This is a genomic window from Rhodobacter capsulatus (genome assembly GCF_003254295.1).
Lineage (GTDB): Bacteria > Pseudomonadota > Alphaproteobacteria > Rhodobacterales > Rhodobacteraceae > Rhodobacter > Rhodobacter capsulatus.
In genome coordinates, this window is sequence record NZ_QKZO01000001.1 from 56,094 (window position 1) to 391,607 (window position 335,514).

Sequence of the window (335,514 nt, forward strand, 5' to 3'; positions counted from 1 at the left end):
CAGCTCGCCCTTTACGACGGCGCCGAGCACGAGGTGATGATGGAAGGCCCGGCGATGCGGGCGCGGTTTTACGACGCCTGCGCCGCGCTGTTCGAGGCGAACCGGGGCTGACCGGCCGCCCGGGCGGAGAAGGAAAGGCATCGCCTTTCCCCGCCCGCAGCGCCCCCTGGTCGAAAGACCGTTTCCGCGAGGCACAACAGAGGTCGGCGGGCGAGAAGCGCCCGCCGGGGGCGGGGCGGGCGCTGGCCGGGACGCTTTGGCGCCCCGGCGGTCCCGGGGCCGGTGTCGCGCGTGACCTCGGCGATGGCCTCGGTCATGGCCCGCGACGCCCTTAAAGCGTGATCCGGCCGAAGCCGTCGCGCAGGGCCTCGGACCAGGCCTGCGACATCGCCGCGAATTGCGCGTCGTCCTTTTCGATCCGCTTGCGCAGCCCGACCTTGCAGGCATCGCGCGCGATCACCGCAAGATCCAGCGGCATCCCCACGGAAAGGTTCGAGCGCAGCGTCGAATCCATCGACAAAAGCACCGCCTTTTGCGCGTCTTCAAGGCTTGTCGCGGGCCGCACGACACGGTCCAGAATCGGCTTGCCGTATTTGTGCTCGCCGATCTGCAAAAACGGCGTGTCCTCGGTCGCCTCGATGAAATTGCCCTCGGGATAGACCAGGAACATCCGCATCGTGCCGCCCTTGCGCTGCCCCGCCACGATCATCGAGGCGGAGACCGTCACCTTGGACGCGTTCATCTTGTGGTCGATGTCCTGACGCACCGAAGCCAGCGTGTTGCCGATGATCTCGGCCACCGCCAGCATCGTCGGCGCCTGCATGATCGAGGTGTCACCGCTGGTTTCGGGATGCTCGATCGCCTCGCGCAGCCGGGCAATCGTCGTTTGCGTGACCGAAAGCGAGCCCGCGGTGAGGATCGTCACCACCCGCTCGCCCGGTTCTTCAAAGATGAACATCTTGCGATAGGTCGCAATATTGTCGAGCCCCGCATTGGTGCGGGTGTCGGACAACAGCACCATGCCCTGATCGAGCAGCAGGCCCACGCAATAGGTCATCATTCCCCCGGAAAAGCAGGCGGTCACCTTATTGTTGCACGGCCTCCAAGGCAACCGTGACATCGAGACGCTCGGAGCCGTCACCCTGCGCGATGCCCTTGATCGGGGCTGCCTCATGCGCGTCAAGGCCGGAGCCGATGCGGATATAGCGCGCATCGGGGCAACATGCATTGGCCGGATCAAAGCCGATCCAGCCGATGGTCTCGACCCAGATCTCGGCCCAGGCATGGGCGGCCTCGTGCGGCGCGCCATCCTCGCGGGCGAAAAGATAGCCCGAGACATAGCGCGCGGGCATGCCCACCGCGCGGGCACAGGCCAGAAGCGCCTGGGCGTGATCCTGACAGACCCCCTCGCCCTGCGCCAAAGCCTCGGCCGCCGTCGTATGCGCATGGGTCGTGCCGGGACGATAGGCGATGGCCTCACTGACGGCACCGCACAGCCGATGCGCCCGGTCAAGCGGGTCTTTCGTGCCCAGGCCCGCGGTTTCGGCCAGATCGCGCAAAGCATGGTCGATCCAGGTGGCCGAGGTCTCGCGCAGATAGGCGAAGGGCGAAACGATCTCGCGATGGCCGCGCAGCACCCCGGCGGTGTCGGTGGTCTCGACCTGACCGACGGCGGAAATTGTCACCTCGGTCACCGGACCGCGCAGCGACCAGCCCTCGACCTTGTCACCCGCGCCGTCGCGGAAATTGCCGCCGCGCAGGCCGCCCTCGACCGCGACATCCCAGCGGATCGTGCGCTGGCCGTCAAAGCGCGACGGAAACAGCCGCAAGGATTGCACGGCGCCGCGCATCGGCATGTCATATTCGTAGGTGGTGACGTGATGGACCGTCAGGATCATCGCGCTTCTCCGCTCAGATAGGCCGCCTGCACCATGTCGGACAATTCGCCGACATCGCGGATGAAGCGGGTCAGGAATTCATGCAGGCCCTCGTCGAAGATCTCCTCGACGCGGGTTTCGGCGATCTCGCCCACCAGCGAGCGCGCCCGCATCTGCGCCGCGCCGGAGCGTTGATATCCCCTTGCCAGCGCATCCAGATTTTCCATCGCCATCGTCACCGTGGTGACCAGCGACCGCGGCGATTGCGGATTGAGGATCAGGAAATGCGCGATCTTCGCCGCGGTGATCTCGCCGCCATAGGCCCAGTGAAACGCCCGATGCGCCGAGAGCGCCCGAAGCAGCGTCTGCCATTGGTAGTTGTCAAGGCCGGAGCCGATGAAATCGACCGAGGGCAGCAGGACGTAATATTTCACGTCGATCAGCCGCGCGGTGTTGTCGGCGCGTTCCAGCGCAAAGCCGAGGTTCAAAAACGCATAGCCGTCGTTGCGCAAAAGCGTCGCGTCAATCGCGCCCCGCACCAGCGCCGCCTGCCGCGTCACCCATTCGGTGAGTTCCGTCAGCTCCATTTCGGACCGCGGCTTGCGTTCCAGCTGGCGCATCTCCTGAAACGCGCCATTGAGCGCATCCCAGACCTGAGAGGTCAGCGCCGTGCGCACGATCCGGGCATTTTCCCGCGCCCGTTCGATGCAGGACACCACCGACGAGGGGTTGTCGCGGTCAAAGAACAGATAGCTTTCGATGTTGCGCTGCACCGGGTCGCCATATTTCGCGGCAAAGCCCTCGGCGGTGCCCGAGGCCTGCAACAGGCTCTCCCATTCGCTGCGATAGCCATGCCCGGCCGAGGGCATCAGCGCGATGCGGGCGCCCACTTCCAGCAGCCGCGCCATGGTTTCGGCGCGTTCGATGTAACGCGCGATCCAGAACAGGTTTTCAGCGGTCCGGCTCAGCATGCTTTTACTCCGCCAAAACCCAGGTGTCCTTCACCCCGCCACCCTGCGAGGAGTTGACGACCAGCGACCCCTCCTTCAGCGCGACACGGGTCAGACCGCCCGGCACCAGTTCGATTTTCTCGCCCACCAGGCAATAGGGCCGCAGATCGACATGCCTCGGCGCGATGCCTTCCTCGACAAAGGTCGGCGTGGCCGACAGCGCCAGCGTCGGCTGGGCGATGTAGTTTTCCGGATGCGCCGCGATCTTGGCGCGAAAGGTCTCGATCTGATCGGCGGTCGATCTTGGCCCCACCAGCATCCCGTATCCGCCCGAACCATGCACCTCTTTCACCACCAGCTCGCCCAGGTGTTCCAGCACATATTTGCAATCATCGGGCTTGGCGCATTGCCAGGTGGGGACGTTGTTCAAAAGCGGCTCTTCGCCCAGATAGAACCGGATCATCTCGGGCACGAAAGTATAGACCGCCTTGTCATCGGCCACGCCCGCCCCCGGCGCCGAACAGATCGACACCCCGCCCGAGCGGTAGACATCCATCAGGCCGGGAATGCCGAGCATGCTGTCGGGCCGGAAGCAGAGCGGGTCCAGGAAAGCGTCGTCGATGCGCCGATAGATCACGTCGAGCTTTTTCGGCCCCTCGGTGGTGCGCATCCAGACAAAGCCGCCTTCCACGAACAGATCCGCGCCCTCGACCAGTTCGACGCCCATCAGATCGGCCAGAAAGCTGTGTTCGTAATAGGCGCTGTTGTAATGGCCCGGCGTCAGGATCGCGATCGTCGGCTCGCGTTCGCATTTCGCCGGGGCGACACTGGCCAGGGTGCGGCGCAGCGCATCGGAATAGCCATCCACCGGCTCGATGCGGTTTTCGCGAAACAGCTGCGGGAACATCCGCATCATGATCTCGCGGTTTTCCAGCATGTAGCTGACACCCGAAGGCGTGCGGCAATTGTCTTCCAGCACGAAGAATTCATCCGCGCCGGTGCGCACGATGTCGATGCCGACGATGTGGGAATAGATCCCGCGCGGCGGGGTGAAACCTGCCACGGCACGCTCAAACGCCTCGTTTTGAAACACCAGCCGCGCCGGGATCTTGCCTGCCCGCACGATCTCGGCCCGGCCATAGACATCAAGCAGAAAGGCGTTCAGCGCCCGCGCCCGCTGCTTGATGCCGCGTTCAAGCTTGCGCCATTCCGCTTGCGTGAAAACCCGGGGAAACATGTCGAACGGGATCAACCGGTCCGGATCACCGCCCTCGCCATAGACCGCAAAGGTGATGCCGATGCGGCGGAAAAGCGCCTCGGCCTCGGCCTGTTTCATCGCGCGCAATGCGGCGGGCATGGCCTTGGTCCAGTCTTCGAGCCGCGCATAGGGCTCGCGGACGGTGCCGCCTTCGTACATTTCGTTGAAATAAGTCGTCATGCGTGATTCCCTCGCCCTGTTCGAATCCTAGGCAGGCCGCGGGGGAAGCGGAAGCGCCGCAGCAGGAAACAGGCCAGAAAGCGCGACAAGGCCGCCCGATCGCTGTGCATTTGCACAAAGTTCAGGCAAATCCGCGATCCGGGCCCGGCTTGCACGCCCCCTGCCCTGGCCCTATCTCTGAACCGACACCAAGGAGAACGCCATGAACCGCCGCTTTCGCGCCCCCGTTTCCGCCCCCCTGTTCGATGCCGCGCCCGCGCAGGGAGGCTCTGGCGAGTTCGGCGCCCTGCCCGACTGGGACCTGAGCGATCTTTACACCGCCCCCGACGCGCCCGAATTCCTGCATGACATGGCCTGGCTTGAAGCCGAATGCGCCTCCTTCGCCAAGGCTTACGAGGGGCAGCTGGCGACGCTTGACGCCGCGGGCATGGCGGACTGCATCGCGCGCCACGAGGCGATCGAGACCGTGGCCGGGCGGATCATGTCCTATGCGGGGCTGCGCTATTATCAGAACACCACCGATGCCGAGCGCGCCAAGTTCATGTCGGATGCGGGCGACAGGATCACCGCCTTCACCACGCCTTTGGTGTTCTTCAGCCTGGAATTCAACCGCATCGAGGATGCGCGCTATGAAGCGGTCTTTGCCGATCCGCTTGTCGCACGCTTCAAGCCGGTCTTTGACCGGATGCGGGCGATGAAACCCTATCAGCTTTCGGACGAGCTGGAAAAGTTCCTGCACGATCAATCCGTTGTGGGGGCTGCGGCATGGAATCGCCTGTTTGACGAAACCACCGCGGCGCTGGAATTCACCGTGGATGGCGAGACCCTCAGCCTGGAAGCCACGACGACGCTGATGAGCGATCACGACCGGGCCAAGCGCGAGGCGGCGGCGCGCGAGCTGGCGCGCGTCTTCGGGCAGAACGTCAAGCTTTTCGCCCGGGTGCACAACACGCTTGCGAAAGAAAAGGAAATCGAGGACCGCTGGCGGAAGATGCCCTCGCCGCAGCTGGGCCGCCACCTGTCGAACCATGTCGAGCCCGAGGTGGTCGAAGCCCTGCGCAATGCGGTCGTGGCCGCCTATCCGCGGCTGTCGCATCGCTATTATGCGCTGAAAGCGAAATGGCTGGGGCTTGAAAAGCTGCAGGTCTGGGACCGCAACGCGCCGCTGCCCAGCGAAACCCCGCGCAAGATCCTGTGGGACGAGGCGAAGGCCACGGTTCTGGGCGCTTACGGCGCGTTTTCGCCCCGCATGGCCGAGATTGCCCAGCCCTTCTTTGACAAAGGCTGGATCGACGCCGGGGTGAAACCGGGCAAGGCGCCGGGGGCTTTCGCCCATCCGACGGTGACCACCGTGCACCCCTATGTGATGCTGAACTATCTTGGCAAACCGCGCGACGTGATGACGCTCGCGCATGAACTTGGCCATGGCGTGCATCAGGTGCTGGCCGCGAAACAGGGGCCGATGCTGTCGGACACGCCGCTGACGCTGGCGGAAACCGCAAGCGTTTTTGGCGAGATGCTGACCTTCCGCGCGCTCCTTGATGCTGCGAAAACCCCCGCGGAACGCAAGCAGCTGCTGGCGGGCAAGGTCGAGGACATGATCAACACCGTCGTGCGGCAGATCGCGTTTTACGATTTCGAATGCAAGCTGCATGCGGCCCGCGCGCAGGGGGAACTGACGCCCGAGGCGATCAACGCGCTCTGGATGTCGGTGCAGGCGGAAAGCCTCGGCCCGGCATTTGACTTCATGCCGGGCTACGAGACCTTCTGGACCTATATCCCGCATTTCGTGCATTCGCCCTTCTACGTCTATGCCTATGCTTTCGGCGACGGGCTGGTGAATGCGCTTTACGCCACCTATGCGGCGGGTCTGCCGGACTTCCAGACGAAATATTTCGAGATGCTGGAGGCGGGCGGCTCGAAGCACCACAAGGATCTTCTGGCGCCCTTTGGTCTGGATGCCTCGGATCCGGCCTTCTGGGACAAGGGTCTGTCGATGATCGCCGGGCTGATCGACGAGCTGGAGGCGATGGAGGCCTGACGCTACCTTGGCGCTTTGCGCCTGCCCCCGGCCCTGCTAGCCTTTCCGAAACGGAGGGGGGCGCATGGGCTGGGGAAAACGCATCGGATGGGGCCTCGGCGGGGCCGTGATCCTGGCGGCGGGGGCGTTCTTCGCCCTTGCCCCCGGCATAGTCGAGCGGGGCCAGAACAAGGTCGTGCCGCATGATCCCTGGCCGGTCTCGGCGCGGGCGGCGGCGCTGCACAAGACGCTCGTCATCGGCGACTGGCATTCGGATGCGCTCTTGTGGGACCGGGATCTGCTGACGCGCTCGGATCGCGGCCATGTCGATCTGCCGCGGCTGCGGGCGGGCAATGTGGCGGTGCAGGTCTTCACCACGGTGACGAAAACACCGGCCGGGATGAATTACGACCATAACGACGCCGGGGCGCGGGACAACATCACGCTTCTGGTGATCGGCCAGCTGCGCCCGCTGAAGACCTGGTTCAGCCTGAGCGAACGCGCGCTCGATCAGGCGGCGCGACTGACGGCGATGGCCGACAAGGCGCCCGATCAGCTGGTGGTGGTGCGCAAGCGGGCCGATCTCGACCGGGTGCTGGCGGCGCGGGCGCAGGGCGCGCAAACCGTGGCCGGGATTCTGGGCGCCGAGGGCGGCCATGTGCTGGAAGGCCGGATCGAAAATCTGGATCGGCTTCACGACGCCGGGTTCCGGCTGATCGGGCTGACGCATTTCTTCGACAACGAACTGGGCGGCTCGCTGCATGGCGAGGACGACACCGGGCTGACGCCTTTCGGGCGGCAGGTGGTCGAGGCGATGGTGCAAAGGCAGATGGTGATCGACCTTGCCCATGCCTCGGAACCGATGGCGCGGGAGGTGCTGGCGATGCCGGGCACGCGCCCGATTGTCAGCCACGGCGGCATTCATGGCCTCTGCCCGGTGAAGCGCAATTTCCCCGATGCGCTGATGCGGGAGATTGCGGCAAAAGGCGGTCTGATCGGGATCGGCGCCTGGGCCGAGGTGACCTGCGACGCGACGCCCGCGGGCGTGGCCCGCTCGATCGTGGCCGCAGTGGCCCTGGTGGGCGAAGATCACGTTGCGCTCGGCTCGGATTTCGATGGCGCGGTCGAAACGCAGATCGATGCTTCGGAACTGGCGGCGCTGACCCAGGCGTTGCTTGACGCAGGGCTGAGCGAGACGGTGATCGCCAAGGTCATGGGCGGCAACATGATGCGCTATCTGCGCGAGACCCTGCCGCAGTAGGTGGACCAGGATTTCGCCTCGCTTGCGCGAGGCGACCCGCCGGGGGCTTCGCCCCCGGACCCCCAAGAGGCGTATTTTGCCAAGGAAAACCCCTTCCGTCACCGCCCCGCAATGCGTCGGCGGCCCAGCACCCTGCTTTTCCTTGGCAAAATACGCCGGGGGGTGCGGGGGGCGGAGCCCCCCGCGGGTCGCCCCGGCTTGCCGGGGCGAAATCCCCGCTTACCCCCAGAGGCTTTCGACCTCGAACCGGGTCAGGCGTGGATGCGCGGGCGGGCCGAAGGACGCAAGGCTGGCGAATTGCGGAAATTGCGCGTCGAAAAGCGACAGCATCCGCGGATCGATCATCCGCTCCACGCCCTCGCCGGGATGAAAGGCCTCGACCTCGAGCCCCGCGACGCGCAGCGAGCCGTGGTGTTCCAGCACCACATGATAGGCCGTGACCGGCGCCGAAGGGGTGACCTCGATCACGCTGATACCGTCAAGAAAGGCGCGCGCGGGCACATAGGCTGCCTCGGCGCCCGCGACCCGGCGCAGCCGCGGATCGCGCAGGCACAGCCGCGCCCGCGGGCCCAGCACCAGATCCAGCCCCGGCCGTCCCGCGCCGAAAGCCTCGGCGGTGATCCGCGTCAGGCTGACCTGTTCCTCCAGATCGCGGCCGTTCTCGGCGCCGGGATAAATCACCATCGAGCCGATCCAGCACACCTGTTCCGGGCGCCCCTCGGCGGTCAGCACGCGCTGGCCGGGCTGCAGATCCTCGATCGCGACCGGGCCGTCTTCGGTCATCAGCACCGAGCCCCGCGCGAGCGCCGAAAACGCCTCCTCGAAGAGCGGCGTCGCGGGCGCAAGCCGGGTGCTGCTCTCGACCCTGCCCGCGGCGGTCAGCCAGGCCGCCTCGTAGCGCCGGGTCAGCGGCATCGCGCGTGGCGCCTTCGGCGTCCCCAAGGGCGGCTTGCGGGCAGGCAGCCCGGCAGAGAAATCATTGCGGTCAACGGGCAGGACAGCCTGCCCGGCCCCGAGCCGGTGGGTAATCGACATGGCACAGCCTTCCGGTCTGGTCACATCTGCGACGGCCCCCACCGCATGCAGAAAGACCGGATCAGAATGACCGCATCACGGAAGCGCGTCAAATTTCGTGAAGAATTGCTGAACGGCGGCAGCCAATCCGCCCCGCCTGCCCGCCACTTGTTGCGGTTACGGCGACAATGCCCGGATTTCGCCGCAATCGGGTCGAATCAGCCGCTTGCGGCCGGGGGTGGCAGCCCCCGGCCGCTGCGGCAGCCGATCAGGCCCGAAGGCGCGGCACCAAAGGCGGAAAGGATCAGCAGGCGGCAAGCGCGGGGCGCTTGGCCGCGACCGGGGCCGCAGCCGCCTTGCGCCGCGCCAGCATCCCGGCGCGGCGGGCACCGCGTTGCCAGGGCATCGCGACAGAGGCCTTGGCGGCGCCTTCAAGGGCGGTCGTCATCCAGCGCGGGGTCGGTTTCAGGGTCATTCTGCTCTCCTGCGGTTCTGGCGGATCGATGCCCGGCATCGGTCCCTGAGGTGTTTTCCCCCCGCAATACGGCGGCGATTGGGCACCAAGCGTGCTTTCCTGCGCCCCCCGCGGGCGAAATCATGGCAGGAAGTGTTGCGCGAAACTGCAAAATAAAGGGTTAACGGCTGTCGCGGCGCGGATTTCGCCACAATCCGCCCCCGGCGGGACCGGAGCGCCCGCCCTAAAGCCGAATCGCCGAGATCAGGCGGCCGTAATCCGCCTCGCCCGCATGGGTGGTGCGGCGGAAGGAATAGAACCGCTCGGGATCGGAATAGGTGCAGTGCCGCGTCCATTCCGCCTGCCCCACCCCGGCGGCGCGCAACCGCGACAGCCCGTAGCCCGGCAGATCGAAGAGCGGCTTGCCCGCGGGACCGGCGGCAAAGAACCGCGCCGCCTGCGGATCGTCGCTCAGGAAAGTCTCCATGAAATCATGGCCGACCTCATAGGCGCGCTGCGAGATGCAGGGCCCGATCACCGCGGAAATCCGCGCCCGGGCCGCGCCCAGCGCCTCCATCGCGTCCAGCGTCGCCTCCAGCACGCCGTCGCGGCTGCCGCGCCAGCCCGCATGGGCCGCGCCCACCACCCCGGCCGCGCGGTCGGCAAACAGCACCGGCTGGCAATCCGCCGTCAGCACGCTGAGCACGATGCCGGGCCGTTTCGTCACCAGCGCATCGGCCCGCACCGGCGCGGCGGGCAGCTCCTCGACCAGCAGCACATCGGCGGAATGGATCTGATGCACCCCCACCAGCGCCGCGGGCGCCACCCCCATCGCCGTCGCCACCCGCGCCCGGTTCAGCGCCACCGCCTCGGTCTGATCCGAGGAGCCATGGCCGCAATTGAGCCCGGCGAAGATGCCGGAAGAGGCCCCGCCCTTGCGGGTGAAGAACCCGTGCGTGACCCCCGAAAGGGCCGGAGAGGTCAGGATGTCAAGCGTCGTGGGCATGGATCAAACATCGAAGCCCGGGGGCACCGGGGCGGTTGCGGGAAAAATGGCAAGACTTTGGAACACCTGACCCATTTCTTCGGGATGGGTCAAGCGCCGATGCGCGGCCAGATGCGCCTCCCGCGTAGCGCCGGAGAGCTTTGCCGCCAGCGCTTCGGCCCGGGCGGCGATGCCGAGCCGCTCCAGCAGCACCCCCTGCGGGGTCATCGCCGAGGCCTGCGCCCCCGCCGCCCGGGCCGCCTCGGCCAGCGGTTCGAAGGCGACATGGGCGGTCAGATCGGCCGCGCCGGGGGCGGCAAAAGGATCGCAATACTCATGCGCCCTGACCGCCTGAAACGTGTCGCCCAGACTGCGCCAATGGCCGTAATCGATCACCAGCGCCGCCCCGCCATGGGCGGCGATGCGGCGGGCGATTTCCCCCAGGATCGGCGCCGCGGCAGGGCAGGTTTCGACCACATCGCCCGGGCACGTGTCGGCCAGCCGGTGTTCCAGCGCCGCAAAGCGGGTGGGCGGGGCAAGGCCGGGCACAAGGCGCTCTCCCTGCAGCCCCACCTGACGCTCGGCCCAGCCGGCCTCGGTGCGCTGGAATTGGCGGATCGGCAGGGCGTCGAAAAACTCGTTCGCCAGCAGGAAGAGCGGCGCCTCGGGCAGGGTTTCGACGCTGTCGTGCCAGGTGACCTGATGCGCGGCCAGGGTCTTGCGCTGCACCGCGCGCAGGGCGGGCGAGGCCTCGATCAGATGCAGCCGCGCCGCCTCGGCCATGCCGGGAACAGAGCGGATCACCCGCGCCACATCGGCCATCAGCGTTCCCCGCCCCGGCCCGATTTCCGCCAGGATGAAGGGGGCGGGGCGGCCCTGATCAAGCCAGACCTGCGCCAGACACAGCCCCAGCATCTCGCCGAACATCTGGCTGATCTCCGGCGCGGTGATGAAATCCCCCGCCCGGCCAAAGGGATCGCGGGTGGCGTAATAGCCGTGCTCGGGATGCAGCAGGCATTCGGCCATGTAGCGGTCCAGTCCGATCGGTCCCTCGGCCGCGATGCGCGCGGCGAGAAGCCGCGCCAGCGGGGTCACTTCGTCCCCCGGATCCGGGCGTAAAGAACCAGCATCAGCCCCATCGCGATCATCGGCGCCGACAGCACCTGCCCCATGGTGACCCCGATATCGCCCAGAAAATAGGCATAGCCCATCGGATTGGCGGCGCTGGCAAATTGCGCATCGGGCTGGCGGAACAGCTCGACGAAGGCGCGGGCGAGCCCGTAGCCCGTCAGGAACACCCCCATCAGCAGCCCCGGGCGGCGCAACGCGCCACGGGCAAAAAGCCACCACAGCACGGCGCCCAGAACCAGCCCCTCAAGCCCCGCCTCGTAAAGCTGCGACGGGTGGCGGGCGCAGGCGTAATCCACCTGCCCGGCCCAGCCGTTGCAGATCTGCGCCGCCTCGACCGGGAAGATCACGCCCCAGGGCGCATCGGTCGGCCGCCCCCAGAGCTCGGGCTTGATGAAATTGGCGATCCGGCCCAGGAACAGCCCGATCGGCGCCACCAGCGCAAAGGCGTCGCCCACGGACAGGGGCGCGATGCCGCGGCGCCAGCAAAAGATCAGCCCGGCGACGACAACGCCCGCAAAACCGCCGTGGAACGACATGCCCCCTTCCCAGACCCGGAAAATCGCCAGCGGATCGGTCAGATAGGTGCCCGGATCGTAGAACAGCACAAAGCCCAGCCGCCCGCCCAGGATGACGCCCAAAATGACCCATGTCAGCAGGTCCTCGACCGCCTCGGGGGCCATCGGCGCGCGTTTGCCCCAAAGCTTCGGGCGCCGCATCAGCGCGACGACGATGCGCCAGCCCGCCAGCAGGCCTGCGATATAGGCCAGCGCATACCAGCGGACGGGCCAGTCGAGGATCGGGATCTCGAAGGCATCGGGGGAGATGTCGGGGAAAGGAAGGGCCATGGCATCCTCGGGCTGAAGCGGTGCCAATTGGCCCTTGCGCTGCGGCGAAGTCAACCTTGTCTCGGCGGGCTGCACGGCCCATATAGGGCGCAAGCGGGGTCGCGGGGGCGGCCCGCAGGCAGAAGGTGAAGACGATGCAAGCTCCGAACAAACTTTTCGACGAGATGTCGAAGCTGATGACCAATGCGATGGGCGTGGCGCAGGGCGCCAAGACCGAGGCGGAAACGGCGATGAAAAGCTGGATGGACCGCTGGATGGCCGATCGCGATTTCGTCACCCGCGAGGAATTCGACGCGGTGAAGGCGATGGCCGCGAAAGCGCGCGAGGAAAACGAGGCGCTCAAGGCCCGGCTCGACGCGCTGGAAGCCAAGTAAGCTTTCGGTTTCTTCTTGGGGAAAATACGCCCGCCGGAGGTTCACGCCTTCGGCGGTTTTGTTTTGCGTTCCACCTCAGTTCGGGCGGATCAGGAAAGGCACCGCCTTTCCCCGCCCGCGGCACAACGCGAATGAGAAGACCGTTTCCCCAAGCACGACGAGAGGCCGGAGCCCGTCCCGGCGGGCGAGAAGCGCCCGCCATGGGCGGGGCTGGCGGCTCACCGGGACGCTTTGGCGCCCCGGCGGTCATGGGACATCTGTTTCGCATCGCCTCGGCGATGGCCGAGGCCAAGATGGCGTCACTTCAGCGCCACATCCTGCGCCAGCCCGCCATCGGGCCGATAGACCAGCACCCGGCCGCTTGCCGTGACAACCACGGTAAAGCCCTTGCCGAAAGTCACCGTCTCGGCCTTTTCCCCCGCGGGGAGCGTGATCGCTTCGGGCAGGGCGGGCAGCTTCGTCGCCCCCGGCAGGCGGGTGACAAGCAGGAAGATGATCGTTAGAAGGCCGAAGATCATCACCCCCGCAAGGGTGGTGGTGAGAATCTTCAGAAACTTCACCTCAGGCGGCGGCGCCGGATCGGAAGGCATCATGTCGGACATCGCGGCACACCTCCTGCGCATCGAAATCGGCGAAGACCCCGCCGAGCGGCTTGATAAGGCATTGACGGCGCTTGTGCCAGAAGAAGCGGCGCTGTCGCGCTCGCGCCTGGCCCGGCTGATCGCCGAGGGCGCGGTGACACGGGACGGGGTCGCGATCACCGATCAAAAGGCCAAGGTCGCCCCGGGCGAGGTCTACATGATCGCGCTCGAGCCGCCCCGCGCGGTGGAAACCGTCGCGCAGGACATTCCGCTGACCGTGCTTTGGGAAGACGACGACCTGATCGTGATCGACAAGCCCGCGGGGATGGTGGTGCATCCCGCGCCCGGCTCGGAGGATGGCACGCTGGTCAATGCGCTCTTGCATCATTTCGGCGGCAGGCTCTCGGGCATCGGCGGCGAGGCGCGGCCGGGCATCGTGCACCGGATCGACAAGGAGACCTCGGGCCTGCTCGTCGTGGCGAAATCCGACCGCGCGCATCATGGCCTTGCGGCGCAATTCGAGCGTCACACCGTGCATCGCCATTACACCGCGCTGGTGCAGGGGGTTCCGAGTGCCGCCGATCCGCGCCTGCGCGGCATCCGCGGGGTGAATTTCGAACAAGGCGGCATCCTGAAGATCACCTCGCAACTCGCCCGCCACCCGACCGACCGGCAACGGCAGGCGGTGCTCTTTACCGGCGGGCGCCATGCCGTCACCCGCGCCCGCACCGTCGAAGCCTTCGGCGGCGTCGCGGCCTTGATGGATTGCTGGCTGGAAACCGGCCGCACGCATCAGATCCGCGTGCACATGGCGCATGTGGGGCATGGGCTGGTGGGCGATCCCACCTATGGCGGCAAACGGAAACTTTCCGTCCGCGCGGTCGGCGCCGCCGCGGCCGAGGCGGTGGCGGGCTTCCCGCGGCAGGCGCTGCATGCGACGACGCTGGGCTTCACCCATCCGGTCACCGGCGAAGACCTCAGCTTCTCCTCGCCCCTGCCCGAGGATTTCGAGGCGCTGCTGGCCATCTTGCGCGCGGGGCCGCAGATCACCTGATCTCACGCTTGCGTCATCAGTGCTTGCCCGGCAGCGGATTCCGGCCCATCCTGCGTTCATCCCCATGACCGGAGGCGGAATCCCTTGAAGGGGCAGGCCTCCTTCCCCATCTGGGGCCCGAAGGGAGAACAACACCGATGTCGAGCTACGCCAACCTGCCAGCCCCCAGCCCCGAACAGGGTCTGAACCGCTATCTGCAGGAGATCCGCAAGTTTCCGCTTCTGGAACCGGAAGAGGAATACATGCTGGCCAAGGCCTGGGTCGACCATCAGGATCCGAAGGCCGCGCATCGCCTGGTCACCTCGCACCTGCGGCTCGCCGCGAAAATCGCCATGGGCTATCGCGGCTACGGCCTGCCGCAGGCCGAGGTGATTTCCGAGGCGAACGTGGGCCTGATGCAGGCGGTCAAGCGCTTCGACCCGGAACGCGGCTTTCGGCTGGCCACCTATGCGATGTGGTGGATCCGCGCCGCGATCCAGGAATATATCCTGCGCTCGTGGTCGCTGGTGAAACTGGGCACCACCTCGGCGCAAAAGAAGCTCTTCTTCAACCTGCGCAAGGCGAAATCGAAGATCGGCGCGTTTGAGGAGGGCGATCTGCGCCCCGATGCGGTGGCGAAGATCGCGCATGACCTGAACGTCAGCGAAGGCGACGTGATCGAGATGAACCGCCGTCTGGCCGGGTCGGATGCGTCCTTGAACGCGCAAGTGGGCGCGGGCGACGGCGAAAGCGCCACGCAATGGCAGGACTGGCTGGAAGACGAAGACGCCGACCAGGCCGAGGCCTATGCCGAAGCCGACGAATTGCAGGCCCGCCGGGCGATGCTGGTCGCCGCGATGGACGTGCTGAACGAACGCGAACGCGATATCCTGATGGCGCGGCGGCTGCGCGACGAACCGGTGACGCTGGAAGAACTCTCGTCGCAATATGACGTCAGCCGCGAGCGGATCCGGCAGATCGAAGTGCGGGCGTTCGAAAAGCTGCAGGGCCGGATGAAGGCGCTGGCGAAGGAAAAGGGCATGAGCCTGCCGGGCTGACGTTGCCCCCTCCCCCGCGTCGCGCTAGCCTGGCGCCAAAGGGAGACGACCATGCAGCCAGTCAATTTCGGAATTCTCGGCGCGTCGGATTTCGCGGCGCGCCGGATGGGGCCCGCGATCCATGCGGCGCGGGGCGCGCGTCTGGCGGCGCTGGCGACATCCTCGCCCGCCAAGGCCGCGGCCTTCACCGCCTTTGCCCCCGATCTAACCCTGCATGAGAGCTACGAGGCGCTGCTGGCCGATCCCGCGATCGAGGCGGTCTACATTCCGCTGCCGAACCATCTGCACATCGCCTGGGGGATCAAGGCGCTGGAGGCCGGCAAGCATGTGCTGATCGAAAAGCCGCTGGCGCTGACCGCGGCCGAGATCGACCCGCTGATCGCCGCCCGCGATGCCAGCGGAAAATGCGCGGCCGAGGCCTATATGATCGTGCACCACCCGCAATGGCAGCTGGCCCGGCACTGGCTGGACGCGGGCCGGATCGGGCAGCTGAAACATGCCGACGCCGTCTTCTGCTTCGACAATCCCGACCCCGCGAACATCCGCAACCGCGCCGAGACCGGCGGCGGCTCGATCCCCGATATCGGCGTCTATGCCTATTCCTCGATCCGCTTCGCGGCGCGGGCCGAGCCGGTGCGGCTCGCGTCCCGGATCAAGCGCGAAAACGGCGTCGACACTTTCGCGCAGGTCTGGGGCGAGATGGCGGGGCCGGGCGGGGAATTCACCTTTGCCGCGATGACCTCGACCCGGCTTTGCGCGCGCCAGGAAGTGACCTTTCAGGGCGAGACCGGCCGGATCACCTTTACGGCCCCGTTCAACGCCGCCGCCTTCGATCAGGCCGAGATCACCTTGCACGGTTTCAACAGCGCCGAGACGCACCGCTTCCCCGGCGTGAACCAATATCTGCTGCAGGTCGAGGCCTTTGTCCGCCACATCCGCGACGGCGAACCTTTCCTCTGGACGCTGGAAGACGCGCGCAAGGGTCAGGCGATGATCGATCTGGTGCGTGCGGGCGAAATCTGAGGGCAAGGCCGGGGGCGCTGCCCCCGGACCCCCGAGGTATTTCGGGCAAGATGAATACATGGCCTTTCATCTTGCAAAAAATACCTCGGCGGGAGTCCTGCCAACGGCAGGACGGGGGGGCAGCGCCCCCCTGCCCCGGTTGCGGCCCCGCGCTCAGGCGTGTTTGGCAAGCCGCTCTTCGAGCACGTCGAAAGGCACGCCGGGGTCGTCCTTGGCGCAGCGGATGACGAGCGAGGTCTTCACGCTCGCCACATTCTCGGCCGCGGTCAGCTGCCCGGTCAGGAAATTCTGGAACGTGCTCAGGTCCGGCGCCGCGCATTTCAGCACGAAGTCGATCTCGCCGTTCAGCATGTGGCATTCGCGCACAAGCGGCCAGGCCTGGCAGCGGCGTTCGAAGGCGCTCAGATCCGTTTCCGCCTGGCTGTGCAGCCGCACCATCGCGAAGACCTGCACCTCGAAGCCCAGCTCGCGCGGGTTCACATCGGCGTGATAGCCGCGGATGTAACCCGCCTCTTCCAGCGTGCGCACCCGCCGCAAACAGGGCGGTGCCGAGATGCCGACGCGCTTGGCCAGTTCGACGTTCGTCATCCGGCCATCCGCCTGCAGCTCGGCCAGAATCTTCCGGTCGATCTCGTCGAGCTTGCTCGTGCCCATGCCGAACCTCCTTGGCTGCGCAAACCTTATCTTCCAGCGCCAAGCTGCGCAATATTGTTTCGCCCTTTCGGGCGCAAGCGCAATCGCCCAGGAAAGCCCCGGGTGCGACACAGCGGTGCCGCGCGGGGGTTTTCCCGGGCCGGTCTGCTGCTTATATGAGCGGCGTCACAACAGGAGTTCCGGCATGAGCGACACGAAGCATACGAAGGTTCTGATCATCGGGTCGGGGCCTGCCGGCTATACGGCGGCGGTCTATGCCTCGCGCGCGATGCTGAAGCCGATCCTCGTGCAGGGGATGCAGCCGGGCGGGCAGCTGACGATCACCACCGAGGTGGAAAACTGGCCCGGCCGCACCGAGGTGCAGGGACCGGAACTGATGGTGCAGATGGAGGAGCACGCCCGCGCGATGGGCGCCGAGATCATCACCGACATCATCACCAGGCTCGACCTTGGCCCCCGGCCCTTTGTGGCCACCGGCGATTCGGGCACGGTCTATACCGCCGACACGGTCATTCTGGCCACCGGGGCGCAGGCGCGCTGGCTCGGCCTGCCGTCCGAGCAGAAATTCCAGGGCTTCGGCGTCTCGGCCTGCGCCACCTGCGACGGGTTCTTTTACCGTGGCAAGGAGGTCGTGGTGGTCGGCGGCGGCAATGCGGCCGTGGAAGAGGCGATGTTCCTGACCAATTTCGCCTCCAAGGTCACCGTGATCCACCGCCGCGACAGTTTCCGCGCCGAAAAGATCCTGATCGAGCGGCTGAAGAAAAACCCGAAGATCGAAGTGATCTGGAATGCCACGGTCGAGGAGGTGCTGGGCACCGAGGCGCCGCTCGGCGTCACCGGCTGCCGCATCAAGGACGTGCAGACCGGGGCCGAGCGCGAGATCCCCTGCCACGGCTTCTTCGTCGCCATCGGCCATGCGCCCGCCTCGGAGCTGGTCAAGGACCAGCTCGAACTGCATCACGGCGGCTATGTGAAGGTGGAACCGGGCAGCACCCGCACCGGCGTTCCGGGCGTCTTCGCCGCGGGCGATCTGACCGATCACACCTATCGGCAGGCGATCACCTCGGCGGGGATGGGCTGCATGGCGGCGCTGGATGCCGAACGCTGGCTGGCCGAACAGGGCTGACCCGAACGAAAAGGGCCGCCCGAAGGCGGCCCGTTTCAGACGGTGACAGGTTCAGGCCGCGACGGCCTTGGCCTTCAGTTTCGCCTTGGCCTTTTCCTTGGCGCGGATCTGCGAGCGCTTGATCGCATCCGCGATCCCCACGACCATCGAGATCACCAGAGCCGCCGAGAGCGTTTCGGCGAAGCTGGCCGGGCCGTAGAGCTGGAACATCTCCATCGGCATCGGCGCGTAATTCCACAGCGCCAGCAGCGACAGGCCGACCACGAAGACCCACGAAAGGATCCCCGCCGCCAGCACGTTGAAGCGGGAGACCAGCATCCGCATCGCAAGCGCGAAGACGAGACACCAGGCAGCCCATTTCATCATGTCGTCGGGATAGGCCATCCCGAGCGTGCTGTAATATTCTTCCCACTGGCTTTTCAGCCAGACCTGATTGATGCCGTACTCGCAACCGGAGATCCACACCCAACCGGCGATGATAGGCGTCAGACTTGATTTCAGACCCATGACTTCCCCTCAAAGCAAACTTCGGGGCACGATAGCACCGCTTCGGACCGCAACAAACGGCGTGGATTGACGCAGTTTGCAGAAACTTCGTTCCGGCCTTCGGCACAAACGCACCAAAACCGCCTTCTTTCACCGGACACCCCCGGCTTTTGCTTGAAAAACGCCATATTTGCGGGCAAAGCCGCGCCCAAGCGTCGGTGTGGCGCGGCGGTCAGCCCTCGAAAAAACAGGTCAAGCGATGACTCTTTCCAATCTCGCTCCCATTCCGGAGCTCTATGTGTCTCACGAATCCGCGCAAAAGCTGAAGGTCGAGGCGGGCACCCTGCCGTCCTGGGACCTGACGCCGCGCCAGATCTGCGACCTGGAACTGCTGATGAACGGCGGGTTCTTCCCGCTCAAGGGCTTTTTGAGCGAGGCCGATTACGACGGCGTCGTCGACAACATGCGTCTGGCCGATGGCACGCTCTGGCCGATGCCGATCACGCTCGACGTGAACGAGAAATTCGCCGAAGGCATCGCGCCCGGGCAGGACATCGCGCTGCGCGACCAGGAAGGCGTGATTCTGGCGATCCTGTCGGTCACCGACAAATGGGTGCCGAACAAGGCGCGCGAGGCCGAAAAGGTCTTCGGCGCCGATGATCTGGCGCATCCGGCGGTGAATTACCTGCACAACACCGCGGGCGCGATTTATCTGGGCGGGCCGATCACCGGCATCCAGCAGCCCGTGCATTATGATTTCAAGGGCCGCCGCGACACCCCCAACGAGCTGCGCGCCTATTTCCGCAAGCTGGGCTGGCAGAAGATCGTCGCCTTCCAGACCCGCAACCCGCTGCACCGCGCGCATCAGGAACTGACCTTCCGCGCCGCCCGCGAGGCGCAGGCGAACCTGCTGATCCACCCCGTCGTCGGCATGACGAAACCGGGCGATGTCGACCACTTCACCCGGGTGCGCTGCTATGAAGCCGTGCTCGATCAATACCCGCAATCGACCACGACGATGAGCCTTCTGAACCTGGCGATGCGGATGGCGGGCCCGCGCGAGGCGGTCTGGCACGGGCTGATCCGCAAGAACCACGGCGTCACCCATTTCATCGTCGGCCGTGACCACGCCGGCCCTGGCAAGAACTCGGCCGGTCAGGATTTCTACGGCCCCTACGACGCCCAAACCCTTTTCAAGCAATATGAAGAGGAAATCGGCGTCACCATGGTCGATTTCAAGCACATGGTCTATGTGCAGGAAAAGGCGCAATATTACCCGGCGAACGAAGTGCCGGAAGGCTGCACCGTGCTGGACATCTCGGGCACCGAACTGCGCCGCCGCCTGCGCGAGGGCCTTGATATCCCGGAATGGTTCAGCTTCCCGCAGGTGGTGTCGGAACTGCGCCGCACCTCGCCCGCGCGGGCGAAACAGGGCTTCACCGTCTTCTTCACCGGGCTTTCGGGCTCGGGCAAGTCGACGATCGCCAATGCGCTGATGGTCAAGCTGATGGAGATGGGCGGCCGTCCGGTGACGCTCTTGGATGGCGACGTGGTGCGCAAGCATCTGTCCTCGGAGCTGGGCTTCTCGAAAGAGCACCGCGACATCAACATCAAGCGCATCGGCTATGTGGCGTCGGAAATCACCAAGAACGGCGGCATCGCGATCTGTGCCCCGATCGCGCCCTATACCGCGACCCGCCGCGCCGTGCGCGAGATGGTCGAAGCCTATGGCGCCTTCGTCGAAGTCCATGTCGCGACCTCGCTTGAAGAATGCGAAAGCCGCGACCGCAAGGGGCTTTACAAGCTCGCCCGCGAAGGCAAGATCAAGGAATTCACCGGCATTTCCGACCCCTACGAAGTGCCCACCAGCCCGGAACTGGCCGTCGACACCACCGGCGTCGATGTCGATCACTGCGCGCATCAGGTGATCCTGAAGCTCGAGTCGATGGGCCTGATCAAGGCGTAAGCCGCAGGCAGAAACAAGAACGCCCCGGAAAACTCCGGGGCGTTTTGCATTTCGGACCCGGCGTCGGGGTCAGTGCACGCTGACCGCGGTGATCTCGTTTTGCCGCGCCAACACGAAGGCCATCTCGCGGTCCCTGACCAGCGCCAGCCGCTCGCCGTTGACGTTGTGCAGCGCATACATGTGGTCGATGTGGCCCACCCGGTCGCGGATTTCCTCGGGAATTTCGGTCAGCGGAACCGGCCGGACATAAACGATGCGCGCCCCCGCGGCGACGTCGAAGTCAGCAGTATGATCCATGATGCCCCCTTATTTTTTGCGGATCGGAATCGTCTGCACGACCGGCTCGGGCTGCGCCCGTTTCAGCTCGACGTGCAAAAGGCCATTTTCCAGCGCGGCGCCCGAGACCTCGACGCCATCGGCCAGCACGAAGCTGCGCTGAAAGGCGCGGGCGGCGATGCCGCGGTGCAAAAAGATGCGCTCGGACCCGTCATCGGCCTGACGGCCGCGGATGACAAGGGCGCGATCTTCCATGGTGATCGCCAGATCGGCCTCGGCAAAGCCCGCCACCGCCAGGGTGATGCGGAATTCGTCGGGCCCCGATTGCTCGATGTTGTAGGGCGGATAGGCGTCGGACCCGGATTTTGCGGTCCGCTCGACAAGGCGCTCCAGCTGGTCGAAGCCCAGCAGATAGGGATGTGCGCCGAAGCTCAGTTTCGTCATTGGCAAGCCCTTTGGTAAGCGACGTTGCATGAGGACCCCGCAGCCGCGGCAGTCCCATGCCCACGATATGGGCAGCGCCACGCCGGGTGCAAGGGGGCGGCGGCGCGTCGCAGTCAGGAAAATTCCCGCAAAGGTCACGGATTTGATATAGTTGCAGGGAAGCGGGGCGAGTCGGGGGGCTTGGCTCTGCTTATCTGTCTCAGCCTGTGATCGGACCATGCCATGAATGCTCATATCGACAGCCCGATCGAGATGAACTCCGACGAGGTGTTGCGGGTCAAGCTCGCGGTCCTGCGCCGCGAGCACCGCGACCTGGACGAGGCGATTTCCGCGCTGGTGAACGCCGCCCACCCCGATCAGCTGCGGCTGGTGCGGCTGAAAAAGCAGAAACTGGCGCTGAAGGATCAGATCGCCCGGATCGAAGACCGGCTCACCCCCGACATCATCGCCTGAGACCGCCCCAAACCCTTGAACCGGGGGCCCCACTGCCTATAGTGCCGCCACAAAATGGGGGGCCGAATGGGCGTGAAAGTGGGAATCATCATGGGGAGCCAGTCCGACTGGGCGACCCTGCGCGAAGCGGCGACGGTTCTGGATGAACTCGGCGTGGCTTACGAGAAAAAGATCGTCTCGGCGCATCGCACCCCGGACCGGCTCTGGGCCTATGGCAAGACCGCGGTCGAGCGCGGCCTGCAGGTGATCATCGCGGGCGCGGGAGGTGCTGCGCATCTGCCGGGCATGATGGCCTCGAAGACGCGCGTGCCGGTCGTCGGCGTGCCGGTGCAGACCAAGGCGCTTGCGGGCGTCGACAGTCTATATTCCATCGTGCAGATGCCGAAGGGCTTTCCGGTTGCCACGATGGCGATCGGCGCCGCGGGCGCGGCCAATGCCGGGCTGATGGCGGCGGGCATCCTTGCGCTGCAGGATGCGGATCTGGCCGCCCGGCTCGATGCCTGGCGCGAGGCCCTCTCCGCCTCGATCCCCGACGAGCCCGCCGATGAGTGAGATGCTGAAACCGGGCGCCACGATCGGGATTCTGGGCGGCGGACAGCTGGGGCGGATGCTCTCGGTCGCGGCCTCGCGCCTTGGTCTGAAATGCGCGATCTTCGAGCCGGGCGCCAATCCGCCCGCGGGTCAGGTCGCCGACCGGGTCTTCACCGCCGCCTATGACGACGAAGCCGCGCTGCGCGCCTTTGCCGAGGCGGTCGATGTCATCACCTATGAATTCGAGAACATCCCGACCTCGGCGCTTGACCTGCTCGAAAGCCTGCGACCCATTCGTCCGGGGCGCAAGGCGCTGGTGACCTCGCAGGACCGGATTTTGGAAAAGGCATTCCTGAACGGCATCGGCCTTGCCACCGCGCCCTGGGCCGAGGTGAGCGATGCCGCCAGCCTTGACGCGGCGCTGGCGCAGATCGGCACGCCCGCGATCCTGAAGACGACGCGGCTGGGCTATGACGGCAAGGGCCAGGCGCGGATCATGACCGCCGCCGACGCGCCCGTTGCCCTTGCCGCGATGGGCGGCGCCACCGCCGTTCTGGAAGGCTTCGTCGATTTCTCGGCCGAGATTTCGGTGATCGCCGCGCGCGGCCTTGACGGCTCGATTTCCTGCTTCGATCCGGGCGAGAACGTGCACAAGTCGGGCATCCTGCACACCACGACCGTGCCCGCCCGCATCCCCCCGCCGCTGCGTTCGGATGCGGTGCTGATCGCGGCGCGGATCCTCAATGCGCTTGATTATGTCGGCGTGCTCGGGGTCGAGCTGTTCGTCACCCAAGCGGGCCTGCTGGTGAACGAGATCGCGCCGCGGGTGCATAATTCCGGCCACTGGACCCAGGCGGGTTGCGCCGTCGATCAGTTCGAACAGCACATCCGCGCCGTGGCGGGCTGGCCGCTGGGCGACGGCGGGCGCCATGCCGATGTCGAGATGCTGAATCTGATCGGCGAGGATGTCGACCGCATCCCCAACTTTGCCCGGGCGAAGAACACGCAGATCCATCTTTACGGCAAGGCCGAGGCCAAGCCCGGTCGCAAGATGGGCCATGTGAACCGCATTCTCTGACCGCGGCAGCGGGGGCTGTCTGCCCCCGCACCCCCGAGGATATTTCCGCCAAGGTGAAAACAACGCGCTTTCACCTTGGGGCAAATATCCCGGGGGGTGAATTTTGCGCGCCAGCGCAAAAGAGGGGGGCAGCGCCCCCCTGCCCGCTTACGGCCGCGCAAGCCGTTTCAAGGCCCCGCCCCAACTTGGCGCGGGTTCGAACCGGCCCGTATCCAGAAACGCCAGCACCTCGACGATCACCCGCGGATCGTCCATCATCCAGGTGTGGGTGACCGGCAGCACCAGAAAATCCTTCATCCCCGCCCGTTTCGCGCTGGCAACCGAGACCTTGCCGTCATCCGGCCCCGGGATCAGCCAGGAGGTGATCGGGTTCAGGCTGTCCGAGCCCGCGATCACCGCGAAGTCGAACCGCGGCACGGCCAGGCGCGCGGGCGCATCCGTCGCGCCCGTGCCCAAAGCCAGCCCCGCCGGGCCGTTCATCCAGCCAAACCAGGCCTGATCGCGGAAGGCATCGACGATCTCCGAGCCGCCATTCGGCGGCGCCAGCATCACCGCCCGGTGGATGCGCCCGGCATTCGCGCCGCGTTCGGCCCAGACCTGCAGCAGGATGCCGCCCATCGAATGCGTCACCACATCGACCCGCCCCGGCCCGCAGGCGGCAAAACCCGCCTCGATCCGGCCCGCCAGTTGCGCCACCGTCTCCTTGGTCGAGGGATAGCCGAGGTTCACCACCCGCCTGCCCCGCGCCTGCAAGACCTCTTCCAGCACGAAAAGCGAGCGCGGGCTGCGGGCAAGCCCATGCAGCAACAGCACGCAATCCGCCGCCGCGGGGGCGGTGCTCAGACACAAAAGCAGAAAGGCCCGGATCAGCATGACCCGAGCCTTGTCGAATTTCCGCGACCTGTCCAGCGGTTACAGCGTCGAATAGAGCCCCTCGTAGATCGGCACCAGCGTGTCGGTTTCAAAGAGCGAGCTGACCGACGTGCCCGACCAGGTGTTCAGGATCGCCTGCGCGAACATCGGCGCGGTCGGCACGATGCGGATGTTGCGGGCGGATTTCACCTCTTCAGTGGGCTCGATCGAATCGGTGATGACCAGCGATTTCATCACCGAATTTTCCACCCGCTCCACCGCCGGACCCGAGAGCACGCCATGGGTGATGTAGCTGTGCACCTCGGTCGCGCCGGCGGCGATCAGCGTCTCGGCCGCCTTGCACAGCGTTCCCGCGGTGTCGCAGATGTCATCGACGATGATGCATTTCTTGCCGGTGACCTCGCCGATCACCGTCATCCCCGCAACCTCGCCCGCCTTTTCGCGGCGCTTGTCGACGATGGCAAGCGGCGCCCCGATCCGTTTGGCCAGTTCCCGCGCCCGCGCCACGCCGCCGACATCGGGCGAGATCACCATCAGATCTTCCCGCGCGCCCTTGAAATTGTGCAGGATATCCAGCGCAAAGACCGGCGCGGCATAAAGGTTGTCTACCGGGATGTCGAAGAAGCCCTGGATCTGCGTCGCGTGCAGATCCAGCGTCAGCACCCGGTTCACCCCGGCTTCCGTCAGCAGGTTCGCCACCAGTTTCGCCGAAATCGGCGTGCGGGCCTTGGCGCGGCGATCCTGCCGGGCATAGCCGAAATAGGGGATGACGGCGGTGATCCGATCGGCCGAGGAGCGTTTGAGCGCATCGGTCATGATCAGCAGTTCCATCAGGTTGTCATTCGCCGGGTTCGAGGTCGGCTGAATGATGTACATGTCCTCGCCGCGGACGTTCTCATAGACTTCGACGAAGATTTCCTGATCGTTGAAGCGCTCGACACGGGCATCGACCAGCCCCACCGACATGCCGCGATGCATCGACATCCGCCGCGCGATCGCCTGCGCCAGAGGCCGGTTCGCATTGCCGGAAATGAGCTTCGGTTCGGTCATCGCAGCCATGGGCAGTTCCTTTCTTGCCGCTGCGGCAGCAGCGGATTCGGCGGATTGCGCCTGCCTTAGCACCGGGCTAGCCTGCCCGCAAACCTTGCAAGCCGGGGGAGCGATAAGATGGCGCAGATTGATTACTTTTTCTCGGTGTTCAGCCCCTGGACCTATCTGGCCGGGGACCGGCTGGAACGGATCGCGGCGCAACATGGCGCCACCATCAGCTACAGGCCGCTGGACGTGCTGGCGCTTTTCGATCGCACCGGCGGCGTGCGGCCCGCGGCACGCCACCCCGCGCGGATGGCCTATCGCAATCAGGAGCTGGCGCGGTGGGCGCAGCATCTGGGGATGGAGATGATCCTGAAGCCCACGATCTATCCGCCGAATGCGGCGCCGGGATCCTACGCCGTCATCGCGGCGCAGGCGGAAGCGACGAAGGGGGGCGGCGGTGATGTCGGCGCGCTGGTGCGGGCGATCCTGCGCGCGCTCTGGGTCGAGGATCGCAACATCGGCGAAGATGACGTCTTGCGCGAAAAGCTGGCCGAGACCGGCTTTGATCCGAACCTTGTCACCACCGGGCTGTTCACCGGCGCGTTGGCCTATGAGAAGAACCTGGAAGAGGCCGTCGAGCGCGGCGTCTTCGGGGCGCCGTTCTATATCGTGCGGGAAACCGATCAGCGCTTCTGGGGCCAGGACCGGCTTGACTTCCTTGACGCGCATCTGGGCACGCTCTGATGGCCAAGGACATCCGGCAGGGCCACGAGATCTTCTGGCAAAGCTTCGGCTCCGGGCCGCGACCGATGCTGGCCATTCACTGCACCTTGGGCACTTCCGGCCTTTGGGGGCCGGTGCTGGAGCCCCTGGGCGAAACCGTCACCGCGACGGGTTTCGATCAGCCGGGGCATGGGCAATCGGCGGACTGGTCGGCCGAGGGGGCGGAGCCGGGCGCGTTCCAGCGGCTGGTGACGCAGATCGCGGCCAGTTTCATCGACCGGCCGCTCGATCTGGTCGGCCACAGTTTCGGCGCCTCGGTGGCGCTGCGGCTGGCGGTGGCGGCGCCGGAGGCAATCCGATCCCTGACGCTGATCGAGCCGGTGCTGTTTCGCGCGGTCGAGGGCAGCCCGGACTGGATCGCCCTGCGCGGGCATCAGGATCATTTCGAGACGCTGATTGCGGCGGGCGATCACGAGGCCGCCGCGCGCGGCTTCATGGGCGCCTGGGGCGCGGGCGTGCCGTGGGAGGATCTGCCCGCGCATCACCGCGCCCGCTTTGCCGCGCAGATGCCGATGGTGGGCAATATCTCGGCGGCGAATTTCGCCGATCCGGGGCAGATCTGGCGCCCCGACGGGATCGAGGCGATCGACGCGCCGGTGATGATCCTGCACGGCGATCAAAGCCCGGCTATCGTCCCCCCGGTCTGCGAGGCGATCGCGGCGCGGCTGGGCGATGTGGGGGTGGCCTGCATTCCGGGGGGCGGGCACATGCTGCCCGTGACCCATCCGGCGCAGGTGCGCGACCTGATCGCGCTGAACCTCGAGCGCAGTTGAAGCGACGGGAACCGGGCGAACCGGTTCCCGCCTTTGGCCTCAGCCTTTCGGGCTGATCATGTCTTCGGGGCGCACGACGCGGTCGAAGGTCTCGCCATCGACATACCCCAGCGCAATCGCTTCCTCGCGCAGCGTCGTGCCGTTCTTGTGCGCGGTCTTCGCCACCTTGGTCGCGGCATCATAGCCGATGGTCGGCGCCAGCGCCGTCACCAGCATCAGGCTTTCCTTCATCAGCTTGTCGATCCGTGCGGTGTTCGCCTGCGTGCCCACCACCATGTTGTCGGTGAAGGCGCTGGCGCTGTCGCCCAGAAGCTGCATCGATTGCAGCACGTTGTAGCTCATCATCGGGTTGTAGACGTTCAGCTCGAAATGCCCTTGGCTTCCCGCAAAGCCGATGGCGGCGTCATTGCCCATGACATGGGCGCAGACCATCGTCAGGGCCTCGGCCTGCGTCGGGTTGACCTTGCCCGGCATGATCGAGCTGCCCGGTTCGTTTTCCGGCAGGATCAGCTCGCCCAGACCCGAGCGCGGACCCGAGCCCAGAAGCCGCATGTCATTGGCGATCTTGAAGAGCGACGCCGCGACGGTCTTCAGCGCGCCCGAGAAGAACACCATCGCGTCATGGGCGGCCAGCGCCTCGAACTTGTTCGGCGCGGTGACAAAGGGCAGGCCGGTGATCTCGGCGATCTGCGCGGCGATGCGGCTATCCCAGCCGACGCGGGTGTTCAGCCCGGTGCCGACGGCGGTGCCGCCCTGCGCCAGCTCGTAGATATGCGGCAGGGCAAGCTTCACCCGCTCGATGCCGCGATCGACCTGGGTCGCATAGCCCGAGAATTCCTGGCCCAGCGTCAGGGGCGTCGCATCCTGCGTATGGGTGCGGCCGATCTTGATGATATCCTTAAACTCTTCCGACTTCGCCCAAAGCGCCTTCGAGAGTTTCTCCAGCCCCGGGATCAGCACGTCGCGCGCATGGCAGGCAATCGCCACATGCATCGCGGTCGGGAAGGTGTCGTTCGAGCTTTGCCCCATGTTCACATGGTCATTCGGGTGCACGGGCGTTTTCGAGCCCATCACGCCGCCCAGCATTTCAATCGCGCGGTTCGAGATCACCTCGTTCGCGTTCATGTTCGACTGCGTGCCCGAGCCGGTTTGCCAGACCACCAGCGGGAAGTTGTCATCGAACTGGCCCTCGATCACCTCGGTCGCGGCGGCGGCGATCGCATCGGCCAAAGCCGGGTCCAGATCGCCCTGCGCCTTGTTCACCAGCGCGGCGGCCTTCTTGATCACGCCCAGCGCGCGGATGATCGGCTTCGGCTGCCGCTCCCAGCCGATCGGAAAATTCAGGATCGAGCGCTGCGTCTGCGCACCCCAATATTTGTCGGCGGGAACCTCCAGCGGGCCGAAGCTGTCGGTTTCGGTGCGGGTCGCAGAATGGGTCGCGGTCATCGTGGGCCTCCGTGATGCGAAATGTCCCGCGCGTCATAGGACGGCGGGACATTTTTTGCAATCAGCATGCGGAGGTATACCGCCCTCAGGCGTCGACCGACATCCGGTAGACGCGGGCGTTGCGGCACAGGGGATGATGCGCCAGAAGCTCGGCCAGCGCGGTCTCGACGATCCGCGGCGAGCGGCAGTGGAAGTAAAGCTCGACCGCGCCCGGATAGGTGCCGGTGCCCTGCAGCCGCCCGGCGGAGCTGACGCGTTCCTCGATCGGGCCCATCAGCACCGCGGCGACCTGCGCGGCGCCTTGATCCGCGGGCAGGACGGCCGGGTCAAGCTCCAGCACCACGACCTCGGTGGTGCCGAAGCGGCGCAGCTCCTTGCCCTCGGCATCGGTGAACCACGAGCCCTTCGGCGCGCCAAGACTGTCGAAATGCGCCACCAGCCGGTCAAGCAGCCTGGCATCCAGCCCGGTCACGGTGAAAACGACCTGCGAGGCGGTCCCCCGCCCCTCGGCATTCACCGAAGACTTGGCCGAGGTGACGCAGCCAAAGCCCTCGGCGGCAAGCCATTTCTGCACGGGGGCGTCGTAGCGCAGGGCGCGGTCCCCGGCCAGAAGGCAGGTCGGCAGATGCGCGGTCAGGGTGGTGGTGACTTTCGGTTTGAGGAAGTTGAACATCACTCGGGTCTCATTTGCGGAATTTGTCGAGACTGACCACTTCGGCTTCGGTCCGGGGTTTCTCCGGTTCGTCCTGCGGTTCGTCCTCGTCTTCGTCCTCCTCCTCCTCGTCGCTGTCTTGCGATTCGAAGCGCAGGCCGAATTCGACCGAAGGGTCGACGAAAGTGTGCACGGCATCGAAGGGGATCACCAGCGGCTCGGGCTGGTTGCCGAAGTTCAGCGTGATCGAGAAGCCCTCGTCGGTGACGACAAGGTTGTCGAACCAGTGTTGGATCACGATGGTCATTTCTTCGGGATAGCGGCTTTTCAGCCAGTCCGCCATTTCCACCTTTGGCGCGCGGGTGTCGAAGGTGATGAAGAAATGATGCGCCCCGGGCAGGCCATGCTCGGCCACCTCGGTCAGGACGGTCTGGATCAGCCCGCGCATCGCGCGGTGCATGAGCGTGCCGTAGTCGATCGAACGGGTCATCTGTCCGCCTTTCCTTTCGGCCCAGCATAAGGGATTTGGCGTGCAAGAAAAGGGGGCAAGAACAAGCCCCAAGGCCCGTGCCGACAAGCGCGGCAGCCCCGGTATCGGGCCGGGCGCACAGCGGATTGGGGGAAGGTGCAGGTTTCTGTTGCCAGGCACCTGCGAGCCCCGCCTTAAGCGGCTAAGCGTAAGGACTTTAGGTTTCGGTACCCGAGCTGCTTACGCAGCCAGAGCCACCGGAGCACGGTTGTCGTTGGCAACTGTACATTTGAGCAGATAACGGCTGCGTCCAACCGAGATGCAAGTACCCATTCAACCGTTCGTCGACCCTAATTCACCCCCGCAGTCCCGTTAGCCCGGGAAGATTGGTGGAGGTGGGGGGATTCGCACCCCCGTCCGATCCAGCCTAGTTGGCCCGTCTACACCCATAGTCCCTTGCGGAACGATCCTAATCTAGGTGTCGCGGGGCGAAAGCGCAAGACCCCGAAGGCCGATGCCTTCGCGGGCTTGCGGCGAAGCCGCGCAGCCCGAAACGATTGGACCAGAAACGATTGGGCCGAAAGGATTGGACTTGTGCGGCGGCCCCGCCGCCCCTACCTGTAGCGCATCATGCCTGCTGACGCCCCCGTTGCGCCGCCGACCGCGGCCGCCCTGCCCTTTTCCAGCCGCCTTTCCCTGATGCCCGGAACCGCCGATGTTTCTTGAAATCGCCATCGTTCTGCTTTTGACCCTCGTCAACGGCGTGCTTGCCATGTCGGAACTTGCCATCGTCTCCTCGCGGCAGGCGCGGCTGAAACTGCTCGCCGACCGCGGCAGCCGCGGCGCCCGCATCGCGATGCGGCTGGCCGAGGAACCGGGGCGGTTCCTGTCCTCGGTGCAGATCGGCATCACCGCGGTCGGCGTGCTCTCGGGCGCGTTTTCCGGCGCGACCCTGGGCGAGCGGCTCTCGAACTGGCTGGCGCTGCAGGGACTTGCGCCCAGCCTTGCCGACACTTTGGGCGTCGGCGGCGTCGTGGTGGCGATCACCTATGCCTCGCTCGTCTTTGGCGAACTGGTGCCAAAACAGATCGCGCTGCGCCGTCCCGAGGCGGTGGCGGTGCGGATCTCGCCGCTGTTGCAGCTGATCGCCGTCGTCGCGGCGCCGGTGGTCTGGCTGCTCGACATTTCCGGGCGGCTGGTGCTGCTTTTGCTGGGCCAGTCGGGCGCGGCCGACAGCAACATGACCGACGAAGAGGTCAAGATGGTGCTCGCCGAGGCGCAGACCGCGGGCGTGATGGAAGAGGCCGAGACCGAGATGATCGCCGGGGTGATGCGGATTGCCGACCGCACGGCGCGCGGCATGATGACGCCCCGCCACGAGGTCGCGCTGGTCGACATCAGCGACAGCCCCGCCGCGATCGTCAAGCGCTTCCGCGAGACCCGCCATTCCCGCTTGCCGGTGCGCGACGGCGGCCCCGATGACATCATCGGCGTGCTCTCCTCGCGCGATTTCCTCGATCACCGCCCCCGCGCCGAGGCGGGCGATCTGCGCGCGCTGATCCTCTCCGCGCCGGTGGTGCGGGACGGCATGTCGGCGCTGGACGTGGTCGAAACCCTGCGCAACGCCCCGGCGCATATGGTGCTGGTCTTTGACGAATACGGCCATTTCGAGGGTATCGTGACGCCGATGGACCTGCTCGAGGCGATCACCGGCGATTTCCACGACCCGGGCGAGCCCGAGGAACCGAAAATGGTGCCCCGCGCCGATGGTTCGGTTCTGGTGGCGGGCTGGATGCCGGCCGACGAATTCGCCGATACCTTCGGCTTCCCGCTGCGCGAGGGGCGCGATTATCAGACCGTGGCCGGGCTGGTGCTGGACGAGACCGGCCAGCTGCCCGAGGTCGGCGCCGTCTTCACCCTTTATGGGCTGCGCATCGAGGTGGTGGACCTTGACGGGCGGCGGATCGACAAGCTTCTGGTCAGCCGCGCGCCCTGAGCGCCCCGGCCCGCTGCGGCCTCAGTGCCGCAGCGCCAGGGTTTCGGCGCGCAGATCGGCGAGGAACTGGCGCGGATGTTTCAGCGCCTCGGCCATCTCGGCGCCGGTCTTCGGCTGCCCGATTACCGGCGATTGCGGCTTGAACAGCGCGCGCTTGATTTCATGCAGCAAAAGCCCCTGCCGCAGCGTCGCGCTCAGCTTGTTGGCGATCTGATAGGCGCGGGAATTCTTGCCGGGGAAATAGATCGGCAGCACCGACGCGCCCGAGCGCGCCAGCATCTTCGCGGTGAAAGGGTTCCACTCGCCCTCGATCGCCGGGCCGAAATAGGTCTTCGAATGCGCCACCGCGCCCGCCGGGAAAAGCACGATCACGCCGCCGCGCTTCAGCTGCGCCATGCATTCGGCGCGCATCTTCAGGCTTTCTTCCTGCGCATTCGGCTCATGCGGGAAGGGCACCGGCAGCATGAACTCCTCGATCTCGGGAATGCCGGTCAGAAGCGAGCGGGTCAGGATCTTGTAATCGGTCCGCACCTGCCCGATCAGCCAGGCCAGCACCATGCCGTCAACCAGCCCGTGCGGGTGGTTCGCCACCACGACCAGCGGCCCGGTCGCGGGAATGCGGGCGATTTCCGCCGCGGGGGTCTGCACCTCGATCCCCATGATCTCCAGCGCCTGCGGCCAGAACGGCTGGCCCACCGGCGCGCCGCGACGCTCGAACTTGCGGATCAGCTGCAACAGCGTCCATTTCGCCGTCAGCCATTCGACGGTGCGGATCGCATTCGCCTTCCACGGGTTGGTGAATGTCCCCGCATAGGACAGCCGCTTGATATCATAGGGTTTTTGTTCGACCATCTTGGGGTCGCCGGGCTTTCTGTCGGTCACGACAATTCCCTTCTTGCCTTTCGGCTCACATCTCTTCGCCGAAGCGGTCGGCGACCAGCGCCGCCAGCGCCTCGGACAATTTCTCGGCCTCGGGGCCGAAGGTCGTGACCTCGATCGTGGTCCCGCGCGAGGCGGCGAGCATCAGAAGCCCCATGATCGAATCGCCCGAGACCTTCATCCCGTCCTTTTCGACCTCGGCCCTTGCGTCATGCGCCTCGACCACTTCCACGAACCGCGCCGAGGCCCGCGCATGCAGGCCCTTTTCATTCACGATCTTCAAGACCTTGCTGACACTCACTTGGTCGAGGCTCCGCCCGTCGAATAGCAATTGATATATTTGCGACCGGCATCAAGAGAGGCTTCGACCGCCGCATGCACGCCCAAAGAGCGCGATTTGGCGAGCTTTATCAGCAAGGGCAGATTGGCACCATAGATGATCTCGCGCCCGCCGGCCTCGCAGGCCATCAGGCTCAGGTTCGAGGGCGAGCCGCCGAACATGTCGGTGACGACGACAACCCCGGCGCCGCTGTCGACCGCATCGGCGGCGGCGCGGATCTCGGCCTGTTTCGCAGCCCTGTCATGGTCGTCTTCTATGGTGATGGCACGGATGCCTTCCTGCGGGCCGACGACATGTTCGACCGCCGCGAGATATTCCCGCGCCAAACCCCCATGTGCCACGATCACGATCCCGATCACGCGCCCTCTGCCTCTTTCCCTGTGGGCATGGCCTGTGCCCGCCGTTCCAGCTCCCTGTGCCGTTTAGACACTTGCCAGTTCGCCTGTGCAAGGGCCTTGGCTACGGCTTCCGTTACGGCAACCGAACGGTGTTGCCCGCCGGTACATCCGAAGCCCACGGCCAGATGGGCCTTGCCTTCGTCCAGATGCGCCGGAAGTTGAAACAGCAGTAGATCACACACCTTCTGAATGAAGGGTTGATAGCGGGCGTCGCTTTGCACATGCGCCGCCACCGCCGGATCGAGCCCGGTCAGCGGCCGCAAGGCCGCGACCCAATGCGGATTCGCCAGAAACCGGCAGTCGAACATCATGTCGAGCCCGCGCGGCACGCCGCGCTTGTAGCTGAAACTGTGCAGCGAAATCGCCAGCCGCGAGATCTGCCCCATGTCGAACCAGCGCCCGACCTCGGCGCGCAGATCATGCGGGCTCATCGTCGAGCTGTCGATCAGCACGTCGGCGCGCATCCGGATCGGCGCCAGCATGTCGAATTCCTGCACGATCCCCGACAGCGGCTGCGCCTGCGGCGCCAGCGGATGGCGGCGCCGGGTTTCGGAATAGCGCCGGATCAGCGCCTCGGGCGAGGCGTCCAGATAGAGCACCTCGAGCAGAAGCCCCGGTTCCCGGGTCAGCCAGTCGATCAGCTCGATCAGCGCCGCGACGGAAAAATCGCGGTTGCGCACGTCGATGCCAAGCGCCATCGGCCGGGTCAGCGGGCCGTCGATCAGCCGCGGCACCAGAGACAACGGCAGGTTGTTGATCGCCTCGTAGCCCAGATCCTCCAGCGCCACGATCGCCGTGGTGCGGCCCGCCCCCGAAGGGCCGGTGACAAGAACCAGCCGGTTCACCGTCTCGGTTGCCGCGCGTTCGTTCACATCGCTCTCCCGGCCTTGAGCCATTGCAGGATCACCGCCTCAAGATGACCATGTTGCAGGCGCAGCACAAGGGGCAGGGTGACGTCCAGAACGGCAATCTCTCGTGAAGGCGGCAGCCTTTCGGTCTCGTCCCGCCCGATGTCGACCGCCAGCACGATCCGCGCCTGCGCCAGCGCCTCGGCGCGCAGGATGCCCGCGCCCCGCGCCTCGATCAGACCGGCGATCGGCGCGGGGGCGCGGGCGATCAGCGCGCCCGCTTCCACGGTCAGCAGCACCCCGTCATCGGCGACAAGCCGCGCGCCAAGGGCCATCAACCGCAAGGCGAGGCTCGATTTCCCCGCCCCCGAGGGGCCAAGGATCAACACCCCCGCCTCGGGCGTCAGCGCAACCGCCGTGGCATGCAGCGGCGCGCCCACCTCAGACCGGCAGGCCGACGACGAAGCGGGCGCCCAGCGGCTCCGAAGTGATGTCGGCATCGGTCGGGCGGATGTTCTCGGCCCAGATCACCCCGCCATGCGCCTCGACGATCTGTTTCGAGATCGCCAGCCCAAGGCCGGAATGATCGCCGAACTGGCCCTCGGGACGTTGCGAATAGAAGCGTTTGAAGACCTTGGACAGGGCCTGTTCGGGAATCCCCGGCCCGGTATCCTCGACCACCACCAGCACCCGGTTTTCGCGCTTGCGCGCCCAGACGCGGACCGCGTCGCCCTCTTCGCAGAAGCTGATCGCATTGCTGATCAGATTGACGAAGACCTGCGCCAGACGGGCCTCCAGCCCGGTGATGCGGATCGGTTCCGCGGGCAGGTCGGTGATGAATTCGACCCCTTTCGACCCCGCCTCCCGGCCCAGATGGTCGCCCAGACTGGCAAGCATCTTCAACAGGTCGAAGGGCTCTTCCTCTTCCTTGACCAGATCGCTGTCGAGCCGCGAGGCGTTCGAAATGTCGCTCACCAGCCGGTCAAGGCGGCGCACGTCATGATCGATCACCTCCAGCAGGCGCAGGCGCTGATCCTCGCGCTTGACCACATGCAGCGAGGCCACGGCCGAGCGCAGCGAGGCCAGCGGGTTCTTGATTTCATGCGCCACATCGGCGGCGAATTGTTCATTCGCGTCGATGCGGTCGTAAAGCGCCGCCACCATGCCGCGCAGCGCCCCCGAGAGCCGCCCGATCTCGTCGGGCCGCGCGGTCAGGTCGGGAATGCGGATCCGCCCCGGCGTCATCTTGCGCGAGTGCCGGTCGCGGCCGATCTCGGCGGCGGCGGCCAGGTCGGAGAGCGGGTTGGCGATGGTCGAGGCGAGCACCAGCGACAGCCCGATCGAGACGATGATCGCCACGACGAACATCTGCAGCACCTGTTCGCGCTCGACCCGGACAAGCTTGTCGATTTCCCCCGCGGCCGAGGTCATCGCCACGGTGCCGACAAGGGTGTCGTTCTGGAAAAGCCCGGTCGCCACCGAAAAGATCGTCGCCCCCGAGGTGTTGCGCCGCGTCGCCATCACCGTCTGCCCGGCCGCGACCTGCGGCACCAGCGCCTCGGCCATGGCCCGGGTATCGACCGGCGTGGCCGAGGCCTGATCGCGATGGGCAAGCCGCGTCAGCCAGTCCCAGGCGCTGTTGAGCAGATCGGTGATCAGCGTCGAGCGGGTGTCGATGCCGAGCCCTTCGACCCTTTCGCGCGGCGCGGTGCCGACGGCGGCGGAATCCGCCAGCAGATTGCCCGCCGCATCAAAGACATAGATCGTCGCCCCCTCGGGCAATTCGATCCCGCGCATCACCTCGGCCACGTCAAGGCCGTCGCCCGCCGCCAGATTGACCGGCGCCGCCAGCGGCATCCGCGCCTCGAAGACATCGGCGATCAGCTCGGCCTCGCTGACGATGGCGCTTTCGCGCTGAAACACCAGACTGTCGCGGAACGGGTTCAGGTAAAGCACCCCCGCCACCATGACGAGCATGGCGAGCAGGTTGAAGGTGATGATCTTGCGCGCCAGCGGCGAATGGTTCAGCGAAATGTAGCTGCGCCGCTCACGGCCCTTGGCCAGATCCTCATCGACCGCGCCCTTGGGCCCGACCCAGTCCTCGCCCAGAACCACATCCGTCTCGGATTTCGCGGCCTTGGTCACACGCCCCCGCCTTGCTGCAAGAAATCCGGCAATGGTCATTCTTCGTTGTAACGATAACCGATGCCGTAAAGCGTCTCGATCGCCGAGAAATCGTCATCCACCGTGCGCATCTTCTTGCGCAGCCGCTTGATATGGCTGTCGATGGTGCGATCGTCGACATAGACCTGATCGTCATAGGCGACATCCATCAGCTGATCGCGGCTTTTGACAAAGCCGGGCCGGATCGCCAGCGCCTGCAGAAGCAGGAACTCCGTCACCGTCAGCGTCACCTCGCGGCCCTTCCAGGTCACCGAATGGCGCAACGGGTCCATGGAAAGGGACCCGCGCACGATCACCTTGGTATCCTCGGCCACCGGCGCTTCGCCGGTCGAGATCACCTCCTGCCGACGCAGAAGCGCCCGGATGCGTTCGACCAGAAGCCGCTGGCTGAAGGGTTTCTTGACGTAATCATCCGCGCCCATGCGCAGGCCCAGAACCTCGTCGATCTCGTCATCCTTCGAGGTCAGGAAGATCACCGGCATCGTCGTCTTCTGCCGCAGCCGCTGCAGCAGCTCCATGCCGTCCATCCTCGGCATCTTGATGTCGAGCACCGCCATGTCGGGCAGCCGCTTGCTGAAGGCGTCGAGCGCGGCCTGACCGTCGTTATAGGTCTCGACCTCGTAGCCCTCCGCCTCGAGCGTCATCGAGACCGACGTCAGAATGTTGCGATCATCATCGACCAGCGCGATCCTCGACATGTCCTGCACCTCATGCTGCCTGTTTTATGATTGGCGTCATTGTCCGCTTTCCGGCCCCCGGAATCAACTGCGATGTGCGAATCGGCCACGTGATGCGAATCATCTGAGCGCAAAAAAACGAAGGTTTGACTAATTTGCCTCACCTCTTCGCGATGATGGCGCTAAATCGGCCCTGTTTGCGCTAGCTGCGACAAACCCTTCTGTTCCTTCGCAATTGCACCATGGTATAGGGCGCCATCCGCAACATTCTTGCGCGGATCGGTGCCCGCCCGTAACGGGCGCCGCGAGGAACCACCGCGCCGCAGGGCGGCAACGGGAGCGAAACATGAGCATCGGACGCGTGAACCCGGCGAAAACGCTGGAAGATCAGGGCATCACTGGTCTCGGCAACGTCTATTACAACCTGCTGGAACCCGCGCTCATCGAACTGGCGCTCAAGAACGGGGAAGGCACGCTCGGCAAGGGCGGGGCTTTCTACTGCTCGACCGGCAAGCACACCGGCCGGTCGCCGAAAGACAAGTTCGTCGTCCGCACCGCCAGCGTCGAAGACACGATCTGGTGGGAAAACAACAAGCCGATGGATCCGGCCAAGTTCGACGTGCTGCATGCCGACATGCTCGAACACATGAAGGGCAAGGATTTCGTCGTCGAGGATCTTTATGGCGGTGCCGATCCGGCGCATCGTCTCGACGTGCGTCTGGTCGCCGAACTGGCCTGGCACGGCCTGTTCCTGCGCACCATGCTGCGCCGCCCCGCCCGCGAGGAGCTGGACACGTTCAGCCCGGAATGGACGATCATCAACTGCCCGTCGTTCAAGGCCGACCCGGAACGTCACGGCTGCCGTTCGGAAACGGTGATCGCGCTCAACTTTGACAAAAAGCTGATCCTGATCGGCAACACCGCCTATGCCGGTGAAAACAAGAAGGGCGTGTTCACGCTGCTCAACTACATCCTGCCCGGCAAGGGCGTGATGGCGATGCACTGCTCGGCCAACCATGCGATCGACAACCCCGATGACTCGGCGGTCTTCTTCGGGCTCTCGGGCACCGGCAAGACCACGCTTTCGGCCGATCCCTCGCGCGTGCTGATCGGCGATGACGAACACGGCTGGTCGGAAAAAGGCATCTTCAACTTCGAGGGCGGCTGCTACGCCAAGACCATCAACCTCTCGAAAGAAGCGGAACCGGACATCTACAACACCTGCTCGATGTTCGGCACCGTGGTCGAGAACATGGTCTTCGACCCGGAAACGCTGGAACTTGATTTCTTCGACAGCTCGCTGACCGAGAACATGCGCTGCGCTTACCCGCTGCATTACATCGGCAATGCGTCCGATACCGCGCTGGGTGGGCACCCGAAAAACGTGATCATGCTGACCTGCGACGCTTACGGCGTGCTGCCGCCGATCGCGCGTCTGACGCCCGCGCAGGCGATGTATCACTTCCTCTCGGGCTTCACCTCGAAGACCCCGGGGACGGAAGTGGGGATCGTGGAACCGGTGCCGACCTTCTCGACCTGCTTTGGCGCGCCCTTCATGCCGCGTCGTCCCGAGGTCTACGGCAAGCTGCTGGCCGCGAAGATCGCCGCACAGGGCGCGTCCTGCTGGCTGGTGAACACCGGCTGGAGCGGCGGTGCCTTTGGCGTGGGCAAGCGGATGCCGATCAAGGCCACCCGCGCGCTGCTGACCGCCGCGCTCGACGGCTCGCTGCACAATGCCGAGTTCCGCAAGGATCCGAACTTCGGCTTCGAAGTCCCGGTCGCCGTGCATGACGTGGACAGCAAGCTTTTGAACCCGCGCGAGACCTGGGCCGACAAGGCCGCCTTCGACGCGCAGGCGGCGAAGCTGGTGAAGATGTTCTCGGACAACTTCGCGCAATATCTGCCCTATGTGGACGAAGACGTGAAAGCCGTCGCGATCGGCTGAACCGCCTTGAAATGACAAAGGGCCGGGGATTTCCCCGGCCCTTTCCTTTTGGGTCTGCCGCTTACTTGCGGGTGCGTTTGACTTTGCGCGAAATCGCCCGTTCCTTCGCCTTGAAGGCCACGGATTTCCGCCCCGGCCGGAACGGGCGCTTGCCGCCCTTGCCCGCGCCGGGCATCGCCTGCCCCTCCAGCTCCAGCAATTCCAGCTCCAGCCCGCCGGTCACCGGCACCGCTTCGGCCAGCCGCACCAGAACCCGCTGCCCGATGCCCAGGGTGATCCCGCTGTCGGCGCCGATCAGCTGCTGCGCGTCGCGGTCATAATGGAAGAATTCCCGACCGACCGAGCGGATCGGCACCAGACCGTCCGCCCCGGTCTCATCCAGCTTCACGAAGGCGCCGAATTTCTGCACGCCGCTGATGCGCCCGGTAAATTCGCTGCCCACCCGTTCCGACAGATAGGCGGCCAGATAGCGGTCGGTGGTGTCGCGCTCGGCGGCCATCGAGCGCCGCTCGGTCTCGGAAATATGGCTCGCGATGTCCTCAAGCTGGGCGATGTCGTCGCGGCTGAGGCCATCTTTCCCCCAGCCATGCCCGGCAATCAGCGCCCGATGCACGATCAGGTCGGAATAGCGCCGGATCGGACTGGTGAAATGCGCGTAAGACCGCAAGGCCAGCCCGAAATGCCCCAGATTCTGCGGCGCATAATAGGCCTGCGTCATCGAGCGCAGGGTGGAAATGTTGATCAGCTCGTCAAACTCGCTGCCCTCGGCGTCGTTCAGAAGCCGGTTCAGATGCGCCGTCTTCAGCACCTGCCCCTTCGCCAGACTGAACCCGGACGCCTGCGCCACTTCGCGCAGCGCATCGATTTTCTCGGGCGAGGGCTCCTCGTGCACGCGGTAAAGCAGCGGGCGGCGCAGCCGTTCCAGCTCTTCGGCGGCGGCGACATTCGCCAGCACCATGAATTCCTCGATCAGCCGGTGGGCATCCAGCCGTTCCTTGAACTTGACCGAGGCGACCTTGCCCGCCTCGTCGATCTCGATCCGACGTTCGGGCAGGTCCAGATCCAGCGGCTGGCGCAAGGCCCGCGCCCGGGTCAGCGCCCGGTAGCAGGCGTAGATCGGCGCGATGATCTCTGCGACCAGGGGCGCGGTCTTGTCATCGGGCCGCCCATCCGCGGCCGCCTGCACCTGCGCATATTCCAGCGAGGCGACCGAGCGGATGATGCCCCGGGTGAAGCGATGCGCAATCTTCCGCCCCTCGGCCGAAACCTTCATCCGCACCGCCAGCACCGCGCGCGGCACATGTTCGTGCAACGAGCACAGATCGCCCGACAGCCGGTCGGGCAGCATCGGCACCACCCGGTCGGGGAAATAGGTGGAATTGCCGCGATTGCGCGCCTCGCGGTCCAAAGCCGAGCCCGGGCGGACGTAATGCGCCACATCCGCGATGGCGACCCACAGCAGGAACCCGCCCTCGTTCGCCGGATCGTCGTCCGGTTGCACGAAACAGGCGTCGTCGCGGTCGCGGGCATCGGCCGGGTCGATGGTGACAAAGGGCAGGCCGGTCAGGTCTTCGCGGTCGCCCAAAGCGGCGGGGATCTCGGCATCGGCCTCGGCGATCACGTCATCGGGGAAATCGTCGGGAATGCCGTGCTGGTGAATGGCGATCAGCGACACCGCCCGCGGCGCGGTCGGATCGCCCAGACGCTCGATCACCCGCGCCCGCGGCAGGCCCATCCGGCCCTTCTGCCCCGATTGCTCGGCCTCGACCAGCTCGCCATCGCGGGCGTCGTTCGTGGCGCCGGGCGGCACGATCCATTCATTCATCTCGCCCTTGTCGATCGGCGTGATCCGGCCCCCTTCCGCGCCCTTGCGGAAGATGCCGACGATGCGATGGCGCGCCTCGCCCAGCTTGCGGATCAGCCGCGCCTCGGGCCCCTCGGTGCCTTGCGAAATCCGCGCCAGCACGCGTTCGCCCGGCCCGACGGCGGGATCGTCGCGGCGGGTCAGAAAGGCGATCCGCGGCGCCTCGCCGGGACCGGCCCATTCCAGCGGCCGCGCCCAAAGATCGCCCATGGCGTCGGCGGGCAGGATTTCCAGCACCGCCACCGGCGGCAGGCTGGCGCTGTCATGATAGCTGCGCTTCCTGCGGGCGATCTGGCCCGTCTCGGCCAGCTCTTTCAACAGGCGTTTCAACTCGATCTTCGCCGCGCCCTTCAGGCCGAAGGCCTTGGCGATATCGCGTTTCGCCCCCTGATCGGGGTTGTCGGCGATCCAGTCGAGGATCTGCTGCTTCGTCGGGATGGGGCTTTGTGTCATGGCCTTGCCTAGCACGACGGCGTCGCGCAAGAAAGTGGGGGCTGCACCGGACGGCGGAGGGTCAGGGCCGGGGCAAAGCGGAAGGATGGCGCATGCGGATCGTGGGGATCATTCTGGCGGGCGGTCAGGGGCGGCGGATGGGGCGCGAAAAGGCGCTGGTGCGGCTCGCGGGGCAACCGCTGATCGCGCGGGTGCTGGCGCGGCTGGCGCCGCAGGTCGCCGCGGTGGCGATCTCGGCCAATGGCGATCCGGGCCGGTTCGGCCTTGGCCTGCCGGTGCTGCCTGATCGCGCCGGGGAATCGGGGCTCGGTCCGATGGCGGGCATTCGTGCCGGGCTGGACTGGGCAGCCGAACGGGGCGCCGAGGCGCTGGTCAGCGTGGCCACCGACACGCCGTTCCTGCCCGAAGATCTGGTGGCCCGGCTCGCCGCCGCGGGCGGGCCTGCCCATGCGCAAAGCTTCGGGCGCGACCATTACACCGCAGCCCTTTGGCGCGTCGCCGACCGGCCCCGGATCGACGCGCTTTTCGCCGCCGACGAACGGCGGATGCGCGCCTATCTGGCGGGGGCGGTCGCCGTGCCCTTCGACACCACGCCCGATCCTTTCGCCAATCTCAACACGCCCGAAGACCTTGCCCGGGCCGAGGACCGGCTGCGCCCGAACGCGCTTTAGGCGCGGAAACTGCCCGACTTGCCGCCGTCCTTGGCCAAAAGCCGGATCCCCTCGATCCGCATCGCCTTTTCCGCGGCTTTCAGCATGTCATAAACGGTCAGCGCCGCGGCCGAGACCGCCGTCAGCGCCTCCATCTCGACCCCGGTCGGGCCAGTGGTGGCCACGGTGGCCTCGATCCGCACGGAACTGGTGTCCGGCTCGGGGGTCAGCTCCAGCGCGACGCGCGACAGCGCCAAGGGATGGCAGAGCGGAATGAGATCCGCCGTGCGCTTGGCCGCCATGATCCCGGCCACCCGCGCGCCGCCCAGCACGTCGCCCTTGCCCGCCCGGCCCGCGATCACCAGCGCCAGGGTCTCGGGGCGCATCACCACCCGGCCCTCGGCCACCGCCGTGCGCTTCGTGTCCACCTTGTCCGAGACATCGACCATATGCGCCTGGCCCGCGTCGTCGAAATGGGTCAGCATGCCGCCCCCTTGCCCCGGCAGACCGGGCAATCCGCGCGCCGATGCGTGCGCAGCAGCCGTTCCTCGTTCCACAGCGTGTCGATCATCCAGAGCCGACCAAGCAGGCTCTGCCCCGCCCCGGTCAGGTGCTTGATCGCTTCAAGCGCCATCCGCGCCCCTACCACGCCCGGCAGCGCGCCGACGACGCCCTTCGATTGCGCGGGCGGCGGATTTTCGGGCTCGGGGAAGGTGCAGGCATAGCAGGGCCCGCCAAGCCCCGGCGCATAAAGCCCGATCTGGCCTTCCCATTGCGCGATCGCACCGGACAGAAGCGGCACGCCCGCCGCGACACAGGCCCGGTTGAGCAGATGCCGCGCCGCCAGATTGTCGGTGCAGTCGATCACCAGATCGAAGCCCGCGACCAGCACCGCGGTTTCGACCCCGAAGCGGATCGCATGGGTCTCGATCCTCACCTCGGGGTTCAGATCGGCAAGCCGCGCGCGCGCCGAAACCGTCTTGCCCTGCCCCAGCCGCGCCGTGCCGTGCAGCACCTGCCGCTGCAGGTTCGACAGCGACACCACATCGTCATCGGCAAGCGTCAGCCGCCCGATCCCCGCCGCCGCCAGATAAAGCAGCACCGGCGAGCCAAGCCCCCCCGCGCCGATCACCAGAACCGAGGCGGCGTTCAGCCGCGCCTGCCCCGCGGGCCCGATCTCGGGCAGGATCAGATGCCGGGCATAGCGGCCCTCGGGGTCGAAAATGTGACCGTCCATCTCAGCCCCCCTTCAGCCGCCCGTCATCGGCGGGAAAAACGCCACTTCGCGCACGCCCGCCAGGGGCGCGGTGAAATCGGCCAGATCCTGATCAAGCGCGACGCGCAAGACCGCGGGATCGGCAAAGGCGGCCGCATAGCGCGGATCGCGCGCCCGCAGTTCGGCCACCAGATCGGCCACGGTCGCGGCCCCGGTTTCCACCTGCTCGCGCGGGTGCCCGATCCGTTCGCGGACCCAGGCGAAATAGACGATGTCCAGCATCTCAGCCTCCGGTGTGGTTCATGCCGCGGACCATCTGGCCTGCGACACTGCAGGGGCCGTAGCCGAAGGCATGGCCCGCAGGTTTTCGGGTAATCGCGGCGCGGATTTCGCGCGAAAGCGCTTCGCCCTCGACGCCCGCGCGCAAAACGGGGCGCAGGTCGGTGGCGCCTTCCTGCCCGAGACAAGTGTAAAGCTCGCCCTTGCAGGTCAGCCGCACCCGGTTGCAACTGGTGCAGAAATTGTGGCTGAGCGGCGAGATGAAGCCGATCCGCTGGCCGGTCTCCGCAACCGTCACATAACGCGCCGGGCCGCCGGTGCTCAGCCCGGTGTCGGTCAGCCGGAACCGGGTCTCCAGATGCGCCCGCAGATCATCAAGCGGCCAGAACTGGTCGAGCCGGGTGCCCGCCGGAATGTCGCCCATCGGCATCAGCTCGATGAAGGTCAGATCGCAGTGATGCGCCGCCGCCCAGTCGGTCAGGGCAAAAATCTCGTCGTCGTTCACGCCCTTCAGCGCCATCGCATTGAGCTTGACCCGCAGCCCCGCCGCCTGCGCGGCGGCGATGCCCGCAAAGACCGTCTCGATCCGGCCGAACCGGGTCAGGCGGGTGTATTTCTCGGCCGAGAGCGTATCAAGCGAGACATTGACCCGTTTCACCCCGCATTCGGCCAGGGCCTGCGCATGGGCGGCCAGCTGCGTGCCGTTCGTGGTCAGCGTCAGTTCATCGAGCCGCCCGGCGCGCAGATGCGCCCCCATCGCGGCAAAGAACGTCATGATGCCGCGGCGCACCAGCGGTTCCCCCCCGGTGATGCGCAGCTTGCGCACGCCAAGCGTGATGAAGGCCGAGCAGAGCCGGTCCAGCTCTTCCAGGCTCAGCACCTGATTGCGCGGCAGGAAGGTCACGTCCTCCTTCATGCAATAGGAACAGCGCAGGTCGCAGCGGTCGGTGACCGAGACCCGCAGGTAACGCACGTCGCGGCCGAAGCCGTCGCAAAGGGGATCAGGCAGCATGGGCAACTCCCCGGCTGTCGTCCAGCCAGTGATGCAGGGTGGTTTCGTCGGGCACGAGCAACAGCGCCGCGCCCTCGGTGAAGCGGGTCCAGTCGGGCAGGTTGCGCGGATGCAGCGCGGTCAGCACCGGGATCTCGCGCGCCAGCGCCGCGGCGATCACGTCGCGAAAGCCGCGGCCCTCGGCCTCGGCCTTGCCGAAGCGGTTCAGGATCAGAAGATCCAGCCCGGCGTCGATCTCGCCCAGCAGATCCTGCGCGACCTGCGCCAGCGCGCCGAAATCCAGCCGACAGCCGGTCGAGCCGGGGCCAAGCGGCTGGGCGACGGGGGTGCGGTGACCGCTGGCCAGCGCCAGAAGCGCCATCTCGGCGCAGCGGCAGCCCGCCGCGGTGGCGGGGCGTTCCTGCACCACGCCGCCGACGCGCAGGCCCTGCGCGATCAGACGACGGGCAAAGCCCGCCAGAAGCGCATCGGGCGGTGTGTCGTGATAAAGGATCGCGGCCAGCGGGCCGATCGCGGCGCTTTCGGGGCGGTCGGGAAAAAGATCCTGCGCGGTCATGTCCTTGGTCCTTCGGGGCCCTGGTCCTTGGGGCAGCACCGCGCCCGCGGGCGCGGTGGAGGGGAGGGCCCCGGGGGGCCCTCCGTCAGGCGCAGCGGCTCATTCGGCCGCCTTCGGCGCGACGAAGCCGGTCAGGGTGACGGCGGGGCCGGTGTATTTCTCGACCTCGGCCAGCACGGTCTGACCACAGTTCCCCTGCGCCAGTTTCGAGGTGCCGATATCGGCCGAAAGCACGTTGACGTCGCCATACTTGTCCAGCGTGCCCGGCTCGGTCACGTCCGAGGGATCATACCAGCCACCTTCGTAGATCTGGATCACCCCCTTCATCACCGCATCGGTCACCTTGACCCCGGTCAGGATCTGGCCGCGATCATTGTGCACCCGCACCACGTCGCCATCGGCAATGCCGCGCGCGGCGGCGTCGTCGGGATGCATCAGGCAGGGCTCATGCCCCTGAACCGCATAGCCTTCGCGCAGCACCGTGCCGTTGAGCTGCGAATGCAGCCGGTTGAACGGGTGCGAGGCCGCGATGTGCAGCGGATATTTCGCCCCCGGCCCGTCCAGCCGTTCAAGCGGTTCCATCCAGGTCGGATGCGCCGGGCAGTCGTCATAGCCCATCTTCTCGATGTTCTTCGAGTAGATCTCGATCAGGCCGGTGGGCGTGCCAAGCGGGTTGAGCAGCGGATCTTCGCGGAAGCTGGCATAGCGCACGAATTCGGCACCATCGGTGACCGGGAATTCCACGATCCCCTCTGCCCAGAAGGCGTCGAACGCGGGCATCTCGACGCCGCTGGCTTTCCCCTGCTTGGCGGCATCGTCGTAGAAGGACTTGATCCAGCCCATCTCGTCCTTGCCGTCGGTGAACTCCTTGCCCTTGCCCAGCCGTTCGGCGACCGCGGCGAAGATGTCGTAATCGCTGCGGGCTTCGTAAAGCGGCTCGACGATCTTCTTCATCGCCAGGATGCCGGTGTTCGAATAATCGCCGATCGTCTCGATGTCGTTGCGCTCATAGCTGGTCGTTGCGGGCAGGACGATGTCGGCATGCCGCGCCGTGGGCGTCCACTGGAAGTCATGCACGACGAAGGTTTCCAGTTTTTCCCAGGCCTTGACCATGCGGTTGCGGTCCTGATGGTGCACGAACGGGTTGCCGCCGACCCAATAGGCCATCTTCACGTCGGGGAATTTCGAGCGCGTGCCGTTGAAGTCGAATTCGGCGCCGGGGTTTTCCAGCATGTCGACCACGCGCGCCACCGGGATCACCGAGGCGCCGCTCGCCGCCAGCCATTCCGGCCCCTTCGTCGCCGCGCCGCCATCGGTGATGCCCGACAGCGCCGGACCGCTGGTCGAGGGCGTGCCGCCGCCCGAATAGTGATAGGAGAGCCCGAAGCCGCCGCCCGGCAGACCGATCTGACCCAGCATCGAGGCCAGCGTCACCAGCATCCAATGCGCCTGTTCGCCGTGATGCATCCGCTGCATCGACCAGCCCGCCGCCAGCATCGTGCGCTTCGATTTGAACAGCCGCGCCAGCTCCTTGATCGTCTCGGCCGGAACGCCGCTGATGCCCTCGGCCCATTCGGCGGTCTTCGGCGTGCTGTCGGTCTCGCCCAGCAGATAGGGCAGGAACTTGTCGAAGCCCGAGGTGTAGTTGGCGATGAAGTCCTTGTCATAAAGGTCTTCGGCCACCAGCGTATGCGCCATGCCCAGCATGATCGCCACATCGGTCTGCGGTTTCGGCGTGATGTGCTCGGCGCCGAAGAATTCCACCGTCTGGGTGCGGACCGGGTCGATGACGATGACCTTGATGCCCTTGGCCTTGAGCGCCTCGAGCCCCGGATAGGCGCCATGTTCGGGGATCACCCAGCCGATCTGGCTGGTCTTGATCGGATCGGCGGCCCAGAACACCATGACTTCGGTGTTTTCCGCCAGCACCGGCCAGGCGGTCTGCTGTTCATAGACTTCCAGCGTGCCGACCACATGCGGCATGATCACCTGCGCCGCGCCGGTCGAATAATCGCCCGCGCCATTCACATAACCGCCCGCCAGCGTCAGCATCCGGCGCAAAAGCGTGGTGCAATTGTGCAGCCGCCCCGGGCTTTTCCAGCCATAGGACCCGCCAAAGACGCCCTGCGGACCATAGGTCTCTTCGACGCGTTTCACCTCGGCCGCGACCAGATCGAGCGCCTGATCCCAGCTGACGCGGACGAAATCGCCGTTGCCGCGGGTGGAGCGATCGGCATTGACGCCTTTTTCAAGGAATTCGCGCCGCACCATCGGATATTTGATCCGCGTCGGCGAATAGATCGAGTCAAGCACGCCTTCCAGCATCGGCGAGGGATGCGGGTCTTTTTCCCAAGGCGTGAAGGCGGTGGCGCGGCCGTTTTCGACCGTCGCGGTGAAGACGCCCCAGTGGCTGCCCGACATCACCGTGCCATTGGCCAGCGCCTCGGCGCGGGCGCCCTTGGCAAACAGCGACGGGCCGAACATGCCCAGCGCGCCCGCGGCGACCGAGTAGCTGAGGAAAGCGCGGCGGGAAAGCTCTGCGCGCAGCTCGTTTCCGGAAATCTTCGTCATTTGACTGTCCTTTCTTCCGGTTGGGGGATGAGTTCGTCGTGATCCAGCGCCGCCAGCAGCAGCGCCGCAGCCCCGGCCCAGAAGCCGGTGCGATCCTCGGCCCGGACCGCGGCGCAAAAGCCGGGCAGCCAGAGCCGCAGCCGGTCCCGCAGCGGCTCGGCGCGCGGATCGGCATGGGTTTCAAGATGGGCCAGCAGCATCAGCTCGACCGAAAGATGGTCGGGCGCCTCGCAGCAACCCTCGGCCAGACGCAGGTCGCACTCGGCCAGAAGCGCGGTCATCTCGGCCACCGGGGCGCGGAACAACCCGCCCTTGCTCCAGGCCGAGTCGTTCGGCGCCAGCGTGCGCTTGCCGCCCAGACCCAGGAACAGCCCGTTGAAGGCGATGGTCAGCCGCGTCTGCAGCTGCGCCGTGTCCTGCGGGGCCGCCAGCGCGGCGCGGATCTCCGCGACCGGCGCGGCAAAGGCCGGTTCGGTCGCCAGCGCGGCCAGCCATTTCCGCCCCGCCCCGTCGCGCAGCGCGGCCAAAGCATCGGCCGAGGGCGCGGCCAGAAAAACCTCGGCCAGCCAGTGCCACAAGAGCGCGCGATCGGCCAGGACGGCGGGGGGAAGGGTCATCACGGTCATTGCTCGACCTCCCCGCCCATGTCTTTCGCATGCATCTGCACGTATTTCTGCACCAGCCGGAACTGTTCCTCGTTCAGGGGCGCCTTGGGCTTCATCGCATTGAGCGTGCCGATCCACTGGTTCGCCAGGAAATGGCTGGTATGCGGCAGCACGTGGCAGGTGCCGCAGGCGGCGCTGAACATCGAGCCCGCATAGGACCAGACCTTGTCGAGACTGTCGGTCAGATTGCCGTTCTTCACCCAGACCGTCAGCGTGCCATCGGTCCAGACCTGTTCGGTGTCGGGATCGGTCATCCGCGCGCCCGGCACCACCGCGGCCACCGCCGTCGGCGCCAGCGCCACGTTGAAGATCCGCCGCCCCTGCGCGGCGTAAAGCATCCGTTCGGCGCCTTCCTGCTGCCAGCCTTCCAGCTTGACCTGCAGCGCCTTGCCCGAGACCGCCGCGACCACCATCGGCGTCGCCGCGATCACCTTGCCCGCCGCCTTCACGCCATCCTTCGGCTCTTCCAGATAAAGCTCGATCGTCTGCAGCGGATAGACCGTGTCGCCCGCCTTCGGCCGCAACTGCCCGGCTTCGGCCTGCAGATCCTCGAACAGCTTCTTGTAGCCCGAGGACATGTCGGGCAGCTTGTGCGCGATGCCCTTGTGGCAATCGATGCAGGTGCCGCCGTCCAGCATCGCCTGCTGCATCTGCTTGGCGCCGTCGGGCTTCGCCTGATGCGCGAAATCCATCGCCTCGAAACTGTGGCACGACCGGCAGCCGACCGAGTCATTCGCCTTCATGTCGGCCCAGACCGTTTCGGCCATCTCCAGCCGGTGCGCCTCGAATTTCTCGGGCGTGTCCACCTTGCCGGTGATCTCGCCCCACAGATCCTTCGCTGCCAGCACCTTGGCGCGGTAAAGCCGCCAGCCCGATTTCGGCACGTGGCAATCGGCGCATTCGGCGCGCACGCCCATCGGGTTCGAATAGTGGACGGTGGTCTTGTATTCCTCGAAATTGCCCTGCATCGAGTGGCAGGACAGACAGAATTTCGTCGTCGTGGTCTGTTCCACGGCATAGTGGAAGCCGTTCCAGCCCAGCGCGCCGACGAAGGCTCCGCCCAGCACCAACGTGCCCAGCCCCCAGCGCGTGCTGGGCCTGCGCATCACGCCCCAGATTTTCCTGATCACTTTCGCCTCCGGTCTTGCCGTTCCGGGGCCCGTTCCATCACCGACGCCGCGCGTCCGGTCCTGTCACGGTCCGCCCCGTTCGAGTCCCTGTCTGGACCTGCGATGTGAACCGCGTTGCGTCCGGTTGTGAACAGGATGAAAAATCCTGTGAACAGGATGTTAAAACCCGGAAAACCCACGGGAAATCGCACGAAAATCATTGCCGGGCCGGGCTTTTGGCGCGATGACGGGGCAAGGGGGGCCGTGATGAAGACGTCCTATCATATCCTTGTCGTCGAAGATGATCCGGTGGGGCGGCAGACGCTGGCCGCCTATCTGGTGAAGGACAATCACCGCGTCAGCGAGGCGGGCGACGGCGAAGAGATGCGCCGGGTCTTCGCGCGGGGCGATGTCGACGTGATCTTGCTCGACATCAACCTGCCGGGCGAGGACGGGCTGTCGCTTTTGCGCGAATTGCGGCGGCAATCCGAGGTGGGGGTGATCATGGTCACCTCGCGGCGCGAGGATGTGGACCGGATCGTGGCGCTGGAACTGGGCGCCGATGATTACGTCACCAAGCCCTACAACATGCGCGAGATCCTGCCGCGCACGCGCAACCTGGCGCGCCGGGTGACGGCGGCGCGGGTGGTGAAGGCGGATGAGTCGAAAAAGACCTTCGAGGGCTGGACGCTCGACATCGCGCATTGGACGCTGAACGATCCGGCGGGCGAGGCAGTGAAGATGACCCGGGCGGAATTCGAACTGCTGGCCACCTTCGTCACCCATCCGGGGCAGGTACTGAGCCGCGATCAGCTGATGACGCATGTCAGCCGCCGCGGGCATGAAAGCTTCGATCGCACCATTGACGTGCTGGTGCGCCGGGTGCGCCGCAAGATCGAGCCCGATCCGGCGAAGCCCCGGCTGATCGTCACCGTGCACGGGCTGGGCTACGTCTTTTCGGCATAAGATCCGCGGCCCTGACCGAGGCCATCGCCGAGGTCATGCGGACCAGAAGTCCCGTGACCGCCGGGGGCCCAAAGGCCCTCGGCCTGCGCCCGCCCCGCCATCGGCGGGCGCATTCGCGCCGCCGGGGCGGAGCGCAGGCCTCTGTCGTGCTTGGGGAAACGGTCTTGGCACAGGTGATGCGCCAGCGGGCGGGGAAAGGCAGTGCCTTTCCCGATCCGCCCGAAACCTGGGGTCTCAGCCCGCGATTTCGGCCCAGATCGCCTCGACCAGCCCCACCGCCGAGCGGCACGACAGCACCAGATCGGCCACCTGCCCGGCCAGATCGGCGCTGCGCCGCCCCGAGGCGGAGGCCAGCATCTCGGCCCGTTCGGCCTCCTCGGCCAGCGCCAGAAGACCGACATGCCGCGCCGAGCTTTTCAGCCGATGCGCGATCATCGCCACCTCGTTCCAGCGCTCCGCCTCGACCGCCGCCTCCAGCGCCGCCCCGGTATGCACCAGACTGGCCTTGAAGGTGGCGACGATCCGCCCGGTCGGCGCGGGCCCCAAAGCCTCGGCATGGCCGCGCAGCACCGTCAGATCGACCAGCCCCAAGCCCGCGCCCTGCCCCGCCCCCTCGGCCCGTGCAGGCCCGCCCGAGCCGATCGGCCGCGGCGAGGCGAAGCCGGTGACCCGGCGCAACAGATCCTCGAGCCGGGCAAAGGGGAAGGGTTTCGCCAGAAATCCGCCGATCCCCGCCGCCGCCAGCGCCGCCGCATCGACCGCGGACCCATGCGCCGACAGCGCCGCGATCGGCAGCCGCGCAATCGCCGGATCTCCATGGGCGCGAATGGCGCGGCCCAGATCGAAGCCGCTCAGATCGGGCAGGTTGAGATCGGTCAGCACCAGATCGAAGCCCTGCCCCGCCAGCGCCTGCAACGCCGCCTCGCCGGTTTCGGCCAGCCGCACCTGATGCCCGGCCTGCCGCAGCAGGGTCTCGGTTACCAGCCGGTTCACCGCGTCATCCTCGACCAGCAGCAGCCGCAAGGGCTTGGCGGGCAGCGCCTTCGCCCGCGCCCGGGCACAATCGGCCCCCTGCCGCACCGCCAGATCCAGCGGCACCACCAGCCGGAAACAGCTGCCCTCGCCCGGATGGCTTTCGACCGTCAGCTCGGCCCCCATCATCTCGGCCAGCCGGCGCGAGATCGCCAGACCCAGCCCGGTGCCGCCATGCTTGCGCTCGATCGAGCTGTCGGACTGGGTGAAGGGGCGGAAGATCTGCTCCAGCCGCTCGGGCGCGATGCCCGGGCCTGTGTCGCGCACCGAAAACCGCACCAGCACCCGCCCCGGGCTGCGCGAGATCAGGTCGAGCCCGATCACCACCGCGCCGGTTTCGGTGAATTTCACCGCATTGCCCGCCAGATTGAGCAGGATCTGCCGCAGCTTCGCCGGATCGCCGCTGACACAGGGCAGATCGGCCGGGCAGTCGACATGCAACAGCAGCCCGGGCTTGCGCGCCACCAGCGGCTCGATCACCCGGGCGACCTCGGCCGTCACCTCGGCAAGCGGAAAATCGACCCGTTCCAGCATCATCCCGCCCGCCTCGATGCGGGAATAATCGAGGATCTCCGAGACGATCGAGCTCAGCACCCGGGCCGAGCGGTCGATCGCCTCGACATAGCCCGCCGCGCGCGGCGGCAGCGCGTCTTGCCGCAACAGCTCGACGATGCCGCCGATGGAATGGATGGGGGTGCGGATCTCGTGGCTCATCGTCGCCAGAAAATCGGTCTTCGCGCGGGCCAGCGCCTCGGCCTCCTCGCGGGCGCGGCGGGCGTCGGTGACATCGGTGAAGCTGATCACCGTGCCCAGAAACTTGCGCGACACATCGAGCATTTCCTGCGTCGAGACCGAGACCCAGCGCCGCCCGTCGATCGTCTCGATCTCGTGCTCGGGCAAAAGCGGGCCGATGCCGCGCGGATCAAGGCCGAAAAGCCCCTGAAAGCTGCGCCGCGCCGCCGAACCGTAATAGACAGACCCCGGCACGACATCCCGCGACAGAAGCAGCGCCGCGGCATGGTTCATGTTCTCGATCCCGCCCTCGGCATCGATCAGGAAGACCGGGGTCTGGATGCTTTCGAAAATCGTCAGATACTTGTTCTTCTCGGTCACGACGCGCTGGTTTTCGGCCAAGAGCCGGTCGTGATCGGCATCGACGACGCCGCGCGCCCATTGCGTGCAGATGCCGATCTCGGCGCGGTCGAAAAAGCCGCGCACCAGCCGCAGATACAGCGCCTCGGTCGCGGCGGGAAAGCCCGTCATCTGTATAAGTCGCAGATAGCTGTCGCGATAACCCTTGAAATTGCTCAGAAACATCGCCAGCGGCACGCCACGCAGCCCGTGCCTGCGCGCCACCTCGATACCATAGACGGTCGAGGGATCCTCGCCGATGTCGCTGTCGTAATCCGCCTCGGCGGCGCCGCGGGTGTCCAGCATCAGCGCGATGGCGCCATTGAGCCCCTGCACCGAGGCCCGCCAGGCCTCGGGCAGCGTCGAGACATGGGCATTGTAGCTGCGGGTGATCGAATAGGCGATGTGCATCTCGATCAGCCGGGTTTCGTTCGCCTGCAGGAACCGCGTCAGGGCGGCCAGATCGGCGGCGGTTGCCTCCTCCGCTGCCGGAGAGGCAAACTGGCCTTGAGGTTCGGAAATCATTCGCAACGTCCAGATAGTGGCACCCGCGCGGGTGCGTCTTGCCGGTCTTTCGGCGCCAACCCCAGTCGCGGCCCGAAAGCCGCCTCATCGTCACGAAACTGGTCCTGCGTTAGCGCAAAACGGCGCCCCCTGCCTTGATCGGGATCAAGCGCCCTTGCGACGGCGCGGACACAAGCGGCAATCCGCGCCCCCCTGCCCGCAAACATCCTTGCCCGCGCACTGGACAAGCCCGGCCATCCGTGCTTCCTTGCCCTTGCGACAGGGGCGTCCGGGGAGCCGGGCTGAGAAGCACCCTTTGAACCTGAACCAGATCATGCTGGCGTAGGGAGTCCGCAACCGGTGCCGGGCCCTGCCCGCCCGGCTTCGGTCTTCCGCGCCATGGGAGGACCGATGACCGAAACCGGACCGTTCGCAGATGTCGGACAGCAGCTTGCGCAGATGCGGGCTGCCGCGCCGCTCGTGCACAACATCACCAATTTCGTCGCGATGAACGTGATGGCGAATATCGAGCTGGCGGCGGGGGCCTCGCCCGCGATGCTGCATGGCTTGCCCGAGGTGACGGAATTCGCCGCGCTTTGCGGTGCGCTGACGGTGAATATCGGCACGGCGGATGCCGACTGGGCCGAGGGGATGGTGCAGGCGGCGCGGGTGATGCACCGGCTCGGCCGCCCCTGGGTGCTCGATCCGGTCGGCATCGGCGCGACGCAGTTCCGCAAGGATCTTTGCGCCCGGCTGCTCGATCTGCGCCCGACGGTGATCCGCGCCAATGCCTCGGAGATCCTGGCGCTGGCGGGGCTGGGCGGGCAGGCGCATGGCGTCGATGCGCGCGACACCGTCGCGGCGGCCGAGGGGGCGGCGCGGGATCTGGCCGGGCGGACCGGCGGCGTCGTCGCGGTCTCGGGGCCTGTCGATTACGTCACCGACGGGAGCCGCGCTTTCCGCATCGGCAATGGCCATGCGCTGATGCCGCAGGTGACGGCGCTCGGCTGTTCGCTCAATGGCGTGATCGCGGCCTTTCTGGTCGGGCAAAAGCCGCTGGAGGCCACGGTGGCGGCGATGGCCTATTACGGTCTGGCGGGCGAGATCGCCGCGCGGACCGCGAAAGGCCCGGGCAGTTTCGCCGTGGCTTTCCTCGACGCGCTGGCCGCTCTGACGCCCGAGGCGCTGAGTGCCGGGGCAAGGGTGAGCGCGGCATGATCGGGCCCGTTTACGTCATCACCGACCCGGGCGCGGCGCTTTCCGTGCCCGATCAGGCCCGCGCGGCGGCCCGCGGCGGCGCCCGCGCGGTGCAGCTGCGCGACAAGACCGCTTCGGATGCAGATCTGCTGGCGCTGGCCCGGCAGCTTTTGCCCGAGATGCGGGCGCATGGGGTGAAGCTCTTCCTCAATGACCGGATCGAGGTGGCCATCGCCGCCGGGGTCGATGGGCTGCATGTCGGGCAAGGCGACGGCGACCCCGCGGCGATCCGCGCCCGGATCGGGGCGGGGATGCTGCTGGGGCTTTCCGTCGAGACCGAAGCGCAGGCCAGCCGCCTGCCCGGCTGCGTCGATTACATCGGCGCCGGGCCGGTGCGGGCGACGGCGACGAAACCCGATGCCGCCGCGCCCATAGGCTTTGACGGTCTGGCCCGGATCGCCCGGCTGGTCGCGGTGCCGACGCTGGCCATCGGCGGGCTGACCCGGGCCGACATTCCGGCGCTGCAAGCCGCGGGCGTTGTCGGGATGGCGGTGGTCTCCGCCGTCACCCGCGCCGCCGACCCCGAAGCCGCCTGCCGCGCGCTGGTGCAGGACTGGAGGCCAAGATGATCCCCAACATTCTGTCGATTGCCGGCTCTGACCCCTCGGGCGGGGCGGGAATTCAGGCCGATCTGAAGGCGATTTCCGCCAATGGCGGCTATGCGATGGCGGCGCTGACCGCGCTGACGGCGCAAAACACCCGCGGCGTCAGCGCCGTCGATCCGGTCCGCCCCGCGATGGTGACGGCGCAGATCGCCGCGATCCGCGCCGATATCCGCATCGACGCGGTGAAAATCGGCATGCTGGGCGATGGCGCGACCATCGCCGCCGTGGCCGCGGCGCTTGAGGGGCTCTCGGCCCCCCTCGTCCTTGATCCGGTGATGGTAGCAAAGGGCGGCGACCGGCTTCTGGCCGCCGAGGCCGTCACCGCCCTGCGCCAGATCCTGCTGCCGCGCGCCGCGGTGATCACCCCGAACCTGCCCGAGGCGGCCGATCTGCTGGGCTGCGCCGTCGCGCAAAGCCGGGCCGAGATGGTCGCCCAGGCCCGCGGGCTGCGGGTCCTGGGCGCGCGGGCGGTCTATCTCAAGGGCGGGCATCTGCCCGGGTCCATCTGCCCCGATCTGCTGCTCGATGCCGCGGGCGAGGTCTGGCTCGAGGCGCCGCGCGTCGAGACGCAGAACACCCATGGCACCGGTTGCACCCTGTCTTCGGCCTTGGCGACGCAGCTGGCCCGCATCCCCGATCTGCGTCAGGCCGCCGCCGCCGCCCGCGGCTATACCCTGCGCGCCATCGCCGGGGCCGACCGGCTTTCGGTCGGGCAAGGCCATGGCCCGCTGGATCATTTCTTTTCGATGAGGTCGTAAGATGAAACCGCTTCTGCTTGCCCTTTTGCTGCTGGCCCCCCGGGCCGAGGCTGCCGACAGCCTCTCGGTCATGCTCGACTGGTTCGTGAACCCCGATCACGGGCCGATCATCGTCGCCGCCGAGCGCGGCTATTTCACCGAAGCCGGGCTTGATGTCACGATCATCCCGCCCGCCGATCCCTCGGACCCGCCGAAGATGGCCGCCGCCGGGCAGGTCGATCTGGCGGTCAGCTATCAGCCGCAGCTGTATCTGCAACACGCCGCGGGGCTGGGTCTGAAACGGGTCGGCACGCTGATCGACGCGCCGCTTTACTGCGTCATGGTGGATGCGGCGGGGCCGGTGAAGACCATGGCCGATCTGCGCGGCCGCAAGGTCGGCTATTCGCTGGCCGGGATCGAGGCGGCGCTGATGCAGCGGATGCTGCGCCACAACGGCGTCGATCCCGCCGAGGTCGAGACGATCAACGTCAATTTCGCCCTGACCCCCGCGGTGGCGACGGGGCAGGTCGCGGCGGTCTCGGGGGCATTTCGCAATTTCGAGCTGCATCAGATGGCGGCCGTCGGGCATCAGGGCCGCTGCTTCCTGCCCGAGGAAAACGGCGTGCCCGCCTATGACGAGCTGATCTATCTGGCCCGCGCCGATCTGGCGCATGATGACCGCATCGCCCGGTTTCTGCAAGCGACCGGCCGCGCCGCCGCCGAGATCGCCGCCGATCCGCAGGCGGGCTGGGATACGTTCCGCGCCCATGCGGCGGAGCTTGACGATCCGCTGAATGCGAAAGCCTGGCCCGACACCTGGCCGCATTTCGCCCGTGATCCGGCGGCGCTGGATGCCGCGCGCTACCGCGATTTCGGCGCCTTTCTGGTCGAGACCGGACTGATTCCGACCGCCCCGCCGGTGGAGACGATCGCGGTGGGGAAATGACCGTTGCGATCACGGGTCAGGTCTGGCTGGGCGATCGCCCGCTGCTGCGCCAGCTTGACCTGCAGCTGCGCCCCGGCTGGACCTGCCTTCTGGGCGCCTCCGGTGCCGGGAAATCGACGCTGCTGCGTCTGCTGGCCGGGCTGCCCGTCGCGGCCCGGCTGGAGGGTGCCCGGCAGGCGCCCGACCGCATCGGCTGGATGGCGCAAGCCGATCTGCTGCAGCCGCGGCTCTCGGTTCTGGGCAATCTGCGGCTGATGGCGCGGCTGCGCGGCGAGCCCCTGCCCCGCCCCCGGGCCGAGGCTTTGCTGGAGGCCGTCGGGCTGGCGGGCCGCGGCACCGACCGGCCCGAGGCGCTTTCGGGCGGCGAGCGGCAGCGCCTGGCGCTGGCCCGGGTGCTGGCCGATGATGCCGCGCTGGTGGCGCTGGACGAACCCTTTTCCGCCCTTGATGCCCCCACCCGCGCCGCGATGCAGGATCTGGCGGCGGCCTGTCTTGCGGGCAAGACCGTGGTGATGGTGACGCATGACCCCACCGAGGCGCTGCGGCTGGGCGATCGGGTGTTGCTGCTGCAAGACGCCCTGCTGCACGAGCTGCCGCCCCTGCCCGGGCCGCGTCCGGTGCCGCTTGCCGATCCGGGGCTGGCGCAGGCGGCGGCGGGGCTTCTGGCGCGGATGCGGCGGCCATGAGCGCGCGTATCTGGCCGGTTCTGGCGATCTTCGCGCTGTGGCAGGCGGTCTGCGCCGCGGCGCTGGTGCCCGCCTTCGTGCTGCCGCCGCCTTTGCGGGTGTTCGAAACGCTGTGGCAAGAGCGCGGCCTGATCGGGCAGCACGCCCTGACCACCCTGGCCGAGACCGGCGCCGGGCTGGCGCTTGGCATCGGCCTTGGGATCACGCTGGCGCTGGCGATGTCGCTTGCGCCACGGCTGCAACGGCTGATCGGGCCGGTGCTGGCGGGGGCGCAGGCGCTGCCGGTCTTTGTTCTGGCGCCGGTGCTGGTGCTGTGGCTGGGCTACGGGCTGGGGCCCAAGGTGGCGATGGTGGCGCTGCTGGTGGTGTTTCCCGTCGCCTCGGGCCTGCATGACGGGCTGTGCGCCACGCCCGCGCCGGTGCTCGATCTGGCGCGGATCGCCCGGGCGTCACGGCTGCGCACGCTGCTCTGGCTGCGCCTGCCGCATGCGCTGCCGCAAGGGGCCGCCGGGCTGCGCATCGCCGTCACCTATGCGCCCACGGGGGCGGTGATCGGCGAATGGGTCGGCGCATCGCAGGGGCTGGGCTATCTGATGCTGATGGCGAATGCCCGGATGCGGATCGATCTGATGTTCGCCGCGCTGCTCGTCATTCTGGCGCTGACGCTGCTGCTGAACCGGCTGACCGACCGGGCGCTGGCGCGGGCGGGGCTGTGACGGCCCCGCCGGGCTTACGCCATGCGCTGCGTGCGCTGGAACATCCGCATCGTCGTGCCGATCCCCTCCGAGAGCCGCATGATCGTTTCCAGCCGCAGCCGGATGTCGGAATGCGACACGTCGAGCTGGTCGATCGTCGCCGACAGCTGCGTGTTGGCGCCGCGCATCCGCCCGGTCTCGACCCGGCCCAGCACCCGGATCGTGTCGAGCCCCAGCATCTGACGGCGGATCTCGGCGCTGGCGCGGCCCAGCACCTCGGCATGGGCGATCGCCTGTTCCATCGCCGTGCCGGTGTCGTGCTGCGCCTGCGCCTCGATCGCGCAGAGGGTCTGGCGTTCCAGCGCCCAGTCGATCCCCGGCACCGGCGTCGCATCGGCGAAGTTCTGCCGCATTTCCGACAGCACCCGATGCGCCCCGATCAGGAACAGCGCCTTCGACGCCTGCCGGGACACCCGGTCGCACAGGTTGTCGGGCCCGGAGACGAAGCTGCGCAGCCGTTCCGAAATCACCTGCGACGAGCTGCGGTAATTCTCCGAAATCGCCGAGACCGGCCCGCCCGAGGGCTCCAGCCGCGAGGCGATGATGCGCATGTTGTTGGGCACCGATTGCAGCGCCTCGAAGCTGCGCAAAAGGTTGCGCTGCTCGCGCGAGACCTCTTCGAGCGAGGTGTTGAGCGCGATCAGCTGCGCGGTGCGGGCATCGGCCGGACGGCCCAGCCGGGTGTCGCGGGCCGCCAGCTCCTGCCCCATCGCCGCGGCCATGAAGCTGGTGTAGCTGGAATATCCGGCCGCGGCGGCAAAGCCGCGCAGCGCCCGTGCCCCCTCGGCGGGATCCAGCCCCTCGGCGCGTTCGCGCTGTGCGATCTCGGCATAGATGTCGCGGACCCGGGCAAACAGCGGCGTCGAGGGTTTCATCCGCACCGACAGGAACCCGCCCGGAACCGGCAGCAGCACCGCGAAGACCCAGTAGTGATCGCCGTTGCGGGCGCGGTTCTTCACATAGCCGCCCACCGGATCGCCCTTGCCAAGCGCGGTCCACAGGATGCGGAACACCCCGCGCGGCGTGTCGGGATGGCGCACGACCTTGTGTGGCGCGCCCAGAAGATCGCTCCAGCCATAGCCGGAGACGCGACGGAAGACCTCGTTGCCGGACTGGATCACGCCACGGGGGTCGGTGCGCGAGAAGAAAAGCTCATGGAAGCCGAAATCGGCTTCGCCCTCCCGGGGGGGGGAGGTCGGACTGACTGCATTCATCGGGGCTCTCGTTGAGTGGGGGGAGGGTCGCTCGCCGTGGATGGTGGCCCAACCTAACCGCGGGATCGTTAGCCAAAGATTGACGGGAGCCCTTGATCACAAAGGCGTTTTTCAACCTGGGCGAGCAACGGGGGGCGATTGCGGGCAAAATCATGCGCCGCCGGGCAGGCCGGACAAAATGTCGCAACATCCCGCGCAACGCCTGCGTGTAAGGGGCGATCGCCCCGAACGCGCCGCGCGAAATCGTCCCGGTCCTATCCTTTTGCGCGGCTGGAAACGCCGCCTTAACCGGTTCCGGGTTTTGTGAGTCGCATCCACTCGAAGGGTCCGTTCCCGATGTCCCTGACCTCCACGCCGCTCATCGCCCTGCTCGCCGCCTGTCCCGGCGCCGCTTTCGTCGTCTCGTCTCCGGGGCGGATCCTGGCCGCCAACGCCGAGGCCGACCGGGTCTTCGGTTCTGCACGGCCCGTCGTCGCGGGGACCGGGTTGTCGGGCCTGCGTCTCGCCGAGGTGATCCCCTGCGCGCTGGGCCACCGGATTCTGGCGGCGCTGCGGGGCGGCGAGGTCCGCGCCGCGACGCGGTTCCGGCTGGCGCTAGACCGCGCCGAAGAGCCCCCGCATGTCGTCGAGGCGCTGGTCTGGCCCGCCACGGCCGAGACCGGAAGCGGCGCGGCGGGCGGGCCCGGGAACGGGCCGGGGGGCGGGCCGAGGAACGATCCGGGGCCGCTCTGGATCGTGCTGGTGCTCGACATGGCCGAACGGGCCCCGGCCGGGGGGGACGGGCGGATCCTCTGCACCGGCCTTGCCGCGCTGCGCGCCACCGAGGAAGCCCGCCGCAAGGCCCGGGAAAGCGCCGAAATCCTGCGCATCTCGACCGAAAACAGCGATCTGGCGCCCTGGGTCTATCATCCCGGACATGGCAGCGGACATGGCAGCGGCGAGCTGAGCCCGCATCTGGCGCTGATGCTTGGCCATCCGGCCCGACCGGCGCTGGATCTGGCCGGGCTGGCCGCGCTGATCCATCCCGAGGACCGCATCAGGATGCGGCGCGCCTTCGTCGCGCTGACCCGCGGGCGCAACGACCGGTTCAGCCAGGACATGCGCCTGCGCCGCGCCGATGGCGCCTGGGCCTGGTTCACCGCGCGCGGCTACCGGATGCCGCAGACGACGCCCTGCCAGCCGGTGACCCTGTGCGGCAGCCTGACCGACATCAGCGCCCGCAAGGCCGACGAGGCGTTGGTGGCCCGCACTCTCGCCGAGGCCTTGCATGCCCGCCGCCGCGCCCAGCAACGCGAGGAAATGTTGCGCACCTCGGGGCTTTGCGCCGGGATCGGGCATTTCTGCGCCAGCCCGCTGCAGGGCGAGGCCTGGACCCCCGACGAGACCTATCGGCTGTTCGGCTTCGAGCCGGGCGAATTTCCCGCGACCGATGCGGGCTGGCGCAGCCTGATCCACCCCGAGGATCTGCCGGCGGCAATCGCCGCGATGGAGGATCTGAAGGTCGGCCGCACGACGCTTTACGACCATGTCCACCGGCGCCAGCACAAGGACGGCCGCTATCACTGGTATCGCGCCGTCGCCCGCCGGGTCGAGCGCAGCGATCTGGGCCTGCCGCCGCTGGTCGCCGGGGCGTTGATCTGCGTCGATCAGGCCAAGGAAACCGAAACCCGGCTGGCCGATGCCGCCGATGCCGCCCGCTTCGCGCGCGAGCGGCTCGACACCCTTGCCGACAATGCGCCGGGCGCGCTTTTCGAATGCCGGATGGCGGCCTCGGGGCAGATGATGCTGCCCTATTTCAGCGCCCGTCTGCCCGATCTGGCCGGGGTCTCCGGCGCCGAGATCCTGTGCGACGCCCGCGCTGTCTTCCGCCATGTGCCGCATCCGCAGATGACGCGGCTGCTGCGACGCGCGATGACGGCGCTGCGCAGCGGCGCGGCGATCGAGATGCGGCTCTCGGTCCGCCATCCCCTGCGCGGCCTGCGCTGGGTCAGCGTCGCCGCCGCGCCCTTCCGCCGCGACGATGCCTCGGTGTGCTGGTTCGGTCAGATCCTCGACGTCACCGAGAATGTCGAAACCGAGGCCCGCGCCGCGCTGGCCGCCGAGGCCGCGCTGAAGGCCCACGACCGTCTGGCCTCGATCGCCGCGGTCGCCCCGGTCGGTCTTTACGAGGTGCAAAGGTTTCGCGACGGCCGCTCGATCTTTCCCTATGCCAGCCCGCAGTTCCGCGACCTGCTCGGGCTGGACGCGGGCGGGGTGATCCGGATGGGCGAAGGCCTCGGCAGCGGCGGCCACGCCGATCTGGAAAATCTGCTCTCTTTCCTGACCTGCGACGATGCCTGGCACAACCAGCTCGACCTGTGGAACCATCGGTTCTGCGTCCAGCATCCGCGGCGCGGCACGGTCTGGCTGTCGAATTCCGCCACGGCAAAGCCGCTGCCCGACGGGTCGGTGGTCTGGAGCGGCGCGCTGCATGATGTCACGGCCGATGTCCGGCGCGAGGCCGAATTGCTGGAGGCGCACCGGCTGGCCGAGGATCGGCGACGCGAGAACGAATGGCAGGCGCTGCACGACGGGCTGACCGGATTGCCGAACCGGCGCTATTACGATCAGGTGCTGGCGAACCGGATCGAGCAGGCGAAGGCCGGGGGCGCCTGTCGCTGCACGCTGATCCGCATTGACCTCGACCGGTTCAAGCATGTGAACGACACGCTGGGCCATGACGCGGGCGATCTGGTGCTGTGCCGCGTCGCCGACGTGCTGCGCGCCTGCCTGCGCCAGGGCGATTTCGCGGCCCGGATCGGCGGCGACGAATTCTCGGTGATCCTGGCGCGCGGGCTCGGCCGCGAGGATGCCGGAACGCTGATCCGGCAGATTCAGGCCAAGCTCGTCGAGCCGCTGATGTTCGCCGGACGGCAATGCCGCTTCGGCGCCTCGTTCGGGATCGCCGAGGCGGAGAACCTGGCCAGCACCGGCCCCGAGATCCAGTTCTTCGCCGATGCCGCGCTTTATCGCGCCAAGGAAACCGGCCGCAACCGGATGGAATTCTTCACCCCCGAGCTGCATCAGAACCTGCGCCGCGACCGCGAACTGGCGGCCGAGATCCAGGAAGGGCTCGACCGCAACGAATTCGAGCCGTTCTTTCAGGCGCAGGTCTCGGCCCGCGATCACCGCCTGACCGGGGTCGAGACGCTGCTGCGCTGGCGCCATCCCGAGCGCGGCCTGCTGACGCCGCACGCCTTCATGCATGTGGCCGAACAGCTGCGTCTGGTGCCCGAGATCGACCGCGTGGTGATGGAACGCGCGCGCGAGTCGCTGGCGTTCTGGCGCGAGCGCGGGCTGATCGTGCCGAAAATCAGCTTCAACGTCTCCTCGGGGCGGATGCACGACCCCGATGTGGTGCAGGCGGCGCAGACGATCGCGCGTGGCGAGACGCGGGTGACTTTCGAGCTGCTCGAATCGATCCTGGTCGAGGATGAAAGCGATCTTTTCCGCTTCCATCTCGACGCGATCCGCGAAGCGGGCATCGACATCGAGATCGACGATTTCGGCTCGGGCCATGCCTCGATCATCGGGTTGATGCAGATCGGTCCTTCGGCGCTGAAGATCGACCGCCGCATCGTCGCGCCGCTGGGCCGCGATCCGCAGGCGCGCAATCTGGTCCGCGCGATCATCGAGATCGCCGAGACGCTGGGCACCGCCACCGTGGCCGAGGGCGTCGAAACCGAGGCCCAGGCCGAGATCCTGCGCGATCTGGGCTGCGACGTGCTGCAGGGCTATCTGTTCTCGGTGCCGCTCTCGGCGCCCGATTTCGCAAGGCTCTGGCAGCGCGACCGCAAGCGGCTGCCCGCCTGAGCCCGGTTCAGGCAGGCTCGTCGCGGGCGCGTCCGAAGCCTGCCGGAAAGGTCAGCACATTGCCGCGCGGCGGCGGATGGGCCTCGGCATGCCAGGCTTCCTGCGCGCGCAAAAGCCGGGTCTCGACCTCGTCCAGACCCTGATGGTGGCAATAGCGGGCCAGCTCATCGATCACCTCGCCCAGCCAGCGTTCCTGCTGATCTTCCGCCAGCGCCTGGCTGCGCGGCCCGCATTGCGCCACCAGCGCCACCCGCGCCGCCTGCAGCCCGGCGGCGGTCGATCGCAGCGACTGGATTTCGCAATGCGCGATCAGATCGTCCAGAATCGGCAGCAACCAACCATGACCTTCAAACATCGGCACCACACAGCTTTGACCATCTGCCCCAGCTTCCCCCGGTTTTGCGCTTCGGGCAACCCTGAACCGACGCGTCCCCCCGCCGGAAGCTTGCGCCACCGCCTTGGGGGAAGTGGTTGAAATGCCGCGATCTTTGCCCGCGCGGCCAATGAATTTACAGAATTGACCAAACATATGATAATATATTTACCGTTTTCCGTCGTTATTTTAAGGGTTTACAGGTTTCATCACATTCTGTTTACAATATCCTTGAGGAGTGACGTCAGGGCTGCGCCCCGGCGGCGCAAGCCGCGTCACCGCGAGGATGGAATGGGGAGGATGGAATGGCACTGCAAGATCAGGTGATCGCCGCACCGGCGCTTCGGGAGGTTCCGGCGGGGTTTGAGGGGGCGCATGCGGATGGCGCGAAATACCTCGAGATGTATCGGGAATCGCTCGAGAACCCGGATGCGTTCTGGGGCCGCGAGGGCAAGCGGCTCGACTGGATCACCCCCTATACCAAGGTCAAGAACACCGATTTCACCTTCGGCAAGGTCTCGATCAAATGGTTCGAGGACGGGGTTCTGAACGCCTCCGTCAACTGCATCGACCGCCATCTGCGCGACCGCGCGCTGCAGACCGCGATCATCTTCGAGCCCGATGATCCGACCGAACCGGCCCGCCACATCACCTACAAGGAGCTGTCCGAAAAGGTGAACCGGATGGCGAACGTGCTGCTGTCGCAGGGCATCATGCGCGGCGATCGCGTCGTGATCTATCTGCCGATGATCCCGGAAGCCGCCTATGCGATGCTCGCCTGCGCCCGGATCGGCGCCATCCATTCCATTGTTTTCGCGGGATTTTCGCCCGACGCGCTGGCGAACCGGATCAATGATTGCGGCGCCAAGCTGGTGATCACCGCCGACACCGCGCCGCGTGGCGGGCGGCGCACGCCGCTGAAAGCCAACACCGATGCCGCGCTGCTGCACTGCTCCGACAAGGTGCGCTGCCTCGTGGTGAAACACACCGGCGATCAGATCAGCTGGGTGCATGGCCGCGATGTCGACCTTTTGTACCTGATGGAACACGTCAGCCCGGAATGCCCGCCGCGGCCGATGAATGCGGAAGACCCGCTCTTCATCCTCTACACCTCGGGCTCGACCGGCAAGCCGAAGGGCGTGGTGCATACGACCGGCGGCTACCTCGTCTATGCCGCGATGACGCATCAATACACCTTCGACTACAAGGACGGCGATGTCTTCTGGTGCACCGCCGATGTGGGCTGGGTGACCGGGCACAGCTACATCATCTATGGGCCCTTGGCGAATGGCGCGACGACCCTGATGTTCGAGGGCGTGCCGACCTGGCCCGATGCGGGCCGGTTCTGGGCGGTGTGCGAAAAGCACAAGGTCAATCAGTTCTACACCGCGCCGACGGCGATCCGCGCGCTGATGGGGCAGGGCCCGGAATGGGTTGAGAAATATGACCTTTCCACCCTGCGCGTCCTGGGCTCGGTGGGCGAGCCGATCAACCCCGAGGCCTGGGTCTGGTACGACCGATATGTTGGAAAAGGGAAATGTCCGATCGTCGACACCTTCTGGCAGACCGAGACCGGCGGGCACATGATCACGCCCCTGCCGGGGGCGACACCGACGAAACCCGGCTCGGCGACGAACCCGTTCTTTGGCGTCAAGCCGGTGGTGCTCGACCCGCAAACCGCAGTGCGGATCGGCGAGGTCGAATGCGAAGGCGTGCTCTGCATTTCCGACAGCTGGCCCGGTCAGATGCGCACGGTCTGGGGCGATCACGACCGCTTCCAGGAGACCTATTTCGGCCAGTACCGCGGGTACTATTTCACCGGCGACGGCTGCCGGCGCGACAAGGACGGCTATTACTGGATCACCGGGCGGGTCGATGACGTGATCAACGTCTCGGGCCACCGGATGGGCACGGCCGAGGTCGAAACCGCGCTGGTGGCACATCCGCAGGTGGCCGAGGCCGCGGTGGTGGGCTATCCGCATGACATCAAGGGCCAGGGGATCTACGCCTATGTGACCTTGATGAACGGCATCGAACCGTCCGAGGATCTGCGCAAGGATCTGGTGAAATGGGTCCGGACCGAGATCGGCCCGATCGCGTCCCCCGATCTGATCCAATGGGCGCCGGGCCTGCCGAAGACGCGCTCTGGCAAGATCATGCGCCGCATCCTGCGCAAGATCGCCGAGAATGATTACGGCGCCTTGGGCGACATCTCGACGCTCGCCGATCCCGCCGTCGTGCAGGACCTCATCGACAACCGGATGAACAGGGCGTGACCGGAAGCGGGGGGCGCCGCCCCCCGGGATCTTTGCCCAAAGCAAAACGCCGCCCTTTCACCTTGGCGCAAATATCCCACGGGGGTGCGGGGGTGTGAAACCCCCGCCGCGCCGGCCGGATCAAGGCCGACGGCCGCGGCAACACGGCCAAACCGCTCCGCGCAAGCCGGAGCGGGACGACTTCAACGAGGAGGAAAACACATGCAAGACACGATTCTGGAACGCATCGCCAGAAGCCCGGCCTACAACACGCTGAAAAGAAAGCGGTTGCGGTTCGGCTGGTTGCTCACCATCGCGATGCTGCTGGTCTATTACGGCTTCATCACCGTCATCGCCTTTCGCAAGGACCTGCTGGCCGTGCCGATCGGCGAGGGCGTGATGACCTGGGGGATTCCGATCGGCTTCGGGGTGATCCTGTTCACCGTCGTGGTGACGGCGATCTACGTCTTGCGCGCCAACAGCGACTATGACGAGCTGACCGCCCAGGTGAAGCGCGAGGTGCTGAAATGAGCCCGATCACCTTCTTCCCCCGCCTTGCGGCGGTCCTTGCGCTGAGCCTGACGCCCGGCCTTGCCCTTGCGGCGGGCGCGATCGAGGGCGCGGTGGAAAAGCAGCCGACGAACTGGACCGCGATCGCGATGTTCGGCTTTTTCGTGGTGGCGACGCTCTTCATCACGAAATGGGCGGCCGGGCGAACGAAATCGGCGGCCGATTTCTACACCGCGGGCGGCGGCATCACCGGCTTTCAGAACGGTCTGGCGATTGCGGGCGACTACATGTCGGCGGCCTCGTTCCTCGGGATTTCGGCGGCGGTGATGCTGCAGGGCTATGACGGGCTGATCTATTCGATCGGCTTTCTGGTCGGCTGGCCGATCCTGACCTTCCTGATGGCCGAGCGGCTGCGCAACCTTGGCAAGTTCACCTTTGCCGATGTGGCGGCCTTCCGCTTCGCGCAGACGCCGGTGCGGGTCTTTGCCGCGATCTCGACGCTGGTCGTCGTGGCCTTTTACCTGATCGCCCAGATGGTGGGCGCAGGCCAGCTGATCAAGCTGCTGTTCGGGCTGGAATATCTTTACGCCGTGATCGTCGTCGGCATCCTGATGATGGTCTATGTGCTGTTTGGCGGCATGACCGCGACGACCTGGGTTCAGATCATCAAGGCCTGTCTGCTGCTGGGCGGGGCCAGCTTCATGGCGCTGATGGTGATGATGCAATACGGCTTCAGCCTGGAAAGCCTGTTTGCGGACTCGGTCAAGGTGAAGACCGATCTGGCGCTGGCTTCGGGCAAGACCCCCGAGGAGGCGGCGGCGACGGGCATCGCGATCATGGGGCCGGGCACTTTCGTCAAGGACCCGATCTCGGCGATTTCCTTCGGCATGGCGCTGATGTTCGGCACCGCCGGTCTGCCGCATATCCTGATGCGCTTCTTCACCGTGCCTTCGGCCAAGGAAGCGCGCAAGTCGGTGATGTGGGCGACGGTCTGGATCGGCTATTTCTACATGCTGACCTTCATCATCGGCTTTGGCGCCATCGTCTATGTCCTGACCAACCCGGGTCTGGTCAGCTATGATGCCAAGGGCGTGCTGACGCTGGTGGGCGGCAACAACATGGCGGCGATCCATCTGGCGCAGGCGGTGGGCGGCAACATCTTCCTCGGCTTCATCTCGGCGGTGGCCTTTGCCACGATCCTGGCCGTGGTCGCCGGTCTGACGCTCTCGGGCGCCTCGGCGGTGTCGCACGACCTTTATTCGACCGTGTTCAAGAACGGCAAGGCCGACAGCGCCTCCGAGCTGCGGGTCTCGCGCATCACCACGATCTGCCTTGGCATCGTCGCGGTGGTTCTGGGTCTGGCGTTTGAAAAGCAGAACATCGCCTTCATGGTGTCGCTGGCCTTCGCCATCGCGGCTTCGGCGAACTTCCCGGTGCTCTTCATGTCGCTGCTGTGGAAGGGCATGACGACGCGCGGCGCGGTGGTCGGCGGCGCTTTGGGGCTGATCAGCTCGGTGGCGCTGACGATCATCTCGCCCTCGGTCTGGGAGGCCACGCTCGGCTTCGAGAAGGGCTCGGCGCCCTTCCCCTATACCTCGCCCGCGCTCTTCTCGATGGTTCTGGGCTTTGCGGGGATCTGGCTCTTCTCGATCACCGACAAGAGCCGCCGCGGCGATCAGGACCGCGCGGGCTATCTGGCGCAGGAGATCCGCTCGGAAACCGGCATCGGCGCCGCCGAAGCCTCGGCGCATTGATCTGGCGGCGGGCGGGGCTTCGGCCGCGCCCGCCACCCCCGACCGCAGGAGAGATCATGGAACCCGATTGTCAGGCCATCCTTGCCTTTCTGGAAACTGTCCATCCCTATGATACCCTGCCGCGTGACGAGCTGGCCGCGGTGGCCCGTTCCTTTCGCCGCATGGAATTTCGCGCCCAGGCGCTGATCTACGTGCATCAGACGCCTTTGGGCGGGCTTTACCTGATCAAGCAGGGCGCGGTGGAAATCACCGACGGCAATGGCGGGCTGGTCTCGCTGCTCGGCCCGCGCAATTCCTTTGGCGAGCGCGGCCTTCTGCGCGACGGTCTGGCCGCGACGCAGGCGCGGGCGACGGCGCAGACGGTCTGTCTTGTCCTGCCCACGCCCAGCTTCAAGCGGCTGATCGAGACCTATCCGGCCTTTGAACGCTTTTTCAACCGCAAGCGCGGCGAGAAGGTCTCGACCGAGATCGCGACGCAAAAGGTCGCCGATCTGATCGCGCGAAAGCCGCTTGCCTGCGCGCCCGAGACGACGGTTCTTGCCGCCGCGCGGCGGATGCGCGACGCGCATGTCTCCTCGCTCGGCGTCGTCGATCCGGGCGAGCGGCTTCTGGGCATCGTCACCCAGCGCGATCTGTCGAACAAGGTGCTGGCGGATGGTCTGCCGCCTGATACGGCGGTGGCGGCGGTGATGACGCCCGATCCGATCAGCCTGCCGCCCACCGCGCTGGGGTCCGACATCCTGCATATCATGCTGGAAAAGCGCATCGGCCATCTGCCGATCACCGAACAGGGCCGCTTCGTCGGCATGATCACCCAGACCGATCTGACGCGGTTTCAGGCGGTCTCGGCGGCGGTGCTCATTCGCGATGTCGTGTCAGCCGAGACGCTGGCCGAAATGGCCGCCGTCACCGCGCGGATCCCGCAGCTTCTGGTGCAGCTGGTGGGCGCGCATCACGCCCATGACGTGGTGACGCGGCTGATCACCGACATTGCCGATGCGGTGACGCGGCGTCTGCTGGTGATGGCCGAACGCGCGCTTGGCCCGCCGCCGGTGCCCTATCTGTGGCTGGCCTGCGGCTCGCAGGGGCGGCAGGAACAGACCGGGGTCTCGGATCAGGACAATTGCCTGATCCTCGATGACCTCGCGACGGCCGAGGACATGGAGTATTTCCGCGCCCTGGCAAAGATCGTCTGCGACGGGCTCGATGCCTGCGGCTATGTCCATTGCCCGGGCGAGATGATGGCGACGGCCGAGCGCTGGTGCCAGCCCTTGCAGGTCTGGCGGCGCTATTTCCACGGCTGGATCGACGTGCCGAACCCCGAGGCGCAGATGCTCGCCTCGGTGATGTTCGATCTGCGCCCGATCGGCGGCAATGGCGCGGATCTTTTCACCGCGCTGCAGGAGGAAACCCTGCGGCTGGCGTCGCAAAGCCCGATCTTCATCGCGCATCTGCTCTCGAACGCGCTCAAGCACACGCCGCCCTTGGGCCTGTTGCGCGGCTTTGCCACGATCCGCTCGGGCGAGCATCGCAACCACATCGATCTGAAGATGAACGGGGTGGTGCCGGTGATCGATCTGGCGCGGGTGCAGGCGCTGCGCGGGCGGCTGGGTCTTGCCAATACCCGCGCCCGGCTGAAAGCGGCCGAGGAGGCCGGGATGATCGCCCCCGGCGAGGCGCGCGACCTGATCGAGGCCTATGACCTGATCGCGATGACGCGGCTCGAAAATCAGGCGCGGCTGATCAAATCCGGGCGCGCGGCGGAGAATTTCCTCGCGCCCTCGGACCTGAGCGATTTTGAACGCGCGCATCTGCGTGACGCTTTCGTGGTGGTGCGCACGATGCAATCGGCGATCGGTCACGGCAGGGCCGTGCCCGGCTGAGGGGATGTTGGCTGAGAGGGGGGCGCCGGGATGACCGGGGAAAGCGGTGGCAAGCGCCGCGTGCTGATCGTCGAGGACGAGGACAACATCGCCATCGCGCTCGATTATCTTCTGGGCCGCGCGGGGCTGGATCATGCGCGGCAGGCCACGGGTCTGGGCGCGGTCGCGCGCATCCGCGCCGAGCGCCCCGATCTGGTGCTCCTTGACGTGATGCTGCCCGAGGTCTCGGGCTACGAGATCTGCCAGCAGGTCCGGGCCGACGGCGCGCTCGCCGCGGTGCGGATCGTGATGATGACAGCGCGCGGCTCGGCGCTGGAACGGCGCAAGGCGCTGGCGCTCGGCGCCGACGGCTTCATCGCGAAACCCTTCGAGCTGAAGGAATTGCGCGACGAGCTGCACCGGCTTCTGGATCCGGAGCGGGCGTGATGCGGCGCGCGGCCTGACCACCTTTGGCGCCGTCCTGACCGGGATCCGCAGGCGCGGCCGCCTGATGCGCGAGAGGAACGCCTGACAATCAGCGCGCCACAAGACCCCGGGCACGAAACACCGCCCGCGCCGCCTCGGTGGCTTCGGGCGTTGGCGGGAGCGTTTCGGCCAGGGCATAGGGGTGGTCAAGCTGCGCCCATTTCGAGGCGCCAAGCTGATGAAAGGGCAGCACCTCGACCAGCTCGACCGAGGGACCAAGCCCCGCGACGTGATCGGCCATCCGGGCGATGTCCTCGGGCGCGTCGGTCCAGCCGGGCACCAGAACGTAGCGGATCCGCAGCGTCTTGCCCAGCCGCACCAGCCGCGCGGCGCAGTCCAGCGTCGGTTGCAGCGGCTGCGCCGTCAGCGCCAGATGCCGCGCCGGGTCGATATGCTTGATGTCGAGCATCACGAGGTCAATCGGCTCGAACCAGTCATCATCGACGCGGTCGTGCAGATGGCCCTGCGTATCAAGCGCGATGTGCAGCCCGAAGCGGTCCTTCAGCGCCCGCGCCGTGGCGTTGACAAAGGCCGCCTGCATCATCGGCTCGCCGCCCGAAAAGGTCACCCCACCCGCGAATTTGAGGAAGCTGGCGAGCGGCGCGACCTCGGCCAGCAGATCCTCGACCACGACCGGGCGGCCCGCGTGCAGCTTCCAGGTGTCGGGGTTGTGGCAATAAAGGCAGCGGAACTGGCAGCCCGAGAGGAAGAACACCACGCGCATTCCCGGCCCGTCGACCGCCGCCCCGGTGTCGAGCGAATGCAGGAAGCCGTGACAGGCGGCCTCGTGCGGATCGCAGAGAGCGTCAAACCCGGGATGCGGCGTCAGGAGCGTCATCGCGGATCACAGGCTGGCGTGAAAGGTGCGGCTGATCACGTCAAGCTGCTGCGCCCGCGTCAGCTTGACGAAATTCACCGCATAGCCCGAGACGCGCACGGTCAGCTGCGGATAGGCCTCGGGGTGGTGCATCGCGTCTTCCAGCATCTCGCGCGTCAGCATGTTGACGTTGACGTGAAAGCCCCCTGCCCCGCAGAACCCGTCCAGACAATTGGCCAGGTTCGTCACCTGCTCGGCCTCCGTGTGCCCCATCGAGCCGGGGGTGGCCGAGGCGGTCCAGGACACGCCATCGAGCGCGGCATCATAGGGCAGTTTCGCGACCGAGGCGCCCGCCGCCACGAAGCCCTTCTTGTCGCGCCCGTTCATCGGGTTGGCGCCGGGCGCAAAGGGTTCGCCCGCGCGGCGGCCATCGGGGGTGTTGCCGGTCTTCTTGCCGTAAACGACATTCGAGGTGATCGTCAGGATCGACTGCGTCGGCATGGCGTTGCGATAGAAATGCGGCTGTGCGGCGATCTTGGCCATGAAGGCCTCGGTCACGGCGACGGCGATTTCGTCCACCCGGTCATCGTTGTTGCCGAAGGCCGGATACTCGCCCTCGATCGCGTAATCGACGGCAAGGCCCGCCTCGTTGCGAATGACCCGCACCTTGGCATGCTTGATCGCCGACAGGCTGTCGGCGACGATCGAGAGCCCCGCAATCCCCGTCGCCATCGTGCGCAGGATGTCGCGGTCATGCAGCGCCATCTCGATCCGCTCATAGGCGTATTTGTCATGCATGTAGTGGATCGCGTTCAGCGCCTTGACATAGGTCCGCGCCAGCCAGTCCATCGCCAGATCGAATTTCGCCGCGACCTCGGCATAGTCGAGCACATCGGCGGTGATCGGCGTCAGCCCCCTGGCCACCAGCGCCCCCGACTTTTCATCGACGCCGCCGTTGATCGCATAAAGCAGCGCCTTGGCCAGATTGGCGCGGGCGCCAAAGAACTGCATCTGCTTGCCGATCCGCATCGCCGACACACAGCAGGCGATGCCGTAATCGTCGCCCCATTTCGGCCGCATCAGATCGTCGTTCTCGTATTGGATCGCCGAGGTATCCTTGGACACCTTGGCGCAGAAGGTCTTGAAGCCGCGCGGCAGGCTGACCGACCAGAGCACGGTCAGGTTCGGCTCGGGCGCGGGGCCAAGGTTGTAAAGCGTCTGCAGCACCCGGAACGAGGTCTTCGTGACCAGCGTCCGGCCGTCTTCGCCCATGCCGCCGATGGCCTCGGTGACCCAGGTCGGATCGCCCGAGAAGAGCTCGTCATAGTCGGGGGTGCGCAGGAAGCGGATGATCCGCAGCTTGATCACCAAATCGTCGATCAGCTCCTGCGCCGTTTCCTCGGTCAGACGGCCCGCCGCCAGATCGCGTTCGAAATAGACGTCAAGGAAGGACGACACCCGGCCCAGCGACATCGCCGCGCCGTTTTGTTCCTTCACCGCCGCCAGATAGCCAAGATAGGTCGCCTGCACCGCCTCGCGCGCGGTGAAGGCCGGGGCGGACAGGTCGATGCCGTATTTGCCCGCCATCTCGCGCAGCTCTTCCAGCGCGCGGAACTGTTCGGAAAGCTCCTCGCGCAGGCGCAGGGTGTCTTCGTCAAAAATCGCGTCATCCAGCGCCTGGAATTCGGTCCGTTTCGCCGCCTTCAACCGGTCGATGCCATAAAGCGCCACGCGCCGGTAATCGCCGATGATCCGGCCGCGGCCATAGGCATCGGGCAGGCCGGTGATCACGCCCGATTTCCGCGCCGCCAGAATGTCGGGGGAATAGGTGTCGAAAATGCCCTGATTGTGGCTTTTGCGGTATTTCGTCCAGATCTCGGCCACGGTCGCATCGGGGGTGAAGCCGTAAGCCTTCAGCCCGGCCTCGACCATGCGCAGCCCGCCGTTCGGCATGATCGCGCGCTTGAGCGGCGCATCGGTCTGCAGCCCGACGATCAGTTCGCTGTCGCGGTCGATATAGCCCGCCGCATGCGCGGTGATCGTCGAGGGGCGGTCGGCCGAGACATCGAGCACCCCCCTTTCGCGTTCCAGTTTCAGCAGCGTCGCGACATCGGCCCAAAGCTTGCGCGTCCGCGCCGTCGGGCCGGTCAGAAAGCCCGCATCGCCGGTGAAGGGGGTGTAGTTTTCCTGAATGAAGCCGCGCAGGTCGATCGTCTCGCGCCAGCCCCCGGCCGAGAACCCATGCCACGGATCGACGGCGGCAGCAGACAGCGGGGTTTCGGTGAAGGCATTCATCGGCGGTCCTTTCCCGCGGGGCGCGCGCGTATGGCGCGATTGGCGGCCTGATCGGTCGGAGAGCGGAGGATCGACCCGGATCGGCACAAGCGGCACCGGGAGGGGAGAGGCCGATCCTCCGGTAAGAAGAATTGACCGGATTCCGCCGTCCAAAGCAACCGGGATGACCTTGGGTCAATTCAAATTATGCATGCAATTTCAAAAGCTTGCCGCTCATGCTGGGGCGGGTTTGCAAATTCGGCATGACAAGAATGTTATCCGGAACCACCCGCGCCCGAAAGAAAACACCCGGTCGCAACAATGTTATGCGAAGCGGCGCCGAAACAACGGATCCTGTCGGGTCGAAGCGCTTTGAAGGCGGCGCGGGGAACCGCTCAGGGCCGGATGAATTTCGCCCCGCCGATGCGGCGCGTCTCGTTCACCGGGGCGGTGCTGTCGGGCAGCGCCAGTTCCGCCCGCACCGCCTCGACCCGCTCGACCAAAGTGCCCAGCGAAACCTTTTTGCCGCGCAGCTCCGCCTTGGCCGACACGACCGAGACGATCTTCGGCTCGAAGCTGCGCATGGCGAAGACCGGCGCGCCCGACGATCCGAAATCGGCGGCGCAATTCATCAACACCACGTCGCTGTCGCGGGTCAGCACGTTGCACATGCTTTGCAGCGCCGGCGCCTCGGCGCGGTCATGGGCATAGGAGACGACGCCGACGGTGTCCCCCTCGGCGGGCGAGGTGTCGAGCGCGAAGGGCTGCACCTGCGGCAGCCGGATCGGCTGATCGAGCTGCACCAGCGCCAGATCATAGCCCACAAGATCGAACTGCCGCGGCCCAAGATATTGATAAGACGGATGGGCGACGGCGCGCCGCGCGTTGCGATAGGCGACGGCGCGGCCATTGCGCAGCCCGGCCTGAAACTCGATCGCGCGGGCGTCGATCATCTTTTGCGTCTTCGGATCATAAAGACAATGCGCCGCCGTCAGCACCAGATCGGGGGCGATCAGCGTGCCGGTGCAGAAACTGCCATGGCCGAGATCGAGCCGCCCGACCGCCTCCCAGCCGCGGCTGTCATTGCCGGTCGCCAGCAGCTTCAGCCCGCTTTCGAACGCCGCGGCGGGGGCGGCGCAAAGCGCGATCAGGGCAAGGGCAAGGCGCAGGCGCATGGGTCACTCCGGTCCGGTCCCGCAGCCTAGCCCGCGCCTTGGGCAAGATTATGGCAAGGCCGCCAGCCGCGGCGGTTTCGGCCCGCCCGTGGCCCAGTCCAGCAGCTCGACCGTATGCACGACGGGAAGCCCGGTGCCCGAACCGATCTGCATCATGCAGCCGATATTACCGGTGGCGATCAGCTGCGGCGCGGTGGCCTCGAGCGTCGCGACCTTGCGGCGTTTCAGCTCGCCCGAAATCTCGGGTTGCAGCAGGTTGTAGGTGCCCGCCGAGCCGCAGCACAGATGGCTGTCGGCCGGTTCGACCACGGTGAAGCCTGCGGCTTTCAAAAGATCCTTGGGCGCGGTCCTGATCTGCTGGCCGTGCTGCAGCGAACAGGCGGCGTGATAGGCGACGCGCAGCGGTTTCGGCGCCGCCTCGGGCAGGCCGATGTCCGCCACAAACTCGGTGATGTCGCGGGCAAGGCCTGCGATCTGCGCGGCCTCCTCCTGCAAGGGTGTATCGGCGAAATAGCTGCCGTAATCCTTCACCGTCGTGCCGCAGCCCGAGGTGTTGATGATGATCGCATCCAGCCGCCCCGCCCCCAGATAGGCGCGGATATTGGCCGCGGCCTGGCCATGCGCCTCGGCCTCGCGGCCCATGTGATGCACAAGCGCGCCGCAACAGCCAAGCTTCTTCGGAATGACCACCTCGCAGCCCAGCCGCCGCAACAGCCGGATCGTCGCATCGTTGATGTCGGTATCGAGCGCCTTTTGCGCGCAGCCGGTCTGCAGGGCAACGCGGAAGCGCCGCGGCCCCAGCGCCGGAAAGACCTGCGGCTTCACATTCGGGCTGGGCTTGGGCAGGCTCTCGGGCGCCATCGCCAGCATCGCGCGCAGCCGCGCATCGGGGAAGGCCCGGGCGAAGGGCTTGGCCCACCGCGCCGCGGTCATCGCCAGCCGGAACCGGGTCGGATGCGGCACGGTCTTCGCCAGCAGGAAGCGCAGCGCCCGGTCCAGCAGCGGGCGTTTGTAGGTGCGGTCCACATGCGCCCGGGCCTGATCGATCAGATGCATGTAATCAACGCCCGAGGGGCAGGTGGTCATGCAGGCAAGGCACCCCAGACAGCGGTCGATGTGTTTCGCCGTGCGGGCATCGGCGGGGCGGCCGGTTTCCAGCATCTCCTTGATCAGATAGATGCGCCCGCGCGGGCTGTCGAGCTCGTCGCCCAGCACCTGATAGCTGGGGCAGGTGGCGGTGCAAAAGCCGCAATGGACGCAGCTGCGCAGGATCTGGTTGGCGCGGGCGATCGCCGGATCGGCCAGCTGCTCGGGCGTGAAATTCGTCTGCATCAGCCCATCTTTCCGGGGTTGAAAAGGCCCTTGGGATCAAAGCGTTCCCGCAAGCCGCGGCTCAGCGCGGCCACCGGGGCGGCTTCGGGTTCAAAGGCCGCACAGGCGCCGCGCAAGCAGGTGGCATGACCCGCATAGGGCGCCGCCAGCTTGCGCGCATCGGTGCCGGGCGCCACCCGCGCCCAGACCAGCCCGCCGCCCCAATCCAGCACCGCCCGCCCGCCCAGCCGCGCCGCCACCTGCGGCCCGTCGGAGGGCTTGACCGAGAACCGCCACAGATCGCCCGGCTGACCATGCAGCGGCGCCACCCCGGCCAGATCGCGCCAGAGCCCCGCGCCCTCTTCGCGCATCACCTTCGGCGCCCAGGCCGCGAGGACCTCGGCCAACCGCCCGGCGCGATAGGACACCGATTGCTCCAGCCCCTCGATGCGGACAATCGCCCCCACACCGGGCAACCAGCCCGCGCCGGAAACGTCAAATTGCGAGCCCAGCGCCGCCGCCAGAACCCTGGCCGCCTCGGACAGCGGCACCTCCATCACCAGGCTCGCCTGCGCGGGCGCGGCGGGCAGAAGCTTGAAGGCCACCTCGCTCAGCACGCCCAGAGTGCCCCAGGACCCGGCCATCAGCTTCACCAGATCATAGCCGGTGACATTCTTCATCACCCGCCCGCCGTTCTTCACCGCCGTGCCGGTGCCATCGACAAAACGCACGCCGATCAGACTGTCCCGGCAGGCCCCTGCCTGCACGCGCCGCGGCCCCGAGACATTGGCCGCCACCACCCCGCCGATCGTGCTTTCCCCGGCGGCCCCCAGCAGCGCCCCCCAGCGCGCGGGCTCGAAGGGCAGCCGCTGGCCTTCGGCCGCGACGGCCGCCTCGATTTCCGACAGCGGCGTGCCCGCCCCGGCAATCAGCGTCAGCGCCCCCGGCTCGTAAAGCGAAATCCCGGAAATCGCGACCTGCAGCGGGTCGCCGACCAAAGCCCCAACGGGCCGCGTGCCGCCGCCGACGATCCGCAGGGGCGCCCGCGCCCCGCGCACCGCCTCGACCAGCTGACTTTCGCTTTCAACCCTCATCGGCCCTGCTTTCATCTTGCCGTAAATACCTCGGGGTGCGGGGCAGAGCCCCGCGACTTACCCCCGCCGGGATGCACTCGCCTGCAGCGGAAACACCTTCGCGGCATTCAACAGCCACTTCGGATCGAAGACATCCTTCACCCGCATCTGCGCCTCCAGATCCTCGGGGGCGAATTGCACCGCCATCAGATCGCGTTTCTCGATCCCCACGCCATGCTCGCCGGTCAGACAGCCGCCCGCCTCGACACAGAGCTTCAGGATCTCCGCCCCCATCCGCTCGCACAGCTCCTGTTGCCCGGGCTGATTGGCGTTGTAGATGATCAAGGGATGCATGTTGCCATCGCCCGCGTGAAAGACATTGCCGACCTCCAGCCCGAAGTCGCGCGAAATCTCGCCGATCCGGCGCAGCACCATCGGCAGGGCGGAGACCGGAATCGTCCCGTCCAGACACATGTAATCGCCCTTCTGCCCCATCGCGCCAAAGGCCGATTTGCGGCCCAGCCAGATCCGCTTCGCCTCCTCGGGCGATTGCGCCTCGCGGAACTCGACCGGGTCATGGGCGGTGGCGATCCGCCGGATCAGGTCCAGCTGCTCGGCGATCTCGGCTTGCGACCCCTCGCATTCGACGATCAGAAGCGCCTCGCAATCGGGGTAGCCCGCGTGGCAAAAGGCCTCGGTCGCCTCGATGCAGGGGCGGTCCATGAATTCGATGGCGACGGGCAGGATGCCTGCGCGGATGATGTCGGCGACGCAGGCGCCCGCGACCTCGTTTGACGAAAACCCGATCAGCACCGGCCGCGCGCCCTCGGGCTGGCGCAGGATGCGCAAGCTCGCCTCGGTCACCACGCCCAACTGCCCCTCGGAGCCGCAGATGACGCCCAAAAGGTCCAGCCCGCCCGCGTCACAATAAGGCCCGCCGATCTCGACCACTTCGCCCTGCATCGTCACCAGCCTGACGCCCAGCAGGTTGTTGGTGGTGACGCCGTATTTGAGACAATGCGCGCCGCCCGAATTCATCCCGATATTGCCCGCGATGGCGCAGGCAAGCTGGCTCGACGGGTCGGGGGCGTAAAACCAGCCCTCCCCCTCGATCGCGCCGGTGACGGACAGGTTGGTGCGCCCGGCCTCGACCCGGATGAAGCGGTTCGCGTAATCGACCTCCAGCACCCGGTTCATCCGCGCCAGCCCCAGCACGACGGCATCGGCGGAGGGCATCGAGCCCCCGGCAAGCGAGGTCCCCGCGCCGCGCGGCACCACCGGCACACTCAGCTCGTGGCAAAGCTTCAGGCAGGCCGCGACTTCTTCGGTGGTGCGCGGCAGCACCACGGCCAAGGGCGCGCAGCGATAGGCCGAAAGCGCGTCGCATTCATAGGCCCGGGTTTCCGCCGGATCGTCGATCACCGAATCGCGCGGCAGGATCGCCCGCAAGCGCTTGACGATCAAAGCCTTTTCGGCCAGCACCCTGGCGCTGGGAAGGGGCATCTGCATGGCGTTCTCCTCCGCTCCGGTCAAAAGTTATGACCAATTTTGCGGATTCGCGCAACCCAAACGATGGTGCCCCGTTTCGGGCGGATCAGGAAAGGCACCGCCTTTCCCCGCCCGTCAGCGCCCCCGCGTCACGGGACCGGCTACCCCGGACACGACAGAGGCCGACGCCCGCCGGGGGCGGGGCGGCGCTGGCCGAGGGCCTTTGGGCCCTCGGCGTCACCAAGCCCCCCTGTCTTGCATGGCCGCGTCGAAGGCCGCGGCCAAAACCGCCCGAAATCCCGCCTCAGCGCAGGATCGGCGGCTTGTCCGGGTCCATGCCGGGGGCGGTCAGCTTCAGCTCCTGCACCTCTTCCACCACCCGCTCGGGCAGGGGCAGCACCAGCCCCCTGTCGAGCAGTTCCCGCGCCGCCGGGTCCTCGGCGTCGAGGAAGGTCACATCCAGTTCCCCGGCTTCAAGGCCCGAAAACAGCAGCGCCTCGCCCATCGCCTTGGCAATGCCCGCCCGCGCCGGGTCGGGGGCGCCCAGAAAGGCCAGCACATGACCGCGCCGCCCGTCGTCATAGCGGACGCCGCCCAGCACCGCCTCGGTCGCAAGCCCGGCAAGCTGCTCGAACTTCGCCTGAAAGGCCGGCAGCAGCAGCGCCAGCACGCCAGGCGAGAGCGACGGGGCAGAGAAATCCACCGGCCGCGCCGCCGTGGCCTCGGGCGCATGGGTCAGCGTGTGCGAGAGCCACTCGAGCGCCTCGGGCGGCAGCAGCATCGCGCTTTCGGCCACGCCAAGGTTCACCCCCAGACCGACCCCCTCGCCCGCCAGAACCTGCGCGATCACCCGGCCGGGCAGCGCCACATAGGGCAGGGGTTCGTCGGAAAAGGACGCCAGCCGCTCCTCGGTGTCGAAGGCCAGCACGAAATCGCCCTCCTCGGTCTCGAAGACCTGCGGGACGATGTCATCCTCGGCGTCGGGCTCGCGTTCGAGCAGCACGAACAGCTCGGCATCGGCCAGACGGTCATAGACGGCCAGCCGCAGCGCCTCGTTCTCGGGCGCGGCCTCCATCGCGGCATGGGCGCGGTCGTAGGCGGTCGGATCGGATGTCATCGCGGGCTCTCCTTCCCCCGGGCGCGGGGCGGGCGGCGCCGCCCCGGCCATCCCGGATTGCGTTTCAGCCCCCCCGTATTGCGCCAGACCGCAGGGAGCAAGGAAAAGACGCGCGGCGCGTGTGGACGCATGCGTCTTTCCGACATATTCTCGCCCCAATGCGTCTTTAGCAAAGGGGCCCGCGGCGATGTGCCCCCGATCGGGACGGATGCACCGACCGGGGCAAGAGGCGGCACGGCAGGCCGGGAAGCGATGCTCGAATTCGACAATGTCAGCAAGTCGTTCTGGACGGGCAAGCGGCGCAAGGTGATCCTTGACCGGGCCTCGTTCCGGGTCGAGCTGGGCAATTCGCTCGGCATCCTTGCCCCCAACGGCACCGGCAAGACGACGATCATCAACATGATGGCGGGGCTGGAAAAACCCGACGAGGGCGAGATCCGCAAAAACTGCCGGGTGTCGTTTCCGCTCGGCTTCATGGGCGGCGTCGTGCCGCGTCATTCCGGGCGCGAGAACACCCGCTTCATCGCCCGCCTTTACGGGCTCGACCCCGATTACGTCGAAGCCTTCTGCCGCTGGCTGTGCGGGCTCGAGGAATATTTCGACATGCCGGTGGGCACCTACAGCCAGGGCATGCGGGCGCGGCTGACCTTCGCGCTGCTGCTGGCGCTGGAATTTGACATCTATCTGATCGACGAGGGGATGCCCTCGACCACCGATGTCGAATTCAACCGCAAGGCCGGGGCGATCCTGCGCGACCGGCTGAAGGAGGCGACGGTGATCGTCGTCTCGCATCAGGCGAGCACCCTTGAAAAGTTCTGCCGCACCGCCGCCGTGCTGCGCGACGGGCAGCTTTACATGTTCGACACTCTGGAAGAAGCGAAACGGATGTATGACTACCATTCCTAAGGCGATCCGGTATCACATCCGCCCCGAAACGCCGGTCCCGGCGGGCAGGCCCGGCCTTTCGGCCGATCTGACCCCGGTCGAAGATCTGCTGCGCCGCCGGGCCGAACGGCTGGGCACCGAAACGGCCGCGCCCGCCGCCCCGCCCCCCCCCGTCCTGCCGCCCGCCGCGCAGCCCGAGACCCGGGCCGAACCGCTTTCGGGCGAGGGCAGCGATCTGTTCCAGCCGCAGGAAGACGGGTTCGGCGAGGTGCCCTATCCGACCGCCGCCCCCCGCAAGGCGGCACAGGGGGGGGCGCCCGCCGAGATCACCAGCGACGCCGACATCGCCAGCATCCGCGGCGAGGGGCTGACCGGGCGGCAGCTGCGGCTGGCACGGCGGACGGCGCAAAAGCACGGCATCGAGGCGAGTTCGGATTTCGAGGCGGTGCTGCTGTTGCGCCGCCGCGGCATCGACCCGTTCGACCGCAATGCGCTGATGGCGCTGGAACGCGCCGATGCCGAGACGGCGGCGCAGGCGGCCGCGATCCCGATGCCGGGCACCGCCCGGGGCGGCTCGGCCACCACCAAGGCGCTGGCGCGGATCGACGGCGCGGGCGCCGACACCCGGGTGCAGCTGCCGCAAACGATCACCCCCGCGCAGGTGCCCGCCCCGCCGCGCGGCGCCCCGGCGCTGGACGAAGGCACCCGCGCGCGCGAAATCATCAAGATCCAGCGCGACATCGCCCGGCGCAGGCGGCGGCGCATCGGGCTTTTGCTGGCGCGGCTGAGCTTTTTCGTCTTCCTGCCGACGCTGCTTGCGGGCTGGTATTTTTTCGTCGTCGCCACGCCGATGTATGCGACAAAGACCGAATTCGTGATCCAGAAGGCCGACAGCATGGGCGGCGGCGGCTCCGGTCTGGGCAGCCTGTTCTCGGGCACGCAGCTGGCGACGAACCAGGATTCGGTGACGGTGCAAAGCTTCCTGCAGTCGCGCGATGCGATGCTGCGGCTCGAGGCGGACAAGGGCTTCAAGGCGCATTTCTCGCAGCCCGGGATCGACCCGATCCAGCGGCTCGAACCCGGCGCGACGAACGAGGCCGCCTACAAGCTTTACAAGCGCAACGTGAAGATCGGCTACGACCCCTCCGAGGGGCTGATCCGCATGGAGGTGATCGCCGCAGATCCGCTGGTCTCGAAGGCGTTTTCCGAGGCGCTGATCTCCTATGCCGAGGGACAGGTGGACAGGCTGACCGGGCGGCTGCGCGAAGACCAGATGCGCGGCGCCCGCGAAAGCTATGAGGACGCCGAGCGCAAGGTCTTTGCCGCCCAGGCCAAGGTTCTGGAATTGCAGGAAAAGGTGGGCATTCTGGACCCGGCGGCAGAGGGCGCGGGCAAGATGAGCCAGGTCACCGGCTTCGAGACCGAGCTGCAGAAGAAACGTCTGGAGCTGGGGCAGCTGCTCGACAACCCGAGCCCGTCGCCCGCGCGGGTGGCGGGGGTGCGCGGCGACATCTCGCGGCTTGAGACGATGATCGCGGAATTGCGGCGGCAGCTGACCGAAAAGACCGGCAGCACCGAATCGCTGGCCTCGGTCACCGGCCAGCTGCGTATCGCCGAGGCGGAACTGGAAACCCGGCAGGGGCTTCTGGCGGCGGCGGCGCAGCAGATGGAAGTGGCGCGGATCGAGGCGAACAAGCAGGTGCGCTATCTGGAAATGGGGGTGCGGCCGGTGGCGCCGGACGAGCCCACCTATCCGCGCGCCTTCGAAGACACGCTGCTGGCCTTCCTCGTGTTTTCGGGTATCTACCTGATGCTGTCGCTGACGGCCTCGATCCTGCGCGAACAGGTCTCGAGCTGATCCCGGAGGAAAGCATGAAGACTGTCACCATCGGCCGCCTGACGGTGGCCAACGACCTGCCGCTGACGGTGATCGCGGGGCCCTGCCAGCTGGAAAGCCTGCCACATGCGCTGATGATCGCCGAGGTGATGGCCGAGGCCTGCGCCGCCGCGGGGGCGCAATTCGTCTTCAAGGGCAGTTTCGACAAGGCGAACCGCACCAGTCTGAAGGGCAAGCGCGGGGTGGGCCTTGATGCCGGTCTGGCGATCCTCGACACGGTGCGCGCGAAGCTCGGCTGCCCGGTCTTGACCGACATCCACGACGCCGAGCAGGCGCGGATCGCGGCGCAGGTGGTGGATGTGATCCAGATCCCGGCATTTCTGTGCCGCCAGACAGATCTTTTGATCGCGGCGGGGGAAACCGGGCGCGTGGTGAACATCAAGAAGGGGCAATTCCTGGCGCCCTGGGACATGCCGAATGTCGCCGAAAAGGTCGCCTCGACCGGCAACGAGAAAATCCTGCTGACCGAGCGCGGCACGTCGTTCGGCTACAACACGCTCGTGGCCGACATGCGCGGCCTGCCGGTGATGGCGAAGACCGGCTATCCGGTGATCATGGATGCGACGCATTCGGTGCAGCAGCCGGGCGGGCTTGGCGGCGCCTCGGGCGGGCAGCGCGAGATGGCGCCGGTGATGGCGCGCGCGGCGGTCAGCCTCGGCATCGCCGGGGTCTTCATCGAGACGCACGAAGCGCCCGACACCGCGCCCTCGGACGGGCCGAACATGATCCCGCTTGACCAGATGCCGAAGCTGATCGCGACGCTGATGGCCTTTGACCGGCTGGCCAAGGCCGATCCGATCCGGCTGTAAGAAAGGGGGCGCTGCCCCCCGTCCGCAAGCGGACTCCCCCCGGGATATTTGCGGCAAGGTGAAAGCAGATCCGGGTTGCCTTTCACCTTGGGCCAAATATCCCGGGGGGTGAATTGGCCAAAGGCCAAGAGGGGGGCAGCGCCCCCCCTGCCCCGCTCACAGAACCTGCGCCGCCGCCCAGGCCGAGGACCAGGCCCACTGGAAGTTGTAACCGCCCAGCCAGCCGGTCACATCGACGACCTCGCCGATGAAATGCAGCCCCGGCACGGCTTTCGCCTCCAGCGTCTTCGCATCAAGCGCCTCGGTCGCGACGCCGCCCACCGTCACCTCGGCGGTGCGATAGCCCTCCGACCCCACGGGGCGGACCTGCCAGGCCTGCACCTGCGCCGCCAGCTGCGCCAGCGCGCGGTTGCCGTGATCGGCCAGCCGCCCCGACAACCCCGATTGCGCCACCGCCAGCGCCGCCAGCTTGTCGGGCAAAAGCCGGCCAAGCGCGGTGTGCAGCGCGATCCGCCCGGTTTCGGCACGGATCGCGGCCAGCTCCCCGGCGATGTCGCGCCCCGGCGCCAGATCGATCACCAGCGCCTCGCCCTCGCGCCAGTAGCTGGAAATCTGCAGGATCGCCGGGCCCGAGAGGCCGCGATGGGTGAACAGCAGGTCTTCCTCCAGGCGGCGCTTGCCCAGGCTCACCCGCGCGGGCAGGCCGATCCCCGCCAAGGGCGCGGTGCGCACCAGATCCTGTTCGGCAAAGGTCAGCGGCACCAGCCCGGGGCGGGTCTCGGTCAGCCGCAGCCCGAAGCTTTCGGCAAGGCGATAGCCCAGCCCGGAGGCGCCCAGCTTCGGGATCGACTTGCCGCCCGTCGCCACCACCACGCGCGGCGCGCAAAGCACGCCCTCGGAGGTGACCACCTCGAATCCCCGCGCCCCCTGCCGCACCGTCTCGATGGCGCAGCCCAGCCGGATCTCGCCGCCCGCGCGCAGATCGGCGAGCAGCAGATCGACCAGCTGCCAGGCCTTGCCGTCGAAGAACAGCTGGCCGCGGTGCTTTTCGCGCCAGGCGATGCCCGCGGCCTCGATGCGGGCGATCATGTCGGCGGGGGTGAAGCGGCTGAGCGCCGACAGCGCGAAGCGGGGGTTTTCCGACAGGAACCGCTCGGGCGCGTTTTGCCGGGTCAGCTCGCGGTTGGTGAAGTTGCACCGCCCGCCGCCCGAGATCCGGATCTTTTCGCCGGGGCGCTGCGCATGATCCAGCACGATCACGCGGCGGCCGCGGCGGGTGGCTTCGGCGGCACAGAAGAGCCCGGCGGCCCCCGCACCAAGGATGATGGCATCAAATTGGGTCATACGAGGGCTTTGCCTGCGGCGGAAAAAAAGCGCAACGGATTTCGTGATTTTTCCTCTTGCGCCCCCCCGCAGCCTTGGCTAAACACCGCCGCACAGCGTTGGGGTATCGCCAAGCGGTAAGGCAGCGGTTTTTGGTACCGCCATTCCTAGGTTCGAATCCTAGTACCCCAGCCATTCCACCGAATAAGTCTTGAAAAACAGAGAACGAGCCCTCGCGGCTTGGACATTCTGGGGACGGGCACCACAAACGGTTGCACACCGGGCACCACAAACACCCGATGCAACCCTGCGGAACCCGACGCGCCGAAGACCTTGCCAGCGACTTTGAAAAGAGGTCGTCATGAGGGGCCGCCCTGTCTTTGCCAGCGTTTAGGAGGCTTTCATTTCGCCGCCGCATCCCGGGGTTTCCCCCAAAATACGACCGGTGATGGTTTCGGCTCGGGACGACAGACAGCTTGGACAGCGTTTAAATGATGTGTGCAGCTCTCTGCGTGCCAATCTGCGTCGACTGGTGCCCCCGATCGGCGTCCGAGAGGGCCGCCCCCGGCGAGCGGGTGGGCAGGCCCGTGGCGGCGCAGCTTTCCAGCTTGCGCAGCCGACGCGGGCCCGCGTTTCCGTGGGCCTTCAGGCTCGGGGGGCGTTCAGGCTCGGGTTTGAGGCGCCGGCTGTCGTTGCCGGTTTCAACGATGTCGCAGTGGCGGGCGAGACGGTCGCGCAAGGCGGTGGTCCTCTTCGCCTTCCCGCATATGGTCGGCCACGCGCCGAATGCCAGGTTGGCGCTGACGAGCACGGAGTTCCGCTCATGGAGCCAGGCGCGACAGAGGGAACGGCACCTGGCCACCGGACGGTGCGGAAGGCAGATATCCGAGTTCTTCGGGGCATGAGGCGGATCAGGCAACGGTCCGGGCGGCCGTTGCGCCGCGGAACGACGTCGAGGCGCATGAGAGGGTCTGCAAGCCGCCCCGCCTTCCGGCACGGGCCGCAAAAGCGGGGGCTTGGGCGGCGATCCTTGGCGCGGCGCAATTGCGACGGGATCCAACCGCGCGCCCCGCCAGTGGTCGGGATCAGGCGACCCGTTGCGCGCCCTTGCGTTTTGCGTAACGAAGGTCCCGGGCAGTCTTGCGCGCGGCTTCATCGGAAAGCACAAGCGCAATGCGTCGCGCTTTTGCCAATTTCTCCGCCTCGAGGGTTGCAACTTCGGCGGCTTGTCGCTGCCTCTCCGCCTCGGCAACCGCGGCAGTTTCGGCCTCTGCGATCTGTTGCGCTTTCAGCTTTTCCGCTGCCCGCGCGGCGTGCCGTGCGTCGCGCAGCCGTGCCACCTCGGCACGTGCCGCGAGCTTCCGGGCCAGATCCGGCGCGGCCGTAGCACTTTTGAATTTCTCCAGCAGGGCCGCTTTGGCACTGACGGCGTCGCTTCTGCGATCAAAGTGTTCCTTGGTTTTCAACATGCGATGTCCTTAATGCGTGGGATGAAGCCGATCCGGATCTGTCCGACTGGATTCAGGCGTTGTTTTTGGTCCGCAGAACTGCAATTGCCGTTCCGGCCTGTTCTCTTTCAAGACGTGCCGTTCTCAGCCGAAGGGTTTTGGCGGCACGTTCGGATGTTTCCGTATCCTGTTCCTGCACCGCGCGCCTGCGCTCCAGAAATTGCGATTGCGTCTTGTTGAAGGCGATTTCCGCAATTTGCCGCGCCTTGCTCATTTGACCAGACATGAAGACCTCCGATGTCGAGAAAGGGTCAATTCGGCCCGGAGGGATTATTTCTCCCACCGGCACCACATTATTCGAGCGCTGAAAAACGAAGCTGTGCCGCGCGGGTTTCTCACGCTTGACCGGGACCAGTTCATGAGCGGCCCCGCCATTCCCCGCTCGACGCAAAGGTTACGCGCATCCGACGGGGTGTTCGACCGCGCGCCGGGCCGTGTAACCGACAAGGTCTTCCGGGATGAAACCGGCCGATCGCGCCGCAGCGGTAAAGGCACGCCGCGCCACCCCCACAGGAACCAGACAGTCCATCGCGGCCTCGACCTGCTTCAGAGCGGTCATACGCGCCTCGTCGGCAATCGGCCATCTTTTCAGCAACCAGTACTTGACTTGTTCGATCGTGCTGAATTTTTGCACGTCCCCCTCTGGAGACATGACAAAGGAAAGGGGTTTCCCCCAGGTAATTTCTATCAACCGCAGGTCTTTCTTGAACGGCAAACGGAAGATGCGGATCGCATCTCCAACGCTTCCGGAAAAGCGGGTCCAGCGCCTGGCCGATCCCGCTTTCTATTGTTTGCCTGAGCCTCAGGCGAGGACGAGATTTGTGGCCGACTCGCGGCCATTGCGATCCCGCTCGAGATCAAACGAGACAGCCTGGCCATCATCGAGGCCGCGGATGCCCGCGCGCTCCAGGGCGGTCACATGAACGAAAACGTCCTTCGTGCCGCTCGCCGGGGCGATAAAGCCAAAACCTTTGGTTGCGTTGAACCATTTCACGGTGCCATTGGCCATCGTGTTCACTCCTTCAGGGGAATGCTGCCCACAATATGCGACAGCTCGGCTTGGTCAGACGAGAGAGCAGACTGAAGCCGATGAAGGAGACAGGGTGCGGTCGAGAAAAACTTCGCTCATGTCTGAGTAGCAGGTTTTGCAGATTTTGCAACGAGTCTCTTGCGGTTTTCAAAACAATCCATTTGCGAGGGGAGCGGTCATGAAGGGTATTATCACGGTCGGGCCCGACCTGGCGAAGAATGTGTTTCAGGCGCATGGGGCCGATGCCGAGGCAATCTGCGAAACGTCCCTGCGTCCGGGGTCAAGCGGGTCCGCGCCAGCGGATTGAACGATCCGGGGATCGTTTGCAGGGCGCAGAACGCGCTTCGTGCCCGTGAAACGTGAGGAGATCCAAGGAGCCGCGCCGCGCCATAACGCTGTCGCTCGGCGCCTCGCGGCTTCGTCCCTGGGGGCGACGCGGGCCGAACACCAGACGCCACCCGCGCGCCCCGGCCCAGTCGCGCGCTAGTCCGCGGCAGATGGCATGTCTTGCGACAGGTCCGCCCGGCGGCCGCGCTTGCGCAGCAGTTCTGACAGGCGGCTTCTGGTGATCACGAGGGCGATCAGACCGGCGACCAGACCCCAGAACCCGGATCCGATCCCCCAGACCACAATCCCCGAAGCCGTCACGAGGAAGGTGATCATCGCCGCCTCGCGGTGCTCTGCATTGGTCAGCGAACCGGTCAGTCCGTTGGTCAATGCCGACAGCAAGGCAAGCCCGGCCGTGGCCGAGATGAACGCGGCGGGCAGAGACTGGATCAGACTGGCGACCGAGGGGCCGAGCAGGCCGAAGACGATGTAGAAAATGCCGCAAAAGACACCGGCGACATAGCGTTTGGCCGGGTCCTTGTGGGCCTCGGGGCCGGTGCAGATGGCCGCCGTCAGGGCCGCAAGCGTGATCCCGTGCGAGCCAAACGGCGCAAGCCCCACCGAGACGGCGCCCGTGGTCTGCAAGATCCCCGTGACGGGCGGCCGGGAATACCCCGCCGCCTCAAGCACGGCCAGCCCGGGGATGTTCTGCGAGGCCATGGCCACAACGAAAAGCGGAATCGCGATCCCGACAATCGCCTCGATCGACACGGCGGGCCAGGTCATGACAGGATGGACGATCGCAAGCTGCACGGTATCGGTGTCCACCTCGCCCCCGATCAGGCTGATCGCCAGACCGGTCAGCAAGGCGCCGATCACCGCATAGGTCGGATAGAACCGCCGCCCCAGCAGAAAGACCGCCGCCATCGGAATGACAAGCTGCGGGGTTTCGCGCATCGACCCGATCAGCTGCAAGCCGAACTGCAGCAAGATCCCCGCCAGCATCGCCGCCGCGATCTGCGGGGGCATCTTCAACACCATCCGCTGAAACCCCGCCGAAAATCCCAAAGCGAGGATGAGCGCGCCGGTGACCAGAAAGGCGAAGATCGCCTCCTGATAGGAATAGATGCCCAGAGCGCCGATCAGCAGAGCCGCCCCCGGTGTCGAGAAGGCCGTGATGATCGGAAGCTTGTAGCGCAGGCTCAGCACCAGCCCGGCAATGCCGCTGCCAAGCGAGATCGACCAGATCCACGTGGCCAGCTGCATATCGCTGAGACCCGCCGTCTTGGCGGCTTGAAACACGATGACCAGGGGCCCGGCATAGGAGACGATCACCGCCACCAGTCCGGCGGTGATCGCACTGAGAGATGTATCTTCCAGGAGTTTCTGAAACACGGGACGCTGACCTTCTGAACTCATTTCGGGATGGATGGCATGGCGATCATGCGGCGCAGGCTGGAGATGTCCTTGAGGCCGTTGCCGGTGCTGAGGATCACGGCCTCGGACCGCCCCCCCAGCAGATCCTGTTCGCGCGCGCGGATCACCCCGGCGCAGGCGGCCCCGGCCGCGGGTTCGACCAGATAGCCACAACGCGCCATGAGGCGCATGGCCTCCAGCACCTGGTCATCGGACACTTCGACATAGGCCCCCGCGGTTTTTGTGACCGCATCAAGCGCCTTGAACCGGTCTTGCGGCACTTCCGCCTGAAGGCTGTCGGCAATGCTGCAAGCGCTGCGCCGTTCGACCTGATCGAGCGGGATCTGCTGCCCCCAGGCGCGATAGAGAAAATTGCTTCCCGCGACCTGAACCCCGAAAATCCGTGGCATCGCGCCAATCCAGCCGAGCGCCAGCAGATCCGAGAAGCCCTTGTGCAGACCACCTATGATCGACCCGTCTCCGACACCGACGAAGACGGCCTCCGGTGCCCGCCAGGCCAATTGCTCGCAGATCTCGTAGGCGGCGGTCTTCTTGCCCTCGGTCATCAGCGGATTGATCGCCGTGCTGCGCAGATACCAGCCGCGTTCCCGGGCCTCGTGCAGGCAGGTGGCGAACGCCATGTCGTAGCTGCCCGCGACCAGGATGACCTCGGCCCCATAGGCCCGAATGGAGAGAAGCTTTTCCGCCGGGGTCGTTTCGGGCACATAGACGACGGCGTGCAGCCCGGCATTTGCCGCCAGACAGGCCAGAGCCGCCGCCGCATTGCCCGTGCTTGCGGTGGCGATGGTCCGAAACCCCGCCTCCCGCGCATGGGCGACGGCCATCGCGCTTGCACGATCCTTGAGCGATCCCGACGGCTGGCGCCCCTCATCCTTGATCAGAACCGCCCCGACCCCGACCTGCCTTGCGAGCGTCGCATTCGGGCTGAGCGGGGTCGCCCCGACGCTGATTTCGGGCAAGATCGCGTCGGGCCCGATCGGCAGAAGCGCCCGATAGCGCCACATGTCCTGACGCGCGCCGAGGTCGAGATCCTCGCGCCGCAGGCCTTGCCAATCATAGACCACGTCCAGCACGGCTCCCTCGGCCGCGCAATCACACAGATAGCGGAACGGCGCGAAGGGATGAAGCTTGTCGCAGCGCACGCAGCGCAACGCCTGCGCCCGTGACGGCAGGTTCCCGGAATGAAGGGTCATGATCTGCTGCCGGGTTCGGACATCTTGAGACCCGCGAGCACCTTCAGCACGTCTCGAGCATCATGATCGCTTCGATCGCGACCGCGCCACCCGCCGGAAGGGCCACCGCGCCGACGGCGGATCGCGCCGGATAGGGTTCGGAGAAAAACTCGGCCATGCACCGGTTCACGATCGGGAAATCGCCGAAATCGGTCAGGAACACGGTGACCTTGACGACGTCATCGAGGCTGCCGCCCGCTTGCCGGGCCACGGCAGCCAGGTTCTTGAGGCACTGGCGGATCTGAACCTCCGGCGTGCAGGCCGCCAAAGACCCTTCCACCGGGTCGATCGGCGCCTGCCCCGACAGAAAGATCATGTTGCCGGCCTTGCGCGCCTGCGTGTAGGTGCCGAGCGGAAGGGGGGCCTCCGGGCTTTCGATCACTTCATGATACATGGCACAACTCCTTGGCCGAATTGGCGCCGCACAGGCGCGTTGGGGAAATTTCTTCGAGACCGATTTCATTTCGGTCCATAAAGGCGGGCAACCGGGCCTGCCGCAGGAGCGCCGCGGCCAGTTCGGCCATCGCCGGGGCGGTCTGGATGCCGTACCCACCCTGCCCGGCGAGCCAGAAGAACCCGTCGCAGCGCGGATCGAAGCCGATCACGGGGTTGCGGTCGGGGGCAAAGCTGCGCAGCCCTGCCCAGCGGGCCTGCACCGAGATCACCTTGCCGCGCAACGCGGTCTCGAAACGGTCCGCGGCGATGGCCACGTCCATCTCGTCCGCGGTCACATCCGACGCCGGTTCCGGCGTTTCGTCGCAAGGCGAGATCAGCAGCCCCTGCTTGCTGGGCTTGAAATAGAAGCTTTCCTCGACGTCGCCGATATAGGGCCATGCCGCCATTTCAAGATCGACACGGGCCAGAATGGCACTGCGCTTCAAGGGCGTGATCCCCAACGGGGTCAACCCGGCCAGACAGGCAATCTCATCCGCCCAGGCCCCGGCGCAATTGACCAGCGTCTTTGCGCGATAAACGCCCTGCGGTGTTTGCACGACCCAGATATCCGCTTCGCGACGCAGCGCCAGCACGGGGCTGCTGCACACGACATGCCCGCCGCCGCGCCGAAAACGACGCAGATAGGACTGATGGAGGGCATGGACATCGATATCCTTGGCATCCGGCTCCAGCGCCCCCGCGACCCAATCCTCCCTGAGAGCGGGAAACTCCCGGCGCAGGTCCTCGGCGGAAAGCCAGCGCACGCTGTCGGTCAGCTGCGCCACCTCGTCATGCAATTTGCGCAGCTTGGCCAGCCCGCTGTCGCGCGCCACGAAAATCGCGCCGCGCGGCGCAATCAGCGGCGGATCGTCGCGCAACGAATTCAGATAGAAGTCCCTGCTGTAATGGGTGAGGAGACGAAAGATCCGGCTGCCATAGGTCTCGAGAAAGATCGCGGCGGATCGCCCGGTCGTGTGATAGGCGAGCTGACTTTCCTGCTCGAGAAGAACCGTGCTTTCCCCGGCTGCGGCCAGTTCCGCCGCGACGGAAACGCCCGCGATTCCCCCCCCGATCACCAGATAGGTGAAATTTTTCGGTGTACCGGCCGTGCTCACCATCTGGAAAACTCCGGCAAAAGCCCGTCGATGCGGCGCAACAGCCCGCGTTCCTGCGCGGCGTTCAGCACGACATGCGCGACGGCCAGATCAAGGATGCCCATGCCGAAGGCCGAGACGACGACGGGGCCTTCCGGGCGTGGCGCACCCGGCGCGATGGCCGCGTAATTCGCGACGTTTTCGACACGGCCCTGCCTCTGCTGCAACAGGTGCAAAGAGGTATTGGCTTTCAATGCGTGGCTGACGTCATCCACCACATTGAAGACCGGCGCCTTCAATCGCTCGGGCACGATGTCGCGCAGCGACATGTGAAGCACAGTCTGATCGGCTTGAAACGGATGGTCATACCACGGCGCCAGCGCCGAGGTCGCGAAGGAGATCAGCCCGCTGTCGCAGCGCCGTGATGTGTCTCCGACATGCGCCGAAAGCCCGCGAGCCGCGCAATGTTGCGTGAACGCCTCGGCGCTGGCGGAAACAGGATCGCAGATCGTGACATGATCGAACCGCCAGCCATCGGCCTGCAAATAGGCCAGAAGATCGCGATTGATGACCCCTGCCCCATAGAGGGTGAACGCGTCCGTTTCACGGCCGGGGACAAGACACCTCGCCGCAAGCGCCGCACTTGCCGCGGTGCGCGCGGAACTGATCAGCGTCCCGTCGAGCACCGCGAGGGGATAGCCGGTCTCGAAGGAGTTCACAACGATCAGCGCCGACGCCCGTTGCCGGTTTCGCGCCACGTTGTCCGGAAAAGAGGCCACCCATTTCAGCCCGGCCAGATCGACGTCGCGACCGATATAAGCGGGCAGCGCATTGATGCGGCTGTTGGATTTCTGCGGGAAGCGCAACGAATAGGTGTCGGGATTGATCGCCTCCTGATGATAGAAGGCGTCATAGGCTTTCGCCACCACCTCGATGATTTGGGTGCGCGCGCTGGCCAGAATCGAGGCGATATCCCTGGCTCGGACATAGCTCGGCTCATCGGCCTCGCGCCAGGATGTGCCGTCTTTCGCTTCGGCACGACGCAGATCTTCGACAATCATGTTTGATCCTGCAGATAAAATGTCCATCGACCCCGGGGAAACGGACCGGGTGTGCGCCCGCTCGGGCGACGATTGCGACCGGGGCGCCTCAGTTCCGGGCGAGAAGCCCGGGGTAGTGCTGGGCAACCCAGGCGTCGCTGTAGATCGTGTCGACATATTTGTCGCCGCGATCAGGACTGATCGTCACCACGAGCGCCCCGGCCGGAAGACGGTGTTGCAGGGTGCGAATACCGGCCAGGACGGACCCGGACGAGCCGCCCAGAAGCACGCCATGGTGGCGCGCGAAGCGTCGGCATTCGAGGATCGTCTGAGCCTCGTCGACCATGATGACCTCGTCGGGCCGGTGCGCCTCGCTGATCGGCGGGCGTCGGCTTGTGCCCAGCCCCGGGATACGCCGTGTCCCGGAGGGGCCCCCGAAGGTCACCGAGCCGACGACATCGACCGCGATGATCCTGGCTGGATGTCCCACCTCGCGGAACCGCGACAGGCATCCCATCAAGGTGCCCGTCGTGCCCGCCCCGACGATCAGGTAATCGACCTCCGGATAGGTCATCAGGATCTCGTTGGCGGTGGTGCGTGCGTGAATATCGGGATTGGCGGGATTGGCGTATTGGTTGGTCCAGACGAGTTCGGGATCCTGCGCCAGCGCCGCCTCGATATGGGCGATCCGGCTCCCCAGATAGCCGCCGTTCGCGTCCTTCTCGGACACGACGACGAGATTGCCGCCAAGCGCTCGGATCAGGGCGAGGCTGTCTTTCGCGGCGTTCGGGTCGACCACGCAGGTGAATTTGTAACCGCGGTTGGCACAGACCATCGCCAAAGCGATGCCCAGATTGCCCGACGAGGATTCAATCACATGTCCGTTGGGGCGCAACCGGCCTGCCGCTTCGCAATTGGCCACCAGCGCCAGCGCCGTCTTGAGCTTGATCGACCCGCCCGGATTTGAGCCCTCGAACTTCACAACGACATTCAGATCCGGCCCGAAATCGATCTCGGCAAATTGCATCGGGCTGATCAGGTTCCACAGGAACCCCGTTTCGCCGGTTTGCCGATCCCGTGACAGCGCGCGCGTCGCAATCTCTAGCATAGCCACCTCGTAGCCTGAAATTTGGCACAGCCTATGCGTGCATCCGCGCCGCCAGAAGGGGCACAGAGGCCGGTTTCGAGGAGACACAGATCCGAGGCGTTCAGCCCCTCGCGGCGATTTCGCCGATCTCGATCAGCACCGCGCGCGTGGCGGCACAGAGCCTGCGCGTCATGCAGAGCCGAAAGCTTGCAGGGGTCTGCGGCGCCCCGAAGATCGTCCCGCGCGAAACCTCGATCCCGCCTGCCTCCAACGCGGCAAAAAACCTGTCGGCATCGACATTGTCCGGCAGCGTGATCCAGTAGACCCCTCCGGCCAGCGGGCGGGAAATCTGCGTTCCGGCGGGGAAATGGGTCGCGATCAGGCCAAGGATCTCCTGCCTTTGGCGGGCGAAGATCTGGCGCACGCCCTTCAGATGGTCTTCAAGCATCTGCGAGCCGATCAGTCGTTCGGCGATCCGCTGTCCGGGCGTGGAGATGCAGCGGTTTTCCGACAACAGCTTGCCCGTCAGATCCGCGTGGAAACGCCCCGGCAGGCACCATCCGACCCGCAGCCCGGGCGCCAGAACCTTGGAGAGCGACCCGAGATAAAGAACACATCCGGTCTCATCGAAGGCCTTCAAGGGAGGGGGGCTGTCCTTTGCCTCGAGAAGCCCGTCGAACACGTCATCCTCGATGATGACGCAGTCCCGCGCCTGCGCCGCCCTCACCAGCCGTCGCCGATCCTCGAGGGGCAAGGTGTAGCCCAACGGGTTGCTCAGCGTCGGATTGAGGAACAGCATCCCGATCCTGCCCGCTTCGATCAGCGCGATCGCGCGCTCGGTATCAAAGCCCCGCACACTGTCGGACTCCAGCTTGTGCACCGACAGGGTCAACCCTTCGACGGCCCTCAGACAGCCGAAATAACAGATCCGGTCATGCGCGATCGCGCCGAACCGCTTCGACAGAAACTGCAGCAGGAGGCGCAGGAATGTGTTGTCCCCCTCGGTGATGAGGACATCCTCCGCCGAGCACGTGACCCCGCGGCGCCTCAAAGCCTGTGCGATCAGTCGCCTCAGGCGGACGCTGCCCGGCGGCAATTCCAGCGTCACGAAATCGTCCCAGGAGTGCCCGATCGCCTGCTTGGCCAAGGTCGCGATCCGCGCCGCGGGGATCAGCTCCGTCTCGAGCACCGCCGACGAAAAGGACCGCGCGCGGTCCTGCCCGCCCAGGATCAGCCGCGCGACCATCGCCTCTTCCGTTTGCCCGGCCTCGAAGCCCTCCAGCCAGGTGTTGCGCATCGACCCGGTGTCGGCCACGAAATGCCCGATGCGATCGCGCGTGTAGATGACCCCCCGGCGCCGCAGCTCGTCGATCGCCTTCTCCACGGTCTTGCGGCTGACCCCTGCATCGCGCATCAACACCCGAACGGAGGGGATCTTGTCGCCGGGACACAGCACCTTTCGGGCAATCTTGTCCTCGATCGCCCGGGCAACCTGCAGATAGATGTATTTTTCGGACAGCTTTCTCATCGCGTCTCAAAAACCTTTGCGCGTCATTGGCAACAACGTCGGGAGAGCCCCTGAAATCGCTCGGCATCCTGATGCTGGATCGTCGGAGTATTGCTCGCCTCCGACACGAATGGAAAGCACGCGCCGCGCGGTGCGCCGATACCCGTCGACGGCGACCGGAAGCTCATGAACCTGCGAGGCCATGGGTGGCGCAGCCCCGGGCCGAGCCGCCCGGGGGTTACCGGAGGGTGATTTGTGCAACGATCAGGCGACCATATCGAGGGCGCTCAGGTTTGCATATATAGAGAAGACAGAGGTTGGTTGCGGAAATCCGAACAGCCGGGATAAGTGGATTTTCCGCGCAACAGCAGCATGATGCAACGAGCGGGGAGAAGATCCCGGGACCCGGCTGAAACCACGATACCGCATGTCGCGGAGGTGGGATCGCCGCCGGGTGGGCGGCGATCCGGGCGCGTTGCCATCCGTGGCGGGGTGTCGCAGCCCCAACAGCTTGACGCAGTGCCTCTTGCTCCTTGCGCGGCTTCGGCGGTGACACTGGCGGTCTCCTGCTCCGGCGGGATCTGGTCGCAGCGCCATCCCGAACAGGCCTTGATCATTGGACAGGCCGGACCGCGGCCCGGCTGTCGTCCGCCTGCCCCTGTCGCGGTGCGGCAACACGGGGCCGGCGCGCGGGGCCGATCAACTCCTCCAGCCGCAGCCCGGTCTGCACCTCGGCGCGCAGAACCACCATCGCGGCGGCCTTCGCATCCTCGCCCGCGTCGTGATGCACAAAGTCGAGGGCCAGCGCCTGTTTGAGATGGGCAAGCCCGTGCCCGCCTTTGCCGGAAAATTCGGGCCAGGCGCGGCGGGCGATCTGCACGCTGTCGGCCCAGTGCCAGACCGGCTCGGGCAGGTCGTGGGCGTTGCAGGCCCGATGGATCGCCCCCCGGTCGAAGGGGCTGTGCTGAATGACGATCTGCGGTTCAAGCAGGGGCGCGATCAGGGCCAGGACCTCGGGGAAGGTCGGCGCCCCGCGCACCTGCGCCGGGCCGATGCCGTGCAGCGCCAGATTGAAGGGCGCAAAGGGCTGGCGCGGGTCGATCAGCGTGCTGAACACCTCGATTGCGCCGTCGTGCCGGACACAAGCCAGCCCGATCTGGCACAGGCTCGCAGCATCGGCATTGGCGGTCTCGACATCGAGCGCGATGAAGCGGAACGGGCCTGCGGGAAGGGACATGCGTTTCTCCTTGATCGGTGCGCCGTGTGGGGGGCTGCCCGACACGCCCGTGATATCTGCGCATCTGCGCACAGGGAATGCCGGATCTTCGCCAGTTCCAATTTCCCGAGTCCGAGCCAGATTAAGCGCATCGACCCAGGGAGCCGCCGATGACCTTCAGACCCGTTCTTGCCACCAGCACCGCAGCGCCCGCCATCGAAGGCGCAGGCGTGCATCTGCAACGCGTTTTCGGCTTTGGCGACCCGGCGCTGACCGATCCCTTCCTGATGATGGACGATTTTCGCAACGACGATCCGCGGCTTTATTCCAAGGGGTTTCCGTGGCATCCGCACCGCGGCATCGAGACGATCACCTATGTGCTCGAGGGTCAGGTGGAACACGCGGATTCGCTGGGCAACCGGGGGCTGCTTGGCGCGGGCGGGGTGCAATGGATGACGGCGGGCTCGGGGCTCGTGCATCAGGAAATGCCCTTCGGCAATGCCGAGGGACAGATGCACGGCTTTCAGCTTTGGGCCAACCTGCCTGCCGCGCTGAAGATGACCGCGCCGCGCTATCAGGACGTTTCGGCGGGCGACATCCCCGTAGAGGGGGATGACGATGGCACCACCGTCAAGGTGATCATCGGCACGTTCTGGGGCAAGACCGGCCCGGTCGACGGGATCGCGGCGAACCCGATGCTGCTTGACGTCTCGGTCCCGCCGGGGCGGCGCAAGGTGCTGCCGGTGGACACGCGGGCGAATGCGCTGGCCTATGTCTTTGCCGGATCGGGAACGTTCCGGGATGCAGCCGATCCGGTCGGTATCAAGGTCGAGAAGGAGTTTCGCGGGCAGGAGTTGACCCTGCGCGACCGCACCGGCAATCGCACCCTCGTGCGCTTCGGCACGGGAGAGGCGATCACGGTGCAGGCAGGCGACGAGGGGATCCGGTTTCTGCTGATGACCGGCCGCCCGATCCAGGAACCCGTCGCCTGGCACGGGCCGATCGTGATGAACACGCAAGAGGAACTGCGTCAGGCCCTGCGCGAATTGAACAACGGCACCTTCATCAAGCACGGCTGAGGGGACGTGACTGCGGCGGCAGACAGGCGTCCGGCCTGGAGGCGAGGCGGCCCGGTCAGACAGCGGCTGTCAACCGCGCCTTCAGCACGGCCAGCAGCCGGTTTGCCGCCGCGATCTCTCCGGGCGAAAGGCCCTCGGCCAGGGCATTCACCTGCGGATCGTAAAGCCCCAGCGCCGAGGCCGCGGCCGCCGCCCCCTTGTCGGTCAGCACGACCAGCTGCGCGCGCTTGTGATGCGGGTTGGGGGCAAAGGTCACCAGCCCCTCCTGCGCCAGATCGTTGACGATGCGCTGCACATTCTGCCGACTGGCGCCCAGATCGCGGGCCAGCCAGGCGACCGGCTGCGGATGCGCCGCCACCACCACCGCGCCCAGCACCTGCCAGCGCGCCGAGGTCAGCCCCAAAGGCGCCACCAGCCGGTCCCCCCAGGCCAGCAGCAGGTTGTTGACCCGGAAAAGCTCCAGCACCAGCGCCGTCAGCGCCTCGCCTGCTTCACTGCGCAGCTCCCTGTGCATTCGTCAACAGTCCCTCATTTTGACAATCTATTGTCATTTATGCAACCTCGTGACGATACCGCGGCCCCGCGGCGCGCGCAACCCAAGGAGAGTACCATGACAAAGACCCTTCACCCGCTTGCCGGTCTCATCGCCCTTGCCACCATCGCCAGTTTCTGGAGCGCGACGGTGCTGGCCGAACTCTTCGGCTCCGCCGCCACCATTGCCACGGTCAAGACCGCCATTCTTTGGGGCTTTCTGCTCCTGATCCCGGCGCTGGCGGCGACCGGGGCCAGCGGTTTGGCGCTGGCGCGCGGCGCCACCGGCGGGGGGATCGGGGTCAAGCGCAAACGGATGCAGACCATCGCCGCCAATGGGCTGTTCCTTCTGGTGCCCTCCGCGCTTTTTCTCGCCATGCGGGCGCGGGCCGGGGCGTTCGGGCTTGATTTCGCGCTGGTGCAGGCGATCGAGTTGATCGCGGGGGCGGTCAATCTGCGGTTGCTGTGGCTGAACCTGCGCGACGGACGCCGGATGACGGCCGCGCGGCGCGGGTAGCCGCGCGCCAGGCCTGCGGGGGCAACCCGGTTTCGGCCTTGAAGGCGCGGGTGAAATGGCTTTGGCTGGAAAACCCGCAGCCCAGCGCGATTTCAATGAGCGGGGTCTCGGTGGCCAAAAGCCGCTTCGCCCGCGCGATCCGCGCCGCCCGGACCCAGCCCTGCAGCGGCACGCCGCGCGCGGCGTGAAACATCCGGTGCAGGTGGAATTCGGAAAGCCCGACCAGATCGGCCAGAGCGCCAAGCCGGATCGGGCCGTCCAGATGCGCGGCGATCCAGTCGTCGATCCGGCGCAACAGATGCGGCGCCAGCCCGCCCTTGAGCCGCAGCGGCCCGGCGCCCAGATCGGCGATCAGATCCGCCCGCGCCGCCTCGGCCGTCAGCAGACGGCCCCCGGCCGACCGTGGCCGAACCTTCCGTCGGTGCGCCGGGTGCCGGTGCCGCCCTCGAGATAAAGGCTGAAGACATGGCCGCTGTGCCCGCCGTAGCGCACCCGGTCATCGCGGTTTTCCCAGATCGCCACCGACCCCGCCGCGCCAAGGCTCAGCGCGGCGGTGGCGCGCGCACTGGCAGAAGTTTCAAGCCTGTCGCGGATGGTGCGGCTCATGCGCCACCCTCCGGTGCGTCCCCGCACAGATCCCGCGCAGGAAACGGCCGGGACGCAGGCGAAATGCGCCCTATATTCCTCTCATCCCCGCGACAGAGGAGGCAAGGATGAGCTGGAACCCGACGCAGGCGCATGACGCCCCCGGCCCCGGGGCCGTTGAGACCCTGATCATCCCGCGCGCCCGCGACATCGGCGGCTTCGAGGTGCGACGCGCCCTGCCCGCCCCCGCGCGGCAGATGGTCGGCCCCTTCATCTTCTTCGATCAGGTCGGCCCGGCCGAATTCCTGACCGGCGGCGGCATCGACATCCGGCCGCATCCGCATATCGGCCTTGCCACGGTCACCTATCTTTACAAGGGCGCGTTCGAGCACCGCGACAGCACCGGCGCGCATCAGATCGTGCATCCGGGCGCGGTGAACTGGATGATCGCGGGGAGTGGCGTGACCCATTCCGAACGCACGAGCCATGAGATGCGCACCCGTCGCGGATCGCTTTTCGGCATCCAGACCTGGGTGGCGCTGCCCGAGGCCGAGGAGGACCGCGCCGCCAGTTTCGAGCATCACAGCAAGACGGCGCTGCCCTTTCTGGAAGCCGAGGGCAAACAGGTGCGGCTGATCCTGGGTCAGGCCTGGGGGGCGCGGGCGCCGGTGAAAACCTTTTCCGAGACCTTTTACGCCGATGTCGTTCTGGCGCCCGGCGCCCGGTTGCCCCTGCCCGACGAGCACGAGGATCGCGGCGTCTATGTCGTCGAAGGCGCGGTCACGGTGGCCGGAGACATGTTCGAGGCCGGGCGGATGATGGTCTTTCGCCCCGGCGACCGGATCAGCCTGAGCGCCGGGCCGCAGGGCGCGCGGCTGATGGCCCTGGGCGGGGCGACGCTGAACGGGCCGCGCTACATCTCGTGGAATTTCGTCGCCTCCTCGCGCGAGAAGATCGAGGCCGCGCAACAGGCCTGGGCGCAGGGCGACTGGGACCACGGCCGGTTCCGGCTTCCGCCCGGCGACAGTGCCGAATTCATCCCGCTGCCCGAGGCATTGCAGCGCAATCCCGCGCCCTGACGGCGGGGGCTTGCGGGGGCGATCGGCTCAGAGGCCTTGCGCCGGACCGGAGACCGCCGGATCGGCCTGCGGGCGGAGGGATTTCGGGTCGTAAAGCGGCGCGAGGCTCGCCTCGGCCGCGAAGATCCGGCCCGCCACATCGATCGTGTAACGCGCCGACAGAAGCTCCGCCGCCGTCTCGTCGGCGCGGCAGGGCACATAGCCCAGCCCGATCGCACCGCCCAGCGCATGGCCGTAATTGCCCGAGGTGAGCTGCCCCACGATCACGCCGTCGCGCAGGATCGGCTCGTTGTGAAACAGCAGCGGCTCGGGGTCGGTCAGGCGGAACTGCACCAGCCGCCGCGTCAGACCGCTGTCGCGCTTGCGCAGCACCGCCTCGCGGCCGATGAAATCGCCCTTTTCCGGCTTCACCGCGAACCCCAGCCCGGCTTCCAGCACGTGATCCTCGTCGGTGATGTCATGGCCGAAGTGCCGATAGCCCTTTTCGATCCGGCAACTGTCCATCGCATGCAGCCCGCACAGCCTCAGCCCGACCTCGGCGCCCGCCTCGATCAGGGTCTCGAACACATGCGCGGCCTGATCGGTCGAGATGTAAAGCTCCCAGCCCAGCTCGCCCACATAGCTGACCCGATGCGCCCGCGCGAGGCCCATGCCGATCTCGATCTCCCGCGCCGTGCCAAAGGGATGCGCGGCGTTGGAAAAATCGTCGGGCGAGACGCGGCGCAAAAGATCGCGCGCGCGGGGCCCCATGATCGGCAGCACGGCTTCGGCGGCGGTGACATCGGTGATCGTGACCCAATCCGCGCCCAGATGCCGCCGCAGCCAGACCAGATCGCGCTGCAGCGTCGCCCCCGGCACGACAAGGAAGAAGGCGGTTTCCGAAAGCCGGGTGACGGTCAGGTCGGCCTCGATGCCGCCGCGGGGGTTCAGCATCTGCGTATAGACGATGCGGCCGACGGGCACGTCGATCTGATTGGCGCAGAGCCGCTGCAGGAAGGCCGCCGCATCGCGCCCCTCGACCCGGATCTTGCCGAAGGAGGTCATGTCGAGAAGCCCCACGCCCGCGCGCAGCGCCATGTGTTCGGCGCGCTGATTTTCGAACCAGTTCTGCCGCTTCCAGCTGTAGCGATAGCCCCGCTCCTGCCCCTCCTGCGCAAACCAGTTCGCGCGTTCCCAGCCCGCCACCTCGCCAAAGACCGCGCCGCGCGCCTTGAGCGCCTCATGCAGCGGCGAGCGGCGGATGCCCCGCGCGCTCGCCATCTGCCGGAACGGGAAATGATCGGCGTAAAGCAGGCCCAGCGTCTCGCTGACCCGGTCGCGCAGATAGCGGCGGTTGCGCTGGAACGGCTGCGCGCGGCGGATGTCGACCTCCCACAGATCGAAGGGCGGCGCGTCGTCATGCATCCATTGCGCCAGCGCCATCCCCGCGCCCCCCGAGGACACGATGCCGATCGAATTGTACCCCGCCGCCACCCAGTAGCCGCGCAGCTCCGCCGCCTCGCCCAGATAATAGCGGTCATCGGGGGTGAAGCTTTCGGGGCCGTTGAAGAAGGTGTGGATGCCCGCCCTGGCCAGCATCGGCATCCGCGCCACCGCCTGTTCGAGGATCGGCTCGAAATGGTCGAAATCCTCGGGCAGCTGGTCGAAGCAGAAGTCTTCGGAAATGCCGTTCATACCCCAGGGCTTGGCCTTCGGCTCAAAGGCGCCAAGCAGGATTTTCCCTGCGTCTTCCTTGTAATAGGCGCATTCGTCGGGCACCCGCAGCACCGGCAATCGCGCCAGATCGGGGAGGGTCTCGGTGACGATGTAGAAATGCTCGCAGGCATGCAGCGGCAGGGTGACGCCGTTTTGCGCCGCCAGATCGCGCCCCCACATGCCGCCGCAATTGACCACGTGATCGGCGGCGATAAGGCCCCGCGCCCCCGCCGCCTGCCATTCCACGCCGGTTACCCGGCCCGCGGCAGAGGTGACCCGCGTCACCTTCACCTGCTCGACAATCCGCGCGCCCGCCATCCGCGCCCCCTTCGCCAGCGCCAGCGCGATATTGCCCGGATCGGCCTGGCCGTCGCCGGGCAGATGCACCCCGGCTACCACGCCGTCGATGTTCAGATGCGGGTAAAGCCGCAGCACTTCGGCCGGGGAAAGTTCGTCGACCGCGACGCCGAAGGCCCGCGCCAGCGCCGCCTGACGAAAGATCTCCTCGCGCCGCTCCGCGCTCAGCGCCACGGTGATCGAGCCGCAGCGCCGGAACCCGGTGGCAAGGCCGGTTTCCGCCTCGAGCCTGCCGTAAAGATCGGCGGAATATTTGGCGAGCCGGGTCATGTTCTGGCTGGCGCGCAATTGCCCGATCAGCCCGGCCGCATGCCATGTGGTGCCCGAGGTGAGCTGCTTGCGCTCCAGAAGCACGATGTCGGTCCAGCCCAGTTTCGCCAGATGATAGGCGACCGAGCAGCCCGAGATGCCGCCGCCGATGATCACGACGCGGGCTTTTGCGGGAAGGTCGGGGGGGGCAAGATCGGGCATGGGGGTATCCGGGGCTGAGGGGCATGGCGGGACCGCCGCCCGCCCCTTCAACTAGCCCTTGCATGAATGAAATTTCAACACGAAATTTCATTTTTGCGTATTTTTGGCGAGAATTTTCATACCGCACCGCCGCATGGCTTGAGGTTTTCAGCCGCTTTCGGCAGGATGCGGCAAAAAAGGGGCCTTTGATGCAGCATCATGTCGGCGACGATATCCGCGCGCTGCGCAAGACGCGGGGGCTGACGCTCAAGCAGCTCGCCGCCGATATCGGGCGCTCGCTCGGCTGGCTCAGCCAGATCGAACGCGGCCAGACCACCCCTTCGGTGCGCGACCTCGGGCTGCTGGCCGAGCGGCTGGGGGTCACGCTCAGCTTCTTCTTCCGCTCCTCGGGCCGCGCGCCGCAAGAACAGGGGCTGGTGCTGCGCGCCGCCGACCGCCCCAGCATCGGCTCGGCCGAAACCGGGCTGACCGAGGAGCTTCTCTCGCCCACGCTCGGCGGTTCATTCGAGATGATCCGCTCGGTCTTCGCGCCGGGGGCCTCAAGCGGCGGCCCGCGCAAGGCCCGCCCGGCCGAGGATGGCGGGGTGCTGCTGTCGGGTCGGCTGACGCTGATCCTCGGCGAAACCGAGGTCGCGCTTTCCCCCGGCGACAGTTTCCAGTTTGCCGGGGCCGATTACGCCTGGCGCAACGCAGGCCCCGAACCGGCCGTGGTGATCTGGGTGGTGTCGCCCCCGATCTACTGATCCGGCGGGCGAAATCACCGCCCCGGGACACAGGGCCCTCCCTCCCTCAGAGGGCCGCGACGGCGCCGCGTCCCCGCAACGCCATTCGCAGCATTTTAAGCTTTTCGCCTTACGCTGCGGAATCGGTGCTGTGATCAAGTTCGAAGGCCTGGCATGTTTTCATGGATGAATGCGTTGGATCTCTCTCGGCGTCTGCCGGTGATGATGACGCTTGTCGCGCTGATGGCGGGGCTTTGCGCCGCCCTGCCCGCCTATCTGATCACCCGTCAGGCCCTGCTTGAAAGCTCCGAGGCGACGCTGACCACGCTGGCCCGCGGACCGGCGCAGACGCTGGAGCTTTTGCTGAACGGAACCCGGGCCGATCTGCTGTCGATGGCGCAGGATCGTGCGCTTCAACGCGCGCTGGTGGCGATGACAGAGGCCTATGGCACGCTTCCCGCGGCCCGGGAGTCGCTGCAAAAGACCTATATCGACGACAATCCGAACCCGCTGGGCGAGAAGAACCGGCTGGTTTCGGCGCAGGACGGCAGCCCCTACGACGCGCTGCATGCCGACCTGCATCCTGGCCTCGCGACGCGCCTGGCCGAGCGCGGATTTTACGACATCTTCCTGATCGATCCGCAGGGCAATGTCGTCTACACCGTCTTCAAGGAACGCGATTTCGCGACGAACCTGCAGACCGGCGAAGGCAAGGAAACCGACCTTGCCGCGGTCTTTCGCGAATCGATGGCGCTGCCCCGCGGCGGCGCCGCCTTTCGCGATTTCGCCCGCTACGCGCCCAGTGCCGATCTGCCCGCAGCCTTCGTCGCCGCGCCCGTTATGGACGACGCCGGCAACCGGCTTGGCGTGATCGCGATCCAGCTGCCGATCGGGGCGATGAATGCCGCCGTGCAGAATGTCACCGACGGCAGCGACAGCAAGGCGGCTTATCTTGTGGGGGCGGACGGGCTTCTGCGTTCGGACCTGACGGCGACGCCCACGGATGACATCTTGACCACGCGCGAGGAAAACGCCGCGACCCGGGCCGCGCTGGCGGGCGAAACCGGTGTGATGCGGGTGGAAGATGCGCGGGGCGATCGCTTCATCGCCTACCGGCCGCTGACGTTTCTGAGCACCCGATGGGCCTTGCTGACCAGTCAGGCGGCGCCCGAGCTGTTGTCTCCGCTCTTCCGGATGAGCCTTGCGGTGCTGGGCATCGGTCTGCTGGTGATCGCGGCGGCGGCGCTGCTGGCGGTGCGGCTGTCCGGCGCGATCAGCCTGCCGCTGACCCGGCTCACTTTCGCAATGGACGAGGTCGGACAGGGGCGTCTGGACAACGACGTGCCGCATCGCGACCGGCCCGACGAGATCGGGCGCATGGCGCGGACGCTGGAGCGGTTTCGGCTGGCCCTGGTGCAGGCGCGCGAGACCGAAACCCGCCTTGCCGCCGAGCGCGCCGCCAATGCAGAGCTGGAACGGGACCGCGCCCGGCAGGAAATCGAGCGCGAGCGTCTGGACCAAAGCCGCGCCCGCGAGGCCGAGGATGCCCGCCGCGCCGCGGAAGATGCGCGCCGTGCCGCCATCGACGCCGAACGCGCCACTGCCGACGCAGCCCTGCAACGCGTCGTGACATCGCTGAGCGCGTCGCTTCGGGCGATGGCCGAAGGGCGGCTCGATGTGACGATCGATCAGTTCTCCGGCGAATCCTTCAAGACTTTGCGCAACGATTTCAACGCCGCCGCCGACAGCCTGCGCCAGATCGTGAGCGAGATTTCAACCGCCGCGCGCAGCATCGGCACCGACAGCGACGAGATCGCGAATGCCGCCGTCAGCCTGTCGCGGCGGACCGAATCCTCGGCCGCGGCGCTGGACGAGACCGCCTCGGCCATGCATCAGATGCTGGCCGCGGTGGGCCAGACCAGTTCCGGGATCAACAGCGTGCGCAATCTGGCGCAGGACGCCTGTGATCGGGCGGGCCGGTCGCAGGTGACGATGCAGGCGGCGGTCGAGGCGATGCAGCGGATCGAAGCCTCCTCGCAGGCGATCACCCGGATCATCAACGTGATCGACGACATTGCCTTCCAGACCAATCTTCTGGCGCTGAATGCCGGGGTCGAGGCCGCGCGCGCCGGAGAGGCCGGGCGCGGCTTTGCCGTCGTCGCCTCCGAGGTCCGGGCGCTGGCGCAACGGGCGGCCGAATCCGCGGCGCAGATCGGCACGCTGATTGCCGACAGCGGCGCCCAGGTGAGCGAGGGGGTGGCGCTGGTGCGCGATTGCGGCACGGCGCTTGAGACGATTTCAAGCGCGGTTTCCGACATTTCCGGACGCGTCATCGAGATCGCCGCAAGTGCCACGGAGCAGGAGCAGGGGATCTCGGAAGTCACCCGTGCGCTGGGCCAGCTCGACACCGCGACGCAGGAAAACGCCGCGATGTTCGAAGAAACCACCGCGGCGACCACCTCGCTTGCGGCGGCGGTCGCGGATCTGGGCAAGCTGATCGCGCATTTCCAGGGCTGGGAAGAGACGCCGCAGGCAGAGCGGCTGCGCGCCTGAGGGACGGGCATTCCCTGCCCCGAAAGAGAGGCTGCGCATGGAACGCGCCGCCGCGGGCGCCTGGCCACCTTCACCGACCGCGGCATTGAATGCATGCAAGAACTCCTCGCCGACATTCGAACCTGGAAAGGCGGGATCCTCGGGTTCCTGCGCGCCGAAAAGTGCGACCCCGACGTCATCGAGCGCATCATGGCCGACGAGAAAAACCGGTAAGTCCAGACGGCCCTCGGCGGAGGTTTACGGGCGACCTTGTGCTGGACCCGTTTGTGGCAGCGGTTCGACCCTGGTGGCCGCGCAGCGGACCGGGCGTGGCTGGACCGGGATCGAGCTGCACAACGGCCAACGGCTCATACAGGCGTCAGGGGTGTGAGCGCCTGCCAATTCAGTCGCGAAAATCTTCCCTGAGCCTGTCGATCTGATGCATGCGCTCATGCAGGATCGCGACGATACCGATATCGCCGTCGGACAGTCGGCGCCAATAGACGACGTGATGCTCGTAGCGAAAGAAGAATCCTTCGACGCCGAACTCTGCCGGGATAGGCTTCGAGGCAACGCCATGGGCCTCGATCCGTTCGAACGCTTCAAACATGCCGGTGATGTCGCAATCAGCTTGGACTTCGCCCCATCGGTCGCGCGTATAGCGGTAGATGTCATCGAGGCAGAGTGAGGCCGCCTCCTGAACCCGGATCGCCATTTGGTCAGGCCCGGTTGCGAGCGATGACTTCGGCGGCCGTCAGCGGCTTGTAGCTGGTCTCGGGCGCGGCGAAGGCGCGGGTCAATTCGGCTTTCAACCGGTCGAAAGCCTCCTGCTCGGCCCGCTCCTTGTCTCGCCGGATCAGGTCGCGCACGTATTCGCTGATGTTCTCGTAGGAGCCGTTTTCGCCGACGTTGGCCGCAACGAAGTCGCTGAGCGCGCCGCTGAGGCGGACGGTCATGGTCGTGGTGCGGGACATGGCAGGCTCCTGCGGCGTGGCGTGTATTCAATATAACCAAAAAATACTACACATCAAGTCTGGCGGCGGTGGACCAATTTGGACTCCCCGCCGCCTCTGTGGCGGCTTGACCTTACTCGGCATCCGCGTCGTCGTGCCGATCAGCCAGCAGCAGGACCATGTGGAACACGATATCCGAGTGCCTGGCCAGTGCGATCAGATGCTCGCCGCTCGGCCCACGCTCGCCCGCGATCCAGTACTTCACGGTCCGCTCGCTGGCACCCGTCCACCGCATCGCCGTCTTGACGGCTCGATGCGTCAGACCGAGTTCGTCCCGAAGCGCAGCGGCAATGGCGGCCCGGTAGTTGGCTAGATCGGCTTCAAGGTGCACATTTGTGCCCGTTTTCGGCACAAATGTGCCCGTCTTGATCCGCATCTCTGCGTCCTCCTTCGATAATACTCCGGGAAGGACATGAAAAGCGGCAGTTCGTATTTGCGCCCAACCTGCGGCAGAGGGCCATTAGCTCGAAGCAGCCCACATGATTTCTTGGGAGGCGAGCGTGGCTCGAGGAAAAGCACCATTATCCGAAGGAGAAACCGAGCCGTCCAAGCAATTGCCGGCTGCGGAGTACGTCCGGATGTCGACCGAGCATCAACAGTATTCAACCCAAAACCAGGCGCAGACTATCCGCGAATACGCCGAACACCGCGGCATCAGGATTGTCAAAACCTATTCGGATGAGGCAAAAAGTGGCCTGATCATCGGCGGCAGGATGGCATTGCAGCAGATGATCGCCGATGTCGAATCCGGCGAAGCCGAATTCAGCGTGATTCTGGTCTATGACGTCACCCGCTGGGGGCGCTTTCAAGACACGGACGAATCAGCCTATTACGAGTATCGCTGCCGGAAGGCGGGAATGCAGGTCGCCTATTGCGCGGAACAGTTCGAGAACGATGGTTCTCCGACTTCCACCATCGTGAAAAGTGTCAAGCGCGCGATGGCGGGCGAATACAGCCGTGAGCTTTCCGTGAAAGTCTTCGCGGGCCAATGCCGTCTTATTGAGCTCGGCTATCGTCAGGGCGGCCCGGCGGGCTTTGGATTGCGTCGTGCCCTGCTCAATGAACGGGGCGAAGTGAAAACCGAACTGAAGCGCGGTGAACACAAGAGCCTTCAGACTGATCGCGTCGTCCTGGTTCCCGGACCAGACGGGGAGGTCCGGACGGTGCGCTGGATCTACAGCCAATTTCTGAAGAAGGGCCTGTCGGAAAGCGAAATTGCGGCAGAACTGAATGAACGCAGCATCCTCACCGATCTTGGGCGGACCTGGACCCGCGCGACCGTCCATCAGATCCTGACCAATGAGAAATACATCGGCAACAACGTCTACAACCGGCGCTCATTCAAACTGAAGCGCAAGCGGGTCGCCAACGGCCCGGAGATGTGGATCCGTTCGGACGGCGCCTTCGATGCCATCGTCGAGCCGAAACAGTTTCAGAAGGCCCAGGCCATCATCGCGGCGCGCAACCGTCGCTTCTCGGATGAAGAGATGCTGGAGCGCCTTATCCGGTTGCTCCAGCGTCATGGTTACATTTCCGGGCTGGTGATCGACGAAGCAGATGGGATGCCGTCCAGCGGCGCCTATGCCCATCGCTTCGGCAGCCTGCTCAGGGCTTACTCCCTTGTCGGGTTCACCCCGGATCGCGACTATCGCTACATCGAAGCCAACCGCCTGTTGCGGCAATTTCACGGCGACGAGATTGAGCGCGTGATCCACGACATCACCCGGCTTGGCGGTGCTGTGATCAGGAACCCTGCGACGGACATGCTGACCATCAACAGCGAATTCACGGCATCCGTCGTCGTCGCCCGCTGTCGCGAAACGTCCTCAGGCGGCTTGCGCTGGAAGATCCGCTTCGACACCGGCCTCGCGCCCGATATCACCATCGCCATCAGGATGAATCGCACGAACACTGATGCGCTCGATTACTACCTGCTGCCCCAATTCGAGATGCGGAGCAAACCTCTGGGGCTTGCAGAGGAGAATGGCCTGATGCTGGACGCCTTCCGTTTTGAAACGTTGGACTTCTTCTTCGACATGGCCCGGCGCGTTACCGTTTCCGAGGTGACACCATGGTGAGCGATATCGAAACCCACGACAAGGTGCAGATTATCCCAATTGCGGCCATCACCATTGAAAATCCACGCGAACGATCTGAAAAGACCTTCCGTGCACTGGTGGACAGTATCGGCAAGGTGGGGCTGAAGAAGCCGATCACCGTCGCGCGGGATGACACGGCGCCAGGGGATGCCTATCGGCTGGTCTGCGGTCAGGGGCGGATGGAGGCCTATGTTGCACTTGGCGAAACCCACATCCCGGCCGTCGTCGTGGACGCGAACGAGGTCGAACGACTTCTGCGTAGCGTGATCGAGAACATCGCCCGTCGTCAGCAGCGACCTCTCGAGTTGCTGCAGGATATCGCCATCCTGCGGGACCGAGGATATTCGGACCACGACATCGCCGAGAAAACCGGATTGTCATGGTCGTACGTTCACGAAATTGGCGAGTTGATCGCCAACGGCGAGGAACGACTGCTGATCGCGGTCGAGACCGGTCAGATGCCCCTCAGTGTCGCACTGTATATCACCCGGGCGGAAGAGAAGGATGTGCAGAAGGCGCTGGAGGCAGCCTATGCTTCCGGTGAGTTGCGGGGCAAGAAGCTTCTGGAAGCTCGGCGGCTGGTGGAACTGCGCCACCGGCATGGCAAGAGAAAAGGTGCCACGCGCACAAAGCGATCTGGGGGGCGGATGACATCGGCGGCGCTCGTCCGGGCCTATCGTATCGAGGCGGAACGCCAGCAGGACATGATCCGCAGGGCCCAGTCGACGCGCGGCAACCTGCTGTTTCTCGACGCGGCGTTTCAGTCCCTGCTCAAGGATGAGAACTTCCTCACCTTGCTCCGTGCCGAGGGGCTGGATTCTCTGCCGAGCATGGTGGTCGAAGGTCTCAAGGAACCTCGGACATGACACAGATGCGCAAAACGCCCCCTCCCAGGGGGCCGGGCTTCGAGCCAACCCTGCGTCATATCCCAATCGCCGCCATTCTGCCGGTGAAGCAACTGCCGACCGCGGTTGCCAAGGGCCGGAAATATGCGCAGATCGCCGCATCGATCCGCGAGGCCGGCTTGATCGAACCGCTCGTGGTCGCACGTGCTCCTGGCTTGGAAGGAACGTTCATCCTGCTCGATGGTCATGTCCGTCTGCATGTCTTGAAGGAGATGGGCACCGACGCCATCACCTGCCTGGTCGCGACCGACGACGAGTCCTTCACCTACAACAAACGCATCAGTCGCCTTGCAACGATCCAAGAACACAAGATGATCTTGCGCGCCATTGATCGTGGCGTTCCAGAGGCCCGTATCGCTGCGGCGTTGAATGTGGATGTGGCGCTGATCCGGCGAAAGCGAACATTGTTGAACGGCATCTGCCCCGAGGCAGCCGAACTCCTGAAGGACAAGCATTGCCCGGTCAATAGTTTCCGGTCCCTGCGCAAGATGAAGCCCTTGCGGCAGATTCAAGCGGCCGAACTTATGATCGCAGCGAAGAATTACACGGTGGCCTATGCCGAGGCCATCCTCGCCGCGACGGATGCCGAAGACCTTGTCGATCCGGCAATGAGGAAAGAGACTCCGGGTGTCACGCGAGAACAGGCTGAGCGGATGAAGACCGAGATGGCCAGCTTGCAAAAGAACATCAAGCTGATCGAGGGGACGCTTGGCCCCGATCATCTACGTTTGGTTGTCGCAGGCCGCTACGTCGAACGCCTGCTCACGAATGACCGGATCAATCGCTATCTCGAAAAGAACCACGGAGACATCCTCGACGAATTTAGTCGAATCGTGGCGGGCCTGTCTCGACCGGCGCCGTCTTCGGACGGGCCAGACGAGGTGGAAGAATAACGAATTCAGAAACTTGCTGACGATGGGGACCCGGACCCAGATCAAGCGCGGGGACCGCGGGAGACGCCGGACTGTGGGCCGGATCAAGCCCGGCGGTGGGGATGGCGGCGAACCCGCTCGGAGCCCACCAAGGTCGGCGGACATAACGTCGGCCACGCAGGTATTCTTTGCGATGACTATCTGCGATGTTTGACGGGCGCGCTGCATTCAGCCGGCCATTGGGGGCCGGTTGGATTGCCAGCGCGCCCGCGCGTGATTTCTTATTGGTTTGCGCAAACATGGTTGCGGCTCATGGTGGCGACGGCGAATTGTACTCTGCAATGATAAACAATGCGTTAGCGTCACAGGTTCCCATTGCCGTTTCGCGGCATAGGGCCAAGGCTGCGTGACGCCCCCGCCGAGACTACCGGACGGATGTGCGTGCAGGTGGATATCGTCGCAGCGGGTCATCGCAGAGAGCTTTTCGATGCCCGTACCATCCGGATCGAAGTACGGCGACGCCACCGTGAGGAGCGGCGCGTCATGTATGGCCCAGCAGTTCCGAGGCGATCAGCGGCTGTTCGGAGCCGAGCGTGGCGCTGGCAAACGGCACCGTGCGGTAGCCGGTGGCGGGCGCGGTGCCATAAACGGATTCGAACGCAAGCGCCATCTGCGCCCGCGCCCCATGGGCTCGTGCCATCTTGTTCTCCTAAGTGGGTAGGGTCAGGCCAGCGGATCGGCCGTGGAATAGTGCAGAATGACCGGGATCACCGCCGCCTTCAGGCTGGCAGCACCCTCGACCGGCAGATCGACGGGCCGTGGCGCTTCCGCCTCGACCCAGTCGCAGAGGCCGCCCAGCGTGCGGTCAGCGGCAAGCGCCGCGCCGATGCTGGCGCAGAGAGTGTCGAAGGCGGCATCACGCGTGGCGCCCTGCAAGACAGCCTCGATCTCGGCCCGGTGTTGGTAGTGGTAACGCAGGGGCGAGAGCGTCACCTCGGGCTCGCCCGGCTCGCCGTCGCGCAGGATCAGGAGGCCAGCGGCAGGCACTCGTTCGGGAAGCACGTCACCGCGCAGGGTGGTGGCGGGCAACGCCGAAAGCCGCGTGTACAGCGCGATGAGGATTGTTTCTCGGGGGGTGGGCATGGCTGTACTCGGGCCGTTCTTGCAAAATTAGTGCTTTGCGGCTATATAGCTTCCAAGACATGATGATCGCATGCCGTGGGCGGTTTCGTTTGCCGAGGAGTTCGAACCGGAGTTCGACGCACTCCCACCGGAGGTTCAAGACGCGATTCTGGCCCGCGCACTCCTTCTGGAACGCGAGGGGCCGACACTCGGACGACCGCATGCCGACACCCTGACCGGGTCGAAGCATGCGAACATGAAGGAACTGCGCCGTAACGCTGCTGACGGCGTATGGCGCATCGCATTCGATCCCGACCGGCAGGCGATCCTGCTTATCGGCGGGGACAAGTCGGGCGTGAGCGAGAAGCGCTTCTACAAGCAGCTGATCGCGCGGGCCGATGAGCGGTTCGACCGCCATCTGGCGGAACGGAAAGGATGTAGGCGACTTCGCCGCGACCTGGTCGAGGATCAGGCGGCGGGATTCATCGACGCTGACCCCACGCTTCACCAGGTCCTCGGCGAAGCTGCGCTCGAGGTTCAGACGGCCCGCCAGATCGTAGATGGTCGAGACGCGGTCGCGTTCAGCCTCGCGGGCGCGGGTGGCGATGGCCTCGCTGTCGGGTGCGCCGGTCGGTTCGGTGTTCGCCGGAGCCGCGACGGGCGGCTGACGGGTCTCGGTGCTGGCGGGGACATCCCCGGCCACGATGGTCGTGTTCTCAGGCATGGATGCCTCCTTTTGCATGCGGGTGTCGACGATCTCGACGGGATAGCTGGCCTGATCCGCGGCGCGGACCTGCGCGCGGGGATCGGCGGGGACGGTCACGAAGCTGACCTCGAGCGGGGTCCAGCGTTCGACGATGCGCTGCTCGACCTCGCCCTTCGCGGCGGGCTCGACCATCCGCCGCGAAGGTGTCGCGGGCGTCATCCGCGAAATGATCGCACCGCGCGACATGGAGGCCGCCGCATGACCCGAAGCAATGACACGATCCGCGTTCTGATCCCCCTGAAGCTGCGCAAGAAGAACGGGCGACCCAAGATCATGCCGCCCGCCGATTACAGCCCGAGCGAGGATCAGACGCAGGACCCGCACATCCTGCGCGCCATCGGCAGGGCATGGGGATGGCGGCGGCGCATGGAGGCAGGCGAGTTCGCCACAATCCAGGAACTGGCCGAGGCCGTCGGTCTGGCCGAACGCCATGTCAGCCGCCAGCTACGCCTCGCTTATTTGGCGCCGGAGGTGCTGAAGCGCCTGACCTGCGGCCGCGAGGCATCGGCGGTCAGTCTTTACGACCTGTGCTTTCTGGCCGGGGAGACATGGCAAGAGCAGGCTGCGAGGGTCTTCTAGGTTCCAGACTCATTGAGTTTCACAGCCAGAACAAGACGGTTGCGGCGAGCATTATTGCAGAGAAGAAGGTTTCCGGGCAGCGGTCGTATCGGGTGGCGACGCGCCGCCAATCCTTCAGGCGGCCGAACATGATCTCGATGCGGTTGCGCCGTTTGTAGCGCCGCTTGTCGTATTTGACGGCTTTCTTGCGGGACTTCCGGCCGGGGATGCAAACCTTTATCCCCTTGTCTTTCAACGCTTCTCTGAACCAGTCAGCGTCGTAGCCCCTGTCGGCCAAAAGCCACCCTGCCTTTGGCAGGCTGCCCAGCAGCGCCGCGGCGCCAGTGTAATCGCTCACTGGACCGGCCGACATGAAGAACCCGATCGGGCGCCCTTTCGCATCGGCAACGGCGTGCAGTTTGGTGTTCATGCCACCTTTGGTGCGCCCGATCTGGCGCCCGCGCCCCCCTTTTTCACCCCAAGGCTTGATGCCGTGCGGTGTGCCTTGAGATAGGTTGCGTCGATCATGATCGTCTTGTGTTCGGCGCGCTCAGTGGCCAAGCCGACCATGATCCGGGCGAAGACACCGTTGTCGCTCCAGCGCTTCCAACGGTTGTAGAGGGTCTTCGCCGGGCCGTATTCCTTTGGCGCGTCGCACCAGCGCAACCCATTGCGATTGATGAAAATTATGCCACTGAGGACGCGACGATCATCGACTCGAGGTTTGCCATGGCTCTTGGGAAAGAACGGCTTCAGGCGCTCCATCTGCGCCTCGGTCAGCCAGTAAAGATTGCTCATCGATCAGGTCTCCTTGCGGTCCCTGAATCACGCCAAACGAACGAAATCAATGGGTCTGGACCCTAGGGTGGCGGCCGCAGGGGAAAGCAGCGGCAAGGCCAAGACGGATGCAAATCCGCGGGTTTCGAGATCGTCGACCACAGGGCTGCGCAGTGACTGCGGCCAAGGCAAGAGGTAGGGCGAAAGGTAACCAATCTCTTCGCGCAACCAGTCCGAGGTCGAATTCGCGCTTTGCGCTTGGCGGCGTTTTGCGCCGGTGTGCAAACGCTCGCAAAGGCTTGGGTCTTCACCGATAATCTCGGCAAACCATTCCTGTTCGATCGAAAGCGGTCGACCCTCAAGGATGGCAAGTGCGGGGTCGTAGATTGACTTGGTAAATTCGGGGTCGAAGCCAAAGCAATAGCCATCGAATTCCGGGCTGGCTTCCTGTCGCCGAGACCAGATGCGGGGCTTTTGGCTGATCTCGAGCACGCTGCGAAATCCGATCCCTTTGTTGCCTACAGAGGTTGCCGGATCCTTGTCGCTCTGGCCAAGCCGAGAAACGCTTTCAAAATTACTGTGCGAAAATTGTGCGCCGTCATTGGCAACGTAAAGCGTTCCGAACCCACCATCCATCTCCAGTTGCATCTCGATCCGGCATTGCGAGGCTTTGCGGTCCGCGGCCCGACTGACGGCGTCATAAGCGTTCTGGATCAATTCGATGGCAAAACGGCCGTGGTACTGGTGCCTGACCTGCTCGGTCAGGCTATGGATGGACCGGTAATCCGTAACCCCTTCTGAGAGCTGGTAAAGAAAGCTGCGTATCTTGCTGCCAGTCTCCGCGCGGATCACCGCCTCGAGCGTGCTGGGGCGCGTGGACTTACGGCTGCCATCTAATGAAGTTTCATAGGGCATTAAAGATCTCTGTAATCAGGCTTTGTTTGCTTTCAAGGTCGCAAGGAGCGCGGGAGGTATAGCGTCACTGGGTACTGTGGGTGGTGAACAAGGCGTATTCAAAGCACACAGCGTGTTCACCAATCGCATCTGCTCAACTGTTTCACACTTCGCCTCGCGCAGACGCGGGGCGCCAAAGACCAGCGCGAGACCCTTGGCGCGCGACACCGCCACGTTGATGCGGTTGAGCGAAAACAGGAACTCCATCCCTCGCGATGTTTCCTCAGCTGATGAGGCGGTCATAGAGACGAGGCAGACCGGGGCTTCCTGTCCCTGAAACTTGTCCACTGTGCCCACGCGGATGGCGTCCGGCAGCGCGTCGCGCAGGGCGTTCACTTGTGCGTTGTAGGGGGCGACGACGATGATGTCGCTGGCCCGCATCGGGCGGGTGGTGCTGTCCTTGTCGGTCCAGGTGCCTTTCAGCAGGTCCGCCACGGCCGCGCGGATCGCTTCGACCTCCTCGGCTGCGATCTGCGCGTTGCCCTCGTGCGGGACCGGCACCCAGAAGGCCCCCGCCTCGGGGAAGCGGGTGCCACGCACGGCCTGGCGCGCGGTGTCGGGGTGGCTGGTCAGTCGCCCCTCGTAGACCTGATCCGAGATGAAGCGGCAGACATCGGGATGCATCCGCCGCGAGACTGGCAGAAAGATGCCGCGATCCGGTGGCACGGTCGCATGCTCGCCCAGCATCCAGTCGAGACACGACAGATTCGCAGGCTCCGGATGCGCCCCTTGGATCACCTGAGGCAACTGGCGCGGGTCGCCGACAAGAACAATGTTGCGTGCGGCCCGGCCCATGGCCACCATGTTGGCCAGACCCACTTGCCCCGCCTCGTCCACGAAAAGCCAGTCGAAGGCCTGCACATTCTCGTCGCGAGAAAAGAACCACGCTGTCGCGCCGACAACATGCCGGCCGCCAGCCGCCTCGTCATTGCTGTTGGTACGGCGCACCGGGCAAGCGTCGGGGTAGCCGTCATCCTCGCCGCTGGTCTTGTGAACCAGATCCAGCGCGATTGGCAGATCCTCCTCCTCAAGCGCCCTCAGACACCCCATCAGGACGTTGCGGATCGCTTCGTGGCTGTTCGAGGTGACCCCCACCCGCGCGCCTTTCCGCACCAGCGACAGGATCGCCCGGGCGGTTACATGGGTCTTGCCGGTGCCGGGCGGTCCCTGGATCGGCAGCACGGTTTCGTCCATCGCACCCACAGCCGCGATCGTTCCGGAAACAGGGTCGGCCACAGACTTCAGTGGATCGGTTTTCAGACGGGGGGCTGCGCGCGACAGCAGATCATCGACCGCCCGCCAGGCGCGCGGGCCGCGCTGGTCCGCGATCACGTCCCGCAACGCGGCGGGGATGGGTTTGGGGTCAAGCGGCCAGTCGGGGTGCAGGTTCATCCGGTTGCCGAGAAGATGGTCCTTCCCCGGCCCGGCCTTCACCGTGACCTGCCGCGCCCTGCGGTCCAAGGCCGTGATGCCGACCGAGATCGGCGGGCCATCGAACACCGGCACCGTCGCGCCCTTGCCGGGGCGGAGCTTCGTCTCTTGCAGGGGAAAGCGATAGCTTCGGGCGAAGGACCGCTTCACCTGCTCGATCGGGCCAATCGCTTCCAGCCCCGCCAGTGCATCCAGATCATCGAGCAGGTCGTCCTCGTCCTTCGATGCGGAATCGAACACCGCCCATTGCGCGGGCTTGGCCTCGCGCTTGTGAAAGAGGCCAAGGTTGAACAGCAGCGCCTGCCGGTCCTCGGGCAGGGCCGATGCGACAAGAGCCGCGTGAAGGGCCTGCGCGTCGGCGTCTTCCTCGGCCTCTTTCAGTCCGGCATCGGGGGCCAGCGTCGGCCACGGACCCGCAGGCCGGATGCCCACCAGCCAGTCGCGCAATTCCTCGGTCGAGATGCAGTCGATGCGGTTGTAATCCTCGATCTCGTCAAGGATCTGGTGCTCGCCTGTCTCGCGCCAGCGCTCATAGGCCACGACAGAGCCGCCCGCAGTCTTGACCTCGCCCTCGCGCACACGGCCATAGAAGGCCTCCATCGACTTGATGGAATAGTTGCGTTCCGACCCGATCAGCCCGCCGCGCACCACGGCGAACAGATCGACAAAGCGCCGTTCGCGCAGCAGGCGGTCAAGGAAAGCCTCGCCGATGCCGTATTTCGTGCTTAGCCGACGCAGCGCGGTGATCTCGTAGGCCGCGTAGTGGTAGATGCGCGCCGCAGGGAAGGCCTCCAGCCGCGCGCGGAAGAAGGCAAGAAGCGCCGCGAGTGCCTTGGCCTCGGACGCGTGGTCATGCGCCCAGAAGGCGCGGAACTGCCCGTCACACCAGACACCATGCAGATATTCGAGGCCCCCCTCGTAATGCGGATCGCCCTCGATATCGTAGAACAGATCGCCCGGCTGCGGCGCGGGCAGCAGGTCAAAGCCCTTGCCGGGCTCGGGTGCGCGCAACTCGAAGGACGGGGCGCCGGTCGTGCGGGCATGTTGCAACCGGGCCTGCGTCACCAGTCGCGCGAGGGTGCGCTCGGCCATGCCCCGCACCGGACGATCCACTTCCGCAAGGGCCGCCATCGTGTTGATCCCTGCCACCTCCAGCTTCTTGACCTGCCCGCGGCTTATGTTCGCCACGTTGAACAGGCTGTCCTCGGCCTGCCAGAGGCTTTCGCAGTGATCTGCCCAACGACACAGGCCGCAATCGGCGCAAGGCACGGGGCGCGTGGGCATTGGGGCTGCCACGAAGGACTCCAGCCGCCCCCGCGCCGCCCGCGCGTAATGGACATAGCCCGCCAGCCGCAACGTCGCTCGTTCACCGGTGCCCAGTTCGACATGGGTGAACTCGGGCGCGAAACCCTGCACTTCGGTCAGCAAGTCGGAATAAAGCACGAGTTGCAGCACATGCTTGGGATGCGGGCTGCGTTTCAGTTTGGTATCGGCCACCTCATAGCTGAACGGGCCAAGGGCCGAGGGGCGATCCACCCGCAAAAGGAAATCCGACCAGCCGCCCCAGTTGCCCGACAGGAAGGCGCCCTGAAACACGACCTCGGCCCCCTGCGCAAGCGCCGCTCGGGTCGCCTGCGCATCGGCGAGCAGATCGCCGCGGGGAATCTCCACCACTACTTTTCCAGCGGCCTTGAGCTTCGCCAGATGCGCCGCCTCATGCGCGTCGCCCTGTTTCTGCAACAAGGCGGCATCCTCGCTCTCCTCGCCCGGTTCCGGCCCCTCGCCGCGCAGGTGCATCAGATCGAGTGTGGTGGCATGGGCACAACCCATGAACCGCATCAGATCGGTTGCCGAGAACAGGATGCTGTCGCCGAGGTTCCGCATGGTCGCCTTGCAGTCGAGAATGAGCACAACCCGAGGCTTGACTGTCTCGACGGGTCGCAGGGTCGTCAATAGCAGTCTTGGGTGTCAGTTCCTGACAGATATGGCACGCCGATGACGTTGCACGTCCATGACTGCACCCACGACCGAGTTGATCGCAGGCGCAGCCATTTGGCGCGTCGTCCTCGCCGGTGATGCGAGGGTGTCTTGCCGCGCGCATCGATGCAGGCCTGCCTTTCGCATCCATCCGCGCCGCGAAACACATCTGGCCCCGGTTGCGCCGCCGGATTTTTGGCTGTGCGCGGTGCCCCGATCTGCCTCTTGACATGCGCCCTCCCCAAAATTTTCGGCCATCCGATCGCCTCAAACCCCGATCTGGTGGATCTGCACGCGCTCGGCGCAGACCTCGCGGGCGATATCGACGACATGACGATGATGGGTCAGGTAAATCGCCTGTCCGCGCCGGCCGAGCCTTTCCATCACGCGACAGGCCGAACGGGTCCGATCTTCGTCGAAAGTTTCGAAGATGTCGTCGCAGAAGAACGGCAGCGACGTTCCCTGATGCGCAAGCTGTTCAACGAACCGCGGCTCTGGCTTGCGGCGGCATCGCGCAGACGCGCCAGAAAATCCTGCGCCTCCAGACCGATGCCATCCGCCTGCGCGAAAATCGCTTCAAGATCGGCGGCCTTCCAGCCCGCGCTGCGGGCGGCGCCGCGCAGCCAGGCCGGGTTCACCAGCACATCGTCGGCGGCAATCTCGATCTCAAGGAACCCCTCGGTTCGGCGCCATTCGGCGGCGATCAGCCCGATCGGCCAGATCGTAGGCACCCCCGTGCGACGCCCGATCGCCAAAGGCCAACCGATCGCCAGCGCATTCTCGTTGGCCTCTCGCCGGATCAAGGCCGCGCGGAAATCGTCGGCGAGCGCATCGAGTGCGATGCGGAGCCGCACAACCTGTCCATCGTCGGGCACGAGCCCGCCTTTGCCCGAAATCAGGTGCCAGACCGCGCCATGCCGATCAAAGGCTTCGGTGATCGTGCCACGCGGATCGAGCCAGCGCCGCAGCCGCTTGGCGCTTTGGCTCTGCCCGATGTCACGCGCTGGCTGGGGGTTCGGCTGAGCGATGTCGAAACCGGGCTGAACCTCGACTTCTCGCTTGGCACGCGGCTTGAGGACCTGCCCGAAGGCCGCGATGCGGCGATCTTGCGGGCGATGATCGCGGATCGGGGCGCTTTCCTGCGTTATCTGCAGCTTTTGCTCTCCGATCCCGAGACCGCCGCACAAGCCTTTCTCAACGCCTCCCGCGCGGGCGCTGCGCGCGCTGCATTCGGGTCATTCGGCGAAGTGCCGCTCCTTGAGGCGATGGTCCGCGCGCTCTCGGGCGAGGGAAGCGCCCTTGCCGATGTCGAGCGGCTGGTCACAAGGCTCGAAGGCGCATGCGACGATACGGGCGCAGCGCTGATACCGCCCGAATTCCTGACGCTCTGGGCAAGCTTTCGCAGCCTGCGCCCGACCTCGACCCGCCCCAACCGCAAGGCTGCAAGACGATGACCGAAAAGCTGACAAACCGTTTCGACGCCGAGGCCGCACTGCGCCCCCTCAAGGCCTTTCAGCGCGCCACGGTCGAACACGTCGCGGCGCGTTTGCTGACCGATGCTGATCGGGTGACGCAGTTTCTGGTGGCTGACGAAGTGGGGCTTGGCAAGACGATGGTGGCGCGCGGCGTGATTGCGCGCACGATCGAGGCGTTGCAGGACAGGGTCGCGCGGATCGATATCGTCTACATCTGCTCGAATGCCGCGATTGCGCGGCAGAATGTGAAGAAACTCAACGTTCTGGGCGATGGTCGTGCGAATGTGCTGCCGACGCGACTGACGATGCTGGCGCTGGAACTGGCCCGTGCGGGTGGCATTCGGCCGCGTGGGGTGAATTTCTTCTCGCTCACGCCGGGCACATCGCTCGATCTCAAGGAAGGCGGCGGCCAAAAGGAAGAGCGCGCGCTGATCCTGCGGATGCTGCGCCCGATCTTGAGCGATGAGGCGGCGGCGAGTGCCTTCCTTCAAAGCTGGGCGGGGACGCAGGGATGGGAGACGACCCGCGCCATGATCGAGCGCGCGCCGATGGAAGAGCTGATAGCCACGCGGTTTCGATCTGCGGTGCAAGGTGATCCCGATCTGTTGGTCGCGTTCGAAAAGCTTGCTGCGAAGGCAACGGGGCTTGGCACGTCCGATAGCGCTTTCAACCGTCAACGCGAGGCGACCCTTGGGCGGTTGCGCACGCTGCTCGCTCGGGAAAGTGCTCATGCACTCGAGCCCGACCTGATCGTGCTCGACGAATTCCAGCGGTTTCAAGCTGTTCTGACAGGCAACGACGAAGCCGCAGATCTGGCCCGCAGGCTTTTCGGCTTCATCGACGAGGAGGGCAACAATGCCCGGACCTTGCTCTTGTCGGCCACACCCTACCGGATGCTCACGCTTGAGGGGGACAGCCAGCTGGGTGAGGAGGAACAGGACAGCGGCGAGCATTACCGCGAGTTTCTTTCGGTCTTGGGGTTTCTGTTCGGGCTCGAGCGCGCGCCCGAGTTGCTGGCGGACCTTGAGGCGGAAATGCGGCGCTATCGGGCGGCACTGGGGCAATTGCCTCAGTCTCAGCCCGAGGCGCTGGGGGCCGCGCGAAAGATCGAGACGCGGCTGCGGCAAGTGATCGCTCGGACCGAGCGGGTGCAAGAAACCAAGGCACGCGACGCCATGGTGAAAGAGGTGGTGCCCGCGTTGCGCGTGTTGCCCGACGATTTGCGCGATGCGAAAGCCATGAACGCCCTGGCGCAGGCCTTCGACGCCGCCGATGTGACCGGCTTCTGGAAGTCGGCGCCTTATTTGTTGAGTTTCATGCGCGATTACGATCTGGCACGGCGGATCGAACTGGCGAAGGACCAGCCCACGCAGGCGCAGCGCAAGGCGCTCAAGGCCGCGCTGCGCTGTCAGCTTTCGCACCAGGAACTCGAGGCCTATGCCCCGGTGGAACCGGGCAATGCACGGATGCGGGCGCTGATCGATCTGGCCTTTGGCGATGATCTGGAGCGTCGGTTGTGGATGCCCCCGAGCCTGCCCAGTTTTGGCGTCACCGTGCCCGCAAGCAAAGTGCTGGTCTTCTCCGACTGGCAGATGGTGCCCGATGCGATCGCGGCGCTTCTGTCCTATGAGGCCGAGCGGCGGATGGGCATGGGGCAGGCGCGCGGCAATGCCCGGGCGCATGTCTATTCCGAGCAGCCCACCGCGCGACCGTTGCGCTTCACCGCAACCGAGGAGCGCCTCGGGGGACTTCGGCTCCTTCCCCTGATGCTGCCCTCGCCGCATCTTGCCCGCGCCGTCGATCCTTTGATGCTCTCGCATGGGGCGCCGCTGCCCGATTATGCCGCCTTGCGGGCCGCAGCTTGCGCGCGCCTCGAACCGCTTGCCAAGCAGATTGCGGTCAATTGCGCGCAGGCCGAGCGCGAGGTCACTTGGGACTGGGCCGGGGTCGCTGCACGCGATTTGACACAGGCTGGCTTCGCCGCCTGGCTTGCGCCCGGCGGCGCGGCCGAGCGCGAGGGCGAGCGCGAGGGCGACAAGACCGGCTGGCGCGAGCACTTGAGTGCGCTGCGCGCTGCGGGCGGGGCCGAGCTTCTTGGCCGGCCTGGGTACGCTGTGCTTCTCGATCATTTGGTCGATCTGGCGCTGGGCAGCCCTGCCACCTGTGCCCTGCGCGCTCTGGCTCGACAAGCGCCCGACCTGTCACTCGACGATCCCGCGCTGCTCTCGGCGGCGACGAAGATCGCGATGGGGTTCCGTCGTCTTTTCAATCAACACGAAGTACAGGCGCTGTTGCGGGCCGACAGCGACGAGGCTTACTGGCGCGCGGTGCTGGACCATTGTGCGCGAAACGATCTCTCTGCCGTGCTCGACGAATATCTGCATGTCCTGCGTGAGGCGGAAGGGCTGACCGACATCGTCGAACGGTTGCGCAACTCGAAGCACAAAGTCGTCGATTTCAATCGCACATATGACCACGAGGCGGACTGGATAGACAACGCCCTGCGCGAACATGCCAATCGACCCTTCAAGGCGATCATATGCGACGCTGGCAGGACGGCCTGCGCCGAGGCCATGCAGCCAGACGATTGCTCAGATGGGCATCCGCTCTTTGGGGCAGTGACCAGTTGTGACGTGATCAGGACGGCAGATGAAATTGCCGACGCCCTTTACACCATTACTGCGGTGTCCAAGGAGGTCGATATCGTCGACCCGTTTTTCGACCTTCGGCCAACGGAGGGCAATTATCTCGCTCCACTGGTCTGCCTGCTTGCTCGGCTTGCCGGTGGTTTTGGGTCGTCCAAAGCGATCAGAATCCACTTCCGTGATCACAATTCTCGTCCCCCGCCTGCGCTCCTCGCCCGAGACGGAGCCGCTCAAGTTAAAGGACTGCTACCACCCGGCTATTGTTTGGAGCTCTATGCTTGGTCGCAGATACGAGGAGGTGAAGACTTCCACGACCGTTTCGTTCTGACAGACCTTGGCGGGATCATGATCGGCGCAGGCTTATCGGCGGATGGTCCCACGGAGTCCGCTGCATTCACCCTGCTGAATTTCGAACACTCTCAGGGGATCCGGAGGCGGTTTGCAGACGGATCAACGGCTTATGCTCGTGCTGGATCGGCTGTGCGCATCCGCGACGACGGAAGTACCGAACTGTTCTGATGGTACCAGTTCGATTTATGTTCCATCTTACTAATGCCACCGGCGTCGAAGTGTCCAGCACTGGTCTCGGAAAAACTTCGCTATTCCAGAGGCTTGAAAGCTATTCACCAAATCGGCGCAGTCATGAGGTCCGGAGAATTTCGACCCTGAGAGACGGCTTACGGGCCACCTGGTGTCGGCACCGGTGCTCAGCCCCTCCCGCATAACCCTCGAAAACAACGGAAAAATCCGGCCACGGCCGGATCCGGAGAACGCTTTCGCAAGGGCAAGTGGCGGACGGGATGGGATTCGAACCCACGAGACGGTTCCCCGCCTACACACTTTCCAGGCGTGCGCCTTCGACCACTCGGCCACCCGTCCGCGGCCGGGTTTAGCGGCAAATCTCCCCCCTCGCAAGGGGGGAGATCACCCGGAACACAGTCTCAGCGATCGTCGCCTTCCTCGGCGCCGTCGTTGTCCGAAAGCACCGAGATCCCCTCGCCCGGCTCGGGGCGCGCGGGCGCGGGCGCCGCCGCGATCGTGCCGTGGCCCACCACCATCTTCTCGACGGGCGGCACGTAATCCGACCGCAGCATCTCGGGGTTGCGGATCCAGACATCGCGCTGCGGGAAGGGAATCTCGATCCCCTCACGCGCAAACCGTTCCGCGATCTGGTGGTTCATCTCGGAATGCACCCGCAGCTTGAAGTTCACATCCGACAGGATCGCCCGGATCTCGAAATTCAGACTGTCCGCCCCGAAACCGGTAAAGACCGCAAACGGCGGCGGAGTCATCATCACCAGCGGATGCGCCTGGGCGATTTCCGCCAGCATCGCCTCGATCCGGCGGGTATCATTGCCGTAAGCCACCCCCACCGGCACGATCAGCCGACCCGTCTTGTTGCCCCGCGTCCAGTTCGTCACCGCGCCCGAAATCAGATCCGCATTCGGCACGATCACATCGGTGCGGTCGAAAGTCTCGATGATCGTCGCGCGCACCGAGATGTTCTTGACGATGCCCTGACGGCCGCCGACCTCGATCCAGTCGCCTTCGGAAATCGGCCGCTCGACCAGCAGGATGATGCCCGAGACGAAGTTCTGCACGATCGTCTGCAGACCGAAACCGATGCCGACCGAGAGCGCCCCGGCAACGATCGCCAGCGACGAGAGGTCGATCCCGGCGGTCGAAATCGCGATCAGCGCAGCGAGCAGGATGCCGACATAGCCCAGCCCCGAGACGATGGCGTTCTGGCCGCCCTTGTCGATCGTCGTGCGCGGCAGGATCGAGGCCTTGAGCGCGCCCTGAAAGATCCGCGTCAGCGTATAGCCGATGGTGAAGACGACGGCGAAGGTGATGAAAGAGGTCGGCGAAATCCGCACGCCGCCCACCGCGATCCCGGCCTGGAACGAGGTCCAGAGCTCGACCAGATCCTCGACCCGCGCGCCCCAGATCAGCGCCAGAACCGGGATCGAGGCCAGCGAGAGCAGGAACCCGCCCAGCACCGGCAAGAGCGCGTCGCGCCGCGCCTCGGGGCCGGAAACGGTGACGTAAAGCTCGGCCAGGAAACTTTGCAGCGTGATCACCAGCGCCAGCAGCCCAAGCGTCTGCACGGCGGGCCAGATCAGCGCATTGGCGGCGCTGACATAGCCCACCACGCCAAGCACCGGCCCCGCCACCGCGATCAGCAAAAGCGCATTGCCCAGCCAGCGCAGCAGGCCCAGCCGGAAGGCGCCGTCCTCTTCCTCGGCCAGGATCGCGCCATTGCCCTGACGGCGCAACAGCTGCCCCATGCGGAACAAGGCCAGCGCGGCGAAGACCTGCAGCGGCACCTGCAACACCGAAAGCGCCGCATCGGCCCGGGCCGCCACATCCGCCGCGCGTTCGGATCCAAGCTCGCCCGCACCGCCCAGAAAATCCTCGGCCCGGGGCGCGACCCACATTTCGATCAGCCGGTAAGCCATGAAGGCCAGACCCAGCATCAGCGCATAGACCCGCCCCTCGGCGCCCGGGGTGATCACCCCCTCGCCCGCTTGCGGCGGAAAGACCCGCGTGCCAAGCCAGCGCGCCGACAGCACGACGAACAGCATCCCCGGCGCCAGCAGGTAAAGCGAGGACAGGATCGGCCCGAAGAGCGCGGTCTTGTCGAGCGCCGTCGTCGCCATCACCGCCCCCGCCGTGGGCAGAAGCACCTGCCCGAAGCTGACGATGCCGGAAATCAGATTGCGCCCGCGCATCGCGGTTTTCGTCAAAAGCCAGCGCGTCAGCCGCGTCATCCAGGCCCCGCCCCGCGCCAAGAGCAAAAGCGCGCCAAGGATCAGACCGATGATCAGGGGGGCATTGTCGCGCGCCGTCTCGTAATTCACCGGCTGGGTGAAGCGCCAATGGGTTTCCTCATAGATCCACTCGCCCATCCAGCGCAGAAGCGAGGCCCCCGCAGGCCAGTTCACCGGATTGGCCACCGAGGGCGAAAGGCGCAGCAGCTTGTCCGCCTGCCGTTCGCGGATCAGCTTGTCGATGGCCCGGATGATCGCATCCGAGCGGCTTGCGGCCTCGGCCGCCGAAATCCCCGGCGTCTGCAGTTTCGACAGTTTCGCGGTCAGATCCTCGCGGCGCTTGGCGATCAGCGGATCTTCGGACGTGCCCTCGGCGGGCAGCGGCCCGAGCGCGGCGATCTGGCTTTTCAGCGTCTCGATCTGGCTGGCGTTGGTATCCTGCGCCGCGGTGAAGGTGGTGCGCCATTTCACCATCTCGGCGCGCATGTCCGAAAGTCGCGCGTCGGAAATCTCGCCCTTGGCGACGGCTTCCTCGACCTGCGAGGAAGCCTTGCCGAAGGCCTTGTAATTCGGTTCGGCATCGTCCTGCGCCGCGACGGGCAGCGCAAGGAGCAGCGTCAGCAGCAGGACGCGCAGCAAGACGCGGGCGATCATCCCTCGAACACCTCCGGCACGGTCTGGCCGCGGCCATCCAGCCAGGCCGGCACCGGCAGGCCCTTGGCATGCAGGAACTCCGGGTTGAACAGCTTCGACATGTAGCGGGTGCCGTAGTCGCACAGCACGGTGACGATGGTGTGACCCGGCCCCATCGCGCGGGCCATGCGGATCGCCCCCGCGACATTGACCCCCGCAGAGCCGCCGACGCAGATGCCCTCTTCCGACAAAAGGTCAAAGACCACCGGCAGCGCCTCGGCATCGGGGATGTTGAAGCTCATGTCCGGGGTGAAGCCCTCGAGATTGGCGGTGATCCGGCCCTGCCCGATGCCCTCGGTGATCGAGCTGCCTTCGGATTTCAGCACCCCCGTGGTGTAGAAACTGTGCAGCGCCGCGCCGTCGGGGTCGGCGAGCGCGATCTTCACGCCCTTCGGCTGCAGCGCCAGACCCACCCCCGCCAGGGTTCCGCCCGAGCCCACGGCGCAGACGAAGCCGTCGACCTTGCCGCCGGTCTGGTCCCAGATCTCCGGGCCGGTGGTTTCCAGATGCGCCTGCCGGTTGGCGGTGTTGTCGAACTGGTTCGCCCAGACGACGCCATTCGGCTCGGTCTCGGCCAGAGCCGCGGCCAGACGGCCCGAGTAGCGGACATAGTTGTTCGGATTGGAATAGGGCGCCGCGGGCACCTGCACCAGTTCGGCGCCTGCCAGCCGCAGCATGTCCTTTTTCTCCTGGCTTTGGGTTTCCGGGATCACGATGACGGTGCGAAAGCCCATCGCCGCGCCGACCAGCGCCAGCCCGATGCCGGTATTGCCCGCCGTGCCCTCGACGATGGTGCCGCCCGGTTTCAGCGCGCCGCGCGCGATCGCGTCGCGGATGATGTACAGCGCCGCCCGGTCCTTGACCGACTGGCCCGGGTTCATGAATTCGGCCTTGGCGAGGATCTCGCAGCCGGTCAGTTCGGACGCCTTCTTCAGGCGGATCAGCGGCGTGTTGCCGATGGCGGCGGCCAGGTCCTTGCAGATCATGTCTCTCCCTCGTCCCGGGGCGTTGGGCCCGGTCGGGCAAGACTAAAGGGCAAGCGGGGGCGCCTCAAGCCCCGAGGGCGGTTTTGCGCAGCTCCTCGCGCAGACGTGCCAGCCAGAGCGCCAGGATCACAAGCGGCCCGGTCTCGATCTCGCCGCTGTCGATCAGCGCCATCATCGCGTCGAAAGGAATGCGGTGGCTGCGGATATCCTCGCCCTCCTCCTCCAGCCCGCCAAGGCCGGGGCCGGTCTCGGGCAGGTCGCACAGGCCGATGAAGCAATAGATATATTCGCTTTTCGCCCCCGGAGAGGGGTAATGCGCGGGCGCCGGGATCAGGCGGCCAAGGGTGATCCCCGCCTCCTCCCCGGCCTCGCGGCGGGCGGCCTCTTCGGGGGTCTCGCCCGCATCGACGCGGCCCGCGACGGTTTCCAGCGCCCAGGGGTTGGCATCGCCGCGCGCCAGGGGCCCGGTGCGGAACTGCTCGACCAGAAGCACGGTGTCGCGCACCGGATCATAGGGCAGCACCACCGTCGCATCGCCCGAAACGAAGGCGGCGCGGTCAAGCCTCTGGCTCATCCCCCCGTCGAAGCGGCGATGGCGCAGCCGATACTCCTCGAGGGCGAAGAATTTCGCATAGGGCGTGGTCAGGCTGTCGATCACCACATCGCCCGCGGCCGGGGTCCGGCGCAGGCTGGCCGGGCGCGGCTGCGCGGCCCGAAGCCGCGAGGCGGCGCGAACGCGGATCATCGGATAGCGGGCAAGCGCGGCCTCCGCCGGGATCTGCCCGCGCAAAGCCATCACCTCGGCCACGGCCAGCGTCGCCAGATCGCCCTTTTGCGCCGCCCAGTCGTCCAGCCGCCACAGCCGCCCCGGCGTCCAGCGCCGATCCTCGGGCAGATAGGCCAGCGCCGCGACCGGCCGCCCCGCGGCGTCGGTCACCGTCAGCAGCGCCTTGCGGTAGCCGATCTCGTACCAGTCAAGCACCTCTTCCTCGGCCGGGGTGATCTCTGCCAGCACGCCTTCGACCCCCGCGGGGCCGGGCACCAGCAGCGGATAGCCCAGTTCCGCGCCCGCCGCGTCGCAGGCATGGCGGACTTCGTAGCCCGCGGCCCGGGCCGGATGCAGCGCGGCAGACCGCCCCAGCACCGCCGCCAGAAGCGGCGGATGACCCAAGGTGCCGTAAAAGAAATAAATTTTGCTCAATGACATGCGCCCCGTCCGCGGTTGGGGCGCGGCCTAGTGCCAGCGTTTCCACGCCCATTCGGCCAGCATAGCGGAAAGCACCGCGCCGCAAAAGAGCGTGCCCAGCACATCAAGCCGCAGCGCCTCGGCGCCCAGCCGCATCCCCTGCGCCAGCACGTCCAGCAGCGCCTCGCTCGGGCTGTCATAGCGGCCGCGCGCCATTTCGCGCATCATCTGCAAGGCGCCCAGAAACACCATCGTCCAGAGCAAAAGATAGATCGCCGCATGCAGCCCGCGCTCGATCACCTTGATCCGGCCCCGGCCCGGGTTGCGCCCGATCACCCGCCAGCCCAGCAGCAGCCCGAACGAGGCCGCCATCAGCGCCAGCCCATGAACCGCCGTCCCCGGGGGCAGATTGCCGGGGATCAGCTCTGCGGTGAGGAAGCCCGTGGCCGCAAGACCAAGCGCCCCGAACAGCTTCGCCGTCGTGGGCAAGCTCATCTGGGTGTCACGAACGACGACTTTCTGCATCTCGCACCTCCGACCGACAGGCTTAACACTACCGGTTGATTGGTATCGCAAAGAAATATGGCCAAATCGGGATGCAATCGTGGCAGGGCCGGAGCCGGTCTAGCCCGTCTTCGGCCGCGCCGCATAGGCCGCCAGCGCCCGGTCCCGCCCCGCAGCCAGATCGATCAGCGGCACCGGCAAGGCGGCCCCCGGCGCCAGCGCCCAAGCTTTCGGCACGGCGGCAAAGAAATCCAGCGCGGTCTGCGGCGCGTGGCGGTTGCCCTCGGCCAGCCAGGCCCGGCGATAGGCGCCCTGGGCGTCGAATTTCTCCGCCTGAGACGCCGGATTGAAGACGCGGAAATACGGCGCGGCATCCGGGCCGCAGCCCGCAACCCATTGCCAGCCCATCGCATTCGCCGCCGGGTCATGATCGATCAGGCAGTCTTCGAACCAGCGCAGCCCGATGCGCCAATCGGTGAGCAGATGCTTGGTCAGATAGGACGCGACGATCATCCGCGCCCGGTTGTGCATCCGCCCGGTCACATACATCTCGCGCATCGCGGCATCGACGATCGGCTCGCCGGTCTGGCCGCGCCGCCAGCGTTCGGCCGCGGCACTGTCACCCGCCCAGGGAAAGGCGTCCCAATCCGGCCGCCAGTTCTCCGTGGCCAGGCGCGGGTAGTGGAACATCAGATGCCAGGCAAACTCGCGCCAGACCAGTTCCTTGAGGAAGGTCTCGGCCCCCGCCCGGCCTTCCGCCATCGCGCGGGCCCCGGCGTGCCAGATCACCCGGGGCGAGATTTCCCCCCAGGCCAGGTTTTCCGACAGCTCCGAGGTGGCCTGCTCGGCCAGAAAGTCCCGCCGCGCCTGATAGGTCTCGATGCCGTCGCGCAGGAACCGCTGCAGCCGGGCCTGTGCTGCCGCCTCGCCCACCCGGGCATATTTCGCCACGATCGCGCCGCCGCGCCGCATCGCCAGGCCCAGCCCCAGCGCCGACAGGCTTTCGCCGCGCAGGACCGGCCCGGGGCGCAGCGCGGTGACGGCGGGCAGCGGCGGCGCCACCGCCAGGCCCCGCACCGCGCGCCAGAACGGCGTGTAGACGCGATAGGGACCGCCCTGCCCGGTCTTCACCGCCCAGGGCGCAAACAGCAGCTGCCCGTCAAAAGAGCACAGCTCGCGCCCCTCGGCGCGCAGCGCGGCCTTGATGTCCGTGTCGCGCGCAATCGCCGCCGGGTCCAGATCGCGGCTCCACCAGACCGCCCCGGCGCCGCTTTCGGCCAGAACCGAGCGCAGCACCGAAAGCGCCGGGCCGCGGCGCAGCAAAAGCGGCACGCCACAGGCCGCAAGCGCCGGGGCAAAGGCCGCAAGCGCCTGTTCCAGCCGCCATTTCGGCGCCGCGCCATAGGCTTCGGCCAGCGGGTCGAGGATGAAAAGCGCCAGCACCGGCCGCCCCGAGGCAGCGGCGGCCGAGAGCATCGGATGGTCGCTCAGCCGGAAATCGCGGCGCAACCAGAGCAGGATCGGGGTTTCATCACGCATTCCCCCCAACTGGGGCCGCGGGGCCGGTTCGGCAAGGGGACACCGGGCCGCAAGGGCGGCGAAAGTTTCACTTGTTCGCACGCGGCACGCGGACTAGCGTTTCGGCAAATTCAATCTCAACGGGGAACGCCACCATGAAGAAATCATCGCTTCTGCTTGCCTCCGCCGCGGCTGCGCTTGCGCTGTCGCTGCCCGCGAAGGCGGGCGAGTCCAGCCTGCTGGTCTTTGACTGGGCCGGCTTCGAGGTCGAGGGCCTGTATCAGGCCTACAAGGACAAATACGGCGACGCGCCGACCTATTCCTTCTATGGCGATGACGACGAGGCCTATCAAAAGGTTGCTTCGGGCTTCAAGGCGGACGTCGCCCACCCCTGTTCGCAGATGGTGTCGAAATACCGCGATGCCGGGCTGATCGAACCCTGGGACCCGGCGAAAATCCCGGCGCTGGCCGACATCGACCCGAAATACCTCGATTCGCCGATCTTCAAGGATGACAAGGGCGTCTGGTTCATCCCGACCGACTGGGGCGCCGCCGCCATCGCCTACAACCCCGAGGAAGTCCCGGCCGAAGACGTCGCCTCGCTGCAGGTCTTCGTGAACCCGAAATATCAGGGCCGGATCTCGCTGCCGAATTCGTCCGATGACGTCTGGTCGCTGGCCTATCTGGCCACCGGCGTCACCGACTGGACCAAGGTCACCGACGCACAATTCGCCGCCGCTGCCGCCTGGCTGCGCGAGGCGCACAAGAACGTGCTCAGCTACTGGGCCGATCCGGCCGAACAGGCGCAGACCATGGCCTCGGGCGAGGTGCTGATCTCCTGGTCCTGGAACGACGGCGTCACCGCGCTGCGCAACGAAAACTATCCCGTCGCCTTCCAGCGCGAGGCCAAGGAAGGCTCGGCGACCTTCTTCTGCGGCTATGTGAACCTCAAGGACGGCCCCGGCGACGAGGCCCGCGCCTATGATTTCATCAATTCCTGGCTGCGCCCCGAATCCGCCCGCGCGCTTCTGGACAATATCGGTTACGGCCATTCCAGCCTGAAGGCGATGGAGACGATCCCGCTGGAAGAACAGGTCACCGCGGGCATCGGCCCGGTCAAGGCGCCGATCCTGCCGCAAGTGCCGAACGATCCGCAGCAGCGCGAAAAGCAGCTGGCCGAGTTCGAAAAGATCAAGGCCGGGTTCTGAGATCACGGCAAGGGCGCCTTCGGGCGCCCTTCGCCTTGGCCCCGCGGCTTGACGGTTGCGGCCCGGGGTTCTATCGCCAAGGGGCGACATCAGCGAAGGGGACAGGCCATGCAGATCGGAACGCGCAAGATCGGGCCGGAGCATCCGCCGCTGGTGATCGCGGAAATCGGCATCAACCATGGCGGCTCGCTGGCCGTGGCGAAGGAAATGGTGCGTCTGGCCGCAGCCTCGGGCTGCGAATGCGTCAAACATCAGACCCATATCCTCGAAGACGAGATGACCGACGAGGCGAAGCAGATCTTTCCGCCCAATGCCGATGTCTCGATCTGGGAGGTGATGGCGCGCTGTGCTTTGTCGCAAGACGACGAGATCGAGCTGAAGCGCTACACCGAAAGCCTTGGGATGATTTATCTGTCGACGCCGTTTTCGCGCGCGGCGGCGGAGTTTCTCGAAAGCATCGGCGTTTTGGCCTACAAGATCGGCTCGGGCGAGGCGGACAACCTGCCGCTCATTCGCCACATCGCGCGCTTTGGCAAGCCGGTGATCCTGTCGACGGGCATGCAGACGATCGAGAGCATCCGCGCGAGTGTCGAGATTTTGCAGGCCGCGGGGGTCGAGTTCGCGCTGCTGGAATGCACCAACCTCTATCCCAGCCCGCCCGAAATCGTGTCGCTGCGCGGGGTCAGGGATCTGCAGGACGCCTTCCCGGGCGTGCCGGTGGGTTTTTCCGACCACTCGATCGGGCCGGAAATGGCGCTGGCCTCGGTCGCGCTGGGCGCCTGCATCCTGGAGCGGCACTACACCGACACGCGCTATCGCGTGGGCCCCGACATCATCAATTCGATGGACCCGTCGGAGCTGCGCCATCTGGTTGATCGGTCAAAGGAAATCTGGATCGCCTCGCGCAACCCCAAGGAACGCACCGCGGCCGAGGAGCCGGTCTATCGCTTCGCCCGGGCGTCTGTCGTGGCGGATCGCGACCTGCCCGCAGGCCATCTGATCACCGAAGCCGACATCTGGGCCCGCCGCCCGGGCTCGGGCGAGATCGCGGGTTATGACTTCGACAAGGTGGTGGGCAAGCGCACCACCCGCGCCCTGCCCCGCAACACCCAGCTGAAATGGAGCGATCTGGCGTGATCCCGGGTCTCCAGACACGGGTGATCAACTTGGACCGTTCGCCGGATCGGCTTGCCCGTATTGCAACTGATCTTGACCAGATCGGGCTGGAGTGGCGCCGTCTGCGTGCGGTCGAACCGGATGCGGCAGGTGATACGGAACAATTTCTTTACAATCGCAACGCGGCGATGCAGTTTCACGGCATCGATATGACACTTGGCGAGATTGGCTGTTTCGCCAGCCATGTGCAGGCACTGAAAGAGTTTCTTGACGGCAACGCCGCAGCCTTGCTGGTGCTGGAAGACGATGCCCAACCCGATGCCGCCTTCGCTCAAGGACTGACGCAAAGCCTCGACACGCTCCGCAACCTCACGGACCTGCGCTGGTCCTGCGTGAACCTTGCGGCCGGTTATCACAAACGAAACCGCCCCCTCGCCCCCGTCGGGGACCGGATGCTGCTGCGTGCTTATTACTTTCCCATACTGACGGCGGGGCTGCTCTGGAGCCGAACCGGCGCGCAGTGCTTTCTGCGGCATGTCGCGACCGCGGGGGCCTGTCTGCCGGTGGATCAACAGCTGCGCCGCCATCTGGCGCAAACAGGGCTGGGGCTGGCCTTCGACCGCCCGCTGTTGCGGCTGCGCGCGGAAAAAAGCACGATCGACGACCGGCCTACAGCCCGGCGACAGCTTGCGCGGGTGCGGCGAAACCTGCCGAATTACCTGCATGCAGCCCTGCACCAACTGAGAAGGACCTGAGCATCATGGAGCCGGTCGTCCCAGTTCAGGTGATCTCGCTGGCCCGCGCGACGGCGCGGCAGGCGCAGGTGGCGCAGGAATTCGCCCGGATCGGGATGGCGTACACGATCTTCGAGGGGATCGACGGTGCCGCGCGTCAGGCCGAGTTGCTCGGCCGCACCGATCTGGCCGCCTGGCATCGCAACATGGGGGCGCCGATCTCGGCCGGGCATATGGGCTGCTATGCCTCGCATGTCGAGCTGTGGCGCCAGATTGCGCAAGACGGCCCCGAGATCGTGCTGATCTGCGAAGATGACGTCACCTTCACCGCGGACTTCCCGCAGGCGCTGGCGGCGGGGCTGGCGGCCAGCGACCGCTGGGACATCTTGCGGTTTTCCTGCATCCGCGCCAAGGGGCGGCTGCCGCAGGCGCAGCTTGGCGCCTTCACGCTGATGGCCTATTGGGGGCCCTTCACCGGCAACGGCTGCTATCTGATCAAGCGCGCGGTGGCGGCGCGGCTGGCCGCGCGCTTCTATCCGATCCGCCGCGCCCATGACCACGAGCTGAACCGCTTCTTCGACCATGACATCAGGCTGATGGGGCTTGAGCCCTTCACCGCGCCGCCGCGCGACCGGGGCGAAAGCTTCATCACCGGCACCGCCATGGCCGGGGCGAAGAAATTCCCGAAACGCAAGCGCCTGCCGCATTATCGGCAGAAGCTGGCGAATTACGCCCGGCGGCTGATCTGGCTGGCCCGCAAGGGGCTGCTTTCTTTCCGCCGCCCGAAAGGGTAAACGGGGCCCGGTTCAAGGTCGTTTTTCGAAGGAGTGTTCAGCATGGTCCCCGCCTGGAAAATCAAGCGCGAGCTGAACCGGATCAAGGATCAGATCCTGCAACTCCCCCGGACCCTTGCGTCGCTGCCCGGACGCCTGCGCGAACCCGCCCGCCGCAAGGCCTATCTGCGCGATTTCGACCGATTGACGAAACGCCATGCCGGGCGGCTGCCCATGGGCCAGAAGATCGCCATCTTCCTGATCTATCAGCCGCATGGCATTTCCCCCTCGGCGATTGCGACCTGCAACTGGCTGATTTCCGAGGGCTATGCGCCCTTCCTCGTGCTGAATTGCCCGGTGTCCGAGGCCGACCGGGACCGCCTGCTTGATCTGTGCTGGAGCCTGCTGGAACGGCCGAATTTCGGCTATGATTTCGGCGGTTATCAGGATGCGATCCGGCTTTTGAACCGCGAGGGTGCGCGCCCCGAACGGCTGATCGTGATGAACGACAGCATCTGGGCGCCGATGCGGACCGACCTGCTGGCGCAGCTCGAGACCGATTTCGCCGCGGTCGACATCTGCGGGCTGTTGCAGGACGAAAAGGTGATCCACGACACCAGCGGCGGGCGGCCCAGCACGCGCAGCCATGTCGAAAGCTATTTCTACCTGATCCGCCGCAGCGCCTGGGATCATCCGGCCTTTCAGGCGTTCTGGCGCGACTACCAGATGACCGATTACAAGCCGCATACGATCAAATTCGGCGAGATCGGCTTTTCGCGGCAGATGGCGGCGGCGGGGCTGAAGCTTGACGCGTTCTCGCGTCGCGAAGCGTTCCTGCAGCTTCTGCGCGAGAAGGACGATGCCTTCCTGCGCCAGACCCTGAAATATGCCGCCTATGCCGATGCCGACCGGATCAAGGCGGCGCGACGCATCGCGGCGCTCGACCCGGCCAGCCCCGGCTGGCGCGCGGCGGTGCTTGACCACATCCGCCGCACGGTGAACCGCAAGCGCTTCAACGCCTCGTTCCCCTTTGCCAATGATCATATCTTCGGCACCGCCTTCCTGAAGAAAAGCGGCGAGCCGATTTTTGCGAACATGCGCGCCGCCTATCTGCGCGCGCTGGAAGATGGCGCGGTGGCCGAGCCCCCGGCCGAAATCCGCGCCGAGATCGCGGCGATGGTCGCACAAGCGCGCAGCCGTCGCTGACCGGCTCAGTTTCCGCCGTAGCGCAGCCAGTAATCCCGCATCCAGCCCACCGGGCCGCGGCCGATATTGGGCAGCTCGCCCCACCAGCCCTTGCGGATCAGATCGAGCGGCCGCGGTCGGCCATGGAAGGCCAGAACCTTGGCGCTGGCGGGCGGGCGCCGCACCGGCAGCACCGCCCCCAAAAGCGCCGGCGGGCGCAGGTGGCGCTTGAAGCTGATCACCCAGTCGGCGGGCCAGCAGGTGACGGAATGCGCGAAAGCCGCGACGCAATTCTGTTCCAGCCCGAAACGATGCGCATGGCCGTTGCGATCCTCGTTGAAGCGCTCGAAGATCTGCGGCTCGGCGCCCAGGGTGAAGGCGAACAGGCAGGTGCCCGGCTCCTCGGGGCCCTTGCCCGCCCGCGGCTTCCAGTTCGCGCCCATATCGGTGGCGATGAAGGGGGCGGGATGGTCAAAGAAGGGCGTCAGATCCGACAGGATCATCATGTCGAGATCGATGAACAGCGCCCGGCCGCGCAGCCCGTAAAGATCGCGCTGAAACACCCCGATCTTCGGCCAGCCGCCGATCTGCCACAGATCGGGGCGCAGACCGAAATCGGGCACCGGGAAACATTCGACCCCCGGATCGATCCCGGTCGCATCATCGGTCAGGCAGACGAAGCGGAACGGCCCCGGCAGATGCGCCCGCACGGCGTTGTAAAGCACGTTGACGTAATCGGGGCCGTAAAGCGTCCCCCATTTCATGCACAGAACGACGCGATCCATCGCGCTCTCCCCCTCGCAGCCTTTTGCCGCATTATAACCCTTCCGCCGGGGGCACAAGCAATGTAATGGCGACCCGAACAGCGCAGGAGAGAAAGCCCGGAATGACCCGCGAAATCCTCTTCGTCACCGGCACCCGTGCCGATTTCGGAAAGATCGAACCGCTGGCGCTGGCCGCCCGCGATGCCGGGCTCAAGGTGTCGTTTCTGGTCACCGGCATGCATATGCTCGACCGCTACGGCCTGACCAAGATCGAGGTGCACCGGGTGCAGGGCGCCACCGTGCATGAATTCCTCAACCAGCGCGAGGGCGACCCGCAGGACACGATCCTCGCAAAGTCAATCATCGGCTTTTCCGACATCTTCGCCGAATTGCGCCCCGATCTGGTGGTGTTTCACGGCGACCGGATCGAGGCTTTGGCCTGCGCGCTCGTCTGTGCCACGAATTACATCCGCTCGGCCCATATCGAGGGCGGCGAGGTCTCGGGCACGATCGACGAGGTGTTCCGGCATTGCAACACCAAGCTGGCCGCCTGTCATTTCGTCTCCTCCGAGGCGGCGGCGAAGCGGGTGATGACGCTGGGCGAACCGGCCGAAAAGATCCATGTCATCGGCTCACCGGAACTCGATTTCCACGCCCGGCCCTCGGGCGTCACCCTGCCCGAGGTGCTAGAGCGGTATGACATTCCGTTTGACGATTACGGGGTGACCTTGTTCCATCCGGTGACGTCCGAGGCCGCGACGATGGGGCGGCAGGCGGCAGATCTGTTTGGCGCGCTTGACGCCTCGGGGCGGAATTTCGTCGTCATCGCGCCGAACAACGATCCGGGCTCGCGCGAGATCTTTGCCGTGCTGGAACAGCTGCCGCGGGAGCGGTTCCGGCGGATCCCCTCGATGCGGTTTGCGCATTTTTCCGAGCTGATGAAACACGCCGCCTGCCTGGTCGGCAATTCGAGCGCCGGGGTGCGCGAGGCGCCGTTTCTGGGCATCCCCTCGCTCGATATCGGCACGCGGCAGACGAACCGGGCCGAGGCGCCGTCGCTGTTTTCCGCCGATGCGGCGGAGCGGGACAAGATCGGCGATTTTCTGGCCCGCGAATGGGGCAAGCGCTATCCGCCCCACACCGCCTTTGGCGAGGGCCGGGCGGCGGAGCGGTTCATCGAAGTGCTGGCCGACGAAGGCTTCTGGCAGGGCGGGCTGCAGAAGACCTTCGCCGATCACGGCTGAGCTCAGCCCATCTCCGTCGCGACCTGTCCGGTGAACTGCCGGGCGGACCAGGCGCTCGCCACCATCTCGTTCACCGGGCGCATAGTGGTGAAGCGCGGCGCGAGCGGGGACAGATCCGCCCCCGGGCCCTCAGTGACCAGCCGCAGGAAGTCGCGCATCGCGGCCAGAAACATGTCATTGCGTTCAAAGACGTAAGACTGGCTGGTGCGCCGTCCGGGGGTCTGGAACGTGATCTCGGGGGTCAGGAAATCGACCTCGATCAGGCGTTTCAATCCGACCAATCGCGCGCGGCGGATGAAGACCGGCGAGAGGTAATCCATCGCGACGGTGCCGACCGGCCCGCCTTCAGACGCAAGCATCAAGGTGGTGGCGAAATCGACGCCGGGGAACGACGGATGGCCCAGGCTTTCGGCCCGTGCGAGCGTCAGGCCGGGGAAAAGCACCATCGCCAGATCGACCTCGTGCGAGAGGTCGAGGAGCACCCCGCCGCCTTCGGGCCGCGCGGCGTAGCTGTCGGCGAAGCGCCAGTTCGCCCGCCATTGCCGCACGTCATGGCCGATCTCGAAGGAAAAGCGGTAGATGTCGGAGAGGTCTTCGGCGGCGAGCGCCCGCAGCGCCGGGTTGTAGCGCATCATGAAGCCGATCAGGCTGCGATCCGCGACCGGCGCGGCGGCGGCGTAGATCGCCGCCACCTGGTCGGGCGTGTAGGCCAAGGGCTTTTCGACGTAAAAGGGCAGGCCCATCTTCGCGCAGGTCTCGATCAGCTCGAGCCGGATCTGGGTTTCGGTGGCGATCACCACGCCATCCAGATCGGTCCGCGCCGCGAAGGCTTCGGCATCGAAGCTGCGCCAGGGCAGATGCGAGACGGTGCAACCCAGCGTCGTCAGGTTGGCCGCATGCCGCCGCCCGATCGAGCCCGCGCCGATGACGGCGATATGCGCGCTTACCACGCCGAGAACCCGCCATCGACATTGACCAGCTGCCCGGTCATGTAGCCCGCCCCCGCCGAACACAGAAACAGCATCGCATCGGCGATTTCATCCGGTTTCGCCATCCGGTTCAGCATGATCAGCTCGCCGACGCGGCGCTGGAATTCCTCGGAATGGTTGTTGAAGACCGCACCGGGGGCGATGGTGTTGACGGTGGCGCCGCGCGGCGCCCAGTAGCCCGCCAGCCAGACCGTCAGCCCGTGGATGCCCGCCTTGGTCACGCCGTAAGCCGAGAAATTCTTGAACGGCATGCCGTCATAGATCGGGTGATGGGCACCGTTGAGCGCATACATCGACGCCACGTTGATCAGCGCTGCGGGCCAGCGGCCGACGATGTCGCGATCCATCTGCCGCGCCACCATGAAGGCGCCGGTGAGGTTGGTGCGGAGCGTGCGTTCGAAATCGGCCACGCTCGTATCGGCGAAATCGGGGAAGGGCTTGCCCGCGCCCATCAGCATCTCGCCGGTGATCGCGGCATTGTTCAGCACCACGTTCGGCTCCCAGCCGTCGGCCAGAACGCGTTTGAAAATCTCGGTCACCTGGGCCTCGTCGCCCACGTCGAGATCGTAGAAGCGGAAGGCCTCGTTGCCCGCATGGGCGGCCTGCAGCGCCTCGGCCCGATGGCCCGGCAGGTCGGTCGCGACGACGCGGGCGCCCTGCTCCAGCATCCGGCGCACATAGGTCGAGCCCAGCACGCCGCCCGAGCCGGTGATGAAGATGGTGCGGCCGGTCAGTTGTTTCGTCATCTCAGTTTCCTTCCGCGATGCGGTCGTTCATCAGCATTTCGACCAGCCGGAAATCAAACGGCGTGTCGATGTCAAGGCAGCGCTCGGGCGGCATCTCGAAGGGGATCACCCGGCCTTCGTAGATCGTCTTTGCCCGGCGCAGATATTCGGCCGAAAGCACATAGGTCGAGGCCGCATGTTCCCAGACCTTGGGCGCCGATTGCCGCGACCAGACCCCGCCCGGCAGCGGTTTTGACACATGCAGCGCCCCGGTTTCATCGGCCTCGACCAGATTGAAATAGGGGTTCTTGCGCGCCTCGCAGACGCTCATCACCATGTCGGGCTGTTCGCGGGCGAAGAGATCGAGGGCGCCCTCAAGATCCTCGGGCAGGCGCAGGGGCGAGGTGCAGTCGAGATCGACAAAGGTGGTGACGGGCTGCCCCAAGGCCGCCTGTCCGGCTTCCAGCGCATGTTGCCAGACGCCCCATTTCGGCGCGGCATCGGTGGCCAGATGATCGGGCCGCAGCCCGATATCCAGCGCGCCCTTCGCCACCGCGTGATCATAGATGCGCGCGTCATCGGTCGAGACGACGACGGCATCAATCCGCGGATTGGCGAAAAGCTGGTCGAGCGACCAGTCGATCAGCGGCTTGCCCGCGATCGGACGGAAGTTCTTGCCGGGCACGCCTTTCGAGCCCTTGCGTGCGCCGATATGGCCCAGAATCATGGTTGTTCCCCTTGCCTCAAACGGGCGTTCAGGTCGGTGTAATAAGCGATGATGCGGGCGCGGACCGGCCCCAGGGCGCGGTCCGACCAGATCAGGCGGCGGCCCTTGCGGTCGGCGATCTCGGCGCCCTCGGGCAGAGTCAGGAGCTCGGGGCCCTTGACCTCATTGCCCGGCAGGGTGATCGCGACAAGCCCGGCCCAGCGGCGCCGCAGCCAGGGCAGACGCGCCCGCAGATGGATCAGCCAGCGCCAGGGCCACATGAATTCGGTCGGGAATTTCACCGCCAGCCGCTTCGGGATCGCCCGCAGCTGCGCCTGGGCGGACCAGGAGATGAAGCGCTCATCCGCGATCATCGGGCGCAGGCCGTTGTAGCCATGCGCCGCGTGCAGCCGTTCATAGCTGGTGGCGATATGGCTGCAATGCGCCGGGTGATAGACGACGATCGAGGAATTGCCGCGCGCGTAATGCCGCCCGCCGCTGAGCCGGTGCAGCGCCCGCCCCAAAGCCCCGAAGGGCAGCACGACGCTTTGCAGCATCGCCATGCGCTCGGGCCGGTCAAGCAGGTCAAGGAACCGGGTGACATCGCCCAGAACCAGCGTGTCAATATCAAGATAGATCGCGGGCAGATCCGCGGGCACGACGCCCGGCGCGAACATCGCCAGCTTCGCCTGACAGCCGCCCGCCAGCATCGGCGGCGACAGGTAGAAGTCGGGGAAGCGCCGCAACAGCACCTGCGGCAGCAGGCCGGGCCGGTCGCGGTCGGAAATCAGCACGACGCGCGGCGGGGTGGAGGCCCGGGCCAGCACGGTCTCGATCAGGGCATTGAGTTCGGCAACCGGATATTTCGTCCCCCACAGGATCACCACGAGCTGCCAGCGGGGGGCATCTTGTTGCACGGGCGGGCCTCATTGGATGGGAAAGTCGCGCGCACCATCGGCGCGGGGGGGAGGAAAGTCAAGCCGGGCGGGGTCAGACCACGTCCCAGTCGTCCTCATGGGCGCAGCCGCCGATCGCCAGCCAGTCGGCGCGGACGCGGGCGACGCGGGTGTCGCCCCAGGTGCGAAAGACGATCACGAAGCCCTCGGCCGTCACCATGTCGGCGGAAATGTCCATGCGCGGATTGTGCTTCTGGTCGATGTCCCACATCGACAGCGACACCTGCACCGCCGGGATGTCGCGGAAAGCCTCGTCAAAGACCACCACCCGGCGCAATTCGCGCGGGCCTTCGCCCGTCCACATCGCCCCGCCGTCCAGATAATCCGAGAACAGCACCAGCGAACCCTGCGCCACGCCGATGCGGGTCGAGGAATACTTCTTCATCCGTTCCTATCGCTCATTCCGGCTCTGCCCCGGCCAAGCTAGACTGCGGCGCCGGAAGACAAAAGCAAAAAGCAAGGGCCCCGGCGCGAAGACCGGGGCCCGAGATGTCCGGCGGGATGTCCCGTCAGAGATTGATATGCGTGCCAAGCGCTTCCATGTCGGCCAGCATCTTCGCGGCGGCGTCAGCCACCGTCGGATGCGCGGCGTCCGCGACTTTCTTGGCCTCGGCCAGCATCTCGGCATGAACCGCGGCGGTCAGTTCCGCCCGGGTCAGACCGCGCTCGGCCAGAACGGTCACCTGCTCGCCCGAAACCTCGGCGAAGCCGCCGGTCACGGCGTATTCGGCCGTGCCCGCGGCGCTGACCACGGTCAGGATGCCCGGCCGCAGCGAGAGGATGACGGGCGCATGGCCCGGCATCGCCGTCAGATCGCCTTCCACGCCGGGAAGACGGACCTCGCGCGCGGCAACGGAGGCAAGCCTCCGCTCCGGGCTGACGAGGTCGAACTGCATGGTATCGGCCATGGTTCCCCCTTACGCCGCAGCGGCGAGGCGCTGGGCTTTCGCGATCACGTCTTCGATGCCGCCGACCATGTAGAAGGCCGCTTCCGGCAGGTGGTCGTATTCACCCGCAACCACCGCCTTGAACGACTTGATGGTGTCTTCGAGCGGAACCTGCACGCCGTCCGAGCCGGTGAAGACTTTCGCCACGTCGAAGGGCTGCGACAGGAAGCGCTGGATCTTCCGGGCACGGGCCACCGTCAGTTTGTCTTCTTCCGACAGTTCGTCCATGCCGAGGATGGCGATGATGTCCTGCAGCGACTTGTAGCGTTGCAGCATGCCCTGCACGTCCCGGGCGACCTGATAGTGCTCTTCGCCGACGACTTGCGGGTCAAGGATCCGCGAGGTGCTGTCGAGCGGGTCCACCGCCGGGTAGATCCCGAGTTCCGAGATCGCCCGCGACAGAACGGTCGTGGCGTCGAGGTGGGCAAACGAGGTGGCCGGGGCCGGGTCGGTCAGGTCGTCGGCCGGCACGTAGATCGCCTGCACCGAGGTGATCGAACCGGCTTTGGTCGAGGTGATGCGTTCCTGCAGCGCGCCCATGTCGGTCGCCAGCGTCGGCTGATAGCCCACGGCCGAGGGGATACGGCCAAGGAGCGCCGACACTTCCGACCCGGCTTGGGTGAAGCGGAAGATGTTGTCGACGAAGAACAGCACGTCGGTGCCCGACTGGTCGCGGAACTGTTCCGCAAGGGTCAGGCCGGTCAGCGCCACGCGGGCACGGGCCCCCGGGGGTTCGTTCATCTGGCCGTAAACCAGCGCCACTTTCGACTCTTCGAGCTTGTCGAGGTTGATGACGCCCGATTCGATCATCTCGTGGTAAAGGTCGTTGCCCTCACGGGTCCGTTCGCCAACGCCCGCGAACACCGAGAAGCCCGAGTGCACTTTCGCGATGTTGTTGATCAGTTCCATGATCAGAACGGTCTTGCCCACACCGGCGCCGCCAAACAGGCCGATCTTCCCGCCCTTGGAATAGGGGGCGAGCAGGTCGATCACCTTGATGCCGGTGACGAGGATCTGGCTTTCCGTCGATTGCGCCGCGAAATCGGGCGCGGGCTGGTGGATCGCCCGGGCTTCGACTTTCGAGACTTCGCCGCGCTCGTCCACCGGCTCGCCGATGACGTTCAGGATGCGGCCCAGCGTGGCGTTGCCCACCGGAACGGTGATCGGGCCGCCGGTGTCGGACACGGCCGCGCCGCGCACCAGACCTTCGGTGGCGTCCATCGCGATGGTGCGGACGGTGCTTTCGCCCAGGTGCTGCGCCACTTCCAGAACGAGGCGCTTGCCGTTGTTGGTGGTTTCAAGGGCGTTCAGAATCGCCGGGAGACCGCCTTCGAACTGCACGTCGACGACGGCGCCGATGACCTGGGTCACTTTGCCTTTGCTTGCCATTCTCTTCTATCTCCGGTTCCGTCAGAGCGCCTCGGCGCCCGAGATGATTTCGATGAGCTCTTTGGTGATGGCGGCCTGACGCGAGCGGTTATACTCGATCGTCAGTCGGTCGATCATGTCACCCGCGTTGCGGGTGGCGTTGTCCATGGCCGACATCTGCGCCCCGTTGAAGGACGCGTTGTTTTCCAGCAGCGCGGCAAAGATCGCCGTGGCCACCGCACGCGGCAGCAGCGCGGTCAGGATTTCCTGATCGCCCGGTTCGTAGTCGTAGACCGCCGAGGACGCCGCCCCGTCGGTTTCGAACTGCGCCGGGATCACCTGCTTGGCGGTCGGCACCTGGCTGATCACGCTCTGGAAGACCGAGAAGAAGATCGTCGCCACATCGTATTCGCCCGCCTCGAAGCGGTCGATGATGTTTTGCGCGATCTTCTGCGCCACCGGGTAGCTCAGCTTCTTCACGTCGCTCAGGTCGATGTGGTCGATGTAATACTGGCCCAGATCACGACGCAGCGCGTCGCGACCTTTCTTGCCGACGGTGAGGATCTTCACCGTCTTGCCCTGGGCGAGCAGTTCCATCGCCTTCGACTTCGCGAGTTTCGCGATATTGGCGTTGAAGCCGCCGCAAAGCCCGCGCTCGCCCGTCATGATGACGAGGAGATGGACCTTGTCGGAGCCCGTGCCCGCAAGCAGGCGCGGCGCGCCATCGGTCGAGCCCACCGCACCGGCAAGGCTCGACATCACGGCGTTCATCCGCTCGGCATAGGGCCGGGCAGCTTCAGCGCTTTCCTGGGCGCGGCGAAGTTTCGCCGCCGCGACCATCTGCATCGCTTTCGTGATCTTGCGAGTGTTCTTGACACTCACGATCCGGTTCTTGAGGTCCTTAAGGCTGGGCATCTCCCTGTCCTTTCAGGCCGTCAAGCGAAGGTCTTGGCGAACTCGGCGATCGCGTCTTTGAGCTTCTTCTCGGCGTCGCCCTTGATCTTGGGGTCTTCCTTGGTGAGCCACTCAAGCACGTCCTTGCGGGTCGAGCGCAGATAGGCCAGCAGGCCTTTCTCGAACCGGCCGACTTCTTTCACCGGAACGGCATCGAGGAAGCCGTTGGTGCCCGCAAAGATCACCGCCACGATTTCGGCGTTGGTCAGCGGCGAATATTGCGGTTGCTTCATCAGCTCGGTCAGACGGGCACCGCGGTTCAGAAGCTTTTGCGTCGAGGCGTCGAGGTCCGAGCCGAACTGCGCAAAGGCGGCCATCTCGCGATACTGCGCAAGCTCCAGTTTCACCGGACCGGCGACCGATTTCATCGAGTTGGTCTGGGCCGAGGAACCGACGCGCGACACCGACAGACCGGTGTTCACGGCCGGGCGGATGCCCTGGTAGAAGAGTTCGGTCTCGAGGAAGATCTGGCCGTCGGTGATCGAGATCACGTTCGTCGGGATGAAGGCCGACACGTCGCCGCCTTGCGTTTCGATGACCGGCAGCGCGGTCAGCGAGCCCGAACCGAAATCCTCGTTCAGTTTCGCCGAACGTTCCAGCAGACGCGAGTGGAGATAGAACACGTCGCCCGGATAGGCTTCACGCCCCGGCGGACGGCGCAGCAGCAGCGACATCTGACGATAGGCCACGGCTTGCTTCGAAAGGTCATCATAGATGATCAGCGCGTGCATGCCGTTGTCGCGGAAATATTCCGCCATCGCGGTCGCCGAATAGGGCGCCAGGAACTGCATCGGCGCCGGGTCCGAAGCGGTCGCGGCGACGACGGTGGTGTATTCCATCGCGCCGGCTTCTTCGAGCTTCTTCACCAGCTGCGCCACGGTCGAGCGCTTTTGCCCGATGGCGACGTAGAAGCAGTGCAGCTTGTTGTTCGGGTTGGCGTCGTTGTACGACTTCTGGTTTAGGATCGTGTCGAGCGCGATCGCGGTCTTGCCGGTCTGACGGTCGCCGATGATCAGCTCGCGCTGGCCGCGGCCGATCGGGATCATCGCGTCGACCGACTTGAGGCCGGTCGCCATCGGCTCATGCACCGATTTCCGCGGAATGATGCCCGGGGCTTTCACGTCGGCGATGCGACGCTCTTTCGCCACGATCGGGCCCTTGCCGTCGATCGGGTTGCCAAGGCCGTCCACGACGCGGCCCAGCAGGCCTTCGCCCGCCGGAACGTCCACGATCGAGTTGGTGCGCTTGACGGTGTCGCCTTCCTTGATGTCGCGGTCCGACCCGAAGATCACGATCCCGACGTTGTCGACTTCAAGGTTCAGCGCCATCCCGCGGATGCCGCCGGGGAATTCGACCATCTCGCCCGCCTGGACGTTGTCGAGCCCGTGCACGCGCGCGATCCCGTCACCGACCGAGAGCACGCGGCCCACTTCGGCGACCTGGGCATCCTGCCCGAAGTTCTTGATCTGCTCCTTGAGGATCGCAGAAATCTCAGCTGCTTGGATGCCCATTTATCCGACCTCTTTCATGGCGTTCTGAAGGGAAGCGAGTTTGGCTTTGACCGTGGTGTCGATCATGCGCGAACCCAGCTTGACGATCATGCCACCGATGAGGCTTTCATCGACGGCGACGTTCAGTTTGACGGTCTTGCCCGTCTGTTTCGCCAGCGTCGCCGCCAGCTTCTCGGCCTGCGCCGCGCTCAGCGCGGTGGCCGAGGTGACATCCGCGGTCATCTCGCCCTTGGCCTCGGCGATCGCGGCGGCAAGGCCCTTGAGCAGCTGCGGCAGCGCGAACAGACGGCGCTTCGTCGCCATCAGGTTCAGACCGTTGGCAAGCGGTGCCGACAGGCCCATCTTCGCAGCCACCGCGGCGATCGCGGCGCCCTGTTCGTCGCGGGTATAGACCGGCGAGGAAATCAGGTCACGCAGCTCGGCCGAACCGGCCAAGGCGGCGCTCAGCGCGTCCACGTCGGCCGAGAGCGCGTCGATGCCCTTGGCCTCCTGCGCGAGGTCAAAGATGGCCGTGGCATAGCGCCCGGCAATGGCTGCGGAAATCGAAGCTGGTTCGGACACGTCCACCCTTCCGATGCTTTTGCCTCCGCACGCGGACGACAGGAACAAAATATCCCGTCACCGATTCAGAGGCCCCCCTCGGCGCCCAAGATGGTCTCACGCGCCGCATTCGGGGTTGCGTCTAGCAGAGCATCAAGACCCTCGCAACCATCTTGGCGGCAGGAAACCGCATCAGGCTGGCACATTTTCTGCACCGGCACGGAGTGTTAGCGCAAAGGGTCGAAGCCCGCCCCGCTGCGTTTCCCCGCCGCAGGGCGAAGTGCCGCGGAAACGGGCTTTTCCGGCCGGGCGATTCTTGCGGCCGCGGGCGGCTCAGATCCGGCCGACCACCGGCTTGGGCGCCCCTTCGAGGATCGAGAGCGGCTTGCGCACCGCCGCGCCAAGCCCCGAGCGGCGCACCGAATGCACCTGCTTGATCACCTCGAGCATCACCACCCCCGCCGCCAGATAGCCAGCCGCCCTTGTGCCCAGCCGCTCCCACATCTCGGAGGAGCGCAGCCAGAACCGCCGCTGCGAGGGCGGGATGTACAGCGCCGCCGCCTGACGCTCGGGGGCGAACCCCACCCGTCGTGCCTGCGCCTCGAGCTGGCCCATCGTATAGGGGCGGCCAAAGCCGAACGGCGTGGTTTCGCGCGGCGCCCAAAGCCCGACCCGGTTCGGCACGATGAACAGCGCCCGCCCGCCGGGGCCAAGCGTGCGCCAGCATTCCTCCATCAGCGCATCGGGGTCGTCGGACACTTCAAGCCCGTGCAGCACGACGAGCCGGTCGATCATCCCGGTCTCCAGCGGCCAGCTGGTTTCGGCACACAGCACCGAGACATTGGGCTCTCCGGCGGGCCAGGGCATCACGCCCTGCTGCGCGGGCATCAGCCCGATCACCCGGCGCGCGCGGCCCAGATAGGGGCGCAGAAGCGGCACCGCGAACCCGTAGCCCGCCATCGTCAGCCCGGCCATGCCGGACTGGGTATCCGGCCAGAGTTCGACCACCTTGTCGCGGATCGCCTTTTGCGCCGTGCGCCCCAGCTGGGTGCGGTAGTAGAAATCACGCAGGTCGAGCACGTCGAGATGCATTGCAGGTTGGCCTTCCTTGGGCGAAGCTGGGTCAGGATAGCGAAAGATGCGCAAAAGGCCATGACCCTCGAACTGACCCCGATCCCCTGCCTGACCGACAATTACGCCTGGCTCTGGCACGACACTGCCACCGATACCGTCGTCGTCGTCGATGTCCCCGAGGCGGCGCCGGTGCTGAAGGTTCTGACCGAACGGCGCTGGCAGCTGCACCACATCCTGATCACCCATCACCACGCCGATCACATCGCGGGGGTCGAGGCGCTGGCGCTGGCGACCGGGGCAAAGGTGGCGGGCGCCGCGGCCGACGCGCACCGGCTGCCGCCGCTCGATCATCCGGTGGCCCCGGGCGACGTGCTGCCTCTGGGGATGGAGGCGGCGCAGGTTCTGGCCGCCGACGGCCACACGCTCGGCCACGTCGCCTGGTATCTGCCCGGGGCGGGGCTGCTCTTTTCCGGCGACAGCCTGATGAGCTGGGGCTGCGGGCGGCTGTTCGAGGGCACGCCCGCGCAGATGTTCGACACGCTCGCCCGTCTGGCCGCGCTGCCGCCCGAAACCCGGGTCTGTTCGGGGCATGAATACACCGCCGCGAACGGCCGTTTCGCCCTCAGCCTGGAGCCGGAGAACGGCCAGCTGCAGGAGCGGATGGAGCGGGTGACGGCGCTGCGGCAGGCCGGGGCCCCCAGTTTGCCGGTGACTTTGGGCGAGGAACTGGTCACGAATCCGTTTTTGCGCGCCGATGACGCCGCGTTGCGCGCCGCGCTCGGCCTGCCCGAGGACACCGCGCCGCTGGCCGTCTTCACCGCGGCGCGGGCACGCAAGGACCGGTTCTGAAAGCACTTTCGCGCGCCGCCTGCGGATCGCGCGAAAGCCCCCCGCGCTGGTCAGTTTTGCAACAAAGCGGGGTGCGGTGGAAAAAACACGTGTCCGGGCCTTGAAGCGCGGCGAAATCCACCGAAACTTAACCCCATGAGGCCAGTATCGGGAGACCCGAGGAAAGGAGCGCCGCATGCCTTCGTTTTCGACCACGCTCGAGCAAGCAATTCACGCCGCACTGGCGCTGGCAAACACGCGCAAGCATGAACTGGCGACGCTCGAACATCTTCTGCTCGCGCTGATCGACGAGCCCGACGCCAGCCGCGTGATGCGCGCCTGCGGCGTCGATCTTGGCGAGCTGCGCACCACCCTGACCGAGTTCATCGACGATGATCTCTCGACGCTGATCACCGAGGTCGAGGGCTCGGAAGCCGTGCCGACCGCCGCCTTCCAGCGGGTGATCCAGCGCGCCGCGATCCATGTGCAAAGCTCGGGCCGGACCGAGGTGACGGGGGCGAATGTCCTTGTCGCGATCTTTGCGGAACGGGAATCGAACGCGGCCTTCTTCCTGCAGGAACAGGACATGACCCGCTACGACGCGGTCAACTTCATCGCCCATGGCGTGGCCAAGGATCCGGCCTTCGGCGAAAGCCGCCCCGTCATCGGCGCCGAGGAAGAGACCGCCAAGGCCGAAGCCGCGCAACCGGGCGAGGCGAAGGAATCCGCGCTTGGCAAATACTGCGTCAACCTGAACGTGAAGTCGCAAAAGGGCGACATCGATCCGCTGATCGGCCGCGCCGAAGAGGTGGAACGCTGCATTCAGGTGCTGTGCCGCCGCCGCAAGAACAACCCGCTTCTGGTGGGCGATCCGGGCGTCGGCAAGACCGCCATCGCCGAGGGTCTGGCGCTGAAGATCACCCGCGGCGAGACGCCCGACATCCTGGCGCGCTCGACGATCTATTCGCTCGACATGGGGGCGCTTCTGGCGGGCACCCGCTATCGCGGCGATTTCGAGGAACGGCTGAAAGCGGTGATGAAGGAGCTCGAGGATCACCCCGATGCGATCCTTTTCATCGACGAGATCCACACGGTGATCGGGGCGGGCGCGACTTCGGGCGGGGCGATGGATGCCTCGAACCTGCTCAAGCCCGCGTTGCAGGGCGGCAAGCTGCGCTGCATGGGCTCGACCACCTACAAGGAATTCCGCCAGCATTTCGAAAAGGACCGCGCGCTGAGCCGCCGGTTCCAGAAGATCGACGTGAACGAACCCTCGGTCGGCGACAGCATCAAGATCCTGATGGGGCTGAAACCCTATTTCGAGGAACATCACGACGTGCGCTACACCAATGACGCGATCAAGTCGGCGGTGGAACTGGCGGCGCGTTACATCCATGACCGCAAGCTGCCCGACAAGGCGATCGACGTGATCGACGAGGCGGGGGCGGCGCAGCACCTGCTGCCCGACAGCAAGAAGCGCAAGACGCTGGGCGCGAAAGAGATCGAGGCCGTGGTGGCGAAGATCGCCCGCATCCCGCCGAAAAGCGTGTCGAAAGACGATGCCGCGATCCTGCGCGATCTGGAAAAGACGCTCAAGCGCGTCGTTTTCGGTCAGGACAAGGCGATCGAGACGCTGGCCTCGGCGATCAAGCTGGCCCGGGCCGGTCTGCGCGAGCCGGAAAAACCGATCGGCAACTACCTGTTTGCGGGTCCGACCGGCGTCGGCAAGACCGAAGTGGCGAAACAGCTGGCGAACACGCTCGGTGTGGAACTGCTGCGCTTCGACATGTCGGAATACATGGAGAAACACGCGGTTTCGCGGCTGATCGGCGCCCCTCCGGGCTATGTCGGCTTCGATCAGGGCGGGCTTTTGACCGATGGCGTCGATCAGCATCCGCATTGCGTGCTGCTGCTCGATGAAATCGAAAAGGCGCATTCGGACGTGTTCAACATCCTGCTGCAGGTGATGGACCACGGCAAGCTGACCGACCACAACGGCCGTCAGGTCGATTTCCGCAACGTGATCCTGATCATGACCTCGAACGCGGGCGCCGCCGAACAGGCGAAATCGGCGATCGGCTTTGGCCGCGAACGTCGCGAGGGCGAGGATACGGCGGCGATCGAACGCACCTTCACGCCGGAATTCCGCAACCGTCTGGATGCGGTGGTCAGCTTCGCGCCGCTGCCGCGCGACACGATCCTGCAGGTGGTGGACAAGTTCGTGCTGCAGCTTGAAGCGCAGCTGATCGACCGCAACGTCCATATCGAGCTGACGCCCGAAGCCGCCGAATGGCTGGCGGTCAAGGGCTATGACGACAAGATGGGCGCGCGGCCGCTGGGCCGGGTCATTCAGGAGCACATCAAGAAACCCCTGGCGGAAGAACTTCTGTTCGGCCGCCTGATCAAGGGCGGTGTGGTCCGGGTGACGGTGCGCGACGATGCGATCGCGCTGGATGTCGAGGAACCGGGCAAACCGCGGCTGGCCGGGGCGAAACCGCGCCTGCTGCCCGCGGGCTGAGCCGCGGCTTCCGGGAACAGGCCGCGGATTGCCCCCGATCGGGCGTGACCCTGTCGGCAAGACCGTGCTAGGCTTTTCAGGCGCTCCCCAGGGGGCGCCTGATCTTTTGGGGGATGTGTCGATGCCTCTGTTCCGCCCGCGACCTTGCGGCTGCCGTGCCATCCTGCTGTCGCTGTCGCTCGGCCTCGCCGCCCTGCCGGGGGCCGTCCCGGCGCAGGACATCGTGCTGAAACAGCCGATCGCCTGCACCCTGGGCGAAACCTGCTACATCCAGCATTATGTCGATCACGGCCCCGGCCCGGAGCTGCGCGATTTCGGCTGCGGAACCGCCAGCTATCAGGGCCACGACGGCACCGATTTCGCCCTGCCGACCCTGGCCGCGATGGCGGCGGGCGTCGATGTTCTGGCGGCGGCGCCCGGCCGGGTGCGCGCCGTCCGCGATGGCGAGGCCGACGGCGCCTTTGCCGCCGGGGCGAGCGTCGCGAACAAGGAATGCGGCAATGGCGTCGTGATCGACCATGGCGGCGGCTGGCAGACGCAGTATTGCCACCTCAAGCAGGGCTCGGTCGCGGTGAAGCCGGGCACGAAGATCGGCGCGGGCACAAGGCTTGGTCAGGTCGGCCTGTCGGGCAAGGCCGAATTCCCGCATCTGCATCTGGCCCTGCGCCACGACGGCGTCGATGTCGATCCGTTCCAGCCCGATCCCGCCGCCGCCTGCGACCCCGCGCCCCGCCGCACGCTCTGGCAAGACCCGCCCGCCTATGTCGGCGGCGGCCTGCTGCAGGTGGCCTTGACCGATGCCCCGCCCGATTTCGCGGCGGTGAAGGCCGGTCTGGTGCCGCAGGACGTCCTTGCGGCCGATGCCGCCGCGCTCGTGCTCTGGGCTTACGGCTTTGACAGCCGCAAGGGCGACGTGGTGCGGCTGACGATCACCGGCCCCGGCGGCTTTGCCTTTGCCCATGACGCGGTGCTGGAAAAACCGCAGGCGCTGTTCTTTCGTTACGCGGGCAAGCGCGCCCCCGCGGGCGGCTTCGTCCCGGGCCGCTACGAGGCGACGGTCACGCACAGCCGCGACGGCGCCGAAATCAGCCGCAAGGCGGTTTCCGTCCCCCTCGCCGCACCTTGACCGGCAAAACCGCCGCGGGGGCGTTGACTCTGCCCGCGGCCTCTGTATAAGCCCCCCATCCCGGCAGCGGCGACGCTTGCCGGGGCTTTCATTGGTGTTGGTGGACCCCGCAAGGGGAAGCCTGTCGCCCAAGGCCCAAAGCCGCGGGAAAGGACAACGCCCTTCACAGACAAGAAGGAGATCAGCGATGACCAAACGCACCGCTGCCAAGTACAAGATCGACCGCCGCATGGGCGAAAACATCTGGGGCCGCGCCAAGTCGCCGCTGAACAAGCGCGACTACGGTCCGGGCCAGCACGGCCAGCGCCGCAAGAACAAGCTGTCGGACTTCGGCACCCAGCTGCGCGCCAAGCAAAAGCTCAAGGGCTACTACGGCGATCTGACCGAAAAGCAATTCCGCAAGATCTACGGCGAAGCCGAACGGGTCAAGGGCGACACCGGTGAAAACCTGATCGGCCTGCTCGAGCGCCGTCTGGACGCGATCGTCTACCGCGCCAAATTCGTGCCGACGATCTTCGCCGCGCGTCAATTCGTGAACCACGGCCACGTCACGGTGAACGGCGCCCGCGTCAACATCGCCTCCTACCGCGTCAAGGAAGGCGACGTGATCGCTGTCCGTGACCGTTCGAAGCAACTGGCGATCGTCCTTGAAGCCGCCCAGTCGGGCGAGCGCGACGTGCCGGATTACCTCGAAGTCGACCACGGCAAGATGACCGCGACTTTCGTGCGCACCCCGGCTCTGGGCGACGTGCCCTATCCGGTGCACATGGAACCGAACCTGGTCGTCGAATTCTACGCGAAGAACTGATCCGGTTCTTTGCGCTCCAAACGAAAGGCCGCCCTTTTGGGCGGCCTTTTGCGTTTTGGGCGTCCGGGTCAGCCGCCCAGCTGGATCCGGCGCCAAAGCGCGCCGCCACCCGAAAAATCGCCGCGGCGCAGATAGGCGGAATAAGAGCCCTCGGCCAGCGCCTCCAGATAGCTTTGCATCGCCGGGGTGCTGGTCAGCTGCGGCCGGACGCGCGCCCCGGAATTCAGCGAAATCGCCTCGACCGAGCGCAACACGGCCCGTTCGGTCGCGGCGCTCCAGTCGCCATCGGGATCGGCAAGATAGAGATCGACCTCGGCCAGCTCGGCCTGCACCGCCACGCGGGTATCGACCGGCAGGGCATGAAAGGCGGCGCCAAGATCGCCCGCAAGGGCGGCGGATCCGAACGGCAGGCACAGGGCGGCAAGCAGCAGGGCACGGAGAGAGGGGTGTTTCATCTGGACCTTCCAACATTTACCGACCGGCCTCCTTTCAGCCCGAAATGTGGCACGGGGCGGCGGCCGAGAGGGCAATATGCGGCTGATGTTCTAAAAATTTCCTAAAATTTGATCGGTGAGCTGCGGTCTGACGGCCTCACCGCCGCTTTCAGGCGTATTTCCGGTTGAAACAGCGCTTCCCATGCGGCTTTGCCCCGGCTATTGAGGCATCCAGGACAAGGACCTCATCATGACAGACCCGATCCGCCCCCAGCCCGGCATCCTCGACATCGCCCTTTACGAGGGCGGCGCTTCGCATGTGGCCGGCATCAGCGATGCGATCAAGCTCAGCTCGAACGAGAACCCGCACGGGGCCTCGGACCGGGCCAAGGAGGCGTTCTCGCGCACGGTGCACAAGCTGCACCGCTATCCCTCGACCGACCATGGCGCGCTGCGTCAGGCGATCGGCGACGTGCACGGGCTTGACCCCGCGCGGATCATCTGCGGCGTCGGTTCCGACGAAATCATCCGCATGATCGTCAACGCCTATGCCGGGCCGAAGGACGAAGTGGTGCACAGCGAACACGGCTTCCTGATGTATCGCATCGCGGCCTTGGGCGCGGGGGCGACGCCGGTTTCGGTGCCCGAACGCGAACGCACGCTGGATGTGGACGCGATCCTGAAGGCTTGCGGAAAAAAGACCAAGCTCGTCTTCATCGCCAACCCGAACAACCCGACCGGCACGATGGTCGGTCTGGCGGAACTCGAACGGCTGGCCATGGGCATCCCGAAACAGGCGATGCTGGTGATCGACAGTGCTTATGCGGAATATGTCGAAGGCTACGATGGCGGCGCCGAGCTGGCCTCGCGTCTGCCCAACGTGATGATGACGCGGACTTTTTCCAAGATCTACGGTCTTGGCGGGCTGCGCATCGGCTGGGGTTACGGCCCGAAGGACATCATCGATGTGCTCAACCGCATCCGCGATCCGTTCAACCTCTCGACCTCGCAGCTGGAAACCGCCGAGGCGGCGGTGCGCGATCAGGACTGGGTCGCCCAGTCGCGGTCGGAAAACGCAAGGCTGCGGCATTGGCTGTCCGAGGCTCTGGCCGAACGCGGCGTGCCCAATGACACCTCGATGGCGAATTTCGTGCTGGCGCGGTTCGGCTCGGATGCCGAGGCCGAGGCCTGCGACGAGTTCCTGAAAAAGGACGGGCTGATCGTGCGGCGCGTGGCCAGCTACGGGCTGGCGCATTGCCTGCGCATCACGGTGGGCGACGAGCCCTCGTGCCGGCGCGTGGCGCATATGATCGGGCTGTTCAAGGCGGGCGCCTCGGCATGACCCACTACAAGCGCGTCGCCCTGATCGGGCTGGGGCTCATTGCCTCCTCGATGGCGCATGCGATGCGCGAAAAGGGTCTGGCGGGCGAGATCATCGGCCATGCGAAATCGGCCGAGACCCGGGCGACGGCGCTGGAAATCGGCCTCTGCGACCGGGTTTTCGACACCGCCGCCGAAGCGGTCAAAGACGCCGATCTGGTGGTGCTTTGCGTGCCGGTGGGCGCGATGGCGGCGATTGCCGCGGAAATCGCGCCGCATCTGGCGGCGGGCGCCACCGTGACCGATGTCGGCTCGGTCAAGCAGGCGGTGGTGGCGGCGGTGGCCCCGCACATGCCCGACCATGTGCAGTTCATCCCCGGTCACCCGCTTGCGGGCACCGAACATTCCGGGCCGCGGTCCGGCTTTGCGACGCTCTTCGTCAACCGCTGGTGGCTGCTGACGCCGCTCGAGGGCAACGACCCGGCGGCAGTGGCGCGGCTGAAAGCCTTCCTGACCGCGCTGGGCGCCAATGTCGACGAGATGGAGGTGGCCCGGCACGATCTGGTGCTGGCGGTCGTCTCGCATACGCCGCACCTGATCGCTTACACGATGGTGGGCGTGGCCGACCACCTGCGCCGGGTGACGCAGGAAGAGGTGATCAAATATTCCGCCTCGGGCTTTCGCGATTTCACCCGCATCGCGGCCTCCGACCCGACGATGTGGCGCGACGTGTTCCTGACCAACCGGGAGGCGACGCTCGACATTCTGGGCCGCTTCACCGAGGAACTGTTCATGCTGCAACGCGCCATCCGCATGGGTGACGGGCAGATGCTGTTCGACTATTTCACCGAGACCCGCGCGATCCGCCGCGGCATCATCGAGGCCGGTCAGGACACCGCCGCCCCCGATTTCGGCCGCGTGCCGCCGCCGAAGGCGGAGACGCGCTGATGCGCGGTCCTCGGAGCCTTGCGCTGGCGCTGATCACGGCGCTGGCGTGTGGGCCCGTTGCGGCCGAAAGCCTGAAGACCTCGCCGCTGCCGCGCCCCCGTCCGCCAACCGCCGCCCCCCTGCCCGCCCCCCCCCTGCCTGCGGCGCCGAAGGCCACCCCGGGCGGGGTGGCGCTGCCCGCCAGCGCCGGGCAATCGCCGCTCGACACGCCGCAGCCCGCCCCGGCCGCGGGCGCCGCCGATCCCGCACCCGCGGGCCGTCACCCGGTACCGCGGCCCGCCTCGATCGCCGCAACCGCCCCGGCCGAAAGCCTGCCGCCCCCGGCCGATCCGCGCCTTGCCGGGGCGCATCCGAAACCCCGGCCCGCGGGGCTGGTGACAGAACCGCCCGCAGAGGCCGAAGCCGGTCCGGCGCCGAAGGCCGATCCGCGGCTGGCGGGGTACCGCCCGAAACCGCGCCCCGCGGCGCTCGCCGGTCCGCCCCCCGAAGCCGCGCCGCAAAAGACCGCCGCGGTCGCCCCCCCGGCCCAGCCCGCGGCGCAGAAACCGCCGCCGGGCGGTGTGCTGTCCCGGCTCTTTGGCGCCCCGCGCAAGCGCAACGCGCCCGCCCCCGAAGCCCCCGTCCCCGAGGCCCCGGCCCCCGCGCCCGGCCCGCGCGGCGCGGTCTGCGGCGTGCCCGGCCTGATCGGGCAGGAGGTGGCCCCGATCGGCAATGGCGGGCGTGGCTCGGGCTGCGGCATCGCCGCGCCGGTGAAGATCACCGCGGTCTCGGGCATCCGGCTGACGCAGCCGATGACCGTCGATTGCGCCACCGCCACCGCCTTCAAGCGCTGGGTCGACCGCGGCATCGTCCCGGCGGTGGGCGGCAAGGGCGGCGGCGTTGCGAAACTGGACGTGGGGCCGGGCTATGTCTGCCGTCCGCGCAACAACCAGCGCGGCGCAAAACTGTCGGAACATGGCCGCGGCAAGGCGATCGACCTGATGGGGCTGGTGCTGAAGAACGGCCAGGCCCTGGATGTGAAGACCGGCTGGAAAAGCCAGCCGCGGATCTTCAAGGCGATCCATGCCGCGGCCTGCGGCCCCTTCGGCACGGTGCTGGGGCCCAAGGCCGACCGCTACCATCAGGACCACATCCATGTGGACACGCAGCGCTACCGCTCGGGCACCTATTGCCGCTGAGCCAGCCGCGGCGCCGGGCCCAGCGGGATCGCCGCAAGGCTCATCCGGCCCTGCGCAAAGGACAGCGGCAGCCGCACCGACCCGTCCGGGCTTTGCCGCGCCAGATACTCGCCCATCGCCGCCAGCATCGTCTTGCGCTCGGGCGGCACCAGACCCGCGGCCAGGGCCAGATCGAGCCAGACCGGAAAATCACCAAGCGCGATCGTCAGCGTGCCCTCGGGCCAGCCCGCCGGGGTGATGCTCAGGCGGCCGGAAACGCCGATCCGGTGCCCGCCCCACAGCAGATCCGCCCGGCGCAGATCCAGCGCCGTCAGCGCGACGGGCGCCGGGGCCAAAAGCGCCGGCGGCTGCGCGAGCTCGACCCCGGCCTCAAGCGCGATGCGATCAAGCCGGTCGGGCAAGGGCGTTGCAAGCCCGGCCTGACGGCTGAGCGCCCCCGCCAGCCCGGGCGGCAGTTCCGGCGCGGCGATGGCGCCGGTCAGCCGGAAGACGCGCGGATCCGCGGTCGGCTGCAGGGTCAGCGCGATGCTCTCGGCCGCAAGCGAAGGCGCCCCGGCCGCTTCGACCCGCAGCGCCGGACGGTCGATGCCAAGCGCGATCCCGGCCAGCGGCAGTTCAGGGCCGGGCGCCAGATCAAGGCGCAGCGCCGCCGCCGCGCCGGTCAGCTCGAAGGGCAGGCCCTGCAGGATGATCCGTTGCGGCAGCGGCAGATCAAGCCGCCAGGACAGCGGGTTCCAGACCGGGGCGGTGATCGTTGCCCGCTCCAGCGCCAGGACCGTCCGGCCCGCCTCGGTCAGACGCGGCGCGTCAAGCCGCACGCCGACCCGGGCCGGAAAACCCTCGGCCGAAACCTGCGCCGCGACGGTCTTCGAGCCCGCAACCGCCGCGCGCAGCCAGGCCGCAAGCCCCTGCCCAGCGCCCCAATCGGCCAGCGCCAGCCCGCCCGCCAGAACCACGCCCCAAACCCAGACCCGCATTGCAGCCTCTTTCCAAACCTCGGCCTTCCTTTTATCCCCCGGGACCAAGGAGGGCCAGACATGCCCGAAGCGCTCTGGATTTTCGGCTACGGATCGCTGATCTGGGATCCCGGCTTCACCCCGGCCGAGGTCTGCCCGGCACGGCTTGACGGCTGGCATCGCAGCTTTTGCATGCATTCGATCCATTTCCGCGGCACGCCCGCGGCGCCGGGTCTGGTGCTGGCCCTTGATGCTGCCGCGGGCGCCCGGTGCCGCGGCCTTGCGCTGCGCGCCCCCGCGGCCGAGGCCGCCCGCATTCTGGCCGAGATCCGCGCCCGCGAACTGGTCACCGACGCCTATCTGGAACGCGCGCTGCCGGTGCGGCTTTCCGACGGGCGGCAGGTGACGGCGATCACCTATGTCATCGACCGCGCCGGGCCGCAGTATTGCGCACTCGATTTCGAGACCCAGGCGCAGACCATCGCCCATGCCGTCGGCGCGCGCGGCCCGAACCGGGACTACCTGTTCAATACCGCCGCGCATCTGGCCAGCCTCGGCCTTGCCGATCCCGATCTGGAGGCGCTGGCCGCAAGGGTGCGTGAGCTGCTGGCTTGAGGCTTGGCAGGGGGGCGCGCGCAGCCTATCCTTGCAGCAACGAGCACAAGAGGCAGAACATGCGCGCACCGGTCCGGGTCCAGGCCCCGCAGTTTTCGCAACCCGTCCGACAGATCGTCTCGATGCTGGTCGTGCTGGGGCTGGTCGGCGCGGGGGGCTTCCTGGCCTATGCCCGCATCTATCCGATCTTCCAGACCAATCCGCTGCTCAACGGGCTCATCGGCGGGGTCTTCGTGCTGGGCGTGCTGGGCTGTTTCTGGCAGGTGGTGCAGCTGGTGAAAGCCGTCAGCTGGATCGAGAGCTTCGCCGCCGACCGCCCCGGCCGGCCGATGTATCGCCCGCCGCAGATGCTGGTGCCCTTGGCCGCGCTTCTGGGCCGCGGCGGGGCCAGCCGCACCATCGCAACGACTGCTGCGCGCTCGATCCTTGAATCGGTGGCGGCGCGGATCGACGAGGCCCGCGACATCACCCGCTATCTGGCGAACCTGCTGATTTTTCTGGGTCTTCTGGGCACGTTCTACGGCCTTGCCACCACCGTTCCGGGCGTCGTCGACACGATCCGCGCGCTGGCCCCGCAACAGGGCGAGCCCGCCACCGCGGTCTTTTCCCGGCTGATGTCGGGGCTGGAGGGCCAGCTGGGCGGCATGGGCACGGCCTTTTCCTCCTCGCTTCTGGGTCTGGCCGGATCGCTGGTCGTGGGCCTGCTTGAGCTTTTCGCCACCCATGGGCAGAACCGCTTTTACGGCGAGCTTGAGGACTGGATTTCCTCGATCACCCGGCTGAGTTTCGCCTCGGCCGAGACCGAAGGCGCGGGCGAGGCCTCGGCGGTGGCGGGGGTGCTGGACCACATGGCCGAGCAGATGGACGCGCTGCAGACGCTGTTCATCCGCGCCGAACAGGCCCGCGGGCAGACCGAGACGCGGCTGGCGCAGCTGACACAGGGCTTTGCCGATCTGGCGCAGAAGCTCGGCGCCGAGGTCGAGACCCGCGCCGGGCAGGCCGAGGCTTTGGCGCGGATGGCCGAGGGGCAGGACCGGCTGATCGCGGCGCTGGACCGGCTGGCCGAACAAAGTGCCGCCGACCGCAATGCCGAGATGGATGTCGATGCGGAAATGCGGATGCGGCTGCGCTCGATCGATCTGCAGATGTCGCGGATGCTGGAGGAAATGTCCGCCGGGCGGCAGGAAAGCATGGCCGATCTGCGCAACGACTTCGCGGCGCTGACGCGGGCGCTGATGGCGCGGGCGCGCGGCGGGGAGGGCTGAGATGGCGCTCTCGGGCCGCCGCGGGCAGCGTTTCACCACCAATGTCTGGCCCGGCTTCGTCGATGCGATGGGCGCGCTGTTGATGGTGCTGATCTTCGTGCTGTCGATCTTCATGATGGTGCAATCGATGCTGCGCGACACGATCACGACGAAGGATCATGAGCTGGACGCGCTTTCGGCGCAGGTGGCGGGGCTGGCGCAGGCGCTGTCGCTGGAGCAGGCGCAGACCGAGGCGCTGACCGGGCGGCTGGAGGCTGCGGGGGCGCGGATCACCGCCTTCGAGGCGCAGGTGGCCGGGCTTTTGGCCGACAAGACGGCGCAGGAGGCAGTGATCGCGGGCCTGCAGGGCGATCTGAAATCCTCGGACACGGCCTTGACGGCGGCGCGGTTGCAGCTGGAGGACGCGCGCAAAAAGGCCGAGGAAACGCTGACGCTTCTGGCCGCGGCCGAGGCGGCGCAAAAGGATCTGCAGGGTCGGCTTGAGGTGCAGCTGAGCGCGGCCGAAAAGCAGGCGGCGCTGCAGGCGCTGGCGGAAAAGACCCTGACCGAGACGCGGGCCGAGGGCGATCGCAAGGCGGAACAGGTCGCGCTGCTCAATCAGCAGGTGGCGGCGCTGCGCGGGCAACTGTCTGATCTGCAAGCGGTTCTGGATGCGGCCGAGGCGAGGGATGCCGACGCCAAGGTGCAGGTCGAGGCATTGGGCAGCCAGCTCAATTCGGCCTTGGCGCAGGTGGCGGCGGAACAGAAACGCCGCGCCGCCCTTGAGGAAGAGGCGCGCAAGAAAGCCGAGGCCGAGGCGAAGGAGCTGGCGCGCTATCGGTCTGAATTCTTTGGCCGGATGTCGCAGCTTTTGGACGGGCGCGCGGGCGTGCGGGTGGTGGGCGACCGCTTCGTGTTCTCGTCGGAGGTGCTGTTTCAGCCCGGCTCGGCCGATCTGTCACCCGAGGGGCAGGCGCAGATTTCGCGCGTGGCCGAGACCTTCCGCGAATTGGCCTCCGAGATCCCGCCCGAGATCGACTGGCTGCTGGAGGTGGACGGCTTCACCGATGACACGCCGCTCTCGGGTCAGGGCGCGTTCAAGGACAACTGGCAGCTGTCGCAGGCGCGCGCGCTTTCGGTGGTGAAATATCTGATCGAGGCGCAGGGCTTTGCGCCGAAGCGGCTGGCGGCGGCGGGTTTTGGCGAATTCCGCCCGGTGGCGGCGGGCAAAAGCCCCGAGGCCCGGGCACAGAACCGCCGCATCGAGCTGAAGCTGACCGAACGGTAAGCGCAGTTCTATTGCCGCGGCTTGCCATGACCGAGGAAATCGCCGAGGTCACGCGAGACATTGGTCCTCGGACCGCCGGGGCGCCAAAGCGTCCCGGCCAGCGTCCGCCCCGCCCATGGCGGGCGCTGGCCTCTGTCATGCTTGGGGAAACGGCCTTGCCACGGGCCTTGCACTGACGGGCGGGAAACGCGGATCGCGTTTCCTTTTCGCCCGAAACTGTCGCTCAGGCCGCCAGATCGTGGCGCAGGATCGCCGCTTCCGAGGCGCTCAGCACGCGCCGCGCAAAGGGCCCGTAGGTCATCGGATCGGCGTCGATCCCGGGGCACAGCCGCAACAGCGCCTGTCGCTGATCCTCGGCGATGCTCTCGACCTCGGTCGCGGCGGGGTGGAAGCTTTCGGTCTCGACCCCGTTCGCCCGGATCACCTGATGGCGCGCGAACAGCAGATGCAGATAGGTGACCTCGGGCAGCCGGGTCGCAACCCGCACCGCGGCGTCATCGACCAGATCGCAGGCCTGCACCAGTACCTCGGGCTCGTTGAACAGCGCCCGTGCCGCGGCGCCGCGCACCAGCAGCCGATGCTGCGGCGAGACCAGCAGATCGGCGCCGGGCCGGATCAGGCCGAAAGCCCCCGCCCGCAGCCGCACCGCCCCAAGTCGCACTGGGCGCAGATGCGGCAGCGCGTAAAGCCTGGCCCCGCTCATCCGCCGCGCGCCGATCCACAAGATCTCCTGCGCGCCGTCATCGCGCGTCAGGACCCGGTCGCCGGGCCGCAGCGTCTCGACCGGGTGCGGCCCGGCGGGGGTGTCGATCAACGTGCCGGGCGTGAAACAGATCACCCCGGGCTCGGGCAGGCGCAGCCCCGCGGGGCGCGGATCGACGCGGCTTTCGACCAGCCACAGATCGGTGTCGCGCGGCGGCAGACCGCCCGCAAACATCAGCAGACGCGCCCGCGCCGCGGGCAGTTCGATCAGCGTGATGTCATGGGCCCGAATGCCGTCGGTCACGGTAAAGCTTTGATCAGGAAGCTCGGGCAGATCGGCCCGGGCGCGAAAGGCGGCGCTGTCGCCGCCCTCGATCGCCACGCCCAGAAGGCGGCGCACCACCCTGGCGGCGCGTTGGCGCAGCGCCTCGCTGCCCTCGGCCCCGCTTAGGATCAGCAGGTCGGTGGGGCCATCGACCCGCACCGCCTCGCCGCTCCAGCGCCAGCAGGCGCCGGTCGCAAGGCTTTCGATCGGGGCGCCTGCGGCGCCGTCGATCTCTGTCTGGTCCCACGCGATCACGAAGGTGCCCAGATAGCCCGGCTTCATTGCCTGTATGTCCTGCCTCGTTTTATGGACCCTTCGGTCCTTGATTAAGCAAAACCTAACATGGGTGATTCGGCTTGTGAATCCCCCATTTTGACCCAGATCAAGGAAAGGACGTTCTGGCGCGAAAAAGTCAGAATCGCAGCCGCAGCCGGACCGAGCCGACCAGCTGCCCCTCGGGCTGGCCGACGAATTCGCGCGAAAGCCAGGTGAGGCCGTAAAACAGCCCGACCCGGCCCAGCCGCGTCGAGATCCCGGCGCGCAGGCGGGTGCGGGTCTGTTCCGGGGCGACGCCCCAGCCGCCCGGCAGATAGGCGCTGTCGAAGAGATGCGCGACATCGGCCCCCAGCACGAAGGCGGTGCCGCCCGCATCGGTGCCGCCGATGCCGACATGGCGCTGCCCGGTGATCTCGTCGCGCAGCCAGAGCGCGCCCCGCTCGCGCTGCCCGAAGGCCAGATCGGCGCCCAGACGCAGCAGGGTTTCATCGCCCGCCCGCGCCTCGGCAAAGGGGCGCAGCTCGGCGCCGCCAAGCGCGATCGGCCGGGCGATTTCCGCCGTGACGGTCGGGTAAAGATGGTTCGGCAGCTGGCTGTCGGCGGCGCGCGGCCGGGGTTCGCCCAGCAGATCATGCAGCTGGCGCTGCACCTCGGAAAGCCCGTTCGCGGGCCCGGTCCAGACCAGGCCAAGGCCCAGATCAGCCTCGGTCTGCGGCGTGGGGGCGAACTGCGTATGCAGCGAAAACGCGGATTTGCCGACATAACGCCGATCGCCGCGCAGGCTTTTCAGCCGCGAGGGCGCGATCACCGCCCCGCTCAGCCGGTATTCGAGGATCTCGAAGGGCTGACCGGGCAGGTGCCCCTGCCAGTCCGGGCCACGCAGCCACGACAGCGTGTAAGAGCCGGTCTGCCAGCGATCCTTGCCGTCGCCCAAGGCATCGTTGTTGAGAAAATGGCCAAAGCCCAGCGGCCGGGTCTCGGCCGGGGCGGCGGGGGCAAGGGCGAACAGGCCAAGCAGGGCAAAAGCAAGCGGGATCAGGCGCGGCATGGGGCTCCAGAGGGCGGAGGGGAAGGGTTAACCTTGGTATCGCGGCGAATTCCGGCGAAACTGCGACGCGGGCGTGACATCCGGGGCGATCAGGGCGGGGCGATCAGGGCGCGGCGATCAGATCCCGGGCCAGACCGCCCGAGACCGTCAACGCCGCCTCGGGGGTCAGCCGCACCATCAGCCCCCGCTTGCCGCCATTCACGACGATCTGCGCCTGCCCCAGCGCCGCGGCCTCGAAGGCCACCGGCACCCGCTTCTTCTGCCCGAAGGGCGAGATTCCCCCGGTGTGAAAGCCGGTCAGCCGCTCGGCCTTGTCGACGGGCATCATCGCCGCCGCCTTGGCCCCGAAGGCCGCCGCCACCTTCTTCATCGAGAGCGTGCAATCCGACGGGATCACCGCGCAGGCGGGCTTGCCATCGACCTCGACCATCAGCGTCTTAAGCACCTCGGCCGGATCGGCGCCGATCGCCGCCGCCGCATGCAGGCCGATCTTGTCCTGCCCGGCGACGTAGTCATATTCGATCCGCTCGAACGCCACCTTGGCGGCCTCGAGCGCCCGGGTGGCGGGGGTGGCTGTGCTCATCGGGCTCTCCTTTCCCCTGTCTTGCCAAGACCCCTGCCCGCCGTCAACGCCCCCGTCAACGCCCGGATTCCGTTGCGTCGCAACCGCAGGATGTCCCGCCTTTGCCGTTGCCAGACACCCCCCGCCCGATAGGATTTGACGTCAGGGAAAGGGAGGAGAAGATGCAGATTTCAGAGAGGGTGTTTGTCGTCACCGGCGGCGGCTCGGGGCTGGGGGCGGCCGTGGCGCGGATGGTCGTCGATGCGGGCGGCAAGGTGGTGATCGTCGATCTGAACGCCGAGGCCGGGATGGCGATGGTCTCGGATCTGCGCGCGGCCTCGCGGTTCTGCCGTGCCGATGTGGCGCAGGAAGCGGACGGCAGGGCCGCCATCGCGCTGGCGGTCTCGGTCTTTGGGCGGCTGGATGCGCTGGTGAATTGCGCGGGCATCGCGCCGGGCGAAAAGATCCTTGGCCGCGAGGGGCCGCACCGGCTGGACAGTTTCGCCCGCGCGGTGACGGTGAACCTTGTCGGCACCTTCAACATGCTGCGGCTGGCCGCCGAGGCGATGGCGGGCAATGCCCCCGGCCCGGGCGGCGAGCGCGGGGTGATCGTCAACACCGCCTCGATCGCGGCCTTTGACGGGCAGATCGGACAGGCGGCCTATGCCGCGTCCAAGGGCGGCGTGGCGGCGCTGACGCTTCCGGCCGCGCGCGAACTCGCCCGGCATGGCATCCGCGTCGTCACGGTGGCGCCGGGGATTTTCCGCACGCCGATGATGGCGGGTCTGCCGCAGGAGGTGCAGGACAGTCTGGGCGCCTCGGTCCCCTTTCCGAACCGGCTGGGGGACCCCGCGGAATATGCCGCGCTGGTGCGTCACATCTGCGAAAACCAGATGCTGAACGGCGAGGTGCTGCGGCTTGACGGCGCTTTGCGGATGGCGGCGAAATGACGGGGGAGACGATGGATCCGGTGGTGATCGTGGGGGCGGCCCGCACGCCGATGGGCGGGTTTCAGGGCGCTTTTGCCGATCTTGCCGCCGCCGATCTGGGCGCGGTGGCGCTTGGCGCGGCGCTGTCGCGGGCGGGCATCCCCGCCGAAGATGTCGACGAAGTGCTGATGGGCTGCGTCCTGCCCGCGGGTCAGGGACAGGCCCCGGCGCGGCAGGCGGCGCTGAAGGCGGGTCTACCGCTTGCGGCGGGCGCGACGACGGTCAACAAGATGTGCGGCTCGGGCATGAAGGCGGCGATGCTGGGCCATGACCTGTTGCTGGCCGGTTCGGCGCGTGTCGTGCTGGCGGGCGGGATGGAGAGCATGACGAATGCCCCCTATCTGCTGCCGAAAGCCCGCGGCGGGCTGCGGCTGGGGCATGGGCAGGTGCTTGACCACATGTTTCTGGACGGGCTTGAAGATGCCTATGACCGCGGCCGGTTGATGGGCACCTTTGCCGAGGATTGCGCCGAAGCGTTCGGGTTCACCCGACAGGCGCAGGACGATTACGCCATCGCCTCGCTGACCCGGGCGCAGGCGGCGATTGCGGCGGGGCATTTCGCGGCGGAAATCGCGCCGGTGGTGATTTCGGGCAAGACCGAGGTCCGGGTGGACACCGACGAGCAGCCCGGCAAGGCGCGGCTGGACAAGATCGCGACGCTGAAACCGGCTTTCCGGCCGGGCGGCACGGTGACGGCGGCGAATTCCTCCTCGATCTCGGACGGGGCGGCGGCGCTGGTGCTGATGCGCGCCTCGGAAGCCGAGGCCCGCGGGCTGACGCCCTTGGCCCGGGTGCTGGGCCATGCGACCCATGCCGATGCGCCGAACCTGTTTCCGACGGCGCCGATCGGCGCGCTGAGGAAGCTGTCGGGAAAGCTCGATCTGGATCTGCGCGCGGTCGATCTGTTCGAGGTGAACGAGGCTTTCGCGGTGGTCGCCATGGCGGCGATGCGGGCGCTGGACCTGCCGCAGGAACGGGTGAACCTGCATGGTGGCGCCTGTGCTTTGGGGCATCCGATCGGCGCCTCGGGGGCGCGGGTGCTGGTGACGCTGATTGCGGCGCTGCGGACGCACGGGCTGAAAACCGGCGTCGCGACGCTCTGCATCGGTGGCGGCGAGGCCACGGCGATGGCGGTCGAGCTGATGGCGTAGGCCGGGTTCGTGCGGCTCGTTGGCCAAGGCCATCGCCTTGGCCATGCGAGACAGAGGCCCCGGGACCGCCGGGGGCCCAAAGGCCCTCGGCCAGCGCCCGCCCCGCCCATGGCGGGCGCTTCTCGCCCGCCGGGGCAGGCGCCGGCCTCTGTTGCGCTTGCCGGAAACGGTCCCCGGGACGCGGGCTCACCGGCGGGCGGGGAAAGGCGATGCCTTTCCTTTTCCGCCCGAGATCGACGGCAGCCAATTTGCCCCGCACCGCAAGGCTTCGTGTTCATGTCGCAAGGCTTCGGGTTGGCATCGCCCCCCGGCCTGCGCTAGAAGAGCGCAAGCCAAAGCCAGCCCGGAGACGCCAGATGCCGCATTATCGTTCCCGCAAATCGACCCATGGCCGCAACATGGCGGGGGCGCGTGGCCTCTGGCGCGCGACCGGCATGACGGATGGCGATTTCGGCAAGCCGATCATCGCCGTCGTCAACTCCTTCACCCAGTTCGTGCCGGGGCACGTGCATCTGAAGGACCTTGGCCAGATGGTCGCGCGCGAAATCGAGGCCGCGGGCGGGGTCGCCAAGGAATTCAACACCATCGCCATCGATGACGGCATCGCCATGGGCCATGACGGGATGCTCTATTCGCTCCCCTCGCGCGAGGTGATTGCCGACAGCGTCGAATACATGGTCAACGGCCACTGCGCCGATGCGATGGTCTGCATCTCGAACTGCGACAAGATCACCCCCGGCATGATGATGGCGGCGATGCGGCTGAACATCCCCGTCATCTTCGTTTCCGGCGGGCCGATGGAGGCGGGCAAGATCAGCCCCGACGTGATCGACCATGACCTGGATCTGGTCGATGCGATGGTGGTGGCCGCCGACGACAGCTACACCGATGAACAGGTCGAGGCGATCGAGAAAGCCGCCTGCCCGACCTGCGGATCTTGTTCCGGCATGTTCACCGCCAATTCGATGAACTGTCTGGCCGAGGCGCTGGGTCTGGCGCTGCCCGGCAACGGCTCGATGCTGGCGACCCATGCCGACCGCAAGGCGCTGTTCCTCGAAGCCGGGCGGCGCATCGTCGACATCACCAAGCGCCACTACGAGGGCAACGAACCGGGCCTTCTGCCGCGCGACATCGCCACCCGGCAGGCGTTTGAGAACGCCATGAGCCTTGATATCGCGATGGGCGGCTCCACCAATACCGTGCTGCACCTCTTGGCCATCGCCTACGAAGGCGAGGTGAATTTCACCATGGACGACATCGACCGGCTGTCGCGCAAGGTGCCGGTGCTGTGCAAGGTCGCTCCGGCGAAACAGGACGTGCACATGGAAGACGTGCACCGCGCCGGTGGCATCATGGGGATTCTGGGCGAAATGGGCCGGGCGGGGCTGCTGCATCTGGACGCCCGCACCGTGCATTCCGCCTCGATGGGCGAGGCGATCGCGACCTGGGACGTGATGACGGCGAATGATCCGGCCGTCGACAGCTTCTACCGCGCCGCGCCGGGCGGCGTGCGCACCACCGAGGCGTTTTCGACGCAAAACCGCTACAAGGAGGTCGACCGCGACCGTCAGTCGGGCGTGATCCGCGCGGCCGAACATGCGTTCTCAAAGGACGGCGGTCTGGCGGTGCTGTTCGGCAATATCGCGCTGAATGGCTGCATCGTGAAGACGGCGGGCGTGGACCCGTCGATCCTGAAATTCACCGGCACGGCAAAAGTCTTTGAAAGCCAGGACGATGCGGTCTCCGGCATCCTGACCGGCAAGGTCACCGAGGGCGAGGTGGTGGTGATCCGCTACGAAGGCCCGCGCGGCGGCCCCGGCATGCAGGAGATGCTTTACCCGACCAGCTATCTGAAATCGAAAGGCCTGGGCAAGAAATGCGCCCTGCTGACCGATGGCCGCTTCTCGGGCGGGACCTCGGGGCTCTCGATCGGCCATGTCAGCCCCGAGGCCGAGGAAGGCGGGCTGATCGGTCTGGTGGAAACCGGCGACGTGATCGAGATCGACATTCCGAACCGCAGCATCCATCTGGCGGTGGCCGAGGCGGTGCTGGACGCGCGGCGCGCCGCCAAGGGGCCGCTGCCCTGGACGCCCGCGGCGCCGCGTCCGCGCCAGGTCTCGACCGCGCTCAGGGCCTATGCGATGTTCGCGTCTTCGGCGGCAAAGGGTGGCGTGCGCATCCTGCCGAAGTGATCGCGGCATCGGCGCAGGGAACAGGCCCCCGCCGCGGGGGCCTTTTTCATCGCCGATCCTCAGGACCAGGTGTGCAAGACATGCGCGGCGGCGGCGATCATCGCCCAGATCACCCCATGCACCAGCGCCAGCGCGCCCAGCCCCGCCACCACCCCGGCCATCACCCAAAGCCCGTCCCGCTCGAACAGGCCGATGCCGATCAGCGCCAGCGCGAAGGCCGGACCGATATTGCCAAGCGGGATCGGCAGCGTCAGGACGATCGCCAGCACCAGCGCCAGAAGCCCCAGCCCCTGCTCGGCCCAGCGCGAGGACAGGAAGCTCAGCCGCGGTTGCAGCATCTTCTCGGCGCGCAAGAGCCGCGGCACGACCACCGCCGCCAGACGGGCGAAATCCGCCCGCGCGATCGAGCGTGTGGCGATGAAGGCGGGAAACCGCGGCGGCCCGCCGATCAGCATCTGAAAGGTCAGGAAGATCAGCGGCAGCCCCAGCACGGCCGAGGTCCCCGGCGGCGTCGGCAGCACGTTCGGCAGCGAAAAGATCACCAGAAGCGGGCCGAAGGCGCGCACGCTGAGCCGGTCGAGCAAATCGGAAAGCGCGATCCTTTCGCGGCCCTGATCCTCGGCCAGTTCCGTCAGCAGATCCGACAGCCGCTCGGGCCGCGGCTGACGCGCCAGACGCGCGCGCAGCTTCGCGGCGACGGCCCGGGCGCGGGCCCGGGCGGCGGGGCCGGACATCCGGCTCATGCGCGGCGCCCCGGGGGACTGCCGGTCAGGGAAGCGGGGCACATGGCAATTCGGCACGACATGAGCGGGAATCACAAGGGTCAGAAGAGGATATCTCGCAGATAGGCCGCCCCTTCGCGGCGCGCAAGTCCGCGGCAGCCGATTGTTGCGCCCGGGCCGTTCAGGGGGTGACGGCGTAAAGGATGAAACCCGAGGCCGGGGCATAGCTGTCATAAAGCGCCCGCGCCGGGGTGTTCGTCTCCGCCGTCAGCCAGCGCACCGAGCTGTAGCCGCGGCCGCGTGCAAAAGCCCGGACATGGTCGATCAGCGCCCGGCCGACGCCCTTGCCGCGCGCCTGCGGCAGGGTGAACAGGTCGCTCAAATAGACCACCATCCCGCCCGAGAGCGAGCGATGCATCAGCGAATATTGCACGAGACCCAGCGCGGTGCCATCCGCGTCGCGGGCAATGTCGGCCCAATAGGGCTCGGTTTCGGACTGGATCCAGTCCCAGACCCGAGCCTCGGCCGCGGTGGCATCGGTGCGATAAAACGCGGCATAGGCCCGGAACAGGGCCTCCCAATCGGGGCGGTCGGCGGGGGTGACGGGGGCAATGGTCAGGGTCATCGGCGGTCTCCTTTGGCACAGGGAAGCGCAGGCAGATGGCGACGGCAAGCGGGCAAAACGGGCGATCACGGCCCGGATTGCACGAAACCCGGCCCCGTGCGATGCTGCGCCATGGCCGAGATCGTCAATCTGAACCGTTTCCGCAAGCAAGCCGCCCGCGCCGAGGCCAAGGCCGCGGCCGATGCCAATGCCGCCAAATTCGGCCGCACCAAGGCGCAAAAAAAGCTGGAAGAGGCCGAGGCCGCCCGGGCTCGCGCCGCGCTTGAGGCGCATCGGCGCGCCGACGACTCCGGGGACGAGGCGTGAGCGAGGCGCCGCGCAAACATTCGCTGACGCTGGGCGGGCACCGCACCTCGGTCTCGCTCGAGGACGCGTTCTGGACCGGTTTCAAGGAGCTGGCCGCCGCCCGCGGCCTTGGCCTGAACGAGGCCGCACGCGAGATCGACGCCGGCCGCGATCCGGGCACCGGGCTGGCCACGGCGATCCGGCTTGCGGTGTTGCGCCACTACCGCGACCGCTGCACCAGCCCCGAGCGCACCGCGGCTTCGCAGGCCGCCGCCAGATCCTTGCGCGAGGGATAGTCCGACACATCGAGCGGCGCGTGGAACACCACCTCGGCCGCGCCCTGCCGGGCGACCGAGAGCACCTTGGCCAGATGCGCGGCAAAGGGCATGTCCCGCCACCAGCCGTAAAACCGCGGATCCTCGCCCTCGGGGGCGGTGTAATTCACCGTGACGGGCTGGATCTGCATCACCTTGTCCAGCCCGTGGGTGTAAAAGGCGGCAAACAGCGTCGTCTTGAACGGCAGCACCTGCAGCCCGTCGGTCGAGGTGCCCTCGGGGAAGAACAGCAGATGGTGGCCGTCGCGGATGCGGCCCTCGAACAGCGCCTGCTGCGCCTTCGCCTCGCGCGGGTCGCGGCGAATGAAGACGGTGCCGGTGGCGCGGGCCAGCCAGCCGATGAAGGGCCAGCCCGCCACCTCGGCCTTGGAGACGAAATAAAGCCGCTGGCAGGCGTTCAGGGTGAAGATGTCGAGCCAGCCGGTGTGGTTGGCGACGACGGCGCCAATATGCCGCATGGGGCGGCCGCGCACGGAATAGCGCAGCCCGAGGATGGCGAGGCAGATCCGGCAGACGACGGTGGTGATCGCCGGGGTCCAGGGCCGGTGCCCGCCATGCAGCGGCCGCTCGATCAGCCGCAGCGCGAGATGCAGGGCCAGCCCGAGCAGCAGCACCAACGCCATCGGCCCGCCGCGCAGGATCAGCCGCGCCCGCCCCGCCAGCGTCGGGGGCTTCTCGGGCGGCGGTTCGTCGCCCATCCAGATCGGCCGTGTCATCCGCGCCCCTCCGCCCGTCGGGTATAGAACTCCCGGTGCTTTTCCGACATCGCCTGCGTATCCATCAAAAGCATGACATCGGTGGTGTTGAAGGGCCGGTCGACAAAGGCGCCCTCGCCGACGAAACCGCCCAGCCGCAGATAGGCCTTGATCAGATTGGGCATCGCATCGAGCGCCGCGCGCCGGTCCAGCGCCTCTTTCGGCACCAGATCCATGTTTTGAAACTGCGTCGCGCGCGGGCGCAGCCCCTCGGGGGCAAGATGGTGGTGATGCAGCCAGGAGAGCGGCTGTCGCAGCGCCGCGACATCGGTGCCGTGAAACGAGGCGACGCCGAACAGGATCTCGATCTCATGCGCCAGAACGTAATCGGCCAGCGCATTCCACAGCATCAGCATCGCCGCGCCGCCGCGGTGATCGGGATGCACGCAAGACCGCCCCAGCTCCAAGAGCCGCCGTCCCGAGGCGCGCAGCGGCGTCAGATCATATTCCGCATCGCAGTAAAAGCGCCCGATCTCGGCCGCCCGGTCCGAGCGCAACAGCCGGTACGCCGCCACCACCCGATCCAGATCGTCTTCAGGCCGCGCCGTGTCGATCAGCACGAGATGGTCGTAAAGCGGGTCGAATTCATCGGCTTCGAGCCGGTTTTCGTGATCGATCAGCGGCCCCGCCCCGCCCAGTTCCTCGACGAAAACGGCATAGCGCAGCCGTTGCGAGGCCCTGATCTCCTGTGCATCCCGCGCCAATCTGATTTCATAAGAAAGCGGTGCTGCCGCCATGCTCAAAGCCTTCCGTCTGCGTTCACGTGTACGCGCCCGCGCGCAAGGCTGCAATGACGCGGGACACATGCCCCGCACGGCGAAAGGGTCCGGGCCGTGAGGCGGGGCTGTTAACCATTCTTAAAGCTGTTAACCTTTTATCAACCTTGGTCGGGAATAACGAGGGCAAGCTGCACCCGTCGCCCGTCGATCACCTGTTTGCCTGCATGTTCGAAATTGACCGTCACCCTGTCGCCGACGCGCGACTGCACCTGTCCCAGCCCCCAATCGGGGGCCTGGGGGTTTTTCACCAGCATCCCCGGTTCCAGAAACGCGTTCATCCTGCCCTCGCTTCGGCGACCCCCGAAAGGGAAATCCACCATGACCCATGACGCCTTCGTCCCTGCCCCGCCGCCCGAGACCGCGCCTACCGAGGCCGATCTTGTTGCTCTTGTCGGGTCGCGACTCTGCCACGACCTTATCAGCCCTTTGGGGGCGATCGGCAACGGGGTGGAATTGCTGACCATGTCCGGGCTGGCCGACAGCCCCGAAGTGCAGCTGATTTCCGAAAGCGTCGCGGCGGCCAATGCGCGGATCAAGTTCTTCCGCATCGCCTTTGGCCAGGCCTCGGCCGATCAGCGCATCGGCACCCCGGAAATCCTTGGCGTGCTTGAGGAAATCTCGCGCGGGGGGCGGCTGAAATACCACTGGCTTGGCGCGGGCGACCAGTCGCGCCGGGTGGTGAAACTGATCTTCCTCGGGCTCTTGTGCCTGGAGCCCGCGCTGCCCTGGGGTGGCGAAGTCGTGATCTCGGAAGAAGACGGCGAATGGCGTCTGGTCGCCCAGGCCAAGCGCACCAAGCCCGATCCCGAGCTCTGGGCGCGGCTTTCGGGCAGTCTTGCCACGGTCTCCCCGGCGCAGGTGCAGTTCCTGCTCTTGCCGCGCGAGGCCGGGCATCAGGGGCGGCGCGTCGTCTGGGAGGTGGCCGAGACGGGCGTCGAGATCCGGTTCTGAGCCTTTGGCCCTAGGCCCGGATCGTCCCGTCGCCGCGCACCAGATATTTGAACGAGGTCAGCTGCTCGGCCCCCACCGGGCCGCGCGCATGCAGCTTGCCGGTGGCGATGCCGATTTCCGCCCCCATGCCGAATTCGCCGCCATCGGCGAACTGGGTCGAGGCATTGCGCATCAGAATGGCGCTGTCGAGCCGTTCGAAGAACCGCGCCGCGGTGGCGTCGTTTTCCGTCAGGATCGATTCGGTGTGGCTCGACCCATAACGGCGGATATGGTCGATGGCGCCGTCCACCCCGTCCACGAGCTTCGCCGCGCAGATCATGTCGAGGAATTCGCGGCCGAAATCCTCCTCGGCCGCGGGTTTGGTGCCCGGGATATGCGCCAGATCGACCGAAACCCGCATCTCGACGCCCTTGGCGATCAGGTCTTCGATCAGCACCGCGCCGTGTCTTTCGTAAAACGCCCGGTCGATCAGCAGGCATTCCATCGCGCCGCAAATGCCCGTCCGGCGGGTTTTCGCATTCACCACCACACGGCGGGCTTTCTCCAGATCGGCCTCGGCATCGGCGTAGATGTGACAGATGCCCTCCAGATGCGCGAAAACCGGCACCCGCGCCTCGGCCTGCACAAGGCCCACCAGCCCCTTGCCGCCGCGCGGCACGATCACGTCGATATGGGCCACCGCGCGCAGCATCTCGGCCACGGCGGCGCGCTCACGGGTGGGGACAAGCTGGATCGCCGCTTGCGGAAGCCCGGCCGCCTTCAGACCCTCGACCATGCAGGCGTGAATGGCGCGCGAGGAATGGAAGCTTTCCGAGCCGCCGCGCAGGATCACCGCATTGCCCGCCTTGAGACAGAGCGCGCCCGCATCCGCCGTCACATTCGGGCGCGATTCGTAGATCACCCCGATCACGCCCAAAGGCGTGCGGACGCGCTGGATGTGCAGCCCCGTCGGCCGGTCCCATTCGGCGATCACCTCGCCCACCGGATCGCGTTGCGCAGCGACCGCGCGCAGCCCCGCGACGATGCCGCGGATACGGCCCTCGTCCAGCATCAGCCGGTCCATCATCGCGGGGGAAAGGCCTTTTTCACGGCCAAAGACCATGTCTTCGGCATTGGCGGCCAGGATTTCGTCCTTGCGGGCGGCGACGGCCTCGGCGGCGGCGATCAGCGCGGCCTCCTTGCGCGGCGCCGGGGCAAAGGCCAGCTCGGCCGCCGCGGCCCGGGCCGCCCGGCCCATGGTGTCGATCAGGGTTTTCGCATCCAGCTCGTCGCGCATCAGACATCCTCCGTTGGGCGCGTGATACGCCACGAAGGGGGAAGCGTCCAGAGGGAGGGGGAAAGTGGCGCGGTTGACGGGGCTCGAACCCGCGACCCCCGGCGTGACAGGCCGGTACTCTAACCAACTGAGCTACAACCGCGCGATGGGGGTTCACTACCGGCTGCGGCAGGGGGCGTCAAGCGGGAAAGCGCAGTTGTCTGGCGGGGGCGGTCGGGTAAGCTGGGAGGAGTGCGAGGGGTATGAGATGACCGAGGCAGAGACGGCCTATCAAGCGGCGCTGGAAGAAATCGAGCGGGTGAAGCGGGAGAAGCGGGTTGAACTGGACCTCTCTGGCGAGGCGCTCCGGGCGCTTGACCGGATTCCGTCCGCGCTTGCCGAGCTGAGGTGGCTGCAGGGGATTTATCTTAACCAAACAGCCGTCCGAGATCTGTCTCCGCTGGCCGGACTGTCAGCGCTGCAAGGTCTCCGGCTTGAGGAAACCGCCGTCTTCGATTTATCCCCGCTGGCTGGAATGACGGGGTTACAAGCCCTGTGGCTCGAGGGAACCGCCGTCCGCAATATAGATCCGCTGGCCGGGCTAAACGCGCTTCTAATTCTACAGCTCAGCGAAACAGCCGTAAGCGATCTGTCCCCGCTGGCTGGGATCACCGGACTGCAAGCCCTTGAGCTTGCCAGAAGCGCGGTGGTCGATTTGAGGCCCATTCGAGGGCTCGACAAATTGGGCACGGGTGCGCGCCCTGGCCTGCACTTCACCAACACCCCCGCCACCCGTGCCGATGCGGAACTGGCGCGGCTGTCCGATATTGACGACGACGCGATCAGAACCCGCGAAACCCTCGCGTATCTGAACACCCTCCCGCCGTGGCCCGAGCCCTATCTGCCCAAAGCCCGCCCCGACGGCAAACCGCCCGAGTGGATCGGGCAGCCTCCTGCCCCTGCCATCCCCGTATCCGCTCCCGCGCCGCTGCAGGTCATCGAAGTGGATGGGGTGTTGCGTCCAGCAATGCTAGGGGATGGGCTTGATACGAAAAACCGACTGTTGGCACAGCAGGGCTGGCAAGCCTTGCGCGACTATCTCGCCGATCTGGCCGAGTTACGCCCCCGCATCGGCAATCAGATGCCGACCATGGACAAGGCCCTGACCCGGTTCGAGGCCGGTTTGGGCGAGAATTTCGGGCAGGTGAACGCCATCGCTCTTGGCACGCATGGCAACCGGATCATACGCTTGGCCGCGACCGCGGAAGATTCGCTTGCCGCCGCCGATGCCGCCGAACTCGTGGAGTTTGCCGCCGCCATTGCGCTGTTCCTTGAGCGGCTTGCGGACTGGCGGGCCTATCGGGAGGATGCCCTTTCGCATCCCCCGAGTGCAGCAGAGGTGCAAAGCGCCCTGCCCCCCATCGAGGCGATTGTCGATGAACTGTTCGACCGCGCCGAAATCGACCCCGAGATTGGCCAAAACCTTAAAGACCAACTGGCCGCCGTGCACGAGGAGACCGGGGATGCGCTTACCGCCAAGGGCCTGATCGCCTCGACACGCAACGTGCTGGGCCGCTTGGCCGAAGTGGCGTGGCGAGGTGTCAAAACCGTTGGGAAACTCAGCGGTGAAACGGCAAGCTTTGCCGCCAATGTCCTTACAATCTTGACCACGACAAGGGACGCACTTCATACACTTGCGACGACGCTGCCCGAACAGTTCGGCTGGCTGGAGGCGGTGCTGAAGGCGCTGAAGATTTAGCGACGCCAAAACTCCGCTGGCTTCGGCCTGCCCCGCCACCCCGAAAAACAAAAGCCCCCGCTTTCGCGAAGGCTTTTTGAAAGTGGCGCGGTTGACGGGGCTCGAACCCGCGACCCCCGGCGTGACAGGCCGGTACTCTAACCAACTGAGCTACAACCGCGCATTTCTCCCGGGCCGTAACCGCGGGCGTGGGAGGCTTCTACGCATCCGCGCCCCCCCCGTCAAGCGGTCAAACGCGAAAATTTCACCACAGCAGCGCCGCGAACTCCGCCTGCTCCTCTTCGTCAAGCAAAGCCACCGCCGTGCGGCTGTCGGTCACCAGATCCTGCAGCAGATGTCCCGCCAGCGCCGCATGCAGCGCCACGACCTTGTCGGTCCCGCCCGCCAGACCGATCACCCGGCGGCGCCGGAAATCGGGCGCGGCGGGCGCCAGCGTGCGGGCGGCCAGCGCCGTTTGCAGCTCGCGGCCCTCCTCGTCGAAGAATCGGCCCAGAATCTCGCAGGCGGCGCCAAGGCCGACGATTTCCGCCAGATCCTCGGCGCCGATCATCCCGAACTGATGCAGCTGGTTTTCCGGCGCGCCGCGGCCGATGCCCACCACCCAGACCTCGGCCTGCAGCGCCATCTCGGCGACCCGGCGCAGCATCGGCTGGCGCAGCAGATCCGCCGCCTCCTCGGGCGTGGTCGCGTAAAGCGGGCTCGGAAAGGGAAAGGCCTGCGCCCCCAGCCGCTGCGCGATCTGGCTCATCACCACATGCGGATAGGCGGCATGGGCACAGGTCAGCTCGCCCAGAAGCGAGACGAAGCGCAGGTTGCCCACCCGCATCTCGGGCAGTTGCGCCACCATCGCGGCGATGGTCCGGCCATGCGACACCCCGACGATGCCCGGGGCCGAGCGCGCCTGCAGCACCCGCATCAGATGCCGGGCCGCGGCGGCGGCGATCATCGGCCGCGGCTCGGTCTGGTCGCGCGGCATCAGCGCGATGCAGACGGTGCCCAGCCCGAAACGGTCGCGCAGGCGGCGGGCGAGACGGCGGATCAGCCGCGCCCCCTCGGCGGCGCCCGGCGGCGGCACGGCCTCGCTCGGGCGCTGATCCAGCAGCGCCTGCACCCGTTCGGGCGGCAGACCAAGCCGCCAGCCGATCTCCTCGACCGAGAGGCCGCCGATGTCATGCAGCCAGCGCGCCCGCGATTCGGGCGTGTCGGGATGGGGAAGCCTGTGCGGCGGTGCGGTCATGCGCCTGATCCTCCGATACCGGCCAGAACGATGGCGCGCGGCCGCGGCTCTTCGGTCAGGTAGCGCGCCTCGAAACTGCGCAACGACAGCGGCCGCCCCAGCAGGAACCCCTGCATCGCCGGGCAGCCCTCCTCCTTCAGGATGCTGAACTGCGCCTCGGTCTCGACCCCCTCGGCGATCGCGCGCAGGCCCAGCGCCCCCGCCATCGCCAGAATCGCCCGCATCAGCGCCCGGGCGCGGCCGGGCTCGGGCCCCTCCAGACCGCGCACGAAGGACCGGTCGATCTTGATTTCCGCCACCGGCAGGCTTTGCAGCACCCCCAGCGCCGATTGCCCGGTGCCGAAATCGTCGATCGCGATCTTGTAGCCGACGTCGCGCAGCCGTTCGAGATTGCGCCGCTGCCGCAGCCCCGGCGCGGCCAGCCCGGTCTCGGTCAGCTCCACCGTCACCTGTTCGGGGTCCAGCCCGACGCGCAACAGCCGCTCGGCCAGATCGACATGGCCCGGCGCGTCCAGCGTCGTCGCATTGATGTTCACCGCCAGCGGCAGCCGGATCCCCCGCGCCGCCCAGTCGGCCATCATCATTCCGGCCAGCCGCATCACCTCGAGGTCGATCGCCGAGACCAGCCCGTCCACCTCGGCCACCGGAATGAATTCCGCAGGCGAGATCGGCCCCAGCTCGGCATCGGTCAGCCGCAAAAGCGCCTCGGCGCCGATCAGCCGGATCCCCTCGCGCACGTCGAATTTCGGCTGCAGATGCAGCTCGAAACTGCTCTCCTCCAGCGCCCGGTGCAACGCCTGCGCCACCGCGGTGCGGCGTTCGAACTGCGCCCCGATCTCGGGCGAGAACAGCGTCACCGTGTTGCGGCCGCGCGCCTTCGACTGGTGCATCGCCATGTCGGCCGCGCGCAACAGCGCCTCGGCGCAGCCGCCGGGCCCCGCGTGCAGCGCCACCCCGATCGAGACGGTCAGGAAGCATTGCCGCCGCTGCAGCCGCATCGGCCGGGCAAAGGCGCGCACGATGTCCCAGCTGCGCGATTCGGCGGCCAGCGCATCCGCCCCGGGCAGCAGCACGACGAATTCATCTTCGTTGGTGCGCGCCAGCAGCGCCCCCTCGGGCAGGCCCTGCTCCAGCCGCTTCGCCGCCGATTTAATCAGCTGATCCGCGGTCTCGTGGCCCAGCGTGTCATTGATCAGCCGGTGATTGTCGAAATCGATGCACAGGACCGCGATTCCGCCGCCCTCGGCCTCCGGACGGGTCAGCCTTTCGCCCAGACGCCGCATCATCAGATAGCGGTCGGGCAGGCCGGTCATCAGGTCATGGGTGGCGATGAAGCGGGCATTGTCGATCGATTGCTCCAGCTGCTGGCCAAGATCGTGCAGGGTGGTGATGTCCGACAGCGACAGCAAAAGCCGCCCGCCCCCGGGATCGCCCGGCAGCGGCACCAGATCGACCTGCAACAGCCGCAGCCGCCCGGCGCGGCGCAGCCGGATCAGCACCGGGCCGCTGTGGCCGGGATCCTCCATCGCGGCGGCAAGGTCCGCCCGCCCCTCCTCGATCGGCAGCACGTCGAACACCGCCCGCCCGCAGACCGCGACCGCGCCGAAACCCGTCAGCGCCGAGGCCTCGGGATTGGCGAAGACGACGCGGTCCTGCGCATCCAGCACGATCTTGCCGCTGGGCAGCGCATCAAGGATCGTCGTCAGCCGGTCGCGTTCGCGCGCCAGCTCGCCCTCCAGCGTCGAGACCGCGGTCATGTCGAGATCGCAGCCCATCAGAAAGCTCATCTCGCCCGAGGGATCCCAGCGCACGGCGCGGCAAAAGGACAGGAAGGTGACCCAATGCCCCAGCCGATGCCGCGAGCGCGACAGATGTTGCACCAGCGCGCCGCGACGCAGGCGGGCACGCGTCTCGGGGGAATCGAAGCCCGCGACATCCTCGGGGTGGCTCATCCGCGCCCAGTCGTCATGGCTCAGGGGCTCGAGCGCGTCGGGGCTGTAGCCCAGCCGCTCCTTCCACGAGGCCGACACGTTCAGCGCGCCGCTGCGCAGATCGACATTCCACGACGAGGTGGGGGTAATTCCGGCGTTTTCCAGCGTGCTGCGCGCCACCTGCAGCGCGGCATCAAGGCGAAACAACCGCCCCGAGGCCGAAAAGCGCGGGCTGACGGCGGCGGGCTCGGCCGGTTCGAGACAGGTCAGGATGAAATCCTCGCCGCCCGCCCCCCAGCGCATCCGCAACAGGATCCCCCGCGCCGAAGAGGTCTCGGGCAGGTCCAGCCCCAGCCGCGCCGGAGCGGGGCCGACGCTCAGGAAGCGGCACAGATCGGCGCGGTCGTCGGGGTGGAAAAGCTGCGCGAAGGCGGCAAGGTCAAGGGTCAGATCCCCCGGCGCACAGCCCAGAACGATCAGCGGTCCGGCGGCGCCGATCCGCAGCCGCCAGGACAGCTCGCCGACACAAGCGGACGCCAGAGCGCCGGATGCCGGATCGAAACGGGGGGTGCGAACGACCAATCTCGTCTCCGATTTCTCCCTTTTGTTGAAAATCCTAGCATGGTTTCAGGCATCGGGCGAGCGCTATCACTCACCCCGGAGCTGTCCTGCCGCGCGTCAGGAGGCCTTGGGCGGCGGGGCGCTGCGGTCGGCCCCGGTCAGGCAGATCAGCTCGGCGCCGAAGCGTGCCGCCAGCGCCCTGCCCCGGCTTTCGCCCAGCACCATGCAGGCACTGGCCAGCGCATCGGCGCGCATGCAGCTCTCGGCCAGCACCGTGACCGAGGCCGGACCGCCGATCAGCGGCGCGCCGCGCGACGGGTCCATCGTATGCGCCAGATGGCGGTCGCCGACGCGGACCCAACGCCGGTAATCGCCCGAGGTGGCGATGGCGATGTCGTTGAGTTCAAACATCGCATGGATGGCGCGATGGCCGAAATCGGGGCGTTCGAGCGCCACCGCCCAGCCGCGGTCGTTTCCGTCCCGGTCGCGGGGCGGTCTGCCGATGGCGCGCAGCTCGCCGTCGATCGCGGCCAGCGCACCCTCGATCCCCGCCGCGCGGGCGGCCGCGATCAGCCGGTCAACGCCGTAGCCCTTGGCGATGCCGCACAGATCAAGGCTCATCTCGGCATGTTTGCGGGCGCGGCCCTGCGCCGGGTCCAGGTCCAGCACCTCGAAACTGGGGCGGCGTTCCCGGGCCATCGCGGCCCGGATCGCGATTTCATCCGCGGGCACCGGGCCGAAGCCCCAGGCGCGGACGGCATCGCCCATCGCGATCTCGAAGGCGCCGCCACTTTCGCGGCCGATGAAGAGCGCCTCCGCCAGCACCTCCATCAGCTCGGGCGGCAGATCCTGCCAGACCCCGAGCCGCGCCGCATTGAAGCGCATCAGATCGCTTTGCGGCTTCCAGGTCGACATCTGCGCATCGATCCGGTCCACCTCGGCCTGACAGGCGGCGCGCAGGGGCGCGGGGTCGAAGCCCGGCTCGGGATGCAGCGTCAGCGCCCAGCGCGTGCCCATCGTCGCCCCGTTCAGCACCAGGCGGGCGGTTTCAGTAGACATCTTCGGCATAGCGTCCCTCGGCTTTCAGGCTGGCGGGCGTCTGCCCGATGGTGGACAGGATCTCGGCCAGCGCCGCGCGCACCGCCCCGGCCATGTCGCGCCCGCCGCAGACCATGATCTGCGCCCCCGCGCCGATCAGCCGCGCCAGTTCGGACGCGTCGGCGCGCAGCGCGTCCTGCACATAGGTCTTCGGCCCGTGACGGGAAAAGGCGGTGGTGAGGCGCGTCAGCTGCCCCGCGGCCTGCCAGTCGCGCAGCTCGGCCTCATAAAGCAGGTCGCTTTGCGGCGCGCGGGCGCCGAAATAAAGCTGCATCGGCTGGTGGCGGCGATTGGCACGGATGAAGCCCGCCAGCGGCGCGACACCGGTGCCCGCGCCGATCAGGATCACCGGCTTGCGGCCCTTTTGCGGCCGGAAACCGGGGTTGCGGCGGCCAAAGCCCGCGATCGTCGCGCCGGGGGCCAGATCGGTCAGCTGCCCCGAACAAAGCCCGCCCGGATGCCGACGCACGCAGATCTCCAGAAATCCGTCCTGCGCCGATGAGGCGAGCGAATAGAACCGCGGCAGGTCCGAGCCCCGGGGCAGGATGCCGATCAGATCGCCCGCCTCGAAGCGCGCAAGCCCCTGCCCGGTCAGCCGTTGCCAAAGCGTCGGGCGCGGCAGGGCAAAGCGCAGGATCGAGGTCGGCGCCTGCACCTCGGCGCCATGATCGCGCCGCGAGATCAGCGTGAGGGTGCTGGTCTTCGGCCGTTCGGGCAGATGCGTCAGATCAAGCGGCAGCGACAGGACGGCGCCCAGATCGCGGCTCCAGCGGGCGAAATCCTGCGCCGATTGCCGGTCGACGGTGGCCATCGGCAGCAGGTCCGTCCAGCCGATCCGCGCCGCCACCGCGCGCAGGCTTTCGGCAAAGCCGCAGAACTGCGGGAAGGAGCGGTCGCCAAAGCCAAGGATTGCCAGCGGCGCAGTCGGGGCGGATGTCAGCGCCGCGATGCGGTCCAGCACGCCCTTGGCGGCGGTCGGCGCTTCGCCCTCGCCATAGGTGGCGGCCAGGATCAGGAAGCGGCGGGCCTGGGGGTAGCGGGCGGGGTCGAATGTGGCCAGCGGCGCGGTGTGAACCTTTTGCCCGGCTGCGGTCAGGCCATTGTGAAGCGTCCGGGCAAAGCCCCAGGTCGTGCCGCCCTCGGAGGCCACGAGCACCACGGTTTCGGCCAGCTGGGCGCGGGCATTGCGGCGGATACGACGGGTCGCGCGCAGACCGGCCCACCAGTGTTGCGCCCCGCTCAGCGCCAGCGCGGGCACCGACAGGGACATCAGCCCCAACAGCAGACCCAGCACCGAGGCCCCCTGCCCCGTATGCAGCATCACCATGATTTCCGTGGCTTTTTCGAAAAACCCGGGGGTGGCCGAGGACAGCATCGCCCCGGTTCCCGGATCGATCAGCGCCACGCCCCCCTCGGTCACCAGCTTGAACGTGTCGGTCGGATCGTCGGGCGAGGGCAGCGAGAGTTCCCTCAGCGCATGGGCAGGGGTATTGGCCAGCGCCGGGATCTGGTCATAGGCGAGCCGCGGCAGGTTCGCCGCAGCCAGCGCGGGCGCGGGTTCCGCCGCACCATCGGGCAAAAGCGAGAACATCGACGCGGTCATCCAGAGCGCGGTGACCGAGGACAGGATCAGCCCGCCCACGGCAAAGCGCGCCAGTTCGACATGCAGCCGCCCGGCAAAGGGGCCGCGGCTGCGGCCAAACCAGCGGTTCCAGCCGCCCATCCGCCGCGCCACGAGCCACAGGCCCGAGATCGCCAGCGCCAGCATCAGCGCCGCGCCCGCCGCCGCGACCAGCCGCCCGGTGTCCCCGGCGAACAGTTCGCGGTGCAGATCGGTCAGGACCCGCGATCCCGGCAGCGGATCGGGGCTGCCAAGATCGGCGCCGGTCGCGGGGTCGATCACCGCCGCGCCGGGCCTGCCGCCCTCGAACCACCAGGCCACCACGCGCCCCGAAGGCGCGCGGCGGATCTGTTCCAGACCGGGATGGGCCGAGGCCACCCGTGCCGCCAGATCGGCGACCGTCAGCGTGCTTGCGGCCTGCGGCACGGCAAGCCGTTCCAGCGCCGGGTAAAGCGACAGCGCAGCCCCAGAAAGCGCCAGAACGAAAACCAGAAGCGCCGCCAGAAGGCCCGGCCAACGGTGCAGATGTCGCAGCACGGGAATGCCTCCTATTTCAGGGGTTTACTTGGAAACGGTCAGGCTCTGGACGAAGTATTTCCCCGCCACCGGCTTGCCCAGATTGTCCGAGGTGAGCGGGATGGTGACATCGTCGCGCACGTCCGACATCTTCTCGACCGAACTGTCGACATGCAGGACATAACCCTGATCAAACAGCGTGTCGGCCAGATCGAGGGTGATCGTCAGTTCCCGACCCGCCCCCACCGAGGCCCCGGTGATGCCATCGACCTGCGCGGTATTGCCGCCGGTCGCGGCATACCAGCCGCCCAGGTGGCTGTAATATTTCGCCTTGCCGCCCGCCATCCACAGGCTGCCGACATAGCCGCCACTCGCATCGGTGACGTAATAGGCGAGATAGGCGCCATCGCCGCCGTAGGCGCTCATCTGCGTGGTGAAGGTGACCGGGGTGGCCAAGGCCATCCCCGGAACAAGCGCGGTCGAAAGCGCCAGAGCGGTGTGAAACGGTTTCATCGCGGCCCCCTCAGTTCGTTTGCACTTGCGGTTTCGAGCCCGGCGCGAAAAGGCCGTTCGCGGGCGGGGCGACGGTGCCAGCCGCCGCCGGGGCGGCGCCGCAGCCGGTCGCGCCGGGCGGGCAGTTGCGGCCGCGACGATCATCATCGTCATCGTCGTGATGGCCGTGGTGGCCGTGATGGCCGAACCAGCCGAAAAAGCCGTCATCGTCGTCATCATCGTGGTCATTTCCGGCCAGCTGCACGGGCTGCGCGGGGGCGATCTGCGCCGCATCGGCCGGGACGGTGCCCGCGAAACGCGGCGCGTCGATCGGCGCGGCCGAAAGCGCGCCAACCACGGTCGAGGACAAAAGCACCGCAAGGGCGATCAGGGGAAGAGAGGATTTCATCTGCGATTTCCTTTGGTTGCATGAGACATGAGAGCACCCTGCCCGGACCGTGGGTCCGGGGAAGATGCTGTGTCGGGAAGGGTGGGCGACGGCTCCGACCAAGGAAAAACCGCCGCCCTGCCGGGCGGGCCCGGATCAGTCGTCGTGATGGGAGGAACGATCCTTGTCGTCGTGGTCATCGCCGCGGCGGCGGTGATGGTCATCATCATCGTCGTCGCCGCGGCGCAGGATCTGCAGCGAGCCGGGGTCCAGCCGCATCCGCACCCGCGCCCCGGTGCCGTCCCGCGCATCGACTTCGTAACAGCCGTCGTCGATCTTGATGCGCCGCACCGTCAGGCCCTGCTGTTCCACCAGCGCCCGCACCGCCTCGCGCGGTTGCCAGTCGGCCATCGGCACGGTGCAGTCATTGTCATGCGCGGCGGCGGCGGGGGCCTGCGCCAGCACCGCCAAGGCGGCGAAAGCGGACAGGAAGCGGAAAGCGGTCATCGGGTCCTCCAATCAGGATGAGGCCCTTCTGACCTCCGAAACTGACGACAAGCTGAAGCATTCGAAAAACCTGCTTCAGCTTCCCGTCAGCTTGGCACAGGATAGGGCAAGGGTGAACAAGGAGCCCCGCCATGCGTATCCTCATCGTGGAAGACGACGCCGTTCTGGGGGCCGCGGTGCGCGATCAGGTGGCGGCCGACGGCCATTCGGTCGATTGGGCGATGCGGCTTGATCAGGCCGCGGATGCGCTGGCGGTGGCGGCCTATGATCTGATCCTGCTGGATCTGATGCTGCCCGACGGCCGCGGCATCCCGTTTCTGAAAACCCTGCGCACGCAGGGGGTTGCGACGCCGGTGATCATCCTGACCGCGCTGGATCAGGTCTCGGACCGGATCGAGGGGCTGAATGCCGGGGCGGATGATTATCTGGTCAAGCCCTTCGATCTGGCAGAGCTGACGGCGCGGATCGGTTCGGTGGCGCGGCGCTATGCGGGCAATCCCAATCCGGTGCTGAAGCTGGGCGAGCTGGAAATCGACCTTGCCGCGCGCGATCTGCGCCGGGCGGGCAAGGCCGTCGCGCTGACGGCGCGGGAATGGGCGCTCTTCGAGCTGCTTCTGTCCCGCCCCGGGCAGATCTTTCCCAAACGCGATCTGGAAGACCGGCTTTATTCTTTCGATGACGAGATCGGCTCGAACACTTTGGAAGTGCATGTCTCGCGGCTGCGCAAGAAACTGGGCGCGCGCGTGATCGAGACCGAACGCGGCCTTGGCTACCGGCTGGTGCGCGGATGAAACGCCGGTCGCTGCAATCGCGTCTGGCCATTGCGGTCGGGCTTCTGGTCACCGTGCTGTGGATCGCGGCGGCCAGTGTCACCGCCTGGCGGCAAAGGCTGCAGATGGATGCGATGTTCGATGCCTCGCTGCAGGAAACCGCGCATCGGGTCTTGCCGCTGGTGGTTTCCGACATCCTGAGCCGCGGCGATCTGGTGACGGGCACGCAAAGGGTGCCCGCGGTGCGGCCGCATGACGACAGCTTCAGCTACATCGTGCGCGACGACAAGGGCGCGATCCTGCTGATCTCGCATGGGGCCGATCCGGGGCTGTTTCCGGCCTGGGACGGGATCGGCTTTCGCACCACGCAGGCGCTGCGGCTTTACAATGACGCGGCGCTGCAGGGCACGGTGCGGATCTCGGTGGCCGAGCCGATGGCGCATCGCAAGCGCATGGCTTTCGAGGTGCGGATGGGGCTTCTGGCGCCGATCGCGCTGGTGCTGCCCTTGACGCTCGCCGGGATTGCCGGGCTGATCCGCTACGGTTTCGCGCCGCTGCGGCAGTTCCGGCTGCGGCTTGCCCGGCGCGGGGCGGCCGATCTGACGCCGGTGGACGCGACCGACCTGCCCGCCGAGGTGCAGCCGCTGGCCGAGACGCTGAACGCGCTTCTGACCCGGCTGGACGACGCCTTTCAGGCCGAACGCAGTTTCGCCGCCAATGCCGCGCATGAGCTGCGCACGCCGCTGGCCGGGGCGATCGCGCAGGCGCAACGGCTGCGCGCCGAGACCACCGACCCGGCGGTGATCGCGCGGGCCAGCGACATCGAAACCGTGCTGAAGCGGCTGACCCGGCTCTCCGAGGGGCTGATGAGCCTTGCCCGGGCCGAGGGCGGGCGGCTGCGGCGCGAGGCGGTGCAGGATCTGCGCCCGGTGGTGCGGATCGTCACCGAGGATGCGATGCGGCTGGCGGGCGGCGCCAAGGTCACGCTCGATCTGCCCGAGACGCCGGTTCTGTCCGATCTCGACCCCGATCTGTTCGGCATTCTGGTGCGCAATCTGGTGTCGAACGCGCTGCGCCATGGCGCCGCGGGGGCCGAGGTGCGGTTGCGGCTGGAACCGGGGCTTTTGCGGGTCGAGAACGACTGCGATCCGGTCGCGCCCGAGGATCTGGCGCGGATCGGGGCGCGGTTCGAACGCGCCCCGGGCGCCGGGCGCGGCGGCGCGGGGCTTGGTCTTGCCATCGTGCAGACGATCCTGACCCGCGCCGGGGGCGAGCTGCGCCTGACCTCGCCCCTGCCCGGTCAGAGCCGCGGCTTTGCCGCCGAAGCCCGGTTCGCCCTCCGCCAGCAGATGTGAAAAAGCCCCGGTGCTGCGCCCGGGGCTTTCGGGGATTTCCGGGCGGGATCAGCCCTTGAGATCCAGGAAGAACTGATAGGCTTCCTTGGCCGTGTAGTTTTCATGCACGACCTTCGCCACCGCCTGGATCATCGCCACCGGGGCTTCCGACTGGAAGATGTTGCGCCCCATGTCGACGCCCGCCGCGCCCTGATCGATGGCTTTATAAGCCATGTCGAGCGCCTCAAGCTCCGGCAGTTTCTTGCCGCCTGCGATCACCAGCGGCACCGGGCAGCCCGCCGCAACCTTCTCGAAGCCCTCTTCGACGAAATAGGTCTTCACGTAATGCGCGCCCAGTTCCGCCGCGATCCGCGTCGCCAGACCGAAATAGCGGGCGTCGCGGGCCATGTCCTTGCCGACCCCGGTCACGGCCAGCGTCGGGATGCCGTAACGGGTGCCGGTGTCGATCAGCTTCAAGACGTTGGTGATCGATTTGTGCTCGTATTCCGAGCCGATATAGACCTGCGCCGCCATCGCGCAGGCACCGAGACGGATCGCATCCTCGATCTCGACCGCGACGGTTTCATTCGACAGTTCCGTCAGGATCGAATTGCCACCCGAACAGCGCAGCGCGACGGGCTTGGTGTTCGTCGGCGGCACGGTCGAGCGCAGCGCGCCCCGCGTGCACATCAGCACGTCGGCATGATCGGCGAGCGGCAGGATGTTCAGATCCATCCGCTCGAGCCCGGTGGCCGGGCCCTGGAAATAGCCGTGGTCAAAGGCCAGCATCACCGTGCGGCCGGTCTTCGGGTTGAAGATGCGGCTCAGGCGATTCTTCATCCCCCAGTCGTAATGGGCCGCGCCCTTGAGGAAGAAGCCCTGCAGATCGGCCGGTCGGTCGAGCCCGAAATCCTTGCCTTCCTTGATGTCGTCGAGATCGGCCATGGTCGTTCCTTTCAGTTCAGGCCGGAGCCGGACCCCGGTCCCGGAGGGGGCAGACGGGGTCCGCCCCCCGCCCGCGATCGGCGGCAAGATACCGTGCCCTCTGCGAATGTCCCAGCGAAGCCGTGGCCCCGCAGCCGACATATTGCCGCATCCGCAAGCCTTTGGCGCCGTTTTCAGGGGCGCTGTTTACGCAATGTTTCCGCTTCTGCCCTAGGGTCGGGGCGTCTTGGAAGGGAACAGGAACCGATGAAACACCCGTTGAAATCCGTCTCGGGCAAGCTTGGTCTCGCGGCAGGCCTTGCAATTTCGCTGATCGTTCTGGGCTATACGGCCTATAGCGGCTGGAAAACCTCGGCCCGGGTCGAGGCGCAGGTGATGGAGACGGCGACCGGCAAGGCCAGATTCGCCGCCGGCGAAGTGGCCCGGCAGATGACCGAGGCCGTCGCCACCGCCGAAGCGCTCAATGGCATGATCACCGGCTACCTGCAAAACGGCAAGGCCGAGACCTCCGAGATCATCGCGATGCTTGAAAACGTCCCGATGCGCTACGACAACCTGTTTTCCTCCTGGATGTCGGCGATCCCCGGCGGGCCGACCGACAGTTTCCTGACCGGCGCCGAGGGGCGCAATGCGGCGGGCGAGTTCTCGCCCTACTGGACCAAGGACGGCAAGGGCGGGCTGACCTTCCAGACCTTCCCGATCGATCCGAAGGAAATGTGGTTCGACGTGCCGACGAAAACCGGCAAGAGCCTGACGACAGAGCCCTATCTGACCCAGCAGGGCTATGTCGTCACCTCGATCTCGGTGCCGGTGCAGATCGACGGCAAGATGGTCGGGCTGGTCGGCGTCGACATCACGCTGGACGAGATGTCGAAGATGATGGGGGCGATGGAGACCTTCGAGGGCGGGCGGATGATGCTGGTCGATGCGGCCGGCAAATGGATCGCCAACCCCGACGCGGCGCTGTTCACCAAACCCTATGAAGGGAACGGCGCCGATCAGGTCAAGGCCGCGCTGGCCGATGGCCAGCCGCGGGTGATCGAGGGCTTTGCGGATGGCACGCGCCGACTGGTTTATCCTTTCTCCGCCAAGGGGATGAATGTCACCTGGGCGACCATCCTCGACGTTCCGGGGGCGGTCTTCACCACCCCGGTTCACCATGAGGTGCTCTCGAGCACGCTGAGCGGGCTGGCGATTCTGGTGATGACGCTGGGGGTGATCTATCTGGCGGCCTCGGCGCTGGTGCAGCGCCCGCTGGCGCGGATGCTGGCGGCGGTGAACGGGCTGGCGGCGGGGGTCTATGACACCCCGGTTGCGGGCACCGAACGGCACGACGAGATCGGCGCCATGGCCGCCTCGGTCGAGACGCTGCGCCATGTCCTGGCCGACCGCAAGCGACTTGAGGCCGAGCAGGACCGGCTGCGCGCCGAAGCCGAGACGCAGCGCCTGCAACGCGAGGCCGAAGCGGCACGGATGCGCGACGAGCGCGAGGCAGGCCGTCTGGCCGAGGTCGAACGCGACCGCCGCGAGGCCGCCGCGCTCGAAGAGGCCCGCCGCGCCGAGGAAGCGCAGCGCGCGGCCCATGCGAGCGAGCAATCGCAGGTGGTCGACAGCCTGGCCTCGGGCCTGCGCGATCTGGCGCGGGGCGATCTGTCGGTGGCGATTTCGACCCGCTTCCCGCCCGCCTATGAACAGCTGCGGATCGATTTCAACGAAACCGTGGCGCGGCTGTCGGAGGTGATGGGATCGATCGATGCCGCGACGCGTTCGATCACCGGCGGCGTCGCCGAGATCACCAGCGCGACCACCGATCTGTCGCGGCAGGCCGAAACCGCGGCGGCGACGCTGGAGGAAACCGCGGCGGCGCTGAACGAGCTGACCGCCTCGGTGCAATCGGCGGCGCAAAGCGCGCGGCAGGTCGACACCATCGTGCGCGGCGCCACGGAAAAGGCGCGGACCACGACCGAGGTGGTCGAGGAAACCGTGACCGCCATGGGCGCGATCCAGACCTCGTCGGAACAGATCTCGCGGATCATCACCGTGATCGACGACATCGCCTTCCAGACCAACCTGCTGGCGCTGAACGCCGGCGTCGAGGCCGCCCGGGCGGGCGAGGCGGGCCGCGGCTTCGCCGTCGTCGCCTCGGAGGTGCGGGCGCTGGCGCAACGCGCCTCGGAAGCCGCGCGGGAAATCGGCGCGCTGATTTCCAGCTCGGGCGATCAGGTGACGACCGGGGTCGCCCTTGTCGGCCGCGCCGGAGAGGCGCTGCAGGTCATCGTCGAGGCGATCGAGACGATTGCCGGCCATGTCGGCGAGATCGCGGCTTCGGCGGATGAACAGGCCTCGGGCATCGGCGAGATCAATTCGGCGATGAACCAGCTCGACCGCACGCAGCAGCACAATGCCGCCGCCTACGAGGAAACCGCCGCCGCCTGCATGACGCTGAGCGGGCAGACCCGCGGCCTTGAGGAAATGGTCAGCCAGTTCCGCATCGGCAGCGCGCCGTCCGACGCGCAGGACAGCGCCGCCGCCTGAGCCCCCCGCCCTGACCGGGCGGCCCTCCTCCTGCGGCGGCGCCCTCCGGTCGGACGCTCTGCCGCAGGTTTCACGTCGCCTCTGGCGTCCGCGGCGCGGGCGTGGTTGAACATCCCATGTCCATTGCATCCGAAATCGGCCTCTACCGCGAGGCGCTCGTGTTTCTCGGCACGGCCGGGGTCATCATTCCGCTGATGACCCGGTTCCGCATCAGCCCGGTGGTCGGCTTTCTGGTCGCCGGTCTGCTGCTGGGTCCGAATGCCATCGGCCGGTTTGCCGAGGCCTTCCCCCCGCTGGGCTGGATCACCATCCGCTCGCAGGAGGCGGTCGATCAGCTGGCCGAACTGGGCGTGGCCTTCCTTCTGTTCACCATCGGGCTTGAGCTCTCGCTCGACCGGCTCTGGACGATGCGGCGCTCGGTCTTCGGGCTGGGCATGGCGCAGGTGGCGCTGACCACGGCGGCGATCGCCGTGACCGCCTTTTCCTTCGGCAACCCGATCGACGCCAGCCTGGTGATCGGCGCCTGTCTGGCGCTGTCCTCGACCGCGATCGTGGTGCAGCTTCTGGCCGAACAGCACCGGCTGACCTCGGTCGCGGGGCGCAACATCTTTGGCGTGCTTCTGGCGCAAGATCTGGCGGTGGTGCCGATCCTGTTCCTGATCGTCGTCTTCGGCGAGGCCGGAAAGGGCGGCACCGAAACGATCACCCTGCAGACGGTGCTTTCGGGCCTCGGCATCGCGGTTTTGCAGGCCGTTGCCGCGATCAGCCTGATCGTCGGCATCGGCCGGGTGATCCTGCGCCGCCTGTTCCGCTCGGTGGCGCGCACCCACAACCGCGAATTGTTCATGGCGGCGATCCTGTTCGTCGTCGTCGGCACCTCGCTCTTCACCCGGTTCGCGGGCCTCTCGATGGCGCTGGGCGCCTTCCTGGCCGGGCTTCTGCTCGCCGAGACCGAGTTCCGCCGTCAGGTCGAGGTCGATATCGAACCCTTCAAGGGCCTGCTGCTCGGCCTTTTCTTCATCTCGGTCGGCATGCGGATCGACCCTGCGGCGGTGGCGCAGCATCCGGTGATGCTGGCGATGTCGGTGATCGGCATGACCGGGCTCAAGGCGGCAGTGATCGCGGTTCTGGCGCGGCTCTTCGGCCTTGCCTGGCCCGTCGCGCTCGAGGCCAGCCTGCTGCTGGCGGGCGGCGGCGAATTCGCCTTCCTCGTGCTCAGCCTGGCCAGTTCCTCGGGGCTGACCACGCCCGAGGTGGAACAGTTCATGTTGCTCGTCGCCTCGGGGACGATGCTGGCGACGCCGATCCTGGCGCGAATGGGCCGCAGCCTTGGCCAACGCAGCACCCGCGCCACCGCGCTGACCGATCTGCCCGCCGAGACGCCCGAAACCGTCGCCAGCCGTCCGCTGGTGATCGGCGGCGGCCGGGTCGGCAAGCTTGTCTGCGACGTGCTGGCGGACGAGGGCTACAACTGTCTTGTCATCGACCGCGACGCCGAGCTGGTGGCGCGCGGCCGGGCCGAGGGGCGCGACATCATCTTCGGCGATGCCCAGCGCCCCGGCATCCTGCGCAAATGCGGCATCGAGACCGCGCCGATCGTCGTCGTCACGCTGCATGACGCGGCGATCACCGAACAGGTGGTGACGATGCTGCACCGGCTGCGCCCCGAGCTGCCGGTGATCGCCCGCGCCCGCGACGCCGAACATGCGGTGCGGCTCTTTTCGATGGGCGCGGTGCAGGTGATCCCCGAAGCCTTCGAGACCGGGCTGGATCTGGCGGGTGTGGCGCTGCGTCGGCTGGGCGCCCCGGCCGAGCAGACCCATGCGCTGCTCGAATCCCGGCGCGAGGCGATGTTGCGGCTGTTGCGCAGCGACCCGGGCCCGCGCTGAGCCGGGCAGGAAACGGGCCAGCCCGCGCCTGCGCGCAAACGCACCCTTCCCAGACCCGGGGCGAGGCCGCATCATCCCGGGCATGGATGACACCCTTGCACAGAACGGACCCGGCAGCGGCCATTCGACCAATCTTGTCGGGCGGTCCTCGGCTTTCATGGCCAGCCCCGCCTTCAACGCGGCGCCGATCCCGCTGCACATCTGGGGGGTGCGGGAAATGAACCCGGCGCTCTTCGCCATGCTGGATCAGGCCGAGACCCTGGTCGAGGCGAGCGAGGCCTTTCTGGCCTATATGGTCGCGATGTTCGGCATCGACCCCGAGCAGCGCGAGGCCGCGCCGGGCAGCCGCAAGCGGTTCCGGTCGTCCTTTCTGCGGCTCATTCAGGGCTGGGGCTTCGACAGCAACGGCCCCGAGGGTGCGGTGCTGAAAGGCTGGGTCGAAAGCCGCTTCGGCATCCTGCCCAGTTTCCACAAGGAGATCATCGCCGACATCCACGGCCCGGTCTGGCAGACCTATGTCGCGGAACGGATGCAAAGCCGCTTTCATGACAATGCGATCCTCGTGCAGCTCGATCTGCTGTTCGAATTCTGCCAATGGGCGATTTCCCGCTTCGCCTTTCCGGGGCAAAGCCATGTCACGCTTTACCGCGGCATCAATGCGGTGGACCGGCACGGCATCCTGGAACAGCCGGACAAGCGCGCGGCGGTGATCCGGCTCAACAACCTTGTCTCGTTTTCCTCCGACCGCGAGGTGGCGGACTGCTTTGGCGACCGGATCCTCACGACGCGGGTGCCGCTGGCCAAGGTGCTGTTCTTTCCCGGCCTGCTGCCCTCGCATCTGTTGCGGGGTGAGCGTGAATTTCTGGTGCTTGGCGGCGCGTTTCGGGTCAGTATCGAGGATATCTAGGGGGATGCGCGATGGGCGATGTGCAGGATCGGGCGATGGCGGCCTTTCTCGGCTTTGCGCTGGGCGATGCGCTGGGGGCGAGTGTCGAATTCCTGACCCCGCGCGAGATTGCCGCGCGGCACGGCCTGCACCGCGAGATCATCGGCGGCGGCTGGCTGAAGCTGAAGCCCGGCGCGGTGACCGACGACACGCAGATGGCGCTGGTGCTGGGGCGCTCGCTGATCGCGCGGCAGGGCTTTGACGCGAAGGACATCTGCTGCGGTTTTGCCGCCTGGCTGAAATCGGGTCCGGCCGATGTCGGCAACACCTGTCGGCGCGGCATCCGGCGGTTTCTGGAGCAGGGCACGGTCGAGGGCCCTTATGCCGAGGATGACGCGGGCAATGGTGCGGCGATGCGGGTGCTGCCGGTGGCGCTGGCGACGCTGGGCCATCCCGAACGCGCCGCCGCCTGGACCGTGGCGCAGGCGCATGCGACGCACAATCACCCGCTCTCCGATGCCGCCTGTGTCGCGCTGGTGCGGATGGTGCAGGGGCTTATCCTGGGCGCGGGCGGCGCCGTCCTCGCGCAGGAGGCCGAAGCTTTGATCGCGGCGCATCGCGATTTCCGTTTCACCCCCTATCGCGGCCGGTCCTCGGCCTTCGTGGTCGAGACGCTGCAGACGGTGCTGCATTACACGCTGTCGTCCGAGAGTTTCGAAGAGGTGCTGATCGGCACCGTCAATCAGGGCGGCGATGCCGATACGACCGGCGCGCTGGCGGGGATGCTGGCGGGCGCGCGCGGCGGGATGGCGGCGCTGCCGAAGCGCTGGCTGGACGCGCTTGACCCGGCGGTGACGGCCGAGATCCGCGCTCAGGTGCCGCAGCTGCTGGCGCTTTCGGGGATCAGTGACAGCTGACGCGCCAGATCGGCCTTGCGGGCCAGAAGCTTCTCGGCCAGGCCCACGCGGCCCTTATGGCGGGCGACGACCTTGCGGATCGCCGCCTCGGGCAGGGCGATCACCACGGTCAGGGCGGCGCGCAGGGCCGCGGGCGGCATCGGCCCGAAAAGCTGCCGGGCAAAGGGGTTGTCCGGGTCTTCGCGCAGCCGCGTGACCTCGGGTACTTCGGGGCCGAAGGCGCTCCCCTTGGGGTCGCCCTGGGCCCGAAACTCCAGCGCGCCGCCGACATCCAGCGTCGTCACCACGCCGCCGATCACGCCCTGATTGTCACCCTGAAACCCGGCGGCGTCCCAGTTCGCCAGCCAAGCATGCACGCCGAACCAGTGCCAGGCCTGCGCGCGCTCGGCCTCGCTCAGCTGCGACAGGCGGGATTTCTCCAGATCGACGAAGACCGTCGCCACCTGATCTGGGGCCGCGCAGGGCAGATAGGACAGCACCGGCGCCCCGGCCAGCCGATAAAGCGCCGCCGCCAGATATTCGTTCTGCGCCTGGGCGGGGCTTTCCAGTTCCTTGACGTAGATGCGCCCGCCTGCCGCATCGGCCCAGATCCCGCCGGGGTTCGAGCCGAGCCGCCCGCCGATGCGCTCCATCTGCGCCGGATCGACCCGCGCCGGTTCCTTGATCGCAACCGTCGCGCGCACAAGCGCCAGCTGCGCGGGCGTCTCGATCGCGCCGGGCCGGGCCGTACGCACCGCCTTGACCGCCGCTTTCGGATCGGCGCCCAGTTCCACCAGCAGCCGCGCCGCGATCATCCCCGCGCGCCCCAGACCGCCCTTGCAATGCACGACGACATCGGCGCCGGCGCGCAGGGCGGACCGGATCACCCGCCCCTCGGCCCGCCAGCGCGCCTCGAAAGCCGGGGTCGGCACGGAATAATCGGCAATCGGCAGGGGATGCCAGTCCATCCCCCGCGCCCGGACCTGCGTGCCAAGCTCCGGCACCTTGAGCGCAGCCAATTCCTGCGGCTCGACCAGCGTCACGACATGGGTCGCGCCCCAGCTCGCGATAGCGTCAAGATCAAGGTCCAGATCGCGCGCCCAGGCGCCCGACATCGCGGCGCGGTCGTGCTTGCCGGGGCAGAAGGTGATGCCGATCCGGCCCAGGCCGGGCCCGGCCGGAACTTCGGCGATCTGCAACGGATGGGTAAGGCTGGTGCGGGCGGTGGCCATGATCCCCTCTCGGACGGACGGGATCAGGATAGGGGCGGCACGCGGGGCGCCCAAGGCCCGGAACGTCGCAGGGCCGGGAAAACCCGGCCCTGCGCGAAACTTACATGCCAAGCAGATTTGGCAAGCCAAGGCTGATCGCCGGGACATAGGTCACCAGAACCAGGAAGGCGAGCATGGTCAGAAGCCAGGGCCAGACCGCCACCGTCAGCTCGGTGATCCCCATCTTGGTGATCCCCGAGGCGACGTAAAGGTTCAGCCCCACCGGCGGGTGACACATGCCGACTTCCATGTTCACGACGATCATGATGCCGAAATGCACCGGGTCGATGCCCAGCCGCACCGCGACCGGAAACAGGATCGGCGCCATGATCAGCACGATCGACGAGGGCTCCATGAAATTGCCCGCGGCCAACAGCAGCACGTTGACGATGATCAGGAACATCCACCACGAGAGGCCCGCGTTGACCATCCATTCGCCCAAAGCCTGCGGGATGCCCTCATGCGCCATCAGGAAGCTGAACAGCACCGCGTTGGTGATGATGTAAAGCAGCATCGCCGACATGTTGGCCGAGGACAAGAGCACGCGGGGCACGTCGCGCAGGGTCAGGTCTTTATAGACGAAGACCGAGATCACGAAGGCATAGACGGCGCTCATCGCGGCGGCTTCGGTGGGGGTGAAGATGCCCGCATAGATCCCGCCGATGACGACGATGATCAGCATCAGCCCCCAGGCGGCCTCGCGGAAGGCGGTCCAACGTTCGCGCAAGCTGGCCTTGGCCAGCCGCGGATAGTTGAATTTGCGCGCCCGGTTCCAGGTGGTGAAGGCGAGGAAGCCTGCCAGCATCAGACCGGGCACGACGCCCGCCATGAACAACTCGCCCACCGAGGCCGAGGAAACGGGTTGGCCATCGGGCCCCGTCACCACCATCCCCGAGGTGGCGACGGCATACATCACCATCACGATCGAGGGCGGAATGAGGATGCCCAGCGCGCCGGAGGTGGTGATGACACCCGCGCCGAATTGCTTCGGAAAGCCCTGATTGACCATCGCGGGCAGGATCACCGAGCCGATGGCGACGACGGTGGCGGGCGAGGAGCCCGAGACGGCGGCGAAGAGCGCGCAGGCGATCACGCCCGCAAGGCCAAGCCCGCCGTGCCAGTGCCCGACCATCGCCGTGGCGAAGTTGATCATCCGCTTCGCCACCCCGCCATGGGTCAGGAAGTTCCCGGCGAGGATGAAGAACGGGATCGCCATGATCTCGAATTTCTCGATGCCGGTGAACAGCTTGAGCGCCACCGTGTCGATCGGCACCTCGGTCATGGTGAAGAGGAAGGTCAGCACCGTCAGGCCAAGCGAGATCGAGATCGGCATGCCGGTGAGCATCAGGGCCAGAAGCAGCCCAAAGATGATGAGGGCGCTCATGTCAGTTGTCCTTCGGTTTTTCGACAAGGTCGCGCGGCGTCAGCGGCGAATGCAGCAAGCCATCGCCTTCGGCATCGATGCCATCGGTCTCGGTGTCGACGCCATCGACATGGCCGTGGTCGTGATGCGGCAGCTCGCCGGTGCGGGCGAAGGAAAAGGCCACCTGCAGGAAGCGGAAGCACATCAGCGAAGAGCCCGCCGGGATCGCCAGATAAACCAGCCACATCGGCAGTTCGAGATCGGGCGAGGTCGAGGAGGCGTGATACATGTGCATCACGAAATTCGCGCCCAGCGTCGCGATGATGCCGGTGAACAGCGCCCCGGCGCCCAGACCCAGCAGGATGAAGAAGCGGCGTTTCGGCGCGTCGAGCCGGTTGATCAGCACGTCGATGCCGACGTGAATCCCGGTGCGCACGCCGTAGGCCGCGCCGAATTTCGCCATCCAGACGAACAGGATGATGCACAGCTCCTGCGCCCAGACGAGGTTGATGCCACGCAACGTCGTGTAAAGGCTTTTCGCGGCGGCGGCGGCACCGGTCATGCCGTGGCCGCGGAAGAAGCCGACGAAATCGGCGACGAAGCCAAGGGTGAAACGATGGGTGACCGAGACGAAGATCAGCACCGTCGCCGTCGCGATGAGCGCGGCGATCAGCACCTCCTCGGCCCGGTCGAGGATGCGCAGCATGGCGGCCCCCGCTTAGGTCGTGAAAGGAAAGGGAAAGGGCGGCCCCGCTTGGAGCCGCCCGAAGGTCTTATTCCGCCGTCGCGGCCTTGACGGCGGCGATGGTCTCGGCGCCGATGCGGCCGGCCATTTCGTCATGCACCGGGGTCAGAACTTCTTCCCAGGCGGCGCGTTCTTCCGCGGTCAGCTCGTGGAATTCGGTCTTGCCGGCGTCTTTCATCGCCTGCAGGGCCGCCTCGTTCTCTTCCTTGGCGATGCCGTTCGCGTAATCGGTCGATTCCGCCATCGCCTTTTCAAGACCGGTGCGGACATCGGCGGGCAGGCCGTCCCAGAACTGCTTGTTCACGATCACCGCATAGCCCAGATAGCCATGGTTCGAGATCGTGGCGTGTTTCTGCACCTCGTTCATCTTTTGCGTGAACATGTTCGAGGGCGGGTTTTCGGTGCCGTCGACAACGCCCGTCTGCAGCGCCTGATAGACTTCCGAGAAGGCCATGACCTGCGGCACGGCGCCCAGCGCGTTCATCTCGGCTTCCAGCACTTTCGAGGACTGGATCCGCATCTTCAGGCCGAGAAAATCATCGGGCGTCATCAGCGGGCTGTTCGCCGACATGATCTTGAAGCCGTTGTCCCAGAAGGCCAGCCCGGTGATGCCCTTGGCTTCCAGTTTCGACAAAAGCATCTTGCCCACGTCGCCTTGCGTGACCGTGTGCAGCGCGTCGTAATCCTTGAAGATATAGGGCAGGTCGAAAACCTCGAAATCCTGCACGCCAAGCGGGCCGAATTTCGCCAGCGAGGGGGCGAGCATCTGCACGGCGCCCAGTTGCAGCGCCTCGAGCTCTTCCTTGTCCTTGTAAAGCTGGCTGTTCGGATAGACTTCCACATCCACCGCGCCGTTGGTGTATTTCTCGGCCAGTTCCTCGAATTTCGTGGCGCCCTTGCCCTTGGGCGTGTCGGGGGCGACGACATGGCTGAACTTGATCACGATCGGCTCGGCGAGCGCGGGGACCGAGAGCGCAAGGCTCAGCGCGGTGGCACCGACAAGGGCGCCCAGAATACGACGGGTCAACATGTGATTCTCCTCCGGTTCCCGCTCTCCACGGCGGGCCGCGGCTTTCATGCGCAAGAATCTTGCGCAACGCTATTGCGGCTTTCCGCAATCGAAAGACATGTTATGACCAAACGAACGGGAGGGATGTGCCATTTCCAAGCTGCGCGACACCATGGGCGGCCCTGCGGGGGACGCGGTCTGGACCGTTCCGGGCCTTCTTGGCGCGCGCAAGCTCGACCTTCTGGCGCTGATCCCGCTGGTGGCGATCGTCGCGCTGATGACGCTGGTGGGCGCGCTGCTGTTTGCCGTCGCGCAATCCGATGCCAGCCGCGCCCGGGCGAAACTGGCCACCGATGCGCTGTGGGTCGAACAGACGCTGCGCTTTCAGATGGCGGTGGACGAGGATGTGCTGGTGCGGCTGGCGCTGGACGCCAGCGCCGGGGCCTCGCAACAGGCCTTGTCGGCCCGGGCCCGGCTGCATCTGGCGGCGAACCCGGAAACGCTGGGCCTGCGCTGGTATGATGCGACGGGCCGTCTGGTCGCCGCCGTGCCCGAAGGCCCGGGGGCGGCCGAGGCGACGCTGGCGCAACAGCTGCTCGCCTCGGGGGCGCTGCCGCCGCGGCCGGTCTATGGGCCGGTGCAGGACGGCCGGGTGGTGCTGGCGGAACGGGTTTCGGCCTCGGGGGGCGTGGTGGTGGCGACGGTGTCGCTGCCGATGATGCTCGAACGCCATCTGCCCTGGTGGATCGCGGAACAATACGGGGTGCGGATTTCCGACACTTCGGGGGTGCTAGCCGAGCGCGCCCGCCGCCCGATCGCCGCCGAGGCGCCGCGGCACGGCATCAGCTTCGATCCGCCGCTGGCGGGAACGACGCTGGAGATCATGGCCTATGACGCCCCCGATGCCTTTGGCAATGCAGCCCTTCTGGCGGCGATCGGGGCGCTTTCGGTCTTTGCGGTGCTGGCGATGGTGGTGCTGCACAGGAACGCCCTGCGCCGCCGCATGGCCGAGGACCGGCTGCGCGCCGAAATGGCCTTTCGCCGCGCGATGGAGGAAAGCCTGACCGTGGGGATGCGGGCCAAGGATCTCTCGGGGCGCATCCTTTATGTGAACGGCGCCTTTTGCAAGCTGGTCGGGCTGGCGGCCGAGGATCTGGTGGGGCGCCCGCAGCCGATGCCCTATTGGGCGCCCGACATCCTGGAGGAGACCCTCGCCCGGCAACGGCAATTGATCGAGGGGCAGCCGGTGCCGCAGGCCTTTGAAACCCGGTTCCGCCGCTCGGACGGCTCCGAGATTGAAGTGCAGGTCTTCGAGGCGCCGCTGATCGACGCGGGCGGCAAGCATCGCGGCTGGATGGGCTCGGTGATCGACATCACCCAGGCGAAACAGGCGGCACGGCTGGCGCGCGCGCAGGACGAAAGCCTGGCCCGCACCGGGCGGCTGGTGACCCTGGGCGAGATGGCCTCGACCCTTGCGCATGAGCTGAACCAGCCGCTTGCCGCCATTGCCTCTTATGCCGCCGGGGGGCTCAATCTGTTCGACCAGCCCGAGCCGAACCTGGGCATGCTGCGGCAAGCCTTTGAAAAAATGGGGGCGCAGGCGCGGCGTGCCGGGCTGGTGATCCGCCGGGTGCAGGATTTCGTGAAGAAGCGCACGCCGCAGCTGGCGCCGCTTGACCTGTCCGAGGTGCTGGCCGAGGCGCTGGCCATCACCGCCCCCGTCGCGCGCGAACATCGGGTGAAGCTCGCCTCGCTGATCGAGGGCCGCATCCCCGGGGTGCAGGCCGACCGCATCCTGATCGAACAGGTGCTGGTCAATCTGATCCGCAACGGCGTCGAGGCGATGGCCGAGGGCCCCCGCACCGGCGACGACCTGACCGTGCGGCTGGCCCGCGCGGGCGCCACGGTCACCATCGGGGTGATGGACCGCGGCCCGGGCATTTCCGATGCCGTCGCGGCCAGTCTTTTCGACCCCTTCACCTCGACCAAATCCGAAGGCATGGGAATGGGGCTGAACATCTGCCGCTCGATCGTCGAGATGCATCATGGCAGCCTGTCGCACGGCCCCCGCACCGGCGGCGGCACCGTCTTCACCGTCACCCTGCCCGTCCCGCAGGAGGAGGCCCCGGCATGAGTTTCACCGTTCATATCGTCGATGACGAGGAAAGCCTGCGCGACAGTCTGGGGTTTCTGTTCGCCTCGCGCGCGATTGCCACGCGGACCTGGGCCTCGGGGGCGGATCTCTTGGCGGAATGGCCGCTTGCCGATTGCGGCTGTCTGATTCTCGACGTGCGGATGGAGGGGATGTCGGGGCCGCAGCTGCTGGATGCGCTGCAGGCGCGCCCCGAGGGGCTGGTGCCGCCGGTGATCTTTCTGACCGGCCATGCCGATGTGCCGCTGGCAGTGCAGTCACTGAAGGCGGGGGCCTTTGACTTCGTCGAAAAACCCTTCAACGACAACCACATCGTCGACATTGCCCTGGCCGCGATCGCGGCCCACGCGGGCCGTCTGGCCGAGGTGCAGGCGCGCGAGGCGGTGGCGGCGCGGCAGGCCAGCCTGTCGGCGCGCGAGGCCGAGGTGATGGGGCTGATGCTGGAAGGGCTGATGAACAAGCAGATCGCCGAACGGCTGGGCATCGCCATGCGGACGGTCGAGGTGCATCGCTCGCGCGTGCTGGCGAAGATGGGGGCGCGCAACATCGCCGATCTGGCCCGGATGACCTGACTTGATTTCGGCAGGGCGTGAACATAATGTGAACATATGGTTCAGCGCACCCTGCCCGAGAAACTGTCGATTCTGGCCGACGCCGCGAAATATGACGCCTCCTGCGCGTCGTCGGGCGGCGAACGGCGCGGCTCGCGCGATGGCAAGGGGATCGGCTCGACCACCGGCGCGGGGATCTGCCACGCCTGGGCGCCCGATGGCCGCTGCATCTCGCTGCTGAAAGTGCTGCTGACGAATTTCTGCATCTACGACTGTGCTTACTGCATCAACCGGGTCTCCAGCCGGGTCGAACGGGCGCGGTTCAGCGTCGAAGAGGTCGTCAGCCTGACGCTGGAATTCTACCGGCGCAACTATATCGAGGGGCTGTTTCTGTCCTCGGGCATCATCCGCTCGCCCGACGAGACGATGGCCGAGATGGTCCGCGTAGCCCGCACCCTGCGCGAGCGCGAGCATTTCCGTGGCTACATCCATCTGAAAACCATCCCCGATGCCGCGCCCGAACTGATTGCCGAGGCGGGGACATGGGCCGACCGGCTCTCGATCAATGTCGAACTGCCGACCGAGGCCGCGCTGACGCAGCTGGCGCCGGAGAAATCGGTCAAGACGATCCACGGCGCGATGGCCGAGGTGAAGGCCCGCGGCGAGGCCGCCCGGGATCGCACCGCGCGCGGCACGCGGGCGCCGCGCTTTGCGCCCGCCGGGCAATCGACGCAGATGATCGTTGGTGCCGATGCCGCGACCGATGGCGAGATCCTGCGCAGATCCTCTAGCCTTTACAACAGCTTCGCGCTGCGGCGCGTCTATTACTCGGCGTTTTCGCCGATCCCCGATGCGTCAAGGATGCTGCCCCTGATCCAGCCGCCGCTGGTGCGTGAACATCGGCTCTATCAGGCCGATTGGCTGATGCGGAACTACGGCTTTGACGCGACCGAGATTGCCCCGCCGACCGGCATGCTCGATCTGCAGATCGACCCGAAACTGGCCTGGGCGCTGGCGCATCGGGCGCTGTTTCCGGTCGATGTGAACCGCGCTGCGCGCGAGATGCTGTTGCGCATCCCCGGCATCGGTCCGCGCAGTGTCGAGCGCATCGTGACGGCGCGGCGTCACCGGACGCTGCGTTACGAAGACCTGCTGGCCATCGGTTGCGTGCTGAAACATGCCGAGCCCTTCATCACCCTGCCCGGCTGGTCGCCCCGCGCGCTGCCCGATGACGCCAATCTGCGCGCGCGCTTTGCCCCCGCGCCGGAACAGCTGAGCCTCTTTTGATGCAGATCACCCTGCCACGCATCGGCACCGTGGCCGCCTGGCGGCAGCAGGTGCGCCGTCTGGCCGCCGCGGGCATCGATCCGGCAGCGGTGATCTGGTCGGTGGGCGAAACGGCGCCCGATCTCTTCGCCGCAGCCCCCCCGCGGCCCGCTGCGCCGACGCGGCTCATGCTCTCGCGCGAGGCGGTGGAAGGGATCGAGATGGCCTTGATGCACAGTGACCCCGAGCGGTTTTCCCGCGCCCATGCGCTGGTGCTGCGGCTCTCGCGCCGGGAGCTGCGCTGGGGGGATCGGTCCGACCCGGCCTTGCGGCGGCTTCTCGATCAGCAAAAGGCGGTCGGACGCGAGATCCACAAGATGCATGGTTTCGTGCGCTTTCGCGAGGTGACGCCGCCCGGGGCGAACCGGCGCGCCTTTGCCGCCTGGTTCGAGCCGGAGCACCCCATTCTGGAGGCCGCCGCGCCGTTCTTTGCCCGCCGGTTTGGCGACATGGACTGGCTGATCGCAACGCCAACTCTGACAGCCAGCTGTGAAGACGGAGAGATGCGGATCACCGAGACCGAGGCCAGGCAACCACCGCCCGAAGACGCGGCCGAGGAGCTGTGGCGGGTCTATTTCGCCGCGATCTTCAACCCGGCGCGGCTGATGGTGCGCGCGATGAAATCGCATATGCCGCAGAAATACTGGAAGAACCTGCCCGAGGCCGATCTGATCCCCGGGCTGATCCGGGCCGCCGAGACCCGGGTGCGGGCGATGCACGACCCCGGCACCGCCCTGCCCGCCACCCTGCCCGGTCCCCGGCTGCGCCGGAAAGCGCCTGCGGGCAGGAGCTAGCGGCCCCGGATCAGATCGGAAAAGGGTTTCGTGCCGTGATGGCGCTGCCCGAGCGGGGTGATCAGCGCCGCCGCGTCGCGTTCGGCGGCCGGGACCGCCGCGATCAGCCCCAGATCGGTCAGGTAATCGGGCAGACGGCCCGACAGCACCAGACGCCGGTCAAGCGGCAGATCGGGTTTCAGCCTGCGCGCCAGCTGCCAGACCGCGGTGGTGCAATTCGAGGTCAGCGTATTGTAAAATCTGGGCTCCTGTTCCAGCTCCTGCGCCAGCGCAAGATAGGACAGGAACATGTCCCGGATCTGCCCGGGCGTCAGATCGACCGGATAAAGCCGCACCTGTTCCTTGCGGTAATTGGTGCGCAGCTTGACGATGTCATCTTCGGTCGCCGCGATCAGCACCTGTTCGAACTGCCGGAAGAAGCCGCCGATCTCGTTGAACTTTTCGCCCCTCTCGCGGCGGATCTCGACCGAGAACACCACATGCTGGCCGGTCGAGAAGCCGAAACTGACCAGCAGATGCGCGATATCGGGGCGCGACCAGACCGAGGTGAACATGTCGAGACTGTCCAGTTTCGACAGGTCATATTCTTGCGAGATCCAGCGCGGTGTCGCCTCGGTCTCCGATGTCCAGTCGAAATCGCGGATGTTCGACAGCGTCACCCGCTCTCCCTCGATCCGCGCGGTCACGCCCCGGGCGACGTCGATCTCCCAGTCGCGGTCCTGCCGCGGCGTGATCGTGTGATACCAGAGGCCCACCGTGACCGCGGCCAGCCCGACCAGCGCCAGCGCCAGCCCGCGGTGATCGCCAAACCAGAGCCCAAGCGCAGAGAGCGCCGTCAGACCCAGAAGCGCCAGCGCGATCAGGCGCACGGGACCGGAGAGCTGCAGCCAGACCGCCGTGACGGCCCAGGCGGTGCCCGCCAGGATCAGCCCGACGACAAGGACATGGCCCAGAACATGCAACAGACGGATCATCATGGTTCTCCTTGGGGGATGGGCGGGGTGCCCCCGCCCGGCTCCGTTACAGGCTCGTCTTGCCCGAGGCTTCGGCCAAAAGACGCTCGGTCCGGGCCTCTTCCAGCTTGTTGTAGATCCGGTCCGCTTCCTCCTTGTCACGCAAGGCTTTCGACAGCGCCGCGGTGGTGTAGACAAGCATCAGCGCAGACATCGCATAATAGCCCTTGGCGGAAAAGCTCGCTTCCAGCGACCAGATCCCCCCGGCCATCATCACCGCGGCGATGGTGAACATGACATAGGTGAACAGGTTCCAGGCGTTCGAGACTTTCGGGGCATAGGTGGTCATGATGTCGATCCTTGGTTGAGATTCAATGTCCGGGGGCAGGCGTCAGAGCGATTTTTCGCGCAGCCGGGCCAGCACTTGCGCCGCCTCGTGGCGCAGGGCCGCGCCGCAGCCCGCCGCGGCAAGCCGGGCCACCGTCGCCTCGGCCGAGGCGGCGCGGCCAAGCTCGCTCATCGCGCTCTCGACCGCTTCGGCATGGGATTGCCGCGCCTGCAGCCGCGCCAGCGTCGCTTCGGCCTCGGTCAGCGAGGCCGTCACCCCGTCGGGCAGCGTGCCGCGCAGCTTATGCGTGCGGCTGGCGGCATCGGCGATCTGCCTGCCCCGCTGCAGCGCCCGCAAGCGCTGTTCGGCAAGGTTCACCGTCTCGCGCAGCCGCCGCGTCTCGGCGTCGTAATGCGCGATGGCGCGGGCGGTGGCTTCGGCTTCGGCCTGCAAATCGGCGATGGCCGTGGCAGCTTCTGTCGCCAGATCCTCGCGGCCCCGCCCCAAGGCCGCCAGCGCCCGGGTTTCCAGATCGGCGATCTGTCCCGCGATCCGCGCCGCCGATTGCTGCTCGCGCGCGGCGTAAGCCATCACCACGGCCACGGCGCGTTTCGCCCCCTCCAACCCCTCGGCCGCGTCGCGCAGCTGCTGACGCAGGATCGTCAGCGCCTGCGCATCGGTGAAAGCCTCCTCCGCATCGGCGGCTCCGGCCCGGATCAGGGTGGTGATCCTCTTGAACATCGGCGTCCTCCTCGTTATGAACGTTGTTCATGGAGACTGTATGCCAGAGTCGTGAACGCCGTTCAAGATATTTTTGAACATTGTTCACACAAACGATCGGGGGCCGGATGGGACAGAATCGCGAGGAGAAGAAAGCCGATCTGAAGGCCCGGCTGATTGCGGCGGCCGAGGCCGAGATCGCCGAACATGGTCTGGCGGGGCTGAAGGCGCGGGCGGTGACGGCGCGGGCGGGCTGTGCGCTTGGCGCGCTTTACACGGCGGTCGAAGATCTCGACATGCTGGTGGTCGAGGTGAATTCGCGCACCCTGGCGCGGCTCGGTGCGAGCCTGTCCGAGGCGATGGCGGGCGCCGCGGGGCCAGAGGCGGCATTGCAGGCGCTGGCCGCGCGTTACATCGATTTCGCTTTGGAAAACCGGGCCTTGTGGCTGGCGCTCTTCGAGCATCGCCTGCCCGAGGGGCGCGACTTTCCCGACTGGCACCGGCAGGAACACGCGGTTTTGCTGACGGTGATCGCGCCGCATCTGGCGGCGTTGCGCCCCGATCTGAGCGGCGAGGCGCTGGTGCTGCGCGGCCGCACCACCTTTGCCGCGGTGCATGGCGTCGTGCATCTGGCGCTGCAGGGCCGGTTTGTCGGCCTGCCCTTGCAAAGCCTGCGCGCCGAGGTGGCGGCCCTGGTCGAAACGATGACCGCCGGGGCGGCCGCGCTTGCGCGTTAAGCGCTGGGGGAAGCGTTCACGCGCCGACCGGGCGGATCTGCGGCGCGGCGGCGATGACCAGCGGATCAAGCCCGGGGCTGCCCGCCGCGACATGCGCCAGCAGCGCCGCCCGCATCGGGGGTGACCAGTTTTCGGAAATATGCGCGGCGACGGGTCCGGCCCCGTCGCCCGGTTGCACCGCGAAAAAGGCGGCGATCTGGTTCGCCATCCGGATGATCTTGTCGTCGCTCATTCTGCCTCCGTGTCCGTGTAAAGGGTCGGCCCGTCGGGGCCGCGGGCGATCAGCGCAAGGCCCGCGGCCTGCGCCTCGGCCACGGCCAGCGCCGTCGGTGCCGAAGCCGCGATCAGCAGCCGCGCGCCGATCATCGCCGCCTTCTGCACCAGATCGACCGACAGCCGCGAGGTCAGCACCAAAGCCCCCGCCGCCGCATCGATCCCCTGCCCCGCCAGCGCCCCCGCCAGCTTGTCGAGCGCATTGTGTCGCCCGACATCCTCGCGCAGCATCAGCATCTTCGCGCCGTCCCAGAACCCCGCCGCATGCACGGCGCGGACCGCATCCTGCAAGACCTGCCCCGCCCGCAGGGCCGCAAGCGCGCCATCGGCCAAAGGGGCGGGGGCGCCAAGCGCCAGCTTGGCGCCCCCGCCCCGGGGCGCCCGCGGCAGCGGGCGCAACACAGCCGCAAGGCTGTCGAGGCCACAAAGCCCACAGCCGACCGGACCGGCCATCGCCCGCCGCCGCGCGGCAAAGCGCTGCCCGGCCGGGGCCGCCAGCCAGCCCCGAACCTCGATCCCCTGCGGTTGCCGCACCACCTCATGGCGCAAAAGCTCCGCGCGCTCGGCAATCATCCCCTCGGTCAGGGCAAAGCCCAAAAGAAAGTCCGCAAGATCGGTGGGCGAGGCCATCATCACCGCCTGCGTCACCCCCTCAAAGACCAGCGCCACCGGCACTTCCTCGGCCAGAACCGCCCCGCCGCCACCGGGCAGGCGGACCGTGACCGCCCCGGCGGGCAGGCTCATTCGGCCGCCTCGATCCGCCGCGCGGCGGCGGCCTGCACCGCATAGTCCCGCTGCCAGTCCGAGGGCCCGTTCGACGCCGCCACCTGCACCGCCGTCACCTTGTATTCCGGGCAGTTCGTCGCCCAGTCGGAATTGTCGGTGGTGACCACATTCGCCTGCGTGTCGGGGTGGTGGAAGGTGGTGTAGACGACGCCGGGCGAGATCCGATCCGTCACCCTCGCCCGCAGCGCGGTTTCCCCGGCGCGGGACGCCAGCCGCACCCAGTCGCCGTCGCGGATGCCGCGCGTCTCGGCATCGCTCGGGTGGATCTCCAGCCGATCCTCGCCATGCCAGACGGTGTTTTCCGTCCGCCGCGTCTGCGCCCCGACGTTGTACTGGCTCAAAATCCGCCCGGTCGTCAGCAAAAGCGGGAACCGCGGCCCGGTCTTTTCGTCGGTCGGCAGATAGGCGGTGCGGATGAACCGGCCGCGCCCCCGCACGAAGCCTTCGACATGCATGATCGGCGAGCCCTCGGGCGCCTGATCGTTGCAGGGCCATTGCACCGAGCCGCGGGCGTCGAGCATCTCATAGGTGACGCTCGCAAAGCCCGGCGTCGTCGCGGCGATTTCGGCCATGATCTCCGCAGGATGGGTGTAATGCCAGCCCGCCCCCAGCGCATTCGCCAGCATCTGCGTCACTTCCCAATCGGCAAAGCCCGCCTTCGGCGCCATCACCCGGCGCACCCGGTTGATGCGGCGTTCCGCATTGGTGAAGGTGCCGTCCTTTTCCAGAAAGGTCGAGCCGGGCAGGAAGACATGGGCGTAATTCGCGGTCTCGTTCAGGAAAAGATCATGCACGATCACCAGATCCATCGCCGCGAGGCCCGCCGAGACATGCCGCGTATCGGGGTCCGATTGCAGGATATCCTCGCCCTGAACGTAAAGCGCCTTGAACCGCCCCTCGACCGCGGCATCGAGCATGTTCGGAATGCGCAACCCGGGTTCCGAAGACAGCGTCACCCCCCAGGTGCGCTCGAACAGACCCCGCGTGGCATCGTCGGACACATGCCGATAGCCCGGGAATTCATGCGGGAAACTGCCCATGTCGCAGCTGCCCTGAACGTTGTTCTGCCCGCGCAGCGGGTTCACGCCGACGCCGGGCCGGCCGATATTGCCGGTCATCATCGCGAGGTTCGCAATCGCGATGACGGTGGTCGAGCCCTGGCTATGCTCGGTCACGCCCAGACCATAGTAGATCGCGGCATTGGGCGCCGCCGCATAGGCCCGGGCCGCCGCGCGCAGGGTTTCGGCCGGAACGCCGGTCAGGCTTTCCACCGCCTCGGGCGCATAGTCGGGGTTGGCGACGAAGTCGGCGTAATCGGCCCATTCATCCCAGTCGCACCGATCCTTGATGAAGCGGCTGTCGAAAAGCTGTTCGGTCACGATCACATGCGCCATCGCGGTCAGGACGGCCACGTTCGTCCCGGGCTTCAGCTGCAGATGCCAGGCCTCGCCCCGGTGTGGCGTCTCCAGCAGATCAATCCGGCGCGGATCGACAACAATGAGCTTCGCCCCCGCCCGCAGCCGCTTGCGCAGACGGCTTGCGAAGACCGGGTGCCCATCGGTCGGGTTCGCCCCGATCACCAGCGCCAGATCGGTCTTTTCGACCGAGTCGAAATCCTGCGTGCCCGCAGAGGTGCCGAAGGTCTGTTTCAACCCGTAGCCGGTGGGCGAATGGCAGACCCGCGCGCAGGTGTCGGTGTTGTTGGTGCCAAAGACCGCGCGGGCCAGCTTTTGCACCAGATAGGTTTCCTCGTTCGTGCAGCGCGAGGAGGTGATGACGCCCAGGGCATCGGCGCCGTGGCTGTCGCGCAGCGCCCGCAGCCGGGTGGCGGTGAACTCAAGCGCCTCGGTCCAGTTCACCTCGCGCCAGGGGTCGGTGATCCTGTCGCGGATCATCGGTTTCAGGATGCGGTCGCGATGCGTCGCATAGCCGTAAGCGAAGCGGCCCTTGACGCAGGAATGGCCCCGGTTCGCCGCGCCGCCCTTCCAGGGCACCATGCGCACCAGCTGATCGCCCAGCATATGCGCCTCGAAGCTGCAACCGACGCCGCAATAGGCGCAGGTGGTGACGACTTTCCGTTCCGGCGTGCCGATCTGTTCGACCGATTTTTCAACCAAGGTCGCGGTCGGGCAGGCCTGCACGCAGGCGCCGCAGGAAACGCAATCCGAGGACAGGAAATCGGGCGCCGCGGGCGAGATCCGGGCCTCAAAGCCGCGGCCCATCACCGTCAGCGCGAACGTGCCCTGCACCTCCTCGCAGGCCCGGACGCAGCGCATGCAGACGATGCATTTCGCCGGATCATAGCTGAAATAGGGGTTGGAGTTGTCTTTCGGGATATAGAGCGGGTTCGGCCCCGTGGCATCGCGGCGCGCGAAATGGGTGTCCTTCGCCTGATAGCGGACCTCGCGCAGGCCGACCGCACCCGCCATGTCCTGCAGCTCGCAATCGCCATTCGCCGCGCAGGTCAGACAATCCAGCGGATGGTCCGAGATATAAAGCTCCATCACGCCGCGGCGCAGTTTTTGCAGCTGCGGCGTCTGCGTATGCACCCGCATCCCGGGCGCAACCGGGGTGGTGCACGACGTCGGCGTGCCCCGCATCCCCTCGATCTCGACCATGCAGAGCCTGCAGGAGCCCACCGGCTCCACGCTGTCGGTGGCGCAAAGCTTGGGGATCGAGATCCCGGCCTCGGCCGCGGCGCGCAGCACCGAGGTGCCCGCAGGCACGGTGATCTCGACGCCGTCGATGGTCAGATGCACCGGCGCGCCCTCGCGTTTCGGCGTGCCCATGTCCTGCGTCCAGTCCAGCGGGGGAAGGATCAGGTCTTTCATTCGGCGGCCTCGCGTGCGCAGGGGAAATCGGCGGGGAAATGGCGGATCGCGCTTTGCACCGGATAGGGGGTGAAACCACCCAAGGCGCAAAGCGAGCCCAGTTTCATCGTCTGGCAAAGGTCATCGAGCAGCGGCATGGCCGAAGCGTCGCCCGCCGCGATGCGGTCGATCACCTCGACGCCCCTCACGGCGCCGATGCGGCAAGGCGTGCAGGTGCCGCAAGATTCGATGGCGCAGAATTCCATCGCAAACCGGGCGAGTTTCAGCATGTCGGCGGTGTCGTCATGCACCACAAGCCCGGCGTGCCCGACCAACCCGCCCTGCCCCGCGAATTTTTCGTAGCAGAACGGCAAATGGTAGTCGGCAACCGGGTGATAGGCGCCCAAGGGGCCGCCCACCTGCACCGCCTTGACCGGACGGCCGGTGGCGGTGCCACCGCAGATCTCCTCGACCAGTTCGCCCAAGGTGATGCCAAAGCCGGTCTCGAACAGCCCGCCGCGCTTCACATTGCCGCCGATCTGCAACGGGATCGTGCCGCGGGAGCGGTCCATGCCGAAGCTTTCATAGGCCTTGGCCCCATGCGCGATGATCCACGGCACGGCGGCGAGCGACAGCAGGTTGTTCACCACGGTCGGCTTGCCGAACAGCCCCTTCAGCGCGGGCAAGGGCGGTTTCGTGCGCACCGTGCCGCGCTTGCCTTCAAGCGAGTTCAGCAGCGCGGTTTCCTCGCCGCAGACATAGGCGCCCGCGCCGACGCGGACCTCCATCTCGAACCCGGCTTCGGCCAGGAAGGGTCTCGCCATCGCGATCGCCGCGCGCATCACCGCGATGGCGTCCGGATATTCCGAGCGAATGTAGACATAGCCGCGGGTAGCGCCGACCGCGTGACCGGCAATCGCCATGCCCTCGATCAGGCAAAAGGGGTCGCCCTCGATCAGCATCCGGTCGGCGAAGGACCCGCTGTCGCCCTCGTCGACGTTGCAGACGATGTATTTCTGATCGGCCTGCGCCGCGGCGACGGTGCGCCATTTGATCCCCGTGGGAAAACCCGCGCCGCCGCGGCCGCGCAGGCCCGAGGCAAGCACTTCCTCGACCACCTCGGCCGGCGTCATCTTCAGCGCCTTGCGCAGACCGGCCCAGCCCTCACTGGCGGCGAATTGCGCCAGCGACAGGGGCTCGATCCTGCCGCAGCGGGCAAAGGTCAACCGCGTCTGGCGCTTGAAAAAGGGGATCTCCTCGACCAGCCCCAGGGCTTTCGGATGGCTCTCGGGGGCCTCGAACAGCGCGGGCACATCGGCGGGTGTCATCGGGCCAAAGCCGATCCGGCCTGCGGGCGTTTCAAGTTCCAGCAAAGGTTCAAGCCAGATCATGCCCCGAGAGCCGTTGCGGGCGATCTCGAGCCGCACACCGCGCTTTTCGGCCTCCAGCTTCAGCGCGGCCAGCACCGCCTCGGCACCGCAGGCCTTGGCGGCGGCATCACAGGGCAGCCAGATCTTCATGCGCCCAGCTCCGCCACGATGCCCGCGACCGCCGCCGCATCCAGCCGCCCGACCAGCCGGTCATTCACCATCGCCGCGGGGGCACAGGCGCACAGGCCCAGACAATAGACCGCCTCCAGCGTCACCGCTTCCGTGCCTTGCCCCAGCCGCAGCCCCAGCGCCGTTTCGAGCCGCGCCTGCACCGCATCGCCGCCCATCGCCTGACAGGCCTCGGCCCGGCAAAGCTTGATCACATGCCGCCCCGCAGGCGCCTTGCGGAAATCGTGATAAAAGCCGACCACCCCCGCCACTTCGGCCCGCGTCAGCCCCAGTTCGGCGGCGATGGGCGCATAGGTGTCGTCGGGGATGAAGCCAAAGGCCGCCTGCACGTCGTGCAGGATCGGCAAAAGCGCCCCTTCCCGGCCGTGATGGGCCACAAGAATGGCGCGCAGGCGCGCGGTATCGGTCATGTCGTCCTCCCGCCTTCAGCCTGCGACGAAGGGGCGCACAAGGCAATGCGGTTTCCGACAGGTGATGGCGGTTTTGCGAAGGATCAGCCCTGCCAGCGGCTCAGCGCGTCCTCGTCGATGTCCTTGGCGGCAACCCAGGCGGTGCCGTCGCGGCTGACTTCCTTCTTCCAGAACGGCGCGCGGGATTTCAGATAATCCATCAGGAATTCCGCCGCCTCGAAGGCCGCCACCCGGTGCCGCGCCGCCGTCGCCACCATCATGATCTGCGCACCCACCGCCAGCCGCCCGTGCCGGTGAATGACCAGCGCATCGGCCAGATCCCAGCGCGCCCGCGCCTGATCGACCATCGCCGCAATCGCGCTTTCGCACATGCCGGGGTAATGCTCGATCTCCAGCGCCTCGAGATTGCCGGTATCGTCTCGCACAAGGCCAAGGAAGCCCACGACCGCGCCGACGTTTTCGCGATTTTCGGAAAAGGCGGACAATTCCGAACCAAAGTCGAAACCGGCGTCCTGCACCCGAACCTGCATCTCAGCCCCCTGTCATCGGCGGAAAAAAGGCAACCTCGCGCACGCCTGCCAAGGGCGAGTCGAAACCGGCCAGTTGCTGATCAAGCGCCACGCGCAGCGCCGAAGTATCGGCAAAGGCGGCCTCATAGCGCGGTTCGCGGGCGCGCAGTTCGGCCACGAGGTCAAGGACGGTGGCGGCCGAGGTCTCGACCCGCTCGCGCGGCAGGCCGATGCGCTCGCGCACCCAGGCGAAATAGACGATGTCGAGCATGTGCCCCCCGGTGGTGGTTCGGGTCTAGGGTAGCGAGGCCGGGGGGCAGAGGCAACCGGGGGGGGTAGAGGGCAGCGCCCGACCCGAGGGTGGGCGAGAAGCGCCGACGGCTGAGCGCGACAGAACGCCCCGGATACGCGATCAATCTTTGCGTTTGCCGGTGGCGGAATCTGAGCTTGGAGGCTTCTTGGGAGAGCCCGACCCCGTAGGACCTTGGTAGCTATTTTGAGCATGCCCCAATCCCGACGGCGTTTTCTCGCCACTGCTCGGACGATAGACCTTTTCAACGTTTATAACGCGGTCAGTCTTCTTTTCACTCATAGTTAGTCTCCATCTGAAACTATCTCGATGTGCTTGATCTCATCTTCGCGCAACCATATGCCTCTTGCCCTCCCATCGCCTTCGAAGGGCTCAAAGTTTGAACGCCTGACATCTGCGATGAATATGTCGCGCCGATCGAGATCGGTTGAAGCTCCGGATTCTCGATCAAACCAACCGTGAACCTTTGTTCCATCAGAGAGGGTTACGATTATCCACTTCGGGTTTCGCATAGTGCCGAACATGTAGTCCCACCCGGTGGTGGCGGGATGTATTGGATTAATTCCCAAAAGCTCAAACAACTTATCAAACCACCTCTTTTGTGCCGCGGCACCAAGAAAGAATCCAATAAGTGACGGGATTCCAAACGACAGGGCTAACAGAGACCACCAATTCCAATAGCCAATAATGAAAAAAATTGAGCCGAAAACTGAGTAATACACGGCGGAGATGAACAACAACTCCACCGCTCTGTCTGCGATCTTCGGATGGCGCCCCGTGACGAAATTATTTCGAAAGTATGAAATCAACACCCCAGGAGACAGGAGTGCGACAGCGACAAGAACGTCTTGCAACTCCCCAATCCCAATTTCATCCAGGATGGCCATCTGTGTTAAATCATCCCCATTCCTCAACAAACTCCCGCCACTCGCCTTTGCTCATCCCCGAGTTGGCCTCAGTGACTATCTCGCCTTTAAGGCGACGTTTCAACACCTCTTTCGCCTTCGCGGACACACTCACCGCGCCCAGGCGGTAATCCTCGAAGGCCTCGTAGGCCTGCGGCACCCAGTCCTTCACGATGTCGCCCATGATCTGCGCATAGACCCGGATTTCATATTGCGCATGCACGTCGGCCCGCAGCCTCAGGAAGTGGAAGAGATTGTGCAGGTCGATCTTCCAATACCATTGCGTATAGACATTCGCGGGCAGGTTCATCCGCGCCAGTTCCCGCGCCAGACCCAGCTTGCCGGTGTCGGCATCCGGCGTCAGCATGTCCTCGTAATGGTCATAGGCGCGCATCGCATCTTCGCGCAGAAGATCGAGCACCCGGGCCGCCTCGGCGCCTTGCAGAACCTGACCGCGGCCTTGGTTGTTCACCACCGATTGCGCCGCCAGATGCTCGGGCGCGGGGATGTAGAATTCGCGGTCCATCACCGAATAGCGCGCGGAATATTCGTTCACATTCGCGGTGCGGTGGCGGATCCATTGCCGGGCGACAAAGATCGGCAGCTTGACGTGGAACTTGACCTCGCACATCTCGAAGGGGGTCGAGTGCCAGTGCCGCATCAGATAGCGGATCAGGCCGCGGTCATCCGACACCGCCTTGGTGCCGCGGCCATAGCTGACGCGGGCGGCCTGACAGATCGCGGCATCGTCGCCCATGTAGTCGATGACCCGGATCAGCCCGTGGTCCAGCACCGGATGGGCCTGGTAAAGCCGCGCCTCCATCCCCGCCGAGGTGGCGCGCAGCGTGGTCTGGTGCGTGGAACGCTGGGCGTCGATCTCGGCGAGCTGGTCAGGGGTAAGCGACATGGGGGCCTCCGGGCATAGAATCGCCGCGACTATATCTGGCAAAGACAGCCGCCGAAACCGCGAGATACGGTGGCGTCTCGGACAGCACTGTCGCAGCCGGGGCACGCTTGCCCGGGGCACCGGCCGCGGGGCCGTTGCAAATTGACTTTTTTGCGATTTCTCGTCAACTTTGGGGCAACGAGCAGTCAACGAAAGACGAACATAATGATCAGACGGGTTTGGCCGCTTGCGGCCTTCTTGGCGGTTGCCGCCTGCAGTGGCGCCGCGATCGTCGGCCCCAAGGATGACGGTGGGGATGGCGGCGGCGGCGGCGAGACGACGGCGATCCCGCAGGCTTTGAGCAACAACCTGAAGGCGGTCCGCTATGATGGCACGACGATGAAGGTGACCATCGACCTGCTCGATTCCACCCCGGCCGAGGTGACCTATGACCGCGATGCCCGGCTCGATGTGCCGGGCTATACCGCCTACCGCATGCAGGAGGATTCGCTGGACCGGCTCTTTGTCGCGCTGGGGGCGATTTCGGAGGACGGGTCGGTGCAGGCGGTGACGGTGGGCGACGGCGGACAGTTCAACCGTTATTATGCCGGCGGCAGCTATGACCGGGAAGGCGGCTTCGACCGGCCCGAGATCGGTACCGGCCCGGGGCGCGGGCAGGTTTCCTATGCGGGCACCTATGCCGCGGTGACAAACATCGATGCGCCGCGCGACGGCGGGCCGGATGATGTGGCGTTGCCGATCAGCGGCACGGTCGATCCGGTCAACGTTCCGGCGCAACCGGGCCGGATCACCGGGGATGTCTTCCTCAACGCGAACTTCAGCGACAATACGGTGAACGGCGCGATTTCGAACCGGGTGCTGGTCGATGCGAATTATGCGTTGGCCGATGTGATCCTTGTTCCGGGCACGATCGCCGCCGACGGCACTTTCACCGGCAGCGCCGAAAACCCGGCCCTGAGCACGATCGGCAGCTATGGCGGCATCTTCGGCGGCACCGATGCGAATTCGGTGGCGGGGCTCGTGCATCTGACCGAGTACGACCAGGCCCTGGAAAACGAACAGGAACACGGCGTTTTCGTGCTGACGCAATGCGGTCCGAACAACACGCTGCCGATCTGTGACAATGTGGCCCCCTGAAACGGGACGCCGCGCCGCCGCGGGGCTGGTGCTGGCGCTTGGCCTTGCCCTTCCGGCCGCGGCCGAGCCGCCGCACCGCCTGCCGCTTTCCGCGGCAAGCGCGGAACAGATCGGCGTGGCCGCGGTGCAGGCGCTGGCCGGACGGCAAGGCCCCGAGGCGGCGGCGCTGGCCACCGAGCTTTTGCGCCGCGATCCGAAGGACCCGCTTGGCCATTACATCTTCGCCCGGCTGGCGCTGGCCGAAGGCGACACCGCCACCGCCCGCAAGGCGGCGCGGCGCAGCTTTTTCGCCGCGCAATCGCCGCGCCAGCATTACGAGGCCGCCCGGATCGCCGGTCAGGCGGCGCTGGCCGAGCAGCGCTTCGGCGCGGCGGCCTTCTGGGCGCGGCAGACGGTGCAATATGCCCCCGACCCGCGGGCCCGCGCCGTCGGCGTGCAGGATCACCGCCGCCTTGTCGCGCTCAACCCGCTGGCCTTCAACCTGAAACTGGGTCTGCGCCCCTCGAACAACGTGAACGGCGGCGCGGACGACCGTTTCAACGTGATCGACGGCTTCGATGCGGTCGGCGTGCTCAGCGACGAGGCGATGGCGCTGGGCGGGGTGGTCGGCACCGCCGATGCCTCGGCCAGCCTGCGGATCGCCGAAGACGCGCGCTCGCAGACCCGGCTGGGCCTGAGCGGCTATGTCCGGCTGGTCGATTTCTACGGCCGCCCGACCACGACGCCGCCTTACTGGTGGGGCACCACCCGCCCTGCCCCGGTCGAGATCCGCAATTCCGACTATTCGACCGCCTCGCTGGCGACCCATCTGCAGCACAGCCGCAGCTTCGGCGCGGGACTTTTCGGCACGGCGCAGATCGAGGCCGGGCGGCTGTGGCAGGGCGGCCAGCCCGCCTATGACTGGCAGGGGCTCGCGCTTTCGGGCAGCAAGCGGCTGAACGACCGGCTGCAGCTGACCTTCGGCGCCGCGCATGAACGCCGCGACTGGGTCGCGCGCGCCCGGCTCGACCGGCGCCAGCAGCTGGATTTCGGCCTGCGCGGGGCGGCGGCCAAGGGCGGCTGGGGCCTTGGTCTTTCGGCCAGCACCCTGCTCAGCCCGGCGTCGCAGGCGCGGCTCTGGTCGCTTTCGGGCAGCGCCAGCTTTCAACCGCGGGCGCAGCTGGGCCCGGTGGCGCTCAGCCTGGCCGCCGGGGCCTCGACCACGGTTTACCCGGATTACATGGTGGGGTTCCTGCATCCCGAAGGCGGTCGGCAGGATGATGCGATCTTTGCCGAACTGGGGCTGACGGTGCCGAAACTCGGCATCGCCGCCTTCGCGCCCGAGGTGAAACTGCAGGCGGTGAAGGTGGAGAGCAATGTCTCGCGCTTCAGCCGCACCGAGCTGTCGGTGGCGGTGGGCTGGCGCTCGACCTTCTGAGGCGCTTGCCCCCGCCGGTGGTTGCGCTATCGTGGCGCCGGAAATGGAGACCTCCCATGCAGATACGCTACCTTCACACCATGCTGCGCGTGCTTGATTTGCAGCGCACGATGGATTTCTTTGCCCTTCTGGGCCTGCACGAAACCCACCGGATCGAGAATGAGCAGGGCCGCTTCACGCTGGTCTTCATGGCCGCGCCGGGGCAGGAAGACACCCCGGTCGAGCTGACGTATAACTGGGACGGTGACCCGGCCCTGCCGTCGGACAGCCGCCATTTCGGCCATCTCGCCTATGGGGTCGAGAATATTTACGACATCTGCGCGCATCTGCAGGCCCATGGCGTGACGATCAACCGCCCGCCGCGCGATGGCCGCATGGCCTTCATCCGCAGCCCCGACAATGCCTCGGTGGAGCTGTTGCAGATCGGCGAAGCCCTGCCGCCCGCCGAGCCCTGGGCCTCGATGCCCAATATCGGGCATTGGTAAGACTGCGCGATTATCACCCAGCCGCGGGGCGTTTCGCTGCGCGGCAACTTCGGCTAGAGCGGGGCGGCGGGATCAATCCCGCGCAAGACCGAGGATGCCATGCCCGCCAAAGACCCTGTCACCGCCGATCTGATCCGCCGTCTGGACGCGACCGACGCGCCGCTGCCGCTTGTACAGGCGCTTGCGCAGGATTTCGCCACCGGGCGGTTTCCCGACCCGGAACTGGCGTTGAACGGGCTGCGCGCGGCCTTGGCGGCGGCGGCGGAAACCGCCGCTCTGGCCGATGAAAACGAGACCCTGCGCGCGGTGGCGGCGCTGAATGCCGCCGGGGATCGCGCCGGGGCCGCCGCCCTGCTCGATGGCGCGACGGAAGAGCCCCTGATCTCGGCCGCGGCGCGACAGGACCGGATCTGCAACGCCCCCGAACAGGCCGCCGCGCGGCAGATTGCGCGGCTCAAGGCCGCCGCCCCCGCGGGGGGCGTGTTCCGGGCCACGGTCGATCTGCTTTATGAAAAACTTGAGGCCGGGGAAAAGGCGGGCGATCCCTTTGACATGCTTCTGGCGCTGGAACTGGCCAAGGCGCTTTACAAGCGCGCCAAGGGCGGCGAGCTGGGGCAGGCGCAGACGAGCCTTGGCAATTGCCACCAGATCATCGGCCAGTTCCGCCCCGGGCGCAAACATCTGGACCTTGCGGCCGAGCTGTTCACCGCCGCCGCCAAGGCCGTGGCGCGGACGAAACAGCCGGAAAACTGGGCCTTTTCGCAGCACAATCTGGGCGGCATCCACGAGCTGATCGGCCTGCGCCACCGTGACGGCGCGATGCTGAAAAAGGCGATCAAGGCCTATGCGGCGGTGCTCGAGGTGTTCAATTCGCAAGGCTCGCCGGTGGAATGGGCCAACAGCACGGCGGCGCGGGCGAATGTGCGCGCGGCTTTGGGCCGGATGACGGGCGATGCGGCACTGATCGAGACCGCGCTTTCGGATCTGGATTCCGTGCTCGAAGTGCTGAAACAGGACGACCATCCGGCCGAATGGGCCTCGGCGCTGGCGACGCGGGCGCTCGCCCGGCGGCATCTGGCCGAGGTGACGGGCGAGGCCGCGCCCCTGCCCGCGGCGATCGCGGAATTCGAGCAGGCCGATGCGGTTCTGGCCGGGCTGGATGCGCCCGCCGAGCGGGCACGGTTGCAGCACAATCTGGGCCTGACGGCGCTGGCCCTGCCCGGGGGCGCGGGGCTTGAGCGGGCCGAGCAGGCCTTTACGGCAGCACTGGCGCTTGGCCGTCGCGATCACGCCGATTATCGCTGGGCGGAAAGCCTGACCGGGCTGGGCGAGGTGGCGCTTTTGCGCGGCGACACCGCGGCCGCAAAGGCGCATCTGACCGAGGCGCAGGCGGTTCTGGCGCTTGATCCGGCCAGCGCCGCGCTGGAACGCTGCGCGGATCTGCTGGCCGGGATTGCGGGCTAAGATCAGGCGTTGAACAGGAAGTGCAGCACGTCGCCGTCCTGCACTTCGTAGGTCTTGCCCTCGACGCGGAACTTGCCCGCCTCTTTCGCGCCGCTTTCGCCGCGGTATTGCACGTAATCGTCATAGGCGACGGTTTCGGCGCGGATGAAGCCGCGCTCAAAGTCACCATGGATGACGCCCGCGGCGGCGGGCGCCAGCGTGCCCTTGCGGATCGTCCAGGCGCGGGCCTCTTTCGGGCCGACGGTGAAATAGGTCTGCAGGCCCAGAAGGTCGTGACCGGCGCGGATCAGACGATCCAGCCCCGCCTCGTGCAGGCCGAGTTCCTCAAGGAACATCGACGCTTCATCGGCGGCAAGCTGGGAAATCTCTTCCTCGATCTTCGCCGAAATCACCACCGTCGCCGCGCCGCTTTCCCGCGCCATCTCGGCCACGCGCGCGGATTGCGCATTGCCCTTGGCGGCGTTCTCTTCCTCGACGTTGCAGACGTAAAGCACCGGTTTCGCGGTCAGAAGCTGCAGCATCCCCCAGGCCTTGCGGTCGTCCTCGGCGATCTTGACCGTGCGCGCCGGGCGGCCCGCCTCCAAAGCCTCTTTCGCCGCCAGCATCAGCCGCGCGTCTTCCTTGGCCTGCTTGTCGCCCGCATTGATCTTGCGCGCGATGTTGCTCAGCCGCTTTTCCAGGCTTTCGAGATCGGCAATCATCAGCTCGGTCTCGATCGTCTCGGCATCGGCCAAGGGATCGACGCGACCCTCGACATGGGTCACGTCGCCATCCTCAAAACAGCGCAGCACATGGGCGATGGCGTCGGTCTCGCGGATGTTGGCCAGAAACTGGTTGCCCAGCCCCTCGCCCTTCGAGGCGCCCTTCACGAGGCCCGCGATATCGACAAAGGTCATCCGCGTCGGGATGATCTGCTTTGAGCCTGCAATCTCGGCCAGGGTGTCCAGGCGCGGATCGGGCACGGCCACCTCGCCGACATTCGGCTCGATGGTGCAAAAGGGGAAGTTCGCCGCCTGCGCCGCGGCGGTTTTCGTCAGCGCATTGAACAGCGTCGATTTGCCGACGTTGGGAAGACCCACGATCCCCATGCGAAAGCCCATGGCACACTCCTGAATTGTTTCGCGCCTCATACGCGGCCCACGCCTCGCGCGCAAGCTTGCAGGCCGTCAAAGCAGGCCGCGCCCCTTTGACCATTGATTTTCCGCGCCGCTTCCCGCAAACCCGCACGGACATTCGAAGGGGACCGCCATGACTCGCATCGACGCCAAATTCGCCGCCCTGAAGGCCGAGGGCAAGAAAGCCTTCGTCGCCTATATCATGGCGGGCGACCCGGATCTGGCGACCTCGGCCGAGATCCTGAAGGGCCTGCCCGCGGCGGGGGTGGATGTGATCGAGCTCGGCCTGCCCTTCACCGATCCGATGGCCGATGGCACGACGATCCAGCTGGCGGGGCAACGCGCGCTGGAGGGCGGGCAGACGCTGCAAAGGACGCTCGACATGGTGGCGGCGTTTCGCAAGACCGATGACACGACGCCGATCGTGATGATGGGCTATTACAACCCGATCTACAGTCGCGGCGTTCCGAAGTTTCTGAAAGACGCAAAAGAGGCAGGGATCGACGGGCTGATCGTCGTCGATCTGCCGCCCGAAGAGGATGGCGAGCTTTGCCTTCCGGCGGCCGAGGCCGGGATCAATTTCATTCGCCTCGCGACGCCGACGACCGATGACAAGCGCCTGCCGAAGGTGCTGCAAAACACCAGCGGATTTGTCTATTACGTCTCGGTCACCGGCATCACCGGCTCGCAAGCCGCGCAGGTGAACGATGTCGCGCCGGAAGTGGCGCGGATCAAGGCGGCGACCGATCTGCCGCTGATCGTCGGTTTCGGCATCTCGACCCCCGAGGCGGCGCGGACGATTGCCGCGGTGGCCGATGGCTGTGTCGTCGGCTCTGCCATCGTCAAGGAGATCGGCGCGGGGAAAAGCCCGGCCGAGGTTCTGGCCACCGTCGCGGCGCTGGCCGCGGGCGCGCATTCGGCCTGAGCGCCCCTTCTTCATGCGCCAAGGGGGGGGGGCGCTGCCCCCCGTCCTGCGGACTCCCCCCGAGGTATTTCTGGCAAGATGAATGGCAACGGGAGAGGGGCGCGGCGCCTCGCCCTGACCAGTTGCTTGCAATCCTTCCAAAGATTGGTAAGTTCACTTGACCACTTGGAGGAGGGACCCCGTGACCGTCATCACCTGCATTGACGATCTGAAGGCATTGCACCGCAAGCGCACGCCGAAGATGTTCTACGATTACTGCGAGAGCGGCTCGTATACCGAGCAGACCTTCCGCGAGAACACGACGGATTTCGCGCAGATCCGGTTGCGGCAGAAGGTGGCGGTGGACATGTCGGGCCGCTCGGTCGCGACCACGATGGCGGGCCAGAAGGTGGCGATGCCGGTGGCTTTGGCGCCGGTCGGGCTTTTGGGGATGCAGCGGGCGGATGGCGAGATCAAGGCGGCGCGGGCGGCGGCGGCCTTCGGCGTGCCGTTCACGCTTTCGACCATGTCGATCTGCTCGATCGAGGATGTGGCGGCGCAATCCCCCGATCCGTTCTGGTTCCAGCTTTACGTGATGCGCGATGAAGACTTCGTCGATGCGATCCTTGAGCGGGCGAAGAAGGCGCGCTGCTCGGCGCTGGTTTTGACGCTGGATCTGCAAATTCTGGGCCAGCGTCACAAGGATCTGAAGAACGGCCTGACCGCGCCGCCGAAGCTGACGCCGGCGAACCTTCTCGACATGGCGACGAAGCTGACCTGGGGGCGCGAGATGCTGGCCACGCCGCGCCGCTTCTTTGGCAATATCGTCGGCCATGCCAAGGGGGTGGGCGACGCGGCGTCCTTGATGAGCTGGACCTCGGAGCAGTTCGACCCCTGTCTCGACTGGAAAAAGATCGCCCGCATCCGCGATCAATGGGGCGGCAAATTCATCCTGAAGGGGATTCTGGATGCCGAGGACGCCCGCGCCGCCGCCGATTTCGGCGCCGATGCGATCATCGTCTCGAACCATGGCGGGCGGCAGCTGGATGGTGCGCTCAGCTCCATCCGCATGCTGCCCGAGATCGTCGCGGCGGTGGGCGACACCACCGAGGTCTGGCTGGATAGCGGCATCCGCTCGGGTCAGGACATCCTGAAGGCGCTGGCGCTCGGCGCCAAGGGCACGATGATCGGCCGCGCCTATGTGCACGGGCTGGGCGCGATGGGCGAAGCAGGCGTGACCCGGGCGCTCGAGGTGATGCGCAAGGAGCTTGATATCTCGATGGCGCTGTGCGGCGAGAAGCGGGTGCAGGATCTGCGCCGCGACAATCTGCTGGTGCCCGAGGGCTTCTTTACCACCTATCGCTGACAGGCTGCGGCCCGGGTTTGGCCCGGGCCCTCAGGCCCGCCGGATCCGCCTCAGCGCCCAAAGCCCAGGCAGGATCGCGGCAAGGATCAGCGCCACCGCAACAAAGGCCGCGCGCAGACCGAAGCCCTGCGCCAGCGCCCCCATCACCACCGGACCGATGAAGAAGCCGGTGAAGCCGATCATCCAGGCGCGCGAGATCGCCAGCGCCCGTTCCGAGGCCGCAACCCGTTGCCCCAAAAGCGAATTGGCCGAGGGCACGACGACCGCGACCCCCATGCCGATCAGGCCGATGCCGAAAACGGCAATCGCCTGCACCGGGGCCACGGCGGTCACCAGCGCGCCAAGGCAGCCCAGCACCGCCGACAACGCGACCAGACGCGCCTCGCCCAGCCGCGCGGCCAGCAGCTGCCCGCCAAAGCGCCCCGCCGCCATCGTCAGGCCCAGCATCGCCGGGCCAAAGGCGCCCTCGCCCGGGGCGCCGCCCAGATTGCGCTCGATATGCAGCGCCGACCAGGTCTCGGTCGCGTTCTCGGCAACGAAGGCCGCGAACAGGATCGCCGCCGCCGCCAGCGCCGCCGCCCAGGGCGTGCGGGCGGCAGCCTTGGCCGCGGCCTCCTCGGCACTGGCGGGCGCCCGCCGCGCCTCGATCATCGCCGCGGCCATCGCGACAAGGACGAGCGCCAGCACCGGCTGTACCGCCTCGGGGGAGAGACCCGCCCGCCGCGCCATCCCGGCCAGCAATGCCGAGACGGCAAAACCCGCCGAAAACAGCGCATGGTTCCAGTTCATCAGCGGCAGGGCGGTGTCGTGCTCCAGCTCGGAAATCCGCACATTCGCCGCCAGATCAAGGCTCGACATCGCCACGCCCATCACGACCAGCGCCAGCGCAAGGGTCAGACCGGAGTGGATGAACAGCGGCATCAGGGCCGCGAGCGCCAGAAACGCCCCGGTCAGCGGCAACACCCGCGGGCCCAGCCAGCGCCCGACCTGCGGCGCCAGCGCCATCGCCGCCATCCCCCCCAGAGCCGAGCCGAGCAAGAGCACGCCGAAAAGCCCGTCCCCGACCCCGGCCCGGTCCTTGAACGCGGGCATCTGCGCCGCGAAAGCGCCCCAGAACACCCCCAGCGCGCAAAGCCCGATCCCCGTCGCCCGGCTGACCCGTGCCACCTGCCGCAATGCCATTCCCGCCCCCTCAAACCGCTTTGAAACCGGTTACCACAGCCTGCGACCCGCGCCCACTCCCCGGGGGGCAGGCATCGGCACGGTTTCGCCGGGGCTGTTACCAAAGCGTGATGAAACCCCTGCAAAACAAGGCGCGAATCTGGGCGCGAATCTGCTGGACAAGCGGGGGCATCCTGTCTATCTCCCCCCGTTCATGGGCCCCACCCTTGGAGGGGGCCTCAATTTGCATTGGAGATACCAAATGGCGAAAGAGATCGAAACTCTCGTAGCCGAGGTGCGCACGGGGACGGGCAAGGGGGCCGCTCGCGCAGCACGTCGTGAGGGCAAGGTTCCCGGGATCGTTTATGGCGACGGCAAAGAGCCGCTGGCCATCAACCTCGACTACAACAAGCTGCTGACCCGCCTGCGCAAGGGTCGGTTCCTGTCGACGCTGTTCAACCTGCACATCGACGGGCAGGACGACGTCCGCGTGATCTGCCGCGGCGTGCAGAAAGACGTGGTGAAGGACCTCCCGACCCACATCGACTTCATGCGCACCCACCGCGCCTCGCGCATCAACCTGTTCATCCACGTGAACTTCGACAACGCCGAAGCCTCGCCGGGGCTGAAGCGTGGCGGCACCCTGACCATCGTGCGTCCGGAAGTCGAACTCGAAGTGCTCGCCGGGGACATTCCGGATCACATCACCGTCGACCTGACCGGCCGCAACATCGGTGACGTCATCCACATCAACGACATCCCGCTGCCGGAAGGCTGCAAGCCCACGATCGACCGCAACTTCGTCGTTGCCAATATCGCGGCGCCCTCGGGTCTCGTCTCGGCCGATCACGCCGAAGAGTGATCCTTTCCGCAAGGAAACGGGAAACGCCGGGCCTTTGCCCGGCGTTTCACATTCTGCCTCCGGCGGAGGTATTTGTGGCAAGATGAAATACCCCTTCATCTTGCCACAAATACCTCGGGGGCGCGGGGGCTGGCCCCCGCTCTGCGAGGTTTGAGACCGCCACAGGAGAGTCGCGATGCAGCTTTGGGTCGGCCTTGGCAATCCGGGGGCGAAATATGCCGCCAACCGGCACAATATCGGCTTCATGGCGGTGGATCGCATCGCCGCCGATCACGGCTTCGCGCCCTGGAAGAAGGCGTTTCAAGGGTTTGTCAGCGAAGGCCGCTTCGGCTCGGCGCGGGTGATCCTTCTGAAGCCCGAGACGTTCATGAACCTGTCCGGCCAATCGGTGCGGGCGGCGGCGGATTTCTACAAGATCCCGGTCGCGGGCCTCACCGTCTTTCACGATGAACTTGACCTTGCCCCCGGGAAATGCCGTCTGAAACAGGGCGGCGGCCATGCGGGGCACAACGGGCTGCGCTCGATCCACCAACACCTGGGCGAGGCCTATGCGCGGGTGCGGCTGGGCATCGGCCATCCGGGCGACAAGGACCGGGTGGCAGGCTATGTGCTGTCGGATTTCGCCAAGGCCGAGGCGGTCTGGCTGGACGATCTGATGCGGGGGATCTCGGACGGCGCGGCGGCGCTGGCCGCGGGCGACGGGGCGAAATTCCTCAATGCGGTGGCGCTGCGCACGGCACCGCCGCGGCCCTCGACCGGGACCCGGCCGAACGACACCGCCCCCCCGCCGGGGAAGACAGCCCCCGCCGCCGAGACGGATACACGTTCAGCGCTCGAGAAGCTGGCAGATCGTTTCAAGCGCTGATCGCGGCACCCCGGTTCAGGCGGAAAGCCGTGCGGTGTCACCTGCGCGCCGCCCCGAACGCAGCGCCCCCCCGGCCGGGATCGCACCGATCTGCGGGGCGTCAGGGCCCGGCGGTTGCGCCTGCGGCTGCTCCTGCGCGCCCATCGTCTTGCGGATCGCCTCCATCCGCGCCAGATGCTTGGCGAAATGCGCCTCCAGCCCGCCATCCAGCGCGATTTCCCGCCGGATCAGATCGACCGCCGCATCGAAAGGCAGCGCCGCGACATCGGGCAGATGCGCCAGCGTGTCATGCGGGTCCAGATCGGCCCAATCGTCGAACATCGAGCCGATATCGCAGAGCATCACCGCGCCGCGATCGGTCACCACAAGCTCGGGACGCTCGAACAGGAAGCGATAGAGAACCGCCTTCGGCCCCGGGTTCACGGTGGTCACCTGCGGCAGCAGGCCCATCACCTTGGCAGGCACCAGAAGCAGGCTCTTGCCCAGCTCCCGCGCCGCCAGATCGCTTTGCAAAAGCAGGCATTGCTCGGGCGCGACGAAGCGGCTGCGCGTGTTGTCGAAGAGACCCGGCGGCAGGCTGAGCGGCCAGAACCGATGCGGCATCGGATGGCGCAACCGCGCCAGCGGGAAGCGCTCGACCGTCAGCACGGGGGCGAGGCCGCCGGTGAAAGTCCGCAACTTCTCGCCCTCGAGGATCGAGGAGACCCGGCGCAAGCCGCGCGCGGTCTGCAGCACGGTCTCGCCATAAAAGCCCTGCGCCAGATCGAGAAACTCGTCCGTGCGCCGCAGGTGCTGCCCCGTCGTCGCCATGCGATCATCGAAATGAAACGTATCGGCGAACGTATCCCGAAACATGGTCATCTTGCGCCCTCCATCTCCCACCGGGTTCAGTCTGGGACAAGAATGTTAAGGCGCCGTTGACGAAATCCGAAAAAGACAGTCTGAAATACAGATTTGCAACCGCGACGTGCGCGGGTCCGTTCAAGACCTCTCCGAGAGGCGGCCGCCCGGCAGGTCACGATCAGGCTTTGCGGGATCGCTCCGCCATCAATGACCCAAGCCGCCACTGGGGCATCCCGCTGGCGACGTGGACATTATTGCTGTCGCACCAATATTCGACGGGCGTATCGTCAAACGACACCAGCGCACGTTGCGCCGGCTTTTCAGCAACGATCCGGCGCAGGGCCTCCCACCATTTGACCAGTGTCTTGTGACCTTGAACGACCGGATGGTGCGGCCAGGGCAAGGTATAGGTGAACTGCGTATGCTCTCCCGTCCATGGCGACAGAAGGCGCAGCAACTCCGGATGATCCCGCCCTTCATAGCTGTCGTGATAAGAGACGTCGCTTTCCGTCGGCCAGATCCAGATCTCGTCAAAGACCCTTTGCCCCCCGACCCTTCCAAGCGCGTCAAAGGCGGCGTCCACATTGCGCCGCATCACCTCGCGCAACCAGTCTTGCGCGGGGTAAAGCCGAACGGCCGTGCCATCCAAAGGCGGCCACGCGGTCGCGGAAACGACCGAAATTTCCTGCGAAAACCACGATCCGCTTTGTTCTCTCGGTCCGGTGATCTCGAAAACGATCGTGCGGGAGGGATCATCGGCAACTTCGAGACGCGCGGGGCGGACCCTCTTCAAAGGCATGCCAAGATTTGTTGCGCCGCGAAAGCGCAACCAGCCCTCCTTGTCGCGGGGCGCATAGAAGATCCTGTCAGCCGCGTCAGAGATGTGCACGCTGCCCGCTTCGTGCCCTTCCGCGGGCGTGCCCGTCCAGAGGTAATCCATCCCGACCGCGGCCCTGACCCCCGTCCCGCCGGTCGCACAGACGACCAGATGGTAATCGATCCCGGGGTTCTTTTCGGCAAGCGTCGCAACCGCCGCTGTCGGCACGGATATGCTGTCTGCGCTCAGGGCCTTGAAAGCCGTTCCGTCCTGCCCCTTGACGCCGCCATTCCACAGATGGGCATTGCTCGGCGGACACCAGGGGAAGTCATTGCCGATCTTCGCAAAATTGCTTTGAGAGTAGGCAAGGATGATCTTCTTCCCACGCCTGGCGGAAATACTCTCGTGCCACCGATCCGCTTGCTCTTGCATGCCTGCATCCCCGACCCGTTACTGGTCGAGGAAGCTGCGCAGCTTGCGCGACCGGCTCGGGTGTTTCAGCTTGCGCAGCGCCTTGGCCTCGATCTGCCGGATCCGTTCGCGGGTCACGCTGAACTGCTGCCCCACCTCTTCCAGCGTGTGATCGGTGTTCATCCCGATCCCGAAGCGCATCCGCAGCACCCGTTCCTCGCGCGGCGTGAGCGATGCCAGAACCCGCGTCGTGGTTTCCTTGAGGTTTTCCTGAATCGCGCTGTCCAGGGGCAGGATCGCGTTCTTGTCCTCGATGAAATCGCCCAGCTGGCTGTCTTCCTCGTCGCCGATCGGCGTTTCAAGGCTGATCGGCTCCTTGGCGATCTTCATCACCTTGCGGACCTTTTCCAGCGGCATCTGCAGCTTTTCGGCCAGCTCTTCCGGCGTCGGCTCGCGGCCGATTTCATGCAGCATCTGCCGCCCGGTCCGCACCAGCTTGTTGATCGTCTCGATCATATGCACCGGAATCCGGATCGTCCGGGCCTGATCGGCGATCGAGCGGGTGATCGCCTGGCGGATCCACCAGGTCGCGTAAGTGCTGAACTTGTAGCCGCGGCGGTATTCGAACTTGTCCACCGCCTTCATCAGGCCGATGTTGCCTTCCTGAATGAGGTCAAGGAATTGCAGGCCTCGGTTGGTGTATTTCTTGGCGATCGAGATCACCAGGCGCAGGTTCGCCTCGACCATTTCCTTCTTCGCCTGCCGGGCCTCCTTCTCGCCCTTCTGCACCTGGTTCACGATGCGGCGGAATTCCGAGATGTCGACGCCGACATACTGCCCCACCTGCGCCATTTCGTGGCGCAGATCTTCCACCTTGTCGCGGCTTTTCTCGAACAGCGTCACCCAGGCGCGGGCGGGTTTCGCCGACATCCGGTCCATCCAGGTCGGGTCAAGCTCATAGCCGCGATATTCGTCGATGAACTCGCGCCGGTTGATCCGCGCCGCATCGGCCAGCTTCACCATGCCAGAGTCGATCGACATGATCTTGCGGTTGATGCCGTAAAGCTGGTCGATCAGCGCCTCGATCCGGTTGTTGTGCAGATGCAGCTCGTTGACCAGCAGCACGATTTCCGAGCGCAGCTTCTGATAGGCGGCCTCCTCGGCGACAGTGAAGGTGCCGTCCTCGTTCAGCGTCGCCGACATCCGCAGATCCTGCATCTCGGCGAGTTTGGCATAGTCGCGCGCGATCAGTTCCAGCGTCTCGAGCACCTTCGGCTTGAGCGCGGCCTCCATCGCGGCAAGGCTCATGTTCGAGCTGTCGTCGTCGTCCTCTTCCTCGTCGATGCGCGAGATCGGGTTGCCGTCGGCGTCATATTCGGGCTCGTCCGAGGCCGGACGGCGGGCGGCGGGGGCGGCCCCTTCGGCGGTTTCCAGATCCAGCCCCTCGACGACCGGACCTTCGATCCCCTCCATGCCTTCCAGACCCTCGTCGCCATCAAGCGAGCGGCCAAAGGTGGCTTCAAGGTCGATCACGTCGCGCAGCAGGATTTCTTCGGACAGAAGTTCGTCGCGCCAGATCGTGATCGCCTGGAAGGTCAGCGGGCTTTCGCAAAGCCCAGCGATCATCGTGTTGCGGCCGGCCTCGATGCGCTTGGCAATGGCGATCTCGCCCTCGCGCGAGAGCAGCTCGACCGAGCCCATCTCGCGCAGATACATCCGCACCGGGTCGTCGGTGCGGTCGAGCGTCTCGCCCGCCGCGCCCGCCACCGCGATCTCGCGCGAGCCGGAGCCGGTCTCGACGACCTCGCCGCCTTCGCTTTCCTCGACTTCCTCGCCCTCGACGACGTTGATCCCCATTTCGGAGAGCATCGACATCACGTCCTCGATCTGCTCGCCCGAGACCGTTTCGGGCGGCATCACCGCATTGAGCTGGTCGATGGTGATGTAGCCGCGTTCCTTCGCCTCGCCGATCATCCGCTTGACGGCGGCCTGGCTCATGTCGAAGGAAGCGTCCTCGTCGGCGGCGGTGTCGGGCTTGGTGTCGTCGATGTCCTTGGCGGCCATGGGCGCTCCTCGTCGGGCTGCATCGGGGCTGCGCACGGGCTGGCGCACAGCGGGTCGAATCGGTTCTCGCCGTTTTATCGAATCACGGCGGCGAATCACAGGGGCGAATCAAAGGCGGAAATTCTCACCCGCCGCCGTGCTTGTCGAGCAGGGACTGCAGGAAATCCGACATCGCGGCCCGGTCCTCGCCAAGGTCGCCTGTGTCTTCAAGTTTCGACTTTCCGGCACGGTGAAAGGCTTTCGTCGCTTGGCTGATCCGCCAGGTCACACCCTCGTCGGCCAGGCCTTCAAGAGCTTCCACGGCTTCTTCGGTTTCCGCCCGCACCGCCCGCGTCGCCTGCAACTTGGCCAGTTCCTCGGCCAGACACATGCGGGCAAAGTCCCTGTCGTCACGGCGCAGCACCGGTGGGGCCGAGCGCACATGGGGATGCGACATCAGGGTTTCAAGCACCCCCGGGTTTTCGCGCGCCAAAGCTTCAGCCAAAGCCTCGGACGGCCGGTCGGCCTGCATCAGCATCGTGTCGCGCAGCCTGGCAACGCCGGGATCGGACAGGCGCAGCCGTTCGATCTGGCTTTCGAATTCCGCGACCAGCGCGGGATGGGCGCAGAGGATCGCCATGATCATCGTCTCGCGCAGCTGTTCGGCCACCGCCTCGCTGCCCGCCGAAGCCAGAAGCGAGGCGCGCGTGGCCGACAGCGGCAAGGCGGGCGGCTTCGCGCCGCGGGGGCCCGCGCCCGGGCTGCGCGGCATGCTCCAGCGCGGCGCCTGCCCGCCGCGGCCCAAGCCGAACAGCTCTTCGCGCAGCCGCTTGATATCCTCGCCGTAATGGGCGCGGATCGAGGGATCGGCGATCTTCCTGAGCGCCGCGCGCAGGCTCTTGTCGAGCGCCGCCTTGCGTTCGGGGCTGTCGAAGACCTTGCCCTCGATTTCCCGCTGCCAGAGCAGATCGACCATCGGTTTCGCGCCCGCCAGCACCCGCTCCATCGCCTCGCGGCCCTCGGCCTTGATCAGATCGTCCGGGTCCTGACCGCCGGGCAGGATGGCAAAGCGCAGCGCCTTGCCCGCCTCCAGCAGCGGCAGCGCCAGATCGACCAGCCGCAGCCCCGCCCGCAGCCCGGCCGCATCGCCATCGAGCGCGATCACCGGCTCGTCGGCAATGCGCCACATCAGGCGCAACTGATCTTCGGTGATCGCCGTGCCCAGCGGCGCGACAGCGCCGGTGAAGCCCGCCTCGACCAGCGCGATCACGTCGACATAACCCTCGGCGACGATCAGGGGCTTGCCCTTGCCGCAGGCCTCGCGCGCGGGGCCAAGGTTGTAAAGATTGCGGCCCTTGTCGAACAGCTCGGTTTCCGGGCCGTTGAGGTATTTCGCCCGCGCATTGGGGTCCATCGCCCGCCCGCCCAAGCTGATCGCCCGGCCGCGCGCGTCGCGGATGGGAAAGATGATCCGGCCGCGGAAGCGGTCATAGGGGGCGCCGCCCTCGTCGGGGCGGATGCACAGCCCGGCATCGACGATCAGGTCGGGGGCGATGCCTTTGCCGGTCAGCGCCTGATAAAGGCCGTTGCGGCTGTCGGGGGCAAAACCGATCTCGAAGCGTTCGAGCGCCGAGGCCCCCAGCCGCCTGCGCGCCAGATAATCCCGCGCCGCCGCCCCCGCCTGGGTGTTCAGCTGCAGCCGGAACCACTTCACCGCCTCTTCCATCACCCGCACCAGTTCGGTGCGCCGGTCGGCCTTTTGCGCCGCCTGCGGATCGCGGGCGGGCATCACCATGCCCGCTTCGCGCGCCAGGATCTCGACCGCCTCGATGAAACCGACATTCTCGGTTTCCTTGACGAAGCTCACCGCGTCGCCCTTGGCGTGGCAGCCGAAGCAGTAATAGAAGCCCTTGCGGTCATCGACGTGGAACGAGGCCGACTTTTCGGTGTGGAACGGACAGGGCGCCCAGAAATCGCCCTTGCCGCGGTTCGACTTGCGCGGATCCCAGATCACCTTGCGGCCGACCACCTGCGACAGCGGCAGGCGGTTGCGCAATTCGTCAAGGAAACCGGGCGGCAGGGACATGGCACCTATATCGGGATTTGGAACGCCGGTGTCGAGAGGCCCAAGGCCGAATCATAACGCCTAACAGATTAACATCTTCCTAACGGCGCCGGGGAAATCGATGCTTCGGCAAAGCATTGTCCCGAACCGCACGACTGCGCCCGCCGCGGCCCGCAGAATGTTGCAAATTCCTGTACAATCAACGCCCTGCGCCACCGATGCGCCACATTTCCGCCCGGTTCCGGCGCAAGAAGGAAGATGGAACAGTCCGGACCCCGGCGAGTCGGGGCCGGGCCGCGCACCGGATCGGAGACAGGCGATGAAACTGGGCAGTCGGGACGGGAAAGCTCGGGGCGAGAAGGCTCGGGGCGGCGGGATGCTGCGCCGACTGCTTCGCAACGAGGATGGCGCCCTGATCATCCTGTCGCTGCAGATCTTCCTGTTCATGCTGATCACCACCGGGATCGCGATCGATCTGGTCCGGGTCGAGGAACGCCGCACCCTGATCCAGAACACCATCGACCGCGCAGTGCTGGCCGCCGCCTCGCTGAGCCAGAAACGCGATCCGAAACTGGTGGTGAAGGATTATCTGACCAAGGCCGGGCTGGGCTATATTGCCAACGATGCAAGCTTCAACCCGAAGGTCGAAGGCAGCATCGCGCAGGGATGGCGGCGCGTCACCGTCGAGGTCGACGACAAGATGCCGACGATCTTCGGGCCGCTGCTCGGGGTGAACAGCCTTGCCGCCGCCGGCGACACCCAGGCGATGCAGGCGGTCGGCAATGTCGAGATCTCGCTCGTGCTCGACATTTCGGGCTCGATGGACACTGCGGTGCCGGACAATCCCGACTGCACCTACAACTGCGTCAAGTCCAAGACCCGGATCCAGCATCTGCGGGAAGCGGCGAAAACCTTCGTGAACACGGTCTTCGCCTCGGCGAATGGCGGCGTGGCGGCCGGACGCACCAGCATCAGCGTCGTGCCCTATTCGACGAATGTCTATCTGGGTCCGGAAATGCAGGAGGGCTTCCCGCTCTCGAACGATTTCACCATCACGCCCGGCAGCGGCTATGCGATGCCGCAATGCGCCGATTTCGTCGCCAGCGATTACGACACGCTGCAGATCGACGGCAAGACGCCGCTGACCCGGACGATGTACGGCAGCTCCTACAAATACGGTGACACGCTCGGCACGCTCGTGAGCAACAACAACACCGGAAACAACCCGGCCCAGGTCTGGCACAACTGCCTCGACACCGTGCAGAACAGGGTGATCCCGCTGTCCGACGACCCCGCCTTCCTGGCCGCCGACACCACGGGCTTCATCGACAAGCTGACCGTCAGCGGCTCGACCTCGATCGAACTCGGCACGAAATGGGGCCTTGCGCTGCTCGATCCCTCGGCGCGCGACGAGGTGGCCAAGATGTCCTCGGTCAGCAGCAGCTTCCGGGAAACGAAGCCGCGGCCGATCGACTATGACGGCGACACGATGAAGGTTCTGGTGCTGATGACCGACGGCGAGAACCAGTACAACTTCTCGACCCTGCCGGGATTCCGCTCCGGCCCCTCGGGGATCATGTCGACGCTGGGCGTGGACACCCTCGGCAGCTTCGGCCCCTCGGCGACGACGGCAAGCGGGATCTATTATCACGACGCCTCGAAAACCAGCGCGCCCTATTACAAATACGAGACCGGCACCTGGGTCGCCCGCAGCGCGATCACCAAGACCACGCAGGAGCAGCAGGTCCAGACCGCGACCTGCACGCAATACAAGAACTCCTGGGGGCAATGGAAATGGAACAGCTGCTCGGTGGGCACCAGCAACTGCACCCAGATCAGCGCCACCTCGACCCTGCGCACCTACACCTGCAAGAAGACCGTCACGATCGATGTCGTCACCGAAGCGCCGATCTACGACGTCAGCTATGACCATCTCTATCAGGTGAAGAACTGGAACCTGAACACCGTGGCCGGGCTTGTGGGCAAACCCTATGGCCGTAACGCCGGGGCGCAATATGACCTGATGGCGAATTCCGTGCTGGCGCGCGACACCAAGGACGCCAGAACCAAGAAGCTCTGCACGGCGGCGAAGGCCAAGGGCATCTACATCTTCACCATCGCGACCGATGCGCCCTCCGCCGCCAAGACGCTGCTGCAAGACTGCTCCAGCGGGCCCAGCTATTATTACGCGGTTCAGGGCAGCAACCTGTCGACGGCCTTCGCCTCGATCGCCGCCTCGATCTCCTCCTTGCGGCTGACGAACTGAGGCCCGCGATGAAACGGCTGCGCGTCACCTTGCGATCTGTCCCGTGGCTCGGACATCTGCTGCGCTCCGAAGAGGGCGCGGCCTCGATCCCGGCGGTGTTCTGGATGCCGTTCTTCGTGATGATGATGGTGGCCTCGGTCGAGATGTGCATTCTGGGGATCCGGCAAACCCTGCTCGATCGCGGCGTCGATCTGACCACGCGGATCCTGCGGCTGGGCGTGGCCGCGATGCCGAGCCACGACCAGCTCAAGCGCTCGATCTGCGGCAACATCGCCTTCCTGCCCGATTGCATGCAGGATCTGACCGTCGAGGTGTTTCAGGTCGACCGCGCCACCTGGAGCTCGGATCTCAACGGCCGAAGCGTGCTGTGCGCCGATTCGATCACCGAGACCAACAAGCCGGTCATTCAGCCCGGCGTCTCGGGTCAGCTGATGATCCTGCGCGCCTGCCTGCGCGTCTCGCCGATGGAGACGCTCAACCCGCTGTCTCAGGCGCTGACCCATGATATCGGCGGGGATTATGCGCTGATCACCACCACCGCCTTTGTCAACGAACCGCAGTAGGGCCCCGATGACCGCAGTCCGCAGTCCAGAACGACCGGGGGCAGAGCGCGGCGGCGCGGCCTGGCTGATGCGCCGTCTGCGCCGGCTTCTGCGCGACGAACGCGGCTCGATCCCGATCGAGGGGGTGATGGGCGCCTTGCTCATCCTTGGCTGGTATGTCATCGCCTTTCAGTTCTTCGACGCCTTCCGCGCCAAGGCGCAGACCTTGAAGGCCAGCTACACCGTCGCCGACATGATCTCGCGGGAGGAAACACCGATCGGCCCCAGCTATATGGCGGGGGCGAAGCGGATGTTCGATTTCATGCTGAACAGCGATGCCAGCCGCAGCTGGATGCGGGTCTCGATCATCTACTGCCCGAGCGACGGCAAGGCCGATACCACGATCGATTGCGACGGCAGCACCTACAAATTCGCGATCGAGAAATCCTGGGCCACGGGCGCGACCCCGGTGCATACGGCAACCACGATCAATGCCGAGAAAGACCGGATCCCGCTGATGTCCGAGGGGGATTACGCGGTGATTCTGGAAACCTCGCTCAGCTACAACCCGATCTTCGACATCGGCCAGAAGTCCCTGACGCTGGACGGCGGCCAGACCTGGACCAGCCAGGGCCTGTCCGAGCAGCTCCGGTTCTCGAATTTCATCATCACCCGCTCGCGCGGGGTGCGCAACACCTGGAGCGACGCCAGCTGATCCGGGGCCCCGACGCTCAGGCGCCGACCGCCTTGCGCACCATGTCCCAATAGATCGTCTCGATCCCCTCGCGGCTCAGCCGCCCGCCCTCGCGGTACCAGGTATTGACCCCGGTCAGCATCGCGATGATCGCCATCGCCGCCAGTTTCGTGTCGGGCAGGGCAAAGACCCCCTCGGCCTGACCGGCCCGCAAGATCGTCTCCAGCTCGGTCTCATAGGCGCGGCGCAGCGCCTCGATGACGGCGAAATTCCCCTCCGAGAGATTGCGCAATTCCATGTAGCTCAGGAACACCGCCTCGGCCCGGGGCAGGTTGTGGCGGATGTGAAAGCGCACGAAGCTCTCCAGCGCCGCCAGCGCCCCCGGCCCGCGCGGCACCCCGGCCCAGGCGGCCAGAAGCTCGTCCATATGCGTCTTGAGCAGATCGAAAAGCAGCGCCTCCTTGTCGGGGGTGTAAAGATAAAGCGCCCCCGCCTGCACCCCGACCGCCGCCGCGATCTGCCGCATCGAGACCGCGGCAAAGCCGTGCCGGGCGAAAAGGCGGCTCGCCTCGGCGCGGATGCGCGGCCCGGTGATTTCCGAATGAGACCCTGTCTTGCGTGCCATGGTCGCAGGCTATCTGAACGCGCGTTCAATATCAAACCGGCTCTGGCGGCGCGGGGCCGGGCTCCTTATGCTGGCGCGACATCACCCGGAGCCCCCATGCTGCGCCCTGCCCTGATCCTGCCGCTTGCCCTTGCCGCCTGTTCGGCCGCGCCCGGGACGGATTTCCCGAAACTGGTCCCCGCCGAGACGCTTCTGGTCGAGGAACCGCTCTCGCCCTCGCCCGCGCCGGGGCTCGAGGCCCGGGCCGAAGCCCTGCGCGCCCGCGCCGAGGCCCTGCGCGCCGAGACCCCGTGACGCAAGCCGCGCGTTGCTTTGCGCGCCGCGAAAGGCTAACAGGGCGCATCTGATCGCCAACTGCATGAGGTTCCCATGACCGCCGCCGCCGCTCGACCGCTTCGCCTTGGCATCGCGGGGCTTGGCACCGTCGGCATTGGCGTGGTGAAGATCGTGCAGCGTCACGCCGATCTTCTGGCGGCGCGCTCCGGCCGCCCGGTGGAGATCACCGCCGTTTCCGCCCGCGACCGCACGAAGAACCGCGATGCGGATCTGTCGGGCTACGCCTGGGAAACCGACCCGGTGGCGCTGGCCTTGCGCGACGATGTCGATGTGCTGGTCGAGGTGATGGGCGGCCACGAAGGCGCGGCCCGCGACGCGACCGAGGCCGCGCTGAAGGCGGGCAAGGATGTCGTCACCGCGAACAAGGCGCTTTTGGCGCATCACGGTCAGGCTTTGGCCGAACTCGCCGAGGGTCTGGGCCGGGTGATCCGCTATGAGGCCGCCGTCGCGGGCGGCATTCCGGTAATCAAGGCGCTGACCGAGGGGCTGGCGGGCAATCAGATCCGCCGGGTGATGGGGGTGATGAACGGCACCTGCAACTACATCCTGACGCGGATGGAAACCGCGGGCCTGCCCTATGACACGGTGTTCGAGGAAGCCCGGCAGCTGGGCTATCTGGAAGCCGACCCGCAGCTGGATGTGGGCGGCATCGACGCGGGCCACAAGCTCTCGATCCTCGCCGCCATCGCCTTCGGCACGAAAGTCAGCTTTGCCAATGTCGTGCTGGAAGGCATCGGCTGCATCTCGATCGACGACATCCGCCGCGCCGGTGACATGGGCTACAAGATCAAGCTTTTAGGCGTGGCGCAGATGACCGGCCGGGGGCTGGAACAGCGGATGATGCCCTGCCTCGTGCCCGCGGCCTCGCCCTTGGGGCAGTTGCAGGGCGGCACCAACATGGTGGTGATCGAGGGCGACTCGGTCGGCCAGATCGTCTTGCGCGGCGCGGGGGCGGGCGAAGGCCCGACGGCTTCGGCGGTGATGGGCGACGTGCTGGATCTTGCGCGCGGGCTGCGCCTGCCGACCTTCGGGCAACCGGCGGCGAGCCTTGCCGATCCGATCCCGGCCGCGGTTTCGGCCCCCGCCCCCTATTACCTGCGCCTCGAGCTGATGGACAAGCCCGGCGCGCTGGCCAAGGTCGCCGCCGTGCTGGGCGAGGCGGGCGTCTCGATTTCCCGCATGCGCCAATACGGCCACGAGGACACCTCGGCCCCGGTTCTGATCGTGACCCACAAGACCACCCGCGATGCGATCGACCTGGCGATTGCGGCCCTGCCCGCCACCGGCGTCGTGCTGGGCGATCCGGTGGCGCTTCGGATCGAAGAAGTCTGACCGGACCCGCCCCGGTCCGGTGCATCTGCGCACCGGACCGGGCGGGGATCCGCCGCCGCTCTCGACAGATTGAACGCAGTTTCAGATCGTTAGCGCTGTCAGACTTGTCAAGGCGGCGCGTCTCTGGCCTAGCTGTGCCAACCCAAAAGCACAGGACATGCCATGACCACCCCCACCGATTTCAATGATCGCCTGCTGTCGCTCGGCCTTGCGCGCGTGTCGGAAGCCGCCGCCCATGCCTCGGCCCGGCTGATCGGCCACGGCGATGAAAAGGCCGCCGACCAGGCCGCCGTTAACGCGATGCGCGAGCAGCTCAACATCCTCGACATCCGCGGCGTCGTGGTGATCGGCGAGGGCGAGCGCGACGAGGCGCCGATGCTTTACATCGGCGAGGAAGTCGGCACCGGCGAAGGCCCGGCGGTGGATATCGCGCTCGACCCGCTCGAAGGCACGACGCTGACCGCGAAAGACATGCCGAACGCGCTCACCGTGATCGCGATGGCGCCGCGCGGCACGCTTCTGCACGCGCCCGATGTCTACATGGAAAAGCTGGCGATCGGGCCGGGGTTCGAAAAGGACGTGGTCAGCCTCGACATGACGCCGTCCGAGCGCATCCACGCCCTGGCCAAGGCCAAGGGCTGCGCGGCGCATGACATCACCTGCTGCATCCTGGAACGTCCGCGCCACGAAGAGCTGATCGCCGAGGTCCGCGCGACGGGCGCCTCGATCCGGCTGATCACCGATGGCGACGTGGCCGGCATCATCCACTGCGCCGAACCCGACGTGACCGGCATCGACATCTACATGGGCTCGGGCGGCGCGCCGGAAGGCGTTCTGGCGGCCTCGGCGCTCAAATGCATGGGCGGGCAGATGTGGGGCAAGCTCTTGTTCCGCAACGACGACGAACGCGGCCGGGCGAAAAAGGCCGGGATCACCGATCTCGACAAGGTCTATGCCCGCGACGACATGGTCCGCGCCGACGTGATCTTCGCCGCGACCGGCGTGACCAACGGCTCGATCCTGCATGGCGTCAAGCGCAACCCGAAATTCATCGAGACCGAAACGATCCTGATGCGCTCGAAAACCGGCTCGGTGCGCCGGGTGATCTATCGCAACCCGATCCGCTGAGGCGCGGTCACGCGAACGTCACGGGGGGCTGCCGCCCCCCGCACCCCCCGCGCGTATTTTGCCAAGGAAAACCGGATCCGTTTCACCTTGGCCGAAATATCCCGGGGGTGAATTTGCCGTCAGGCAAAGAGGGGGCGGCGCCCCCGTCCGCCCGCCACTGGCGGGCGTTCCCGTTTTTCGCTAGAGCTGCGCCATGAGCAGTTTTCTCGATGTCGATACGTCGCTGACCGGGCGGCGCTGGGTCGGCCCCAGCCTGGAAGCCGACCGACTGGCCGAGGCGATGGCGCAAGCGACCCGTCTGCCCTTGCCGCTTGCCCGGGTTCTGGTCGCCCGCGGCGTGACGCCCGAGGAGGCGGCGGGGTTTCTGGAACCGACCCTGCGCGATCTGCTGCCCGATCCGCAGCGGCTGAAGGACATGGAAAAGGCCGCGGCGCGGTTTTTGCGGGCGGTGAAGCGCCGCGAGAAGATCGCGATCTTCGCCGATTACGACGTTGATGGCGGCGCCTCGGCGGCGCTGCTGATCTGCTGGCTGCGCGCCTTCAACCAGACCGCCACGCTTTATATTCCCGACCGCATCGACGAGGGCTATGGCCCGAACGTCCCCGCGATGCAGGCGCTTGGCCGCGAGCACGGGCTGATCGTCTGCGTCGACTGCGGCACGCTCAGCCATGAGCCCGTCGCCGCCGCCGCGCCGGCCGATGTCGTCATCCTTGACCACCATCTGGGTGGCGAGACCCTGCCCGCCGCGGCCGCCTGCGTGAACCCGAACCGGCAGGACGAGACCGGCGATCTGGGGCATCTTTGTGCCGCCTCGGTGGTGTTCCTGATGCTGGTGGAGGCGAACCGGCAGCTGCGCGCCGAGGGCGTCAAGGGCCCCGATCTGATGGCGATGCTTGATCTGGTGGCGCTGGCGACGGTGGCCGATGTGGCGCCGCTCTTGGGCGTGAACCGGGCGCTGGTGCGGCAGGGCCTCAAGGTCATGGCCCGGCGCGAGCGGCCGGGGCTGGTGGCGCTCTCCGACGTCGCCCGTCTCGACAAGGCGCCCACCGCCTATCATCTGGGCTTTCTTCTGGGGCCGCGGGTCAATGCGGGCGGACGCATCGGCGCCGCCGATCTGGGCGCGCGCCTGCTTGCGACCGACAGCGCCGCCGAGGCGGCCGCGCTGGCCGAGCGGCTCGACCGGCTGAACACCGAACGGCGCGAGATCGAGAATCGCGTCCGCGATGCGGCGCTGGCCCAGGCCGAGGCCCGCGGGCTGGACGGTCCGCTTGTCTGGGCCGCGGGCGCGGGCTGGCATCCGGGCGTCGTCGGCATCGTCGCCGCGCGGCTGAAGGAGGCGACGAACCGCCCCGCCGTGGTGATCGGGCTTGACGGCGGGATCGGCAAGGGCTCGGCGCGCTCGGTCGCGGGCGTCGATCTTGGCGCCGCGGTGCAGCGCGTCGCGGCCGAGGGGCTTTTGATCAAGGGCGGCGGGCACCGCATGGCCGCGGGTCTGACCGTGGCCGAGGCGCAGCTGGAGCCCGCGATGGCGCGGCTTGCCGAACTGCTCGCCCGGCAGGGCGCGGGCACGGGCGGCCCGGCCGATCTGCGGCTGGACGGTCTGTTGATGCCCGGCGCCGCGACGCCCGCGCTGATCGAGGATCTTGACCGCGCCGGTCCCTATGGTCAGGCGGCGCCCTCGCCGCGCTTCGCCTTTGCCTCGGTGGCGATCCTGAACGCCCGGCGGATCGGCGAAAGCCACCTGCGGCTCAGCTTCGGCGACGGGCTGGGGGCGAAGCTCGACGCCATCGCCTTTGGCGCCTTCGACGGCCCGCTTGGCCCGGCGCTCTCGGCCGGAGGGGCGGGCCGGTTTCATCTGGCGGGCAAGCTCGAACTGGACAGCTGGGGCGGCCGGTCCAAGGTGCAACTGCGCCTTGACGATGCAGCGCGGGCCTGACCCTGCTGCTTCAACCCCCTGTTTTCCTGTTCTTTTTGACGTTTTTTCGAGGAGGACGAAGAAAGTTTGGAAAAACTGCAAAATCCCTCTTGCGAGTCACCGGCGCCTGGCCTAAACACCGCTCACGCCGCGCAGCACAGCTGACAAAGCGAAAAGGTGGTCCGTTCGTCTATCGGTTAGGACACCAGGTTTTCAACCTGGGAAGAGGGGTTCGACTCCCCTACGGACTGCCAAATCTGCCCCCAAACATGACCGTGATGACTTGCTTCCCCGAAGCAAGGTCAGCCGTCTGCGTCCGGATTTCGACGATCTCGGACCCGGCCGCGAAGCAAGCGTATCGGCGGCGCAAAACGCCCCCATCCGACCCGGCGACAGGATGCCTCCTGCCCTGACCCCGATCGCCGCAGCGATGGGCGCAAAAGATGTATCTTGACTATTTTTATCGCCCCGCATATCCGACAAAATAAATAAGGATATGAGAGACCATGCTTGCCCCGCTTCTGATCATGTTGCGCGAAGGGCTCGAAGCTGCCCTTGTCGTCGTCATCATCGCCGCCTATTTGCGCCGCACCGGGCGGAGCGCCTGGATCGGGGCGATCTGGGTCGGCGTGCTCTTTGCCATCGCCCTGTCGCTTTTCGTCGGCGCGGCGCTGCAATTCCTGCAGGCAGGCTTCCCGCAAAAGACGCAAGAAGGCTTCGAGGCGGCGGTGGCGCTGATCGCGGTCGCCGTGCTGGTCTGGATGGTGTTCTGGATGCGCGCCGCCGCCCGCTCGATCCGCGCGACGCTCGAAAGCGGCGTCGACGCCGCCTTTGACACGTCCCCCGGTCAGGGCACGGTCTGGGCGCTGATCGCGATGTCCTTCTTTGCCGTCGCCCGCGAGGGCCTCGAGTCGGTCTTTTTCCTGCTGGCGATCTTCCAGCAAAGCCCGGGCCCCGCCGCCCCCCTCTCGGCGCTGGCGGGCATCGCGATCGCGGTGGCGCTCGGCTTCGGGATCTATTCCGGCGGCATGCGGCTGGATCTGCGCCGGTTCTTCCGGCTCTCCGGCCTCTTCATCCTGTTCGTCGCCGCGGGGCTGCTCTCGGGGGCGCTGCGCAGCCTGCACGAGGCCGGGCTCTGGAATGCGCTGCAGACCCCCGCCTGGGATCTGAGCCGGACCCTGCCCAATGCCTCGATCCCGGGCACCGTGCTTTCGGCGCTCTTCGGCTATCACGACAGCCCGACGCTGGGCGAAGTCGGCCTCTGGGCGGCGTTCCTCGCCGTGACCCTGCCGCTGTTCCTGCGCCCCGCGCCCGCTCCTCTTCCGCAAAAGGCCTGATCCGATGACCCCCCCTGTCTCCGCGCCGTCCGGGCGCCTCCTGCCGCTGCTTCTGGGCACCGGCGCCCTGCTTGTTCTTGGCGGCGTCGCGCTGTTCTGGCTCGCCTCGGCGCGGAACCAGCCGCAGACCGCGGGCGCCGTGCCGGTGACCGTCACCGCCACCGCCTGCGAACCGATGGCGATCGAGGTGCCCGCGGGTCCGACCCGCTTCCTGATCCGCAATGCCTCGGACCGGCCGGTGGAATGGGAAATCCTGAATGGCGTCATGGTGGTGGCCGAGCGCGAGAACATCGCCCCCGGCTTTTCCTCGGTGCTGAGCGAACGGCTGAAACCCGGCGTCTATGACATCACCTGCGGGCTGCTGTCGAACCCGCGCGGCAAGCTGACGGTGCTGGCCACCGCCGAAAGCGCCGCGGAAACCGCCGCGCCGCCGCTGCGCGAGCTGATCGGCCCGCTCTCCGAACGCAAGGTGCAGCTGATGAAGGCGGCGGGGAAATTCGCCCGCGCCACGCAGGCTTTGGAACAGGCGATCGCGGCGGGCGATCTGGCGGCGGCGAAGACCGCCTGGATGCGGGCCGCGGCGGACTGGGCCAGCCTGGGAACCGTCGCCCCGCAGGCGGCCGATCTGCAAAACCGCATCGCCCCGCAGGCCGCCTGGCTGGCCGCGCGCGAGGAGGACCCGGCCTTCACCGGCCTGTCCCGGATCGAATACGGGCTTTTCGCCCGTTCCTCGGTTGCGGGCCTTGCCCCGGTGGCCGCGGCGCTGAGCCGGGATGCGACGGAATTTCAAAGCCGCGTCAAGGCCTTCGACGGCACGCCCGCGGGCATCGCCGCCGATGCCGCCCGTTATGCCCGCAGCCTGGCCGATGCGACCGCCGCCGGGACCCTGACGCCCTATGCGGCCGACGACACCGTGCCTTTGGGGGCCGCGCTGGACACGCTCGAGCGCGCCCGCGCCGTGCTCGACCCGCTGCTCGCGGCCGCCGATCCGGCGCAATCGGCCCGGGTCAAGGACCGGCTTGCCGCCGCCCATGCCGCGGCAAGCGCGGTTCCGCAGGATCGCAAGGCCACCGCCGCGGCGCTGACCGCCGCCGCCGAGGCCCTGGCCGGGATCAATCCCACCCTTGGACTGGAGCCCTGAGATGAGCCCTTCTCCCTCTCGCCGTGCCGTTCTGGGCGGGCTTGGCCTCGGCCTTGCCGCCTGCCCGTTCAGCCTCGGTCTGGCCCGGGCCGAGACCGCGCCGCAGGCCCCGGCGCTGACCGCCGCGCCGCAGGCGGGCGCCAGCTCGGCCTCTGACCGCATCGCGCCGCAGGGCCGGTTTCAGGCGGGCATCGTCACGCCCCGACCGGCCTGGGGTCTGGTGGCCGCCTTCGACGTGATCGTCGACACCCCCGCCGATCTGGAACGGCTGTTCCGCCGCCTGACCGACCGCATCGCCTTTCTGACCAGCGGCGGCACGGTGCCCGAGCTGGACCCCGCCCTGCCGCCCGCCGATAGCGGCATCCTTGGCCCGGAGCTGCGCCCCGATGCGCTGACGGTGACACTGGCGCTGGGGGCCTCGCTTTTTGACGCCCATCCCTGGCTTGGCCCGCTGCGTCCGGCGCAGCTGACCCGGATGACCGGCTTTCCGAATGACGCGCTCAACCCCGATCTGTGCCATGGCGACCTTGCGATCCAGATCTGCGCGAACACGCAGGAAACCATCATCCATGCGCTGCGCGATCTGATCAAGAACCTGCCCGACCAGCTGGTGCTGCGCTGGAAACAGGAGGGCAACGTGCCCGTCATTGCGCCGCAAGCCCCGGGCGTGGTGGAAAGTGCGCGCAATTTCCTCGGCTTCCGCGACGGCTCGGCCAATCCCGACAGCGCCGATGCGGCGCTGATGGAGCGCGTCCTTTGGGTGCATGATGCCGCCGAACCGGCCTGGGCGAAAGACGGCAGCTACATGGCGGTGCGGCTGATCCGCAATTTCGTCGAACGCTGGGACCGCACGCCGCTGGCGGAACAGGAACGCATCTTCGGGCGCACCCGGATCACCGGGGCGCCGCTTGACAAGCGCGACGGCACCGAGGCGGACGTGCCCGATTACGCCGCCGATCCCGAGGGCGCCGCCACGCCGCTCGACAGCCATATCCGGCTGGCGAACCCCCGCGACGCGGGCGAGCGGCATCTGATGCTGCGCCGTCCGTTCAACTATTCGAACGGGGTGACGAAATCGGGCCAGCTGGATCAGGGGCTTCTCTTCATCGCCTGGCAGGCCAGCCTGACCGACGGTTTCCTCGCCGCGCAGACCCGGCTGAATGGCGAACCCCTTGAAGAATATATCAAACCCGTGGGCGGAGGCTATTTCTTCGCCCTGCCGGGCTTTGGCCCCGGGCCCGACGATTACCTCGGCCGTCAGCTGATCGACGCCATCGGCCACGCCCCGCAGAAGACCTGAGAAAGGACGAACCCGATGAAGATGCTGTCCCTTGCCGCCACTTTGGCCGTGCTGGCCACCCCCCTTGCCGCCGCCGATGCGACGCTCGACCTTGTGGCGCCGATTGCCGAATACAAGCTTTACGTGTCGGAAAACACCGAAGCTCTGGTGACCGACACCCAGGCTTTCGTCGCCGCGGTGAAGGCGGGCGAGATCGACAAGGCCAAGGCGCTGTTTGCGCCGACGCGGCTGTCCTATGAAAAGATCGAGCCGGTGGCCGAGCTTTTCGCCGATCTGGACGCGCCGATCGACGCCCGTGCCGATGACTACGAAAAAGCCGAGGCCGATCCGGCCTTTACCGGCTTTCACCGGCTCGAATACGCGCTTTGGGTCGAGGGCAAGACCGATCACGTCACCGCTGTTGCCGACAAGCTCGAGGCCGATGTGACGGAACTGGCCAAGCGCATCGACGGGCTGACCTTCCCGCCCGCGGTGGTGGTGGGCGGCGCCTCGGTGCTGATGGACGAGGTCGCGGCGACGAAGATCTCGGGCGAGGAAGACCGTTATTCCCGCACCGACCTGTGGGATTTTCAGGGCAATTTCGACGGCGCGAAGAAGATCGTCGATCTCTTCGGCCCGATGGTCGAGGACCGCGATTTCGTCGCCTCGGTCGAGGGCAATTTCGCCAAGGTCTACGAAACGCTCGACAAATACCGCGAGGGCGAAGGCTTCGTTAGCTATGAGAAGCTGACCGACGAGGATCGCAAGCGGCTCTCGGCGCTGGTCAACACGCTGGCCGAGGACCTGTCCACCCTGCGCGCCCGGCTCGGCCTGAGCTGAGACCGCCCCGGCAAGGCGCCCCCCGGCCCGGTCCGGGGGGCCTCATTGCGACGCAGGGGAAGGCTGTTCAGGGAATCGGAAACAGATCGGGCTATAACGGGACGAATCGACCGAACCGGGATGCCCGCGATGGCCCAGAGGACAGCACGAAAGGCGGACCGGAAAGGCCCGGCCGCGGGGGCGGTGCCGCTCAAGGCCTGGCTCTGGCGGTCTTATGTCAAGGCCGCGCTGATCCCGCTGCTGCTGATCGAATTCGGCTTCGTCGCGATCTACTGGGCCACAAGCCAGGTGGTCTATGACCGCTCCGCCGCCGCGATCACCCGGATTTCCACCGATTCCGTCCGCGACGCCGCCCTGCGCGAGGCGAATGTCATCGCGCATCGGCTGGACGCGATCACCGCGATGACCCGGATCTATGCCGCGGAAACCGGCCGCGCCCTGCAGACCCCGGCCCTCGTCTCGCAGGCGGAAAAGGACAATCACGCGCTCAGCCCGGACGGCGCCTTTCACAGCCTGCGCGACACCGGCGGCTCGGCCGTCTTCTATTCCGGCATCGTGCCGGTGGGCGAGGCGGAACGGGACAAGGTCTGGCGCACGGTGCGGCTTGATCCGCTGATGCGCTCGATCAAGGCCAGCGACCCCTTGATCGCGCAGCTTTATCTGAACACCCATGACAGCCTGAACCGGATCTATCCGTGGTTCGACGTGCTGAAGATCTATCCGCCGAAGATGGATATCCCGAGCTATAATTTCTATTACGAGGCCGATGCCGCCCATGACCCGGAGCGCGAGCCGGTCTGGACCGACGCCTATGTCGATCCGGCGGGCGGCGGCTGGATGGTCTCCTCGATCGCGCCGGTCTACAGCCCCGCGCGGCTCGAAGGCGTGGTGGGGATCGATGTCACCATCGGCACCATCGTGCAGCGCGTGCTGGACATCCGCATCCCGGGCGACGGCTATGCCGTGCTTGTCGGCCGCGAGGGCACGATTCTGGCCCTGCCGCCAAAGGGTGAGGCCGATCTGGGGCTGAGCGAGCTTCTGGCGCACAGCTACGAGGAGGCGATCCTGAAGGACAGGTTCAAGCCCGCGGAATTCAACATCTTGCAAAAGCCGATGCTGACCGAATTGGCCGGGGCGATGCGCGCCGCCCCCGAGGGCGTGCGGCGCATCGATCTGGGGCGGCCGATGATCGCCTCCTGGGCGCAGGTCGCGGGGCCGGACTGGTCGCTGCTCGTGCTCGCAAGCGAAGACAGCGTGCTGGCCGCCTCCAGCGATCTGCGCAGCCAATTGGCCTTCGTCTCCAAGGGGATGGTCGGCATCCTTCTGGTCTTTTACGCCGGGTTCTTCGCTTTCCTGTGGCGCCGCTCCGCCGCGATGAGCGCCCGGGTGGCCGAGCCGCTGGGCGATCTCGAACGCCGGATGGCGGTGATTTCGGACGGCGGCACCCTGCCCCCCGCCCCACCCTCGGCGATCGAGGAACTGCAGAAGGTGGGCGAGCATCTGGTGCGGATGGGCGACAAGATCGATGCCGCGAATCGGGCCAAGGCGAATTTCCTGTCGGCGATGAGCCACGAGCTGCGCACGCCGCTCAATGCGATCATCGGCTATGCCGATCTGCTCGAAGGCTACGAGGGCGAGCGGCTGGAGGGGGCGCGGCTCGATCAGCTGCGGGCGATCACCGCGGCGGGCTGGGATCTGGTGCGGCTGGTCGATGTGGTGCTGGATCTGAGCCGGATCGAGCGTCAGGATCTGGCGTTGAGCAATGAACCGCTGGCGCTGCGGCCGCTGCTGGAAGAGGCACTGGAAAGCCACCGCACCGAGGCAGAGAAACGGGCGATCACGCTGGATCTGGTCTGGCCCGAGGGCCCGCTGCCGCCGCTGCGGGGCGATGCGAAGATCCTGCGCCGCATCCTCGACGAGCTTTTGTCGAATGCGGTGAAATACAACCTGCCCGGCGGCCGGGTGACGCTGCAGGTCGCCCCCGAGGCGGCGGGCTTCCTGCCGTTGCGGATCATCGACACCGGCGTCGGTATCGGCGCCGAGCATCGCGACAGCGTGTTCAAGGCCTTCCACCGGCTTGGCCATGAAAACAGCACGATCAGCGGCGCTGGCATCGGCCTTGCCATTGCGAAGCGCTTCGCCGAGATCTCGGGCTGCGGCCTTGATTTCGACAGCACGGCGGGCGCGGGCAGCACCTTCACCCTGCGCATCCCGTGCCGCCCGCAGTGACGCACGGCGCGACGTCCCGGAAGACATCGGCAAAAGAAAACCGCAGATCCTGCGCCGATCGTGTCATTCTCTTTTCGGGGAGTGGTACCGCCTCCCCGGCTCGAACGGGGGACCTCTGGATCCACAATCCAGCGCTCTAACCAACTGAGCTAAGGCGGCACTGAGGGGGCATTTAGCGGGCGGCGCGGGGGAATGCAAGGGGGGAAACGCGCTCTTTGCGCGGTGCCGCTTGCTCCGCCGTCGCAGTTTGGCTAGGCACGGGCAAAATGGAGGCTCCGATGGGCATCAACGACGAAAACGACATGGCCGGCGATCTGCAGATCGGCCCCACCGATCAGGGGATGGTGCGAATCTTCGTCTCGGGCGAGGGGTTCGAGCTGCCCTTCGATTTTGACCCCGAAGAGGCCGAGGAAATCGCCCGCGAATTGATCGATGCGGCCGAGATGGCGCGGTCGATCACCGAGGGCGCCGCGAAGGGCGGCAAGCCCCGGGGCAAGCGCTAGGCCTGAAACGCCAGCCCGGAATCCGCCCGCCCCGCCAGCCGCAGCGCGGCAGTGCGGGCGAATCCCTGCAGCACCAGCTTGCGCCGCGGCGCGGCCAGCCTCGTCTCGGGCGCCAGGCGCAGGATCTCGGCACCGAAGCGGTCGGCCAGAATCAGCCCCGTCCCTTCGGGCAGGATCTCGACCGGGAAATCGGTGTCCACCGCCCAGAAAAACCGGTCGGCATAGTCCAGATAGCCCTGCCATTTCCGGTCCGAGGTAAAATCGGCGCGCGAGGACTTGCACTCGACCACCCAGATTTCGCCCTTGCGGCCCAGCGCCATCACGTCTACCCGCAGACCCGGACGGGGCACGACCTCGGGCAGACAGGCGAAGCCGTGATCCATCAGGCAGCGGCACACGCCGCGCGCCAGAAGCTGACCGGGAGAGAGATCGTTTGCCATGCGCAAGCTATGAACGAAGCATGAACACCCGTCGAGAGGGTTGACGCGCCCGTTCCGCGTGGCAAACATGCACCGCAAAACCATCAAAGGTTGCACCATGGAAGACTACCAACGCCGCCTCGCTGCCGCTCGGGCCGAACTCGAAGCGCTCGGATTGCGGGGCTTGCCGCATCCGATCCAGGACCGGGTGATGCGGCTTTTCGGCGGTGAGGCGCGGCCCTGGCCCTATCTGCCGCTCGGCGTGCGGATGAGCGCCTATGCGATCCCCTATGCCTTCATCTGGACCACGGCGAATTTCTTCCTGCGCTGGAAAGACCGGCCGATCGAGCCGGGCGAGGCGGTGGTCTCGACGGTGATGACGGTGGCGCTGTTTTCGATGCTGATGCTCGGCTATGAACTGCGGCGCTGGCAATCGGTGAAGCTGAGCCGCTGGGAAGATCTGTAACCGCCCTTGCCGCGGCGGCGCGGCGCCCCTATCTTGCGACTTGGCGGTTACTGCTCTTCGCGTGAACGGGGCCTTTTTCCAGTGGCCGATAACTATTTCCGAGGGAGCTGGCTCTGCTTTGGCCCTGGCCTCTGTATCTGGCACCCACCTGACTTGTCAGGCTCTCGGGAAATTTCGCCCCAACGGTCGCTGCGGTTTCCGCCACCTCACGACAGCCGGAAACGGAAAACCCCCCGCCTTGCGGCAGGGGGATTTTCGTCTTCCGGAGGTCTTCGCGAAACTGTCGCCAGGGAACCTCAGCGCGGGTTGCGGCCCAGCTGGCGGCGGGCGCGGCTTTCGGCGCGCACGGGCACCGGAATCGCGATCAGCCCGGCCGCCATGTCATCGCGCAGGATCGCATCGCGCTTGCCGCCGCCGGGGGGCAGATCGTCTTCGGCCATGTTCATCACGGCGATGCCGAACTGCACGGCCGAAAACACCACCGTATTGAAGGTGAACAAAAGCGCCACGGCGATGTAGCCGATGTCGGAGCCAAGGATCAGATGCCGCAGATGCGCGACATCGAAGCCCAGAAGCAACGCAACGAACACGGCCGAGAGCCCGGCCCCGATGATGACGTTGCGGATGTAAAGACGAACGAGTTCCGGCATGACGATTCCTCCGTCGTTGGAATCATTCTAGCGCAGTCTGGCGGAATTCAAACCGCAAATTTGCCGTTTTGCCGCAGTTCCGTCACAAAATATTGGTGAAGCGGCGCTTGCGGGCGCCGCGACTCGGTCAGAATGCCTCGGGGCGGACTTCGCGGGCCATGTGATCGAGCACGGCATTGACGAATTTCGTCTCTTTCCCCTCGGGGAAGAAGGCGCGGGCGACCTCGACGAATTCGTTGATCACCACCTTGATCGGCGTCGCCGGATTGACCATTTCGGCCCCCGCAGCGCGGAACAGCGCGCGCAGGACCGGGTCGATGCGCTCGATCGGCCAGGCGGCGACCAGCGCGCGGTCGGTGGTCTGGTCGATCTTCGCCTGCCACATCACCGCATCGTCCAGAAGACGGCGGAACAGGTCGTAATCGCCCTCGGCCAGTTCCTCGCCCTCGTCGTTGACCATGCCGAAGCGGAAGCTTTCGAATTCACGGGCGACGCGATCCACCCCCTGCCCCGCCGCTTCCATCTGGAACAGCGCCTGCACGGCATAAAGCCGGGCGGCCGAGCGCATCCGGCGTTTTTCTTCCGGGCTCGGCTTGCGGGGCGTCTCGGGGGTGGTCTCGGTCATGATATGCGATCCTTCGGTGGCCCGGTCAGACGGTTTCGCCCTTGGGGCGGAAGCCGATTCCCTGCGTCCGGGTGGCCCATTTGCGCGAGAGCGCGATCAGATGCAAGGCCGCAGCCGCCGCCCCGCCGCCCTTGTCCTGATCTTCGGGCTTCGCCCGGGCCTCGGCCTGCGCCCGGTTTTCCACCGTCAGGATGCCATTGCCGATGCAAAGCCCCTGCAGGCCCAGCATCATCAGCCCGCGCGAGCTGTCATTGCAGACCGTGTCGTAATGCGTGGTTTCGCCGCGGATCACGCAGCCCAGCGCCACATAGCCGTCGTAGTCGCCCAGCCGCTCGGCCATGCCGATGGCGGTGGGCACCTCGAGCGCGCCGGGCACTTCGACGATCTCGACCTCGGCGCCCGCCTTGGCCGCCACCGCCCGCGCCCCCGCGATCATCCAATCGGCGATGTCGCGGTAATAGGGCGCGACGACGATCAAAAGCTTCACCGGCTTGTCAAAGACAGGCAGCGGCAGCGTATAGTGGTTTTCGTTCGCCGCCATCTCAATACCCCCGGGTTTCGTCGATCGAAAGCCCATAGCCCTCGATGCCGACGACCTTGGGTTTCGGCGAATTCGTCAGCAGTTTCAGATGGCTGATCCCCAGCGCCAGCAGAATCTGCGCGCCAAGCCCATATTGGCGCAGCGTCTGCGGCGAGGCCTCGCCCGGCATCGGCATCTTGGCCGAGGTTTCGCGCAACAGCACGACGACGCCACGGCCCTCGGCGGCGATCGCCTCCATCGCGCGGCCCAGATCGTTGCTCTTGCCCGGACGCAGCCCCAGCACATCCGACAGCGGATCGAGCGCATGCATCCGCACCAGCACCGGCCCGGGGCCGGAAATGTCGCCCTTGGTCAGCACGATATGCTCGGCGCCTTCGGTCTGGTCGGCAAAGATCCGCATCGACCAGTCGCCGCCGAATTCCGACTGCACGGCGCGTTGCGCGGTTTCGCGCACCAGATGGTCATAGCGGCGGCGATAGGCGATCAGGTCGGAAATCGTGCCGATCTTCAGCCCGTGGCGCTGCGCGAAGGCGATCAGATCGGGCAGACGCGCCATCGTGCCGTCTTCGTTCATCACCTCGCAGATCACGCCCGAGGGGTTCAGCCCGGCCAGACGCGAGATATCGACCGCCGCTTCGGTATGCCCGGCGCGGACCAGCACGCCGCCGTCGCGGGCGCGCAGCGGGAACAGATGCCCCGGCGTCGCGATGTCCTGACGGCCCTTGCTCGGGTCGATCGCCACGGCCACGGTGCGGGCGCGGTCATGCGCCGAAATCCCGGTCGAGATCCCCTCGCGCGCCTCGATCGACACGGTAAAGGCGGTCTCGTGGCGGCTGGAATTGCTCGATGCCATCAAGGGCAGCCCCAGCGCCTCGATCCGCTCGGCGGTCAGCGCGAGGCAAACAAGGCCCCGGCCATGCATCGCCATGAAGTTGATCGCATTCGGCGTCGCCATCTGCGCCGGAATGATCAGATCGCCCTCGTTCTCGCGGTCCTCGTGATCGACCAGAATGAACATCTTGCCGTTGCGGGCATCCTCGATGATCTCCTCGATCGAGGACATCGCATCGCGGTAGCTTTGCTCCACCGGGCCCGGGGTTTCGTGATTGCCAGCTTTGTCCACCGGGTTCGTCATGCCTTCCACTCCGTCAGCCGGGCCACGTAACGGGCCAGCGTGTCTATTTCCAGATTGACCTTGTCGCCCACCCGGGCGGTGCCGAAGGTGGTCACCGCCTTGGTATGGGGAATGATATTGATGCCGAAGGTGCTGCCGTCCACCTCGTTCACCGTCAGTGACGCACCGTCCAGCGCGACCGAGCCCTTGGGCGCGATGTATTTCGCCAAAGCCTCGGGGGCGCGAAAGCTGAAGCGGGTGCTTTCGCCCTCGTCGCGCAGCGCGGTGATTTCCGCCACGCCATCGACATGGCCGGAAACGATATGGCCACCGAGCTCGTCGCCCACCTTCAGCGCGCGTTCGAGGTTGATCCGGCTGCCCACCGTCCAGCCACCCAGATTGGTCTTCGAAACCGTCTCGGCCGAGATCTGCACGTCATACCAGTCGGCGCCGGTCGCAATGACGGTCAGGCAGACCCCCGCATGGGCGATCGAGGCGCCGATCTCGACCGAGCCCATGTCATAGCCGCAACGGATCCGCGCGCGCAGATCGCCGGTGTTTTCAAGGGCGACGATCTCGCCCAGATCGGTGACGATTCCGGTGAACATGGCTTTCCCTACCGTGATTTCTTCCTGCCTAGCTTGCACGGGCCCGGCACGCAAGGCTTGCTCCCGACGCTTGGGTGCACAGCCGCGGCGCGAAAATGCGGCCCGCCGTCGCGGTGCCGCGGTTTTGCCGCCAAAACGCCGGGGCGGCACGCAATTTGTCGTGACACCCTGCAAGCGAGGGGCCAAAAGGAGGCGTTTTCACCGTGAGCCCGATGACCAGCCCTCGCCCCCGCACCTTCCTTCTGCTGCAAGGTCCGCACGGGCCGTTCTTTCGCCAGCTCGGCGCGATGCTGCGCGCCGCCGGAGCCGAGGTCTGGCGGGCAGGCTTCAACCGCGGCGACGAGGCGTTCTGGGCCGATCCGGCCAGCTACATCCGCTTTGACGCCCCCCCGGCCCTCTGGCCCACGCGGATCGAAACGCTGCTGGCGGAAAAATCCGTCACCGATCTGGTGCTTTACGGCGACACGCGGCCGGTGCACGCCCAGGCAATCGCCGCCGCGCGGGCCGCGGGCGTCACCGTGCATGTCTTCGAGGAAGGCTATCTGCGGCCCTATTGGGTCACCTATGAACGCGGCGGCGCCAATGGCCATTCCCGGCTGATGACGCTCTCGGTCGCGCAGATGCGCGCCGCGCTGGCGCAAAGCAAGATCGACTTCCCCGAGGCCCCGCCGCGCTGGGGCGACATGCGTCAGCATGTGTTCTATGGCGCGCTTTATCATTTCCTCGTCATGGTGCAGAACCGGCGCTATCGCAATTTCACCCCGCACCGGGGCGTCCCGGTCTTTGACGAATTCCGGCTTTACCTGCGCCGGTTGCTGCTGATGCCTGTGCAGGCGCTGGAACGGATGCTGGCGACGCGGCGGGTGCGGCGCTCGGGCCATCCGATCCATCTGGTGCTGTTGCAGCTGGAACATGACGCCTCGTTCCGGATGCATTCGCCCTTCGCCAGCCAGACCGAGTTCATCGATCTGGTGATGACCGGTTTCGCCGCGGGGGCGCCCCGGCATCATCACCTCGTCTTCAAGGCGCATCCGCTGGAAGACGGCCGCGCGCCGATCGCGCAGACGATCACCGCCGCCACCGCCCGGCACGGGCTGGCGGGCCGGGTGCATTTCATCCGCGGCGGCAAGCTGGCGGAACTTCTGGCGCAGGCGCGCTCGGCCGTCACGGTGAATTCGACCGCGGCGCAGCAGGTGCTCTGGCGCGGGCTGCCGCTCAAGGCCTTTGGCCGCGCCGTCTTCGACAAGCCGGAATTCGTCTCGACCCAGCCGCTGCCCGACTTCTTTGCCAGCCCGCAAAGACCGGATACGCGGGCCTATCGCGCCTATCGCCACTACCTGCTCGAGACGTCGCAAATTCCGGGCGGCTTCTATTCGGCGCGCGGCCGCCGCATCCTGCTGCGGCAGGTGGTCGACCTGATGCTCTCGCCCGAAGATCCCTATGACGCGCTGAGCGCGGGCAAAGCGGCGCCAAGGCAACAGTTGCGCGTGGTGACGTGATCGCGCTGGAAATTTTGCCGCCGCATCGCTATCGTGGCGGAAAAACAAGGCAATCCCCAGAGGAGCCCGAGCAGTGAGCGTGACTTTTCCCCGCAGGACCCTGTTGCTGGGTCTCTCGGCGGTGCTTCTTGGCACTGCCTCCTGTGGCCTGCCCCGGCCCGGCCCGAACAAGCGTGAAATCTTCGCCGGATCGGTGATGCGCAGGGGCGATGCCTTTGTCGTCACCGTCGATGACCATGTGGCGCGGGCGACCGCGGTGCAACCGGCGCTTGGCTTTTCCTCCAGCTTCCAGACCGCAGGCGTCGTCGGGTCGGACACGATCAACCCCGGCGATACATTGCAGCTGACGATCTGGGAAAACGTCGATGACGGGCTTCTGGCCCAGGAAGGCGCCACGGCCACGCAATTGACCGAAGTGCAGGTCGATGGCGCGGGCTATATTTTCGTCCCCTATGCCGGCAAGATCAAGGCGGCGGGCAATTCCCCCGATGCGTTGCGCAAGATCATCACCGAAAAGCTGGACGCGCAGACCCCCGACCCGCAGGTGCTGATCACACGCACGGCGGGGGATGGCTCCACCGTCTCGGTCATGGGCTCGGTCGGCGGGCAGGGCGTCTATGCGATCGAACGGCCGACGCGGACGCTCTCGTCGATGATCGCGCGGGCGGGCGGCGTGACGATCAAGCCCGAGATCACCAAGATCACCATCAAGCGCGGCGGCAAGCAGGGCACGGTCTGGCTGACCGATCTTTACAAGAACCCGAAAATGGATATCGCGCTGCGATCGGGCGACGTGATCCTGGTCGAGGAAGACACCCGCGCCTTCACCTCGCTGGGCGCCACCGGCGCGCAGGCCCGGGTGCCGTTCGAAACCCAGACGCTCTCGGCGCTCGAGGCCATCGCCACCGTGGGCGGGCTTTCGTCCAGCACCGCCGATCCGAAGGGTGTCTTCGTCTTCCGCAACGAACCGGCAGAAATCGCCCGGGTCGTGCTGGGCCGCAACGATCTCGTCGGCGATCAGCGCATGGTCTATGTGCTCAACCTGACCGAGCCGAACGGCATGTTCCTGGCCCGCGATTTCGTGATCCGCGACGGCGACACCGTCTATGTCACCGAAGCGCCCTTCGTGCAGTGGCAAAAGTCGCTTTCGGCGCTGACCGGATCGGCCACGGCGGCAAATTCGCTCGACAACGTCGCCTCCGGGAACTGATGCCCGAAACGGCCCACACCCGGCGGCTATTTCCCTATGCGGCCGGGTTTCTGTGGCAACCGCAGCTGCGCGCGATGCTGCGCGCGGCGGGCTACAGCCTGCATCCGGGCCTGCCCGGGCCCCGCGATCGCGTCGTGGTCTGGGGCCGCTCGCCCCATTCCGCGCGCGGCGAGGCGGTGGCGGCGCGGCGCGGGGTCGGGCTCGTGCGGCTCGAAGACGCCTTCTTGCGCTCGGTCCGTCCGGGGCGGGCGCGGGGCGCGGGCGGCCCGCTTGGCCTGTTCATTGATCCCTTCGGCGTGCATTTCGACGCCGCGACGCCCTCGTTGCTGGAGCGTCTGCTGGCAAAGGAACCTCTCGACGACACCGCGCTTCTGGATCGCGCCCGCGACGGCATCGCCCGGTTGAAGGCGCTGAACCTGTCGAAATACAATGACTTCGACGAAACCCTGCCGCCGCCCGCGCCGGGCTATGTGCTGGTGATCGACCAGACCCGGGGCGATGCCGCGATCGCCCATGGCGGGGCGCGTGCCGCCACCTTCCGCGAAATGCTGGCCGTGGCGCAGATCGAAAACCCCGGCGCGCGGATCGTGATCAAGACCCATCCCGAGACCCGGGCGGGCCTGCGCCCGGGCCATTACGGCGCGGAAGATGAAAACGCCCGGATCACGCTTCTGACCGATCCGGTCGCGCCCTGGACCCTGCTTGAGGGCGCCATCGCGGTCTATACCGTGTCGTCGCTTCTGGGCTACGAGGCGATCCTGGCCGGTCACAAGCCGCGCGTTTTCGGCCAACCCTTCTATGCGGGCTGGGGGCTGAGTGTGGATGAAACTCCGGTCGCCCGGCGGCAAAGGCGACTGACGCGCGCGCAGATCTTTGCCGTCAGCCATATTCTGGCGCCGACCTGGGTCGACCCCTGCCGCGGGCGGCTCTGCCGGTTCGAGGAGGCGGTCGATCAGCTGGAAGCCGAGGTCCGCGCCTTCCGCGCCGACCGGGCGGGCCATGTCGCCACCGGCATGCGGCTGTGGAAACGCCGCCCGGTGCAGCAGTTTTTCGGCCGCGAAAAGCCGCTGCGCTTCGTCGATCCGCCCGAGCGCGCCGCGGCGCTGGCGCAGGCCAGCGGCCGCAGCCTGCTGATCTGGGCGGGCAAGGAACCGGCGGGCTTCACCGCCCCCGCGCTGCGGGTTGAAGATGGGTTCCTGCGCTCCAAGGGCCTCGGCGCCGATCTGGTGCCGCCCTTGTCGCTGGTCACCGATGCGCGGGGGATCTACTTCGATCCGACCCGGCCTTCGGATCTGGAAGAGCTGATTTCCGGCCCCCCGCCGCCCGGCGGACTTGCCCGGGCCGAGCGTCTGATCGCGGCGCTGCGCAGGGGCAAAGTGTCAAAATACAATCTCGACGGGGATAGCCCCGATCTGCCGGAGGGGCATCGCATCCTGGTTCCCGGGCAGGTGGAGGATGACGCCTCGATCCGCCTTGGCGCGGGCAGGACTTGCACAAATCTGACCTTGCTGAGCCTTGTGCGGCAGTCAAACCCCGAAGCAATCATCCTTTTCAAACCTCACCCGGATGTCGAGGCCGGTCTGCGTCCGGGCGCCGTGCCCGAGGCCGAGGCCCTGCGCTTCGCCAACAGGATCTTGCACAAATCGAACCCGGTGACGCTGATCGAGGCCGTTGACGAGGTCTGGACGATGACCTCGCTTCTCGGGTTCGAGGCGCTTCTGCACGGCAAGAAGGTCACGGTGACCGGGGCGCCGTTTTATGCCGGTTGGGGGCTGACCCGCGACCTTGGCCCGGTGCCCGACCGTCGCAAGGCCCGGCCGAGCCTTGCGCAGCTCGCCCATGCCGCACTGATCGCCTATCCGCGCTATTTCGACCCCGTGACCCGCCGCCCCTGCCCGCCCGAGGTGGTGCTGGAACGTCTCGCCCATGGCCCCCTGCCCCGCCCGGGGCCGCTGAACCGGAGCCTTGCAAAACTGCAGGGACTGCTTTCGGGCTTCGCGTTTCTCTGGCGTTAGGCGCGCAGCCAGCGCGCCAGCAGATCGGGGCCGACCGGTTGCAGGCTGTCCAGCCGATAGCGCGGCGCCTCGGCCAGCCGCGTCAGACCCAGATCGCCGATGCCCGGCCGCGCATCGCCGCCCAGCACCACGCCCGCGGTGAAGCCGATCAGCTCATCAACCAGACCCGCCGCCATCAGGCTTGCCGCAAACTGCCCGCCGCCTTCGCAAAAGACCCGGGTCAGACCGCGCGCGGCCAAAGCCGCCAGCAGCGCCGCCGGATCAAGCCCCGCGTCACGCCCGGGAACCTCGATCAACTCGGCGCCGAGCCCGGCCCAGAAGGTCCGCGCCTCGACCGGCGCCTCGGCCCCGTGCAAAAGCCACAGCGGCGCCTGCCCGACCGATCCCGCCAGCCGCCCGCGCGGCAGATCCAGCCGTCGCGACGCCACCACCCGCACCGGCGCCCGCAAGGGCGTGAAATCGCGCACCGTCAAGAGCGGATCATCCGCCCGCGCCGTGCCGCCGCCGACCAGAACCGCATCGAACCGCGCCCGCAAGACCTGCACCTGCGCGCGCGCCTGCGGCCCGGTGATCCACTGGCTTTCGCCGCTCGCAAGCGCGATCCGGCCATCGAAACTGGCGCCCAGCTTCAGCGCGAGCCAAGGCCGCCCGCGCTCGATCCGGCTTAAAAACCCTGCCTGCGCCGCCCGCGCCTCGGCCGCCAGCACCCCGGTTTCCACCGCAATCCCCGCCGCGCGCAGCATCGCATGACCGCGCCCCGAGACCCGCGGATCAGGATCTTCCAGCGCCGACACCACCCGCGCCACCCCGGCCGCGATCAGCGCCGCCGCACAGGGCGGGGTCTTGCCATGATGCGCGCAGGGCTCCAGCGTCACATAGGCGGTGGCCCCGCGCGCCGCCGCCCCGGCCTGATCCAGCGCCCGGCGTTCGGCATGCGGCCGCCCGCCCGGCTGGGTCCAGCCCCGCCCGACGATGCGCCCACCCTGAACGATCACGCAGCCCACCGCGGGATTGGGCCAGACATTGCCCAATCCGCGTCCGGCCAGCGCCAGCGCCAGCCGCAGGAAGCGGCTGTCGGCCTCGCTCACTCGGCATCTCCAGGATGCGGGCGCAGCTCCGACACGAATTTGTCGAAATCATCCGCCGCCTGGAAGTTCTTGTAAACGCTGGCAAACCGCACATAGGCCACGGTGTCGATCCGGGCCAGCGTCTCCATCACGATTTCGCCGATCGCGCGCGAGGGGATGTCGGTCTCGCCCAGACTTTCCAGCCGCCGCACGATCCCCGAGATCATCTGGTCGATCCGCTCCGGCTCGATCGGGCGTTTCTGCATCGCGATCCGGATCGAGCGTTCCAGCTTGTCGCGGTCGAAATCCTCGCGCCGCCCCGAGGTCTTGATCACCACCAGATCGCGCAGCTGCACGCGTTCATAGGTGGTGAAGCGACCGCCGCAGGCCGGGCAGAACCGCCGCCGCCGGATCGCCACATGATCCTCGGCCGGACGGCTGTCCTTCACTTGCGTATCGACATTGCCGCAAAACGGGCAGCGCATGGCGTCCCCCCTCTCATGTTACCGCCTCATTTGGGGTCTGTCGCCCCGGTTATCCACAGGACTATAGGGGCAGGCCGAGACATCGGGTAGCGCAAATGTCACACCACCAGATCCGGGGCCGGAACTGTGGCGGCGCGGACTCAGCCCGCGACCGGCTCAGGCCTTCGGCGCGGTCGGGGCCGGGGCAGTCGGGGCCGGGGCAGTCGGGGCCGGGGCGGTCATCCGCGCGGCCGGTTGCGCGGCGGACCGGTCCCGGGCGTAGACGGCCAGACATTCGGGCATGATGCCCAGCACCTGCACCTCTTTCGCGAAGGCGGCATCGACGGCCTCGGCCGACATCGGTTTCGACTTCTGCCCCAGCGGCGTCAGCGTGCCATCGCCCTTGCCGCTCACCAGCGCGAAAAGCCCGCCGGGCTCGGCCGTGACATAAGTGAAACAGGTGCCCTTTTGCGACATCCGCGGCGCCTTCGGATCGGCGGGCAGACCCTCGACACAGGCACTCAGAACAAGCGGCAGCACCAGCAGACAGGCGGGGCGGAGCGAAGCAAAGGGCATGGCGACCTCAAGAAAATCCTGCGCCACGGTAGCAGCCTGCACGACGGGGGCAAGGTCGATCACAGCGACAGCATGGCTTTTCCTGGTGCAAATACGCCGGGGGTCCGGGGGCGGAGCCCCCGGCGGGTCGCCTCGGGCGAAGCCCGAGGCGAAATACCTCCCCCTTTCAGGACAGGGGCGGCGGTTGCCCCCGCCGCCCCTTCGGATCAAGCTCTCAAAGCTCGCCGTCGCGGCGGCGATCCTCCTGCATCTCGAACCACATCGCGTTCAACACCCCGAACATCACCGCCACCGGCAGACCCAGAAGCCAGGCGAAATACCACATGTTGCATCTCCCTCAGTAAGCATTCGGATTGCGGGCGATGTCCTCGGGGCGCACCTTGCCCCAGAGCACCTTGTAGACCCAGGACGTGTAGGCCAGGATGATCGGCAGAAAGATCACCGTCGAGACCAGCATGATGAACAGCGTCATCTGCGACGAGGAACTGTCCCAGACCGTCAGCGAGGCCGAGGGGTTCAGCGACGAGGGCAGGATGAAGGGGAACATGCTCAGCCCCACGGTCGAGATCACGCCGAAGATGCCGACCATCGAGGCCGTCACCGCCCAGCCGCTCCAGAGCCGCATCAGCACCACCGCACTGCCCAGACCCAGCACCGCCAGCGCGGGCGCAATCGCGATCCAGGGCCGGGTCTGATAGGCGTCGAGCCAGGACCCGCCGCGCACCACCTCGGACAAAAGCGGGTTCGAGGGGCCGAAGGGGTCGGGCTCGGTCACGAACTGATAGGCCGGGATGCCGAAAGCAAGCCAGACCCCCGCCAGGGCAAAGGTGACGATGGTCAAGACCCCCGCCCAGCTGCCGATCCGCCGCGCCCGCGCCTGCACCGCGCCCTCGGTCTTCAAGACCAGCCAGGTCGCGCCATGGGCGATATGCATCGCCAGCGACACGACACCGACGAACAGCGCAAAGGGGTTCAGCAGGCCCAGAAGCTTCGAGAGCGGATTGCCCGGATAGATCGGCAACAGCGTCTCGTCGAGCGTGAAGGGCACGCCCTGCAGCACGTTGCCGACCGCGACGCCAAAGATCAGCGCGGGCACCGCACCGCCGACCACCAGCGCCCAATCCCAGCGCGTGCGCCAGACGGGGCTTTCCTTCTTGTTGCGATACTTGAACCCCACCGGCCGCAGGATCAGCGCCGCCAGAACCAGGAACATCGCCAGATAGAAGCCCGAGAAACTGACCGCGTAAAGCGGCGGCCAGGCGGCAAAGATCGCCCCGCCGCCAAGGATCAGCCAGACCTGGTTGCCTTCCCAGACCGGGCCGATGGTGTTGATGACGACGCGCCGCTCGGCGTCGGATTTCGCGACAAAGGGGTTCAGCGCCGCAACCCCCATGTCAAACCCGTCGGTCGCGGCAAGCCCGATCAGAAGCACGCCCAAAAGCACCCACCAGATCACGCGCAGGATTTCATAGCTCAGAAGTTCATGCAGGATCATGGTCTTACTCCGCAGGTTTGGCAACGGGACGGCGCTTGGCGGCCCAGGCTTCGACCACCTCGATGTCATGCGTCGGCCCCTTGCGGATCGCCGCCAGCATCAGCTTGATCTCGATCACCAGAAGCACGGTGTAAAGCGTCACGAAGCCCGCGAGCGTCAGCACCACATCCCAGATCGACAGGTTCGACACCGAGAGCGCGGTGGGAAGAAGCCCATCCACCGTCCAGGGCTGACGGCCGAATTCGGCGACGAACCAGCCGGTTTCGGCGGCAATCCACGGCACCGGGATCGCGAAGACCGCCACGCGCAAGACCCAGGTCGGGAAGCGCCCGCCGCGAAAGTTCGAGGTGAAGAACATGTAGCCGATCAAGGCCAGCATGAAGAACCCGGCCGCCACCATGATCCGGAAGCTCCAGAACAGCGGCGCCACCTGCGGCACCGTCTTCCAGGCCGCTTCGCTGATCTGCGCATCGGTGGCCAGTTTCGGATCCTCGACCACCGTCGTCAGCAGCATCGCATAGCCGAGATCGGCCGAATGCGCCTCGAAGGTTTCCTTGACTTCGGGGGTGACATCGCCTTTCGCGGCGCGGATCTGCAGCAGCGCGTCATAGGCGATCACGCCCGAGCGGATGCGGGTTTCGGCCTGTGCCACCAGCTCCTTGATGCCGGGCATTTCGGTGGTCAAAGACCGCGTGCCGATCAGCCCCATCACATAGGGGATCTTGATCGCATATTTGGTTTCCCGCGCCTCCTGATCGGGGATGCCGAAGAGGTTGAACGAGGCGGGGGCTTCCTCGGTTTCCCACATGCCTTCGATCGCGGCCAGTTTCATGCGCTGGTTGTGCGTGGCCTCATAGCCCGACTCGTCGCCCAGCACGATCACCGAAAGGCTCGCCGCCAGGCCAAAGGCCGAGGCGACGGCGATCGAGCGCCGCGCAAGGTCGATGTGACGGCCGCGCAGCAGATACCAGGACGAGACGCCGATCACGAAGATCGAGGCGGTCACATAGCCCGCCGAGACGGTATGGACGAATTTCGCCTGCGCCACCGGGTTGAACAGCACGGCGTAGAAATCGACCAGCTCCATCCGCATCGTCATCGGGTTGAAGACGGCCCCCACCGGGTTCTGCATCCAGCCGTTGGCGATCAGGATCCACAGCGCCGAGAAGTTCGAGCCGATGGCGACGCCCCAGGCCACGAACATATGCGCCCGCGCCGTCAGCTTTTCCCAGCCGAAGAACCAGATCCCGACCAGCGTCGCTTCCAGAAAGAACGCCATCAGCCCTTCGATCGCCAGGGGCGCGCCGAAGATGTCGCCGACGTAATGGCTGTAATAGGCCCAGTTCATCCCGAACTGGAATTCCATCGTGATCCCGGTCGAGACGCCCAGAACGAAGTTGATCCCGAACAGCGTGCCCCAGAATTTCGTCATCTGCCGCCAGATCGGGCGGCCGGTCATCACATAGACCGTCTCCATCGTGGCGACGAGGATCGACAGACCCAAAGTCAGCGGCACGAAAAGGAAGTGATACATCGCTGTCGAGGCAAATTGCAGCCGTGACAGCTCGACTAATCCGAACTCCATCGTTCTCTCCAAGGTGGTGCGCCCGCAGCGTCCCTTGCAGGCATGTGGCTCAGCTATGGCCAAACCCGGCGACGACCACCCCTGCGCGGCCTGTCGCAGGGGGACAAATTGTCACAGCAGCATTCCGGCAAGGCGGCGGACCGGGGTCTCGGTCGGCGCCACCTTGGCACCCCGACACTTGCGGTTCAATGAATATGTTTCCGGGACTGCGAAATGCGGCTCAGCGGCGGGTGATCCGCATCACCAGTTCCTCGCGCAAAAGGCCCTCGTCCTCGCCGCTGTCGCGGGCCAGCCGCTTGAGGCCGAAATGCACCCGGGCGATGTCCTGATAATAGCTGGTGAAGGCATAGTTCACCGCCGCCCCCGCCACCGCGCCCAGAACCGGCACCGCCTGGGTGGCCAGTTTCTGCCCCAGCACGGCCGCCAGCCGCGGCGCCACCTTTGCGATCAGGCTGTTCAGCCCCGGTCCGGTGATCGTCAGCCGCGCCGCCAGAAAGCCCATGTCGGCGCCGTCATCGCGCGCCAAGGGCCCCGCGGCGGCAAAGACGCGCAGACATTCGAGCCGCACCTCGTCGCTCTCGGGGTCGAAGCCATGTTCGGCGGCAATGCCCTGAATCGCGCGCAACAGCATCGTCACGGTGAAGGGCAGTTCGGCAAGCGCCCCGGGCAGACCGCCGACACCGCCCGCCGCCCCCATCGCCGTCGCCAGCGCGGTGTTGATCCAGTCGGGCCGGTCCGCCACCACCTCGCGCGAGCGGGTGGCGACGGTGAAGGCGGTTTCCAGCGCCCGTTCGGTGGCGCCCTCCAGCCGGTCGCGGACCGGGCTGGCAAGCTTGCCCAGAACCGTCTCGGCGCCGGTGCCGACAAGCGTGATCACCTGCATCATCGGCCCCGAGGCCGCGCGATGCCGCCGCGCCAGCAGGTCAAGTTCATCCGTCAGGCGTTTGTCGGTGATCGGATACAGGATTTCAGGTTGCATGGCTCCCCCTTGGCTCGCCCGAATATGGGTAGGCCGGGCGGGGGGCGAAAGATCAGGGCAGGAACTTTTCCACCGGGCCGCGCAGGCCCGCCCAGGCGCCGGGGATCAGCTCCAGCGCCAGAACCCGGTCGGGGTTGGTGGGGGGCGGCATCTCCACCCCCGCGATCTTTTCAAAACCGAAGCGATTGTAATAAGGCGCGTCGCCCACCAGCAGCACCCGTTCCCAGCCCAGACGCCGCGCCTCGGCCAGGCTTTCATGCATCAGAAGGCCGCCCAGCCCCTCGCCCTGCCGCGTCGGGTGCACGGCGACCGGGCCCAGCAGCAGCACGCGCTGCCCGCCGACCTTGACCGGCCAGTAGCGGATCACCGCCGCCAGAACGCCATCTTCGCGCAGCACAAGGCAAAGGGGCGCCACCTTTTCGACGCCATCGCGCAGCCGGTAAGACGACAGCGCGGTGCGGCCCGGGGCGAAACACAGGTCATAAAGTGCCTCGACCTCCCACCAGTCGGCTTCGGTCTCTTCTTCGAGCTGATACATGCCCCGACCCTTTGCGATTCGCCCTCGAAAGGCGCCTAACACGCGGTTATGTCAGGTTCAAATCAAAGGAGCCGCGCATGTTCTACCGCCCCGACAAGGGTCACGACCTGCCCCATGATCCGTTCCACGCCATCGTCGCGCCGCGTCCCATCGGCTGGATCTCGACGCGCGGGCAGATGGGCGACAATCTGGCGCCCTATTCGTTTTTCACCGCCGTCTCGGCCAGCCCGGCGCAGGTGGTCTTCGCCTCGACCGCGGCCAAGCCCGACCGTGGCGACACGAAAGATACGCTGACGCAGATCCGCGAAAGCGGGGTGTTTTGCGTGAACCTTGTCACCTCGGCGCTGGCGGCGCAGATGAACGCGACGTCCGCGATGCTGGCGGCGGGGGAGGATGAGTTTCTGGCGGCCGGGCTGGAAAAGGCCGGGTGCGAGATGATCGATTGCGCGCGCGTGGCGGCGGCGCCTGCGGCGCTGGAATGCCGTCTGGTGCAGATCGTGCCGCTTCTGGGGCAGAGCAACTTTCTGGTGCATGGCGCGGTGGTCGGCGTGCATATCCGCCCCGATTGCCTGATCGACGGCCGTTACTGCCCGCCCGACCGGCTGAGCCGTCTGGGCTACATGGATTACGCGACGGTGACCGAGACCTTCGAGATGGCGCGGCCCTGAGGCGATCTGGCCGAGGCCATTGCCGAGGCCCCGCGGAACAGCGGCCCCGTGACCGCCGGGGCGCCAAAGCGTCCCGGCCAGCGCCCGCCGCGCTTCTCGCCCGCCGGGACGGGCGCCGACCTCTGGTGCGTCTTGCTGAAACGGTCTTGGCGCAACCCGGGCGCAACGGGCGGGGAAAGGCGGTGCCTTTCCTTTTCCGCCCGAACCGGCCCTCGGCCGGATCAGCCCCCGGCAATCCGGCGTTTGCCCGTTTCGATCGCCTGGTCGAACAGTGCCATGTAGCGCGGCGCGACCTGGTCCAGATGATAGGCCCGGCCGCGCTTTGCCGCCGCCGCCCCCAGCCGCGCGCGCAGGGCCGGATCGCCCGCCAGCCGCTCGATTGCGGCGATCCACTGATCATCCTCGCCGTTTTCGCCCACCGGCAGAAGCACGCCGTTCACCCCGTCCTCGATCATCTCGGGGGCAAAGGTGGCGTTCGAGGCGATCACCGGCTTGCCGCGGGCGAGGATCTCCATCAGCCCCCAGTTCCCCACCCCGAAGCGCAGCGGGTACAGGAACAGATCGACCTGCGCCAAAGCCTCGACGAAGGTGTCATAGGGCAGCTTGCCCGGGAACAGGATGCGCTCGCCCCCGGCCGGATAGCTCCGCACCAGATATTCGGCGAAACTGGCGCCCTTGCCAAGGGCCTTCTCGACCCATTGCTGTTCATAGCCGTAGGTCGTGGCCTTGGGATCGCCGATCGCGGCGAAGCGCAGGCCGAGCCGATCCGCCGTGCCCTCGCGCACCAGCCGGTCGACCAGCCGCACGAAGATGTCGAAGCCCTTGCAATTCGACAGATCGCGGGCGGAAAAGCCGATGGTGAAGGGGCCCGGCGGCGCGGGCGGCAGCGGCTTGATCTCGAAGCCCTCGAACTGCACCGCCACCCGCGGCTGCAGCTCGGCAGGCAGAAGGCTGCGCGCATAGGCCGAGGGCACGATGGTCAGATCCGATTTCAGGATCTGATGGAAGCTCAGCATCTCCATGTTGCGATCGGAAAGCCGCTGGCTCAGATCGGGCGGATAGCGCTTGTCCCAGCCATGCGCGGCGTAGCTTGGAAACTCGATATAAGAGGCGATGGCGGCGTCGATCTCGTCATAAAGAAACAGCGGCGCCCCCCACATGCCATGGGCGAAGACCAGATCGATGCGGGTCTTGCGGCGCAGCTCGGTCAGCGCGCTCAGCACGCCGCGCGAAATCCGCGCCGAGCGTTCGGCCTTGTCGGAGTAATAATAGCCCTGCGCCCCGGTGATCGGCCCGTCGGGGGTGAAGGGCAGCAGGCGGCTGAATTTCGCGCCATGTGTTTTCACATGGCCCCTGGAGGTCAGATACCAGGTTTCGGCCAGACCGGCGGCGTGCAGATATTCGGCCAGGCCGTTGAATTGGCCCGGCGTGACGGCGGAAACAAAGACGATCACGGGTTTCATGGCCGCAGGTTAGGCGCGGGGAAATGGCCGTGCAAGCGGGGCTCTGCCCCGCACCCCGAGGTATTTCGGGCAAGATGAAAGATCAGCGTTTCAGCCGCCTTGCCCCCGCCAGAAGCGTGTAGACCCCCGAGGCGACGACAAGGGCGGCGCCCGCCAGCGTCGCGGCATCCAGACTTTCGCCGAAGACAAGAATGCCGAGGCCCAGCGCGAAGATCAGCCGGGTGTAACGGAAGGGGGTGACGACGGCGACCTCGCCCGTCCGCATCGCCTTGGTCAACGCCCAATAGGCGGTGACGCCAAAAAGCACCGCGCCAAGCACCGGCAACAGGTTTGCGGGGGCGGGCACCACCGCGCCGCCGGTGACGGCAAGGATGAGGCCGCCCGCCGGGATCAGCGCGGCAAAACCGTAAAGCCCAAGCTGGAAATTCGTCAGCACCTTGGGCGCGGCGCGGGTGGCCAGATCGCGCCCGGCAAAACCGAGAAGCCCCAGAACCGTCCAGAGCGCGGCGGGCACGAAACCGTCGAGCCCCGGGCGCAGGATCACCAGCACGCCCAGAAAGCCGATCGCCACCGCCGCCCAGCGCGCCGCCCCCACCCGTTCGCGAAAGATCAGCGCCGCCCCCGCCACGACGACAAGCGGCGTCGCCTGCAGAATCGCCGAGGCGTTCGAAAGCGGCGTCAGCGCGATGCCGAGCGTGTAGCCCAGCCGCCCGGTGATCTCGAACCCGGCCTTGATCCCCATCAGCCGGCTGGCCACCGCCGGATGCCAGAGGCCTTGCCCCGAGGCGAGCGCCAGCGCCGCAAAGCAGATCATCCCGCCCACGCCAAAGAGCATCAGCACCTCGCCCACCGGCAGGCTTTGCGCCGCCTTCTTGACGAACATGTCTTCCAGCGCGAAGAGCGCCATGGCCAGCGTCATCAGCCCCGCGCCGCGGATGTTTTCGGCGCCCAGTTCGCTGCGGTGATCCATGCTCTCTCCCTGCCCCTGAGGTGTAAATATGACGCGGAGCGGCGGAGTTCTATGGTCTTTTCCGTTCCGCCGCGCCCGCCTAAGCTGCGCGCGGCCGCGAAGGGCCAGGGCGAGGACTTTGGAATGACTGCAGACCGGATGATCGGGGTGATGGGGGGCTCGGGTGTCTATGACATCGACGGGCTCGAAGAGGCGACATGGCAACCGGTGGAGACCCCCTTTGGCGCGCCCTCGGACGAGATCCTGACCGGGCGGCTCCATGGCGTGCGGATGGCGTTTCTGCCGCGGCATGGGCGGGGGCACCGCTTCACCCCCTCGACGGTGAATTACCGCGCCAATATCGCGGCGATGAAGATGATGGGCGTGACCGATCTGGTCGCCGTCTCGGCCGTGGGCTCGCTGAAAGAGGACTATGCGCCCGGCGATTTCGTCATCATCGATCAATATATCGACCGCACCTTTGCCCGGGTGAAGAGCTTTTTCGAGACCGGGCTGGTGGGGCACGTCTCGGTCGCGCATCCGGTTTGCGGGCGGCTTTCGGCCCATTGCGCCGAGGCCGCGCGGGCGACCGGCGTGACGGTGCACGAGGGCGGCACCTATGTCGCGATGGAGGGGCCGCAATTCTCGACGCTGGCCGAGAGCCGCCTCTACCGCAGCTGGGGCGCCGATGTGATCGGCATGACCGGGATGCCCGAGGCGAAATTGGCCCGCGAGGCCGAACTGTGCTATGCCTGCGTCGCGATGGTGACCGATTACGATTGCTGGCACCCGGACCATGATGCGGTCGATGTGGCGCAGGTGGTGGCCACGGCGATCGCCAATGCCGGAAAGGCGCGGTCGCTGGTCGCCGCCCTGCCCGCGCTTCTCAAAGGCCCGGCCACGCCTTGCGAAAAGGGCTGCACCCATGTGCTCGATGGCGCGATCATGACCGCCCCCGCCAAACGCGACCCCGAAGTGATTGCCCGACTGATGCCCGTGATGGGCCGCGTCCTGAAAGGCTGACCGATGAAGACCGTCAAGGATTACATCCGCACCATCGCCGACTTCCCGCACGAGGGGATCATGTTCCGCGATGTCACCACGCTTTTCGCGGATCCGCGCGGCTTCCGCATGGCGATCGACCAGCTTCTGCACCCTTGGGCGGGCGAGCAGATCGACAAGGTCGTCGGGCTTGAAGCGCGCGGCTTCATTCTGGGCGGCGCCATCGCGCACCAGCTTTCCAAGGGCTTCGTGCCGATCCGGAAAAAGGGCAAGCTGCCCGGGCAGACGATTTCGCAATCCTACAAGCTCGAATATGGCGAAGCGATCATGGAGCTGCATGACGACGCGATCCAGCCGGGCGAGAAGGTGCTGGTGGTCGATGATCTGCTGGCGACGGGCGGCACCTGCGAGGCGGCGATCAAGCTGGTCGAGCGTCTGGGCGGCGAGATTGTCGGCTGTTCCTTCATCGTCGATCTGCCGGAACTGGGCGGGCGCAACCTGCTGCGCGATCTGGGCATGCAGGTGCATGTCCTGTGCGAATTCGACGGCGCGTAAGGCGTTGACAAGCAGCCTTTCCGGGGCCTCCGCCCCGAAAAGGCTGCCCCCTCATGCTATATCGGTCGGCGTGCGCAAGGCCGCGATCAGCGCGGTCAGCTGCGCGATTTTCGGCGTCAATTCCCGCGCTGCCGTGTCGGCCGCGTCCTTTGCGGATGCGGCCAGGAGGTCTTGTTGCACCAGTTCGTCGTGCAAATACGCCTGCATGGCCGTATCTCCGACAGAGGTGAAGATCGCCAGTGTGTCCCGCATTCCCGCGGCGAATTTCGCCCCGACTTCCGCTGCGCGTTGCGCTGCGTCCAGTTCGGCCTGCCAATAATTCAGCTGCGCCTCCTGGCCCTTGATCGCGGCCTTGTCAGTCGCGGGAACGGGCGGACCGATCACGTCGATCAGCCGATAGACTTGCCCCGGGACAGACGCGTTCAGATTGGTCAGCATTTGGTTTCTCCAATCAACTCCCGGATGCAGTCATGCGCGAAACAAGTTTCAATCCCGTTGTTTTCTCCCGACCGGGCCCCGTTTCGTTTGTGACCACGATCCGATCCATGCAATTGCCACGCGCACGTCGCCGTGTCCGCGCTGCTGCGCTTGCTGCTCGCGATGGGGCAATCCTGGACCAGTGAAGACGGGTTCCGCCGTGCCGTCTATATCTCGGCAGGGCTGTTCATGACGCAGATGGTGTTCAAGATTGTGACCGCGTGAGAGAAGCTCAGGGGAGTTAACAGCATTAACCTTTTGGCAACCCGAATCGCGGTACTCAGAGCGGGCCTGATGGTTCGGCTGCTTGCAAACACGTGAACCAAAAGTGCAGCGCCCTGCCTACCCCGGCAGGGCGCATTCCTTTCCGGCTCCGCTCAGCTTGCGGCGGGCAGGATCACCCCGGGATTGAGGATGCCGCGCGGATCCAGCGCCGTCTTGATCGCCCGCATCATCGCCATCTTCGCCGGGGCCGCGCTGCGCGCCAGCTCGCCCACCTTCAGCCGCCCGATGCCGTGTTCCGCCGAGATCGAGCCGTCAAACCGCTTGACCACCAGCCGATGCACCGCCGCCATCACCTCCGAGCGGATCGCCTCGTACTCCTCGCGCCGCCGCCCCTCGGCCGGGAAGACGTTGAAATGCAGATTGCCGTCGCCGACATGGCCGAAACAGTTGAGCCGGAAATCGCCGATCTCGCGCAGCATCTCCGTCGCGGCGGCGATGAAGGCCGGGATGTCGGCCCCCGGCACGGCGATGTCATGGCTGGAAATCGCGCCGATGCGGCGGTTCGCCAGCGGGATCGATTCGCGCATCTGCCATAATGCCGCCGCCTGCACCCCCGATTGCGCCACGACCGCATCGCTCACCAGATCGCCCGCGGCCTCGTAAAGATCGGCGAAAGCCGCTTCGGCCTCCATCCCGGCGGGCAGGCCCAGCTCGATCAGCACCGACCAATCGGGATCGGCGGCAAAGGGCAGCGCCACCTCGGGGCCGACTTCGCGCAAAAACGCCAGCCCCTGCCCCGAGATCAGCTCGAAAGCCGAGACACAGCCCGCAAACCGCGCCTGCGCCAGACCCAAAAGCGCCACCGCCGCCGCGGGCGAGGGCACCGCCAGCAGCGCCACCCCCTCGACCGCGGGGGGCTCGTGCAGCCGCAGGCTGGCCGCGGTGATGATGCCCAAAGACCCTTCCGAGCCGATGATCAGATCACGCAGGTCATAGCCGGTGTTGTCCTTGGCCAGACGCTTCAGCCCGTGCCAGATCGTGCCATCGGCCAGCACCACCTCGAGCCCCAGACAGAGCGCCCGCGCCGTGCCATAGCGCAGCACGTTCACCCCGCCCGCATTCGTCGCGAGACAACCGCCGATCTGCGCGGAACCTTGCGACGCCAGCGTCAGCGGAAAGCGCTTGCCCACCGCCGCGGCCGCGTCCTGCACCGCCTGCAGCGTCGCCCCCGCCTCGATCACCAGCGCCTGGCCATCGACCTGCCGCACCGCCCGCATCCGCTCGAGGCTCAGAGCCACCGGCACCGGCCCCTCGGACGCCACCTGCCCGCCGACAAGCCCGGTGCCGCCGCCAAAGGGCACGACCCCCACCCGTTCGGCATGACAAAAGCCCAGAAGCGCCGAGACCTGCGCCACCGTTTCGGGCCGCGCCAGAACGCCCGCCTGGCCCCGCCAACGCCCGCGCGGCTCTTCCAGATAGCGCGGCTCGGCCGCGCCCAGCCACAGCCCAGGCACCGCCACGGCCAATCGTTTCACAAAAGCAGCATCCGCCGGGTTCAGCACGGCTTTCCCCTTCATCTTGCCTCAAATACCTCGCGGGGGGTCCGGGGGGCGCGAAGCCCCCCGGCTTCCTCAGCCGATATCGGTGCGCCCGCGCCGATCCGGGCGCAGGTTGGCGTAAAGCACATGGTTGCGCCAGCGCCCGTTGATCTGCAGATAGGCCTGCGAGACGCCCTCGTATTTGAAGCCGGATTTCTCCAGCACCCCGCGCGAGGCGGCGTTTTCCGGCAGGCAGGCGGCCTCGATCCGGCTCAGATCCATCGGCCCGAAGGCGTGATCGACCACCGCCGCGATCGCCTCGCGCATGAAACCCTGCCGGGCATGGCGCGCGCCCACCCAATAGCCCAAAGTCCCCGCCTGCGCCGGACCGCGGCGGATGTTGTCCAGCGTGATCGCCCCCAGCACCCGCCCCGTCGCCCGCTCGATCAGGAAGAACGGCAGCGCCGTGCCCGCCGCCTCGGCCCGGGCCGCCCAGTAGACCCGGTTGGCAAAGGCCTTGCGGCCCAGATGCTCGGCCGACCAGGCGGGTTCCCAGGGCGTCAGGAAATCGCGGCTTTCGGCACGCAGCGTGGCCCAGTCGCGGAAATCGGAATGCGCAGGCAGACGCAGCGTCATCCGCTCGGTCTCGACCTGGGGTTTCCGACGCCGCAGGAACATCAGGCCGCGAGCCTCCGCCGCAGCCCCGCCAGATCGGGCGCCGCTTCGGCGGGCCCGTAAAGCGCCAGCGCCGTGCGGTCCTGCGCGATCATCCGCCCGGCATAAGAGCGCACCGCCTCGACCGTCACGCCATCGATCAGCGTCGAGACTTCCTCCAGCCCCGGCACCCGGCCCCAGATCGCCAGATTGCGCGCCATCCGCTCGGCCCGGCTGGACGGGCTTTCCAGCCCCATCAGCATCCCCGCCTTCATCTGCGCCCGCGCGCGCGCCACCTCGGCCTCGGTCATGTCCTCGGCGGCCCGTTTCAGCTCGTCGATGGTCAGACCGCAAAGATCCGCCACTTCCTCGCCCGAGGTGCCGGCATAGATCGTGATCATCCCGGTGTCGTCATAGGCCCCGGCCTGGGCAAAGATCGAATAGCACAGGCCCCGTTCCTCGCGGATCTTCTGGAACAGGCGCGAGGACATGCCGCCGCCCAGCGCCGTCGCATAGACCTGCGCGGTGTAAAGATCGGCGTCGCGATAGCCCGGCCCCTCGAAGGCCAGCGCGAAATGCACCTGTTCCAGGTCTTTCAGCTCGCGCCGCTCGTTGCCCGACCAGCGCGCCAGCTGCACCGCGGGGGCGCCGATCGGGCGCAGATGGCCGAAAAGCCGCTCGGCCTGTTTCACGATCGCGGCGTGATCCACGGCGCCTGCCGCCGACAGGATCATCTGATCCGGCCCGTAATGCTCTGCCACGAAACGCTCGAAATCGGCGCGGCCGAAGCGCTCGATGTTCTCCGACGGCCCAAGGATCGTGCGCCCCATCGCCTGATCGGGATAGGCGGCCTCCTGCAGCCAGTCAAAGATGATGTCGTCGGGCGTATCGAGCGCCTGACCGATTTCCTGCAAGATCACATGGCGCTCGACCTCGATCTCGCGCGGATCGAAGACGGAATTCAGCACGATGTCGGAAATCACGTCGAGCGCCAGACCGACATCGGCCTTGAGCACGCGGGCGTAATAGGCCGTCGCCTCGCGCGAGGTATAGGCGTTGATATAGCCGCCCACATCCTCGATCGCCTCGGCGATCTGAAGCGCGGTGCGGGTCTTCGTGCCCTTGAAGGCCATGTGTTCCAGAAAATGCGCGATGCCGTTCTGGTCCAGCCGTTCATGGCGGCCGCCCGCCAGAACCCAGACGCCGACCGAGGCCGAGGCAAGGCCCGGCATGCGCTCGGTGACGATGCGCAGGCCATTGGGCAGCGTGGTCAGCTCGATCATGCCCGGGACTCCCCAAGCGTTCTGGCCTTGCGGATCAGCGCTTCCAGCGCCGCCAGATCATTGGGCACCCGCGTCACCCGCTCGGGGCGGTCGAACAGATCGGCCATGCGCGGCGGCAGCGGCGGGCGGATACCGGTGGCGGCCTCGACCGCATCGGGGAATTTCGCCGGATGCGCGGTGGCCAGCGTCACCATCGGCACCTCGGGGCGGGTGTGCGCATGACCCACCCGCACGCCCACGGCCGAATGCGGGCACAAAAGCTCGCCCGAACGCGCCAGCTCGTCAGTGATCGTCTGCGCGGTCTCGGCCTCCGACACGCGGCCCGAGGCATAGGTCTCGCGCAGCGCCTCCAGCGCCCCTTGGCTGACGGTGAAGCCGCCCTTGCTCTTCAGCTCCTCCATCAGCTGCGCCACGGCGGCGCCGTCCTTGCCATAGGCCCAAAAGAGCGCGCGCTCAAAATTCGAGGAAATCTGAATGTCCATCGACGGGCTGATCGAGGGTTTCACCCCGTCCATCCGGTATTCGCCCGTCGTCAGGCAGCGGTGCAGGATGTCGTTCTGGTTCGTGGCAATCACCAGCTGCTCGATCGGCAGGCCCATTTCCCGCGCGATGAAACCCGCGAAAATATCGCCAAAGTTCCCCGTCGGCACGGTGAAGCTGATCTTGCGGCCGGGCGCGCCCAGGCTGACCGCGGCGGTGAAATAATAGACCACCTGCGCCAGCACCCGCGCCCAGTTGATCGAGTTCACACCGGCCAGCCCCACCTCGTCGCGGAAGGCGAAGTCATTGAACATGTCTTTCAGCCGGTTCTGGCAATCATCGAACGTGCCCGACAGCGCCAGCGCATGCACGTTGCTCTCGGGCGGCGTCGTCATCTGACGGCGCTGCACATCGGACACGCGCCCATGCGGAAACAGGATGAAGACATCGACATTCTCAAGGCCCTTGAAGGCCTCGATCGCCGCCGAGCCGGTGTCTCCGCTGGTGGCGCCGACGATGGTGATGCGCTTGCCCTGTTTTGCCAGCGCGATCTGGAACAGCTGGCCGATGATCTGCATGGCGAAATCCTTGAACGCCAGCGTCGGACCGTGGAAAAGCTCGAGCAGGAAATGCCCGGGCGCAAGCTGCACCAGCGGCGCCCGCGCCACATGGCCGAAGCCCGCATAGGCCTTGGCGATGGCGCCTTTCAGCTCTGCCTCGGTGAAAGTGTCGCCGACGAACGGCGCCATCACGCGATAGGCCACCTCCTCGTAGCTTTGCCCCGACAGTGCGGCGATCTCGGCCTTGCTCAGGCTCGGCACCGTTTCGGGGACGTAAAGTCCGCCGTCGCGGGCAAGCCCGGTCAGCATGGCTTCGGCAAAGCTCAGGACCGGGGCCTGCCCCCGGGTGGAGATATAACGCATCATTCGCCCTTCGGTTTTGATGCTGCGTGATACGCGAGAACGAAAACCTTGTCAGCCCCAAGCATCAAGGCCGGGGCCTTGCCGCCTTCGCTTTTGCGCGATTGCCTTTCCTTTCGCCCGGGGCGGCTATATCTGCAAGGAAGCACAAAGGAGCCGCAGATGAGCCAGGACCGCTTCGCCCCCTTCGAGACGCAGATCGACGAGGCCTCCGCGCTGGCGATCTTGCACGCGGCGACGGCGGGGGCCGATGATGGCGAGCTGTTTTTGGAACGGATGCGCTCGGAGAGCCTCGTCTTCGACGATGGCCGGGTGAAGACCGCCTCTTATGACGCCTCCGAAGGCTTCGGGCTGCGCGCCGTGCGCGGCGAGGTGACGGGCTATGCCCATGCGACCGAGATTTCGGAAGCCGCGCTGAAACGGGCGGCGGAGACGGCGCGGCTCGCCGTGGGCGATGGCGGCGGGGTGATGGCGCCGCCGCCCGCGCGCACCAACCGGCATCTTTACGCCGCAGCCGATCCGATGGCCGATGCCGCTTTCGGCGCGAAAATCGACATCCTGCGCGAGATCGACGCCTTCACCCGCGATCTCGACCCGCGCGTGGTGCAGGTGACGGCGACGGTGGCGGCCAGCCTGCAGGAGGTGTTCATCCTGCGCCCCGAAGGCGGGATCCTGTCCGACATCCGGCCGATGGCGCGGGTGAATGTGTCGGTGATCGTCGAGGAAAACGGCCGGCGCGAAAGCGGCACGAATGGCGGCGGCGGCCGGATCGGTCTGGCGGGGCTGATCGCGCCCGGCCACTGGCAGCCCATCGCGCGCGAGGCCCTGCGGATCGCGCTGGTGAACCTGTCGGCCGAACCCGCGCCCGCGGGGGCCTTTGATGTCGTGCTGGGTCCGGGCTGGCCGGGGGTGATGCTGCATGAAGCCGTGGGCCACGGGCTGGAGGGCGATTTCAACCGCAAGAAATCCTCGGCCTTTTCCGGCCGGATCGGGCAGCAGGTCGCGGCGAAGGGGGTCACGGTGCTGGACGACGGCACACTCCCCGACCGGCGCGGCTCGATCAGCATCGATGACGAGGGCACGCCCTCGAACCGCACCGTGCTGATCGAGGATGGCGTGCTGGTCGGCTACATGCAGGACCGGCAGAACGCCCGGCTGATGGGCGTTGCGCCGACCGGCAATGGCCGCCGCGAGGGGCACGCCCATCCGCCGATGCCGCGGATGACGAACACCTACATGCTGGCGGGCGAAACGGACCCCGCCGCCATCGTCGCCGATCTGAAGGACGGGATCTATGCCGTGGGTTTCGGCGGCGGGCAGGTCGACATCACCAATGGCAAGTTTGTCTTCAACTGCACCGAGGCGTATCGGGTGAAGAATGGCCGGGTGGGCGCGGCGCTGCGCGGGGCGACGCTGATCGGCGATGGCCCGGCCGCGATGAAGCAGATCCGCGCCATCGGCAACGATCTGGCGCTCGATCCCGGCATCGGCAATTGCGGCAAGGCCGGGCAATGGGTGCCGGTGGGCGTGGGGCAACCGACGCTCTTGATCGGCGGGCTGACCGTGGGCGGCTCGGCCGCCTGATTCGCCGCCGCCCGGCCGCTTTTGCGCATGGATGCACCGAAACACCGTGCCGATCCGGGCAGTCTTCGCAATTGAAGCGTGTTATCGGAAAATTTTCATCAACTTTGAGGCGAATAGTTGTCTTGGTAATTATTTGTTAAGATTAATGGGGCAATTTGATCTTGCGACGAGGCGGAGGGACGGATGAAAACAAGTTTGTTTTCTTACCCCACCCCCTTCACCCCACCCACCACGGAAGAAGACGAGCTCTCGTTTCTCCGTCTCGCTCGCTCCCGTCGTGTCGGGGCCACGACCTTCCACCGATTGCTGAAAGACCATGGCAGCGCCGCCGCCGCGCTGGACGCGCTTCCGGGCATCGCCCGGGCCGCCGGATCTTCCGATTACAGCCCCTGCCCGCCCGGCGTGGCCGAGGCGGAACGCGCCGCGGGCCGTCGTGCCGGGGCGCGGCTGCTTTTGCCCGGGGGGCCGGGCTATCCCGCCGATCTGCTCGATTTTCCCGATGCGCCGCCGCTGCTTTGGGCGCGCGGCCGGGTCGATCTGCTCGCCCGTCCGCGGGTGGCGGTCATCGGCGCGCGCAATGCCTCGTCGCTGGGGCAGCGGATGGCGCGCAAACTGGCCGAGGAGATGGGGCGGGCGGGATTCGCCGTCGTCTCGGGGCTGGCGCGCGGCATCGACGCCGCGGCGCATGACGCCGCCCTGCCCACCGGCACGATCGCGGTGATGGCGGGCGGCATCGAGGTGATCTATCCGCCCGAGAATCGCGATCTGGCCGGGCGCATCGCCGCCGAAGGGCTGCTGCTGTCGGAACTGCCCCCGGGCACCGAGCCGCAGGCGCGGCATTTTCCGCAGCGCAACCGGATCATCGCGGCGCTTTCCCGGGCGACGCTGGTGGTCGAGGCCGCGGCGCGCTCGGGCAGCCTGCTCACCGCGCGGATGGCGCTCGATTACGGGCGCGAGGTGATGGCGGTGCCCGGTCATCCGATGGATGCCCGCGCCGCAGGCTGCAACATGCTGATCCGCGACGGCGCGGTGCTGATCCGCGGCGCCGAGGATGTGATCGAAGCGATGGGCCTTGCCGCCCCGCCCCGACCGGACCCGCGACCGCCCTCCCAGCCCGACACACCGCCGCAACCCGCCGCCGAGAAAACCGTCGCGAAAACCGTCGCGAAAGCCGCCGGGACGGGGCTGCGCGCGCGGCTGCTTGCCCTGCTCGGCCCCGCGCCGACGCCCGAAGATACAGTGATCCGCGATCTGGGCATCGATGCCGCCACCCTGTCGCGCGAGGTGATCGGCCTTGAAATCGAAGGCGAAATCACCCGTCATCCGGGCGGGCTGCTCAGCCGCGGCTGATTCCGGGCGCAACTGATCCGGGCGCGGCCTCACATGCCGCCGCAGGCCTCGGGAATCACGTCGCGAAATTCGGCGCAGATCGGCTCCCAGGAATACCAGACATCGGTGGCGCCCACCGCATGATGCACCGCCACCCATTGCCGTCCGGATTTCACCCAGAGCGCCTCGACATGATCGCCCCCTTCGGCCAGCTCCGGGTCGAATTCCTCGCGCAGCACCATCGGCGTCTGCGCCATGTCGATCCGCCCGCCGCCCGGGCGCTGCGGCACCAGCGTGGCAAAGGCGTGATCGCCCTTCACCCGCATCTCGGTCACCACGAATTCGACCGGCGCGCCCAGCTGCCACTCCACCCTCGGGCGCAGCGCATCGAGCAGATCCCCCCGCAGTTGCGAGCCCCGCGCCGGGCTTTCCCAGTCGCCCGCCGCCGCCGTGCCAGCCGCCAGGACCATCCCCAGAATCGCAATTCCCCGCATCTTTCCCCCTTTCCGCCCGTACCGGCTGCGACCGAAGCCGGATTGACATTTGCCGCAAACCCCCCACATGTTCCGCCGCCAAGCCGTTTGCACGCGTGTTCGAGAGGAAGTCATGGCCGTTGTCGTTGTCGAATCCCCCGCCAAGGCCAAGACGATCAACAAGTATCTGGGCTCCGACTATACCGTTCTGGCCTCCTTCGGTCACGTCCGCGATCTGCCGCCCAAGGATGGCTCGGTCGATCCCGAGGCGGATTTCGAGATGAAATGGGAAGTCGCGGCGGACAGCAGGAAGCATATCAAGGCGATCACCGACGCGCTGGCCAATGACGACGAACTGATCCTCGCCACCGACCCCGATCGCGAAGGCGAGGCGATTTCCTGGCACCTGCAGCAGGCTTTGGCTTCGAAGCTGAAGAAGAAAAAGGTCAGCCGCGTCACCTTCAACGCGATCACCAAATCGGCGATCACCGAGGCGATGAAGGCGCCCCGCGAGGTCGATCAGGCGCTCGTCGATGCCTATCTGGCGCGGCGGGCGCTGGATTATCTGGTGGGGTTCAACCTCTCGCCGGTGCTGTGGCGCAAGCTGCCGGGCGCGAAATCGGCCGGTCGGGTGCAGTCGGTCTGCCTGCGGCTGATCGTCGAGCGCGAGATGGAGATCGAGGCGTTCCGGGCGCGGGAATACTGGACGGTGACGGCCGAGCTGACGACGCCGCGCGGCCAGACCTTCACCGCGCGGCTGACGGTTCTGGGGGGCAAGAAGCTCGACAAGTTCGACCTGACGACGGCGACCGACGCCGAACTCGCCGTGCAGGCCGTGACGAGCCGCGATCTCACCGTGAAATCGGTCGAGGCGAAACCGGCCACCCGCAACCCCTATCCGCCCTTCATGACCTCGACCCTGCAACAGGAGGCCTCGCGCAAGTTCGGCATGGGCGCCAAGGCCTGCATGTCGGCGGCGCAACGGCTTTATGAGGCCGGGCACATCACCTACATGCGGACCGACGGCATCGACATGGCGCCCGAGGCGGTGATGGCCGCGCGTGACGAGATCAAGCGCCGGTTCGGCGAGAAATACGTGCCCTCCTCGCCGCGGATGTACAAGAACAAGGCGAAGAACGCGCAGGAAGCGCATGAATGCATTCGCCCCACCGACATGAGCCAGAGCCCGGACAAGCTGAAGCTCGCCGATGATCAGGGCAAGCTTTACGACCTGATCTGGAAGCGCACCTTGGCCAGCCAGATGTCGGCCGCGGTGATGGAACGGACCACGGTCGATGTCGGATCAAAAGACAACGAGGTCGAGCTGCGCGCCACCGGCCAGGTGGTGACCTTTGACGGCTTCCTGAAGATCTACGATCAGGGCCGCGACGATGACGAGGGCGAAGATGGCGCCCGGCTGCCGCAGATCATGGCGGGCGAGCCCGCCAAAAAGGGCGCGATCACCCCCGAGCAGCACTTCACCCAGCCGCCGCCGCGCTACACCGAGGCGACGCTGGTGAAGCGGATGGAGGAGCTTGGCATCGGGCGGCCCTCCACCTATGCCTCGATCCTGACGACGATCGTTGACCGCGGCTATGTGCGCAAGGACAAGAACCGGCTGATCCCCGAGGACACCGGGCGGCTGGTGACGGCCTTCCTGTCGAACTATTTCCGCCGCTATGTCGAATATGATTTCACCGCCGATCTGGAAACGGAGCTGGATGACATTTCCGCGGGCGACCGTCCCTACAAGGACGTGCTGGCCAGGTTCTGGCGCGATTTCTCGGCCGCTTTGGGCGAGACTGCGGATCTGCGCATCGGCGAGGTGCTCTCGAAGATCGACGAGGTTCTGGGCCCGCATCTTTACCCGGCGCGCGCCGATGGCTCGGACCCGCGCTCCTGTCCGGTCTGCTCGGCCGGTCGGCTGCATCTGAAGACCGCGCGCTCGGGCGGGGCCTTCATCGGCTGCGGCAATTACCCGGAATGCCGTTACACGCGGCCGCTTTCCGCCCCTGCCGATGGCGAAGCGGGCGTTCTGGATGGCAAGGTGCTGGGCGAGGACGAAGGCGCGCAGATCACGCTGCGCGTCGGCCGTTTCGGCCCCTATGTGCAAAAGGGCGAGCCGACGGAGGAAGCGCCGAAACCGCCGCGGGCGAGCCTGCCCAAGGGCTGGTCGCCCGAAAGCATCGATCTGGACCGCGCGTTGCAGCTTTTGAACCTGCCGCGCCCGATCGGCAATCACCCCGAAGACGGCGCTTTGGTCGAGGCGGGCATCGGCCGCTTCGGCCCCTATGTGAAGCACAACAGCACTTACGCGAACCTGCCCGATGTCGAGGAGGTCTTCACCATCGGCATGAACCGCGCGGTCGAGGTTCTGGCGCAAAAGGCGGCGCGCGGCGCGGGTCGGGGCGCGGCGGCGGCGCAACCGCTGAAAGACCTGGGCGAGCATCCCGATGGCGGCGTCGTGCAGGTGATGCCCGGCCGCTACGGGCCCTATGTGAAATGGGGCAAGGTCAATGCGACGCTGCCCAAGGACCTTGCCCCCGAGGCGATGACGCTGGAGGAAGCCCTGCCGCTGCTGGAGGCCAAGGCGAGCAAGGGCGGCAAGAAGGCGGCGCCGAAAAAGGCCGCCAAACCTGCCGCCGAGAAGAAACCGGCAGCTAAGAAGGCCGCGACCAAGACGGCTACGAAGACCGCCGCCAAGAAGCCCGCGGCGAAGAAGGCCGCCCCGAAAAAGGCCGCGCCCGAAGGCGACGTGGTCGAGGACTGAGCCCTCGCCGCGACGCGGCAATTGACACCGTGCCACGGCCTTGCGAAGCTTTGCGCAAGGTAACGGGAGGGTTTCATGAACAAGATCTACGGCTCGGCGCGGGAGGCCCTTGACGGGCTTCTCTCCGACGGGATGATGCTGGCGGCGGGGGGGTTCGGCCTGTGCGGCATCCCCGAACTGCTGATCGACGCGCTGGTCGAAAGCGGCATCAAGGATATCACCATCGCCTCGAACAACTGCGGCGTGGACGGCTTCGGTCTGGGCAAGCTGCTTGATACCCGGCAGATCCGGAAGATGATCTCCTCCTATGTCGGCGAGAATGCCGAATTCATGCGCCAGTATCTGTCGGGGGAACTCGAGCTGGAATTCAACCCGCAGGGCACGCTGGCGGAACGGATGCGGGCGGGCGGCTGCGGCATTCCGGGGTTCTACACGAAAACCGGCGTCGGCACCGTCGTTGCCGAGGGCAAGGAACACAAGGACTTCGACGGCGAGACCTATATCCTCGAACGCGCCATCACCGCCGATGTCTCGATCGTCAAGGCGTGGAAGGCCGATCCCTCGGGCAATGCGGTGTTCCGCAAGACCGCGCGCAACTTCAACCCGCCCGCCGCCATGTGCGGGAAAGTCTGCGTGATGGAGGTCGAGGAGATCGTGCCGCTGGGCGCGCTTGACCCCGACCATATCCACCTGCCCGGGATCTATGTGCACCGGCTCATTCAGGGCCAACACGAGAAACGGATCGAGCAACGCACCACCAGAAAGCGGGAGGCCTGAGCCATGTGGGATCGCAACCAGATGGCGGCGCGGGCCGCCAGGGAACTGAAAGACGGGACTTATGTGAACCTCGGCATCGGGATTCCGACGCTCGTGCCGAACTTCATCCCCGAGGGCGTCAGTGTCACGCTGCAATCGGAAAACGGCATGCTCGGCATGGGGCCCTTTCCCTTTGAGGGCGAGGAAGACCCCGACCTGATCAACGCGGGCAAGCAGACGATCACCGAGCTGCCGCAGACCGCCTATTTCGATTCTGCGACGAGCTTTGGCATGATCCGCGGCGGCAAGATCGCGATGGCGATCCTCGGCGCGATGGAAGTGTCCGAACAGGGCGATCTGGCGAACTGGATGATCCCCGGCAAACTGGTCAAGGGCATGGGCGGGGCGATGGACCTTGTGGCCGGGGTCAAGCGTGTCGTCGTGGTGATGGATCACACCAACAAGGCGGGCGAATCGAAGGTGCTGCAGGCCTGCACCCTGCCCTTGACGGGCAAGGCGGTGGTGGACCGGATCATCTCGAACCTCGGTGTGCTGGATGTCGTGCCGGGCGGGCTGAAGATCGTCGAGCTGGCGGACGGCGTGACCGAGGCGGAGCTGCGCGCCGCCACCGAGGCGACGATCGTCGATTGAGTGTCAAGGCAGGGCCCCGCCTGCGGCGGGGCTTTGCGCCTGCGGCGCGAAGGGCGTATTTGGGCCAGGAAAAAGCAACGGGTCCTTTTCCTGGTGCAAATACGCCGGGGTGAGCGGCAAAGCCGCGAGGGGCAGCGCCCCTTTCTTTTGGGGAAACAGGGTTCGCGAATGCGTAAAAGCGTCATCTTGCCGCCCAAGTTGCCCCGTAGATCACCGGGCATGATGCGCCAAGGCCCCGACAGACTTGCCCCCGATCCCGCGCGCCCCGGCCGCGAACAGGCCGTGGTGTTCGGTCTGATCGCCCTTGTCGGGCTCGGGCTCGGGCTCTGGAGCCTTGGCACGGCCACCGGCTGGGCCGAGATCGGCGCGCAGCTGGCCCGGTTGCAACCCTGGCAGGTGGCGGCGCTTCTGGCGCTCTCGGCGGGGAATTATCTGCTGCGCAGCCTGCGCTGGCACGGGCTGGCGCGGCGGCTGGGCCTGCCGACCGGCTTTGCGCAGAACCTGCGCCATTACTTCGGCGGCTTTGCGCTGTCGGTGACGCCCGGACGGCTGGGGGAACTGGTGCGGATGCGCTGGCTGAAGCGCGAAACCGGCTGGGCACCCGAGCGCACGGCGCCGCTTGCCCTGATGGACCGGGCGGGCGATCTGGCGGTGATGGCACTTTTGCTGGCGCTGGGGCTGACGCTTGCCGCGGGCAGGATCACCGGGGCGGCGCCGGTGGCGGCATTCGCCCTCGCCGCGGCCATATTCGCCACGCGGCCGCGGCTGCTTGCTGCGCTCGTCACCCGGCTTTACCGCAGCTTCGGCCGATTTCCCCGGCTTTTTGCCCGCGCCCGCGGCGCCGCACGCTTGCTGACGCGGTTCTGCCACGGCCCGACACTGGCGCTGGTGCTGGGGCTCGGCTTTCTGGGCTGGCTCGCCGAGGGCTATGCCTTTCACCTGCTTCTGGGCTTCCTGGGCGCCGAGATCGGGCTGTGGAAAGCCGTCTCGATCTTCGTCTTCGCGACGCTGGCGGGCGGTCTGACCGGCGCCCCCGGGGGCCTTGGCGGCGCCGAGGCGGCAATGGTCGCGCTGCTCTCGCTGGAGGGTGTGCCGCTGGAAACCTCGGTTCCGGCGACGGCGGTGATCCGGCTCACCACGCTCTGGTTCGCCATCGCCATCGGTCTGGCCGTCTTCCCCGTCGCCGAACGCGCCGCCGCCCGGGCGGCGGCATAGGGGCGGCGATGTCCTTCAAACACAAAGATTATGCCGGGTGGGGGCGCGCGCTGCGGGCCTCGGGCGCGGTGGCAAGACCGGACCGCGCCAGCGCCCTTGCCGCGCTGCCCGCCGCCCCCGCCTTCGGCATGCGCCGCTCTTACGGCGATGCCGCGCTGAACCATGGCGGTCGCGCCATCGACATGAGCGGGCTGGACCGCTTCCTTGCGTTTGATGCCGGGACCGGGATCCTCGAGCTGGAAGCCGGGGTCCGCATCGGCGATGTGGCCGCGGCCTTCGCGCCGCGCGGCTTCCTGCCCGCGGTGATGCCCGGCACCGGCTTTGCCACGATCGGCGGCTGCATCGCGCAGGATGTGCATGGCAAGAACCACCATCACGCGGGCAGCTTTGGCGCCCATCTGGCCGAGATCACGCTCTGGCAGGGGGGCAACCTTGTCACCGTTCTGCCGGGCACGGCGCTCTTTCGCGCCACCGTCGGCGGGCTGGGCCAGACCGGGACGATCCTGCGCGCCAAGCTGCGGCTGGCGCCCTGCACGGGCACGGTGATGCTGGTGACCGAACGGCGGGCCCGCGATTGGGAGCAGCACCTGAGCCTTTTGGACAGCGCGACCGCGACCCATGCCGTGGGCTGGATCGACGCGACGGCCACCGGCGCGCAGATTGGGCGCGGCATCGTCGAGGAGGGCGAGCTCGCCCGCGGTCTGGTGACGCAACGCCCCAAAGCGGCGAAAGTGCCACTGGATGCGCCGCAGTTTGCGCTCTCGGCCCCGGTGGTGCGGGCCTTCAACGCGGCCTATTATGCCCGCGTGCCCGCCGCCGGGCGCACCGTGCTGCGGCCGCTGGCGGATTTCTTCTTTCCGCTCGACAGGATCCTCGACTGGAACCGGCTCTACGGCAAACACGGCTTTCACCAGTTCCAATGCGTCGTGCCGCTTCAGGCCGCGGGCGCCTTGCGCAAGATGCTCGAACGCATTGCGACGTCGGGCCTTGCCTCGCCCTTGGCCGTGCTCAAGCGCATGGGGCCGGGGCGGGCCGGGTATCTCTCCTTCCCGATGGAGGGATATACGCTCGCCGTCGATTTCCCGAACCGGGCGGCGGCGCGCGATCTGATCCGCGTGCTGGAGGAAGACACCACCGACGCGGGCGGGCGGCTTTATTTCGCCAAGGATGCGCTGGCCGAGGGGGCGCGGATCGCGGCGATGTATCCCGAACTGGACGCCTGGCGGCAGGAGGTGGCGAAAGCCGATCCGGCCCGGGCCTATGAGACCGACCTTGTGCGTCGGCTGAAGCTGAGGAGCCCCTGAGATGCAGAGCTGGATCATTTTGGGCGCCGGATCCGAGATGGCCCGCCCCTTCCTGCGCCGTCTGGCGGGCACGGGCGCGGTGCTGTTCCTTGCCGGTCGCAACCTGGCCGAGCTGGAAACGCTGGCGCAGGATCTGCGGCTTCGGGGCGCGGCGGCGGCCGAGGTTCTGGCCTTCGATGCCCGCGACAGCGCCAATTATCCCGCGCTGGTGGCCCGGCTGGCGGCATGCGAGGGCGTGCTGAACGCGGCCTCTTTCGTCGGATCGATGCCGGATCAAACCGCCATCGACGCCGATCCCGGGTTGATCGCCGGGGTCATCGCCGACAATTTCACCGGCCCTGCCACTTTCCTCAGCCTGCTGGCCCCGGTTCTGGAAGCGCGCGGCACCGGGGTCGTCGTCGGCGTCGGCTCGGTCGCGGGCGACCGGGGGCGGATCGGCAACTATGTCTATGGCGCGGCAAAGGCGGGGTTTGCGACCTATCTGTCGGGGCTGCGCAACCGGCTGGGCCGCCGCGGCGTGCATGTGATGACGGTGAAACCCGGCCCTGTGGAAACCCGGATGACCGCGGGGATGAAGCTGCCCTTCATGACCACGCCCGAGGCCGTGGCCGAGGACATCCTGACGGGCCTCGAAAAACGCCGCAACGTGATCTACACGGCGAAGATCTGGGGGCTGGTGATGCGGGTCATCCGCGCCATCCCCGAGCCGCTCTTCAAGAAACTCTCGCTCTGATCAGCCGAATTTCGGGGCCCGCCCCGCCATGTTCGCCGCGATCACCTCCATCTGGTCGGGCTTGCCGATCAGCGCGATCTGTTCGCGGCTTTCCAGCGCCAGCACCTCGGCCGCGGGCGCGGCATAAGCGGTGCCGACCAGCCGTTTCGCCGCCCGGATCGCCGAGGGCGAGCGCCCGGCAATCGCGCGCGCCAGATCGAGCGCCCGGACCAGCGGATCCTCGGCGATTTCGGTGACCAGACCGAGCCGCAGGGCTTCATCCGCCGAGATTTCCTCGGCCGTGTAGGTCATCCGCCGCAGCACGTCGGCGCGCAGAAGCTCGGGCAGGGTCACCATGCCGCCCATGTCGGGGATCAGGCCCCATTTCATCTCCATCACCGCAAGCCTTGTGCCCGGCGCGGCAATGCGGATGTCGGCGCCTGCGGCCAGCTGCAGCCCGGCGCCAAAGGCGACGCCCTGCAGCGCGGCGATCACCGGCACCGGCAGCGCCCGCCAGCACAGCGAAAACTGCTGGAACCGGTTCGCCGCGCCATGGCTGCGCGGCGCGATCAGCGCCTCGGGGTCGCCGATCGCCAGCGCCGCGAAATTCGCCACGTCCAGCCCGGCGCAAAAGGCCCGGCCCTCGCCGCGCAGCACCACCGCGCGCAGACCCGGCTCGGCGGCCAGCTGTTCGGCCACGGCAATCACCGCGTCGATCATCGGAAAATCGACGGCATTCATCTTCTCGGGGCGGTTCAGCGTCACCACCGCCACCCCCTCGACCCGTTGCAACGTCACCCGGTCCATCGTATCCCCCTGCTTAGCCTTTCGTTTGCGGCATCAAACCATATCCCGCCCGCCCGCGCCCGCATGACGCTGCGAAACGGGCTTTACGCAGGGCGCCAAAGCCCCTAGCCATGGCGCATGACCCAGATCCGCCTCACCCCCCTCGTCGCTGGCCTGCCCGCCACCGTGCCCTTTGTCGGGCCCGAAACGCAGGAACGCCTGCGCGGCCGCCCGTTTCGGGCGCGGCTTGGGGCGAATGAGAACGGCTTCGGGCCAAGCCCCCGCGCGATTGCCGCGATGGCGGCGGCGGCGGGCGAGGCCTGGATGTATGGCGACCCCGAAAACCACGATCTGAAGGCGGCGCTGGCCCGCGCGCACGGCTGCACCCCGGAAAACGTCGTCGTGGGCGAGGGGATCGACGGGCTTCTGGGCACTCTGTGCCGGATGGTTCTGGAACCGGGCGATGCCGTCGTGACCTCGGACGGGGCCTATCCGACGTTCAATTTCCATGTCGCGGGCTTTGGCGGGGTCTTGCACAAGGCGCCCTACCACAATGACGCCGAAGACCCCGAGGCGCTTCTGGCGCTGGCGCAGCAGGTCCGGCCGAAACTGCTTTACATCGCCAATCCGGATAATCCGATGGCCAGCCATCACCCGGGCACGGTGATTGCGGCCATGCTGGATCATCTGCCCGAGGGCACGCTGATGGTGCTCGATGAAGCCTATGTCGAACTGGCCCCCGAGGGCACGGCGGCGCCGGTTGCGGCGGAGGATCCGCGGGTGATCCGGTTGCGGACATTCTCCAAGGCGCATGGGCTGGCGGGCGCGCGGGTGGGCTATGCGCTGGGCGCCGCGCCGCTGATCGCCGCCTTCGACAAGATCCGCAACCATTTCGGCATGAGCCGGATCAGCCAGGCCGGTGCCCTTGCGGCGCTCTCGGACACCACCTGGCAGGTCTACATGCGCCGCCTTGTCGCCGCCTCGCGCGACCGGATTGCCGCGATCGCGGCGGAAAACGGTCTGACCGCCCTGCCCTCGGCGACGAATTTCGTCGCGGTGGATTGCGGCGCCGACGCGGCCTTTGCGCAAGCGGTGCTGGAGGAACTGACCGCCGCCGACATCTTCGTGCGCAAGCCCGCCGTCGCGCCCATGGACCGCTGCATCCGCATCTCCTGCGGGCCCGAGCCCGAGATGGCGGCACTGGCCGAAGCCCTGCCCGGCGCGCTCGCCCGGGCGCGGGCCCGCTGAGGCCGGGGCCTTCTGTTACCGCTCACGCAATTGCGCACAGCCTTGATTTGCGCGCGGCGGCCTTTCGGCCCAAGCTGGGGCATATCCCCGAGGAGGACCCGACCATGCATAAAACATCCCGTTTTCTGACCGTCACCGCGCTTGGCCTTGCGCTGGCGCTGCCCATCGCCGCCACTGCCCATGCCGAGGGCGCGATGGAGGGCCATTCCGGCCATGCGATGAGCGCCACCGCCGATGCCGCCCCCTCGACCACCGCTTACATCGACGCCAATGCGAAGATGCATCAGGCGATGGCGATCGACTTCACCGGCAATGCCGATGTGGATTTCGTGCGCGGCATGATCGGCCACCATCAGGGCGCCATCGACATGGCGAAGATCGTGCTGGAAAACGGCGCCGATCCCGAGGTGCGCAAGCTCGCACAAAACGTGATCGCGGCGCAGACGGCCGAGATCGACTGGATGCAGAAATGGCTTGAGACCCACGCGCCGAAGTAAGGCTCAGCCCGCGGCAATCACCGCGGCGGCGGATTGGATGCCGCTGCTGCCATGGGCGATGCCCAAAGCCTGCAGACCGGCCTCCATCGTGGCCAGAACGCCCAGCACCATATGCGCGTTCACATGGCCCATGTGGCCAACGCGCAGGAAATCCCCGGCTTCCGGCGTGCCGGGCGCCGCCATGCCAAGACCGATGCCCAGCGTCACCCCCGCCTGCGTCTCGCACCAGGCGCGCAGCCGTTCCGCGCCGCCCTGCCCGATCCGCGCCGCCGTCACCGCGCCCGAGCGATGCGCCGCCACCGGCACATTCAGCGCGATGTCGCCGCCCTGGCCCCAGGCGTCAAAGGCCGCGGCGACGCTGCGGGACAGCGTCCGGTGCCGCGCCCAGACCTGCGGCAGGCCTTCCTCGTCCAGAATCATCTTGAGCGATTCCGAAAGCCCGAAGAGATGATGCGTCGGCGCCGTGCCGCCGAATTGCTGCCAATATTCCTGCGCGAAGATCCGCGCCGTCCAATCCCAATAGGGCGTGACCAGATCGGCGCCCCTGGCAACCGCCACCGCCTTGTCGGAGACCCAGACGATGCCCAGACCCGGCGGCACCATCAGTCCCTTTTGGCTGGCCGCGACCATCACATCGACGCCCCAGTCATCAAAGCGGAATGCGTCACAGCCAAGCGAGGCGATGCAATCCACCGCCAGCAGCGCCGGATGGCCCGCGGCGTCGATCGCCGCCCGCACCGCCGCCACGTCGTTCAGCACCGAAGACGCGGTATCGACATGGGTCAGCAGAACGACCTTGATCTTGCGGGCCGTATCGGCGCGCAGCGCGGCCTCGACCCGGGCCGGATCGACCGGCGCCCTGATGCCGAAATCGAGCGTCTCGACCGTCACCCCCAGCGCGCGGGCATGCTGCGCCCAGCCCAGACCGAACCGCCCGGTGATCAGCGAGAGCGCGGTGTCGCCGCGCGAAAACAGGTTCGAGATCGCCGCTTCCCAGGCGCCATGGCCATTCGCCAGATAGATCGCCACATGGCCCGAACTTTGCGCCACACGGCGCAGATCGGTCATCACCCGCGCGGTCAGCTCGATCAGATCGCCCTCGTAGATGTTCGGCGCGGCGCGGTGCATGGCGTTCAGCACCCGGTCGGGCATCACCGAGGGGCCGGGAATGGCAAGATAGGAACGTCCCTGGGCAAGGCTCATGCGGTCTCTCCGGTTGATCCGACAGCGGTACCGAAGCCCCCCGGGCCGGTCAACGGCCGGGCTTGTACCCGTCACAAGACCGGGCGCAGCTTGTGACGCCCCGGCTTTCACGGTATCGATCCGCCATGCCACAGGCAAAGATCGAGGACCGCGTGACCAGTTCTTCCCCCTCCGCCCCCTCCTCGTCGCGCATCTTCGCGCGGGTCTGGCGCGATTATCTGCGGCGGCAATGGCTGCTGATGGCCGTCGCCATGCTGCTTCTGATGCTGGAAGGATCGACGCTCGGCCTGCTCAGCTGGATGATCGAGCCGCTTTTCGACCGGGTCTTCGCCCAGGGCCAGAGCGGCGCGGTGATCTGGGTGGGGTCTGCGATCTTCGGGCTTTTCCTGATCCGCGCCATCACCTCGGTCGCGTCGAAAACGCTGCTGACCTCGGTCGCGCAGGCCTCTTCGACGGCGATGCAGATCGACATCGTCCGCCATATCCTGCGGCTGGATCAGAGCTTCTTTCAGACCAACCCGCCCGGCGCGCTGATCGACCGGGTGCAGGGCGACACGCTGGCGGTGCAGGGCGTCTGGAGCGTCTTCGTCTCGGGGGCGGGACGGGATGCGGTCTCGCTGATCTCGCTCTTTGTCGTGGCGCTGTCGATCGACTGGCTCTGGACGCTGGCGGCGCTGATCGGGGCACCGCTGCTGATCGCGCCGACCGCGATGGCGCAGCGCTACATCCGCCGCAAGACCCGGCAGATGCGCGACGAATCCGGCCAGCGCGCGACGCGGCTGGACGAGGTGTTCCACGGCATCGCGGCGGTGAAGCTTTACCAGATGGAGGAATACCAGCTGGGCCGTTTCACCGGGCTGGTGCACCGGATCCGCCGCGCGATGGTGAAGATGAGCTTCTCGCAATCGATCGTGCCCGCGCTGATCGACGTGATGACCGGGCTTGGCTTCTTTGCCGTGCTGCTGATGGCCGCCCCCGAAATCACCACGGGCGAGCGCACGGTGGGCGAGTTCATGTCCTTCTTCACCGCGATGACCCTGACCTTTCAGCCGCTGCGGCGGCTGGGCGGGCTCGCGGGCACCTGGCAATCGGCCCGCGCCAGCCTCGAGCGGCTTTACGAGGTGATCGACATCGCGCCCGGCGTCTTTGCCCCCGCCAGCCCCGCCCCGGCCCCGGCGACGACGCAGATCCGCTTCGATCAGGTCGACCTTTCCTACGGTCAGAAGCCTGTCCTGCGCGGGCTCTCCTTTACCGCCGAGGCGGGCAAGACCACCGCGCTCGTCGGCCCTTCGGGCGCCGGGAAGTCGAGCGTCTTCAACCTGCTGACGCGTCTGGTCGAGGCGCAATCGGGGGCGATCACCTTGGGCGGCGTGCCGATCACCGCGCTCGATCCGGCTGTGCTGCGCGGACTTTTCGCGATGGTGACGCAGGATGCGGCGCTGTTTGACGAGACGATCCGGGAAAACATCCTGCTGGGCCGGACCGATGTCGCGCCCGAGGTGCTGGCCCGGGCCATCGAGGTGGCGCATGTGCGAGAATTCACCGAGGCGATGCCGCTTGGCCTTGATACGCCCGCCGGACCACGCGGCTCGGCGCTCTCGGGCGGGCAGCGTCAGCGTGTCGCCATCGCCCGCGCGGTGCTGCGCGATGCGCCGATCCTGCTTCTGGACGAGGCGACCTCGGCGCTTGACACCGCCTCCGAGGCGAAGGTGGCCGAGGCGCTGGCGACCCTCTCGCAGGGCCGCACGACGCTGGTGATCGCGCATCGGCTGTCCACCGTGCGGCAGGCCGACAAGATCGTGGTGATCGTCGAGGGACAGGTGGTCGAGGAGGGCACGCATGACGATCTGCTGGCCCGCGGCGGCGCCTATGCCGGTCTGTGCCGGATGCAGCTTGTGGAATGAGCCCGCCGCCCCATAATGGAAAAAAAGGGGGGCGCCATGCGCAAGATCTTCGACATCACCGGCCAGGACCGCGAGCATTTCCTGCAGGGCCTTGTGTCCAATGACCTGCGGCGGCTGGCCGAGGGGCCGGTCTACGCCGCGCTGCTGACGCCGCAGGGCAAATATCTGGCGGATTTCTTCCTGATCGCGCGGGGCGACACGATTCTGCTCGACATCGACGCCACCCTGGCCGAGGCGACGCTTCGGCGGCTGGCCATGTATCGGCTGCGCGCCGATGTGGCGATCGCACCCTCGGCGCTGTCGGTCTTTTGCGGCACCGGCCCCGCGCCCGAGGGGGCCCTGACCGATCCGCGCCATCCGGCGCTGGGCTGGCGGCTTTACGGCGACCGGGACGGCGATGACGGCAGCGATTGGGACGCGCTGCGCGTGAACCATCTGATCCCCGCCACCGGCATCGAGCTGACACCCGAGACCTATATCCTCGAAGCCGGGTTCGAGCGGCTCAACGGCGTCGATTTCCGCAAGGGCTGCTATGTGGGCCAGGAGGTCACGGCGCGGATGAAGCACAAGACCGAGCTGCGCAAGGGTCTGGTGCAGCTGGCGATTTCGGGCGCGGCGCCGGTGGGCACGGCGATCGAGGCGGGCGGCAAGGTCGTGGGCACGCTTTACACGCAATCGGGGGGCAAGGCGCTGGCGCAGCTGCGGCTGGACGCGCTGGAGGGGCCGATGACGGCCGGTGACGCCCGGCTTCGGGCCGCGGAGGCGATCACAAAGGCGTGATCACCGCGTCCGATCTGCGGCGCGCCCAAAGGACAGGCGACGACGCGCCTCCGAAGCGCAAAAACGCGGCGCCGCGATATGGCCCTTGTTTTGCACGCTGCAGACTTGAACGCAACGGTTTGGTAACCATATATGCGCCGGTGTTGCCGTTAACGGCACCTAAATACGGGGGCTGTTGCGGCAAGCCATGCGTCAGGTGCATGTCGGACATGCCTTACAGGGCATATCGAATCGGTGGGCAGGGGGCCTAGATGGCCGTCACGCCAGCAAACGCAAGAGCAATAACAAAGGACGGAATAATGCGCGATTTCGTTGACGGCTCCGCATTCAACTATGAGCAAGGTCAGAGGGCGCGCAAGCTGTTTGCCGCGGTCGTCCTGGCGGCTCTGGATGATGCGATTGCCGATGACAAGAAATACGGCAACGGCCCCGAGCAGATCGCCCGCTGGGCGCGCTCGCGCGATGGACGCGAGGTCTTGTCCTGCGCCGGGATCGACCCGAACGAGCGCGTGGTCAAGGGGCTGATGGAATTCGTGTCGAAAGGGGTGCGGACCTCGGTGGCACTGTCGCGCGAAGAAAGCGAACGGCGGATCGCGGCGGAAGAGGCGGAAGCGGCCTGACGGCCCCCGCCCTGCCCGGAAAAACAAACGGCGCGCCCTGGGCGCGCCGTTTCATTTTCGCTTTGCGTTCCGGCCCAGTCGTTCCGGCTCTGTCGTTTCCGGCACCGTCAGGCGGCACGGAAGAACGCGACACGGAAGAACGGGGCCCGAGGCCCCGCCCCCGACGCCGAGGTCGCCCGGATCAGTCGTAATCCTGCCCCAACAGGGCGCGCTGGATCTCGCGGCGCACCAGTTTGCGGACATTCTGGGTGATCCGCTCGCCCAGGCTGCCGCGCAGCTCCTCGCGCACGAGCTGGGCCACCATGTCGCGCAGCACCGCCTCGTCGATCAGCCCGTCCTCATAGGACGGCACCAGCTCTTCGGCGTAAAGCTCCGCGGCCTCCTCCAGATCCTGCGCCAGCTCCTCGCGCAGCTCTTCGTAGCTCGACCGCATCGTGGCGGCGGTCTGCACCGTTTCCTCGGCTTCCGAGACGGCCAGACGCCGCGGCGGGGTCCGGCGCGCCAGATTGAGCGTCGCCTCGGCCCAGTCCATGCCGACGCCCGGCTCTTCCGGGCCGGTCTCGGCCTGCCGTTCGGGATCGGCCATCTCGGCCTGCAGCTCCGCCGCATGATCCTGTTGCGCCAGCAGTTCCGCCTCGGCGGCCGCTTCGATCGCCTCCTCGGCGGCATCGGCGCTCCAGGCCTCGGCGCCGTCCGCCTGCGGATCGGCCCCCGGCTCTGCCAGCACGACATCCTCGGCCGGCGCGGTCTCCTCGGCCGACGGCTCCGCAAGGGCTTCCGGCGCGGGCGTCTCGATCGCCTGACGCACTTCGGCCTCGAAGGCGTCGGGCAGCTCTGCCGCGGCCGCTTCGGGCTCCAGCGCGAAGGGATGGCCGGTGTCCGGTTCGAAGTCGAAGCCGCTTTCGGCCACCGCCGCCTCAAGCTCGGCAATCGTGCTTTCCAGCCGCGACAGCTCGTCGCCCAGATCGATCGCCGTCCCGGTCCCCGGATCGGCGACCTCCTCGGCCAGCGCCGCATCGCCCTCGCCCGCGGCATCGATCGCGCTCGAAGCATCTTCCAGCACGACCCCGGTTTCGGCCAAAGCCGCCTCGGCCTCGGCCAGCAGCACCTCGGCCTCGGTCATCGGACGCGACGCGGGCACGACGGCAAAGGGACGGATGTCGGAGGGCGAGACCGCGGCGGAGGGCTGCAGCAGGAACGGCGCCGAAGCATCGAAAGCCGGGCCGACATCGGCCGCGGCAGGGGGCTCGGCGGCGGTGTCGACAGCGGGTTCGACAGCAATTTCGGCAGGGGCCTCGGCGGGCAGGAGCGGCGCGGCCGCCTCGGCTTCCTCGGCCAGCGCGGGGTCGAGCGCAAGGGCAGGCGCGACAAAATCAAGGATCTCGGCCTCGACCAGTTCCGACTCGGGCTCCACCATCCTCTCGGGGGAGGCCATCGCCGCGGCGCCGATCTCGGCCTGAAGGTCTACGTCGACCCCGTTTTCGACCTCGGCGGCGCTCTCGACCTCGTCCGCGATCTCCGCCTCCGCCTCATCCTCGCCGATTCGCAGCGCCGGGGTCAGCACCAGGCATTCGGCCTCGGCCGCAAGCGGCGCGGGCTCTGCCGCAACCTCGGGCGGCGCGGCGGGCGCAGGGGGCGGCACCGGCATCGGCCGCGCAGCCCCGGCATCGCGCGAGACCAGACGACGGATCGACGACAGGACGTCTTCAATTTCGATTTTCGTTTCGGGTTCGGACATCATGCTCCCAATCCTGCTCTCTGGCCGACACTAGGTCCGGCTGTTTGAATGAAGCAGAATTCCTCCTCCCGTGGACGACGTCCGAGGGAAGCCGGGTCACACCCAGTCACAGCCACGCGGTGCACAAGAACTCAGTTCTTGCCGATGGCGCGCAAGACACGATCAAGAGCCTTGCCCTGATCGCTGAGAGGCGCGTTCTGCACCGCATTGTAGTAGGCTGCGGGGTCATAGGTGGGGATCCCGAGCTTGAGGTTTTCTACCGTCAAGAGTCCCATAGCGGACAAAAGTTGATAATATGCTACCTGCAAAGAGGCTTCCGCCGTAATCCGCGAAGCTTTCGCGTCCAGAAGGTCCTGTTCGGCATTGAGCACGTCCAGCGTGGTCCGCGCGCCCAGCGTCGCCTCCTCGCGCACGCCCTGATAGGCCAGATCGGCAGCCTGGATCTGCTGGTCATAGGCGTTGATCTGCGCCCGGTAGACATCGATGCCCGCAAAGGCATTGGCGACGGCCTGCGCCACCTCCACCCCCGCCTGGCTCAGCCCGGCCCGGGCCTTGTCGCGGTTGGCAACGGCCTTGCGATTGGTCGAGGCGATGGCGCCGCCGGAATAGATCGGCTGCCCGATCGACAGCGTCAGGGTGGACTTGCGCCCGGTGTCCTTCGGATCCGCCAGCTGCGCCGCTCCGGTCACTGTCGGCAGATGCTGGGCATGGGCCAGTGCCACGCCCAGATCGGCCGCCGAGACCAGATGCTGGGCCTGCTTGATGAAGGGATGCAGCCGCAGCGCCGTCGCATTCGCCTCGGCGGTCGTCTTCGGCAGCTTCGGCGCCTTCGGCAAGGACGAGAGCCGCTCGGGATAATGACCGATCACCGCCTTGTAGGCCTCGCGCGCGGCCTTGTATTGCCCCTGCGCCGCCGCCAGCGAGGCCCGCGCCCCGGCCAGAGACGCCTCGGCCTGCGACACGTCGGTCTTCGTCACCTCGCCGACGTCGAACCGATCCTGCGCGGCTTTCAGCTGTTCCGAAATCACCCGCACCGAATTCTCGGTGATCGCCACCTGTTCGGCCGTGGCCTTGGCATCGGCATAGGCCTTGACGGCAGAGAGCAGCACATCCTGTTCGGTCGACAACAGCGCGGCGCGCGTGGCCAGGACGGTCTCTTTCTGGATATCGACCGTCAGCCGATTGCGGCCGAAGTCGAACAGCGTCCAGTCGAGCGTCAGCGCCATCGTCGCCGACAGCTCATCCCAATGGCCGTCACAGCTGGTCTGGAAAGTGGACGGCATGTTGCAGCGGCTGCGGGAAAACTCCGCCCCCCATTTCGCCACCGGACGCAGCGCCGCCACGGCCGTTGCCACATCCTCGTCGGCCGCCCGCAGCGTGGCGCGGTTCTGGTCCAGCAGATGCGAGACCTTGTAGGCCGAAACCAGCGCATCGGCCAGCGTCTCGGCCGAAGCGGAGAGCGACCCGGCCAGAAGGCCAAGCCCGGCGACGGTGGCCAGAAGAAGGGGTTTGAACGTTCTGCGCTTCATGCCTCGGATCCTCTTGCTGCACCGCTGCCCGGCGGCTGTCCCGCCGTTCTACGGCGATAACATTCGTTTCCGCCGATATGAGCCCAATTCGGCACCAAAGGCAATCAGAGGACGAATTCTTTTGCGCAGGTGAACCCCGGAAGCACCGGTGCCGCGGCGTTGAACGCGTCGCGCCAGGCCACCACGCCATCGATCTTGCGGCCGATCCGCGCCGTGCCCAGCTGCCCCTGCAGGAAAATTGCCGTGATCCGGCCGCCTTCCCGCAGCTGCGCCGCGATCGCGGCGGGCACCTGTTCGACGCCGCCTTCGATCACGATCGCGTCATAGGGGCCTTCCTCCGCGGCCCCTTCGGCCAGCCGCCCTTCCACGACGGTCACGCCCTCGATGTCCTGCACCGACAGATGCGCCTCGGCCGAGGCGGCCAACGCGCCCTCTTCCAGCGCGACGACGGCCTGCGTCATCCGCGCGAGGACGGCAGAGGAATAGCCCATGCCCGCCCCGATATCGAGCACCCGGTCCCCGGGCTGGAGATCGAGCGCATCCAGCATCTTGGCGAAATTGCGCGGCTCGAGCAGCCAGCGCCCGTGCCCCAGATCGAGATTTTCGCCGACATAGGCGGCCTCGCGGCGGGCGTCGGGCACATAGGCTTCGCGGGGGACGGCCAGCATCGCTTCGATGATCGGGAATTTCGTCACGTCATTGGGGCGAACCTGGGTGTCGACCATCATGGTGCGGCGGGCGGCGAAATCCGGCATGGGGGAACTCTTCCGTCTGAGCGTTGCGTTGCGCGGTTTTGCCACAGAAGTCGCAAGGGAGCAACGGTCCGGTGGCGGGCCGCGCCCGGTGTTGCATACCATGGTGCACGGAACAAGCGGCAAAGTCGGCGCAAGACCCCTTGCACGGCGGGCGCTGATTGGGTAGGTGAATGTCACCTCACGGCGGCGGGTTGGCGGAGAGGTTACGCAGCGGATTGCAAATCCGTGAAGACCGGTTCGATTCCGGTACCCGCCTCCAGTTCCCCGGCAGGGTCGAGAGGCGTTCAGACCAGCCCCTCATCCTTGATGTTCAGCACCACGCCGCAATGCTTGCAGTGCACCGCATCGGCGTCATGCAGCATCAACCCGCAGCTGGGGCATTTGTGACGCACCTTCAGCGGCCGGAACAGCACCTGCGCCAGCCGCAAAAACAGCGTCACGCCGACGATCATCACCAGCACCGAGATCATCCGCCCCGAGGTGCCCTGCAGCGTGATGTCGCCAAAGCCCGTCGTCGTCAGCGTCGTCACGGTGAAATAAAGCGCATCGGCATAATTGCCGATCTGCGGATTGCGCCCGGCCTGGGTGGCATGGATCAGCCCCGTCATCACGAACAGGAAGACCGCCAGATTGACCGCCGCCAGAATCACCTCCTCATGCTTGCGAAACAGCCGGAAATCCTGCCGCAGCCGCCCCAGCATCTGATAGGCATGCAACAGCCGCAAAGTCCGCAGCACCCGCAGGAACCCAAGCTGCGCCCCCAGCAGCGGCGCGAGGAACGACAGCATCGCCACCACATCGGCCCAGGTCGTCAGCCGCCGCCAAAACGCGGCCTTGCGCTCCTCGACCGCGACGCGCGCGACGAAATCCAGCACGATCACCGCCCCGATCGCCACATCCGCCACCAGAATCCACGGCGCCATCGGCAGGAACGAGGTCACGATCACGAACAGGATCGTCGCCATATCGAAGGCCAGCAGCGCATAGCGGAACCGATGCGCCCGTTTCGAGCGCCCGTGATACAGGTTGCGCAACTCTTTCAGCATCCGTCCCTCCCGCATGGCCTTTGGCGGCCGCCTGTGGCGGCTCACCCCTTCCCCAAAGGCCCCGTTTCCCCTATCTAGCCACAAACTTCCCTTTCCCAAGGTGCGCGCAATGGCTTCCTATCAATATGTCTACCACATGGATGGCGTCTCGAAGACCTATCCCGGTGGCAAGAAATGCTTCGAGAACATCCGCCTGAACTTCCTGCCGGGCGTCAAGATCGGGGTCGTCGGCGTCAACGGCGCCGGGAAATCGACGCTGTTGCGCATCATGGCGGGCATCGACAAGGATTTTCAGGGCGAGGCCTGGGCCGCCAAGGGCGCCAAGGTCGGCTATCTCTCGCAGGAGCCGCAGCTGGATGAAACGCTGAGCGTGCGCGAAAACGTCATGCTCGGCGTGGCGGAAAAGACCGCCAAGATCGCGCGCTACAATGATCTGGCGATGAACTACTCCGACGAGACCGCCGACGAGATGGCGCGTCTGCAAGACGAGATCGACGCCGAGAACCTCTGGGATCTCGACAGCCAGGTCGATATCGCGCTCGAAGCCCTGCGCTGCCCGCCCGACGATGCGAATGTCGCGACGCTTTCGGGCGGGGAACGCCGCCGCGTGGCTTTGTGCAAGCTGCTGCTGGAAGCGCCCGACATGCTGCTCTTGGACGAACCGACCAACCACCTTGACGCCGAAACCATCGCCTGGCTGCAAAAGCACCTGATCGACTACAAGGGCACGATCCTTTGCGTCACCCACGACCGCTATTTCCTCGACGACATCACCTCCTGGATCCTGGAACTCGAGCGCGGCCGCGGCATCCCCTATGAGGGCAACTATTCCGCCTGGCTGGAACAGAAGGCCAAGCGGCTGGAACAGGAAGCCCGCGAGGACAAGGCCAAGCAGAAGGTCATGGAGAAGGAGCTGGAATGGATCCGCGCCGGCGCCAAGGCCCGGCAGGCGAAATCCAAGGCCCGGATCGCGGCTTATGACAAGATGGCCGAGGAAGGCGTCAAGGAACGCGTCGGCAAGGCGCAGATCATCATTCCGAACGGGCCCCGTCTGGGCGGCAAGGTGATCGAGGTCGAAGGCCTGAAGAAGCACATGGGCGACAAGCTTCTGATCGAGAACCTCAGCTTCTCGCTGCCGCCGGGCGGCATCATGGGGGTGATCGGTCCGAACGGCGCCGGGAAATCGACGCTGATCAAGATGATCATCGGTCAGGAAGCGCCCGACGAGGGCACGATCATCGTCGGCGACACGGTGAAGCTGGCCTATGTCGACCAATCGCGCGACGCGCTCGATGCCGAGAAGAACGTCTGGGAGGAAATCTCGGGCGGGGCGGAGCTGATCCAGCTGGGCGATGCGACGGTGGCCAGCCGCAGCTATGTCGGCGCCTTCAACTTCAAGGGCGCGGACCAGCAGAAGAAAGTGGGCCAGCTCTCGGGCGGGGAACGCAACCGCGTGCACATGGCGAAGCTCTTGAAATCGGGCGGCAACGTGCTGCTTTTGGACGAACCGACGAACGATCTGGACGTGGAAACCCTGCAGGCGCTGGAAGCGGCGATCGAGGATTTCGCGGGCTGCGCGGTGATCATCTCGCACGACCGCTTCTTCCTGGACCGTCTGTGCACGCATATCCTGTCGTTCGAGGGCGACGCCCATGTGGAATTCTTCGAGGGCAACTTCGAGGATTACGAAAACGACAAGATCCGCCGTCTGGGCCCGGATGCGGTCGAGCCGAAGCGGGTGAAATACAAGAAGTTCACGCGGTAATCTTCACCCCCTTTACTTGTTCAAAAAAAGTTCCATGCTGGCCTTATCGGAGGTCAGCATGGAACAGTTCTCACTCGCGTCATTTATCAAAATATGCCTTATGGACACGGGCTCACGCATTTCAGAGCTTCGCAAAAAGCTCGAAAGCCAGGGAGGTTACGACTATTACAACTCCTTCTCCCGATCCGTTGTCGCCTATATCGAAGATGGCAATAGAGACCGCGCAAACGAGATACTTGCCGAGCCGAGAAACGATCATGAGCGAAGCAAGAATACGAGATGCTTCGAAGCATTCGTCGCAAAATTCGGAACAACAAGAAGCTTAGCCGCGGTGGCGGAAAAGAAAAGTTGGCAACCGCCGAATGCCAATTTTTCCATCAATATCTCGCCATTGTTTGAGATTGAGAAAGCTGGAACTCGGCAAGTTTTCGCGACATGGGCTCTTCAGAAGCCTGAACTTTCACAAAAATACGGCGCGGTTGCATGCTACATAATGAGACAGGCTTTTTCCGGCCACTCTTTAGCAAACGCGGGATTTTATTTTTACGACCTGACAGGCGGGAAAATTTATTCTGAGCGACAAATTAGCAACTCAACGAGCCGCATGTTCGCAAGCGACATCAGATGGCTATCTTATGAATTGACCGAAATGCTATGATCCTCACCCGCATCCTTACCACCCTTCCCGACACCACCTCGGCACAGGCCCTCGGCAAGGCGCTCGTCACCGCGCGGCTGGTCGCTTGCGCCCATGTCTCGGCGCCGGGCACGTCCTTCTACATCTGGGAGGGACAAGAGGAGCACAGCCCCGAGGTGCAGCTCTGGCTCAAGACCACGCCTGACCGCGCGGCCGAGGCCGTCGCGGAGCTTGCCCGGCGGCATCCCTATGACTGCCCGATGATCCTGTCCGATACGGTCGAAGCCAATCCCGCCTATGCCGCCTGGGTGGCAGAACAGGTGGTATAAGGGTCGCTGGCCCTTTGCCTGATTCCGGGCGTTCGGGACTCAGATCGTGCCCCCGGAACGACTTGACCCCGCCGAAGGGCGGGGTCGCTGGCCCTCGCAAGCGTGCTCGGGCGTTCGACGCTCAAATCGTTCCACTGGAACGATTTGACCCCGCCAAGGGCGGGGTCGCGTCTCACTCATCCATCTTCAGCGCCGCGATGAACGCGCTCTGGGGAATCTCCACCTTCCCGAACTGGCGCATCTTCTTCTTCCCGGCTTTCTGCTTCTCCAACAGCTTCTTCTTCCGCGTCGCGTCGCCGCCGTAGCATTTCGCCGTCACGTCCTTGCGCATCGCCGAGAGCGTCTCGCGCGCGATCACCCGGCCGCCGATCGCCGCCTGAATCGGGATCTTGAACATGTGCCGCGGGATCAGATCCTTCAGCTTCTCCACCATCGCCCGGCCCCGCCCCTCGGCGCGGTCGCGGTGCACCATGATCGAGAGCGCATCCACCGGCTCATCATTCACCAGGATCGACATCTTGACCAGGAAATCCTCGCGGTATTCCGCCAGCTGATAGTCGAAGCTCGCATAGCCCTTGGTCACCGATTTCAGCCGGTCGTAGAAGTCGAAGACCACCTCGGACAGCGGCAGGTCATAGACCACCATCGCCCGCGAGCCCGCATAGGTCAGATCCATCTGGATGCCGCGGCGATCCTGGCACAGCTTCAGCACATCGCCCAGATAATCGTCGGGGACCATGATCGTGGCCTTGATCCGCGGCTCCTCGATATGATCGACATAGGTCAGGTCGGGCAGGTCGGCGGGGTTGTGCAGGTCACGGACCTCGCCGTCCTTCATGTAAAGCTTGAACACGACCGAGGGCGCGGTGGTGATCAGATCAAGGTCATATTCGCGTTCCAGCCGGTCGCGCACGACCTCAAGGTGCAACAGCCCGAGGAAGCCGCAGCGGAAGCCAAAGCCCAGCGCGGCCGAGGTTTCCATCTCATAGGTGAAGCTCGCGTCGTTCAGCGCCAGTTTCTCGATCGCGTCGCGCAAGGGCTCGAAATCATTCGCATCGACCGGGAAGAGACCGCAGAACACCACCGGCTGCGCCGGTTTGAAGCCCGGCAGGGCGGCATCGCAGGGTTTGCGTTCATGGGTGATCGTGTCGCCCACCCGGGTATCGCGGACTTGTTTGATCGAGGCGGTCAGAACGCCGATCTCGCCCGGCCCCAGCTCGGCGATATCGACCATCTGCGGCTTCAGCACGGCCAGCTTGTCGATCCGGTAGCTCGCCCCGGTCTGCATCATCTTGATCTGGTCGCCCTTGCGCACGACGCCATCCATGACGCGGATCATCACGACGACGCCCAGATAGGGGTCGTACCAGCTGTCGACCAGCATCGCTTTCAACGGCGCATCGACATCGCCCACCGGCGCGGGAAGGCGGTGCACGATCGCCTCCAGCACGTCGGGAATGCCAAGCCCGGTCTTGGCCGAAATCGGAATCGCCTCCGACGCGTCGATGCCGATCACATCCTCGATGTTCTTCTTCACCGCATCCGGGTCGGCGGCGGGCAGGTCGATCTTGTTCAGGACCGGCACGATCTCGTGCCCGGCGTCAAGCGCCTGATAGACATTCGCCAGCGTCTGCGCCTCGACACCCTGCGAGGCGTCGACGACCAGGAGCGAGCCTTCGACGGCGCGCATCGAGCGGCTGACCTCATAGGCGAAGTCGACGTGGCCGGGGGTGTCGATCAGGTTCAGGATGTAGGTCCGCCCATCCTTCGCCGGATAGTCGATCCGCACGGTGTTCGCCTTGATGGTGATGCCGCGCTCGCGCTCGATATCCATGCTGTCGAGCATCTGCTCTTTCATGTCGCGCGCGGCCACCGTGCCCGTCATCTGGATCAGACGGTCGGCAAGCGTGGATTTGCCGTGGTCGATATGCGCCACGATGGAGAAGTTCCGGATGTGATCGAGCTTTTTCATGGGCGCGCAAATAGCAGCAATTCAAGGGTGCGGGAAGGGGGATTGCGGCGGGTGACCGGGCCGCGGCGCCGCGGCGGAAACGGGCGGAAAACCGCGATGGCACGGCCGTTGACGCAACCACAGGGCGAGTGGTAGCGTTATCGGGCCAGACCATCGGCGCCTTGCAGACGAATGACCGGACAATCTCATCAAGGGAGGAGAGAGAGAATGTCGAGACTCGATTGCACTGCCGTGACGCAGCCTGTCGACACCGGAGGCTGAGGCGGATCATGACCATGCAGACCACACTCAATCTGCCGCTCACCCTCACCGCGCTGACCACCCGCAGTGTCGGGCTGGTCTCCTTCATCCGGCTCAAGGGCCATCTGCCCGATGCGGGCTGGACCGTGACCGGCGAGGCGGCGCTGACCACCTCGGGGGTGCTGCTGTCGCTGCGTACCCGTCGGCGCCCCGGGGCATTCCCCGAGGCCGCGCAGCCGTTGGCGCTGGAATATGCGCTTGGCCAGCTGCGCCCGGGCGAGCGCCCCTATCGTGTCACCTGTGACGGGGCCCTGCTGGCCGAGGGCCGGTTGATGTTCTGAACCGGGCTGCGGGCGGCACATGCAATCGCGGTTGACGCCGCCCGCGGATCGCGCCAGATCATGCAGGATGAAGCGCGGAGGCCCCCGATGATCCTGTCCGTTCCCAACATGACCTGCGGCCATTGCAAGGCCAGCGTGGAAGCCGCCATCACCGAAGTGGGCGGCAAGGCCCTTGTCAGCCTGGAAGACCGCGAGGTCGAGGTGAACGGCCTGCCCGAGGAAACCGTCCTGGCCGCGCTCAAGGCCGCGGGCTTCGAGGCCGAAGTCATCGCCTGACCCAGATTTCGGTGAAAATCCGTCTCTTGCCGCCAGATCTGGCGGCATTTGCGCACAATCGGCGGAAAGCCGCCGAAACTATTGTGCCTGCTTGTCGAATCCCCTAAAACACCGGTCAAATCGACGGGATACGGGCGTGAACCCGACCCGCAACCGAAGAGCAGAGCATGATGAAATATCTTCTTTCCGCCGCCTTGGTTCTTGCGGGAACCACGGCTTTTGCCGGTCCCATCGACACCGCCTGTCAGCGCGCCGGACGCACCGCCGATCGGGCGCTGTGCGGCTGCATCCAGCAGGTCGCCGACCAGTCCCTGTCGCGGTCGGACCAGCGCCGGGCGGCGAAATTCTTCGAAGACCCGGATCAGGCGCAGGAAACCCGCGTTTCCGACCGCGCCGCGGATGAGGATTTCTGGCTGCGCTACAAGGCCTTCGCCCAGACCGCCGAAGCTTACTGCGGGCGCTGAAGCCGCGCCAGCAACGCCCTTGCGCCTGCCTCGATGATGTCGAGGCAGCCGTCGAAATCGCGGGTGTAATAGGGGTCGGGCACCTCGGACACGCCGCGTTCGCCCTGCAGGAACATTTCCAGCCGCGCCGTCGCATCGGCGGGCCGCAGCGCCTGCGCATCGCGATAATTCTGCCGGTCCATCGCCAGAATCAGATCGAAGTCGCGGAAATCCGCCGGTTTCAACTGCCGCGCCCGCAGCGCGCTCAGGTCATGGCCGCGCGGGCTGGCCGCCGCCTGCATCGGGCCATAGGGCGGCTCTCCGACATGCCAGGCACCGGTTCCGGCGCTGTCCAGCGTGACGGACACCCCGGCCTGTTCGGCCAGCGTGCGAAAGACCCCCTCGGCGGCGGGGGAGCGACAGATGTTGCCAAGGCAAAGAAACAGGATACGCATGAGCGGTGCTTACCAAGGGGAAACGCCGATGGCCAGAATCGTGATTCTCACAGGTGCGGGAGTTTCCGCCGAAAGCGGCCTGCGCACCTTCCGCGCCAGCGACGGCCTGTGGGAGGACCACCGGATCGAGGATGTGGCAACGCCCGAAGGCTTTGCCCGCGATCCGGCCTTGGTGCACAGGTTCTACAACCAGCGCCGCGCGGCGGCGGCGGCGGCCCTGCCGAATGCCGCCCATCTGGCCCTGGCGCGACTTGAAGCCGCAGGGGCGCATCAGGTTCTGGTGGTGACGCAAAATGTCGACGACCTGCACGAGCGGGCGGGGACGCGCAACCTGATCCACATGCACGGCACGCTGAGGGGCGCGCTTTGCGCCACCTGCGATCATCGCTGGCCCGCCCCCGCCGAAATGGCGCCGCAAGACAGCTGCCCGCGCTGCGGCCATCCCGCGACGCGGCCCGACATCGTCTGGTTCGGCGAAATGCCCTGCCGGATGGAGGAGATCTGGACGGCGCTGCGGGCGGCCGATCTCTTCGTCTCGATCGGCACCTCGGGGAATGTCTATCCGGCCGCCGGTTTCGTCGCCGATGCCCGCCATGCCGGGGTGGCGACGCTGGAGCTGAACCTCGAGCCCTCGCAGGGGACGCGGCTCTTCGACGAGGCCCGGCACGGCACGGCGACACAGGTGGTTCCGGCCTGGGTGGATGAGATGCTTTGCACATGAATCGCTTGACGCGGGGCGGCTTTGGCCCTATGCTCCGCGAACGGATTTCCGGGCACCGCGCACAGCGGGTCCCGCAGTATTGGAAGTGGGCCGCGTCGCCCGAGGAAACGAAGGAACAACGCCATGTCGCGCGTCTGCGAACTGACCGGCAAAGGCCCGATGTCGGGCAACAACATCAGCCACGCGAACAACAAGACGCGTCGCCGCTTTCTGCCGAACCTGAACGAAGTCACCCTGATCTCGGACGTTCTGGGGCAATCGTTCCAGCTGCGCGTCTCGGCCGCCGGCCTGCGCACCGTCGATCACCGTGGTGGTCTGGATGCTTTCCTCGCGAAAGCCTCGGATGACGAACTTTCGGTCAATGCGCTGAAAATCAAGAAAGCCATCGCCAAGGCGCAAGCCGCCGCGTAATCGGCTGCCGCCTGATCGGCTGATCCACGGATCGAAAACCCCGCCTCTGGCGGGGTTTTTTCATCTCAACCGCGCAGCGCCGTTTTTCATCTCAACCGCGCAGCGCCGCCAGCATCTCGGCCGCCGCCACCGCGGGCGCCGTCTGCCCCCCGGCCACGGCGCTGCCCAAAGCCTGCATCCGCGCCCGAATCGCCGGATCGCTCACCAGCCGTGCCAGAAGCCCCTCGCGCACTTCGGTCTCGAACCAGTGCCGCGCCTGTTCGGCCCGGCGGCGCTCGAAATGCCCGTGTTCCCGACGCCATTCGGCCAGCCGTTGCATGTCTTCCCAGGCGGATTTCAGCCCTTCCTCGGCCAGGGCCGAGACCGCCACCGCCTTCGGAAAGCCCTCGGGATCTTGCGGACGGCGCCGCAACAGCCGCAGCGCGCCCGCGTAATCCGCCATCGTCCGCAAGGCCGCCGGTTTCAGATCGCCATCGGCCTTGTTGACCAGAATGATGTCGGCCATTTCCATGATGCCGCGCTTGACGCCCTGCAATTCATCGCCGCCCGCAGGCGCCATCAAGAGGATGAACAGATCGGTCATCTCGGCCACCAGCGTTTCCGACTGCCCGACGCCCACCGTCTCGATCAGCACCACGTCAAACCCCGCCGCCTCGCACAGGCTGACCGCCTCGCGGGTGCGCCGGGCGACGCCGCCCAGTTGCGCCTGGCTGGGCGAGGGCCGGATGAAAGCCGCAGGCTCGCGCGAGAGCCGCTCCATCCGGGTCTTGTCGCCCAGGATCGAGCCGCCCGAGCGCGCCGAGGACGGATCGACCGCCAGCACCGCGACCCGGTGCCCAAGCCCGACCAGCATCATCCCGAAGCTTTCGATGAAGGTCGATTTTCCGACGCCGGGCGTGCCCGAAAGCCCGATCCGCAGCGCCTGCCGCCCGGTGCCCAGCAGATCCAGCAGCGCCGTCGCCTGCGCCCGGTGATCGGCGCGGCCCGATTCCACCAGCGTGATCGCCCGGGCCAGCGCCCGGCGTTCACCGGCCAGGATGCGGGGGGCAAGATCGGCGGCGGTATCAGGGGAAAAGGTCATGGCGGGCCTGTGCGAAACGGTGCCGATCGAACGAAATCGTCAGCCGGCGTGAAACGGTTTCGGTTTCATGCCCTCAACGGGCGGTGTATGTCCAGTCCGAAGGCATCCGCAGAGCAGGCCCATGACAGCAGTCCCCACCCTTTCCGTTTTCATCACCGGCCTTGCGCTGGCGCTGGCCCAGCCCGCGCTGGCCGATCAAAGCGACCGCATCGTCTTCGACATCCTGCTCAAGGGGCTGAAGGCCGGAGAGCTGGCGATCGACGGCAAGATCGCGGGCGGGGCCTATGCCGCCAATGGCGTCGTCAAGACGACCGGCCTTGCGGGCATGATCAAGAAGATCCGCTACGACGCCACCGCCAGCGGAAGCTTTGCGAAATCCCGCTTCACCCCGCGCGCGGTCGAGGTCGCCTCGCAGCGCGGCGATGACCGCTCGAAGAACACGATGATCTACAAGAACGGCACCCCCGCCTCGGTCAGCCACGAGCCGCCGCGGGTGCCGCGCCCGACCGATGTCGATCCGGCGCAACAGGGCGGCACGATCGATCCGCTGACCGCGCTTTACGCCGTGCTGCGCGATGTCGACCGCGACGAGGCCTGCCAGCTGAACGTCACCATGTTCGATGGCGTGCGGCGCTCGCAGGTGGCGCTGTCGGCGCCGCAGGCGCAGGGCGAAGGCATCGTCTGCAGTGGCGAATACCGCCGCATCGCCGGGTTCAAGGACAAGGAAATGGCGGAAAAGACCCGCTTTCCCTTCACCCTCACCTATGCGCCGACCGGCGACGGCACGCGGCTGCGGGTGGTCGACATCGCCACCGACACGATCATCGGCCAAGGCCGCCTGACCCGGCAGTGACGGCCGCGCTTCCCATTGATGACATCCTGCCCGACCTGTGCGACGCCCTGCGTCGCGCCGGGCGGGCGGTGCTGATGGCGCCGCCGGGCGCGGGCAAGACCACCCGCGTTCCGCTGGCGCTGCTTGATCTTGTGCCCGGCCGCATCCTGATGCTGGAGCCGCGCCGTCTGGCCGCCCGCGCGGCCGCGGAACGGATGGCGGAAACCCTGGGCGAGACGGTGGGGCAACGCGTCGGCTACCGCATCCGCGGCGAGGCGAAGCTCTCGAAAGCGACGCGGATCGAGGTGGTGACCGAGGGGATCCTGACCCGGATGATCCAGTCCGACCCGGAATTGACCGGCATCGGCTGCGTGATCTTCGACGAATTTCACGAACGCTCGCTGAATGCCGATCTGGGCCTCGCGCTCGTGTGGGAGGCGCGCACGGCGCTGCGCCCGGATCTGATGCTCGTCGTGATGTCGGCGACGCTGGATGCCCAGCCGGTCGCCGCGCTGCTCGACGACGCGCCGATCCTGCGCTCCGAGGGCCGGGCCTTTCCGGTCGAAACCCGCTGGCTGGGGCGGCCGCTCGCAGCGGGGATGCGGCTGGAACCCGCCGTGGCCGGTCTGGTCGAGCAGGCCGTGGCGGAAACCGCGGGCGGCGTTCTGGTCTTTCTGCCCGGCGAGGCCGAGATCCGCCGCACCGAATCGCTTCTGCGCGACCGGTTGCCCGCGGGGGTGCAGCTGCGCCCGCTTTTCGGCGCGATGGATTTTGCCGCGCAACGCGCCGCGATCGCGCCTTGTGAGAACGGTCGCAAGGTGGTGCTGGCCACGTCGATCGCGGAAACCTCGCTGACAATTCAGGATATCCGCGTCGTCGTCGATGCCGGCCGGGCGCGGCGGCTGCGCTTCGATCCCGCCTCGGGGATGGCGCGGCTGGTGACCGAGCGCGTCTCCCGCGCCGAGGCCGAGCAACGCCGCGGCCGCGCGGGCCGCGTGGCCGAGGGCATCTGTTTCCGGCTCTGGACCAGGGGAGAGGAAGGCGCGCTGCCCGGCTTCGCGCCGCCCGAAATGGCGGTGGCCGATCTGGCGGGCCTGGCGCTGGAGCTTGCGCAATGGGGCAGCGACGGCGCGGATCTGGCCTTTCTGACCCCGCCGCCGGGCCCGGCTCTGGCCGAGGCGCGGGCGCTGCTCGAAAGCCTTGGCGCGCTGACGGGCGGCAGGATCACCTCGCATGGCAAGGCGCTGGCCGCCCTGCCGCTGCACCCCCGCCTTGCCCATATGCTGGTGACGGCCGGGCCCGAGGCCGCAACGCTCGCCGCGCTTCTCGAAGAACGCGACCCGATCCGCGGCGCCTCGGCCGATCTGAATTTGCGCCTTTCGGCCATCGCCCACCCGGGCCGGTTTGAGACCGACCACCCCGGCCAACTGCACCGCGGCACCATCGAGCGCATCCGGCTGGAAGCGAAGCGCCTTGCCCGCATGGTCACGCCGGTTGCCGCGCGCCATTCCCCGGCCGAGATGCTCGCTCTGGCTTACCCAGACCGGATCGGACTGCGTCGCAAGGGCGATGCCGCGCGCTATGTGCTTTCCGGCGGCAAGGGCGCGGTGGTGGACGAGGCCGACGGTCTGGGCAAGCACCGCCTCATCGTCGCCTCGGATCTGGATGGCGACCCGCGCGAGGCCCGCGTCCGGCAGGGCCTCGCACTTGCCGATGCCGAGCTGCGCCGCCTTTATGGCGACCGCATCGCCTGGGTCGATCGTTGCGAATGGAGCAAGCGCGAGGGCCGCGTGGTGGCCCGGCGGCAGGAACGTTTCGGCGCGCTCGTGCTCGAAGACCGGCACTGGCCCGAGGCCCCGCCCGAGGCGATGGCCCGCGGCGCCTTGGACGGGCTGCGCCAGATCGGCCTGACGCTCTCGCCCGGCGCCGCCCGTTTCCGCGCCCGGGTGAACATCCTGCGCGCCGATGGCGTCGATCTGCCCGACCTTTCCGATGCCGCGCTTCTGGGCTCGGAAGTGCTGCTGCCCTGGCTGAAGAAAGCCCGGACCGAGGCGGATCTGCGCGCTCTCGATCTGACCGAGGCTTTGCGCGCCCAGCTTGACTGGGGCCAGATGGCCGAGCTGGATCGTCTCGTGCCGGGTCATTTCGAAACGCCGCTCGGGCGGCGCGTGCCGATCGACTACGGCGCCGAGGTGCCGACGATCGAGGTGAAACTGCCCGAGATGTATGGGGTGAGCATGCATCCGTCAGTGGGGCCGAAGCGGCACCCGTTGCGGATCGCGCTTCTGTCCCCCGGCGGCACGCCGATCCAGGTGACGATGGACCTGCCCGGCTTCTGGGACGGCTCTTACGCCGAGGTGCGCAAGGAGATGCGCGGCCGCTATCCGCGCCACCCCTGGCCGGAAAACCCGCGCGAGGCCGACCCGACGACGCGGGCGAAACCGCGCGGCACCTGAAGGCCGCGGAGTCTCGCCCTGCTGCCGTTTTCATCTTGCCTTAAATACCTCGGGGGTCCGGGGGCAGCGCCCCCGGCCTGGCCTCACTTGCCCAAAGCCCAGCGCATGATCGCCTTTTGCGCATGTAGCCGGTTTTCCGCCTCGTCGAAAATCACCGAATGCGGCCCGTCCATCACGGCACTGGTCGCCTCGTCATTGCGATGCGCGGGCAGGCAATGCATGAACAAAGCATCGGGTTTCGCCTTGGCCATCAGCGCCTCGTTCACCTGATAGGGGCGCAGCTGGTTGTGGCGGCGTTCCTTGGCCGATTCCGGGTCGTGCATCGACACCCAGGTGTCGGTCACGACCAGATCGGCGCCTTCGACGGCCTTCGCCGGATCGCGCTCGATCACCACATTCGCGCCCTTGCCGCGGGCGAACTCGATCCAGTCCCGTTCCGGGTCAAGCGTCTGCGGCCCGGTGAAGGTCAGATCGAACCCGAACTGCCCCGCCGCCTGCAGGAAGGAGGCGCAGACATTGTTGCCGTCGCCCGACCAGACCACCTTGCGCCCGGCAATGGGCCCGCGGTGTTCTTCATAGGTCATGATGTCGGCCATGATCTGGCAGGGATGGGTGCGGTTCGTCAGCCCGTTGATGACGGGAACCGAGGCATATTCCGCCATCTCGAGCAGCGTCGCCTCTTCGAAGGTGCGGATCATGATCAGATCGACATAGCGCGAGAGCACCCGGGCGGTGTCGGCGATGGTCTCGCCATGGCCCAGCTGCATCTCCTTGCCCGAGAGCACCATCGTCTGTCCGCCCATCTGCCGCACGCCGACATCGAAGCTGACGCGGGTCCGGGTCGAGGGTTTTTCGAAAATCAGCGCCACCATGCAGCCCGCCAGCGGCTGATCGTCATCCAGCGCGCCTTTCGGGCGGCCCAGGCGCGCGGTCTTCATCGCGCGGGCGCTGTCGATCATCGAGCGCAGATCGGCCGGGCTGGTGGTGTGGATATCAAGAAAATGGGTCATGTCGGTTTCCTTCCCGTCAGGCCGGGGGGCCCTGCCCCCCGGTCCCCCCGAGGTATTTGAGGCAAGATGAAATCAGGCCGGTTGGGTTTCGAGCGCGGTGGCGGCGGCATCAAGGCGGCGGACGGCCTCGGCCATGTCGTCTTCGGAGATGGTCAGCGCGGGCAGAAGCCGCAGCACGTTATCCGCCGCGGGCACGGTCAGCAGGTTCTGCGCGTAAGCGGCCTTGACCAGATCGGCAGGGGGCAGCTTGCACCGCAGGCCGAGCATCAGGCCTTGACCGCGCACCTCCTCGAAGAGGTCGGGATGGGCGGCGACCAGCCCTTCAAGCCGCTGGCGCAGGAAGCCCGCCTTGCGGCTCACTTCGTCCAGGAAACCCGGCGCGGTGACGATCTCGATCATCTTCGCGCCGATGGCGCAGCCCAGCGGATTGCCGCCATAGGTCGAGCCATGCGTGCCCGCGATCATCCCCGAGGCGGCATCTTCGGTGGCCAGCACCGCACCCAGCGGGAAGCCGCCGCCGATGCCCTTGGCCACCATCATCACGTCGGGGGCGACGCCCGCCCATTCATGCGCGAAAAGCTTGCCGGTGCGGGCGACGCCGCATTGCACCTCGTCGAAGACCAGAAGCGTGCCGGTGGCGTCGCAGATCTCGCGCAGGGCTTTCAGGAAACCCTCGGGCGCGGGGCGGATGCCGCCTTCGCCCTGAATCGGCTCGATCAGGATCGCGGCAGTGGTCTCGGTGACCGCGGCTTTCACCGCGTCAAGATCGCCCCAGGGCAGATGGACGAAGCCCGGCAGCAGCGGGCCGAAGCCCTTGACCATCTTTTCCGTCCCCGCCGCGGCGATCGCGGCCGAGGAGCGGCCATGGAAGGCCCCCGAAAAGGTCAGGATCTCGGTCCGCTCCGGCTGGCCCTTTTCGTAGAAATGCTTGCGCACCATCTTCACGGCAAGCTCGCAGGCCTCGGTCCCCGAATTGGTGAAAAAGACGGTATCGGCGAAGGTCTGCGCCACCAGCATGTCGGCCAGCCGTTCCTGTTCCGGGATCCGGTAGAGGTTCGACACATGCCAGAGCTTGCCCGCCTGTTCGGTCAGCGTCGCGACCAGTTCGGGCGCCGCATGGCCCAGCGCATTGACCGCGATCCCGGCGCCCAGATCAAGATATCGGCTGCCATCCGCGGTCCAAAGCCAAGAGCCCTCGCCGCGCACGAAGGCGAGGGGGGCACGGGTGTAGGTCGGCAGCACGGAAGCGATCATTTGCGGCTCCTGAAAAAGGAAGGCCAAGGCGTGCAACAGGCGCGGGGCGGCTGTCAACGGTCCGGGACCTTCGGGGGCGGTTTTGTGGAAAGGGTGTGGCGAGAAGCCACGGCAGATCGGACGTCAGGCGCGAAGGGCGCGACGTCGGGGACGGGCAAAGAGGGCGGTCCGGGTGATCATTTCCCCCGCTTAGCGGCCGCCTGACGCAAAGTCAAAGGAAATGACCGCTTCACGCTTTTGCGAAAGATGCGCGGCAGATACGCATCTGTCTTGGCCCCGAGGGGTCTTGCCCCTATGATCCCCGCGACTTGAGGAGGACCCCGCATGATCGTCGAGACCGGCCATTTCGCCCTGATCCTGGCCCTGTGCGTGGCGCTGGTGCAGGCGGTCATTCCCCTGGTGGGGGCGCAAAAGGGCTGGTCGGGCTGGATGGCCGTTGCCACCCCCGCGGCGCTGGCGCAGTTTTTGCTGATCGCCACGGCCTTTGCCGCGCTGACCTATGCCTTTGTGACGTCTGACTTTTCGCTGAAGCTCGTCTATGAAAACTCGCATACCGACAAGCCGATGCTCTACAAGGTCACCGGGGTCTGGGGCAACCACGAGGGCTCGATGCTGCTCTGGGTGCTGATCCTTGCCATGTTCGGCGCGGCGGCGGCGGCCTTTGGCGGCGCGCTGCCCGAGCGGCTGCGGGCGCGGGTGCTGGCGGTGCAGGGCACGATCGGGCTGGCGTTCCTGGTCTTCGTGCTCTTCACCTCGAACCCGTTCCTGCGGCTGGAAGACGCGCCCTTCAACGGCCGCGACATGAACCCGCTGCTGCAGGACCCGGGCCTCGCCTTCCACCCGCCGTTCCTTTACCTTGGCTATGTCGGGCTTTCGATGGCCTTCAGCTTCGCCGTCGCCGCGCTGATCGAGGGGCGGGTCGATGCCGCCTGGGCGCGCTGGGTCCGGCCCTGGACGCTCGCCGCCTGGATCTTTCTGACCATCGGCATCGCGCTGGGGTCGTGGTGGGCCTATTACGAACTCGGCTGGGGCGGCTTCTGGTTCTGGGACCCGGTCGAAAACGCCTCGCTGATGCCCTGGCTTCTGGCGGCGGCGCTCTTGCATTCCGCCATCGTCGTCGAAAAGCGCGAGGCGCTGAAAAGCTGGACGATCCTGCTGGCCATCATGGCTTTCGGCTTTTCGCTGATCGGGACGTTCCTGGTGCGGTCCGGGGTGATTTCCTCGGTGCACAGTTTCGCCAATGACCCCGAGCGCGGGGTGTTCATCCTGCTCATCCTCGCCTTCTTCACCGGCGGCGCGCTGACGCTTTATGCGGCGCGGGCCTCGGACATGCAGGCGAAGGGGCTGTTTGCCATGGTCAGCCGCGAATCGGCGCTGGTGGTGAACAACGTGCTGCTGGCGGTGGCGGCGCTGGTCGTGTTCACCGGCACGGTCTGGCCGCTGATCGCGGAGCTGTTCTGGGATCGCAAGCTTTCGGTGGGGGCGCCGTTCTTCGAAAAGGCCTTCACCCCCTTCATGATCGGGTTGGCGCTGCTTCTGCCGCTGGGGTCGATGATGCCGTGGAAACGCGCAAGCCTTGGCAAGCTGGTGCGGCCGCTGGTTCCGGCGCTTGTGCTGACGCTGGCGGTGCTGGCGCTGGTCTGGACGCTGGCGACGGGGCGGCCGATGCTGGCGCTCGGCGCGGCGGGGCTGGGCGCCTGGATCGTCTTTGGCGCCCTGGCCGAGCTGTGGCAACGCGCAGGGCGCAGGCCGGGGCGGATCCTGCGGCTGCCGCGCGCGGATTGGGGCAAGGCCTTTGCGCATGGCGGGCTGGGCATCGTCTTTGCGGGCGTCGGCCTGCTGATGGCGGGGCAGATCGAGGATATCCGCGTGGCGAAGGCGGGCGACAGTTTCGATGTCGGCGGCTACACGATCACGCTCGTTTCCGTCGATGACCTGCCGGGGCCGAACTTCACCGCGAAAACCGCGACGATGGAGGTCCGGCAGGGCGACAAGCTGGTGGCGACCCTGCATCCCGAAAAGCGCATCTATCCGGTGCAGGCGATGCCGACGACCGAGGCCGATATCGACAACGGCTTCTGGCGCGATGTCTATCTGGTGATCGGCGACCCGCAGGAGGGCGGCGGCTGGGCGGTGCGGACCTATATCAAGCCCTTCGCGAACTGGATCTGGGCGGGCTGTCTTCTGATGGCCTTTGGCGGCGGGCTGAGCCTGACCGACCGGCGCTATCGCAGCGCGGCCGGGGCGCGGCGGGCGGTGCCGGACACGGCTGTTGCGGCGGAGTGAATGATGCTGAAACGTCTTGCGCTTTTGCTGCTTCTCGCCACCCCCGTTCATGCGGTGCAGCCCGACGAGGTTCTGTCCGATCCGGGGCTTGAATCCCGGGCGCGGCAGATTTCGCAGGTGTTGCGCTGCCCGGTCTGTCAGGGCGAGAATATCGACGAATCGAATGCCGGGGTGTCGCGCGATCTGCGGCTTGCGGTGCGCGAGCGGCTGGTGGCGGGCGATACCGACGCGCAGGTGATCGACTACATCAAGGACCGCTTCGGGGAATATGTGCTGTTCGAGCCAGAGCACAGCGGGGCCAATCTGATCCTCTACTGGATCGGGCCCGCGGTGCTGGTGGTGGCTTTGGGCGGGATCTTCCTGTGGCTGCGCGGGCGGCGGCGCGACGAAGATCTGGCGCCGGTGCTTTCGGCCGAGGAAGAGGCGCGGCTGAAAGACCTGCTGAAGGATTAGGGGTTTCGCCCGCGGCTTGCGCCCCGGGCGACCCGCGGGGGGCGCTGCCCCCCGCACCCCCCGGGATATTTGCGCCAAGGTGAAAGGCAGTCGGGGTTTCGGGATTTTGCCCGGCCATGGTTCGATCTGCTGCCCTGTGACGTTTGGTTTCGCTTTGCCTTTCGGCCCCCGCGCGGCAAGCTGGGGCAAAGAGGAGGCAGGCGATGACCTATCACACCATCCGCTACGAGAGTGCCGAGGGGCTGGCGGTGATCACGCTCGATCGGCCCGAGGTAATGAATGCGCTGAATGCGGCGATGCGGCGCGAACTGACCGAAGCGCTGCACCGGGCGCGGGGCGAGGCGCGGGCGATCGTGCTGACCGGATCGGGGCGGGCCTTTTGTTCGGGGCAGGATCTGGGCGATGGCGCGGCCGAGGGGCTGAACCTGGAAACCGTGCTGCGCGAGGAATACGAGCCGCTTCTGCAGGCGATCTACAGCTCTCCGCTGCCGGTTCTGGCGGCGGTGAACGGCGCGGCGGCGGGGGCCGGGGCCAATCTGGCGCTGGCAGCCGATGTGGTGATCGCGACGCAGTCGGCGGCCTTCATGCAGGCCTTCACCCGGATCGGACTGATGCCGGATGCGGGCGGAACCTGGTGGCTGCCCCGCCAGGTCGGCATCGCCCGCGCCATGGGGATGGCGCTTTTCGCCGAGAAGATCGGCGCCGAGGAGGCCGCGCGGATCGGGCTGATCTGGGAGGCCGTGCCCGATGTCGATTTCGAACATCACTGGCGGGCGCGGGCGGCGCATCTGGCCAAGGGGCCGACGGCGGCCTTTGGCGCGCTCAAGCGGGCCTTCCATGCCGGTCTGACCAATCCGCTGTCGACGCAACTGGCGCTGGAGGCGCGGCTGCAAGGCGAGCTGGGCCGCAGCGCGGATTTCCGCGAAGGCGTGCAGGCCTTTCTGGAAAAACGCCCGCCGCGGTTTTCCGGCCGCTGAGCCCTTGCCCCGCCGGACCGCCCGCGCTACCCAGAACCGGCCGCGGGCGTGGCGAAATGGTAGACGCATGGGACTTAAACTCCCTCGGAGGCACCTCCATGCCGGTTCGAGTCCGGTCGCCCGCACCAGCCTGCCTGCCGGGATGAACCTTGCTGTCAGGCGCGTTCGGCCCTAGATCGGACGAAACCGAAGGGAGAGCCGATGGCCCGCAGACCCGCCACCCCGCTGGAAGACCGCCCGAAACCGAAACGTGTGGGTGCGATCCGGGGTCTTGCCCCCTTCATCTTCCCCTATCGCCGTCTGGCGCTGGCCACCGCCGCGGCGCTGGTGCTGACCGCGATGGTGACGCTGATCCTGCCGATCGCCGCACGCCGCCTGGTGGACGGGTTCCAGCAGGGCGGCGAGATGCTCGACAGCTATTTCCTGGCCGCCCATGTCATCGCCGCGGCCTTGGCACTGGGCACCGGGCTGCGCTACTGGCTGGTCACCCGCTTCGGCGAGCGCGTCGTCGCCGATATCCGCAAGGCGGTCTTCGGCCGGGTCATCAGCCTGTCGCCCGCCTTTTACGAAAAGATCCTGACCGGCGAGATCATCTCGCGCATCACCACCGACACCACGCTGATCCTGTCGCTGCTCGGCTCCTCGATCTCGGTGGCGGCGCGCAACATCCTGATCCTGCTGGGCGGGTTGACCATGCTTCTGGTCACTTCGGCGAAGCTGACCGGGCTGGTGCTGCTGATCGTGCCGCTGGTGATCGTGCCGATCGTCGTCATGGGCCGCCGCCTGCGCCGGCTGAGCCGCGAAAATCAGGACTGGATCGCCTCTTCCTCGGGCTCGGCCTCCGAGGCGCTCAGTTCCGTGCAGACGGTGCAGGCCTTCACCCATGAGGCGCTGACCCGCAAGGCCTTTTCCGAGGTCACCGAAAAGGCCCTCGCCTCGGCCAATGACCGCATCACCACCCGCGCGATCATGACGATGATCGTGATCTTTCTGGTCTTCGCCGGGATCGTCGGCGTGCTCTGGATCGGCGCGCGCGACGTGCAGGCGGGGCTGATGACGGTGGGCCAGCTGGTGCAATTCGTCATCTATGCGATCATGGTCTCGGCCGCGGTCGGCGCGCTGACCGAAATCTGGGGCGAGGTGCAACGCGCAGCGGGGGCGACCGAGCGGCTGGTGGAGCTGCTGCATGCGGGCGATACCGTGACCGATCCGGCGCGGCCCGTGCCCCTGCCCCGCCCGGTGAAAGGCGCCATCGCCTTTGAAAATGTCACCTTCCAGTATCCGTCGCGGCCCGAAACCTCGGCGCTGAACGCGGTCAGCCTGCGGGTTGCGCCGGGCGAAACCGTGGCGCTGGTCGGGCCCTCGGGGGCGGGGAAAACCACGATCATCCAGCTGATCGAGCGGTTTTATGACCCCGAACAGGGGCGGATCACCCTGGACGGGATCGACCTGCGCGATCTGGCCCGGGCGGATTATCGCAGTGCCCTCGCGCTTGTGCCGCAAGATCCGGTGATCTTTGCCGCCAGCGCCCGCGAAAACATCCGCTTCGGCCGCCCCGATGCCAGCGATGCCGAGGTCGAGGCCGCCGCCCGGGCGGCTTATGCCCATGATTTCCTGACCGCGCTGCCGCAGGGCTTTGACACCTATGTGGGCGAGCGCGGCATCATGCTCTCGGGCGGGCAGAAGCAGCGCATCGCCATTGCCCGGGCGATCCTGCGCGATGCGCCGGTGCTGCTGCTGGACGAGGCGACCTCGGCGCTGGATGCGGCCTCGGAACGCGCGGTGCAGGCGGCGGTGGATGATCTGCGCGCCACCCGCACCACGATCATCGTCGCGCATCGGCTGGCCACGGTGAAAAAGGCCGACCGGATCGTCGTCTTCGATCAGGGCCGGATCGTCGCGCAGGGCACCCACGAGGCGCTGGTGGCCGAGGGCGGGCTTTACGCCGAACTGGCGCGGCTGCAATTCACCGACGGGGCCGGCACATGACCTGAGCTGTCCCTGCGTCATGCCCGCCATGACGTGACGTTCGCGGCAATCCCGCCCTTGCCCGGCTGCCGCTTTATGACGCATTCTGCGCACAAGGCCTGCGGAGGAACGGGCCGGGGGAGGACACCATGACCGAGACCTATGCCACCGTGGCCGATCGCGACCGCGTCGAAGGCCAGATGCCCTGGGAAGACCGCGACCGCGCGCTGACCCTGTATGATTTCCTGTCCCGCGTGACGGCGAAGCACGGATCGCGACCCGCGCTGACGTTCCAGATCACCTCCGGGCCGAAGGATCATTCCCTCACCATGACATGGGCCGAAGTGCTGGCCCGGGTGACGCAGGCGGCGAACCTTCTGCGCCGGATGGGCGTGGGCGAAAACGACACGGTGGCTTACCTGCTGCCGAACAGCCTTGAAACCGCGGTGGTGCTGCTGGGCGGCGCGACGGCGGGGATCGTCAATCCGATCAACCCGTTGCTGGAGCCCGAGCAGATCGCCGCGATCCTGCGCGAGACCAGGGCGAAGGTGCTGGTGACGCTGAAAAGCTTCCCGAAATCCGACATCGCGCAAAAGGCGGCCGAGGCGGTCAAGCACGCGCCGAACGTCAAGACGATCCTTGAGGTCGATCTGAACCGCTACCTGACCGCGCCGAAAAGCTGGATCGTGCCCTTTGTCCGGCCGAAAACGCATTTCCGCCATCACGCCGATGTCTATGATTTCAACACCGCCTGCGACGGCCAGCCCGCCGACAGGCTGGTGTTCGCGGATGCGAAAGCCGACCGCGTCGCCGCCTATTTCCACACCGGCGGCACGACCGGTATGCCGAAAGTGGCGCAGCACAAATATTCCGGCATGATCTACAATGGCTGGCTCGGCGGCACGCTTTTGTTCCGCCACACCGATGTGATGATCTGCCCGCTGCCGCTCTTTCACGTCTTTGCCGCCTATCCGATCCTGATGTCGGCCATTCATTCCGGCGCCCATGTCGTCTTCCCCACCCCGGCGGGCTATCGCGGCGAGGGGGTCTTCGACAATTTCTGGAAGCTGGTCGAACGCTGGCAGGTGACCTTCCTGATCACCGTGCCCACCGCCATCGCCGCGCTGATGCAGCGCAAGGTCGATGCCGACATCTCATCCCTGCGCACGGCGATCTCGGGCTCCGCCCCCCTGCCGGTCGAGCTTTACAACCGCTTCAAGGACGCCACCGGCGTCGAGATCTGCGAGGGCTACGGGCTGACCGAAGCCACCTGCCTTGTCTCGATCAACCCGGTGGACGGGCTGAAAAAGGTCGGCTCGGTCGGCATCCCCCTGCCCTATTCCCATGTCCGCATCCTGCGCAAGACCGAGGCGGGCTTCACCGAATGCGCCCCCGACGAGGTGGGCGAGATCTGCGTCGCCAACCCCGGCGTCTTCGACGGCTCGACCTATACCGAGGTCGACAAGAACCACGATCTCTTTGCCGAGGAACGCTTCCTGCGCACCGGCGATCTGGGCCGGATCGACCCGGACGGCTATCTCTGGATCACCGGCCGGGCCAAGGATCTGATCATTCGCGGCGGCCACAACATCGACCCGGCGGAAATCGAGGAGGCGCTGCTGTCGCATCCCGCCATCGCCTTTGCGGGTGCGATCGGCCAGCCCGACGCCTTCGCGGGCGAGCTGCCCTGCGCCTATGTCGAGCTGGTCAAGGATGCGACGATCAGCGCCGACGAGCTGATGGCGCATGCCAAACGCCACATCCACGAACGCGCGGCGGTGCCCAAGCATATCGAGGTGCTGGACGAGCTGCCGAAAACCGCGGTGGGCAAGATCTTCAAGCCCGAGCTGCGCAAGCGGGCGATCACCCGGGTGCTGGATGGCGCTCTGGCCGAGGCCGGGTTGCCGGTGCAGGTCGTCGCGGTGATCGAGGACAAGAAACGCGGTCTGGTGGCACAGCTGGCCACGACCGGCGCGGCCGATCAGGAGAAGATGGCGCATGTTCTGGGGCAGTTCACCGTGCCCTGGGCCTGGGCCGAGTGACCGGCGGCGACAGGGCCTATTTGCGCTTGGAAGAGATCAGCGGTTCGGCAAAGTGACCTGATCCGAGCGGGCGGCGGTGCCGCCGCCTGCAGCGCCGCCGAGCGGATCCGGCTCACCGAGGCGAAGCGCAGCGGCGGCCTTCTCTCTGAAACGCGAAAACCGCAAGGACCATTCCTTTCCGCAACCGGAGCGCGGCCGCGACGCCTGTGTCCCGCGTCCCGCCACACGGACGGGCAGGCAGGCGCGGTTCTTTCGGAGCCGCCCGTTTCGCCTGCAAAATGAAAAACGGCCCCCGAAGGAGCCGCTTTCCGAAATCCCGTGCGCACAGGCTCAGGCGATGGCGAGGTTGATCGCCGATTCGCGGCCGTCGCGGCCTTTTTCCAGATCGTAGTTGATCGCTTGGCCGTCATTCAGGCCACGCAGACCGGCGCGTTCAACGGCCGAGATGTGGACGAACACGTCCTTGCCGCCCGATTCCGGGGCGATGAAGCCGAAGCCTTTGGTTTGGTTGAACCATTTCACGGTGCCCTTGGCCATCCGTTGTCTCCTTCTATATGCCGCCCGCAGGATTGCGGCGGCCCGGCTCAGTCACGTCACGATCGAGAACTGTAGCCGCAAAGGGAGCAGGTCGTCGAAAAGGCGCGGTGCGCAAGGCTAGGATATGAAGCCTTCGCCCACGCATTGCAAGAAAATTGCGCGTGGGGGTGGCGCGGCAAAAAGCCTATTGCAAGCGCCCCCAAAGGTCGTAATCCGACGCTTCCTCGACCGTGACCGTCACCATATCGCCGGGGGAAAGCTCTTCGAACCCCTCGTCGATGAACAGATTGCCGTCGATTTCGGGCGCATCGGCGCGGGTGCGGCAGGTCGCCCCCTCGTCATCGACGGCATCGACCAACACCTGTTGCACGGTGCCGACCTTGGCCGCCAGCTTCGCCTCGGAGATCGCCTGCGCGGCCTCCATGAAGCGTTCCCAGCGTTCCTGTTTCACTTCCGCAGGCACATGGCCCGGCAAATCGTTCGACCGCGCGCCCTTGACGTTTTCATACTGGAAGCAGCCGACACGATCGAGCTGCGCCTCGGCCATCCAGTCGAGCAGATACTGGAACTCCGCCTCGGTCTCGCCGGGATATCCCACGATGAAGGTCGAGCGCAGCACGATCTCGGGGCAATCGGCGCGCCAGGCGGCGATTTCATCCAGCGTTTTCGCGCTGGCGGCGGGCCGGGCCATGCGTCTGAGCGTCTCGGGGTGGGCGTGCTGGAACGGGATATCCAGATAGGGCAGCACGAGGCCATCCGCCATCAGGGGAATCAGCTCGCGCACATGCGGATAGGGATAGACGTAATGCAGCCGCACCCAGGCGCCCGAGGGCTGGGCAAGCCGCCCGAGTGCCCGTGTCAGATCCGTGATATGCGCCCGGACCTCGGCGCCTTTCCAGGCCGTCGCCTCGTGCCGCCGGTCCAGCCCATAGGCCGAGGTGTCCTGGCTGATCACCAGCAGCTCCCGCACCCCCGCCTCGAGCAGCTTTTCCGCCTCGCGCAGCACCGCATGGGCCGGGCGGCTGACCAGTTTCCCGCGCATGTCGGGGATGATGCAGAACTTGCAGGCGTGATTGCAGCCCTCGGAGATCTTGAGGTAGCTGAAATGCCGCGGCGTCAGCTTGATTCCGGTGGCGGGCAGCAGATCGACGAAAGGGTCGGGCTGCGGCGGCACCGCGCCATGCACGGCATCGAGCACCTGCTCGTATTGCTCGGGCCCCGTCACGGCCAGCACTTTGGGATGCACGCCGGTGATGAATTCGGGCTCGGCGCCCAGACAGCCGGTGACGATCACCTTGCCATTCTCGCTCAGCGCCTCGCCGATGGCTTCAAGGCTTTCGGCCTTGGCACTGTCCAGAAAGCCGCAGGTGTTGACGATCACCGCATCGGCGCCCTGATAGCTGGGCGAAATCGCATAGCCCTCGGCCCGCAGCCGGGTGAGGATGCGCTCGCTGTCCACAAGCGCCTTGGGGCAGCCCAGCGAGACCATGCCGATCGTCGGCTGGCCCGGGCGGGGGGTGTCAGTGACAAGCGCTTTCGGCGCAAGATCGGGGCGGAGGTTGGGCGGGTTCTGGCTCATGGGGGCGATATACACCGCCTTGGGGGGCCGCGGGAAGCGCCTTGCGCGACAGGGGAGGGTTGCGCAGGATGGCGGGGTATTGGAGGTGCCGGGATGGCCGACAAGAATTTGAACGAAGCGTTTGCGTGGGTGAAGCGGCAGCTGAGGCGGGAGCTTTGGCCGCGGGAGAGACAGTTTATTACAAAAAGGGGATGGGCTTGCCCCGATGGTTTCGAACGCTCGAACCCGCAACGACCCAAGACCGACGACGACAGCAATCGGTTCGATGCAAGGCTGATCCGCTGGCTGCTGACACAAGAAATCCCCGGCATCATCTGTCGTCCCGGAAAGGTGACAGTCTTGGGGCTCTGGATCGAAAAAAAACTCGACCTCGGCTTCATGGATTGCGAGCGGGCACTCGTCGCGAGGAGTTGCACCTTTAACGAGGCTCCTGTCCTGCGAAACGCACAGCTGAACGGGCTCTATCTGACCGGCTCGGCCCTGCCCGGTCTCGATGCCGTCGGTCTGACCTGCCATGGAAAGATTCAGCTGAACCAAGGCTTCAAGGCGGATGCTTGCGTTCAGCTTGGCGGAACCAAGATCACCGGACAATTTGATTGCAGAGGCGGCCACTTCGCATCGGAGAAGGGCCCTGCCCTCAACCTCAGTTCCGCCGAGATCGGCGCGGATGTCTTCTTGAACGATGGCTTTACCGCGCATGGCGCAGTGAACCTCGTCCGTGTGGATATAAAGGGGCAACTCACCTGCAATGGTGGCAGATTCGAGGCGACGGGCGGCCACGCCCTGAATTGCAACGCCGCCGTGATCGGCGCAGATGCGTTCTTGCGGAACAATTTCAATGTGACGGGGAAAGTGGACTTCGCCCGCGCGCTGGTGACGGGAAATCTGCAATGTGAATCCGCAAAGATCGAGGGAGTGTTTGACATCGAGGCCGCAAAAATCGGCGGCGGGTTCTTCTGGCAAAAGATCTCGGGCAAAGTCGAGGTTCTCAAACTGATAGAAACCCGCCTAGGCCGATTGAACGACGATGTCACCTCGTGGCGCTGCGTCGAGAGACTCGAACTGTCCGGGCTTCGCTACGACTCGATTCAAAGCGACATGACGGTGCAGGATCGCCTTGCCCTTCTGGAGCGCAAATGGGAGCGGGTGATCCCTTTCTCCAACGGCACAGCCCCCAAACGCAACGACTTTGACCCACAGCCCTATAGCCAACTGGCGAAGGTCTATGACTCCATGGGCCATCGCATGGATGCGGCCAAAGTTCGCTTTGCCCGGGACGATCGGCTCATGTGGACCGCCTTTTTCAGGGCGATGCGGCAACCGAAGCCTGACACGCTCGGAAAAGCGCTTGCCTGCGTTTCCTTGGTCTGGGGCTATGTTTACCGCGACACTTTCGGCTATGGTCACGCCCCCTTCAAAGCCTTGCGCACTGCGCTTTTGGTGCTGATCGCGACGTGGTGGCTTGCCGATCAAACCTATCAGCGCGGAGAGTTCGCACCAGCCTCGCCCGTGGTGCTGGCCTCACCCGAATGGCTGATCGCCAGCGCCTTTGGCTGCCCGGGGGCGCAGGAGCCGGGCTGCACCATGCCGCTGCGACGGTGGGAGCAAAGCGTGGCCTATCGCGACTACGAGACCTTCTCCCCCGCCCTATACGCCCTTGATCTGTTCCTGCCGCTCGACACCTTGGCGCAGGAGGAGAGCTGGGCGCCGTCCAAGGATCGGGGGCCCTGGGGCTGGACGCTTTACTGGGGCCGCTGGCTCATTCAGCTGTCGGGCTGGTTGCTGCTGACCACCGCCGCCGCCGTGTTCTCGGGGGTTCTGGGGAAGAAGGACTGAAACGAAAAGGGCGCCCGCAGGCGCCCTTGTGCATTCCGATCCGTCGCCTTACCGCCGCCGATCCCGGCGGGCGCTCATCGGTTGGAAGGCCACCGAGACATGCGCCTCGCAATAGGGTTTTCCGGCCGAGCTCGGCAGGCCGCAGAAGTAGAAATTCTCGGTCGCCGGATCGCCGATCGGCCATTTGCAGGTGCGCTCGGTCAGCTCCATCAGCGAAATCTTGCGCGAGCGCTTTTCGACCTCGCGGACCGAGGCCAGCGTCTCGGGGCTGATTTCGTTCAGCGAGGGTTGCGGCGGCAAGGGCTGGCCCGCGGGCACCAGCGCGGGTTTGCGCACCACGCCCGGCACCGGGGCGACGGCGGCAACCGGCTGCGGCGCGGCGGGGGCCGGGCGCGGCGGCACGGCGGCAATCGTCGGGCGGACCGGCTCGGGCTCGGGCTCGACGCGCGGGGCAGCCGCGGCGGCGGGCGCGGCCACCGGCTCGGGCGCGGCGGGCTTGGCCACTGCGGCGGGCGCCGCCGCCGGGGCGGGCGTGGGCGCCGCCCCCTCGACCCGGTTCGACAGGCCCAGACGATGCACCTTGCCGATCACCGCATTGCGCGTCACCCCGCCCAGTTCCTTGGCGATCTGGCTGGCCGATTGCCCCTCGGTCCACATCTTTTTCAGAAGTTCGACACGTTCATCGGTCCAGGACATCGGCGCACCTTGTTTCTTCGCCCCGCGGGGGCGGCGTTCATCCCCCGTCCGGGCATCCCGAGCGGGCATCCCCCATCGGGGCGGTCTTGACCCATTTTAGCCGGGACGGTGCGCAATACAAGGACCGTCCCGGAATTTCAAGGGCGACCGAAAGACCCGGCGTCAGAACCGGGCCGCGGGGCGGCGCGAGGACAGCTGCAGGTTGGTTTCCGTCCGCCCCACCCCCTCAAGGCGGCGGATCGACAGGATCGTCTCGTCGAGTTCCTCGAGCGAGCGGGCGCCGATTTCCGCCATCAGATCCCATTGCCCGTTCGTCGTATGCACCGCCTGCACCGGCGGCAGGCCGAGCAGGCGGGCGATCACCTTTTCGGTCGCCCGCCCGTCGACGGAAAGCAGCATCAGGCCCCGCACCGGCGCGGCAGAGACATCGGCGCGCGTCATCACGGTGAAGCCCGAGATTTCGCCGCGCGCCACCAGCCGCTCGATCCGCGCGCGCACGGTGGCGCGCGACAGACCAAGCTGCACCGCCAGATCCGACACCGCGGCCCGGCCGTCGCGGCGCAGCGCCGCGATCAGCCGTTGGTCGGTGTCATCCAGACGCTCTGCCCCGCGGGCGGGTTCGCCCCACATGGCCTCAGCCCTTCGCGGCGAGGATCGAGGCTTCGAGGATGTCCAGCGCCTCGTCAAAGACCGCGTCCTGGATCGTCAGCGGCGCGAGGAACCGGATGACGTTGCCGTAAACACCGCAGGTGAGCAGGATCAGGCCGCGGCTCAGCGCCTCTTCGCGGACGCGGTTGGTCATCTCCGGGTTCGGCATGTCGGTGCCCGCCACGTTGAACTCGACCGCGTTCATGAAGCCCGGGCCGCGGATGTCGATGATCTCCGGCACGCTGTCACGCAGGCCCGCCAGACGCTGTTTCAGCCGCGCGCCCAGACGCTCGGCGCGGGCGCAAAGCTGTTCGTCCTCGATCACGTCCAGCACCGCATGGGCGGCGGCGACGGCAATCGGCGCCCCGGCATAGGTGCCGCCAAGGCCGCCCGGGTTCGGGCTGTCCATGATTTCGGCCTTGCCGGTCACCGCCGAGATCGGGAAGCCGCCGCCCAGCCCCTTGGCCATGGTGGTGATGTCGGCGGCAACCCCGTGATGTTCCATCGCGAAAAGCTTGCCGGTGCGGGCAAAGCCGGTCTGCACCTCGTCGGCGATCAGGACGATGCCGTGCTTGTCGGCGATCTCGCGCAGTTTGCGCATGAAGCCTTCGGGCACCGGATAGAAGCCGCCCTCGCCCTGCACCGGCTCGACGATGATCGCGGCGACGCGGGTGGGTTCGATGTCGGCCTTGAAGAGACGTTCCAGCGCCGCCACGGCCTCCTCGCCCGTCACCCCATGCAGCGGGCAGGGGAAGGGCAGGTGCCAGACGTCGTTCATCATCGGGCCGAAACCGGCCTTGTAGGGCTGAACCTTGCCGGTCAGCGTCATGCCCATGAAGGTGCGGCCGTGAAAGCCGCCCGCAAAGGCCACAACGCCCGCGCGGCCGGTGTGGTGACGGGCAATCTTGATCGCGTTTTCAACGGCTTCGGCGCCGGTTGTGGCGAAGATCGTCTTCTTCGCAAAGTCACCGGGCACGGCGGCGTTCAGACGCTCGGCCAGGGTGACGTAGTTTTCGTAAGGCACGACTTGGTGGCAGGTGTGGGTGAAGGCGTCGAGCTGCGCTTTGACCGCTTCGATCACGCGCGGGTGACGGTGGCCGGTGTTCACCACGGCGATCCCCGCGGCGAAGTCGATGTAACGGGTGCCGTTCTTGTCCCAGATTTCCGCGTTTTCGGCGCGTTCGGCATAGATCTGCGTTGTCACGCCAACGCCCTTGGCGATGGCGGCGGCACGGCGGGCGGACAGGTCGGGCGAGGTTTGCACGGTCATGAAGGGGCTCCGATTCGAGATATCGCATCCTCTCACTTTGCATTTTTTCTGCAAGAAAATTCTTGGCAAGATCGGTAGCAAGGCGCATCCTGCCCGGGTAAGGCAGGTGAAATGACCGAGTCGCACGCAGATACGCCCGAGGAAGAACCGCTGTTTCGGGTGGCCGAGGCCGCGCGGGCGGCGGGCGTGGCGTCGTCCACCCTGCGGCTGTGGGAGACGCAGGGGCTGATCGCGCCGCAACGCCGGGCCTCGGGGCAGCGGCTTTATTCGGCCGCCGATGTGGCGCGGCTGCAGCGCATCGCCTATCTGCGGCGTGAGGCCGGGCTGAACCCCGCCGCGATCCGCGCGACGCTGGAAAGCGAGAACGACGCCCCCGCGCCCCCCGCGATCACCAATGAACCGCTTGGCACGGCGCTGCGGGCGCTGCGGCAAAACCGCGGCGAGACGCTTGACACCGTGGCGCAGGCGCTGGGGGTTTCGGCCTCGGCGCTGTCGACGCTGGAACGCACCGGGGCGGGGGTCAGCTTCAAGACGCTGGCCGATCTGGCGCAATATTACGGCACCACCGTGTCGCGGCTTTCCGGGCAGGAGGAGGTTGGCCAACCCGTCGTGCGGGCGGGCGCGGCGCGGGTCTGGCCGATGCCGGTCGAGGGCGTGCGGGTCGAGGTTCTGGCCGAGGGGCGGCGGCAGATGGATTGCCACCGCTTCATCCTCGCCCCCGGCGCGGCCTCGGAGGGCGGTTACGGCCACGAGGGCGAGGAATTCATCACCGTGCTGGAAGGCCGCTTCCGACTGACGCTGGACGGCACCGAGCTGCACGAATTGGGCGTCGGCGACAGCATCTATTTCGAAAGCCGCCGCCCGCATGCCTGGGCCAATGCCGCCGACGGCCGCACCGTGGTGATCTGGGTCAACACCCCGCCAACCTTCTGACATCCCCGAAGGCCACACCTTTGCGTGAAGCTCTTGCGAGGATCGCGCGCCGCGGTCACTCTGGGCAAAACCCCGGAGGTTCCATGCGTGTCGCCGTTCTTGCCCTTGCCCTGATCGCCCTTGCCGCCTGCAAGGAGGACGCGGCGCAGACCCCGGCCGATCCGCTGGCCCTGATCGGCACCGGAACCGAATGGACCATCACCGAGATCGCGGGCGCCGCCGTGCCGGAGGGCGTCCGCGTCACCCTGCTGTCGCCCGAGCCGGGGATGATCGCGGGCACGTCAGGCTGCAACCGCTATGCGGGCCGGATCGAAACCCGCGAGGGCGCACTGCATGTGGGCGCGCTGGCCGGAACCCGGATGATGTGCCCGCCCGCGCAGATGCAGGTGGAACAGGCCTTCCATTCGACGATCGGCGCGGTGACGGCCTTGCGGCTGACGGGTCCGGCGCTGGACTTCACCGATGCCGCGGGTCAGGTCATTCTGCGCGCCAGCCGCTAGAGGCTTGACGCAAAACCCGTCTTCGGGAAGGCTGGGGCGATGTTCCCGATCCGCGATCATAACCCCTCGACCCGCACCCCCTGGGTGGTGCGCGGGCTGATCCTGCTCAACGTGCTGATCTATGTGCTGACCGCCGAGTGGGGCGGGCGGATGTTCGGGCTTTGGCAATGGGGGGCGCTTTACCCCGAGGCGATCAGCCATGGCGTCTGGCTGCACGGGCTTGTCACGCACATGTTCCTGCATGCGGGCATCATGCATATCGCGGGCAACATGCTGTTTCTGTGGGTCTTTGGCGACAACCTTGAGGACCAGCTCGGCCATTTCGGCTTTCTCGTCTTCTACTTGCTCGGCGGGCTGGCGGCGGCGGGCGCGCAGATCGCGGGCGATCCTTTCAGCGGCGTGCCGATGGTCGGCGCCTCGGGCGCGATTGCGGCGGTGATGGGCGGCTATCTGCTGCTCTTCCCGAAAGCCCGTGTCGACATCCTGTTCATCTTCTTCATTGTCTACAAGATCTTCACCATCCGCGCCTGGATCGTGCTGGGCTTCTGGTTCGCGGTGCAGCTTTTGAATTCGCTCGGCGGCTCGGCCGATGGCGTGGCGTACTGGGCGCATGCGGGCGGCTTTCTGGCCGGGCTGGCGCTGATGGCGCCGCATTTCCTGCGCCTGGGCGGGCCGCTTTTCTGGCGGAACCATGGCGGGCTGCCGCCCAATCCCTCGATCGACTATGTGGCGACCCGCGTCCCGGTGGTGCGGCGCCGCCGCTAACGCCCGCCGATCAGCGGCCCCGGATCATCGCAGCCGCGCGTTCAGCGATCATGATGGTGGGCGCATTGGTGTTGCCGCCGATCAGGCTGGGCATAACCGAAGCATCGACGACCCGCAGCCCCGCCACGCCGCGCACCCGCAGCTCCGGATCGACCACCGCAGCCGCATCGGTGCCCATGCGACAGGTGCCGACCGGGTGATAGATCGTGTCGGCGCGCGCGCGGATATCGGCCATCAGACCGGCGTCTGACCCGTCCTGCGGATAAAGCCGCGCGCCGCGCCAGGGCGCCAGCGGCGCTGCCCGGGTGATCTGCTCCAAGAGCCGCGCCGCCCGCAGCATCAGGGCTTCGTCACGCGGATCGGCCAGAAAGGCCGGATCGATCAAGGGCGCCTTGCGCGGGTTTTTCGACGCCAGCCGCACCGTGCCGCGCGATTGCGGCCGCAGCACGCAGATATGCGCCGACCAGCCGTCCGCGACATGCAGCTTGCGCATGTGCTGATCGACGATGCCGACGACGAAATGGATCTGCAGATCGGGGATTGCGACCTCGGGCGCGGAGCGCAGGAACGCCCCGCCCTCGGCCATGGGCGAGGCGAAAAGCCCCTCGCCATGCCGCATCCAGCCGCCCGCCGCCCTGGCCAGCCGCCACAGCCCGCGCGGATTGAGCCCCACGACATCGCGGCGGGGCGAAAAGTGGGAAATCGTATAATCCAGATGATCCTGCAGGTTTGCCCCCACCCCGGGCAGATCCTGTACGACATCAATACCCAGATCGCGCAGATGCGCCCCCGGCCCGATGCCCGAGAGCATCAGAAGCTGCGGCGATCCAAAGGCCCCAGCGGACAGGATCACCTCCCGCGCCGCTTCCAGCCGCAGCCGCTTACGCCCCTGCCGCACCAGCGCCCCGGTGGCGCGGCCCTCGGAAATCAGCACCTTTTCCGCCCGCGCCCCGGTCAGCACGGTCAGATTGGGCCGGTCCATCACCGAATGCAGATAGGCCGCCGCCGCCGAACAGCGCTCGCCCTTCCTCGGCCCGTCCCAGAATTGCGTCACCTGATAGGGCGCGGCGCCCTCCTGACACGCGCCGTTGAAATCGTCCGTCGGGGGGCAGTCCACCGCGCCACAGGCCTGCACGAAAGCGCGGGTGATCGGCCGCGGGCGGCGCTGGTCGCCCACTTGCAGCGGGCCTTCCGCCCCGTGATGCGCGGACGCGCCGCGGATGTTGCGTTCGGATTTCAGAAACCACGGCTTACAGGCGGCCCAGTCCCAGCCCACGGCCCCCTCGGCGGCCCAACGGTCGTAATCCGAGGGATGGCCGCGCAGATACAGCATCGCATTGATCGCCGAGGAGCCGCCCAGCCCCCTGCCCCGCGGCTGAAACCCCCGCCGCCCGTTCAGACCGGGCTGCGGCACCGTGTGCAGCGCCCAGTTGTGGGCACCCAGATAGCCCGGCACCAGCGCCGCCACCAGCGCAGGCGCCCGCACCAGAATATCCCGCGCCGCATCGCCCGCCTCGACCAGACAGACGCGCGTGCCCGGATCCTCGCTCAGCCGCGCCGCCAGCACCGATCCGGCCGAGCCGCCGCCCAGAATGACATAGTCGAAATGCATCAGGCTCCCCCGTTTCCGAGAGAGCCTAACCGGTTTTTCACATCCGCAAAGCGTGACTTCAGGTCACTTCCGCTGCACGCCGCCGGTGGCCTTGGTGACCTTGTCCACGACCTTCGCCGCCACCGCCTCGATCTCGGCATCGGTCAGGGTCTTGTCGCGCGGCTGCAGCCGGACCGAGAGCGCGATCGACTTCTTGCCCGCGCCCATCTGCTCCTCGGCCTTGGCGCCGGTGAACTGGTCAAAGACCGAAACCGCCTCGATCAGCGCCTTGTCGGCCCCCATCGCGGCATTGACCGCAGTCAGCGCCTCGACGCCCGCATCGACGACAAAGGCGAAATCGCGCTCGACCGCCTGCAGATCCGAGAGCGCCAGCGCAGGCCGGGTCGGCGTCTTGGCTTTCGGGAAGGGCACGGCTTCGATCCAGATCGTGAAGGCAACCGCAGGCCCCTTCACCCCCATTTCGCGCAGCACCTTGGGGTGCACCTCGCCAAAGCTCGCCAGCGCATTCGGGCCAAGCGCGATGGTGCCCGAGCGGCCCGGATGGAACCAGCCCGCCACCTTGCGGTTGACCTGCACCCGCGCGGGGGCGCCAATCGCCGCCAGCACCGCCTCGACATCGGCCTTGGCGTCGTAAAGATCGACCGGACGGCGCGAACCAAAGGGGTCGCGCGGCGCCAAGGCGCCCACCAGCAGCCCCGCCGCCTGCACCGCCTGATCGCCCGGCTCGCCACCGCTGAAGGCGGGGCCAACCTCGAACAGCGCCAGATCGGCAAAGCCGCGCGCCTGATTGCGCGCCGCCGCCTGCAAAAGCCCCGGCAGCAGATCCGGGCGCAGATGGGTCATCTCGGACGAGATCGGGTTTTCGATCCGCGTCGCCTCAAGCCCGCCGCCGAACAGCGCCGCCGACTTGGCGTCGATGAAGCTGTAGGTCACGCATTCATTGTAGCCAAGCGCCGCAATCGTCCGCCGTGCGGTGCGTTCGCGGGTCTGGATCGGCGTCAGCACCGGGCCGGGAACGCCCGTGGTTTCGCGCGCCATCGGACGGCCCACCAGCTTCGTCAGCGAGGCGATCCGCGCCACCTCCTCGACCAGATCCGCTTCGCCCAGCACGTCGGGCCGCCACGAGGGCGGCGAGGCCATGTCACCGTCAAAGCTGAAGCCAAGCGCGGTCAGCGTCTCGCGCTGCGTGGCCTCGGGGATCTCCATGCCGACAAGGCTGATGACCCGGGCCGGGTCGAGCTTGTAGGCGCGCTTGGTCACCGGCACGGCGCCGTCCATCACCACATTCGACGCCTCGCCGCCGCACAGATCCAGCACCATCTGCGTCGCCAGTTCCAGCCCGGGCAGGGTGAAGTCCGGGTCCACGCCGCGTTCGAACCGATAGCGCGCGTCCGAATTGATCTTCAGCGCGCGGCCGGTGGTGGCAATGGTGATCGGATCCCAATAAGCGCTTTCCAGGAAGACATCGGTGGTGTCTTCCGTGCAGCCCGAAAGCTCGCCGCCCATGATGCCCGCAAGGCTTTCCGGTTCCTTGTCGTCGCAAATCACCATCTGACCGGGGCGGAGCGTGTAGGTCTTGCCGTCAAGCGCCAGAAGCTCCTCGCCGCCCTTGGCAGGGACAATCCGCAGGTTCCCCGCCACCTTCGCCGCGTCAAACACATGCAGCGGGCGGTTCAGGTCATAGGTGAAGAAGTTGGTGATATCGACCAAGGCCGAGATCGGCCGCAGCCCGATCGCCCGCAGCCGCGCTTGCAGCCAGTCGGGGCTTTGCCCGTTCTTCACGCCCCGGATCAGACGCCCGGCGAACAGCGGGCAGCCCTTTTCCTTGAGGGCGGCGTCGATTTCCACCTTGATCGGGCTCTCAAAACCTCCCGGCAGGGCCTCGATGTCCAAAGGCTTCAGCCGCCCCAGACCGCGCGCCGCCAGATCGCGGGCGACACCGCGGACGCCCAAAGCATCGGGGCGGTTCGGCGTGATCTTGATATGGATCATCGGATCGACGGCCTCGGGGCGGTTTTCCGCCAGCCAGTCGATGAATTTGCAGCCGACCTCGGAATTCAGGCTGTCCTCGGGCAGCTCGATGATGCCGTTATGCTCGTCCGACAGCTCCAGCTCGCGTTCCGAGCACATCATGCCGTGGCTTTCCACGCCGCGGATCTTGCCGACGCCCAGCGTGGTGTCGATGCCCGGCACATAATCGCCCGGTTTCGCCAGCACGACGGTGATCCCCGCCCGCGCATTCGGCGCACCGCAAACGATGACCTTTTCGCCCTCGTCGGTCAGCACGCGGCAGACCCGCAGCTTGTCGGCATCGGGGTGCTTTTCGGCATGCAGCACCTTGGCGATGGTGAAGGGGGCGAGTTTGGCGCCCGGGTTCACCACCTCCTCGACCTCAAGGCCAAGGTCGGTAAGCGCGTCGGCAATCTCGGTCACCGAGGCTTCTGTTTCGAGATGGTCTTTCAGCCAGGAGAGGGTGAATTTCATTGGTTTCCGTCCTTCAATTGAACGATTGAATTTAGCTCAGCGTAGATCGTTTTAACGCACGAGCTCAATTCAACCGACGTCTCATCGTCATTGTTTTGATTTGAGGAAGCCATACTCCGCCATTCATCCGAAAACTTGCTGTCGTTGTTCGGACTCGACATTTTACTCTCCGCCAGCAAAGCGGATAACGCGATAACCAATCTATTTCGGGACGCGTGAATAGTGTTGACGGCCTCATCCACCACCGCGTTTCCTATTATTGCTTTCACTCGTATTTGTGCCCGTCGAAACCTCAAGAAAAGTTCGTCATATGTTCCCATCCTCGACAGCTTGCGCTCAAAATACACGAGAGAATTTTCTTTATTCACCCCTACAAGAGACATTGATGGATGACGAATGGCTCTGAACGCATCTTCCACTTCGAAAGCTAGCGAAACCAATTCTTCCGCAATCTCTGCCCGTCTCTTAGCTCTCGCCTCAGCGCGCCAAGCTTCAACCTGCCTGTTAGCAGCGATAACTGCGATGGCTGCGGCCATTACCGGGCCAAAGAACGTGGCGAGAGAGGAAGACATATTTCCATGTTTCTCAAAAAAGGCGGCAATAGAAACAAACCAAGCAACATTGTTAGTGACCGAAAGTATCACTAACAAAGTAGCGTAGATTACCCCCCACGCCAGCCCTTTCACTTACTCAACCCCCCGAACACCGTCGGCAGGTCCAGCGCGGCGAACCCATAGTGCTTCAACCAGCGCAGGTCGCTTTCGAAGAACGCGCGCAAATCCGGGATGCCGTATTTCAGCATCGCGATCCGGTCGATACCCACGCCGAAGGCAAAGCCCTGATATTCGGTCGGATCAATGCCGCCCGCCGCCAGAACCTTGGGATGCACCATGCCGGAGCCGAGGATTTCCAGCCAGGAATTGCCCTCGCCGATCTTCAGCTGGCCGCCCTCCCAGGAACAGCGGATATCCACCTCGGCCGAGGGTTCGGTGAAGGGGAAGTGGCTGGCGCGGAAGCGCAATTCGACCGAGGGCACCTCGAAGAAGGTCTTGCAGAATTCCTCCAGCACCCATTTCAGGTTCGCCATCGAAATGTCGCGGCCGATCGCCAGACCCTCGACCTGATGGAACATCGGCGCGTGGGTCTGGTCCATGTCCATGCGGTAGACGCGGCCGGGGGCAATCACGCGGATGGGCGCGCCCTTGGCCTGCATAGCGCGGATCTGCACCGGGCTCGTGTGCGTGCGCAGCACATGCGGCGGGCGCGGGTCGGCCGGGTCGCGCGCCATGAAGAAGGTGTCATGCTCCTGCCGCGCCGGGTGTTCGGGCGCGATGTTGAGCGCGTCGAAATTGTACCAGTCGCTTTCCACCTGCGGGCCTTCGGCGACGGCAAAGCCCATGTCGGCAAAGATCGCGGTGACTTCGTCCATCACCTGGGACACCGGGTGGATCGTGCCAGCCCGGCGCGGACGGCCGGGCAGCGTGACATCGAGCCATTCCGATTTCAGCCGCGCATCGAGCGCCGCATCGGCCAGCGCCTCTTTCTTCGCGCGCAAAGCGGCGTCGATCTCGTCCTTCAGACGGTTCAAGGCCGCGCCGGTGGTGGTGCGTTCCTCGGGCGTCATCTGGCCCAGTTCGCGCATCTTCAGGCTGATCTCGCCCTTCTTGCCAAGGGCGGCCAGACGCAGCTCCTCAAGGCTCGCCTCATCCGCGGCGGCGCCGATGCCTTCGAGATATTTCGCCTTGAGCACATCGAGCGTGGTCATGAGGTCTCTCCTGCAAGTGGGTGCGTCTTGCTAGCCGCCCCCCGGGCTGATTTCAAGCGCGGGAACGAAAAACCCCCGCGACGGCGGGCGCCGCGCGGGGGTTCCGTTTCCCGTCAGTGGGGAATTACGCGGCCGCGGCGGCTTTGGCCTGGGCAACGATGGCCGCAAAGGCCTCGGGCTCGTGGACGGCCAGATCGGCCAGAACCTTGCGGTCCACTTCGATCCCGGCCAGCGCCAGACCGTTGATGAAACGCGAATAGGTCATTTCCAGATCGCAGGCGCGGACGGCCGCGTTGATGCGCTGGATCCACAGCGCGCGGAAGTTGCGCTTGCGCTGCTGGCGGTCGCGCGTGGCGTATTGCATCGCCTTGTCGACAGCCTGGGTGGCGGTGCGGAAGTTGCGCGAACGGGCCGAGTAGTAGCCTTTCGCCTTCTTCAGGACTTTCTTGTGCGAGGCGTGAGTGACCTTGCCGGATTTGACGCGGGACATTGTTCAGGCCTCCAGATCAGCGGTTGTAGGGCATGTATTTCTTGACGATCTTCGCGTCCGCATCGGACAGGATCATCGTGCCCGCGCTGTCGCGGATGAACTTGGTCGAGCGCTTGATCATGCCGTGGCGCTTGCCGGCCGGACCCGCGATGACCTTGCCGGTCGCCGTGAATTTGAACCGCTTTTTCGCAGCGGATTTGGTCTTCATCTTGGGCATTTTCATCTCCTTTTCGAGAGTGAACGCACGACTCGGCATGCCACTGTTGGCCGGCCGTGCGGGATAGATGCGGGCAGATAGCCGCGGCGGCGGCGCTTGGCAAGCGAAAAGCGGTCAGTGGTTGAGGAAACGGGCCAGAATCCGGGCGAAGGTTTCGGGGATCTGGCCGGGCGTGTAGCCGCCCGGCTTCGTCGCCATCGCCAAAAGGATCAGCCCGCCGCCGATCATCACCGCCAGCGCCGCCGCCCGCGGCGGGCGGCTGTCGGCAAAGGCCGAAAGCACCGCCGGGATCGCAAAGGCCGAAACAAGGATCCCCAGCACGAGAAACAGATCGCTGTCGAGCATGGCACCCTCCCGGCAAACCTTTAACGAAGGTTACTCCGGGTCGGTGCGGTAGATCAATCTTTCGTCGCAGGGCGCCACGCGCAGGATGTTCGTCGTGCCCTGCACGTTGAAGGGCACCCCGGCGATGACGATGATCTGATGGCTTTCATCGGCGAATCCGTAATCGCGCGCGGCGCGGGCGGCATTGACCACGGCTTCCTTGAAGCGGCTGACCTCGTCGCAGCGCACCGCATGCACGCCCCAGCTCAGGCAGAGCTTGCGCAGCGTCTGGGTGATCGGCGAAAGCGCGATCACCGGCACGCGGGGCCGTTCGCGGCAGACCAGCGCCACGGTCTTGCCCGATTGCGTGTAGCAGCAGATCGCGGAAACATCGGTGGTTTCGGCGATCTCGCGCGCGGCGGCGACGATGCCGTCGGCGACGGTCTGGCGCTTGGCGCTGCGCGAGGCCTCGATGATGTCGCGATAGGTGGGATCGCTTTCGACCGAGCGGGCGACGGCGTTCATCGTCTGCACCGCCTCGACCGGATAGCGCCCGGCGGCGGATTCGGCCGAAAGCATGATCGCATCGGCGCCCTCGTAGATCGCGGTGGCGACGTCGGAGATTTCGGCCCGCGTCGGCATCGGGCTTTCGATCATGCTTTCCAGCATCTGCGTCGCCACGATCACGGGCTTGGCCGCCGCGCGGCATTTGCGGATCAGCCGTTTCTGGATCGGCGGCACGGCTTCGACCGGCAGTTCCACCCCCAGATCGCCGCGCGCGACCATGATCCCGTCCGAGACCTTGAGGATCTCGTCGAAGGCACGTTCGGCCTGCGGTTTCTCGATCTTCGACAGCACCTGCGCCCGACCGCGGGCGAGCGCTTTCGCCTCGATCACGTCCTCGGGGCGCTGCACGAAGCTCAGCGCCAGCCAGTCGGCGCCCAGCTCGCAGGCGAATTCCAGATCCTCGCGGTCCTTGGCCGAAAGCGCGGCGAGCGGAAGCACCACATCGGGCACGTTCACGCCCTTGCGGTTCGAGATCGTGCCGCCGACGGTGACAACGCAATCGGCGAAATCCGGGCCGCAGGCGGTGACGCGCAGGCGGATCTTGCCGTCGTTCACCAGCAGTCGGGAGCCGGTTTCCAGCGCGGCGAAAATCTCCGGATGCGGCAGACAGACCCGGTGGCCGTCGCCCTCGGTCGGGTCGAGATCGAAGCGGAAGGGCTCGCCCTCCTCCAGATCGGCGGCGCCGAAGGCAAAGGTGCCGACGCGCAGCTTCGGGCCTTGCAGATCGGCCAGCACCGCGACCGGACGGCCGGTGTCGGCCTCGATCTGGCGGATGATGTCATAGCGGACCTTGTGTTCGGCATGGGTGCCGTGGCTCATGTTCAGGCGGAACATGTCGGCGCCGGCCTCGAACAAAGCGCGGATGGTCTTGTAATCGGAAGATGCGGGGCCAAGCGTGGCCACGATCTTGACATTGCGAAGGCGTCTCATGCGTCCTCGGGCGTTGGTGTTGCAGTCATTTCGTGGGCCGTTCCCAGCTATGGCGCAAAATGTCGCGCAGGGCAACTGGAACACCGGGCCCTGCTGACGTAAATCTGTTGTGAGCGACAAAGGCAAAGAAAGCATGACCGAAGCCTGTCACATTCATGGCGAAACCCGCCCCGGCCGCTGGCTGGTCACCGTCGATCACGCCACCAACCGGGTGCCCGACTGGGTGGGGGGCGGCGATCTGGGCATCGCCCCCGAGGACATGAGGCGTCACATCGCCTGGGATCCGGGCGCGCTGGAGGTCGCCCGGCATCTGGCAGAGGCGCTGGACAGCCCGCTGATCTGGTCGGATTTCTCGCGGCTTGTCATCGATCCGAACCGCGGCGAGGACGACCCGACGCTGGTGATGCAGCTTTATGACGGCACGATCATTCCCGCCAACCGCCATCTCTCGGCTCCGGCCATCGAGGAGCGGCTGGCCCGGCTTTACCGCCCCTATCACGCCGCGCTGGCGCGGCTGGCGGCGCGGCGGACGGATACGGTGATCTGCGCCATTCACTCCTTTACCCCCTGCCTGCGCGGGCGCAGCCCCCGGCCCTGGCAGGTGGGCGTGCTGCATTCGCCGCGCGACACCCGCCTGGCGCTGCCGCTGATCGCCGCCCTGCGCGCCGCGGGGCTGTGTGTCGGCGACAACGAACCCTATGCGGGCCATCTGCGCGGCGACAGCATCGACCGGCATGCGCTCGACACCGGGCGGCAGAACGTGCTGATCGAGCTGCGCAACGACCTGATCGCGACCGAATCGGGACAGGCGCAATGGGCCGGGGTGCTGGCGCCGATCCTGCGCGCCGCCCTGACAGCGGCTGAAACAGTCACCCCCTGACCGCGGCATTGTCTCCACAAAAAGCGGCAATTCCCCGCGGGTTTGCCACTTTCGTTGCCGCTCCCGGGCGGGGGTGTTAGCCATTCGTTTACGGATTTTCAAAACCAGATCAGGAGCGCAGTCTTGGGCAGTCTCATTCTTCTTTCGCTTTTCCCGGCGCTTCTTGTCGGCATGGTCATGAATGCGCAAGATGACGACGATGACGGCGGCGAGGCGGCCGCGAACAAGATCTTTGGCGACGCGAAGGCGAACGAGATCGAGGGCACGGACGGCAGGGACTATATCGACGGCGGTCATGGCCATGACACGATCGATGGCGGCCTGGGCAACGACACGCTGCGCGGCAATCTGGGCGCCGACGAGCTGACCGATTTCTTCGGGGCAAACACGCTGCACGGCGGCTACGGCAACGACTATCTGACCGCGCTGGATATCCGGAGCGGGGCCTCCGACCTGCTTGATGGCGGCGGCAACAACGACACGCTGCTGGGCGATGACGGCGACACGCTGCTGGGCGGCGACGGCACCGACTATTTCCGCGCCTACTGGACGCCGGGCAGCAATGCCTTGACACTGAGCGACTTCGACCCGACCGGGGGCGAGCGATTCTCGATCGAGATCGATGACGCCGTGACCGAAGAGACGGATTTCCACCTTGAAACCACCGAGGGCGGGGTGAACCTGATCCTCGACGGCGAGACCGTCGCCTGGTTCGAGGGCGGCGACATCGACGCGCTGGCCCCGGCCGTGACGCTGACCCAGACCGACAGCGACACCAACCTGCATCCGACGATCCCCGGCGAGACCGCGACCGGCACCGCGGGTGCGGACGATCTCGAGGGCACGACGGCCGACGACAGGATCGAGGGGCTGGCCGGGAACGACACGCTGGCCGGTCTGGCGGGGGCCGACACGCTGTCGGGCGGCGCGGATGACGACAGCCTGGACGGCGGCGCGGGCAATGACGCGCTGGCGGGCGATGACGGGGCCGACACGCTTGCGGGCGGCGCGGACGATGACACGCTCGACGGCGGCGCGGGCAATGACGCGCTGGCGGGCGATGACGGGACCGACAGCCTTGCGGGCGGCGCGGGC

At 66.7% G+C, this 335,514-nt stretch carries 316 protein-coding genes, 8 tRNA genes, 2 other RNA genes, 2 pseudogenes and 1 riboswitch (1 of these 329 cut by a window edge); of the genes and pseudogenes, 146 read left to right on the top strand and 182 right to left on the bottom strand.

From position 1 onward, the window contains the following. Positions 1–111, top strand: the 3' portion of a protein-coding gene (locus LY44_RS00280; protein WP_223230696.1) for an alpha/beta fold hydrolase. The gene continues 828 nt to the left of window position 1, outside the view; the window shows 111 of its 939 coding nt (coding positions 829–939); its start codon lies beyond the left edge, outside the window; its stop codon occupies positions 109–111. A 220-nt stretch (positions 112–331) separates the two neighbouring features. Here LY44_RS00280 and LY44_RS00285 read toward each other — a convergent pair whose 3' ends face one another. The 4 genes from LY44_RS00285 to LY44_RS00300 are packed head-to-tail and all read right to left on the bottom strand — an operon-like array spanning position 332 to position 4,265. Beyond that, positions 332–1,057, bottom strand: coding sequence for a proteasome-type protease (locus LY44_RS00285; protein ID WP_055209838.1), 726 nt, complete (start codon positions 1,055–1,057; stop codon positions 332–334). A gap of 28 nt (positions 1,058–1,085) precedes the next feature. Next, positions 1,086–1,898 carry a transglutaminase family protein gene (locus LY44_RS00290; RefSeq protein ID WP_055209783.1) on the bottom strand — a complete coding sequence of 271 codons (813 nt, stop codon included), beginning with the start codon at positions 1,896–1,898 and terminating at the stop codon, positions 1,086–1,088. Next, positions 1,895–2,848, bottom strand: a complete 954-nt coding sequence (locus LY44_RS00295) for an alpha-E domain-containing protein (RefSeq protein WP_055209784.1) — start codon at positions 2,846–2,848, stop codon at positions 1,895–1,897. The genes LY44_RS00290 and LY44_RS00295 overlap by 4 nt, the downstream gene beginning before the upstream one ends. A gap of 4 nt (positions 2,849–2,852) precedes the next feature. Then, positions 2,853–4,265 (bottom strand): circularly permuted type 2 ATP-grasp protein, encoded by a 1,413-nt coding sequence (locus tag LY44_RS00300; RefSeq protein WP_055209785.1) that lies wholly within the window; start codon positions 4,263–4,265, stop codon positions 2,853–2,855. A 202-nt stretch (positions 4,266–4,467) separates the two neighbouring features. Between LY44_RS00300 and LY44_RS00305 the strand changes: the two genes are divergently transcribed. Beyond that, positions 4,468–6,306 carry a M3 family oligoendopeptidase gene (locus tag LY44_RS00305; RefSeq protein WP_055209786.1) on the top strand — a complete coding sequence of 613 codons (1,839 nt, stop codon included), beginning with the start codon at positions 4,468–4,470 and terminating at the stop codon, positions 6,304–6,306. A gap of 64 nt (positions 6,307–6,370) precedes the next feature. Next, positions 6,371–7,546 carry a dipeptidase gene (locus LY44_RS00310; RefSeq protein ID WP_055209787.1) on the top strand — a complete coding sequence of 392 codons (1,176 nt, stop codon included), beginning with the start codon at positions 6,371–6,373 and terminating at the stop codon, positions 7,544–7,546. A 219-nt stretch (positions 7,547–7,765) separates the two neighbouring features. Here the strand turns inward: LY44_RS00310 and LY44_RS00315 are convergent, their stop codons facing one another. The 5 genes from LY44_RS00315 to lgt all read right to left on the bottom strand — a co-directional run bounded on the left by LY44_RS00315 (position 7,766) and on the right by lgt (position 11,975). Continuing rightward, positions 7,766–8,581 (bottom strand): Hint domain-containing protein, encoded by an 816-nt coding sequence (locus LY44_RS00315; RefSeq protein WP_055209788.1) that lies wholly within the window; start codon positions 8,579–8,581, stop codon positions 7,766–7,768. A gap of 283 nt (positions 8,582–8,864) precedes the next feature. After that, positions 8,865–9,035 (bottom strand): hypothetical protein, encoded by a 171-nt coding sequence (locus LY44_RS17780; RefSeq protein WP_160320015.1) that lies wholly within the window; start codon positions 9,033–9,035, stop codon positions 8,865–8,867. 223 nt (positions 9,036–9,258) lie between these two features. Further along, entirely contained in the window at positions 9,259–10,020 is a 762-nt protein-coding gene (gene pgeF / locus LY44_RS00320) for a peptidoglycan editing factor PgeF (RefSeq protein ID WP_055209789.1), read from the bottom strand. Positions 10,021–10,023: 3 nt separating this feature from the next. Beyond that, on the bottom strand, positions 10,024–11,094 hold the full coding sequence (locus LY44_RS00325) for a class I SAM-dependent methyltransferase (RefSeq protein WP_055209790.1): 1,071 nt from the start codon (positions 11,092–11,094) through the stop codon (positions 10,024–10,026). Continuing rightward, positions 11,091–11,975 (bottom strand): prolipoprotein diacylglyceryl transferase, encoded by an 885-nt coding sequence (gene lgt, locus LY44_RS00330; protein WP_055209839.1) that lies wholly within the window; start codon positions 11,973–11,975, stop codon positions 11,091–11,093. The genes LY44_RS00325 and lgt overlap by 4 nt, the downstream gene beginning before the upstream one ends. A 134-nt stretch (positions 11,976–12,109) precedes the next feature. Between lgt and LY44_RS00335 the strand changes: the two genes are divergently transcribed. Further along, positions 12,110–12,349 carry an accessory factor UbiK family protein gene (locus LY44_RS00335; RefSeq protein WP_013068515.1) on the top strand — a complete coding sequence of 80 codons (240 nt, stop codon included), beginning with the start codon at positions 12,110–12,112 and terminating at the stop codon, positions 12,347–12,349. 299 nt (positions 12,350–12,648) lie between these two features. On the opposite strand, the gene LY44_RS00340 is transcribed toward LY44_RS00335, so the two are convergent. Further along, on the bottom strand, positions 12,649–12,951 hold the full coding sequence (locus LY44_RS00340) for a DUF6476 family protein (protein WP_055209791.1): 303 nt from the start codon (positions 12,949–12,951) through the stop codon (positions 12,649–12,651). Between LY44_RS00340 and LY44_RS00345 the strand changes: the two genes are divergently transcribed. The 3 genes from LY44_RS00345 to LY44_RS00355 all read left to right on the top strand — a co-directional run bounded on the left by LY44_RS00345 (position 12,941) and on the right by LY44_RS00355 (position 16,044). Next, positions 12,941–13,984, top strand: a complete 1,044-nt coding sequence (locus LY44_RS00345) for an RluA family pseudouridine synthase (protein ID WP_055209792.1) — start codon at positions 12,941–12,943, stop codon at positions 13,982–13,984. The genes LY44_RS00340 and LY44_RS00345 overlap by 11 nt on opposite strands. A 137-nt stretch (positions 13,985–14,121) precedes the next feature. Continuing rightward, positions 14,122–15,021, top strand: a complete 900-nt coding sequence (gene rpoH / locus LY44_RS00350; protein ID WP_055209793.1) for an RNA polymerase sigma factor RpoH — start codon at positions 14,122–14,124, stop codon at positions 15,019–15,021. 51 nt (positions 15,022–15,072) lie between these two features. Beyond that, positions 15,073–16,044, top strand: coding sequence for a Gfo/Idh/MocA family protein (locus LY44_RS00355; protein ID WP_055209794.1), 972 nt, complete (start codon positions 15,073–15,075; stop codon positions 16,042–16,044). 153 nt (positions 16,045–16,197) lie between these two features. Here the strand turns inward: LY44_RS00355 and LY44_RS00360 are convergent, their stop codons facing one another. Next, positions 16,198–16,698 (bottom strand): Lrp/AsnC family transcriptional regulator, encoded by a 501-nt coding sequence (locus LY44_RS00360; protein ID WP_013068520.1) that lies wholly within the window; start codon positions 16,696–16,698, stop codon positions 16,198–16,200. Positions 16,699–16,882: 184 nt separating this feature from the next. Between LY44_RS00360 and trxB the strand changes: the two genes are divergently transcribed. Continuing rightward, a complete protein-coding gene (gene trxB / locus LY44_RS00365) occupies positions 16,883–17,824 on the top strand; it encodes a thioredoxin-disulfide reductase (RefSeq protein ID WP_055209795.1) in 942 nt (313 codons plus the stop codon). Between the two features lie 51 nt (positions 17,825–17,875). On the opposite strand, the gene LY44_RS00370 is transcribed toward trxB, so the two are convergent. Further along, positions 17,876–18,331, bottom strand: a complete 456-nt coding sequence (locus tag LY44_RS00370; RefSeq protein WP_055209796.1) for a hypothetical protein — start codon at positions 18,329–18,331, stop codon at positions 17,876–17,878. 238 nt (positions 18,332–18,569) lie between these two features. Here LY44_RS00370 and LY44_RS00375 point away from each other — a divergent pair, with 238 nt between their 5' ends. Then, positions 18,570–20,276: a bifunctional sulfate adenylyltransferase/adenylylsulfate kinase gene (locus LY44_RS00375; protein WP_055209797.1), complete on the top strand. Its 1,707-nt coding sequence runs from the start codon at positions 18,570–18,572 to the stop codon at positions 20,274–20,276. A gap of 69 nt (positions 20,277–20,345) precedes the next feature. Here LY44_RS00375 and LY44_RS00380 read toward each other — a convergent pair whose 3' ends face one another. Together LY44_RS00380 and LY44_RS00385 are read right to left on the bottom strand one after the other, a co-directional pair. Further along, complete coding sequence (locus LY44_RS00380; RefSeq protein ID WP_055209798.1) at positions 20,346–20,573, bottom strand: DUF1150 family protein; 228 nt, start codon at positions 20,571–20,573, stop codon at positions 20,346–20,348. A gap of 9 nt (positions 20,574–20,582) precedes the next feature. Next, positions 20,583–20,996 (bottom strand): Hsp20 family protein, encoded by a 414-nt coding sequence (locus LY44_RS00385; RefSeq protein ID WP_055209799.1) that lies wholly within the window; start codon positions 20,994–20,996, stop codon positions 20,583–20,585. Between the two features lie 222 nt (positions 20,997–21,218). On the opposite strand from LY44_RS00385, the gene LY44_RS00390 reads away from it, so the two are divergent. The 3 genes from LY44_RS00390 (at position 21,219) to LY44_RS00400 (ending at position 23,058) form a co-directional block, all read left to right on the top strand. Next, positions 21,219–21,449 (top strand): YdcH family protein, encoded by a 231-nt coding sequence (locus LY44_RS00390; RefSeq protein WP_055209800.1) that lies wholly within the window; start codon positions 21,219–21,221, stop codon positions 21,447–21,449. A 66-nt stretch (positions 21,450–21,515) separates the two neighbouring features. Then, positions 21,516–22,001, top strand: a complete 486-nt coding sequence (gene purE, locus LY44_RS00395) for a 5-(carboxyamino)imidazole ribonucleotide mutase (protein ID WP_023916644.1) — start codon at positions 21,516–21,518, stop codon at positions 21,999–22,001. Beyond that, positions 21,994–23,058 (top strand): 5-(carboxyamino)imidazole ribonucleotide synthase, encoded by a 1,065-nt coding sequence (locus tag LY44_RS00400; protein ID WP_055209801.1) that lies wholly within the window; start codon positions 21,994–21,996, stop codon positions 23,056–23,058. The genes purE and LY44_RS00400 overlap by 8 nt, the downstream gene beginning before the upstream one ends. Before the next feature lie 147 nt (positions 23,059–23,205). Here the strand turns inward: LY44_RS00400 and LY44_RS00405 are convergent, their stop codons facing one another. Together LY44_RS00405 and LY44_RS00410 are read right to left on the bottom strand one after the other, a co-directional pair. Further along, positions 23,206–23,931, bottom strand: a complete 726-nt coding sequence (locus tag LY44_RS00405) for an alpha/beta fold hydrolase (protein ID WP_055209802.1) — start codon at positions 23,929–23,931, stop codon at positions 23,206–23,208. 39 nt (positions 23,932–23,970) lie between these two features. Continuing rightward, complete coding sequence (locus tag LY44_RS00410; protein ID WP_055209803.1) at positions 23,971–24,990, bottom strand: ribose-phosphate pyrophosphokinase; 1,020 nt, start codon at positions 24,988–24,990, stop codon at positions 23,971–23,973. A 108-nt stretch (positions 24,991–25,098) separates the two neighbouring features. Between LY44_RS00410 and LY44_RS00415 the strand changes: the two genes are divergently transcribed. Both LY44_RS00415 and LY44_RS00420 read left to right on the top strand, forming a co-directional pair. Then, positions 25,099–25,710: a 2-hydroxychromene-2-carboxylate isomerase gene (locus LY44_RS00415; RefSeq protein ID WP_055209804.1), complete on the top strand. Its 612-nt coding sequence runs from the start codon at positions 25,099–25,101 to the stop codon at positions 25,708–25,710. Next, complete coding sequence (locus LY44_RS00420) at positions 25,710–26,522, top strand: alpha/beta fold hydrolase (protein WP_055209805.1); 813 nt, start codon at positions 25,710–25,712, stop codon at positions 26,520–26,522. The genes LY44_RS00415 and LY44_RS00420 overlap by 1 nt, the downstream gene beginning before the upstream one ends. Before the next feature lie 39 nt (positions 26,523–26,561). Here LY44_RS00420 and fumC read toward each other — a convergent pair whose 3' ends face one another. From fumC to ssrA, 4 genes are all read right to left on the bottom strand, one after another. Further along, positions 26,562–27,968 carry a class II fumarate hydratase gene (gene fumC, locus LY44_RS00425; RefSeq protein ID WP_055209806.1) on the bottom strand — a complete coding sequence of 469 codons (1,407 nt, stop codon included), beginning with the start codon at positions 27,966–27,968 and terminating at the stop codon, positions 26,562–26,564. An 85-nt stretch (positions 27,969–28,053) separates the two neighbouring features. Beyond that, entirely contained in the window at positions 28,054–28,644 is a 591-nt protein-coding gene (locus tag LY44_RS00430; RefSeq protein WP_146707184.1) for a hypothetical protein, read from the bottom strand. A 7-nt stretch (positions 28,645–28,651) separates the two neighbouring features. Further along, positions 28,652–29,110 (bottom strand): SspB family protein, encoded by a 459-nt coding sequence (locus LY44_RS00435; RefSeq protein ID WP_055209808.1) that lies wholly within the window; start codon positions 29,108–29,110, stop codon positions 28,652–28,654. Positions 29,111–29,244: 134 nt separating this feature from the next. Continuing rightward, positions 29,245–29,593: a transfer-messenger RNA gene (gene ssrA / locus LY44_RS00440) on the bottom strand. 211 nt (positions 29,594–29,804) lie between these two features. On the opposite strand from ssrA, the gene LY44_RS00445 reads away from it, so the two are divergent. Then, the gene (locus LY44_RS00445) at positions 29,805–31,085 is read left to right on the top strand and encodes a hemolysin family protein (RefSeq protein ID WP_055209809.1); all 1,281 of its coding nucleotides are present in this window, start codon (positions 29,805–29,807) and stop codon (positions 31,083–31,085) included. A 21-nt stretch (positions 31,086–31,106) separates the two neighbouring features. Here LY44_RS00445 and LY44_RS00450 read toward each other — a convergent pair whose 3' ends face one another. From LY44_RS00450 to LY44_RS00480, 7 genes are read right to left on the bottom strand one after another with little or no spacing between them, the layout of a single operon-like run. Further along, complete coding sequence (locus LY44_RS00450) at positions 31,107–31,937, bottom strand: lysophospholipid acyltransferase family protein (protein ID WP_055209810.1); 831 nt, start codon at positions 31,935–31,937, stop codon at positions 31,107–31,109. A 55-nt stretch (positions 31,938–31,992) separates the two neighbouring features. Further along, positions 31,993–32,265, bottom strand: coding sequence for an HPr family phosphocarrier protein (locus tag LY44_RS00455; RefSeq protein ID WP_055209811.1), 273 nt, complete (start codon positions 32,263–32,265; stop codon positions 31,993–31,995). Beyond that, positions 32,262–32,663: a PTS sugar transporter subunit IIA gene (locus LY44_RS00460; protein ID WP_055209812.1), complete on the bottom strand. Its 402-nt coding sequence runs from the start codon at positions 32,661–32,663 to the stop codon at positions 32,262–32,264. The genes LY44_RS00455 and LY44_RS00460 overlap by 4 nt, the downstream gene beginning before the upstream one ends. Next, complete coding sequence (gene rapZ, locus LY44_RS00465; protein WP_055209813.1) at positions 32,660–33,598, bottom strand: RNase adapter RapZ; 939 nt, start codon at positions 33,596–33,598, stop codon at positions 32,660–32,662. The genes LY44_RS00460 and rapZ overlap by 4 nt, the downstream gene beginning before the upstream one ends. Next, positions 33,571–33,990, bottom strand: a complete 420-nt coding sequence (locus LY44_RS00470; protein WP_055209814.1) for an HPr kinase/phosphorylase — start codon at positions 33,988–33,990, stop codon at positions 33,571–33,573. The genes rapZ and LY44_RS00470 overlap by 28 nt, the downstream gene beginning before the upstream one ends. Before the next feature lies 1 nt (position 33,991). Beyond that, a complete protein-coding gene (locus LY44_RS00475; protein ID WP_081024366.1) occupies positions 33,992–35,734 on the bottom strand; it encodes a sensor histidine kinase in 1,743 nt (580 codons plus the stop codon). After that, positions 35,731–36,432 carry a response regulator transcription factor gene (locus LY44_RS00480; protein ID WP_055209815.1) on the bottom strand — a complete coding sequence of 234 codons (702 nt, stop codon included), beginning with the start codon at positions 36,430–36,432 and terminating at the stop codon, positions 35,731–35,733. Before LY44_RS00480 ends, LY44_RS00475 begins: the two co-directional genes overlap by 4 nt. Before the next feature lie 325 nt (positions 36,433–36,757). On the opposite strand from LY44_RS00480, the gene LY44_RS00485 reads away from it, so the two are divergent. Further along, positions 36,758–38,356: a phosphoenolpyruvate carboxykinase gene (locus LY44_RS00485; RefSeq protein ID WP_055209816.1), complete on the top strand. Its 1,599-nt coding sequence runs from the start codon at positions 36,758–36,760 to the stop codon at positions 38,354–38,356. A gap of 61 nt (positions 38,357–38,417) precedes the next feature. Here LY44_RS00485 and rnr read toward each other — a convergent pair whose 3' ends face one another. Continuing rightward, positions 38,418–40,673 carry a ribonuclease R gene (rnr, locus tag LY44_RS00490; protein WP_055209817.1) on the bottom strand — a complete coding sequence of 752 codons (2,256 nt, stop codon included), beginning with the start codon at positions 40,671–40,673 and terminating at the stop codon, positions 38,418–38,420. A 92-nt stretch (positions 40,674–40,765) separates the two neighbouring features. On the opposite strand from rnr, the gene mobA reads away from it, so the two are divergent. After that, on the top strand, positions 40,766–41,344 hold the full coding sequence (gene mobA, locus LY44_RS00495; protein WP_055209818.1) for a molybdenum cofactor guanylyltransferase MobA: 579 nt from the start codon (positions 40,766–40,768) through the stop codon (positions 41,342–41,344). On the opposite strand, the gene moaC is transcribed toward mobA, so the two are convergent. The 8 genes from moaC to torC form a co-directional block, all read right to left on the bottom strand. Then, complete coding sequence (moaC, locus tag LY44_RS00500; RefSeq protein ID WP_055209819.1) at positions 41,341–41,808, bottom strand: cyclic pyranopterin monophosphate synthase MoaC; 468 nt, start codon at positions 41,806–41,808, stop codon at positions 41,341–41,343. The two genes, mobA and moaC, sit on opposite strands and share 4 nt — an antisense overlap. After that, positions 41,802–42,560, bottom strand: a complete 759-nt coding sequence (locus LY44_RS00505; protein WP_055209820.1) for a HesA/MoeB/ThiF family protein — start codon at positions 42,558–42,560, stop codon at positions 41,802–41,804. The genes moaC and LY44_RS00505 overlap by 7 nt, the downstream gene beginning before the upstream one ends. 12 nt (positions 42,561–42,572) lie before the next feature. Continuing rightward, a complete protein-coding gene (gene moaD / locus LY44_RS00510) occupies positions 42,573–42,821 on the bottom strand; it encodes a molybdopterin converting factor subunit 1 (protein WP_173644533.1) in 249 nt (82 codons plus the stop codon). 1 nt (position 42,822) lies between these two features. Continuing rightward, entirely contained in the window at positions 42,823–43,830 is a 1,008-nt protein-coding gene (moaA, locus tag LY44_RS00515; protein WP_055209821.1) for a GTP 3',8-cyclase MoaA, read from the bottom strand. After that, complete coding sequence (locus LY44_RS00520) at positions 43,820–44,386, bottom strand: DUF2478 domain-containing protein (RefSeq protein ID WP_055209822.1); 567 nt, start codon at positions 44,384–44,386, stop codon at positions 43,820–43,822. Before LY44_RS00520 ends, moaA begins: the two co-directional genes overlap by 11 nt. Positions 44,387–44,485: 99 nt before the next feature. Continuing rightward, a complete protein-coding gene (gene torA / locus LY44_RS00525; RefSeq protein WP_055209823.1) occupies positions 44,486–46,957 on the bottom strand; it encodes a trimethylamine-N-oxide reductase TorA in 2,472 nt (823 codons plus the stop codon). Further along, positions 46,954–47,583 carry a molecular chaperone TorD family protein gene (locus LY44_RS00530; RefSeq protein ID WP_055209824.1) on the bottom strand — a complete coding sequence of 210 codons (630 nt, stop codon included), beginning with the start codon at positions 47,581–47,583 and terminating at the stop codon, positions 46,954–46,956. The genes torA and LY44_RS00530 overlap by 4 nt, the downstream gene beginning before the upstream one ends. After that, a complete protein-coding gene (gene torC / locus LY44_RS00535) occupies positions 47,580–48,752 on the bottom strand; it encodes a pentaheme c-type cytochrome TorC (RefSeq protein WP_055209825.1) in 1,173 nt (390 codons plus the stop codon). The genes LY44_RS00530 and torC overlap by 4 nt, the downstream gene beginning before the upstream one ends. A gap of 246 nt (positions 48,753–48,998) precedes the next feature. Here torC and dorR point away from each other — a divergent pair, with 246 nt between their 5' ends. Further along, positions 48,999–49,697 (top strand): two-component system response regulator DorR, encoded by a 699-nt coding sequence (gene dorR / locus LY44_RS00540; RefSeq protein WP_055209826.1) that lies wholly within the window; start codon positions 48,999–49,001, stop codon positions 49,695–49,697. A gap of 234 nt (positions 49,698–49,931) precedes the next feature. On the opposite strand, the gene LY44_RS00545 is transcribed toward dorR, so the two are convergent. Next, positions 49,932–52,385, bottom strand: coding sequence for a hybrid sensor histidine kinase/response regulator (locus LY44_RS00545; protein ID WP_055209827.1), 2,454 nt, complete (start codon positions 52,383–52,385; stop codon positions 49,932–49,934). A gap of 250 nt (positions 52,386–52,635) precedes the next feature. Next, positions 52,636–52,731, top strand: a riboswitch (TPP riboswitch). A 44-nt stretch (positions 52,732–52,775) separates the two neighbouring features. On the opposite strand from LY44_RS00545, the gene thiM reads away from it, so the two are divergent. The 6 genes from thiM to LY44_RS00575 are packed head-to-tail and all read left to right on the top strand — an operon-like array spanning position 52,776 to position 57,311. After that, on the top strand, positions 52,776–53,582 hold the full coding sequence (thiM, locus tag LY44_RS00550) for a hydroxyethylthiazole kinase (RefSeq protein WP_055209828.1): 807 nt from the start codon (positions 52,776–52,778) through the stop codon (positions 53,580–53,582). Beyond that, positions 53,579–54,190: a thiamine phosphate synthase gene (gene thiE, locus LY44_RS00555; RefSeq protein WP_055209829.1), complete on the top strand. Its 612-nt coding sequence runs from the start codon at positions 53,579–53,581 to the stop codon at positions 54,188–54,190. Before thiM ends, thiE begins: the two co-directional genes overlap by 4 nt. Beyond that, positions 54,187–54,984 (top strand): bifunctional hydroxymethylpyrimidine kinase/phosphomethylpyrimidine kinase, encoded by a 798-nt coding sequence (thiD, locus tag LY44_RS00560; RefSeq protein WP_055209830.1) that lies wholly within the window; start codon positions 54,187–54,189, stop codon positions 54,982–54,984. The genes thiE and thiD overlap by 4 nt, the downstream gene beginning before the upstream one ends. 1 nt (position 54,985) lies before the next feature. Next, the gene (locus LY44_RS00565) at positions 54,986–55,909 is read left to right on the top strand and encodes an ABC transporter substrate-binding protein (RefSeq protein ID WP_055209831.1); all 924 of its coding nucleotides are present in this window, start codon (positions 54,986–54,988) and stop codon (positions 55,907–55,909) included. Next, on the top strand, positions 55,906–56,595 hold the full coding sequence (locus LY44_RS00570; protein ID WP_055209832.1) for an ATP-binding cassette domain-containing protein: 690 nt from the start codon (positions 55,906–55,908) through the stop codon (positions 56,593–56,595). The genes LY44_RS00565 and LY44_RS00570 overlap by 4 nt, the downstream gene beginning before the upstream one ends. Next, entirely contained in the window at positions 56,592–57,311 is a 720-nt protein-coding gene (locus LY44_RS00575) for an ABC transporter permease (RefSeq protein ID WP_055209833.1), read from the top strand. Before LY44_RS00570 ends, LY44_RS00575 begins: the two co-directional genes overlap by 4 nt. Positions 57,312–57,325: 14 nt before the next feature. On the opposite strand, the gene LY44_RS00580 is transcribed toward LY44_RS00575, so the two are convergent. After that, positions 57,326–58,564, bottom strand: a complete 1,239-nt coding sequence (locus tag LY44_RS00580; RefSeq protein ID WP_055209834.1) for a PAS domain-containing protein — start codon at positions 58,562–58,564, stop codon at positions 57,326–57,328. Positions 58,565–58,900: 336 nt separating this feature from the next. On the opposite strand from LY44_RS00580, the gene LY44_RS00585 reads away from it, so the two are divergent. Further along, complete coding sequence (locus LY44_RS00585) at positions 58,901–62,416, top strand: EAL domain-containing protein (RefSeq protein WP_055209835.1); 3,516 nt, start codon at positions 58,901–58,903, stop codon at positions 62,414–62,416. A gap of 7 nt (positions 62,417–62,423) precedes the next feature. Here the strand turns inward: LY44_RS00585 and LY44_RS00590 are convergent, their stop codons facing one another. Further along, complete coding sequence (locus LY44_RS00590; protein WP_055209836.1) at positions 62,424–62,771, bottom strand: hypothetical protein; 348 nt, start codon at positions 62,769–62,771, stop codon at positions 62,424–62,426. A 323-nt stretch (positions 62,772–63,094) separates the two neighbouring features. On the opposite strand from LY44_RS00590, the gene acs reads away from it, so the two are divergent. The 5 genes from acs (at position 63,095) to LY44_RS00615 (ending at position 69,617) form a co-directional block, all read left to right on the top strand. Continuing rightward, positions 63,095–65,065, top strand: a complete 1,971-nt coding sequence (acs, locus tag LY44_RS00595) for an acetate--CoA ligase (protein WP_211310139.1) — start codon at positions 63,095–63,097, stop codon at positions 65,063–65,065. A gap of 201 nt (positions 65,066–65,266) precedes the next feature. Then, positions 65,267–65,575, top strand: a complete 309-nt coding sequence (locus LY44_RS00600; RefSeq protein ID WP_055212481.1) for a DUF485 domain-containing protein — start codon at positions 65,267–65,269, stop codon at positions 65,573–65,575. After that, the gene (locus tag LY44_RS00605; protein ID WP_055212479.1) at positions 65,572–67,308 is read left to right on the top strand and encodes a cation acetate symporter; all 1,737 of its coding nucleotides are present in this window, start codon (positions 65,572–65,574) and stop codon (positions 67,306–67,308) included. Before LY44_RS00600 ends, LY44_RS00605 begins: the two co-directional genes overlap by 4 nt. A 56-nt stretch (positions 67,309–67,364) precedes the next feature. Continuing rightward, positions 67,365–69,191, top strand: coding sequence for a DUF294 nucleotidyltransferase-like domain-containing protein (locus LY44_RS00610; protein ID WP_055212477.1), 1,827 nt, complete (start codon positions 67,365–67,367; stop codon positions 69,189–69,191). 30 nt (positions 69,192–69,221) lie between these two features. Beyond that, positions 69,222–69,617 (top strand): response regulator transcription factor, encoded by a 396-nt coding sequence (locus LY44_RS00615; protein WP_055212475.1) that lies wholly within the window; start codon positions 69,222–69,224, stop codon positions 69,615–69,617. Between the two features lie 88 nt (positions 69,618–69,705). On the opposite strand, the gene pflA is transcribed toward LY44_RS00615, so the two are convergent. The 7 genes from pflA to LY44_RS00650 all read right to left on the bottom strand — a co-directional run bounded on the left by pflA (position 69,706) and on the right by LY44_RS00650 (position 78,911). Then, on the bottom strand, positions 69,706–70,494 hold the full coding sequence (pflA, locus tag LY44_RS00620; RefSeq protein ID WP_055212473.1) for a pyruvate formate-lyase-activating protein: 789 nt from the start codon (positions 70,492–70,494) through the stop codon (positions 69,706–69,708). A 6-nt stretch (positions 70,495–70,500) separates the two neighbouring features. After that, on the bottom strand, positions 70,501–72,768 hold the full coding sequence (pflB, locus tag LY44_RS00625) for a formate C-acetyltransferase (RefSeq protein ID WP_055212471.1): 2,268 nt from the start codon (positions 72,766–72,768) through the stop codon (positions 70,501–70,503). A 374-nt stretch (positions 72,769–73,142) separates the two neighbouring features. Further along, on the bottom strand, positions 73,143–73,922 hold the full coding sequence (locus tag LY44_RS00630; RefSeq protein WP_055212470.1) for a trypsin-like serine peptidase: 780 nt from the start codon (positions 73,920–73,922) through the stop codon (positions 73,143–73,145). A 48-nt stretch (positions 73,923–73,970) separates the two neighbouring features. After that, positions 73,971–75,254 carry a glycolate oxidase subunit GlcF gene (gene glcF / locus LY44_RS00635; protein WP_055212469.1) on the bottom strand — a complete coding sequence of 428 codons (1,284 nt, stop codon included), beginning with the start codon at positions 75,252–75,254 and terminating at the stop codon, positions 73,971–73,973. Then, complete coding sequence (locus tag LY44_RS00640; protein ID WP_055212468.1) at positions 75,254–76,327, bottom strand: FAD-binding protein; 1,074 nt, start codon at positions 76,325–76,327, stop codon at positions 75,254–75,256. The genes glcF and LY44_RS00640 overlap by 1 nt, the downstream gene beginning before the upstream one ends. Before the next feature lie 57 nt (positions 76,328–76,384). Further along, positions 76,385–77,815 carry an FAD-linked oxidase C-terminal domain-containing protein gene (locus LY44_RS00645; protein WP_055212467.1) on the bottom strand — a complete coding sequence of 477 codons (1,431 nt, stop codon included), beginning with the start codon at positions 77,813–77,815 and terminating at the stop codon, positions 76,385–76,387. Positions 77,816–78,098: 283 nt separating this feature from the next. Beyond that, positions 78,099–78,911 carry an SseB family protein gene (locus tag LY44_RS00650; protein ID WP_055212511.1) on the bottom strand — a complete coding sequence of 271 codons (813 nt, stop codon included), beginning with the start codon at positions 78,909–78,911 and terminating at the stop codon, positions 78,099–78,101. A gap of 252 nt (positions 78,912–79,163) precedes the next feature. Between LY44_RS00650 and LY44_RS00655 the strand changes: the two genes are divergently transcribed. From LY44_RS00655 to kdsA, 3 genes are read left to right on the top strand one after another with little or no spacing between them, the layout of a single operon-like run. Further along, the gene (locus LY44_RS00655) at positions 79,164–79,817 is read left to right on the top strand and encodes an ABC transporter ATP-binding protein (protein WP_055212465.1); all 654 of its coding nucleotides are present in this window, start codon (positions 79,164–79,166) and stop codon (positions 79,815–79,817) included. Further along, on the top strand, positions 79,801–81,654 hold the full coding sequence (locus tag LY44_RS00660) for a hypothetical protein (RefSeq protein ID WP_055212463.1): 1,854 nt from the start codon (positions 79,801–79,803) through the stop codon (positions 81,652–81,654). Before LY44_RS00655 ends, LY44_RS00660 begins: the two co-directional genes overlap by 17 nt. A gap of 14 nt (positions 81,655–81,668) precedes the next feature. Then, on the top strand, positions 81,669–82,502 hold the full coding sequence (gene kdsA, locus LY44_RS00665; RefSeq protein ID WP_055212461.1) for a 3-deoxy-8-phosphooctulonate synthase: 834 nt from the start codon (positions 81,669–81,671) through the stop codon (positions 82,500–82,502). 156 nt (positions 82,503–82,658) lie between these two features. Here the strand turns inward: kdsA and LY44_RS00670 are convergent, their stop codons facing one another. Next, positions 82,659–83,846, bottom strand: coding sequence for a BaiN/RdsA family NAD(P)/FAD-dependent oxidoreductase (locus LY44_RS00670; RefSeq protein WP_055212459.1), 1,188 nt, complete (start codon positions 83,844–83,846; stop codon positions 82,659–82,661). 99 nt (positions 83,847–83,945) lie between these two features. Between LY44_RS00670 and LY44_RS00675 the strand changes: the two genes are divergently transcribed. Further along, positions 83,946–84,020 (top strand) — tRNA-Gln (locus LY44_RS00675). Positions 84,021–84,498: 478 nt separating this feature from the next. Here the strand turns inward: LY44_RS00675 and LY44_RS18185 are convergent. The 13 genes and pseudogenes from LY44_RS18185 to LY44_RS00740 all read right to left on the bottom strand — a co-directional run. Then, positions 84,499–84,721 (bottom strand): annotated as a pseudogene (locus LY44_RS18185) (ATP-binding protein); the annotation flags it as partial. Positions 84,722–84,910: 189 nt separating this feature from the next. Further along, positions 84,911–85,294 carry a DUF6481 family protein gene (locus LY44_RS00685; protein ID WP_055212455.1) on the bottom strand — a complete coding sequence of 128 codons (384 nt, stop codon included), beginning with the start codon at positions 85,292–85,294 and terminating at the stop codon, positions 84,911–84,913. 52 nt (positions 85,295–85,346) lie between these two features. Then, positions 85,347–85,559 carry a hypothetical protein gene (locus tag LY44_RS00690; RefSeq protein ID WP_055212454.1) on the bottom strand — a complete coding sequence of 71 codons (213 nt, stop codon included), beginning with the start codon at positions 85,557–85,559 and terminating at the stop codon, positions 85,347–85,349. A 168-nt stretch (positions 85,560–85,727) separates the two neighbouring features. Next, positions 85,728–85,985: a DUF982 domain-containing protein gene (locus LY44_RS00695; RefSeq protein ID WP_236692550.1), complete on the bottom strand. Its 258-nt coding sequence runs from the start codon at positions 85,983–85,985 to the stop codon at positions 85,728–85,730. A gap of 150 nt (positions 85,986–86,135) precedes the next feature. Further along, positions 86,136–86,342 carry a cold-shock protein gene (locus tag LY44_RS00700; RefSeq protein WP_055212450.1) on the bottom strand — a complete coding sequence of 69 codons (207 nt, stop codon included), beginning with the start codon at positions 86,340–86,342 and terminating at the stop codon, positions 86,136–86,138. 504 nt (positions 86,343–86,846) lie between these two features. Beyond that, positions 86,847–88,085 (bottom strand): benzoate/H(+) symporter BenE family transporter, encoded by a 1,239-nt coding sequence (locus LY44_RS00705; RefSeq protein WP_201778593.1) that lies wholly within the window; start codon positions 88,083–88,085, stop codon positions 86,847–86,849. Positions 88,086–88,105: 20 nt separating this feature from the next. Continuing rightward, complete coding sequence (locus LY44_RS00710; protein ID WP_055212448.1) at positions 88,106–89,320, bottom strand: threonine synthase; 1,215 nt, start codon at positions 89,318–89,320, stop codon at positions 88,106–88,108. 43 nt (positions 89,321–89,363) lie between these two features. Beyond that, positions 89,364–89,741 carry a Rid family detoxifying hydrolase gene (locus tag LY44_RS00715; protein ID WP_211310140.1) on the bottom strand — a complete coding sequence of 126 codons (378 nt, stop codon included), beginning with the start codon at positions 89,739–89,741 and terminating at the stop codon, positions 89,364–89,366. 1 nt (position 89,742) lies between these two features. After that, positions 89,743–90,912, bottom strand: coding sequence for an NAD(P)/FAD-dependent oxidoreductase (locus LY44_RS00720; RefSeq protein WP_055212443.1), 1,170 nt, complete (start codon positions 90,910–90,912; stop codon positions 89,743–89,745). Beyond that, positions 90,906–91,949, bottom strand: coding sequence for a hypothetical protein (locus LY44_RS00725; RefSeq protein ID WP_055212441.1), 1,044 nt, complete (start codon positions 91,947–91,949; stop codon positions 90,906–90,908). Before LY44_RS00725 ends, LY44_RS00720 begins: the two co-directional genes overlap by 7 nt. Before the next feature lie 88 nt (positions 91,950–92,037). After that, positions 92,038–93,036, bottom strand: coding sequence for a 2,3-diaminopropionate biosynthesis protein SbnA (gene sbnA / locus LY44_RS00730; RefSeq protein WP_081024415.1), 999 nt, complete (start codon positions 93,034–93,036; stop codon positions 92,038–92,040). Positions 93,037–93,136: 100 nt separating this feature from the next. After that, positions 93,137–94,543, bottom strand: a complete 1,407-nt coding sequence (locus tag LY44_RS00735) for an aminotransferase-like domain-containing protein (protein ID WP_055212439.1) — start codon at positions 94,541–94,543, stop codon at positions 93,137–93,139. 592 nt (positions 94,544–95,135) lie between these two features. Beyond that, positions 95,136–95,759, bottom strand: a complete 624-nt coding sequence (locus tag LY44_RS00740; RefSeq protein WP_055212509.1) for a 3'-5' exonuclease — start codon at positions 95,757–95,759, stop codon at positions 95,136–95,138. A gap of 149 nt (positions 95,760–95,908) precedes the next feature. Between LY44_RS00740 and LY44_RS00745 the strand changes: the two genes are divergently transcribed. Continuing rightward, a complete protein-coding gene (locus LY44_RS00745) occupies positions 95,909–96,817 on the top strand; it encodes a pirin family protein (RefSeq protein WP_055212436.1) in 909 nt (302 codons plus the stop codon). Positions 96,818–96,872: 55 nt separating this feature from the next. Here the strand turns inward: LY44_RS00745 and LY44_RS00750 are convergent, their stop codons facing one another. Next, positions 96,873–97,331, bottom strand: coding sequence for a MarR family winged helix-turn-helix transcriptional regulator (locus LY44_RS00750; RefSeq protein ID WP_055212435.1), 459 nt, complete (start codon positions 97,329–97,331; stop codon positions 96,873–96,875). A 96-nt stretch (positions 97,332–97,427) separates the two neighbouring features. Between LY44_RS00750 and LY44_RS00755 the strand changes: the two genes are divergently transcribed. Continuing rightward, positions 97,428–97,865, top strand: coding sequence for a hypothetical protein (locus LY44_RS00755; protein WP_055212434.1), 438 nt, complete (start codon positions 97,428–97,430; stop codon positions 97,863–97,865). Here the strand turns inward: LY44_RS00755 and LY44_RS18090 are convergent. After that, on the bottom strand, positions 97,798–98,160 hold the full coding sequence (locus LY44_RS18090; protein ID WP_055212433.1) for a helix-turn-helix transcriptional regulator: 363 nt from the start codon (positions 98,158–98,160) through the stop codon (positions 97,798–97,800). The two genes, LY44_RS00755 and LY44_RS18090, sit on opposite strands and share 68 nt — an antisense overlap. A gap of 83 nt (positions 98,161–98,243) precedes the next feature. After that, positions 98,244–98,471: a hypothetical protein gene (locus tag LY44_RS18095; protein WP_055212432.1), complete on the bottom strand. Its 228-nt coding sequence runs from the start codon at positions 98,469–98,471 to the stop codon at positions 98,244–98,246. A gap of 107 nt (positions 98,472–98,578) precedes the next feature. On the opposite strand from LY44_RS18095, the gene LY44_RS00765 reads away from it, so the two are divergent. Beyond that, positions 98,579–99,529, top strand: coding sequence for a pirin family protein (locus tag LY44_RS00765; RefSeq protein ID WP_055212430.1), 951 nt, complete (start codon positions 98,579–98,581; stop codon positions 99,527–99,529). Positions 99,530–99,556: 27 nt separating this feature from the next. Here the strand turns inward: LY44_RS00765 and LY44_RS00770 are convergent, their stop codons facing one another. Continuing rightward, positions 99,557–102,052 carry a GcvT family protein gene (locus LY44_RS00770; protein WP_055212428.1) on the bottom strand — a complete coding sequence of 832 codons (2,496 nt, stop codon included), beginning with the start codon at positions 102,050–102,052 and terminating at the stop codon, positions 99,557–99,559. Positions 102,053–102,240: 188 nt separating this feature from the next. Between LY44_RS00770 and LY44_RS00775 the strand changes: the two genes are divergently transcribed. Together LY44_RS00775 and LY44_RS00780 are read left to right on the top strand one after the other, a co-directional pair. After that, on the top strand, positions 102,241–102,795 hold the full coding sequence (locus LY44_RS00775; RefSeq protein ID WP_055212507.1) for a helix-turn-helix domain-containing protein: 555 nt from the start codon (positions 102,241–102,243) through the stop codon (positions 102,793–102,795). Positions 102,796–102,948: 153 nt separating this feature from the next. Continuing rightward, positions 102,949–105,327: a methyl-accepting chemotaxis protein gene (locus LY44_RS00780; RefSeq protein ID WP_081024414.1), complete on the top strand. Its 2,379-nt coding sequence runs from the start codon at positions 102,949–102,951 to the stop codon at positions 105,325–105,327. A 382-nt stretch (positions 105,328–105,709) separates the two neighbouring features. Here LY44_RS00780 and LY44_RS00785 read toward each other — a convergent pair whose 3' ends face one another. From LY44_RS00785 to LY44_RS00795, 3 genes are all read right to left on the bottom strand, one after another. Further along, positions 105,710–106,021: a type II toxin-antitoxin system RelE/ParE family toxin gene (locus LY44_RS00785; RefSeq protein ID WP_055212425.1), complete on the bottom strand. Its 312-nt coding sequence runs from the start codon at positions 106,019–106,021 to the stop codon at positions 105,710–105,712. A gap of 4 nt (positions 106,022–106,025) precedes the next feature. After that, positions 106,026–106,280 (bottom strand): ribbon-helix-helix domain-containing protein, encoded by a 255-nt coding sequence (locus LY44_RS00790; protein ID WP_055212423.1) that lies wholly within the window; start codon positions 106,278–106,280, stop codon positions 106,026–106,028. 112 nt (positions 106,281–106,392) lie between these two features. Next, complete coding sequence (locus LY44_RS00795) at positions 106,393–106,695, bottom strand: helix-turn-helix domain-containing protein (RefSeq protein ID WP_055212422.1); 303 nt, start codon at positions 106,693–106,695, stop codon at positions 106,393–106,395. A gap of 103 nt (positions 106,696–106,798) precedes the next feature. Between LY44_RS00795 and LY44_RS00800 the strand changes: the two genes are divergently transcribed. From LY44_RS00800 to LY44_RS00810, 3 genes are read left to right on the top strand one after another with little or no spacing between them, the layout of a single operon-like run. Beyond that, positions 106,799–108,397, top strand: coding sequence for a recombinase family protein (locus tag LY44_RS00800; RefSeq protein WP_269082776.1), 1,599 nt, complete (start codon positions 106,799–106,801; stop codon positions 108,395–108,397). Next, on the top strand, positions 108,391–109,284 hold the full coding sequence (locus tag LY44_RS00805; RefSeq protein WP_055212418.1) for a ParB/RepB/Spo0J family partition protein: 894 nt from the start codon (positions 108,391–108,393) through the stop codon (positions 109,282–109,284). The genes LY44_RS00800 and LY44_RS00805 overlap by 7 nt, the downstream gene beginning before the upstream one ends. Then, positions 109,281–110,216, top strand: a complete 936-nt coding sequence (locus LY44_RS00810; RefSeq protein WP_055212417.1) for a plasmid partitioning protein RepB C-terminal domain-containing protein — start codon at positions 109,281–109,283, stop codon at positions 110,214–110,216. The genes LY44_RS00805 and LY44_RS00810 overlap by 4 nt, the downstream gene beginning before the upstream one ends. A gap of 526 nt (positions 110,217–110,742) precedes the next feature. Here the strand turns inward: LY44_RS00810 and LY44_RS17785 are convergent. Next, positions 110,743–110,895: pseudogene (locus tag LY44_RS17785) on the bottom strand (phage tail tube protein); the annotation flags it as partial. Between the two features lie 23 nt (positions 110,896–110,918). After that, positions 110,919–111,338 carry a hypothetical protein gene (locus LY44_RS00815; protein ID WP_055212415.1) on the bottom strand — a complete coding sequence of 140 codons (420 nt, stop codon included), beginning with the start codon at positions 111,336–111,338 and terminating at the stop codon, positions 110,919–110,921. Between the two features lie 70 nt (positions 111,339–111,408). Here LY44_RS00815 and LY44_RS18190 point away from each other — a divergent pair, with 70 nt between their 5' ends. Then, a complete protein-coding gene (locus tag LY44_RS18190) occupies positions 111,409–112,662 on the top strand; it encodes a type II toxin-antitoxin system RelE/ParE family toxin (RefSeq protein WP_223230698.1) in 1,254 nt (417 codons plus the stop codon). Between the two features lie 19 nt (positions 112,663–112,681). On the opposite strand, the gene LY44_RS00830 is transcribed toward LY44_RS18190, so the two are convergent. The 4 genes from LY44_RS00830 to LY44_RS00850 form a co-directional block, all read right to left on the bottom strand. Next, positions 112,682–113,439 (bottom strand): IS5 family transposase gene (locus LY44_RS00830; RefSeq protein WP_111395938.1). Its coding sequence is split into 2 segments (ribosomal slippage): positions 112,682–113,115 and positions 113,115–113,439, totalling 759 coding nucleotides; the frame shifts between segments, so codons are not numbered across the junction. A gap of 27 nt (positions 113,440–113,466) precedes the next feature. Then, positions 113,467–114,333, bottom strand: coding sequence for a sacsin N-terminal ATP-binding-like domain-containing protein (locus tag LY44_RS00835; RefSeq protein WP_055212406.1), 867 nt, complete (start codon positions 114,331–114,333; stop codon positions 113,467–113,469). A 15-nt stretch (positions 114,334–114,348) separates the two neighbouring features. Beyond that, the gene (locus tag LY44_RS00840; RefSeq protein WP_081024413.1) at positions 114,349–117,687 is read right to left on the bottom strand and encodes a TM0106 family RecB-like putative nuclease; all 3,339 of its coding nucleotides are present in this window, start codon (positions 117,685–117,687) and stop codon (positions 114,349–114,351) included. A 476-nt stretch (positions 117,688–118,163) separates the two neighbouring features. Further along, on the bottom strand, positions 118,164–118,655 hold the full coding sequence (locus LY44_RS00850) for a hypothetical protein (protein ID WP_055212404.1): 492 nt from the start codon (positions 118,653–118,655) through the stop codon (positions 118,164–118,166). Between the two features lie 39 nt (positions 118,656–118,694). Between LY44_RS00850 and LY44_RS00855 the strand changes: the two genes are divergently transcribed. Both LY44_RS00855 and LY44_RS00860 read left to right on the top strand, forming a co-directional pair. Then, a complete protein-coding gene (locus LY44_RS00855; RefSeq protein ID WP_055212402.1) occupies positions 118,695–119,234 on the top strand; it encodes a hypothetical protein in 540 nt (179 codons plus the stop codon). Further along, positions 119,231–122,419, top strand: coding sequence for a DEAD/DEAH box helicase family protein (locus tag LY44_RS00860; RefSeq protein WP_055212400.1), 3,189 nt, complete (start codon positions 119,231–119,233; stop codon positions 122,417–122,419). Before LY44_RS00855 ends, LY44_RS00860 begins: the two co-directional genes overlap by 4 nt. A 270-nt stretch (positions 122,420–122,689) precedes the next feature. On the opposite strand, the gene LY44_RS00865 is transcribed toward LY44_RS00860, so the two are convergent. From LY44_RS00865 to LY44_RS00890, 6 genes are all read right to left on the bottom strand, one after another. Then, a tRNA-Ser gene (locus LY44_RS00865) sits at positions 122,690–122,779 on the bottom strand. A 62-nt stretch (positions 122,780–122,841) separates the two neighbouring features. Continuing rightward, positions 122,842–125,325, bottom strand: a complete 2,484-nt coding sequence (locus tag LY44_RS00870; protein ID WP_055212398.1) for a DUF3772 domain-containing protein — start codon at positions 125,323–125,325, stop codon at positions 122,842–122,844. Next, complete coding sequence (locus LY44_RS00875) at positions 125,322–126,350, bottom strand: cysteine synthase A (RefSeq protein WP_055212396.1); 1,029 nt, start codon at positions 126,348–126,350, stop codon at positions 125,322–125,324. The genes LY44_RS00870 and LY44_RS00875 overlap by 4 nt, the downstream gene beginning before the upstream one ends. A gap of 64 nt (positions 126,351–126,414) precedes the next feature. After that, complete coding sequence (locus LY44_RS00880; RefSeq protein WP_065118420.1) at positions 126,415–127,557, bottom strand: NUDIX domain-containing protein; 1,143 nt, start codon at positions 127,555–127,557, stop codon at positions 126,415–126,417. A 27-nt stretch (positions 127,558–127,584) separates the two neighbouring features. Further along, entirely contained in the window at positions 127,585–128,061 is a 477-nt protein-coding gene (locus tag LY44_RS00885) for a TrgA family protein (RefSeq protein WP_146707185.1), read from the bottom strand. 99 nt (positions 128,062–128,160) lie between these two features. Continuing rightward, positions 128,161–129,579: a cryptochrome/photolyase family protein gene (locus LY44_RS00890; protein ID WP_055212390.1), complete on the bottom strand. Its 1,419-nt coding sequence runs from the start codon at positions 129,577–129,579 to the stop codon at positions 128,161–128,163. 134 nt (positions 129,580–129,713) lie between these two features. On the opposite strand from LY44_RS00890, the gene LY44_RS00895 reads away from it, so the two are divergent. The 5 genes from LY44_RS00895 (at position 129,714) to LY44_RS00915 (ending at position 134,595) form a co-directional block, all read left to right on the top strand. Then, complete coding sequence (locus LY44_RS00895) at positions 129,714–130,766, top strand: ABC transporter substrate-binding protein (protein ID WP_055212388.1); 1,053 nt, start codon at positions 129,714–129,716, stop codon at positions 130,764–130,766. Between the two features lie 108 nt (positions 130,767–130,874). Continuing rightward, positions 130,875–131,903, top strand: coding sequence for an N-acetylneuraminate synthase family protein (locus LY44_RS00900; RefSeq protein WP_055212386.1), 1,029 nt, complete (start codon positions 130,875–130,877; stop codon positions 131,901–131,903). Positions 131,904–131,932: 29 nt separating this feature from the next. After that, complete coding sequence (locus LY44_RS00905) at positions 131,933–132,637, top strand: glycosyltransferase family 25 protein (protein ID WP_160320026.1); 705 nt, start codon at positions 131,933–131,935, stop codon at positions 132,635–132,637. Positions 132,638–132,642: 5 nt separating this feature from the next. Then, positions 132,643–133,410: a glycosyltransferase family 25 protein gene (locus tag LY44_RS00910; protein ID WP_055212382.1), complete on the top strand. Its 768-nt coding sequence runs from the start codon at positions 132,643–132,645 to the stop codon at positions 133,408–133,410. Positions 133,411–133,452: 42 nt separating this feature from the next. After that, positions 133,453–134,595: a rhamnan synthesis F family protein gene (locus LY44_RS00915; protein ID WP_055212380.1), complete on the top strand. Its 1,143-nt coding sequence runs from the start codon at positions 133,453–133,455 to the stop codon at positions 134,593–134,595. Positions 134,596–134,600: 5 nt separating this feature from the next. Here the strand turns inward: LY44_RS00915 and LY44_RS00920 are convergent, their stop codons facing one another. Further along, positions 134,601–135,359: a hypothetical protein gene (locus tag LY44_RS00920; RefSeq protein WP_055212378.1), complete on the bottom strand. Its 759-nt coding sequence runs from the start codon at positions 135,357–135,359 to the stop codon at positions 134,601–134,603. 101 nt (positions 135,360–135,460) lie between these two features. On the opposite strand from LY44_RS00920, the gene neuC reads away from it, so the two are divergent. Then, a complete protein-coding gene (gene neuC, locus LY44_RS00925) occupies positions 135,461–136,582 on the top strand; it encodes a UDP-N-acetylglucosamine 2-epimerase (protein ID WP_055212376.1) in 1,122 nt (373 codons plus the stop codon). Positions 136,583–136,584: 2 nt separating this feature from the next. Here neuC and LY44_RS00930 read toward each other — a convergent pair whose 3' ends face one another. The 11 genes from LY44_RS00930 to LY44_RS00980 form a co-directional block, all read right to left on the bottom strand. Beyond that, positions 136,585–137,532, bottom strand: a complete 948-nt coding sequence (locus LY44_RS00930; RefSeq protein WP_055212374.1) for a Gfo/Idh/MocA family protein — start codon at positions 137,530–137,532, stop codon at positions 136,585–136,587. Next, positions 137,526–138,317: an SDR family NAD(P)-dependent oxidoreductase gene (locus tag LY44_RS00935; protein WP_055212372.1), complete on the bottom strand. Its 792-nt coding sequence runs from the start codon at positions 138,315–138,317 to the stop codon at positions 137,526–137,528. The genes LY44_RS00930 and LY44_RS00935 overlap by 7 nt, the downstream gene beginning before the upstream one ends. 1 nt (position 138,318) lies before the next feature. Continuing rightward, positions 138,319–139,023: an acylneuraminate cytidylyltransferase family protein gene (locus tag LY44_RS00940; RefSeq protein WP_055212370.1), complete on the bottom strand. Its 705-nt coding sequence runs from the start codon at positions 139,021–139,023 to the stop codon at positions 138,319–138,321. Then, complete coding sequence (locus LY44_RS00945; RefSeq protein ID WP_055212368.1) at positions 139,020–139,919, bottom strand: hypothetical protein; 900 nt, start codon at positions 139,917–139,919, stop codon at positions 139,020–139,022. Before LY44_RS00945 ends, LY44_RS00940 begins: the two co-directional genes overlap by 4 nt. A gap of 73 nt (positions 139,920–139,992) precedes the next feature. Continuing rightward, positions 139,993–140,343: an H-type lectin domain-containing protein gene (locus tag LY44_RS00950; protein WP_055212366.1), complete on the bottom strand. Its 351-nt coding sequence runs from the start codon at positions 140,341–140,343 to the stop codon at positions 139,993–139,995. Between the two features lie 124 nt (positions 140,344–140,467). After that, entirely contained in the window at positions 140,468–140,866 is a 399-nt protein-coding gene (locus LY44_RS00955) for a F0F1 ATP synthase subunit epsilon (protein WP_055212364.1), read from the bottom strand. A gap of 9 nt (positions 140,867–140,875) precedes the next feature. Beyond that, on the bottom strand, positions 140,876–142,294 hold the full coding sequence (atpD, locus tag LY44_RS00960; RefSeq protein WP_055212362.1) for a F0F1 ATP synthase subunit beta: 1,419 nt from the start codon (positions 142,292–142,294) through the stop codon (positions 140,876–140,878). A gap of 21 nt (positions 142,295–142,315) precedes the next feature. Continuing rightward, positions 142,316–143,188 carry a F0F1 ATP synthase subunit gamma gene (locus LY44_RS00965; protein WP_055212360.1) on the bottom strand — a complete coding sequence of 291 codons (873 nt, stop codon included), beginning with the start codon at positions 143,186–143,188 and terminating at the stop codon, positions 142,316–142,318. Between the two features lie 20 nt (positions 143,189–143,208). After that, positions 143,209–144,738, bottom strand: coding sequence for a F0F1 ATP synthase subunit alpha (atpA, locus tag LY44_RS00970; RefSeq protein ID WP_055212358.1), 1,530 nt, complete (start codon positions 144,736–144,738; stop codon positions 143,209–143,211). After that, positions 144,739–145,299 (bottom strand): F0F1 ATP synthase subunit delta, encoded by a 561-nt coding sequence (locus LY44_RS00975; RefSeq protein ID WP_081024417.1) that lies wholly within the window; start codon positions 145,297–145,299, stop codon positions 144,739–144,741. Between the two features lie 312 nt (positions 145,300–145,611). Next, positions 145,612–146,370 carry a methyltransferase domain-containing protein gene (locus tag LY44_RS00980; RefSeq protein ID WP_055212355.1) on the bottom strand — a complete coding sequence of 253 codons (759 nt, stop codon included), beginning with the start codon at positions 146,368–146,370 and terminating at the stop codon, positions 145,612–145,614. Positions 146,371–146,430: 60 nt separating this feature from the next. On the opposite strand from LY44_RS00980, the gene gloB reads away from it, so the two are divergent. From gloB to rpsD, 4 genes are all read left to right on the top strand, one after another. Next, complete coding sequence (gloB, locus tag LY44_RS00985; protein ID WP_055212353.1) at positions 146,431–147,201, top strand: hydroxyacylglutathione hydrolase; 771 nt, start codon at positions 146,431–146,433, stop codon at positions 147,199–147,201. A 175-nt stretch (positions 147,202–147,376) separates the two neighbouring features. Next, complete coding sequence (gene clpA / locus LY44_RS00990; RefSeq protein WP_055212351.1) at positions 147,377–149,698, top strand: ATP-dependent Clp protease ATP-binding subunit ClpA; 2,322 nt, start codon at positions 147,377–147,379, stop codon at positions 149,696–149,698. A 121-nt stretch (positions 149,699–149,819) separates the two neighbouring features. Next, positions 149,820–150,824: a M23 family metallopeptidase gene (locus LY44_RS00995; RefSeq protein ID WP_065118419.1), complete on the top strand. Its 1,005-nt coding sequence runs from the start codon at positions 149,820–149,822 to the stop codon at positions 150,822–150,824. 187 nt (positions 150,825–151,011) lie between these two features. Continuing rightward, positions 151,012–151,632: a 30S ribosomal protein S4 gene (gene rpsD / locus LY44_RS01000; protein ID WP_055212349.1), complete on the top strand. Its 621-nt coding sequence runs from the start codon at positions 151,012–151,014 to the stop codon at positions 151,630–151,632. 68 nt (positions 151,633–151,700) lie between these two features. On the opposite strand, the gene LY44_RS01005 is transcribed toward rpsD, so the two are convergent. Then, positions 151,701–152,087: a hypothetical protein gene (locus LY44_RS01005; protein WP_055212347.1), complete on the bottom strand. Its 387-nt coding sequence runs from the start codon at positions 152,085–152,087 to the stop codon at positions 151,701–151,703. A 229-nt stretch (positions 152,088–152,316) separates the two neighbouring features. Here LY44_RS01005 and hisC point away from each other — a divergent pair, with 229 nt between their 5' ends. The 3 genes from hisC to LY44_RS18195 are packed head-to-tail and all read left to right on the top strand — an operon-like array spanning position 152,317 to position 155,512. Then, entirely contained in the window at positions 152,317–153,408 is a 1,092-nt protein-coding gene (gene hisC / locus LY44_RS01010; RefSeq protein ID WP_055212345.1) for a histidinol-phosphate transaminase, read from the top strand. Then, positions 153,405–154,334: a prephenate/arogenate dehydrogenase family protein gene (locus tag LY44_RS01015; protein WP_055212344.1), complete on the top strand. Its 930-nt coding sequence runs from the start codon at positions 153,405–153,407 to the stop codon at positions 154,332–154,334. The genes hisC and LY44_RS01015 overlap by 4 nt, the downstream gene beginning before the upstream one ends. Continuing rightward, on the top strand, positions 154,334–155,512 hold the full coding sequence (locus LY44_RS18195) for an extensin-like domain-containing protein (protein WP_223230699.1): 1,179 nt from the start codon (positions 154,334–154,336) through the stop codon (positions 155,510–155,512). Before LY44_RS01015 ends, LY44_RS18195 begins: the two co-directional genes overlap by 1 nt. Here LY44_RS18195 and LY44_RS01025 read toward each other — a convergent pair. Then, the gene (locus LY44_RS01025; RefSeq protein ID WP_055212342.1) at positions 155,500–156,489 is read right to left on the bottom strand and encodes a DUF2125 domain-containing protein; all 990 of its coding nucleotides are present in this window, start codon (positions 156,487–156,489) and stop codon (positions 155,500–155,502) included. The genes LY44_RS18195 and LY44_RS01025 overlap by 13 nt on opposite strands. A 60-nt stretch (positions 156,490–156,549) precedes the next feature. Between LY44_RS01025 and LY44_RS17525 the strand changes: the two genes are divergently transcribed. Genes LY44_RS17525 through LY44_RS01035 form a run of 3 tightly spaced genes read left to right on the top strand, consistent with a single transcriptional unit; the run spans position 156,550 to position 159,615 of the window. Next, positions 156,550–157,083, top strand: a complete 534-nt coding sequence (locus LY44_RS17525) for a gamma-glutamylcyclotransferase (protein ID WP_055212340.1) — start codon at positions 156,550–156,552, stop codon at positions 157,081–157,083. A 59-nt stretch (positions 157,084–157,142) separates the two neighbouring features. Then, positions 157,143–158,348, top strand: coding sequence for a hypothetical protein (locus LY44_RS01030; protein ID WP_055212339.1), 1,206 nt, complete (start codon positions 157,143–157,145; stop codon positions 158,346–158,348). A gap of 1 nt (position 158,349) precedes the next feature. Then, positions 158,350–159,615 (top strand): peptidoglycan -binding protein, encoded by a 1,266-nt coding sequence (locus LY44_RS01035; RefSeq protein WP_055212337.1) that lies wholly within the window; start codon positions 158,350–158,352, stop codon positions 159,613–159,615. A 223-nt stretch (positions 159,616–159,838) separates the two neighbouring features. Here the strand turns inward: LY44_RS01035 and LY44_RS01040 are convergent, their stop codons facing one another. The 3 genes from LY44_RS01040 to ybaK form a co-directional block, all read right to left on the bottom strand. Beyond that, the gene (locus LY44_RS01040; protein WP_055212335.1) at positions 159,839–160,924 is read right to left on the bottom strand and encodes a Hint domain-containing protein; all 1,086 of its coding nucleotides are present in this window, start codon (positions 160,922–160,924) and stop codon (positions 159,839–159,841) included. A gap of 130 nt (positions 160,925–161,054) precedes the next feature. Further along, complete coding sequence (locus tag LY44_RS01045) at positions 161,055–161,966, bottom strand: lipid A deacylase LpxR family protein (RefSeq protein ID WP_055212333.1); 912 nt, start codon at positions 161,964–161,966, stop codon at positions 161,055–161,057. Positions 161,967–162,069: 103 nt separating this feature from the next. Next, positions 162,070–162,549 carry a Cys-tRNA(Pro) deacylase gene (gene ybaK, locus LY44_RS01050; RefSeq protein ID WP_055212331.1) on the bottom strand — a complete coding sequence of 160 codons (480 nt, stop codon included), beginning with the start codon at positions 162,547–162,549 and terminating at the stop codon, positions 162,070–162,072. Positions 162,550–162,710: 161 nt separating this feature from the next. On the opposite strand from ybaK, the gene LY44_RS01055 reads away from it, so the two are divergent. The 3 genes from LY44_RS01055 (at position 162,711) to ilvD (ending at position 166,860) form a co-directional block, all read left to right on the top strand. After that, positions 162,711–163,478: a 3-hydroxyacyl-CoA dehydrogenase gene (locus LY44_RS01055; protein ID WP_055212329.1), complete on the top strand. Its 768-nt coding sequence runs from the start codon at positions 162,711–162,713 to the stop codon at positions 163,476–163,478. 11 nt (positions 163,479–163,489) lie between these two features. Next, positions 163,490–164,668: an acetyl-CoA C-acyltransferase gene (locus LY44_RS01060; protein WP_201778594.1), complete on the top strand. Its 1,179-nt coding sequence runs from the start codon at positions 163,490–163,492 to the stop codon at positions 164,666–164,668. A 356-nt stretch (positions 164,669–165,024) separates the two neighbouring features. Continuing rightward, a complete protein-coding gene (gene ilvD, locus LY44_RS01065) occupies positions 165,025–166,860 on the top strand; it encodes a dihydroxy-acid dehydratase (RefSeq protein WP_055212326.1) in 1,836 nt (611 codons plus the stop codon). A 59-nt stretch (positions 166,861–166,919) separates the two neighbouring features. Here ilvD and LY44_RS01070 read toward each other — a convergent pair whose 3' ends face one another. Continuing rightward, the gene (locus tag LY44_RS01070; protein WP_081024505.1) at positions 166,920–167,603 is read right to left on the bottom strand and encodes an exopolysaccharide biosynthesis protein; all 684 of its coding nucleotides are present in this window, start codon (positions 167,601–167,603) and stop codon (positions 166,920–166,922) included. Positions 167,604–167,763: 160 nt separating this feature from the next. After that, positions 167,764–168,207, bottom strand: a complete 444-nt coding sequence (locus tag LY44_RS01075) for a GNAT family N-acetyltransferase (RefSeq protein ID WP_055212324.1) — start codon at positions 168,205–168,207, stop codon at positions 167,764–167,766. 111 nt (positions 168,208–168,318) lie between these two features. Between LY44_RS01075 and LY44_RS01080 the strand changes: the two genes are divergently transcribed. Then, a complete protein-coding gene (locus LY44_RS01080) occupies positions 168,319–168,513 on the top strand; it encodes a DUF4169 family protein (protein WP_055212322.1) in 195 nt (64 codons plus the stop codon). Continuing rightward, a complete protein-coding gene (locus LY44_RS01085; RefSeq protein ID WP_055256457.1) occupies positions 168,510–168,788 on the top strand; it encodes a ribbon-helix-helix domain-containing protein in 279 nt (92 codons plus the stop codon). The genes LY44_RS01080 and LY44_RS01085 overlap by 4 nt, the downstream gene beginning before the upstream one ends. Here LY44_RS01085 and LY44_RS01090 read toward each other — a convergent pair. The 3 genes from LY44_RS01090 to LY44_RS01100 all read right to left on the bottom strand — a co-directional run bounded on the left by LY44_RS01090 (position 168,713) and on the right by LY44_RS01100 (position 170,639). Continuing rightward, positions 168,713–169,543, bottom strand: a complete 831-nt coding sequence (locus LY44_RS01090) for a lysophospholipid acyltransferase family protein (RefSeq protein WP_081024506.1) — start codon at positions 169,541–169,543, stop codon at positions 168,713–168,715. The genes LY44_RS01085 and LY44_RS01090 overlap by 76 nt on opposite strands. Further along, positions 169,540–170,319: a GNAT family N-acetyltransferase gene (locus tag LY44_RS01095; protein ID WP_055212320.1), complete on the bottom strand. Its 780-nt coding sequence runs from the start codon at positions 170,317–170,319 to the stop codon at positions 169,540–169,542. Before LY44_RS01095 ends, LY44_RS01090 begins: the two co-directional genes overlap by 4 nt. A 140-nt stretch (positions 170,320–170,459) precedes the next feature. Continuing rightward, positions 170,460–170,639 carry a DUF3553 domain-containing protein gene (locus LY44_RS01100; protein ID WP_055212319.1) on the bottom strand — a complete coding sequence of 60 codons (180 nt, stop codon included), beginning with the start codon at positions 170,637–170,639 and terminating at the stop codon, positions 170,460–170,462. A gap of 40 nt (positions 170,640–170,679) precedes the next feature. Between LY44_RS01100 and LY44_RS01105 the strand changes: the two genes are divergently transcribed. After that, complete coding sequence (locus LY44_RS01105; RefSeq protein ID WP_055212317.1) at positions 170,680–171,312, top strand: histidine phosphotransferase family protein; 633 nt, start codon at positions 170,680–170,682, stop codon at positions 171,310–171,312. Between the two features lie 10 nt (positions 171,313–171,322). On the opposite strand, the gene LY44_RS01110 is transcribed toward LY44_RS01105, so the two are convergent. Then, entirely contained in the window at positions 171,323–172,588 is a 1,266-nt protein-coding gene (locus LY44_RS01110) for a glutamate-5-semialdehyde dehydrogenase (RefSeq protein WP_055212315.1), read from the bottom strand. A gap of 65 nt (positions 172,589–172,653) precedes the next feature. Then, positions 172,654–172,730 (bottom strand) — tRNA-Asp (locus LY44_RS01115). A gap of 105 nt (positions 172,731–172,835) precedes the next feature. Here LY44_RS01115 and LY44_RS01120 point away from each other — a divergent pair. Next, positions 172,836–174,326 (top strand): hypothetical protein, encoded by a 1,491-nt coding sequence (locus tag LY44_RS01120; RefSeq protein WP_146707187.1) that lies wholly within the window; start codon positions 172,836–172,838, stop codon positions 174,324–174,326. An 83-nt stretch (positions 174,327–174,409) separates the two neighbouring features. Here LY44_RS01120 and LY44_RS01125 read toward each other — a convergent pair. The 8 genes from LY44_RS01125 to LY44_RS01160 form a co-directional block, all read right to left on the bottom strand. Beyond that, positions 174,410–174,486, bottom strand: a tRNA-Asp gene (locus LY44_RS01125). Positions 174,487–174,570: 84 nt separating this feature from the next. After that, positions 174,571–175,563, bottom strand: a complete 993-nt coding sequence (locus LY44_RS01130) for a sugar-binding transcriptional regulator (protein ID WP_055212313.1) — start codon at positions 175,561–175,563, stop codon at positions 174,571–174,573. Beyond that, positions 175,560–178,076 carry a putative bifunctional diguanylate cyclase/phosphodiesterase gene (locus LY44_RS01135; RefSeq protein ID WP_055212311.1) on the bottom strand — a complete coding sequence of 839 codons (2,517 nt, stop codon included), beginning with the start codon at positions 178,074–178,076 and terminating at the stop codon, positions 175,560–175,562. The genes LY44_RS01130 and LY44_RS01135 overlap by 4 nt, the downstream gene beginning before the upstream one ends. A gap of 96 nt (positions 178,077–178,172) precedes the next feature. Beyond that, entirely contained in the window at positions 178,173–179,114 is a 942-nt protein-coding gene (locus LY44_RS01140; RefSeq protein ID WP_223230700.1) for an FAD:protein FMN transferase, read from the bottom strand. Continuing rightward, positions 179,104–181,311 (bottom strand): PepSY domain-containing protein, encoded by a 2,208-nt coding sequence (locus LY44_RS01145; protein ID WP_055212307.1) that lies wholly within the window; start codon positions 181,309–181,311, stop codon positions 179,104–179,106. Before LY44_RS01145 ends, LY44_RS01140 begins: the two co-directional genes overlap by 11 nt. 24 nt (positions 181,312–181,335) lie before the next feature. Further along, the gene (locus tag LY44_RS01150; protein WP_055212305.1) at positions 181,336–181,803 is read right to left on the bottom strand and encodes a DUF2271 domain-containing protein; all 468 of its coding nucleotides are present in this window, start codon (positions 181,801–181,803) and stop codon (positions 181,336–181,338) included. 10 nt (positions 181,804–181,813) lie between these two features. Continuing rightward, complete coding sequence (locus LY44_RS01155) at positions 181,814–182,191, bottom strand: hypothetical protein (protein ID WP_055212303.1); 378 nt, start codon at positions 182,189–182,191, stop codon at positions 181,814–181,816. A 135-nt stretch (positions 182,192–182,326) separates the two neighbouring features. After that, the gene (locus LY44_RS01160; protein WP_055212501.1) at positions 182,327–182,677 is read right to left on the bottom strand and encodes a PepSY domain-containing protein; all 351 of its coding nucleotides are present in this window, start codon (positions 182,675–182,677) and stop codon (positions 182,327–182,329) included. Positions 182,678–182,808: 131 nt separating this feature from the next. Here LY44_RS01160 and LY44_RS01165 point away from each other — a divergent pair, with 131 nt between their 5' ends. Both LY44_RS01165 and LY44_RS01170 read left to right on the top strand, forming a co-directional pair. Further along, complete coding sequence (locus LY44_RS01165; protein ID WP_055212301.1) at positions 182,809–183,468, top strand: response regulator transcription factor; 660 nt, start codon at positions 182,809–182,811, stop codon at positions 183,466–183,468. Further along, the gene (locus LY44_RS01170; protein WP_055212299.1) at positions 183,465–184,802 is read left to right on the top strand and encodes an ATP-binding protein; all 1,338 of its coding nucleotides are present in this window, start codon (positions 183,465–183,467) and stop codon (positions 184,800–184,802) included. The genes LY44_RS01165 and LY44_RS01170 overlap by 4 nt, the downstream gene beginning before the upstream one ends. A gap of 48 nt (positions 184,803–184,850) precedes the next feature. On the opposite strand, the gene lsrF is transcribed toward LY44_RS01170, so the two are convergent. Then, positions 184,851–185,726: a 3-hydroxy-5-phosphonooxypentane-2,4-dione thiolase gene (gene lsrF / locus LY44_RS01175; RefSeq protein WP_055212297.1), complete on the bottom strand. Its 876-nt coding sequence runs from the start codon at positions 185,724–185,726 to the stop codon at positions 184,851–184,853. Between the two features lie 246 nt (positions 185,727–185,972). On the opposite strand from lsrF, the gene LY44_RS01180 reads away from it, so the two are divergent. The 4 genes from LY44_RS01180 to draG all read left to right on the top strand — a co-directional run bounded on the left by LY44_RS01180 (position 185,973) and on the right by draG (position 191,953). Beyond that, positions 185,973–188,261 (top strand): methyl-accepting chemotaxis protein, encoded by a 2,289-nt coding sequence (locus LY44_RS01180; protein ID WP_055212296.1) that lies wholly within the window; start codon positions 185,973–185,975, stop codon positions 188,259–188,261. A gap of 116 nt (positions 188,262–188,377) precedes the next feature. After that, positions 188,378–190,150, top strand: a complete 1,773-nt coding sequence (locus tag LY44_RS01185; protein WP_055212294.1) for a cation:proton antiporter domain-containing protein — start codon at positions 188,378–188,380, stop codon at positions 190,148–190,150. 82 nt (positions 190,151–190,232) lie between these two features. Continuing rightward, positions 190,233–191,057 carry an NAD(+)--dinitrogen-reductase ADP-D-ribosyltransferase gene (locus tag LY44_RS01190; RefSeq protein ID WP_055212292.1) on the top strand — a complete coding sequence of 275 codons (825 nt, stop codon included), beginning with the start codon at positions 190,233–190,235 and terminating at the stop codon, positions 191,055–191,057. 11 nt (positions 191,058–191,068) lie between these two features. Further along, positions 191,069–191,953, top strand: coding sequence for an ADP-ribosyl-[dinitrogen reductase] hydrolase (gene draG / locus LY44_RS01195; RefSeq protein WP_055212290.1), 885 nt, complete (start codon positions 191,069–191,071; stop codon positions 191,951–191,953). Here the strand turns inward: draG and LY44_RS18200 are convergent. The 4 genes from LY44_RS18200 to LY44_RS01215 form a co-directional block, all read right to left on the bottom strand. Beyond that, positions 191,908–193,164: a cyclin-dependent kinase inhibitor 3 family protein gene (locus tag LY44_RS18200; RefSeq protein ID WP_081024507.1), complete on the bottom strand. Its 1,257-nt coding sequence runs from the start codon at positions 193,162–193,164 to the stop codon at positions 191,908–191,910. The genes draG and LY44_RS18200 overlap by 46 nt on opposite strands. Positions 193,165–193,264: 100 nt before the next feature. Beyond that, positions 193,265–194,587 (bottom strand): TRAP transporter large permease, encoded by a 1,323-nt coding sequence (locus LY44_RS01205; RefSeq protein ID WP_055212288.1) that lies wholly within the window; start codon positions 194,585–194,587, stop codon positions 193,265–193,267. 1 nt (position 194,588) lies between these two features. Then, the gene (locus tag LY44_RS01210) at positions 194,589–195,272 is read right to left on the bottom strand and encodes a TRAP transporter small permease (RefSeq protein ID WP_055212286.1); all 684 of its coding nucleotides are present in this window, start codon (positions 195,270–195,272) and stop codon (positions 194,589–194,591) included. Positions 195,273–195,339: 67 nt separating this feature from the next. Next, complete coding sequence (locus tag LY44_RS01215) at positions 195,340–196,341, bottom strand: TRAP transporter substrate-binding protein (RefSeq protein ID WP_055212498.1); 1,002 nt, start codon at positions 196,339–196,341, stop codon at positions 195,340–195,342. Between the two features lie 139 nt (positions 196,342–196,480). Here LY44_RS01215 and LY44_RS01220 point away from each other — a divergent pair, with 139 nt between their 5' ends. From LY44_RS01220 to LY44_RS01235, 4 genes are read left to right on the top strand one after another with little or no spacing between them, the layout of a single operon-like run. Next, positions 196,481–198,454 carry a sensor histidine kinase gene (locus LY44_RS01220; RefSeq protein ID WP_055212284.1) on the top strand — a complete coding sequence of 658 codons (1,974 nt, stop codon included), beginning with the start codon at positions 196,481–196,483 and terminating at the stop codon, positions 198,452–198,454. After that, positions 198,451–199,044 (top strand): response regulator transcription factor, encoded by a 594-nt coding sequence (locus LY44_RS01225; protein ID WP_055212282.1) that lies wholly within the window; start codon positions 198,451–198,453, stop codon positions 199,042–199,044. The genes LY44_RS01220 and LY44_RS01225 overlap by 4 nt, the downstream gene beginning before the upstream one ends. A gap of 36 nt (positions 199,045–199,080) precedes the next feature. Next, a complete protein-coding gene (locus LY44_RS01230; RefSeq protein ID WP_055212280.1) occupies positions 199,081–200,310 on the top strand; it encodes a putative DNA modification/repair radical SAM protein in 1,230 nt (409 codons plus the stop codon). Beyond that, positions 200,310–201,143, top strand: coding sequence for a TIGR03915 family putative DNA repair protein (locus LY44_RS01235; RefSeq protein WP_055212278.1), 834 nt, complete (start codon positions 200,310–200,312; stop codon positions 201,141–201,143). Before LY44_RS01230 ends, LY44_RS01235 begins: the two co-directional genes overlap by 1 nt. Here LY44_RS01235 and LY44_RS01240 read toward each other — a convergent pair. From LY44_RS01240 to LY44_RS01250, 3 genes are read right to left on the bottom strand one after another with little or no spacing between them, the layout of a single operon-like run. Next, the gene (locus LY44_RS01240) at positions 201,140–202,117 is read right to left on the bottom strand and encodes an Lnb N-terminal periplasmic domain-containing protein (protein ID WP_055212496.1); all 978 of its coding nucleotides are present in this window, start codon (positions 202,115–202,117) and stop codon (positions 201,140–201,142) included. The genes LY44_RS01235 and LY44_RS01240 overlap by 4 nt on opposite strands. A gap of 46 nt (positions 202,118–202,163) precedes the next feature. Beyond that, positions 202,164–202,445 carry a YiaA/YiaB family inner membrane protein gene (locus LY44_RS01245; RefSeq protein ID WP_055212276.1) on the bottom strand — a complete coding sequence of 94 codons (282 nt, stop codon included), beginning with the start codon at positions 202,443–202,445 and terminating at the stop codon, positions 202,164–202,166. Between the two features lie 42 nt (positions 202,446–202,487). Beyond that, positions 202,488–203,165, bottom strand: coding sequence for a PspA/IM30 family protein (locus LY44_RS01250; RefSeq protein WP_055212274.1), 678 nt, complete (start codon positions 203,163–203,165; stop codon positions 202,488–202,490). Between the two features lie 107 nt (positions 203,166–203,272). Here LY44_RS01250 and LY44_RS01255 point away from each other — a divergent pair, with 107 nt between their 5' ends. Further along, positions 203,273–203,881, top strand: coding sequence for a TetR/AcrR family transcriptional regulator (locus LY44_RS01255; protein ID WP_055212272.1), 609 nt, complete (start codon positions 203,273–203,275; stop codon positions 203,879–203,881). A 16-nt stretch (positions 203,882–203,897) separates the two neighbouring features. On the opposite strand, the gene LY44_RS01260 is transcribed toward LY44_RS01255, so the two are convergent. The 9 genes from LY44_RS01260 to thyX all read right to left on the bottom strand — a co-directional run bounded on the left by LY44_RS01260 (position 203,898) and on the right by thyX (position 212,350). Continuing rightward, entirely contained in the window at positions 203,898–204,113 is a 216-nt protein-coding gene (locus tag LY44_RS01260) for a formate dehydrogenase subunit delta (protein WP_055212270.1), read from the bottom strand. After that, positions 204,110–204,898 (bottom strand): formate dehydrogenase accessory sulfurtransferase FdhD, encoded by a 789-nt coding sequence (gene fdhD, locus LY44_RS01265; protein ID WP_111395939.1) that lies wholly within the window; start codon positions 204,896–204,898, stop codon positions 204,110–204,112. Before fdhD ends, LY44_RS01260 begins: the two co-directional genes overlap by 4 nt. Beyond that, positions 204,895–207,771 carry a formate dehydrogenase subunit alpha gene (gene fdhF / locus LY44_RS01270; RefSeq protein ID WP_055212268.1) on the bottom strand — a complete coding sequence of 959 codons (2,877 nt, stop codon included), beginning with the start codon at positions 207,769–207,771 and terminating at the stop codon, positions 204,895–204,897. Before fdhF ends, fdhD begins: the two co-directional genes overlap by 4 nt. Further along, entirely contained in the window at positions 207,768–209,270 is a 1,503-nt protein-coding gene (locus LY44_RS01275; RefSeq protein WP_055212266.1) for a formate dehydrogenase beta subunit, read from the bottom strand. The genes fdhF and LY44_RS01275 overlap by 4 nt, the downstream gene beginning before the upstream one ends. Continuing rightward, positions 209,267–209,719, bottom strand: a complete 453-nt coding sequence (locus tag LY44_RS01280; RefSeq protein WP_055212264.1) for a formate dehydrogenase subunit gamma — start codon at positions 209,717–209,719, stop codon at positions 209,267–209,269. Before LY44_RS01280 ends, LY44_RS01275 begins: the two co-directional genes overlap by 4 nt. 83 nt (positions 209,720–209,802) lie before the next feature. Then, positions 209,803–210,249 carry a molybdenum cofactor biosynthesis protein MoaE gene (locus LY44_RS01285; protein ID WP_055212262.1) on the bottom strand — a complete coding sequence of 149 codons (447 nt, stop codon included), beginning with the start codon at positions 210,247–210,249 and terminating at the stop codon, positions 209,803–209,805. Between the two features lies 1 nt (position 210,250). Further along, positions 210,251–210,499, bottom strand: coding sequence for a molybdopterin converting factor subunit 1 (moaD, locus tag LY44_RS01290; RefSeq protein WP_055212260.1), 249 nt, complete (start codon positions 210,497–210,499; stop codon positions 210,251–210,253). A 323-nt stretch (positions 210,500–210,822) separates the two neighbouring features. Then, positions 210,823–211,425 carry a DUF6338 family protein gene (locus LY44_RS01295; protein ID WP_055212258.1) on the bottom strand — a complete coding sequence of 201 codons (603 nt, stop codon included), beginning with the start codon at positions 211,423–211,425 and terminating at the stop codon, positions 210,823–210,825. Positions 211,426–211,435: 10 nt separating this feature from the next. After that, entirely contained in the window at positions 211,436–212,350 is a 915-nt protein-coding gene (gene thyX / locus LY44_RS01300) for an FAD-dependent thymidylate synthase (protein ID WP_055212256.1), read from the bottom strand. A 204-nt stretch (positions 212,351–212,554) separates the two neighbouring features. On the opposite strand from thyX, the gene LY44_RS01305 reads away from it, so the two are divergent. The 4 genes from LY44_RS01305 to LY44_RS01320 all read left to right on the top strand — a co-directional run bounded on the left by LY44_RS01305 (position 212,555) and on the right by LY44_RS01320 (position 216,853). Continuing rightward, on the top strand, positions 212,555–213,487 hold the full coding sequence (locus LY44_RS01305; protein WP_055212254.1) for a hypothetical protein: 933 nt from the start codon (positions 212,555–212,557) through the stop codon (positions 213,485–213,487). Beyond that, a complete protein-coding gene (locus LY44_RS01310) occupies positions 213,474–214,904 on the top strand; it encodes a hypothetical protein (RefSeq protein WP_055212251.1) in 1,431 nt (476 codons plus the stop codon). The genes LY44_RS01305 and LY44_RS01310 overlap by 14 nt, the downstream gene beginning before the upstream one ends. 56 nt (positions 214,905–214,960) lie before the next feature. Continuing rightward, a complete protein-coding gene (locus LY44_RS01315; protein ID WP_055212249.1) occupies positions 214,961–215,389 on the top strand; it encodes a VOC family protein in 429 nt (142 codons plus the stop codon). Positions 215,390–215,488: 99 nt separating this feature from the next. Beyond that, positions 215,489–216,853: a hypothetical protein gene (locus tag LY44_RS01320; protein WP_055212247.1), complete on the top strand. Its 1,365-nt coding sequence runs from the start codon at positions 215,489–215,491 to the stop codon at positions 216,851–216,853. A 2-nt stretch (positions 216,854–216,855) separates the two neighbouring features. On the opposite strand, the gene ychF is transcribed toward LY44_RS01320, so the two are convergent. Then, a complete protein-coding gene (gene ychF, locus LY44_RS01325) occupies positions 216,856–217,953 on the bottom strand; it encodes a redox-regulated ATPase YchF (protein WP_055212245.1) in 1,098 nt (365 codons plus the stop codon). A gap of 148 nt (positions 217,954–218,101) precedes the next feature. Between ychF and trpA the strand changes: the two genes are divergently transcribed. Next, positions 218,102–218,893: a tryptophan synthase subunit alpha gene (trpA, locus tag LY44_RS01330; protein WP_055212243.1), complete on the top strand. Its 792-nt coding sequence runs from the start codon at positions 218,102–218,104 to the stop codon at positions 218,891–218,893. A gap of 181 nt (positions 218,894–219,074) precedes the next feature. Then, complete coding sequence (locus LY44_RS01335; protein ID WP_055212241.1) at positions 219,075–220,238, top strand: alpha-hydroxy acid oxidase; 1,164 nt, start codon at positions 219,075–219,077, stop codon at positions 220,236–220,238. A gap of 30 nt (positions 220,239–220,268) precedes the next feature. Here the strand turns inward: LY44_RS01335 and LY44_RS01340 are convergent, their stop codons facing one another. Beyond that, a complete protein-coding gene (locus tag LY44_RS01340) occupies positions 220,269–221,420 on the bottom strand; it encodes an MFS transporter (RefSeq protein ID WP_111395940.1) in 1,152 nt (383 codons plus the stop codon). A gap of 241 nt (positions 221,421–221,661) precedes the next feature. Here LY44_RS01340 and LY44_RS01345 point away from each other — a divergent pair, with 241 nt between their 5' ends. Both LY44_RS01345 and pth read left to right on the top strand, forming a co-directional pair. Then, complete coding sequence (locus tag LY44_RS01345; protein WP_055212235.1) at positions 221,662–222,261, top strand: 50S ribosomal protein L25/general stress protein Ctc; 600 nt, start codon at positions 221,662–221,664, stop codon at positions 222,259–222,261. Between the two features lie 175 nt (positions 222,262–222,436). Beyond that, entirely contained in the window at positions 222,437–223,126 is a 690-nt protein-coding gene (gene pth, locus LY44_RS01350; RefSeq protein WP_055212233.1) for an aminoacyl-tRNA hydrolase, read from the top strand. A gap of 15 nt (positions 223,127–223,141) precedes the next feature. On the opposite strand, the gene LY44_RS01355 is transcribed toward pth, so the two are convergent. The 4 genes from LY44_RS01355 to dnaG all read right to left on the bottom strand — a co-directional run bounded on the left by LY44_RS01355 (position 223,142) and on the right by dnaG (position 229,326). After that, entirely contained in the window at positions 223,142–223,987 is an 846-nt protein-coding gene (locus LY44_RS01355) for a Hint domain-containing protein (RefSeq protein ID WP_055256459.1), read from the bottom strand. Between the two features lie 160 nt (positions 223,988–224,147). After that, complete coding sequence (locus LY44_RS01360) at positions 224,148–225,218, bottom strand: hypothetical protein (RefSeq protein ID WP_055212229.1); 1,071 nt, start codon at positions 225,216–225,218, stop codon at positions 224,148–224,150. Positions 225,219–225,236: 18 nt separating this feature from the next. Next, positions 225,237–227,261 (bottom strand): RNA polymerase sigma factor RpoD, encoded by a 2,025-nt coding sequence (gene rpoD / locus LY44_RS01365; protein ID WP_055212227.1) that lies wholly within the window; start codon positions 227,259–227,261, stop codon positions 225,237–225,239. Between the two features lie 124 nt (positions 227,262–227,385). After that, entirely contained in the window at positions 227,386–229,326 is a 1,941-nt protein-coding gene (gene dnaG / locus LY44_RS01370) for a DNA primase (RefSeq protein ID WP_055212226.1), read from the bottom strand. A gap of 298 nt (positions 229,327–229,624) precedes the next feature. Between dnaG and LY44_RS01375 the strand changes: the two genes are divergently transcribed. From LY44_RS01375 to LY44_RS01385, 3 genes are read left to right on the top strand one after another with little or no spacing between them, the layout of a single operon-like run. After that, positions 229,625–231,571 (top strand): TadE/TadG family type IV pilus assembly protein, encoded by a 1,947-nt coding sequence (locus LY44_RS01375; protein ID WP_146707188.1) that lies wholly within the window; start codon positions 229,625–229,627, stop codon positions 231,569–231,571. Positions 231,572–231,579: 8 nt separating this feature from the next. Next, on the top strand, positions 231,580–232,134 hold the full coding sequence (locus tag LY44_RS01380; RefSeq protein WP_055212222.1) for a TadE/TadG family type IV pilus assembly protein: 555 nt from the start codon (positions 231,580–231,582) through the stop codon (positions 232,132–232,134). A gap of 7 nt (positions 232,135–232,141) precedes the next feature. Further along, a complete protein-coding gene (locus LY44_RS01385) occupies positions 232,142–232,828 on the top strand; it encodes a TadE/TadG family type IV pilus assembly protein (RefSeq protein WP_055212221.1) in 687 nt (228 codons plus the stop codon). 16 nt (positions 232,829–232,844) lie between these two features. Here LY44_RS01385 and LY44_RS01390 read toward each other — a convergent pair whose 3' ends face one another. After that, a complete protein-coding gene (locus tag LY44_RS01390) occupies positions 232,845–233,432 on the bottom strand; it encodes a TetR family transcriptional regulator (protein ID WP_055212219.1) in 588 nt (195 codons plus the stop codon). Between the two features lie 96 nt (positions 233,433–233,528). Here LY44_RS01390 and LY44_RS01395 point away from each other — a divergent pair, with 96 nt between their 5' ends. From LY44_RS01395 to LY44_RS01440, 10 genes are all read left to right on the top strand, one after another. Then, on the top strand, positions 233,529–233,726 hold the full coding sequence (locus LY44_RS01395) for a hypothetical protein (protein ID WP_055212217.1): 198 nt from the start codon (positions 233,529–233,531) through the stop codon (positions 233,724–233,726). A 75-nt stretch (positions 233,727–233,801) separates the two neighbouring features. Further along, a complete protein-coding gene (locus tag LY44_RS01400; RefSeq protein ID WP_055212215.1) occupies positions 233,802–235,100 on the top strand; it encodes a homoserine dehydrogenase in 1,299 nt (432 codons plus the stop codon). Between the two features lie 162 nt (positions 235,101–235,262). Continuing rightward, positions 235,263–236,228, top strand: a complete 966-nt coding sequence (gene glpX, locus LY44_RS01405) for a class II fructose-bisphosphatase (protein ID WP_055212213.1) — start codon at positions 235,263–235,265, stop codon at positions 236,226–236,228. Positions 236,229–236,421: 193 nt separating this feature from the next. Next, positions 236,422–238,164 carry a single-stranded-DNA-specific exonuclease RecJ gene (gene recJ, locus LY44_RS01410; protein WP_055212211.1) on the top strand — a complete coding sequence of 581 codons (1,743 nt, stop codon included), beginning with the start codon at positions 236,422–236,424 and terminating at the stop codon, positions 238,162–238,164. 158 nt (positions 238,165–238,322) lie between these two features. Beyond that, positions 238,323–238,397 (top strand) — tRNA-Glu (locus LY44_RS01415). A gap of 252 nt (positions 238,398–238,649) precedes the next feature. Beyond that, complete coding sequence (gene efeU, locus LY44_RS01420; protein ID WP_055212209.1) at positions 238,650–239,480, top strand: iron uptake transporter permease EfeU; 831 nt, start codon at positions 238,650–238,652, stop codon at positions 239,478–239,480. 4 nt (positions 239,481–239,484) lie between these two features. Beyond that, positions 239,485–240,621 carry a cupredoxin domain-containing protein gene (locus LY44_RS01425; RefSeq protein WP_055212207.1) on the top strand — a complete coding sequence of 379 codons (1,137 nt, stop codon included), beginning with the start codon at positions 239,485–239,487 and terminating at the stop codon, positions 240,619–240,621. 1 nt (position 240,622) lies between these two features. After that, a complete protein-coding gene (efeB, locus tag LY44_RS01430; RefSeq protein ID WP_055212205.1) occupies positions 240,623–241,921 on the top strand; it encodes an iron uptake transporter deferrochelatase/peroxidase subunit in 1,299 nt (432 codons plus the stop codon). 15 nt (positions 241,922–241,936) lie between these two features. Beyond that, a complete protein-coding gene (efeO, locus tag LY44_RS01435; protein ID WP_013068764.1) occupies positions 241,937–242,740 on the top strand; it encodes an iron uptake system protein EfeO in 804 nt (267 codons plus the stop codon). Positions 242,741–242,869: 129 nt separating this feature from the next. After that, complete coding sequence (locus LY44_RS01440) at positions 242,870–244,969, top strand: sensor histidine kinase (protein ID WP_055212494.1); 2,100 nt, start codon at positions 242,870–242,872, stop codon at positions 244,967–244,969. Between the two features lie 82 nt (positions 244,970–245,051). Here LY44_RS01440 and LY44_RS01445 read toward each other — a convergent pair. Continuing rightward, positions 245,052–245,128, bottom strand: a tRNA-His gene (locus LY44_RS01445). Positions 245,129–245,247: 119 nt separating this feature from the next. Here LY44_RS01445 and LY44_RS01450 point away from each other — a divergent pair. Then, positions 245,248–245,472: a DUF6324 family protein gene (locus LY44_RS01450; protein WP_055212492.1), complete on the top strand. Its 225-nt coding sequence runs from the start codon at positions 245,248–245,250 to the stop codon at positions 245,470–245,472. On the opposite strand, the gene LY44_RS01455 is transcribed toward LY44_RS01450, so the two are convergent. Next, a complete protein-coding gene (locus LY44_RS01455; protein WP_055212203.1) occupies positions 245,469–245,912 on the bottom strand; it encodes an MmcB family DNA repair protein in 444 nt (147 codons plus the stop codon). The two genes, LY44_RS01450 and LY44_RS01455, sit on opposite strands and share 4 nt — an antisense overlap. A 97-nt stretch (positions 245,913–246,009) precedes the next feature. Between LY44_RS01455 and LY44_RS01460 the strand changes: the two genes are divergently transcribed. Both LY44_RS01460 and ssrS read left to right on the top strand, forming a co-directional pair. Beyond that, entirely contained in the window at positions 246,010–246,357 is a 348-nt protein-coding gene (locus LY44_RS01460) for a DUF6404 family protein (RefSeq protein WP_013068768.1), read from the top strand. Positions 246,358–246,401: 44 nt separating this feature from the next. Continuing rightward, positions 246,402–246,559, top strand: a non-coding RNA gene (gene ssrS / locus LY44_RS18600) — 6S RNA. Positions 246,560–246,653: 94 nt separating this feature from the next. Here the strand turns inward: ssrS and LY44_RS01465 are convergent. The 5 genes from LY44_RS01465 to LY44_RS01485 form a co-directional block, all read right to left on the bottom strand. Continuing rightward, positions 246,654–247,007, bottom strand: coding sequence for a hypothetical protein (locus LY44_RS01465; RefSeq protein WP_055212201.1), 354 nt, complete (start codon positions 247,005–247,007; stop codon positions 246,654–246,656). Between the two features lie 127 nt (positions 247,008–247,134). Further along, positions 247,135–247,632, bottom strand: a complete 498-nt coding sequence (gene nusB, locus LY44_RS01470; protein ID WP_055212199.1) for a transcription antitermination factor NusB — start codon at positions 247,630–247,632, stop codon at positions 247,135–247,137. Between the two features lie 25 nt (positions 247,633–247,657). Further along, positions 247,658–248,173 carry a 6,7-dimethyl-8-ribityllumazine synthase gene (locus LY44_RS01475; protein ID WP_055212197.1) on the bottom strand — a complete coding sequence of 172 codons (516 nt, stop codon included), beginning with the start codon at positions 248,171–248,173 and terminating at the stop codon, positions 247,658–247,660. Position 248,174: 1 nt separating this feature from the next. Next, positions 248,175–249,308: a 3,4-dihydroxy-2-butanone-4-phosphate synthase gene (gene ribB, locus LY44_RS01480; protein ID WP_055212195.1), complete on the bottom strand. Its 1,134-nt coding sequence runs from the start codon at positions 249,306–249,308 to the stop codon at positions 248,175–248,177. Beyond that, entirely contained in the window at positions 249,305–249,895 is a 591-nt protein-coding gene (locus tag LY44_RS01485) for a riboflavin synthase (RefSeq protein WP_055212193.1), read from the bottom strand. The genes ribB and LY44_RS01485 overlap by 4 nt, the downstream gene beginning before the upstream one ends. 212 nt (positions 249,896–250,107) lie before the next feature. Here LY44_RS01485 and LY44_RS01490 point away from each other — a divergent pair, with 212 nt between their 5' ends. From LY44_RS01490 to LY44_RS01500, 3 genes are all read left to right on the top strand, one after another. Beyond that, a complete protein-coding gene (locus tag LY44_RS01490) occupies positions 250,108–251,394 on the top strand; it encodes a capsule biosynthesis protein (RefSeq protein ID WP_055212191.1) in 1,287 nt (428 codons plus the stop codon). A 73-nt stretch (positions 251,395–251,467) separates the two neighbouring features. Continuing rightward, entirely contained in the window at positions 251,468–252,604 is a 1,137-nt protein-coding gene (locus LY44_RS01495) for a polysaccharide biosynthesis/export family protein (RefSeq protein WP_455566832.1), read from the top strand. Continuing rightward, the gene (locus LY44_RS01500) at positions 252,604–254,619 is read left to right on the top strand and encodes a capsular polysaccharide biosynthesis protein (RefSeq protein ID WP_055212189.1); all 2,016 of its coding nucleotides are present in this window, start codon (positions 252,604–252,606) and stop codon (positions 254,617–254,619) included. The genes LY44_RS01495 and LY44_RS01500 overlap by 1 nt, the downstream gene beginning before the upstream one ends. Here the strand turns inward: LY44_RS01500 and ribD are convergent. The 8 genes from ribD to LY44_RS01540 all read right to left on the bottom strand — a co-directional run bounded on the left by ribD (position 254,616) and on the right by LY44_RS01540 (position 261,323). After that, positions 254,616–255,707, bottom strand: a complete 1,092-nt coding sequence (ribD, locus tag LY44_RS01505) for a bifunctional diaminohydroxyphosphoribosylaminopyrimidine deaminase/5-amino-6-(5-phosphoribosylamino)uracil reductase RibD (RefSeq protein ID WP_055212188.1) — start codon at positions 255,705–255,707, stop codon at positions 254,616–254,618. The two genes, LY44_RS01500 and ribD, sit on opposite strands and share 4 nt — an antisense overlap. Next, positions 255,704–256,171 carry a transcriptional regulator NrdR gene (nrdR, locus tag LY44_RS01510; RefSeq protein ID WP_013068778.1) on the bottom strand — a complete coding sequence of 156 codons (468 nt, stop codon included), beginning with the start codon at positions 256,169–256,171 and terminating at the stop codon, positions 255,704–255,706. The genes ribD and nrdR overlap by 4 nt, the downstream gene beginning before the upstream one ends. Positions 256,172–256,327: 156 nt before the next feature. Continuing rightward, a complete protein-coding gene (locus LY44_RS01515; protein WP_055212186.1) occupies positions 256,328–256,789 on the bottom strand; it encodes a hypothetical protein in 462 nt (153 codons plus the stop codon). Positions 256,790–256,940: 151 nt separating this feature from the next. Beyond that, positions 256,941–257,051, bottom strand: coding sequence for a cytochrome bd-I oxidase subunit CydX (gene cydX / locus LY44_RS01520; protein WP_065118417.1), 111 nt, complete (start codon positions 257,049–257,051; stop codon positions 256,941–256,943). A 12-nt stretch (positions 257,052–257,063) separates the two neighbouring features. Then, entirely contained in the window at positions 257,064–258,221 is a 1,158-nt protein-coding gene (gene cydB / locus LY44_RS01525) for a cytochrome d ubiquinol oxidase subunit II (protein WP_055212185.1), read from the bottom strand. A 4-nt stretch (positions 258,222–258,225) separates the two neighbouring features. Then, positions 258,226–259,806 (bottom strand): cytochrome ubiquinol oxidase subunit I, encoded by a 1,581-nt coding sequence (locus LY44_RS01530; protein ID WP_055212183.1) that lies wholly within the window; start codon positions 259,804–259,806, stop codon positions 258,226–258,228. A 220-nt stretch (positions 259,807–260,026) separates the two neighbouring features. Beyond that, positions 260,027–260,785 carry an EcsC family protein gene (locus LY44_RS01535; protein WP_055212181.1) on the bottom strand — a complete coding sequence of 253 codons (759 nt, stop codon included), beginning with the start codon at positions 260,783–260,785 and terminating at the stop codon, positions 260,027–260,029. A gap of 52 nt (positions 260,786–260,837) precedes the next feature. Further along, positions 260,838–261,323, bottom strand: coding sequence for a GNAT family N-acetyltransferase (locus tag LY44_RS01540; RefSeq protein ID WP_055212179.1), 486 nt, complete (start codon positions 261,321–261,323; stop codon positions 260,838–260,840). Positions 261,324–261,400: 77 nt separating this feature from the next. Here LY44_RS01540 and LY44_RS01545 point away from each other — a divergent pair, with 77 nt between their 5' ends. After that, on the top strand, positions 261,401–261,991 hold the full coding sequence (locus LY44_RS01545) for a flavin reductase family protein (RefSeq protein WP_055212177.1): 591 nt from the start codon (positions 261,401–261,403) through the stop codon (positions 261,989–261,991). Positions 261,992–262,212: 221 nt separating this feature from the next. Here the strand turns inward: LY44_RS01545 and LY44_RS01550 are convergent, their stop codons facing one another. Both LY44_RS01550 and LY44_RS01555 read right to left on the bottom strand, forming a co-directional pair. After that, positions 262,213–263,454 (bottom strand): glycosyltransferase, encoded by a 1,242-nt coding sequence (locus LY44_RS01550; protein WP_055212175.1) that lies wholly within the window; start codon positions 263,452–263,454, stop codon positions 262,213–262,215. Between the two features lie 82 nt (positions 263,455–263,536). After that, positions 263,537–264,424 (bottom strand): DMT family transporter, encoded by an 888-nt coding sequence (locus LY44_RS01555; RefSeq protein WP_055212173.1) that lies wholly within the window; start codon positions 264,422–264,424, stop codon positions 263,537–263,539. 123 nt (positions 264,425–264,547) lie between these two features. Between LY44_RS01555 and LY44_RS01560 the strand changes: the two genes are divergently transcribed. Together LY44_RS01560 and LY44_RS01565 are read left to right on the top strand one after the other, a co-directional pair. Next, positions 264,548–265,426 carry an S-methyl-5'-thioadenosine phosphorylase gene (locus LY44_RS01560; RefSeq protein ID WP_081024510.1) on the top strand — a complete coding sequence of 293 codons (879 nt, stop codon included), beginning with the start codon at positions 264,548–264,550 and terminating at the stop codon, positions 265,424–265,426. A 3-nt stretch (positions 265,427–265,429) separates the two neighbouring features. Beyond that, positions 265,430–265,960, top strand: a complete 531-nt coding sequence (locus LY44_RS01565) for an adenine phosphoribosyltransferase (RefSeq protein ID WP_013068789.1) — start codon at positions 265,430–265,432, stop codon at positions 265,958–265,960. A gap of 51 nt (positions 265,961–266,011) precedes the next feature. On the opposite strand, the gene LY44_RS01570 is transcribed toward LY44_RS01565, so the two are convergent. Further along, on the bottom strand, positions 266,012–266,398 hold the full coding sequence (locus tag LY44_RS01570; protein WP_055212169.1) for a hypothetical protein: 387 nt from the start codon (positions 266,396–266,398) through the stop codon (positions 266,012–266,014). A gap of 132 nt (positions 266,399–266,530) precedes the next feature. On the opposite strand from LY44_RS01570, the gene LY44_RS18400 reads away from it, so the two are divergent. Continuing rightward, a complete protein-coding gene (locus LY44_RS18400) occupies positions 266,531–266,662 on the top strand; it encodes a hypothetical protein (protein ID WP_262985673.1) in 132 nt (43 codons plus the stop codon). 152 nt (positions 266,663–266,814) lie between these two features. Here LY44_RS18400 and LY44_RS01575 read toward each other — a convergent pair whose 3' ends face one another. Genes LY44_RS01575 through thrC form a run of 4 tightly spaced genes read right to left on the bottom strand, consistent with a single transcriptional unit; the run spans position 266,815 to position 271,540 of the window. Then, positions 266,815–268,239 carry an FAD-binding oxidoreductase gene (locus LY44_RS01575; RefSeq protein ID WP_223230702.1) on the bottom strand — a complete coding sequence of 475 codons (1,425 nt, stop codon included), beginning with the start codon at positions 268,237–268,239 and terminating at the stop codon, positions 266,815–266,817. A 54-nt stretch (positions 268,240–268,293) separates the two neighbouring features. Beyond that, positions 268,294–268,878 (bottom strand): GNAT family N-acetyltransferase, encoded by a 585-nt coding sequence (locus LY44_RS01580; RefSeq protein WP_055212167.1) that lies wholly within the window; start codon positions 268,876–268,878, stop codon positions 268,294–268,296. Beyond that, positions 268,878–270,137: a M16 family metallopeptidase gene (locus tag LY44_RS01585; RefSeq protein ID WP_055212165.1), complete on the bottom strand. Its 1,260-nt coding sequence runs from the start codon at positions 270,135–270,137 to the stop codon at positions 268,878–268,880. The genes LY44_RS01580 and LY44_RS01585 overlap by 1 nt, the downstream gene beginning before the upstream one ends. Continuing rightward, positions 270,134–271,540 carry a threonine synthase gene (gene thrC / locus LY44_RS01590; protein WP_055212487.1) on the bottom strand — a complete coding sequence of 469 codons (1,407 nt, stop codon included), beginning with the start codon at positions 271,538–271,540 and terminating at the stop codon, positions 270,134–270,136. Before thrC ends, LY44_RS01585 begins: the two co-directional genes overlap by 4 nt. 159 nt (positions 271,541–271,699) lie before the next feature. Here thrC and tldD point away from each other — a divergent pair, with 159 nt between their 5' ends. Both tldD and dprA read left to right on the top strand, forming a co-directional pair. After that, entirely contained in the window at positions 271,700–273,121 is a 1,422-nt protein-coding gene (gene tldD / locus LY44_RS01595) for a metalloprotease TldD (protein WP_055212163.1), read from the top strand. A gap of 183 nt (positions 273,122–273,304) precedes the next feature. Then, complete coding sequence (gene dprA / locus LY44_RS01600; protein WP_055212161.1) at positions 273,305–274,471, top strand: DNA-processing protein DprA; 1,167 nt, start codon at positions 273,305–273,307, stop codon at positions 274,469–274,471. Between the two features lie 29 nt (positions 274,472–274,500). On the opposite strand, the gene LY44_RS01605 is transcribed toward dprA, so the two are convergent. After that, positions 274,501–274,944 carry a hypothetical protein gene (locus LY44_RS01605; protein WP_055256464.1) on the bottom strand — a complete coding sequence of 148 codons (444 nt, stop codon included), beginning with the start codon at positions 274,942–274,944 and terminating at the stop codon, positions 274,501–274,503. A 112-nt stretch (positions 274,945–275,056) separates the two neighbouring features. Here LY44_RS01605 and topA point away from each other — a divergent pair, with 112 nt between their 5' ends. The 6 genes from topA (at position 275,057) to LY44_RS01635 (ending at position 282,352) form a co-directional block, all read left to right on the top strand. Continuing rightward, positions 275,057–277,693: a type I DNA topoisomerase gene (topA, locus tag LY44_RS01610; protein ID WP_055212157.1), complete on the top strand. Its 2,637-nt coding sequence runs from the start codon at positions 275,057–275,059 to the stop codon at positions 277,691–277,693. A 75-nt stretch (positions 277,694–277,768) separates the two neighbouring features. Further along, positions 277,769–278,470 carry a CoA transferase subunit A gene (locus LY44_RS01615; protein WP_055212155.1) on the top strand — a complete coding sequence of 234 codons (702 nt, stop codon included), beginning with the start codon at positions 277,769–277,771 and terminating at the stop codon, positions 278,468–278,470. A gap of 3 nt (positions 278,471–278,473) precedes the next feature. Continuing rightward, positions 278,474–279,100 carry a 3-oxoacid CoA-transferase subunit B gene (locus tag LY44_RS01620; protein ID WP_055212153.1) on the top strand — a complete coding sequence of 209 codons (627 nt, stop codon included), beginning with the start codon at positions 278,474–278,476 and terminating at the stop codon, positions 279,098–279,100. Between the two features lie 219 nt (positions 279,101–279,319). Then, positions 279,320–280,315, top strand: coding sequence for a lysylphosphatidylglycerol synthase transmembrane domain-containing protein (locus LY44_RS01625; protein ID WP_055212151.1), 996 nt, complete (start codon positions 279,320–279,322; stop codon positions 280,313–280,315). A gap of 8 nt (positions 280,316–280,323) precedes the next feature. Further along, positions 280,324–281,619 (top strand): FAD-binding oxidoreductase, encoded by a 1,296-nt coding sequence (locus LY44_RS01630; RefSeq protein WP_055212149.1) that lies wholly within the window; start codon positions 280,324–280,326, stop codon positions 281,617–281,619. 1 nt (position 281,620) lies between these two features. Then, on the top strand, positions 281,621–282,352 hold the full coding sequence (locus LY44_RS01635; RefSeq protein ID WP_055212147.1) for an SDR family NAD(P)-dependent oxidoreductase: 732 nt from the start codon (positions 281,621–281,623) through the stop codon (positions 282,350–282,352). On the opposite strand, the gene LY44_RS01640 is transcribed toward LY44_RS01635, so the two are convergent. Beyond that, positions 282,353–283,138 carry a crotonase/enoyl-CoA hydratase family protein gene (locus LY44_RS01640; RefSeq protein ID WP_055212146.1) on the bottom strand — a complete coding sequence of 262 codons (786 nt, stop codon included), beginning with the start codon at positions 283,136–283,138 and terminating at the stop codon, positions 282,353–282,355. Positions 283,139–283,255: 117 nt separating this feature from the next. Between LY44_RS01640 and LY44_RS01645 the strand changes: the two genes are divergently transcribed. After that, entirely contained in the window at positions 283,256–284,365 is a 1,110-nt protein-coding gene (locus LY44_RS01645) for a pyridoxal phosphate-dependent aminotransferase (protein WP_055212144.1), read from the top strand. A gap of 104 nt (positions 284,366–284,469) precedes the next feature. After that, positions 284,470–284,862 carry a CopM family metallochaperone gene (gene copM / locus LY44_RS01650; protein WP_081024511.1) on the top strand — a complete coding sequence of 131 codons (393 nt, stop codon included), beginning with the start codon at positions 284,470–284,472 and terminating at the stop codon, positions 284,860–284,862. A 3-nt stretch (positions 284,863–284,865) separates the two neighbouring features. Here copM and LY44_RS01655 read toward each other — a convergent pair whose 3' ends face one another. Beyond that, positions 284,866–286,065, bottom strand: a complete 1,200-nt coding sequence (locus LY44_RS01655) for a pyridoxal-phosphate-dependent aminotransferase family protein (RefSeq protein ID WP_055212142.1) — start codon at positions 286,063–286,065, stop codon at positions 284,866–284,868. A 125-nt stretch (positions 286,066–286,190) separates the two neighbouring features. On the opposite strand from LY44_RS01655, the gene LY44_RS01660 reads away from it, so the two are divergent. The 3 genes from LY44_RS01660 (at position 286,191) to LY44_RS01670 (ending at position 289,369) form a co-directional block, all read left to right on the top strand. After that, the gene (locus tag LY44_RS01660; protein WP_055212140.1) at positions 286,191–287,969 is read left to right on the top strand and encodes an ABC transporter ATP-binding protein; all 1,779 of its coding nucleotides are present in this window, start codon (positions 286,191–286,193) and stop codon (positions 287,967–287,969) included. A 36-nt stretch (positions 287,970–288,005) separates the two neighbouring features. Beyond that, entirely contained in the window at positions 288,006–288,749 is a 744-nt protein-coding gene (ygfZ, locus tag LY44_RS01665; protein WP_081024512.1) for a CAF17-like 4Fe-4S cluster assembly/insertion protein YgfZ, read from the top strand. 299 nt (positions 288,750–289,048) lie between these two features. Continuing rightward, positions 289,049–289,369: a DUF6280 family protein gene (locus LY44_RS01670; RefSeq protein WP_013068809.1), complete on the top strand. Its 321-nt coding sequence runs from the start codon at positions 289,049–289,051 to the stop codon at positions 289,367–289,369. 181 nt (positions 289,370–289,550) lie between these two features. On the opposite strand, the gene LY44_RS01675 is transcribed toward LY44_RS01670, so the two are convergent. The 3 genes from LY44_RS01675 to LY44_RS01685 form a co-directional block, all read right to left on the bottom strand. Then, complete coding sequence (locus LY44_RS01675) at positions 289,551–291,110, bottom strand: hypothetical protein (RefSeq protein WP_055212136.1); 1,560 nt, start codon at positions 291,108–291,110, stop codon at positions 289,551–289,553. A gap of 128 nt (positions 291,111–291,238) precedes the next feature. Continuing rightward, the gene (locus LY44_RS01680; protein WP_055212134.1) at positions 291,239–292,636 is read right to left on the bottom strand and encodes a TolC family outer membrane protein; all 1,398 of its coding nucleotides are present in this window, start codon (positions 292,634–292,636) and stop codon (positions 291,239–291,241) included. A 104-nt stretch (positions 292,637–292,740) separates the two neighbouring features. Next, positions 292,741–293,391 (bottom strand): protein-L-isoaspartate O-methyltransferase family protein, encoded by a 651-nt coding sequence (locus LY44_RS01685; protein ID WP_055212132.1) that lies wholly within the window; start codon positions 293,389–293,391, stop codon positions 292,741–292,743. A 185-nt stretch (positions 293,392–293,576) separates the two neighbouring features. Here LY44_RS01685 and LY44_RS01690 point away from each other — a divergent pair. After that, positions 293,577–293,650: transfer RNA gene (locus tag LY44_RS01690), tRNA-Cys, on the top strand. Between the two features lie 25 nt (positions 293,651–293,675). Here LY44_RS01690 and LY44_RS01695 read toward each other — a convergent pair. Beyond that, a complete protein-coding gene (locus LY44_RS01695; protein WP_055212130.1) occupies positions 293,676–294,437 on the bottom strand; it encodes a potassium channel family protein in 762 nt (253 codons plus the stop codon). Between the two features lie 109 nt (positions 294,438–294,546). Here LY44_RS01695 and ettA point away from each other — a divergent pair, with 109 nt between their 5' ends. The 3 genes from ettA to cutA are packed head-to-tail and all read left to right on the top strand — an operon-like array spanning position 294,547 to position 297,168. Next, complete coding sequence (gene ettA / locus LY44_RS01700) at positions 294,547–296,202, top strand: energy-dependent translational throttle protein EttA (protein WP_055212128.1); 1,656 nt, start codon at positions 294,547–294,549, stop codon at positions 296,200–296,202. A 58-nt stretch (positions 296,203–296,260) separates the two neighbouring features. Continuing rightward, the gene (locus tag LY44_RS17530) at positions 296,261–296,860 is read left to right on the top strand and encodes a hypothetical protein (protein WP_146707189.1); all 600 of its coding nucleotides are present in this window, start codon (positions 296,261–296,263) and stop codon (positions 296,858–296,860) included. Beyond that, positions 296,857–297,168 (top strand): divalent-cation tolerance protein CutA, encoded by a 312-nt coding sequence (gene cutA / locus LY44_RS01705; RefSeq protein ID WP_055212126.1) that lies wholly within the window; start codon positions 296,857–296,859, stop codon positions 297,166–297,168. Before LY44_RS17530 ends, cutA begins: the two co-directional genes overlap by 4 nt. Positions 297,169–297,340: 172 nt before the next feature. On the opposite strand, the gene lepA is transcribed toward cutA, so the two are convergent. Next, positions 297,341–299,140 (bottom strand): translation elongation factor 4, encoded by a 1,800-nt coding sequence (gene lepA, locus LY44_RS01710; RefSeq protein WP_055212123.1) that lies wholly within the window; start codon positions 299,138–299,140, stop codon positions 297,341–297,343. Positions 299,141–299,409: 269 nt separating this feature from the next. Here lepA and LY44_RS01715 point away from each other — a divergent pair, with 269 nt between their 5' ends. The 3 genes from LY44_RS01715 (at position 299,410) to LY44_RS01725 (ending at position 300,461) form a co-directional block, all read left to right on the top strand. Then, on the top strand, positions 299,410–299,721 hold the full coding sequence (locus LY44_RS01715; RefSeq protein WP_055212120.1) for a hypothetical protein: 312 nt from the start codon (positions 299,410–299,412) through the stop codon (positions 299,719–299,721). An 87-nt stretch (positions 299,722–299,808) separates the two neighbouring features. Further along, positions 299,809–299,997, top strand: coding sequence for a copper chaperone CopZ (gene copZ, locus LY44_RS01720; RefSeq protein WP_013068822.1), 189 nt, complete (start codon positions 299,809–299,811; stop codon positions 299,995–299,997). 167 nt (positions 299,998–300,164) lie between these two features. After that, positions 300,165–300,461: a hypothetical protein gene (locus tag LY44_RS01725; protein ID WP_055212118.1), complete on the top strand. Its 297-nt coding sequence runs from the start codon at positions 300,165–300,167 to the stop codon at positions 300,459–300,461. Here LY44_RS01725 and LY44_RS01730 read toward each other — a convergent pair. After that, positions 300,446–300,895, bottom strand: a complete 450-nt coding sequence (locus tag LY44_RS01730) for a low molecular weight protein-tyrosine-phosphatase (protein ID WP_055212116.1) — start codon at positions 300,893–300,895, stop codon at positions 300,446–300,448. The genes LY44_RS01725 and LY44_RS01730 overlap by 16 nt on opposite strands. Before the next feature lie 28 nt (positions 300,896–300,923). Here LY44_RS01730 and LY44_RS01735 point away from each other — a divergent pair, with 28 nt between their 5' ends. Both LY44_RS01735 and rpmB read left to right on the top strand, forming a co-directional pair. Beyond that, on the top strand, positions 300,924–301,616 hold the full coding sequence (locus LY44_RS01735; protein WP_055212115.1) for an NAD-dependent deacylase: 693 nt from the start codon (positions 300,924–300,926) through the stop codon (positions 301,614–301,616). Between the two features lie 123 nt (positions 301,617–301,739). Next, positions 301,740–302,027 (top strand): 50S ribosomal protein L28, encoded by a 288-nt coding sequence (rpmB, locus tag LY44_RS01740; RefSeq protein WP_055212113.1) that lies wholly within the window; start codon positions 301,740–301,742, stop codon positions 302,025–302,027. Positions 302,028–302,118: 91 nt separating this feature from the next. Here the strand turns inward: rpmB and meaB are convergent, their stop codons facing one another. Then, the gene (gene meaB / locus LY44_RS01745) at positions 302,119–303,108 is read right to left on the bottom strand and encodes a methylmalonyl Co-A mutase-associated GTPase MeaB (protein ID WP_055212111.1); all 990 of its coding nucleotides are present in this window, start codon (positions 303,106–303,108) and stop codon (positions 302,119–302,121) included. 121 nt (positions 303,109–303,229) lie between these two features. Here meaB and LY44_RS01750 point away from each other — a divergent pair, with 121 nt between their 5' ends. Further along, positions 303,230–303,961: a DUF3108 domain-containing protein gene (locus LY44_RS01750; RefSeq protein ID WP_055212109.1), complete on the top strand. Its 732-nt coding sequence runs from the start codon at positions 303,230–303,232 to the stop codon at positions 303,959–303,961. Further along, positions 303,958–306,396, top strand: a complete 2,439-nt coding sequence (hrpB, locus tag LY44_RS01755; RefSeq protein WP_055212107.1) for an ATP-dependent helicase HrpB — start codon at positions 303,958–303,960, stop codon at positions 306,394–306,396. The genes LY44_RS01750 and hrpB overlap by 4 nt, the downstream gene beginning before the upstream one ends. Before the next feature lie 83 nt (positions 306,397–306,479). Here hrpB and argF read toward each other — a convergent pair whose 3' ends face one another. Together argF and LY44_RS01765 are read right to left on the bottom strand one after the other, a co-directional pair. Continuing rightward, the gene (argF, locus tag LY44_RS01760; protein ID WP_023920811.1) at positions 306,480–307,406 is read right to left on the bottom strand and encodes an ornithine carbamoyltransferase; all 927 of its coding nucleotides are present in this window, start codon (positions 307,404–307,406) and stop codon (positions 306,480–306,482) included. Positions 307,407–307,478: 72 nt separating this feature from the next. Next, positions 307,479–308,660 (bottom strand): aspartate aminotransferase family protein, encoded by a 1,182-nt coding sequence (locus LY44_RS01765; protein ID WP_055212483.1) that lies wholly within the window; start codon positions 308,658–308,660, stop codon positions 307,479–307,481. Positions 308,661–308,984: 324 nt separating this feature from the next. Between LY44_RS01765 and LY44_RS01770 the strand changes: the two genes are divergently transcribed. The 6 genes from LY44_RS01770 (at position 308,985) to LY44_RS01795 (ending at position 316,386) form a co-directional block, all read left to right on the top strand. Then, on the top strand, positions 308,985–310,946 hold the full coding sequence (locus LY44_RS01770; protein WP_055212105.1) for a heme lyase CcmF/NrfE family subunit: 1,962 nt from the start codon (positions 308,985–308,987) through the stop codon (positions 310,944–310,946). After that, positions 310,947–311,399 (top strand): cytochrome c-type biogenesis protein, encoded by a 453-nt coding sequence (locus LY44_RS01775; protein ID WP_055212104.1) that lies wholly within the window; start codon positions 310,947–310,949, stop codon positions 311,397–311,399. Between the two features lie 203 nt (positions 311,400–311,602). Further along, entirely contained in the window at positions 311,603–312,376 is a 774-nt protein-coding gene (locus LY44_RS01780) for an enoyl-CoA hydratase-related protein (RefSeq protein WP_055212103.1), read from the top strand. A gap of 42 nt (positions 312,377–312,418) precedes the next feature. Beyond that, positions 312,419–312,504, top strand: a tRNA-Leu gene (locus tag LY44_RS01785). 73 nt (positions 312,505–312,577) lie between these two features. After that, a complete protein-coding gene (locus LY44_RS01790; protein ID WP_055212102.1) occupies positions 312,578–314,365 on the top strand; it encodes an ABC transporter transmembrane domain-containing protein in 1,788 nt (595 codons plus the stop codon). 128 nt (positions 314,366–314,493) lie between these two features. Further along, the gene (locus LY44_RS01795; protein WP_055212101.1) at positions 314,494–316,386 is read left to right on the top strand and encodes an acyl-CoA synthetase; all 1,893 of its coding nucleotides are present in this window, start codon (positions 314,494–314,496) and stop codon (positions 316,384–316,386) included. Between the two features lie 330 nt (positions 316,387–316,716). On the opposite strand, the gene LY44_RS01800 is transcribed toward LY44_RS01795, so the two are convergent. Then, a complete protein-coding gene (locus LY44_RS01800; protein ID WP_013068838.1) occupies positions 316,717–316,923 on the bottom strand; it encodes a cold-shock protein in 207 nt (68 codons plus the stop codon). Positions 316,924–317,107: 184 nt separating this feature from the next. After that, positions 317,108–318,502, bottom strand: a complete 1,395-nt coding sequence (rimO, locus tag LY44_RS01805; protein WP_055212099.1) for a 30S ribosomal protein S12 methylthiotransferase RimO — start codon at positions 318,500–318,502, stop codon at positions 317,108–317,110. A 93-nt stretch (positions 318,503–318,595) separates the two neighbouring features. Between rimO and LY44_RS01810 the strand changes: the two genes are divergently transcribed. Then, positions 318,596–320,338, top strand: coding sequence for a hypothetical protein (locus LY44_RS01810; protein WP_055212098.1), 1,743 nt, complete (start codon positions 318,596–318,598; stop codon positions 320,336–320,338). 48 nt (positions 320,339–320,386) lie between these two features. On the opposite strand, the gene LY44_RS01815 is transcribed toward LY44_RS01810, so the two are convergent. The 3 genes from LY44_RS01815 to LY44_RS01825 form a co-directional block, all read right to left on the bottom strand. Beyond that, positions 320,387–321,034 carry a GcrA family cell cycle regulator gene (locus LY44_RS01815; RefSeq protein ID WP_111395948.1) on the bottom strand — a complete coding sequence of 216 codons (648 nt, stop codon included), beginning with the start codon at positions 321,032–321,034 and terminating at the stop codon, positions 320,387–320,389. A 162-nt stretch (positions 321,035–321,196) separates the two neighbouring features. After that, positions 321,197–321,664, bottom strand: a complete 468-nt coding sequence (locus tag LY44_RS01820) for an Lrp/AsnC family transcriptional regulator (RefSeq protein WP_173644540.1) — start codon at positions 321,662–321,664, stop codon at positions 321,197–321,199. A 4-nt stretch (positions 321,665–321,668) separates the two neighbouring features. Continuing rightward, on the bottom strand, positions 321,669–322,952 hold the full coding sequence (locus LY44_RS01825) for a 4-aminobutyrate--2-oxoglutarate transaminase (protein ID WP_055213326.1): 1,284 nt from the start codon (positions 322,950–322,952) through the stop codon (positions 321,669–321,671). A gap of 111 nt (positions 322,953–323,063) precedes the next feature. On the opposite strand from LY44_RS01825, the gene LY44_RS01830 reads away from it, so the two are divergent. The 3 genes from LY44_RS01830 to LY44_RS01840 all read left to right on the top strand — a co-directional run bounded on the left by LY44_RS01830 (position 323,064) and on the right by LY44_RS01840 (position 325,150). Next, positions 323,064–323,885: a MerR family transcriptional regulator gene (locus tag LY44_RS01830; RefSeq protein WP_055213324.1), complete on the top strand. Its 822-nt coding sequence runs from the start codon at positions 323,064–323,066 to the stop codon at positions 323,883–323,885. 83 nt (positions 323,886–323,968) lie between these two features. Then, positions 323,969–324,385, top strand: coding sequence for an META domain-containing protein (locus LY44_RS01835; RefSeq protein WP_055213322.1), 417 nt, complete (start codon positions 323,969–323,971; stop codon positions 324,383–324,385). A gap of 39 nt (positions 324,386–324,424) precedes the next feature. Beyond that, entirely contained in the window at positions 324,425–325,150 is a 726-nt protein-coding gene (locus tag LY44_RS01840; RefSeq protein WP_055213320.1) for a rhomboid family intramembrane serine protease, read from the top strand. Between the two features lie 10 nt (positions 325,151–325,160). Here LY44_RS01840 and LY44_RS01845 read toward each other — a convergent pair whose 3' ends face one another. The 8 genes from LY44_RS01845 to pyk all read right to left on the bottom strand — a co-directional run bounded on the left by LY44_RS01845 (position 325,161) and on the right by pyk (position 333,539). Further along, positions 325,161–326,762, bottom strand: coding sequence for a GMC family oxidoreductase (locus LY44_RS01845; RefSeq protein WP_055213318.1), 1,602 nt, complete (start codon positions 326,760–326,762; stop codon positions 325,161–325,163). A 63-nt stretch (positions 326,763–326,825) separates the two neighbouring features. Beyond that, positions 326,826–329,246, bottom strand: a complete 2,421-nt coding sequence (gene pheT / locus LY44_RS01850; RefSeq protein WP_055213317.1) for a phenylalanine--tRNA ligase subunit beta — start codon at positions 329,244–329,246, stop codon at positions 326,826–326,828. Continuing rightward, on the bottom strand, positions 329,243–329,932 hold the full coding sequence (locus LY44_RS17535; protein WP_146707190.1) for a hypothetical protein: 690 nt from the start codon (positions 329,930–329,932) through the stop codon (positions 329,243–329,245). Before LY44_RS17535 ends, pheT begins: the two co-directional genes overlap by 4 nt. Then, the gene (pheS, locus tag LY44_RS01855) at positions 329,929–331,011 is read right to left on the bottom strand and encodes a phenylalanine--tRNA ligase subunit alpha (protein ID WP_055213315.1); all 1,083 of its coding nucleotides are present in this window, start codon (positions 331,009–331,011) and stop codon (positions 329,929–329,931) included. Before pheS ends, LY44_RS17535 begins: the two co-directional genes overlap by 4 nt. A 124-nt stretch (positions 331,012–331,135) precedes the next feature. Beyond that, a complete protein-coding gene (rplT, locus tag LY44_RS01860; RefSeq protein ID WP_055213314.1) occupies positions 331,136–331,501 on the bottom strand; it encodes a 50S ribosomal protein L20 in 366 nt (121 codons plus the stop codon). 16 nt (positions 331,502–331,517) lie between these two features. After that, a complete protein-coding gene (gene rpmI / locus LY44_RS01865) occupies positions 331,518–331,718 on the bottom strand; it encodes a 50S ribosomal protein L35 (protein ID WP_013068852.1) in 201 nt (66 codons plus the stop codon). Positions 331,719–331,832: 114 nt separating this feature from the next. Then, positions 331,833–332,063, bottom strand: a complete 231-nt coding sequence (locus tag LY44_RS01870) for a hypothetical protein (RefSeq protein ID WP_055213313.1) — start codon at positions 332,061–332,063, stop codon at positions 331,833–331,835. 30 nt (positions 332,064–332,093) lie between these two features. Continuing rightward, a complete protein-coding gene (gene pyk, locus LY44_RS01875; protein WP_055213312.1) occupies positions 332,094–333,539 on the bottom strand; it encodes a pyruvate kinase in 1,446 nt (481 codons plus the stop codon). 133 nt (positions 333,540–333,672) lie between these two features. On the opposite strand from pyk, the gene LY44_RS01880 reads away from it, so the two are divergent. Further along, positions 333,673–334,419: an N-formylglutamate amidohydrolase gene (locus LY44_RS01880; RefSeq protein WP_055213348.1), complete on the top strand. Its 747-nt coding sequence runs from the start codon at positions 333,673–333,675 to the stop codon at positions 334,417–334,419. Between the two features lie 123 nt (positions 334,420–334,542). Then, positions 334,543–335,514 (top strand): calcium-binding protein (locus tag LY44_RS01885; RefSeq protein WP_282957847.1); only part of this gene is annotated, 972 nt, incomplete at its 3' end.

Coding starts and splice junctions, on each gene's coding strand:
- nrdR (WP_013068778.1), bottom strand. CDS start 256,171: ATGCGCTGCCCGTTTTGCGGCAATGTCGATACGCAAGTGAAGGACAGC.
- LY44_RS00800 (WP_269082776.1), top strand. CDS start 106,799: ATGATTTCTTGGGAGGCGAGCGTGGCTCGAGGAAAAGCACCATTATCC.
- LY44_RS01320 (WP_055212247.1), top strand. CDS start 215,489: ATGCCCGCCAAAGACCCTGTCACCGCCGATCTGATCCGCCGTCTGGAC.
- LY44_RS00695 (WP_236692550.1), bottom strand. CDS start 85,985: ATGTCTCCAGAGGGGGACGTGCAAAAATTCAGCACGATCGAACAAGTC.
- LY44_RS01035 (WP_055212337.1), top strand. CDS start 158,350: ATGGCGCTCTCGGGCCGCCGCGGGCAGCGTTTCACCACCAATGTCTGG.
- LY44_RS01575 (WP_223230702.1), bottom strand. CDS start 268,239: ATGAAGGGGAAAGCCGTGCTGAACCCGGCGGATGCTGCTTTTGTGAAA.
- LY44_RS01775 (WP_055212104.1), top strand. CDS start 310,947: ATGATGCTGAAACGTCTTGCGCTTTTGCTGCTTCTCGCCACCCCCGTT.
- ybaK (WP_055212331.1), bottom strand. CDS start 162,549: ATGAGCACAGCCACCCCCGCCACCCGGGCGCTCGAGGCCGCCAAGGTG.
- atpD (WP_055212362.1), bottom strand. CDS start 142,294: ATGGCAAGCAAAGGCAAAGTGACCCAGGTCATCGGCGCCGTCGTCGAC.
- LY44_RS01260 (WP_055212270.1), bottom strand. CDS start 204,113: ATGAGCGACGACAAGATCATCCGGATGGCGAACCAGATCGCCGCCTTT.
- efeU (WP_055212209.1), top strand. CDS start 238,650: ATGCTTGCCCCGCTTCTGATCATGTTGCGCGAAGGGCTCGAAGCTGCC.
- LY44_RS00415 (WP_055209804.1), top strand. CDS start 25,099: ATGGCGCAGATTGATTACTTTTTCTCGGTGTTCAGCCCCTGGACCTAT.
- LY44_RS01060 (WP_201778594.1), top strand. CDS start 163,490: ATGGATCCGGTGGTGATCGTGGGGGCGGCCCGCACGCCGATGGGCGGG.
- LY44_RS01340 (WP_111395940.1), bottom strand. CDS start 221,420: ATGGCATTGCGGCAGGTGGCACGGGTCAGCCGGGCGACGGGGATCGGG.
- LY44_RS00450 (WP_055209810.1), bottom strand. CDS start 31,937: ATGGTCGAACAAAAACCCTATGATATCAAGCGGCTGTCCTATGCGGGG.
- trpA (WP_055212243.1), top strand. CDS start 218,102: ATGACTCGCATCGACGCCAAATTCGCCGCCCTGAAGGCCGAGGGCAAG.
- LY44_RS01795 (WP_055212101.1), top strand. CDS start 314,494: ATGACCGAGACCTATGCCACCGTGGCCGATCGCGACCGCGTCGAAGGC.
- LY44_RS00340 (WP_055209791.1), bottom strand. CDS start 12,951: ATGTCCGACATGATGCCTTCCGATCCGGCGCCGCCGCCTGAGGTGAAG.
- LY44_RS01070 (WP_081024505.1), bottom strand. CDS start 167,603: ATGAGCCGGATGTCCGGCCCCGCCGCCCGGGCCCGCGCCCGGGCCGTC.
- LY44_RS00420 (WP_055209805.1), top strand. CDS start 25,710: ATGGCCAAGGACATCCGGCAGGGCCACGAGATCTTCTGGCAAAGCTTC.
- LY44_RS01235 (WP_055212278.1), top strand. CDS start 200,310: ATGCAGATCACCCTGCCACGCATCGGCACCGTGGCCGCCTGGCGGCAG.
- fdhF (WP_055212268.1), bottom strand. CDS start 207,771: ATGAAAGACCTGATCCTTCCCCCGCTGGACTGGACGCAGGACATGGGC.
- thyX (WP_055212256.1), bottom strand. CDS start 212,350: ATGTCGCTTACCCCTGACCAGCTCGCCGAGATCGACGCCCAGCGTTCC.
- LY44_RS00920 (WP_055212378.1), bottom strand. CDS start 135,359: ATGGATCGCGTCGTTCTGTGCATGAAATGGGGGACGCTTTACGGCCCC.
- LY44_RS01825 (WP_055213326.1), bottom strand. CDS start 322,952: ATGACCGTGCAAACCTCGCCCGACCTGTCCGCCCGCCGTGCCGCCGCC.
- LY44_RS00670 (WP_055212459.1), bottom strand. CDS start 83,846: ATGACCCAATTTGATGCCATCATCCTTGGTGCGGGGGCCGCCGGGCTC.
- LY44_RS01840 (WP_055213320.1), top strand. CDS start 324,425: ATGTTCCCGATCCGCGATCATAACCCCTCGACCCGCACCCCCTGGGTG.
- LY44_RS01580 (WP_055212167.1), bottom strand. CDS start 268,878: ATGTTCCTGCGGCGTCGGAAACCCCAGGTCGAGACCGAGCGGATGACG.
- pheT (WP_055213317.1), bottom strand. CDS start 329,246: ATGAAATTCACCCTCTCCTGGCTGAAAGACCATCTCGAAACAGAAGCC.
- rapZ (WP_055209813.1), bottom strand. CDS start 33,598: ATGGCTCAAGGCCGGGAGAGCGATGTGAACGAACGCGCGGCAACCGAG.
- LY44_RS01640 (WP_055212146.1), bottom strand. CDS start 283,138: ATGGACCGGGTGACGTTGCAACGGGTCGAGGGGGTGGCGGTGGTGACG.
- cydB (WP_055212185.1), bottom strand. CDS start 258,221: ATGATCCTGCATGAACTTCTGAGCTATGAAATCCTGCGCGTGATCTGG.
- LY44_RS00580 (WP_055209834.1), bottom strand. CDS start 58,564: ATGAATGCAGTCAGTCCGACCTCCCCCCCCCGGGAGGGCGAAGCCGAT.
- hisC (WP_055212345.1), top strand. CDS start 152,317: ATGACAGACCCGATCCGCCCCCAGCCCGGCATCCTCGACATCGCCCTT.
- atpA (WP_055212358.1), bottom strand. CDS start 144,738: ATGGGCATCCAAGCAGCTGAGATTTCTGCGATCCTCAAGGAGCAGATC.
- fumC (WP_055209806.1), bottom strand. CDS start 27,968: ATGACCGCGACCCATTCTGCGACCCGCACCGAAACCGACAGCTTCGGC.
- rpmB (WP_055212113.1), top strand. CDS start 301,740: ATGTCGCGCGTCTGCGAACTGACCGGCAAAGGCCCGATGTCGGGCAAC.
- rnr (WP_055209817.1), bottom strand. CDS start 40,673: ATGACACAAAGCCCCATCCCGACGAAGCAGCAGATCCTCGACTGGATC.
- LY44_RS00795 (WP_055212422.1), bottom strand. CDS start 106,695: ATGCGGATCAAGACGGGCACATTTGTGCCGAAAACGGGCACAAATGTG.
- LY44_RS01080 (WP_055212322.1), top strand. CDS start 168,319: ATGGCCGAGATCGTCAATCTGAACCGTTTCCGCAAGCAAGCCGCCCGC.
- pheS (WP_055213315.1), bottom strand. CDS start 331,011: ATGACCACGCTCGATGTGCTCAAGGCGAAATATCTCGAAGGCATCGGC.
- LY44_RS00310 (WP_055209787.1), top strand. CDS start 6,371: ATGGGCTGGGGAAAACGCATCGGATGGGGCCTCGGCGGGGCCGTGATC.
- LY44_RS00565 (WP_055209831.1), top strand. CDS start 54,986: ATGAAACCGCTTCTGCTTGCCCTTTTGCTGCTGGCCCCCCGGGCCGAG.
- LY44_RS01030 (WP_055212339.1), top strand. CDS start 157,143: ATGCGCGCACCGGTCCGGGTCCAGGCCCCGCAGTTTTCGCAACCCGTC.
- LY44_RS01095 (WP_055212320.1), bottom strand. CDS start 170,319: ATGGCGGCAGCACCGCTTTCTTATGAAATCAGATTGGCGCGGGATGCA.
- LY44_RS00615 (WP_055212475.1), top strand. CDS start 69,222: ATGACCGGGGAAAGCGGTGGCAAGCGCCGCGTGCTGATCGTCGAGGAC.
- LY44_RS01150 (WP_055212305.1), bottom strand. CDS start 181,803: ATGAAACCGTTTCACACCGCTCTGGCGCTTTCGACCGCGCTTGTTCCG.
- LY44_RS00690 (WP_055212454.1), bottom strand. CDS start 85,559: ATGTCTGGTCAAATGAGCAAGGCGCGGCAAATTGCGGAAATCGCCTTC.
- LY44_RS01425 (WP_055212207.1), top strand. CDS start 239,485: ATGACCCCCCCTGTCTCCGCGCCGTCCGGGCGCCTCCTGCCGCTGCTT.
- LY44_RS01040 (WP_055212335.1), bottom strand. CDS start 160,924: ATGAAGCCGGGCTATCTGGGCACCTTCGTGATCGCGTGGGACCAGACA.
- LY44_RS01565 (WP_013068789.1), top strand. CDS start 265,430: ATGAAGACCGTCAAGGATTACATCCGCACCATCGCCGACTTCCCGCAC.
- dnaG (WP_055212226.1), bottom strand. CDS start 229,326: ATGTCCCTGCCGCCCGGTTTCCTTGACGAATTGCGCAACCGCCTGCCG.
- LY44_RS01730 (WP_055212116.1), bottom strand. CDS start 300,895: ATGCGTATCCTGTTTCTTTGCCTTGGCAACATCTGTCGCTCCCCCGCC.
- LY44_RS00545 (WP_055209827.1), bottom strand. CDS start 52,385: ATGATTTCCGAACCTCAAGGCCAGTTTGCCTCTCCGGCAGCGGAGGAG.
- rpsD (WP_055212349.1), top strand. CDS start 151,012: ATGACCAAACGCACCGCTGCCAAGTACAAGATCGACCGCCGCATGGGC.
- thiE (WP_055209829.1), top strand. CDS start 53,579: ATGATCGGGCCCGTTTACGTCATCACCGACCCGGGCGCGGCGCTTTCC.
- LY44_RS01055 (WP_055212329.1), top strand. CDS start 162,711: ATGCAGATTTCAGAGAGGGTGTTTGTCGTCACCGGCGGCGGCTCGGGG.
- LY44_RS01615 (WP_055212155.1), top strand. CDS start 277,769: ATGAACAAGATCTACGGCTCGGCGCGGGAGGCCCTTGACGGGCTTCTC.
- LY44_RS00655 (WP_055212465.1), top strand. CDS start 79,164: ATGCTCGAATTCGACAATGTCAGCAAGTCGTTCTGGACGGGCAAGCGG.
- LY44_RS18195 (WP_223230699.1), top strand. CDS start 154,334: ATGCGCGGTCCTCGGAGCCTTGCGCTGGCGCTGATCACGGCGCTGGCG.
- LY44_RS01555 (WP_055212173.1), bottom strand. CDS start 264,424: ATGGATCACCGCAGCGAACTGGGCGCCGAAAACATCCGCGGCGCGGGG.
- LY44_RS00315 (WP_055209788.1), bottom strand. CDS start 8,581: ATGTCGATTACCCACCGGCTCGGGGCCGGGCAGGCTGTCCTGCCCGTT.
- LY44_RS01560 (WP_081024510.1), top strand. CDS start 264,548: ATGACTGCAGACCGGATGATCGGGGTGATGGGGGGCTCGGGTGTCTAT.
- LY44_RS01120 (WP_146707187.1), top strand. CDS start 172,836: ATGACCGAGGCAGAGACGGCCTATCAAGCGGCGCTGGAAGAAATCGAG.
- LY44_RS01170 (WP_055212299.1), top strand. CDS start 183,465: ATGAAACGCCGGTCGCTGCAATCGCGTCTGGCCATTGCGGTCGGGCTT.
- LY44_RS01210 (WP_055212286.1), bottom strand. CDS start 195,272: ATGCTGCGCATCCTCGACCGGGCCGAGGAGGTGCTGATCGCCGCGCTC.
- LY44_RS01015 (WP_055212344.1), top strand. CDS start 153,405: ATGACCCACTACAAGCGCGTCGCCCTGATCGGGCTGGGGCTCATTGCC.
- LY44_RS00775 (WP_055212507.1), top strand. CDS start 102,241: ATGCAGCATCATGTCGGCGACGATATCCGCGCGCTGCGCAAGACGCGG.
- LY44_RS01715 (WP_055212120.1), top strand. CDS start 299,410: ATGACCATGCAGACCACACTCAATCTGCCGCTCACCCTCACCGCGCTG.
- LY44_RS17525 (WP_055212340.1), top strand. CDS start 156,550: ATGCCCGAAGCGCTCTGGATTTTCGGCTACGGATCGCTGATCTGGGAT.
- LY44_RS00725 (WP_055212441.1), bottom strand. CDS start 91,949: ATGATTGTCGAAGATCTGCGTCGTGCCGAAGCGAAAGACGGCACATCC.
- mobA (WP_055209818.1), top strand. CDS start 40,766: ATGCGGATCGTGGGGATCATTCTGGCGGGCGGTCAGGGGCGGCGGATG.
- LY44_RS01725 (WP_055212118.1), top strand. CDS start 300,165: ATGATGAAATATCTTCTTTCCGCCGCCTTGGTTCTTGCGGGAACCACG.
- LY44_RS18095 (WP_055212432.1), bottom strand. CDS start 98,471: ATGAGCCGCACCATCCGCGACAGGCTTGAAACTTCTGCCAGTGCGCGC.
- gloB (WP_055212353.1), top strand. CDS start 146,431: ATGACCCTCGAACTGACCCCGATCCCCTGCCTGACCGACAATTACGCC.
- LY44_RS01305 (WP_055212254.1), top strand. CDS start 212,555: ATGATCAGACGGGTTTGGCCGCTTGCGGCCTTCTTGGCGGTTGCCGCC.
- pyk (WP_055213312.1), bottom strand. CDS start 333,539: ATGAGACGCCTTCGCAATGTCAAGATCGTGGCCACGCTTGGCCCCGCA.
- LY44_RS00950 (WP_055212366.1), bottom strand. CDS start 140,343: ATGAAGAAGTATTCCTCGACCCGCATCGGCGTGGCGCAGGGTTCGCTG.
- LY44_RS01830 (WP_055213324.1), top strand. CDS start 323,064: ATGACCGAGTCGCACGCAGATACGCCCGAGGAAGAACCGCTGTTTCGG.
- LY44_RS00345 (WP_055209792.1), top strand. CDS start 12,941: ATGTCGGACATCGCGGCACACCTCCTGCGCATCGAAATCGGCGAAGAC.
- LY44_RS01475 (WP_055212197.1), bottom strand. CDS start 248,173: ATGGCGGCGAACGAAAACCACTATACGCTGCCGCTGCCTGTCTTTGAC.
- LY44_RS00785 (WP_055212425.1), bottom strand. CDS start 106,021: ATGGCGATCCGGGTTCAGGAGGCGGCCTCACTCTGCCTCGATGACATC.
- LY44_RS01390 (WP_055212219.1), bottom strand. CDS start 233,432: ATGGCACGCAAGACAGGGTCTCATTCGGAAATCACCGGGCCGCGCATC.
- thiD (WP_055209830.1), top strand. CDS start 54,187: ATGATCCCCAACATTCTGTCGATTGCCGGCTCTGACCCCTCGGGCGGG.
- ygfZ (WP_081024512.1), top strand. CDS start 288,006: ATGCGCAAGATCTTCGACATCACCGGCCAGGACCGCGAGCATTTCCTG.
- LY44_RS00410 (WP_055209803.1), bottom strand. CDS start 24,990: ATGGCTGCGATGACCGAACCGAAGCTCATTTCCGGCAATGCGAACCGG.
- LY44_RS01455 (WP_055212203.1), bottom strand. CDS start 245,912: ATGGCAAACGATCTCTCTCCCGGTCAGCTTCTGGCGCGCGGCGTGTGC.
- meaB (WP_055212111.1), bottom strand. CDS start 303,108: ATGACCTTTTCCCCTGATACCGCCGCCGATCTTGCCCCCCGCATCCTG.
- LY44_RS00980 (WP_055212355.1), bottom strand. CDS start 146,370: ATGCATCTCGACGTGCTCGACCTGCGTGATTTCTACTACCGCACCCAG.
- LY44_RS00485 (WP_055209816.1), top strand. CDS start 36,758: ATGAGCATCGGACGCGTGAACCCGGCGAAAACGCTGGAAGATCAGGGC.
- LY44_RS01240 (WP_055212496.1), bottom strand. CDS start 202,117: ATGATCCGTCTGTTGCATGTTCTGGGCCATGTCCTTGTCGTCGGGCTG.
- LY44_RS01835 (WP_055213322.1), top strand. CDS start 323,969: ATGCGTGTCGCCGTTCTTGCCCTTGCCCTGATCGCCCTTGCCGCCTGC.
- LY44_RS00860 (WP_055212400.1), top strand. CDS start 119,231: ATGACCGAAAAGCTGACAAACCGTTTCGACGCCGAGGCCGCACTGCGC.
- LY44_RS01530 (WP_055212183.1), bottom strand. CDS start 259,806: ATGGAGTTCGGATTAGTCGAGCTGTCACGGCTGCAATTTGCCTCGACA.
- LY44_RS01045 (WP_055212333.1), bottom strand. CDS start 161,966: ATGCCGCGCCTGATCCCGCTTGCTTTTGCCCTGCTTGGCCTGTTCGCC.
- torA (WP_055209823.1), bottom strand. CDS start 46,957: ATGACGAAGATTTCCGGAAACGAGCTGCGCGCAGAGCTTTCCCGCCGC.
- LY44_RS01395 (WP_055212217.1), top strand. CDS start 233,529: ATGCTGCGCCCTGCCCTGATCCTGCCGCTTGCCCTTGCCGCCTGTTCG.
- LY44_RS01535 (WP_055212181.1), bottom strand. CDS start 260,785: ATGCAACCTGAAATCCTGTATCCGATCACCGACAAACGCCTGACGGAT.
- LY44_RS00360 (WP_013068520.1), bottom strand. CDS start 16,698: ATGGGCACGAGCAAGCTCGACGAGATCGACCGGAAGATTCTGGCCGAG.
- LY44_RS01285 (WP_055212262.1), bottom strand. CDS start 210,249: ATGCAGGTTCGGGTGCAGGACGCCGGTTTCGACTTTGGTTCGGAATTG.
- LY44_RS01280 (WP_055212264.1), bottom strand. CDS start 209,719: ATGACCGATACCGCGCGCCTGCGCGCCATTCTTGTGGCCCATCACGGC.
- LY44_RS00530 (WP_055209824.1), bottom strand. CDS start 47,583: ATGACCGTGATGACCCTTCCCCCCGCCGTCCTGGCCGATCGCGCGCTC.
- LY44_RS01655 (WP_055212142.1), bottom strand. CDS start 286,065: ATGAGCCTTGCCCAGGGACGTTCCTATCTTGCCATTCCCGGCCCCTCG.
- fdhD (WP_111395939.1), bottom strand. CDS start 204,898: ATGAGCCTGCCCGCCGGGGCGGTCACGGTCCGCCTGCCCGGTGGCGGC.
- LY44_RS01685 (WP_055212132.1), bottom strand. CDS start 293,391: ATGCCGGATTTCGCCGCCCGCCGCACCATGATGGTCGACACCCAGGTT.
- LY44_RS00300 (WP_055209785.1), bottom strand. CDS start 4,265: ATGACGACTTATTTCAACGAAATGTACGAAGGCGGCACCGTCCGCGAG.
- LY44_RS00305 (WP_055209786.1), top strand. CDS start 4,468: ATGAACCGCCGCTTTCGCGCCCCCGTTTCCGCCCCCCTGTTCGATGCC.
- LY44_RS01790 (WP_055212102.1), top strand. CDS start 312,578: ATGGCCCGCAGACCCGCCACCCCGCTGGAAGACCGCCCGAAACCGAAA.
- LY44_RS01465 (WP_055212201.1), bottom strand. CDS start 247,007: ATGCCGGAACTCGTTCGTCTTTACATCCGCAACGTCATCATCGGGGCC.
- LY44_RS01005 (WP_055212347.1), bottom strand. CDS start 152,087: ATGAAACACCCCTCTCTCCGTGCCCTGCTGCTTGCCGCCCTGTGCCTG.
- rpoD (WP_055212227.1), bottom strand. CDS start 227,261: ATGGCCGCCAAGGACATCGACGACACCAAGCCCGACACCGCCGCCGAC.
- LY44_RS00895 (WP_055212388.1), top strand. CDS start 129,714: ATGAAGAAATCATCGCTTCTGCTTGCCTCCGCCGCGGCTGCGCTTGCG.
- LY44_RS00375 (WP_055209797.1), top strand. CDS start 18,570: ATGACTCTTTCCAATCTCGCTCCCATTCCGGAGCTCTATGTGTCTCAC.
- cutA (WP_055212126.1), top strand. CDS start 296,857: ATGATCCTCACCCGCATCCTTACCACCCTTCCCGACACCACCTCGGCA.
- LY44_RS00870 (WP_055212398.1), bottom strand. CDS start 125,325: ATGATCGCCCGCGTCTTGCTGCGCGTCCTGCTGCTGACGCTGCTCCTT.
- LY44_RS00955 (WP_055212364.1), bottom strand. CDS start 140,866: ATGGCCGATACCATGCAGTTCGACCTCGTCAGCCCGGAGCGGAGGCTT.
- dorR (WP_055209826.1), top strand. CDS start 48,999: ATGAAGACGTCCTATCATATCCTTGTCGTCGAAGATGATCCGGTGGGG.
- LY44_RS01160 (WP_055212501.1), bottom strand. CDS start 182,677: ATGACCGCTTTCCGCTTCCTGTCCGCTTTCGCCGCCTTGGCGGTGCTG.
- efeB (WP_055212205.1), top strand. CDS start 240,623: ATGAGCCCTTCTCCCTCTCGCCGTGCCGTTCTGGGCGGGCTTGGCCTC.
- LY44_RS00885 (WP_146707185.1), bottom strand. CDS start 128,061: ATGCAGAAAGTCGTCGTTCGTGACACCCAGATGAGCTTGCCCACGACG.
- LY44_RS01205 (WP_055212288.1), bottom strand. CDS start 194,587: ATGAGCGCCCTCATCATCTTTGGGCTGCTTCTGGCCCTGATGCTCACC.
- LY44_RS00740 (WP_055212509.1), bottom strand. CDS start 95,759: ATGTCCCTTCCCGCAGGCCCGTTCCGCTTCATCGCGCTCGATGTCGAG.
- LY44_RS01675 (WP_055212136.1), bottom strand. CDS start 291,110: ATGATGTCCGAACCCGAAACGAAAATCGAAATTGAAGACGTCCTGTCG.
- thiM (WP_055209828.1), top strand. CDS start 52,776: ATGACCGAAACCGGACCGTTCGCAGATGTCGGACAGCAGCTTGCGCAG.
- argF (WP_023920811.1), bottom strand. CDS start 307,406: ATGACCCATTTTCTTGATATCCACACCACCAGCCCGGCCGATCTGCGC.
- LY44_RS01255 (WP_055212272.1), top strand. CDS start 203,273: ATGGGACAGAATCGCGAGGAGAAGAAAGCCGATCTGAAGGCCCGGCTG.
- pth (WP_055212233.1), top strand. CDS start 222,437: ATGCAGCTTTGGGTCGGCCTTGGCAATCCGGGGGCGAAATATGCCGCC.
- LY44_RS00835 (WP_055212406.1), bottom strand. CDS start 114,333: ATGCCCTATGAAACTTCATTAGATGGCAGCCGTAAGTCCACGCGCCCC.
- LY44_RS01550 (WP_055212175.1), bottom strand. CDS start 263,454: ATGAAACCCGTGATCGTCTTTGTTTCCGCCGTCACGCCGGGCCAATTC.
- neuC (WP_055212376.1), top strand. CDS start 135,461: ATGACCCGCGAAATCCTCTTCGTCACCGGCACCCGTGCCGATTTCGGA.
- LY44_RS01250 (WP_055212274.1), bottom strand. CDS start 203,165: ATGTTCAAGAGGATCACCACCCTGATCCGGGCCGGAGCCGCCGATGCG.
- LY44_RS01025 (WP_055212342.1), bottom strand. CDS start 156,489: ATGCGGGTCTGGGTTTGGGGCGTGGTTCTGGCGGGCGGGCTGGCGCTG.
- moaD (WP_055212260.1), bottom strand. CDS start 210,499: ATGCTCGACATCGTCTATTTCGCCTGGGTGCGCGAGCGCATCGGCCTG.
- LY44_RS01765 (WP_055212483.1), bottom strand. CDS start 308,660: ATGATCGCTTCCGTGCTGCCGACCTACACCCGTGCCCCCCTCGCCTTC.
- LY44_RS01815 (WP_111395948.1), bottom strand. CDS start 321,034: ATGTCCTGGACCGATGAACGTGTCGAACTTCTGAAAAAGATGTGGACC.
- LY44_RS01880 (WP_055213348.1), top strand. CDS start 333,673: ATGACCGAAGCCTGTCACATTCATGGCGAAACCCGCCCCGGCCGCTGG.
- ribB (WP_055212195.1), bottom strand. CDS start 249,308: ATGACGAACCCGGTGGACAAAGCTGGCAATCACGAAACCCCGGGCCCG.
- sbnA (WP_081024415.1), bottom strand. CDS start 93,036: ATGCTAGAGATTGCGACGCGCGCGCTGTCACGGGATCGGCAAACCGGC.
- glpX (WP_055212213.1), top strand. CDS start 235,263: ATGACCACCCCCACCGATTTCAATGATCGCCTGCTGTCGCTCGGCCTT.
- LY44_RS00710 (WP_055212448.1), bottom strand. CDS start 89,320: ATGACCCTTCATTCCGGGAACCTGCCGTCACGGGCGCAGGCGTTGCGC.
- LY44_RS01845 (WP_055213318.1), bottom strand. CDS start 326,762: ATGCATTTCGACTATGTCATTCTGGGCGGCGGCTCGGCCGGATCGGTG.
- purE (WP_023916644.1), top strand. CDS start 21,516: ATGGGCGTGAAAGTGGGAATCATCATGGGGAGCCAGTCCGACTGGGCG.
- LY44_RS01630 (WP_055212149.1), top strand. CDS start 280,324: ATGTCCTTCAAACACAAAGATTATGCCGGGTGGGGGCGCGCGCTGCGG.
- LY44_RS00805 (WP_055212418.1), top strand. CDS start 108,391: ATGGTGAGCGATATCGAAACCCACGACAAGGTGCAGATTATCCCAATT.
- LY44_RS00285 (WP_055209838.1), bottom strand. CDS start 1,057: ATGACCTATTGCGTGGGCCTGCTGCTCGATCAGGGCATGGTGCTGTTG.
- LY44_RS01695 (WP_055212130.1), bottom strand. CDS start 294,437: ATGCTGAAAGAGTTGCGCAACCTGTATCACGGGCGCTCGAAACGGGCG.
- copM (WP_081024511.1), top strand. CDS start 284,470: ATGCATAAAACATCCCGTTTTCTGACCGTCACCGCGCTTGGCCTTGCG.
- LY44_RS17530 (WP_146707189.1), top strand. CDS start 296,261: ATGGAACAGTTCTCACTCGCGTCATTTATCAAAATATGCCTTATGGAC.
- LY44_RS17780 (WP_160320015.1), bottom strand. CDS start 9,035: ATGACCCTGAAACCGACCCCGCGCTGGATGACGACCGCCCTTGAAGGC.
- LY44_RS01490 (WP_055212191.1), top strand. CDS start 250,108: ATGACCAGCCCTCGCCCCCGCACCTTCCTTCTGCTGCAAGGTCCGCAC.
- LY44_RS00780 (WP_081024414.1), top strand. CDS start 102,949: ATGTTTTCATGGATGAATGCGTTGGATCTCTCTCGGCGTCTGCCGGTG.
- LY44_RS00755 (WP_055212434.1), top strand. CDS start 97,428: ATGACAAAGACCCTTCACCCGCTTGCCGGTCTCATCGCCCTTGCCACC.
- copZ (WP_013068822.1), top strand. CDS start 299,809: ATGATCCTGTCCGTTCCCAACATGACCTGCGGCCATTGCAAGGCCAGC.
- LY44_RS01225 (WP_055212282.1), top strand. CDS start 198,451: ATGAGTTTCACCGTTCATATCGTCGATGACGAGGAAAGCCTGCGCGAC.
- LY44_RS01230 (WP_055212280.1), top strand. CDS start 199,081: ATGGTTCAGCGCACCCTGCCCGAGAAACTGTCGATTCTGGCCGACGCC.
- recJ (WP_055212211.1), top strand. CDS start 236,422: ATGAGCAGTTTTCTCGATGTCGATACGTCGCTGACCGGGCGGCGCTGG.
- LY44_RS01130 (WP_055212313.1), bottom strand. CDS start 175,563: ATGACCGCACCGCCGCACAGGCTTCCCCATCCCGACACGCCCGAATCG.
- LY44_RS00855 (WP_055212402.1), top strand. CDS start 118,695: ATGCCGATCAAAGGCTTCGGTGATCGTGCCACGCGGATCGAGCCAGCG.
- LY44_RS00585 (WP_055209835.1), top strand. CDS start 58,901: ATGTCCCTGACCTCCACGCCGCTCATCGCCCTGCTCGCCGCCTGTCCC.
- LY44_RS01620 (WP_055212153.1), top strand. CDS start 278,474: ATGTGGGATCGCAACCAGATGGCGGCGCGGGCCGCCAGGGAACTGAAA.
- LY44_RS01315 (WP_055212249.1), top strand. CDS start 214,961: ATGCAGATACGCTACCTTCACACCATGCTGCGCGTGCTTGATTTGCAG.
- LY44_RS01380 (WP_055212222.1), top strand. CDS start 231,580: ATGAAACGGCTGCGCGTCACCTTGCGATCTGTCCCGTGGCTCGGACAT.
- LY44_RS01635 (WP_055212147.1), top strand. CDS start 281,621: ATGCAGAGCTGGATCATTTTGGGCGCCGGATCCGAGATGGCCCGCCCC.
- LY44_RS01155 (WP_055212303.1), bottom strand. CDS start 182,191: ATGAAATCCTCTCTTCCCCTGATCGCCCTTGCGGTGCTTTTGTCCTCG.
- dprA (WP_055212161.1), top strand. CDS start 273,305: ATGAAAACAAGTTTGTTTTCTTACCCCACCCCCTTCACCCCACCCACC.
- LY44_RS00370 (WP_055209796.1), bottom strand. CDS start 18,331: ATGGGTCTGAAATCAAGTCTGACGCCTATCATCGCCGGTTGGGTGTGG.
- LY44_RS00735 (WP_055212439.1), bottom strand. CDS start 94,543: ATGAGAAAGCTGTCCGAAAAATACATCTATCTGCAGGTTGCCCGGGCG.
- moaD (WP_173644533.1), bottom strand. CDS start 42,821: ATGCTGGACATCGTCTATTTCGCCTGGGTCCGCGAACGGATCGGGCAC.
- LY44_RS00445 (WP_055209809.1), top strand. CDS start 29,805: ATGTTTCTTGAAATCGCCATCGTTCTGCTTTTGACCCTCGTCAACGGC.
- LY44_RS01360 (WP_055212229.1), bottom strand. CDS start 225,218: ATGCAAGAGCAAGCGGATCGGTGGCACGAGAGTATTTCCGCCAGGCGT.
- LY44_RS01645 (WP_055212144.1), top strand. CDS start 283,256: ATGACCCAGATCCGCCTCACCCCCCTCGTCGCTGGCCTGCCCGCCACC.
- LY44_RS00380 (WP_055209798.1), bottom strand. CDS start 20,573: ATGGATCATACTGCTGACTTCGACGTCGCCGCGGGGGCGCGCATCGTT.
- LY44_RS01870 (WP_055213313.1), bottom strand. CDS start 332,063: ATGCTCGACAGCGATCTGTTTCTCGTGCTGGGGATCCTTGTTTCGGCC.
- LY44_RS01625 (WP_055212151.1), top strand. CDS start 279,320: ATGATGCGCCAAGGCCCCGACAGACTTGCCCCCGATCCCGCGCGCCCC.
- LY44_RS01460 (WP_013068768.1), top strand. CDS start 246,010: ATGGAAGACTACCAACGCCGCCTCGCTGCCGCTCGGGCCGAACTCGAA.
- LY44_RS01780 (WP_055212103.1), top strand. CDS start 311,603: ATGACCTATCACACCATCCGCTACGAGAGTGCCGAGGGGCTGGCGGTG.
- ychF (WP_055212245.1), bottom strand. CDS start 217,953: ATGGGCTTTCGCATGGGGATCGTGGGTCTTCCCAACGTCGGCAAATCG.
- LY44_RS00605 (WP_055212479.1), top strand. CDS start 65,572: ATGAGCCCGATCACCTTCTTCCCCCGCCTTGCGGCGGTCCTTGCGCTG.
- LY44_RS01215 (WP_055212498.1), bottom strand. CDS start 196,341: ATGTTGACCCGTCGTATTCTGGGCGCCCTTGTCGGTGCCACCGCGCTG.
- pgeF (WP_055209789.1), bottom strand. CDS start 10,020: ATGCCCACGACGCTTGACATCCTGACCTCTCCGGCCCTTTCGGGGGTC.
- pflB (WP_055212471.1), bottom strand. CDS start 72,768: ATGAATGCCTTCACCGAAACCCCGCTGTCTGCTGCCGCCGTCGATCCG.
- LY44_RS00685 (WP_055212455.1), bottom strand. CDS start 85,294: ATGTTGAAAACCAAGGAACACTTTGATCGCAGAAGCGACGCCGTCAGT.
- LY44_RS01180 (WP_055212296.1), top strand. CDS start 185,973: ATGAAACACCCGTTGAAATCCGTCTCGGGCAAGCTTGGTCTCGCGGCA.
- clpA (WP_055212351.1), top strand. CDS start 147,377: ATGCCTTCGTTTTCGACCACGCTCGAGCAAGCAATTCACGCCGCACTG.
- glcF (WP_055212469.1), bottom strand. CDS start 75,254: ATGCAGACGAATTTCACGCCCGAGCAGCTGGCCGATCCGGCGATCGCC.
- LY44_RS00385 (WP_055209799.1), bottom strand. CDS start 20,996: ATGACGAAACTGAGCTTCGGCGCACATCCCTATCTGCTGGGCTTCGAC.
- efeO (WP_013068764.1), top strand. CDS start 241,937: ATGAAGATGCTGTCCCTTGCCGCCACTTTGGCCGTGCTGGCCACCCCC.
- LY44_RS00900 (WP_055212386.1), top strand. CDS start 130,875: ATGCAGATCGGAACGCGCAAGATCGGGCCGGAGCATCCGCCGCTGGTG.
- LY44_RS00995 (WP_065118419.1), top strand. CDS start 149,820: ATGCCTCTGTTCCGCCCGCGACCTTGCGGCTGCCGTGCCATCCTGCTG.
- rpoH (WP_055209793.1), top strand. CDS start 14,122: ATGTCGAGCTACGCCAACCTGCCAGCCCCCAGCCCCGAACAGGGTCTG.
- nusB (WP_055212199.1), bottom strand. CDS start 247,632: ATGACCGAGACCACCCCCGAGACGCCCCGCAAGCCGAGCCCGGAAGAA.
- tldD (WP_055212163.1), top strand. CDS start 271,700: ATGAGCCAGGACCGCTTCGCCCCCTTCGAGACGCAGATCGACGAGGCC.
- LY44_RS01075 (WP_055212324.1), bottom strand. CDS start 168,207: ATGACCCTGACCATTGCCCCCGTCACCCCCGCCGACCGCCCCGATTGG.
- draG (WP_055212290.1), top strand. CDS start 191,069: ATGGGCGATGTGCAGGATCGGGCGATGGCGGCCTTTCTCGGCTTTGCG.
- LY44_RS00940 (WP_055212370.1), bottom strand. CDS start 139,023: ATGATTCTGGGCCATATCGGCGCACGCAAGGGCTCGAAAGGCGTGCCC.
- LY44_RS01185 (WP_055212294.1), top strand. CDS start 188,378: ATGTCCATTGCATCCGAAATCGGCCTCTACCGCGAGGCGCTCGTGTTT.
- LY44_RS18200 (WP_081024507.1), bottom strand. CDS start 193,164: ATGGCCACCGCCCGCACCAGCCTTACCCATCCGTTGCAGATCGCCGAA.
- LY44_RS00435 (WP_055209808.1), bottom strand. CDS start 29,110: ATGACCCGTTCGATCGACTACGGCACGCTCATGCACCGCGCGATGCGC.
- LY44_RS18190 (WP_223230698.1), top strand. CDS start 111,409: ATGCCGTGGGCGGTTTCGTTTGCCGAGGAGTTCGAACCGGAGTTCGAC.
- LY44_RS00815 (WP_055212415.1), bottom strand. CDS start 111,338: ATGCCCACCCCCCGAGAAACAATCCTCATCGCGCTGTACACGCGGCTT.
- LY44_RS00630 (WP_055212470.1), bottom strand. CDS start 73,922: ATGCGCCTGCGCCTTGCCCTTGCCCTGATCGCGCTTTGCGCCGCCCCC.
- LY44_RS00505 (WP_055209820.1), bottom strand. CDS start 42,560: ATGGACGGTCACATTTTCGACCCCGAGGGCCGCTATGCCCGGCATCTG.
- LY44_RS00765 (WP_055212430.1), top strand. CDS start 98,579: ATGAGCTGGAACCCGACGCAGGCGCATGACGCCCCCGGCCCCGGGGCC.
- LY44_RS00790 (WP_055212423.1), bottom strand. CDS start 106,280: ATGTCCCGCACCACGACCATGACCGTCCGCCTCAGCGGCGCGCTCAGC.
- LY44_RS01605 (WP_055256464.1), bottom strand. CDS start 274,944: ATGCGGGGAATTGCGATTCTGGGGATGGTCCTGGCGGCTGGCACGGCG.
- ilvD (WP_055212326.1), top strand. CDS start 165,025: ATGCCGCATTATCGTTCCCGCAAATCGACCCATGGCCGCAACATGGCG.
- LY44_RS01110 (WP_055212315.1), bottom strand. CDS start 172,588: ATGCGCGACGAGCTGGATGCGAAAACCCTGATCGACACCATGGGCCGG.
- LY44_RS00645 (WP_055212467.1), bottom strand. CDS start 77,815: ATGCAGATGCCCCTTCCCAGCGCCAGGGTGCTGGCCGAAAAGGCTTTG.
- LY44_RS01680 (WP_055212134.1), bottom strand. CDS start 292,636: ATGAAGCGCAGAACGTTCAAACCCCTTCTTCTGGCCACCGTCGCCGGG.
- LY44_RS00840 (WP_081024413.1), bottom strand. CDS start 117,687: ATGCGGAACCTCGGCGACAGCATCCTGTTCTCGGCAACCGATCTGATG.
- LY44_RS00875 (WP_055212396.1), bottom strand. CDS start 126,350: ATGATCTGCAAGGACCTGGCCGCCGCCATCGGCAACACGCCGCTGATC.
- LY44_RS01820 (WP_173644540.1), bottom strand. CDS start 321,664: ATGTGGGGCGAACCCGCCCGCGGGGCAGAGCGTCTGGATGACACCGAC.
- lgt (WP_055209839.1), bottom strand. CDS start 11,975: ATGGCCCTTCCTTTCCCCGACATCTCCCCCGATGCCTTCGAGATCCCG.
- acs (WP_211310139.1), top strand. CDS start 63,095: ATGGCACTGCAAGATCAGGTGATCGCCGCACCGGCGCTTCGGGAGGTT.
- LY44_RS00890 (WP_055212390.1), bottom strand. CDS start 129,579: ATGCGTGATGAAACCCCGATCCTGCTCTGGTTGCGCCGCGATTTCCGG.
- LY44_RS01400 (WP_055212215.1), top strand. CDS start 233,802: ATGACCGCCGCCGCCGCTCGACCGCTTCGCCTTGGCATCGCGGGGCTT.
- LY44_RS00770 (WP_055212428.1), bottom strand. CDS start 102,052: ATGCCCGATCTTGCCCCCCCCGACCTTCCCGCAAAAGCCCGCGTCGTG.
- lsrF (WP_055212297.1), bottom strand. CDS start 185,726: ATGGCCGATCTCGACGACATCAAGGAAGGCAAGGATTTCGGGCTCGAC.
- LY44_RS01810 (WP_055212098.1), top strand. CDS start 318,596: ATGGCCGACAAGAATTTGAACGAAGCGTTTGCGTGGGTGAAGCGGCAG.
- kdsA (WP_055212461.1), top strand. CDS start 81,669: ATGAAGACTGTCACCATCGGCCGCCTGACGGTGGCCAACGACCTGCCG.
- LY44_RS00520 (WP_055209822.1), bottom strand. CDS start 44,386: ATGACCGCGCAGGATCTTTTTCCCGACCGCCCCGAAAGCGCCGCGATC.
- LY44_RS01660 (WP_055212140.1), top strand. CDS start 286,191: ATGCCACAGGCAAAGATCGAGGACCGCGTGACCAGTTCTTCCCCCTCC.
- thrC (WP_055212487.1), bottom strand. CDS start 271,540: ATGCGTTATATCTCCACCCGGGGGCAGGCCCCGGTCCTGAGCTTTGCC.
- cydX (WP_065118417.1), bottom strand. CDS start 257,051: ATGTGGTATTTCGCCTGGCTTCTGGGTCTGCCGGTGGCGGTGATGTTC.
- trxB (WP_055209795.1), top strand. CDS start 16,883: ATGAGCGACACGAAGCATACGAAGGTTCTGATCATCGGGTCGGGGCCT.
- LY44_RS01770 (WP_055212105.1), top strand. CDS start 308,985: ATGATCGTCGAGACCGGCCATTTCGCCCTGATCCTGGCCCTGTGCGTG.
- LY44_RS00335 (WP_013068515.1), top strand. CDS start 12,110: ATGCAAGCTCCGAACAAACTTTTCGACGAGATGTCGAAGCTGATGACC.
- LY44_RS00750 (WP_055212435.1), bottom strand. CDS start 97,331: ATGCACAGGGAGCTGCGCAGTGAAGCAGGCGAGGCGCTGACGGCGCTG.
- LY44_RS00640 (WP_055212468.1), bottom strand. CDS start 76,327: ATGAGGGTTGAAAGCGAAAGTCAGCTGGTCGAGGCGGTGCGCGGGGCG.
- LY44_RS00700 (WP_055212450.1), bottom strand. CDS start 86,342: ATGGCCAATGGCACCGTGAAATGGTTCAACGCAACCAAAGGTTTTGGC.
- LY44_RS00600 (WP_055212481.1), top strand. CDS start 65,267: ATGCAAGACACGATTCTGGAACGCATCGCCAGAAGCCCGGCCTACAAC.
- LY44_RS00290 (WP_055209783.1), bottom strand. CDS start 1,898: ATGATCCTGACGGTCCATCACGTCACCACCTACGAATATGACATGCCG.
- LY44_RS00295 (WP_055209784.1), bottom strand. CDS start 2,848: ATGCTGAGCCGGACCGCTGAAAACCTGTTCTGGATCGCGCGTTACATC.
- LY44_RS00910 (WP_055212382.1), top strand. CDS start 132,643: ATGGAGCCGGTCGTCCCAGTTCAGGTGATCTCGCTGGCCCGCGCGACG.
- LY44_RS00480 (WP_055209815.1), bottom strand. CDS start 36,432: ATGTCGAGGATCGCGCTGGTCGATGATGATCGCAACATTCTGACGTCG.
- LY44_RS01585 (WP_055212165.1), bottom strand. CDS start 270,137: ATGATCGAGCTGACCACGCTGCCCAATGGCCTGCGCATCGTCACCGAG.
- rimO (WP_055212099.1), bottom strand. CDS start 318,502: ATGAGCCAGAACCCGCCCAACCTCCGCCCCGATCTTGCGCCGAAAGCG.
- LY44_RS01090 (WP_081024506.1), bottom strand. CDS start 169,543: ATGACACGGCCGATCTGGATGGGCGACGAACCGCCGCCCGAGAAGCCC.
- LY44_RS01375 (WP_146707188.1), top strand. CDS start 229,625: ATGAAACTGGGCAGTCGGGACGGGAAAGCTCGGGGCGAGAAGGCTCGG.
- LY44_RS01245 (WP_055212276.1), bottom strand. CDS start 202,445: ATGACCACCTATGCCCCGAAAGTCTCGAACGCCTGGAACCTGTTCACC.
- LY44_RS00660 (WP_055212463.1), top strand. CDS start 79,801: ATGACTACCATTCCTAAGGCGATCCGGTATCACATCCGCCCCGAAACG.
- LY44_RS00915 (WP_055212380.1), top strand. CDS start 133,453: ATGGTCCCCGCCTGGAAAATCAAGCGCGAGCTGAACCGGATCAAGGAT.
- LY44_RS01105 (WP_055212317.1), top strand. CDS start 170,680: ATGACCCATGACGCCTTCGTCCCTGCCCCGCCGCCCGAGACCGCGCCT.
- LY44_RS00405 (WP_055209802.1), bottom strand. CDS start 23,931: ATGCTGATCCGGGCCTTTCTGCTTTTGTGTCTGAGCACCGCCCCCGCG.
- LY44_RS01310 (WP_055212251.1), top strand. CDS start 213,474: ATGTGGCCCCCTGAAACGGGACGCCGCGCCGCCGCGGGGCTGGTGCTG.
- LY44_RS00575 (WP_055209833.1), top strand. CDS start 56,592: ATGAGCGCGCGTATCTGGCCGGTTCTGGCGATCTTCGCGCTGTGGCAG.
- LY44_RS00810 (WP_055212417.1), top strand. CDS start 109,281: ATGACACAGATGCGCAAAACGCCCCCTCCCAGGGGGCCGGGCTTCGAG.
- LY44_RS01800 (WP_013068838.1), bottom strand. CDS start 316,923: ATGGCCAAGGGCACCGTGAAATGGTTCAACCAAACCAAAGGCTTCGGC.
- LY44_RS01735 (WP_055212115.1), top strand. CDS start 300,924: ATGGCCAGAATCGTGATTCTCACAGGTGCGGGAGTTTCCGCCGAAAGC.
- pflA (WP_055212473.1), bottom strand. CDS start 70,494: ATGACGCTCCTGACGCCGCATCCCGGGTTTGACGCTCTCTGCGATCCG.
- LY44_RS00400 (WP_055209801.1), top strand. CDS start 21,994: ATGAGTGAGATGCTGAAACCGGGCGCCACGATCGGGATTCTGGGCGGC.
- LY44_RS01440 (WP_055212494.1), top strand. CDS start 242,870: ATGGCCCAGAGGACAGCACGAAAGGCGGACCGGAAAGGCCCGGCCGCG.
- LY44_RS00610 (WP_055212477.1), top strand. CDS start 67,365: ATGGAACCCGATTGTCAGGCCATCCTTGCCTTTCTGGAAACTGTCCAT.
- LY44_RS01485 (WP_055212193.1), bottom strand. CDS start 249,895: ATGTTCACCGGAATCGTCACCGATCTGGGCGAGATCGTCGCCCTTGAA.
- LY44_RS01750 (WP_055212109.1), top strand. CDS start 303,230: ATGACAGCAGTCCCCACCCTTTCCGTTTTCATCACCGGCCTTGCGCTG.
- LY44_RS01570 (WP_055212169.1), bottom strand. CDS start 266,398: ATGCTGACCAATCTGAACGCGTCTGTCCCGGGGCAAGTCTATCGGCTG.
- LY44_RS00965 (WP_055212360.1), bottom strand. CDS start 143,188: ATGCCCAGCCTTAAGGACCTCAAGAACCGGATCGTGAGTGTCAAGAAC.
- moaC (WP_055209819.1), bottom strand. CDS start 41,808: ATGCTGACCCATTTCGACGACGCGGGCCAGGCGCATATGGTCGATGTC.
- LY44_RS00390 (WP_055209800.1), top strand. CDS start 21,219: ATGAATGCTCATATCGACAGCCCGATCGAGATGAACTCCGACGAGGTG.
- LY44_RS01165 (WP_055212301.1), top strand. CDS start 182,809: ATGCGTATCCTCATCGTGGAAGACGACGCCGTTCTGGGGGCCGCGGTG.
- LY44_RS01190 (WP_055212292.1), top strand. CDS start 190,233: ATGGATGACACCCTTGCACAGAACGGACCCGGCAGCGGCCATTCGACC.
- LY44_RS01100 (WP_055212319.1), bottom strand. CDS start 170,639: ATGAACGCGTTTCTGGAACCGGGGATGCTGGTGAAAAACCCCCAGGCC.
- LY44_RS01355 (WP_055256459.1), bottom strand. CDS start 223,987: ATGACCATGTTTCGGGATACGTTCGCCGATACGTTTCATTTCGATGAT.
- LY44_RS01275 (WP_055212266.1), bottom strand. CDS start 209,270: ATGAAGATCTGGCTGCCCTGTGATGCCGCCGCCAAGGCCTGCGGTGCC.
- topA (WP_055212157.1), top strand. CDS start 275,057: ATGGCCGTTGTCGTTGTCGAATCCCCCGCCAAGGCCAAGACGATCAAC.
- LY44_RS01450 (WP_055212492.1), top strand. CDS start 245,248: ATGGGCATCAACGACGAAAACGACATGGCCGGCGATCTGCAGATCGGC.
- LY44_RS00590 (WP_055209836.1), bottom strand. CDS start 62,771: ATGTTTGAAGGTCATGGTTGGTTGCTGCCGATTCTGGACGATCTGATC.
- LY44_RS01345 (WP_055212235.1), top strand. CDS start 221,662: ATGGCGAAAGAGATCGAAACTCTCGTAGCCGAGGTGCGCACGGGGACG.
- rpmI (WP_013068852.1), bottom strand. CDS start 331,718: ATGCCCAAGATGAAGACCAAATCCGCTGCGAAAAAGCGGTTCAAATTC.
- LY44_RS00570 (WP_055209832.1), top strand. CDS start 55,906: ATGACCGTTGCGATCACGGGTCAGGTCTGGCTGGGCGATCGCCCGCTG.
- LY44_RS01540 (WP_055212179.1), bottom strand. CDS start 261,323: ATGTATCAGCTCGAAGAAGAGACCGAAGCCGACTGGTGGGAGGTCGAG.
- LY44_RS01385 (WP_055212221.1), top strand. CDS start 232,142: ATGACCGCAGTCCGCAGTCCAGAACGACCGGGGGCAGAGCGCGGCGGC.
- LY44_RS00935 (WP_055212372.1), bottom strand. CDS start 138,317: ATGACGAAACAACTGACCGGCCGCACCATCTTCATCACCGGCTCGGGC.
- LY44_RS00880 (WP_065118420.1), bottom strand. CDS start 127,557: ATGTCATTGAGCAAAATTTATTTCTTTTACGGCACCTTGGGTCATCCG.
- LY44_RS01295 (WP_055212258.1), bottom strand. CDS start 211,425: ATGGCCATCCTGGATGAAATTGGGATTGGGGAGTTGCAAGACGTTCTT.
- LY44_RS00355 (WP_055209794.1), top strand. CDS start 15,073: ATGCAGCCAGTCAATTTCGGAATTCTCGGCGCGTCGGATTTCGCGGCG.
- lepA (WP_055212123.1), bottom strand. CDS start 299,140: ATGAAAAAGCTCGATCACATCCGGAACTTCTCCATCGTGGCGCATATC.
- ettA (WP_055212128.1), top strand. CDS start 294,547: ATGGCTTCCTATCAATATGTCTACCACATGGATGGCGTCTCGAAGACC.
- LY44_RS00475 (WP_081024366.1), bottom strand. CDS start 35,734: ATGACCATTGCCGGATTTCTTGCAGCAAGGCGGGGGCGTGTGACCAAG.
- LY44_RS00745 (WP_055212436.1), top strand. CDS start 95,909: ATGACCTTCAGACCCGTTCTTGCCACCAGCACCGCAGCGCCCGCCATC.
- rplT (WP_055213314.1), bottom strand. CDS start 331,501: ATGTCCCGCGTCAAATCCGGCAAGGTCACTCACGCCTCGCACAAGAAA.
- moaA (WP_055209821.1), bottom strand. CDS start 43,830: ATGCTGCCTGATCCCCTTTGCGACGGCTTCGGCCGCGACGTGCGTTAC.
- LY44_RS01140 (WP_223230700.1), bottom strand. CDS start 179,114: ATGTCTACTGAAACCGCCCGCCTGGTGCTGAACGGGGCGACGATGGGC.
- LY44_RS00720 (WP_055212443.1), bottom strand. CDS start 90,912: ATGGTGAGCACGGCCGGTACACCGAAAAATTTCACCTATCTGGTGATC.
- LY44_RS01500 (WP_055212189.1), top strand. CDS start 252,604: ATGCCCGAAACGGCCCACACCCGGCGGCTATTTCCCTATGCGGCCGGG.
- LY44_RS01670 (WP_013068809.1), top strand. CDS start 289,049: ATGCGCGATTTCGTTGACGGCTCCGCATTCAACTATGAGCAAGGTCAG.
- LY44_RS01545 (WP_055212177.1), top strand. CDS start 261,401: ATGTTCTACCGCCCCGACAAGGGTCACGACCTGCCCCATGATCCGTTC.
- LY44_RS00650 (WP_055212511.1), bottom strand. CDS start 78,911: ATGACATCCGATCCGACCGCCTACGACCGCGCCCATGCCGCGATGGAG.